Below are 451,853 nucleotides of genomic sequence, written 5' to 3' on the forward strand. Positions count from 1 at the left end.
GCCGCCTCGATCAGGTCGGGCAGTGTCACATTGCCGAAATGCGGTGGGTCCTCGTCGAATACGACCGCCGCCGCCTCTCGCGCCTCGTGGTAGCGGCACTGGCCCAGGCGCAGCACGACCAGCGCGGTCCGCGCGAGCTGCACCTGCAAGCCACCCGGGCGTTCGGCCTCTGGTCCGGCTTGAATCGCCACCGCGGCCAGGGTGCGTTCCTCGTCGCCGCGCCAGCCGTGCAGCAGGGCATCGCTGCTCTCGGCATATCGCAGATCAGCGCCGATGGCCGCGGCCACATCCTTGAATTCGGCGAAGTGAGCCGCGGCGGCGGTGAAGCGGCCGCAGAGCAGTTCGTGGGTGGCGGCCCCGTGCGTCGCCGCTTGCAGCATGCGCAAGGCGCCCCGCTGACGGGCCGTCGCGCCGTAGCGTCGCGAACACACACCCAATGCCTCGATATCCCAGAGTTCGATGGCGAGCAGGACGCCGAGCAGGAACCAGCGGGCGGCATCGCCGTTCTCGGCGCGCTCGGCCAACATGGCCGCCAATCCGCGCCGCATTCGGGGAACCGCCGAAACATAGTCGCGCCCAACCAGTTCCGCGTGGGCATCGAGCAGTAGGTCGGCCAGTGGTGGCTCGCCCGGGACCGTCGGCGCGTCCAACGCGGCCTTCGCGATGTACAGCGCGCTCGTCTCCGCGCCGATGCGCGCCACCACGATCACCGCGTCGAAGGCTTCCAGCAGGGTGTCGCGTGCCGTGCGCGCATCCACTTCGCGGAAGATGCGCGCTGCCTCGAACAGCAGCGGCACCGCGCCCTCGCGGCCGAGCATGACATTGAGGAAGCCGCGCAGACGCATGGCGTAGGCGTCGAGTACCGCGATGCCGAGATCCGCGGTGAGCTGATCCAGCAGGCGCTCGGCCAGCCGAGGCGCACCCGCGGTGAGCGCGGCTCCCGTCGCGGCCAGCAGCCGCCCATTGCGTTGCGCGCCTTGGGGTGTGATCTCGGCGGCGCGCTGCAGAAAGGCGGCCTGGGACAGGTAGCCGCCGCGTTCCCCGGCGCGGGTGGCGGCGGCCTCCAACTCGGCCGCGACCCGCTCGTCGGGTCCCGCGATGGACGCCGCTCGATGCCACGCGCGCCGATCGGTGTCGCGGGTCGGATCGGCGGCGTCGGCGAGCGCGGCGTGCACCTGTCGCCGTCGCGGCATCGGCGCGCCGCCGTAGACGGCGGAGCGAATCAGCGGATGGCGGAAGCGCAGAGTGGAACTTATTGTGGGAGAGAGCAGTTCGGCGCGATGCGCCTGTTCGAGCGCGGCATCGAAGGCGGTCGTGGTCATGGTGGCGAAGGCCCGCCGGACGGAACCCGGATCATGTCCGCCGTCGGCCGCCATGAGCAACAACAGATCCTGGGTCGCGTCGTCGAGGCCGCGCATCTGACGCAGAAAGCGCGCCTCCAGCTTGCGGTCCAGCGGCAGCGGCTCGCCGTCCCAGGATTCGGCCGAGTTGCCCTCGTCCAGGCCGCGGGCCAATTCCAGTATGGCCAAAGGGTTTCCATCCGCCTCGTCGAGCAGCCTGGTCGCGATCACCCGGTCCACCTCGACGGAGACCGAGGCCGCCAGCAGGGTGGCGGCGGCCGGACCGGGGAGCCCGGTGAGCCGCACCTCCGGCATACCCGCCAGGTCGTCCTCGGCGTCGCCGTCGCGCAGGCCGAACAGCAACACGATCGCGTCGGCGTGCACCCGGCGCGCGACGAATGCCAAGACCCGCAACGACTCTCGGTCCAGCCACTGGGCGTCGTCGCACACCGCGAGCAGGGGATGGTCGGCCGCGGCGTCGGCGAGCAGGGTGAGGGCGGCCAGGCCCACCAGGAACCGATCCGGGGGCGTATCGGCGGCCAGCATGCCGAAGGCAGTCTCCAGCGCGTCGCGCTGTGGGCGGGGCAGGCGGCCACGCTCACCCAGCAGCGGCAGCAACAACCGGTGCAGGCCCGCGAATCCCATCTCCTGTTCGGCCTCGACCCCGGCCACGCGCATGACCTGGGCGGCGGACGCGGCCGCGATGGTGTGTTCGAGCAGCGCGGTCTTGCCGATCCCGGCCGGGCCCCTGATGATCCGCACCGCACTGAGCCCGGCCTCGGCATTGCGCACCAGGGCTTCCAGCTCAGCCGACTCGGACTCCCGGCCATGAAGTGACATGACAACAAAACTACTGGGCGACCCCTGATTTCCGCTCACGACTATGGGCTTTCAAGGATTCGACGCGCGGCCGCGACGGGCATCGTCGGTGCTGTCGGCATTCCATCCACGCAGGAGCACGAGAGTGAGCAAACCCGTACTCGAACCGGCGGCCCAAGATTTCGTCGAGGCCACCGCCAATCCGCCCTATCTGTACGACCTCGGTCCGGTCGAGGGCCGCAAGACCGTCGACGAGGTGCAGTCACCCGAGATCGAGGTGCCCGGCACCGAGCGTGTGGTGGTCGCCGAACCGGATCTGACCATCTTCCGTCCGACCGGGGTACCCGGACCGCTGCCGGTGGTGCTCTACATCCACGGCGCGGGCTGGGTTTTCGGCAACGATCACACCCACGGTCGGCTCGCCCGCGAACTGGCCGTCGGGGCAGGCGCGGCCGTGGTGTTCGTCAACTACAGCCTCTCGCCCGAGGCGCGGTATCCGGTGGCGCTCGAGCAGGCGTTCGCGGCGCTCGAGTGGATCGCGGCGCACGGTGGCGAGCGTGGGCTCGATCCCGCCCGCATCGCCGTGGCCGGAGATTCGGTCGGCGGGAATATGAGTGCCGCACTCACGCTGCTGGTGAAGCAGCGCGGGGGACCGGCGCTGGCGGGACAGGTGCTGTTCTACCCGGTGACCGACGCGTCCTTCGACACCGCCTCGTACCGGCAATTCGCCACCGGGTACTTCCTGCGCCGCGATGCCATGCGGTGGTTCTGGGACCAGTACATCGCCGATCCCGCTCAGCGCTTCGAGATCACCGCCTCGCCGCTGCGGGCCAGCGGTGAGCAGTTGGCGGGGCTGCCGCCCGCGCTGGTGATCACCGCGGAGGCCGATGTGCTGCGCGATGAGGGCGAGGCCTACGCCGACAAACTGCGCGCGGCGGGCGTGCCGGTGACGGCGGTCCGCTACGGGGGGATCATCCACGATTTCGTCATGCTCAACGCTCTGCGCGGTACCCATGCCGCCGGGGCCGCCATCGATCAGGCCACCGCCTTCCTGCGCGTGGCACTCACCGCGAAGGAGTCGGAAAATGTTCACTGACCACGATATTCAGCAGATCGAACGGGCCGAGGCGTCCGGGCTCACGCCCGTGGTGTTCGTGCACGGACTGTGGCTGCTGCCCTCCAGTTGGAATCGGTGGGCGGAGGTCTTCGCCGCGGCCGGGTACTCGCCGGTGCTGCCCGGATGGCCCGATGACCCGGAGACGGTCACCGCGGCCAACGAACATCCGGAAGTGCTGGCGGACAAGACCGTTGGCCTCGTCGCCGACCACTTCGCCGCGCTCATCGGCGAATTGAGCCGCAAGCCGGTGGTGGTCGGTCACTCCTTCGGCGGGCTGCTGGCGCAGATCCTCGCCGGACGCGGATTGTCGGCGGCGACGGTCGCCATCGACCCCGCGCCGTTCAAAGGTGTGCTGCCGCTGCCGATCTCCTCGCTGCGCGCGGCCGCGCCGGTCTTGACCAATCCCGCCAATTGGCATCGGGCGGTGCCGCTCACCTTCGAGCAGTTCCGGTTCTCGTTCGCCAACGCCGTGGACGAGGTGGAGGCCAAGCAGCTCTACGAGACCTTCGCGGTGCCCGCGCCGGGTGCGCCGCTGTTCCAGGCGGCGGCGGCCAATCTGAATCCCTGGAGCGAGACGAAGGTGGACAGCACTGCGGCACATCGTGGTCCGCTGCTCATCGTGTCCGGGGAGAAGGACAATACGGTGCCCTGGGCGATCGCCAACGCGTCCTACAAGAAGCAGGCGCGCAACGAGCACGCGGTGACCGAGATCGTGGAGATCCCGGGGCGCGGCCATTCGCTCACCATCGACTCGGGGTGGCGCGAAGTATGTGATACCGCACTGGCTTTCGTTCAGCGCTTCGCCTGACGAGGCTCTTCACGGCCCTCGAAACGTCCTGCGGTAGGCCGACGGGGTCGTTCCGAGGGCGCGGGAGAACTGCTCGCGCATGGTGACCGCGCTGCCGAAACCGCATTGGGCGGCAATGCGTTCGACGGTGTGGTCACCGGTTTCGAGCAGGCGCTGCGCCATGGCGATGCGCTGGGTGGCGATCCAGGCGCTCACACTGGTTCCGGCGGTCTTGCGGAAGTGGCGGGTGAAGGTGCGGCGGCTCATGGCGGCGTGTGCGGCGAGGGTGTCGACGGTGAGGTCGTCGCCGAGATGTTCGATGGCCCAGCGCAGGGTGGCGGCGAGGGGATGCTGCGAACCCGTTGCGGGCAAGGGGTGTTCGATGAACTGCGCTTGGCCGCCCTCGCGGTGCGGGGGAGTGACCAGGCGGCGGGCGACGCGGTTGGCGAGCTCGGCGCCGTGCTGGCGGCGCAGCAGGTGCAGGCAGGTGTCGATGGCGGCGGTGGTGCCCGCCGAGGTGACGATATCGCCGTCGTCGACATAGAGGGATTCGCGGTCGAGGGCGACCTTCGGGAAGCGGCGCGCGAACTCGTCGGCCCATTTCCAGTGGGTGGCCGCCGGGCGACCATCCAGCAGACCGGTATCGGCGACCACGAACGCGCCCAGGCAGAGGCCGACCACGCGCGCACCGGCCGCGTGCGCGGCGCGGACCGCCTCGACGATATCGGGCGGGGCCGGTAGTTCCGGATCGGGCCAGCTCGGCACGATCACCATGGCGGCGTCGGCGACTTCGTCCAGGCCGTAGCCGGTGGAGACGGTGAATCCGGCGGTCGTGATGATGGGGGCGGCGCCCGGTGTGCAGACCCGGATCTCGCACGGCGGCAACTCCGCGGAGGGCTGTTCCTCGCCGAACACCAGGCACGGCACCGACAGGTGGAACGGGTGGATTCGGTCGAAGGCCACGACCGCGATCACATCCATGGCTATCCTCCCGCGACTGTTGGCCCAATTCCGTCGATTGTAGGCGCATGAGCCACTGTCCGTTCCGGCGCATGGGCGCGATCGTGGACGTCGTGCACCGCATGACTCGAACCATCCTCACCGCCCTCGCCGTGGCGGCCTCGGTGGCGGCGTGCCAGAGCGCCCCCGCCTCGCCGAACACCTCTTCGCCGAACGATCCGACAGGAGTTTCCGAAATGACCACTGCGTCACAGACTTTGCGCACCGTGAGCGGCCTGGACAACACCCCCGCCCGCCTGGCCGACGCCACCTTGATCATGATCGACTTCCAGAACACCTACCGCACCAGCGTCATGGCGCTGCCCGACGCGGAGGCGACCCTGGCCGCCGGAGCCCGCCTGCTGGAGGCCGCCCGCGCGCTGGGCCGCCCGATCGTCCACATCGTCAATGACGGCGGTCCGGGCAGCCCCTACGACATTCGGGCCGATATCGGCGCGATCAGCGATGCGGTGGCCCCGCGCCCGGGGGAGCCGGTCGTGGTGAAGAAGGTGCCGAACGGCTTCCACGAGACCGATCTCGAGAAGACCCTCCGTGACCTCGGTGCGGGTCCCGACCTCGTCCTCGCCGGGTTCATGACCCACATGTGCGTCCAATACACCGCCGAGGGCGCTTTCTACCGGGGTTACCGCCCCACCATCGTCGCCGAGGCCACCGCCACCCGCCCCCTTCCAGGGGTAACCGGCACGGTCACCGCCGACGCCCTGCAGACCGCCGCCCTCACCGGGATCGGCGATCTGTTCGGCGTGGTCGTACCCACGGTGGACGATCTGCGGTAGCTCGAAACGGTTCTCGCCCACTCCGTTCGGGTGGGCCGCCGCTAGCTTCGCTTCAGGAAGAAGGCTCGGATGTCCTCGGCGAGCAGGTCGGGGACCTCCATCGCGGCGAAGTGGCCGCCTCGGTCGAATTCCGACCAGTGCTCGATGGTGTAGAGGCGCTCGGCGAGCGGGCGCACCGACTGTGTGATGTCGTGTGCGAAGACCGCTACGCCGGGCGGGACCCGGCACGGTGCGCTGCCGCGCGCGGTCTCGCGGGTCAGGCGGGCGGAGGAGGCGGCGGTGGCGGTCAGCCAGTAGAGCGAGATATCGGTGAGCATTCGGTCGTCGCTGACCGGGGTGCGCGGGTCGGTCCACTGGGCGAAGCGTTCGGCGATCCAGGCGAGTTGGCCGACCGGGGAATCGGTCAGGGCGTAGCCGATGGTTTGTGGCGTGAGAGCCTGAAGCGCTTGGTAGGGAGGACGATTCGCCATCAGCTGCCGCACCTTGTCGAGGCGGGCTTCATCGGATTCGGAGACTACGACCTCCGGGTCCGGCCGCGTCGGCAGGTAGTTGACGTGCACTCCGACAACGTGTTCGGGCGCGATCGCGCCGAGCGCCGTCGAGATGCCCGAGCCGAAGTCGCCGCCCTGCGCGCCGTAGCGCTCGTACCCGAGACGGCGCATCAACTCGGCCCACGCCCGCGCCACCCGGTTGACGTCCCAGCCGCGTTCGTGGGTCGGCCCGGAGAACCCGAAACCCGGGATGGAGGGGATGACGAGGTGGAAATCGCGTGCGAGCGGCTCGATCACCTCGAGGAACTCGAGGAACGATCCCGGCCAGCCGTGGGTGAGCACCAGCGCGAGCGCATCCGTTTTCGCCGACCGCACGTGCACGAAATGAATGCTCTGCCCGTCGATTTCGGTGATGAAATGCGGCAGCTCATTGAGCCGAGCCTCGTGCTCGCGCCAGTCGTATCCGGTGCGCCAGTACTCGGCCAGCGCCCGCAGCCGTGCCAGCGGGAACCCGTAATCGGTTCCAGCATCGGCGATCTCATTGGGCCAACGAGTGCGGGCAAGCCGGTCGTTCAGATCGTCGAGGTCGGCTTGGGGGATGTCGATGCGGAATGGCTCGATCATGGTCTCTGCTCCTCGGTGGATGACTGCTACACCCCTTTCGACACAGGAAATCCGCCCCTGTGACTCACCCGGAAAGTGTTCTGCGTCACAGTTGTTCCGGGTTTGTTGGTTGCACGACCGGCCCCCTTTGGGAATACTTGTGCCGCAATCGATCTGGTGATCGGTTGAATCACGCTCTCTGGAGGGGGAACCTTGAAGTCCATATCCCGCACGGCTGCCGCCTGTTCCGCGGTCGCCGCCGCCACCATCGGCCTCGTCGTCAGCGCGGGCCCCGCCCACGCCCAACAGCCCAACACCTGCATCTCCGTCGACAACCGAATGGGCTTCGACGTCACAGTCGAATTCGACCACCCCCCGATCGCCCCCATGATCGCCGGAACAGTCGAACCCGTCACCCCCACCGACGGCCCCGGCGGCGCCCCCTATATCTCCCCCGACGGCTCCTGGACCATAGTCGCCCCCGGCCAAAAGGATTGGTCCTTCGATCCCCACTGGCGCGCCATGCCCGGCTGCAACGGCCTCTGGACCGTCCGCATCCGCCCGTGACGCACCCCGTCGTCGCACCCTGAACGCGCCGACCTCGACACGGAACCGCCTCCGACCGAAGCCAAGGTCGGAGGCGGTTTTCTCGTTTCTGCCGTCAGCCCCAGACTCCCGGGGCGCGTGCGGGAACGGTGAGTTCGGCGAGTACGCCGTAGTGGTCGCTGGCCTGAACCCCGTCCCGGGGGTCGACACAGATTCGGTCGACGGACCGCACCTCGAGGGTCGGTCCGAAACTTGTTCCCCTGACCTTTACGTAGTCGATGCGTCGACCGGCGGTGGAGAACATGTCGCCGTGGGCGACCAAGGGGTTGTCCGGGGTGAAGGTGTGACCGGATTCGTTGGGGCGCAGTAGTTCCCAGGTGTCGTGGTAGCTGACGCTGAGGCCTGACAGCGACTGTTTGCCGGTCCAGAATCGGATGCTGGCCGAGTGCGGGGCGGCGTCGAAGTCGCCGAGCAGGACAACGTGGTCGTCGCGGCCGTCGAGTACTTCTTCGATGAATCGGGCCGCCGCGACCGCCTGTAGCTCGCGTTCGTATTCGTAGTCGAGCTGGAAGACCGGCTTGTGGTGGGCGATCCGCAGCGTTCCGAATGGTTGTGGAGCCCGCACTTCGGCGACGACCACGGCTGACCAGGGGGAGGCTGCCGCGCGATCGGTGACGTCGAGCCGATGCTCGTGGATCTGACCGAACGGCCAGCGGCTGGCCAGCGCCAACCCGATCCCGCCCGGGGCGGCCTGGGAGTGCCACGCGACGTGCCAGTCCGGGCCGAGTAGCTCCGCCATGACCTGTTCGCGGTTCTCGCCAGCGTCGACCTCCTGCAAGGCGATGATGTCGGGACTGCTCTCGCGCAAGAGCTCTGAGATGACCTTCTTGCGGCGATGCCAGTCGGCGAGGAGTGGCGAGAGAATGTTGAAGGTCGCCACGCGCATGGAAGAAATCTCAGCGTCCTCGACGCGCTTCGGAACAAACATGACGAAGATACTCGCAGCCGCTTACCCGCGCGTTGACGGGTGGCAACCGAATTGCGCTGTGCGAACTGGACACTCAGTGTGATGGCGGCAATGATCTAGCGGTTGATGCCGTCACACTCGAGGGTCGAGTTCATGTCATTGTTTGGAAAGTTCGCGCTGGCCATGGTGGTTCCGGCCGCGGGTGCGCTGATCGTCGCGGGCGGCGGGACGGCGCATGCGGTCGGCGACCTGTACGGCGCGATCGCCGTCTACCAGCAGAACACCCCCGGCACGCCGTGGGATCATCACACCGGTGTTGCTGTGGCGGTGGATTATCCGTCGCAGGCCGCCGCGGACGAAGCCGCGCTCGCGGGGTGCTCCGTCGAGCGCTGCACCGTGTTCGCCCGAGTCCACAACGAATGCGGCTCGGTGGTGGAGTACGACACCTGGACCGCATGGTCGAACGCCGTGGAGCCGGTCTACTTCACGGGTCGCGGCCCCACCGCCGCCGCGGCGGAAAAGGCGGCGCTGGACCTGGGAAACCAGGGACTGTCCTTCCCCACCAGCCTCTTCTTCGACCTCGGCCTCGCCCGAGTCGTCAAACCACTGACCGTCCTGGACACCATCTGCACCTCGAACGCCGGGTAACGTCGCAGCCGGTAGGCGATATCGCCTACCGCGAAAACGAAAACCGCCCCCGACCTTTCCAGGTCGGGGGCGGTTTCTATTCACCCACAGATGTGGAGCTAAGGGGAATCGAACCCCTGACCTCTTCGATGCGAACGAAGCGCGCTACCAACTGCGCTATAGCCCCGTGCGGTCCGTTTCCGGTCTGCGCTGAAGAACTTTAGCAGGTGGGTTTGGGGGAGGACGAATCGGCTGGTCAGGGTGGGTGGGATGGGGAAAATCGGTGGCGGGGGTTCGTAGGATTTGGGGGTGGATATGAGTGCGAGTGTCGAGTTGGCGGGGGACTGGGAAGAGCGGGTTCGGGGGGCGCTGGCGCGGGCCGGGGGAGTGGGGGAGGAATTGGGGCGGGGGCGGGTTGCGGTGTTGGGGGCTGGGTTGGACAGTGTGGCGTTGGTGGCCGAGGGGGTGAGTGGGCGGTTCGTGTTGCGGCTGCCGAAGGGGGAGGACGGGGCGGAGGGGATCGCTCGGGAGGGGCGGTTGCTGCCGGAGTTGGGGGAGCGGGTGGGGTTGCCTATTCCTCGGTTCGTGTTGATGGCGCGGAATCCGTTGGGGCCGGGGGAGTTCTGTGTGTATCCGATGGTGCCGGGGGAGGTCGTGTCGGCGCGGGAGTGGCATCGGCGGGGGCTGGTGGGGGCGGGGACGGCTCGGCAGGTGGCGGGGTTTCTCGACGAGGTGCACGGGTTTTCGGTGGAGCGGGCCGTGGAGTTGGGGGTGGAGGTGGCGGATTATCGGGAGGAGTTCGAGGAGACGCTCGAATTGCTTGGGGCGCACGTCGTTCCGATGTTGGAGCATGCGGAGGCGCGAGTGTTGGTCGAGGCGTTCGAGGGATACCTGGGGGATGCCGAGAACTTCGCGTACGAGCCGACGTTGATCCACGGGGACGTGAGTTTGGACCATCTGCTCATCACCGGGGACCGGATCAGCGGGGTGATCGACTTCGGGGATACGCAGATCGGGGATCCGGATTACGACCTGTGCTACCTGTGGACGGAGGCGGGGCCGGAGTTCGTGCGGCAGGTGCGGGAGTACCGCGGACTGCCGTTCGACGAGCGGCTCACCGGGAAGCTGAACTTCTGGGCGATCGCCGATCCGACCGACGACGTGCTGCACGGGATCGAGAACGATATGCCGGAATTCCGGGACTCGAGCCGGAATCGACTGGTGCGGGCGCTCGAGCGGTACGCGGCTCAGACGGGCACGCTGTAGGCCCGAACCACTTGGAGGAACAGGTCGACGCGGTGCGCCGAGACCTCGGGGTTATCGGGTTCCAGCAGGCATTGGGCGAGCGTGCCGTCGTGAACGGCTACCAGGGCGCGGCCGAGGGTGCGCGGGTCGGGAACTGACCGGCCCGTCCGCTCCAGCAGCGCGACGACCACCGGCGTGAGCGCGGCGGCGATCGCGTCCTCACGCGCCACCATGGCCTGCCGCAGCGTGGGAGTGCGCAGCGCGTGCGCGGTGAATTCGGAGGTGATGCGAAACCACTTGTCGTCCAGCGGCACAGCGTCCAGGACGTGTTTCACGGCCTCGCGTTGATCGGTGATCGCCGTCGCGGCGGGCGCGTCCAGGATGGCGCGGACCTCGCTGAGCATGCGCGCGGAGCGCTGTTCCCACATGGCCAGGAACAGTTCTTCCAGCGATGTGAAGTTGGAGTAGAACGCCCCGCGCGTGAAACCCGCGCGCTCACAGACCTGTTCGACCGAGCAGCGTCCGAACCCTTCCTCGGCGAACGCCTCGAAGGCCGCGTCCAGCAGCCGCTGCCGCGTCTCGGCGCGCCGTCGGCCCGTTCGTGGCACCTCGACCGGTGGCACGATCCCGTCCCCCGCCACCATCTCATCACCCCTGCTCACGCCCGTATCGTAGCGCTCACCGGCACCCGGGCAGCCCCGCCGCCCGCGCCGCGGCCCCGAGTACGGCCTCCAGCATCACCGGCGTCAACCGTCCGGTGAAGGTGTTCTGCTGGCTGGGGTGATAGCTCCCGAACAGATGCAGCGGTGCGCGATCGGCCGCCGCGGGAGCCAACTCGTACTCCACGCCGTGCCCGAATTTCGGCCTGGGTTTCGGTACCTCCCAACCGGATTCGGCCAATACGGGCAACAGGGCCTGCCAACCGAAACCGCCGAGCACCACGATGGACCTGACGGTCGCTTTCAACAGCTCCAGCTCGGTCACCAACCAGTGACGGCACCGATCGCGCTCCTCGGGCAGCGGCTTGTTGTCCGGCGGCGCGCAGTGCACCGGCGCGGTGACCCGAGCATCGATCAGCTCGAACCCGTCACCGATATGCGTGGCGGTCGGCTGATTGGCGAGCCCGACCCGGTACATGGCCGCGTACAGAAAATCCCCGCTGCGGTCCCCGGTGAACATCCGCCCGGTGCGATTACCGCCGTGCGCGGCCGGAGCCAACCCCACCACCAGCAGCCTCGCGTCGGGCGGCCCGTACCCGGGCACCGGCCGCCCCCAATACGTCTCGTCCCGAAACGCCGCCCGCTTCTCCCGAGCGGCCTGCTCGCGCCAGGCCACCAACCGCGGGCAGGCCCGGCATTCGGACACCAGGGCGTCCAGCTCGGAGATCGTGCGGCATACGGAATCCACCCGACCATGGTGCCCGAACCGTCGAGTCCCGACCGGTCGGGCACCCATCGGCCCGGGCATACTTAGCGCGGATTGCCGGGGGTTTGCGATATGGACAAGGAGTAGAGCATGGCCGCTCTCGCCGAACTCGGTAGCGCGGCGAGCGTCGCTCACCATGTCGGAGATCTCGTGGGAGTCTTCGCATTTGCCGTCTCGGGTGCACTGCTGGCCGTCCGCAAGCGCTACGACCTGGTCGGAATAGCCGTACTGGCCGTGAGCACCGCGCTCGGCGGCGGCATCATGCGCGATCTGATCATCGGCGAGACCCCGCCGGTGGCCTTCGTGCACCTGCGCTACCCCGCCACGGCCCTGCTCGCCGCCATTGTCATCTTCTTCTGGCATCCGCCCCGGCGGCTCATTCGCGGACCCCTCGATCTGGCCGATGCCGTCGGACTCGGCATCTTCTGCGTGGTCGGCACCGTCAGCGCCTATCAGCACGGCCTGTCGCCGTTCTCGTCCGCGACGCTCGGCGTGGTCACCGCGGTGGGCGGCGGCATCGTCCGCGATGTGCTGGCCGGGCGCACCCCCAGCCTGCTGCGCCCCGACGAGGAGCTCTACGCGATTCCGGCGCTGGTCGGCTCCGCCGTCACCGCGACGCTGCTGCACCTCGACCTCTATACCTACTGGACGGGCGCTTTGGCGGGAGCGGGCGCGTTCGGCGTTCGCGTCCTCGCGCTGCGCCTGCACTGGCGCGCCCCCATCGCCCGCCCCCATCGCCGCCGCGGCGACAGTCCGCCCGAAACATCCGGGCCGCTCGGCGTGTCCTGAGCTGGGCCGCCCGGTCGTGTCGCCGAGGCTGGGCAAACCCGGTTGATAGCATGTCGATGCTGGCCGACGCGGGCGATACGGATTGCGTAGGAGCCCATGCGATCACACCTCGAGAGAGTTCCTTCCATGCAGTTTGAGATCGTCGAGCGGGACGAGACGTGGGTTGCCGGTCTGCCCGTGCGCAGTCCGAAACGCGCGCTCGGTGAACTGCGCGACCATGATCTGGAGGTCGCCTGGGCGGCCGTCCTGCACCAGGAACTCGGCGGCCCGCTGGCCGCGGCCTATACCGATTACGCCGCCGAACTCGGCACCTACAACACCCAGATCGTCGGCTACCAGTGCCAGTCCTTCGACGACGTCACCCGCGGCCACATCGTGGCCCGCCTGCCGCGCGGCACCTACGCCCGCTTCTCGTCGGTCGGAAACTTCCCGCAGGTCATGACCGACCTGTGGACCCAGATCGCCTTCGCCGAGGAGCACAAGCACATCAAGCGCACCTACACCGGCGATTTCGAGTGCTACCCGCACGCCTACAAGATCGACCTGTACCTGGCGGTCGAGCCCTCATGACCTATTCGATCGTGGTGCGCCCCGGCGCGATCTACGGCGGCCTGGTGGTGCCGCGCGTGCGCCCCAGCTTCAAGGTCTCCAACAGCGAGCTGATCGAATTCCTCCGCGACCGCCTGCGCGAACGCGACGGCGTCGACAAGCCCCTGGCCACGGTCTTCGTCCCCGACCCCGCGGGCAACTACAACGTGCTCGTCTCCTACGAGTACGCCTACGTCGACGAGGTCCCCACCGGTGACGTTCTGATCAAGGTCCCCAAGGCCATCTACGCCCGCTTCCAGCCCAACGGCGACTACCACGATCCGGTCGAGGACGTCTGGGCACAGGTCGACGACGCGACCGCATCCGCCGAGATCACCCGGGCCTACCGTGAGGAAATCGAGATCTGGCGAGGGACCTCCGAGGTCGAACTCTTCATCTCGATCCTGATCTGATTGCTGATTGTTAACTAGATCGGAACCAACCAGTCTTGTGGTTGTGTTTCGTGACTGATAGTAATGGTCTGACCGGGACAAGTTTCCGCATCTCCATTAGGGTTTCGGGAGATTTGCCAGACACCTGGACAATTCTTTCCCCGTGGCGGATACTCCCCTAGGTGCCCATGCCAGGCACGGTCGATGCACGACCGTATCGGGCGGGAGCGAGATAGTCGCGCAGTTACGGAGTGGGAACTTTCATGGCAGTCGAACCGATCGCGCTCGCCGCGGCAGAAGGCCCTGGTGACGGCATGCTCCAATTTCGGGACGAGCAGTCCGGATGCACCTTCCTCGCGGGGTCGCCGCGTCTGCACCCCCGACTCTGGCGGCAGTGCATGGATGGCGCGCTGCGGATTTACCGTCATTACGGATCCGAGGAAGCTCTCGAATACGACAAGGTGATCGACGGTCGCTCCACCACATTGTTCTTTGTGGCGCTCGATTCGGATGGAAATGCCGTGGCGGGAGTCCGTGCGGAGGGGCCGCACAAGCACGTGGACACCGTGCACGCACTCGCTGATTGGGCAGGAAAGCCTGGTGAGGCCGCATTTCGGAGAATGGTCGCAGATCAGATCCCCGAGGGCGTGATCGAGACGAAGGCAGGCTGGGCGGCACGTGAATCTCCGCACCGTTCGGCGCTGGCGGCGGGAGTCGCACGGGCCATCGTTCACTCGATGACCTTGCTTGGTGTTCGGTACGGGGTGGGTGTTTCGCCCGAACACGCTCTCGGTCGATACAGATCGAGTGGCGCGAAGGTGCCGTGGTGGATTCCGGCTACCTCCTATCCCGATGATCGCTACCGAACCGTGCCGGTCTGGTGGGATTTGAGGACCTATCGATCTGTAGCCAGCGACTCGCAGCTCCGAAGGATCGATTCCGAGCTGGCCGAGCTCACCGTGAACGGAAGCCTGCCGCCGGGAGCATGGCTCCGCGGTGATGGACTGGCCGAGGCATGACGGACCAACCACTTGCGGCCAGAGAGTATCGGCCGCTGGTTTTGAATGAATTCGAACCCGAGGACGCTGCCCGAATTGCGGCATTGCGAGCACAGGGTGGAATCGAATTCACCGATATGCGCGATTCGTTGCGCCGCGAATTCGCGGGCCTGGTCGCATCGCCGGAATTGCCCGAAGGTCGCGAAGCCGATCGTTGGGTCTATTTTCCGTGGAAACGTGCTGTGCTGGGACTTCCTGGGCCGAAGTTGCTGCGCGCCGTACGGCTTGACCGAAATCGCAACAATCTCACCCGCGAGGAGCAGGAAATCCTCGGGCGTCAGACGATCGGTGTGGTCGGACAGAGCGTCGGCCATTCCGTCGCGCACACATTGGCGTTGGAAGGCATTGTCGGCCGACTGCGGTTGGCAGACTTCGACACCATCGAACTGACCAACCTGAACCGTGTGCCGGGCACACTGTTCGATGTTGGTGTCAACAAAGCCGTGGTCACTGCCAGACGAATAGCCGAGCTGGATCCGTACCTGCCCGTCGAGGTCTTCGGCGACGGGATCACCGACGACAACCTCGATGACTTCCTGCGCGGGCTGTCGATCGTCGTCGAGGAGTGTGACTCGCTCGATGTCAAGATGGCGGTGCGCGAAGGCGCTCGCCGACACCGGCTTCCACTGCTCATGCAATCCAACGACCGCGGGCTGCTGGATGTGGAGCGTTTCGATCTGGAGCCCGAGCGCCGACCGTTCCACGGACTGCTGGGCGATACTCGAGCCACGGATCTGCGGGGTCTGTCCACCCGAGACAAGGCTCCGTATGTCATACGAATCCTGGATGGGCACAACCTGTCCGAGAAGTTGGCCGCCAGCATGGTGGAGATCGGTGAAACCCTCAATAGCTGGCCACAATTCGGCGGTGAGGTGCAGCTGGGCGGGGCCACCGTCGCGGCTGCGGTGCGTCGCATCGGATTGGGGCAGAAGCTGCCTTCCGGGCGTACTCGTGTCGATATCGACGCAGCCCTGAACGAGCTCGCCGAACCCGGCCCGTCCAGTGAACTGGTGTGGCCCGAAGACCCGCCTGAAGACCCCGCCCCGGAATCGGGCATCGCCGCGGTCCTCGACTGCGCTCGCCGTGCGCCCTCGGGCGGCAATGCTCAGCCGTGGGTATTTGGGATCGGCAGTGGCGCGATCACCATAGCGCTCGCGCCCGAGCGCACATCGGCCATGGATATCGGTTACCGCGGCAGCGCTCTGGCTGTTGGTGCGGCACTGTACAACGCGCGGGCCGCTGCCGCCGCGCACGGAATGCTCGGCGGCAGCGAGGTCCGCGCCAGCGCCACAGAACTGCTGACCGCGACAGTCCACCTGGGGACAGGTTCCGACCCGGAGTTGGCGCGCGACTACCCGGCCCTGCTGCGGCGGCACACCAATCGGCGGCACGGTACCGGCGCGCCTATCGATGCCGCGGTCCTCGACGCACTGCGCGCGGCGGCTGACGTCGCCGGTGCGGATCTGCGCTGGGTGACGGCCGCGGCCGACATCGCGAGCGCCGCACAGCTGTTGGCGGATACCGATCGTGCCCGCTACTTGACCCCCCGGCTGCATCAAGAGATGTTCGCCGAACTGCGTTGGCCCGGCGAGGACTTGCGTAGCGGACTCGACCTGCGCACGGTCGAGTTGGCTGCCGACGAACTGGCGGTCCTGGAGATCATCCGACGCGGCGATGTGATGGACCACCTGCGCTCGTGGTCGGGCGGTGCGACACTGGGTAACAGCACCCGCGATCAGGTGCGCTCCAGTTCGGCCGTCGCGGTGGTGACCTTCAAGGCCCCACCTCCTGGTCATCCGGCCGAATTGGCCGCCTACGCACAGGCGGGCGAAGCGGTACAGCGCGTATGGGTCGAAGCCGAGCGTCAGGGATTGGCGGTGCAACCGGTGTCACCAATATTTCTGTTCGCCCGACGCCCCGAGGACTTGTATGCGGTTTCCCCGGAGTTCGCCGATACACTGACGTCACTTCAGGATCGCTTCCTGGACCTGTTGGGAGTACCTGAGCACGACACGGTGGCATTGGTGCTGCGCCTCAGCTATGCGGCGAGCGTCACGGTGCGCAGCAGGCGACTTCCCATCCCGGGGGCGGACGCCCGCGGTTAGTGCGATCGGAGATAAGGTGCCCCGGCGAACGCTCGACTCACTGGTGACCCAGGTCGCCTCCGAGTTGATGGCGGTCGACGCCACGAACATGGCGGCGGCGAGTGAGCGGGTGCTGTCATGGTTGGTCGAGCATTTCGATGTCGATTTCAGCTTTCTGCGGTACACCGACCAGGAGCGCGGTGCCTCGATTCTCATAGCGGAATGGCCGCGCCGCCCCGAATCGGACGGGGATGATCCACTGCGCATCGCCTATTACGACGAGAGCCCCTCGCTGTTTGTCAAGCTCGAGCACGTCACCGAGCCGATGATCATTCGGCCGACCCCTGAATTCGACGACTATCAAAGCCTCATTCAGCGGTCTACCGGAATCGATGCCGTTTCGGCTGCCGCAGTACCGCTGGTCTCTCGCGATGAGGCGACCGGTGTCCTCGGCTTCATCAAAGAGGGCGACCGGGAATGGAGTAACCGGGAGATCAACGTGCTGAAGGCGATTGCCGCGCTCTTCGCGCAATTGCAGGCCCGCGTGGCCGCCGAGGAGCGCTTGCGCTATATCGCCATGCACGACGATCTCACCGGTCTGGCCAACAGACGGGCGTTGCTCGAACATATGGAGGACCGGCTACGGCCCGGGAACCTGGGCCCCGTCGCCGCCTTCTTCCTCGACCTCGATCGCCTCAAGGCGCTCAACGACTTTCTCGGTCACACCGCCGGGGACAATTTCATTCGCACGCTCTCGACGCGACTACGTGACAATCTCGATCCCGGGGATATGATCGCGCGCCTGGGTGGGGACGAGTTCGTCATCGTGCCAGCGAAGCCGATGGACGCGGTGGCCGCGGAGGGGGAGGCGGCGCGGATCAGGCATTTGATCGGGCAGCGGGTCACCGTGGGTGGGGAATCGGTGAGTCGGGGGGCGAGTGTGGGTGTGGCCGTGGGGATTCCGGGGGAGACCACGGTGGCCGACGTGCTGCGGCGGGCCGATCACGCGCTGCTGTCGGCCAAGTCGAGTGGGGGCAACGGGGTGGCGGTGTTCACCGACACCATGCGGGCGCAGTTCGAGTTGCAGGACGATGTGGAGCTGAATCTGCGTGGGGCGGTGGCGGATGGGTCGCTGCTGCTGCACTTCCAGCCGGAGGTGGACCTGCGCACGGGGCGGGTCGTCGCGCTGGAAGCCCTTGTGCGCTGGCAGCATCCGACGCGCGGGCTGTTGCCGCCGGGGGCGTTCGTGGGGGTCGCGGAGGCCACCAATCTCGCGGGTGAGTTGGGGCGCTGGGTGATTCGCTCCGCGTGTGAGCAGTTCGCCAAGTGGCGGCGGCGCGGATTGGCGTCGAATGTGGTCATTCGCATCAATGTGTCGCCGGTGCAGTTGGTGAGCCTCGATTTCGTGGAGACCATGGAAGATATCCTGCGCCGCTTCGGAATCGACGGATCGTCGGTGTGCCTGGAGATCACCGAACACGTGGTGGTGCAGGATCTGGCGCGCACCCAGGTGACGCTGCGCGGACTCAAGCGCATGGGCGTGCAGATCGCCATCGACGATTTCGGCACCGGCTACAGTTCGCTCTCGCATCTGAAGGCGCTGCCGGTGGACGCGGTGAAGATCGACCGCGGCTTCGTGCAGCGGCTCGGGGCCAGCGCCGACGACCTCGCCATTGTGAAATCCATTGTGGGACTTGCGGGTTCGTTCGGCCTCGGGGTGGTCGGCGAGGGTGTGGAGACCACCGTCGCCGCGCGCACGCTGGTGGCGCTGGGCTGTTATCGCGCGCAGGGCTTCCTGATCGCCCGCCCCATGCCCGCCGACGAGGTGGAGGCGCATCTGGCGGCGGGGCGGATCGCGCTCGACCTGGACCTACCGGGTTCGGGTCGCCCGGTCGGCCCCTGAGGGGCGAACGCGCCGAAACGGGGGTGCGCCCCTGAAAGTGGGGGCCGCGTTCCCCGCCCTCCGCATTGGAGAACAAATGTGTTCGCGGGTAGCGTGCGGTCGGACAAGGCCGTCGATTTCGAGGGATGGATCATCGTGGGTGGTCAAAGCCTGAATGGCAAGAAGACGTTGATTACCGGTGCGGCGAGCGGCATCGGGCGGGCGACGGCCCTCGCGGCGGCGCGCAAGGGCGCGCGGCTGGTCCTCACCGATGTGAACGGCCCCGGGCTCGAGGAGACCATCGAGCTGGTGCGCGCCGAGGGCGGGGTGGTCGAGAATTCGCGGACCCTCGACATCAGCGACTACGAGGCGGTCACCGCCTGGGCCAAGGACGTGCACGACCAGCTCGGCTCGCTCGATGTGGTGATGAATATCGCGGGCGTATCCACCTGGGGCACTGTGGAAAACCTCGAGCACCGGCATTGGAAGCTCATGGTGGACGTGAACCTCATGGGTCCCATTCACGTGATCGAGAACTTCGTGCCGCCCATGGTCGAGGCCAAACGCGGTGGCGCGCTGGTGAATGTCTCCTCGGCGGCCGGACTGCTGGCCTTCCCGTGGCACGCGGCCTACAGCGCCAGCAAGTTCGGCCTGCGCGGCGTATCCGAGGTGCTGCGCTTCGACCTGGCGCGCCACGGCATCTCGGTGCATCTGGTGGTGCCGGGCGCGGTGGACACGCCGCTGGTGCAGAGCGTGAGCATTGTCGGCGCGGACCGCGACGACCCGCGAATCCAGGTCTGGATCAAGCGTTTCCGGCGGCACGCCAAGAAGCCCGAGCAGGTGGCGGACTCCATTCTGAAGGGTGTCGAGAAGGGCACCTACCTCGTCCACACCCAGTTCGACATCCGCTTCGGGTACTGGTGGGCGCGGAAGTTCGCCTGGCCCTACGAATTCGTCATGCGCCGCGCCAACGACCTGTTCACGACGTTTCTTCGGAGGCAATGACGCAGCTCTGATCGGACTTCACGCAAGTGTCCGCGGCGTGGATGTCCAGCACCCGCGCACCCGGCCCCTCGTCGCCGAGATGGTCGTAGGCATTGACGAGTTTGCAGGTGCCCAGTGACAGGCATCCGCAGCCGATGCAGCCGGTGAGATTGTCGCGCAGGCGAATCAGCTGTTCGATGCGGTCGTCGAGGTCGGCGCGCCAGGTGGTGGAGACGGTCTCCCAGTCGCGGCGGGTGGGCGTGCGGCCCTCGGGCAGATTGTCGAGGGCCTTGCGGATCTCGGCCAGCGGAATCCCGACCTGCTGCGAAATCCGGATGAAGGCCACCCGGCGCAGCGTCTCGCGGGTGTAGCGGCGCTGATTGCCGCTGGTCCGCCGACTGCTGATGAGGCCCTCGCGCTCGTAGAAGTGCAGTGCCGACACCGCGACCCCGCTGCGCTCGGACAACTGTCCGGGTGTCAGTTCCTTCGCTTTCCACAACGCCTCTTGCATACCTCAACACTAGTCGAGGTTTGACGCGAGCCGCCGCGCATGGCCGCAATTGCCTGCCTTTGCGGCAAATGGGAACTACCGTCGTGTCATGGGAACTGAGGCTGCGCCCTCGGCGCGACCGTTTTCCGTGACCTCCGAGGTCGGTGCGCTGCGCACGGTGCTGCTGCACCGGCCGGGTGACGAGCTGCGACGGCTCACGCCGCGCAACAACGACCAACTGCTCTTCGACGCCATCCCCTGGGTGGAGCGGGCGCAGCAGGAGCACGACATCTTCGCCGAGGTGCTGCGCGGACGCGGGGTGGAGGTGCTGCTGCTGGCGGATCTGCTCACCGAGACGCTCCAGGTGAGCGGGGCCGCCCGCATCCAGGGCATCTCGGGCGCGGTGGACGCGCGGCGGCTCGGGCATGTGCTGGCCGATGAGCTGGCCGCCTACCTGCGCACCGTTCCGGCCGCCGACCTGGCCCAGATCCTCATGGCCGGAATGACTTTCGACGAACTGCCGTTCGGGCCGGATGCCACCTCGCTGGTGCGGCGCATGCACCACGGGCACGATTTCGTCATCGATCCGCTGCCGAATCTGCTGTTCACCCGCGATTCCTCGTTCTGGGTGGGTCGGCGCTTCGCCATCACCTCCCTCGCCATGCCCGCGCGGGTGCGCGAGACCTCGCTGACCGATCTCATCTACGCCTTCCATCCGCGTTTCCTGGGCGTGCGGCGCGCCTACGAATCGCACACCGCCCCCATCGAGGGCGGCGATGTGCTGCTGTTGGCCGCGGGCGTGGTGGCGGTCGGGGTGGGTGAGCGCACCTCCCCGGCGGGCGCGGAAGCCTTGGCGCGCAGTCTGTTCGAGGACGACCTCGCCCATACCGTGCTCGTCGTGCCGATCGCCCAGACCCGTGCGACCATGCATTTGGACACGGTGTGCACCATGGTCGACGTCGATGCGGTGGTCATGTATCCAGCGGTTCAGGATTCGATGTGCGCCTTCGCCATTCGCAAGAAGGACGGCGGCGGCGTGAGTATCGGCGGCCCGGACCCGTTTCTGCGTGTGGCGGCCGACGCGATGGGTATCGGCAAATTACGGGTGGTCGACACCGGATTGGACGGCGTCGCCGCCGAACGCGAGCAGTGGGACGACGGCAACAACACCCTGGCGCTCGCGCCCGGCGTGGTCGTCGCCTACGAACGCAATGGCATGACCAATGCGCGGCTCGCCGACGCGGGTATCGAGGTGCTGCCGATTCCGGGCTCCGAACTGGGTTCGGGGCGTGGTGGCCCGCGCTGCCTGTCCTGCCCGCTATCGCGTGAGGAGGTGTGAAAGACCATGTTGGACATCCCGGTCGACCACCACTCGACGGTGCCGCCCTACGAACAGCTCCGGCAGGGTGTCCTGACCCGGGTGCGATCCGGGGAGCTGGCCGCCGGGACCAAGATCCCGACCGTGCGCGCGCTGGCGGCGCAATTGAAGCTCGCCCCGAATACCGTGGCGCGCGCCTATCGGGAGCTGGAACAGGACGGCGTGCTCGAAACCCGCGGCAGGCTGGGCTCTTTCATCGCCTCCTCCGGCGACCCCACCAGTGACACCGCGGGCCGGGCGGCCACCGAGTACGTGGCGGTCATCCGGCGACTGGGCCTCGACGACGAAGCCGCCCTGCGGTATCTGCGGGCAGCGTTGGGCGAGAGCGCCGCCGACTCCTGAGATCTCCAGCGCACCCGCGCCGCGACTTTCACCGAGGCGGCCGGTGGGGTTTCAGGGGCGAAGCCCCTGAGAGTCCCGAGAGTTGGCTAACGCCAGCTGGGCAGCCAGAGCCGGTCGTGCCAGTCACCCGGGGTGATGGGGTAGGCCGTCAGAATCGGCCACAGCCAAATGAAATTGGCGATCACCACCGCCAGGTACAGGCACACGATGAGCAGTCCGAGCCCTTGCCGTTCGCTCGTCGGCGTGAAGCGCTGCCAGGCCGCCGCCCCCGATAGTCGCCGCCCGCTCGGCACCGCGTGCCCGAGGATGTCGCCGAGCACCAGCGCCACCCCCATGGCCAGGAACGGGGCCAGCGGCACCGCGTAGAAGAAGTACATCTGCCGGTCCAGCGACAGGAACCACGGCAGCAGGCCCGCGCCGTACCCGACCAGCACCGTCGCGTACCGCCAGTCGCGCCGCACCGCGGTCCGCCACAGCGCCCACGCCAGCACCGGCAGCGCCACCCACCAGATGGCGGGCGTGCCGATGAGCATGATGGCCTTCACACACTGCGACTGTCCGCAGCCGGTGACATTGGTGTCGGCGTAGTAGTAGAGCATCGGCCGCAACCCCATCGGCCAGGTCCACGGCTTGGATTCCCACGGATGGTGATTGCCCGCCGAATTGGTGAGCCCCTCGTGGAAGGTCAGCACCTCGCTGCCGTAGTACCAGAGCGAGCGCAGCGCGTCGGGCACCCAGGAGAACATTCCGTCGCGCCCGAGCTTGGAGCCGCCGACCACCCAGCGGTCGTAGCTGGTCTCATTGGCGAACCAGGCCCAGAAGGTGGCCAGATACACCAGCACCGGCACCACCGCGAGGGCGTAGACGGTGGGTCCGAGATCGCGCACCGCGGTGCCCTGCCAGGGCAGCCGCACCCGGTATCCGCGCCGCGCGGCCACATCGAAGGCGAGGCTCAGCGCGGTGAACGCGACAACGAAATACAGTCCGGACCACTTGGTTCCGCACGCCAGGCCGAGCAGTACGCCAGCCCCGAATCGCCACCAGCGCACCCCGAGTCGCGGTCCGTACGGACTGTCGCCCATCCGCCCCTCGGCGTCGACCTTCGCCATGCGGGCCCGAATATCGTCGCGATCCACGATGAGGCAGCCGAAAGCCGCTACGACGAACAGGGTTTGGAAGATGTCCAGCATGCCGATGCGCGAGGACACGAAGGTGACCCCGTCGGCGATCAACAGGATTCCGGCGAACGCGCCGACGAGGGTGGACCGCGTCATGCGCCGCACGATGCGAATCACCAAGAGCACCACAATGGTTCCGCAGAGCGCGGCGGTGAACCGCCACCCCCACCCGTTGTAGCCGAAGATCGCCTCGCCGAACGCGATCATCTGCTTGCCGACCGGCGGATGCACCACCAGCCCGTACCCGGGGTTGTCCTCCACCCCGCCGCCGGTGAGTATCTGCCAACCCTGCGGCGCGTAGTGCTTCTCGTCGAAGACCGGCGTCTTGCCGTCGGTCGGATAGCCCAGCATGAGGAATCGGGTGAAGGCGGCGATGGCGGTGAGCACCAGGGTGACCACCCACCCCCGCATGCGATCGGTCGGGCCGAGGTCGAGCGAGGGTTTCAACGGTGCCGGACTGGACAGCGCCGCCCCATTGTTCTGGGCGGTCGGTCGCGTTTCGGTCACCTGTGTCACGGACCCGATGTTAGGCGGTGGGGGTGGGGTGGGTGTGTCGTGGTGAAAGTGGGGGCGTGGCGGGGTTGGCCTGAGCGGTCAGAAATCGCTGGGAGGTGAGGGAAATCGGGTTGTGGGGGCGAATTGTGACCGGTCAGGCCAACCCAGAGCGACCCCCACCTCCTCCGTATGCTTGTGACCCCGCACGCCCAACACCTGAGGAGCCCCATGCCCGAGGAGTCCGGTCGCCTGGTCCTGGCCGCCACGCCGATGGGCGATATCGGCGACGCCTCCCAGCGCCTCCGCGACGCCCTCGCCTCCGCCGAGATCGTCGCCGCCGAGGACACTCGCCGCACCCGCTCCCTGGCCAAGGCCCTCGGCATCGAGATCACCGGCCGCGTGGTGAGCTTCTACGACCACGTCGAGACCGCCCGCATCCCCATGCTGCTCGACGAGATCGCGTCCGGCCGCACGGTCTTGCTGGTCACCGATGCCGGAATGCCCTCGGTCAGCGATCCGGGCTATCGCATGGTCGCCGCCTGCGTGGAGCGCGGGCTGCCCATCACGTGCCTGCCCGGACCGTCGGCGGTGACCACGGCCCTGGCTCTGTCCGGTCTTCCGGTCGAGCGCTTCTGCTTCGACGGTTTCCCGCCGCGCAAATCCGGCCAGCGCAAGGAGTGGCTGCGCACTCTCGCGGGTGAACCGCGCGCCTGCGTCTTCTTCGAGGCCCCGCATCGCCTCGCCGACTGTCTCGCCGATGCCGTCGAGGTGCTCGGCTCCGAGCGTCGGGCGGCCGTGTGCCGGGAGCTGACCAAGACCTACGAGGAGGTGGTGCGCGGCACCCTCGCCGAGTTGGCGGCGTGGGCGGTCGAGGGTGCTCGCGGTGAGATCACCGTGGTTCTCGAAGGCGCGCAACCGGTTTCGGCCGACCCGAACGATCTGGTCGAACGCGTGGAGGAACTCGCCTCGAAGGGTCTGCGGCTCAAGGACGCCTGCGCCGAGGTGGCGGCCAGCACGGGCGCCTCGCGCAAGGAGTTGTACGACGCCGTCCTCGCGTCGCGGTCCGCCGAATGATCCCGCGCTGATTCAGAGCTTCTCCGCCTGCGGCGCTGAGTGGTTCACGGTCCGCCGCGCGCGGAGGGTGTTCGCGATCGCGAGCAGAATGCCCAGTCCGACCAGGACGAGCCCGCGCGCCCACACCGCCGCGTCGATTCGGGTGAACAGGAACAGGCAGGAGATGATCCCCAGCCAAGGTACGACGGTCGGTATCCGGAAATGGTCGGGCTCGCCCGGATCCCGGCGCAGGATGAGGACCGAGCAGTTCACCGCCGTGAACACCACCAGGAGCAGGAGCACCAGGGTTTCGGCCAGGGCCGCCACCTCGCCGGTCAGGGCCAGGACCAGGGAGATCGACGAGGTCACGAGCACCGCCACCCAGGGTGTGCGGCGGCCGGGGAGGATGCGGGTCAGCGCCGCGGGCAGCAGACCGTCGCGGGCCATGCCGTAGGCCAGCCGTGAGGCCATGATGCCGGTCAGTAGCGCGCCATTGGCTACGGCCACCAGGGCGATCACACTGAACAGCCGGTCCGGCACGCCACCCGCGAGCCGGACCACCTCGAGCAGTGGACCGCTGGAGCGGGAGAGTTCGTCGGTGGGTACCGTCGCGCTGGCGACCACGCCGATTGCGACGTACACGAACCCGGCCGTGAGTAGCGCGCCGAAAAGCGCTGTGGGATAGGAGCGTCGGGGGTCGCGGACCTCCTCCGCGAGATTCACCGAGGTTTCGAATCCGACGAAGGAGTAGAACGCCAGCACCGTGCCCGCCAGGACCGCCGGTACGACGCCCCGCTCGGGGGTGCCCACCTGGGTGAGTCGGGTCAGGTCGCCATCGCCGCGCAGCATGATCCAGGCACCCAGGCCGATGACCAGGAGCAATCCGCCGAGCTCGATCGCGGTGGCCGCCACATTCGCGCGCAACGACTCCTTGATTCCTCGAATATTGAGCGCCGCCAGCGCCGTCAGGAAGACGACGACGACCAAGGCCGTCGGCCAGGAGACCAGTGCGCGCAGATAATCTCCGGCGAACGCTCGGGCCAGTGCTCCCACCGAGACCAAGCCACCGGCGAGCATGCAGAATCCGACCAGCGAACCGGCCGCGGGGCCGAGGGCCTTGGTGGCGTAGTGCGCCGAACCGCCCGCGCGGGGGTATTTCGTCGCCAACTCGGCATAGGAACCCGCCGTCAACGTGGCCAACCCCAGTGCGATGGCCAGCGGCAACCACACCGCCCCACCCGATTCCTGTGCTACCGAGCCCACCAGCACATAGACCCCGGCACCGAGCACATCGCCGAGGATGAAGAAGTACAGCAGCGGTGTACTGACGGCTCGCTTCAGGGAATTGGGCATACCGACCAGATACCCGCGCGTCGCACTCCGAAGCGGTTTCCCGAGCAATCGAGAGGCAACACATAGCGGTCGGGCGTTGTGATACGTGCATACCATTTCCGTGGTATGTTCGTATCATCAAGATCGCAAAGGGGAGATCATGGCGAGAATCGGGCGGTTCACCAGCGACGAGGCGAGGGACAACTTCTTTCGCCGCTACGACGACGCGGCCGCGACATGGCCGGTGCCTTCGACCGACATCGATGTCGAAACCTCGTTCGGGACAACGCGAGTGCGCAAATCTGGGAGTGGGGAGGGCGCGCCGGTCGTGCTCTTGCCGGGGATCGGTGGCAATGGACTGGTGTGGAAGCGGTTCATCGAGGAGTTCTCGCGCGACCGGGTCGTTTACACGCCGGATGTCATGGGCTGGGCGGGCCGCTGTGTGCAAACCGCGCCGTTGCGCGATGCGGAGGATGTCGCGATGTGGATGGGAGAGGTGCTCGACGGCTTGGGTGAGCAGCGCGTCCACCTGGCCGGAAATTCGTTGGGCGCGTGGCTGTCCGGGGCCATCGCGGTGTATCGCTCGCAGCGGTTGGCGAGTCTGACCATGTTCGAGCCGAGTGCCGCGATCTTCGCCAAACCGCGGCTGAGCCTGTTGTTCAAATTCGTGGTGGCGGGGATGCGGCCGACTCCGGAGCGGATGCGCAAGTTCAACAAATGGCTGATGCCCGGCTTCGAGCTCAGCGACGAGGAGTTCGCGGTGGCCATGGCGACCATGAAGTTTCGGATCGCGACGCCGTGGGATCGGCCGTTCACCGATGATCAGTTGGCCGCCATCACCGCGCCGACGCTCATTCTCTACGGTGCCGAAACGGTCGTCAGCGACCCGGAAGTCGGGTCTGCCCGCGCCCGCAAGCACATTCCGTCGGCCGAGGTCGAGATCTACCCCGGGGTCGGCCACGATCTACTGTGGGCGAACCCGGGCCAGATCATCCCGCGTTTCCTGGATTTCGTCGCCAGTCACGATCAGGTGCGCGCCTGAACCGAACCTCGGGCGCTGAGGGCGCGGATCGGGGCGATCAGCCACCGGTAGACCGGCCGGACCAGTCGGCCGGAGAGGTACCGGTGGCGTTCCTCCTCCCAGACTCGTGCTCGTGGATGGCCTGAGATGGGGGAGTACCTGTCGGGAACCGGGGGCTCCGTGGTGTGAAGTTCGATGCGGCACAGGTGTTTCGTGTTCATGAACCCGTACTGCCTCGGACTCACCAGCCGCAGCGGAGCGCCGTGGTCGCCATTGAGCGGCTGCCCGTCGAGGCGGTCGGCGATGAGCACATCGTCGGCCAGGGCGTCCTCGAGCACCGCGACCGCTCGAAACCCGTCGAGCCCCTCGAAAACGATATGCGTGATCGTCGCCCCCGGCTCGATCAGCGGCGCGATCCGCTCCCGATAGAACGGCGCGAACGAAACCCCTTCCCACCGCAGCCCGGTCGCCGACCACCCTGCGACGCAATGGAAGTCGGCCGCCACCTCTCGCCTCGGCATCTTCGCCAGATCATCCGCCGATACCGTCGCGGTCTCCACCACCGCCCCACCGATCTCGATCACCGGCTCGGCGGGCACCGGTGGCGGCGGATGATGCAAATGCGTCCCGAACCGCGGAAACCCCTCGACAGCGCGTTGCCCCGGTGGAAGTGCCATGTCGATCCTCCTGTTATACGGTGCCGTATAACAGGGACAATACTCCCGATCAGGCCGCCTGCCTTGAACAGATCGGCAACGTCACATTGATGAGCGGCTCAGCGTTTACGCGCCCGCGCGGAGCGCATGAGAGCGGTGATTCGCTCCGGCCGGTGTGCTCCATTGAGTTCGGCGATCAGCTCATCGGGGCAGAGTTCGTAGAGGTCTCCCCACCAGCGGCGAACCTTGTTGTCCCACACGCGGTATCCGCCGGGGACACCGTGTGCGACGTAGCGTCTGCGGCTGATGGGAGACTTCCTCGTGGCTCGGGATCAGGGTGCGGCGGGAACATTCTCGTCCGGACGTGCGGTGGGGGCCAATGGTTTTGGTGGGGTGGGGCGGCCGGGCATCCACCAGTTGGCTTCGCCCATGAGTTTGACCAGGGCTGGGACCAGGAGCATGCGGACGAGGGTGGCGTCTATGAGGAGGGCTGTGACCATGCCCAGGCCGAGGAAGCGCATGGGGGTCAAGGGGGAAAGGGTGAAGGCTCCGGTGATGAGGATGAGGAGGGTGGCGGCGGCGGTGATGGTGCGGGCGGTTTGGATGGTGCCGGTGCGGACGGCGGTTTCGGTGTCGGCTCCGGCGTCGTGGGCCTCCTTCATGCGGGAGAGGAGGAAGACCTCGTAGTCGGTGGAGAGGCCGAAGACGACGGCGATGATGAGGACCATCATTCCGGCGGAGAGCGGGCCGGGGGTGATGTGCAGGAATCCGGCCAGGTGGCCCTGGTCGAAGATCCAGGTGAGCACGCCGAAGGTGGCGGCGAGGCTCAGGAAGGCCATGAGCACCGCCTTGAGGGGCAGGACGATCGAGCGGAAGGCCAGCAGCAGGACGAGCAGGGTGGCGGCCACCATGACCAGCAGCATCCACGGCATGGCGGCGAGGACGGCGGTGACACTGTCGGCGGTGGCAGCGCTCTCGCCGCCCACGGTGAGCACAAGGCCGTCCAGGTCCAGGGCGCGGATGTGCTCGACGGTCTCCTGCGCGTCGGGGGAGCGGTCGGGAGCGCGCAACGCCGTATGGATGATGGCGGCATCGTCGCGGGTGCCGACGTGCACGGCCTGGCGCACACCGGGAACCGCGCCGAGCTCGCGCAGCGCCTTGGAGATGGCGGCGGGAGCCGGTGTGGCACCGTCGGTTTGGCGCAGCAGCACCGTCGCGCCACTGTTGGCGGCGGGGAACTCGGCACTCAATTCCTCGATGGCGGCGCGTCTTTCATTGCCCGCGGGCAGGGCGGTGTGGTCCACATCGCCGAGCCGGACACCGGTCAGCGGTGCGGCGAGCACCAGCAGCAGCGCGCCCACGGCAATGGCGACCGTGCCGGGCCGCCGCATGACCGCGGTGACGACGCGACCCCAGAACCGTTGTGCGCGTTCCTCGGCGCGTTCGTAGGCGTCCGCACGCCAACTCCAGGTGCGAATGCGCGGACCCAACAGCATGAGGGCGGCGGGCAGGGCCGAGACCGACAGCAGCGCGGCCAGCGCCGCGGCGGCGATCGCACCGAAGCCCAAGGACCGCAACACCGCCTGCGGGAACACGAACGTACCCGCGAAGGCGCACATGAGCAGCAATGCCGAGAACGTGACCGTCCTGCCCGCGGTGAGCAGCGCGCGGGTGACGGCCTCGTCGACCGAGCGCCCCTGCCCCAGCTCCTCCCGGAACCGCCCGACCACGAAAAGCCCGTAGTCGATGGCCAATCCGAGCCCGAGCAGCGACACCACATTCATGGCGAACACACTCACCTCGGTGAAGTGCGCGATGATCCCGACCGCGCCGAGCGCGCCGACCACCGCCAGCGTGCCGACGGCCACCGGCAGCAGCGCCGCCATGATCCCGCCGAACACCAGCACCAGCACGATCGCGGTCAGCGGAATCGAAATCGCCTCCGCCACCACGAGGTCGCGCCGTGACTGATTGCTGATCTCATCCGCGAGAGCGCTGTACCCCGTCAGCCGGGTGTCGATCCCCGCCACCTCCAGGGACGCAGCGATCTCGGGGTATACGGCGATCCGCCGATTGTCGTCCCCGGCCGCGAACACCACCGCCAACGCCTGCCGCCCGTCGGCCGAGCGCAGATACTGCTGTCCCGCACTATTCCAATAGGTTTCGACCGGACGGTCCAGCAGGGCCGGATCTATCCGCCCCACCGCCTCCTGAATCCTCGGCCCGATATCGGCCAGCGTCTGCCCCTCGGGCGCGGTGTAGATCGCGATGATGTCCGGATTCTGCGGCCCCAGAGCATCTTTCACCCACCGATCCACCGCCGTGGACTCACTGCCAGGATCCTGGAATCCGGCCGCGCTCACCTTCGAGGCGAGCCCGGTCGCGAACAGCCCGCACACCAGCGCGAACAGCACGGCTGCCGCCAGCACCACTCGCGGGCGGGCGACCACCACCCGCGCCCACGCGTTCACGACGCCGCCGAATCCGACTGTGCGAATTCGGTTTCCAGGGTGTGTGCGATGCGATCCAGCAGCGCCTCGAGCCGATCCGGTATCCCGCGCCCACTGCGCGCCGACACCGTGAGCTCGGTCCGCCCACCGCATTCGGTCAGCCCGAACAGCAGCGGCATGGCCACGCTGTGCTGCGGCAGAATCTTCACCGAGGTCGGCGCGAAGCCCGGCACCGCGAGTTCGTCGAGGTCGTAGCGGCCCATATGCGAGACCGTGGCCGAGGCGAGGTTGTACCCGAACCGCGAACCCGCGAAATTCAGCGTTCGCAGCAGCGAACGGCCCACGGCGAACGGCAGTTTCGTCAGCCCGCTGTTGTCCATCTGGTTGAGTTCGCGCTTCTCCCGCAACCCCGTGCGCTTCAATTCGTTGAGCTGCTTGGCATCCACGCCCGGCCGCACATCCAGGAACAGCGGCAGCGCCAGATTGGCGGTGGACCGCAGCGCCGGATCGTGGCGGCGCAGATCCACCGGAATCATGATGCGCGACTTGGGTCCACCCTCCTCGACCAGAATCGAGGCGACCCGCATGAGCGCACCCGGCCCGGCGGCGTGAATGGTGCGGGTGCGCAACAGATGCCGGTGCTCCCCGGGATCCTGCCGCCCCTTGCCGACCGCGGAGCGGAAGGTCGGACTCATGAGCGTCGGGCGACCGGGCGCACCGACCTTCTGCACCAGTTCGTAGTCGGCGACCGGATCGGCCGCGCCCTCCGGCTCCTGTCCGCGCAGCACCCGCAGCACGTCGAGCGCGAACATCACCATGCCCATGCCGTCCATGACGCCGTGGAAGACCCGGAACACGATGGTGGTGGTCTCACCGGTGAGCAGCAGCAGTTCGACGGTGGACTCCGGCGTCGGCCCGATCGGGCTGGTGAGCACCGGATCCGCTTCCAGCTCAGGGTATTGCAGCGAGTGCTGAACGACCCGCACCGCCGGAGCGACCCCGCTGTCCACCCACCACTTGCCGTCGCGCACCAGTCGCGCACCGGGATTCGCCGCGGCCGCCACGGAGACCGCGCGCCGCAGCTCCTCGGGGTCGATCGCCCCCGTGCCCTCCACCGCCAACTGCATGAGGAACGGCGGAGCCAGATCCCGCATGGGGAAGTAGAGGAATTCGGTGGGGGAGATGGGTCGACGGAAGGTGTCGTTGCTCATAGCTCGCCTCTGCTGCGCGGTCACCGACGAGACGGTCACCGAATGTTCTTGGTCAATTCCTCGACGCCGCCCTGGGTTTCGAGCCAGGCCAGGAGTTCGTGCAGTCCGGTCGCGCGATCCACCACCGGCACGTAGCCGAAATCGCGGGCGGCGGCCGAGGTGTCGTAGGTGGCCGTGCGGGTCATCAACGCCACCACGTAGCGCGACAACGGCGGCGACCAGCGGGTGGCCACAGCCGGTATGCGCCAGATGGTTTCGATCACCGACACCACGGCGTTCAGCACCCGCTGATTCGGCTGACGCGTGGGCTTGGCATATCCGAGCTGCCCGGCGACCTCACCGAGGAAGCCCCACACATCGGTGCGCTCCGCGTCGGCCACGAAGTACGCCTTGCCGCCGACCTTGTCGGAGGAGGCGGCCTTGACCGCGGCGTCCACGATATTGTCGACATGGCACAGCGAGGCGTACACCTGCTTGCCGTACGACAGATCCGGCAGCGAACCGTCCGCGGCCTTGCCGAGCAGCCGCACGATCGGCCCGCTGCGGTCACCCGCGCCCCAGATGGCGCGCGGGCGCAGCGCACAGGTGGTGAAGCCCTCCGAATTCGCCGACAGCACAGCGCGTTCCGCGGCCGCCTTGGTCTCGGAGTAGAGGTTCAGGTACCGGCTCGGATACGGCAGCGACTCGTCGACATTCACCTGATCGCCGCCATCGCGATCCATGAGCGCGCTGGGGCTGGAGATGAAGACGAATCGCGAGGCCCCGTTGCGCCGAGCGGCAGCCAGCAAATGGGTTGTGGCATTGACGTTCTCGGCCCAGAACTGTTCCCGGGTGCCACGCTCGTCCACCCGGGCGGCACTGTGGAACACCACATCCACGCCCTCGGTGGCCTTGTCCAGCGAGCCCGCGTCGGTGAGGTCGCCGGTGATCACCTCGACCCGATCGAGCACCCCCTCGAGATCACCGAGATTGCTGGTGGGCCGCGCCAGAATCGCCACGTCGTAGACGCCATCGGCGACCAGCCGACGCACGATCGCTCCACCCAGGAACCCGGACGCACCCGTCACGAGCGCTTTCATGCCGCCTCCTGCGTCTTCCACCAGGTGAGTCCGAAGATCTGGGTCAGCACGGCCGTCTCCACCGGGGACTTCCCACTGCCCTCGGCCGCGCGCAGGGCGGCCGGAATCTGGGCCGCGTGCACGACCACGCTCAGGAACACATCGATCCACCAGACCGCCCGCAGCAGCCTGTTGGCGGGGGCACGACCGGTCAGGGCGGCGAACAACCCCGCCGCGACGTACAGCCAGCCCAGTACCGGAATCGCCCGCAGCGCCAGCACTTTCATCGCTTCTCCGTCCCTAGTTGCCGCTCGGCCCACTCCGCCAACTGCTCCCGACCGATCTTGGCATTGTGCCGAATATCCACCGGGAACTTCGGATGGAACAGGAATCGCGAAACCTTGGCGGTGACCTCGAATTCGGCCGCCCGCTGCCGCAACGCCACCGAGATCGCGTCGACATTCGCGCCCTGGTCCGCCTCCACGCACAGCACCGGCTGCTGATTGCCGCGCGGACCGACGCCGACCAGCGCGGTACGAGCCACGCCCGGCACGATATTGAAAACCTGCTCCACCTGCACGCTGAACATGGGCCCGTCGGCGGTGTGCACGCGCTGACTCTTGCGGCCGCAGAACCAGATTCTCCCCTCGGCATCGATCCAGGCCAGATCGCCGGTGCGATGCCAGATCACCTCGCCGTCGGCGATCTTGCCCGCGACATTGGCCTCGCGCGGCCAGTAGTACCGGGTGCTCACATTCGGCCCGGACACCACCAGCTCGCCGATTCCATTGGTGGAGTACAACTCCGAGGCCAGCTCCTCGGCCTGCGCCCACGTCGGAATCGGGTCGTCGGTAATGGCCACCACCCGGGCGCGCACGCCCTCGCTCGGCCGACCGATACAGGTACCTTCCCCGCGCTGGGCCCGCTCCACCAATCCGCTGAACAGCTCCCGCGATTCGATGGTCGACATGGGCAGCGCCTCGGTGGACCCGTATCCGGCGTGAATCTCGGCGTCCGGCTCCAACACCTCGCGCAATCCGGCGATACACCAGTTCGGCACCGGTGCGCCACCGGAGTAGATGCTGTGCAGCGTAGGCACTTTCGCGCCGGTCGTCTCCAGATGCCGTAGCAGCGGAATCAAGACGGCGGGCGAGGCGAACATGGTCTTCACGCCGAACCGGTTGACGGCATCCACCACATGCGCCGGATCGGTGGATCCGACCCGGCTCGGAATCAGCGGCGGCAGTACGCATCGCGAGCCGAGCAGCATATCGAGAATGCCGACCAGCGGCAGCGTGATGAGCGAGGTGTCCGGCGGCACATGGCCGCGCGCGGCATCCACCTGCGACACCATGGCGGAGAGGTTCCCGTGCGTCATCTCCACGGCCTTGGCCGGACCGGTGCTGCCGGTGGTGTAGGCGATGAGCAGCAGCTCGTCATCCGGTGCGGGTTCGCGCGCGGGCAGCTTCCCGGAGGGCGTCCTACCCCAGCTGGCCAGCGTGGGTCCTCCCCAGAACCAACGCTTGCCGACGGTCACGGTCACCCGCACACCGCGGAAGTAGCGCCGGAACAGCACCCGCGCGGCATGGGCGGGCGGAATTCCGATGAACGCCTCGGCGTCGGCGGCCCGCAGACAGCGCAGCATTTTGCGCAGCCCCATACCCGGGTCGATGGCCACCGGCACCGCGCCGATCTTCAACAGCCCCAACATGATCGCGTAGAGCTCCGGGCTGGGCAGTACCAGCACGATGGTGCGGGTGCCCCGCCCGACACCGGCGGCGGAGAGCCGCTCGGCAATGGCGTCGGACCAGGCATCCAGCCCGCGGTAGCTCAACGTCCGGTAGTCGGGCAGCCCGGCCGCGGTCTTGCCGTCCGGGTAGATCACCGCCTCCCGGTCCGGCTGGTCGGCCACGACCGCCCGAAAGCGGTCGATGGCCTTCCAATACGTTCCTGCGGTCACGCGGAAGCTCCGACGAGGGCGGGCAACCGGTACAGCACCGCCGCGGCCGACGGACCGGCACCGGCGGCGACGAACAGCACCTGGGTGAATCCGCGCAGCGAATCATCCTGTGCCGCAGCGTCATAGGCCAGCGACAGGGCGGCGGTGTGCGGATCACCTTGGGACAGATCGGGGGTGCGCACCTCGGCGATCCCCAGCTCGGCCGCCAGCCGGGCCGGGAACTCCGGGCTCGGCGTCGAAGCGATCAATACCGTTGTGGCGGCATCGAATGCGACGGCCTCGTCGAGCGCCGCCCGCGCCGCCCGCCCGGCGACCTCGAGCAGCCGGTCCTCGGCATCGGCCTCGCGGTGCACGGTCATGAGCCCGCGGCCCGCGGTGCCCATGGTGGCCACATCGACATACGACTCGACGGCGGGCGTACCCGCACCCTGCACGGTGTGCACCCGGCCGAAGCCCTCCGGCTCGCCGGTCGACTCCAGCAGCAGCGCGGCACCCGAAGTGGCATAGGGGAATTCGTCGTCGGCGGCGCCGCGCGTCAGCGACGGGTGGGTGTCACCCGAGACCAGCAGCACATGGTCGGCGCTGCCGGTAGCCAGCACCGACTGGGCCACCTGCACGCCATTGAGCACGCCGACCGCGCCGTTCATGAGGTCGAAGGAGAACGAGCGCGGATCGTCCTTGGTGTAGTCCAATCCGATTCCGGCGGCCTTCTGGATCAGCGCCGACACGGCCGGTTCCACGGTGTTGGAATCGCGGAAGATGCCCGTATTGATCAGCACGCCAACCTGTTCGGGTCGCACGCCCGCCCGCTCCATGGCCTGCTTCGCGGCGCGGGCGCTGTGCTCCACGACGCTGAAGGTATCGGAGGTATCCCGGCTGGTTCCGGTGGATTTGATGCGCACGCCCATGTCAGACCTTCAGAGACGAAATCGTGGTGGACAGGAATCCGGCGACCACACCGGAGGCGGCCGGGACCATGAGGATCTTGGATCCGGCCGGAATCGCTTGCTGGCTGAGATGGTCGTGCAACACGATGAAATGCGAAGTGCTGGAGGTGTTTCCGTACTTCTGGATGACGTTCAGATCCGGCGGCATCGGGCTGCCGAATTCCCGCTCGGCAATGGCGTTCATGAACGGAATCGCGCCCGCGCCGAACTGGTGGTGGATCATGTAGTCGAAGCCCTCGGCGGCGAAATTGTTGCCCTGCTTCTCCAGGTAGTTGCCTTGGGTGTCGGTCCACAGCAGGAAGCGCGACTCGTTGTGCATCTTCCGGTTGTCGGTGTAGAGCGCCACACCCTGGGACTTGTCGCTCGGCATGCCCAGGCACAGGTGCGAGAACTCCGAGGCGGTGGTCAGCTCGATGTAGTGGATCTTGTCGTTGTCGTCCACCGCTTCGTCGAGCACGACGGCCGCGCCGGAATCACCGACGGTGAGGGACGCGAATTGCGGATCGTATTTCTCGGAAATCTCCTCGACGGCGGTTTCCGCAATAGGTGTGATGGCCTCGCCACTGACGACGATTCCACGCCGAACCACGCCCGAACGAATCATTCGATCGAGAATGTAGGTACCGGTCAGCATTCCCGCGCACGCATTCGACAGATCGAATGTGATCACATCGTCGCGAGCCCCGATAGCGCGGCCGATAGCGCCCGCGAACGACGGCTCCATATACATCTTGGTGCCATCCTTGGACCGCGTGATCGAGGTGGAGATGATCACGTCCAGATCCGATGCACCATACTGTGACCTGGAAAGACAGTCCTGCACGGCATTCATTGCCAGGACGAAGGAATCCTCGACGTTATCGGGCTCGGTGGAACGGAACCGCCGCTCCTTTACGCCCGTGATTTTTTCGAGATCGAAGCCCGGTGTCCCTTTCAATTGGGAGATCAGTTCTTCGGTGGTGACGCGTTTCGACGGTAGGTACGCGCCGATCGCCTCGAATCGAGAATGCGACACGGAAACTCCTCGGAAGTAGGGGAGCAATTCATTCGATAGCGGGGATGCATTGAGGCTACCCGACGGTAACTAGCGTCGCGACCGCTCGGAGGGCCGCCGACTGTCTGGGACATGTCGATCCATCGAGTTTTGTATTACTGTCGGTTGCAGATAGACGAACCACCCCGGCAACCGGTCGATTCGCGCGAACGAGCTGCGGATTGTGTGAAAACTCTGAGAGTTCGGCCAACGCGCGGTTACTCGTCGCGGATGGGGTAGATGTCCGGTCTCGATTATCGGACTGATGGTTTCGCTGTGAGAGACTTCACCGCGCTGACCTCTATAACGGCACGGTGGCCACAACTGGTCCGTACCAGTCTCGAGGCGGCGGGCAAACTGTCTGGGCGACAGTGGTTTTCGCTGTACAGCTGGCGGTGGTTTTTGGGTGCCAGCACGATTACCGTGTGGGAATGCGAATTCGGGCAGTGCTGACCGGCGGTATCGCCGCCATCCAACTGGGCGTTCTCACAGTCGCCGGAACCGGAACCGCGGCGGCCGATACCGCGCCCCTCGGCTGCGGGCAGTGGAGCAAATCGATCGTGGCCTCCGGATTCGGCGCGCTGGAGAATCTGGCCTTCGACGGGCGCGGCGGCCTGCTGCTCTCGGAGAGTTCGCTGACCGGCTCGGGCGGCGGGCTCCAGCGCCTCGCCGCCGACGGCACCCGCACCCTGACCGCCAGCGTCGAATCTCCCGGCGGCATAGTCGTTTCCGGCGACACCGCCTACGTGAACTCCGGCAATGCGATGCGCAGCGGGCTCGCCGACACCCCGGACGGCTCCATTCTCGCGGTGGACCTCGACACCGGTGCGGTCACCACCGCCGCCTCGGGACTGCGCATGCCGAACGGCCTCGCGCAACTGCCCGACGGCGGCTTCGTCGTCAGCCGTGACCTCGGCTCGGCCACCACCCTCACCCGGGTCGCCCCGGACGGCGGCACCAGCACCCTCGCACCCGGACTGAACTCCACCAATGGGCTCGCCTATGACCCGGCGCGTCGAAAGCTCTACGTATCAACCACTTTCGAGGCGACCACCACGATCGCGGTGATCGATGTGGACAACCTGGACGCCGCGCCCCGGCGGATCACCGTGCCCGGCCTCGGCCCACTCAACTCCGCCGACGACCTCACCGTGGGGCCGGACGGCGCGGTGTACGTGGCGCTCAACGTCGCCGGGCAGATCGTCCGCGTCGATCCAGACAACTCCCGCACGTGCGTTGTCGCCGAAGGGCTTCCGTTCATCACCTCGGTGCGATTCGGCTCCGGACCGGGTTGGGATTCCCGCGCGCTCTACGCCACCAGCTTCCTCGGCACCGTCACCAGGGTGACGCCCTGACGAACGGACGGTGCCGCCGCGGCTGAGGCCGCGACGGCACCGTCGATCGAGAGAGAAACGCGCTTACGCCTTGGGCTCCACGTACTTCGGGAACACCACCTGCGGCTCCGGCAGCGCGGTGCCCGGCTCCAGCGGCGTGGCGATATCGGCGAAGGTGCGCCCGGTCTGGCCCAGCAGGTCGAGGATCTTGTCCGCCGAACCCGGAATCACCGGCTGCACCAGAATCGACACGATCCGCACGACCTCCATGGTCACGTAGAGGATGGTGCCCTCGCGGGCGACATCCTCGGGCGTGCCCGACTTGGCCAGCGTCCACGGGGCCTGCGCGGAGAAGTAGCGGTTGGTCTCACCGAGGGTGAGCCACAGCTGCTCCAGCGCGAGATGGATCTGCTGCTGGTCGTATTCGGCGCGCACCTTGTCGAGCAGGCCGCCCGCCCGCTCCAGCAGCGCCTTGTCCTCGGCGGTGAACTCGCCGGGAGTCGGTGTGACGCCGCCGAAGTCACGCGCCACCATCTTCAGGCAGCGCTGCGCCAGATTGCCGTACTCGTTGGCGAGATCGGAGTTGATGCGGCCGACGATACCCTCGTGGCTGTAGGAGCCGTCCTGCCCGTAGGAGATCTCGCGCAGCAGGAAGAACCGCACCGCGTCCAGGCCGTAGGTGTCGACCAGCTCGGTCGGGTCGACCACATTGCCGACCGACTTCGACATCTTCTCGCCCTTGTTGTACAGGAACCCGTGCACGAAAACGCGTTTCGGCAACTCGATGCCCGCCGACATCAGGAAGGCGGGCCAGTACACGGTGTGGAAGCGCGTGATGTCCTTGCCGATGATGTGCAGATCGGCGGGCCAGAACTTCTGGAAGGCCGCCGAATCGGTATTCGGGAAGCCCGCGCCGGTGAGGTAGTTGGTGAGCGCGTCCACCCACACGTACATGACGTGTGCCGGATCGCCCGGCACCGGCACACCCCAGTCGAAGGTGGTGCGGGAGATGGACAGATCCTTCAGCCCGGCCTTCACATACGAGACGATCTCGTTGCGCCGGGTCGCGGGCGCGATGAATTCCGGCGTGGACTCGTAGAGTTCGAGCAGCTTGTCCTGGTACTTGGAGAGCCGGAAGAAGTAGTTCGACTCCTCGGTCCACTCCACCGGGGTCTTGGTGTCGGTGGAGACGCGGGTGCCGTCGTCGAGGACGGTGGTCTCCTCCTCGGTGTAGAAGGCCTCGTCGCGCACCGAGTACCAGCCCGCGTAGGTGTCGAGGTAGATATCGCCATTGGCGGCCATGCGCTCCCAGATGGCGATGGACGCGGCGTGGTGATCCTCGTCGGTGGTGCGGATGAACCGGTCGAAGGAGATGTCGAGGGCCTTGTCCATGCGCTCGAACACGTCCGAATTGCGGGCGGCGTAGTCCTGCTCCGGAACCCCGGCGGCCTTCGCGGCCTGCTGCACCTTCTGGCCGTGCTCGTCGGTGCCGGTCATGAAGAACACGTCGAATCCGTCGAGCCGCTTGAAGCGGGCCAGGGCATCGGTCGAGATGTACTCGTAGGCGTGTCCGATGTGCGGTGCGCCGTTCGGGTACGCGATGGCCGTGGTGACATAGAAGGCGGGGCGGTCGGATGCGCTCATGGTGTGTCTACTCTAATCGGCGTGCCCTCAGTCGCTCGCCTCAATATCCCTGTAAGCGGTGGTGTCGATGAGTAAGACGCGTCCCGCGCCCGAACCGCCGGAACCGTTGCGCCCGCTGGTGGACGCGCACACCCATCTCGACGCCTGCGGTGCGGCCGACGCGGAATCGGTTGCCGCCATTGTCGATCGGGCCGAGGCCGTCGGCGTCGGACAGGTGGTCACGGTGGCCGACGACCTGGCGGCCGCGCGATTCGCGGTGCAGGCGGCGAATTGGGATCGGCGGGTCTTCGCGGCCGTCGCGCTGCATCCGACGCGCGCCAACGCCCTCGACGACGCGGCCAAGGCCGAACTGGAGAAGTTGGCCGCGGACCCGCGCGTGGTGGCGGTGGGGGAGACCGGGCTCGACTACTACTGGCCCGGCAAACTCGACGGCTGCGCCGAGATCGAGGAGCAGGTCGAGGGTTTCCGCTGGCACATCGACCTCGCCAAGCGCCTCGACAAGCCGCTCATGATTCACAACCGCGAGGCCGACCACGATTTGCTGGCCGTCCTGCTGGACGAGGGCGCGCCCGAGACGGTGATCTTCCACTGCTTCTCCTCCGATGCCAATATGGCCATCGCCTGCGTGGAAGAGGGTTACATCCTGAGTTTCTCCGGAACCGTGAGTTTCAAGAATGCTCATGAATTGCGGGAGGCGGCCAAGCTCGTTCCGGACGAGCAGATTCTGGTCGAGACCGATGCGCCGTTCCTGACGCCGCATCCGTTCCGCGGAGCGCCGAACGAGCCGTACTGCCTGCCGTATACCGTGCGGGCGCTGGCGGAGGTGCGCGACCAGGATCCGCTGAAGCTGGCCAAGATCACCACCGCGAACGCGCGGCGGATCTACGGGATCTGAGCCCGGCGAATCCGGCAATTGCCCCGCATTGATTCTGCGGGAATTGGTGAAGTCCTCGCTTTCTCGCGGGCGCGTTCCGGGCGTGCGGAAGGCGAGGGCTTTCCCGGGAAGACCCGAAGGGTTCCCACAAAGTCGTCCCCAACTCGCGGTATGTGTCGCGTCTCACTATGATGAGCGCGATCGTGATCAACCTGCGCGTTGATATCGGTTCGTTATTGTGAAACGCCCCGGTACGCGCGTTATGGTTGTCAGCTCTCAATACTCTCGTTATCGTACTGTGACCATGCCGGGATTTCCGATGAACGCTCTGACGAAGATCAACTCGTCGCGCTCGCCGTTGCTGTACGGCGCTATCGCGGCGATGCTCGTCACGCTCGTTGTGGGTGCGGGCCTGGCCATCCTCAACCACAAGACGGTGACCGTCGTGGTGGACGGCCAGAAGCAGATCACCAGCACCATGTACCTCGATGTGCGCGGCGCTCTCAAGGCGGCCGGATACGCCATCGGCGACAAGGACGATGTCAGCCCGTCGGCCGGTGCGTCGGTCTCCGACGGCGACACCATCACGCTCAACCGCGCCCGCGAGATCTCGCTCATCGTCGACGGTCAACCGCAGCGCGTGTGGACCACCGCGCTCACCGTCGCCGAGGCGCTCACCAAACTGAGCCTGCCCACCGATGTGTTCACCTCCCCGGCCCGGCCCACGCCGCTGCCCCTCGAAGGCGGGCAACTGCTCGTCACCAGCCCGCGCACCCTCGAGCTCTCCGACAACGGCGGCGCGCCCTCGCTGGTGCGCCTGGCCGCGCCGACCGTGGGTGAATTGCTGAAGGTGCAGGGTCGTCCGCTGGCCAACCAGGACATCGTGGAACCGGCGGCCGACACTCCGCTCACCGACGGCATGAAGGTCGTGGTCACCCGGCGCGTGGTCGAGAACCGCACGGAGCGCGTGCCGTTGGATCCGCCGGAGAACATCATCGAGGACGTCGAGCTCAATATGAGCCGCACCATCGTCGAGAATCCGGGCGTCGCCGGTGTGCACGACGCGACCTTCGCCGTCACCATCGTGAACGGCAAGGAGGCGGGTCGCGAGCTGATCAACTCGAATGTCATCGTCCCGGCGCAGCCGAAGACCATCCGCAAGGGCGCGAAGCCGGGCACCGAGGTGCCGCCGGTGCGCGACGGCGCGACCTGGGATGCGTTGGCCAAGTGCGAATCCGGCGGCAACTGGGCCATCAATACCGGCAACGGTTACTACGGCGGCATCCAGTTCGACGAGAGCACCTGGGCGCGCCAGGGCGGGCTGCGCTACGCGCCCCGCGCCGACCTCGCCACCCGGGAAGAGCAGATCGCCATCGCCGAGGTGACGCGGCAGCGGCAGGGCTGGGGCGCCTGGCCTTCCTGCACCAGCCGAATGGGCTTGAGCTGATTCGACTCTCGGCCGGTGCGGGAGCCGGACGCTACATGAGCGCGCCGCCGTCGACGCGCAGTTCGGTGCCGGTCATATAGCGGCCGTCGTCGGAGGCGACCATGGCCACCACGCCCGCGATGTCCTCCGGCTTGCCGAACGCGCCGCCCTCGAGCCAGCCGGGCAGGCGGGCCATGAGGCTCCAGTCCGCGTCGGCGGGCAGTTCGAAGCCGGAGGTGATGCCGGTGAGAATCGCGCCGGGCACGATATTCACCGCGCGCAGACCCTGTTTGGAGTATTCGAGGGCGAGCGAGTGGGTGAGCGCGTTGACTCCCGCCTTGGACGCGGCGTACGCGCCCACATAGGGCGCCGCGCCGAAAGCGCTTGTGCTGGAGAAGTTCACGATCACGCCGTGCTGGGATTCCAGCAGCTGCGGCAGCGCCGCCTGGATCATGAGGAAGGTGCCGGTGAGATTGACGCCGATCACCTGATTCCAGGTCTCCAAGGACATCTCGTGCAGGTGTCCGGCGCGCATGATGCCCGCGGCGTTCACGAGTACATCGAGGCCGCCGAGGAATTCGACGGCCTGTGCCACGGCGGCGCGGGTCGAATCCTGGTCCGCCACATTCACTTCCACGGTGCGCAGGCGCTCGCGCTGGTCGGCGGGCGCGGCGTCGAGGGTGGAGGTGAGCCCGGCGGTATTGATATCGGCGGCGACCAGGGTCGCGCCTTCGGCGAGTAGTCGCAGGGCGATGCCCTGTCCGATACCGGAGCCCGCTCCGGTGACGAGTACGCGACGGCCGTCGTATCTGCGGTTCATCGCCCGAAATTAGAACAAGTTGCAGTGAGGGTCAACGGTCGGTCGGGTGGTCGGCGCGGGCAAATTGCCAGAGAACCCTCATGTTGGACAAACGTTCAGCTGTATATGCTCTGCCGGTCACAAGATCGTTCTATGGGTCGGGCCCGATGGAGGATTGATGCGAGTGTTCGGTGGATCGACGCGTGCCCTGGCCGCGGCCACGATGACGGTGGGCGCGCTGCTGTTGGCTCCCGTGGGACCGGCGCAGGCCACGACCGAAGGCACTCCGATCACCGTCTCCGCCCAGCCCGAGGGGTGGCGCGGGGTCAGCAAGGGCTACTCGATCGACTACTGGACTACTCGCTCCAACGGAGAACCGGTCCAGGCCAGTGGCGCGCTCATCGTTCCCGACGGGCCCGCGCCCGCGGGCGGGTGGCCGATCATGGCCTACGACCACGGCACCTCCGGGCTCGGCCCCGGGTGCGGCGGGCAAAGCGCCGCAAGCCGATTCAGCCGTCCCAAGGAGGACGCCATCCTCCGGTACTTCGTGGACAAGGGCTTCGCGGTCGTCGCGCCCGACTATCTGGGGCTCGGCGCGTTCGACACCGGGCCGCATCCGTATCTGGAGACGCGGTCGGAGGCGACGGCCACCATCGACCTGGTGAAGGCGGCTCGGGCCGCGCGCTCCGACCTGTCGCGGTCGTGGGCGGTCACCGGATTCTCGCAAGGTGGGCATGCCGCGCTCGGCACCGCGAATCTCCAGTCCGCGCTGGTCCCGGAGCTCGATTTCCGCGGCACGATCGCCGTGGACCCCGCCTCCGATGTCGAGAAGTTCGTGCCGCTGGCCGGGCCGTACGTGCCCGAGATTCCGGGTGAGAACGGCAATGCCATCGACGGATTCGTCGTCAGCATGCTGGTCGGTCTCCGCGCCACCCATCCGGAACTCGATCTCGACAGCTATCTGACGCCGCTCGGCCGCCAGATCTTCGACGAGGCCGGTGCCGAATGCTTCGACGGCATCATCCGAGCCGTCGACGGCGCCTCCGTCGGCGACCTGCTCGCCCGCCCCCTGGGCGACGACCGCTTCCGCGCCGCCGTCGCCGAGTACATGACCGTCCCCACCACCGGCTACGACGCCCCGATCCTCCTGCTGCTCAACGCCACCGACATGGTGGTGCCCTCCCCACTGCACGCCGCACTGGCGGCACAGTTCGCGGCCAATGGCGTGAACTTCTCGACGGTGGTCGGCACCGGCGGCCACACCGAACTCAACCCCCAGATGTGGGCGGCCATGGACGCCTTCACGGCCCGCGTGCTGTCCACCCCGACGCTGCCCTGAATCGCCGCTCCTGACCTGCCGCGTCCCCGAATCCAGCCGTGATTTCGACTGGCGCGCAGTGCCTTCCGAGGCACCATCGCCCGCGCCCGGCGGCGAGTCCTGGGTGACGACGGGGTGGCGGCTCGGTCGAAATTCGTGACGTGGCTGACGACCCGAGGCGGTCGCGCACGGATTGCCCGCGCCTGGTTGGTACGTTTGGCGGCGTGTCCGAGTCCGATGTCGCCCGTGGTCGAGCCGCTCTTCTAGGTCCCGCCGAGGTGCGGGAGCTGGCCGAACGGCTCGGGGTGCGACCGACGAAGCAGCTCGGTCAGAACTTCGTGCACGATGCCAACACCATGCGGCGGATCGTCACCACCGCCGGGGTGGGTCGCGACGATGTGGTGCTCGAGGTCGGCCCGGGGCTCGGCTCGTTGACCCTGGCGCTGCTGGATGTGGTCGATCGGGTGATCGCGGTGGAGATCGACCCGGTGCTGGCCCGCGCCCTGCCGGATACCGTCGCCGCCCGCGCGCCCGAGTTGAAGGACCGCCTCACGGTCGTCCCCGCCGACGCCATGAAGGTCACCGCCGCCGACCTCCCGGCCGCCCCCACGGCCCTGGTCGCGAACCTCCCGTACAACGTGGCCGTCCCCGTCCTGCTCACGTTGATGGCCGAATTCCCCAGCATCCGAACCGCTTTGGTCATGGTCCAGCTGGAGGTGGCCGACCGCCTCGCCGCCGAACCCGGCAGCCGCGTCTACGGCGTCCCCAGCGTCAAAGCGGGCTTCTTCGGCCCCGTCCGCCGCTCCGGCACCGTAGGCCGCCAAATCTTCTGGCCCGTCCCCCAAGTCGAATCCGGCCTCGTCCGCATAGACCGCTTCACCGAATCCCCCTGGCCCCAGGACCCCGCCTTCCGCCAACGCGTCTACGCCGTAGTAGACGCCGCCTTCGCCCAACGCCGCAAAACCCTCCGCGCCGCCCTGGCAGGCTGGGCAGGTTCCCCCGCCGAAGCCGAAAAGCGCCTGCTAGCAGCGGGAATCGCCCCCACCGCCCGAGGCGAGACCTTGGATACCGCCGCCTTCGTTCGCCTGGCCGAGCAGGGCTGACCGAAACGAAACGGGCCGCCCGATCCTGTCGAGGATCGAACGGCCCACCGCTGAAACCTCAGACCGTGACGCTCAACCCGGCGACGATCGCCGACGCGGCCGCACCATCGCGGTCGGTGCGGACGGTGACCGTGAGTTGGACGAGGTACTGGTCGTCGGCCGTGTCGACGACTATGTAGCGGTTGTACGCCCACAGGGTCAGCGGGGTGACGACATAGGTGCCGGTGACGGCGGAGGACGGGAAGCCGTCGAAATCGCCCGTGTGAGTGTCGATTTCGTTCCACTCCGGGAGGCGGCGGGCGTCGGTGAAACCGCAGGCGAGCAGGGTGGCGGGGTCCACCGGCTGGGAGAAGCGGGCGATCATGAGGACGGCGTTGTCGGCCCAGCCGTCCTCGGGAGCGGTCGCCCAGACGCCGGAGGTTCCGGGGAAGGAGGCGGCGTCCAACTGCTGCCAGCCGTCCGGAATCGGGAACGACACCTTCGGGGCTCCGGGCGTCTCGGGGTCGACCGGAGCGACCTGGATACCGGTGGCGGTCAGGTATTCGACAATGCTGAGCAGCTCATCGGGGCCGGTAGGAGTAGTCACGCAGGCGAGTCTGCCATGTGGAACATGAACGCCCCGCCCGGCCACCCGCGCGGGCCGGGATCACCCTCGCCGCGGTCGCCGACGGCCCGGGCCTGCCGGGCGCTCACGATGGATCGACCGGTCCCTGGGCATTTCAGCAGAGCCGGTCGCGATCCATGTCGCGGTGGATCGACCGGGCTCTAGGGCATCTCGGTGGTACCGGTCGGGACCGACGTCGCGGTGGATCGACCGGGCACTAGGGCATCTCACCGGAATCGGTCGGGACCGATGTCGCGATGGTGAGCCCCGCCGTGATGAGCGCGGTCTCGCTGCCCTCTTCGCCCGCGCGGGCCGTGACGGTCAGCTGGACGAGGTACTGGTCACCGCCTGCACCCACCACCACATAGCGGTTGTCGGCCCAGAGGGTGAGCGTCTCCACGGTGTAGTAGCCCGTAATGGTGGCGGACGGAAACCCTTGGTAGTCACCGGTATCGGTGCTCACCTCCCGCCACTGCGGCATCCGCCGAGAATCGACGAACGCCGACCGCAACAGCCCGGCGGCATCCACGGGCGCGGAGAGCCGCCCCACCAACAGCACGGCATTGTCGGCCCACCCCAAACTCTCCTCCGGCGGCAGCGCCCAGACACCGTAGGCCCCGGGAAAGACCCCCCGGTCGACCTCCCGCCAACCGTTCGGCACCGGAATCGAAACTCGCGGAGCCCCAACGGAATCGGGGTGCACCGGAATGACGGCGGTCCCGGCCGCCGCCAAGTTCTCGGCCAGACTGGGCAACGAAGCGGACGGTGTCGTCACGAAGCCTTCTCCTCGGCGGTGAACCAGATCGGAGCATCGGGGCGTGCGAGCAGGTGTCGCTGCTCGGGATGATCCTTCAGGAACCGCATGATCGCGAGCAGCCTGTGCGGATCGCAGTCGAGCAGATAGGCCGGTAGAGCCACCTTCTCGGGCGTGTCCCAGTCTCGGCGCTGCACGGGGGTTCGGGGACTCAGCAGTCGCACGTCGATCAACGACAGCTCGATCGTCGCCCCGGAGCCGCTTTGGCGGTGTACGCCTTGCTCGATCGAATCCACTTCATCCCATTCGATGAACTGTTCTCGTAGGCGTCGCAGTACCGGGTAGACCATCATTCGACGGATTCCGGCGGGGTACAGCTCCAACGAAGTTCGCATTCGAGCAATGAATACGAGAATCAGAGCCCCTGCCAGGATCAGCCCCACGATCAATACGAATGTCGCTCCACCGGAGCTGGTCTTCGACAAGGGGAGTAGCCCTCCTGCATCGCCAAGCTTCCACCCCACCCAGGCCGCGATCGCATATGCCGCGCCGCCCGCCAGCACGAGAACGATCGGCAGCATTATGTCTCGGGCACCGATGGAGATACCCGACCCGTGTGTCGCATCGAGGTGGTGCCGAATCCGCGCGGAATGCTTGCGGCCCCATGGATTCGGCGGACAGATCATCAGCAGGAGTCCGAGGCTGCCAACGATGACACCGCACGCACCGACCACCACGACCGGGCTCTTGCCGATGCCGTCGGAGATGAGGATCGCAACCCACATGCCTGGGATCGCGATGAACACGGCCACCAGTCCCGCGAAGGACAACTTGCTGCCGACCGACGGCTTCGCGTCTGCCACGCGCGCGAATTCGATTGTGGGAAAGGGTGATTTCGAGCCCATAGGATTCGTCAGTCCCATAGCCGTTGAATGCCTTTCGAAGTGAAGTGTGAGAACACGGCACCGACGCCAGCACCCACCACGAATCCGACAGCCGTACCGGCGCCTGGGAAGACCGACCCGATAGCGGCTCCCGCGTACGCCCCGGACAACGCTCCTGCGGCCATACCGACGCCAGTGCCGACACTCTCGCTGACGATGGCTTCGGACCGGCTCATCCCGCCATCGATGTCATCGGCGATAGCCGGGACGGTACCGATCGCGTTTCCGATGATTCCCATGCGGCTGAGGCCACTGGTTATTTTGACCGGGCCGATTCGACTGGTGTTATGGGTGCGCTCGCCCCAGTTCTGAACCCACTTCAGGACCCCGTCGTTGCCCGCGCGAGCCGCACCGTCGAGCTTGTCCCTGGTGACGTCGGTCATCGAGCCGATAATCACGTTGGCGGTTGTCGTGGGAATATCCGGTGCCCAGAAGGATGCGGGTGAGGTCGCGATGGCGTCCGCGACCGCGTTCGGGTCCTGCGCCTTGATCTTCTGGATTTCGGTGGTGGTTGTGGCGAGGACCGCGGCCGGGGCCATGCGCTGCACCTCGCCGACCGCGTCGGCGATCTGCTGTCCCCACTTCGCGTCGGCGGCGAGCAGGGTCGTCAGCAGTCCGGAGAGGCGCTCGAGTTCGAGTCCGGCTTCGGAGTCCCAATCCTCGACGCCGGTCACGGTCCAATCGTCGGAGATGGCGACCGGAGGCACGACGTAGGTGCGCAGGATCGTCTTGATCTCCGCGAGGGGATGTTCCATTTCGCTGAACGCGCCCTTGGTCGCGGTGCCGAGATCGTCGTAGGCGGTCACGATGGCGCGCATTTGGGTGCGTTCGTTCTCGGCCTTGGTCTCGGCCGCAGTCGCGGCCGCACCTTTCCAGTCCAGGCCGTCGTGAATCGCGGTGTACAGGGTGTCCGACGCCTTCAGAATCGCGTCGGCGATTTTGGTGGCGGCATCGCCGACGGTCGCGAGGCCGTCGACGTTCCAGCTCAGAACCTCGCTCGGGGTCGGCATCGGCTATTTCCCGGCGTGCGGATCGCCGGAGTTGAGGTTCGCGACGGCGGCGATGCGGTTGGCCGCGTCCACGTCGGTGCCGTGGTACTGGTTGGCGCTCAGCGCCAAGAGGGCCGAGAAGTGATTGAACCGCGCCTTCAACACGTCCTTGGCGGTGCGGCTGGCCGCGTCCGCCGTACCGAGCGCCGCGCCGACCGCGGAGCCGGGCAATGCCTTGGCGACCGGCTCGGCGCCCAGGCGCGGGGCATCGTCGATCTCCTTGGGGAGCAGTGCGAGCGCGCCTGCCGCCAAGCGCAGACCGTCGGGATTCACTTCGAAAGACACGGGTCCCCCTGGCCGGTGGTGCGATGTTGGGGAGGTATGCGAAACGGGTCGGGCGGTAGTCGCCGACCAGGCGACGGTACCGACCGACCCGTTGTGTAGCAAATTCTCCGTTACTGGAAGCGGCGCAGTCGCAGGCTGTTGCTCACCACGAAGACGCTGGACAGGGCCATGGCGGCTCCGGCGAGCATGGGGTTCAGCAGGCCCGCTGCCGCCAGGGGGATGGCGGCGACGTTGTAGCCGAAGGCCCAGAAGAGATTGCCTTTGATGGTGCGCAGGGTGGCTCGGGAGAGGCGGATGGCTGCCGCCACTGTCCGGAGATCGCCGCGGACCAGGGTGATGTCACTGGCTTCGATGGCCACATCGGTGCCGGTGCCCATGGCGAGGCCGAGGTCGGCTTGGGCGAGCGCGGCGGCGTCGTTGACGCCGTCGCCGACCATCGCCACGACCTTGCCCTGATCCTGGAGCTTGCGGACCACATCGAGCTTGTCGCTCGGCATGACCTCGGCGATCACCTCGTCGATACCGACCTTGTCCGCGACGGTGCGGGCGGCGGCGGCATTGTCGCCGGTCAGCAGGACGGGGGTGAGGCCGAGCGCCTTCAGGTCAGAAATCGCTTCAGCGCTGGTCGATTTGATCGCGTCGGCGATGACCAGGACACCGCGGGCGGTGCCGTCCCAGGCCACCACGACGGCGGTGTGTCCGGCCCGCTCGGCCTGAGACTTGGCCGCTGCCAGGGGTTCCGGCAGCGCGACCGACCAGTCGTCGAGCAGTTCGGTGCGTCCGATGATCACCGCGCGCTCGCCGACCAGACCCTGAACACCCTTGCCGCCGTGCGACACGAACTGCTCCACGGGCTCCAGTGCGGTCCCCTTGGCCCCGTCCACCACGGCCTTGGCGACCGGATGCTCGGAGCCGTGCTCGACCGCCGCCGCCACCGCGAGCAGCTCGTCGGAGTCCACGCCCTCGGCCGGAACCACTTCCGCCAGAGTCATTTTCCCGGTGGTCACGGTGCCGGTCTTGTCCAGCACGACGGTGTCGATGCGCCGGGTCGACTCCAGCACCTGCGGACCCTTGATCAGAATGCCCAGCTGCGCACCGCGCCCCGTACCGACCAGCAGTGCGGTCGGCGTGGCCAGACCCAGCGCGCACGGGCAGGCGATGATGAGCACCGCCACCGCCGCGCCGAACGCGGTCGCCACGGCCGCCCCGGTGCCGAGCCAGAAGCCCAGTGCCGCAACGGAGATGGCGATGACGATCGGGACGAAGACACCGGAGACCCGATCGGCCAGCCGCTGCACCTGCGCCTTGCCGTTCTGCGCGTCCTCCACCAGCCGCGCCATCTGCGCCAGCTGGGTGTCCGCGCCGATGCGGGTGGCGCGCACGGTCAGCATGCCGCCCGCGTTCACGGTCGCGCCGACCACCTCGTCGCCGGGACCGACCTCGACGGGCACCGACTCACCGGTCAGCATGCTCATATCGAGGGCCGAATTGCCCTTCACCACAACGCCATCGGTGGCGATCTTCTCGCCGGGCCGAACCAGGAACTCCTCGCCGACCCGCAGATCGCCGACGGGAATCCGGGTTTCGACGCCGCCGCGCAGCACCGACACATCCTTGGCGCCCATTTCCAGCAGCGCCCGCAGCGCGGACCCGGCCTTCTCCTTGGACCTGGTCTCGAAGTACCGGCCCGCCAGAATGGCCACGATCAGCACCGCGGCCACCTCGAAGTACAGCGCCGAGGTCGAATCACCGCGCGAAATAGCAAGGGTGAACGGGTGTTTCATCCCGGGTGTCCCGGCATCGCCGAAGAACAGCGCGTACACCGACCACCCGAAGGCGGCGAAGGTGCCCAGCGAGATGAGGGTGTCCATGGTGGCCGTGCCGTGCTTGGCATTGGTCCAGGCGGCCCGGTGGAACCGCGCGCCGCCCCACACCACGATGGGCGCGGCCAGCGTCAGCGACAGCCACTGCCAATTGCGGAACTGTAGGGCCGGGATCATGGCCATGGCGACGATCGGCACGGCCAGCGCCAGGCTCACCAGCAGCCGATGCCGCAGCTCGGCGGTGGCGCTCGGCGTCGAATCGCCCTCGGGCGCTTCGGTTTCCACCGGCTCCACCGTGTGCACGGCGGCGGTGTACCCGGCCTCGGTGACCTGTTCGATCAGATCGGAGGCGCTCAGCGACTCCGGGAAGCTGACCTTGGCCTTTTCGGTGGCGTAGTTCACCGAGGCGGTGACGCCGTCTATCTTGTTGAGCCGCTTCTCGATTCGAGAGGCGCAGGACGCGCAGGTCATGCCACCGATCTCGAGTTCGACGGACCGCTCAGGGGCGGGTGCGCTCATCAGTGACCTCCTCCGTGTGTCCCGTGCCCGCCCGGCGAGGCCGAGGTGGGGGCGGTTGCGGCAATGGTGAATTCGGCGGTGTGCACCGCGTTGTTGTGTGAGAAATCCAGGTAGAGACGGTATTCGCCGCCGCTGGGAGCCTCCGCGTGGAAGGCCACGGCGGGTCCGGCGGGCGTCTTGCCCACCTCACCCTGCGGGTGGACGTGCAGGTAGGCCAGGTCGCTGGCCCGCAGCGCCACCAGATGCCCGTAGGCCCCCAGATACGGCTGCAAGTCGGTGACCGGCTTCCCGTCACGGGTGATGTCGAACGTCAATTCGCTTCCGGCGGTGGACAGATCACCGGCGAGGGTGACCTTGTAACCATCCACCTCGGCGGTCCGCGACGGCGGCGGCAGCGGCCGGTCCACCGCATTGCCCGCGACGTCGAAGGTCCGGCTCAGCGTCAGCCCGCCCGGCCCGCCGGTGGGCGTGAAATCGGTGAACACCCGGTAGGTGCCCGGCTCGTTCCATTTCCAATCGATGGACCAGGTGCCGTCCGCGCCCAGCACCGGATGTACGTGCCGGAACTGGCTGGTATCGGTGCGGGCGACGATCAGGTGTAGGTCTTTTTCGTGCTCTTTGTCGTAGGCGGTGACGGTGCCGTTCGGCCCGGTGATCCGAAAACTCAGTGCGCCGGGCTGATTCGCGGCGGTCGGCGCGCTGATCTCACTCAGGGTGTAGCCGGATTCCGTGTCGAGCAATCCCAGCGCGTCGGTCTGACTGGTGTCGGGCCCGGGGGCCGGGCTCGGATCGCCCACGAGGGCTCCGATTCCGAGCGCGGCCCCGAACAGCACGACCAGTCCACCGCCGAACGCGGCGAACTTGAGTCGATCGTTCATCTCAGCTCGCCACCTGGTAACCCGCTTCGTCGACGGCGGCCACGACGGCGGAGTCCGCGATCGGGGCGGCCGACTCGACCTTCACCAGTCCGCTGGCGAGATCGACATCGACACTGGTGACACCGTCGATCTTGCCGATCTCCTTCTGGACCGACCCGACGCAGTGGCCGCAGGTCATTCCGGTGACGGTGTAAGTGCTGGTGGCCATGTCGGTCTCCTTCGTTCGCGGTACATCATACGGTGTGGGGGTATCCCCGACACCGATGAACATACCCCCCACGGGTACCCGGCGCAAGTGCGCGCCCGAAGGAAATCCGGCGGTCTGTCAGGCGGTGACCTCCTCGGGCCAGGCGCTGATGGCGAGCTCGGCGGCTTTTCCCAGTTCAGCGGCGCTCGCGCCATCACGCGCACCCTGTGACATGCCTTGCAGTACGGCCGCGGTGTAGCGCGCCAACCCCGCGGCATCGGTCTCGGCGGGCAGGATTCCGGCCTCGATATCGCGGCGAATCCACTCCTGGAGAATGCCGACATTGTTGTTGCGCAGCTGCCGCAGCATGTCCGCGACCTCGGTATTGGTGGTGTTCACGCCCGCGCTGATGACCATGCACCCCGGCGGCTGACCTTCCTTGGTGTATTCGACCGCCGCCAGCCGCAGCAGTCGTTCGGCCGCGGCCCGAGCCGTCGCCGCTTCGCCGAAAACCCGCGCCATGAACCCGCCGTAGCGCGTGCCGAAGCACTGGACGGCCTCGGTGAACAAGCTCTGTTTGTCGCCGAAGGCCGCGTACAGACTCGGTGCGCCGATGCCCAGCTCCTCGGTGAGGTCGCGGGTGGAGGTGGCCTCGTATCCCTTGCGCCAGAACAGCCGAATCGCCTTGTCCAGCGCGGCATCTCGATCGAAGGAGCGGGGGCGTCCCCGCGACGGTGCGGCCATGGAAAACATTCTATAGCGTTCGCTAGTTAATGTGCTACGGTGCTTCTGTAGCAATCGCTAGAGAAAGAGATCGACATGGGCAACCTGACGGGCAAGACGGCACTGGTGACCGGCGGCAGCCGCGGTATCGGACGCGCCATCGCGGAACGGCTCGGGCGCGATGGCGCACGGGTCGGCGTGCACTACAACGGCAATGCCGACGCCGCGAAGGAGACCGTCGCCGCCATCGAAGCCGCGGGCGGCTCGGCCTTCGCGATCCAAACCACGCTGGGTGTGCCCGGCGATGCGCAGGCGCTGTGGGAGGCGTTCGACGCACAGGCCGACGGGCTCGACATCCTGGTGAACAATGCCGGAATCGACGGCATCCGCGAACCCATCGGGGGTACCGACGAGGAGTCCTTCGACCGTGTTGTCGCGGTCAATGCCAAGGCCCCGTTCTTCATCACCCGCCTCGGTCTGGAGCGGCTGCGCGACGGCGGTCGCATCGTCAATATCTCCACCGGGCTCACGCACGGCTTCCGCATGCCGGAACTCATCGCCTACACCATGACCAAGGCCGCCATCGACTCCTTCACCTCGGTTCTCGCCAAAGAAGTTGGCGCACGCGGGATTACGGTGAACGCCGTCGCGCCCGGCATTGTCGATACCGATATGAACGCCGCCTGGCTGCGCAATGACGAGACACAGGCGCATGTCTCGACCCTGTCGCCGCTGGGTCGCGTCGGGCAGCCGGGCGATATCGCCGATGTGGTGGGCTTCCTGGCCTCGGCGGATTCGCGCTGGGTCACCGGACAGTGGATCGACGCCACCGGCGGCGCGCTGCTCTAGCGCACCGGCGCCGGGCGGGCCGACATGGTCGTGGCGCGGTGCGTGCGCGCATTAGGCTTAGCGCGTGCTCTCAGTTGTGCCCAGTCCCGTGGTCGTCCGCGCCCCGTCGAAGGTGAATCTGCACCTCGGGGTGGGCGATCTGCGCGATGACGGGTACCACGACCTCACCACCGTCTTCCAAGCACTCTCGCTCAGCGACGATGTGAAGATCGCGCCGTCCGGTTCGCTGTCGGTGAAGGTGACCGGCGAGGGCGCGGCCGAAGTGCCCACCGACCGCACCAATCTGGTGTGGCAGGCGGCCGTGCGGCTGGCCCATCTGGACGGTCGTGCGCCGCTGGTGGATATCTCCATCGCCAAGGGCATTCCGGTGGCGGGCGGTATGGCGGGCGGCAGCGCCGACTGCGCCGCCGCCCTCATCGGGCTCAACGACCTGTGGGAGCTGGGCCTCGGTCGCGAGGAGCTGCTCGAGATCGGGGCCGAACTCGGCAGCGATGTGCCCTTCGCCCTGCACGGCGGCACGGCGCTGGGGCGCGGGCGCGGGGAGAAACTGCTGCCGGTATTGTCCCGCAACAGCTTTCACTGGGTGCTCGCACTCGCCAAGGGCGGCCTGTCCACCCCGGCGGTCTTCCGCGAACTCGACCGCCTGCGCGAGGTCGGCGATCCGCCGCGCCTCGACAGCCCGGAGGCCCTGCTGCAAGCCCTCGCCTCGGGCGACCCGCGCCAGCTCGCACCGCTGCTCGGCAACGACCTCCAGGCGGCCGCGCTCTCACTGAAACCCGAACTGCGGCGGACACTGCGCGCGGGCGTCTCGGCCGGAGCCCTCGCCGGAATCGTCTCCGGATCGGGCCCCACCTGCGCCTTCCTCTGCGAGAACGAGGACTCCGCCATCGCGGTGGCCGCCGAACTCTCGGGTGCCGGGGTGTGCCGCAGCGTGCGCACCGCCAGCGGCCCGGTGCCCGGTGCCCGGGTCATCGGCGACGCGCCCGCGCGCGGCTGAGCGAAGATCGAGCGGCTCGGAATCGGAGTGCGCCTGCTCGGTAGGCTGGCTCACGGCAATGCGGCATGCGCCGTCGGCACGACCCAGAAGGACAAATGGCGAATCTGATCAACCTCGAATCGGTCAACAAGAGCTTCGGCATCAAGCCCCTGCTCGATGACGTCTCCCTCGGTGTCCACGACGGCGAGCGGATCGGGGTTGTGGGCCTCAACGGCGGCGGCAAGACCACGCTGCTCGAGGTGTTGACCGGACTCGAGGAGCCCGACAGCGGGCGGGTCAGCCGCATGAACCACCTGCGCATGGCCGTGGTCACCCAGCGTGGCGTGCTGCCCGAGGGCTCCACTGTCGGAGATGTGGTGCTGGCTGGGCTCGCCGAGGACCAGATGGATTGGGCATCGCACAGCGATTCGATGGGGGGTGGTGGTCGGGCGACGGGAGGGCCCGACGGTGTCGCCGAGCACGAATGGGCCGCCAATCCCCGCATCCGCTCCGTGGTCGAGGGCATCGGCATCGCCGATCTCGGCATGGACGCCCAGGTCACCAACCTCTCCGGTGGTGAGCGTCGCCGCGTCGCCCTCGCCGCCGCCCTGGTCCGCGATCTCGACCTGCTCGTGCTCGACGAGCCCACCAACCACCTCGACGTCGAGGGCGTGCAGTGGCTGGCCGAACATCTCCTCTCGCGGCGCAGCGCGCTCGTGGTCGTGACCCACGATCGCTGGTTCCTCGACACCGTCGCCACCCGCACCTGGGAAGTGGTGGGCGGCAAGGTCGAAACCTACGAGGGCGGCTACAACGACTGGATCTTCGCCCGCGCCGAACGGGCCCGCCAGGCCGATGCCACCGAGGCACGGCGGCAGAACCTGGCCCGCAAGGAACTGGCCTGGCTGCGGCGCGGCCCGCAGGCGCGCACCTCCAAGCCGCGCTACCGCGTGGAGGCCGCCGAGGCGCTCATCGCCAATGTGCCGCCGCCGCGCGACACCGTCGAACTGGCCTCCTTCGCCCGCAAACGCCTGGGCCGCGTGGTGATCGAACTCGAGGACACCACCCTCGCCACCCCGGACGGCCGGGAACTGGTGCACGATCTGACCTGGCGGCTCGCGCCGGGCGAACGGGTCGGCCTGGTCGGCGTGAACGGATCCGGCAAGACCACGCTGTTGCGCGCACTCGCCGGTGACGCGCCGTTGAAGACCGGTAAGCGTATTCAGGGCCAGACCGTCCGAATCGGTTGGCTGCGCCAGGAACTCGACGATCTGCCGCTGGATATGCGTGCCCTGGAAGCGGTTCAGGATGTCGCCATGCGAACCATGCTCGGCGACAAGGAGATCAGCGCCAGTCAGCTCGCGGAGCGCCTCGGCTTCACCCCCGCCAAACAGCGCACCCGGGTGGGCGACCTGTCCGGCGGTGAGCGCCGCCGCCTGCAGCTCACCCGCATTCTCATGAGCGAACCCAATGTCCTGCTCCTCGACGAGCCCACCAACGACCTGGATATCGACACCCTCCAGCAGTTGGAGGACCTCCTGGACGGTTGGGCGGGCACCCTGGTGGTCATCTCGCACGACCGCTACCTCATCGAGCGCATCTGCGACTCCACCTGGGCCCTGTTCGGCGACGGCAAACTCACCAACCTGCCCGGCGGTATCGAGGAGTACCTCAAGCGCCGCGCCGCCCTCATGGGCGGCAAACCCGGCACCACCCCCAAAGCCCCCGCCAAATCCGCCGCCCCCGCGAATACCGCCGCCCCCGCGACGGATTCGGCCGCCTACCGCGCCGCCCGCAAGGAACTCGCCAAGCTGGAGCGCACCGTCGAAAAGCTCGCCGAACGCGAAGCGAAACTCCACACCGCCCTCGCCGAAGCCGCCACCGACCCCGACAAACTCATCACCCTCGGCACCGAACTCAAACAGGTCCAAGCCGAAAAGGAATCCGCCGAGGAACGCTGGCTGGAACTCGCCGACAACGCCTGACATCCACGAGGGGGAACTGGTGGCGGCGAATCGCGAGAGCCTCCCGCCACCAGTTCCCCCTCGTGGTGCTAGAGCGCTTGGTCGAGGGTGGGGATGGGGAGGCAGGTGCGGACGAAGCCGCCGCCGAAGCTGGTGAGCTCGATGCTGCGGTACAGGACCTTGGTGGTGAAACCGGCGCGCTTCAAGAGCTTTCGGACCTCGGGGAGGGTTTCGATGAGCTGGTAGCGGTTCGGGTTGCCGAGGGGTTCGCGGCCGAAGTCGAGCAGGCCGAGGCGGCGCAGGTTGGTCAGGTATTCGTCGATGCGGTTGGGGTAGCGCAGGCCCGCGTCGTCGCCGACCAGGTTGAAGCGGCCGCCGCGGCCGTTGGCGGTGCGGCCGGTGCGCACGTCGACGAGCGGTTGCGGCCCATCGAGATACAGGAACCGCACGATGCGCGCCTCGTCGGGGGCGAGCTGATCGAGGATGCGGGAGTAGGCCGGATGGCTCTCGTCGGCGCTGTGCAGATCGGCGGACTGGCGCAGCAGTTCCGCACCGCGCGCCCGCAATTCGGTCAAGGGGGAGGATTCGGGAGCTGCCTCGCCCTCGGCGGCGGGACGCACGCCGAGCGCCCGCAGCATCGAATCACGCACCTGCGCACCGGCTTCGGTGAGGATCTCGCGCGGCGGCTGCCCGGCCATACTGCCGCGCACCACCGTTCCGGTCACCCCGAGCGCGGTGCCCACACCCCACGCCGTGGCCTCGGACAGCGCCGACCACGCCACCCGCGCCACACCGGTCGCGGTGCGTACGGTTCCGGCCGAGGGCTGCTGCGGCACCGCCGGTAGCGCGCTCGCGCGCAGCACGAGTTCGGTCGAATGCTCGACGGAATCGTCGGGGTCCGAATCGGATTCGGTCACATCCATGTGGTCGCTACTCCTGTTCCGAAGACCAGGATGTGAGCGTAGCCCGCGAACAGCCCCAGCACACCGCCATGAAGAAACAAGAGCCATTCATCTTGTTTGATGGCCGTACGCAGCATGTCCACGAACTCCGGCGGACTCAGCGCCGACATTTGTTTGGCGATGAAGTCCGAGACCTGTTTGCCCTGGCGGACATTGAACTCCGGATCGGCGAAGGCGATGGGCGCGATGCGCGCCGCCTCGGCGGTCAGCGTCGACTGCAACGTGTCGTACTCGCGTCCGCCGAGCATGAACTTCACCGCGCCCTTGGCCGGGCCGAGCGCGCGGTCGGCGGCCGGGCGCAGGGTGTCCTCCAGCATCTGCACGGTGCGATCCGAGCGCGGCCCGTTCAGCAGTTCGTCGCCGATATTGGCGACGGTCATGATCTCCCGCGATACCAGCTCCGCATAACCCTCGGTGATCTCGGGCTGGCGCTTGATGAGCAGACCCTGCCGCCACGGGCACCACCACTTCGGATACGCGGGCGCGAAGATCAGGTTGATACCCACCCAGTTCACCACCCAGCCGATGATGATGCCGCCGATGGGCAGCACCACCAGCGTCGACCACCCGGTCAGATGCAGCACCGCGACCAGCAGCAGACCCATGGGCGCGCCGAAGTAGAAGCCGAAATTCTGCATGAAGCGCAGTTCTTTCGCACCCAGCACCTGGAACACGCTGTTGAGCAAATGCGGGCGCGCCTGGAAGTAGCGGATGACCATCTGCTTGACGTCGAGCAGTTGATCGATGTTGTTGCCGAGTTCATCGGTGAGTTCCCGCAGAATTTCGGGTAACTGCTGTCGAACGCGTTCGTGGATCAACTCCCGAACCTGCGTCGGCAGGTTGTACCAGAGCTGCGGATGTTCCCGCTTCAAGATCTCTTCAACGATGTCGCGAATCTGGACTTCAGCTATTTCGGTCAGATGTTCAGCGAGCTTGTCGGGTTCGAGTTCCCGATAGAAATCCGAGACGCTGCCGAGTTTGGCCAAGCCCTTGTCCACGGCGATGGAGGCCATCTTGTCCGCCCGCGACGGAACGATCCCCTGCCAGCCCATCCGCCCGTCGTACTGCAGTAGCGGCAACACCTGAATCCGCTTGGGCAAGTACGGAAACAACGTCGCCAGACCCGGCATCCGAAAGCCGTGAAAGGAGATCGGCTTGAACAGCATCAGCACACCGGTCCAGTTGGTGATGTAGCCGATGACCCCCGTGAACAATGGAATCGTTATGAGTTCCAGCAGAATGGTCGGGTGGATTCCGAAAACACTCTCTAGCACGACACCCTCCTGCCGACCCCTACCGGTACCAGCCGCTGTACCGGCACGCTCAAGTTAGCACCCCGTCGGCAGTCGGACCTTACTGTGAATTCAGTTGGGCGGTCCAGTTGCGCATTGTCGGCGTCGAGATCTCGGTCACACTGCCCGGTCCCGATGTTCCGATGTGCCGACCCGCCCGTCAGAATGACGGGGACCACAGCCATATCGCATCGCTCGGCGGGTGTCGGGGGTCATGTTGAGCGGGTGTCGCCGGATGCGAACGGGGTAGCCTTCGCATGGCAGCCGGGTTCAGCGTGCCTGGGGGACTGTCGGCGGCAATAATCTGTGGACGGTTACGTTCACCTGGCGAACTTCGGAGTAGACGTGGCAGACGACAGGACCGGGCGAGAGGTGGTCCGTCCGGGTTCCCGTGCCGTGGAACGCAGCTCGGATGTGGAGCAGCGGCAGATCAGCAATGAGGCGCGGCTGCTGCGCGGGGCTTTTCGCGCGGCCGGACTCGCGGTCGGCACCGCGGTGCGCAGCGGGGAGTGGGCCGTCGGCACCACGTTCGAGGTCGCCAAGCAGCTCACCCAGGCGGCAATGGACGGCGAATCGTCGGCCGATATCGCCGATCGCACGGGTGCGGCGCTGCGGTCCATCGCGCGCAGCGCACTCGGTGTCACCGAGGGGTCGGTGCGCGAGATCGTCAGCTATGTTCCGACGCCCATGAACCAGGGCCAGCAGCCGATTCCGGTGAACGGCAGCCTGATTCGCTCCGCCACCTCCGCCGATCTGCGCCGCCGCGGCGATGCGCTGCTGGCCCGCTCGGCCGATGTCTACTTCACCGAGGATGTGCACCCGGCCTACGACCGCATCCTCGATCAGCTCGCACCCGACGAGGCGCGCATTCTGCGCTTCATGGCCTTGAACGGACCGCAGCCGCTGGTGGATGTGCGCACCAACCGGCCGCTGGGTATCGGCTCGGAGTTGGTGTCGGGGGATCTGACCTCGGTGCCGGAGCAGGCGGGCGTGCGCTATCCGGACCGGTCGCGGCACTATCTGATCAATCTGAGTCGGTTGGGGCTGACGTTCACTTCCGAGGATCCGGTGGTCTTGAGTCGCTATATGGTGCTCGAGGTGCAGCCGGTGGTGGAGGCGGCGCTCAAGAAGGCGGGCCGCGCGCCCAAGATCGTGCGAAAGAGCTTGCGGCTGACCGAATTCGGCGAGGACTTCTGCCAGACCTGCTTCAGTATCAACTCCTGAACTCCCGGCGGTACCCGTACCGCCGGACGCCCGGGCGATAGCGAATCGGTACAGATCTGCGCCAATATACGAAGAATCCCGCACGGCTGATGGGATTGTGGAGGGTATGGACTCCGATGCCGTCGCCGCGATCAGTCGGCTGAAGTTCCGCTACCTGCGCGCCCTGGACACCAAGGCGTGGGACGAGTTCGCCGACACCATGATTCCCGAGGCGACCGCGACGTACAGCGAATACCTGCAATTCGAGTCCCGCGACGCCTTCCTGGCCTTCATGCGCAACACGCTCGGCCCGCACGTCATCACCGAACACCGCTGCGACCACCCGGAGATCGATGTCGACGGCGACAGCGCCACCGGCACCTGGTACCTCGCCGACACCGTGCTCATTCCGGGCCACAATATGCTGCTGCGCGGCGCGGCCTTCTACTCCGACCGGTACGTGCGCTGCGAGGACGGGCACTGGCGCATCGCGCACACCGGGTACGAGCGCACTTACGAAGTGGTGCTGTCGCTTTCGGATCTACCCAGCCTGCGATTGACCTCCAGCCGGTGGGGGCTGATCGCCCGGGAACCCGCGGACAACACCCGCACCGAACCCTCGCCGCCGGAAGCGACCATGGGCTAGTCGTCCGCGCCCGCGACCAGTGGTTCGAGGGTGAGCTTGGGCAGTTCCTTCTGGATGTAGGCGAGCTTCCACTTGTCGCCGAACAGCGCGAGCAGCACGCCGTCGCTGCGGGTGAAGACCTCCACGCCGCGCTGGCGGGCGAGCTCCGCGGCGGAGGCGGCGTCGGTGCGCCGGGCCAGCGAGTAGGGCAGCCGGTCCAGGTGGGTCTTGACGTTGAATTCCGAGAGCATGCGCGCCGTCACGACCTCGAACTGCATGGGGCCGACGGCGGCCAGCACCGGGGAGGCGTCGCCGCGAATGTCGTTGCGCAGCACCTGCACCACGCCCTCGGAATCGAGCTGGTCGATGGCCTTGCGGAACTGCTTGTACTTGTCGGCGGTGTGGGCGCGCAGGGTGGCGAAGTGCTCGGGCGCGAAGGACGGGATGGGCGGGAACTCGACCTTCTTGTCCGCGAACAGGGTGTGGCCGGGGGCCAGGGCATTGGCGTTGACCAGGCCGACCACATCGCCCGGGTAGGCGGTGTCGACGGTGGTGCGTTCGCGGCCGAAGACGGTGAGCGCGTATTTGGTGGCGAAGGGGCGTCCAGTCTGGGCGTGCGTGACGACCATGCCGCGCTCGAATTCACCGGAGACCACGCGCATGAAGGCGAGGCGGTCGCGGTGGGCGGTGTCCATACCCGCCTGCACCTTGAACACGACGGCGCTGAACGGGTCGGTGGTGTTGCGCAGCGTGCCGTTCACGTCCTTGCGCGGGGCGGGCGGCGGGGCGAGCTCGACCAGGGTCTCGAGGATCTGGCGGACGCCGAAGTTCAGCATGGCCGAGGCGTAGATGACCGGGGAGGTGTGGCCCGCGAGGAAGAGTTCCTGATCGTGGTCCTGGCCCGCGGCGGAGAGCAGTTCGCTCTCCTCGGCGGCGGTGACCCAGGCCTCGCCCTCGCGTTCGAGGGCCTGTTCCGGGGTGTAGTGCTCCTCGGGGGCGATGGTCGCGCCGCCCGCGGTGCGGGTGAAGTGGATGTACTCGGTCGCCGCGCCCTCGTCGCCGCGGCGCAGCAGGCCGTGGAAATCGCCCGCGATACCGACCGGCAGGAACAGGGGAGTCGGGGTGAGGCCGATGCGGTCGACGATCTCGTCGAGCAGTTCGAGCGGGGCCTGGCCCGGGCGGTCCCACTTGTTGATGACGGTGACGACCGGGATGCCGCGGTCGCGCGCCACCTGGAAGAGCTTGAGCGTCTGTGGTTCCAGGCCCTTGGCGGCGTCGATGAGCATGACCGCGGCGTCCACCGCGGTGAGGACGCGGTAGGTGTCCTCGGAGAAGTCGGAGTGGCCGGGGGTGTCGACCAGGTTGATCACGCAGTCGCCGTACTCGAACTGGAGCGCCGTGGAGCTGACGGAGATACCGCGCGCCTTCTCCATCTCCATCCAGTCGGAGACGGTCGACTTACGACCCGACTTGCCGTGGATGGCACCCGCCTCCGAGATCACCTTCGCGTGCAGCGCGAGGGCCTCGGTGAGGGTGGATTTACCGGCGTCGGGGTGCGAGATCACCGCGAAGGTACGCCGCCTCGCCACCTCGTCGGCCAACCGCCGGGGGACGGTGTCGGTCGGGGTAGTCGGGGAAGTCACGGGAGCTCCTTCGGGGCATCGGCAACCGCTCCAGGGTACCGGGGGAGCCGGAACCGGGCGGAATCGGGCCGAATGCCCGGATGAGCGGAGAGGTACGGGTCACCCTCCGTGCGTGGCCGTCGGTTCACGCCGCGCACCGGCATCCGGCGCGGAACCATCGCACGTCGGGACGGTGCGGCGTCGGTCAACGTCCCGCCGCGATCGACGGCCACCCCCCACTGTGTCCGACAGTTCGGCTCGACGAGATCCGCTCACTGTCGGCCGCGCCTACGAAGAGAAGGCGCACCGGGTTGGCCGGGTCACCTCGCATCCAGCGGTCGGCGGCGTCGAGCTGCCGCTCTCCCGGATCTCGGTCGAGCGACTACGCGGTCGACGCGTTGCCCGGGAGGTGCCCAAGTGTCGCCAATTCCGTCCCGGCGCAACGAGTTCGAGGCTGCGGTTGGCTACGAGGACGGCGATGCCGTGGAGGTTGGACCACAGGGCGAGGGCGCGGTCCTCGGGACGGTCTACCGCGCGCGCGGCGACCAATGCTGCCCACCGGCGATCGATCAGTCTGCTGTCGGGGAGGTGCCCAAGTGTTGGTCGACGGCCTCGGTGACCAGGTGTCGCCAATTCCGGCCTGGTGCAACGAGTTCGAGGCTGCGGTTGGCTACGAGGACGGCTATGCCGTGGAGGTTGGTCCAGAGGGCTAGGGCTCGGTCTTCGGGGTGGTCCACCGCGCAGGCGGTGACGAAGGTTGCCCACTGGTGGTAGAGGGGGAGGGTGCGTTGGCGGAGGTTTTCGCCGGAGCCTTCGAGGAGGTCGTGGCGGAACATGAGGGTGAACATTTCGCGGCGCTCGGCCGCGAAGCCCACGTAGTCCAGGGCTATGCCCGCTACTCGGGCTCGGGGCTCGGCGTTCTGGTGGGTGGCGAATGTGCTTCCCAGGTCAACGAATCCGCGTGCCGCGATGGCCGCGAGCAGGGCGGTGTGCGTGGGGAAATAGCGCCGCGGCGCGCCGTGGGACACCCCGGCCTCACGCGCGATCGCCCGCAGCCCGAGCTCACTCGCCCCGGTCTCCTCGAGCAACTCCACCCCCGCGCTCACCAGGCGGTCCCGCAGCGGCTCCACAGTCATACCGCCCATTCTCGCGGCCCGTCCCCCCGCGCCGGGCACCGCACCGGCGGCGCGAGGGGGAACTGGTGGCGGCGGCTACTCGCACGATGCCGCCACCAGTTCCCCCTCGTGAGGTCGTTCGCCATGTGCCCTCCTGGGATTGGTGTCGTGTTGAGGGTAGACACTGTCTACGCCGGTGCGGTAGACAGTGTCTACGCGACCTATTCGGGAGGACATCATGTGGTACTGGTTGCTGAAGCACGTTCTGGTGGGGCCGCTGCTGCGGATATTGGGGCGGCCGAGAGTTGAAGGGCTCCAGCATGTTCCGGAGACGGGGCCGGTGATCCTCGCGGCGAATCATTTGGCCGCCATCGATTCGCTGTATCTGTCGCTGGTCATGCCGCGGCGGGTGAAGTTCCTCGCCAAGCAGGAGTACTTCGTGGGAACGGGCTTGCGCGGGTGGTTCATTCGCCAGGTCATGGCGGTGACGGGGCAGGTCGCGGTGGATCGCACCGGCGGGTCGGCGGCGGCGGACTCGCTCGCGGCGGCCAAGGGCATCCTCGCCGCGGGTGATGTCTGGGCGATCTACCCGGAGGGCACCCGCTCCCCGGACGGTCGCGTCTACCGTGGCCGCACCGGAGTCATTCGAGTCGCCATGGAGACCGGCGCACCGGTCATCCCGGTCGTGCTCTCCGGTACCGACCGCGTCCAACGCCGAGGCCGCCGCTGCTGGCGCTTCGGCAAGGTGACCGTCTCTTTCGGTCGCCCCCGTACCTTCGCCCCCGCCGACCGCACCGGCGTCCGCGCCGCGACCGACGCACTCATGAACGACCTCGTCACCCGCTCCGGCCGCCGCTACGTCAATTGCTACGCAGCTACTTTCAAGCCCAGCCACGAACTCCCCGAAGACCAGGAGCGCCTGGCCTCATAGCCACCTTCGGCCCGGAGGCAGCGTCGGCTGTTTCGAATTGCCTTGGCGCACCGAGGAACCGGCATCGCCCGATCGCTGGTGGGTCAGCGGCGCAGGCCGATGCGGTCCAGATTCGCTGGGAGGGTGAGGCAGAAGGGGTGGCCCGCCGGGTCGAAGAGAACCCGGAACTTCTCTGGGGCCGCCTGGTTCGGGGCCACGGTCGCGCCCAGCAGGACGGCTTCGGCCTCGGCGGCCTCGAGATCGGCCGCCTCCAGATCCAGGTGGATCTGCTTGGGAGTCTTGTCCTCGGGCCAGGTCGGCGGCCGATAGTCCTCGACCCGCATGGCCGATATCAGCAGGTTGCCGACCTGAACCACCGCCACATTCGCGGTGGAGTAGGTGATCTCCCCGCCGAGCAGCCGCGACCAGAAAGTCACCAGAGCCGCCGGGTCATCGCAGTCGAGCGTTACCGATCCCAATCGCGCAAGAGCCACCCCGTCGATGGTAGTTGAGTACAAGGTTGACGCCCGATCGCCAACGGGAGCTCCTCCGGGTACGCCCACAATCGTCGGTGCTGCGGGCACGCCTGACGGAGGCGGCGGCCCTCGGTTGCCGCTGTGAATTCCCAAAGGCCGCGAAATGTCACAGGGAAACGGGCATTTTGGAGGTGGCGGCGGGGCGTCGCCAGATGAGGCGTCCCGGAGCGGCGGTGGGATGTCGTGCGAGGTGGCGACTCGGCGCGCCGCCGGTTGTTGTGGGAGGCGGGGTGTCCTGGTGTGGCGGCTGTTGTCGCGGAAGCGGGCGTCCTGGCGCGCCGCCCGTTGTCGTGGGAGGTGGGGCGTCACCGAGGGCCGACTGGTGTTGTGGCGGTGTCCCGGTCGGTGGGATGGCGGCGAAGGTTGGGGCGTCACCGAGGTCGTCGGGGGTAGTGAAGGCGGAGCGTCGGTGGGTGACGCGGGCCGGGGGCATCACCGAGAGTTGGCTGGCGCATTTCGGGTGGCGTCGGGCGGGCGTGGGTCGTAGTCTCTGAATCGAGCCCTAGAACCGGTGATTTCGCCCGGTGCCGAGCGCCTTTGGTGGTTTCGGGGGGTGCTTTTTCTGGTGGGTTCGCGCCGTGTTAAGGTCTTCGGGTTGTCTCGGCGAGGGTTGGCCCTGTGCCCACCGTGATCGACGCGGCTCGGCAAGCTTGCCGTCTGTGTTCGTTCCTTCTTGCCCGACGAGCAGACCAACAAGCCGGGGATGGGTCCCCTGGCCAGCAGCTGACAGAGTCCGAGCCGTAGGAGTAGACCACTCATGTCCGACGCCAACCTTCTCGAAGCCGCCGTACGCACCGAGTTCGGTAAGGGCGCCGCCCGCCGTACCCGCCGCGACGGCAATGTCCCCGCCGTGCTGTACGGCCACAACGAGGAGCCGCAGCACCTGGCCGTGAACGCCCAGGCGTTCGCCGCCATCCTGCGCGAGCACGGCACCAACGCCATTCTGAACCTGGACATCGCGGGCAAGAAGCAGCTGGCGATGACCAAGTCCGTGGTCGTGCACCCGATCCGTCGCTACATCGAGCACGCCGACCTGCTGATCATCCGTCGCGGCGAGCGCGTCACCGCCGATGTGACCGTCACCGTGGTCGGCGACGCCGCCCCCGGCACGCTGGTCACCCAGGAGGCCACCGTGCTCTCCATCGAGGCCGAGGCCATGAAGCTGCCGGAGTCCATCGAGATCTCCGTCGAGGGCGTCGAGGCGGGCACCCAGTTCACCGCCGGTGGCATCGACCTGCCCAAGGGCGTCACCCTGGCCGGTGACCCGGAGGCGCTGGTCGTCAACGTCATCACCGCCCCGGCCGCCGAGCCCACCGCCGCCGAGGCCGCCGAAGCCGCCGAGGCCGCCGAGAGCGAAGCCGCCGCCGAGGCCGCCGAATAATTCAGCGCCGCAACGGTTTCAGATGACCGAGGCGCATGCCGGGCCCGCGCTCGTGGTCGGTCTGGGTAACCCCGGATCCGAATACGAGCGCACCCGGCACAACGTCGGTTTCATGGTCGCCGATGTGCTCGCGGAGCGCATCGGCGGCCGTTTCACCGTGCACAAGAAATCCGGCGCGGATCTGCTCGAAGCGCGCCTGGACGGCCGCAAGGTCCTGATCGCCAAACCGCGCAGCTTCATGAACCTCTCCGGCCGACCGGTCGCGGCGCTGGCGCGGTTCTTCTCCGTGCCGCCCACCGAGGTCATCGCCGTGCACGACGAACTCGATCTGCCCTTCGGCACCGTGCGTTTGAAGCGCGGCGGCGGCGAGGGCGGCCACAATGGCCTGCGCTCCATGTCGCAGTCGCTCACCACCAAGGACTATCTGCGGGTGCGCTTCGGTATCGGGCGTCCGCCCGGCCGCCAGGACCCCGCCGATTTCGTCCTGAAGCCCTTCTCCGCGGCGGAACGCAAAGAGCTGCCGGTCATCGTCGAGCAGGCCGCCGACGCGGTGGAGCTGCTGCTGCGCGTCGGCCTCGAGCCCGCGCAGAACCAACTGCACTGAGCCGCCAACCGCACTGAGCCGCCAACCGCGCTGAGCCGCCGACCACACTGGGCCGCCAATCGCGCTGAGCCGGAACGGTTCTCAGGACAGATCGGCCGTGGCCGAGCGCCGCAGCTTCCCGGACGAAGTCTTCGGCAGCGCGCCCGGCCCCAAGACCGTGACACTGCGCGGCCGCACCCCCACCTCCGAGAACACGGCGTGCACCACCTCGTGCTCGATGCGCCGCACCTCCTCGGCGTTCTGGTGCTCGTTGCTCTCCACCACCACCGCGAAGCTCTCCCGCTTCTGCCCCGCGTCGAGCCGCACCGCCACCGCATTGCCGGGCCGAACTCCCTTGACCCGCAAGGCCGCTCGCTCGATATCGGTGGGGAAGATATTGCGCCCGCCCATGATGATGACGTCCTTGATGCGCCCGCACACCACCACCAGGTTCTCCTCGGTGAAGTACCCGATGTCGCCGGTGTCGAGCCAGCCCTCGTCGTCCTGCGCGGAGCGGAACCCGTCCACCGTGACATAGCCGGAAGTCACTGCCGGACCGCGCAATTCGATCACGCCCACCGACCGCACCGGCAACGGCTGCCGGTCGGCGTCCACCACCCGCCCCTCCAGATTGTCGACCAGATACCCGAGGGTGGGCAGTCGCCGCACATTGCCGTAATGGTGTTCGGGATGCCGCACCGGCACCGCCTTGCCCAACGCCTCGAGCAGGTCGGCGTCGACGATATCGAGAATCTGCCCGTGCCCCGGATCGGGCAGTGAGACGGCGAGGGTGGTTTCGGCCATGCCGTACACCGGCGTCAAGGCCATGGGGTTGAGCCCGAACCGTTTTCCGGCCTCGGCCAGCGCGTCCATGGTGTCGGCGTCGACGGGCTCCGCGCCGTTCCACATGTACCGCACACTGCTGAGATCGACCGCCCCGTCATCGGCATTGCGCAGTTTGCGCGCCAGCAGCGAATACGCGAAATTCGGTGCGGCGGTGACGGTTCCCCGATACTTGGAGATGAGTTCGGCCCACAGTATGGGTCGGCGCAGGAAGTCCATCGGCGTCACGCACACCACTTCCGCACCGAATTGCATGGGCACGCTGAGGAATCCGACCATGCCCATGTCGTGGAAGAGTGGCAGCCAGCTGACCATGACATCGCTGTCGAGCTGGAATTTCACCCGATCGAACATGGCGTAGGCGTTCACGAAGAAATTGCCGTGCGTGATCTGTACCGCCTTGGGCGATCCCGTCGACCCGGATGTCAACTGCAACAGGGCGATATCGGATTCGTCGGTATCCAGCGGAGCCGTGTCCTCGCCGCCGCGCAGATCGTCCATGAGCACCACGGCGATGCCGCGCTCCTCCAACAGCGGCGCGGCGATCTCGAACGGCGCGCCCAGCACCACCGCCCGCGCCCGAATCATGGTCAGCACCGTTTCGGTATCGCGCGCCCACACCTGCAGATCCGTGCGCGGCGTCGGCTGGTGCAGCATGGTGATGGAGGCCCCGCGCATCCAAATCCCTTGGCACGCGGGCGCGATATCCACCGGCATACCCGCCAGCACGCCTACCGCGTCACCACGCCCGATTCCGGCCGCGGCCAATCCGCCCGCCATACGGCGCGCGACGGTATGGATCTCACCCCACGTCTGCCGCAGCGGCGCATCCGGCTCCCCGGTCACCAACCCACGGTCGGATGTCTGGGCCGTCTGATACATCTCTTCGGTAAATCGGCTCACCTGCAACTCCCTCAGACCTGTACCCACGGTCGGGACTCTCTAACTATCCCGCCGACAGACCGCCCTGTTAACCACTTTGGACGCATCCGGGTGGACTACGACCGTGGATGGGGAGCGGGTTCAGACGGTGAGCGCGCCCACCGCACCGACGAATCGATCCAGGTCCTCGAAGCTCACGAAGCTGTGCGGCGAGGCGCGCACCACCGAATCCAGTTCGCGCGCGGACATATCCAGCAAGGTCGAGCCGCGATGGCTGACGGTCACGGTGATCTGCTCGCCCGCCAACCGGTCGCGCACCGCCACCGGTTCGAGCCCGTCCACGGTGAACGAGACGATTCCGGCGTGCTGGGTACCGAGGTCGCGCACGGTGACACCGCCGATCTCGGCGAGGGTCTTGCGCAGGTACTCGGCGCGTTCGGCAATGGCCTCGTAGACCTGGGTGGGCCCGAGATCGAGCAGGTAGTGCACGGCCGCGCCGAGGCCGAGGCGGGCGGCGACATCGCACTCCCAGAACTCGAAACGCTCCGCGCCGGGAGCCAGGGTGTAATCCTCGGGACCGGTCCATTGGGCGCTGTGCAGATCGAGGCGCTCGGGCTCCATGGTCGCGGCCAGTTCGGGCCGCACGTAGAGGAAACCGGTGCCGCGCGGACCGCGCAGCCATTTGCGCCCGGTCGCCGAGAGCGCGTCCACGTCGAGCTCGGCGACGTCGAGCGGCAGCTGCCCCGCGGACTGGCAGGCGTCGAGCAGCACCAGCGCGCCCACGCGATGCGCGATGCGGGTGGCCTCGGTGACCGGGTTCACCAGGCCGCCATTGGTCGGAACATGTACCAGCGAGACGAGTTTGACGCGCTCGTCGAGCATGGCCGCCAGGGCGTCGAGATCGAGCTGCCCGCTGCTGTCGCTGGGAATGGCCTCCACGGTCGCCCCGGTGCGGCGGGCGCGCTGCAGCGCGGCAATGGCATTGCTGGCGTAATCGGCCCCCGATACGAGAATGCGGTCACCCGGACCCAGCGGCACCGAGTAGAAGAAATCGGTCCACGCCCGGCTGGCGCTGTCGCTCAGGGCGATGGCACCGGCATCGGCATTGATCAGTGCGCCGATGGCCGTCTTCACCGCGCGCAGGTCGTCGAGACGCTCGTTCGCGGCGCGATAGCCCCCGATCTCCGCTTCCCTGCGCAGGTGGGCGACAGCGGTGTCGACGACGACGCGGGGCGGTAGCGAGGATCCTGCGCTGTCGAGAAACACCAGGTCCTCGCAACCGGGAGTATCCGCGCGCAGCTGGGCGATATTCAGCATGGCATCGACCATACCGACGGATATGTTCCCCTTTTCGTCACTTTTCGTGTCAGGGGGCATGGCTACCCTGGTTTGGTCGGCGTGCGACGCCCCGACTCGAGAGCGGAGGTTGGCATGGCTGTGACGGCATCTCGTACGGAGCCGCCCGGCGCGGTCGGACTCGAGGCAGCCACCGCGGGTTCGCGGACGGACCAGGCCCCGGAGGCCGGGTTCACCTCGCGGGCCGCCGCCGAGGCGTATATCGGCGGTGTCTGCTTCAAGCTGGGCCCACCGACGCTCATCGGTGCCGAACTGGAGTGGCTCACCGCGCGCGGTGAGTGTTCGACATCGAGATCGCGTCCCGATCCGACCGTGCTCGCGGACGCGCTGGGACCCTATGCGCCACAGTCCATTTCCCCTGATTCCCCGGCCATCTGCCTGCCCGGGGGCAGCCGGGTCACGATAGAGCCCGGCGGCCAGATCGAACTATCCAGCGCCCCCTACGGTTCCGCGAGCGAACTCTGCGACCGACTGCGCTACGACGCCTCCCTCCTGCGGGAGCTGCTCGAATTCCGGGGTATTCGAACCTATTCCGTCGCCGCCGACGCGGACCGCGAGGCCCGGCGGGTGCTGCGGCTGCCGCGCTATCGCGCCATGGAACGCTCCTTCACCGGTATCGGCCCCTTCGGCGTGCTCATGATGTGCAATACCGCCGCGACGCAGGTCAGCGTGGATGCCGGGGCCGATGTGGCCGAGGTGAAGGCGCGCTGGACCGCCCTGTACGCCATCGGCCCGGCACTGCTGGCCGCGTTCGCCTGCTCGCCGACGCTGCGCGGTGCGCCGCCGGGGGAGTGGGCCTCGCAGCGTATGCGGACCTGGCTGCGGCTCGACCATCCGCGCACCCGCCCGCCCGTGCACGAATGGGCGGATCCGATCTCCGGCTACGCCCGCTGGGCCCTGGATGTGCCGCTGCTGTGTGTGCGCTCCGAGGGTGGTGACTGGGCCGCGCCGCCGGAGGCGACCTTCGGGGACTGGCTGTGCGGGGCGCTCGACGAGGAGATCGGCCGCCGCCCCGGTATCGCGGATCTCGACTACCACTTGACCACCATGTTTCCGCCGGTGCGCGCCTCCGGGCACCTGGAGGTCCGCTATCTGGACACCCAGCCGGGGGATGGGTGGACGGTGCCGATCCACGCGGTGGACGCGCTGCTGTCCGCGCCGGAGGTGGTGGCCGAGGCGACCGCCCTGGCGGCGGCGACCGCCGGGCGCTGGTCGGAGGCCGCGCGCCGGGGGCTCACCGACCCCGAATTGCGGTCCGCCGCGGTCGATCTGCTCACCCTCGCCGCCGACCGCGCCGCCACCCCGGATGCCGCGCGCGAACTCGATACCGCGGCCCGCCGATGTCGCCGCGGCCGCACACCCCTGGACGTTGTCGAATCAGGAGTTCTCCCATGACCATTCACCTGTCGGGTACCGATCGCGCCGAGACCGAGCGGCTGCGGGAGCGGATCGCCGAGGTGCTGGCACGGGCCCGCACCCGCACCATCGGGCTCACCGACTGCCTCGACGAGGCCGAACTGGTGGCGCAGCACTCGCGCATCATGAGTCCGCTGGTCTGGGATCTCGCGCATATCGGCAATCAGGAAGAGCTGTGGCTGGTGCGCGATGTGGGCGGGCGCGAACCGGTGCGCGCCGATATCGACGAGCTGTACGACGCCTTCAAGCACGCGCGCGCGAATCGGCCCGCGCTGCCGCTGCTCTCGCCGGTGGAGGCGCGGTCGTATGTGGGCACCGTGCGCGACAAGGTGTGGGATGTGTTGGAGCGCAGCCCTTTGCACGGCGGTGATCTGGTGGCGGAGGGGTTCGCCTTCGGCATGATCGCCCAGCACGAGCAGCAGCACGACGAGACCATGTTGGCCACGCATCAGCTGCGGACGGGGGAGGCGGTGCTCTCGGCTCCGCCCACCCCGGCCTCGCGGGTGGCGGTGCGCGGGGAAATCGTCATTCCCGCAGGCGAATTCACCATGGGCACCGATACCGATCCGTGGGCGCTCGACAACGAACGCCCGGCGCATCAGGTGTACGTGCCCGGTTTCGCCATCGACGCCGCGCCGGTCACCAACGAGCGCTATCTCGAGTTCATGGCCGATGGCGGCTACGAGCGACCCGAGCTGTGGTCCGAGCGCGGCTGGGCGCATCGTGTCGAGGCGGGGTTGATCGCGCCGCAGTTCTGGGAGCAAGACGGTGGCGGGCGTTGGTGGCGTAGGAGTTTCGGCACCATGGCACCGGTGCGGCCGCACCAGCCGGTGGTGCACGTGTGCTGGTTCGAGGCCGAGGCGTTCGCCACCTGGGCGGGCAAACGCCTGCCGACCGAGCGGGAATGGGAGAAGGCGGCGCGGTTCGACCCGAATACCGGTGTGTCGCACCGATACCCGTGGGGCGATGACGAACCGTCCGAGCGCACGGCCAATCTCGGCCAGCGGCATCTGGAACCGGCGGATGTCGGGGCCTATCCCGAGGGAGCCTCGCCGAGCGGTGTGCATCAACTCATCGGGGACGTCTGGGAGTGGACCGCATCGGGTTTCGAGCCCTACCCCGGCTTCCGCGCCTTCCCCTACCGCGAATACTCGGAAGTGTTCTTCGGCGGTGACTACAAGGTGCTGCGCGGCGGCTCCTTCGGCGCGGACGCGGTGGCCTCGCGGGGCACCTTCCGCAATTGGGACCACCCCATTCGCCGCCAGATCTTCTCCGGCTTCCGACTGGCCCGGGACCTGCGACCGGAGGAACGCTGATGTGCCGCCACCTGGGCTACGTCGGCCCGCCCCTCGCGGTCGGCGAAATCCTCACGCGCGGCCCGCATTCCCTGCGCACCCAGTCCTGGGCCCCGCGTGACATGCGCGGTGGCGGCACCATCAACGCCGACGGCTTCGGCGTGGCCTGGTGGGTCCCCGCCCCGACCGCCCCCGAGGACCACGGCGCGGGCGTCATCTGGCACGGCGGCCACACCCCGGACGTGATCGACGCGGCCCGCGAAGACCGCCCGCGCCCGAATGCGCCCGGCCCCGGCCCCATTGATCCGGGCGAGCTGAACGCGAACGATCCCGCCCCACCGACAGCCGGTTCGGGACGGCAGGACGTGGGTGAGCCCGCCTCGCCCGCGGTCGGTCTGGGTGGGCACAAGGTGGGTGAGCCTGCCTCGGCCACAGTCGGTCTGGGTAGGCAGAAGCCGGGTGAGCCCGCCTCGCCCGCGGTCGGTCTGGGTGGGCAGAAGGCGGGTGGGGCTGCCTCGCCCGCAGTCGGCTCGGGTGGGCGGGAGGTGGATGAATCCGCTTCCGCCGCAGTCGGTCCGGGTGTGTCAGGTGGGCCCGAACCCGCGCACACGGCATCGGTGACCAGCCGTTATCGCAATGCCGCGCCCATCTGGACCGATCCGGCGGTGGACGAGGTGTTGCCGCAGATTCGGTCTCGGGCGGTGGTGGCGGCCTTGCGGTCGGCGACCGTCGGGTTGCCGTTGGAGCGGGCGGCCTGTGCGCCGTTCACGCACGGCCGCTGGGCTTTCAGTCACAACGGGGCCATCCCGGGCTGGCGCGATACCTTCACCACCTTGGCGGCCAAGTTCGAGTCACCCTCGCTCCTCGAGGCGGAGTCGCTGACCGACTCCGCGATGCTCTGGGTGATTCTGCGGGGGCTGCTCGAGGAGAAGTCGGTCGCGGCCGATGCGGCGCTGCGGCAGGTGGTCGCGGGCGTCCTCGAACACTCACCGACCGCGCGGCTGAATCTGCTGCTCGGCGATGGCGAAACCCTGTGGGCCACAACCTGGCACCACTCCCTGTCGGTGCTGGTCACCGACGAGTTCGCGGTGGTCGCCTCGGAACCCTATGACGACGACGAGCGGTGGCGGCCCATAGCGGACCGCCAGCTGGTGGTCGCGGGTCCGGGACGGGTCACCGTCGAACCTTTGGATATCGACACTGGAAGGGCGACTTCATGACTTCGGCAACGCTGGAGATCCACCTACACGACGAAGACCTGACCGCGGCCCTGCGCGAGGATGCCCGCCGGGGACTGACCGCGACGCCGAAATCGCTGCCGCCCAAGTGGTTCTACGACGCCCGGGGCAGCGAACTGTTCGAGCGCATCACCCAACTACCCGAGTACTACCCGACCCGAACCGAACGGGCACTGCTGGAACGCGTGGTGGGGGAGATCGCGCGAACCGCCCAGGCCGAGGTGCTGGTGGAGCTGGGCGCCGGATCGGCGGCCAAGACGCGACTGCTGCTGACCGCCCTGAGCACCGAGGGCCCGTTGAAAACCTACGTGCCCCAAGATGTCTCGGCCGATGCCCTGCGCGCGGCGGCCGATGAGATCGCCGCCGAGTTCCCGGACCTGGCCGTACACGGCGTGGTCAGCGACTTCACCGACACCCTGGACAACCTGCCGCGCGGCGGCCGCCGCATGATCGCCTTCCTCGGCGGCACCATCGGCAATCTGGTCCCGGCCGAGCGCGCCGAATTCCTGGCCGGAATCCACGCCGTTCTGGAGCCGGGGGAGCAGCTGCTGCTCGGCGCGGGCCTGGTGATCGACCCGACGATCCTGGTGCCCGCCTACGACGACGCCGCCGGGGTGACCGCCGAATTCAACCGCAATGTGCTGCGGGTCTTGAACAATCGCCTCGACGCCGATTTCGATCCGGAGAAGTTCACCCATATCGCGCTGTGGGACGCCGAGAACGAATGGATCGAAATGCGCCTGGCCGCCACCGAGGCCATGACGGTCACCGTCCGCGACCTCGACCTCACCGTCGACTTCGCCGCGGGGGAACAGATGCGCACCGAGATCTCGGCGAAATTCCGCCCCGAAGGCTTCGAAAAGGAACTGGCCACAGCCGGTTTCGCGACCGAACAGGTGTGGACGGACCCGGACCGGCGCTTCGCTCTCTTCCTCGCGGAACGCCGGTAACCCGATCGAGCGGGCTCGCGGCCTACTTCTGCGCGGTCACCGCCGCGAGCCACTCGATGAGGGGACGCATCTCCTCCCACGCCGCCCGCACGTGTTTGGCGGCCTTGGGCGTGGTGAGCCAGTCCGGCGCGCCGAATTCGCGTCCCGCCGTGAGGGATTGGTGGCGAAGTAGGTCGATGCGCGGATGGTCGAGCGAATAACCCTTCGGCTTGGTCTTGAGCTTGTCGCCGCCGATCGTGTAGCCGGACGAACTCAGCTGTCCGAGAATGCGTTCCAGCTCGGCCCCGCGCACCTCGTCGTCGATGGCGGTGCGCAGCGCCGCCTTCTGCGCGGGCGAGGCCGTGTACAGCCCGGCCGCCACGAACAGCCCGCCCGCGCCGATCTGCACGTACCACCCGCACGACTCGGAGGTGTGCACCACCGCGCCCTGATGGTTCTTGTAGGGCGTCTTGTCCTTGGAGAACCGCACGTCCCGATACGGCCGGAAGATCTTGGCCGCGCCGAAATCCGCCTCCAATTCGGCGACAAGCGCTTTCATGGGATCGCGCACCGACTCCTCCCAGACCTTCTTGTGCGCGGTCCAGAAGGTCTTGGAGTTGTCGGCCTCGAGATCCTCGTAGAAATCCAGCCCCGCGAGGGGGAACCCGGTGAAATCAGCCATGCTCAATAGTCGTACGTGCCGCTGTTCCAGAGCGCCACCGCGATGATGAGACCGATCACCATGCAGACACCGGCGGCAATGGCGGCCCACTGGCCCAGCGGCTCACCCTTGCTCCGGCCGACCAGTCCGAGAACGATGCCCGCGATACCGAACACCGGCGGACAGAACAGCAAGGCGATTGCGGCACAGACGAATCCGATAATGGAGTACACCTGCGCGCCACGCTGCTGCGGAGCGCCGTAACCCTGCGGATAGGGCTGATACTGCTGGCCATAGGGCTGCTGGCCGTACGGCTGTTGCCCGTAGGGCTGCTGACCATAAGGCTGCTGCCCCGACTGCCCGTAAGGCTGTTGGCCATAAGCCTGCGGTTGCCCGTACGGCTGCTGCCCATAGGACTGCTCGCCACTCTGCGGATACGCCGGATACCCACCCTGCTGCTGCCCGCCCGAGGGGTACTCCGGCGGCGGCGGATACTGCCCTGGCGGTGGCGGCGCGTTCCACCCCGCATCCGGCGGCGGCGCTCCCTGTTCGGGCTGGGCTCCCTGCTCGGATTTCGGCTCGTTCCCGCCGGACGGCCCGCCGTGTTCGGCGTCGGCGCTGCCCTCCCGCTTCTGGAACATCCCGCCGGACTGCGACTTCGACTCCGGCTCGGAGCCGGGGCGTGCTTCGTTCGGATCGTTGGGCGTGGTCATGGCCGCCCTCCTCCCTGGCGATGTGAACGCCGTACTGGGGTATCACACAGTGTCCCGGCCCTCGCGCGATATCGCCACGTCCCGTGGACCGATACCGCCCGCGGAATCAGTCGCCGGGTTCGTCGACGATCTCCAGCGCCGCGACCTCGGCCGGGCGATCGTCCTCGGCGCGATGCTCCGCGCGTCGACGGCGGCGGGTCCACTCCTGATCGAGTTCGCTCTCGATGCCGAGCCGACCGGTGTCGTCGTTCTCGCGATTGGTGATGACGAGGTCGTCCGGCGGATCGGCGATATAGCGCTCGTACTCGCGCACTTCGTCGGCTTGGTCGTCGTCACCCATGTCGTAGTCGAGGTCGACGTCATCCTCGTCGTCCATATCCAGGACCTGGTCCATCAGCTGGTCGTCATCATCGGTCCCGGCCATGGGGCACCACCTCTCCGTGCTACAGCACACCAGTAGCAAACCGTGGATCCACCTGCTTCGATGGCAACGCTACCGGAAACAGGCCCCGAAAACGGCAAACCCCCGGCACTCGAATCGAATGCCGGGGGTTCGCTGAAAAACGTCAGGCGTTGCCGTTGAAAAGCCCGGTGACGGAACCGTTCTCGAAGACCTCGCGAATGGTCTGCGCCAGCAGCGGCGCGATGGAGAGCACGGTCAGCTGCGGGAACTTCTTGTCCTCGCTGATCGGCAGCGTATTGGTGACCACGACCTCCTTGGCCCCACAGCTGGCGAGCCGCTCGGCGGCCGGATGCGAGAGCACGCCGTGGGTGGCGGCGATGACCACATCGGTCGCGCCCGCCTCCTTGAGCACCTTCACCGCACCGGCGATGGTGCCGCCGGTGTCGATCATGTCGTCGATCAGAATGCAGGTGCGGCCCTCGACCTCACCGACCACGCGATTGGCCACGACCTGGTTGGGCACCAGCGGGTCACGGGTCTTGTGGATGAACGCCATGGGCGCGTCCGCGAGATTGTTGGCCCATTTCTCGGCGACCTTCACACGGCCCGCGTCGGGGGAGACCACGGTGACATTGCCCAGCGGGTAGTTGTTGCGAATGTGCTCCACCAGCTGCACCTGCGCGTGCATGTGATCGACCGGGCCGTCGAAGAAGCCCTGGATCTGATCGGTGTGCAGGTCGACGGTGATGATGCGATCCGCGCCCGCGGTCTTGAGCAGATCGGCGACCAGGCGAGCGGAGATGGGCTCGCGGCCGCGGTGCTTCTTGTCCTGGCGGGCGTAGGGGTAGAAGGGCAGCACCGAGGTGATGCGCTTGGCCGAACCGCGCTTGAGCGCGTCGATCATGATGAGGTGCTCCATGACCCACTGGTTCAGCGGGGCCGGGAAGCTCTGCAGCACGAAGGCGTCGGAGCCGCGCACCGACTCCTCGAACCGGACGAAGGTCTCGCCGTTGGCGAAGTCCCGGGCGGTCTGCGGCGTGACGTGAACATTGAGTTCCTTGGCCACTTCCTCCGCCAGCTCAGGATGAGCGCGTCCCGAGAACAGCATCAGGTTCTTCTGGTTGTCGGTAGAGAACGCGGTCACTGACGTTCGCCATCCTTTTGCTCGAGGGTCTGACTGGAAATCTCATCGGCCGCGAGGGCTGCTTCGGCCGCGCGGGCCGCATCGGTGCCGGGCCGCTTGCGCTGCACCCAGGATTCGATATTGCGCTGCGCTCCGCCCGACACCGCGAGGGCGCCGGGGGGAACGTTTCTACGCAGCACAGTACCCGCCGCCGTATACGCGCCGTCACCCACCGTCACCGGTGCGACGAACATATTGTCGCTCCCGGTGCGGACGTGCGAGCCGACCACGGTGTGGTGTTTCTTGACGCCGTCGTAGTTCACGAAAACGCTCGACGCGCCGATGTTGCTGTACTCGCCGATGGTGGCGTCGCCGACATAGGTCAGATGCGGGACCTTGGAGTACGCGCCGATATCGGCGTTCTTGGTCTCCACGAAGGTGCCGATCTTGCCCGAGACCCCGAGGACGGTGCCCGGCCGCAGATAGGCGAACGGCCCGACGTTCGCGCCCGCGCCGATGGTCGCGCCGTCGCCGTGAGTGCGCACCACGCGCGCCCCGTCGCCGACCATCACATCGGTGAGCGTGCAGTCGGGTCCGATCTCGGCGTCCTCGCCGATCACGGTGTCGCCCAACAGCTGTACGCCCGGGCGGATGAGGGCGTCGCGGCCGATCGAGACATTCGCGTCGATCCAGGTGCTGCCCGGATCCACGATGGTGACCCCGGCCCGCATATGCCGTTCCAGGATGTAGCGGTTGAGGGTGCGTCCGGCATCGGCCAGCTGCACCCGGTCGTTGACGCCGGTGACCTTGGCGGCGTCCACGAGTCGTGCGCCGTGCACCGGATGCCCGGCCTCGCGCGCCAGTTTCAGCACATCGGTGAGGTACAGCTCGTGCTGGGCGTTGGCGGTGGTGAGCCGGGAGATCATGGCGCGCAGCACGGTGGCGTCGAAGACGTAGACGCCGGAGTTCACCTCGGTGATGGCGGCCTGCGCCGGAGTGGCGTCGGCGTGCTCGACGATCTCGAGCACCTGGCCCTCGGCGTCGCGCACGATGCGGCCGTAGCCATTGGCGTCCTCGGGCACGAAGGTGAGCACCGTGACCGCGGAGCGCTCGTTGTAGCTGCGGTGTTCGTCGAGCAGCGCGGAGACCGTATGTCCGTCCAGCAGAGGCACATCCGCCGAAGTCACCAGCAGATCTCCGGTGAAGTCGTCGGGCACCGCGGTGAGCGCGCACTGCACGGCGTGCCCGGTGCCGAGCTGCTCCTCCTGCACCGCCAGGGTGATCTCGCGGCCGAGCTCGGCGGCCACCCGGCCCACCGCCGCCCCCACCTGTTGCCTGTCGTGCCCCACCACCGTGATGAGGTACGCCGGGTCGATCTCGTTCGCCGCATGCAGCGCGTGCGCCAACATGCTTCGGCCAGCCAGCGGGTGCAATACCTTGGGGGTCTTGGACCGCATTCGGGTTCCGGCTCCGGCGGCGAGAACGACGACGGCGGTCTGCTGTGGCATGGATCTCCCTCGGCTGCCTGTCATCATTGCTGGGGCTGTCGTAGGTGCTTGATGCTTGCTCCGCCGCCAGGACTCGAACCTGAACTAACTGAACCAAAATCAGTGGTGCTGCCATTACACTACGGCGGATCGACACACCGGCGAACCGTACGGTACGCCGCTGCGCCACGGCATGCGCGACTGATCCTCGCACGAGACCGCGCCCGCCCGCCACTTGCTCCCCACCGTCAGACCGCTTTCGCGGGGATTGCGCCGGTCGTGGCGCATGACGTGGCCGAGTTCCGGGCGTTCCCGACGAGTTACCCCGAACCGTGCTAGATCAGTTGTTGCGTTTGCGAATACTACAGAGTCGGCGCGCGAGTTGGCGCAGGCTTCGTCGGAGCGGTTTCCGACGGCGGTGGGCCGGGTCGTTGCGCGCCGCGGCGGGTAGGTCTGGAACAGTTGTGGGACAGTCGGTTGGGAAGCGCAGGGAGGCGAAGCGGTGACTTCGGGAGAGCCGGGTCGGGTGTCGCGCCCTCGCATGACCGGAACGCAACGGCGGCAGCAGCTCATCGAGATCGGGCGCGCCCTCTTCGCCGAACGCGGGTACGACGCCACCTCGATAGAGGAGATCGCGCAGCGGGCGCAGGTCTCCAAACCCGTGGTGTACGAACACTTCGGCGGTAAGGAAGGGCTCTACGCGGTCGTCGTCGACCGCGAGATGTCCACGCTGCTCGACATGATTCGGACCTCGCTGATCGAGAACCGCTCGCGGGTCCGGCTCGAGCAGGTGGCACTCGCTCTCCTTACCTATATGGAGGAGCGCACCGACGGATTCCGGATTCTCATGCGCGATCAGCCCGTCTCCGCCGCCGAGGGCACCTACTCTTCACTGCTGAACGAAGCGGTGAATCAGGTGGCGCACATACTCGCTGGCGATTTCGAGCGGCGCGGCTTCGATACGAGCCTCGCCACGCTCTACGCGCAGGCCCTCGTCGGCATGGTCGCGACCGCCGCCACATGGTGGCTGGACGAGCGGCAGCCCTCCAAGGAAGTGGTAGCTGCGCACCTGGTGAATCTGTGTTGGAACGGTCTCACGCACCTGGAGGCCGACCCCGAGCTGGCGTCGGAATGGCCAGCGCGCAAAGGGGTATGAACACCATCACGCGAAATGTCGGGTATGCACGGGCGGAACTGGACAGTTAACCAGCGAATTGCGAAGGAGGACGGGTCGAATGCTCGAATCGGCTGGCAGCGCGCAGTCGGGTGGTACGGTTCACCCATCCTTCGAGTGCTGTTCGAGCTGTGTTGTCGGTCTACTTCGGGATGTCGGTCTACTTCAGGATGGCTGGTTTGATGACAGGCGGATCTGATGGCTAGGCAAGCGCGTGCGGAGATCACTCGCGATTCCGTGCTCGCGGGCGCTGCCGATGTCTTTCTGCGGCTGGGCTACGCGAACGCGAGCCTGTCCGAGATCATCGCACAATCGAATGTCACCAAGGGCGCGTTGTACTTTCACTTCGGCTCCAAGGAGGAGCTCGCCCGCGCCGTGGTCGACCAGGGCAACGAGCGACTCGTCAGCGCCTGCCAGGGTTTCTTCGATCCGCGCGTGCCCGCCCTCGAGGCGTGTATCGGAATCACCTACGTGGTCGCGGATCTGACCATGAACGATCCGATGGTCGGGGCCATGCTCAAGCTGACCCACCAGATCGGTGACTACCGTGGCGCCGCGGGCGACAATATCGCCAAGACGTGGGGCGAGACGCACCGTTTGCTCGCCGAACGCGCTATCGCCCAAGGGGATCTGAAGCCCGACCTCGATCCCGAGACCATCGGCCTGCTGCTCCAGGAGATGACCACCGGCGTCCACATCGTCGCCGTCAGCACCGACTCCATCGACCAGATGGCCACCCGTATGGAACGCGCCTGGTTCTTCCTGCTGCCCTCCATCGTCCCCGACGAGAAGGTCGCCTACTTCCGCGAGTTCGCCGCCCGTCGCCTCCGGCGGTACGTGCAGTAATTTCGGCCTCCGCTTCGCTCCGGCGTGGTTCGCGGCGCTGGAGGTTCGTCGCACCCTCCGGTCGGTCCAGAACCGAGACGCGCCGCGAACCCAGGGGCCGTGCTGGCGGCGGGGGTTGGCCATGGCGGGAGGGGAGCGGGGTCGGGCCGATCGGACGCCTTGTCGCCGGGAACTACTAGACTCGGTTCGCCGTCCGAATCGCTGATCCGCGTCCAGGAGTCTGCCATGCCCTCGAACCGTCCACCTTTGGCTGGACTGGCCGCGGCTGCCGCGTCCGATACCGCGATGCAGCAGGTCAAGGGACTGATCGGGCGCGAATCGGCGATGCTGATCGCACCCTCGGCGGTGCGGCCGTTCGTGGCGGCGACCATCGCTCAGCAGCGGCCCGTGGTGGTGGTGACCGCCGCCGGGCGCGAGGCCGACGACCTCACCGTGGAGCTGGCGGAGATCTTCGGCGACGCCGTCGCGCAGTTCCCGTCCTGGGAGACGCTGCCGCACGAGCGGCTCTCGCCCAGCGCCGACACCGTCGGCCGCCGTCTGCAGGTGCTGCGGCGGCTTGCGCATCCGGACGAGGCCGTCTACGGCGAACCGCTGCGCGTGGTGGTCACCACCGTGCGCTCGCTCATGCAGCCCATGGCGCGCGGGCTCGAGGATATCGAGCCGATCGTGCTGCGCATCGGAGGTCAGCACGACTTCGACGAATTGCTCACGCGCCTGGTGGAATTCGCCTACGAACGCGTCGACATGGTCGGCAAGCGCGGTGAGTTCGCGGTGCGCGGCGGCATTCTCGACCTCTTCCCGCCCACCGCCGATCACCCTGTGCGCGTGGAGTTCTGGGGCGACGAGATCACCGAGCTACGCCCCTTCTCGGTCGCCGACCAGCGCTCGCTGACCGAGGTCACCGTCGAGACGGTGGTCGCCCAGCCGTGCCGGGAACTGTTGCTCACCACCGAACTTCGCGAACGCGCCGCCCAGGTGGCCGCCGAGAATCCGGCCGACGCCGCCCTGGTGGAGATGCTCGAGAAGCTGGCCCAGGGTATTCCCGTCGAGGGAATGGAAGCGCTGCTGCCGGTGCTGCAACCCGGCGAACTGCGCCTGCTCACCGAAGCGCTGCCCGAGGGCACCCATGTGCTGCTCTGCGATCCGGAGAAGGTCCGCACCCGCGCCGCCGACCTGGTGCGCACCGGTCAGGAATTCCTGGAAGCCTCCTGGACCGCCGCCTCCTTCGGCGGCGCCGCACCCCTCGGCGCGCACGGCCTGGACCTGGCCGCCTCGGCCTACCGGGGCCTGGACGTGGTGCACGCCGACGCCGAACAGCGCGGCCTGCCGTGGTGGACGCTGAGCCCCCTGGCCGCCGACGATCCGAACGAGATCGCGCTGCCGGTGCTGGCCGCCCCCACCGCCCGTGGCTCCGAGGAACTGGTCGCCACCATCTTCGCGTCGCTGCGCGCCCATGTGACCACCGGCGGCCGCGCCGTCATCGTGGTCGCGGGACACGGTACGGCCCAACGCATTCTGGAGCGCCTGCGCGACGCCGAGGTACCCGCCACCGCGCTGGAGCCGGGCGCGGCGCCGCCCGAGGGCCTGGTCGGCGTGCTCTGTGGTTCGCTGCACGACGGCATCGTGTTCGACTCGTCCAAGCTCGTCGTCGTCGCCGAATCCGACCTCACCGGCAATCGCGTCACCGCCCCGCAGGAGGGCAAGAAGCTCGCGGCGCGGCGGCGCAACCAGGTCGATCCGCTGGCCTTGAAGGCCGGGGACATGGTCGTGCACGACCAGCACGGCATCGGCCGCTTCGTGGAGATGATCGAGCGCACCGTCGGCGGCGCCCGGCGCGAATACCTCGTCATCGAATACGCGCCCAGCAAGCGCGGCCAGCCCGGCGACCGGCTGTTCGTGCCGATGGACTCCCTCGACCAGCTCTCCCGCTACGTCGGCGGCGAGATGCCCTCGCTGTCCAAGCTCGGCGGCTCCGACTGGCAGAACACGAAACGCAAGGCGCGCAAGGCCGTTCGCGAGATCGCCACCGAACTGGTGCAGCTCTACGCCGCCCGCCAGGCCGCCCCCGGCCACGCCTTCGGCCCCGACACGCCGTGGCAGCAGGAGATGGAGGACGCCTTCGCGTTCACCGAGACCGCCGACCAGCTCACCGCCATCGCCGAGGTGAAGGCGGATATGGAGAAGCCGGTGCCGATGGACCGCGTGGTCTGCGGCGATGTCGGCTACGGCAAGACCGAGATCGCGGTGCGCGCGGCCTTCAAGGCGGTCCAGGACGGCAAGCAGGTGGCGGTGCTGGTGCCCACCACGCTGCTGGCGCAACAGCATCTACAGACCTTCCTCGAACGCACCTCCGGCTTCCCGGTCACGGTGAAGGGGCTGTCGCGCTTCACCGACGCGGCCGAATCGCGCGAGATTCTCGAGGGCATGGCCGCCGGTGAGGTCGATATCGTCGTCGGCACCCACCGCCTGCTCCAGACCGGGGTCCGCTGGAAGGATCTGGGCCTGGTCATCGTCGACGAGGAACAGCGCTTCGGCGTCGAGCACAAGGAGCACATCAAGGCGCTGCGCACGCACGTGGACGTACTCACCATGTCCGCCACGCCGATCCCGCGCACCCTGGAGATGTCGCTGGCCGGTATCCGCGAGATGTCGACCATCCTCACCCCGCCCGAGGAGCGCCACCCCATCCTCACCTACGTCGGCGCGTACAACGACAAGCAGGTGGCCGCCGCCATTCGCCGCGAACTGCTGCGCGACGGCCAGGTGTTCTACGTGCACAACCGGGTGTCGTCGATCGACAAGGCGGCCAAGCGGATTCGCGATCTGGTGCCGGAGGCGCGCGTGGTGGTCGCGCACGGCCAGATGAACGAGGACGTACTCGAGAAGACGGTGCAGGGCTTCTGGGAGCGCGAATACGACGTGCTCGTCTCCACCACCATCATCGAGACCGGACTCGACATCTCCAACGCCAACACCCTCATCGTGGAACGCGCCGACGCCCTGGGCCTGTCGCAGCTGCACCAGCTGCGCGGCCGCGTCGGCCGGTCCCGCGAACGCGGCTACGCCTACTTCCTCTACCCGCCGGAGAAGCCGCTCACCGAAACCGCCTACGACCGCCTGGCCACCATTTCGCAGAACTCCGACCTCGGCGCCGGTATGGCCGTCGCCATGAAGGACCTCGAAATCCGCGGCGCGGGCAATGTGCTCGGCGCGGAACAGTCCGGCCATGTCGCGGGCGTCGGCTTCGATCTCTACGTGCGCCTGGTGGGCGAGGCGGTGGAGGCCTATCGCGCCGCCGCCGACGGCCGCCCCATCACCGTGGACGAGGAGGTCAAGGAGGTGCGCATCGACCTGCCCGTCGACGCGCACATCCCGCCCGACTACATCGGCTCGGACCGGCTGCGCCTCGAGGCGTACCGCAAACTGGCCACCGCCCAGGACGATTCGGCCATCGCGGGCGTGGTCGAGGAGCTCGTCGACCGCTACGGACCGCTGCCGGTGGAGGTCGGGCGCCTGGTCTCGGTCGCCAAGCTGAAACTCCTTGCCCGCGAGTACGGTCTCGCGGAGATCGGCGTCACCGGCACCACCCTCAAACTCGCGCCGCTGCATCTGCCGGACTCGAAACAGCTGCGGCTCAAGCGCATCTACCCCAATGCCACCTACCGCGCCGCCACCGGCATCGTCCAACTGCCGCTGCCCCGGGTCGAGGACAGCGTCGGAGCGGCGCGCGTGCGCGATGTGCAGCTGCTCCAGTTCGTCGCGGATCTGCTGCTGGCCCTGGACGGAAAGGCCCAGGGCGCGGTCGATCTCAGGGTGGAGACCGAAATGGGCGCGCCGCGGTGAGCACACCGACCGACCGCATGTCCGAGGCGCTGGCCGAGGCCGTGGACGTCATGGACCGGCTCTGGAATTTCGGTGGCTGGGAGGTAACCCAGACCCACGATTCGCTGCGCCCCTACCTGCTGGAGGAGACCTACGAACTCCTCGACGCCATTCAGCACGAGGACGCCGCGACCATTCGGGAGGAGTTGGGCGATCTGCTGCTGCAGGTGCTGTTCCACTCCCGAATAGCCGAAGCCGCAGGCGAATTCACCGTCGCCGACGTGGCCGCCACCCTGGTGCGCAAGCTCACCCACCGCAGCCCGCACCTGCTCGACGACTCCATCGGACCCGATGCCACCCCCGAGGAGAAGATCGCCGCGCAGGAGGCCGCCTGGGAGGAGCGCAAGACCGCCGAGAAGTCCCGCCGCTCCTGCCTCGACGGCATCGCCATGGCGCAACCGGCGCTGGCGCTGGCGGAAAAGGTGTTGTCGCGCAGTCGAAAAGCGGGGCTGCCCGACTATCTGGTCCCCGACGCCCTGCGCGTGGTGCACCTTGAGCTCGGTGACAGCGCCGAGGAGCGGCTGCGCAAGGCCACCCTCGCCTTCGCCGCCGATATCCGCACGGCCGAGGACACCGCCGAAGAGACCCGCGGCGCGCGCGAGCCCCTCACGGCGGAGGACTGGGTGCGGTTCTGGCCGCGCGGCTGACCGCTCACCCCTCGGACAGGTACCGCTCCACGGACTCGACCTTGGCGGTCATGGCCCCCGTAACCCCCGGCCGCAGATCGGCTTTCAACACCAGACTGCATCGCGGCGAGGCCGCGAGCACGGCATCGGTGGCCTGTTTGACCACGGCCATCACCTCGTCCCACTCACCCTCGAGGGTGGTGAACATGGCATTGGTCTCATTGGGCAGCCCGCTGGCGCGCACCACCCGAACCGCCTCGGCGACGGCGCGGCCCACGTCCGCGCCGACACCGAGGGGCGTCACCGAGAAGGCGACGATCATACGTTCACGCCGTAATCGCGGGCGATACCCGCGAGGCCGGAGGCGTAGCCCTGGCCGATGGCGCGGAACTTCCACTCCGGACCGTGCCGGTACAGCTCGCCGAAGACCATGGCGGTCTCGGTGGAGGCGTCCTCGGTGAGGTCGAAGCGGGCGAGTTCGTTGTGCGTGGCCGCGTCCACCACGCGGATGTAGGCGTTGCGGATCTGGCCGAACGACTGCCGACGGTTCTCGGCGTCGTGGATGGAGACCGGGAAGAAGATATTGGTGATCGTCGGCGGCATACCGGCCAGATCGACATTGATCACCTCGTCGTCACCCTCGCCCTCACCGGTGAGGTTGTCACCCGTGTGCTCGATGGTGCCCTCCGGTGAGCGCAGGTTGTTGTAGAAGATGAAGTGCGCGTCCGAGAGGACCCGCTGATTCGATCCACACGCCAACGCGCTCGCATCCAGGTCGTAGTCCGCACCGGTGGTGGTACGCACGTCCCAACCGAGTCCGACCTGAACCTTGGTCAGATTGGGGGCCTGCTTGGACAGTGAAACATTTCCGCCCTTGGCCAGGGTGACGCTCATGATCTCCTTCCCCGCGGTCCCTTCGAACCGCATCCCTCCACGATTATGGTCGATATGCGGACCTGTTGTGGGCGTTCATTTCTCAAATGGCGCTTCGGACCGGATCCACTGCGCAGATCCGATCAGTTGCGTTCGGTCACCAGGCTGCGCAGCGTCGCCACCCGCTCCTCCAGGTAACGCAGCTCAGACGGGTCGAGCACGGTGCGCTGAATACCCGTCGCGACCGCGAAGGCCGACTGCCGGTGATCGTCGATGGCCGCCACCTCGATGGCGACCGCCACATAATCCGGTGCGCCGGGCAGCGGGTCGGCAACCACCTCGGCGGTGCCGCGGGCGCACAGCGCCACATCGCCGCCGCCCAGGATCAGCAGCGCCACCCCGGGCCGCTCGCGCAGCCGGGCCAGCGATCCGCGATCGTGTTTGAGGCTCAGCAGAATTCGTCTGTCACCCGCGCGGACCGGCCAGGAGACCGGAATGGCATGCGGCGCGGGATCGGTCGTCACGAGTACCGCGATGGTATCGAGCGGCCACTCCGGAAGCGCGTCCAGTTCGGGATGGTCTGTCGAGGGCTCATGACGTTCTTGGGCTCGCGTAACCATCATCGTCACCTCACGATCGAGTAAGCGCAGCGGGCTGGACTGCGCTGATTGCAGTGTAAGCCGTTGTCGCGCCGCTCCGCTGGGGACGCGGATTCCCGCACCCCCTCCCGCCGCTCCGGTAACAGATGGGAAAACACCGTCCGAGCTGGGCCCATTTTGTTTGACTAATGGTGACCATAGGTTGCATCATTCGTTGCAGTTCCTCGTCCAGACGAGGTCGCGCGAGTAACCGGTCGATGACCGCCCGGTGAAGATCGTCCGCCATGTCGTCGGCACATCCGACGGGCGTCGACGAACGCAGCAACTGTCCAGCAGACGCGCACCAGGTGCGGTGCGCTCCCAGGGGATTTCGCGATCCCGACTACGGCGCGGGGAACTCGGTCCGACGGCGGTGCCGTCGGTGTACTCGGCATGAGGTGATAGGTGCGACAGAGCGGAGAACGGTGATGGTGGATATGGGCGTGGGGCAGCCGGACGCGGTGGAGATGGTGGCGCGGTCGACGGTCGCGAATCTCACCGTGTCGACGGCGGTGGTGGAGGATCTGCGGTACCTGCGGGCGGAGCTGATCGCCGCCGAGCTGCCGTTCCTGTTGGTGCGTGACGCGGATCATCGGTTGGTGCTGGCGGTGGACGCCAAGCACCGGGCGGCGCTGCGGCGGGTGCTGGGAGCCGCGATGGTGGCGGGCTTCACCTGCAACGAGAAGAAACACAATGTGTTTCGGCTCGGCCGCGACCTGGATCCGGCGCATCATGTCGAGCTCGAGCTGTGGGAGTACCACGGCGACACCGTGGAGTGCCCGCGCCCGAATGCCTTGACCCGCCCCGTGTTCGACCTCGCCGATGTGGAGCACACCACGGTGCTGCTCTACGACGCCAACTGGCCGACGCTGGCGGGCATGTTCAGCCCGCACCACACCGATGTCGGCTTCGATATCGATATCGTCTTCTCCTGGGTGGACGGCTCCGATCCCGAATTCCGTGCTCGCCGTGCGGGAATGCTGGCACAGGTGGTGGTCGGCGAGGGTGACGACGCCGATGCCCGCATCCGCCAGATCGACGAATTGCGCTACGCGCTGCGATCGGTGCACAAGAACGCCCCGTGGATTCGACGCATCTTCATTGCCACCGATTCTCCGGTGCCGGACTGGTTGGCCGACGATCCGCAGGTGACGATTGTCCGTGCGCTGGACCACTTTCCGGATATCAGCGGGCTGCCGGTCTTCAATTCCCATGCGGTGGAATGCCAATTGCAGCACATCGAGGGATTGAGCGAGCACTTCCTCTACTCCAACGACGATATGTTCTTCGCCCGCCCGGTGCGGCCCTCCATGTTCTTCACCCCAGCCGGAATCAGCCGCTTCATCGAGGCCGATACGCGTATCGGCCCGGGGTCGAACAATGAGCGCCGCAGCGGATTCGAGAATGCCGCGCGCGTGAATCGCGCTCTGCTGCAACAGCGTTTCGGGCATGTCATCACCCGGCACCTGGAGCACACGCCGGTGCCGCTGCGCCGCAGTGTGCTGCACGAGATGGAGCGCGAATTCGCCGCGGATTTCGCGCGCACCCGCACCAGCCGCTTCCGCGCCGCCACCGATATCTCGGTCACCAATTCGCTGTACCACTACTACGCGCTGCTCACCGGGCGCGCGGTACCGCAGGAGGCGGCCAAGGTCCGCTATGTCGACACCACGCTCTACACCGGCCTGGCGCTGCTGAGCGGGCTCGAACGCCGCCGCAACGTGGATTTCTTCTGCCTCAACGACGGCAGTTTCCCGGAGGTCCCCGAGACCGAGCGGGTGCGGGCGGTCTCGGAATTCCTCGACGCCTACTACCCCGAACCCGCGCCGTGGGAGAAGCCGGATGTCATCGCCGGATCGATGAGCGCCTTCGAATCCGGCGCGGCCTGAATCGAATTCAGCTCACCGTCTTGCCGTCGGCCTCCGGGGTCGCGGCCCGGCGCTGGACCACGTGCGGGATACCGGCCGCGGGCGGAATCACGATTCCGGCGTCGGCCAGTTTCTTCGCCGCCTGCTCCGGCGTGGCGGGCTGGCCCACGGTGGGGCCGACCCCGAGCGGCACCACCGAGTGCACCACCGTGTCCGGGTAGATGTGCACGTAGTTGAAGGCCTGCGCGGCGTCACGGCCGCGCAGGCCGCCCTGGGCCACCGACAGGTCCTGGCTGTAGCAGGTCGCCGAGGCCACCGACACCGGAATCCCGGCGAAGGTGGCATTGGTGGAGAAGTGCAGGTGCCCGGCCAGAATGGCGCGCACATCGGTGCCGTCCAGCACGTCGGCCAGGCGGCGCTGATCGCGCAGCTCCACGGTGACGGCCAGATCCAGCACGCACGGCACCGGCGGGTGGTGCATGGCCAGAATGGTGCCGAAGGGCGCGGGCTCGGCGAGCACGTCGCGCAGCCAGTTCAGCTGGGCGTGGCTGATCTCGCCGTAGTGGTGGCCGGGCACGGTGGTGTCGAGCACCACGATGCGCAGACCGTCGAACATGTGCACCCGGTCGTACGGTGCGGCCGAACCGGTTTCGTCGAGCAGGCCCTCGCGCATGGCGGCCCGGTCGTCGTGATTGCCCGCCACCCACACCAGCGGCGCGCCGATGCGCTCGGCCCACGGCTGCACCAGCTTGCGCAGTTTGGCGTAGGCGAGCGGTTCGCCGTGGTCGGCCAGATCGCCGGTGAACACGATGGCGGTCGGGGTGATCCGGCTGGCCTCGGCCTGCTCGAGTAGCTCGGCCAGGCGCTGTTCGGCGTCGACGTCGCCGTACAGCTCGGCGTCGGCGGCGATCAGATGGGTGTCGCTGAAATGGAACAGCACATGATCGGGTCGTGGGTACTCGGCGACTCTCGAGATGTACACGGACATCCTCCCCGGCGGTTTCGTATTCGCCCTTGGCTTGCCGATTCCGTCGGCCAGAATAGCGAAGCCGTTTCTTTCAGCGTGCCCGTGCCCAGTGACGACATGCTTGCGAGAAGGTGAGATTTGCGTGTCGGCTCAGCGACCGAGGCTACCCGCCAGCACCCGGGGATGTTCCTGCTCACGCGCATCGAGCAGGGCGAAGTATCGGCGCAGCATCAGCACAGCGGTGACGGCGAGTCCGGCGGTCAGACCCCACCAGACACCCGCCGCCCCGAGATGCAAGGGGTAGGCGAGCAGTAGCGCCGTGGGCAATCCCACAGCCCAGTAGCCGATCAGGGACAGCCGGAAACCGGCCTTGGTGTCCTTGAGGCCGCGCAGCAGACCCACACCGATGTTTTGGGCCGCGTCGAAGAATTGCAGCACGATGGCGATGATCAGCAGGGTGTGCGCCAGCGCCACGGTATCGCCGTTGGCGTCCTCCAGGAACGGCTTCAACACCCAGTCCGGCACCAGCACGTAGGCCGCGCCGGTCACCGCCACCACGATGGCCGCGTAGCGCAGCGCCAGCCACGCCACCGACCGCGCGTGTCGGTACTCGTCGCGCGCCACGGCCGTGCTCACCAGGATGGAGGAGCCGTGCGAGAGCCCGATCGCCACCTGGAACACGATGTAGACGATCTGGTAGACGACATTGTGCGCCGCCAGCGCCGCGGCGCTGATACTGCCCATGACCAGCGCCAGCACCGAGAACATGCCCGCCTCGGAGCCGTAGGTGAGCGCGATGGGCGTGCCCAGCCGCAATTCCTCACGCACCGTGGCCATATGCGCGGGCCACATCCGGATCGGCAGTGTCGCACCGAGTTTCGGATCGCGGCGCACCATGGCCCAGAAGACGCCGAAGGTGATCAGGAAGACCAGCGAGGTGGCCACGCCGATACCGGTCAGGCCGAGGGCGGGCAGGCCCAGCCAGCCGTGCATGAAACCCAGTGCCAGAACGACATTCAGCACCACCGAACCCAGCGTCACCAGCAGCAGCGCCTGCGGTCGCTGCATACCCACCGTGTACTGGCGCAGCACCTGGAACCACAGACACGGCAGCAGGCCGGGGGCCAATGCCACCATCATGGGTCGAGCCGCCTCCAGCACCGAGGCGTCCTGGCCCAGCCACTGCAACGACCAGCCCAGGCCGACGAGCAGTATCGCGCCGAGGATTCCGGCCAGCGTCGCGATCAGGAAACTCGACCGCACCACATCGCGCACCTCGTGATCGGCTGGCGCGCCGCGCTTCTCGGCCCGGCTCACCACCGTGGCGACCTGATTGCCGGTGCCCGTGATCAATCCGACGCACATGGTGCGAATCTGGTTGAACAGCACCAGCGCCAGGCCACCGGCGGCGACCTGACGTACGCCGAGGGTGCCCATGAGCGCGATATTGGTGGTGGACACGGCGACCTGCGCCAGCTGGGTCAGCGCGATCGGCGTCGCCAGTGCGGTGAGTCGTCTGCCATCGGACTGCCGGGCGGCGGAGTTCATTTGGCCGCGGCCCCGTCCAACTCTTCGGCCAGCTCCGCAGCGGGGTCCGACTGCTCGGTGGGCAGCACGATGGTGTGCGTCGCGACGGCCGAGCGGGCCGCCAGCACGGCGCGCACCGGTTCGGCCGGGCGGCGACGGGCTTCGGGGGTGTAGCGGTCGAGCATTGCCGCGACATTACGTTCGGTCTCGACGTCGAGCAGATCCCGGTCGCTCATCCAGGTGTCGTCGAAGACGGTGTCGAGGTATTTCTCGCCGCCGTCGCAGACGATGGTGACCACCGTCGAACCCGCCGGGAAGTCCTCGAGCCGGTCCAGCGCCGCGTGGACCGAGCCGCCCGCGGAGCCGCCGATCATGAGCCCGAGTTTGGCGGCCAGCACCCGGGCGGTGGCGAAGGCCGCCACATCGGAGACGGTCACGCCTTCTTTGAGCAGCCCGAGGTCCTCGGCCACGATCTTGCCCGGGTCCGCGCCCTCGGGGGTGCCGGTGCCCGACTGCCAGTAGGGTCCGGCCGGGCCGCCGAAGGCGATCGAGCCGACCGGCTCCACGCCGTAGAGCAGCGGCTCGTGGCCGCGCTCGCGCAGCCGCCGGGCGGTGCCGAACATGGAGCCGCCGGTGCCGACCGCGGAGATGAGCACATCCACCGTGCCCAGCGCGTCGAGCAGTTCGTCGGCGAGCGCGTAGTAGCCCAGCGCGTTGGCGTCATTGTTGTGCTGTTCGGTGAAGAACGTATTCGGCCGCAGCCCAGCGCTTTTCGCCGCCGCGCATTCCTCGTTCGCCATTTTCTCGGCGAGTTCCTCACGCGCCGAGGTGGACAGGCTGTCGTCGCCCTCCTCGGCGACGAACACCAGTTCGGCACCCATGGCTTTCATCGCTCGCAATTTGTCCCGGCAGGCGTGGTTGTCGACCACCGCGGTAAAGCGATACCCGCGTTCGGCCGCCACTACCGCCAAACCCAGTCCGGTATTTCCGGATGTCGATTCGATGATATGCCCGCCGGTTGCCAGCACCCCGCGCTGTTCGGCGTCGTCCACCATCGCGCGGGCCATGCGGATTTTCGCGGCGCCCGTCGGATTGGTGTTCTCGAGCTTCAGGAACAGCCGGGTGCCGTTGGCGGTGGCGGCCAGTTCGAACAGCGGTGTCTGACCGATCAGGTCTGTCACGCGGGTCGTGACAACCGGCATGAACGTATCTCCTCGCGATAGGGGATGGAAACGGCTGTTCGGCCCGGTTCGGGCACAGCCTGGCAACGCCTCGGAAGAAACTGAGGGCAACCTTAGTGGAAAGGGTTCGGGGGTTCTTGTCTATGGCCGAATTTCGCGTTCGGTGTCACCGTTCATCGGCGGCGATATGCCTGATTCGTGACGTTACTGGCGAGTTCGACGAATCGAGGGTCCATTCGAATCCCGCACCGTCCTCGGCATCGCGCAGCACCACCTTCGGCGGAATGGGCAACTGGTGGAATGCCGACTCATTGCTGTCCATCTGATAACCCGCCGTATTGGGGTAGACCAGGAAATCCCCGGTCACGGCCGCCCGGGGCAGCGGAATCCGGCGTCGACTCAGCATGTCGTCCTCGAGGCAGGACGCGCCGCCGACGCAGGTGGGCGTGACCGTGCCCGGCCGCTGCGGCCACAACGCCGGATCGGGCAGATACTCGCTGTCGAACCACTGCTCGGACAGGCTCAGGCTGGTGCCGTTCGCGGTGAGGAGCAGATACTTCTGGCCGTGCGCGCTCAGCTCTTTCACGCCCTGCACGCGAAAGACGCTGCTACCGGCCCGATCCAGCAGGGCGCGGCCGGGCTCGACGGCCAGCCGAATGCCCTCGCGGCGCAGCCGCCGGGCCAGGCCATTGTGCGCGAGCACCCGCGCCAGCATCTCCGGTCCCGGATTCGGGAAGTGGTACGGGTAATACGAATTGGCGGTGGGGGCCTTCTCGTCGTGGAACCACAGCGGATTCACGCCGTCGACGAAGGTGCGCCACGCCTGGGCGGGCACATAGTCGACGCCGAAACCGCCGCCGATGGAGAGCGTGGTGACCGGATGGCCGAAGCCGCGCGCCTCCAAACAGCGCTCGATCAGCGTCAGCGCCAATTCGGCCCGTGGCGCGTAGTCGTAGCCGGTGAGATGAAAACTGAAGCCCTCCAACCGAACCGACTCCGGGTCGATGCGGGTGATGGCCAGATCCAATTGGTCCTCGGTCAGCCCGAAGCGGCTGCGCGAACCGGGCGGCAGCATCCGCAGCACCACCCGCGCCCGATCGGGCAGCGCGGCCAGCCGATCGAGTTCCTCCAGTGAATCGATGGCGATGATCGCCCGATGGCGGACCGACAGGCACAGCAGCTCATCGCTTTTCGCCGGACCGGTGACCATGAGATCGCCGCCGTCGATACCGCCGCGCAGCGCCGCCACCAACTCCTCGGAGCTGGAAACGTCCACGCCCGCACCGGCGTTCGCGCATTCGGCCACGACGCAGTCGGCCTTGTTGGCCTTCTTGCCGTAGTAGATCGCGCCCACCACACCGGCCTCGGCGAACACCGCGCGGAAGGCGTGGATATTGCGGCCCACCCGGGCCGGGTACATGACGTGGAAGGGACCGCCGGTCGCCAGCGCCATATCGCGCAGCAGGCGCGGATCGGCCAGTAGGGCGCGCTCCCAGGGGTCCCGGTGCGCGGGCATGGGCGCGGCGGTGATGTCGGCACGAGCGCGAACCCGGAACGCGGGATCGTCGGGATCGGCCACCACGGTGAGTTTTTTCGCGAGGTTCGTCAGCGCTCGCTCCTTTCGCCGTCGAGTCGGAAGCTGTTCAGTCCCATAGCGGCACCTGCGTTCCCCGCCCCTCGGCAATGGCCCGGACGGCCAGCGCGTGCGCCACTGCGATATCGGTGAGCACCAAGCCGCTGTTGTAGACGAAGATCTTCTCGTCCTCCGCGATCCGGCCGACCGCGCGGCGGCTCAGGATCTGCGGTAGCTCGGCGTCCACCCGACGTAGTCGACCATCGGGTCCCGCCATATCGGTGCCGGTCAGCGCCATCTGCTCGGCGCTGGTGGCGATGACGCGGTCGGCGTCGCCCAGGGTGGAGGGGGCCAAGCCGTAACCCACCAGCACGGCCACCGCGCCGGGGGCCATATCGCTGGATTCCAGCGCCACCTTGGTGCCCGGTCCGGCGGTCGCCAGAATGACGTCGGCGGAGCGGGCGGCGGCGTAGGGGTCGTCGACGATCTCCAGCTCGGCCTCTGGATGATGGTGCAGTAGTTCGGCTTTCACCGCCGCCAAGCCCTCCGCGTGGGTGCCGTACAGCATGAGTCGGTCGAGCTGCGGATTGGCCGCCAGCAGTTGCGGCAGCGCGTTGCGGCCCTGGGTGCCGGTGCCGATCAGCAGCACGCTGCGCGCCCCCGGCCGCACCGTCTCGCGCACCAGCAGCGCCGAGACCGCGGGCGTGCGCAGCGCGCCGACGCGGGCGCAGTCCATCATGGCGATGGGCAGGCCGGTGGCGTCGTCGTAGAGCGTGATGGTGGTGTAGTAGCGCTTGGTGCTGCGATCGTGGTGCGGATCGAATTTGTACGAGGTCTTCATGGCGACCACCCGGCGGCGGCCGTCGCGGCCCAACATGGCGTAGGCCACCGACCAGCCGTCGGGGTGGGCCACGCTGAGCTTGCGCGGATTATCCGAATCCCCGCCCGCGAAGGCGAGATACGCGTCCTCGACGGCGCGCACCACCTCCGCCGGGCCGATCGGAACGTCCGCGAGATCGCTGCGACTGAGCACTCGCAGCGGGGTGGGTCGGGTATTCACCTGCGATGTCCTAGCTGTGTTCGAAACGGCGCGACGATGCGCTGGCCGTATCCGTCCTCGGCGGCTTCGGCCTCGGCCCGTCGGCGTTGCGGCAGTCGGATGTTCACCCGCTTGAGCCAGCGGTCGGTGCCGTCGTATCGGGGCGTGAAAGGCACCCGTCCGTGCACCACAACGTCATTGTCCACCAGCAGCAGTTCCCCCGGGGTCAAAGCGGCTGTTGTGCAGACCCTTTCGAGTTCGTCCGCCAAATGCTGGTAGGCGGCTCGGAATTCGTCGTCGGCATCCTCGAGTGGGGTGTAGGCCGGATCGAAGCGCAGGGTGAGCCCGTCGACGTCGCCGCCGAGGGTGGGGATGGCGGGGGAGGGCGAGGCGGGGAAATCGGTGCCGTAGGACAGGTCCGGCAGAATCGGCAATCGCGCTTCCCGCAACAGTTCTCGCTGCCGCGCGGCCAACTCGACCCGGCGCACCGACGATACCGTGGTGCCCACGCCATCGGGATTGCGCAGACAGCCCAGCATGAGCAGATTGGCGCGGTCGGGGTGGAAGGCGTCCTCGGTGTGCGGGGCCAGCAGCGCGGTGCTGCTCGCGCCGGTCTGCTCCTGTTCGTGGCCCGGGCTCGGAACGATATTGTTCACCAGCCGCCCGGCCTGTTGGCCCTGCCAGCCGAACGGTTCCCCGGCGCAGCGCGCCAGCAGCAGCATGGCGATATCGAGTTCGAACGAGGACGCGCAGCGGCGCGCGTCACCGCCCCAGGCGGCGGCCTGTTGCCAATCCCGCGGTGTGGGACCGAGTTCGGCGTCGGTGAGCGGCACCGTGCCGATAATGCTGACGCCCGCCGAGGTGGCGGGCGCGCACATGGCTTCGTGGACCGCGTCGGGCAACTCGCGATAGCGGGTTTCTATGTGCCGCAGCAGCACCGGATATGCCAGCGTGTGCGAGATCGCCGGATCGGGGCCGAGTGTGACGGCGATCTCATGGGCGAGGGTGCGGATCGAGCGCGCTGCCGCTTCGGGCAGTTCGCGACGTTCGATAGGTGCGGGGTGAAGCGATTTACGTTCGAAGAGAACGCTTTTCACCGGGGGAGGTCCCTTCTTCGCATCGATGGTGCGCCGACGTTCGATGGTGAAAAGTACACGGCCTGATGAGGTTAGGCTAGCCTCTGTTGGGCAACCGGCGTGTCGCAGATAAATAGCGGGTCCGCATGACAGGGTAGTGCTGAAGAGTAACTGTAGGCTCGAGATCGGGCGATTCCGCGTTCCCGCGACGGCGAATCCTGGCCCGCCGCCGGATTCATCTGGATGATTGATGGAGTGCGTTTCATGAAGGCCGGTGCCGGTGCCACTGTCTCACGCGCCGGGCTACTCGGCGCGGCGTGTTCGTTGTTGCTGCTAACAGGTTGCGGGACAACCGATCTCACCCCGATTCCGGAGGGCTTCCCGCCCGGTATCGGTGCGCCGCTGCCGCTGGTCGACATCGACGCGCCGGGCCGCAGCGCACTGCAGCTGCGCGCCTGGGCCGAAGAGCACGCCGACGGTCTCGGCATCCCGGTGGTGGCCATGGAGTCCTACGGCTACGCCGCCGCCGTCATGGCGCGGGCCAAGCCCGAGTGCGGCATCGGCTGGACCACCGTGGCCGGAATCGCCAGCGTGGAGAGCAAGCACGGCACCCATCGCGGGGCCGATGTCGGCGACGACGGCAAGGTCTCGCCGCCGATTCGCGGTATCGCGCTGGACGGCTCGCCGGGCGTGGCGCTGATCAAGGACAGCGATGGCGGCAAATTCGACGGCGACGCGGTCTACGACCGCGCCATGGGTCCGCTGCAATTCATTCCGGAGACCTGGCAGCGCTGGGGCGTGGACGCCAATGGCGACGGCGTGGTGGATCCGGACAGCATCGACGACGCCGCCCTCACCGCCGCACGCTATCTCTGCGCGAGCGGGGGCGACCTCACCGGACCGGACGGCTGGCAGCGAGCTCTGCTCACCTACAACCAGTCCAACGCCTATATGAACAAGGTCCGCGACCGCGCGGCGGCCTACAGCGTCGGTAGACGCGCCTGACCGATGCGTTAGGCTCGGCACCGCACGGGAATGCCGTGCGACCTGCCGAGCAAGCAGCCGAAGGAGTGTCGTTTCGTGGCCATCATCGAACAGGTCGGAGCTCGCGAGATCCTGGATTCTCGTGGTAACCCCACCGTCGAGGTCGAGATCGCTCTCGACGACGGCACCCTCACCCGCGCGGCCGTGCCCTCCGGCGCGTCCACCGGTGAGCACGAGGCCGTGGAGCTCCGTGACGGTGGCGACCGCTACCAGGGCAAGGGCGTGCAGAAGGCCGTCGAGGGCGTGCTGGACGAGATCGCCCCGGCCGTGATCGGGCTCGACGCCGTCGAGCAGCGCACCGTCGACCAGACCCTGTTGGATCTGGACGGCACCCCCGACAAGTCCCGTCTGGGAGCCAATGCGCTGCTGGGTGTTTCGCTGGCCGTGGCCCGCGCCGCCGCCGAATCCTCGGGCCTGGAGCTGTTCCGCTACATCGGCGGACCGAACGCCCACGTGCTGCCCGTGCCCATGATGAACATCCTCAACGGTGGCGCGCACGCCGACACCGGCGTGGACGTCCAGGAATTCATGATCGCCCCGATCGGCGCGCCGACCTTCAAGGAGTCGCTGCGCTGGGGTGCGGAGATCTACCACTCGCTCAAGTCGGTGCTGAAGTCCCAAGGACTGTCCACCGGTCTGGGTGACGAGGGCGGTTTCGCGCCCGACGTCGCGGGCACCCGCGCCGCGCTGGACCTCATCGCCGTCGCCATCGACAAGGCGGGCTACAAGCTCGGCTCCGATGTGGCGCTGGCCCTCGATGTGGCCGCCACCGAGTTCTACACCGCCGGTTCGGGTTACAAGTTCGAGGGCTCCGTGCGCTCGGCCGAGGAGATGAACCAGTTCTACAGCGAGCTGCTGTCGGCCTACCCGATCGTCTCCATCGAGGATCCGCTCTCCGAGGACGACTGGGACGGCTGGGTCGCGCTCACCGATGTGGTCGGCGACAAGGTGCAGCTCGTCGGCGACGACCTGTTCGTCACCAACCCGGAGCGTCTGGAAGAGGGCATCGCCAAGGGCGCGGCCAACGCGCTGCTGGTGAAGGTCAACCAGATCGGCACCCTGACCGAGACCCTGGACGCCGTGGACCTGGCCCACCGCAACGGCTACAAGACGATGATGAGCCACCGGTCCGGCGAGACCGAGGACACCACCATCGCCGATCTGGCCGTCGCCGTCGGCTCCGGTCAGATCAAGACCGGCGCCCCGGCGCGCTCGGAGCGCGTGGCCAAGTACAACCAGCTGCTGCGCATCGAGGACGCCCTCGGTGACTCGGCGCGCTACGCCGGTGATGTGGCGTTCCCGCGCTTCGCGTTCGAAGGCTGAATAATAAGGCCCCGTACAACTCCCGAGAGTTGGGGAACATCCGCTGAGTTTCGAGGTGTGAGATGACGGAGCGACGGGCGCGCGGTACCAGTCCGGCCGGACGCGGTGCCCGCCGCCCGTCGCGCTCCGCCACATCGCGACCGGCGGCCGCCGGGAAGCGCGCCGACGGCGCGCGGACCGGAGCCGGTGCGCGCGCGGCCGCGCGGCGCGCCTCGAAATCGACGAAAACCGCACGGCCCGAACGCAAGATCCTCGGCCTGTCCACCGGCCGGGCGGTCTTGCTGGCCGCGGTGCTGTGCGCGCTGGCCCTGACGCTGGCCGTGCCGCTGCGCACGTATTTCAGTCAGCGGGCCGAGGCCCAGCAGCTGGCCGCCGAACGGGTCCGGCTGGAGGCGGAGGTGGCGCAGCTGCGCGATCGCCGTGCCCAGCAAGAGGATCCGGCCTACATCAAGGCCGAGGCGCGCGACCGGCTGCGCCTGGTGATGCCGGGCGAGACGCCCTACATCGTGCAGGTGCCGGGCATCGAACAGCCCGCCGTACCCGCGCAGACCGCGAAACCGCGGGAACCCGACCCCTGGTACACGGAGGTGTGGCGCAGTATTTCCGAACCGCCGCCCGCACCCGCCGAACCACCGTCGACACCCGCGCCACTACCCACCCAGGAAGGAGCACCCAGGTGAGCGAAACCGAGAATCGGCCTAGCGACCGGGATCTCGAGATCGTCGCCGAGCAGTTGGGGCGCGAGCCCCGCGGGGTGCTCGCCATCGCCTACCGCACGCCGGACGGGCTGCCCGCCGTGGTCAAGACCGCGCCCAAACTGCCCGACGGCACGCCGTTTCCGACGCTGTACTACCTGACCGACCCGCGGCTCACCGCCGAGGCGAGCCGGTTGGAGACCACCGGTCTCATGCGCGATATGACCGAGCGGCTGGGGCGCGACGCCGAGTTGGCGGCGGGCTACCGGGCCGCGTACGAGAGCTATCTGGCCGAGCGCGATGCCATCGAATCGTTGGGCACCGATTTCGCGGGCGGCGGTATGCCGGATCGGGTGAAGTGTCTGCACGTGTTGATCGCGCACTCGCTGGCGAAGGGGCCGGGGGTGAATCCGCTCGGTGACGAGGCGGTCGCGCTGGCCGCCGACCACGGCCTGCGCGGTACCGCGATTCCCGCTGATTGGCCCAAATCCGAGGAGTACCGGACCGATTCGGTCCCGGAGGAGTAACTCATGACCGACCGGATCGCCGCAGTCGACTGTGGCACCAACTCCATCCGACTACTGATCGCCGATGTCGCCCCCGCCGGGGCGGGGTCGGCGTTGCCGCATCTGACCGACGTGCACCGCGAGATGCGCATCGTGCGGCTCGGCCAAGGCGTCGACGCGACCGGATCGCTGGTCCCCGAGGCCATCGAGCGCACCCGCGCCGCGCTGCACGACTACGTCGATCTCATGCTCGAGACCGGGGTGACTCGGGTGCGCATGGTCGCCACCTCCGCCACCCGTGACGCCGACAATCGCGAGGACTTCTTCGCCATGACCCGCGAGGAGCTGGGCCGCGTGGTGGCGGGCGCGCAGGCCGAGGTGATCACCGGCGACGAGGAGGCGCGACTGTCCTTCGCCGGGGCGGTCGGCGAATTGTCCAGTGCCGAAGGGCCTTTCGTGGTGGTGGACCTCGGTGGCGGGTCCACCGAGGTGGTGCTCGGCGACGGGGACGGGGTGCGGTCGGCGTACTCGGCCGATATCGGCTGCGTGCGCATCACCGAGCGTTGCCTGCACGGGAATCCGCCGACGCGCGAAGAGGTGGCCTCGGCGCGGTTCTTCGCCTCGGAGCGGCTCGCGCAGGCATTCGGGGTGGTGCCGGTGGAGCGGGCGCGGACCTGGGTCGGCGTGGCGGGAACCATGACCACCATCGCCGCGGTGGCGCTGGATCTGCCCGAATACGATTCGGAGAAGGTGCATCTCACGCGGCTGTCGCTGCCCGAGGTGCGGGCGGTCTGCGATCGACTGATCGGGATGGACCACGACGAGCGCGCCGCGCTCGGGCCGATGCACCCCGGTCGGGTGGATGTGATCGGCGGCGGCGCGGTGATCACCGAGGTGTTGGCGGACGAGTTGGCGCGCCGGGCCGGGATCAGCGAGCTGATCGTCAGCGAACACGACATCCTCGACGGGATCGCGCTGTCCATCGCCACACCGCTATAGCGCGAACACATTGTGCGAGTGGCCTGAATTACCCTGTAATTTTCGGGAATTCGACAGGTTGAACATTCGGTGACGCCAGTGCATCACTGAGGTTGCTGTTGGATTGCCCGATATGGGAAGGTGACGCACATGACAGCAACACCTCTCGCGCAGGAGGGTTCCGAGCGCACCCTGTTCGGCCACCCGATCGGCCTCGCGAATCTGTTCGGCGTCGAGCTGTGGGAACGGTTCTCGTTCTACGGCATGCTCACGATCCTCGGGTACTACCTGTACTACTCGACCACCGAGGGTGGCCTCGACATGCCGAAGGCGACCGCCACCGGCATCGTCGGCGCGTACGGCGGTCTGGTCTATCTCTCCACCGTGCTCGGCGGCTGGCTCGCCGACCGCGTACTCGGTATGGAGCGCACCGTCTTCTACGGCGGCGTGGTCGTCATGGCGGGCCATATCGCGCTGGCGGTCATTCCGGATCTGGCGGGTGTCGCGGTCGGTCTGGTGCTGGTGGCGCTGGGTTCCGGTGCGCTCAAGGCGAATGCCTCCTCGCTGCTGGGCACCCTGTACTCCAAGGGCGACGCCCGCGCGGACGGCGGTTTCACGCTCTTCTACCTCGGCATCAACCTCGGCGCGTTCGCCGGTCCGCTGATCACCGGTCTGTTGCAGTCGCACGTCGGCTTCCACTACGGCTTCGGCGCCGCCGCCATCGGTATGGCGCTCGGCCTGGCGCAGTATGTGATCTTCCGCCGCAATCTCGGCACGCATGGCCGTGAGGTACCGAACCCGTTGCCGCGCACCGCGATCGCGCGCACGCTGGCCGCGGTCGCCGCCTTCGTCGCGGTGGTCGTGATCGCGTGGGCGACCGGACTGCTGACGCTGGACAACCTGCCCGATGTCACCACCGGCGCCATCGCGGTGGCCTCCATCGCGTACTTCGTCATCATGCTCACCAGCGCCAAGGTGGAGGGCATCGAGAAGGTGCGGGTGCGCGCCTACATTCCGCTGTTCGTCGCCAACGCCGTCTTCTGGTCGCTGTTCCAGCAGATCTTCACCGTGCTGGCCGTCTACTCCGACGAGCGCATCAACTGGGACGTCTTCGGCTGGACCGCGCCCTCCAACTGGATCGGCTCCATGGAACCGGTCTGGATCATCGCGCTGTCCCCGCTGTTCGCCATCATGTGGACCCGCCTGGGCAACCGCGCCCCCAGCACCCCGCGCAAATTCGCCCTCGGCGTCATCGGCATGGGCGCGGCCTTCATGCTCTTCGCCCTCTTCTCCGGCACCGAAGGCAAGAACGTCCCCATCCTGTTCGTCTTCGTCGTCCTCGGCGCGTTCGCCGTCTCCGAACTGATGCTGTCGCCCATCGGCCTCTCGGTCACAACCAAGCTGGCCCCCAACGCCTTCCGAGCCCAGATGATGGCCCTCTACTTCTTCTCGGTAGGCATCGGCACCTCCATGTCCGGCGTCCTCTCCAAGTACTACGACCCCTCCCACGAACTCGCCTACTTCGGCCTCACCGGCCTGATCGCCATAGCCGTAGGCATCCTCGTCTGGTTCATCTCCCCCCGAATCAGCCGCCTCATGGAAGGCGTCCACTGACCCCTGATCATTTCCCGCCACATCCCTGTGATCCCGCCCGGTTGATTCCGGCACAACCGTACGGCTCGGTAGGCTGACCGACGCGCCCCCGTAGCCCAATTGGCAGAGGCAGCGGACTTAAAATCCGCACAGTGTCGGTTCGAGCCCGACCGGGGGCACAAACTGACACCAAGGTTTGCACAGCTCACAGGCTTGCCGCCACGTCAACTCCATCGGGACTCAGGATGAACCCCAGGTCGGATGGTGCCGGTTCGAACCCCTCGGGGCAAGGTGGTTCGAACCCGCAACCTTCAGTCGAGTGTGGAGATTGGTGCGGCGGTTCGACCGTCATTCGGCTGTGCACTCGTGATCAGGAGGGCGGCTTGCTTGCAAGCTGGCCCATTCCAGCAGGTCACCGATAACCGCAGCGAGTTCTCTGCGAAAACGTTCGCCTTGCTCCCCCTCGACATAGTTCACTTGATAGGCAAATGCCCACTGCCGACGGCGCCTATCAAACTGGGATCGCTCTTGAGGTTCCATGACTCTCGATCGTCCAGTGATCGCGAGCTGGGTCAATGCCGTCAGTGGCGCACCCGCCGATGTCAGCGTGGACTTGGCTTCCAAGAGGAAGCACGCGGGTTCGTGGTTCACCATGAGTCGCGGTGGGACAGTTCCATGCCGTCGGATACCCATGCGTAGGCGGCGATCTTCCACTCGTCTGGTGAGTTGCAGATGCCCCCGACCGCCTCGGCCGGGAGTGGGTATTCGGGTGTCTCCTCACCGTGCGGTCCGGCGCACCAGAGTGATGCGAACGTGTCCGCTTCTCCCAGGCATTTACTCAGGATGGTTGCGACGTCGTCGGCGGCGTGGGACACCATTTGCCGCAGCATCATCGAGACCTCGGTATCGAGTTCGTCGTCCGTCGGCGGCGCACCGTACTCCTCGATGTGATCGGAGAAGTCGAACTCGGCGAGGACCCGATCGACGATCCAGGCACGCGAAAGCAGCGGTGGTGTCCCTATCGATTCACCAACCTCGTAGTCCCAGTCGGTGACGTAGCCTTCGTCGAAGGCGTGCACGAAGAAGGATTTCGTGATGGCCCACAGCGCGATTGCGCGCAGTTTCACTTCGTTGCGGTCGTCCTCGGAGTCAGCCTGGGTTTCGCCGGTTTCCTCCAGGACGTCCCAGGCGTAGCGGTACCAGTTGGTTTCGGAATTCCCGGTCCAGGTCCGTGGGAGCCGATCGAGGATCGGCTCGACTTCGCTGAATGAGACATTGGTGGCGGTCATGTGTATCCGTCCGATTGAGGTGTGCGGCTTGTGATTTGAACTGACAGGAACGAGGGCGGGAGCTACGGACTCTCACGAAACCGTATGTGGTCTAACCGGGATGCTCCACCGGGACCGGAGAATCGGTACGGTGATAGTTTGGGCTAGCTATCCCGAACTGTGGTGAGGAACCTGCTGGGCTGTCCGTGCCAGGTGAGCAGGAGTTGTTCACGGGCGCGGGTGCAGGCGACGAACAGCAAGCAGCGCTCGCGCTGGAGGTCGCCGTCGTGTGCGTGGGTGTCGTCTGCGGCAGGCGTGACGGCGGCGGCCAGCGGAATGTGGTTGTCGTCGACCCCGGCAACGACCATGCATCGGAACTCGAGGCCCTTCATTCGATGCATTGTGCCGACCGAGATCTCACCGTTAGGGCGGTTTGTCCGGGTGAGGAGGCACGCTGAAAGGCCAGCGGCGCTGAGCTGGCGGGCCAGTTTCCCGGCTATCTGGTTGGTACGGGCCGCGATACCGATCTCTTCAGGCACCACACCGTTCGCGAGCCATCGGCGGACGGTTTCGATAATGTGCTGAGTTTCAGCCTCTTTGGTGGTGAAACCGGCGAGTTCTGGTGGCTGCCCATGAATGTCGGATCGGCATCCGGCGATGGAGTCCAGTCCACCGTTCATGTCGTCGATGGCCTGGCCTCTCAGTAGCCCTAGGCTCCAGGCGAGGATTTCGGCCGTGGTTCGGTAGTTGATCGACAGTCGCCGGGATCGGCCGCTGATGTCGATTCCAGTGTCGCGCAGGCTGACCCGATTGGCGTAGACGCGCTGATGGGTATCTCCGGCGATGAAGATGTCGTCGGGTCCAGGGGCGACGGCGGCGCGCAGTAGCCGCCACTGATCGGGGCTGAGATCTTGGGCTTCGTCGACGACGACGTGCCGGAAGGGCTTGTCGTCGGTGGTGTCCAGGATGCGGGTGGCTTCGCGGCGCAAGGTCTCCCACGTCCAGACGTTTCCGTCGACGAGCAGCTTCTCGAACGCCATGATCGCCTCCCAGATTCGCGACTTCTGAAGTCGGCCCAGCCGTCGGCCACGGCCATCGCGGTTGGCGGTGCGATACTCGTCGACCGTTGTAAGTCGCTGCGCGAGAATGACATGCCGCCACTCTTCGGCGAGGAATGTTTCGGTGAATTCGGTGGGATGCATCGAGTGCGCGCGCTGCCACAGCTTGTCCTCGGCTCGGGCATCGAGCACTCGTGGTTGTCCGTGCTTCTCTCGGAATACAGTGTGCGCGAAGCGATCCACGTGTCGGACCACGATCGATTCGGCCAGTTCTGGGTCCTCGACCAGGGACGTGACACCGTCCTGCAGCGAATCGGCGAGTGTCGAGGTGAAGGTGGTGAGTAGTACCCGCCCGGCTCCTCGCGCGGCGAGCCGTCGCGTTCGGTGCAACGCCACCACCGTCTTGCCAGTACCGGGTCCGCCCGTGACGCGTGCGGGACCGCGATAGTTGGCATCGACGATTTCGTTCTGGGTTGGGTGAAGATAGATGCGCCACAACGCGAATGGGTTTGCGAACACCTTCATCAAATCGTCAGGTCCGTCGACCAGCAGCACGCGTCCGGGGCTGCGGCGCAGCGCGGCGTCCAGATCGGTGACATCGACAGGTTCGGTGACCAGGTCGGCACCGATTTCCGACCACACTTGTTCCGGCGTGAGCCCGGCGGCCAGCCCCAGCAGGACGTCCCACTGAGTGCTGGGCAGATGGGCTCGGGCCGCGTCCAGCTGTTGCTGACTGGTCATGGTGCGCGCGGCCGTCAGGGTCGTGTCGTCGATACCGAGTCGCCGCAGGTCATTGTCGTTTACGTGGGCGAAGAGTCGGGCCGGAGTGCGCTCGGCTGCGGCGGTGAGTTCAGGGAGGGACTCGGCAAGAGTCACGTCGTCGCGGATCTCGAGGCCCCCATTGACCCCGTTCACGGTGATGTCACGTCGAGCGGCCCACTCGTACGCTTCGTCATGCGGCAGCACCTTCAGCAGAAGGTACGTGTCGCCCTTGTCCGGGGCCAAGACGATGCCGCGCCAGAAGGCATCGATCCGGATGGACCGCAGCTGCTTGTTTCGAGCCTGCGCGAGTTTTTCGAGGTGGAGGCCGGCGAAGGTCGCGTTGCTGAACTTCGTGAACACCGCCTCTACTCGGTCCTGCACGCAGCCTTCGAGTTTGCCGAAATCGCGCAGGAAGTCGCGATGGATAGCGAGAGTAGACATGAGGTCTCCTGGGTGCGCGTGCCGGAGACCAGCGCCCCCGGGTCCGCAGAGTATCCTGAATGATCTTGTAGTGGAACGGTTTTCGTGCGCGATCCAGTGATCAGCCGTCCAGCGTGTCGGTGTGCGGAGCTCCCGCGACGCGCCCCAGGACGGCGTCCGGCTCGTTGGCTTCCAAAATGAATGCAGGGCCACTGAAGATCCGGTGCGTCAAGATCTCATTCGCGAGTTCGGTGCCGTCTGCGAACATCTCCTCGGTCCAGTCCGGCATGTCACCGCATGCCCGCAGATCGGTGAGCAGGTCGGCGCGGGTGCGGACGCAAATGCTGGTGATGCTGCCAGAGATGGCTGCGCTGTGTAGCGCGTCGTGCATCAACCGCTTAGCGCGTTCGACCGCGTCTGCCATCGAAATGGCGTGCACCGGGGTGGAAGCCGTGGTCCGGCCGGTGTCGTCGTCGTGACTGATGCATACCCACTGCCCGAAGCTGTCGATCAGATCGTCTACCTGGTCGTAGGTGATCGGGCCGGTGTGGGCAGTGGTTTCGGTCGCCCAGTACTGCATGGCGGAGTCCTCCGTTGGTCTTCGAGTGTGGCCTAACGGCCGAATGTCATCGAGCCTGACAGGGACTCCCGGTTATGAAAAGAGCGTTTTCTGATAACCGGGGTTATCAGCAGAATTGCTTCGAACTCGGATCTATCGCGTCTATCTTCATGGAAGCCGCTGTCTCCGCGGAGCCACTGGCCACTCGGCGGCTCTGTATCCCGAATCAATTAGTCTCACAGGAGGTTTCATCATGACTGGCACCATGCTGACTGTCATCGTGCTTGTGGCGGCGGTCTGTGCTGCTGCTAGCTACCTGTACGCGAAAGCGCGCATTCACACCCGCCTCTCGGAGGGTGACAGCGCCCGCCGGGTTGCCGAAGAACAGAGCCGTGAGGCTCGCCGACAGGTCGACGAGCTGCGCACCGACCGGGACCACAGTCGGGATCGTGCGGATCGCTTGGAGGTTATCAACAGCGAATTCGCAACAGAGCGCCGCGAACTCGGCGAGCAGATCGGCAAGATCACCGAAGCGCTGGACGCGACGCGAGTGAATCTGCAGGCTCGGGAAGTGGAGGTCGAACGCCTTCGCGCCGATGTGGCATCAGGTCAGGCGCAGAATGCGGACCTGCTCCGCCAGTTGCGTGCAGCCGAGCAGAACGTCGCCGAATTACGTGGGCGCGAGGAGCAGTTACGCGAGCAGTTGCACGAGGTGGAGACCGCCTACGCTGCGCTCGAAGCCGAGAATGTAGAGCTGCGGGAGCAGGCGCTTGCGATGGAGGTGTTGCGCAAGCAGATGGACGATGCCAATGCCGAGAATATGCGCCTGCAGAGGGAAGCGATCGAGGCGATCGGGGCGAAGCTGTTGGCGCGGTCGGAAGAAACGCTCGTGTCGGCGGCGGAGGCGAAGCTGACCGAAATCAGCAAGCCGGTTCAGGAGGGTCTGGCTCAGATCGACAAGCAGCTCAGGGATTTCGAGACCAGCCGCACCAAGAGCGAGGCGGGGCTGCAGCAGGAGATCAAGGGGTTGTCGGAGGAAAGCCTGCGGCATCGCGAGCAGACTCGTGGTCTGGTTCAGGCATTGAAGCGCCCGGAGATCCGCGGCTCATGGGGTGAGATGCATCTGCGTCGTGCCGTGGAGTTGGCCGGCATGCAGGAGCGGTGCGACTTCGACTTGCAGGTGCACATCCCCGGCGAGGACGACCGCGTGCAGCGGCCGGACATGGTGGTGCATCTGCCGGGCGGCAAGCATGTGATCGTGGATTCGAAGGTGCCGATGGACGCGTTTGTCGCGGCCACGGAAACCGACGACCAGGCCCACGTCGCCAAGTTGTGGGTGAGGCACGTCAAGCAGGTGCGGCAGCACATCGACGGCCTGGCGAGCAAGGAGTACTTCCGCAAGATCGATCCCACGCCGGAATTCGTGCTCATGTTCGTGCCCAGTGAGTCGTTCTTGCAGCCCGCGCTGGAGAAGGACCCGGAGCTGCTCGAATATGCCGCCGCCAAACAGGTGCTGATCGTGACGCCGGTGACGCTGATCGCGGGGTTGCGGGCCATCGCCTTCGGCTGGAAACAGGAGGCGCTGCGCGAAAACCTTCGTCAGGTCCTCGAACTCGGCACCGAGATCTACGAGCGGTTGTCGACGATGGGGAAGAACGTCGAGAAGCTGGGCACCGCGATCGACCGCTCGGTCAAGGCGTACAACGAGACCGTGGGATCGCTGGAGGGGCGGGTCATGGTGACCGCGCGCCGGTTCCGGGACATGAAAGTCGTGGAGGCGGAGCTGCCGAACCCGCAGCCGAAGAACAACACCACGCGCCCGCTGACCAGCCCGGAATTGATCGCCTCGGCGATGGCGCAGCTGCCGTCGGCCGAGTCCGTTGACGCCGACTCTGGTGCTCACCTTTCGCCTGAATCGGCGGAACCTAAGTCTGCATGATAACGGGGGATATCAGGCATAAGTAGCAAGCGGGAACCCCGCTGCGGATAGCCTATGAGCACAGCGTACGGAATGGAAAGGAGGTGTCGACGATGCGAAACACGCAAAGACAGAAGCTGCTGATATCGAGGCAGGAAATGGCCGATCTTGCTCGGGTGAAGCGCCCGGTGATCAGCACGTGGGCTCGCCGACACCTCGACTTTCCAGAGCCTGTGGCCGGCGACCATCGTCACCCGTTGTTCGATGCTCGCGAGTTCGGCGACTGGCTCGTGGCCACAGGACGAGCCAGCCGCAAGGATATCGACGGGGACCTGCAGTCCTACACGCTCACCCGGCTCACTACCGAGTTCTCGCCACGGACCCTGGTCTCTCATCTGACGTCCCTTATCTGCTTGCGGCATCTCAATGACGACGAGCCACTCCATGGCGACACTGATCCGCTGCCTGGTCTCGTCCGACTTGCCGCGGATCTGGATCCCGATAACGCCATGCTGGAGGAGGAAATCGAGGCGCTCCACGCGGAGTGGTTACCAGCGCAGGTAGACGAACTGGTCGAAGCTGCTTGGGGAACCGTCAACGCGTTCGAACGAGTGATGGACCTGCGCGAACGCCTCGGTGCGACAGACCTTGCCGCGGTCCGCCTCGCCCCCGAACTCGTCCGGCTGATCGCTCTGCTGACGGATGCAGCTACAGTCGCAGACCTTGATCCCAGGGCTGCGCGCATCTACGACCCGCACGCGGGTGCGGGAGACCTCCTCGTCGCTGTGGCCGCCACGCTGCGCGACGACCAGCCTGTGCATCTCGCGGCTCGCTGTGGTGACCTCTACTTGGCGCGACTGCTCCGCCGCCGCCTGGCAGTGCGAAACCTGCACGACGGTGAATTCGCTGTCTACGGCGACGAATCCGATCACGACGGTGCGAACATCATCGTCACTCAGTTGCCGTTCCGGCCAACGGAGGAACGTTCCACTGTCGGGTCGCTGAAGCTCATCGACGACATCGCGGTGCAGCTGTGTCCTGGCGCGACGGCCGTTGTCATTGCTCCCTCCGATACGACGGGCGCGCTCAACCCGCACAGCGAAGCCGCATCGCTTCGAGCTGAACTCATAGCCGGCACGGTGAAGGCGGTCATTCGTCTACCTGGCGGATTGGTCCCGTACCGTCCTGGCTACGAGACGTCGGTGTGGGTCCTCGGCACCGACCACCAATCGCGACGTGGCGAGATACTTCTAGCCGATGTCTCTGATCGACCCCTGACGAACGTTGTGGTCGATGCCCTGGTCACAGACATCCTCGCGTGGCGTCACCCCGAATACGACCCGCGCGCCCATGCACATATCCACGCGATCCGGACACCGGTGAAGGCCATCGTCAACGATGCGCGTGCACTGACGCCCCGGCACCTGCTCACCGAACTCGAATTCAGCCATGACGTGCCAGAACGCGTCGCCCGCGCTCTGGATCTGGAACGGATCCTGGATGAGGCCCGGCCCGGGCATCGACTGCCCAGCCACGTTGAACTCGATCCCTCGCCCTCACCGCCTCCCACCAAGACCATCCATGAGCTCACCCGCGGCGGCCAGCAGCGCACCAATCTGTTGTCCCTGAAGAAGGGCACCAGGATTTGCGCCGAACACGTTCGCCCTAGGAAACACATGCACTCAGCAAGTAGCGCCGCCGTGATCGGAGCACCGGAACTGGCAGGACGGTGTGCGCCTGGGGATCGCCGTATCGACCGCCTCGACCTGGCCAGCCACTATCCTTCCGCGCAACTGAGCCGCCCTGGCGATGTCGTCATCACGACGGTGCCCGAACCAGCCGTGCTAATTGACCACCAGGGTTATGCAGTGATCCAGTACCCCGCTCGTGTCCTGCGCATCACCGAGGTCGGCGCCAAGCAGTTCACGCCCCGGGTTCTCGCTGCCCTACTGACACAAGCTCCCCGAATCCGCGGCGCAATCCGCGCCGTCGAAAGGATCGAAGAGATCCGGCTACCGATTCTCCAGGAAGAGTCCATGGAGCGGCTCGACAATCTCCTGGCCGAACTCGATGACCGACGTCAAGCAATACGCCACGAAAAAGCGGCCCTCGACGAGCTGCATCGCCTGGCTACCCGAGGGCTCACCGACGGGACGCTGACTTTGACCGCAAACACCATCCACTGAACTGAGGAGCACGATGCCACCCCGGAAGACGAAGAACGGCAACGGGCAGTCCGAGCTGCCCGGAATGCCGACCATGGACAACCTCAAGGACATCCTGTGGAAGTCCGCCGACAAACTGCGCGGCTCCATGGACGCCGCCCAGTACAAGGACTTCGTCCTCGGCCTGGTGTTCCTCAAGTACGTCTCCGACTCATACACCGAGCGCCGCAACGCAATCCGTCAGGAGTTGATCGCCGACGAGATTCCCGAGACCCGCCACGCCGACTTCCTCGACGACCCCGACGAATACACGCGCGAAGGGATCTTCTGGGTCCCCGAGGGCGCACGGTGGGACGACCTCGCCGAAGGCGCGAAGGCCGGTTCGGTCGGCGAACTCATCGACGACGCGATGGACGCCATCATGAAGTCCAATCCCGCCCTCACCGGCGTTCTGCCCAAGATCTTCAACCGCGACAACGTCGACCAGCGTCGGCTTCGAGAACTCGTCGACCTCATCAACGACGCTCGCTTCACTGGTCACAATGGCAAGACCGCCCGCGATGTCCTTGGTGAGGTCTACGAGTATTTCCTGGAGAAGTTCGCCCGCGCCGAAGGAAAACGCGGCGGCGAGTTCTACACTCCCGCAAGCGTTGTCAAAGTCCTCGTCGAAATTCTTGAGCCGTACAAGGGGCGCGTCTACGACCCGTGCTGCGGCTCCGGAGGCATGTTCGTCCAAGCCGAAAAATTCGTGCTGTCGCACCGTGGTCGCCGTGACGACATCGCCGTTTACGGCCAAGAGGCCAACGAGCGCACTTGGCGACTCGCCAAAATGAACACCGCCATCCATGGCATCTCAGCCGATCTGTCCACCCGATGGGCCGACACGTTCTACGAGGACAAGCATCCCGATCTCAAGGCCGACTACGTCCTGGCCAACCCTCCGTTCAACATGTCGGACTGGTACCGCCGAACCGACGACCCCCGCTGGCGCTTCGGCACCCCGCCTGCTGGCAATGCCAACTTTGCGTGGATCCAGCACATCATCTCCAAGCTCGGCGTACGCGGTACCGCTGGTGTAGTTCTTGCGAATGGCTCGATGTCTTCGAAGCAGTCGGGTGAGGGTGAAATTCGAACCGCTCTGATCGACGCGGATCTCGTAGCCTGTATGGTCGCCCTCCCGCCGCAGCTATTCCGGACTACGCAGATCCCTGCGTGTCTGTGGTTCTTCGCGAAGGACAAGACCAGCAAGGGTGGTCATACCGACCGTCAAGGGCAGGTGTTATTCATCGACGGCCGGGCATTGGGCACTATGGTGGACCGTACTGAGCGCGTTCTTACCGACGATGATATCGCTAGGATCGCCAATACATACCACGCTTGGCGTGGAACTAAGAGCGCCCGCGAAGCCGGACTGACATACGATGACGAGCGCGGGTTCTGTTACTCGGCTTCGCGTGAGGAACTGAAGCAGCATGACGAAATCCTCACCCCTGGGCGCTATGTAGGTGCTGCTGAAATAGACAATGAGGATGACGAACCTGTTACCGAAAAAATAAAACGACTTACCGGAGAGCTCTATTCATGCTTCGAAGAGTCGACACGGTTGGAGAACCTTGTCCGCAAACAGATGGAGCGACTCGATGTTTGATTGGACGACTATCAAGCTCGGAGATGTGATTTCCATCAAGCATGGATTTGCATTCAAAGGCGAGTATTTTTCGGATACAGGCCCCGGGCCGATTTTGGTCACTCCTGGAAACTTTGCCATTGGAGGAGGGTTCAAAGAAGGTAGGGTCAAATACTACCACGGACCTGCTATCGCGGGTTATGACCTTTCCCCGGGGGACCTCATAGTCACCATGACAGACTTGAGCAAGGGCGGAGACACGTTGGGATATCCGGCGATTATTCCCAGCGGCCCGCAGTATCTCCACAATCAACGCATCGGGCTTGTTCAAATCCATCAGGATTCGGTCATCGACAAGAGATTTCTGAGCTATGCGTTGCGGACAGCGGCATACCGAGCGCACGTTCTCGGTTCAGCAACTGGAAGTACGGTTCGGCATACAAGTCCCTCTCGTATCGAAGCATATTCTCTCAAGGTTCCGCAGCTTGTAGAACAGGTGGCAATCGGAAGCATCCTAGGTTCGCTTGACGATAAGATTGCCATCAATGAAACTATCGCCGCAAAGGCACACCTGATTGCAGAGCTCACGTTCCGGTTGCGTACTAAGTCCGCAAACTTGACTCCTATGTCCTCTGTGCTTACGCCGGTGCTGGGCGCGACGCCCAGTAGGAAGATTAGTGATTACTGGGGTGGTGGGATTCCGTGGGCATCGGCCAGGGATGTAGCTACGTGCACACACGGAACGGTGCTCGAAACTGCAGAACAGATCTCCGACCGGGCGGCGTTGGAAACAAAGGCTAAGCCTGTTCCTCCGGGTGCCGTAATTCTCACAGCACGTGGCACGCTAGGTGCCGTTGCCAGGGTCATTCGCCCCACGTCGTTCAATCAGTCTTGCTTCGCGTTCATCCCCGACAATATTCCAGAGTCGGTGCTGTATTTCATGGTTCGCGCCGCCGCTGCTCAAATGGCATCTCTTGCTCAGGGCACCGTCTTTTCAACAATAAACATGAGTACGTTCAACCATATCGGTGTGCCGGTTTTGAGTGAATACGAACTGCAGGAACTTGAGAGTTCGATATCGCCACTTCTTGATACCGTGCAGTGTCGGCTTGAAGAGAACTTGGCAGTCAGAGCGTTGCGTGATGCGCTACTTCCTAAGTTAATTAGTGGGAAGATCCGAGTTCGTGACGCGGAGAAAATCGTAGAGGAAGTAGTATGAGTAAATATGATGAGGTCAGCCTTGAGTACGACGTGCTCGAAATCCTTGGCGAGTTGTCCTGGGAGCATTTGGAGGGGAAGCGGATTGCGAAGGGTTCCGGTGAGCGAGAGTCGTGGGAGGAACTGATCGTCCCGTCTCGGCTGTCGAAGGCGATCAAGCAAATCAATCCCAATTTGCCAGATTCATCGGTCCAAGAGGTAGTCGATCTGGTCCTTTCGCCGGAATCTGCGAGTTTGGAAACTGAGAACGCACGTATCCACGGCTACCTCACCGATGGTATCCGAATTAGCTATGTAGACGACTATGGTGCGGAACAGAACCCGACGGTGCGACTAATCGACGCCGTTGATCCGTATCGCAACGAGTTTCTTGCGGTGAATCAGGTAGCGGTCCGCGATGGTGACGAGAAATGCCGTTTCGATCTGGTTCTTTACGTCAACGGTCTGCCGCTGGCGTATATCGAGCTGAAGAAGATGGGAGATCCGTATGCGACGGTAGAGACCGGACATGGCCAGCTTATGCGGTACAAGCGGCAGGTGTGGAAGGCATTCCGCTGCAACGCTATTTGTCTGGCGTCTGACGGGGTGCTGGCGCGCTACGGGACGGCGTTCACACCCTACAACCATTTCGCGCCGTGGAACGTCGACGACGCTGGAAAACCAGTCCGTCAGCCCGCTCCTACGTGGGATCAGGCGGAGTTGAGTCTTGCGTTGTACGGGTTGTTTGAGCCACGCCGGTTTATAGATCTGCTGAGCGGCTATGTCGCGTTCTCTCAGGACGACAAGGGTCGGCAGAAGCGGATTGCCAAGCCGCATCAGTATTTCGCGGTGTCGAAGGCGGTCGAGAAGACCATCGAGGCAGTGCGAAGCAACGGCAAGGCCGGCGTCGTGTGGCATACGCAGGGGTCGGGCAAGTCGATGGAGATGGAGCTGTACGCCAATCAGGTGCTCAGACATCCGGCGCTCGGAAACCCGACAATCGTCGTCATCACCGACCGCACCGACCTCGATGATCAGCTCTTCGACGGGTTCAATGCCAGCGAGCTGTTGCCGGAGAAACCGAAGCAGGTCACCAGCCGCGACGAGTTGCGCACCGGTCTAACCAACCGAAGAACCGGCGGCATCTACTTCACGACGTTGCAGAAGTTCAGTCGCACCAAGCAGGAGAAAGACGCCGGGCGCCAGCATCCGTTGCTGTCGGACCGTCGCAATGTGATCGTCATCGTCGACGAGGCTCACCGCAGCCACTACGACGACCTCGATGGATACGCCCGCCACCTTCGCGACGCGCTGCCGTACGCCACGATGATCGCATTCACAGGGACGCCGATCTCGAAGGCCGAGCGTGACACCACGGCAGTGTTCGGTGACTACATCGACATCTACGACCTGACGCGGGCAGTGCGAGACGGTGCAACTGTGCCGGTCTTTTACGAAAGTCGGCTCATCCCGGTAAGTCTCCCCTCCGACGTCGATGCGGAAGAGCTCGACGAGGCGGCCGACAAGGCGACCGAAGGGCTCGACGACGCCGAGCGGGCAAGGATGGAGCAGGCCGTAACCGCCCTCAACGCGGTCTACGGTGCACCCGGCCGACTCGATAAGCTCGCCGTCGACATCGTGGCGCACTGGGAGACCCGGTCTGAGGCGATGAAGGAATTCATCGGGGCATCGGGCAAGGGAATGATCGTGTGCAGCACCCGTGACATCTGCGCCGATCTTTACGAGCGAATCGTCGCGCTACGCCCTGACTGGCATGGGGAAGGACCGACCGAAGGAAAGATCAAGGTCGTCTACAGCACATCCGCCGAGGACAAGACGAAGAAGGAACACCTGCTGAAGCATCGGCTGCGTCCGTCCGAGCACAAGGCGGTGCAGCGCAGGATGAAGGACGCCGACGACGATCTTGAGCTGATCATCGTCAAGGACATGCTGCTGACCGGCTTCGACGCACCACCGCTGCACACCCTTTACCTCGACAGGACGATGCGTGGTGCGCAGCTCATGCAGACCCTGGCCCGGGTCAACCGCACCTACAAGAACAAGCAGGACGGGTTGATGGTCGGGTATGCACCCCTCCATGACAATCTGCTCGAGGCTCTCGCGGAATACACCGACGAGGACCAGCACGAAAAGCCGATGGGCCGTGACACCGACATCGCACTCGCTGCGGTCCGTGACACTATCGATGTGCTGTCCCAGTTGTTGTCCGGGTACCCGTGGCGGGACCAGCTCTCCGTCGGTGGACCGACTGCATATCGCGATGCCGTGTGGGGAGCGGCAAACTACCTTCGCGATCCGCAGCATCCAGACAACCAGGTGGATGACCCCGACAAGCCCACGCTCAAAGAACGGTTTTCACGGGAAGCGTCACGACTATCGAGGTTCTACGCCCTCTGCCGCACCAGCGGCGACTTGAACGGGCAGCGCGACGACATTGGGTTCTTCCATGAAGTGCGCGTGTGCATGGCGAAGTTCGATGCTGCAGAGCGTCAGTCCGAAGGTAGGCCGATCCCCGCTGACGTGGAGCTGATGCTGAAGCACATCACAGCGGGAGCGATCGAAGCAGGTGAGGTTACCGACCTGTTCTCCGCCGCGGGTCTGGAGCGGCCGAATCTGGCCAACCTCGACGAGTCCTACGTCAAGCATCTGCAGGCCGCACGCAATCCCGCGCTGGCGATCGAGGCGCTGCGACGGCTCGTGCAGCAGGAGATGCGCAAGGTCACCAAACACAATGTCGTGCGTCAGAAGAACTTCTCCGACCGGCTGATCGATCTGATGCGCAAGTACACCAGCCAGAACATCACTGCCGCGGAGGTCATCGCCAAGCTGATCGAGATGGCCCAGGAGATCTCGGCCGACGCCGACCGCGGCAAGCGGTTCGACCCTCCGCTGGACGATGCTCAGCTGGCTTTCTACGACGCCGTCGCGGCGAAGGGTACCGTCGCCGCATTGATGGGCCACGGAGACGCCAGCGAGGGCGAGAAGAAGCTCGCCGCTATCGCTCGCGATCTGGTGCGCACCGTTCGCAATAATCTCTCACCGGACTGGATCGCTCGTGACGACGTACAGGCGAAGCTGCGCTCGATCATCAAGCGGCTTCTGGCGAAGCATGGTTATCCCCCCGAGGAGGAGCGCGACGCAATCGAGAAGGTAATCCAGCAGCTGGATACGTTTGCGGATGAGTGGGCTCCGGGGGCGGAGTGAGTCGCTGACTTGAGTCCGGATTGCAGGTAGACAGCACCTGCGGCAATCGACCCCAGCGACGCGCATTTTGGTGGGGCAGCGCGGCGGCCTGGCGTGCGACTCTGCTCATCGGCTACACTTGCAGCAATCGACCCCCTCCCAAGCCTCTCTATGATGCTCAAATGGGAGGGGCCTCTTTCTTTCCGGGGGGGTCTGTGAAGCCGAGCCTGTCCGTGGAGGAGCAGATTGAACTCCTCATGCGACGTGGTCTCGTCGTCGAGGACGAGTCGGCATGTTCTGTATTCCTCACCGCGAACAACTACTACAGGTTCTCCGGGTACGCGCGGTACTTCCAGCAGGCTCCGCATCTGGGCGACGATGACTTCCACCCAGGCACGAGGTTTCATGAGATCCGGGCGATCTACGAAGCCGACGAAGCGCTGCGGACCATGCTCGCGGCGCCGCTCGCCTGTGTCGAGCTGTTGCTACGGACCCATACGGCACGTGTGATCGCGAATGTGCATGGCCAATGCGGGCGATACCTTGAGGAAGACTTCTACACCGATGTCGGCCAGGGCGAACGAACTGTTGAGTCATGCTTGCGCGACATCGAGCGGAGCAAGGAGCGCCACATCCTGCGTTTCAAGACCACGGACACGGGAGCACCAGACTTCAGCGAACTGCCCGTTTGGTCGGCCGTCGAGGCATGGTCGTTCGGCACACTGTCGAAGTGCATCGAGCGCGGGGCGCTGGGTACGTTGGCCGACGCCGTCGCGACCAGTCTCGGAGTAGCCAAGGGCGGTTTTGCCTACCGGGTGAGGGCGCTGGTCTACCTCCGTAACCGCTGCGCGCATCACAGCCGGCTGTGGCACCACTCGGTCATCGACGCTGGACCCACACCGAACAATGTGCGCGTCAAGGCCAAGAAGCAGGCCGGACAGTTCGAGCCACGCTCGGTGCTGGACGTTGTCGCGTCGCTCGACGACGTGCTGGTCCGGAGCGGGACTGCTAATCCGGTCCTGCCAGTGCTCATTCAGCAGCATCGTCGTGACTCCCAATTTTGGCAGGGGCTCGCCCGTCCGCAGAACCCACGCGACCATAAGTCCTGACCCATGACATGTCTCGCAGGAATGACATCGTGGCTCTCAACCTGTGGCATTACGGGCATGACGCCTACTAGCACGGTAGTCCTCCATGATCTTGTTGGCGCAGTCCGCGTGGATCGGTCCCCGGCATCTACGGAGTTGAGGGGGCACCGCCCGCGAAACGGCCCCGCACGACGATCAGACGGTGACGGCGCTGCCGTCACGTGCACCCGGGGCTGACGATTCTGGCATGTCAGCGTTGGGCCGTGCGGACAGCGGGCTGTCGCTCCCTAATTGCCTGATCGGCGCTGGATACGCCGAGCTATCTTGGTGTCGGCGGAAATCTGCAGTTCACCGCGCACTCGGTTTGTTGTAGATGCTGTACGTGCCCGACCGGGGGCACGTTCAGCGTCTACAACAGCCGCGCCCGGTCGATGACCGGGCGCGGCTGTTGTCGTGGTGACCGTGTACCGGTGGCCTGAGTTTCGCTCGACCTCTTTCGGGTGCGACCATAACTCGAAAGAGCAGCCCGCTCGGCGCTTCGCCGCATCCGTTCTCGGAGGTGCTGATGTCGACACGAAATGGCCTGTTGTTCATTGTCCTGCTCGGTTTGTGGATAGCGGTGACCGGCACTCCCGCCGACGCGGACGCGCACCGCGGGCCGGTGCTTCTCATTCATGGCTGGCAGGGATCGACCGCCCAGTTCTCGGATATGCGGGCTGTATTGGAGCAGGCGGGGTTTCCCGTGTATGTGGTGGAGTTGCCCGGTGATGAGAACATCGCCAATGTGCGCGCCATCGGGGAGGTGGTCGATCGGGCGCGAGGTGAGCACGGCGGGGGCAAGGTGGATCTGGTCGGTCACAGCATGGGGGGATTGTCGGCTCGGTATTACCTGAAGTACGCGGGTGGGACCGAGACGACACGGACCTACATCTCGATGGGTAGTTCACAGCGTGGCTACGCACCGGCCTGTCTGCTACCGCCTGCGGCGGGTGGGCAGATGTGCCCACTGAACGACTTCATTGTCCGGCTCAATAGCGGCGATCCCACTCCGCCGCCTGTGACCTACACATTTCTCAACAGCACGCTCGACGCCACGCGCGGTGACATTGTGGGCGGAAAATGGTGCAGGGCAGAGATTCCCGATGTGAAGCACGCCGACGAACCTTCGCATCCGCGGTTCATCGCCGCTGTCCGTAAAGCTCTCGAGGGGCAGTGTCCGGCCTGACAGTATTTCCACACGAAATCGGGAACCAGCGCGATCACGACGGTCCAGGACACGCGTAGACCTGCTGTGCGGCGGGTGAGCTCGGTTCGGTGGTTCTACTTGTGGTCGATGCGTGCGAGGGGGTCGGCGGTTTCGGCGAGGTCTGCCTGGAGCTTTTCCCATGCGGTCGTGTCGATTTCGAGGGCGCTGCGCAGGTAAGCCCAGGCGGCTTCGCGGATCAGAGCTACGCGGTCGGGGTTCTCGTCCGTGGTGTCCGCGGCGTTGTAAGCGTGGATGCCGCCGAGCATGTGTTCGCCGCCGAAGGCGGTGAGCAGGGTTCGAGCGCCGGGGCTGTGGGTGTAGACGTCGGTGAACCAGTCGGGGCCGCGGGTCGAGAGGGGGGATTGGTCGTGGTCGCCCGCGACGACGAGGGTTGGTGTGGACAAGTTGCTGAAGTCCGGGTTCATGAAGGAGAAGTTCGCGACGGCGAACGGTGACAGGTGGTCTCCGCCCAGGCCGGTAGTCGCAAGCAGCACACCGGCTTTCACGCGGGAGTCGGTCAGGTCGGGGCCGGGCCGCCCGTCCGCGTCGAGGGCGCGAGCGCCGAGCAGCATGCCGACGGTCTGACCGCCCCAGGAGTGACCCGCGACGGCGATGCGGTCGCGGTCGACGCGGTCACCGAGTCCCGGTATGGCGGCGACGATGTGGTCGAGGCCGTCGAGGACTCGCACGACGTCGGCGACGCGGATGCGCCAGATATCCGGGTACCGCGGATCGGTGGCGGGGACGGCGAGGGTGCGCGAATCCAGGAATGTGGGTTGCAGGACGACGAATCCATGGGCGGCCCAGTGATCTACGAGTGGGTCGTAGGAGGACATGGACTTGCCGAAGCCATGCGCGAGGACGACGACCGGCAGGTCGGAGCCGGAGACGGGGGCGGATACGCGGACCTGTAGATCGACGCCGCGCTCGGGCGCGGACAGGATGACGGGCTTGACGCTGATGATCGCGGTGGGCTGGACAGACATGCGGAATTTCCCTTCGAGGGCGATAGACTCTCCAATCGGAGCGCTGTTCCGAATATACGGAGCACTGTTCCGCTTGACAAGCGCAGGCGAAGGAAAGGAGTGCCGCGTGAGCGAACCGTCGCCCACCCCGGCCAAGCGCGCGGATGCCCGGCGCAATGAGAAAGCCCTGCTCGACGCGGCGGCCTCGGTCTTCGTCACCGAGGGTGTGGACGCGCCGGTGCGCCGCATCGCTGCCGCGGCCGGAGTCGGCATGGGCACGATCTACCGGCACTTCCCCACGCGCGCCGACCTCGTCGCGGCCGTCTACCGCCATCAGGTCGACGCCTGCGCCGAGGCCGGACCCGCCCTGCTCGCGACATCACCCTCACCCTTCGCCGCACTGCGCCGCTGGGTGGACCTGTTCGTGGACTTCCTGACGACGAAACACGGCCTCGCCGCCGCGATGCGCACCGACCCCGACGGCATCACCGCCCTGCACGCCCTGTTCCTCGACCGCCTCGTCCCCGTCTGCGACAACCTCCTCACCGCGTCCCGCACCGCGGGCGAGGTAACCACCGATTTCACCGCCTACCAACTGATGCGCGCCATCGGCGACATCTGCGCAGGCGCCGAAACCCCAGACCCGAACTACAACGCCCGCCTCACCATTCGACTACTGCTCGACGGCTGCCACGACCAGCGACGCGGTGAAACCCGCACCGCCGCAGAGGAAGTCACGAGCGTCGAATCGAGTAGCGAGTAGCTTGTCGTACCGTTGCGGCAGTATCTTCCCCGCGCCCACGATGTCACCTTGACGGGCGCGGGGAAGAAGGGCGGGAACATGACATTCCATCGATTCACCAGGTACGCACCCGGCGCGGCTCTCGCCGGAGCGATCCAGTTGGCCCTCCTCGCGGGGCCCGCCGTCGTCACCGGGCACGCTGCTGTCGATCCGTTGACCACCTGGTGCGAGCTGTATCTGGGGCAGAGCAAGGGCGAGGTGATGGCGGCGATGGGCGATCCCGGTGGCCACCAGGCGGATTCCCTCATCGTAACGGTGCAGTGGATGCACGAGGGAGCGACGACTGCCGAGTGGAATCCGCCCGGGGCGATTTTGTTCGCGGCGTTCGACAAGGACGAGGCGACAATCAAGTTGCTGGCGTACGACGCGGCGTCCGGAGTCGAGGGTTCGGTGCGGCCAACGGGTTTGGCCTGCGATCCCTGGCGCGCCTCCTGACCGACTCGTTCCTGTCTCGGAGGTGGTCGAAGCGCGATGCTTCGACGTCTCCGGCGGCGAGGCCCGGGCCGAAATCCGTTCGTGGGACCGCGAACACCGAATTTATCGGGTACGTCTCAGCCCCGAGTCGGTGATGCGCTGACTTGGGATCGGCGGCAGCGAGGGGTTCGGCCGGTGGGGTGGTAAGGGTTGCGGGCGTGGGGGTTGCGGGGGTCGGGGGAGCGGGGGACTGCCGGGGTGGCGGGCATGGCGGGACCCATGATGGTGTCCCACCAGGGTTGCAGGGGGCTGGGGTCGGGCCAGTAGACGTAGGGGTCGGTGTCGGGGTCAACGTGTTCGGCAGTGGTTGTTGTCATGCGCTTCGGGGTCCGGGTTGTGCGGGGGTTGGCGGGGGAGGTTCGGGTGGGCCCGCAAGCACGGGACGCTGAACGGGCCCACCCGTGGATGGAAGATATTGCGAATGGTGTTGTGCGGTAACGCATGTGGCTTTCGACAGGCATCACCTCGCTTTCGCGTGAACTTCGGGAGGGTCAGGCGTTGATGTCCGGGAGCGACGCCGGGCGGGCGGGGGTGCCGAAGACCTGCTGTGTCAGGCGATCCAGGTCGCGGAAGGGATCGGTACGCATCAGCATGGTCACTACCTCCAGCTCAGTTCATTCACGATCGAACTAGGCTCAGATAATCTATGTCACCTGACAGAGATATTTTTAGCACTCTGGATGGGCGAGTGCAAGGGTTATGGGTCGGTTCGAGGCGACTCGAGGAGTTCGGCGAGCAGGGCGGTGTCGCGCAGGTAGCGCTCGTACGGGAAGTCGGCTTCGCGTAGGGCGGTGCGTAGTTCGTCGTAGAGGGGTTTGCCCGCGGCGTGGAAGGCGTTGCGGCCCGCTTCGGTGGTGCTGACGAGGCGGCGGCGGCCGTGGGCGGGGTCGGGGTCGACCTGGACGAATCCGGCTGCTTCGAGGGGGCGCAGGGCCCGGCTGATGGCGGGGTCGGAGACCGAGAGTGCTTGTGCCAGTTGATGTTGGGTGACCGGCTGGATGTCTTCCAGGGTGCCCAGCAGTCGCATCTGGCTGTAGCTCAACCCGCCGGAGTCGTCGGCCCGACGCCGCGTCGCTTCGCCGAGTAGGTACACCACGCGATGGAGCAAGTCTGCGAGTCCGTCGTCCACGGGTCGAGGATATCCGAGTCTTACCTGGTTAAGATGCGACGGCGGCTGGTTCGGCGGGGTTCAGTCGTTGTGCGCGGCCGGCGAGAACGATCATGACCGCGGGAAAGAGCAAGTCGCACACCAGGACTCCGCCGGTATTGCCGGGCGCGTGGTCACCGTGCGCGAACCACTGGTAGACGTGGCCGATCAGCGCGCCCCACAGGAACATTCCGGCTCCGAGTCCGATGGTGATGCGTTCGCGAGCGGTCGCGGCGGCGGCGCGAAAGCCCATCACGGCGAGTCCGAGGTTGGCGCAAGCGATTTCGAATTGGAACTGCGACGGGGTGAATCCGATCGCGGTGGCCATCGTGTCGGGCGCCGCCAGGAACATGACCGTCATCCACAGGCTGCCGCAGCCGAGCGCGGCCACCGCCCACCACCGCTGCCAGGTTTCCAGTGCGGCCTGTCGGGAGGGGCTGTGTCGAGTCCGGAGCAGTGCCCCGACGACGGCGATGAGCGGCCAGATCAGCGGGAAAGTGGTCTGGGCGAGGTATGAGGTCGTGTCCATCACCCAAGTCTTGCATAGTTAATATTAACCATGCAAGATTCATTCGGCCTCGCCGCCGGAGAGGAAGGTCACCACCGCGACGGTTGCCGGGCCGCGCCGGGATTTGCCATGGTGGAGGCCGGTCCCTCGATGGGATCCCGGACGAGGGAGCCGTACCCGGCGTGCGACAAGACGGCCCTGGGAGGCTCGTCATGTCGTGGTTGATTCTGGTGCTGTCAGGCGTTTTCGAGGCCGTGTGGGCCACTGCCCTCGGTAAGTCGGAGGGGTTCAGTCGGCCCTTGCCGACCGGTGTCTTCGCGGTGGCGTTGATCATCAGCATGGTGGGCCTTGCTGTCGCCATGCGCGGCTTGCCGGTGGGCACCGCCTATGCGGTCTGGGTGGGTATCGGCGCGGTGCTGACCATCTCGTTCGCCATGGCGACCGGGTCGGAGCCGGTGTCGGCCATCAAGATCGCATTGCTGCTCGGCATCGTGGGCTGCGTGGTCGGCCTCAAGGTTTTGCACTAGACGACGGCTCCTGGCTCTCGTCGCGGTGCAGCAGACGCGCCAGGAACGGGAAGATCAGGACGGTGGTCGCACCGGCGGCGACGAGGGTCGAGGCGAGGTCCTCGGTCAGGAGTCCGCTGCTGGTGGCGACCTGGGTCACGGCGACGATGATCGGGAGGCCGGTGGCGGCGTAGAGGGCCAGTTCCGTGCGCTCGCGGGTGGAGGTCAGGTTCGCGCCGTGCGGAATGTAGCGCTCGCTCAACCACACCGGCAGCCCGCGGGCCAGGGCGATGAACGCGACGAACAGCACCCACAGCAGCGGTTCGGAGGCGACCGCGCCGATATCGATGCCCATGCCGGAGACCACGAAGAAGATCGGGATGAGCATGCCGAAACCGATTGCCTCCAAGGAGGATTCGACGGCGGGATGCCCGGCGGCCATGAGCCTGCGCAGAATCAGACCGGCCGCGAACGCGCCGAGCACCACATCGAGGTCGAATTCGTCGGCGACCATCATGAGCAGCAGAAGCAGCAGCAGGACGCCTCGTACCGGCAGCTGATCCGCGCCGCCGTTGGTCTTGTCGAGCAGGCGTCCGAACGCCGGTAACCGGTCCAACATGCGTTGCGGCACCAGCCCGATCAGCCCCGCCGCCACCGCGAACAACACCAGCACGAGCACCGAAGCCCCCACGTTGCGGCTGGTGAGCAATACCGACATGGCCACCACCGGCCCGAGCTCACCCACCGCCCCGTGCGCGAGAACCGCTCGCCCCAAAGGCTTGTCGAGCAGCCCGTCCTGTTTCACGATCGGCAGCAGGGTGCCCAGCGCGGTCGAGGTCATCGCGATGGCCACCGCGATGCGCGCCGCGAAATCGGTATCCGAGGCCGCCAGCGAAACCAGCCCGAAGGCGAACACCAATCCGGCCAGCCAGGTCAGCCACGCGGTCCGCCCCGACCGACCGCCCAGCAACCGCGGATCCAGTTCGTAACCCGCCAACAGGAACAGCATCCCGAGCCCCAACTCGCTGAGCAGCTCGACGCCGCCCTCGGTCCCCGCCCACCCGAGCGCGTTCGGCCCGAGCGCCACACCGAAGAGCAGCAACAGCACCACGCCGGGGACCGCGCCACGCACCAACCGGGAAATGACGGGTGCCAGCACCGCGGCCCCGGCAATCCAGCACAGCGACACGATCGCCGACGATTCCGTCGACGGCAACGCCTCAGCAAGCAGTATCACTCGGTCATCGTGGCACGAGAGCGGCGAGCGCGGTTGGATGCCGGACGGGCCTACGCGCGGGATTCAGTCGACGGCGATCTCCAAGCCGACCAGTTCGTAGGACGAGATTTCCGGGCGGTCGCGGACGGTGGGGGATTTGGTCATGCGCAGGCCGGGGAGGGCGAAGAGGGTGGTGAGGAAGACGTCGGTTTCCTGGATGGCTATGGCGGCGCCGGGGCAGCGGTGTTGGCCGTCGCCGAAGGAGAGGGCGTAGTCGGCTACGCCGTCGGCTACCGGGCGGGCGGGGCAGAGGGTGTCGGGGTTGTCGCCTACGGCGGCGGGGTCGCGGTTGGCGGCGGCGAGGCGGACATCGACCTTGGCTCCGGACGGGATGGTCACGGGGCCGTCGGGGGCGGTGAGGGTCACCTCGGCGGTGGTGTAGCGGTAGAGGTCGGAGACCACGGGGTCCAGGCGCAGGATCTCGTGCAGGATGGCGTATCTGGCCTGCTCGTCACCGGTGCGGTAGGCCGTGCGCAATTCGTCGTCGGTGAACAGGTGCCAGGCGGCCATGGTGATGAACTCGCGCGTGGTGATCATTCCGGCGGCGGCGAAGGTGACGCATTCGCCCAGAATGTCGGCGGGCGTGCAGCCGTCGTCGAGCAGGTGGGAGATCAGGTCGTCGCGGCGGCGTTGGCGGCGCGCGCGCACCGACGGCCAGACATTGGCCAGGAAGAACGAGGACATGGTGAGCAGGATCTGGAACATGCGATAGATCGCCTGCGGACTGTCCCAGCCTTGTGCCGCGGTATGTTTCGCGAAGAAGCGGTCCAGGCGACGAGCCATGCGGGCACGGTCGCCGTCCAGGCCGATCACCTCGGCGGCCACCACCACCGAGAGCAGGAACGACATCTCCGACAGATCCGCCCGCCCGGAGGCGCGCAGTCGATCGCACTGTTCCTCGGCGGCGCGGCGCATGAGTTCGCGGTATTTCGCGTCGACGCGGCGCGGCGTGAAGAAGCGGGCCGTCTGCCTGCGGTGTTCGCGATGCTCGGGACCGTCGCGGTAGATCACCGGCCGCCTGATGTGGACGGGCATATTGTCCATGTACTCGACCTCGAACCCGCCTTGCCGAGTATCGGTGTGGCGCAAGAACTCTCGTGCACCCGCGTAGTCCTGGATGGTCCACACGCCCTCCGGCCCCCGATGGACCGGACATCCCGGCGCCACGGGTTCGCGACCGGCATGGGGTTTCGCCGTGACATGCGGCTGCGCCGTCATGTGGTGCTCCTCGTAGCTCGAGATGAGGGTCTGACGGTGCTTTAGTGTAATGCTCTTTGTATCAAGTGGCGCTGTGCGCGTTCTCATACCGGCGCACCTGCGTCAGCGGAATGTCAGAGCGGCGTCAGGGCGGTGTCAGCGCGCCCGCCGACAGTGATCGTGTGAACAGCACAGCGATTGCCACCCCCGGACTGCGGACCGTCTTCGAGGGCGCGACGGTCTTCGACGGTATCGACCCGATGCGCTTGCTGCGCGGCGATCACGTTCTCGCACAGCTGATTCGCTTCGCCCTGGTGGGCGGCGCCAGCAATATCGCGTACGTGCTGCTGTTCATGGCCCTGCACGCGACGGGCCCGCTGGTCGCCAATATCGCCGGGTCGCTCGTCAGCACCATGATCGCCAACGAACTGCACCGGCAGCTCACCTTCCGCGCGGCCGGACGGGTCGGCTGGTTCACCGCGCAGTGGGAGGGCGGCGGCCTGGCGCTGATCGGCCTGGCGATCAGTACGGCGGCCCTGGCCGGGCTCGAATTCTGGGCGCCCGGCCTCGGCGGCAGCGCACAGGCGGGAGCGGTGCTCCTCGTCATGGCGGCGGTCGGCGGTCTGCGGTTCCTGGCGCTGCGCGGGTTCGTCTTCTGAGCGGACGCGTCGCGCGGCGCTCAGTGCTCGTGGTCGTCGTCGCCGTGCGGATGGCCGTGGGCGAGTTCGTCGTCGGTGGCATCGCGCACATCGACGATCTTGACGGCGAAGTGCAGGCGCTGACCGGCCAGCGGATGGTTCCCGTCGATGGTCACCTCGTCACCGTCGACATCGACCACGGTGATGATCTGGGTTTCGCCGTCGGGCGCCTCGGCCTGGAACTCCATCCCGGGCTCGATCTCGTCGACCCCCTCGAACATGCCGCGGTCCACCACGCTGATCAGTTCGGCCAGGCGTTCGCCGTAACCGTCCTCCGGCTCGAGCACGACCCGCACCTCGTCGCCGGTGGACTTGCCCTCCAGCGCCTTTTCCAGGCCGGGGACGATATTGTCCGCGCCGTGCAGGTAGACCAGCGGCGCGTCGCCGACGGAGCTGTCGAGCACCTCGTCGGCGTCGTCGGTCAAGGTGTAGTCGATGGAGACGACCTTGTCGGAGACGATCTGCATGGCTCGAAGCCCTTTCGTCGAGGAATTGCGGACGAGCCAATGTAACCGATCGCCGGTAGCGGGCCGCCGAGCAACATACGGTACAGCACGACTACGGCCGCCGAGATAACTACGGCCTCCCAAATTGCTTGTGGCGCAGCGCGATACCCGCGATCGGCCTGCTCTTTCCGGTCTCAGATCGGCGCGGTCGGCCACCACTGCTCGTAGAGTTCCGGGCCGGTCGACATGCCGTAGGCCTGGAGTTCGCAGAAGTTTCGGTTCGGGGTATCGAAGCGGATTTCCAGTTTGCCCACCTGGGAGCGGTACTGGTCGGGGTCGGTGCGCGACAGCGCGGTGCCTGAACCCGAGGCGCGGGTCCAGGTGACGGCCGACTCGTCGGTGATCGGCGGGTTCGGGGTGCGGTCGGTGCGGCATTTCACCAGCAGCCACCAGAGGGTGTCGTTGTCGCCGGTGCAGACCACCGCGGGCTGTCGCGGATCGTCGACGGTGTCGCAGGTCAGTCCGAGGTAGCCGGGAGTCGACGGTGCGGCGGGCAACAGCTCGGGGAAGGCTTCGGCAATGAAAGCCGCTCGGCCCCAAGGTGATACGGGCACCGCATCGGTGGACGTGGCGACGGCGGAGTCCGCTGTGGCGGTCGGGCCGGTATCGGTGAGAGCGACGGCGGCCACGGTCGCCGCCACCGTCGCCGCGGCGGCGCACGCCACGGCGGCTCGCCGAATTCCCCGCGTACGCCGAAAACTCCTGCCGCCCAGGGTTGCTCGTGCCGCCTCGGCCAACTCCCCGCAGCTGTCGTAGCGCTGCGCCGGATCCTTGGCCAGGGCTCGCGCGATCACCGCGTCCAGCGCGACCGGCAAGGCGGGCACGACGCGGCTCGGACGCGGCGGCGCTGCGCTGACCTGCGCGTGCAGCATCGCGGCCTGCGTATCGCGCGGGTACGGCACCTGCCCGGTGAGCAGGTGGTACAGGGTCGCGCCGAGACCGTAGACGTCGGCGCGATGGTCCAGCGGGCCGTCGAGGAACTGTTCGGGCGCGGCGTAAGCCAGTGTGGCCGAGGTGGTTCCGGTCGGGGCGGCCGCGCCGGTCTCCTCGGCGAGGCCGAAATCGGTGACCAGCACCCGCTCGCCGTCGCGGCTGATCAGAATGTTGGCGGGCTTCACATCACGGTGCAGCAGACCGGCGGCATGGGCGGCATCGAGTCCGCGCGCCGCCTGCGCCGTGATGGCGATGGCCCGTTCCGCGGGCAGCGCCGCGGTGCGAAGCAACTCGGCGCAGTTGTGTCCGTCGACGAATTGCATGGCGATCCACAGCGTTTCACCGTCCTCGCCGCTGTCGTGGATGGCGACCACATTGGGGTGGTCGAGCCGCGAGGCCAGTTCGGCTTCGCGGCGGAACCGCTCCCGGAACCGAGGTTCGGCACCGCGTGCGCCCGCGATCACCTTCAGGGCGTCGTGGCGGGGCAGACGCGGGTGTCGGGCCAGGTAGACCGCGCCCATACCGCCGATCCCGAGCTGCCGCTCGATGCGATATCCGGCGATCACGCTGCCGGAGGCCAGTTCTCGCACGGCCACTACCGGCTGTTCGCGAGGAGGGCGTACTGGGCGGCGGCCCGGCGTCGCACGAAGGTCTCGCCCGGACCGATCACCGTCGCCAGATAGCCGCCGTCGAGCAGATAGCAGCGGTTGTAGGGATCGGTGCCGTGGAATTCGATGCGATAGCACAACGTATCCGGCACACCGGCTGGACCGGCGATGATCGTGCGATCGCCGCCGCCGGAGTCGGAGACCGACCGCACCACGCCGTCGAAGTACCGGCGCGCGCTGCTCGCGTCGCGGAAGCGGTAGAGGCTCTCCAGGCCGTTCACCGCCAGCCGCTCGATCCCGAGTTCACCGGCTGTGCCGGTATCGGTCTGCTCGATGCGCGTCTCGTGGTCCACGCCGCCCGGTCCCAGCACCACCCCGCCGTTCATGCGCAATCCGATGGCCACCGTCACCTCGCGAAAGTAGTTCTCGCGGCGGGTGAGTGAGGGATAGATCCACTGCCCCGGCCGCATGGGCACCATGCGGCGCAGCATCGCGTCCGGATCGAGGGGCAGATCGTCGAGCTGGTCCGCGGGGGTGGGCGCGAAGGTGTCCAGCCTCGGCAGCTGAGCGTCGAGCGTGACGGCCGCCACCGCCGCCAGCGCGGTTCGGTCGGCCTCGGGCAGTCGGATGTACAGCACGACGAGGAACGATCCGTGCGCGACGTACACGCCGACGGTGGGCACCCCGGGCAGCCAATGACCGTGTGCCCCATCGTGTCCGGGGACGGCGACGGCCACGTTGCCCGACGCGGCGGCAAAGTCCGCCGCGCCGATCTCCCGCGCGGCACTGTCCGCCGCGTGCGCGTCGGGGAAGCTGATCACCGTCACGCGGGTGAGCGTGGACCGACTGGCCAAGGTGGTCCGCTCGCCGTCGTGGTCGCTGGCGGTCATCGAATAGCCCGCCACCATCCCGTATTCGGTGAGAATCGGGCGCGCGACGTCTGCCAGTACGCCGACCGAAGCCAATGGCGTGGGGATCAGCGCCGTCACCGAATTGACCAGGGTGGCATCGAGATCGATCGGGTGAATCACGGCCTCGGCCAGCCGCGCGGATTCCAGAATGTGGCCGTAGGACCGCGTGCCCTGCGCCGGTACCGGCAGCGGTGACGTATTCCATTCCCCGACATCGAGACCGCCGAGATCAGCGCTCGTCGGCCGCGGCGTTCCCGGGACGGTACCGGCGCACCCGCTGAGCAGACCGGCGACCAGAAGTACCGGCAGCCAACGCGTTACACGATCACAGTGGCGCATCCACCCACCACTTCTCGTACAGGTCCTGCCCGATGACCTCGTTGTATCCGAAGGAGTAGAGGTAGCAGAAGTTCCGGTCCGGGCTGTCGAAGGTGATCATCATGCCGTACACGTAGCCCTGCGCGGTCTCCCCGTCACCCCACATCGCGGTCCCGCTCTCACCGCCCTTGGTCCAACGCTGTTCACCGCGTTTGGCACCGAAGACGAAGGGCGGCTGCGGCCGTGGGGTGCGCTGTGTCGTACAGGTGATGGCCACCATCTCGAGGGGATCGCCGTCACCGTCGCAGCGGACGGTGGCCAGCTCGCCCGGCTGGCGGTTGAGCGGGACGCTGGTGGTCGCGTCCTTGGAATCGGTTGCCCGGCACAGCATTCCCTTGTAGCCCAGGGCCATCGGGAACGACGGCAGCAGATTCGGGAATTGCGCGACGACGAAGCCGTACACGCCCCACGGATCGGACCCGCCCGTGTCCACGGAGGTCGGTGCCGTACCGGTCGGCGCACCCGCCGTGGTCGGACCCGCCGACGGGCGCACCAGCAGGCCCAGCGTCACCGCGAGCGCCACGACCACCGCGAGTGCGGCGCCACCCAACAGGATTCGCCGACGACGCCGCGAATTCGGCAGTGCCCGTTCCGATTCCCCGCGCAGGGCGGCGCGCGCCGCGTCGGCCAGCGCCGCGCAGTTCGGGTACCGATCGCGCGGGTCCTTGGCCATGGCCCGTGCGATCACCGCGTCGAACCCTTGAGGGAGTTCGGGTTTCGCCTCGTTCGGGCGCGGCGGCGGCTCCAGCAGATGTGCCTGCATCATGGTGATCGGATTGTCGTGCGGGAAGGGCACCGACCCGGTCAGCAGGTGATACAGGGTGGCGCCGAGCGCGTACACATCGGCGCGGTGGTCGATGCGCACGGCCTCCAACTGCTCCGGGGCCGCGTAGGCCAGCGTCGCCAGCACCATGCCCTCCACCGTGAGCGCCGTGTGCTGCTCCAGCGCCCGCGCGATACCGAAATCGGTGACCAGCACCCGATCCGGCGCTCCGTCCTCGGCGGAGACCAGAATGTTCGCGGGCTTCACATCGCGGTGCAGCAGCCCGGCCGCGTGCGCGGCATCCAATCCCGCGGCCGCCTCGCCGACAATGTGCACGGCGCGTTCGACGGTCAGCCCGCGCCGCAGCGCCCCCGCGGCGTCACTACCCGGCACGAACTGCATGGCGATCCACAGCCGCTCATCGCTCACCCCGCGGTCGAGCACCGCGACCACATTCGGATGTTGCAGCCGCGCAGCCAATTCCGCCTCGCGCAGAAACCGCGCCCGGCTCTCCTCGTCACCCTCGCCGGTCAGTATCTTCAGGGCCACCGGCCGAGCCAGCCTGGGATGGTGGGCGAGATACACCGCCCCCATGCCACCGGCCCCGAGCTGCCGCACGATCCGGTACCCGGCGAACTCCTCACCCGGCAGCAGCACCGCGACCAGCATCCTTCACACCCACGCGGCACGCACACCGGAGCGCCATGCTCTCCCCGCCCCACTCGATCCAGCACGCGTTTCGCCCTCGTGCGCGACGCGATCGGAAGACTAACACGCGCCATGCCGGGCCTCTGTGATCTTCGGCCACAGGCGAATTCGGACCGCCCCGAGGTGTCCGGCCGCGGTGACAGCGCCGAGTCAGCGACCGTTGTCCACCATGATCGGGGCGTGATCGCGCAGCGCCTCGGCCGCCGCCGACAGATAGGTGTCCGTCCGCCACACCACACTCAGCACGCGCTCGCAGCCCGGATCCGTCACGCGGAGCCAGGCCACCGGTGTTCGGTGTGCCGCGTGCCGCGATCCGTTCGGAACGAGGCCGATGCCGAGCCCGGCGGCGATCAGGTCGCCGGTCGCGCCCGGCTCATCGCCCTCGCACGAAATCCGTGGCCGCAGACCGGCTTCGGCGAAGAGACGGTCGAGCAGCGTCCGGGGCCAGTACCCCGGGCGGCAGGTCACGAACTGTTCGTCGGCCAACTCGGCGATCCGGACGTGATCGCGCGCCGCGAGCGGGTGGGACAGCGGAACCGCCAACAGCACCTCCTCGCGCCACAGTTCGACCGAGGCCAAGGCCGGGCCGTGCAGCGGCTGCGAGGCGAAGCAGAGGTCGACTTCGCGATCGGCGAGCTGGTGCAGCATGGTGTCGGCATTCGACTGGAACAGCCGCACATCGACACCCGGATGCCGCGCGCGGAACCGAGCGAGCAAATCGGTGATGGTCAGCAAGGTTTCGGCGGCGACCGTCACCCGCCCGTGGTCGAGTCCGGCGGCGTCGGTGAGCTCACGGCGCGCGTCGTCGAGCTCGGCCAGGGCTCGATCGACCCGACGCAGGAACATCGCACCGAAGGCGTTGAGCCGCACCTGACGTCCCAGCCGATCGAAGAGCGCGACGCCGAGCTCCTTCTCCAAGCGCGCGATGGTCCGACTCACCGACGGTTGCGCCACCAGCAATTCCTCGGCCGCCTGACTGATGTGCTCGCGCCGGGCGACCGCCTGGAAATAGCGCAGCTGCAACAGATCCACGCGCGGTTCCTCTCGACCCTGCTGATGCCTTGTGGCACATGAGTTCATGACGCGATTGGTCTTGGCGGACATGAGTCGCCCCAGCCTAGCGTTCGCATCATGAACTCCACCGATCCCATCGTCATTGTCGGCGCGGGCCTGGCGGGCGCCACCGCCGCGCGGACCCTGCGCGCCGAGGGCTACGCGGGCCCGCTCCTGCTCCTCGGCGACGAGCCCGCCCAGCCCTATTGGCGGCCACCGCTGTCCAAGGGCCTCATGGCCGGGCACGCCGAACCCGAACACATCGCGGTCGCACCACCGTCGAGCTGGGCCGACAGCGATATCGACCTGCGCACCGGAATCACGGTGCGGGAACTGGATCCCGCCGCGCGCACGCTGACCCTGGACGAAGGCTCGCGGGTGCGCTACGACCAACTGCTGCTGGCCACGGGCGGCCGGGCCCGACGACTGGCCGGGCTGGAGGGCGCGCGCACCCTGCGCACGCTGCCGGAGGCCCTCGCCCTGCGCGCGGAGCTGGCCGCGAAACCGGCCCTACTGGTGATCGGGGCGGGGCTCATCGGGCTGGAGATGGCCGCGACGGCCCGCTCGCTCGGCTGTGAGGTGATCGTCGTGGAGGCCGCCGGAGTGCCTTTGGGCCGGGTGGCCCCGCCGTGGCTCGGCGGCCACTTCGCCGCCCTGCACCGCCGCAATGGCGTGCACCTCGAACTCGGTGTCCAGTTGACCGGGCTCGTCGAGACCGCGAACGGTGTCGTGGCGACGGCCGCCGACGGCCGCACCTGGTCGGCGGATATCGCGGTGGCCGCGCTCGGCATGGTCCCCGAGACCGGTCTCGCCGAACGCGCCGGACTGATCGTCGATCGCGGCATCGTCGTCGACACGCACTGCCGCACCACCGCCCCGGGCGTCTTCGCGGCCGGTGATGTCACCAGCCAGCTCCATCCGCTCTCCGGGGGCCGGTACCGCATCGAGCACTATGCCAATGCCATGGAGCAGGCGGTGGCGGCGGCGCGAAACATGCTCGGCCACAACACTTCCTATGCGCCCGTGCCGTCGGCGGCCTCCGAGCAGTACGGCACCCGTCTGGAACTCTGCGGCTGGCCCGAGGCCGCTGATATCTACGGTGACCGGGGTTGGTCGGTGCGCGGCGAACCGGAGTCCCTGGACTTCTCCGCGCTGTTCTGGAAGGACGACCGCCTGGTGGCGGCGGCCTGCGTCGGCCGCGGCGCGGAATTCGAACAGCTGCACCGCATCATCCGCGACCACCCCTACACCGATGTCGACCGCCTCACCGATCCCGACGTCGATCTGGCCAGCATTGTCGCCTAGTCGGTGGCGCCGTTCTCCGCGTATTCCTTGATGCGGCGCAGGGTTTCCTGCATGCCCTTGCGGTTGGTCTTGCCGCGCGCCCAGCCCGCCAGGAGCCAGTACACCCGCAGCGGAAGGGAATTGGCGAGTTGGAACGACTCGGTGACGTCGGTGCCGTCGGCGGTCGGGACGAGTTCGTAGCGCCAGGTGTTGATCGGGGTGTTGCCCGGGCCGACGACGGTGAAGGCGAATTCGCGGCCCGGTTCGCAGGCGATGATGCGGCAGACGGTGGCGTACTTCAGGCCCCAGCCGTTGCGGTTGACGTGGCCGCGGAAGCGGACGCCCACGGCGGGGGCGGTCGCGCCGTCGAGCCACTCCGCCCCGAAGGTTTCGGGGCTGAAGCGGCCGACATTGGTGACGTCGCTGATCAGGTCCCAGATCTGCTCGGGGGAGGCGGCCATGTGGACGGTGACTGAATCTCGCACGGGGCGAGCCTAACTCGATGGGTCGACCCAGCGCTGCATACGGCCGTGGTTCGGCGCTGGCTCCCCGCGTCGGGGCGGGGGCGGGCCGCCGGTCTCCTCCACGTAGATCCGCAGGCCCTCACCGATCTTCCCGGCGGCGTGCTCCAACTGCTCGGGGGTCAGGTATTTGCCGAAGGCCGCCGCGTCGAGGAGCTGTCTGCGCACTTGGTCGAGGTTCATGCGCGCCCATTCGAGGCGAGTCAGTTCCGGCATAGCCGGGGAGATTACCTCGAGTCGAACAAACTTTCGATAGTAGTCGGAGGGTCCGACAGGTTTCGGCGGTCGCGTTTCGCTCGGGTCGGAATACGACAAAGCCCGAATCACGCGGTGTCCCCACGTGATTCGGGCTCTGATCGATCGGTCAGTCCTTGACCAGCTCCGGCGTACGCGCCTCCGGCTCCACCGCCGCGTGCTCGGGGGAGTCCGCGCGGTTGGGCAGCAGGATCGCCATGACGATGACGACCAGCGACAGCACCGCCGAGACGCCGAAGGCCAGGCGCATACCGTCCAGATGCGCGGTCACCGCGTCGGTGCCGCTCTCCACCAGCGAGGTGCTGCGCGCCGACATGACGGTCACCACCAGCGCGGTGCCGAAGGCCGCGGCGACCTGCTGCAGCGTGCCCAGCATGGAGCTGCCGTGCGAGTACAGATGCGGCGGCAGCGCGCCCAGACCCAGGGTGAACACCGGGGTGAAGGCCGCGGCCAGCGAGATCATCAGCAGGATGTGCAGGCCGAGCAGCTGCCAGTACGGCATGGACATGGAGATCTGGGTGAACCCGGCCAGGGCGAGCGAGACGCCGACCGAGCCCGGAATCACCAGCACCCGGCCGCCGAAGCGGTCGAACAGCTTGCCGATGGTGGGGCCGAGCAGACCCATGGCCAGACCGCCGGGCATGACCAGCAGACCGGTCTGCAGCGGGCTCAGACCGCGCAGGTTCTGCAGGTACAGCGGCAGCAGGATCATCGAGCCGAGCATGGCCAGGAAGGCCACCGACATCAGGATCAGCGCCTTGGTGTAGGTCGCCGACAGCAGCGTGCGCATATCCAGCAGCGGCGAACCGGTGCGCTGCAGCCGCAGCTGACGGAGAACGAAGATGGCGATGAGCGCGACACCGGCGGCGACGATCAGCGCGGGGGTGGTGACATTGTCGGGCTCGAACTTGCTGAGCCCGTACACCAGGCTGCCGAAGCCGAGCGCCGCGAAGCCCACGCTGGAGACGTCGATCGCACCGGCCTGCGGTTCACCGATATTGTCCAGATGGCGTAGGCCGAACCAGGTGACCGCACCCGCGATGGGCAGCACCAGGACGAAAAGCCAACGCCAGGAACCGACCTGGAGCACCAGACCCGAGATGACCGGACCCATGGCCGGTGCCACCGAGATGGCGAGGGTGACATTGCCCATCACCCGGCCGCGATCGTGCTCGGGCACCACGGTCATGAGCGTGGTCATCAGCAGCGGCATCATGACCGCCGTGCCGCCCGCCTGGATGATGCGGCCGAGCAGCAGCACCGCGAACGACGGCGCGATGGCCGACAGCGCGGTGCCCGCGAGGAAGACCCCCATGGCGATGGCGTAGGCCCGGCGGGTGGTGACCCGCTGCAGGAACCAGCCGGTGGTCGGAATGATGGCGGCCATCGTGAGCATGAACGCGGTGGACACCCACTGTGCCGCCCGTTCGGTGACGTCGAGACTGGTCATCAGATTCGGTATCGCGTTGATCATGATGGTCTCGTTGAGAATCACCACGAAGGTCGCGAGAACCAGCAGCCTGATGACTGTCGGCGTCCGTCCCCCGGTCACGGGGGCGGAGTGGTCGGCGGGCATCGGAAACCTCCGGGGGCGTTTCTGGAGTGCGGGACGATATAGGTGGCCCGATGGCGAGTGCGGGTCGCGGCGCCACAAAAGATCAGACGGGAACGGTCGGCACAACTCATCGGTCGAGCGTGAGTATTCCTGTGGGGTACGACACGAATCACTCGATTTTCCGCGCCCCGCACCGCGAGGTAGTAGGGCGATCGAGGGCTCACCAGCACTTCTGGTCCCGCTCACCGGTCCGAGGGTGAGGCTGATCACGTCGAGCCCGGTACACGCCCGCGAATCGGCACTAGGGTGTGAAGGCATGCCGCGTCTGTTCGCTCGCCTGCTGCTCGCCCTGCTGGTCCTCGCCGGTGGCACCGCGGTGCTCTCGCCCGCGGCCTCCGCCGTCCCCGCCGTGACCATCGACGACGCCACCTCGGCGAAGATCGACGAGTTGCTGGCGGCGCGCAAGAGCGGTGCGAGCAAGGGCGAACTCGTCGAAGCGCTCTCGGCCCGCTTCCTCGGCACCCCCTACGGCGCGAACATGCTCGTCGGCTCGGCGACCCAACCCGAACAGCTGGTCGTCGACTTCCGCGCCGTCGACTGCTTCACCTATCTCGACTACGTGGACGCTTTGAGCCGCTCCGGCACCCGCGAGGAGTTCCTCGCCACTCTGATCGACACCCGCTACGCCGGAGCCCAGGTCGACTTCGCGCACCGCAAGCACTTCTTCACCGATTGGGCGCACACCCCGCGCATCGCGGCCGCCGACATCACCGCCACGCTGACCCCGAACGCGGTGACCGTGGCCAAGGCGCTCAACGCGAAAGCCGATGGCGGCCTGTACCTTCCGGGCATCCCGGTGGTGAATCGGGACATCACCTACATTCCCAGCGATGCCGTCGACGCCGGTGTCATCGGTCAGCTCCGCACCGGCGACTACATCGGGGCCTACGCCGACACGCCCGGGCTGGATGTCACTCATGTCGGAATCTTCGTGCAGACACCGAACGGCCCGGTCTTCCGCAATGCCTCGTCGCTGGCGGCAAACAACAAGGTCGTGGACGAATCCTTCGCCGATTACGTGCGCTCGACCCCCGGCATCGTGGTCTTGCGCGCGTCCTGACGGGCTGGGTCATACTTCGCGGTTTGGGTCGGTTGGCTCACACAATGCGCACTTTCGCGGTGATCCATGGCATGGTTAGCGGGTGAGATCAGGCTTATCGCAGTGATTCGCTTGGCTCATCTACAGAAAAGAAGTAAGTACGCAATGGCTCAAGGCAGTGTGAAGTGGTTCAACAGCGAGAAGGGCTTCGGCTTCATCGCACAAGACGGTGGCGGCCCTGACGTCTTCGTTCATTACTCCGCCGTGTCCGGCTCGGGATTCAAGTCCCTTGAAGAAGGACAGCGCGTGGAGTTCGAGGTCGGCCAGGGACAGAAGGGGCCGCAGGCCCAGGACGTCCGCGCGATCTGATCGTCGCAACTGAGAGCCCCGCACCCATTGGGTGCGGGGCTTTCGCGTGTGATCAGGCGGTGCGCGCCGCCGCGACGGTGGCGGCCACCGCCTCGTCCAGCGGCGTGGGGGCGACGCCGAAGGTCTGCTCGAAGGCCGAGGAGTCGACCACGAAGGGCCGGTCGAACTGATAGCGGGTCTCGCGCAGTTCGCGAATCAGCGGCGACACCAGTCCGAGCGCGTAGAAGATCGGGCCCGGAATACTGCTCAGGCGCGGCGCGGGGGCACCGGCCTGCGCGCAGATGCGCTCGGCCAGCGCGCGGGCGGACAGCGGCGCGACGGTCGGGGTGTTCCAGGCTTTGCCCCACGCGCGTTCGTCGGTGGCGGCGACGGCCATGGCCGCGGCCACGTCGGGCAGGTAGGTCCACGAGTGCGGCTGATCCGGATCACCGACGTAGGTGGTCTTCTTCCCGGCCAGCAGCGACGGCACGAATCGGGTGCCGACGGGTGTCTGATCGCTCGCGCCGGGCCCGAAGTAGTCGGCGCTGCGCACCTCGGTCACCCGGGCGCGACCCGCCTGGTGCGCGGCCAGCGCATCCTGCCACATGCGAATGCGGACCTGTCCCTTGGTGCCGGTCGCCGTGAGCGGCAGGTCCTCGGTCATGGGTCCGTTGACAGCGCCGTAGCCGTAGAGGTTGCCCGCCGTGACGAGCACGGCGCCGGTGGCCTCGGCCGCCGAGAGCAGCGCGGCCGCCAAGGGTGGCCAATCCTGTGGCCAGCGGGTATAGGCCGGGCCCGCGCAATTGTGCAGGGCGTCGGCACCTTTGACGATCTGGCTCAGCCGCTCGCCGTCGGTGAGATCGGCCGATACCCGTTCGGCCTCGGCCGGTCCGGAGCCCGACCGGGTGACGACCACCACCTCGTGGCCCTGCGCGAGCAGCTGCCGCGCGAGATGGGCGCCGACCTGACCGGCACCGGCGATGACATGCTTTCCCATGTGGTTCACTCTCGTCCAGTTCCCCCGGGATGAGCATGTGCCCCCGTCGGGGTTGCGTCAAGTGCGCTGGACCGTTTCCGACGGCTCGAAAACAAAAGGTGGACAAGAACTCCCACGACAGCGGTCATGGTCACGCCGCTACCGAGCAGCAGCCGCAGATCCGCCGGGAAGCTCTGGTAGAGCGAGGGGGTGAGGATGGGCAGCAGACCCGCGGTGAAGGCGGCCGCGGCGGTGACGAGCGCGCGGTCGGCGGCGAGGTCCACGCGCTCGAACATGCCGATCCCCGCGGCGATGATCATGGCGAAGGCGAGGGCGGCGGTACCGCCGACCACCGGTCCGGGTAGCGAGTTCACCAGGCGGCCGATGGGTGCGAAAAACGCTGCGACAGAGAGCAATACGCCGGTCAGCGCGGTGACGTAGCGGCTGCGGATATCGGTCAGGCGAATGAGGCCGATATTCTCGCCGCTGGTGAGCATGGTCGGGCCGCCCAGTGCGCCGGAGAGCAGCGAGGTCACCGCGTCGCCGCGAATGGTGCGGCCGACGGTCGCCGCGGTGTCGATCGGCTTGTCCACCACTTTCGCGTTCAGCACCGTCTGCCCGGCGGCCTCGGCCATCGACCCGATACTGAAGACGAACAGCGGAATCGCCGCCAGCACATCGAGTTTCGAGGTGCCGAACGGAAAGAGGTCGGGCACCTGCGCCAGCCCGGTTCCGGGCTGTAGCTGGAATAGCCCGAGGGCCGCGGCGACGGCGGTGCCGATCGCCATACCGAACAGCACCGAGAGCCGCCGCCACCCCGTGGGCAGGAACCGGTGGGCCGCCACGGTGGCGAGCACCGTGACACCGGCGAGTGCCACCGCCGTGATCGACGGTGTGGAACCGGTTGGGGCAATGAGGCTTCCGGCGACCTTGACCAGGTTGATGCCGATGACCACGACCATGGTGGCCAGCACCACCGCGGGCAGCCGGGTCACCAGCCGACGGGCGAAGGGCACCAGGGCGATACCGGCCAGCGCGGTCAGGATGACCGCACCGCTGGCGGTGGCCGGATCGGACTCCTGGGCGATCTGGATGAACAGCACCACCGCCGCGCCGCCGGGCAGCATGACGAACGGCAGCCCCGCGCCGAGCCCGAATCGCCCGCCGGACTGCAGGATGGTGCCGATACCGCTGACCAGCAGGGTGGCGCTGAGCAGGGCGCGCGCGGTGCCCTCGTCCAGGCGCAGGCTGTGGCTGATCAGCAGCACCGAGGTGATGGGCATGGCGATCATGACCACCAGGTGTTGCAGCGCGGCGGTGACAGCGCGACCGGGCGGCGGTATCTCGTCCACCGGATGCGCTGTGCCGGTGCCGTTTTCGGTAGCCATCAGGCTTCTAGCCACGGGATATCGCGGTACCGGTAGGCCCGGAAGATCGCATTGGAGATGCCCGGAAAGACCTGTGCGGTACCGGGATCCGGGTACTCGGTGAAGGACGGCACCACGTACTCCCAGACGATCCGCCGTTGCGGGGTCACCTCGAAGATGCGCCCGAAGGCGGCCTCGGTGATGAGCGTATTGCCATTGGGCAGCCGCTGCGCCCCGCCCATGAAGGGCGTGAAGAACGCCTCGCGCGGGGAATCCTGATAGCTCCAGCCGATTTCCCCGGTGGCCGTGTCGATTTCGACGACGCGGCTGTAGGTCACCGATTCGCCGGTGCGGAAGGTGCCGTTGTCGAAGACCAGGATCTTGCCGTCATCGAGCGCCGTGGCGTGATGCTGCTGCGCCACCACCGTGCGATCGCTGATGATCCGCGCGGCCCCGGTGCGCCGGTCGATGGCGATCACCGCGGACACGCTGCGCAGACTCGCCACCACGGTGTGCTCGTCGAGCGGATACACGCTGTTGATGAGCGGCCAGTGTTCGCGCCAATAGTGCGGCTGCAGAACGAAATCCGCCGGATCGAGGTGTTCGAACGCCTTCCACTCCCACAGCGGCGTACCGTCGGCGGCCACCTCGCGAATGACATCGGCCCAGACCACACCGTCGGCCTCGGTCCCGGGAACGCCGCCGTGGATGCGGTCGGCGGCCGCGCCCGTCAGTGGCTCCACCGCCGTGTAGAGAATGCGACCGTCGTCGTAGTGGTGCGCGTCGTGGTGCTGATAGTCGTCACGGAATTCATGGAGCAGCGCACCGTTCGGGTCGTACTTGCCCATGGACCCGCCGCTGTACTTGCGCCACATGGCGAACAGCGGCGCGATCGCCAGGGTCGCGCCGTTGTAGGCGAGGGTGCCGTCGGGCAGCAGTCGCGCATGTCGTCCCGGGCGGTACGGCAGCGTCCACCGGTGTGCGAGTTCGCCTTTCAGATCCACCAGGTCGACCACGCCGCGTCCGGCCAGCGGCGCGTAGAGCGTGTAGCCCGGCGAGGCGAACTCGGGATCGATTCCGATCAGCCCGGTGCCGCGTCGTTTCAGTGTGTTCTGTTCCACCGCATCCTCCTGAATATTCAGCCACACTGAATATTCAGTAAGCTAGGGGCGGGCGAAACCGTTCGAATCACCGTGACGTAAACGCTGTGTCTCGAGGCCACGGCATCGACAATGGGGCGAAACGACGAAGGGCCGGGTGTGCGCGACGAGGTGACCGAACAACCACGGTGGCAGCGCCTGGGCGATGTGGTGCACGGCCGCAGGCGCGCCGCGGGCCTGACCCTCGCCCAGCTCGCCGAGCAAGCGCAGCTGTCCCAATCCTTCCTGAGCCAATTGGAGAACGGCCGCACCAACGCGAGTCTGCGCTCGCTGCAACGGATCTCCGACGCCTTGGGCGCGACGGCCACCGAACTGCTCGCGGCGGCCGACACCGCCACCGCCTCGGTGGTCGTGCGCGCCACCGACGACTCCCGGCTGGAACAGGCCGAGGCCCACGACGGCTCCGTCCGCGCTCTCGTCCACGGCGCGCGCGATCTGCGCGCCCTCGAATTCACCGGCGGCACCACCCGCGGCGATCGCGAGTTCACCCACGACAACGACGAGTTGATCTACGTGGTCACCGGCGCGGTCACCGTCGCCACCCCGGCGAGCGAGACCACCCTCGCCACCGGCGACACCTACTACTGCGTGGCGGGCACGCGCCACCGCTGGTGGGCGCATACCGACGACACCGTCACCCTCGTGCTCGCCGTCGCCGACGGCCTGGCGGTTCGGCGCGCCCCCAAAGCCCGCTGATCGCCGCCGACCTGGCACTTCACCCGAAACGGGCGATGTCCGGGGTGGACGCGGTCGAAAGACTGGCAGCCATGGCAGCTTCCCCCCAGGAGGAGTCCGCAGCGACGACGATCGCGGAATCCGCCGATCACACGCGCTCGACCGCCTCGGAAATGTGGGGCAAGTTCCGTGCACTGGGCGGACCCGGGCACATTCTGGACGGGGCCGCACCGGCCATCGGCTTTCTGATCGGCTACGCCACCGTCAATGCCAAGATCGGCGTGCTCATCGCCCTCGGCGTCGCCGGGCTGATCGCCGTCGTCCGACTGCTGCGGGGTGATTCGGTCCGGGTCGTCTCGATCTCGCTGGCCGTGGTCGTGGTGTTCTCGCTGTTCGTGGGTATCACCGGGGAGGGTCGCGGGTTCTACCTGCCCGACCTGGTGATCTGCGCGATCGGTACGGCGGCCTTCGGCCTCACGCTGGTGACCGGGCGTCCGCTCAGCCATTGGGTCTGTACCCGGATCGGGCTCGAACCCGCCGACGCCGCCGATCCGGCCGCGCGGCTGCGGCTGCACCGCAAGGTCACCCTGGCGTGGTTCGCCTTCTGGGCGTTGCACCTGGTGATCATGGTGCCGCTGTACCTGGCGGACAAGGTCGTGGTCCTGGGCACCGTCGCCCTTGTGCTCGGCAAACCCGCGCTGGTGGTCATGCTGGCCGGAACCTGGCTGTGGGTGCGCCGCAGCCTGCACACATCGACAGAGGAGTGAGGATGAGCGCAGCGACCGATCCGAGCAGTTTCATCATCGAACAGCAGCAGCGGATCGCGGCGGAGTTGCCCTTCGGCGACACCACCGATCAGGCCGATGCCGACCGTGGGTTCATCGCCGCGCTCGAACCGGGAGTGGTCGAGGACTCCGACGGAAATGTGTTGTGGGACAGCGACTCCTACGAATTCTTGAAGGGCACCTGCCCGGCCACCGTGAATCCGAGCCTGTGGCGGCAGTCCGGCCTGGTCGCCCGCCAGGGCCTCTACGAGGTGATCGAGGGCATCTACCAGATTCGCGGTCTGGACCTGTCGAATATGACCCTCATCGAGGGCGATACCGGCGTGATCGTCATCGATCCGCTCATCTCCTCCGAAACCGCCGCGGCCGGACTGGCGCTGTACCGCGCGCATCGCGGCGACAAGCCGGTGACCGGACTCATCTACACCCATTCGCACGTGGACCATTTCGGCGGTGCGCGGGGTGTGGCCGATGTCGCGGACGCCGAGGCGGGGCGGCTTCCGGTGGTCGCCCCGGCGGGCTTCCTCGAACACGCGGTGGCCGAGAACGTCTACGCCGGAACGGCTATGGCGCGCCGCTCGACCTACATGTACGGCGCGGTGCTGCCGCGCGGACCCCAAGGTCAGGTGGGAGCCGGTCTGGGACAGACGACTTCGGTCGGCACGGTCACGCTCATCGCCCCGACACACGACATCACCCACACCGGGCAGGAGATGACGATCGACGGCGTGCGCATCGTCTTCCAGATCACCCCGGGCACCGAAGCGCCCGCCGAGATGAACTTCTACTTCCCGGATTTCCGCGCCCTCTGCATGGCGGAGAACGCCACGCACACCCTGCACAATCTGCTCACCCTGCGCGGCGCGCTGGTGCGCGACCCGCACGTGTGGTCGCAGTACCTCACCGAGGCGATCAACCTCTACGCCCGCGACAGCGATGTCGTCTTCGCCTCGCACCACTGGCCCACCTGGGATACCGAGCGGCTGGTGGAATACCTGTCGCTGCAACGGGATCTGTACGCCTACCTCAACGATCAGACGCTGCGCAAGCTCAACCAGGGCTGGGTGGGCTCGGAGATCGCCGAGGACTTCCAGCTGCCGCCCGCCGTCGACAACTCCTGGCACGCGCGGGGCTACTACGGTTCGGTCAGCCACAATGTGAAGGCCATCTACCAGCGCTACATGGGCTGGTTCGACGGCAATCCGGCGCACCTGTGGGAGCATCCGCCGGTCGAATCCGCCAAGCGCCATGTGGAATTCATGGGCGGCGCGGACGAGGTGCTGAAGAAGGCGCGGGTGGCCTACGACAACGGCGACTACCGCTGGGTGGCGCAGGTGGTGAACTACGTGATCTTCGCCGACCCGAGCAACGAGGCGGCGAAAACCTTGCAGGCCAGCACGTTCGAACAGCTCGGCTACGGCGCGGAGACCGGGCCCTGGCGCAATTTCTACCTCATGGGCGCCTACGAGCTGCGCAATGGCAATGTCGGCACACCCACCAAGACGTCGTCGCCCACCATGCTGGCGGAGTTGACCGTGGAACAGGTCTTCGACGCCCTCTCGCTGCGCCTCGACGGACCCAAGGCCTGGCACGAAAAGGCCATCAGCGACTGGGTTTTCACCGACGAGAACCGCACCCACCGACTCGAACTGCGCAATGGCGTCCTGCTGCACTACGACCGGCCCGAGGGCGCCTCGCTGCCCGCGGCCGACGTCACCTTCACGCTCACCCGGGCCACCCTCATCGGGGTGCTGCTGGCCGGTCAGGATATCGGCGCGGCGCTGGAGTCCGGGGCGATCACGGTGGACGGGGACGCGCAGAGCTTCGTGAAGCTCGCGGGCCTGTTCGATGAACCCGACCCGAACTTCGCCATCGTCACGCCCTGAACGAGACCCCCACGGCTCCCGGACTTCTCAGTCCGGGAGCCGCCGCATCTCCAGCAGGGTGAGCCCGAGATCGTCGATGCGGGCCAGGATTGCGCGCATGGCGGTGCTGTCGGTCACCGGACCGAACAGGCTGGTGGTCAGGGCCTGGTGCCGCCCCGCGGACAGCTCCGGAAACGCGGCGAGAGCACGGTCGGACAGTTCACCGTCGAGGATGAACTCGTAGCGACTCGGACTGGAAACGATCACCTGCCGAACCCCTTCCGAAGACGGACGGTCGGCGGACCGAGTGGTCCACCGAGCTTCAGCATGCGCGCCGCGCGGTGGGGCTCGCCTCATCCGTGGCGGGTGAATCCGCGCGGAACACCGTGGCCGACGGGGTCAGAGCAGGCCGTGACGACGCGCCTGCTCCAGCGCCGCCATCCGGGAATTGGTGTCCAGCTTGGTGTAGATGCCGCGCAGGTGGGTCTTCACGGTATTGACGGAGACACCCAGGTCGTCGGCGATCTGCTGGGCGGTGCGGCCGGAGGGCAATTGCTTGAGCACCGTCAGTTCCGTCTCGGTGAGCGCGGGCGCGGCCGTCGTGCGTCGTGCGGCCGGATGGTGGCGCACTCGGTCGGCGAAGCCATTGTGGTGCGCGAACCGGCCCGCGTAGTTGTCCAGCAGATCCAGGGCGTCGGGGACATCGAGGAAGGGCCGCACCAGATGGTCGGGGGCGGCCACCCGCAGCGCGTTGTCCACCGACTCGTAGGCCTTGAGCGAATTGCCCAGGGCGGCATGGGCTTGCGCGTGCAACAGGCAGATGGTGGTGACCGCCACCGGATAGGTGTCGATCTCGGTCAGCGGGTCCAGCAGGGCGCGCACCGAGCGCGGTTTGTGCGCGGCCGCCGCCAGTGCCGCCTGGCACAGCAGCACCGACGGATCGTCGCCCAGCACCTTGTGCGCGTGCTCGACCAGCTGCTCGGTGGGGCGGGGGTCCGGGATGCGCAGTAGCGCCCACACCACCGGGGCCAGCAGGCCGCGGCTGAGCACGGGATCGGAGCGCTCCAGGAGCACGGACATGCTGTGGCGCAACGACTGCGCGGCCGCGTGCCGGTTGTCGGCATCGTCGAAGGCGATCAGCAGCGCCACCACGTGCGAGTGTCCGCCGGGCGCGAGTTCACCGGAGCGGATGCGCTCGACGAGATCGTCGGCGAAGTGCCGCCGGGCCGGTTCGTCGCCCTGGAGATAGGCGGCCAGTCCGGTCATGGCGACGACCTGCGCCAGGTCGGGGGTATCGGCGAGGCCGTAGTCGTTGGCGATATCCAGTGCGCGCGTGGCTCTTTCCCGCATGGAGGCGACACCGCCCTCCGCGCCCGCGGCCACCGCGAGCCGGATCATGGAGCGCACCGCCAGCCGCGAGTGCCGGGTGTGCGCGGCCAGGGCCAGACCCCGCCGCAGGTGCCGCTCACCACCCGCGATATCGCCGCGCACCACCATGAGCAGCGACAGCTGGACCGCCGCGTAGCAGTCGATATCCGGATTGCCGGTCACCGCCAGGGTTTCCGACGTGGCGATCGCGCCGACCGGCAGACCGCTGGCCAATGCCGCGTCCACCGACACCGCCGCCGAGAGCACCTGCAACCAGACCCTCGGCACGAACGAATCCGCCTCGGTGATATCCCCGGGCAGCAGCTCCAGATAGGTGGTGGCGGCCGAAAGGTCGTCGCGCACCAGGGCGTCCACGATGCGCAGCAGCCGGACATAGGCGTCGGAGGCCAGGTCCGGTAGCGCCCGATCGAGCGCGCCGAACAGCTGACCGCCGCCGCCGTCGAGTATCAGCCCGAGCGCCTGCTCCCGCAGAAAAGCGCTGAGCTGCAAGCGATCCGACAGCTCCAGCAGATGCGGCAGCGCCTTGCCCGAGCGACCGTGCGCGACGTACCACTGTGCGGTGCGCAGGTGCAGGTCGGCCATGGTGTCGCCGCCGAGGCCGCGCGCCTCGGCCCGTAGATACGCCCGCAGCATGGGGTGGTAGCGGAACCACAGCTCCTCACCGTCGGATTCGTGGGCCACCGGGAAATTGATGCGCTCCAGCTCACCGAGGGCATCGCGGGCGCTGCGCCCGGTCAGCTGATCGGCGAGATCCTCGGTGAAGGAGTCGGGAATCGCTGTGCGGGCGAGGAATTCGCGGGTCTGCGGATCCAGGGCGGTCATGAGTTCGCCGACCAGGAAATCGGAGACCGCGCGCACCGGCCGCCCGAGCACCGCCAGCCCGGCCGCGCGGTCACGCTGCGCCGCGAGGTAGATGGCGGCGATGCGCACCAGCGCCGCCCAGCCGTGCGTCAGCCGCAGCACGGTCTCGACCTCGCCGTTGTCGAGTAGGCAGTCGTGCTGGGCGCACAGGTCGCGCACCTGCTCCGCGCTGAGCGCCAACTCGTGCTGGCTCACCCGTTGCAGACGGCCCGAGAGGTCCAGCCCGTGCCAGCGCAGCGGCGGTTCGAAACGGCCGGAGACCACCACGGTCATGGTGCTGGGCAGGTCGTTGAGCAGCTGTTCCAGCCCGGCCAGCGCGAGGGGATCGGTGACGAGATGGGCATCGTCGACTATCAGCACGGTCGGTTCGACGGGTAGCTCCGCCGGATCGAGCAGACCGTTGACCGGATGTCCGGAGCCGACGGGTGCGAGCCCGAAGGCGGTCCGCAGCGCGGCGCGCAGATCCTCGGCCCGAGCCGTCGTCTCGGCCAGGGTGAGCCAGCAGACGCGGGTGGCGGGTCGGGTGTCGGCCAGATGTTCGGCCCATTCCGACAGCGCGACGGTCTTACCGCTTCCGGCCGGTGCGCAAATCAGCAGCACCCGACCGTCGAGGGAGTTGGCCACCGCATCGAAGCGCAGTCGCAGCTCCGGCCGCACCACCGTGGGGAATGCCAGCTCGGGGGCACCGAGCCGCATCGACGTATGGCCATTCGGAACCGGCTGGAAGTCTGGCCCCGGCGGGGTGTGCACTGCGCCTCCTCGACTCGGAACGATCCGTCGTCCCGTTGCTCGATAAGGGCAACTTACTAGCTATCCATACCCGGATGTTCGGACGCCACGGTACGAATTGTCGGTTCGCTCAGTCGACCCGCAGCGTGTCGCCAGCCACCGTCACCGTGCGGATGGTCAACCCCGTTCTGGCCGGTCCGTCCTGGACGGAGCCGTCGGCGACGCGGAAGGTGCTGCCGTGGCAGGGGCACCGGATCAGGCCGTCGCGGACCTCGTTGACGGTGCAGCGCTGATGTGGGCAGACGGCCGAAAAGGCGTGGTACTCACCCGGATTGGGTTGGGTGACCACCGTCGTGCGGTCGCGTAGGACGGTGCCGCCGCCCACCGGGATGTCGGCGGTGGGGACGGTGAAGGATTCGCTGTCGGTGGCGCGGCCGGTGGTGCAGCCCGTGGCGGCCACGGCGGTTCCGGCGAGGGCGAGCGCGCATCCGCCCGCGAGGACCGTGCGCCGGGTCGGCGTCGGGAGATCGTGGTCGGTCATGGGCGACTCCTCACGCGGTGACCAGTAGCCCGGTCAGATACATGACGACGATTCCGGCGATGACGCCGGTGACGGCGGTGGCGTCGGCCCGGTCGTGACCCTCGGCCCGCAGGGCGGGGATGATCTGCACGATGACCTGGGCGATCGCACCCACGCCCACGCCCAGCAGCAGCGCGGCCAACTCCGCATTGTTGACCGACGCGCCCAGCACCGCGCCGATGATGGCGGGCACCCCGGCGAGCGCGCCCAGCGCGAGCAGCGTGAGCAGCCGGACGCGTTCGCGCACCAGCGGGGCCACGATGGCCACGCCCTCGGTGGTGTTGTGAATGGCGAAGCCCAGCACGAGGAAGGCCCCGAGCGCCAATTCGCCTATGGCATAGGCGGATCCGATGGCCAAGCCCTCACCGAGATTGTGCAGCCCGATACCCGCGGCGATCATGGTCGCGAGCCGCAGCCCGGAGGCGCCCTGTTCGGCCGCGCGGGTGCGGCGGGTGCGCAGCCAGCGGTCGACGGCCGTCAGGGTCAGGAACGCCAGCGCCGCGCCGAGCACCACCAGTTCGGCCCCGCCGAACGCGCCACCGGATTCGCGGCCCAGTTCGAGACCCTCGGTGGTGCCGTCGACCACGAGGAAGACGAGCAGGCCGACCGTCACGGCGAGCAGCAGTCGCAGGACGCCGCCGCCCGCGCGGCGGGCCAAGGGCAGCACCAGCATGCCCAGCAGAACCGGGATCACACCCACGTAGACCCCGAGCAGCACCATCAGCCCGAAGAACGAGCCTTCGGGTTTCGGCGTCTGCACGGCCGCCGCGATCTCGTGCTCGATGACCAGCCCCGTCGAGGTGAGCATGGAGACCAGATACGGCTGGCCCTCGCGCCACGGGTAGTTCAATTCCAGTGTGGCCGAACTCATTCGGCCGATCTGCTCCTCGCCGCCGCTGAGGTCGACGAAGGCGTCGTTGACGAAGACCTGCGCCACCGTCACCGGATCCGGTCCGGTATTGCGCACGGTGATGCTGATGGTGTCGGGCGTGAGGACCGTGCGCTCCACGGCCAACTCCTCCACCGGCGGCCCGAGCCGCTCCGGCAGCGCGCGCCCGCCCAGCAGCCCGAGCCCCGCCAGCACCGCGCCGATGAGCAGCACCAGCCCGGCCCAGCCGAGCCAGGTGGGGATCCGGTATCGCGGTGCGGCGGTGGGCGATTCGGTACTCATTCGGTCACCTCGAAGAACCCCATCCAGCCCAGGTCCGCGAATTCGGTCTTGTGGGCGTGGAACATGAATTTGCCGGTATGCGGGAACCGCATCTCGCAGATGCCGCGCTGACCCTGCGCCTGCACCACCGTGTCGGTGAATTCCGTTGGCGTGAGCCGGGTTCCGGTGGGGAAGTACTCGAAGAAGTTGCCGTGCACGTGGAAACTGTTGATCGGGTCGTACTCCAGCACGTTCACCAGGTAGATCCGCACCAGCTCACCGCGTTTCACCCGCACCGGCTCGTGCATGTAGTGGAACGGAATCCCATTGACCGCGTAGAGCTGATTGCCCTCGCCGTCGAAGGTGGTGTTGAAACCGTGCATCACCATGACCATCTCGTCCGCGGCCGGACGCGGCTGCGGCGGATCCACGATGAAGGTGCCGTACATGCCGCGCGCGATGTGCTCGGCCAGCGGGCTCACATGGCAGTGGTAGAGGTGCAGACCGAAAGGCGTGGCATCGAATTCGTAGGTGAACGACTCACCGGGCTGGATCACGCCCCGACCGACGCCGGGCACCCCGTCCATCTCCGCCGGGTGAATCCCGTGGAAGTGCATGGTGTGCGGATGGTCCGAGCCATTGGTGAAGGTCACCTTCAGCTGATCGCCCTCGGTGCAGCGCAGCGTCGGCCCCGGAATCCGGGAATCGAAGGTCCAGGCCGGAAAGGTCACGCCCGGCGCGACCTCCACATCCTCGTCGCTGCTGTAGATATGCCACTCCCGCAGCGTCCGCCCGTCGGGTAGCCGCGAGACGGTGCCGTAGTCGAAGTCCCGCAGGATCTCGGTGGGGTTGAAGCCATTGGCCTCGTGGTCCACCGTCGCGCCGAGGCGGAAGGTCGGCCCGTCGATACCGCCGCCACCGTGCCCGGTATGCCCGCCGCCGTGGCCCGGGGCCTGCCGTGCCGCCGCCTCGGCCTCGAAGACCTTCGCACCCCCGAGCAGTACTCCGGCCGATCCGGCTACCGCACCCCCGACCAGGAACCCCCGCCGTGACGACTGCTTCATTCACCCACTCCGAACTATCCCGCTGAGGTACAAAGTTTGGCAGACCTGAACCTCAGATTCAATGAGCCGAAGTAATGATCTAGGCGACCCGACAAGCAGGTCGTTCACCCCGTCTCCGAGCGGCCGGGAAAGTACAGTGACGAACGACAATCACGCTGGCCGGTCATGAGGAGTTCGGCGATGGCCGAGGTGCGGGCACAGGTGGGGGTACTGGGTCCGGTCCAGCTCACGATCGACGGGGTGGCGCAGCAGCTGGGCGGACCCAAGCAGCGCGCGGTGCTCGCCTACCTGGCCATCAACGCCAATCGGCCGGTCTCGGTGGAGGCGCTGGCGCAGGCGGTCTGGGAGGATCTGCCGCCGCCGGATGTGCGCGTGAGCCTGCACGCCATCGTCTCCAATCTCCGAAAACCCCTGCGGGACGCGGGAATCGACGCCCGGGAGACGCTCTCGCACATGGGCACCGGTTACCGCCTGGTCATCGCCGAGGGCGGCAGCGATGTTCAACGCTTCCGCGATCGCCGGGAAGCCGGGCTGCGGGCCCTGGCCGCCGGGCGCTTTCCGGCGGCGGGCGAGGCATTGTCGGACGCGCTCGCCCAATGGCGCGGCCCGGTCCTGGCCGACCTGCGCGGACTGGGGTTCGCCGACGCCTACGCCACCGCTCTCGACGACGAGCGCCTCGGCGTGATCGAGGCCCGCGCCGAAGCCGATATCGCCCAGGGTCGCACCGATGCCGTGGTCTCGGAGCTGGCCCTGCTGGTGCGTGAGCATCCGCTGCGGGAATCACTGTGGGAGCACCTGATCACCGCGCTCTACATGGCGGGGCGGCAGTCCGATGCCCTCGAGGCGGCGCGACGGCTGCGCGCCACCCTCGCCGACGAACTCGGCATCGACCCGGGGCCGCGCATCCGCGAATTGGAGGCGCGCATCCTGCGGCAGGAGCCGCTGTCGGTGCGTGCGGTCGCGGCGGCCTCGGCCACCCGCGCGACCACCATCATCGACCGCAGCTGGCACGAACCCGATGCGATACTGCGCGATCGGGCCGGGCACGTGTACCCGATCTCGGGGCCGGTGACCCGCATCGGACGCTTGTCGGACAACGACATCGCGCTCTCCGACGGCCGCGTCAGCCGCCACCACGCTCTCGTCGTGGACAACGGATTGGCTTGGGTGCTCAAGGATTTGATGTCCTCCAACGGGGTGTACGTGGACGGGGTGCGGGTGGTGGACAGTGTGGTGCTGCACGACGGCGCGCTGCTGCGGATCGGCGATGTGGAGCTGACGTTCGTGCTGGTCCGCGCGGACCGCGCCTGAGCGGTCCGGCGCGACTGCGTACGCTGCGGTCCATGGCAAAGGGAGACAGCACCGGCCGCGACTGGTTGTCCGAACAGCGCGCCGACCTGGCCGCCGAACGCATTCTGGACGCCGCCGCCCAACTCTTCGCCCAGCACGGCCCGACCGGGGTGGGGATGGCCGAGATCGCCAAGGCGGCGGGCTGTTCCCGGGCCACGCTCTACCGCTACTTCGAGAATCGGCACGCGGTGCGGGTGGCCTTCGTGCACCGCGAAACCCGCCGCCTCGCCGCCCGGGTGGGGGAGCGGGTCGCGGGTATCGCCGATCCAGCCGAACTCGTGGTGACCGCCATGCTGGCCGCGCTGCGCGAAGTCCGGGCCGACCCCATGCTGATGGCCTGGTTCGGACCCGGCGAATCCGGTCCGGCCGGGCGCATCAGCCAGGATTCGGAGGTCATCGAATCGATTGCCGGGGGACTGTTCGCCCCCGCCGTCCCCGATCTGGCCGAGCGAAGTCGCCTGGCGCGCTGGCTGACTCGCGTTATCGTGTCGTTCCTGGCCGCGCCCGGCCGCGACGAGGACGACGAGCGCGCCATGCTCGAGGAGTTCGTCGCACCGGTCGTCACCCGCGCCTTCGCCTGAACCGGTGGGTTAAGGTCTGCGCTTGTGTCCGCTCCGCGATCGCTAGCCGAAGTCCGTATCCGTATCGACGCGCTCGACGGTGAGCTGATTCGGCTGCTGGCCGAGCGGCAGGGACTGGTGCGCACGGCGGCGACATTCAAGAAGGACGAGCAGGCGGTGCGCGCACCCGATCGCGTCGAGCGGGTCGTCGCACTGGCGCGCGAGCGCGCCGCGGCCGCCGGGCTGGCCCCCGAGGTGGCGGATGCGGTGTGGCGGGCCATGATCGGCGCGTTCATCGAACTCGAACTCACCGAACACGCGGAGTTCACGCACGGCTGAAACCGCTACTGCCCGGAGCGATAGTCGGTGCGCGGCGCGCGCAGCACCGATCCGAGCGCGGTGGCCAGATCGTCCACGGCCTCGCGGGCCGGTTTCATGGGCATGGCGTGGAAGACGTGCCACAGCCCTCGGTACTCCCGATGACGCAGCGGCGCACCGAGTTTCGCGGCGTGGTCGGCGAAGCGGCGGGCATCCCCGGACAGGATGTCGTCGGTCGCCGAATGCATCACCACGGGTGGTAGCCCGGTGATATCGCGGTAGATCGGGGACAGTTCGCGACGGCGGTCCTCGGGCACATGCGGCAGGTACGCGTCCATGAACTGCCGCATGAGCTCAGCGGTGAGCAGTGGTTCACGGCGGGCGTCGCAGTGGAAGGCCGAGGACGCGGCCGAGAGATCCAGCACCGGGCAGATCATGCCGAGCACCGCCGGGAACGGCAGTCGGTCGTCACGCAGGCGCAGCGCGAGATCCACCGCGAGCGTGCCCCCGGCCGAATCACCCACCACCGCAATGCGATCGGGCCGCACGCCGCGCTCCACCAGCGCCAGGTAGGCGGCCACGGTGTCCTCGATGGCGGCCGGATGCGGATGCTCCGGCGCCAGCCGGTAGTCCAGCGCGTACACCGTGGTGTTCAGTGCCGCCGCCAGTGCGCCGGTGAGTGGACGCACCATGCGCGGGGCGCCGATCACGAAACCGCTGCCGTGCAGATACAGCACCGCGGTCTCGTCCGGCGAATCCGCCGAGGTGAGGATTTCGGCTGGGACGCCGCCCAATTCGCCGGTGGTCACCGATACGTTCCGAGGCGCGCGGGCGGACCGGGTGCTGGCCCGCGCCCGCGCCCGCACGCGCGGCCAATCGGGTGCGGGGCCGAACCACCACGCCGCCATGACTCGGGAACCGAAGCGCAACAAGGGAATCAGCACGGCGACCTCACTTCCGGCCAGCGACCCGGTGCGCCGGTGCCGACGGCGACACCGTGTAATCGGCCGGATCCGGTTCTCGCCGTATCAGTTTCTCGTAGGCCCCGGGGGTCCACGGCCACAATTCCGGAATTCCGTCCTTGCCCAGATACCAGCTCTGACAACCGGTGGCCCACACGGTGCTCGGAGCCGCGGCGCGCATGCGGGCGTTGTAGCGGGCCGTCGCCGCGGCGGTCGGTGCCACCGTGGTGAATTCCCCTGCCCGCCACCGTCGCAGCCAGCCCACGATGCGCGCGGACTGCGCCTCGGCCACCGCCGTCAGCGGATGGTTCGCGACAGGGCTGTGCGGGCCGACCAGCATGAACAGATTGGGGAAGTCCGGCATCATCACGCCCTCGAAGGCGCGCGGGCCCTCCGCCCAGGCCTGATCCAGGGTGCGCCCGTCTGCGCCCGTGATCGCCATGGGCCGCATGAACGCGTGCGCGTCGAATCCCGTTGCCAGGACGAGAACGTCGAGATCGTGCCGTCGTCCGTCGGCGGTGACCACCCCGTGTGCGTCCACCCGGTCGATTCCGCTGGTCACCAGCTCCACGTCGGGTCGCTGGATCGCCTTGTAGAAGCGGTCCGAGACCACCAGCCGCTTGCACATGGCCTGATAGTCGGGCGTCAGTTGGCGTCGCAGTTCGGGGTCGCGCACCGAGCCCAGATTGCGCGCCACCACCCATTGGATGAATCTGCGCGTCAACCCCGGGTGCACCAGCCCGCGCGAGAACAGCGCGAAGGCGGCGCGATTGCAGGCATAGGCGGCCCGGCCCAAGGTGGGCAGCCGCCGGTACACCGTCTTCGCCACTCGCGTGTACTCCCGGTTCACGGTCGGCAGGATCCACTGCGCGGTCCGTTGGAACAGCACCACTTTCGGCACCTGTCCAGCCAGCGCGCTCACCAATTGCGTTCCCGTGGAACCGGTGCCGATCACGCCGACGCGTTTGCCGGTGAGCTCGACCGCGTGATCCCAGCGCGCCGAATGCATGACAGGCCCGGTGAACTCGGCCAGTCCGGGAATCGTCGGCACGCGCGGATGGTGCAGGAAACCCGTTGCGCAGAGCAGGAAGTCGAAGCGCTCGACGTCGCCGGTGGAGGTGGTCACCCGCCAGTCCTCGCCGGAGAACTCCGCGCCCACCACTTCGATGCCGAAGCGGGTGTGCCGGTCCAGTCCGCGCTCGCGCGCCACCCGGCACAGGTACTCCTTGATCTCCGGCCCCGTCGAATACAGCCGCGACCACTCGGGATTCATGGCGAAGCTGAACTGGTAGTAGCGCGAGGGCACATCGCACACCAGCCCGGGATAGCTGTTCTCGCGCCAGGTGCCGCCGAAATCGGAGCCCTTCTCGAAGATCGTGAATTCGCCGAATCCGGCCCGCTGTAGCGCGGCGGCCGCGGCTATTCCGGAGATGCCCGCGCCGACAATGCCGATTCGGGGCTGGCGTTGTCGTGCAATGGCCCTTGCCACAACGGTTTTCGGCACGATGGCGCTCCTCGCTGGACATAGAGTCATTCGCTGGACGCAGTGTATAGCGAGTGTTACGGTGTGCGCCAGATCACGATGCGAACTTCGAAGGAATCGTCATGCGAGCTCTCCAGTGGACCGGCCCCGAGACCGTGGAGGTCCGCGACATCCCCGTACCGGAGATCGGCCCCGGCGATCTGTTGTTGCGCGTCGGCGCGGCGGGGGTCTGCCACTCCGACCTCACCCTGGTGAACTTCCCGGTGCGCCTGCGCGAGGATCCGCTCACCCTCGGCCACGAGGTGGCGGGCACCATCGAGGCCCTCGGCGCGGATGTCATCGGGCGCGAGGTCGGCGAACGCGGGGTGGTGTACCTGTTCTGGACCTGCGGGGTGTGCCGAGAGTGCGTGAGCGGCAACGAGAATGTGTGCATCGCCGCCGGGCGCACCGCCATGCCGCCCACGCCCGGGCTCACCATCGAAGGCGGTATGGCGGAATACGTTCGGATACCGGCGACCTCGTTCGTGCCCATCGGCGATCTGGACTTCCTGCAGGCCGCGCCGGTCGCCGACGCGGCCCTCACCGCGTACCACGCCATCCGGGGCGCGAAGGAGCAATTGCGGCCCGGCGGAACGGCTGTCGCCATCGGTATCGGCGGGTTGGGTCATGTGGCGTTGCAGATTCTGCACGCCATCAGCGGCGTACGGGTGATCGCCGTCGACGTGGCCCAAGAGAAGCTGGACCTCGCGGCCGACTGCGGCGCGGATGTCGGCATTCTGTCCGAAGACAATGCCGCCCAACAGATTCTGGATCTCACCGGCGGACGTGGCGCGGACGCGGTCTTCGACTTCGTGGGCGTCGACGCCACCGCGAAACTCGCCGTCGAGACCGTCGCGCCCAATGGCGCGTATCGCATGGTCGGCATCGGCGGCGGCGCACCGGAGATCACCGCCGCACCGGCGGGCGGCCCCGGCTGGCCCTGGGGCGCGTCGGTGCGCAAGTCCCTGGGCGGTACCCGTCGCGATCTCTACGACTGCGTCGCCCTCTCGCAAGCGGGCAAGCTGCACATGGAGGTCGAGCGCTTCGACCTCGGCGACGGCCCGGAAGCTTTGCAGCGGTTGGACAACGGCAAGATCCGCGGCCGCGCGGTCCTGGTGCCCTGAGCCGCCCACCGCCGGGGCATCGGCGTCACAGTCGGTCGATGCGCTGCGCCAACCAGTGGCGAGTATCCGAATCGCGCGCCGCCGCCAGGACTTTCGCCCGCGCGGCCGGGGACAGGTCGGCCAACAGCCGCCCGACCCGCCCGCGCGTGGACCAGTCGACGAGATAGCGCAGCGCACCGGCCGCGGCGCGCGCATCGGCCGTCTCGACCGCGCGGGCGAAATCGAGCCGATGCTCCAGATCGAGGAGCAGGCGCGGAATGTCCTCGTGCAGCGGATGTCCCGTCTCTTTCCCGGTGCCGGAGGCATACCAGGTCAATAGCCGGGTAAGTCGTTCGAGTGCGTCCGGATATGCCATGGCCAGTCGCGCCCGCGCGGCCTCGATCTGTGCCGCGCGCAATTCGTATCCGCTCGCCGAGGTGCCCAGGAACAGCTCGGTGTATTCCGCCAGCGGCGGCGGCATATCGGCCACCCAGCGCCGCGCGGCCCGGTCCGCGTCGAGACGGCGGCGCTCCGACGCCCGGAATTCGCGCAGCGGTTCGACCACCCCGCGCACCGCCAGCCACTCCAGCGAGCGCACCCCGTCCGCCAGGACCGCATCGACGTGCCAGCCGTTCCAGCGCAGCGAAATCCCGTGGTGCAGGGTGACCGTCGTGAGCGGCGCATCGCTGATATCGAAGAAGTCCAGGGCCACATCACCCAGGCACCGACAGATGTAGCCCGGAATGTCGGCTATGCGCAGTGCCTCGCGCAAGGCGCTCACCGCGACCGGATCACGCTCGTCCAAGAGGATTTCGGTATCGCCGCGCATCCGCCGCGCGCGTACCCGTCGGGCACCCGCGAGTAGTCGATCCAAGGCATCGATATCCGACATGGCGGCTCTGCCTCCCCGAACGGCGTGCCTCGCTGCGCACTGCCTACCTGCTCTGCTCGCCTCACCATAATCGTCACGACCGGTCTCGGCGCGCGGTCCGTGCGCCATAAACCCGGTAATGGTGTCCCATTGATTGCTGGCAGTGGTACGTACCAGTGGTGATACGGTTCCGTGTGACGCCGACAACTCTTGTCTCGCCCCGAGACCAGAACCAGCGATCGGGGCATGACCGGCTGTTGTGCTCTCCGGCCGCGGTGGAGGCGAACGACACAGGCGCGGGACGACTACCCGTCCCGCGCCGAACTGCATAGTTGCCGAGAAGCCAGACATAGGAGACACCATGGCGATATCGGGCCCTGAACGGAATGCGACCGGGCCGGTGCCGGGTCGCAGTAGTGGCCTGTTCCGCACCAAATCGGTCGAACAATCCATCCGTGACACCGATGAACCCGATGCCAAACTCCGCAAAGACCTGACGGCCGTCGACCTGGCCATCTTCGGTGTCGCCGTGGTGGTCGGCGCCGGTATCTTCACCCTCACCGCGCGCACCGCGGGCAACCTCGCCGGACCCTCGGTCTCGCTGGCCTTCGTACTCGCCGCCATCGCCTGTGGCCTGGCCGCGCTCTGCTACGCCGAGTTCGCCTCCACCGTGCCGGTCGCGGGCAGCGCGTACACCTTCTCCTATGCCACCTTCGGCGAACTCGTCGCCTGGATCATCGGCTGGGACCTCATCCTCGAATTCGCCCTCGCCGCGGCCGTGGTCGCCAAGGGCTGGTCGCAGTACCTGGGCGTGGTTCTCGGTGGGCACCAGCCCATCTGGCACTTCGGCTCGGTCAGCTTCGACTGGGGCGCGGTACTGCTCATCGCGGTGCTCGGCCTGCTGCTGGCGCGCGGCACCAAGCTCTCCTCGCGGGTCTCGGCCGTGGCGGTCGCCATCAAGCTGGCCATCATCGCGCTGGTGATCGTGGTGGGCGCGATGTACTTCGACAAGGACAACCTGAAGCCCTACATCCCGGAGTCCAAGCCGGGTGAGAGCGGCGGCGACGGCCTGCACCAGTCGCTGTTCTCCTTCGTCACCGGCGGCGGGCACAGCACCTTCGGCTGGTACGGCCTGCTGGCCGCGGCCTCCATCGTGTTCTTCGCCTTCATCGGCTTCGACGTGGTGGCCACCGCCGCCGAGGAGACCAAGAACCCGCAGCGCAATGTGCCGCGCGGCATTCTGGGCTCGCTGCTCATCGTCACCGTGCTCTACGTGGCGGTCTCGCTGGTGCTGACCGGCATGGTGCCCTACACCGAACTCGAGGGCGACAGCACGCTCGCCACCGCGTTCGCGGCACACGGCATCACCTGGGCCAAGAACCTCATCTCCATCGGCGCGCTGGCGGGTCTGACCACCGTCGTCATGGTCATGTACCTGGGCCAGACCCGGGTGCTGTTCGCCATGTCGCGCGACGGGCTCATGCCGCGCAAGCTGGCCCACACCGGACCCAACGGCACCCCGGTGCGGCTGACCGTCATCGTCGGCGTCGTGGTCGCGCTGCTGGCCGCTTTCGTGGAGTTCGGCACGCTCGAGGAAATGGTCAATATCGGCACGCTCTTCGCCTTCGTGCTGGTGTCGGTGGGCGTGATCGTGCTGCGCCGCACCCGCCCCGACCTGCCGCGCGGCTTCAAGGTGCCGCTGGTGCCGCTGCTGCCGATCCTGTCGGTGCTGGCGTGCGGCTGGCTGATGTTCAACCTCTCGGTCGAGACCTGGCTGCGCTTCATCGTTTGGATGGCGATCGGCTTCGTGCTGTACTTCGCCTACGGCCGCCGCCACTCGCTGCTGGGGCAGAGGGCGGGCGATACCGGCAAGTAGCTAACTTTCGGTTCCAGCTCCGAGGTCACGGTGGTGGTGTGTCGTCATGACACCACCACCGTGTGTGATGTTCAATTGCTCTGATATTCGAGATAAGCGTCACATGCCACACCAGCATCACCTCAGCATCCGAGAGGAACCGATTGTGAGCATGCTCCTCGCCGCCGCGCACGACACGTATACGACGGTCGTCGCGCAGATCGGCAACCCGACGCCCGAAACGCCGCCGGTTGCCGACAAACTCATGAAATTGGTCCGCTACTTCAACTGGTTCGTGCTGCTGTCGGGCGTCACCGCCATCACCTATGGCGGTGGCCGATTCGCCTGGGAGAAGTGGAGCGGTGGCGGGCTCGATTCGCCGAAGATGGTGGCCGGAGCCATGATCGGCGGCGCGACCGCCACCAGCGCGGGCACCATCATGAACTCGGTCATCGGCTGATCGGAGCCGGTGAATGGCGGGTGGGTCGATATATCGACCCACCCGCTTCGCGTTCCCGACGGGTCAGAGCTGCGCGAGCATGGTGCGCATCTGATCGATCTCGGTCTGCTGCGCGGTCACGATGGCCTGCGCCAGCGCCTTCGCCTCCGGGTTGACGCCCTCGGCCAGCTCGGTGTTGGCCATGCCGATGGCCCCCTGATGATGCTCGATCATCATGTCCAGCCACTTCTTGTCGAAGGCCGGGCCGCTGGCCAGCTCCAGCGCGGTCATCTGCTCCGGCGACATCATGCCCGGCATACTGCCGTGGCCGCCGTGCCCGCCCTCGCCCGGCGCGGGTTCGCCGAAGCTCACCAGCAGCGTGCTGATCTGCCGCATCTCCGGGGCCTGGGCGTTCTCCACGCTCTTGGCGAGCGCGATGAGCTGCTGATTCTGCGAGCGCGTGGGCACCAGCTTCGCCATCTCCACGGCCTGCGCGTGATGCGGGTACATCATTTCGAGGAAGGTCACGTCGGCCTTGTTGAAATCGGTGCGGGTGGCGGCCGAGGCGCTGGTGGTGGTGCTGTGGTGGGTCGTTTCCGGCGTGGAGCCGGAGTCGTCGCCGCACCCGGCGGCGATCAGGGCGAGGGCCGAGATGCCGGTGACGGCGGCGAGCTTGACGCGATGTGATCCGAACATGGTTGTACTCCTTGGTGATTGCGCGTGAATGCTGATGAGGGCAGGTGAAATCCCGCTGCCGCGTGGGTGATACGCGACGGCGCGAGGCCCATCAGATTCGGAGAATCGCCAAGTCGGCCAGGGTGGGGACCGTCCACGGAGGTGGACGGGCGCGGCGGATGCGCCGCCACGGTAGTCGCACCGGCAGGTCGTAGCGGCGGGTGACGCCGACCCAGTAGAGAACCGCCAGCGCCAGTGCCAGTCCGAGGACGGTCAGCACGAAGACGCAGCCGTGCACGCCGCCCGAGGTGTCGCAGCCGCCATCGGGGCAGCCGGAATTCTGGGTGAGTTGGCCGTCGCCGCTCTGCGCGGCCAGTAGGGCGGGTTCGGGAGGATTCGCGGCCGGGAGTGCATGGTCGTGCTCCGCGCCGGGTGCCCCATGACCCCGCGCCTCCGGTGCGCCGGTGGACAGGTGCGCCACCGCGCCGGAAATCACGGGGACCACTGCGTCGGAAAGTGCGGGGACCACCGCGTTGGAAAGCGTAGGGGCCACCGCGTCGGAAAGCGCGGGGGCAATCGCGTCGGGGGATTCGTGGGACACCGCGCCGTGCGTCTCGACGCTCGCAGCCCCGTGTGCGCCGTGGCCGACGGCGAACACCGCCGAATGCATGATCACGATCCCGGCGAGCAGGATGAACAGCGCCAGCGCCCGGGGAAACCCGGTCACGCGTAATGCCTGCTGCTCACCCATATGGCCAGTCTAGCGACGCCGATCCGTCTGGCATGGATACCCCCGACTGGTATCTCGGGCGGGGTCGCGGCCGGAACGCGCGGGTTCCGCCGACTCGGGTTCGGCCGTCCCAGCCGGTAGCGTGGCGCGCGTGTCACAGCGCGAACTGGTAATTCTCGGGACCGCGAGTCAGGTGCCGACCAAGCAGCGCAACCACAATGGCTACCTGCTGCGGTGGGATGGGGAGGGGTTGCTGTTCGATCCGGGGGAGGGGACGCAGCGGCAGATGATCTACTCCGGGGTTTCGGCCACCGACATCACCCGCATCGGCATCACCCATTTCCACGGCGACCACAGTCTCGGACTGGCCGGGGTGGTGCAGCGCATCAGCCTCGACCGGGTTCCGCACGCGGTGGACATCTACTATCCGGCCTCGGGTGAGCAGTACTTCCAGCGCCTGTGCAACTCCACCGCCTACCGCCACGCCGCCGAACTGCGGCCGCGCCCCATTCGCGCGAATGGCGAAATCCCCGCTCCCGACGCCACTTTCACCCTGCGTGCGGCCCATCTCTCGCATCCGGTCGATGCCTACGGGTACCGGCTCGACGAACCGGACGGCCGCCGCATAGTCCCCGAGCGGCTGCGCGCCCTCGGCCTCGCCGGTCCCGTGGTGGGGGAGTTGCAGCGCACCGGCAGTGTCGAATTCGACGGCCGCACCGTCACTCTGCACGAGGTGAGCGAACCTCGGCGCGGCCAGAGCTTCGCCTTCATCATGGACACCCGGCTCTGCGACGGGGTCTACGACCTCGCCGAGGGCGTGGACATGCTGGTCATCGAGGCCACCTTCACCGACGCCGACGCCCTGCTCGCCGAGGAGTACGGCCACCTCACCGCCGGTCAGGCCGGAAAGGTCGCCGCCTCCGCCGGAGTCCGCACCCTGGTGCTCACCCACTTCTCCCAGCGCTACCGCACCCTCGACGACCACCTCGACCAGGCCCGAGCCCACTTCGACGGCGATATCGTCGTAGCCGAGGACCTCGCCCGCATACCGATGCCGCCCCGCCGCTGATTCCGGCGCGTAAACCGCCGCGAACCCGCCCGGAGCGCAGCGGAGGGCAATTGGATACAGCAAGATGGATCGCATGGGCGCACACGACGAGTTGATCGAACTGGCGGACCGTTATTGGGACAGCCTGCTGGAGTCCGCACCCAGCGAGGCAACCCTGTTGGGCGACAGGCGATTCGACGATCGCATCGAGGATCTGTCGGTGGCGGCGGAGGAACGGCTGCTGCGCACCTGGGAGGGTTTGCTGCGGGAGACCGAGGCGCTCGACACCGCGCGGCTCGACGACTCCGACCGAATCACCCACAGTCTGCTGCGCACCGAGTTGACCGGGGCGGTGGAGCATCTGCGGTGGCGGCCCGCCGAGATGGCCTCCGACCAGATGAACGGCGTGCACGCGCAGCTGCTCACCATGGCTCCGCAGATCAATGCCCCGGAGCCGGAGAACGCCGAACGCCTGGTGCGGCGCTACCGGCAGTTCGGCGCGCTGCTGGCGCAGGCGACGCAGCGCTTCCGCGACGGCCTGGCCGCCGGGCGCACCCCCGCGCGCATCGCCATCGAACGCTCGCTCAATCAGCTCGACGGCTATCTCGCCTCCGATCTCGCCGAGGACCCGTTCGTCACCTTCCCCGGTCCGTCCGACTGGGCGGGCGAAAAGGCTTGGCGCGCAGAGCTCGCCGACGTCGCCCGCGAGGTCATCCGCCCCGCCTTCGCCGCCTATCGCGAGGCGTTGGCCACCGACCTGCTGCCCGCCGCGCGCTCCGACGAGCGGCCCGGCCTGTGCTGGCTCGGCGACGACGGCGCGGATATCTACCGCCGCCTGCTGCGCCTGCACACCACCCTGCCCGATCTCGGCGCGGACGAGATCCACCAGCTCGGCCTGACCGAATTGGACCGGCTGCGAACGGAATACGCCGAAGTCGGCGCGCGCCTGTTCGACACCGCCGACCTCGGCGAGATCTTCACCCGCCTGCGCCGCGACCCCGAGCTGCGCTACGACAACGGCGACGAGATCATGGCCGATGCCCGCCGCTGCCTGGCCGATGCCACCGCGATCATGGGCGACTGGTTCGGCCGTCTGCCCAAGCAGTCCTGCGATATCCTGCCGGTCCCGGATTTCCTGGCCGCCGACGCGCCCGCCGCCTACTACTTCCCGCCCGCCGCCGACGGCTCCCGCAAGGGCGCGTACTTCGTCAACCAGCACGACGCCAAGGGCCGCAACCGCTACGAGACCGCCTCGGTGGCCTTCCACGAGGCGATTCCCGGCCATCATCTCCAGCTCACCATCGCCAACGAGCTCGACCACCTGCCGCGCTTCCAGCGCCAGTCCTTCGCCAATACCGCCTTCGTGGAGGGCTGGGCGCTCTACACCGAACGGCTCGCCGACGAAATGGGCTTGTACGCCGACGATCTCGGCCGCATCGGCATGCTCGCGGGTGACTCGTGGCGCTCCTGCCGCCTGGTGGTGGACACCGGCCTGCACGCCAAGGGGTGGACCCGGCAGCAGGCCATCGACTTCATGGTCGCCAATGCCCCGGTCGGGCTCGAGGAGATTCGGATCGAGGTGGACCGCTACATCGCCATGCCCGGGCAGGCCGTCGCCTACAAGGTGGGTCAGCTGGAGATCCAGCGCCAGCGTGCCCAGGCCGAGCAGCGCCTCGGATCGGCCTTCGATATCAAGGCTTTCCACGATGTGGCGCTCGGCTCCGGCTCGGTGAGTCTGCCGGTACTGCGGGAGTTGGTCGCCGCGCTCTGAACCGTCGGGACAGTCGAATCCGTCACGATCCGACGGAACAGGAATAGCGGCCGCACCGTGGTGTTCGACTCAGTTGATGAGTCGAGCTAACGAAAGAGGGTGCTGATGACGGCCACCGAGGTTCGCACCGGCGTCGGATTCCGATCCGAGCGCGGACCGCTGCTCATCTCCCTCATGATGGCGACCGGGCTGGTGGCGTTGGACTCCACCATCATCGCCACCGCGGTGCTCACCATCACCGATCAGCTCGGCGGGTTCGCGCAGTTCCCGTGGCTGTTCTCCATCTACCTGCTGGCGCAGGCGGTGACCGTGCCGATCTACGGCAAGCTCGCCGATATGCTCGGCCGCAAACCGGTCATGCTGTTCGGCATCGCGATCTTCGCACTGGGCTCGCTGCTGTGCGGTCTGGCCACCAGCATGCTGGCGCTCATCGTGTTTCGCGCGGTGCAGGGTATCGGCGCGGGCGCGGTGGCTCCGATGTCCATGACCATCGCCGGGGATGTCTACACCGTCGCCGAACGGGCCAAGGTGCAGGGCTATCTGGCCAGCGTATGGGCGGTGTCGTCGGTGCTCGGCCCGTTGTTGGGCGGCGTCTTCGCGGAGTACGTCAGTTGGCGGTGGATCTTCCTGGTGAACCTGCCGCTCGCGGCGCTGGCCGCGTGGATGCTGGTGCGGCACTTCACCGAAAGCACGCCTCGGCAGTCGCACCGCATCGACTATCTGGGCGCTGGACTGCTGGCGGTCGGCGCCGGTGGGCTCATGCTCGCACTGCTCGAGGGTGGGCACGCGTGGGCGTGGGGTTCGCCGACCAGTCTGGCGCTCTTCGGCGGTGGTGCGCTGGCGCTGATCGCCTTCGGCCTGGTCGAGCGCCGTGCCGCCAATCCGATTCTGCCGCTGTGGATCTTCCGTCGCCGCGTGGTGCTGGCCAGCAGCATGGTCTCGTTGCTCGTCGGCGCGGTGCTGCTCGGATTGACCTCGTACGTCCCGACCTTCGCCCAAGGCGTGCTGGGGGCCGGGGCGCTCGTCGCGGGACTCACCGTCGGCGCGCTCACCATGGGGTGGCCGTTGGCGGCCTCGCAGGCGGGAAAGGTGTACCTGCGCATAGGTTTCCGTCGTACCGCGCTCATCGGCAGCACATTGGGCTCGCTCGGCGCGGCGACACTGCTGCTGGTCGACGCCGATTCCGCGCTGTTGCGGCTGGCGGTCGGCTGTTTCATCGTCGGCACCGGTATGGGCCTGGTCGCCACCCCGACCCTGATCGCCGCGCAGACCTCGGCCGACTGGTCCGAACGCGGCGTGGTGACCTCCACCAATATGTTCGCGCGCTCGATCGGCAGTGCCGTCGGTGTCGCGGTTTTCGGTGCCTTGGTGAATGCCCGTGTGGGCGGCGCGGACCACCCCGCGCCCGAGGTGCTCGCCCCCGCCATCCATGTGGTGTTCCTCGCGGTGACGGCCATGGCGATCGTCATGGTCGCGGCCTCGGCCATGATGCCGCGCCGCTGACCGGCGCGCTGCGCCCGGTTGTGCGAAGGGTCAGCAACCGGGCACTGCGCGAACGGTTTTCAGGCGCGCGCCACGGTTTGCACTGTCATAGAACGCAGTAATGCGAACTGGGCACTCGTATAACACAATGAACCAGCCGAATGGGACAGCGCGGCAATGATCTAGCACACTGTAGGTGTGGTTGAGGTCGAGGATGTCTTGAGCCGGTTGCGGCGCTACCCCGATGTGGAGGCGGTGAACCTCTACGCGGTGGACGCCGCCGATCGGCTGTTGCTCGATGTGGCCGCCGATTCCCTTGCCGCGGTAGGCGATGCCCCCGGGCGGGTCGCCGTCATCGACGACGGCTACGGCGCGCTCACACTCGGGGCCATCGCCGCGCACGGACTGCGCGGGGTGCGGGTGCACCAGGATCTGCTCACCGGCGAGCAGGCCCTGGCCAACAATGCCCGCCTGGTCGGGCTGACCGACCGCTACACCGTGCACGACCTCGGACCGGAACTGCTCGCCGACGTGCGGGTGGTGCTCTTGCGCCTGCCGCGCGCGCTCTCCGGGCTCGCCGAGATCGCCGATGCCATCGCGCGCTACGCCGATCCGGAGGTCGAGGTCTACGCGGGCGGGCGCGACAAGTACCTGACACCCGCCATGAACGACGTGCTGGCCGAATCCTTCGGCACGGTGCGCGCCAGCCGAGGGCGGCAGAAATCCAGAACCCTGCTCGCCACCGAGCCCAAAGCCGTTGGCGACCCGCCCTTCCCGGTGCGCAATCGCATCGACGAACTCGATCTCGAGGTGGTCGCGCACGGCGCCGCCTTCTCCGGACCCCGGCTCGATATCGGCACCCGATACCTGTTGGAGTTCCTCAAGCGCATGAAGCCCGACGCCCGCGAGGCCGTCGACCTCGGTTGTGGCACCGGCATTCTCGCGGTGTCGCTGGCCAAAGCCCGTCCGGGACTGCGGGTCACGGCCACCGATCAGTCCGCGGCCGCCGTCGCCTCCACCCGGGCCACCGCCGCGGCCAACGGGGTCGGCGACCGGGTGACGGTGCTGCGCGACGACGCCATGTCCAATGTGCCCGACAACAGCGCGGATCTGGTGCTGTGCAATCCGCCCTTCCATGTCGGCGCGGCGGTGCACACGGGGTCGGCCATCAAGATGTTCCAGCAGACCGGGCGGGTGCTGCGGCCCGGCGGGGAGCTGTGGACCGTCTACAACTCCCATCTCAACTACCGAGGGGTCATGGCGAGCATGGTGGGCAAGACCGAGGTGATCGGGCGCAATCGGAAGTTCACCGTCACGCGGTCGGTGCGGGGGCTGCACGACAGCGCCGAGTGAGCGAGGGGGCAGCCAGTAATTCGACCGGTCGGTCCGGCGAGCAGAATGGCGCTATGGCCCGAATCGATCTTCGAATTTTCACCGAACCGCAGCAGGGCGCGAGCTACGAGACCCTCCTCGCCGTGGCCAAGGCCACCGAGGACCTGGGGTACGACGCCTTCTTCCGATCCGACCACTATCTGAAGATGGGCGACGCCGACGGGCTGCCCGGCCCCACCGACGCCTGGACCACCCTGGCCGGGCTCGCGCGCGAGACCAAGCGCATTCGCCTCGGCACGCTCATGACCTCGGCCACCTTCCGCTACCCCGGCGTACTCGCCATCCAGGTGGCGCAGGTGGACGCCATGTCCGGCGGCCGCGTCGAATTCGGTTTCGGCGCGGGCTGGTTCGAGGCCGAACACACCGCCTACGGCATTCCCTTCCCGGACGAGAAGTTCGCGCGCTTCGAGGAGCAGCTGGCCATCCTCACCGGCCTGTGGGAGACCCCGGTGGGGGAGGTCTTCAACTTCGTGGGCAAGCACTACAGCCTCACCGACTGCCCCGCGCTGCCCAAGCCCGCGCAGTCCAAGATCCCGGTGATCATCGGTGGCCAGGGCGCCAAGCGCACGCCGCGGCTGACCGCGCGGTACGCCGACGAATTCAATATGCCGTTCTCGTCGATGGAGGACAGCGCCGCGCAATTCGAGCGGGTGCGCGCCGCCGTCACGGCCGCCGGGCGGGATCCGAACGAGCTGGTCTACTCCAATGCCCTCATCGCCTGCGTCGGGCGTGACGACGCCGAGGTGGCGCGCCGCGCCGGGGCGATCGGGCGGGAGGTCGAGGAGCTGAAGGCCAACGGTCTGGCGGGCAGTCCGGCCGAGGTGGTCGACAAACTCGGCCGCTACGCCGAAACCGCTGGCACCAGCCGGGTCTACCTACAGATACTGGACCTGGACGACCTCGATCATCTGGCCCTCATCGCCGATCAGGTGATGAGCCAGCTGGGATAGTCGGAGCGCACCGCGAGGGCTGGCGATCGAGCAGCCACGCGGTAAAGTCCGATTTGTCCGATACGCGGTGGGTGTCGGGAACTGACAGCCACCGTGACACGTTGGAGACTTCAGACGTGGCCACGAACGCCGTGAGCCTCGACTCCAGAAAGGGACGCGCTGTGCGCACCACTAGCAATCCGGTCTTCAAAAACCTTGCGCCGCAACAGCAGCAGGGTGGCGGCTACGCCGGTTTTGGTTCGGCCGCCGCTGGAGCCGGTCAGTTCACACAACAGCAGCAGCCTTACGGCTACGGCCAGCAGCCCCCGCCGGGCTACCCGCCCTACGGCTACCAGCAGATGCCGGTGCCGACCACGCGGCCCATGACCATCGACGATGTGGTGACCAAGACCGGCATCACGCTCGGCGTGGTCACCCTGGGCGCGATCCTGTCCTACGGCCTCACCTCGTTCAACCACAATCTGGCGCTGCCGTTCGTCCTGGTGGGCGGATTGGTCGGCTTCGTGCTGGTGCTGGTGGCGAGCTTCGGCCGCAAGCAGGACAACCCGGCCATCGTGCTCAGCTACGCGGGCTTCGAGGGTCTGTTCCTGGGTGCGCTGTCCTACATGTTCACCGGCGTGGAGTTCGGCGGCGTCGGCGGCGCGGGCCTGATCGCACAGGCGGTACTGGGCACCTTCGGCGTGTTCTTCGGCATGTTGGTGGTCTACAAGACCGGCGCGATCCGCGTGACGCCGCGCTTCACCCGCATGATCGTGGGCGCGATGATCGGCATCCTGGTGCTGGCGCTGGGCAATATGATCGCCATGTTCTTCACCCCCGACGGCTTCGGCCTGCGCTCGGGCGGCACCCTGTCGATCATCTTCTCGCTGGTGGTCATCGCCATCGCGGCGTTCAGCTTCCTGCTCGACTTCGACGCCGCCGACCAGCTCATCCGCGCCAACGCTCCCGCGAAGGCCGCCTGGGGCGTCGCCCTCGGCCTGACCGTGACGCTGGTCTGGCTCTACATCGAGATCCTGCGACTGCTGTCGTACTTCCAGAACGACTAGGCCCAACTCTCAGGAACTCTCAGGGGCTTCGCCCCCGAACCCCCAAAAGCGTGGGGCCGCCTGTGGTCTGTAAATGGGGGTCTGGGGGCGATAGCCCCCAGGTGCTTCGCTGGTAAAGCAGCGGCCCGCCCGACCGTTAGGTCGGGCGGGCCGCTTACTTGCTACGGGCGACTCAGCTGAGGCGCTCGATGATCATCGCCATGCCCTGGCCGCCGCCGACGCACATGGTCTCCATGCCGAACTGCTTGTCCTGGGTCTGGAGGTTGTTGATCAGCGTCGCGGTGATGCGGGCGCCGGTCATACCGAACGGGTGGCCCAGGGCGATCGCGCCGCCGGAGATGTTGAGCTTGTCCTCGTCCATCTTCAGCTCGCGCGCCGAACCCAGCACCTGCACGGCGAAGGCCTCGTTGATCTCGTAGAGGTCGAGATCGTCGATGGTCATGCCCGCGGTCTTCAGCGTCTTGCGCACCGCCTCGATCGGGCCGAGGCCCATGATCTCGGGCGAGAGACCGGAGACGCCGGTGGCCACGATGCGGGCCAGCGGGGTCAGGCCGAGCTCACGCGCCTTGGTGTCGCTCATGACGACCAGCGCGGCGGCGCCGTCGTTGAGCGGACAGGCATTACCGGCGGTAATGGTGCCGTCGGGACGGAAGACCGGCTTCAGCTGCGAGATCTTCTCGTACGTGGTGCCCGCGCGCGGGCCGTCGTCGGTAGTGACGACGGTGCCGTCCGGCAGGGTCACCGGGCTGATCTCCCGCTCGAAGAAGCCGGACTTGATGGCCTCCTCGGCGCGGTTCTGCGAGCGCACGCCCCAGCGGTCCTGGTCCTCGCGAGAGATGCCGGTGTACTGCGCGACGTTCTCCGCGGTCTGGCCCATGGCGATGTAGACGTCCGGCAGGATGTCGTTCTCGCGCGGATCGGTCCAGGTGTCCGCGCCGCCCTCGGCGCGCTTGGCGGTGCGGGCCTCGGCCTCGGCGAACAGCGGGTTGTGGGTGTCCGGCCAGCCGTCGGCGGTGCCCTTCGGGAAGCGCGACACGGTCTCCACACCGGCGGAGATGAACACATCACCCTCACCGGCCTTGATGGCGTGGAAGGCCATCCGGGTGGTCTGCAGCGAGGAGGAGCAGTAGCGGTTGAGCGTGACGCCGGGCAGGTAGTCGTAGCCCAGCTGCACCGCGACCGAGCGGGCCATGTTGAACCCGCCCTCACCCGCGGGCTGACCGCAGCCGAGGATGAGATCGTCGATATCGGTGGGCGCGAGGGCGGGCACCTTGTCCAGGGCCGCACGCACCATCTGGGCGGTGAGGTCGTCGGGACGCATGCTCACCAACGAACCCTTACCTGCGCGGCCGATCGGCGAACGGGCATACGAAACGATGACGGCCTCTGCCATGAGGACTCCTTACTCGCAGGGGGTGATCCGCTTCGAATCTACGACGGCGCTGTGAGGGGGGAAACATCCGGTATGCCGGTATCCCATTCAGTGAAGGGTGGGATTGCTCACTGATCGGTGGGTTCGGCGGCCGGTTCCGGCGTCGCGGGGCCTTGACCGGGCGCCGCGGGCGGCCCGTCCGGCACGGTGAAACTGGCCCGCTGCGGCAGGTTCGGCATATCCGTGTAGATGGTGACGTCGATGCGTCCCGGTCCGGTGTCCTGGAACAACGCGTACTGCAGGCTGCCGTAGATGCCCGCCACCACGGTCACCCGATATTCGCCCGCCGCACCGGTGTTCGTATTCCGCCACGCCACCGTGGTGACGGTCTCGCACAGCGGCGCGAATGCGTAAGGCCCCGGCCCGATTCCGCCGATGGGCAACGCCTGCACATTGAAGATCGCCCGCCCCGGATATTCGGGCGCGGTCTCGGCCCAGCTGCGAATCGACCCACCGCAGTACCCATTGCGCATCAGGCTCGGCACCTGCGGGAATTCGGTGGTGGCGGCGGAGACGGGCGCGGCCGCGGCGAGCACTGCGGCGGCGGCGAAAACGGTGAACAAGGCTGCGGTACGTACGCTCGTCGGCGACCTCATGCCCCGAGGGTAGTGCCGCGTCGAGCCCACACGCCCGATGTGCGCGCAGGCCGCCATCTCCTTTCTGCAACGATGGGGGGTATGCGCATCGCTAACCATGTCGTCGATCTGATCGGAAACACCCCGCTGGTTCGGCTGAACTCCGTGGTGGGTCCGAACTCGGGGCTGGTGGCCGCGAAGGTCGAATACCTCAATCCCGGTGGCAGTTCCAAGGACCGCATCGCCGTCAAGATGATCGACGCCGCTGAAGAGGCCGGACTGCTGAAGCCCGGCGGCACGATCGTCGAGCCGACCTCCGGCAATACCGGCGTGGGTCTGGCGCTGGTCGCGCAGCAGCGCGGCTACAAGTGCGTCTTCGTCTGCCCGGACAAGGTGAGCGAGGACAAGCGGAATGTGCTGCGCGCCTACGGCGCCGAGGTGGTGGTCTGCCCGACCGCCGTCGCGCCGGAGGATCCGGCCAGCTACTACAACGTCTCCGACCGCCTGGTCCGGGAGATCCCGGGCGCGTGGAAGCCGGATCAGTACTCCAATCCGGGTGGCCCGGAATCGCATTACGAGACCACCGGCCCGGAGATCTGGCGCGATACCGAGGGCAAGGTCACCCATTTCGTGGCGGGCGTCGGCACCGGCGGCACCATCACCGGAACCGGTCGGTACCTCAAGGAGGTCTCCGGCGGCAAGGTGAAGATCATCGGCGCGGATCCGGAGGGTTCGGTCTACTCCGGCGGCACCGGCCGCCCGTACCTGGTCGAGGGCGTCGGCGAGGACTTCTGGCCCAGCGCCTACGACCCGGCCATCCCGGACGAGATCATCGCCGTCTCCGATGCCGACTCCTTCGAGATGACCCGCCGCCTGGCCCGCGAAGAGGGCCTGCTGGTCGGCGGCTCCTGCGGTATGGCCGCCGTGGCCGCGCTCAAGGTCGCCGAGCGCGATCCCGACGCGGTGGTCGTCGTGCTGCTCCCCGACGGTGGCCGCGGCTACCTGTCCAAGATCTTCAACGACCAGTGGATGAGCTCCTACGGCTTCCTGCGCTCGCGCCTGGACGGCTCCACCGCCGCCGAGCCGCTCGTCGGCGATGTGCTGCGCGGCAAGTCCGGTGAGCTGCCCGATCTGGTGCACACCCACCCGCAGGAGACCCTGCGCGATGCCATCGAGATCCTGCGCGAGTACGGCGTCTCGCAGATGCCCGTCGTCGGCGCGGAACCGCCGGTCATGGCGGGCGAGGTCGCGGGCAGCGTCACCGAGCGCGACCTGCTCTCCGCGGTCTTCGAGGGCCGCGCGCACCTCACCGATTCGGTGAAACAGCATATGAGCCCGGCCTTCCCGCTCATCGGCTCCGGCGAACCGGTCTCCTCGGCCACCAAGGCATTGGAGAGCACCGACGCCCTGATGGTCGTCGAGGACGGTAAGCCGGTCGGCGTCATCACCCGCCACGACCTGCTCGGCTTCCTCAGCGCGGGTGCGCTCGGCCACTGAGCCGACCCGTCGAATCGCTCTGACGCCGCGCCCCCTTCGGTGGCGCGGCGTCGTCGCGAGGCGGCCGTCACTTTCCTGTCACGGTTGGGACACCGCGGCCGAGGTGCGTCGGGAATCACCCCGGCGCGTCACGCGCGATAACTGCGGTGTTACTGAGCGTTCATACTCGGCGAGAACGATCAGCTGGCATGAACCGGTGGCAGGTGGTCTCGTGGGTGGCGCTGCTGATGGCGGTGCTCGGTGTCGCGGAGTGCTTGGAGCGCACGCGATTTCCCGCGCCACAGATGATCCTGGCCATCGCGGTGGGCGCGGGGCTGGCGCTGGCGGGTCGGCTGCCCGCGCCGCTGCCGCGTGAGGTGTCGCTCGGCGTCCAGGCCATGCTCGGTGTGCTCATGGGTAGCTACCTCGAGGTGTCGCTGCTGTCCTCGATCGGCTGGCAACTGCTGCCGGTCCTGGCGGTGACGGTCGCGACGGTGCTCGTGAGCATCGGTATCGCCATGGTGTTCGCGCGCGTCGCCAAGGTGGAGTTGCCGACCGCGACACTCGGACTGCTGGCGGGCGGGTCGGCGGCCGTGGTGGCGGTGGCCGACGACCTCGACGCCGATCCACGCCGGGTGGCGTTCATGCAGTACCTGCGGGTGGCCATGGTGGCGCTGACCGCTCCGGCGCTCGCGGTACTGCTCGACGACGGCGACCGAACCGATTACGGCACAGCCACTTTGGGCGGCGCGGTCACCAATCCCGATCTGCCGCACTGGATGATCGTCGGCCGGGGCGATCAGGTCGCCGGACTGTCCATCGCCATCGTGCTGTGCCTGCTCGGTATGCGCGCGGGCCGCTGGCTGCGCCTGCCGAGTCCGGCGCTCATCGGCCCCATGGTGCTCACCGCCCTGCTCACCGCGTTCGGTGTGAGCCACGGATACGCCCCGACCAACCTGTTCAAGGAATTGCTGTTCGTCCTCATCGGTTTCGAGGTCGGCACCCGCTTCACCCGGGCGGTGGTGGTGGAGATGGCCCGCATGATTCCGGGCATGACCGCCGCCATCGTCGCGCTGTCCGCGGTGGTCGCCGCCCTGGCCTGCGGCCTCGCCTATCTGGTCGACCTGGAACTGTCCGACCTCTACCTCGCCACCACGCCCGGCGGTATCAATGCCGTCCTCGCCACCGCCGAGGGCATGGACGCCAATATGCCGCTCATCACCAGCGTGCAGAGTGCACGGCTGCTGCTCATGGTGCTGCTGCTCCCGCTGATCATGCGCGCCATCCGCCCGATCCGCGGCGCGGCCCGACCCGAGCCGGTACCCGTGGCGGTCGGCTGAGCCGAACGTCAGGGCCGCGGCGGTTCGACGCCCGCGAGTTCGCAGAGGGTCTCGACGAAGGCGCGCACCCGCCCGGTGTAGCCGTCGCAGCGCCAGATGAGGCCGTACTCGATGGGTTCGGCATCGCGGAACGGCACGAAGGCGATGCCGGGGCGGGAGTGATACCGCGCGGCGCGCAGGGAGGCCGGTGTGGCCCCGCGCCCCTTGGCGACGAGCGAGAGCACCTCCTGCCAGTACACGACGGAGTCGCCGTGGGTGATGGGCCGTCCGCCGGGGGTCCGGGTGGGGAAGATGTGGTGCATCCAGTACCCCGGGATATCGCCCGCCACGATCACCATGGGCAGCGTGGACTGATCCTCCACCGACAGCGAATCCCGTGCCGCCAGAGGGTGTTTCGCGGGGACGATGAGGGCGCGGGGCTCGGTGAACAGGGCCGGACCGGCCACCAGGTCCGGCTCGTCGACCGGGAACTCGGTCACCTGGAGGTCGAGCACCCCCGCGCGCAGCGGACCGTGCGGATCGCGGATCTGCACCTCCTGCGCGCGCACCGCGCAGTCGGGATAGCGGCTCTCGAACTTGTCGGCCGCCTCCAGCACCAGATCGTGCACCCACTGCGAGGAGAATCCGACCCGCAAGGTCCCGGTGACGCCCTTGCCGACCGCGACGGCGCGCGACACGGCCTCCCGCATGGCCTGGTACGCGGGCGCGAGATCGTCCCGCAGCTGCCGACCGGTGGGGGTGAGGCTCACCCGGCGGCTGGTGCGCTCGAACAGCGGCACCCCGATGCGGCGCTCCAATTTCTTGATGGTCTGGCTGACTCGTCCCTGCGCCAGCCCGAGCCGTTCCGCGGTGCGCCGGAAATGCAACTCCTCCGCCAGCGTCAGGAAGGTTTCGATCTCGTGGCGCTCCATACAGTTCCCTCATCGGTGAATCTCGCGCACCGATCGTAGAGAAGGTCGGCATTGTTCGGCGCGGCCGCGCTGCCGACACTCGAGGCGTGCCTATCGAGAACACCCTCTTCGACTACAGCCCGATCACCGAACGACCGGCCTTCACCTGGCCCGAGAACAAGAAGGTCGCCTTCTACGTCGGGCTCAATATCGAACACTTCCGCATCGACCGCCCGTCGACCAGTATCTGGCCCGGCACCATCGACCTGGTGCCCGACGCACTCAACTACGGTTGGCGCGACTACGGCCCGCGCGTCGGCGTGTGGCGCATCATCGAGAGCCTGGACCGGCACGGCATTCGCGCCAGCGCCCTGCTGAATTCCGATGTGGTGGAACACAATCCGCAGATCGTCAAGGCGGGGTTGGAGCGCGATTGGGCCTGGCTCGCGCACGGTAAGACCAACTCCGAGATCACCGCGGGCATGACCGTCGAGGAGGAGCGCGAGTACCTCACCGCCATCGTCGACACCATCGCCGCGGCGACCGGGCGGCGCCCGCGCGGGTGGATGGGCCCCGGCCTGACCGAAACCTTCGACACCCCACGGCTTTTCGCCGATCTGGGTGGTGAGTATGTGCTCGACTGGACCAATGACGATCAGCCCTACGCGCTGAATGTGCCTGGGCTGCTGTCGGTTCCGTACACCGTGGAGCTCAACGATCTCGGCATCTTCGCCAAGGGCACCCCCGGCCCGGAATTCGTGCGGATCATCAAGGACCAGTACGAGCAGTTGCTCGCCGATGCCCAGGACGGCAGCAGCCGCGTCATGGCCATCGCCCTGCACCCGTTCGTCACCGGCCAGGCCTTCCGCGCGAAGTACCTCGACCAGGCTCTCGAGTTCCTCGCGGCCCAGCCCGATATCTGGCTCACCACCAGCGACGAGATCGCGGACCGTTACCGGACGGTGCGCTGACTTCGGCGGAGTCGATCGACAACGGGGCCGTGCGGCCCTAGAGGCATCAGGCCGTGTTCCACGAGGGACACGGCCTTCTCCGTGCGAACGGGCCGTTACCAGGCCGATACAGCGGCGCTTTCGGGGGCCGCCATCGTGATGTGAAGCGGCTCTAACCGTTAGATAAATGAGCGCGACACGCCGAGAAACGGGCTATTCGGGCCATTGACCAGTGCGATGCGATAACTTTCTAAGTGAGCTGCATCACTTTCAGTTTGGAACAGAATGACCAGGTCAGGGCTGGAATTCGAGCAGGTGAGCGAGAATTGCAAGAGTGTGGTTCACCTGTTGTTCAACTGTGGTTCAGGCAGTGTTCAAGTAACGCAATCAGGCTGTGACCTTGTCAGAAACAGACCGCAAGTCTGATTGGCGCGAGGAGTTGTCAACGCATATGCGGAACATCAACATGACGCCGGTGCCGGGAGGCACCACGGCCGCCACGTACTGAGTACGTCCTCGCGCGCTGCTAAGGATGTGAATCCTCTTCGCCCGTAACGGGTTCGACAGCAGCTCCCGCACAAAACCGATAGCGCGTCAGCGAGCGCCACCCGGCGTTCGCAGCCCCTTCGCGCTGTCTCCAGGCCCAGCGACGGCCGAGACCGAATAGGAATCCAACTTCGCCATGCCCAACAGAACCCTGAGCAATCTGCGCTGCCCTCATAAACGTAGCAAGGTGGTCGCCGCCACCCGTACCGCCGGAGCCGCCGTGCTCGCGGTCGGCGTCTTCGGCGCCATCGCCACCGCCGGTGGCAATGCCACCCCCGGCGAGGTCCAGAAGGTCTCCCTGGCCGAGACCCTCGCCGATACCGCGGCTCCCGCCGCACCGGCCGCTCCCGCCGTCGAGCAGCTCGCCGCTCCGGCCCCCGCGCCGATGCCCGCCCCCGAACTTCCGGCCCCGGCTCCCGAGCCCGCGCCCGCTCCCGCCCCGGTGTACGAGAACAACCTCGACGGTTGGATCCGCCAGGCGCTGGACATCATGCACGCCCACGGCATTCCGGGCAGCTACGACGGCATCATGCGCAATATCCTGCGCGAGTCGAGCGGCAACCCGCAGGCCATCAACCTGTACGACTCCAACGCGGCCATGGGCATCCCGTCCAAGGGCCTGCTCCAGGTGATCGATCCGACCTTCGCGGCCTACCACGTGCCGGGTACGCCGTTCGACGTCTGGGATCCGGTCGCCAATATCGTCGCCGCCTGCAACTACGCCGCGGCCCGGTACGGCTCGATGGACAACGTCAACAGCGCGTACTGATTCGAGCGCTGGGTCTCGCGCTGGTCCGAACACCCGAATTGGCAAGTTTCCGCAACTTTTGCGCAAACGGCCGGTTCGGGTGTTCGCGCGAGGGTATAACCGCCCATGGAGCTAAGTTCTGGCACCCGGCTGGAACAGATAGCGAAGGGACGGGGTTTCATGCACACCTCCATTTTGGCTATCGATATCCAGAAAGGGCTTTCGGACGCCTGGAGTTCGGTAGCCACTTTCGTACCCAAGCTCATCGGTTTTCTGGTCGTGCTCGTCGTCGGCTGGATCGTCGCCAAGCTCGTCGCCAAATTGGTGACGGGCATTCTGCATCGAATCGGTTTCGACCGGCTCGTGGAGCGCGGCGGCATCAAGTCCATGCTGGCCAACAGCAGCTATGACGCCACCCAGATTCTGGCCAAACTGGCCTACTACGCCATCCTGCTGATCACGCTGCAGCTCGGCTTCGGCGTCTTCGGCCCGAATCCGGTCAGCGATATGCTCAACGGCATCGTGGCGTGGCTGCCGAGGGCCTTCGTGGCCATCGTCATCGTCTGCATCGCGGGCGCGATCGCCACGGCGGTCAAGGATATGGTCGCGAATATGCTCAGCGGCCTGGAGTACGGTCGCATGCTCGGCCGCGTGGCCGCCGTCTTCATCTGGGGTATCGGCATCATCGCCGCGCTCAACCAGATCGGCGTGGGCACCTCGGTCACCATGCCCATTCTCATCACCGTGCTCGCCACCATCGGCGGTGTGCTGGTCATCGGCTTCGGCGGTGGCCTGGTCCGTCCCATGCAGGACCGCTGGGACCGCTGGCTCAACACCATCGAGAGCGAGATGCCCGAACTCAAGGGTCACGCGCAGGCGTACCAGCGCGGCCGCGAGGATGCCGCCCGGCAGCGCGAGGCCACCCGTCAGGGGGCCATGGCCGGATCCAACAACCCGCCCGGAAAGTGGGCCGACCAGCCCGTATCCGCCGGGTCCCCGTCCGGCTACGGTTCACAACCGGGATATGGTGGCGCACAACAGGGTTCGCGCTCCGAGGGCTTCGGCGGCGCACAGCGTGGCGGCGGGCAGTACGGCCACCCGCAGGAGCCCGGCCACCCGGGTGCACCGGGCCAGTCCGGCTCGGGCGGGTCGATGGGCCCCGGTGGTTCGCGGGGGCAAGGTGAACCCGGCCGCGGCATGGGGCCGGGCTGGGACCCGGACCACCGCTGAGAGGTTTCGACTGAACGCGAAAGCGGGCGCACACCCTCGGGTGTGCGCCCGCTTTCGCGCCCGTACTGCCGGGCGACCGTTCAAGCCATCTTCGCCAGCTGGCACACCGCCGCCAAGCGCAGGTGCAGCCAGTCCGCTCCACGCCAATCGAGCGGCGTGGCAGGTGCGAGGCCATCGCCCAGGAGCCCGCGGGCATATCCCGCCAGCAGCACCGTGGGGGCCACCGCCCGCGAATTCTCCACGCCCATTTCGAGAATGTCCCGAACGGCGGCGGCATGCTGGTCCACCAGGGCCGACAGGGCGGGGAATTCCGAGGCGGCCGCTCGGGCCGGAACTCCGTGTGTGCCGTGCAGGCGTTTCAGAGTCTTGCGCGCCGACACCTCGAGCAACGCGGAGCTGAGCAAAAACACCCGCTCATGCTAGCAATTGCCGGGCATTCGAAAGTGTGAGTTTCCGCGCACCCTCGGCGCGTCGAATGCCGGTGTCGGCGCAAACCGGTGAATCTGTGGTATTCGCCGGGATTCTCAGCGGAAGGCCTTGGCTCCGGTGAGCGCTTCGCCGAGGACCAGTTGATGCACCTCCGCGGTGCCCTCGTAGGTGAGCACGGACTCCAGGTTGTTGGCGTGCCGCAGCACCGGGTACTCGAGCGTTATGCCGTTGGCGCCCAGGATGGTCCGGCATTCGCGGGCGATGGCGAGGGCGACGCGGGTGCTGTTGAGCTTGCCCGCGCTGATCTGCTCCGCGCGGATCTCGTGGCGGTCCTTGAGACGGCCGAGGTGCAGCGCGAGCAGCTGTCCGGTGCCCAGCTGCACCGCCATATCCGCCAGTTTGGCCTGGGTGAGCTGGTACGCGGCGAGGGGTTTGTCGAACACCTCTCGCGTGCGCGCGTAATCGATTGCGGCGGTGAGGCAATCGCGGCCCGCGCCGAGTGCGCCGAAGATGATCCCGAATCGCGCCTCGCTCAGGCAGCCCAGCGGTCCGGCCAGTCCGCGCGCTTGCGGCAGCATGGCGTCGGCGGGCAGTCGCACCCCGTCGAGTGACAGCTCCGCGGTGATGGAGGCCCGCAGCGACAGTTTGCGGTGCATTTCCCGGGCGCTGAAACCCGGTGTGTCCGTGGGCACTACGAAGCCGCGCACCACGGTGCGCTCACCCTCGGCGGTCTGCGCCCAGACGATCGCGACATCGGCGACGGACCCGTTGGTGATCCACATCTTGGATCCGTCGAGAATCCAGTCGTCGCCGTCGCGGCGCGCCCGCGTGCGCATCCCGCCGGGATTGGAGCCGAAGTCCGGTTCGGTCAGGCCGAAGCATCCGATGAGCTGTCCGGCCGCCATACCCGGCAGCCACCGCTGCTTCTGCTCCTCCGACCCGTACTTGTGAATGGCGGTCATGGCCAGCGAGCCCTGCACCGAAACCATGCTCCGCACACCGGAATCCACGGCCTCGAGCTCCATGCAGGCGAGCCCGTAGGCGGTGCCCGAGGTCCCCGCGCAGCCGTATCCCTCCAGGTGCATGCCCAACAGTCCGAGCTTGCCGAGCTCCGGCGCGATCTCTCGGGCGGGGAAGGTCCCCTCCTCGAACCAGTCCGCCACGTGCGGCCGCAACCGCTCCGCCGCGAAGGCGCGCACGGTACTGCGAATCTCCTTCTCCTCCTCGGAGAGCAGCGATTCGATGGCGAAGAGCTCGTCTACGGTGACCATGCGCCCACCCTACGACGCGGGGTCGCCGGTTCGGGAGCGGTCGGTCAGCGGGCGTCGAAGAGCTTCAGCATGCCCGTCTGGCCGAACATCTCCGCCGCCTCGCGCGCCGAGGGGCTGCCGCCGTCGGGGTCCGCGCCCGCGGCCAGGAGGTCGCGCACGATATCGGGTTCGGCCTTGAAGACCGCGCCCGCGAGCGGGGTCTGCCCGTCGTCGTTGGCCTTGTTGGGGTCCGCGCCGCGGTCGAGCAGGACCTTGGTGGCGTCGCGGTGGCCGTGGTAGGCCGCGAGCATGAGCAGGCCGTCGCCACGCGCGTTGGTGAGGTCGATGGGGACGCCCGCGTCGAGGTAGGCGGCCAGCGAGGCGGCATCGCCCTTGCGGGCCATATCGAAGATCCGGGTGGCCAGCTCGATGACGTCGTCGTCGGGCTTGTCGGCGTTCTCAGCGCTCATTTTCCCAGTACTACCACGCCGCATCGGGCCGGGCGGCGGATCGACCGCGCCGTCGGGTAACCGTTGCGCGGCAACGGCTGTCGTATTCCCGCCGACGGTGGGATTTCGCCCATCGGTGAGATGGCCCACCGCGAATTCATGGCGACCCGCGCCGCCCCATAGACTCGGCCCCATGAGCGATCAGCTGGGTTTCTCCACACGGGCCGTGCACGCCGGGTTCGATCCCGACCCCCAGACCGGTGCGGTGAACGTGCCCATCTACGCGAGTTCGACCTTCGCCCAGGACGGTGTGGGCGGTATGCGCGGCGGCTACGAGTACGCGCGCACCGGCAACCCGACCCGCACGGCGCTCGAGGCCAATCTCGCCGCGCTGGAGTCGGGCAGCTACGGCCGGGCCTTCGCCTCGGGTATGGCCGCCACCGACTGCGCGCTGCGCGCCATCCTGCGCCCCGGCGATCACCTGGTGATCCCGAACGACGCCTACGGCGGCACCTTCCGGCTGATCGACAAGGTCTTCACGCAGTGGGGTATCGAGTACTCGGTGGCCGCGGTGACCGACGCCGACGAGGTGGCCGCGGCCATGCGCCCGAACACCAAGCTGGTCTGGATCGAGACCCCCACCAACCCGCTGCTCAATATCGGCGATATCGCCGCCATCGCCGATGTCGCGCATCGCGGCGGCGCGAAGCTGGTGGTGGACAACACCTTCGCCTCGCCGTACCTGCAGCAGCCGCTGCTGCTCGGCGCGGATATCGTCATCCACTCGACCACCAAGTACATCGGCGGTCATTCGGACGTGGTCGGCGGTGCGCTCATCACCGACGACCAGGAACTCGACGCCAAGTTCGCCTTCCTGCAGAACGGCGCGGGCGCGGTCCCCGGCCCCACCGACGCCTTCCTCACCCTGCGCGGCATCAAGACCCTGGCCCTGCGCATGGACCGGCACTGCGACAATGCCGAGACCCTGGCCGAATTCCTCGGCAATCACCCGAAGATCGCCCAGGTCATCTACCCGGGCCTGCCCGAACACCCGGGCCACACCACCGCCCAGAAGCAGATGCGCCGCTTCGGCGGCATGATCTCGGTCCGCCTGCACGGCGGCAAGGAGGCGGCCCTCGACTTCTGCGCCCGCACCAAGATCTTCACCCTCGCCGAATCCCTCGGCGGCGTGGAATCGCTCATCGAGCACCCGGGCGCGATGACCCACGCCTCCACCGCGGGCTCCGCCCTCGAGGTCCCCGCCGACCTCGTCCGCCTCTCGGTGGGCATCGAAGACGTCAGCGACCTCCTGGCCGACATCGAACAGGCCCTGGCATAACCTGCCAATAAAAGCGAACGGCCGCATCGGACAAATCCGATGCGGCCGTTCGCTTTTCAACCCGCCGACAAACGAAGCCACCCGCGCCCGCGACAACGACCCGACCCGCACCTCCTACGGATCAGCCCATCCCGCGCCCGCGACGTGACGACATCCCATCCGGCTGGGGGCGGCGTTCCTACCCACTCAGCACCGCGGCCCCCGGTCCGGTAGGACCGGGGGCCGCGAAGCCCGAAGTGTTCGGACTAGCTGTGGTAGGGCTCGGCGCTGACCAGGGTGACCTTCATGGTCTTGCCGTTGGGCAGCGTGTACTCGCGGGTGTCGCCGACCTTCGCGTCGATGAGCGCGCCGCCGAGCGGGGAGGCGGGGGAGTAGGTCTCCAGGTCGGCGCGACCCAGGCCCTCCTCGCGGGTGGCGATCAGGAACGTTTCGGTGTCGTTCTCGTCACCGTCGTAGTAGACCTTGACGACCGAACCGGGAAGCGCGACGCCGGACTTGGTCGGCGCGATGCCGACCTTGGCGTTGTTGAGCAGCTCCTGCAGCTGGCGAATGCGCGCTTCCTGCTGACCCTGCTCTTCACGCGCGGCGTGGTAGCCGCCGTTCTCCTTGAGATCGCCTTCTTCGCGACGCTCGTTGATTTCGGCCGCGATGACCGGACGGTTGGCGATGAGCGCGTCGAGTTCGCCCTTGAGCCTCTCGTGCGACTCCGGGGTCAGCCAGGTCACGTTCGTCTCAGTCATCTCGATCACTCCCTAGTAGTTGTTCCCGGCATGCCGGGATTCCCTGATACCCGTCGCGGCAACCGCCTTGCTGCGGGCACAGCGACAGTGGACGGCTGGAGCGATCCTGGGGGAGGTACCCGATACCGCTGGCCGCCAATGCAGCAAACACGGCTCCGAGGTCCGGAACCGTGTGTCGAACCATTTTAGCACGATTCACAAATACGCAGGTAGAAGCGTCAAAGCGGGTCGAGTATCGGACTTTTCAGCCAGCTCGCAGGTATGCGGGCACGTTCTCGCTACAGCCGTAGATATTGGCCGCGCCCGCGCGGCCGCTGGTGCGGATGACGGTATTCACGCGCACGGTCTCTTCGTCCGATCCGGGAATCAGGATCTCGCGGCGGCCCACTTCGTGATTGTCGGGATCCAGAGCCCGGACGTAGCAAACGACCGGCTGCTCGGGATCCTTCCGGGTGAGTTTGAAATCCACGGTGACCTCGGAATCGCTCACCACGTTGTAGCCGATGCGCTCCGGCTCGATGTCCTTCGGGCCGTATTGGCGATACCCCAGGTAGGCGACGACCAAACCGGCAATCACGACAATCGCCCCCACCAGGTAGAGCAGCGGACGGCGGCTGGCGCGCGGAGCGGTTCCGTACCGGTCGGCCGGTCTCTGGGTCACCACTGCGCGCTCCCGGGGGGTAGGTCGGAACAAATAACAATCGGATGGAACTATAGGGAATGAAGATCTGACACCCCCTGCCTGGACTGCCCGGCGGAGAGCATTGAGGTGAAGACTGTGATCGGTGAGGTGAACGAGAAGTGAGTGGACTTCGCCTCATGGCGGTGCACGCCCATCCCGACGACGAGTCCAGCAAGGGCGCGGCGACCACCGCGCGCTACGCCGCCGAGGGCAACGACGTCCTCGTCGTCACGCTGACCGGCGGCGAACGCGGCGACATTCTCAATCCCGCCATGAACATCCCCGGCATTCTCGACCGCATCACGGATGTGCGCCGCGAGGAGATGGCCGAGGCCGCCAAGGCGCTCGGGGTCGAGCAGACCTGGCTCGGCTTCACCGATTCCGGTCTGCCGGAGGGCGATCCGCTGCCGCCGCTGCCCGAGGGCTGCTTCGCGCTGGTGCCCCTGGAGGAGGCCACCGAGGCGCTGGTGCGGGTGGTGCGCGAGTTCAAGCCGCATGTCATCACCACCTACGACGAAATGGGCGGCTACCCGCACCCGGATCACATCATGTGCCACAAGGTCTCCGTCGCGGCCTTCGAGGCGGCGGGCGACCCGGAGCGTTTCCCGAATGCCGGAGCGCCGTGGACCCCACTCAAGCTCTACTACAACCACGGCTTCAGCCTGGCCCGGCTCGAGATCTTCGCCGAGGAGTACGAGCGTCTCGGCGAGCCGTTCCCCATGCAGGAGTGGATGGACCGCATGCGCGGTTACGCGGCCGAGCGCGGCGACGTCATGTCCCGGGTGACCACCCAAGTGGAGTGCGCCAAGTACTTCCCGCAGCGTGACGACGCCCTGCGCGCGCACGCCACCCAGATCGACCCCAATGGCGCGTTCTTCGCCATTCCCACCGAGATGCAGCAGCGGCTGTGGCCGACCGAGGAATTCGAGTTGGCGCAGACCCGGGTCCGCACCGCCATTCCGGAGACCGACCTGTTCGCGGGCATTCAGGAAGCCGACGAGGAAACCATCCGATGATCATCACCCTGCTCGCCCAGCCCACCGGAACCCCCACGGGTCCCGAGTTCGGCAAGGCGTCCCCGCTGGGCCTGATCATCGTGCTGCTGCTGTTGGTGGGCACGGTGCTGCTCATCTGGAATATGAACAAGCACATCAAGAAGCTGCCCGCCACCTTCTCCCCGGAGCATCCGGAACCGGATCAGGCCGCGGACGAGGGCACCGATCCCGGTGTGGTCGAGCCGGAGCCGCTGGAGCGGGAATCCGAGCAGCCCAAGAACGGAACTTCCTCGGGCACTTAGCGCTTCGAGACCTATCGAGCCCGTTCCGAACTGTTCGGAACGGGCTCGATACGTGAATGGCGTTGTCAGAACGGCCAATCCGCGCGCGTGCCCGCCTCGATGAGCGGAATCATCGTGAAGGCCGCGTCGGTCAGTCCGCCGAAGGCGTGCCGGTAAGGTCCGCCGCTGGGCGCGTGGCCGTGGCGGTAACCCGCCAGATTCCACGTGTACAGCGGCGTCGACTTCGGCAGCGCCGCACCGACATCCCCGCCGGTGGCCTGCTCATCGGTGATGATGACCACGCGGTCGTGCCGGGCGAAATGCCGTCGCACCGCGCCCGCGGTATCGGTGCCCGCGCCGATGAAGTAGTCCTCGGACTTCCAGCGGTCCAGTGCGCGCAGCACGGGTTCGTGCGCGCGCAGCGGAAAGACCAGGCTGGCCGGGTAGGTCCGACCCATCCACCGGGTGGCCTCCGAGAACGAGACGATATCGGCCCGCTCGCACCGGCCCGCCAGGGCGATACCGAAGATCGCGGCGGCATCCCAGCGCCGCAGCGTGCCGTCGCCGGAGAACCCCGAATCCATGGACCCGGAGGTGTCGACCAGCACCAACGTGCGCCCCGGCAGGGCGGGAACATTCGCCAGCGAATGCTCGAGAGCCTGCTCCAGGGCATGGCCCCAGCGCAGCGAGGGCGCGGCGCGATACGCCGACAGGAACCGCATGGGCAGCTGCCGCGAACGGGCCACCTGCTCCGGATCCGCCAGGCGCGCGGCCACGGTCGCGGCGACCTGATCGCACACACCGGCCTTGTCCCAATTCCGCAGGTTACGAAGGCTTGTCATGTAACCCATGGAGGGAATGAGGGCCTCCCAGACGGCGGCGTCCATCGGCTTCTGGAGCCAACCGGCCACCGACTCCCAGGTCATTCCGGCCGCGCGCAGGGTGTCCCGCGCCCGCTCGGCATCGTCGAAGAGGGCGCGGCGCTGCGTGACCGGGGTGGCCAACAGCCGCTCCCGGGCGCGCAGCGTTCGCAGCGCCTCCGGGATCGCCTTCTCACGATGGTGCCGCCGGTCGATGGCGTGCTCGAAAAGCGCACCCTGCCAAGGCTTCTCGGCCATGGGGGTGGGGTGTACCAGTTCGATCACGTCACCGAAGCGGAAGTCGCGGCCCGCGCCGTCCCACTTGGCCAGCGCCCGCTCGTCGTAGAGGCGGCGCACCGCGTCGGCGACACCGCGCTTGACCGGCTTGGGCAGGGCGCGACCGTAGGCGGCGTACCAGTAGGCGAGGAACTCGCCGGGCTCGTCGGCGCGCTGGAGCACGGAATCGATGACCTGGCGCGACATTCCGGGAAGCGCGGCGTCCAGCCGGGCCTTGGCGAATTCCGCGGCGCCGACGAGTGCGGCCGACCGCATATTCGCCTCGGTGCGCAGCCAGCGCAGGAAACGCGCGGTCCACTCGGGCTCGGCGGCGGTGGTTTCGCGGATCAGCGCCGCGTAGCGGGCGTCGCGGGTCTCGCCGGATTCGTAGAAAGTGTTCTCGCCCACCATATTCGCGACGGCCAGCAGGAAAAGTTCGCTCTGTGCCGGGCGCGCGTATCCGGGGGCACCCTCGTGGGTGCGGCCGGACGGCAGCTGCTCGGAACGGATGGGCGAGGTCGCGGCCATGCCGCGCGCACGCGCGCTGTTGAACTTGGACATGAAACTTCCCCACTGTATGAGCGTCCGAGATCGAAGTCGGCGACGGTACAAGCTGCTCTACCGCTGAGCTACCGGGCCCATGAGTTGGACCCGGGCGGGAATCGAACCCGCGACCTGCCGATTAGGAGTCGAAGTAACCGCTGCCTGCGCACCGGACGCGAGACAAACCCTAGCTTCTCGAATCTCTTTGGCGCATCTTATTTTTCGCGACGCTTCCGAGAAGGGGGTGAAATTTGGACGCCCGAAGTGCCTGGTACCGGCGCACCCGGGGCGCGGGGTGAGACAGTACCGAGGCGATCGGGTCGGCGCATCCGAATTATCGAGCGGCTACAGGCTCGCGAAGAAGGCGCGAATGTCGTCGATCAGCAGTTCGGGCACCTCGAGGGCTGGAAAGTGGCCGCCTCGGTAGAACTCCGACCAGTGCGTGATGGTGTGCGCCTTCTCGGCGAAGCGGCGAATGGCGTAGTCGCCGTCCTTGAACACCGCCACGCCGGTGGGGACGGTGCCGCGCGGCTTGGGGGCGAAGGACGCCGCGTCGTGGAAGCGTTCGTAGTAGCAGTTGGCCACGCTGCGGGCGGTGTCGGTGAGCCAGTAGATGCTCACGATGGTGAGCAGGCGGTCGCGGTCCACCGCCTGATCCGGCAGCTCGTGCGACTGGTCGGTCCACTCCTTGAACTTCTCGACGATCCAGCCGAGCTGCCCGACGGGTGAATCGGCCAGCAGCTGCGCGATGGTGTTGGGCCGCGAGCCGTTGAGGTTCATGTACGCCGAACCGTCGTCCTGGAACTTCTTCATGGCGGCCAGGCGCTGCCGCTCGGCCTCGGTCAGCGCGGCCATATCGGCCGGATCGCCGGTCGGAAACGTGACCAGGGCATTGGCGTGCACGCCGAGCACACGGTCCGGGAAGTCGCGGCCGATGCGCGGACCGATGAACGCGCCGTGGTCGCCGCCCTGTACGCCGAACCGCTCGTAGCCGAGGCGGGCCATGAGCTCGGCCAACGCCGCCGCCATCCGGCCGTCGTTCCAACCGGTCTCGGTGAGCGGACCGGAGAACCCGTGGCCCGGCAGCGACGGAATGACCAGATGGAAGGCCGGGGCCTGCGCGTCGGGAGCGGTGAGCGGGCCGATGAGGTCGAGGAAGTCCACGACCGAGCTGGGCCAGCCGTGAATGAGCAGCAGCGGGATGGCGTCGGCGCGGTCGGAGCGCACGTGCAGGAAGTGGATGTGCTGGCCGTCGATGACGGTGGTGAACTGCGGGTGGGCGTTGAGTTCGGATTCGGCCGCGCGCCAATCGAACTTGTCGGCCCAGTACGCGGCGAGCTCCTTCAGGTAGGAGGTGGGCGCGCCCCGCTCCCAGCCGACACCGGGTACCTCGTCGATCCAGCGGGTGCGGATCAGGCGCTCACGCAGATCGTCGAGGTCGGCCTGCGGGATGTCGATGCGGAAGGGGCGGATCTCGGTGTTCGTCATGACATTCATGGTTCGGGTAACGAGGGGGTCGGCGAATCACGAATATTCGTTATTTCGGCGGCTCGCGCTCGTTACGGCATGATCGGGTGCGTGGTGAATCTTCCGGTCAGCAGCGCTTTCGTGGGGCGTGGCGCGGAGCTGTCCGGACTGCTGGACGCGCAGCGGGACGCGGTGGTGCACACGGTGCTGGTGTCGGGGGAGGCCGGGATCGGGAAGTCCCGGCTGCTCGCCGAGTTCACCGGTCGGCTGCCCGCGACGACGGTGGTGCTGCTCGGCCGGTGCCCGGAATTCGGGAACGACGGGGTGCCGTTCGCGCCGTTCATCGCGATCATGCGCGGTCTCCTGCGGCGACTGGGAGCGCGGCGGCTGGCGGAGCTGCTTCCGGCGCGTCCCGTGCTGGCGCGGTGGCTGCCGGAGCTGGCCGACGGGAGTGATTCGGAGACAGGAGAATTCGACCGCCTCCGATTGTTCGGCGAGATCCTCACCCTGCTGGAGAGTTCGACGGCCGCCCAGCCGGTGGTGCTGATCCTCGAGGATCTGCACTGGGCCGATGATTCCAGCCGGGAGCTGCTGGCCTTCCTGGCCGCGAATCTGGTCGCGCACGAGGTGCTGCTGGTCGCCACCTATCGCCCGGGTGCGCCCGCCCTGCGGCGGCTGCTCGCCGAGGTGGCGCGCAACCCCGGGGTGCGGACATTGACGCCCGGCCCGCTGAGCCAACACGAAGTGGGGCGACAGCTCGCGGCGCTGCTCGGGCGTGAACCCGAAAGAGCGCTGGTGGCACGGGTTTTCGCACGCAGCGCGGGCAACCCGCTGTTCGTCGCGGCGCTGTGTTCGTCGCCGGAAGACACTCCCGCACAGGTGAGCGAATTGCTGCTGGCCTTCCGGTCGGGGTTGAGCGAGAGTGCCCTGACCGCGTTGCGGATCGCCGCTGTCGCCGGGTCGCCCGTCGGTCATGAGCTCTTGGAGGCCGCGACGGAACTGCCGGAGCGCGAACTGAATTCGGCGCTGCGCGAGCTGATCGACCAGCGCCTGTTGGTCGCGGCGGATACCGGCTACGACTTCCACCACGTGCTGTTGAAGCAAGCGCTCTACGCGGATCTGCTGCCCGTCGAACAGCGCCGCCTGCACGCCCGGCTCGCGACATTGCTGCGAGCGACGCCGAATCTCCTTGCGGCGGAACGCTACAGCGCCGAGCTCGCCGAACACGCCCGAGCCGGAGGCGAACTCGGTCTCGCCGTGGCGGCCTCCTGGGACGCGGCCACCAGCGCGGAACGGGCCGGGGCGCAGTCGGAGCGGCTGCGGCATCTGAAGCGGGTGCTCGACCTGTGGGACAAGGTGCCGGAAGCCGCCGAAGCGCTGGCGGTCGAACGCCTGGATGTGCTCGAGGCGGTGGTGGACAGCTGTATTCGCGGAGCCGCCGGGGACGGCGGTGTCGCGGCGGCGGAGGAGGCCATCGCGGCGGTGGACGCCTCGGCCGACCCGCGATGGGCCGCCCGATTGCATTGTCACCGTGCGACACTGCGCAATCGCGACGGCCAGGGCGGTCGCGACGATCTGGTGCGGGCGCTGGAGTTGCTGCCCGCCGAGCCGCCCACCCCATTGCGGGCGGAGGCGCAGGTGGAGCTGGCCGGAACCTTGTTGTTCGCCGGACAGCCGGAGGATTCCGCACGCTACGCGGAATCGGCGCTGGCGGTCGGCGAAGCGCTCGCGGTGCCCTCGCTCGTGGCACGGGCGCATGCCTATCTGGGACTCGCTGCCACCGATCCCGCCGCGGCCGTAAGGCATTTCGCATCCGCGCACGCGGCGGCAGATGATCCGCGCACACTTCTGGACGTGGTGGCGTGGGAGTCCGCCCTCCTGGTGTCGACCGGTGCCTACCCCGAGGCGATCGGCGCCATTCAGCAGGGACTTCGGGCCGCTCACGAGACATTCCGATTCGCCGAGCACGGTCCGGTGCTGACGGTGAAATGGGTACAGGCCCTGAACGCGTTGGGCCGCTGGGACGAGGCCCTCGATCTGGTCGAGGAAACACTGGCCGAACCGCTCGCACCGCTCAGCGCCGCCGTCCTGCGGCTGAACCGCGCCGAAATCGCCATGGCGCGTGGCCATCTGGATGCGGCGCGCGCGGATGTGGACGCGGCCGGTGAACTACTGCGCGACAGCCCGTGGGCCGGGCAATACCACCTCGAATTGGGCGGTGCGCGTGGCCGCCTCGCCCTCGCGGCGGATGCGGTGGACGACGCGGCCGCCATCCTGGCCGAGACCGTGGCCGCCGAGAGCATCGCTCGGCATCCGCGCGAAGCCTGGGCGCTGCTCGCGCTCGGCGTGCGAATCCCCGGCCTGTCAACGCTTCTCGCCGATATCGCCACGCGGCTGCCCTGTCCGACGCCCGTCGCCGCCGCGTATCGATCGTCGTATACCGCTGGACTGACCGACAATTCGTCCGACTGGGCCGACGCCGTCCAGCGGTGGAGCGCCCTGCGCCAGCCCTATCAGGAGGCGGAGAGTCTGCTCGGTGCGGCGGAAGCCGAACTCGCGCAGGGCGACCGCGATGCGGGCCGGTCCGCGCTGCGGCAGGCCGCCGCCGTCGCCGCGACGCTCGGCGCGACCACCCTGGTAGAGTCGGCGCGCCGCCTCGCCGCCCGCGCCCGCCTCACCCTCGACACCGCACCGAGCGCGCCACCGCCGCCCTCGTTCGGTCTCACTCCGCGCGAACTCGACGTATTGCGGCTCGTCGCAGCGGGTTCGACCAATCGCCGCATTGCCGAGCGACTGTTCATCAGCGCCAACACCGCCGGTGTGCACGTATCGCGCATTCTCACCAAACTCGGGGTCGCCTCGCGTACCGAGGCCGCCGCGGCGGCACACCGGCACGGGTTGCTGTCCGACTGACCCGCTCAGGCGCGCGGCGCGGACGTCACCGAGGAGGCGGCGCGGTGCCAGGCGGCCGTGCGCAGTAGGCGTAGGCCATTGAGCCCCACGATGATGGTCGAGCCCTCGTGGCCAGCCACACCGAGCGGTAAGGGCAAGGTGCCCACCAGATCCCAGACGACCAGGACGCCGATGAAGGTGGCGGCAATGGCGAGATTGGCCATGACCACGCGCCGGGCCCGGCGCGAGAGCGCGATGACGGTCGGGATGGTGGTCAGGTCGTCGCGCACCACCACCGCGTCGGCGGTGTGCAGCGTGAGGTCGGATCCGGCACCGCCCATGGCGATGCCCACCTGGGCGACGGCGAGAGCGGGTGCGTCGTTGATGCCGTCGCCCACCATGGCGACCCCGCCGTCGGACTGGAGCGCGCGCACGGTGTCGGCCTTGGCGTCGGGGAGCAGACCGGCGCGGATATCGGTGATATCGACCTGTGCGGCAAGGCGTTCGGCGGTGGCGCGGTTGTCGCCGGTCAACAGCACGGGGCCGTGACCGGTCACGTGCCGTGCCGCGGCGACCGCGTCGGCGGCCTCCGCGCGGATCTGATCGCTGAGGGCCAAGACGCCGATGGGCTGGTCGTCGCGGGTCACGACCACCGCCGTATAGCCCGCCTCCGGTATCCGGGCCACCGTGCGCGCCACCTCCGATTCGGTGCCCGCGAGCAGTGCGGCCGGGGATCCGACGCCGACGCGGCTGCCGTCGACGAGCGCGGCGACGCCGTGGCCGGGGCGTGCGGTGAACTCCTCGGCCGAGGGCAGGGCGAGATCGCGTGCGCGTGCGGCTTTCACGATGGCGGTGGCGAGGGGATGCTCGCTGGGAAGTTCGGCGGCGGCGGCCAACCGGAGCACCGCGTCGGCGTCGAAACGCGGGTCGAGAGCGCGGATATCGGCGACCTCGGGAGTGCCGCGGGTGAGGGTGCCGGTCTTGTCGAACGCGATTCGCGTGACCGTGCCCAACTGCTCCATGACGACCGCGGATTTGACGAGGACGCCGTGGCGACCGGCCGTGGCGATGGCGGCCAGCAGCGGGGGCATGGTTGCCAGCACCACCGCGCACGGGGAGGCCACGATCATGAAGGTCATCGCCCGCAACAGGGCTCGCCGGAGCGTGTCACCGGCCAGCAGCGGAATGACGAAGACCGCGAGGGTGACCGCCACCATTCCGAGCGAATAGCGCTGTTCGATCTTCTCGATGAACAGCTGGGTGCGGGCCTTGGTCTGGCTGGCCTGCTCGACCAGCGCGGCGATGCGGGCGACCACCGAGTCGGCGGCGCGGCGGTCCACCCGCAGCCGCAGCGCCCCGGTGCCGTTGAGGGTTCCGGCGAACACCTCGTCGCCGATGTTCTTGTCGACCGGCAACTGCTCCCCGGTGATGGTGGCCTGGTCGACCTCGCTGCCGCCGCCGATCACCGTGGCATCGGCGGGAATTCGCTCGCCGGGCCGCACCGCCAGCACATCGCCGACCTCCAGTTCGGCCGCCGGAACGACCCGCTCGGCACCGTCGGCGGTGACGCGGGTGGCGGTCTCGGGTGCCAGGTCCAGCAGTCCGCGCACCGAATCCTCGGTGCGCGCGGTCGCCCACGCTTCCAACGCTCCCGAGGTCGCGAAGATGACGATCAGCAGCGCGCCATCGGTGATCTGCCCGATCGCCGCCGCGCCGAGCGCCGCGACGACCATGAGCAGATCCACATCGAGTGTCTTGTCCCGCAACGCCTGTAGTCCGGCCAGGCCGGGTTCCCACCCGCCCGCCGCGTAACAGGCCAGGTACAGCGCCCACCAACTCCACTCCGGCGCACCGGCCAGCTGTGTGATCAGCCCGAGCGCGAACAACGCGAGAGCTACTGCGGCCCACCGTATCTCGGGTAGATCGAACGGTCTGGTGCGCCGCACCGCCGGACCGGGCGGTGTCGTGCGAATCGTGTTGCGGGTCGATACGACCACGGTCACCTCCGGAGGACTGCCTGCGAACCCGGGCAACGATAACAGAAAATATGAAGACGTCTTCATGTATCCTCGGCGGAGTAGGCTCCGGGGGTATGGGACATGGAGTCGAGGGCCGCGACCGCCCCGTCGCGCGCCTGGACCCCGACGCCGCCGCTCACGTCGCCAACACCCTCCAGGCCCTGGCCACCCCCAGCAGGCTGCTCATCCTCACCGAGCTGCGCCAAGGCCCCCTACCGGTCACCGAACTCGCCGAAGCCGTCGGCATGGAGCAGTCGGCCGTCTCCCACCAACTCCGCCTACTGCGCAACCTCGGCCTGGTAACCGGCACCCGCTCCGGCCGCAGCATCATCTACAGCCTCTACGACACCCACGTCGCCCAACTCCTCGACGAGGCCATCTACCACAGCGAACACCTCCGCCTCGGCCTCGCCGACCGCCCGGAATCGGCGGTCTGAGCGCTAACCCTCGCCCGCCTCGGGGATCGCCAGGCCGGAGATCAGCTGTTCGATGACCGAGCGCAGCGCCGCGGTATCGGCCGCCACATTGTCGGAGTGGGCGAGATACTGCGCGGCCTCGTCCAGTGCGCCGACAATGACCAACGCCAGCGGGCGGACCGGTTGGGGGCGAATGCGTTTCGCCGCGATGGCGCCGGTCAGGGCGTTCTCCACCAGGCCGATGGTGTGCCGCAACTCGATCTCGCGCCACAGTTTCCAGCCGAGGACGGCGGGGGCGTCGAGGAGGGCGATGCGCTGAACCTCCGGGGCGGTGGAGGCCTGTAGCCAGGCGAGGCAGCCCACGATCAGGTTGGTGATCGGGTCGGCGGAGCGGGAATTGGCGACGGCCGTGCCTATTACCTGGACCAGGCTGCGTTCGAGGTCCTCGAAGACCGCTTCGAAGAGGTCGCGCTTCTCGCTGAACTGGTGGTAGAGGGCGCCGCGGCTGACACCGGCCGCCTCGGCGACCGCCACCGTGCTCACCGCGCCGTATCCGTACTGGCCGAACAGTTCTCGCGCGGCCCGGATCACCGCGGCGCGGGTGGTGGCCGAGCGTTCGGCTTGGGTGCGGCGGTCAGCGTTCATGGCGTCGTCGCAGTGTAGGGCAGCACCGAATTCGGCCGCGACGCAAGGCCCTTCGACTCTTGACCGGCGAGGGTGGGGAGGCGGAACATACAGTCATCCTGTTTGTATTTTAGAAGGACGGCGATATGTCCGATTCCACCAGAGAACTCTTCGAGCGCTACCACGCCTGCTGGGCCGATCACGACCCCGACCGCATTGTCGAATTGCACACCCCCGACTCGATATTCCACCTGCACTCCGGCAGTGAGCCCGCGCGCGGGCGCGACGAGATTCGCGCCTCCGCCGCCCAAACCTTCGCCTTGGTCCCGGATTTGACCTTCCACATGGTCAATCTTCGGGTCGGCGAGGACTTCTGGGTGGTGCAGTGGCGGCTGTCGGGCACCTCGGCCACCGGCGGCAAGGTCGATGTGGACCTCGCCGATGTGGTCTTCGTCGAGAACGGCGCGGTGCGCGAAAAGCATTCCTACGTAGACGGAGTGGCCATGCAGGCCGCGCTCGCCGCGCCTGCCGAGATGGCCTGAGCCCCTGAGCGACTGAATCCGACCGATCGTTCTCGATACGGGCGGTTCAGTCCAGGATCGAGGCCGCCACCCGTCCCGCGTCCCGCAGGCGGGTGGCGGCGTTCGGGGTGCGTTCGAGCACCCAGACCCCCTGGAAGAAGACCAGGAGGAAGCGGGCGAGGGCGCGCGGGTCGGCGTCGGGGCGGAGTTCGCCCTGGGCGTGCGCGCGGGTGAGGGTCGAGGTCAGGGCGGTTTCGGTGCGCGCCCAACTGGATTCGACCAGGCGAGCTACATCGGGATCGTGGGCGGCCAGTTCGACGGCGGCATTGGTGACCAGGCAGCCCAAAAGCCTGCCCTCGGTGCAGGATTCGTTCACGAACTGGTCGATCAAACCGCGCACCGCGGGCAGCGCCGGGCCCGGTCGTGCCAGGGCCGCCATGATCCGCGCGTCGACGAGTTCCAGGTGGCGTTGCAGCGCCTTCATGAACAGTTCGTGCTTGCAGCCGAAGGTCGAGTAGATGCAGGCCCGGGCAATGCCGAGGTGCTCGGTCAGATCCGCGATGGAGGTCGCCTCGTAGCCGCGCCGCCAGAACAGCTCCAGTGCGCGGCCCAACACCTCGTCGGGGTCGAATTCCTTGGTGCGCGCCATATTTCGCGATCGTAGGGCTATTGCGACCGATCGGTCAAATATGCGACTATGGGCCGCCGCTCACTATGCGGGGCAGGTGATGAATGTGCTTGTCGCAGTGGCGAAAAGGCCCGACAGTAAGGAAATCCGAGATGACCAGCAGGGTGATCGAGCGCTGTCTCGTGGCCGTGGCGGGGGCGGCGATGCTGCTCACCGGCTGTGCCGCCAACTCCGGGGACACCTCGCCGACGCCGAGTGCGGCCACCTCGGTGCCGGGCACCGAGGTGGCGACCACCACGGCCCGCGGTGACGGCGGCTCGGCCACAACGGAACCCACGCGGGCCGAGTCCGCGACCACCGCGCCCGGCACCCCCGCGAGCCCGGTCGCCACGACCTCGGCGTCGGCGGGCGCCTTCTGGGACCCCTGCACGCTCCCCGATTCCGACCTCTCCGCCGCGGGTTTGAACACCGCCACCGAAACGCGTCTGACCGACGCCGCGTTTCCCACCTGGCAGATGTGCAAGTGGCAATCCACCGATGCCACCTTCGAACTCGTGATCGCGTCGTCGGACCGCACCATCGACGACCTGCTCGCCCCCGGGACGTACTACGACCTGCGCAGGACCGAGTTCTACGGCCGCCAGCTGGTGCAGTTCCGCAACGTCGCCGACACTCACAAGCTGTCCTGCGATATCGGCACCCCCGCCGACTTCGGCAGCATCGTCTTCGCGGTCCGCAATATCCGCGTCCAGACCGACGTGGGCAACCCCTGCCAGGACGCCAACCGGGTCGGTGCCCGACTGTTCAACTCACTGCCCTGAATCGGGCGCAACAGCCTCCGGGACAACGGATTCCGGATGAACAATGGAGGAAAATCGATGCCCGCACTGCGCGCAGTCTTCATCGGCGGCCTGGTCGCCGCCGCCACTCTGGTCGGCGGCGGAGCCGCCGTGGCCGAACCGCTTCCGCTGGAAGCGGCCACCCCGGTGACGACCGAGCAGGTCGCCGGTGGCTGGTGCGACCTGAACCCCGTCATCGGGCTGTGGTGCCTGGTCAGCCAGTCCGCGTAGCCGCGTCGCGCAGCCGCGCGAGCACGGCGACATCCTCGCGGTGGGTCGGCGTCTCCACCAGCAGCGGTACGCCGCGCAGTTGGGGTATCGAGAACAGCTTGGAGAGGCCGACCTCCCCGATCGTCCCCTTGCCGAGGGATTCGTGCCGGTCCCGTCGGGAACCGGCCGGATCGCGGCTGTCGTTCACATGAATCAGGCCGAGTCGCTCGGTGCCAATCGAATCGGTCAGCGCGGCAATCGATTTCGGGAGGCGATCGGGATCGCTGAGATCCTCGCCCGCGGCGTGCAGATGGCAGGTGTCCAGACAGACCCCGACGCGCGCGTCGTCGAGCGCGTCGAGGTATTCGAGGGTGCTGTCGATGGTCGAGGCCAGTGCCGCACCCCCGCCCGCGGTCGGCTCGACCAGCACCCTGACCGTGGCTGGCGCGGCATCGACGAGCGGGGCGATCGTATCGTGCAGTCCGGCGAGCGCGCTGGCGCGCAGGTCCGCGCGGACCGACGAGCCGGTGTGCACGACAACCGCTGTGGCTCCGAGGGATTCGGCGCGACGCAGAATGCCGCCGAGCGCCTCCGCCGACCGTCGCACCGTCTCCGGATCGGGTGAGCCGAAATTGAGCAGATGCGGCGCGTGCACGACGACATCGATATCCAGTTCGCCGCAGGCCTCGCGAAAGGCCATGTCTTCCCGGGCATTTCCACTCGACTGCGCCCAGCCGCGCGGATTGCCCGCGAACAGTTGCACTATCTCGGCGCCCACCTCCCTCGCCTCGCGCAGCCCCACCTTGACCAGACCGCCCGACACCGCCACATGCGAGCCGATTCGGGACCGCTCAGCCACGATCGAGTAATTCGTGCCGGGTCAGCCACCCGGCGAGGGATTCGGCGATCGCCTCGGGCTGGTCCTCCGGAGTCTGATGGCCCGCCAGCCCGAGCTTGTCGACCTCCAAGGCGGCAATGGTGTCCACGCACCATTGGATGAGCTCCGGCCCCATGGTGGTGCCGGGCCCGGGCTCGAAGGTGAGCAGCAGTTTGGGCAGCTCGTGGCTGGCGGCCAGCCAGGCGTCGAGCCCGGCGATCCGCTCGGCCACGTCGGCGGGTTCGCCGCCGAGCGGATTGGCCCGCGCCCACTGGAGGATCGGCACCCGGCTGGCCGGGGTCGGGTACGGCGCGAGGTAGGTGGCCATATCCTCCGCGCTCAGGCCGCCGACCACCGTCGCGGGCACGCCGGGGTCGAGGAAGGCGTTCTGGTCGAGGACCATCTCCTCGCCGACGCCCGGGGTCTTGATGGCGTGGAACAGCTCGCGCGCGGGCGGCGGCAGTTCCTCCCACTCGAGCGGCTTCACGATCGCCTCGGTGAACGCGATCCCACGCACCCGCTCCGGATGGCGCGACGCCCAGTCGAAGGCCAGCGTCCCGCCCCAGTCGTGGCCCACCAGCACCGCGTCCTCCACGCCGAGCGCGTCGAACCAGGCATCGAGGTAGCGGATCTGATCGGCATAGGTGTAGTCGATATCGGGCTTGCCCGACTCACCCATCCCAATGAGATCGGGCGCCAACAGCCTCCCCGGCAGTCGCCCGAACCCCATCACCTTGCGCCAGATATACGAGGAGGTCGGATTCCCGTGCAGGAAGACGATCGGCGCCCCTTCGCCCTGTTCGCGGTAGTTCATGGTCGAGTCGAGCGTGTCGACGATCGGCATGGCACACCTTTCGAAGCATCGAGGTGGCGATCAATTGCATGACCTGTCAACCAAAAGGCTTCGGGATTACTTCCCAGCCCGAGTGAACAGGTGTTTTCCATTACACGCCGCACTCCCGAGGGCGAATCACCCGGCGTCGGGAACCGACCGCACGCCGACCGTGCGTATCGGTCAGAGCTGGTGGAGATGTGCGCGAAGAGCGGGCACGACCACGTTCCACGTCGGGGGCGGTGGGATCTCGTGGCCCATGCCCGTGAGGTGGATGAGGGTGGACCCCTTGATCATTCGGGCGAGTGCTTCGCCGTGGGGGAGGGGGAACATGGGGTCGTCGGCGCTGTGGAGGACGAGGGTGGGGGCGTGGATGTCGGAGGGGTCCACCGAGCTCTCGGAGTCGGTGAGGAAGTGGTTGGTCAGCGAGGACGCCATATTGTGGGTGCGGCGTACTTCCAGGGTCGCCAGCGCGCGTACGCGTGGCTCGTCGAGGCCGAGTGGGCCGACGAAGGGGCGTTCGACGTCGACGCGGTAGTCGATGACCGCGGACTCGTCGGACCAGTCGATGGTCGGTGCGGGCTCGGTCCAGGTCGCGGCTACGGCGGGAGTTGGTGGGGGCAGTTCGCCGGGGTCGCCGCCCACCGGGCTGCACTCGATGAGGGTCAGCGTCAGCACCCGCTCGGGGGCGAGTGCCGCGATGTGCTGGGCGATGCCACCGCCCATCGACATGCCCACCAGATGTGCCCGCTCGATTCCGAGGGCGTCGAGAATGCGCAGCGGATCGGTGGCGAGATCCTCACCGGTATAGCCCGGTTGCCCCGCCGGAGAGGAACTCGACTGCCCGGTATCGCGATGGTCGTACCGGATCACCTGGAACTCGCCGCCACCCACCAGCTCACAGAATTCCGGCGTCCACCAGTCCATCGACTGGCCCCCACCCGCGATGAGCAGCACCGCGGGTGCGTCTCGGGGGCCGGTGCGTTCAATCGCCAACTCGACGCCGTCGAATGGGAGGATCTCGGTGTCTCGTGGCGCGCCTGTCATGCCACTGACTCTAAATGCGTTGGCGCACCACGAGACCCGTTCGCTGAATCAATTCGTGCTGGTGATATCCGGGGCGATGGCCGCGAGGCGGGTTTGGGTGGCCGAAACGACGCCCTGCCGGTTCTTGTGCGCCTCCTCGTAGGCAAGGATCGCGCGGAGGTCGGCGGGGGAGGTCAACTCCTTGATCGCCGCGACCGTTTGGGAGACGTTCAGGTCGTTGTAGTCCTTGATGGGCAGCTCGCTGGGCTCGAGGACGCCGGTGGCGGTGCGCAGGGAACGCAGCGCATCGGCGGTGCCTTCGGCTCCCTCGCGGCGGGTGACCTGTTCGGCCGTCTGCATGGCGGCGTCGCGGGAGGCGCTGAGCGTCTTGGCCGCGATCTCCGCGGCGTGCGCGCCTCGGGCCAGCAGGTCCTCGAGCGCGGGCGGTGCCGAGCGGAAAGTGTCCAGGGCGCGGTCGATTCCGCGCATGGACAGGTTCGCCGGAATATTGGCCGCCTTCACCGCGGTGCCGGTGGCGATCTGGAAGGGGGTGCGGCGCAGCGCGGCCGGGCCGCCCAGCGCGTCCTCGGTCAGGACGGTGGTCAGCCACTCCACGGTCGCCGAATGCGCCGTGATGAGCTGCTCCGCCAGCCGCACCACCTCGGATTCCTGTGCGGCGGTGGCGAGGGCCTTGATATAGCGGGACCGGTCGAGCAACTGGTGTTCGAGGGCCAGGTCGCCGAGCAGGGCCTCCTCGAAGGGGCGGCCCTGTTCGCCGAGGGCCTTGAACGCGGCCAGGATTCGGCCGACGAACGGACCGACCACCGCCGGTACGCCCCCCAGCTTGCGGATAGCGGATTCGATGGCCTCGGCCCGGGCGCGCGCATTGTCGGCGTTCTCGGACAATTCGCGCCGCACGGCCTCCGTCCGCGCCTGCGCGATGCGGGTCTCGGCGATCTGAATCTCGCTATTGGTCAGATCGCGGACCGCGCGCAGTTGCGTCAGCAGGGATGTGGTGTCGCGTGTGCTCATGGTTATCTCGTCCTTGTTCAGGTTGCGATGACGGGCGCAACGGTGCACCACCGCTCGAATACCCGACACAGCCACTTGAAACCGTGTGCCGCAACCGAATTCGCGTGCGATCAACCACGTCGCGCGGCCCGCGCGTTCCGAATCGCCTCCTTGTCGGCGTCATCGAGCTTGCGGGTGTCGCGCGGTTCGGCGAAGGGCTCCACATGTTCGGGCAGCCCCTCGGCGATGGCCTTGCCGTGGTCGAGTTCGGCATTGATCTCGGCCCCCAGCAGCAGCGCGATATTGGTCAGCCACAACCACACCAGGAAGATCACCACGCCAGCCAGCGACCCGTAGGTCTTGTCATAGGACGAGAAGTTGGCGACGTAGAGGGCGAACAGCGCCGAGATGATCAACCAAATGACCACCGCGATGACGCCGCCGGGGCTGATCCATTTCACGCCACCCTGTTTCGCGTTCGGGCTGGCCCAGAACAGGATCGCGAGCAGCACCGACACGAGAACGAACAGCACCGGCCACTTGCCGATATTCCATACCATCAGCGTGGCTTCCCCGACGCCGAGGAAGTCGCCGATCTGTTGCGCCACAGGCCCGCTCGCCACCACGATGACCGCGCTGATCACCAGCAGGACCACCGCGAGGATGGTGACGCCGAGCCGGATCGGCGTGGTCTTCCAGATCGGGCGGCCCTCCTCGATGCCGTAGATGACATTCGATGCGCGCATGAACCCCGCCACGTAGCTCGAGGCCGACCACAGCGCGATGGCCAGACCCAGTATCGCGCCGAGCCCGGCGCTGCTCTTGTTGGACTGCGCCTGGTCGAGCAGCGTGCGCACGAAATCGGCGCTGGAGCCCGGCGCGATCTGCTGCGCTTGATTCATCAGCTCGTCGGCACTGTCCTGCCCCAACAGGCCCAGCAGCGAGACCAGCACGATCATGCCGGGAACGATCGACAGCACCCCGTAATAGGTCAGCGCGGCGGCCAGATCGGTCAGATTGTCGCGCTGGAACTGTTTCGCCGCGCGTTTGGCCACCGCGAACAATGACGGCTTCGACAATTCGGCCGGGCTGCTCGGCCGATCGGGGTCCAGATCGGGCCGGGCGCCGGTGGCGGCGCGGTCGGTGTCCATATCGGTTCGCCTCGCTCGGGTGCGGTTCTCGGTGCGTGCGGTGGTACTCGGGTCCGCGTTAATCCCGTTGTGCCCGTAGCCCCGACGCGTAAACGCCGCGCGTACCCGCTCCGACGGCCGCCGCGCCGCGACCCCGCGCGGCGGCGATCGCGATCGTGCGGCCGATGTTTCGCCAGCGACGGGCGGGTATTCCGGGAACAACAGCGGGTCCGAACGCGCCCCCGCGCCTCGACGGAGGAGGGAGAAGTCAGCCCATGGCCGAACACCAAGCGCCACCGGAGCGATCGCGCAGTGTCGCCGAACTGATCACCGAAACCACGGAGCAGACTCGACGGCTGGTCCGCGACGAGATTCGCCTCGCCGCACTCGAAATGCAAAGCAAGAGGAAACGTTTCACCGTCGGCGCGGGTCTGGCCGGAGCCGGTTCGCTGCTGGCGTTCTACGGCGGCGCGATCCTGGCCGCCACGCTCGTGATCGCGCTGGCGCTCACCCTGTGGTGGTGGGTATCCGGATTGATCGTCGGCCTGGCCCTGGTCGCCATCGGCGGCATCCTCACGCTGGCGGGGAAGAAGAACGTCGAGAAGGCCATTCCGCCGCTGCCACAGGAGGCCGCCAGCGGCGTCCAGCACGATATCGCGGCCATCAAGGACGGGAGCACCCGGTGAACGAGGAACGACACTCCATCGATCCGGCCGACGCGATCCGCGCCGATCGCGACGAGGCCCGCCAGCAACTCGCCGAAACGGCGGCCGAACTCGCCGCCAAACTCGACGTGCAGGCCCGCGCCAAGGACCGGGTGCGGGCCGCCGAGCACACCGCGCGGACCAAGGTCGACCAGGCCAAGCACAAGGCCGAAGACACTGCCGCGCAGGTGAAGTCGCAGGCGCAGAGCCTGGCCGAACAGGCCCGACAGGCCGCGCCCGAACCCGTGGTGCACGGCGGGCAGCGCGCGGTGGACATCGCCCGCAACCAGCCGATCCCCGTCGCCGCGGCAGCCGCGCTCCTCGCCCTGCTGCTGTGGCTGATCCTGCGGCAGCGCTCATGAAGACGCTCTACAAGCCCCTGGGACTACTGGTCAGCGTGCTCGGCGGCCTCCTGGCCAACTGGGCGTTCACCCGCCTGTGGGGCCTGCTGACCGGCGAAGGCGAGGCCCCCTCCGCCACCGCCCGCGACCACGCCTGGCAGGAGGTACTCGCCGCCGCGGCCCTGCAGGGCGCGGTCTTCGGCGCGGTCAAAGCGGCCATCGACCGCGCCGGTGCCACCGGATTCGAAAAAGCCACCGGCGCTTGGCCCGGCGACTGAAGTGGTCAGGACGTTGTCGTGGACCGGTCATCGGCGGCGTGAGCCGCCCATGCGGCGAGCCAGCCGATCTCCATGGCGGCATCGAGCAGATAGGTCTTGGGAATAGTCCCGTCGGGCACGTAGCGCAGATCGATGCCGAGTAGCGCCAAGGCGGTCGCGACGCCGAGTCGGCGCGCGTTCCGCACTCCCCCGGCGGTCGGCTCGGAAAGCAGCTGGACGACCCCGTTGCCGACCAGGAGGGACGCGACGGTGAATTGCAGCCAGTGATCGCGTTTGGGGCCGAACACCGCTTCGAAGCTACGGCGGCTGACCAGCGGCCACAGGCCACCGATCACATTGAAGCCGCCATGCGCGCGTGCGAGCGAAACGCCGGAAACAGCCATATCGACTCCTGGTGTCGGGGGCCACTCCTTGGCCCCTCCGCATCGTTCGAATACCACGCAACCGCTCGGCAAACCTCTGGTTCCTGAGCGAGATGCGCTGTCCGTCGTCATCTTTGCGTCAGTTCTGTGATGCGTCGGCGCATGAGGCGTCGTTCCGGTTCGACGATGAGGAGTTCCAAGGCTCGCCGGTACGCCGCGACCGCCACCTCGACGCGGTCGAGCCGACGCAGCAGTTCGGCGCCTGTCGAATGCAGGTAGGCCGGAGGGCACACAGCCGGGGACACGAGCAAATTTTCTCGCCGAGGCCCCACCCCGGGCAATCCTCACGTCGTGAGCGACTGTCGGTGGCACTCGTCCGGCCGATTCGCGCCGAGGCGGGTTTCGGGGTGCGGCGCTGTGGAAAGCTGGGAGCGTGAACCTCCTGAAGGACGCCACCTCCCCGTACCTGCGCCAACATGCCGACAACCCGGTCCACTGGCGGGAATGGAGTGCCGACGCGCTGGCCGAGGCGCGGGAGCGCGATGTGCCGATCCTGCTGTCGGTGGGGTACGCGTCGTGCCACTGGTGTCATGTCATGGCGCACGAGTCGTTCGAGGACGGGGCCACCGCGGCGCTCATGAACGCGAACTTCGTGTGCGTGAAGGTGGATCGGGAGGAGCGGCCGGATCTGGATTCGGTGTACATGGCGGCGACCGTCGCCATGACCGGGCAGGGCGGCTGGCCGATGACGTGCTTCCTGACGCCGGAGGGGGAGCCGTTCTATTGCGGCACCTACTACCCGAAGACGCCTCGGCACGGGGTGCCGTCGTTCGCGCAGGTGCTCACGGCGGTGGGGGAGACGTGGCGCAACCGGCGGCCGGAGGTGGACCAGGCGGCCGGGCAGGTCGCCGACGCGTTGCGGCAGCAGGCTTCGGGGCTGCCCGACAGCGATATCGCGGTGAGCGCGGAGCTGCTCGAGCACGCCGTGGCGACGGTGCTGCGGGATCTGGATACCGAGCGGGGCGGGTTCGGGGGTGCGCCGAAGTTTCCGCCGTCGGCGCTGCTCGAGGGACTGCTGCGGGAGTACGAGCGCAGCGGGGACGGGCAAGCGCTGCAAGCGGTCTGGTTCACGGCGGAGGCCATGGCTCGAGGCGGGATCTACGATCAGCTGCGGGGCGGGTTCTCGCGGTATTCGGTGGACGCCAACTGGCTGATACCGCATTTCGAGAAGATGCTCTACGACAATGCGCTGCTGCTGCGCGTGTACGGCCATCTGGCACAGCGACTTCCGGAGGAATCGCCCACCGGCATCTCGCCGCGACCGGTCGCCGCCGAATCGCTGCCCTTGCGAATCGCCAGGGAGACAGCGCAATTCATTATCGACGACCTCGGCACCGACGCGGGCGGCTTCGCCTCGGCGCTCGATGCCGACACCCAGGTGGAGGAGGGTAAGCCCGGCGTCGAGGGCGCGACCTACGTGTGGACCCCCGCCGAACTGAACGGTGCGCTCGGCGCTCTCGACGGCGCGTGGGCCGCGGAGCTGTTCGGCGTCACCACCGCGGGCACCTTCGAACACGGCACCTCGGTGCTCACCCGCTACCGCGACCCGCGCCCGCAGCAGGGCGAATACGAACGCTACGAACACATTCGGGCCCGGCTGCGCGAGGTCCGGGCCACCCGCCCGCAGCCCGCGCGCGACGACAAGGTGGTGACGGCCTGGAACGGTATGGCCATCACCGCGCTCGCCGAAGCGGGCGGACGGCACGGGCGCGCCGACTGGATCACCGCCGCCGTACGCTGCGCCAATTTCCTGCTCGACACCCATGTCGTCGACGACCGGGTGCTGCGCGCCTCGCTCGGCGGCGTGGCCGGAACCTCGGCGGGCGTGCTCGAGGATTACGCCTGGCTCACCACGGGTCTGCTCGCGCTGCACCAGGCCACGGGCGGAATCGAATGGCTCGATCACGCCCACCGCGTGCTCGACGCGGCCATCGCCCACTTCGCCGATCCGCAGGCCCCCGGCAGCTGGTACGACACCGCCGACGATGCCGAAACCCTGGTGGCGCGCCCACGCGACCCGCTCGACGGCGCCACCCCCAGCGGCTCGTCGGCCATGGCCGAGGCCCTGCTCACCGCCGCCGCCCTCAGCGATCCCGAGCGCGCCTCGCGCTACCGCGACCTCGCCGACCGCACCCTCGACCGCGGCGCGGTGGCGCTGGCCCGCGCACCCCGCTCGGCGGGCCACTGGCTCACCGTCGCCGAGGCGGCCGTTCAGGGTCCGATCCAGGTGGCGGTGGTCGCCGCCGACGCCGACCTGGAGGGTCTGGCCCCCGGATTGGTCAGCACCGCAAGGGAATTCGCCCCCGGCGGCGCGGTCGTCCTGGCGGGCGACCCCGACACCGCCCCCCTGCTCGCCGACCGCCACCCCGTGGAGGGCCGCTCCGCCGCCTACGTCTGCCGAGGCTCCGTCTGCGACCTCCCCGTCACCACCCCCGCCGCCCTCCGCGACTCCCTCACCCCCAAGCGCTGATTCGCGAGGGGGAAACCATGGCGGCGACGGCCGAGAGCCCGCCGCCACCAGTTCCCCCTCACGGTCGGACGGTCCGGGGGCTGGCGCGGACCAGGGCGGGGAGGGCGACGAGGACGGCGGCCAGGTGGACTGCCCGAAGGGTGCCCAGCACAAGGGATTCCGTGGTGAGGTCCACGAACAGTTGGCTGAGGTGGGGTGTGGTGAGGACGGCTCGCAGCGGTTCGACCACCAGGGAGGCGAGGCCGACGGTGCCCAATCCGGCGATGAGGGTCCAGCGCGCCCACTGGGCTCCGGCGGCCATGCGGAATGCCAAGGCGATCACCGTCAGGTAGATGGCGGCCCGTACCGCGAGGGCGGGCAGGAGGTCGCCGATATCGGCGTGGGGACGGTCGAGCAGGACGGCGGCGCGCAGCACCGTCTCGCCGATCCCGCAGTACACCGCGATGAGGATGGCTTGGAGCGCGATCGCGACCGGACGCGGGCGAACCGGCGTCGGCGTCGTCACGAGGCGGGGGAGCGACCGTTCGATCATGCCCTCGACTCTGCGACGGCAGGGCCGGTGCGCGGATCAACCCCCGGTATCGAGTTCCCTCACCCGAGGGTATGAGGCGCGCCACTCGCGGCCGGTCAAATTCCATTGCCCGCGATGGTCCGTGGTCCTAGTGTCCGGATCATGTCGACGCTCATCTTGTCCCCGCGCTACACCGACGATTCCCGCATCATGCGGTCGGCGGCCGTGCGGGCCGGGTGGAATGTGCACCGGCTGGGCGGTTGGCGCGCACCCGAACAGCTGGTCGGCGCGGAGGCCGCCGTCTACGGTGAGCCGCTGTTCGCGGAGGTGGTCTCCGCGCAGGTCGGATTGGCGCTCATGGACCCACCCGCGAGCTGGTTACCCGGACTGCCGCGACACCATCTCCATCGCGAGGTGCGCACGGCCACGTTGGGTGCGGCAAGAGACTGCGCCACACCGGTTTTCGTCAAACCGGCGGACGGTCGCAAAGGATTCGAAGGAGCCGTCTACGACCGCGGCGCGGGACTGCCGCCCGCCGAGACCTGTCCCGACGACACCGCGGTCCTGATCGCCGAGCCGGTGCGCTGGGATGTCGAATTCCGTTGCTTCGTCCGCGAGGGCGAGGTCCTGACCATGTCGCCCTATTGGCGCGCGGGCGAATTGGCCATGGCCGAGGACGGAAGTTGGCCCGCCAGCGAGACCGAGCTCGCCGCCGCCCACGCCTATGCGAAGACGGTCGTGGCGGAGGTGCCGCTACCGCCCGCCGTCGTCCTCGATATCGGGGTGATCGAGGAACGCGGCTGGGCGGTGGTCGAAGCCAACAGTGCCTGGGGCGCGGGGGTTTACGGCTGCGACCCGGATCGCGTCCTGGAAGTCCTGGCCCGCGCCTGCGTACCCCGTTCCCGGCTCACCGCCGAGGACGAGCAGTGGGCGCTGGAAGCGATGGCGGTGGATGAATAACGGGCGGCGGGCGGGGATCTTCGCCCCGCCCAATCGGGCAGGCTCGTTCCGCGCCGTGAACGGCCACTACCTACCGCGCCGCCGACGACCCGAAGCCGCTCGGCCGCAACCGAATCGACCCGGCGCACGGTATCGCTGAGCGGTACGCGTGGCACGCATTATTGGGCCACTTGCGATTTCGGATCGAGTCGCGTGGGCTCGCGGACCGCGTCGGTCGGCGCGAGATCGGTCCAGCAGTCCGTGGGCTGTTTGCGCCCGCGCAGCAGAATGGATTCGTGCAGCCGCCAGTGCGCGCGCTCATCGGCCGCGGCCGCGTCGATCACGGCCTGGCTGGCCAGGATTCGACGCGGCACCGCCTTGGCCTCGGTGGTGAGCCGGGCGGCCTCGTTGACGGCGTCGCCGATGACGGTGAACTCCAGACGGGTGTCCGCGCCGATATCGCCCGCGAAGACCAAACCCCGCGCCAGCCCGATACCGACATCGAGTTCACCGCCCGCGGCCACCGCGTCGCGAATCCGGCGGGCGGCACGCAGCGCGGGAGTGGCGTTGTCGGACAGCGCGATCGGCGCGCCGAAGATGCACAGCGCCGCATCACCCTCGAACTTGTTGACCAGCCCGTGATTGTCCTCGGTCGCGGCCACCACGGTGGAGAGCAGCCGGTTGAGCTTGGCCACGAAATCATTGGGGGCCAACTCCGTGGAGAGCGCCACCGATCCGGTCACATCCACGAACAGCGCGGTCACCACCCGCATATCGCCGGTCAGATCCGCGCCCCCGGCCAACGCGCGCTCGGCCACCTCCGCGCCCACGTGACGGCCGAAGACCTTCTGAATACGGTCGCGCTCACGCAGATTCGAGGCCAGCTCGTTCACCGAATGCTCCAGCCGCCCCAACTCGCTCGCGCTGCCGATGGGCACCCGCACCTCCAGATCGCCGTGTGCGATCCGATCGAGCGCCTCGCGCAGGGTGTGCATGGGCGTGGCCACCGCGCGGGCCAGCGCGGCCGTCGCCACCGCGCCCGCCGACAGCCCGACTATGGCGAGATAGATGCCCGTGCGAATCCGGTTGTGCGGGTCCGAGACCGGATCGGCGAGCACCGTGATGAGCATGAACAGCGGAACCGCCCCGGTGACCGCGAAGGTCACCAGCACCCGCACCAGTACGGTCGAACTCCAATGCGTGGTGCCGCCGCCGAGCACCTCCGACACCATGGGAATGGTCGGGCGAATGAGGCGGTCCACGATCAGGTAGGTGAGCGCCGCCGACTCCAGGCCGCCGAAGACGAACATGGCCAGCACCACCGCGAGATCCCGCTGCGGGGTGGCGTGCGCGAACAGCGCCGCGGCGATGATCACGCCCGGAATCCAAATGGCCAGGGCCCGTGCGGTGATCGCGATGGGCAGGGTGAGCAGCCGCCGCGCCTCGGCCTCGGTCGGCGTGCGGCGCTTGTCCAGCCAACCGAAGTAGTGGGTGCGATCGCGAATGGCGAGCGCGATGCCGACCAGTGCGCCGATGGTCGGATAGACCGCCACCGGAGCCATCTGGACCAACCAGTCGGAGCCGAGCCGCCCCAGGAATCCGGCCAGCCACAGCTCGGTGAGGATCACGCCGAGCCCGCTGAGATTGGCCGCCATCACGACGGCGGCCAGTCCCCACCCCGCCCGCAGTGCCCAGAGGATCAGTCGGCTGATCACGTCGCGGCTGCGGCTGTCGGTGGAGTCATCGCGGTAGGGCCTCTAGTCGGTACGGCTGGTACCAGCCGACTTTAGAGATCTTTCGCCCCCCTGTGCACGTTTGTGAAATTTCCCGTACGTCAGTGCAGAAGGACCAGCCACACCGCGATGTAGTGGAACAACGCCGCGACGACGGTGGCCGCGTGGAAGAACTCGTGGTGGCCGAAGACCTCCGGCCAGGGGTCGGGCCAGCGGGTGGCGTAGAGGATCGCGCCGACGCTGTAGGCGATGCCTCCGACGAGCAGCAGGAGCATGGGCGCCAAGCCGACATTGTGGGTGAGGGTGCCCGCGACGGGGACGATGGCCCAGCCCAGCAGCAGATACAGCGGGACGCCGACCCAGCGGGGAGCGGTGGGCCACAGCAGTTTCAGTGCCACCCCGGCGAACGCGCCGATCCAGACCACGGTCAGCAGAATCGTGCCCGCGCGCCCGCCCACACCCAGCAGGGCGAAGGGGGTGTAGCTGCCCGCGATGAACAGGAAGATCATCGAATGGTCCGCGCGCTTCATATGGATTCGCGCGCTGTCGGTGGCCCAGTTCACCCGGTGGTAGGTCGCGCTCACCCCGAACACCCCGCACACGGTGAGCCCGTAGACCAGCGTCGACCAGGCGGCGGTCGCCGACACCGTAGTCGCGGTCGCGACGAGCGCGATCACCGCGACGGCGGCGATCCCCACGGCCCAGGTGTGAATCAACCCGCGCATACGCGGTTTGACCAACGCTTCGACAGCCGCCCCGACCGAGCTGGCGGGCAACGCGGTTTCCGACATCAGTTACCTCCTGAGTAACCTACGGTACCGTAGGTTAGCGTCGACCGACCCGGGTCGTGGCCGAAGCAACAGTGTGCCCGCTGCCGTCCCTGTGACCCCGCGCCTGCGGCGCGGGGCGTACTGTTTAGCGCCGTGAAGCTTGCGAGTCAGGTGCGTGGTCTTCCGTATCGCATCTACGAGGCCCGGCTGTCGAAGCAGCTGGCTGGCAAACAACATCCGCGACACATTGCGGTGATGTGCGACGGCAATCGGCGCTGGGCGCGGGAGAACGGCTTCTCCGACATCAGTCACGGCCACCGGGTCGGTGCGCTGAAGATCGCCGAACTGGTCAGCTGGTGCGGCGAGGTCGGTGTCGAGATGGTCACCGTCTATCTGCTCTCCACCGAGAATCTGCGCCGCGATCCCGAGGAGTTGGAGACGCTGTTCGAGGTGATCGCCGATGTGGTCGAGGAACTCTCCGCGCCGGAACAGGATTGCACCGTGCGCATCGTGGGCGCGCTGGACCAGCTGCCCGAGGATATGGCGCGGCGGCTGCGCGAGGCCGCCAAGCGCACCGATGGGCGCACCGGAGTCCACGTGAACGTGGCCATCGGCTACGGCGGCCGCCAGGAGATCACCGATGCGGTGCGCTCGCTCATCCGCCAGGAGATGGCCGCGGGCGAGACCGGTGAGGACCTGGTGCAGTCGATCACCGTCGACGCCATCGGCCAGCACCTCTACACCTCCGGCCAGCCCGATCCGGACCTGGTCATTCGCACCTCCGGCGAGCAGCGCCTCTCGGGATTCCTGTTGTGGCAGAGCGCCTATTCGGAGATCTGGTTCACCGAGGCGTACTGGCCGGAGTTCCGGCGCACCGACTTCCTGCGCGCACTGCGCGACTACGCCGCCCGGCATCGCCGTTTCGGGGTCTGAGCCGTTCGGGTCCGAGCCGTTTCGGGGCCTGAGCGCTAAACCAACTCTTCGATCTCGGATCGCTACGCGCAGTCAACGGTTGTGTTGCAGTGCAATGGCTTTCCCGTTCGCGGGGCTGTCGCTGCCGTACCGTCGGATCGCATGAGCGAGGTGCGCGAAGGGCAGCCGGACCCCGCGGGCGCGGTGGTCCAGGTCGAATCCGGTCCCTATATCTCCTACGAGGAGTTCGGCCGCAGGTTCCTGGAATACGCCGCCTCCGAACAACGGATCGCGGGGGCGTTCGGGCAATTGGCGGGGGAGGCCTTCGATTTCGGCCCGATAGGCGTGGGCCCGGGCCGCATCGCGAAGCTGTCGGCCACCATCCAGCTGGGCAAGCCGAAGCTGGATCGCGAAGTGCTGGACAATATTTCGTTCGAACTCATGATTCCACTGGAAGTGGATCTGCTCATCGATCTGGCGGTGGACCGCTATCCATTCCACGTGAACGGCAAGATTCACCTGCACCTCACGGTGCGCACCGCCGAACCGCTGCGGGTGGTCATCGATATCGCCGAACCGAAACCCAGCGATGTGCGCGTCAATGTCGCGAGTGCGTCACGCCGCGGTGAGCTGCTGCGCATATTGGCCAGCGTGGACCAGGAGATCCGTCGTTTCGTGGCCCGCTACCTGGCCGAGGAGATCCGCAAACCGCAGATCCGCGCCGCCATCGATATCGATGTGGCGCAGCGCCTCGACGCCGCGTGGAAACTCTGAGACCTCAGAGTTTGCGCAGGCGCAGCCGATTGATGCTGTGGTCGGAATCCTTGCGCAGCACCAGGGTCGCGCGCGGGCGGGTGGGCAGAATGTTCTCCACCAGATTGGGCCGGTTGGTGTTGTTCCAGATCTCCCGGGCCGCGCCGATGGCCTCCTGATCGTTGAATTTGGCGTAGTGGTGGAACGCCGAATTCGGATCGGAGAACGAGGTCTTGCGCAGGGCGAGAAAGCGTTCGATATACCACTTCTCGATATCCTCGATCCGCGCGTCGACGTAGATCGAGAAGTCGAACAGGTCCGACACCATGAGCCGCGGACCGGTCTGCAGCACGTTCAAACCCTCGACGATCAGGATGTCGGGTTGGCGCACACAGTGTTTCTGGTCCGGCACGATGTCGTAGGCGATATGCGAATACACCGGGGCGCATACTTCCGGCGCCCCGGATTTCACCTCGGTGACGAAGCGCAGCAGTTTGCGGCGGTCGTAGCTCTCCGGGAAGCCCTTGCGGTGCATGATGCCGCGGCGGGTGAGTTCCGCTGTGGGGTAGAGGAATCCGTCGGTGGTGAGCAGGTCCACCCGCGGGTGGTGGTCCCAGCGCGCCAGGAGCGCCTGGAGTACGCGCGCCGTGGTGGATTTGCCCACGGCCACACTGCCCGCGACGCCGATGACATAGGGCACCTGGCGGTCGGGATGGGTTTCGCCGAGGAAGGTGGCGGTGGCGGCGAAGAGGCGCTGTTTGGCGGCCACCTGGAGGTGGATGAGCCGGGCGAGGGGGAGATAGACCTCGGCCACCTCTTCGAGGTCGATCTGTTCACCGAGACCGCGCAGACCGATCAGTTCTTCCTCGGTGAGCACCAGGGGAGTCGATTTGCGCAGCGTGCGCCACTGCTTCCGGTCGAATTCCACATAGGGACTCGGTTCGCTCATCCGCGCCACTTATCCACGACCTTTTGTCGGCCGACAACGGCTCTCGGACGAAGCCTCACCGTGACGATGTCCGGTCCGGTGAGATCCGGTCCACACTCCACGCATAGACGAATTCTGCTCGGACCCAACGGACAGCGGAAAACCGGGGCTAGTTACTCGCCAGTAGCGGCAGTGACATATCCAACACCCGGACGGTGTTTGTCCGTGCGGGCGCGGGGGCACGACCCGGCGGTCGATTTCGGTGGCCGATAAGGTCGGGAGCTATGGCAGCGCATCCGCTCGTGACCGATTATCTGCGTCTCGGATTGGCCTTCGACCGGCTGGAAGAGGGTTTCGTCGACGCGTACACCGGCGATCCCGCCCTGCGGCACGAGATCGACAACGCGCCCCCGCCCGCCCCGCGCGATCTCGCGCACCGCGCCGCGAGTCTGCGCGCGGAACTGCCCTCGGCGGGGCTGTCGGACGAGCGCACCGAATTCCTGGACGCGCATCTGCGGGCGATGGAGTGCTCGGCGCGCAAGTTCGCCGGGGACGACATCGCCTTCGTCGAGGAGGTGCGCGCGTATTTCGATGTGGATATCGCGCCGGGGGATGTGGCCGAGTATCAGGACGCGCACCGGCAGATGGACGAGGTGCTCGCGGGCGAGGGCTCGCTCTTCGATCGCGTGACCGCGCACCGGCGCGCCGACGAGATTCCGCCGGAACGTTTGCGGGTCTGCGTGGAGGCGTTCTCCAGCGCACTGCGGGAGTTGGTGCGCGAGCGCTATCCGCTGCCCGATCACGAATTCGTGGAATACGAAGTGGTGGGCGACAAGCCGTGGTCGGGGTTCAACTACTACCTCGGCAATTACAAGTCGCGGGTCGCCATCAACTCCGATCTCAAACAGCATATGGCGCATCTGCCGCATCTCATCGCGCACGAGTCCTACCCCGGCCATCACACCGAGCACTGCCGCAAGGAGGCCGGACTGGTCGCGGCCGGGCAGGCGGAGCAGACGCTGTTCCTGGTCAACACCCCGCAGTGCCTGATGGCGGAGGGTCTCGCCGATCTCGCGCTGAAATCCATCGTGGGGCCGGGCTGGGGCAAGTGGGCGCAGGAGATCTACGCCGATCTGGGCCTGCGTTTCGATGGTGAACGTGCGGAACGGCTTTCGAACGCCTCGGCCAAACTGCTGAATGTGCGCCAGGACGCCGCGCTGCTGCTGCACGATCGCCGCAAGGACGCCGACGAGGTGGCGGGCTTCCTCGAACGCTGGAGTCTGGTGACCCCCGAGCGCGCCCGCCAATCCCTGCGCTTCCTCTCCTCACCGCTGTGGCGCGCCTACATCAGCACCTACGTCGAGGGTTACCGCCTGCTCGGCGGCTGGCTGGATCGGGCCGCCGACGCCGCCGACCGCTCGGAGCGCTTCCGCCGCCTGCTCGACGAACCGCTGACCCCGGGGGCGGTCCGCCGCATGGCTTGACGGACCCTCGGACGCGTCGATGGACAGCGCCGATAGACTCGGGTGAAACCGCGACTGGCGCATTCGAGGTGGAACTGACCACCGGGAAGCACATGAGCCCCGCACCGCGCGCCTGGGTGTCGGGCGGCCCGGGATTCCGGGCACCCCGAGCATGGAGGTCGCGATGAACACACAGAACCCTCTGACCGATGGCGCGGTGACGGCCAATAAACTCGGCGGCGTGACCCAGACGACCGCCTCCGTCAACACCCAATCCCTCGCCGAACTCGATCCCGAGCTCGCCGCCGCGATGGGCCAGGAACTGGCCCGGGAGCGCGACACCCTCGAGATGATCGCCTCGGAGAACTTCGTGCCGCGCGCCGTGCTCCAGGCCCAGGGCAGCGTGCTCACCAACAAGTACGCCGAGGGCTACCCGGGCCGCCGGTACTACGGCGGCTGCGAGGCGGTGGATATCGTCGAGGATCTCGCGCGCGACCGCGTGAAGGAGCTCTTCGGCGCCGAATTCGCCAATGTGCAGCCGCATTCGGGTGCGCAGGCCAATGCGGCGGTGCTCATGGCGCTGATGAACCCGGGCGACAAGATGCTCGGCCTGGACCTCGCGCACGGCGGTCACCTCACCCACGGCATGCGCCTGAACTTCTCGGGCAAGCTCTACGAGGTGCACGCCTACGGCGTCTCGAAGGAAGACCACCGCGTCGATATGGACGAGGTGCGCAAGATCGCCCGCGACACCCGCCCCAAGGTGATCGTGGCCGGATGGTCGGCGTACCCGCGCCACCTCGACTTCGCCGCCTTCCGGGAGATCGCCGACGAGGTGGGCGCGTATCTCTGGGTCGATATGGCGCACTTCGCCGGTCTGGTCGCCGCCGATCTGCATCCCTCCCCGGTGCCGCACGCCCACGTGGTGTCCTCCACCGTGCACAAGACGCTCGGCGGTCCGCGCTCCGGTCTGATCCTGGCCAAGCAGGAGTTCGCCAAGAAGCTGAACTCCGCGGTCTTCCCGGGTCAGCAGGGCGGTCCGCTCATGCACGCCATCGCCGCCAAGGCCGTGGCCTTCAAGATCGCTGGCACCGCGGAGTTCAAGGAGCGCCAGGAGCGCACCCTCTCCGGCGCGAAGATCTTGGCCGAGCGCCTCACCGCTTCCGATGTGAAGGACAAGGGCATCACCGTCCTCACCGGCGGCACCGATGTGCACCTGGTCCTGGTCGACCTGCGCAACTCCCAGCTCGACGGCCAGCAGGGCGAGGACCTCCTGCACGAGGTCGGAATCACCGTGAACCGCAATGCCGTTCCGTTCGACCCGCGCCCGCCGATGGTCACCTCCGGCCTGCGCATCGGCACCGCCGCCCTGGCCACCCGAGGCTTCGGCGATGCCGAGTTCACCGAGGTCGCCGATATCATCGCGGCCGCCCTCACCGGCGGCGACGTGGACGCCCTGCGCGCCCGAGTCGCCAAGCTGGCCAAGGACTTCCCCCTCTACGAGGGCCTGGAGGACTGGCGTCTGCTCGGCTAGACCACAGCCGTTCGAGACCACGAGCCCGCCGCGACCGTATGGTCCCGGCGGGCTCGACTCATCTTGGGAGCCAGGGCCTTTCGGCTCGTGGAGGCATCGATGTCGGCTCAGGGCCGCGACATCACGGTCGTGTGCCTACCAACTCCAGAACCTGCGCTGGCCTCCGGTAAGCCCGGGCGCTTCCGCCTCCACAGTCGCGATCAACTTCCTCGGCGCCGGATTAACCCACTCCTGCTGCCCCGCACCGGTTCTCAACACCACGGTCGGCACAGTCTCATTCCCCTCGGCCACCGATCGAACGAACGCCGCAGCCTCCGGATCTTCCCAAATATCGATCTCCCGATGCACGATCCCGTGCCGATTGAGCACCCGCCGCATCCGAGAGCAGTACGGGCAACCCGGGCGTCGATAGACGAGCAGCTCGGAGGTGGGATCCGCGGTCATGTATCCAGGCTAGGCTCACCGTCTCGCGCCGCGCATCCGAGTGCGTGGGGAACGGCCGGAATCCGTCCTCGAATCGGCCTGTGCCGCAACTAGGAGTGCTTGGCGAGGTAGTCGATGTACATGGGGCGCAGGACTTCCGCGATATCGCCCTCGCCCGCGTGGACGTAGTCGTCGAGCATGGGGAGTACGTAGCGGATGTCGGTTTCGCTCTCGCCGAGGTTTCCGGCGGCGGCCTCGGCGGCGGGGATCGACTTCAGCAGATCCCACAGGAATTTCACGTCGCCGTGGCGGACGGCCAGCTTCACGGCGCGGTCGTGTAGCTCCTTGGCGGACAGCTTCTCGAGATCCTGGTCATCGGCCATGGTCCGACTGTATCGGCTCGGGAATCCGAACCGGCGGCGTGGTGCGTCGCGTCGCCCGGCTCGGCGTGCTGGCATGTGAGTCATGGCACAGCAGCCCCGATTCCAGGTCAAGCGTGTGTACGACACGCCCGAGGTCGGTGACGGCCGCCGCGTGTTGGTGGATCGGCTGTGGCCGCGCGGGGTCAGCAAACAGGAAGCGGAGATCGACGAGTGGGCCAAGGAGGTGACGCCCTCGACCGAGCTGCGGAAGTGGTATCACGCCGATCCGGAGCATCGGCGCGCGGAGTTCGAGCGCCGGTACCGCGCCGAGCTCGCCGACGATGCCGCGCGCGAGGGCCTGGCGCGTCTGCGCCAAGACGCCGCGAATCAAACATTAACGCTGGTCACAGCTGTGAAAGATCCTGATCACAGCCACATTCCAATCCTCCTCGCCGAATTGGGCGAAACGCCCGAACAGGGCGGTCCTTAACGGGATGTTCACCAACACGCCTGTAAGTCGGTGGGCCGGAAGGCCGAATCGGCTGTAGCGTCGGGGGTGCGGGCCGCGTAGAGGTAGCCCGTACGGGAGGTCCTGATCGTGACTGAGCAACTCAGTGCGAGGGGGCCGGTACCCGGCCCCAGGGTCGTATAGACCCACAGGGCGGACCGGCCCAGCGAGAACGCCCGCGCGGTGCCGCGTGGGTGACAAAGGAGCCCACCGTGACTGATGCACGCTCCGTCAACGCTCCCATCGGGGATGCCCGCAACGCGCGCACCGGAAAGGGAGTTCGCGCCTCGCAGTCCGATTCAGGACGCAAAACCTTTGTCGTGGATACCTCGGTCCTGCTGTCGGACCCTTGGGCCGTCACGCGATTCGGCGAGCACCACGTGGTGCTTCCCATCGTGGTGATCAGCGAGCTCGAGGCCAAGCGGCACCACCACGAACTCGGCTGGTTCGCCCGCGAGGCCCTGCGCATGCTGGATGATCTCCGACTCCAGTACGGACGACTCGACGAGGAGATTCCGGTCGGCGGCGACGGTGGGACATTGCAGGTCGAGCTGAACCACACCGATCCGGAGGTGTTGCCGGTCGGGTTCCGCACCGATTCCAACGACTCCCGCATCCTGGCCTGCGCGCTGAACTTCGCGGCCGAGGGGCATCGGGTGGTGTTGGTGTCCAAGGACATTCCGCTGCGGGTCAAGGCCAGCGCGGTCGGTCTACAGGCCGACGAGTACCACGCCCAGGACGTGGTCACCTCGGGCTGGACGGGCATGGTGGAGCTCGATGTCAGCGCCGCCGCGGTGGACAAGCTCTACGCCGAGAGCGTCATCGATCTCGACGAGGCGCGGGATCTGCCCTGCCACACCGGAATTCGGCTGCTCGGCACCAATGGCAGCGCGTTGGCCCGGGTCACGCCGGACAAGCGGGTGCAGTTGGTGCGCGGTGACCGGGAGGCCTTCGGGCTGCACGGGCGCTCCGCGGAACAGCGCATCGCCCTCGATCTGCTGCTCGACGAGAGCATCGGGATCGTGTCCATGGGCGGGCGCGCCGGTACCGGCAAGTCGGCGCTGGCGTTGATGGCGGGTCTGGAGGCCGTGCTGGAGCGGCGCTCGCATCGCAAGGTGGTGGTGTTCCGTCCGCTGTACGCGGTCGGCGGCCAGGATCTGGGCTATCTGCCCGGGTCGGAGGCCGAGAAGATGGGGCCGTGGGCGCAGGCGGTGTTCGACACGCTCGAGGGGTTGGCCAGCCCGGAGGTGATGGAGGAGGTGCAGGCGCGCGGCATGCTGGAAGTGCTGCCGCTCACCCACATTCGCGGTCGGTCGCTGCACGACTCCTTCGTGATCGTGGACGAGGCGCAGTCGCTGGAGCGCAATGTGCTGCTCACCGTGCTGAGCCGGTTGGGCACGGGTTCGCGGGTGGTGCTCACCCACGATGTGGCGCAGCGCGACAACCTACGGGTCGGTCGGCACGACGGCGTGGCCGCGGTGATCGAGAAGTTGAAGGGGCATCCGCTGTTCGCGCACATCACGCTCACGCGCAGTGAGCGGTCGCCGATCGCCGCCCTGGTCACCGAGATGCTGGAGGAGTACGGACCCAACGCCTGACCCAGCTACGGCCAGGCGTGTGGTTTGTCTCACACTCCGCAGGGTATTCTCTCGCGAAATACCTGCTCGACGCTGATTTCGGCTATTGACAAGGTATTTGCCGAACAGCTGCCGAGTGTCGGCCCGAGCTGCCGGGGACGTCGCCATCGCGCGGCGTCCCCGGACAGTTCACCCGCGAGAGGATGGATATGAACCACTTCGCTCGACGCACGGCTGGCATCATCGCGGCGCTCGCTCTGGTGAGCGTGATCGCCGCGGGCTGCTCCGACGACGACAAGGACGCCAAACCGTCCGACACCACCACGGCGATGGCGACGGCCACCGAGCATCAGGGTGACCACACCACCACCGCCGCCCCCGATACCGATACCGACACCCCCGACAACGACCCCCGGGAGACCCGAATCCCCACGGCCAATGGGGATATCGAGGTCGAAGGGGCGATCCTGGAGAAGTACAACGCCTTCGGCGGCGTGAACGGCGCCCTCGGCGAGCCCACCGGCGACGACGCCGACGCCCCCGACGGCGGCAAGGTCCAGGAATTCAAGGGCGGCGCGATCTACAGCAGCCCCACCGCCGGAACCCACGTCGTCTGGGGCGACATCCGCGAGGCCTACCTCGCCAACGGCGGCCCCGGCGGCAAACTCGGCTACCCCACCACCGACGAAACCGACATCCCCGGCGGCAAACAGAGCGACTTCACCGGCGGCACCATCACCTGGATCAACAACCAGACCACGGTCACGGAGAAGTAGGGGTACTCAACTCTCGAACCTCTCAGGGGCTCCGCCCCTGAAACCCCAAAGGCCAGAACGCCGAGGGCCCCGCGCCCTCGGCGTTCGGTTGTCTGGACTCGGGACCGTGGTTGGTCGCCATGCCGCTACCGGCCCGGCGAGGCCGGGGCGTCGGCGCATCACGCTGCCCGCCGATTCGGGCGGTGGCTGTCGGCCTCGGTGGCGTTGCGGCTTCGGGGTTGTGGTGGCGTGCTGGGTCTTCGCGCGGGTGGGATTCGGGTGGGGTTGGGGGTGGGGCGCGACACGCGTTGTTGTGGGGCGACACGCGTTGCGAGGCTGGGTTTTGTGAGAGCTGAGGGAAATACGGGGGGAAGGTCCCCATGTTTGCCGCTCAGCCGCTAGGTTGTGCTGGTGCAGAACGTTTTGGCCGACCGCGACCTGTTGGAACGCCTCGCCGACGAGGTGGAAGCCAACCTGACCCGCCATATCGACGCCGCCGCGATATGGATGCCGCACGACTATGTGCCGTGGGACGACGGGCGCAATTTCGGGTTCCTCGGCGGGATCGATTGGGATCCCGAGCAATCCGAGCTCGGTGAGGACGCCAAGCTGGCGCTCACCGTGAGCGTATTGGTCGCCGACAACCTGCCCTCCTACCACCGCGAGCTCGGCAAGTACCTGCGCCGCGGCCCGTGGTGGCGCTGGGTCGGTCGCTGGACCGCCGAGGAGAACCGCCACGAGATCCTGATTCGCAACTTCCTCATGGTCACCCGCGCGGTGGATCCGGTGGAGCTGGAGCGCATGCGCATGGCGCATATGACCCGCGGCTTCCGTCGCCCGCCCATGCATCTGCTGGATGTGCTGGCCGCCAGCGCTTTCGAGGAACTCGCCGCCGCCGTGCGCCACCGCAATACCGAGGCGCTCGGCGAGAACCCCATGGTCACCGAGATCGCCCGCCGCATCGCCGTCGACGACGAACTCCAGGCCATCTTCTTCGCCAACCTCGTCGAGGCCGCCCTCGACCTGGTCCCCGACCAGACCATGCGCGCCATCGCCGACCGCGTCGCCGACTTCCGCGTGCCGGAGGTCGAGCTCGCCGACGGCCGCAGCAGCGACGACGTTCTCGCCGCCGCCGGAATCTACGATCGCGCCAAGGAGCCGGAGCTGGTCTTCGCGCCCCTGCTCGAGCAGTGGAAGGTGTTCTCCCGCACCGATCTCGGCGAAGAGGGCGAGAAGGCCCGCGCCGAGCTGGAGAAGCTCACCCTCAGCACCACCCGCTGAGCACCGCGACGTTCGCACCACTCGCCCCGTCCTCCGGCACCTACGCCGGATGGCGGGGCGGAGGTCGTTGTGGTCGACACTCGGCGCGGCCACCCGGCGGAAGTGAGCGAATCCTCTTGCCTGCCCGAGGCTTCGGCGTACGGTCGAAAGATGTCCGATCTTCCTGAATTGCAGCAGGACGCCATCACCACGGTCCGGGAATTCTTCGCCGCGCTGGAGATGAACCTGGTCGAGGAGGCCCTCGAACTCGTCGATCCCGGCCTGGTGTGGAAGAACACCTCACTGCCGGATGTGCGCGGCGTCGACCGGGTGCGCTGGCTGCTGAGCAAATTCGACGGCGACCGGTACGGCTTCCGCGTGGATATGCACCACATCGCCGCCGACGGCGCGAATGTGGTGCTCACCGAGCGCACCGACTACCTACGCATGGGCCGCGTCGAAATCGCGTTCTGGGTGTGCGGCACCTTCGAACTCGTGAACGGCCGAATCGCCGTGTGGCACGACCACTTCAGCTGGGAGAACTTCCTGCGCGGCGCGGTGAAGGGCCTGGTGCGCGCGGCACTGTCGCGCTGAGTCCCGGCGCAGGGCCCGAGTCCGACGGACGGCGCTGAGCCCCGGCGCAGGGCCCGAGCCCCACGGTCGGCGCTGAGTCCCGGCACAGGGCCCCGAGTCCCACGGTCGACGCTGAGCCGGAGCACTCGGTCCGGAGCCTGACCGTGCGCGCCGAGCCTGACCGTGCGCGCCGCGCCTGACTTCTCACGCCGAACCCGGTCACTCCCGCTGGTTGATGAGCGTGCCGAGCCCGTCCAGAATCCGGTCGATGCCGAAGTGCAGGGCATTGTCGCGCCCGCCCGCGCCCGCCGGTGCGCCCGCAGCCTCGGTCAGCGCCGCCGCCACCTGTGGGTACCGCTCGCCGTGCGCGGTGAGAATCGCGGACATCTCCCGCTGCAACCGGGCTTCGGCATCCCCGCCGTCCGACCCCGCCTGCTGAATCAGACTGCGCACGTGGCCGATCAACAACACCACGGTGTCGAAACGTTCGGACGCGTTCAGCCCGGTATCGGCGAGCGTGGCGAGCGCGCTCTCCAACCACTCCATCTCGTGCGGACCCATGACGTGCACGCCGACGGCGAGTTCGTTGACCCACGGATGCGCCAGAATCCGGTCGAACAGCGTCTCGGCCCACAGCCGTAGATATCCGCGCCACGTCTCCGGCGCGTCCGCGTCGTGCGCGGCCGTGGGAGGCATGCCCATGGCGGCGTCGAGCATGAGCGCCGTGAGCTCGGCCTTGCCCGGAACGTACCGGTACAGCGCCATTTTGGCGCACCCCAACCGCTCGGCCAGCCGCGCCATGGACAGATTCGCCAAGCCCTCGGCATCGGCCAGCGCGATCGCCTCGCCCACGATCCGCTCCAGGCTGAGGGTCGGTTTCGGCCCGCGCTTGGGTCGCTGCGCGGTGCCCCAGAGCAGTTCGGTCGTGGTCGGTGCGGCCATGCTCGTCATCCTTCCGGAATATTCGCTTGACGTCTAACTGTGTCCACCGTACGCTAAATGGCGTCCATAGGACACAATAACTCTGAAACGGAGCGCGATATGCCCACGACCAGCGTCCTCATCTCCGGCGCGAGCATTGCCGGACCCGCCCTCGCCTACTGGCTGAACCGCTACGGCTACCAGGTCACCGTGGTCGAGAAGTCGCCCGCGCCGCGCCCGGGCGGCCAGGCCGTGGACTTCAAGGGCGCGACCCACCTCGCCGTCCTCGACCGCATGGGCATTCTCGACGACCTCCGCAAGCGCGAGACCGGCACCGCGGATATGGCCTTCGTGAATACCGCAGGCCGTGAATTGGCGCGCATGTCAGGCGATTTCACCGGCGGTGATCTGGAAATCCTGCGCGGCGACCTTTCCGAGGTCCTCTACGACCACACCGCCGCGGGCTGCGAATACATTTTCGGCGACTACATCACCGCGCTCACCGAGACCGCCGAGGGCATGTACGTGGAATTCGCCCATGCGCCCGCGCGCACCGTCGATCTGGTGGTCGGCGCGGATGGCATTCACTCCGGGGTCCGGCGGCTGGCCTTCGGCCCCGAAAAGGATTTCGTGAAATACAAGGGCTGGTACTACTGCATCGCGGGCGACAATCGCGTCGATCCCGAGGAGATCGGCAAGCGCGGCCTGGCCTTCGCCTACAACGCACCCGGGCGACTGGCCGTCGAGAGCGGTCCGAAATCGCCGCAGATGTACATGTTCGCGTCGAAGGAACTCGACTATCCGCGCGAGGACATCGCCGAACAGAAGCGCATTGTCATCGAGAAGTTCACCGGCCTGGGGTGGCGAGTCCCCGAGATGCTGGCCGAATTGCGCACCCTCGACACCTTCTACCTCGACTCCATCAGCCAGGTGAAGATGGACACCTTCGTCAAGGGGCGCGTGGCGCTGCTCGGTGACGCGGCCTACGGCAATACCCTTGCCGGGTTCGGCACCGGATTGGCCGTGGTCGGAGCCTATGTGCTCGCCGGTGAGCTGGCCACGGCCGCGGGCGACCACGCCGGGGCCTTCGCCCGCTACCAGGAGATCATGAAGCGCTACGGACGCATGATCGACGGTTCGAATCCGGGTCCGTTCCTGGCTCCCAAGACCGCTCTCGGAATCCGTGCCCGCAATTGGTTCCTGGGCTCGTGGGCCTTCGATCTCATGCTGAAGTACAGCGACAAGGCCGCGAACGACATCGACCTGAAGAACTATCCGGAAATCGTGAGCGCGATGTGAGCTATTGTCCCGCAATGCAAATGGCACATGGGTATGGCGGCATGCGCCGCCATACCCATCGACCCGATATTCAAATGATGATGCCGAGTGTAGCCAGGGCGGCCACGAGTCCAGCTGCGCCGAGGGTTACGAAGAATGCGGCGAGTCCAGTCAACATGGTTCTTTTCCTTTCGTGGAACATCCGCGATATGCGGACACTCAGCTAATCGAGGGCAACGCGTGATGCGTTTCACAAATCAGCACGAAATCGGAAAATAGGTTGTTGACCGGGCGGCACCGTCAGCTGTCGCCGTTCACTTTCGCCATCGACAGCACATCGAGGCGGCGATCGAGCTCCTCGAGGGTGAGTTGGTCGTCGATGAGACCGCGATCGACGACCGTCTGGCGAATGGTTTTGCGTTCTTTCAGGGCCTGCTTGGCGACCGCCGCCGCCTCCTCGTAGCCGATCGCGGAATTGAGCGGCGTGACAATCGAGGGGGAGGATTCGGCCAGGGTGCGCAGGTGCTCCACATTGGCGGTGAGGCCGCTGACGCAGCGGTCGGCGAACAGGCGGGAGACATTGGCCAGCAGACGGATCGACTCCAGCACATTGCGGGCCATGACCGGAATGTAGACATTCAGTTCGAAGTGGCCGTTGCCGCCACCCCACGCCACCGCCGCGTCATTGCCGATGACCTGCGCGGCCACCTGCGTAACCGCTTCGGGCAGAACGGGATTGACCTTGCCGGGCATGATGGACGAACCCGGCTGAAGATCGGGCAGCTGAAGTTCGCCGAGGCCGGTGAGCGGACCCGAACCCATCCAGCGAATGTCGTTGGCGATCTTGGTGAGGCTGATGGCCACGGTGCGCAGCGCACCGGAGACCTCGACCAAGCCGTCGCGTGCGGCCTGCGCCTCGAAGTGATCGCGCGCCTCGGACAGCGCATCGAGCCCGGTCGACTTCTTCAGCTCCACAACGACTTTCGAGCCGAAACCGGCGGGCGCATTGAGGCCGGTGCCGACGGCGGTGCCGCCGATGGGCAGCTCGCCCAGGCGCGGCAGGGTGGTGAGCAGCCGTTCGATACCGGCGCTCACCTGGCGGGTGTAGCCGCCGAACTCCTGGCCGAGGGTCACCGGCACGGCGTCCATGAGGTGGGTGCGGCCCGACTTCACGACCTCGCGCCACTCGGTGGACTTGTCCAACAGCGCCAGCCGCAGATGCTCCAGGGCCGGAACGAGATCCTTCACCACGGCCTCGGTGGCGGCCAGATGAGTGGCGGTCGGGAAGGTGTCATTGGACGACTGCGACATGTTCACGTCGTCGTTGGGGTGCACCGTGACGCCGCTCCGGGCGGCGATGGTCGCGATCACCTCGTTGGCGTTCATATTCGAACTGGTGCCGGAGCCGGTCTGGAAGACGTCGATGGGGAACTGGTCGTCGTGCGCGCCGTCGGCGATCTCGGTGGCGGCGGCGATGATCGCGTCGGCCTTGGCGGCGTCCAGCAGTCCCAGATCGCGGTTCACCACCGCGCAGGCCGCCTTCAGCAGGCCCAGCGCGCGAATCTGGGCGCGCTCCAAACCGCGGCCGCTGATCGGGAAGTTCTCCACGGCCCGCTGAGTCTGGGCCCGCCACAACGCTGCGGCGGGTACGCGGACCTCGCCCATGGTGTCGTGTTCGATGCGGTACTCGGTCTCCTCGCTCATGGCACCGACCCTATGCCCGCGAAGGGGCTCGTGGGGTTGCCACGCCTGAGGGGATCAGCACACCGGAGGGCGCGGCGAAGCGGGAATAAGCGCGTCGCTACGCCTCATCCGGTGTGGGCGTCGCTCTCAGGACGAGAACAGCATCTTGCCGAAGCTCTTGTGCTTGTGATGGCCGTAGCCGCGATGCGGTGCGCCCCAGGCGGGCGCGCCGTGCATGGGCGGGGTGCCGTACTGCGCGGGCGGCGGGGGAGCGGAGTAGCCCGACTCCAAGCGCGACAGGGCCTCGAGCTCACCGTAATCCAGGAAGATTCCCCGGCACCCGCTGCACTGCTCGATATGCACCCCCGCCCGGTTGTACGTATGCATCATCGAATGACATTTCGGACACTGCATCCGGTTCATCTCCCCAGAACAATCCAACAAACGTATGCGTCATTCACCATACGGCAGCGGGCATTCGGCGGCAGGCGTCAATCAAGGCCACCTCGAGTTCATCCAGCTCCCGCCCCTCTTCGCCGGACTTCGCCACGGCGATGGCGGCGGACTGGACGACCAGCGCTCGGGCCGGAATATCAAGTGCCGCCCAGACATCCGTGTGCGGCGCGATAGCCGGGCCACCTGCCGCGATATACGCACCCAGGAACCGTTCCCAAGCGGCGGGGTCGAGAATCCCAGCCGCGAAGAACCCTGCGGGCCGCGCCAGATCCCACACCGGATCGCCGATGCCCATATCGTCGACATCCACCAGCCGCCAGCGGGATTCATGATCATCGAGCGGCGTCGCCCCGGTAGGGAGTGGAGGTGGGGCAGCGCTCGCCGGATGTGTGGCATCGGCTCGTGGCGGGAGGGTGTCACCCCGTAGCCGGACCAGTTGTCCGAGATGAAAGTCGCCGTGTATCAAGGTTTGTCGCCTCACTGGCGCAGCGCTTTCCCCCGCGTCGGCGTCGGATACAAGGTGCCGCGACGCCGCCGCAGAGGCAGGAGTAGAGGCAGGAGTGTCGCCGTGATCCAACGCTGGCAATCCGCCGAAGGCGCGCCACACCACCTCGGCCGCAGCGGGATTCGCTACACCACCGGCCGCGCGGAGGCGGCGCAAAGCGCGTCGTATTCGGTCCACGGCACCGGACGCGGGTACCCCGCCATGGACAGCTGGAACAGTCGCGTATCCGGCAGCCTTGTCGACCACCTGCGCGCTCGCCCCGGATCCACTCGCGCTGGGTCGAGACTCGTTCGCGCAGGCCGTGGACTCACCGGCGCTGGGCCTGAGGTCGCTCGCGCTGGCTGCGGACTCGCTGGCCCTGAAATCACTGCCGCTGCTTTCGGATCCGCTCGGCCTGGCCGTGGGAGGGCTGGCGCTGGGCCCGGGTTCGCCGGTGACTCCGCGGTCGCTGGCGCTGACCACGGATTCGTTCGCGCTGACGAGTGGTTGCCACGGGCAATTGTGCAGCCGTGCAAGCAATGTCGCGGCCGCTGCCCAGGGGGCGGCGTCCGGATCGTCTGGGTCGACCGGTTCGCCGTACGGCCACGCGGTGTAGACGCGGGCGGCTCGGATGGTCAGGAGGTCGCCGTCGACTGGGGTGGGCGGCAGCAGGATTCGGTGTAGGAGGGGGTTGGCCGCGAGATGGAGGCGGGTGCGTAGGGCCGCGGTGTCGGTGTCGACGGGGTGGGCCTTCAGCACCAGGTCGCCGATGCGCCCCACAACGGCGTCGGCGCGGTCGGACAGCAGGTGGGGCTGTCCGACCGCGCCGAGGCGGTGCGCGATGTCGGCCAGGGTGGTCAGCGCCTCGGAGGGGCTGGGGGGCAACGACATTCGCGGATCATATGCCGAGGATCAGGGCATGGGCGGGGCGGCGTCGTCGTCACCGACGAAATCGACCGAGGCGTACTCGCGCAGCTTCGACAGGCGGTGGTAGGCGTCGATCATGCGCACGGTGCCGGACTTGGCGCGCATGACGATGGACTGGGTGGACGCGCCGCCGCCGTAGTAGCGCACGCCGCGCAGCAGATCGCCGTCGGTGACGCCGGTGGCGCAGAAGAAGACGTCCTGGCCGGAGACCAGGTCCTCGGTGCCGAGAATGCGGTCCAGGTCGTGTCCGGCGGCGAGGGCCTTCTCGCGCTCGGCATCGTCCTTCGGAGCCAGCTTGGCCTGCAGCGCGCCGCCCATACAGCGCATGGCGGCCGCGGCGATGATGCCCTCGGGGGTGCCACCGATGCCGATCAGCATGTCGACGCCGGAGTCGGGGCGGGCGGTGGCGATGGCACCGGCCACGTCACCGTCGGAGATGAGGCGGATGCGCGCGCCCGCGTCGCGGACCTCCTGCATGTGCTGGGCGTGGCGCGGGCGGTCCAGAATGCAGACGGTCAGGTCGGAGACCGAGGAGCCCTTGGCCTTGGCGACGCGGCGTAGGTTCTCCGCGATCGGGGCGGCCAGGTCGATCACGTCGGCGGCGTCCGGGCCGACGGCGATCTTCTCCATGTAGAACACGGCGGAGGGGTCGAACATGGCCCCGCGCTCGGCAACCGCCAGCACGGAGATCGCGCCCGCCGAACCCTTGGACATGAGCGTGGTGCCGTCGATCGGGTCGACCGCGAAATCCAGCTCGGCGCCGGTGCCGTCGCCGACCAGCTCACCGTTGTAGAGCATGGGCGCTTCGTCCTTCTCGCCCTCGCCGATCACGACGATGCCGCGCATCGAGACGGTCGCCACCAGCTGGCGCATCGCGTCCACGGCCGCACCGTCGCCGCCCTCTTTGTCGCCGCGGCCCACCCAGCGCCCGGCTGCCATGGCACCGGCCTCGGTGACCCGGACCAACTCCAGGGCAAGGTTGCGGTCCGGAGCCTCGCGGCGGCTGGATGCGGTCATGACAGGTGCCTCCTTGGTTGTCTACTGCTGCGTGAATTGTCGCATTGAGGCCAGGCCCGACCTTCAGGCACTGGCGTTCCAATTCCGTAAGGTGAGCAATCCAACTCTCGGAACTCTCAGGGGCTGACGCCCCCGGACCCCCGAATGGAGGGGTCGGCCTCGGGGGTGGGGCGGAGTTCTGCGCTGGGTCGGTCGATCGCTGAGCTGCCCTGTGTGCCGGGTCGCAGGGGGTGGGCGTGGATACTGGGGGCGTGTCGTACCAAAAGCCGCGGATCATGAACGACTACAAGGATCTGTTCTGGTCCTTGCTCCCGTTGGTGCTGATCTGTTTGGTCATCGCCGGTATCGCCAGTCAGTGCTCGTTCTCCGCGAAGGGGCCGACGCCTGGGCAGATTCCGAACTTCGATGTGAAGGCCGCGTTGGCCGATGACGCGCGGACGCTGCCGTTCCCGATTCGCAGGCCCGCGCTGCCGGAGGGATGGACGCCCAATTCCGGCAATCACGACACGATTGTCGGCGCCGGGGGCGGTCCGGTGAGCACCGTCGGGTACATCACGCCGCAGGGTACGTACATGCAGCTCACTCAGTCCAACGCGGCCGAGGACGCGCTCGCCAAGAACGTGGTCGGCACCCGCTACGCCACCGGCACCGAACAGGTCGGCGACCGCAAATGGGTCGTCTACTCCGAACCCGGCACCGAAACCGCCTGGATCACCGACTTCGGCGACGTCCGCGTCCTCATCAAAGGCGCAGGCACCCCCGCCGCCTACAACACCCTCGCCTCCGCCATAGGCCAAGCCCAACCCCTCCCGCGCACCTGACCGACCAGGTACTGGTGGCGGGGGCTTCTCGCACGATGCCGCCATGAGTACCTGGTGATCTTGGTGCCCTTCCGCGCCCCGGAGACTGGGGGCGTGTTTCGAGGGAGGTTGTCGGGGAGACTCGCCGGATGAGGAAAGTCATTGCCGCACTTGCCGTTACCGCCGCGTTGGCTGCCCCGGCGGGGATCGCCGCAGCGGAACCGGTCGCTCTCGAACCCGCGCCGGTCGCTTCGCCTTCGACCGGGTCGGCTGTCGATGCCGGGTCGGCCAATGGGCTGTTGAATGCGTTCTGCGCGGTGATTCACATGTTGAAGATCGGCTCCGTGGACAGCTCCGGGGGTCCGAAGTGCGGTGGGCTGTCCTGAGCGTTCCTCAGCGGTGGCTGACGACGTTGACGATCTTGCCGTTCGGGTCGCGGACGAAGAAGCGGCGCACACCCCAGGGTTCGTCGCGCAGCGCGTAGACGATCTCGGCTCCGGCCGCGACCATGGCGGCGTGCGCGGCGTCGACATCGTCGACCTCGACGCTCATATCCGGATGCGGCTCCTCGTCGTTCGGCGCGAACAGCAGCACCTGCGCCGTCGGGTTCGAGGGGCTGGCCAGCGTCACCACCCAGCCGAGGTCCATCACCTCCTCGAACCCGAGTTCGCGGTAGAACGCCCGGCTGCGGGCCATATCGTCGGTGCGCAGATCGGGGACGACGCGGCGGATCGTCATGCTCACTCCTCGTCGCGCTTGGCCAGCGCGTCCTCGACCCGCTGGCGCGCACCGGCGAGATGCTCCTCGCAGCGGGTCGCCAGCGCCTCGCCGCGCTCCCAGAGCGCCAGCGACTCGTCCAGGTCCATTCCGCCCTGTTCGAGCATTTTCACGACATTCACCAATTCGTCGCGGGCGCGTTCATAGCCGAATCCGGCGATTTCGGTGATTTCAGCCTCGGTCATCGGTGTCCTTTCGAGTACGGGGGCCGAGGGGCTGGGCGCCCAGGGCGGCGGCGGAGATCGCGCCGTCGGCCACGCGGATACGCAGCTGACTTCCGGCGGGGGAATCGTCGATGGAGCGAATGACGTGTCGTTCGTTGCCCGAAACCCGTTGCACCACAGCGTAACCGCGCGCCAAGGTGGCGGCGGGGCCGACGGCGGTGAGCTTTTCGCGCAGATGCCGGGTGGTGGTGGATTCGCCGTGCAGCACATGCTCGACGGCACGGCGGGCGGCGGTGCGCAGCCGCTCCACCTCGTCGTGCTTCTGGTCGAGCATGCGCAACGGCTCGGCCAGTACGGGGCGGGAGCGGAGCTGTTCCAGGGCACGGGATTCGCGATTCACCCATCCGCGCAACGCCGCCGCGGCCCGCTCGCGCTGTTCGCGCAGCAGCGCCATTTCCGCCGCGGCGTCGGGGACCATGCGTTTGGCGGCGTCGGTCGGGGTCGCCGCGCGCAGATCCGCCACGTAGTCGCTGATCGGATTGTCCGGCTCGTGCCCGATGGCGCTGACGATCGGCGTCTTGGCGGAAACGATTGCCCGGCACAGGGTCTCATCGGAGAACGGCAGCAGATCCTCGACACTGCCGCCGCCGCGCGCCAGCACGATCACATCCACTTCGGGATGCGCGTCCAGCGTGGCGATGGCCTCGAGGATTTGCGGTACGGCGGTCGGCCCCTGTACGGCGGTATTGCGAATCTCGAACCGCACCGCGGGCCAGCGCTGCGTCGCCACCGTCACCACATCGTGCTCGGCCGCCGACGCGCGGCCGGTGATGAGCCCGATCCGCCTGGGCAGAAACGGAATAGGCCGCTTGAGCCGATCGTCGAACAGTCCCTCCGCCGCCAGCAGCGCCTTCAACCGCTCGATGCGCGCCAGCAGTTCGCCGATGCCCACGGGCCGAATCTCGGTGACCCGCAACGAGATGGTCCCGCGCCCGGTGAAGAAGGAGAGCTTGCCGTAGACGATCACCCGACTGCCCTCTTGCAGCGGCACCGGCGAATTCCGCAGCAGCGCCGGATCGCACGTCACCGACAGCGACATATCCGCGGCCGGATCGCGCAACACCAGAAACGCCGTCCGGGTGCCCGGGCGCAGATTGATCTGCGTGATCTGCCCCTCCACCCACACCGCGCCCAACCGGTCGATCCACTGCGCGACCTTGACCGCGATGGTGCGCACCGGCATCGGGTTCTCCGGAGAACTCGCGGCTCGCTCTGACTTCGCGGCATTCACCGCACCAGTGTCGGTCACCGCCCCATTGTCGTGGTCGCTACCGACACACTCGGCACCACCCGCCGAAACACCACGATCACCCAGGTCGTCCGCGTGGCATGGGTGCGGCCCCTCATCGTGATGGGGGTTCGGGGGCGAAGCCCCTGAGAGTTCCGAGAGTTGGATTCCCCGAAACGGCGCAGCGCCGGTCGCCGGATCGAATCCGGGCGACCGGCGCTGCGCGGGGTCTTACTTGGCCTGCACGGTCGCGATGCGGTTCGTCAGCATGGTGACGAAGGGGGCACGCGCCTGCGTCTGCTGCTCGTAGTCCAGCAGCTGGGCCAGTTCGTCGACGCTGAGCATGCGTAGCCGGGCGCGCAGCTGGGCCAGGGTCATGTTCAGGTAGTCGTAGCGCGAGGCGACCTCCGGCTCCACGACCGCGGCGGCACTGCCGTTGTGGCCATTGGTGGACGCCACGGAAGCGGTTGCGGGGGCTGCGGATTCGGCGACGGGCTGCGGGTCGGCGGCCGGGGCCTCCTGCTCCTCGGCCACCGCCTGCTCCGGCTGCTCGATCGCTTCCGGCTCCCCGGCCGCGTCGGAAATCACATCGGCTTCCGGTGCGGGAACCGCGATCGGCTCCGGCTCCGGCGCGACGGAATCCTCGGGGCTATACAGGTCGAAACGGCTCTTTCGTACCGATTCCGACGCGCTGCCGAAGATTTGCTCGTCGCTCACGTCTTCATCGAAGGTGGCCCACTCCGGCTGCTCTTCTGGGCGGTTGGTCAAACGGTCGAAAACCTCGTCGCCCTTGAGAGCGAGGCTGGTCACGAACTGCTGCAGGTGCATGAAGTTCTGCAGCATCTGGCTGACGGCCGTAATCGGGAGGTTCACCGCGGTCGTCGGTAGCCGACGGGTTTCCTCGAGGGCGTAAACGGCGGCCCCGGCGGCTACCCGGGCCAGGAAGGGTGGTCGAAACATGGTCCTAGCCTGCCCGAAACGCCGTGTGATGCAAAGGCTGGAATTCGCCGAAAGTGATTCTCGGCTCCGGCTCCGACCCCATGCCATTCATCGCGCACACGTATTCTGTGGGGCATGTCCTCGGCTATCCCCTTGAACGTCGGAATCACCCGGTCGGCCGTATCGGGTGATGCCGATTCGCCGAAGCGCGTTCTGCTCGCCGAACCCCGTGGCTATTGCGCCGGTGTGGACCGCGCGGTGGAGACGGTGGAGAAGGCCCTCGAGAAGCACGGCGCGCCTCTCTACGTCCGCAAGGAAATCGTGCACAACCGGCACGTGGTGGAGACGCTACGGGAGCGCGGGGTGATCTTCGTGGACGAGACCGACGAGGTGCCGCCCGGCTCGGTCGTGGTCTTCTCCGCGCACGGCGTCTCGCCGATGGTGCACGAGTCGGCCGCCGCGCGCAGCCTGCACACCATCGACGCCACCTGCCCGCTGGTGACCAAGGTGCACCAGGAGGCCAAGCGCTTCGCCCGCGACGATTTCGACATACTGCTTATCGGCCACGAGGGCCACGAGGAGGTCGAGGGCACCGCCGGTGAGGCCCCCGACCACGTGCAGCTCGTGGACGGCCCGGACTCCGTCGACAACGTGACCGTGCGCGACGAGAACAAGGTCATCTGGCTGTCGCAGACCACGCTGAGCGTGGACGAGACCATGGAGACGGTGCAGCGGCTGCGCGAGCGCTTCCCGAATCTGCAGGATCCGCCCAGCGACGACATCTGCTACGCCACCTCGAACCGCCAGACCGCGGTCAAGGCCATGGCCCCCGAATGCGATCTGGTGATCGTGGTCGGCTCGCGCAACTCCTCCAACTCGGTGCGCCTGGTCGAGGTGGCCCTGAGCGCGGGCGCGCGCGCCGCGTACCTGGTCGACTACGCCCGCGAACTGGATCTGGCCTGGCTGGAGGGCGTGCGCACGATCGGCGTCACCTCGGGTGCGTCGGTGCCGGAGATTCTGGTGGAGGGCGTGCTGGAGCTGCTGGCTGAGCACGGCTTCGGCGATGTGCAGCCGGTGACCACGGCCAATGAGACGCTGGTGTTCGCGCTGCCGCGTGAGCTGCGCACCGCCCGCGCCTGAGATTCCTGACCACACGCCAGCGCCCCCATGCGAAACAGCATGGGGGCGCTGGTGTTCGTGCGGTTGTTCCGGCGGGCGGCTCAGCGCTCGATGCGGCCCGAATCGCGGTCGCGGTAGCGGACATTCGGGCGGGGATGCGGCGGGAGGTCGCCGCTGCCGCCGCGGCGACGGGGCTGGGGTTGGTCGGACGGGAGTTTGCGGTCCGGGCGCGGCTTGCGGGCGTTGGGCGGCGGCGGGGTGCGATCGGCCGGAGGCGTCTTGCGTTCCGCGGCGGGGGCTTTGGCGGAGGACTTGCGGTCCGCGGCCGACTTGCGTTCGCCCATGGGAGGTTTGCGGTCCGACGGCGGACGCTTGCGGTCGCCGGGACCGCCGACGCGGGGCGGGCGCTCGGCGACCCGGCCGCTGGGGCGACGCCCGCGCGGGGCGGCCTCGGCGGCGCTGTCGTCGAATTCGGCGCTGTCGTCGGGCGCGGCGCGGAAGCGTTTTCTGGCCGGTTCCGTCGAGTCGGCGGAACGGGTCCGGCGGCTACGGGCGGCATTGGCGGGGCGGGTGCGGGCGCGCGGGGTGCGGGGACGATCACCGCCCGCGGCGGCCTCCTGGCGGTGCAGGTAGATGCGGACCGCGCCGATGGCCAGGACCAGGACGGTGGCGAGCGCCATGGTGGGGAACCGATTGACCAGTGGAATGGCCAAATTCAGCAGGATGTCCTTCAGCTTCAGGCTGCCCGAGCTGCCCAGAAACTGCTGATACGCCAGCGGCACGGAGAAGAACAGCAGCAGCGGCGGCAGCACCATGACGCTGAACAGCCCCCGGTAGCGCACCACCAGCACCGCGATCACACAGCCCAGCACATACAGCGTCGAGAAGGTGCGGGTCAGCTCCGACCCACCACGAGCATCGATGAAGAACCCGAGAAAGGTGCACGTGACCGCGATCAATACCGCCGCACCGGCGGGGACGCCCGGCACCGTCGGCAGAATCGAACGGTGCGACGCAGGCACCTCGGGTCGCTCGCTTGGGGTAACTGCCACGTCAAGCACACTAAGGCATGTCGCTATTCCGCGAGGGAGGCGACATCAAGCGGCTTGCCGAGCAGCCCTTACCCGCGCTGGTCGATACTGTCGGCATAACCGTCCGCGGCCTCGCTGAAACCGACCGCGCGCGGCCAACTGTCCACCCGCCCGATCTCCGGGACGGGCGCGTCGGCGATATCGAGTTCGTGGAGTTTGCGGGCGGTCACCATGACTCGTGATTCCACCGAGGCGACGGCCTTGTTGAACGCCATCACCGTTTTTCCCAGTTGCGCGCCGAGATCGTCCATATGACGGCCCGCGACACTCAGCCGCGAATACAGCTCCCGGCCCAGCTGGTGCACCTGCGCCATATCGCGGGTGAGCGCCTCCTGCCGCCAGCCCAGCGCCACCGTGCGTAGCAGTGCGACCAGGGTGGTCGGGGTCGCGAGGATCACATTCCGTCCGAAGGCGTACTCGAGCAATCCGGAATCGGTGGTGAGGGCCGCGTCGAGGAAGGGGTCGCCGGGCACGAAGAGCACCACGAATTCCGGGGACGGTTCGAAGGCCGCCCAGTACTCCTTGTCGGCCAGCTGATCGACGTGGGCGCGCAGGTGTTTGGCGTGCAGGGCGAGGTGGCGCTTCTGCTCGCGCGGATCCTCCGTCGCGGCGGCGTCCAGATAGGCGGTGCACGGCACCTTGGCGTCCACCACGATCTGGCGGCCGCCCGCGAGGCGCACCACCATATCGGGGCGGATGACGGTATCGCCGCGGCGCGTCACCTGCGTGTCGAAATCGCAGTGCCGGGTCATACCCGCCAATTCCACGACGCGTTCGAGTTGAATCTCGCCCCAGCGCCCGCGCACTTGGGGCGCGCGTAGCGCGGCCACCAATTGACCCGTCTGGGTGGACAGCTGATGCGACATGCGCTGCATTCCCGCAACCTGTTCGCGCAGACCCGAATACGCGTTGATACGGCTGTGCTCGACCTCTTGGATGTGGCGGTTCAAGGTGCCGACGGCCTCGCGCAGCGGTTCCACCAGATTGCCGATGGCATAGGACTGCCGCCGCGCCGCATCCTCGCTGGCCGCGCCGAGGGACTGCCGTAGCAACCGCTCGTTGTCGTTCATCGCGGCGAGCCGCGCCTCGGCGACGGCGGCGCGTTGCCCGGCCCGCGCGGAGTGCGCGAGCCACCCCACGGCCAGCCCGGCGAGGAACACCAACAGCAGCGCAAACAGCATCGGTGCGGTCATGACGCAGATAGTGCACTACGTCACCGACAGAATCGCGGAATCGGGCAATTCGCAGCGAGTTTCCAGCAACTGGTCGGCATGTTCTCGTCGGCTGCGGGATTCGGGCGCGCGCGGATTCGGACCGCCGCTGGCTACTTGTCGGCCGCATCGCCTACCGTTTTGCGTCATGCGAATCCTGCACACCTCCGACTGGCATATCGGCCGTACCTTTCACGGTGTCGATCTGCTGGCCGACCAGGCGTGTTCGCTCGCCGCCATCGCGGCTCTGGTGGATTCGGAGGGGGTGGATGTGGTGGTGGTACCCGGTGACGTGTACGACCGGTCCATTCCCAGCGCCGACGCTATCGCGGTGTGCAACCGGGGATTCGAGGCGATTCGGGCGGCGGGGGCAACCATCGTGGCCACGTCGGGCAATCACGATTCGCCGACGCGATTGGGGGCGCTGGGGAGTTTCGCGGCGGCCGGGGGATTGCATTTGCGCACCACCATCGCGGAGGTGAATCGGCCCGTGGTGGTGGCGGACGCGCACGGGGAGGTGGCCTTCTACGGGATTCCCTACTTGGAGCCGGATATCACGCGCGTCGAATTGGGTGTGCCGCAAGCGCGTTCGCATGCCGAGATTCTGGACGCGGCCATGGGGTTGATTCGCGCCGATCTGGCGCAGCGGCAGCGCGCGGTTCCGGCGGGTGGCACGGCGCGGTCGGTGGTGTTGGCGCATGCCTTCGTGGTCGGCGGTGAGGCCACCGGCTCGGAGCGCTCCATTTCCGTGGGCGGTGTGGAGACGGTGCCGCTGCGGGCCTTCGACGGCATCGACTATGTGGCGCTGGGGCATTTGCATTCACCGCAGACGCTGTCGGAATCGGTGCGGTATTCCGGTTCGCCGCTGCCGTATTCGTTCGGCGAGCGGTCGCATCGCAAGGCGGTGTGGCTGGTGGAATTGGACGGCTCCGGGCTTCGCGAGGTACGACGCGTCGACCTGCCGGTGGTGCGCGGTTTGAGCCAGATCAGCGGGAATCTCGAGGAACTGCTCACCGAACCGGAATTCGCTGCCGCCGAAAACGACTATGTGGCCGCCACTCTCACCGACCACGCCCGCCCCGTGGACGCACTGCGCAAACTGCGAACCCGTTTCTCGCACGCCGTGCACGTGGAATGGGTTCGGCCCGAAGGGAACCCGGAATTGCGCTACCGTGAGCGCGTGCACGGCCGCCGGGACACCGAAATAGCGCACACCTTCCTCACCGATGTGCGCGGAACCCCCAGCGCGAGCGAAATGCACTGGGTGGAAAAAGCATTGGCCGCCGCCGTCCGCGAACCCGAACGCGAATCGAGCGCCGCGGAAGGGCTGTTCGCGAACCCGGACACCACGGAACTCACCGCATGACCGCCGCTCACGCCAGCGAATCGCGTCGCCCGGCGACCGGCGGGTACATCGGAGCAGTCCATTGTCGAAGGGGCGTCGCCGAATGAGGCTGCACCGGTTGGAGTTGACCGCGTTCGGGCCGTTCGCCGCGACCACGGTGGTCGACTTCGACGAGTTGGGGGCGGATGGGCTGTTTCTGCTGCACGGGCAGACCGGGGCGGGGAAGACCACCGTGCTCGATGCCATCGCGTTCGCGCTGTACGGGCGGGTGCCGGGGGCGCGGGGGGAGAGCAAGCGGCTGCACTCCGATCACGCGGACGAGCAGACGCCGCCGCAGGTGATGTTGGAGGCGACGCTGGGTGGGCGGCGGGTGCGGCTTTGTCGCACACCGGAATTCCAGCGGCCCAAGAAGCGTGGCACCGGGTGGATCACCGAGCAGGCCAGCGCCACCTTGGAGTGGCTGGACGGGCGCGGGCTGAATCTGTCGCGCATTCCGGATATCGGCGAGGAGATCGTCCGGCTGCTGGGTATGAGCGCCGACCAGTTCTTCCAGGTCGTCCTGCTGCCGCAGGGCGATTTCGCGCGCTTCCTGCGCGCCGACAACGAGGATCGCGAGAAACTCCTCGAAAAGCTCTTCGACACCGAACGTTTCGGTACGGCGGAGCAGTGGCTCATCGACAAGCGCCGGGCCAGCGCCGCCGACCTCGACACTCGCCGCCAAGCCATCGACCGATTGGTCGCGCGCATCGGCGGAGCCGCTGGACTCAATGCCACCGAAACCGTCGGTCCCCTGGAGGCGGTCGAATGGTCCCAGGATCTCCTCACCACCGCCCGCGCGACCCTGACCACCACCGCCGCGGAACGCGAAGCCCGCGAAGCGGATTCGACGCGCGCCAGGACTGCCGCGGAGGATCAGCGCCGCCTGCACGACCTGCACCGTCGCCACACCGCCGCCCGCGCCCAGCTGGACGCCTACACCGCCGCGGCTCCCCGCCGTGCCGAGGTACAGGCCGAACTCGAGCGCGCCCGCCGCGCCGAACCCGTGGCCACCGCCCTCGCCGAGGCCCGTAGCGCCGCCGTCGCCCTACGCCGCCGCGACGAGTCCACCCACCGCGCCGCCGAGGAACTCGCCGCCCGCCTGATCGAGCCCGCCAGCGCCGAGCTGCCCGGAACCTACTGGGCAGCAGCCGATCTGGCCGCCGCCGAACTGGCGGGCACGGAACTGGCCGACGACCTGGCCGGGATTACGCCCCTCCAGGACGAGCTGGAGGAGCCGCCGCACCGAACGAGCGCGACCGATGGGGCGTCGGCCGCAGGGGCGGCTTCTGGACCGGTCACGGGCGGTGCGGCCACCCATGGTTACGGGGATGCCACGCGCACGAGTGGGCTGGACCATGCGATCCAGCGTTGGACCACCCATATCGGCGCGCTCGACGAGGTGCGGGCCGATGCGGAGTCGGCGACGAAGCTGGCGGGGGAGATGACTCGGCTGCGGCGGGAGCAGGCCGAATTGGCTGGGCGCGCGGAGAAGTTGGCGCGGTTGCGGGAAGAACTGCCGGAGTCGATCGCGCGGGTGGAGTTGCGGTTGCGTGAGGCTGGGGACGCGGCGGCCGGGCTGCCCGTCCTCGAGGCCGAGTGTGATCGGTTGCGGGCCGCCGCGTCGGCCGCCCTCGAATTGGCCACTCGCCGGGCCGAACTCGCCACGGCGCACGCGGCGTTCGAGTCGGCGCGCAAGAACCATCTGGACGCGCGCGAACACACTCTGGCGCTGCGAGAGCGGCGCTTGGCGGGTATGGCCGCCGAATTGGCGGCCGCCCTCGAGGACGGTCGGCCCTGCACCGTGTGCGGTTCCGTGGAGCATCCCGATCCCGCGCGCACCTCCGAGGCCACGGTGTCGAAGGATGCCGAGGACAAAGCGCTACAGGCCGAGCGCATCGCCGAATCGGCCCGCGAGCGCGCCCAGCAGCAGGTCGCCGACCTCGAACGCGCCGTCGAGGTGCTGGTCGAGCGCGGCGGTGACGCCGACAAGGCGGAACTCGCCGCCGCGCTGAACGCCGCCACCGAACGCTTCGAGACCGCGCGCACCCTCGCCGCGCGCGTCGAGCCGCTCACCGCCGATCTGGCGCGCCTGCGCGCCGACGAGACCCGTCTCCAGGACGACCTGCGCGACTGCGAGAACCGAGGCAGCGCGAATACCGAGCGCATTGTCGCCACCGACCGCCGCCTCGCCGAACTCACCGAACGCCTGCGCGCGGCCGCCGGAGCCGACGGCACGGTGGAGCGACGCCGCGCCCGCCTGCGCACCCTGGTGGACGAGGCCACCGCGCTGCGCTCCGCCCGCGCCGATGTCGCGACCGCCCGTGACCAGGTCGCCGCCGCGGCCCTGCGCGTCGAAAACCTCTCCCGCGAAGCGGGTTTGACCGACACCGCGCAGCCGCCCGTCATGGCCATCGACGGCACCGGCCCCGACTACGCCGTGCTCGCCGACTACGCCCGCATAGTCGATGCCGCATCCCGCACCGCGGCGCAGCAGGCCGATCTCGAGGACGAACTCGTCACCGCCGACCGCGCCCGCGCCGCCGCCGCGGCAGTCCTCGCCGAACCCGAGGTCCAGGCCGCCGCCACCGCCGAACCGGGCGACCTCACGGAGCTGGAAGCAGCTGTGGCACAAGCCCAATCGCGACTCAACGAGGCGGTGGCCGCGCACTCCGGCGCGCTGCGGCGCGTCGAGCAGCTGGAGGGGCTGTGCGGCCAGCTCTGGGCCGCCGTCGACCGCATCGCACCCATGCAGAAGGCCCATGAGGAACTGTCCGCACTCGCCGACGTGGTGGCCGGACGCGGTGCGAACAACCGCAAGATGTCGCTGCGCTCCTACGTGCTCGCGGCGCGCCTCGAGGAGGTCGCGCTCGCGGGTTCGGTCCGACTGCGCCGAATGTCGGGCGGCCGTTACGAATTCGTCCACTCCGACGCCGCCGGACCGCGTGGCCGCCGCGGTGGCCTCGGCCTCGACATCCGCGACGACTACACCGGCGCCATCCGCCCCGCCAAAACCCTCTCCGGCGGCGAAACCTTCATGGCCTCACTGTCCTTGGCGCTCGGCCTGGCCGATGTCGTCGCCGCCGAATCCGGCGGGCTGGTGCTGGACACGCTCTTCATCGACGAGGGCTTCGGCAGCCTCGACGCCGACACCCTCGACGCCGTCATGGGCGTGCTCGACGAACTCCGCTCCGGCGGCCGCGTGGTGGGGGTGGTCAGCCACGTCGACGAAATGCGCCAACGCATTCCGAGCCGACTGCACGTCGTGCGCGGCCGCTCGGGTTCCTATCTGGAGGCCACTGTCGCCTGAGTCGCCTGTCGGTCCGAACGCGATGCGATACGGGCTAAGCCTCCGAGCGGCTCTCATGATCCAGCAGCCAGCGCTTCACGCCCAGGCCCCAACGGAATCCGCCCAGCGTGCCATCGGTGCGAATGATGCGGTGGCAGGGGACGAACAGGGCCGCGGCGTTACGGGCGCAGGCGTTGGCGGCTGCGCGTGTGGCGGCTGGGCGGCCCGCGACGGTGGCGTACTCGGTGTAGGTGACCGGATTTCCGGCAGGGATCTTGCGCAGAATCTCCCAGGCGTGCACCAGGAACGGCCCGGAGACTTGGCGGACCGGGACCGGATCGATGGCCGTCAGGTCACCGGAATGGTATGCCGCAACGGCTTTCGTGACCACGCCCAGCGAATCCCGTTGGCGCAGTTCGGTGGGCCGCAGGGTCGGGTGTACGAGCTGGCGGAGGTTCTCGGCGTCGCTGGTCCAGCCCGAGGCCAGGACCGCACCGTCAGCGTCCACCAGAGTGGTGAACGGCCCGGCGGCGGTATCGATGGTCGCGAAGTCGGCGGTGCGGACAGCCGTGTCACCGGCGGCGAACTCGGCGGTGCGGACAGCCGTGTCACCGGTGGTGAAATCTGTGGTGCCGACAGCCTCCCCCGTAGCGAAATCGGCGGTGCGGGCGGTGGTTTCGATGCTCACAGGGCTGTTCTCGCTTTCCGGGCGCGGACCGCGCCGTCGGGGGCGGGTGCGGGATTGGAGAGGGCGTGCTTCCACAGGTGCATGGACAGATACGAGCGCCACGGCGTGAACCGGGCGGTATCGGTGAGATCCAACCCGAGCAGGTTCCCGCCGCGCCGCACCACCAGATCGGTGTGCAACAGGATATCGGGGTCGGCGAGCAGCCGCATGGTGACGTAGTCGGCCGTCCACGGGCCGACGCCGTCGAGGGCGAGCAGGTCGCGGCGCACGTCGGCGGCGGTGCGACCGGCATGCAGCACCAGGTCGCCGGAGGCCAGCGCGCGGGCCGCGCCCACGATCGCGGCGGTCCGGCGCACCGGACCGGTCAGCACCTCGGTGCCCCGTTCGGCGATGGCGGCGGGGGTGGGGAACAGGTATGTGCCCGAACCCGGCACCGGCTCGCCCAGGGCGGCGACCAGCCGGGCGGTGTGGGTATTGGCGGCGGCCACCGAGATCTGCTGCCCGATCATGGTGCGCAGCAACAGTTCCGGGCCGTCCAGGCAGCCGGGTACGCGAATCCCGGGGCTCGGCAGCGGTCCCCGCAGCCCGGCGGCGAGCGCCTCGTCGATACCGATCGGATCGGCGTCGAGGTCGAGCAGGTGCCGCAGCCGCGACACGGTCGGCGCGAGATCGCGCATATCGTGCAGCGACAGCGTGGCGCGCACATGCCCGGGCTGCACGCTCATGCGCACCGTGGCGTGGCCGTGCGGGGTGCGCACGCTACGGGTGTAGGACCCGTCCTCCCACAGCTCCAGCCCCGGCGCGGCGTGCGCGGACATGAACCACTCCAGCCACGGCTTGTCGAGGGGTTCGCGGTAGGGCAGGCGCAGCGTCAGCGTCCCATTGGTGGCGGGCACGGCATCGCCGTTGCGCCGCACCTCTTCTCGCAATCGCGTGGGGCTGACGGCGAAGACTTCCCGCACCGTGTCGTTGAATTGGCGGATGCTGGCGAAACCGGCGGCGAACGCGATATCCGACATCGACAGCTGCGTGGTCTGAATCAGCAGCCGCGCGGTGTGCGCGCGATGCGCGCGCGCCAAAGCCAGTGGGCCAGCGCCGAGTTCGGAGGTCAGCACGCGGGTCAGCTGCCGTTGCGAGTAGCCGAGCGAATCCGCCAGCGCCGGAACCCCGCCGCGCTCCACCACCCCGTCGGCGATCAGCCGCATGGCCCGAGCCGCCAAGTCCGCCCGCGTATTCCACAGCGGCGAGCCCGGGGCGGCATCGGGCAGGCAGCGGCGGCAGGCTCGGAATCCACATTGCTGCGCTGCTGCTGCGGTCGGCAGGAACATGACATTCGTGCGCTTCGGCGTGATGGCCGGACACGAAGGGCGGCAATAGATTCCGGTGGTCCGCACGGCCGTGAAGAACTGCCCGTCGAAGCGGGCGTCCCGTGTGGCGACGGCGCGGTAGCACCGTTCGAAATCCAGTCCGGTTGCACTCACGCGAACCACACTTCCAGGCGTGGCCGATCTCCGCTAGCGGAAATCAGACAGGGTTAGCAGCAGCGGGTGCCGGGATTGCGGTCGGCCGCGTCGTGCCGCTGTCGCCAGTACTCTGCCTCGCTGGGAATCTCCTGGTCGGGATGGTGCAGTCGCAGATGCTGCACATATCGCCGGTAGTCGTTGCCGCCCAGAATCGAATTGAACCACCACAGGAATCCACGTACGGCGCGCGACAAGGCGCGAACCGCCGACCGCAGGCGCGAGCCCGCGGTCGGCGGCACGGTGGAAGCACTCATCGAAGTCCGTTGTACTCCGCTAGCCGTGCACGGTCGACTTCGCGCCGGGCGCGCGGACCTGTCCGGAGGCGATGAGCTCGTCCCATTCCTTCTGCACTTCCTTCTCCGCCTTGGTGGCGAGGAAGCTGCTCGGGCCGAAGATCTTCGACGGCTCCTCCGGCGATTCGGTGGTCTCGCTGCCGCCCCGGCGGATGGCGCGCACGCACACCACCACGCCGACCACGGCCACGATCAGCACCAGCAGTGCGAAGACGATCGACAGCGTGCCCTGGATGAAGGTATTGCGGACGATCTTGTCCAGATCGGCGATCTGCTTGTCCAACGCCGCCGCGTTCGCCACGCCGGATGGCAGCTGTCCGCTGTCGCGGGCGGTCTCGAAGGCGTCGAGCTTGATCTTCGCGTTGTTGTGCGAGGTCCAGTACCCGATCTTGGGGTCCGCGGAGAAGATCTTCTGCCAGGACGCGGTCATGGTGACGATCAGATCCCACGCCAGCGGCAGTGCGGGAATCCAGGCCCACTTCAACAGGCCCTTCTTCACCACGATCACCGTCACCACGGTCAGCGCGATGGCCGCCAGCAGCTGGTTGGCGATGCCGAACAGCGGGAAGAGGGTATAGATGCCGCCCAGCGGATCGGTGACACCCATGAGCAGCACCGAACCCCACGCCGCGACCACGATGGCCGAGCACAGCCACGCGCCGGGCCGCCACGAGGCGTCCTTGAACCGGGAGAACGGTCCACCCAGATTGCCGAGCGAATCCGAGACCATGAAGCGCGCCACTCGGGTACCGGCGTCGATGGTGGTGAGGATGAACAGCGCCTCGAACATGATGGCGAAGTGGTACCAGAACGCCTTCCAGCTCGCGCCGCCCAGGAACTGGTGCAGCACCTCCGACATGCCGACGGCCAGCGTCGGCGCGCCGCCGGTGAGCGACACGATCTTCTTCTCGCCGATATCCTCGGCGGCCTGGGTCAGCTGTGCCGCGGTGATCGGATCACCGTGCAGCCCTAGGCCGTTCACATAGTTGGCCGCCGTCTCCGGGGTATTGCCGGTCAGTGCGCCGCTGGCATTCATGGCGAAGTACAGGTGTTGGTCGATGATGCTCGCGGTGACGATCGCCATGATCGCGACGAATGACTCCATGAGCATGCCGCCGTAGCCGATCATGCGCGCCTGCGACTGCTTCTCCAGCAGTTTCGGGGTGGTTCCGGAGGACACCAGCGCGTGGAAGCCGGAGAGCGCGCCACACGCGATGGTGATGAACAGGAACGGGAACAGGCTGCCCGCGAAGGCCGGACCATTGCTGCTGGAGGCGAACTGCGACACGGCCGGAGCCTGCAGCACCGGCATGGTGATCAGAATGCCTGCGGCCAGCAGGAAGATGGTGCCGATCTTCATGAAGGTGGACAGGTAGTCGCGCGGTGCGAGCAGCAGCCACACCGGCAGTACCGAGGCGAAGAAGCCGTAGAGGATCAGCAGCCACGCGATGGTGGCGGCGGAGAGGGTGAACCAGTCACGGCCCCAACCGGATTCGGCTACCCAGTTGCCGGAGACGATGGCCAGCATCAGCAGCGTGAAGCCGATCACCGACACCTCGCCGACCTTGCCCGGCCGCACGAACCGCAGATAGATGCCCATGAACAGCGCGATCGGAATGGTCATGGCGATGGAGAACACGCCCCACGGGCTGCCGCCCTCGAGGACGCCCGTGGTCGGGTTCTTGGTGGCGGCCAGCGCGTTGACGACGACGATGCCGAGCACGGCCAGCAGGATCATCATGATCACCAGCACGCCCACGATGGCGGCCACGCCGCCGATCGGCCCCAGCTCGTCGCGCGCCATCTGGCCCAGCGACCGGCCGCGCCGCTTGGACGACGCCCACAGCACCAGGTAGTCCTGCACCGCGCCCGCGAGCACCACGCCCACGATGATCCAGATGGTGCCCGGCAGATATCCCATCTGCGCGGCGAGCACCGGGCCGACCAGCGGTCCCGCGCCCGCGATGGCGGCGAAGTGGTGCCCGAACAGCACCCGCCGGTCCATCGGCATGAAGTCCTTGCCGTTCTCCATGGCCTCGGCCGGAGTGGCGACATCATCGCGCGGTTTGGTGATCTTCCATTGGATCAGCCGGGCGTAGAACTGATACGCGAGAATGTAGGTGGAGACCGCGGCGACCACGATCCACACCGCATTGACACTCTCGCCGCGCGCGAACGCGACAATTGCCCAGGCGACCGCGCCGAGGACGGCGATGGCGAGGAAGATGCCCTTCTTGGCGGGCGTCAGGGGCGAACGGTCGACGATGCCTACCGGAGGTAGGGCAGGGTCCGTCCGGAGGTATTCGATGGTCGCCATGCGACAACTCTCCCGTGCGGTACAGCGGTGTCTACGGAAAACAGGAACAACGTAGCGAATCCGGCACGGCGGTGACCCCGACTTGGCCAAGTCGTTCACCGTCATGTCGTTCCAGGTAAGGGTGGCCCGGAGGACGCTGTGCCCCCGGACCGGAGTTGCGCGGCGGGGGCGTGGCATGCCGCGAGTCCGCGTGTGAGGCTCGCATGCGTTGATAGCCGACCGTATGCTGCCATGCCGAGTGGGACCTGCGTCACTCGGTCCGACGAACGGTCTGAAATCTGCGACCAACGGTAGGAGTGAGGCTGAGCAGGGAGGTCCGGGGGGCGGATTCCGGTGCGGTGGTGTCTCGGCGCGCCGTACTGCGGTCCGCGCTGGGGCTGCCGCTGCTCGCGGGCTGCGGCGGCGGCGCGGACGACGCGGTCACCTTCTTCTTTCAGGCGCGGCCCGAGGAGGCGCGCACCCGGCTGCTCATCATCGACGAATTCCGCAGGCGGCGACCCGATATCGAGATCCGCACCATCATGTCCGGCCCGGATCCGCTCCAGCAGATGCTCACCTACTGCGCGGGTGGGAAGTGCCCGGATGTGCTGATGGCGTGGGAGCTGCTCTACGCCGGGCTGGCCGAGCGGGGGGTGCTGGCGGATCTGCGGGAGTTCCTGGATCGCGATCCCGGCTACGCGGAGGCCCTCGCGGCGGACGGGTATGCGCCGCTGCGGGATACGTTCCGGTGGCGGGGCGGGCAGTTCGCGCTGCCGGAGCAGTGGTCGGGGGTGTTCCTCTACTACAACCGGAAGCTGTTCGCGCAGGCCGGGGTTCATGCGCCCACTCGGTGGGCGCAGGCGTGGAGTTTCGCCGAATTCCTGCACGCCGCCAGGGCTTTGACGCGGGCCGACGGTGACGGGCGGGTGCGGCAGTGGGGGTTCGTGGACGCCTGGGTGCCGTATTACTCGGCGGCGTGCTTCGGGATGAACAATGGGGCGGAGTGGTTCAGCCCGCCCGTCGCGCCTACCCGTACCAATATCGGGGACCCTCGTTTCGCGGAGGGCCTGCAGTTCTATGCCGATCTGGCGGTGCGCCATCGGGTGGCACCGCGCGCGGCCGATCAGCAATCCGTCTCGGCCCCCGATCTTTTCGCGCGGGGACGGGCGGCCATGCTTCTGGGCGGGCACTGGCTGTACTCGGAATTCGCGGGCCGCGAGGACCTGGACTTCGATGTCACGGTACTGCCGGTGGGGCCGCACGGTGGGCCAGCTGCGATCACCGATGTGGGTACCACCGGATTGGCCATCGCCGCGGCCAGTCCGCGCCGTGAACAAGCCTGGGAATTCGTGAAATTCGCGACCGGGCCCGAGGGGCAGGAGATCATCGCGCGGTCAGGGCTGTTCGTGCCGGTGCTGAAGTCCGCCATGCACTCCGAGGGATTCGCGGCCGCGCATCCCGGCATTCGGAATCTGGCGGTGTTCACCGAGGGTCCGGCGCATTCGCGCCATCTCGCCGTGACACCGGTGTGGGGCAAGGTCGAATCGCTGTTGGAGCGTGGCTGCAACCGGGTGTTGCGCGGTGGGGCACGGGCCGATTCGCTCGGTGGGCGAACCGCCGACGATATCGACGAATTGCTCAGGGCCAGTACGTGACCGGCGTGCTGGAGCGGGTGGACGCGCCTCGGGCGGGGGAGCGGCGGCCGTCGACGTCGGCGCTGGCTCGGCGGCGGGCGCGGGCCGGAGCGCTGTTCGTCGCGCCGAATGTGGTTGCGGTGGCGGTATTCCTGCTGTTCCCGCTGGGCTACTCGCTGTATCTGAGCTTCCACTCGTGGGATCTGTTCTCGCCGCCGCGGTTCATCGGGCTCGACAACTATCGGCGGCTGTTCGGCGACGATCCGTTGTTCTATATAGCACTGCGCAATACGGCCGTGTTCACGGTGCTCACCCTGGTCCCGACGGTGGTGATCAGTCTGGTGGTCGCCGCCCTGCTCAATCGAAAGCTGGCCGGTATCGGCGTTTTTCGCACCATCGCGTTTCTGCCGCTGGTCGCTTCGACGGTGGCCATGGCCGTGGTTTTCCGGTTCATCTTCGCCACCGAGGACGGGCTCGCCAACCTCGTGCTCGGCCGGGTGGGGATCTCGGCGGTGCCGTGGCTCACCGATCCGGACTGGGCGCTGGTCTCGCTGAGCGTGGTGAGCGTATGGAAGAGCGTGCCCTTCGCCACCGTCATTCTGTTGGCGGCCATGCAGGGTGTGCCCGAGAACCTCTACGAGGCAGCGCGTATCGATGGGGCGGGGCCGGTGCGCCGGTTCTGCTCGATCACCCTGCCGCTGATTCGGGGGGCGTTGTCGTTCGTCTTCGTCATCACCATTATCAATACGGTCCAGGCCTTCGATCAGGCCTATGCGCTCACCGGCGGTAACGGCGGGCCCGAGACCGGCACCTACGTGCTGGGAATCATGCTGTTCCAGAACGCCTTCCGGTTCTACGAGATCGGTTACGCCGCAGCGCTGGCCTGGATCATCTTCGCGATTCTTTTGCTGCTCACGCTGATACAGCTGCGGCTGGCCGGTCGCTCGGAGGTCGAGCTGTGACATCGCGGCGGGTGTACGGCAATATTCGTCGGCGTGTTGCCGGTGGGCTTCTCATCTATCTGGCGCTCATCGGAGTCGCCTGGTGCGCGCTCACGCCGATTCTCTGGGCGCTCTCTGCCTCCCTGAAGTCCGAGGGCGAGGTCACCGATCCGAATCCCTTTCCCGGTCAGCCCGAATGGTCCAACTACACAGAGGTTTTCGCGCTCATACCGCTGGGCCGCATGCTCCTGAACACCGTCGTGTACGCCGCATGTGTGACCGCGGGTCAGGTCTTCTTCTGCTCTTTGGCGGGATACGCCTTCGCGCGCTTGCGTTTTCCGGGCCGCGAGGCGCTGTTCCTCTGCTATCTGACCACCCTCATGGTGCCGCTGACCGTCACGGTCATTCCGCAATTCGTCCTCATGCGCGCCCTGGGCTGGGTGGACACTCCCTGGTCCATGATCATCCCCGGTCTCTTCGGCAGCGCTTTCGGCACCTACCTCATGCGCCAGTTCTTCGCCACGCTCCCCGCCGAGTTGGAGGAGGCCGCCATCCTCGACGGCTGCACGCCGTGGCAGATCTATTGGCGGGTGCTGCTTCCGCACACCCGTCCCGCGCTCATGGTCTTGGCCGTCCTCACCTGGATCACGGTCTGGAACGATTTCCTCTGGCCGCTCATCATGATTCAGCGCAACGACTACGCCACCGCCACCCTCGGCCTGGTCCGGCTACAAGGCCAGTACCACACCAACTGGCCCATCCTCATGGCCGCGGCGGTCCTCATCCTGCTGCCTCTCGTGGCGGTCTACGCCGTCGCGCAGCGGGCCTTCGTACGCGGTATCGCGATGTCCGGCATGGCAGGTCGTTGAAAGCGATACCGTGGTGCTCGGAGGTGACCAATGGAAGCATCGGGTGAGGCGACGGAAATCGATGAGACAGACCGCGCCACGAGGCTGCGGGCACTCGTCCGGCTCGGCGAGATGGCCGACCAAGGTGACTTCGACGAGTTTCTCGGCCACACGGCGGCATATCGCCGATAAGTTCTGAGGAATCTGGGATGGTCGAGACGGTGCGGCCCGCGATCCTGCTGGATGTGGATGGGCCGCTCAACCCATTCCGGCAGGGGGAGAAGCCGCGCGCTCCCGAGTACACGATGCATCTGCTGCGGCCCAAGGTCTTTCCAGGGATCGCGGCCAAAACGCTGCGGGTGTGGCTCAACCCCGAGCACGGAGAGTGGTTGCGGGAGTTGGCGGAGGCGACGGGGGCCGAGTTGGTGTGGGCCACCACCTGGGAGGGCGAGGCGAATCGGCTGATCGGCCCGGTGCTGGGGTTGCCGTCGCTGCGATCGGTGTCCTTCGGAGGCATGCGGATTCGGCACAGCGGTGGACGGCACGGAAAGTTGGCGGGGGTTGTCGCGTGGGCGGGTCGGCGGCCGCTGTGCTGGTTCGATGACGATTTCCAGGTGGGGGACGAGGATTGGGCTGTCGAACGGGCGGCGGAAGGGGCTCCCACGCGGCTGATTCCGGTCGATCCGACCGTCGGGTTGACGCGCGAGCACATCGAGATTGCTCGAGACTTTCTCGACGGGCTGCGCGAACCCGGGAATTAGTTGCGCATGCATGAAGTTGGTTGGGCTCGGGTGGTGCCGCAGCGGGCCGCCCACCGATCGATGAGGAGACAGTTCATGCGTGTGGTGACCGCGATCGCGGCGATACTGGCCGCGCTACTGGGCTTTACCGGGGCGGCCACCGCCGCGCCGAATACCGGCCCCGGCTGGCAGGCGGTCTGGGCGACGGCCGTGCACAAGCCGAATATCAGCTTCGCGCCCAACTGGTCCCAGGAGGGATTCACGAATCAGACGGTGCGGCAGGTGATTCGGGTCAGTTCTGGCGGATCGGTGTTGCGGGTGCGGTTGTCCAATGCCTATGGTTCGCAGCCTTTGGATGTGACGGGTGCGACCATCGCGCGGTCCTCCGGCGGGGCGGGGGTGCGACCGGAGTCGGTGCAGCACTTGAGCCTTGGGTTGAACCGTTCCTTCCGTATCGCGCCCGGGGCCGAGGTCGCCACCGATCCGGTGCCGCTGGCTGTCGCACCGCTCGAGGAGCTGACCGTCACCCTGTACTTCGCGCAGCCCACCGGTCCGGCCAGCTATCACGCGCAGGCGCTCGGTAACAGCTACCGGGCGGAGGGTGACCACCGCGCCGATGCCACCGCCGACGCTTTTACCGAGACCACCACCTCCTGGTACTACCTCTCCGCCGTCGAGACCGGGGATCTGCTGCCGCGGCGCTCCGGCGTGGTGCTGTTCGGCGACTCCATTACCGACGGCTTCGGCGCGACCAATGACGGCCGCAACACCTACCCTGACGAGGTCGCCGAACGTCTTGCCGCACAAGGGCAGTCGCGCGCGGTGCTCAATCTCGGCATCGGGGGCAATCGGGTGACCGTCGATTCGGAGTGGATGGGTGACAGTGCGCTGTCGCGCTTCCATCGCGATGTCATCGCCCAGCCCGGTGTCGGCACCGTGGTGATTCTCGAAGGCACCAATGACATCGGCCTCAGCGGTGGCGGCTTCGATCTCGGTGTGCCCTTTACGGTGGTCTCGGCCGAGGATCTGATCGCCGGACACCGTCAACTCATCGCCCAGGCGCGCGCCGCCGGACTGCGCGTCGTCGGCGCGACCCTGCTGCCCTTCGGCGGGTCGGACTACTACACCGCCGAGCGCGAGGCCGTTCGCGACACCGTGAACGCGTGGATTCGCACCTCCGGTGAATTCGACGCCGTCGTCGACCTGGAGGCGGCCCTCGCCGACCCGGCCGACGCCGATCGCCTCGCCGCCGCCTACGACGTCGGCGACCACCTGCACCCGAACGACGCGGGCTACGCGCTCATGGCCGCGACGGTGGAGCCGACCCTGGCGGGATAGCTGTCCGGACAGCCGGTCGTCGGCCCCCGCCCGTCCAGGTCGGGGGCCGATGCCGTTCGGTGGGGGAGCAGGGGCCGATGCTGCCTGGCTGGGTGCGGGGCCGTCGCCCGCCCGCGACCCTGCCGCACCCCGCCGGTAGACTTTTCCACTCGTGAGTCTCACCCTCGGAATCGTCGGCCTGCCCAACGTCGGAAAGTCGACGCTGTTCAATGCGCTGACCCGCAATGACGTGCTCGCGGCGAACTACCCCTTCGCCACCATCGAGCCGAATGTCGGCGTGGTGCCGCTGCCCGATCCGAGGCTCGACAAGCTCGCCGAGATCTTCGGCTCCGAGCGCATCGTGCCCGCCGTGGTGTCCTTCGTCGATATCGCGGGCATCGTCAAGGGCGCGTCCGAGGGCGCGGGCCTGGGCAACAAGTTCCTCGCCAATATCCGCGAAGCCGATGCCATCTGCCAGGTGGTGCGCGTCTTCGCCGACGACGATGTTATCCACGTCGACGGCAAGGTCGATCCGCTCAGCGATATCGAGGTCATCGAGACCGAGCTCATCCTCGCCGACCTGCAGACCTTGGAGAAGGCGGTGGTCCGCCTCGACAAGGAAGCCAAGGTCAAGAAGGACCGCAAGCCGGTGGCCGACGCCGCCAAACAGGCTCAGGAATTCCTCAACGAGGGCAAAACCCTGTTCTCGGTGCGCGACAAGGTCGACTCGGACCTGCTGCGCGAGCTCTCCCTGCTCACCATCAAGCCCTTCCTCTACGTCTTCAACGCCGACGAGTCGGTACTCACCGACGAGGCCAAGAAGACCGAGCTGAAAGCCGCCGTGGCCCCCGCCGACGCCGTCTTCCTCGACGCCAAGGTCGAAGCCGAACTCCTCGAACTCGACCCCGAATCGGCCCTCGAACTCCTCGAGTCCATCGGCCAGACCGAACCCGGCCTGCACGCCCTCGCCCGAGCCGGTTTCCACACCCTAGGCCTCCAGACCTACCTCACCGCGGGCCCCAAAGAAGCCCGAGCCTGGACCATCCACCAGGGCGACACGGCCCCCAAAGCCGCAGGCGTCATCCACACCGACTTCGAACGCGGCTTCATCAAAGCCGAAATCGTCGCCTTCGACGACCTCATCGAAGCGGGCTCCATGGCCGCCGCCAAATCCGCGGGCAAGGTCCGCATGGAAGGCAAGGACTACATCATGCACGACGGCGACGTCGTCGAATTCAGGTTCAACGTCTAGCTTTTCGCGGACATGACCTCGAGCCCCATCCGGATCCGGATGGGGCTCGGTCGTTTTGGAGGCTGTTCACGGTGTGGCTATTCCGATCAGCCCGCTGTGCGGCAGAAGCGGATGGTTTTCCCTCTCCGCGTGACCGCGATTTCTAGAGTTCGATGACGACCTTGCCCTTCACGCGTCGACTGGCCTGGAGTTCGACCGCGGCGCGGATCTGTTCGATCGGGAAGCTCGCGGCTATGGGGATCCGGAGGCGGCCGGTCGCCACCAGGTCGGCGAGTGCTTCCAGCGTGCCGGGGGCGGCGTTGGCGCCGTTGGCCGATGTGATTCCGTCGATCTGGGCGGCGATGGTGGTGATACGGCTGTCGGGGACCCCGAGTGTCCTTGCGGCGTGGACCGTTTCGGTGCCGAAGAGATCGATCGCGGCGGTGATACCGCTGGGAGCGATGGCGCGGACCCGGTCTTCCAGGCCGTCGCCGTAGGTGACCGGCTCGGCCCCGAGCTCGCGCAGGTAGTCGGCGGACGCCGGTGATCCGGTTCCGATCACCCGCGCCCCGGCGATCCGGGCGAGTTGCACGGCGAACACCCCGACCCCGCCGCCCGCGCCGCCGATCAACACGGTGTCCTCCGGCCCGACTTCGACCACGGCTACAGCGGCCGAGGCCGTACGCCCGGCGATGGTGAGGGTGGCGGCGGTACGGTCGTCGACGCCATCGGGAGTGTGATGGGCTTCGTTCGCCGCAATGCCCGCGCCCGGATCGATCACCACGAAATCGGCGACCGCGCGCGAGAGGGCGCCGCCGAACACTCGATCGCCGGGCGCGAAGCCGGTCACCCCCGCACCGATCTGGTCGACCACTCCGGCATAGTCGGTCCCGAATCCGACCGGCAGGGTGAGTCCGAACCGGCGGGCGGTGTCCGCGTCAGAGGTCATGTACCAGTCCATCGGATTCAGCCCGGCCGCGGTGACCCGCACACGCAGCTGTCCCGGCCCGACCTCCGGAACGGGAACCTCACGAACTTCCAGTACCTCCGGTCCGCCGAACGAATCGAGCCGGACCGCCCTGCTCACAGTGTCATCGCGCGTCTGCATGCTCGCCTGCCTCCCGATTTCTGTCTGATGGAATTGCCGGAGAGTGCCGTGATCAGGCTGCCCGCGTGCGTGCGCGGCGACGGGAACGACCAGCCCCACCGCCGCAATCGCGACGAGCGCTACGAATCCAAGCGCTCAGCGGCCGAACGGGGACTTCCGCAATCGACGCATCGGTCATGCTCAGGAATTTACGAGAACAACCCCGTTCTACCAGGTCAACGCTCCCGGACCGTCACGCCTGGCCCAGAACCGCAGCGCCCAGACACCCCTGAATTCGGCATGAACGTGCACTCGAGTTCGCTGTAGTCAGCCGCACGAAGCGGTAGAGGGAGGCGGGGCAGACTGCGGTTGGAACAGCGGATCCTGTGCAGAGGTTATTCGGTTCCAGAACGCGAGTCGAGGCGTGAACAGGGCGTATGACGTGCAGATACTAGACGCTGATGTGGTCGAATTCAGGTTCAACGTCTAGCTTTTCGCGGACATGACCTCGAGCCCCATCCGGATCCGGATGGGGCTCGGTCGTTTTGGAGGCTGGTCGCCGCGGTGTGGCCGTTCCGCTCAGCCCGGTATGCGGCAGAACAGCGCGTTCGGAGCGTGGTCGTGGCGAGCCCTATCCACGTTCGATCAGCTCGGTGAGTGGCATGGTCTCAGCGAATCCGGTCCACTGGGAAGCCGCCGTGAGTGGAACTTGATAGAGGTGACGGTGGTCCCGAGCGGCCTTGTGCTTCTTCCAGGCGGCTGCGCGGATCTTCGCGAAATCCCAGTAGAGATTGCCCCAGTAGTCGAGATGGTCGGGACCCTCGATATGGCTGGGATCATGCTGTACCGACCACCACTGTGTTCCACCGAACCACTGAACGGCGCTGCTCTGACCTGTGTCCGCCGAGTGGTAGCAGGCCACGGTGTAGGTTCCTGGTTCCGACAGTCGTTGCAGGAGCTCCGTTTTGCCGACATAGCCGGATCGGTCGGCGTGGTGATCGACAATGACTAGCCACTTCGGAAGGACCGCGCCTCCCAACGCGGACCTACCTGGCGTGTAAGCAGTCCCCGTGTCGACAAGACCCAGTTCGTCGAGGATCGTCTCTGCACTGGACTCGAGTAAGTAGACCGCCATCCAGGAGGTCCCGGACCTCAGTTGGCCTCCGAGGTCGGGTGCAGTGTGCGAGGAACTGTGGTCCGCGCCCTGCTGGGCTTCGGTGCTGGGCAACCCGGGATCTACATGCTGACGCGGAATCGTGCCGATGTGCCCCGGCGCGACGGCGGCGAGTTCGTGACTACGCCGCGCTGAGACGAAAGCCAGTGCGTAAGAATCGGTTTGCGTATCGATCTCGACCAACGCGGTTCCGACCGCCAGGCTTCGTGCACCGATGTATTCCAGGAGTTTCTCGACGTCCGTCCCTGGCCCGTAGGCTTCGAACTTGGCGCGAAGGGTCTTCGTCCAGCGCAGGTTCATCTCGGTCGGGTACATGAACAACGATCGGAGCCGGGCAATGACCTGGTCGAGAGGCTCTTTGCTGTCCAGTCGGACGATCTTGCGGTTGGCTTCGAGCCGGATCAACAATTCTTGGAGTGCGTCGTCGTGGTCTCGCCGTTGAATCGCCCGAACGTGATCGTCGCGGCCCGGTGCCAAGAATCGGACGATCTCTACAAAAGCATTGCGGTCGTACTGTTTTCCCACAGGTCCCTCTTCGATCTCGGCTGGTGCATCGACACCGTAAGGCAGGAAACCGACATCCGCCGCGGCGCACAGCATTGGGACAGTCCATGCCCTGCATTCGGCATGAGCGTGCACTCGAGGGCGAGGGTGAAGTTGCGGCCGCCCATCCGAATTCGGATGGGGCTCGGTTCCGGCCAGTGCCGTCAGCTCGATCTCATAGAGTCGCGGCCGTGGGACGATTCGTGAGCGTGTATGTGGTGGACCTCGATGAGGTGCACGAGGCCATCGGCGGAGACCGGGATGACATCCGGATGGCAGTGGAGGACTACGAGTGCGCTGACAAGTACGCGGCAGATGTCGCCTACTTCGCCGATCACCCAGCGGGCGAACGTACTCCGAGCATGCCGGAGGCATTGCGCGCGGTGATCGCAGGCGGGCCCTACCGGGCAGGTTTCGATTACCGGTACAACAAGGCCTACCGCGACATCTGTCAAACCTGCTCAGAGGGGAGTGCCTCGCATGGCCCCTATCGCGGCGACTGGTTGAGTGAAGTGGACCGAGGATTTCGGTCGGTAGGTATCGACGCCATCTCGTTCGCAGCTTTCGAGGGAGACGCTCCCAAAGGACTGCCGCCGATCGAGGACGGCGGATACGGCGAGTGGACGCATGCACAATGCGTGCGTGCGGTGGCTGAGTGGGAGGCAGCGAGCCCCCAGAGGATTGCCGCGCTGGATCGGCTTGTCCGCGAATGGGTTGGTGTAGGTGTGGATTTCGCCGCCATGGCAGCAGCGAAGCCTGGGTTCGGCATCGCCGGATTCTTCACGATCTGACCTGTTCCAGCTGGGACGAACGATCAGTCTCTGCCAGACAGGCTAGTCGTCGCTCCGGTCGTGTTGTGGGGCGGATCGGTCAGAGATTGCGAAGAAAAGGCTGAAATCGTATCGAAAGGTTGAGTGGCCTGGATGGCGGGTTTGCGGTGGAGCGAGGTCGAGAACTTTTTCGATCCCGATCTGATGGGCACGCTGCCGGACGTGTTCGTGCCGGGCACGTCGGTTGAGGATTGGCAGGCGGTGTTCGATCTGATTCGCTCGAAGGGGTGGGCATGGGAGTACTTCGAGGGTTCCGACAAGCGGCAGTTGCCTTGTGCCGCAGAGGTTTTGTCGCACCCTGATGATGCGGAGACCATGACGCTGCGTGTCTGGCCTGTCCCGGACGTGGAGGTGACCTTCCGTCCCTGGACTGCCGACGAGATCGACTTCTATGTCGACCTTCGCGAGTTGCGGGGCCAGGCCGGGGTGGACACTCTGTGCGATTTCCTGTGCACGATCGGCCGACGGCTGGGCAAGCCCGTGTCTATGTGCTCAGAGTCCAACATCGGTTCCACCCGTTTCCCGGTACTCGGTTTCGACCCCGCCGCGGACCGCGTGGTGCTGCTGGCAAATCCAAAGCTCGACTGACGTCTTCCGCGCTCTAATCGCGCTCGACCCCATGAATCCGCGCACTGTAAGTGGAGAGGATCGGACGATGGCGACAACGAATGATGTTGGGACGGAACAGGATCGCGGGACCGCCGGTGTGGGTGCCGCGCACCCGCCGAAGTGGAAGTTCTGGCTGCTGACGCTGCTCGGTCTCTATCCGATGCTGACCGTTCTGATCACCGTCACCGGCCCGCTGTTGGAGGATCTCCCCACACCGCTCCGGCTGGCCGTCATCCTGCCGATCGCGGTGGCGGCCATGGTGTGGGGCATCATGCCGTTCCTGACCAATCGTTTCGCTGGATGGCTGGCCCGCTGAGACCGCCCGAACCGAAACCTCTCGCGTCGAGCTGGGGCGTGCGAAATGCGTTGGGCCGCGAGAAATTCGGGTGCGGCGCCGTTTTCGGCGCGCCATGATGGCGCTGCGGCATCCGCGATTCCGGATGATCAAGTGACGGTGCGCGAACAGGCCGTTCGGCGGCCAGATACGCGACGACTAGCGAGGCGAATTCAGGTTCAACGTCCAGCCGCTAGTCGATCGGTAGTTCGAGCCATTGGCCGTCGGCCATAACGGTGCGTCCGGGGAACTCGTGGAATCCGTTCCACACTTGGATGCGTTGTGGGGCGAGTTGGATATAGACGAAACCCGGCATGGTGCGCGGGTCGTGGGATACCCGGGCGTATCCGTCGGCGGCGGTGGGGTCGATCTCGTCGACGGGGATGAGGGAGGCGGTGGCGTCGATCATGATCACGTCGGCGGTGTCTCCGATGGCGACCCTGGCTCGTTGGGTGGCGCGGAGGTTCGCGACGGTTCGGCTGTGCTCGAAGGTGGCCGTGGTGAGGGTGGTCGTGTTCCAGGTGTAGGACACGGGGATGAGGTGGGGGCCGAGCCCATCTCCTGCGGTGGCGAGCCACATTTGGTGGTTGGACTCGAGTCGCTTCAGTGCGTCCGCGCGTCGTTGGGCGAGGGTGCGCGGGGTGGGCGGCTGCATGGATTCGGCTGTCATTGCTTGCCTTCGTCGAGTTGTCGGAGCAGATTCGGCTCCGGTTGGTTCGCTGCGATCCAGCGACCGGTCGCCGGGAGAGCGCACAGGATGAGAATCAGCAGGCTCGCGATGACCGCGACGAACATGACGGTGAAGCCTCTGTTGAAAAGCTGTGCGGCGCTTGCGATCAACGCGATGCCTGACGCGAGGATCAATAGGAGGCGGCCTGCGTTCATGTAGGCCAGTAGGAGAGATCCGCCGATCGACCAGGCCAACCCGATAACCACGGCGACGATCCCCATGGTGATCAGGTCTGCGTATCCACCGTTCTCCGGATACTCCTGGACATGGTCTTCGATCGCGACGATTGTGTAAAGAACCCACAGGGCTCCGGCGATTCCGGTGATCGGTCCGAGGATCAGTGCGGTGATCGCCGCGGTGGCGGCGGTGGCGCCTCGTGGAGTCGGCAATTCAGTTGGATCGCGCGGATCTCTCACACCTGGTTCCCCTCGTTTGGACTTACGAGGAGAACAACGAGACGAAAAGCAGACCCGTTCCAACCGACAGGACCGTAGCCGCGACCGCAATGGCCCGCCCGCGAATGCGCGGCGGCACGGCGAACGCAATACAGAACCCGGTCGTAACCGCCGAGGGCACCGACAGCATGGTGCTGAAGATGAGTGCGTAGCCGTGTGGGTCGCTGGCCGGGTCGTCGGACAGCCGCGACCTGAGTGCGAGATACAGACACTCCAGCCAGAACGCACCGGCAAGCAGGCCCAGCACGCCCGCGACCACTCCCAGCAAGGGACTCCAATACTCGACCGGCTTCGACATGATGCCCTCCCTCCCACGAGTACAGCACACCGGTCTCCCGTGCCGCAGGCGAAGCGAACCCGTTGCCGCAGTACGCAATTGCCCACAACGCCACTTCGCGGCATACCCGTGGTTGGTCTGCGGGGTGGCAGTCTCGATGTGGGTTCCCGGCCTCAGCTCGCCGCCGCGAGCACCCGCCACTTCTTCCTCGGCCGCTGGCGGGCTTGCGGCGCGGAGCATTCGATCCGTCGCCGCGCCTCGGGGGCGCTGATCCGCAGTAGGTCGGTCAATAGGTCCACGGTGTCGCGGTAGCCGGTGTCGGCGGCGAGGCCGCGGCGCTCGGCTTCGGCGACGGCCGCGCGCATGGCGGCGTCCAGTCGCCTGCGGCGACGTTCGGTTTCGACGAGGGTGCGCAGCAAATCGACATCGGCGAGTTCCCGCCATCGCGGGGCTGGAGCATTGGGTGCCAGCGCGGTCGAATGTATGGTCACGCGGAGCAGTCTACGACACTTCCGAACATATGTTCGATGAACAGAGGTCGGAGTTGTATTCGCGCACCCTCTGTCGACGGATACCGTGTGGTCGTGGGGAAGATTCGGTCGATTCTGGCCATCGCATCGCTTGTACTGTTCGTGTCGGCCTGTGGACGGGCCGACACCCGAGATGTGCCGACAACGGGCGCGACCGGTCCAACAGGGACGAGTGCGGTGCCAGCCACACCGGCGGCCCTACCACTCTGCTCCGACGTGCAGGGGTCCAGATCCGGCCAGCGCGCGGACTGCACACTGATCTCGCGTGACCGGGCCGGGCTGTCCTTCATCGTGCGGCACAGCTCCAACCCGCAACCGACGGTCACCGTCGACGTGGTCGGGGCCGACGGCGGAATCCGTCAGACCCTGGTGGAGCAGGTCGACACCTCCGCCGGGAAGCCGACACTGCTCGAACTGTCCGACGACGGACGCGATCAGCTGATCGTCCCCCTCCGCACCGGCACGGCCAACACCACCTACGCGGTCTATCGCGCAACCGATTCCGCACCCGACTTCGTCCGCGCCGGGGAGATCATCGGCGTCGGCGTCGACCGCACAGCGAGCGGCTACGTCGTCGGCAACCTCCGTGGCAGTCCCGCCGGTAGAAACTCGTACACCAGCTTCTGGCGCTTCCTGGGCTCCCAACTCCACCTCGTAGCAGCAACCAAAACTACGGTGAATCCCGCCGGTCCGAACACCTGCACGATCGACGACGCGGATGAAGGTGGACACGGCAAGGCCCCCAAGGTCACCGAACCTGCACTGGCGCAACGCTTCTGCGCGGAGGAGATCCTCCGCGCCGCACCTGTTCAATGAAACGCCACCCGGGCAAGGGTTTTCAGCGAAAGCCGATCTCGGCGAAGGTGCACCCGCCGCGTTCCGCGTGCGAAAGCACCTGTCGAGAAGCGAGTCTCGGGACCTGCCGGAAGTACTGGCGGTATCCGGTCGCCCGGAACTTCAGGTCGAACGCATGCCCTTCGATGTGCCAGAGCGGAAGGTCCTCGCGGCCATCGTCGGGTACCAGTCGGTGCAGGCCGTCGACCTCCAGCGTAGGAGTCGTGCCCTTGAAGTCGAGGTCACCCTCGAGATCCCACACGTTGTCGAAGACGAGCGTCGCCGGGGCCACCCAGAAGGAGAAATACGTCGCCGGTGGGACCGGATGCACCCACCGAACGATGTAGTCGAGGTCGAGGATTAGCCGAGGCAGCACGTCTTCCGTGGGCTGTACGCACAGACCGTGGATGGTGGCGTCGTGCCAACCCATCTCCGAGAAGTCGTCGTCGGTCCAGACGCTCTTGGAAAGACCCGACTCGGGGTGCCCGCCATCCACTCTTGTATCCAAGCAGGCCGATTACTTCGCCCCAACCATGGACCACCCTGATCAAGACCGCCGACCAGCGCAGTGCAGACGCTATTTCGGTGGTTGGAAACCGCCGAGCTTCTGTTCGAGTAGTTCAGCGAGGCGTAAGGGAGTGCGGTCTTCGAACATCGGGCCGAGGAGTTGGACTCCGACCGGCAGGCCTTCGGGGGAAGGACCGGTGGGGATGGCGGTGGCGGGGAGGCCGGGCATGGTTGCTGTTCCGGCCCAGACGAGTTGGTCGAAGTAGTGGTGGGGGGTGCCGTCGATGGTGAGGTGGCGGGTTTCCAGGGTTCCGGTGTGGTCGTGCGGGAAGGCGGGGGTGGGGGTGATGGGGCAGACCACGGCGTCGAAATCGGTGAAGAGGTGTCGCCAAGCCTCGCGGTGGAGTTCGCGGCGGCTGTTGGCGTGCACCCAGTCGCGGTGGGTGAGGACCATGCCGCGTAGGCGGGCGGCGTCGAGACTTCCGTCGTCGGGGTGAAGAGATGTGGCCTGGATTCGCAGTTGTTCGTAGACCTCGAGGGGGAGACTCGCGGCGGCGTTGGACAGCATCAGTTGCATGTAGAGCGTCGCGGCTTCGGTTTGGTCGGGCAGTAGAGGGCTGTGTCGTTCGACGCGGGCACCCGCGTCGGCCAGCGCGTCGGCGACGCGGTTGACGCCCGCTCGGACCGCCGACCCGGTGGGGATGAGCGGGTGATCCTCGATGATCAGGACGCGGAAGTCGCAGAGCCGTTCGTGGCGCGGGGGTGGGAGGGCGAGTGTGTAGGCGACACCGTGGGTCAGTGGGTCCGGTCCGGCCATGACGTCGAGCAGCAGGGTGAGGTCGCGGGCGGTGCGCGCCATGGGGCCGACGACGGCCAGGTCCAGATCGATCGGTAGCGCGGGGTTGGGTGGTGCGACCATGCCGCGAGTCGGTGCCAGACCAAGGGTCGGTTTGTGGGCGTAGACACCGCAGAAGTGGGCGGGGGTGCGCAGGGAACCGGCGAGGTCGGAGCCGATGGAGAGCGCGCCGAACCCTGCCGCCAGAGCCGCCGCCGACCCGCCGGACGAGCCGCCCGACGTGCGGCTGTGATCCCACGGATTGTTGGTGGTGCCGTAGATGTCGTTGAAGCTCTGGATATCTCGCAGCGTCATCGGCACATTGGTTTTGCCGAGCACCACCGCGCCAGCGGCCTTCAGGCGCGACACCTGCACCGCGTCCTCGGTCGGCACATAGCCCGCGTGCTGCGGCAGGCCCCACGTCGTGGGTAGCCCGGCCATGTCGTAGGACTCCTTGACCGTCACCGGAATACCGAGCAGCGGCCGATCCTCACCGCGGGCACGCGCCTGGTCGGCGCGCCGGGCAGCGGCCCGCGCACGGTCGAAATCCGGTACGCAGATCGCGTTGATCGCCGTATCGTCGCGCTCGATGCGGGCGATCGCCTCGTCGGTGAGCTCCACCGAGGTCACCGCACCGGCACGTAGGGCAGCGGAAAGCTCTTCGGCCGATCGAAAACTCCATTCCATGAATTCGACGTTATCGGCAACCCGAAAAAGCCATAAAATTCCTTTTCGCGCAACGGCACGACAGAACCAGCGCCCCAGAATTAGGGGGCAGCCGAAATCCACTGCGCGACTATACGATTCCGCCATGATCTCTTCGACTCGGACACTGCGTGTCGGTATCGCCGCTCTCGCCGTCACCACCGGACTCGTCATCGCCGCGGGCCCGGCCGCCGCCGACACCACCGGCACCGGCAGCAGCTCGATCGGCACCGGCTCCGCCGAGCTGGCGCAGGACCTCATCCAGCAGTTCGCGTGTGCCGTGGGGGCCATGTCCTGCCCCATCATCATCAAGCCCTGACCACGAGCGGACCAGCGGAAAGGCCGAGCCGAATTCCGCTTGGACGTCGAACATCTCGCACAAGCCCCACCGAGTCCCATCCGGAATCCGGATGGGACTCGGTCGTTTTCACGCCCTTTGTCCGCGCCGTGTTGCGCCCCGAGCCCGCACCGCGATTTGTTCAGCGGAGGGCAGTGCCCTGGCGGGGGAAAGGGATTGTGCATGAGCGTTCGAATCGTCGAGCCGGGCTCCGATGTCGAGGAACCGGAGCTACCGGACCGGGAATCCTGGCGGCCGATATCCCGGATTCTGTTCCGGTTCGGGCTGGTGTATTTCGGCCTGTTCGCCCTGCTGACCCAGGTCATTCTGGAATTTCCGGGAGTGGCGACTTGGTGGGGTCCGATCGCGGTGCGAGGGCCGCGCCCGGTCGTCGAATGGGTGGGGCGCACGGTTTTCGACGCCGAGGTCGTGTACCGGGAATCGGGTAGCGGCGACACCGCCTACGACTGGGTGCTGCTGTTCTGCGTTCTCGTCACGGCGATCACCGTGACGGCGGTGTGGAGCATCCTCGATCGCGCCCACACCGAATACCGCACGGCGGCAGGCTGGTTGCTGGTATTCCTGCGGGTGTGCCTCGCGGGCACGATGCTGAGTTACGGCTTCGTCAAAGCGTTTCCGGTTCAAATGCCGCCGCCGTCGCTGACCCGGTTGCTGGAGCCGTTCGGCGATCTCACGCCCATGGCCGTGTTGTGGAGCCAGGTCGGGGTGTCGCCGATGTACGAGAGGCTGCTCGGTATTGCCGAAATATCGTGCGGCGTACTACTTCTGGTGCCGCGCACGACGGTGGCGGGGGCGGTGTCGAGCGTGATCGGCGCGGCGCAGGTGTGGATTCTGAATCTGACCTACGACGTGCCGGTGAAGATCCTGTCGTTCCATGTCCTGCTCATGGCGCTGGTACTGGCGGCTCCCGAGGCGCGCCGGATCACGGCGGTGCTGGCGGGTAAGGCCGTCGGACCGTCGACCGTGCCGCAGCCGTTCCGGAACTCCGCGCAACGTCGGGTTGTCGCGGGTATTCAGGTGGGACTGCTGCTGTGGCTGGTGGTCTCGGGCACGGTCAACGGTCTGGTGGCGTGGCAGCAGCGGGAGTCCCGATCGGAGTTCTACGGGATCTGGGAGGTCGATGCGTTCACCCGGGACGGACAGCCGGTGCCAGCCCTGCTCGGCGATGGGACACGGTGGCGTCGACTGGTATTCGATCAGCGCGGCACCGCCGACATCCAGACGATGGATGACCGATTCCGGCCGGTGCGAGCCGAAATCAGCGCACGGCGCCTCACCTTGCGCTGGTGGGACGCCTCCGACTCCGCCGCACCCTGGGCGATCTTCACCGTCGAACATCCCGCCCCGGATCGGTTGCGGCTCAATGGCGAAGCGGACGGACAACCGGTCACGATGGAACTGAGCCGATTCGACGCGGACCGTTTCACGCTGCGGCGGAGCGGATTTCATTGGATCAACGAATTCCCCAACAACCGGTGCTCATCGGGCCGACCGGCCTGCCCGACACCGACGGTCTCCTCGGCGAGGTGAGGACTCCCATGACGAAGCGGGCGTTCAGCTGTACCCGGATGTCAGGATGTGATCTCGACCAGCTGCTTGCCGAGGTTGCGACCCTCGAAGACGGCACGCAGCGCGCTGGGCGCGGATTCCAAGCCGCTGCTGACGGTCTCGGCGATGGTGATCGCTCCTCGAGCCTGCCAGTCGCGCAATGCCTGGAAGGCTTCGGGAAAGCGGTCGAGGTAGTCGAGAAAGATGAACCCTTCCATCCGTGCCCGATTCATCGCCAGGCTCATGTAGTTGCGCGGTCCACAGTCTGGATCGGTGCCCTGATATCCGGAGGAGATGGCCCCGGCCAGCACGACGCGCGCACGAGGGGCCAAGTGCGCCAAACCGTGCTCGAGGATGCGGCCGCCGACACCGTCGAAGAAGACGTCGACACCGTTGGGGGCGAGCCGGGTCAGACAGGCGCCGATATCGTCGTTTTTGTAGTCGACAGCGGCATCCAGGCCCGCCCGCTCCGTGAGCCAAGAGCACTTGTCCGGGCCGCCCGCGATACCGATGACCTTGCAGCCCAATGCTTTTGCGATTTGACCCGCGATCGACCCCGTGACGCCCGCCGCCGCCGAAACCAGCACCGTCTGGCCAGCCTCGGGACGGCCGACATCCGTCATGCCGAAGTACGCCGTCAACCCCGGAGCTCCGAACAGACTCAACATCGACGTGGGCGCAACGCCGTCCGGCACCACGTTCAATCCGAGCAGTCCGCCCGCCGACCGGACGACATAGTCCTGCCACCCCACCATTCCCGCGACCCAACTGCCCACCGGGCAATCCGGATCGTTCGACCGCACCACCTGCCCGACACCGCTGCCGCGCATCACCGCGCCGAGCGGCACAGGGTCCATATAGTTGTCGCCTTCGTTGAGCCAGCCTCGCTGCGTGGGGTCGATGCCCAACCAATGAACCCGAACCAGGGCCTCTCCCGGCCCCGGGGTCGGCACCGGCACGCTCCGTAGTTCGAAATCGTCGTCCCGCAGCGCTCCCACCGGCCGCCGACGCAACACCCACTGCCTGTTCAGTCCATCCACCACGACGATGCTAGATCGCCCAATCATGCCGCTCGATCCATTAATCCCACGACCTTCTGTCCTGGCGGCTCCCGGTGGATGTCGGCGGTGCGGGTGAGTATGTCGGCTCGTCGCGCGCGCGTCCTCGCAACGGCCTCGAATCCCGCGACTGGCGAGCTATCTCATCGAATGATCTCGGCGCGCACCCGCTCGTTCGGGGTCGCGATATCCCAGAACCGCACGGTGCCGCGCGCCGCGCGGTAATCGCCCGTACCGCCGGTGATGGCCATATCGAGTGGACTCGCGCCACGCGCCCACAGCGATTGCATTGTCACGGAGCCGTTTTCGAGCTCCATCGTGATCGTGCACTGCATCGTGACCTTGTCGCCCTCGACATACAGGACCTGACACGACCCGCCGCCCTGCCCGACCCTGCGCCCATCCTGGATCGCGTTCCCGGAGTAGACGTCCATATCGCCCAGACTCGGCCCCGGCTGGCCGAGGTCGAGCGCCTGGTACTGAGTGTTCTCCACCGCGAGCTCCAGAATGTCGACCTCGTCGCTCACGTCTCCCTCGGCTGCGGCGCAACCACCGAGCGCGACGGTGACGAGCACCCCGGCGGCGAGCCTCGAAAACCGTGTCTCGGTGAGGATTTGGTGGACTCTGTGCGATGCGTTGTATCCGGGCATGCCTCTCCAGACACCGGCGAGCATCGAAATGTGACACCGCGCGAAATATCGGTCATGTCTGCATGGCGGCTGTCAGTGCCGCTCGGGCGGTGGTCAAGGACGGCCCGTACCAGGTGAGGGCGCGGCCTTCGACCAGAATGCAGGGGATGTTCGGAAAGGCTTCGGGCCCGTCGGTTTCGGAGAAGGGGTAGGGCTCGTCGGGCAGGATCGCCAGATCCACTTCCTCGGTCAATTCGACGGCGGCGAGCGTGGGGTAGCGGTCGGGGCGGTCGGCGTGCACGAGGCGCAGCCCCAGGCGGCGGGCCAGGTCGGCGGTGAAGGTGTCGCGGCCGACGACCATCCATGGATCGCGCCAGATGGGGATGACCGTATTGCGGAAGGGGTCGGCGGGCGGAGCGGACCACTCGGTTACCGCTCGGGCCAGCCAGGTGGGCGAATCGACGGCCAAGGCCTCGGTGAACAGGCGGCGCAGGGATGCGAACGCCTCGTCGAGAGTGTGGATCCTGGTCACCCAGACCGGGATTCCCGCCGCACGCAACCGGTCGACATCGATCCGGCGATTCTCCTCCTGATTGCAGACGACCAGATCGGGTGCGAGCTCGACGATGCGCCGGACATGCGGATTCTTCGTCCCCCGCACCCGCTCGACCCGCAGGTCGGGTGGGTGCGAGCACCACTCGGTCGCCCCGACCAAGAGGTCGGGGCAGCTGGTCGCGATGGCCTCGGTCAGCGACGGCACCAGGGACACGACGCGACGGACGGGGCGGCGCACCCGCAGCGGGATGCCGAGATCATCCACCGGATCGGTCATACGCTCACCGTAGGTAGGGGGAGACCGCGCTGTAGATGCCGTACAGGGTGTCCACGACCAATCCGACGGCCAAGCCGGTATAGACGGACAACAGGTTGGGGCCCATGTTTTTCGAGGGTAGCCGGGCCCGCGGCGACCGTCGGGCGGCGGGTGTCGGGGGCGGGCGAATCGCCGGTGCGACGCGCCGATCGGCGGGGCAAAATTCGTGTGCGGCCTGCGGTGTTGTGCGGCCCTGTTCCGTTATCGTTCATCTCACTTGTTCAAGCTGCTACTGGCGCGCCAGGGCTGGTTCGTCTCATCCGGAGCGGGTGGCCGGTGCGGCATCTGCCCGACGCGACCCCCGACCGCTTCGAGAGATCGAGGGAACCGTGCCTGTACCTGTGACGCTTGTCGGTCGCTTCGTGCGGCTGGAACCCCTTGCGCCGCACCACGCTCCGGGTCTGGCGGAGGCGGCGCAGGGCAATCGCGACGACTACGCGTTCACCCCCGTCCCACACGGGGTGGACGAGGCCATCGACTACATCGCCGCGGCGGTGGCCGGGCACGCGGCGGGCACCTCGCTGGCCTACGCCGTGGTGGCCGCCGCCAACGACCGCGTGCTGGGCTCGACCCGGTTCAGCCGATTCGACTACTGGCAGGGGCCCGTGGTGTGGCCGCTGGTGCACGGGCTGCCGCCGGGCGACCCCCTGCTGGCCACCCCGGACGCGGCGGAGATCGGCAACACCTGGCTCTCCCCACACGCGCGCGGATCCGGAGTCAATCTGGAATCCAAACTGCTCCTGCTCGCCCACGCCTTCGAGGTGTGGCGGGTGCGGCGCATAGCCATGCGCGCCGATGTGCGAAATATGCGCTCCCGCATGGCCATCGAGCGGCTCGGCGCGACCAGCGACGGGGTGCGCCGGGCGCATTCGCGCGGGTTGGACGGCGCAGTGCGCAGCACCGCCTTCTACTCCATCCTGGACGAGGAATGGCCGCTGGTGCGCGCCACCATCGAGAGCCAGATGAGCCGCCGCCGCGCCGCCACCAGGCGTCTCATCGACGCCTGAGGAACACGACGAAACGGGCGATACCGCTCGACTATAATTCGCTGGTGTAGTTCGGTCGTCCGGTCGAGTCGACGACTCGACCGGACGGCGACCATTCGCCAGCCGATATCCGGGATCGTTCTCGAAGGAGAAGCGCATGCCCGATCCCACCCTCACCAAGGTATGCCTGGCCGACAGCCGTTCCGGCACACCCATTCTCAGCCTATTTCTGGTCCCCGAACCCCGGGTCCCCGGCGCCAGCATGCTGCACCTGCTGGAACAGGACCCCCTGCACGGCCGCGCCGTCGACCGCCCCACCTCGACGCTGGTCGACTGGTTGGAGACCGAAGCACCCGGCGGCCGCGCGGTGCGGACCCGCTTCCTGTCCTTCACCTCGGGTTTTCCCGACCCCGCCCGGGTGCACGCCATCCTCCGCGACCACTTCATCGCCGACCCGCCCACGGGCCTGGACACGGCCGATCCGGATGAGCTGACCCGACTGGAACTGCTGCCCGAACACCGCCTCGGCCCCCGCCGCATCGACGACTTCCACGATCACGCCGTGCGCCGGGCCATGCTCGCGGTCTACCGGCACTTCGAGATCGACCGTCGCATACCGCTCGTCTACCACGGCTACGCCGATCCGGTGGACGGCTGGTTCGAAAGCCCCGCCGCCCAGGCCTGAACTCAGCCCGCGGGTACCAGGGTGTCGAGCCGCCACGTCCGGTGCGGCGCCTCGAAGGTGAAAGTCTGTGCGTGCATGGCCGTTTCGCGCCCCGAATCGGGTTCGAGCACCAGCACGATCCGTTCGTCCGACGCCGCCTCGGGCACCGCGCCGTGCCACAGTCGCTCCCAATCCGTGGCGCGACGACACAGCCGCAGCACCTCCTCCACCCGCCGCGACTGCGCCGCCCCGATCATCTCCCGGAAGCGCCCCACCAGCAGCCGCGCCTCGGTCTCCCAGTCCGCCAGCACACAGCGGGCCATCGGGTCCAACAGCATCCAGGTGAGCAGATTCGCACCTGCCTCCAAGCCGGGGAACAATCGGGTGAAGGCGGGGTTGGCGGCGACGATATCGCAGGTCACGGCGGTGCGCAGGGCCGAGGGATGGGAAAAGCCGTGCACCAGCGCGAGTTCGGCTGGGCGCGGTTGCTCGACGGCCGACAGTATCGACGAGGAGAAGGGCAACCCGGGCTCTGACACCCTGGCAGTGTGCGGCATCACTCTTCGTACTCACTTCGCGTTCGGTTAAGCCGGATCACACCGAAGAGACGTGCCGCAGAATTTCTGCCATATTGATCGTTCAAGCAATTCTGTTTGCACGGAATCGGAAGTGGGTTCGGGGGTCGCTGGTCAGGTGGCGGTCACAGGTGTCGGGGTGCTGGGCCCACTGCACATCAGCATCGACGGACAACGAGTGCCTCCGGGTGCGCCCATGCAGTGCGCGGTACTGGGCCGACTGGTCGCGGCCGGTGGTCGAGTCGTGCCCACCGACCGGCTCATCGACGATCTGTGGAACGGTGACCCGCCCGCCAAAGCCACCGCGGCCCTGCAGGTCTACATCCACAATCTGCGCCGCGTCTTCGAACCGGATCGCCCGCGCCGCGCGCCCGCCCGCGTCATCGTCTCCGAATCCCACGGCTACGCCCTGAATCTCGAACCCGCCCAGGTGGATTCGTGGCAGTTCGAACAGCTGCTACGCGGCCACGAAGCCGCCATGCGCGATCCCGCCCTGCGCCCCGATCCGCTCGCCCAGTGCGAGGTGCTCGACGCCGCGCTGGCCTGCTGGCACGGCGCCGCCTTCGAATCCTTCCCCGGAATGCCCTGGGCGGCACAGGAAGCCGCGCGCCTGACCGCCCTGCGCCTGACCGCCGTCGAACTGCGGGGTCGCGCCGCCCTGGAGATGAACCGACCCGCCGAGGTGGTCCTCGGCCTGCGGCCCGTATTCGAGGAGAATCCGGGCCGCGAGGAGTGCGCGCGGCTGCTGGCGCTCGCGCAGTACCGGCTCGGACAATCCCTGGACGCGCTCACCACGGTGCGCCGCTGCCGAGAATTCCTGAACGGCGAATTCGGCGTGGACCCGGGACCCGCACTGCGGGAACTGGAGACGAGCATTCTCACCCATTCGGTGCGGGCGGACAGCCACCTGGTCCGACCCGACGACGGGACTTCGGGTTCCCATCGCCTGTCCGGGCGCGACGACGGTTCGGCGGCCCCGGCATCCGAGTCTCCGACCGTCCCCTTCCCGGTCGTGGCGCCGGATACTTTGGGCGACACCGGATATCCCGTCCAGCGCGCCGCCCTGCTGGTCGCCGCGGAGACCGCCGCCATCGGACAGGTCCGCCTGGTCTGGCTCTCCGGCGAGGCCGGGGCGGGCAAGACCACCCTCGCCACCGCCGTGGCCGCCCACCTCGCCCAGCGCTCCTGGACCACCGTCTTCGGCCGCTGCCCGGAGGTGGCCGACGCGCCCCCGGCCTGGGCCTGGGCCGAGGTGCTCACCGAACTCAATGCCGCGGACCCGGAAACCTCCACCGCCGCAGACGCTTTCACGCTCGCGCGGCGGGTGGTCCGACACTGTCGCACCGCCGCCGGGCCGGTCGCCATCGTGCTCGAGGATATGCACGGCGCCGACACCGCCACCCTCCAGGTGCTGCGGCAGGTGGTGAACTGGCTGCGCGACCGGCCCGTCCTCATCGTGGCCACGCTGCGCGGTTACGAGGCCGGGCCGGGTGTGCGCGATACCGCCGCCGCGCTGGCGCTGTTCACCGCCGACCGCATCGAACTCGACGGACTCGACCTCACCGGCACCCGCCGGGCCGCCGCCGCGGCCGGACTCCTCGACGCCGACGATCACACCGTCGCCCTGCTGCGGCGGCGCACCGGCGGCAATCCGCTGTTCGTGCGCGAACTGGCGAAACTCGTTGCCAGCCAAGGCACCACCGACGCGCTGCCCGACAGCGTGCGGGCCCTGCTCAGCCATCGCATCGCGCAATTGCCGCGCCCGGTGGTCGATATGCTCGAACACCTGTCGGTGTGGGGCGAGGACTGCGATGTGCACACCCTCACGGCCGCTACGGAACTCGCGCCCGACACCGTCATCGACCTGGTGGCCATCGCCGAACAGGCGCGCCTGCTGCGCACCGAACGCAGTGGACGCATCACCTTCGACCACGCCTTGGTGCGAGAGACCGTGTATTACGGCATTCCGGTCCTGCGCCGAGCCCGCATGCATTGGGCCGCTTTCGAATTGATGTGCGGTGTGAAATGCCTACCGGACTGCGCCGCGCCCCGAGGCCGCGACGCCGACACCCTGGCCCATCACGCCGCCCTCGGCGCGACCGCCGAAACCGCCGGGCGCGCCCTGGAATTCGTGCGCGCCGCCGCCCGCCGTTGCGACGAACGCCGGATGCGCGCCGACGCGGTACGCCGCTGGCGCTCGGTGCTCGCCCTGCACGAGCTGTCCGGGCACGACCGCCCGGAGGCCGCCCGCGCCGATCGCACGGCCGTCCTGGAGGCGCGCTGCGCCCTGGTCACCGCGCTCGCCTACGACGGGCAGCACCCGGCCGCGCGCGAGGTGCGCGAAACCGCCGTCGATCTCGCCGAGGAGCTCGGTGACACCGGGCTGCTCGCCCGCGCCGTCACCTGTTGGCCCACCCCGCTCATCTGGTCGGTGCGCGACTGGCACACCCCCGACCCGCGCATTCGCCAACCGCTGCGCGCCGCTCGCGCCGAGCGCGAACTGCCGGTGCGCACCCGAATCCTGGTGCTGGTCAGCACCGTGTTCGATATCGCGCTGGAGGATCCGGTCGCCGCCCGCGCCGCCGCCGACGAGGCGACCGCGCTCGCCGAACCCCTGGGCGATCCGGATCTGTGGTGCACCGCCGTCAACGCGCGGATCTTCGTGATCTTCGCCCGCGACGGATTCCTGCGCGCCGACGAGCTGAAAAAGCTCACCGCCCAACTGCTTCGGGCGGCCGCGGCGGCCGACCTCACCGAATTCCAGGCCCTGGCCCACTATCTGCTGTTCCGCGCCGCCCTGGCCGACGCCGATCTCGTCGAGGCCGCCGAACATGCCCGGCGCGCGGGCGAATACGCCACCGACGGGCAGCTGCGCCACCTGCTCGACGCGCTGGCCCCGTTCGAGTTCCTGCTCGAATTGCTCTGCGGCGATGTCGATTCCGCCGAACGCCTGCTGGAGACCTGGCATCGCGACGGCGTGCTGGGCGCCGCGCCGCTGGCCGTCGGCAATGTGGTCCGCGACGCTCAGGCCCTGCACATCGGCATGGTGCTGGCGCTGGCCTGGGCGCGCGGCGGCGACTTCTCCGGCCTCACCGCCGCCCTCGGGGAACGCGCGGCCATCGCCCCCGAGCTGTTCGCCTACGGCTACGCGCTCGCGCTGCTGCAATCGGGACAGTTCGAGCAGGCCCGCCGGGTGCTGGCCAGCGCGCCGCCCGTGGGCCCGCCCTTCCAGGCGACCTTCCTGGTGATCCGGGCGCGCATCGCGCTGTTCCTCGGCGACACCGCGACCACCCGGGAGCTCTACGCCCAGCTGCTGCCGTTGGCGGGCATTGTCGTCGGACTGGAATCCGGCGCGTCCTACCTGGGCGTCATGGACACCATTCTGGGTGAGCTCGCCGCCGCCCTCGGCGATCTCGAACGCGCCGCCGTGCACCGCGCCGCCGCCGAACGACTGACCCGGCGACTGCGCGAGGACGCCGAGCGGCTGCGCGCCGACCGTTCCCGCCCTACGTCCCCGCGATAGCTCCGAGACCGCCCGTCGTTAACCCCGGCGGCGTCGCGAGGGATAAGGGAACCGGAGACGGGTGCCGCTCGTCCAATAGTGGTGAAGGCCGACGGACGGCCGGGGAGGGGTACGGATGAGCACTCGGGAGTTGACGCCGCGCCGCGGCGGCGCGGTCGCCCGCTCGCTCGCGGCGGTCGCGGTGGTGACCGCCCTGGCGATCCTCGGAGCGGTCGGGGTGCTGTGGTGGCAGCGCGACGACGCGCCCGCACTCGCGGGGGAGCGGCTCACGAGTTTTCCGGCGGTCGACCGAAACGGTCTCGACGACACCCAGATTCGCATTCTGGATGTGCTGCGCCAGGAATTCGCGGACCCGGGCGAAGGCCCGAAGTACGCCGAGGGCGTCGACGAAGCCTGGTGCGCCGATTTCGTCAGCTGGGTGATGCGCGAGGCCGGGCGGCCCCTGGCCAATCCCAACTCCGGCTCGTGGCGGATTCCCGGCGTCTACACGCTCACCGACTACTACCGGGCCGAGGGGCGCTTCGAGGCGCCCGGCTATCGGGCCAAGACCGGCGATGTGGTGCTCTACGCCGACAGTAGTCCGTTCAACCAGCACACCAATATCGTGATCGCCGCCGAGGCCGACACCATCACCACCGTGGGCGGTAATGAATTCGGCGGCATCACCATCCATCGCTACGTACCCGCGGATGTCAATGGCCTGGTGGGGTATGGACGGCTGTGAAAAATGCCATTCCAAATGGTGGAAATCATGCGTGTGTGCCCTAGGTAACGGGCGAATTACGTCCTAACATGGAGCCCGGCGGTGCCCGGCAGCATCGCCGATCGATCCCTGTCCTGCTGCCCCCTCATCGGCAGGACAGGGGTCCCCGCCCGACGAAAGCAGCTGGATGCCCTTATCCGACCAACCGACTTGGATCGATTACGCCGAATTCGGCGAACGTTTCGTCGAGGCGGCGGTCACGGAATCCCGGATCGAGGCTGCGGTCTCCGGGATGGCCGGTCGGGGCATGACCATCGGACCGTTCTCGGTCGGCCCCGCGGGGCTCGCGCGTTTCGTCGCCAAAGGCAGTGTCGGCAAACCCCGTATCGTCCGCCACGGACCGCATGTGCACTTCGAAGTCATGGTGCCGGTGAAATTGCGGGTGGACATCACCCTGGGCGGACAGCGACTGCGTTTGGAAGCGGTCGTGGAAATCGATCTGGACCTGCACGCCCGTACCGCCGCGCCGCTGCTCATCGTCATCGACATTCCACCGGTCACCGGCCGTGATGTCAGCTTCGTCATGCGCGCCCAGGCCATCGGCACCGCCTTCGAACTGCTGTTGGACCCGATCGCCCGGATGGTGCAGCGCGAGGTCGCGAATCGGCTCAATGCCATACTCGCCGATCCGGATTCGCGGCGCGGGCGGGTGTTCGATGTGGAGGCCATCATCGACGGCGCGGAATCGACGCACCGAGATCGGGAGCAATTCGACTGGATCGGCTACGACGAATTCGGCCGACAGTTCTTTCAGCGCATAGTGACCGCCGAGCGGGTGCGCGAAGTCGTGGAATCCATGGCGGGCAAACCCATCGAGGTGGGCCCGATGCGCACCGGGCCGCGCAATGCCGCCGAGGTATCGGTGCAGGGCAGCGTGCGGGTGCCGCGACTGGCCGAACGCGAGATCTCCGTCGAGAGCGCGCCCGAGAGCGCCGGATTGGTGGCCTTCGACCTGACCATTCCGGTGAGCCTCGATATCACCGTCGAGGTCGTCCAGGCCAACAAATACCGGGCCGAGGTGGAGGTGCCGCTCGAATTGGTTGCGCGCGCCGCCGATCCACTGCTCATCGTCATCGATACCGAGCCGCCCCGCGCCCGCGATATCGACCTGGAGGTGACGGCGCAGGGCTGGCGCGCCCGCACCCTGGGCAGGCTGGCCAAGATCGACGCGCAGGTGGCGGCTCAGGTCGCCGCCGTCGTTCGCGACGAGGTGGCCGATATGTCGCGGCGCACCATCGATGTCGCCGCCCGCCTCAACAGCATTGGCGTATGAGTCTCGTACGGTAGGTCCTGCCCGTCCCATCGGTCCGCTGCGCCCATCCTGGGGCTCGTGATGCACATGAGCCCCGTGAGCCTGGCGATTCCAATGTGAATGTGGTGAAATGAGTTCACGTTCGGGGCCCCCGGCGCACTGATGGCGCATGTTGCCATCGGGGAAGGTGCGCCGGGTCTGCCGCAGGTTGTCCACCGCGTTGCCGCTCCACAGTTCTCAGCTCGTGCTTCACCCCGCGTTACCGCCGGTCGCCATTGCGCCGGACTGTTCCGATCGATGTGTGTGCGAAGGAGTTCTGCGATGCGTCTTCCTGTCACCCGCCGCGACTTCCTCGCCCGTGCGGCCGCGTTGGCCGGTGGTACGGCGGCACTCGGGATGGTCGGGGCGACCCTGGCCCCCACCGCCTCCGCGCGCACCCCGCTCGGCACCCTGCTCGACTACGCGGGCGGTGTCCCCGACGCCCAGGCCATCGCCGATGCCGGGCATATCGGCGTCATCCGCTACGTCTCCGACCGGCGGCCCGGCGCGGAGTGGATGGCCGGAAAACCCTTGCTGGCGAACGAGGTCGACGCGCTGTCGGCGCTCGGGCTCACCATCGTGTCCTGCTACCAGTTCGGCAAGGGGCCGACCGCCGACTGGCGCGGGGGACTGGAGGCCGGGAAGCAGCACGCGCAGCGCGGTCTCGAACTGCACAATGCGGCGGGCGGGCCGGATACCGCGCCCATCTACGCCTCCATCGACGACAACCCCAGCGAGGCGGAGTTCAGCGAACTCATCGCCCCCTACCTGGAGGGCTGGGAATCGGTGCTGGGCCGTGAGCGCACCGGCGTGTACGCGAATTCCCCGACCATCGACTGGACCCTCGGCGCGGGACTGGGTTCCTGGTTCTGGCAACACAATTGGGGCACGCCGTCGGGCTACGTGCATCCCGAGGCGCACCTGCACCAGTTCGAGATCGACAAGCGCAGCGTCGGCGGCGTCGGGGTGGACGTGAACTCCGCGCTCGCCCCGGACTACGGACAGTGGTAGCCGAAAGCCTTGTCGCGCGGTTGGTTTCGAGCCCGACTCCGGTCTAGGTCTGGCAGTGCGAGGTCGGATCCTGGCGCAGCCCCGGCTCGTCGGGCACCACCCGCAGCGCGGGACGGCCCTCCGCGTCCACCGATTCGCCTCTGCCGGTGGACTTCTCGCCGCTGGCCACCTTGGCGCGGTCGCCCTGCCAGGAGAACAGCGACCAGCGTGACATGCCCGAGAACGCCGAGCCCAGGCTGGCGAACGAGGCGAAGGAGATGATCGATCCGAACGATCCCACCGAACCGATGGACAGCATCGACCCGGTGCTGCCGATGGACAGGATCGAATAGGTGGAGCCGATCGACAGAATCGATCCCTCCGAGCCGATCGACAGAATCGACCGCCGCGAATGCAGCCCCCGCACAGTCTCTTTCACAGCTGCCATACAGCCGGTCTACCACAGTGGGCTGCCGAATCGAACCCTTTGGCGGGCATTGCCCCACCTCGGACATCGCACCGGTGGACGGCACAAAGGGGCCGGGACGACTGGTGTCGTCCCGGCCTCTTCGGCAGCCGATGACCGTCAGACGGTGAAGAACCCGATGGTCGGCAGGAAAGAGCAGGTGATGGGCGCGGCCGAGGGGTCGGCCTGGGTGGTCAGCGAGCCGGAGACCACGGCGACCACGCGACCGGAACCGGTGTCGGCGATGGCCGAGAGGGTGGCCGGGCCGTCCGGGTTGATCTTGGCCTCATCGGTCAGCGCCAGCGTGCCGGACTGCCGGGTGTCGAGGTTGATCCACTGCACGGTCATCGGCGGGTTCTGCGTCTCGGTGGGCCGCTTGGTGCCCAGCGCGGTGAAGACGAAACCGGCCTGACCGGCCGCCGGACCGGGCGGGGGCAGCTGCGCGGGACCGGCGACGGCCAGCGCGGTGCCGACCGAGTCGGCGGTCGCGGAGATGCAGCCCTTGCCGATGGTGGGCCACAGGAACTGGGAGATGACCGGACCCTCCTGCGGGATGTCCGGGCCACCGCCGCCGCTGCCGTCGAGGAAGGTGATGATCCGCTCCAGGGTCGCCTTCACCTGCGGCGGCAGGTTCAGCGTGGAGAGAATCTGACGAGCCTGCTCGAGGATCGCCGTCTGCGGTCCGGCCGCGATGTCGGCGGGGCCCGCGGCCGCTCCGACAATGGCGGGGACCAGCGAGGCGAGCGCCTCGACGGGCACGCCCTCGGGAATCACGGGCACCCCGGAGGTGCTCTGCGGGGCCGGATTCGGCTTGGCGGTCGCTGTCGTCGGCACGGCAATGGTGGCGCAGGCCGTAAGGGCCAACGCGGACATTGCGAACCGCGATCCTCGGGTGCGAAGCACTGGTGTAGCCGTCCTTAACCTCGGGTACATCTGCGGCGATGGGGACCATCGCTGCGCGTCACTCTAAAGATTCGGCTGCCCTGTTGTACAGCCAAGGTGTGATCTTGCTGTCCTCGATCCGAAAACGCTATCGGACAGTTGATCATTTTTGTGTGACTGATGTGATCAGTGATGCAAATGTTACACCCGGACCTGGGATTTCCGTGGGATTCCGGTACGCCGCGACGAGGGAGAGAAAATGGCCCGGACGGGCACGGCTAGTCTGACTCGAGGCCTGAAACCCCGCTCACCGGCCGGGAGCCAGCGCCGGTGAACCCCGCCACCGACCGGAAAGTCCGCGCTGTGCATCGACACCTCCGACTCGCCGTGGCCGCGCTGACCGTCTCGGTGCTGGCGCGGCTGCTGTGGGTGCTGCTGTCGCCGAACGGGATGAACTTCGTCGATCTGCACGTGTACGTGGACGGTTCGGCGGACCTGCTCACCGATCACCTCTACGACTTCACCTACTCGAAGGTGACGCCGGACTTCCCGCTGCCGTTCACCTATCCGCCCTTCGCCGCGGTGGTGTTCTTCCCCCTGCACTTCCTGCCGTTCCCGGTGGTGGCCATCGGCTGGCTACTGCTCACCGTGGCCGCGCTGTACTGGGTGGTGCGCATCGCGTTCGAGCTCATTCTCGGCGCCGAGGTCGCGCGCGAATCCCGCTGGCGCACAGCGGCGGTCGCGTGGACCGCGGTCGGGGTGTGGATGGAGCCGGTGCGCACGACGCTGGACTACGGCCAGGTCAACGTGTTCCTGGTGCTCGGGGCCATGCTCGCGGTGCGCAGTTCCCGGTGGTGGATATCGGGCACCCTGGTCGGCGCGATCGCGGGCATCAAACTCACCCCGGCCATTACGGGGCTGTACTTCGTGGCGCGGCGGCGCTGGGCGACGGCGGTGTGGTCGGCGGTGGTGTTCGGCGGCACCGTCGGGCTCAGCTATCTGATCAACGGGGCCGAGACCAATCGCTACTTCGGCTCGCTGCTGGGCGACGCCGAGCGCATCGGGCCGGTGGGCTCGGTGTGGAATCAGTCACTGCGCGGAGCCCTGAGTCGGATCCTCGGCTACGACGTGCAGTCCGGCCCGTGGTGGATCGCGGCGCTGCTGGTGACGCTGATCCTGGCCGTCTTCGCCTGGCGCGCACTGGATTCCGACGATCGCATGGGCACCCTCGTCATCGTGCAGTTCATCGGGCTGATGATGTCGCCCATCTCCTGGTCGCATCACTTCGTCTGGCTCATCCCGACCGTGCTGTGGCTGCTCTACGGTCCGCTGCGTGCGGTCGCGGGCGCGCGGATCATCGCCGGGTACTGGCTGGTGACGGCGCTCGTCGGGGTGCCGTGGGTGCTGTCGTTCGCGCAGCCCGATATCTGGACCATCTCGCGGCCGGGCATTCTCGCCTGGCTCGGCGCGGTGGATGTGATCGGCGTGCTGGCGCTGCTCGCGTGGACGGCCTGGGCCGGGCGCGTCAGCTCTGCTGGGTCAGTCGATCGATCTCGTGAGCCAGCGTCACATCCAGCTGGGTGATACCGCCCGCCGAATGCGTGGAGACGGTGAAAGTGACTCGCCGCCAGCGGATATCGATATCCGGATGGTGATTGGCGGCCTCGGCCGCGAGCGCCACCCGGCGCACCAGTTCGATTCCGGCCAGGAAGGACGGGGCCTCGACGGTGCGGGCGATACTCGAGCCCGTGTGAATCCAGTCGGGCAGGTCCGTGAGGGCCTTGGCGATATCGTCTTGCGAGAGCAGCTCGGTACTCATGGTCCCGGTCTACGCCTTCTGTCGAGGGGATGGGCGGACTTACCGGAAATGATGCCGACTCGACGGGTGGAAATCAGGCCGCGCGAGCGTGTTTCAGCGCCTTCTTCAGGTCTTTGCCGCAGATGCCCGCGGCTTCGCACTTCTTCATGCGCATGATCACCACGGGGCACTTCAGGCAGCGCGTCTTCTTGCGACAGCACTTGTTCTTGGGCTTGAGGCCCGAGACGTGCTTGGCTTTCACCTTCTTCCCCATATTGGTTAGCTTAACCTAAGTCGTACTCCTGAAACCTGTGACTTACGACTGCCGGTACGCTGTTATACGGCCGTAGCCCCGCCAGAGGCATTCGAGTCGTCGACACGGCCGCTCTACCCACTTTGCACCAGGAGGATCAACCGTGTCGTCTGTCGAGTTCCGCAACGTCGCCATCGTGGCGCACGTCGACCACGGCAAGACCACACTTGTCGATGCCATGCTGCGCCAGTCCGGCGTTTTCGGCGAGCGCGCCGAGGTCGTCGACCGCGTCATGGACTCCGGTGACCTGGAGCGCGAGAAGGGCATCACCATTCTCGCCAAGAACACCGCCGTGCACCGGCACAACCCCGACGGCACCGTCACCGTCATCAATGTCATCGACACCCCCGGCCACGCCGACTTCGGCGGTGAGGTCGAGCGCGGCCTGTCCATGGTCGACGGTGTCGTGCTGCTGGTCGACGCCTCCGAGGGTCCGCTGCCGCAGACCCGCTTCGTGCTGCGCAAGGCCCTGGCCGCGTCGCTGCCGGTGATCCTGGTGGTCAACAAGACCGACCGTCCCGACGCCCGCATCGAGGAGGTCGTCGAGGAGTCGCACGACCTGCTGCTCGATCTCGCCTCCGATCTGGACGACGAAGCCTCCGAGGCCGCCGAGCTGGCCCTGGACCTGCCGGTGCTCTACGCCTCCGGCCGTGAGGGCAAGGCCTCCACCACCCGCCCCGAGAACGGCAGCGCGCCCGCCGCGGAGAACCTCGACGAGCTGTTCGAGGTGCTGCTGAAGTACGTGCCCGCGCCCAAGGGCGATGCCACCAAGCCGCTGCAGGCGCACGTCACCAACCTCGACGCCTCGCCGTTCCTCGGCCGTATCGGCCTGGTGCGCATTCACAACGGCACCCTGCGCAAGGGCCAGAACGTCGCGTGGATGACCCCCGAGGGCACCAAGACCGTCAAGATCACCGAGCTGCTGCAGACCATCGGCGTCGAGCGCAAGCCCGGTGAGGAGGCCATCGCCGGTGACATCGTCGCCGTCGCGGGCATTCCGGAGATCATGATCGGCGACACCCTCGCCGATATCGAGAACCCGGTCGCGCTGCCGCGCATCACCGTCGACGAGCCCGCAATCTCGGTGACCATCGGCACCAACACCTCGCCGCTGGTCGGTCGGGTGCAGGGCCACAAGCTCACCGCCCGCATGGTGAAGTCGCGCCTGGACCAGGAGCTCGTCGGCAATGTGTCGCTGCGCGTGCTGGACATCGGCCGCCCGGACGCCTGGGAGGTGCAGGGCCGCGGTGAGCTGGCGCTGGCCATTCTGGTCGAGCAGATGCGCCGCGAGGGCTTCGAGCTGACCGTCGGCAAGCCGCAGGTGGTCACCAAGACGGTCGACGGCAAGGTGCACGAGCCCTTCGAGGAGCTGACCGTCGACTGCCCCGAGGAGTACCTGGGCGCGGTCACCCAGCTGCTGGCCGCCCGCAAGGGCAAGATGGTGCAGATGAGCAACCACTCGGCCGGGTGGGTGCGCATGGAGTTCATCGTCCCGTCGCGCGGTCTGATCGGCTTCCGCACCGACTTCCTGACCGAGACCCGCGGCACCGGTATCGCCAATGCCGTCTTCGACGGGTACGCGCCGTGGGCCGGTGAGATCCGCGCCCGCCACACCGGTTCGCTGGTCTCCGACCGCGCGGGCACCGTGACCCCGTTCGCCATGATCCAGCTCGCCGACCGCGGCCAGTTCTTCGTGGAGCCGGGCGCGGACACCTACGAGGGCCACGTCGTCGGCATCAACCCCCGCGCCGAGGACCTCGACATCAACGTCACCCGCGAGAAGAAGCTGACCAATATGCGGTCGGCCACCGGCGACGTCCTCGAGACCCTGGCCAAGCCGCTGCAGCTGGATCTCGAAGGCGCCATGGAGTTCTGCGCCGCCGACGAATGCGTCGAGGTCACCCCCGAGGTCGTGCGCGTGCGCAAGGTCATCCTCGGCGCGACCGAGCGCGGCCGCGAGGCCTCGCGTCGAAAGGCACGCGACCGCGCCGCGCAGTAAGATTCCGCACTGATCGAGTCCACAAGCTAGGTGGGTCCGCATTGGGTGAATCACTGCCGCGAGAACTCGAAACGCGACAGCTGATTTCGTGAGGATCGGGGTAACTCATCGGGTACGTCCAGAACTGTGTACGGCACACGACCGCAACACGCCGACGTGATCGGGTGGGCTCTCAGTCTGGCCTGAATACGCGGAGAGGCGGACAGCGCGTCTCGTGGCGCGCGGTAATGGTGACGGTGGCGACCTGTTTGGCGGTCGCCACCGGCTGCACCGCGAATCCGCCACCGCCCATCGAGAGCACCGACAGTCCCAAGACGACGCCGGTGAAGCCGGGCAAGACCTCGGTGGTGGTCGCCATCGACGACATCGGGATCGGATTCAATCCGCATCTGCGGGCGCATCAGTCGCCCGCCACCTCGGCGGTGGCCGCCATGGTGCTGCCCAGTCCGTTCCGGACGGTGCCGTCCGCGGCCACGCCGGGGGCTTCGGACTGGGTGCTGGACAACTCGCTCATGGTGTCGGCGGATGTCTCCGAACAGGAGCCGTTCACCATCACCTATCAGATCCGCAACGAGGCGTCCTGGTCCGACGGTGCGCCCATCGCGGCCGAGGACTTCCGGTACCTGTGGCAGCAGATGATCACCCAGCCCGGGGCGGTCGATCCGGCCGGATACCGGTTGATCTCCGATATCAGCTCCTCGGCGGGCGGCAAGACGGTCACGGTCACCATGAAGGAGCCGTATCCCGCCTGGCGGCAGCTGTTCTCGGATCTGGTGCCCTCGCATCTGATCAAGGATTCCGGCTTCGAGACCGGGCTCAGCGACACCATTCGCATCTCCGGCGGGTACTTCCGCATCAAACAGGCCGACCGCGGGCGCGAGGAGATTCTGCTCGAACGCAATGACCGGTACTGGGGTACGCCCGCGGTGCCGGACCAGATTCTGTTGCGGCGCGGGGGAACTCCGGCGCAGGTGGCGGAGTCGCTGCGGACGGCCGACGCCCAGATGGCCCTGGTGCACGGCGGTGTGGCGTTGCAGGCGCAGCTGGCGGCCATCCCGTCGGTGCGCACCACCATGAACTTGCAGTCGCGCGAAATGGAATTGGTGCTCAACGGCCGCAATCCGGATCTCGCCGATGTGCGGGTGCGCAAGGCCGTGATCGGGCTGCTGGATCCGGTACTGCTGGCCACCGTCGGCGCGCAGACCGGCAGCTGGGTGGAACCCGTTCGGGCACAGGTACTTTCGCCCTCGGATCCGGGCTATGCCCCGACCGCGCCGCCGCGGCCCAGCTTGGAGGAGGCCTTCGCGCTGCTGGCCGAGGCGGGGTACGGACGCGCTCCGGAACCGCCGCCGAGCTCGTCGCCGACCTCGCCCGCGCCGCAACCGCGTCCGGTCGCCAAAAACGGTAAGACGCTGAGCATTCGGATCGGGGCGGTGGACGGCGACGACTCCACCCTCGCGGTCGCGAATACGGCGGCCGACCAATTGCGCAGCGCCGGAATCGATGCCACCGTCACCAACGTCTCCGCCGAACAGCTCTACGGCACCGATCTGGTCGACAACGGGATCGACGCCATTGTCGGCTGGGAGCGCACCGGCGACGACCCGGCCACGGTGCTGGCCTCGCGCTACGGCTGCCCACCCCCGGAAACCCCTGGGGCGGACGGGGAGAACACCGTCGCCGAAGGGGCGAAGAAGGCCCCGGCGAACCTCTCCGGCATCTGCGATCCGACGCTTCAGCCCGCCATCGACGCGGCACTGCGCGGTATCGACGTGCCGACCGTGATCGCCGACGCCGAACCCAAGCTCTGGGAGCTGTCCACGGTGCTGCCCATCGTGCAGGACACCCAGGTGGCCGCCGCCGGTCCGCGGGTGGACGGCGTCTCGCTCAGCGGGGCCATCCAGCGGGGAATCTTCGGTGACGCGGCCAATTGGCGGCGGCTGCCGTGAGCGAGAACCCCACGGGCGGACTGCTTCTCGTGCACGCCCACCCCGACGACGAATCCATCACCACCGGCGGCACCATCGCGCACTACCGGCGGCTGGGCATCCCGGTGACCGTGGTGACCTGCACGCTCGGCGAAGAGGGCGAGGTCATCGGGGATCGGTGGGCGCGCCTGGTGGCCGATCAGGCCGATCAGCTCGGCGGCTACCGCATCTCCGAATTGTCCAGGGCCCTGGCCGAATTGGATGCCGGGCCGCCTCGCTTCCTGGGCGGTGCGGGGCGCTGGCGCGACTCCGGCATGGCGGGTACGCCCGCCGCGCGGCATCCCCGGGCGTTCGTGCGCTCCGGTGACGAGGCGGTGCAGGCCCTCGTGCAGGTGATCCTGGAACTGCGCCCGCGCGTCGTGGTCGGGTACGACCCGCGCGGCGGCTACGGCCACCCGGATCACATTCGCGCCCACGAGGTCACCATGGCGGCGGTGGACGCGGCCGCCACGTGGGGCTGGGACGTGCCCAAGACCTACTGGACCGTCACCGACGCCTCGGTGCTGCACTTGTACACCGAGGCCCTCAAACGCCGCACCGTGGACCAGCTCCCGGGTGCGCTGCCCAGCGGCTGGCGGCTGCCGCACGACGACGAATTGGCCTGCGTCCCCAGCGAATCGGTCACCACGACGGTCGATGTCGCCGATGTACTGGCCGCCAAGCGCGCGGCCCTGCGCGCGCACGCCACCCAGGTGACAGTGGCCCCCTCGGGCCGAGAGTTCGCGCTCTCCAACAACATCGCCCAACCGGTGCTGCCGGAGGAGCATTTCGTCCTGGTGCGCGGTGCGCGCGGCGAGGTAGGCCCGGACGGTCGCGAACACGATCTGTTCGCGGGATTGTCCGACATGATCGAACCGCGCCCGCGCGGAGTGGGAGACTAGCCGACATGTACAACTGGAGCATCCAGGACATGATCGCGGCCTTCGTGGAGAGCCAGAAGCCCCATTTCGAGGCGCAACACGAACTGTATCTGCATGGCCTGTACACGTTCATCGACCTGCAGAGCCACCTGCTGACCCTCCTCGGCTTCCCGCCGGTGCCGTGACCGCGGCCCTCGGAACGCCCGCCCGCGCCACCGCGCCCGCGACCCGGTCGTGGCTGACCATCGCCCTCGGCGTGGTCCTGGTGGTGGACGGCATCGTCACCCTCCTGCTCGAGGTGCTGTACCTGCCCCTCTACCTCGGCCACGCCACCGTGCCCGAGGCGCAGCCGATCATGGCGGCGGCGCAGCCGCTCGCGGCCACCCTCACCACGGGGGCGATCCCATTCCCCATCACGGCGTTGATCGCGGCGGTGCTGAATGTCCTTCTGGTCAAAGGCATGTCGACGGTCACCGACCGGATCGGCATCATGGCCCTGCCGCTCACGGCGTGGGTCGTCACCTACATGCTGTGCATGCTCGGCGGACCCGGCGGCGATGTCTGGTTCATGAACGACTGGCCCACCCTCGCGCTGCTGGTCGGCGGCCTGCTGCCCGCCGGGCTCTACCTGTACTACCGTGCCAACCTGCGTGTGGTGGCGGCGCGACCGGTCGCGTAGCCGTCAGCGGCTGCCGAGTTGGCCCGGCGTCACGGCCTCGATGAGCGGCCACGCCTGGTCGAGGGGTATGTCGATGAGGTGGTAGCGCTTCTTGCCCGCGGCGGTGGCGGCGGTGAGGGTGGCGACGCCGACGCGGCGCTGGAACCAGGTCTGGCTGACGGTCCAGCCGATGATGCCGGGCGCTTCCAGGCAGTCGCGGTCGCGGTCGAGAGAGCCGCTGCGGGTGATGAGCCAGGTGGGGTTGCCGTCGGCCGCTGGAATGACGGTGTGGCCGAGGCCCCGGTAGCGGTCCCAGGCCAGCGCCGCGGCGATCACGTAGGCCAGGGCCAGCAGGATCCAGGACCAGCGTGGGAGCGGTTGCGCCACAAGGGAGAACACCAGCATGGCGGCCGCGGCCGTGTGGACCGGGCCAAAGGCGCGGGTGTAGCGGCGGTTGCGGGCGGCGGTGCCGTGCGGGGTGAGGGTGACCGTGCTGGGGGCGGATTCGCCGAGCAGATGGGTCAGGGTGCGGTCCACGGCGGCGCGCGGGGCCTGCGGCAGGATCTTCTGCCGGGGATCGGTGCCGGTCATGATGGCTTCGAGTTCGGCGCCGCCCGCCAGGCGCAGCAGCAGTGGCTCGTTGACGGTCGCGCCGCGCAGGCGGGCCAGGTCGAGGGTGATCTGGCGGGTGGTGAACAGGCCGTGGCGCAGGTGCAGGGTTTTGCCGTTGTCCAGCACGCGCAGGCCGAAATACGTTGCCAGATAGCGGGCGCAGGCCGCCAGGCTGACCACCACGACCAGGGTGAGCAGCAGGCCGAGCACGACGCTGGTCACGAACCACATGCCGCGGTCACCGAGTTCGTGCACCGCGCTGGAATCGAAAACCACCTGCCCGAAACCGTATTGGAAGGCGAGGCCGACAATCGGCGCGATGAGCGCGAAGCCGGTGAGCGACAGCGGGGCGTAGCGCACCCACACCGGTCGCCAGTGCGCTATCTCGACGCTCTCGCGCTTCTCCTCGACCTGCTCGGGGCCGGTCTGGTCGAAGGTGAAAGCGCTTGCGTCGCTGGGTATTTCCTGACTCTTCGGATCCACGGCCCGGGCTCCGGCGGTATGCGCGAGCAGCTCCGCGCGCAACCCGGGCACCAGTCTCGCGTCCAGTGAGTCGAGTTTGAATTCGTCGCCGCGACCGGCCTGCTGCCCGGTCCCGATCTCGAGCACCGCCAACCCCAGCACCCGATGCAGCACATCGGCCTGGATATCCACGGATCTGATGCGCGAGCGCGGCACAGCCAGCTTCTTGCGCTGGATCAGCCCGGTGCGCAGCTCCACATTGTCGGGGCCGATGCGGTAGGTGGTGGTGAACCAGCGCGTGACGGCGATGCCGACGATGACCGCCAGCGCGAGCATCGCCCACAGCGGATTCTCGCTCTGCGCACTGCCGATCACCGAAGCGATCAGCACCGGAATGTATTTCACGGTCTCGGTGATCGGATGCACCAGCAGCATGCGCTGATCCAGGCGCTGCCAAGGGGTTTCGTTCACGTGGCGTCCCCGCGATGGCGCGCCGCGATCTCGGTCAGCCTCCCGACCGTCTCCTCGGCGACCGCCAGATCCAGTGCGTCGATGGTGACCGCGCCCGCCGACGAGGCCGTGGTGACGGTAACCGTCGCCAGGCCGAGCATGCGCTCGAAGGGGCCGCGCTGGGTGTCGACGGTCTGAATGCGGGTGATCGGCGCGACCCGGCTCTCCTGTGTCAACCACCCCGTGCGGGTGTAAACGGCCTCATCGGTGATCTCCCACCGGTGTACGGCATAGCGCCAGAACGGCACCACCCCGACGCTGATGGCGACGCCGAGCACGACGAGCGCGAGCGCCGCGCCCTGCCAGCCGCGGCGATCCTCGTCCAAGAACATCCACACCAGCACCGCGACCAGGGGTATCGACCAGCTCACGGCACCGGCGACCGCCCACAGCAGTTTCGCGCGCGGACTGGGCCGCCACGCCGGGGCCGCCATGATTCCGCCGGAGGGTACGGGCTGGGACATGTCAGACATGCTGTCATGGATCGCCGCACGGGGGTGGACATAAAAGCGCTGTCGCGGAATAGTGCGCCCTGGCACCCGGTTGTCCCCCCGCAGAGACCCGAGTCGGACCAGTCGGACGGATGGCGCATGATCGAGGACGTGACGGATCTACCGAACCCGAAGCTCCCCCCGGCACCGAGTGGCCCCGCGGCCGTGTCCAGTGCGGTGGTACCGAGCGCGTCGGCCATGCGCCGGGCGCTGCGGCGCGCGCGGGACGGTGCGACGCTCAATCTGGACGAGGCGGTGGTGCTGCTGCACGCCCGCGACGCCGACCTCGAGGATCTGTGCGCCTCGGCGTCGCGCGTGCGCGACGCCGGACTGCGGTCCTCGGGGTACGCGGGTGATGTCCTGCCGATCACCTACTCCCGCAAGGTGTTCATCCCGCTGACCCGGCTGTGTCGAGACAAGTGTCACTACTGCACCTTCGTCACCGTGCCGGGCAAGCTGCGCAAGGAGCCCGGCAGCACCCACGGCATGTACCTGGAGCCCGACGAGGTCCTCGACATCGCCCGCAAGGGCGCCGAATTGGGTTGCAAGGAAGCGCTGTTCACCCTCGGCGATCGTCCCGAGGACCGCTGGCCCGAGGCGCGGCAGTGGCTCGACGAGCGCGGCTACGACTCCACCCTGGACTACGTGCGCGCCATGTCCATTCGCGTGCTGGAGGAGACCGGACTGCTGCCGCACCTGAATCCGGGTGTGATGAGCTGGGCGGAGCTGTCGCGGCTCAAGCCGGTCGCGCCGTCCATGGGCATGATGCTGGAGACCACCTCCACCCGCCTGTTCACCGAGAAGGGCGAGGCGCACTACGGCAGCCCGGACAAGGATCCGGCGGTCCGGCTGCGCGCGCTCACCGACGCGGGACGGCTCTCGGTGCCCTTCACCACCGGCATTCTGGTCGGCATCGGCGAGACCCTCACCGAGCGCGCCGAATCGATCATGGCTATTCGCAAGGCGCACAAGGCCTTCGGACATGTGCAGGAAGTGATCATCCAGAACTTCCTGGCCAAATCCGATACCGCCATGCGCGATACCCCGGATGCCGATCTCCAGGAATTCCGGGCCGCCATCGCGGTGGCGCGCATGCTGCTCGGACCCAAGATGCGCATCCAGGCCCCGCCGAACCTGGTCTCGCTGGACGAGTGCAAGGCGCTGCTCGCGGCCGGTGTGGACGATTGGGGCGGCGTCTCGCCGCTCACCCCCGACCATGTGAATCCCGAGCGCCCCTGGCCGAATCTGGAAGTGCTGGCCCAGGTTACGGCCGAGGCCGGATACCAGCTCACCGAGCGGCTCACCGCCCATCCCAAATACGTGCTCGCGGGCCATCCGTGGATCGACCCGCGCGTGTCGAATCATGTCGCGGCGCTGGCCGATCCGAAGACCGGCCTGGCCCGTGACACGAAGCCGACCGGGCTGGCCTGGCAGGAGCCCGACCACGACTGGGAATCCGTCGGCCGCATCGACCTCAATACCGCCATCGACATCGACGGCCGAAATACCGAGTCGCGCAGCGATTCCGGGCTCGGTGACGACGGGCTGGGCGCGTTCGGCGACTGGGAGACCATTCGCGAACAGGTGCACGAGTTGGCCGCCGCCGCGCCGGAGCGCTTCGACGCCGATGTGATGGCCGCCCTGCGCGCCGCCGAACGCGATCCGGCAGCGCTCACCGACGACCAGTACCTGGCCCTGGCCACCGCCGACGGCGCGGCCCTCGAGGCCGTCACCGCCTTCGCCGATCAGCTGCGCCGCGAGGCCGTCGGCGACGATGTCACCTACATCGTCAACCGCAATATCAACTTCACCAATATCTGCTACACCGGCTGCCGGTTCTGCGCCTTCGCCCAGCGCAAGGGCGACGCCGACGCCTTCACCCTGAGCGCCGACGAGGTCGGCGACCGCGCCTGGGAGGCATGGGTGGAGGGGGCCACCGAGATCTGCATGCAGGGCGGTATCGACCCCGAACTGCCGGTCACCGGCTACGCCGATCTGGTGCGCGCCATCAAGAAGCGGGTGCCGGAGATGCACGTGCACGCCTTCAGCCCGATGGAGGTGGTGAACGGTGCGTCCCGCGGCGGGCAGTCCATTCACGATTGGCTCGCGGCGCTGAAAGAGGCCGGGCTCGACACCATTCCGGGCACCGCCGCCGAGATCCTGGACGACGAGGTGCGGTGGATTCTCACCAAGGGCAAACTGCCCACCTCGGCCTGGATCGAGGTCGTCACCACCGCGCACAGACTGGGTATCCGCTCCAGCTCCACCATGATGTACGGGCACGTGGACAATCCCAAGCACTGGGTCGGGCATCTGCGCGTGCTGCGCGGAATCCAGGACGAGACAGGCGGTTTCACCGAATTCGTGCTGCTGCCGTTCGTGCACCAGAGCGCCCCGCTGTACCTGGCGGGCGCGTCGCGTCCCGGTCCGACCATTCGCGACAATCGCGCGGCGCACGCCCTGGCGCGCATCATGCTGCACGGCCGGATCTCGAATATCCAGACCAGCTGGGTGAAATTGGGTATCACGGGTACCCAGCTGATGCTCAACGGCGGGGCGAACGATCTGGGCGGCACGCTGATGGAGGAAACCATCTCGCGGATGGCCGGTTCCGAGCACGGATCGGCGAAAACGGTGGCGGAACTGACCGAGATCGCCACCGGTATCGGCCGTCCGGTACGGCAGCGCACCACCACCTATGGCGCGCCACCACATCGTTCGCCGGTATCGCTGCCGGTGGGATAGCATTCGCCATCCGAGTTAGGGCAGGCTGGCCAGTAGTAATGTGGGGCCGTCGGGATACTGTTTCGCGGGCGGAGTATCCCCGCATGTGAGGACAGACTAGGAGAGCGGCAGTGCCGTACATCATCGCTGAACCGTGCGTTGACGTGAAGGACAAGGCATGCATCGAGGAATGCCCCGTGGACTGCATCTACGAGGGTGGCCGCATGCTGTACATCCAGCCGGACGAGTGCGTGGACTGTGGTGCATGTGAGCCGGTATGCCCGGTGGAGGCGATCTTCTACGAAGACGACACCCCGGACCAGTGGAGCGGTTACGTCAACGCCAATGTCGAGTTCTTCGACGACCTCGGTTCGCCCGGTGGCGCGACCAAGGTCGGCAAGGTCGACTACGACCCGCCGTTCATCGCCGCGCTACCGCCCATGGCCAGCGAGTAGGTAACTACGTTGACCGCGCGTGGCCGGGTCAGCTCGTTGCTGCCCGATTTCCCCTGGGACACCATCTCTTCCGCCAAGGCTCGGGCCGCCGAGCATCCCGGCGGCATCGTCGATCTGTCGGTGGGCACACCCGTCGACCCGGTGGATCCGCTGATCCGCACGGCGCTGTCGGCGGTGGCGGAGGTACCCGGTTACCCGACCACGCACGGCACACCCGAACTGCGCGAGGCGGCCGTCGAGGCGCTGAAGCGGCGGTTCGGCATCACCGGCATCAGCGCCGCCGCGGTGCTGCCGGTGATCGGCACCAAGGAGCTGATCGCCGGGCTGCCGAGGCTGCTCGGGCTGGGATCGCAAGACCTGGTGGTGATTCCGGAGGTCGCCTACCCGACCTACGAGGTGGGCGCGCTGCTCGCGGGCACGCGAATCCTGCGCGCGGACGGGCTGACTCGACTCGGCCCGGAGTTCCCGGCGCTCATCTACGTGAACTCGCCGTCGAATCCCACCGGCAAGGTGCTCGGCGTCGACCATCTGCGCAAGGTCGTGGCCTTCGCCCGCGAGCGCGGCGCGATCGTGGCCTCGGACGAGTGCTATCTGGGTCTGGCCTGGGAGGGTCGCGCCGTCTCCATCCTCGATCCCGAGGTGTGCGACGGCGACCACACCGGACTGCTGGCCATCCACTCGCTGTCCAAGACCTCCAATCTCGCCAGCTACCGCGCCGGTTTCGTCACCGGTGATCCGGCGCTGGTGGCGGAGCTGCTGGAGGTGCGCAAGCACTCCGGCATGATGCTGCCGTTCCCCATCCAGTCGGCCATGACGGCGGCGCTGGGCGACGACTCGCACGAGGCCAAACAGCGCGAGCGCTACCGGGTGCGCCGCGAGGTGTTGCGAAAGGCGTTGGAGGAGGCCGGTTTCCGCATCGACCACTCCGAGGCCGGGCTGTACCTGTGGTCGACCCGCGGCGAGCCGTGCCGGGTCACCCTGGACTGGCTGGCCGAGCGCGGCATTCTGGCGGCGCCGGGTGAGTTCTACGGGCCGCAGGGCGCGGAGCATGTGCGGATCGCGCTCACGGCCAGCGATGAGCGCATAGCCGCCGCGGCGGCCCGCTTGGTCGCCTGACCAGCGGATTTCTCCCGGCCAGTGGGCGCGTGATACCGTTCTGCACGCAGTCGGCCCAGGTCGGCTGCGGTTGAGGCCCTGTGGCGCAGTTGGTTAGCGCGCCGCCCTGTCACGGCGGAGGTCGCGGGTTCGAGTCCCGTCAGGGTCGCATTGGTTCGGTTTACGCCTCGATCGGGGCGTGCACGAAATGCAGTAGGGGGAAAGGGCGGCCGTCCGAATCGGTTTCGGAGCGGCCGGTCTTCACGAAGCCCAGTCGCTCGTAGAAGCCCACCGCTTGCGGATTCTGTTCGTTCACATCCACCGTCAAGGTCGGGTAGCGGCGCAGGGCCGCGCGCACCAGCGCCGCGCCGACGCCTCGGCCGCGATACGGGTCGGCCACGAAGAGCATCTCCAACTTGCCCGCCGACAGGCCCGAGAATCCGGCGACGCGGCCCTCCAGCTCCGCGACCGTCAACTCCACCATCGGGAAAAATTCCGGTGCGAGGCGGCGTTCGATGGCATCTATATCGGCGCTGGTCAAGAAATCGTGGGTTGCTTCCACCGCACTGCGCCAGACGGCTACCAGGCTCGGGAACTCCGCCGCGTCGGCGCACGGCCGTAAAACGATCGGTGGATGATCACTCACGACTCGTGATGCTAGTGCCCACGGCGGGTCGACGGTTCGCGTTAGCCTGGGATATGGACGCTGTCACGGTTGTCCCACACCCCGGCAATGAACCGGTGCACACCTACGCACCGGGCAGCCGCGAGCGTGAACTGCTGAATGCTCGACTCTCCGAAATCTCCGCCGCGTCGGTGGATGTCCCGCTGGTGATCGGCGGCAAACACCAACCCGGTACCGGAGAGCGGCTCGAGATCGTCATGCCGCACCGGCATCAGCATGTTCTTGGGACCTATACGCAAACCACCCACGACGAAGCACGAGCCGCCATCGAGGCCGCGCAAGCCGCCGCACCCGACTGGCGCGCACTACCTTTCGAGGAACGCGCGGCGGTGCTGCTGCGCGCCGCCGACCTGCTGGCCGGACCCTGGCGCGAGACCATCGCCGCCGCCACCATGCTCGGACAGTCGAAGACCGCACAGCAGGCCGAGATCGACGCGCCCTGCGAACTGGTCGACTTCTGGCGGTTCAATGTGGCGTTCGCGCGCGGCATTCTCGAACAGCAGCCGAATTCCTCGGCGGGAGTGTGGAATCGAATGGACTACCGGCCCCTGGAGGGGTTCGTGTACGCCATCACGCCCTTCAATTTCAGCGCCATCGCCGGGAACCTGCCCACCGCGCCCGCGCTCATGGGCAATACCGTGGTGTGGAAGCCCTCGCCCACGCAGACGCTCGCCGCGTACTACACCATGAAACTGCTGGAGGCGGCCGGTCTGCCCCCGGGCGTCATCAATATGGTGACCGGCGACGGCGTACGGCTGTCGGAGGTGGCCCTCGCCGATCCCCGGCTGGCCGGTATCCACTTCACCGGGTCGACGCGCACCTTCCAGTACCTCTGGGGTGAGGTGGGCGCGAATATCGGCCGCTACCACGGTTATCCGCGTCTGGTGGGGGAGACCGGCGGCAAGGACTTCATCGTCGCCCACCCCTCGGCCGATCCGGATGCCCTGCGTACCGCGCTGATTCGCGGAGCCTACGAATACCAGGGGCAGAAGTGCTCGGCCGCCTCCCGGGCCTACATCGCCAAATCGGTGTGGCGGACCATGGGCGACGAGTTCCTCACCCAGGTGCGGGAACTCACCTACGGCGATGTCGCCGATCTGTCGAATTTCGGTGGGGCGGTGATCGATCGGCGGGCCTACGACAAGAATGTCGCCGCCATCGAACGGGCCCGCGGCAAGGGGCTCACTATCCCGGCCGGTGGCACCTACGACGACAGTGAGGGCTACTTCGTCCGGCCGACCGTCCTGCTCACCGACGATCCGACCGACGAATCCTTCTCCACCGAGTACTTCGGGCCCATCCTGTCGGTGTACGTCTACGACGACGGAAACCCGGACGCCTATACCGATGTGCTCGCCGAGGTGGACTCCTCGGCTCCCTACGCGCTCACCGGCGCGGTCTTCGCCACCGACCGCCAGGCCGTCGAACAGGCTTCGGCCGCACTGCGATTCGCCGCGGGCAACTTCTATGTCAACGACAAGCCCACCGGCGCGGTGGTGGGACAGCAGCCCTTCGGCGGTGCGCGGGCCTCCGGCACCGACGACAAGGCCGGGTCCTATCTCAACCTGTTGCGCTGGGTGGCGCCGCGCACGCTGAAGGAAACCTTCGTGCCGCCAACGGATTACCGCTACCCGCACATGGAGGCGTGATGAATCCCCTGAGGCCGGTGATACTCGCGGCGGCCGGATCGCCGCGCATGAAGAAGGCCGTCACCAAGATTCCGGTGACCGCCGGGGTGGTGCGGCGGTTCGTGGCGGGGGAGACCCGCGCGGAGCTGACGCCGGTGGTGCGGGAGCTGCTGGGCAGCGGGCGCATGGTGAGCGTGGACTTCCTCGGTGAATACACCACCGAGCGGGCCATGGCGGATGCGGCCGTCGCCGAGTACGTCTCGCTCATCGACGACCTCGCGGCGCTCGCCGACCAGGAGAGTGCCGTTCCGCGCGTGGAGGTTTCGGTGAAGCTCTCCGCGCTCGGACAGTCGCTCGGACAGGACGGTCCGTCCATCGCCGCGGAGAACCTGCACAAGCTCTGCGCCAAGGCCGTCGAATCGCGGGTGTGGGTCACCGTCGACGCCGAGGACCACACCACCACCGAGGAGACCATGGAGCAGGTCCGTCAGCTGCGGACCGAATTCCCTTGGCTGGCAGTGGCGGTGCAGACCTATCTGCGGGCCACCTCGGGGCGGCTGCGGGAGCTCGCGGAGCAGGGTGCGCGAATCCGGTTGTGCAAGGGCGCGTATCAGGAGCCGGAGACGGTCGCCTTCCAGAAGCGGGCCGAGGTGGACGCCTCGTACCTGGAGTGCCTGAATGTGCTCATGGGCGGCAAGGGCTATCCGATGGTGGCCACCCACGATCCGGCCATGATCGAGGCCGCACTCACCGAGGCGGTCGAGAACGGCCGGGGGCCAGGGGATTTCGAGTTCCAGATGCTGTACGGAATTCGCGATGCCGAACAGCGCCGCCTCGTGGAGGCCGGACATTCCATGCGGGTGTACGTGCCCTATGGCGGCCAGTGGTACGGCTACCTCATGCGGCGGCTGGCCGAACGGCCCGCCAATCTCGGGTTCTTCCTCCGAGCCTTGGCGGACCGTTCCTGAATCAGAAGTTCCCTGATCAGACCAGCGGTCGGCCCAGCCGACGGCGCAGCCGCATATCGGCGAGATAGAAATTGAACGGGAACAGGCGGATCACCACCGGCATCCGGGTCCAGACGGCCGAGATGGTGCGCAGGACCAGACCGAAGACGCGCTCGTCGCGGGCGGTCCAGGTCATGTGCATTTCGTCGCGCAGATGCTGCGGCAGCAGCGCGGTCACGACGAACCGGTGGAACCGCCCGAAGACGAACTGCACCGGACGCGGCAGCATCTTCAGATCGGTGAGGTCGTTGAAGTACTGCCGGGTCCGCTCGTCGATGCTCTTGGTGGCGAGATTGCGCTCCCAGTACTCGTAGAACTCGTCACGGGTGGCGGGCCACATCTCCGGGCGCATCTGCAAGGTGGTGCCCAGGCGCGCGCCGTACTGGTAGAAGTCCTCGGCGAGTGCGGGATCCATGGGGCCGCGCATGCGGATGTAGAGATCGTCCACGCCCCAGTACAGGCAGGCCGCCACCCAGAGCTGGAGGTTCGGGTCGAAGGCGTTGTACTTCACCGGGCTGTCCGGCTTGGTGCGGATGGTGCGATGCGAGCGGTTCACGGCCTCCCGGTAGGACCTGCGGTCCTCCTCGTCGCCGAGCCAAGCGACGGCCAGATAGGTGAGGGTGGTGCGCAGCCGCTTGATCGGGTGCACGGTGACCGCGCCGCTGGTCACATCGCTCTCCATGACGCCGTAGGCGACCGGCTTGAGCGAGAGCTGCATGATCACGTTCGCCGCGCCGCCGAGGAATGCGGCAATGCCGTCCAAGTGCTCGCGGACATCGTTGGGCGTCAGGGGTTTACCGCTGCCGACCGGTTGGTACTCAAACTTGCGCAGGGGGGCGGTCATCGTTGACACGGCTCCTCGTCGTCGCTCCACGTGGGGTGGAGAGTATGAGAATAATCTCCTCGCACCTTCTCACTCGAGAGCCGTGCTGTCAATGTGCGATGATTTGTGTGTCATCGTATCGCCGTGTCGAGAGGGGACCGGGGCCATGGCCAAGCTGGCCAAACTGTTGCCGCTGGTACGCGGCTCGGGACCGGAGGACCGCAATCAGTCCAAGGTGCTCGACGCCGCGCTGATGGCCTTCCTCGATTTCGGGATCAAGCGCACCAGCATGGTGGAGGTGGCGCGGCGCGGCGGGCTCTCGCTGGCCACGCTGTACCGGCGCTTCGCCGGGAAGAACGATCTCATCGCGGCCGTCGGCCTGCGGCAGGCCCGGCAGTTCATCGAACAGGTGGACGCGGCCGTGCAGCGCGAGGTGGACGGCGATGCCAGCGCCGAGGAGCAGATCGTCGCGCTCTTCGTGGCCTTCATCGACGGGCTGCGCGGTAACCAGCTGCTGGAGCGCCTGCTCAAGACCGAACCCGAGATCGTGCTGCCCTACCTCACCGTGCAGGGCGCGCCGGTCATCGAACTGGGGCGCGACTACCTGGCGGAGTTCATCACCCGATTGCAGTCGGAAGGCAAACTGCCGCAATACGATCCGCTGCCGCTGGCCGAGATGATCGCGCGCACGGCGCTGTCGCTGGCGCTCACCCCGCAGACCGTGATTCCGCTCGACGATCCGGAGGGTTTGCGCCGGTTCGCCCGGGAACATGTGCTCCCGGGGTTCCGGATCGTCTGAGCCACTGAGGGTTTCGGCTCAGACCAGGCGCATGCCCAGTCGCCGCCGCAGGCGCATATCCATCAGATAGGCGTTGAGCGGGAAGGTGCGTACCGGCGTCGGCAGGTGGCTCTCCGCCGCGCCGAGGGTGCGCAGCAGCTGGTCCAGCAGGCGGTCCTGGCGCGGGGTCCAGGTCATGCCCATCTCGTCCCGAAGATGTTGCGGCAGTAGGCCGGTGACGAAGAAGCGGTGCACGCCGCCGAAGGCCAGCTGGAACGGGCGCGGCAGCATCTTCAGGTCGATCAGATCCTCGAAGTACGCCTTGACCGTCGGGTCGATGGAGGTGCGCGCGAGGTTCTCGGTCCAGTAGCGGTCGAACGCCTCGCGGGTCGGCGGCCACTGGTCGCGGCGCATCTGGAGGGTGGTGCCCAGTCGGGCGCTGTACTGGTAGAAGGCGTCCGCCACCGCCTCGTCCATTGGGCCGTGCATGCGCTCGTAGAGATCCTTCGCGCCCCAGTACAGGCAGGCCGCGACCCACAGTTGCAGGCGCGAGTCGAAGGCGTTGTACTTCACCGGGCTGTTCGGGCCGGACCGGACCTGGCGGTGTGAGGTGTCCACGGCGGCGCGGTAGGCCGCGCGCTCCTCCTCGCTGCCGAGCATGGCCACCGAGAGGTAGGTGACGGTGGTGCGCAGCCGCTTGATCGGGTGCCGGAACACCTGGCCGCTCTCGACCGGGCTCTCGACGACGCCATGGCCGACGGCCGGATTGGCGAGCTGCATGATGACATTGGCCGCGCCGCCGAGCAGGCCGGTGGCTCCATCGATGTACTGGCGGATATCGAGGGGCGGGAGGTCGTGGTCGGTGGGCGCGGTGCGCAGTGGACTGGTCATCGTTGACCCCATCCTGGATGAGAAGGTTGTACATAAACACTCTTACCCATTCAGCGTTGTGTCAACCGTCACAGCCGAATCGCAATCTCCGAATCCGGCGCAGTACGGTGGGCGGCGTGTCGAATGCGTCGCCCTTGCTGCTGAGCTCGCTGAATCCGGCCGCCGTGGCCGCCGGGGCCGATATACCGGATGCCGTCACCATCGACGGGGTGACGCTCTCGCGCAGTGACCTGCTGGGCGCGGCCACCTCGGTCGCCGAGCGGGTGGCGCGGGCGCAGCGGGTGGCCGTGCTGGCCGAACCGACGGTCACCACGGTGCTGGCGGTGGTGGGGTGTCTCATCGCGGGCGTGACCGTGGTGCCGGTGCCGCCGGACGCGGGCAGTACCGAATTGGCGCACATACTCGACGATTCCGGGGCGCAGGCGTGGTTGGGCAAGGCTCCGGAGGGGACATCGCTGCCGGTGGTGCCGGTGCGGACGCATGCGCGGTCCTGGCACACCTATGGCGAACCTCAGCCCGGGGCAACGGCTTTCATTCTGTACACTTCGGGGACCACCGGTGCGCCCAAGGGCGTGATGCTCAGTCGCCGGGCCATCGCGGCGGGGCTGGACGCGCTGGCGCGGGCGTGGGGGTGGACGTCGAGAGATGTGCTGGTGCACGGGCTTCCGCTGTTCCACGTGCACGGACTGATTCTCGGGCTGCTCGGGCCACTGCGGGTGGGGAGTCCGCTCATCCACACCGGCAAGCCGACGCCTCGGGCCTACGCCCAGGCCAAGGGCACCATGTATTTCGGGGTGCCCACCGTGTGGTCGCGGGTGGTCGAAGAACCGGACGCCGCAAAGGAATTGGCGTCGGCGCGGGTGCTGATCTCGGGTAGCGCGCCGCTGCCGGTGCCGGTGTTCGAGCGGCTGCGCGAGCTCACCGGGCAGGCTCCCCTCGAGCGGTACGGGATGAGCGAAACCATGATCACCCTCTCGACCCGGCCGGATGGGGAGCGTCGCCCGGGATGGGTCGGGCTGCCGGTGGCGGGGGTGGAGACGCGGTTGCGGGACGAGAACGGCGATCCGGTGCCGCACGATGGGGAAAGCGTTGGCGCGCTCCAGGTTCGGGGGCCCATGCTGTTCGACGGGTACTGGAACAAGCCCGAGGTGACGGCGGAGAACTTCACCTCGGACGGTTGGTTCCAGACCGGGGATGTGGCGGTCATCGACGCCGAGGGCTTCCATCGGATCGTCGGTCGGGAATCGGTGGACCTCATCAAATCCGGTGGCTACCGCATCGGGGCGGGGGAGATCGAGACCTCGCTGCTCGGGCATCCGGCGGTGGCCGAGACCGCCGTGGTGGGCGTGCCCGACGATGATCTGGGCCAGCGCATCGTCGCCTTCGTGGTGCTGCGCGACGGGGCCGAGGGCATCGAGCAGGCGCTCATCGACCATGTGGCGGGGGAACTTTCGGTGCACAAACGCCCGCGCGAGATTCGCGTGGTGGACTCGCTGCCGCGCAATGCCATGGGCAAGGTGCAGAAGAAGCTGCTCGGCTGAATCGGGTGCGCCGTTGACCTCGAGTGTGCTCGAGGTTCTACCCTCGCGGGCATGACCGCAACGTTGACGCCCGCGCAGATCGCCTACCTCCGCAGCCAAACCTTGGGCCGTCTCGCCACCATTCGGCCCGACGGGACCCCGCAGAACAATCCGGTGGGCTTCCGGGTCGACGAGGGGCTCGGCGTCATCGATATCGGCGGGTACACCATGGGGGCGACGCAGAAGTTCCGCAATCTCGCCGAATGCGACAAGGTCGCCTTCGTGGTCGACGACATCGTCTCCACCGACCCGTGGGAAGTCCGCTGCCTCGAAATCCGCGGCACGGCGGTCGCGTTGCGTGACGTTGAACCTTATGGGCCGGGTTTGTCCCGGGAGATCATTCGGGTTACGCCGGAGAGGGTTATCGCGTTGGGGGTTGGGTGAGATTTGGCCTGAGCGGTCGAACAACGATCCGCAATGGCGGATATCGCCGTCTCACAGCGATTTTCGACCGCTCAGGCCAACCCCCTAATCGTTGGCGTGCAGCGCCGCGTTCAACTCGATCCCAGTCCCCTTGTGCGGCACAACTTCGACCGCACCCGACACCGAATTGCGGCGGAACAGCAGGTTGGACTTGCCGGTGAGCTCGGCGGCCTTGACGACCGCGCCGTCGGGCAGGGTCACCTTGGTGCCCGCGGTGACATACAGCCCCGCCTCCACCACGCAGTCGTCGCCGAGCGAAATGCCCAGGCCCGCATTGGCTCCCAGCAGGCAGCGCTCACCGATGGAGATGACATGCTTGCCGCCGCCGGACAGCGTGCCCATGATGGACGCGCCGCCACCGATATCGGAGCCGTCGCCCACCAGCACACCGCCGGAGATACGCCCCTCGACCATGGACGCGCCCAGGGTTCCGGCATTGAAGTTCACGAAGCCCTCGTGCATGACCGTGGTCCCCGACGCCAGGTGCGCGCCCAGCCGCACCCGGTCGGCATCGGCGATCCGCACGCCGGAGGGCACCACGTAGTCGACCATGCGCGGGAACTTGTCCACGCCGTACACGGTGACGGGTCCCCGCGACCGCAGGTTCAACCGCACCAGCTCGAACTCCTCCAGCGAGCACGGGCCGTAGTTGGTCCACGCCACGTTCGCGAGATGCCCGAAGATGCCATCCAGGCTCAGTCCATGCGGCCGAACCAGCCGATGCGACAGCAAATGCAGCCGCAGGTAGGTGTCATGCGTATCGACCGGCGGGGCCGCGAGATCCGCGATCGTGGTCCGTACCACGACCACCTCCACCCGCCGCTCCTTGTCCGCCCCGACCGCATGCGAGAACTTGGCGTACTCGATATCCGAGGAATCCACCCGCACGGTCCCGGCCTCGCCGTATTCCCCCAGTTCCGGGTACGGATACCAGGTGTCCAGCACCGTCCCGTTCTCGGTGATGGTGGCCAGGCCGACTGCGGATGCTCCCTGAGTACTCACGTCATAGAAGATTACCGGCAGCCAGCCGAGCACCCGGGCGGGCTCCCCGCCCCGATGTGAGGAGTCGCACTCCGCGAACGTCTGATTTGTTGCGAATGTGACGATTTGTGCCGCCGCAGGACTCCTGCCAGGAGCGCGGCCGCGACCTCACTTAGGGTGGATGGTGTGACCCTCGATCTGCGCGCCGACCCGATCGCACTCACCGCCGCTCTGGTGGATATCCCCAGCGTGTCCCAGGATGAGGCGGTTATCGCCGATACCGTTGCTCGGGCGTTGCGGGAGCAGACCGAGGGGTTCGAGATTCTGCGGCACGGGAACACCGTGTTGGCGCGGACCAATCGTGGGTTGCCGACCCGGGTGATTCTCGCCGGGCACCTCGATACCGTGCCGATTGCCGACAATGTGCCGGGGCGGTTCGTGGAGGGGGAGAACGGGGAGCGGCTGCTGTACGGCTGCGGCAGTGTGGATATGAAGAGCGGGGACGCGGTGTTCCTGCATCTGGCGGCCACCGTCGCCGAGCCCGTGCACGACCTGACGATCATCATGTACGACTGCGAGGAGATCGCCGCCGAGTTCAACGGACTTGGTCGGATCGAGCGTGAACTGCCGGAATGGCTCGAGGGTGATCTCGCCATTCTCGGCGAGCCGTCCGGCGGCTGGATCGAGGCGGGCTGTCAGGGGACGCTGCGTGCGCGGCTCACCACCTCCGGGACCCGTGCGCACACCGCGCGAGCTTGGCTGGGCGACAATGCCATTCACCGGCTCGCGCCGATTCTGGAGCGGCTCGCCGCCTACCAGCCGCGGCAGGTCGAGATCGACGGCTGCGTGTATCGCGAAGGGCTGTCGGCGGTTCGGGTGTCCGGCGGCGTGGCGGGCAATGTGGTGCCCGATGTGGCCGAGGTGGACGTGAACTTCCGCTTCGCTCCCGACCGCACCCTCGACCAGGCCACCGACCATGTGCGCGAGGTCTTTTCGGGCCTCGACCTCGAGTTCCGGCGCACCGACGGCGCACCCGGCGCGCTGCCCGGCCTCGCCAGCCCTGCCGCCAAGGAGCTCATGGAGATCGTGCACGCGCACGGCAGCGGCGGCGTCCGCGCCAAATACGGCTGGACCGACGTCTCCCGCTTCGCCGCCCGCGGCATCCCCGCCGTCAACTTCGGCCCGGGCGACCCCAACCTCGCCCACAAACGCGACGAACACCTCCCCGTCGCCCAAATCACCCAGGTGACCTCCATGCTCCGCAGCTACCTCACCGGCGACGGGCGCTGACACGCCGACAGGTCGGCCCCTCCTAGTACGGTTGGCTGCATGTCTGCTGACGCCGAATATGGTGCCCGCTCGCCCAAGACTCCGCGCTTCCGCGGGCCGATAATGCTGCGCCGTGATCGCAAAGAGGGGATCGGGACCACCGACGAGCATTTGCTGGATGAGAGCGGCTCGGCCGATTGGGTGCACACCGACCCGTGGCGGGTGCTGCGCATCCAGGCCGAATTCGTCGAGGGGTTCGGCACTTTGGCGGAGGTGCCGCGCGCGGTGGCCGTCTTCGGGTCGGCGCGGACCGCCCCGGACAATCCGGAGTACCAGGCGGGGCAGGCGATCGGCGCGGCGCTGGCCAAGGCGGGGTTCGCGGTGATCACCGGCGGCGGGCCGGGCGCCATGGAGGCCGCCAACCGGGGCGCGTCCGAGGCGGGCGGGTACTCCATCGGTCTGGGCATCGAGCTGCCCTTCGAACAGCACCTCAACGAATGGGTCGATCTGGGCATCAATTTCCGGTACTTCTTCGTCCGCAAGACCATGTTCGTGAAGTACTCGCAGGCCTTCGTCTGCCTGCCCGGCGGTTTCGGCACCCTGGACGAACTGTTCGAGGCCCTCACCCTGGTGCAGACCCGCAAGATCACCCGCTTCCCGATCATCCTGTTCGGCACCCGCTACTGGTCCGGACTCATGGACTGGCTGCGCGATTCGCTGCTCGGCACCGCCAAGATCTCGCCCGGCGACCTGGGGCTGCTGCACGTCACCGACAGCGTCGAGGATGTGGTGAACATCGTGGTGCAGGCCGATGCCGCCCGCGCCGAGATGGAGGCGGCGGGCGTGGAGGAGAAGTGGTGAGCGACAACGGTTTCGCGGTATGCGTGTACTGCTCGGCCAGTACCGCCGACGCCGGGGCGCTGGCGCTGGCCGCCGCGGTCGGCACCGAAATCGGCCGTCGCGGTTGGGGTTTGGTCTCCGGCGGCGGCAATGTCTCCATGATGGGCGCGGTGGCGCACGCGGCGCGGGCGGCGGGCGCGCACACCATCGGCGTGATCCCGAAGCACCTGGTGCACAAGGAAGTCGCCGACGTGGACTCCGACGAGTTGATCGTCACCGACACCATGCGCGAGCGCAAACAGATCATGGAGGACCGCGCCGACGCCTTCCTGACCCTGCCCGGCGGCATCGGCACCCTCGAGGAGTTCTTCGAGACCTGGACGGGCGGCTTCCTCGGCCAGCACGAGAAGCCGGTGGTGGTGCTGGATCTCGACGACCACTATCGCGGCCTGTTCGAGTGGATCGACGAGCTGTACGGCCGCGGCTTCGTCACCGACTACTCGCTGAGCCGCATCACCGTGACCAAGGATTTCGCCGAGGCGTTCGCGGCACTGCGTCCCGAACTCTGAGTCCTGCTCCCGTTTCCGAGCCGATCGGGCACGAACCGTGCCCGATTTCTCGGTTTCGCTCGACAACCCCAGATCGATCCGAGAAGGTGGATCACGTGACGACCGAAGCGCGTTCGACGGTTAGCCTGCTCGATCTGGCCCGTGCCCTGCCCGGTATGGCGCTACAGGCACCGCAGATGGCGCGAAACGCACTGGGCCTGCTCGTGAAATCCGGTGACAAGGCCTCGATCGGATTGTTCTTCCAGCGCGGCGCGCGCAAACACCCCGACCGCGTCTTCCTGAAATTCGAAGGGCGCGCCTACACCTGGGCGCAGGCCAATGCCGAGGTGAACCGGTACGCCCACACCCTGGCCGCGCGCGGGGTCCGGCGCGGCGATGTGGTCGGCGTGCTCATGACCAACCGCCCCGAGACGCTGTTCACCGCCCTGGCCACCGTGAAACTGGGCGCGACCGTCGGACTGCTCAACCACAATCAGCGAGATACCGTGCTGGAGCACAGCTTCGGGCTGCTGAACAGCGTGCTGGACGTGATCGGCGAGGAGTGCCGCGAAGCCTACGACACGCTCTCCGAACCGCGCCCGCACACGCTGTGGTCGGCGGATCTGGTGGCGGAGGCGAACTCCGCCGAGGCCTCGAATCCGGCTGTCACCGAGGAGATCACGGCCCGCGAACGCGCCTTCCTCATCTTCACCTCGGGCACCACCGGCCTGCCCAAGGCCAGTGTGATGACCCACCTGCGCTGGACCAAGAGCATGGCGGGCCTGGGCGGCCTGGGCGTGCGCCTGCGCGGCGACGACACCATGTACTGCTGTCTGCCGCTCTACCACAACAACGCGATCACGGTGGCGCTGTCGTCGGTGGTTGCCTCCGGTGCGAGTCTCGCACTGGGACGGCACTTCTCGGCCTCGCGCTTCTGGGACGAGGCCATCGCGTCGGAGGCCACCGCCTTCATCTACATCGGCGAGCTGTGCCGGTATCTGCTCAATCAGCCGCACAAGCGCACCGATCGCGCGCACAAGGTGTCGATCGCGGTGGGCAACGGCCTGCGCCCCGAACTCTGGGACGAGTTCCGGGATCGCTTCGGTATCAAGCGGATCGTGGAGTTCTACGGCGCGAGCGAGGGCAATGTCGCCTTCATCAATGCATTCGGCGTCGACCGCACCGCCGGATTCACCCCGCTGCCCTTCGCCATCGTGGAGTACGACGACGCCACCGGCGAGGCGCTGCGCGGCCCGGATGGGCGGCTGCGCAAGGTGAAATCCGGTGGCGTCGGTCTGCTGCTCGCCAAGGTCACCGACCGGTCGCCCTTCGACGGCTACACCGACAAGTCCGCCACCGAATCCAAACTCCTCCGCGACGCCTTCACCGACGGCGATTGCTGGTTCGACACCGGCGACCTCGTCCGCGACCAGGGCTACTGGCATATCGCCTTCGTCGACCGCCTCGGCGACACCTTCCGCTGGAAGGGCGAGAACGTCGCCACCACCCAGGTGGAAGGGGCCTTCGACGGCCTCGACGCCATCACCCAGGCGGTCGTCTACGGCGTGGACATCCCGGGTGCCGACGGTAAAGCGGGTATGGCCGCGATCACCCTCGAACCCGACGCGAAATTCGACGGCCAACAGCTCGCCGCCCACCTCTTCGACCGCCTCCCCGGCTACGCCGTCCCCCTGTTCATTCGCGTGGTCCCGGAGCTGGAACAGACCTCCACCTTCAAGAGCCGCAAGGTGGAGCTACGCAAACAGGGCTACGAACCGGACGACAAGAGCGAGCTGTACGTGCTGGCCGGACGCGGCGACGGCTACATCCCCGCCTATGAGGATTACGTCGCCGACGTGGCCGCTGGCCGCGCGCCGCGGGGCTGAGGGCCGCCCACATATCAGGTCGGCTGCCCAGCAGGCCCGCCACAGCGCTAGGTACAGTCGAAGTCATGTGTGCGCCGTTGCCGACATTGTGCGGGAAGCCGGTGGCGACGGATCGGGCGCTGGTCATGGCGATCGTGAACCGGACGCCGGACAGCTTCTACGACAAGGGCGCGAACTTCACCGACACCGCCGCCATGGCGGCGGTCGCCACGGCCGTGCGCGAGGGGGCCGATCTCGTCGATATCGGCGGGGTGAAGGCCGGGCCGGGCGTCGAGGTGGACGCCGCCGAGGAGGCGCGGCGGGTGGTGCCGTTCGTGGCGGCCATTCGGGAGCGGTATCCGGAGTTGTTGATCAGTGTGGATACCTGGCGCGCGGGGGTGGCGCGGGCGGCGGTGGCCGAGGGCGCGGATCTGATCAACGACACCTGGGCGGGCGCGGACCCGGATCTGGTGGGTGTGGCGGCCGAATTGGGTGTCGGGATCGTGTGCAGCCACACCGGCGGGGCGGTCCCGCGAACCCGTCCGCACCGGGTGCGCTACGACGATGTGGTGGCCGAGGTCACCGAGACCGTGGTGCGCGCGGCCGAGGCGGCCGCCGCGGCGGGGGTGGCAAAAGATTCGATTCTCATCGATCCCACGCATGATTTCGGCAAGAACACCTACCACGGGCTGGAATTGTTGCGGGCGATAGACGTTCTCGTAAAAAGCGGGTGGCCGGTCTTGATGGCGCTCAGCAATAAGGATTTCATCGGAGAGACTCTTGGTGTCGGCTTGTCCGAGCGATTGGAGGGCACATTGGCAGCAACCGCTTGGTCCGCCGCCGCGGGTGCCCGTGTCTTCCGTGTGCACGAGGTCGGTGCGACCCGACGCGTCGTCGACATGATCGCCGCCATCCAGGGTCTCCGCCCGCCCGCCCGCACCCTGCGAGGTCTCGTATGACGGACTGGGAATTCACCAATTCGTTCGATCGTCCCGACTGGACGGTCCAACAACTGATTGCCGCCAAGAAGGACCGCACCGTCTCCGTGGTCCTGCCCGCGCTCAACGAACAGGCCACCGTCGCCGACGTGGTCGCCAGTATCAGACCCTTGCTCGGCACCCTGGTGGACGAGCTGGTGGTGCTGGACTCCGGCTCCACCGACGCCACCGTCGAGCGCGCCCGCGCCGCCGGTGCCACCGTCTACACCCGCGAACAGGCCGTTCCCGAGCTCGAACCGGTACCGGGGAAGGGCGAGGTGCTGTGGCGCTCGCTCGCGGTCACCAGCGGCGACCTCATCGCCTTCGTGGACTCCGACCTCATCGACCCGGACCCGATGTTCGTGCCGAAACTGCTCGGACCACTGCTCACCGTGGACGGCATGCGCCTGGTGAAGGCGTTCTACCGCCGCCCGCTGCGCCACGACAACGGCATCGACGAACACGGCGGCGGCCGTGTCACCGAACTGGTGGCCCGCCCGCTGCTGGCGGCGCTGCGTCCGGAACTGTCGAAGGTGTTGCAGCCCTTGGGCGGCGAGTACGCGGGTACGCGGGAGCTGCTCACCTCGGTGCCGTTCGCCCCGGGCTACGGCGTCGAGATCGGGCTGCTGCTCGATACTTTCGACCGCTACGGCATCGATGCCATCGGGCAGGTGAATCTCGGGGTGCGCACGCACCGCAACCGCCCGCTCTCGGATCTGGGCATCATGAGCCGACAGATTCTGGGAACGGTGTTGGGGCGCAGCGGAATTCTGGATTCGGGGGCGGGGCTGACCCAATTCCCGCTCATCGGAGGCGAATTCACGGCCCTGACGACGGAGGTGTCGCTGGCGGACCGGCCGCCCATGCAGGAGCTGCGGCCAGCCTGGGCCGCGGCCTGAGGGCCCGCACCTAGCGGTCGTGCCGGTAGATCGGCGTGAGCAGATCGGCTTCGATGGGTTCGCCCGTGGAGCGGTCGTAGCGCACGCCGACCACCGCCGAGAACGGATGCGTGGCCGCGCGCTCGTGCAGGGTGGCCAGGCGCGTGGCGAGCAGTCGGATGGCTCCCAGCGAGGCCGGTGGGTGCAGCCCGTCGATCACCAGCACGTGTCCACGTGCGTCCGGTCTGGGAAGCCTTGCCAGATAAGCGATGTCGTAGGGCTCGGTGCCGCCCGGCCGGTACACCCGCCGCGCGGCCCGGTCCTCGATACCGCGGCGCACCCGACCCGCCCGCGCCACCGTGCGGCGCAGGCGCGGATCGGCCGCCACGAGATAGCGCAGGCTGGGGGAGAGCTCCGGACCGCCCAGCACGATGAGGCCCTCGCGGTCCAGATCCAAGGGCCGCCCGGGTAGGAAGCGCTCGACGGTCGCGGTGAAGCCCAATTCCCGCAACAGTTCCAGCAGCCGGTGCGGCGCGGCCGGATCCGGCGCGCCGACCAGGGCGATGGAGCGGGTGGTACTTCGCACATCCGGGGTGAGAATCGTCAGCGGCCCGTGTCCGAAGAACAGTCCTTCGGGCACCGGCCCCTGGGTGCTCACCTGATGGATGCGCGCGCGGGAAAGTCCCGCCGCCGCACCGATTCTGGCGAATGTCCAGCCCTCCGCGTGGAGTTCGCGGATGACGGCACGGCGAATTCGGGTGAGTTCGTTGATGGTCTGCTGGGCGGCCGCCACACCCTCGGTGGCCGCCTTGAGGCGTTCGACCTTGTCCTCGATCGCGAACACCCGTGCCACCTCATCGGCCGACATGTCCGAAGTCTAGATACCTGAACAGCTCTGGGTGTCTAGACCGATTGACGTTGGCCGAAACTAAGTAGCGTCGGGATCCACCGGCGGACGCTCGTTGCGCTCCAGCGGTTTCGGCGGTTCCGGCATGGAATACGCGGTATTGGCGCTGGTAGGCGAGCTGACAGGTTTGTCGAATTTACCGGTGAGCAGCGAATCGTCGCCGTCGAGAAGGTGTTTCGTCACCATTGCCCGCGGATTCATACCGCGCAGTTCGTTCAACTGTTCCAAGGGCTTGCGCAGTTCGTCGAACTCCGGACCCAATTCCTGCTTCAGCTGGCTGGTGGCGCCGGTCGCGTAATCGCGCACCTGGCGCAGCGCCTGACCGGTCCACCGAATGGCGCCGGGCAGCCGCTCGGGGCCGAGGATGACGAGTGCCGCGACGAGCAGGATCATCATCTCGCCCCAGCCGATATTGCTGAACACGGATCCAATCTACCGGTCCGCGCTGTTCGTGGCCCGGTGTGGGGCTCGCGAAATACCCCACACCGGCATCCGCTCGGTTAATCCGATTCCAGGGTGACCGGCACGTCCACCTCGCGGCCGTCCCGAATCAACCGCACATTCACGGTCTGGCCGATCTGGTGGGACTGCACCGCGACCGTAAGCTCCTCCGGGCCCGTGACCTCGCGATCGCCGACCTTCACGATCACATCGCCCTCGACGATGCCCGCCTTGGCGGCCGGGCTGCCCTCCTGCACATCGGCCACCGCCGCACCGCTCATCACGTCATTGGCGACGATTTTGGTCTTGGCGCTCACACCCAGCCTCGGGTGATGCACCTGGCCGTCGCGAATCAGACCCTGCGAAATGCGTTTGACCTGATCCACCGGAATGGCGAAGCCCAGACCCACCGAACCGCCGCTCTCGGATTTGATGGCGGTATTGATTCCCACCAGGCGGCCCTGCATATCCACCAGCGCGCCACCGGAATTGCCGTGGTTGATGGCCGCGTCGGTCTGTACGGCATCGAGGGTGGCATTGGTATCGGTGCCCTCGCCGCCGACCTTCACGGGGCGATTCAGGGCCGAGACAATGCCGGAGGTGACCGTCTTCTCCAACCCGAGCGGCGAACCGATGGCCAGCACATCGTCGCCGACCTTCACATTCTTGGATTCACCCAGATTGATGACCGACAGATTCTTCACGTCGACCTTGAGCACGGCCAGATCCGATTTCACGTCCCGGCCGACAATCTGCGCCGGAACGCGGGTGTTGTCGGAGAACACCACCTGCAAATTGGCTTTGCCGCTCTTGTCGGTGGCGGCCATGGAGATGACGTGGTTGTTGGTGACGACATAGCCCGCGCCGTCGATCACCACGCCCGAACCCGTGGAGCCGTTGTCGCCCACCCAGGCCCGCACCGTGACGATGGCGGGCATGACGGCATCGACCACCTTGCCGATCTGGCCGGTCGCCATCTCGCCGCCGTCATCGGTCTGCAAGGCCACCTTGCGCGAGGTCAGCGTTGAGGCCGACTCTCCCGCGAACAGCCCGACCACACCGCCGAGCAGCCCGGCCACCAGGCCGACGACCACGGCCACCCCGGCCAGCGTCGCCAACGCCTTGGGCGCTACCTTGCCGCCGAAGAGCACCTCGCGCGCGCTCAACTGCTCACCCGGCGCGAGGGCCGGGGACGGCGGCACCGCGAGCGCGGGGGAGCCCAGCCGGGCGGCCGTCTCGGGATCGCGCCACGGATCGGCGGGCGGGGCGGGCGCGGGCTTGTCGGTCACCGCGTCGGGATCGCGCTGCAGAATCTCGGTGGAACCGGCGGGACGGCCGAACGCCTCGGCCAGCACCGAATCCGGCGGCCGATTCTGGACCTCGGGCTCACCCGGGCGCGCACTCGACGAACCGTTGGGACGCGGACCGAAGGATCCGGCCTGCCCGCTCGGGCGGCGGAAGGCGCGCGCGGTGTGCTTGTCGACATGCGGGCGATAGACCGGCCGCGGCCCCAGTGTCGGTGCGTCCGACGGCCTCAGGTTCCCCCTGTTGGCCGCCGAATCGGAAGTCTGTGCGTGCTCGTCCCCGGGACCCGAAGTCGCCCCGGTGTTCTTCGATTCGGAGGTCACGCGATGAACTCTACTTGCGCCACCAAGCCGTCCACCTTCTGCTGTCCAACGAATCTTGGCGTACCCCGAAGGAACTCGCGTTCGGCGACAGCATTCCGCGCTCGGCGGGCGGGGTGCGCGGGGGCTTGGTGTGTTCCGCGCCGGGCAGTTCGGAAATCGGAATTCGGCTCAGCGAATCGTGCAGTCGCAGCGGCGCGGTGATATGGCTGGACTGGCGCAGCGCGATTCGCGCCTGCTGCTGGGCATCCACCTCGGCCGCGCATTCGGCGCAGACGGAAAGATGATGGGCGGCCCGCAGATACGCGTTCATCCGCAGCTCCCCGTCCACATAGGCGGCAATGGCCTCCGTGGCCAGATGCTCGGTGGGGGCGAATCGGGGCGGACGCGATCTGTCCTCGCCACTCATATCGGTGCACACCCTTCCGGACGACCTCGGCTGCGTCGGTGCTGTGAGCGGGCCGCCGCCGACAAATTACGGTACGGCCCGTTTGTTTACCCGACCTTCGCGGCGTCGAAACGCCGCTGTGCTCCATTATGCTCGAGGTACTCGCGCAGTGCCTGGCGTCCACGGTGAATGCGGCTGCGCACGGTGCCCAGTTTCACGCCGAGCGTCGCACCGATCTCCTCGTACGACAGGCCCTCGATATCGCACAGCACGACGGCGGCGCGGAATTCCGGGGCCAGGGCGTCGAGCGCCGATTGCAGGTCGGGATCGAGATTGGCGTCGTGGTAGACCTGCTCGGGACCCGGGCCTTCCGAGGGCACCCGGTCGTAGTCCTCGGGCAGCGCCTCCATGCGGATGCGGTTGCGGCGACGGACCATATCGAGGAACAGGTTGGTGGTGATGCGGTGCAGCCAGCCTTCGAAGGTCCCCGGCTGATAGTTCGACAGCGAGCGGAATACGCGGATGAAGGTCTCTTGGGTGAGGTCCTCGGCGTCCTGCGGATCACCGGTCAGGCGATAGGCGAGACGGTAGACGCGGTCGGCGTGTTCGCGCACCAATTCGTCCCAGGACGGGAGTTTGGCGCGGTCACCGGTGGCGTCGAAGGCCGCGGTCCCGGTCAGGTTGTCCGGATGGGCCGCGTCGATGTCGCCGTCCAGCGTGGTGTCGCTGTGCAGCGGCAGGATCTGCTCGGGCAGAGTGTTGGCGTGTTCACGCGCCGCGTCGACCATGTGGATGGGGTTACCTCCTACTCGGGACCGTGAACGTCGGTGCCGGATACAACCGATCGGTTGGGTCGAGTTGTTCCCGAACCCGGGTTGTTCCCGACTCCGAGCCCGCGGTCGCTGGCCTGGCGTCGCTGCTTACTCTCGCTGGTCCCGATGTGGGAGCCGTATGCGCAGGCTGAGGGACACCTGAGAAAATTCGCCACACCGGTCGGCCACCGGCACGCGATAGGGCCTTCGCGCCATTAGCCTCATAGCCGTGAGCCAGACTCCCGCGGCATCGAACCTGCAGCGCAACCTCGCGTATGTGGAGGAATCCGTGGCCGAGGACGAGATTCTCGTCGCGGCCCGGGAACGTTCCGTCGAATTGGGCGCATCCCCGGTGCCGCCCTCGGTCGGGGCACTCCTGAGCATGTACGCCCAGTTGCTCTCGGCCAAGGCCGTCGTCGAGGTCGGGACGGGGGCGGGTATCAGCGGGCTGTGGCTGCTGGACGGGATGCACAAGGACGGCACCCTCACCACCATCGACTCCGAACCCGAACACCAGCGCGCGGCCCGCGAGGCCTTCCGCGCCGCCGAGATCGCCCCCGCGCGAACCCGTTTGATCAACGGCCGCGCCCTCGACGTGCTCCCGCGCCTCGCCGACGGAGCCTACGACCTGGTCTTCATCGACGCCGCGCCCCTGGAACACCCGCAATACGTGGCCCAAGGCGTGCGCCTGCTGCGCGAGGGAGGCGCGATCCTCCTCCACAACGCCCTCCTCGGCGGCCGCGTCCCCGACCCCGCCCAACGCGACCCCGCCACCCAAGCCGTCCGCGCCGCCACCCGCGCCATCGCCGAGGACCCCCAGCTGACCAGCGTCCTCATCCCGGTAGGCGACGGCCTGCTCTGCGCCTCCAGGGGCTGAGCCGAAAACCGCTGAGTCACCGATAATTCGGGCCTCGGCGGGAAGCCGCCGTGCTGTGCGGCGGCCCTGCGGCTGGCCGAAGGTCCGTCCTCTCGCGTCGCCGCGATGACGGCCCTGCCGTGCGCGGGGTGCCGTGGCTGGCCGAAGGTTCGTACTCTCGCGTCGCCGCGATGACGGCCCTGCCGTGCGCGGGGTGCCGTGGCTGGCGGGAAGCCTTGGCCCTCTAGTACCGCCGTAGCTCTGTGCGTCGAGCCTCTCTCCAATTCTCTTGGGGTTTCAGGGGCGTAGCCCCTGAGAGTCTCCGAGAGTTGGTTCATCTCGCCCCTCACGGGTATTGCGAAGCGGAATGCCGAGCAAACGAAGAGGTGCTGAATATGGCTATTCCCGACCGCATCGTGAGCGGAGTGTTCGAGGCCGCGGCACGGGCGCGGCGCGACCGCGTGTTCCATCCGGCCGGGGTGCCGCTGACGGGTGCGCTGCACGCCGTCGACGGCGGTTACAAGCAGCTGTTGGGGAGTACGGATCGCCCTGTGCTGGCACGGATTTCGAAGGGGATCGGCACCCCGCTCGGCCTGCCCGATGTGCTGGGACTGGCGGTGCGGGTGCTGGATCGGCACGAGAAGCCGTGGGATCTGGTGCTGGCCACCACGGGCACCGGTAGTTGGAGCCGTTTCGTGATCCAGCCGGTGCAAGGCTGGTCGCAGGCCCGCTACGGCAGCCTCATGGCCTATCGGTTCGACGGCGGACCGGCCGAGTGGATTTTCGCCGAACCCGATGCGGGGCAACCGGATTCGCCATCGCTGGCGGGGTTGTCCGCCTACGCCAAGACCCATCGCCTGGGCTTCACGCTGAAGGCGTCCACCCGCGGCGGCCCCATGCGCACCCTGGCCGAGATCACCATCGCCGAACCCGAGATCGGTGAGCAGGCCGCGCCGGGATTCTTCGACCCGGTGCGCAATCACCCGCCGGAGGTGGAGTTGCTGCCACGCGTCGTCGCGACGGTGCGCGAATGGGCCTACACCGGCAGCCGTCGTGGTCGGGGTGAGAACGATGCGGTGGCCGAGGCGGGGATAGCGGGCTTCCAGGGCATGCCCGACCATCCGTGACCGAACACGCGGGGGCTCTTGCGGCGCGTTGAACGAGTGTTTAGTATATTGAACATGTGTTTAAGCGATCAGCCGTATCGGAAGGATCCGCCGCGGATCTGAGTACTCGCGCCCGCATCCGGGACGCCGCCATCGCCGTCTTCGGCGAGCAGGGTTTCGGTGTCGGTGTGCGCGCCATCGCGCAGGCCGCCGGGGTCTCACCCGGCCTCGTGAACCATCACTTCGGGTCCAAGGACGGACTGCGCGAGGCGTGCGACGACCACGTCCGCGAGTTGGTGCGCGCCGCCAAGATGGAGTCGATGCAGCGGCCCTCCTCGGCCACGCTGCTGCAACAGCTGGCCGAGATCGAGGAGTTCGCTCCCGCGATGGCCTACCTCATGCGCAGCATGCAGGCGGGCGGACCGCTCATGGTGAGCTTCTTCGAGCACATGGTCGAGGACATCGAACAGTACCTGGCCACCGGTATCGCCTCCGGAGCCATCCGTCCCCCAAGGGATCTGAAGGCCACGGCCCGGTGTCTGGCCTACAACCACGGCGGCGGCATGATGCTGTTCCTCCAGCACTACGAGGCGGCGCATCCCGGGCCGGTGGATTTCCGAAAAGCCTTGCGCGAGTACTCCGACCAGATGCTGCTGCCGATGGTCGAGGTCTACACCCATGGCCTGCTGGCCAATTCGATGGTCTACGACACGGTGCTCGCGCAGCGGCAGAGCGCCGAACAACCCCCAAACACCTGATCACCCTCAGCCTCGATTCCTGCTTCCGGCAAGGAGATTCGATGAATGCCCAGAACGATCCCGCCATCTCGGTGCGGGACCTGCACAAACACTTCGGCCGCACGCACGCCCTCGACGGCCTCGACCTGGAGGTCGCGCGGGGCGAGGTGCACGGTTTCCTCGGCCCCAACGGCGCGGGCAAGTCCACCACCATCCGCATTCTGCTCGGCATCCTGTCGCGCACCTCCGGGGACGCGCGCGTCTTCGGCCGTGACCCGTGGACCGACGCCGTGGCGCTGCACCACGACATCGCCTATGTCCCAGGCGATGTCACGCTGTGGCCGTCGCTGTCGGGCGGTGAGACCATCGATCTGCTCGGCCGCATGCGCGGCGGTATCGACCCCGACCGACGCGCCGAGCTCATCGACCGCTTCGAACTCGACACCAAGAAGAAGGCGCGCACCTACTCCAAGGGCAATCGGCAGAAAGTCGCACTGGTGTCGGCGTTTTCGTCGAATGCCACGCTGCTCATGCTGGACGAGCCGACCTCCGGGCTGGACCCGCTCATGGAGCAGGTGTTCAACGAATGCGTGGCCGAGGCGGCACAGCGCGGGTGCACCGTCCTGCTGTCCAGCCACATCCTCTCCGAGGTCGAGAAGCTGTGCGAACGGGTGACCATCATTCGCGCGGGACGGACCGTGGAGTCGGGCACGCTGCAGCAGCTGCGGCACCTCAGCCGCACCTCCATCACCGCCGAATTGACCGGTGACCCAGGCGATCTCGGTCGAATCCCGGGCGTGGCCGATATCCAGTTCGAGGACCACACGCTGCACTGCCAGGTCGAGGCCGAACATCTCGGCGAACTCATTCGGGTGCTCGGCGACACCGGGGTGCGCAGCCTGGTGAGCCAGCCGCCCACCCTCGAGGAACTGTTCCTGCGCCACTACTCGCTCAATGGCGACGACGCGTCCGCGCCGTCGGACGGCGCGCCCCGGACCGCGGAGAAGGTGTCATGACCACCGCCGTCATGCCGCGCCATCGCGCGGCCGAAACATCGTTCAACACAGCCGATTTCACCGGAACCGGCAAACTGCTGCGGCTGTATCTGCGGCGCGACCGCATTGTGCTGCCGCTGTGGGTGCTGCTGCTGTCGGCGCCGATCGGGCCGACCTATATCGACAGTATTTCCAGCGTGTACCCCGACGAGGCCGCGCGCGCCGGATTCGTCCAGTCCATTCTCGCCAGTCCCGCCCAGCTCGCCATGTACGGCCCGGTCTACGGCACCAGCCTGGGCGCGGCGGGAATCTGGAAGGCGGGCATGTTCTACACGCTCATCGCCATCGCCACCATTCTCACCGTCATTCGGCACACGCGCGCCGAAGAGGAAACGGGCCGTGGGGAATTGGTGGCCGCCACCCAGGTGGGGCGGTTCGCCGGGCTGACGGCGGCGTGGATCATCGGCGTGGGCGGCGCGGTCGCCACCGGACTGCTCGCCACCCTGAGCCTGTTCAGTACCGAGGTGCCGAAATCCGGGGCGCTGGCCTTCGGGTTGGCGCTGGCGGGATCGGGTGCGGTGTTCGCCACGGTGGCGGCGGTCGCGGCGCAGGTGTCGCCGAGTGCGCGCACCGCGCGCGGTGTCGCCTTCGCGGTGCTGGCCACCACCTACACGCTGCGCGCCGTCGGTGACGCGCGCGCGGGTGACGGGCCCACCAACGTGCTCACTTGGCTTTCGCCGCAAGGCTGGTCATTGCAGGTGCGGCCGTTCGCGGGCGATCACTTCGCGGTTCTGCTGCTGCATCTGGCCGCTGTCGTCGTGCTGACGGTGCTGGCCTACACCCTGCTGGCCCATCGCGATCTGGGCGCGGGCCTGGTGGCCGAGCGGCCCGGCGCGGCCGCCGCCGGTCCCGCACTGTCCGGTCCGTTCGGGCTGGCGTGGCGCTTGCAGCGCGGCTCGCTGGTGGCCTGGACGGTCGGATTGGGCTTGTACGGACTGGTTTTCGGCAGCGTCATCCACGGCATCGGCGACGAACTCGGCAACAGCGAGACCATCCGCGAACTCATCACCCGCATGGGTGGCTCCGAGTCGCTGGAGAATTCGATGATCACCTACGGATTCACCATGCTCGCCGTGGCCGCCACCGCGTACGGCATCTCGGCGGCGCTGCGGCTGCATCAGGAGGAGTCCACCCAGCACGCCGAATCGGTGCTCACCGTCGCGGTATCCCGAACCCGTTGGGCGGCATCGCATCTGGCGTTCGCGCTACTCGGTCCGGCGGTGGCGTTGGCGGTGGCCGGAACCGTCGGCGGCTTCGTGTACGGCCGGGCGGCCGGGGATATCGGCGGCAAGATCGGCGATGTGCTGAGCGCGGCCCTGGTGCACCTGCCCGCCATCTGGTTCTTCGTCGGCGTGGTGGTGCTGCTCTTCGGACTCGCGCCGCGCTGGGCACCGATCGCCTGGGGCGTGTTCGTCGCCGCAGTCGCGGTCTTCCTGCTCGGCTCGATTTCCGGAGCGCCGCAATGGTTCCGCGATCTCGACCCCTTCGAACACGCGCCCAAACTCCCCGGCGCGGAGTTCACCCCCACCCCCTTGATCATCCTCACCCTCCTCGCGGCGCTCTCGATCACCGTGGGCCTCATCGCCTTCCGCCGCCGCGACCTGCGCTGAGCCAACAACGCAAACGGTATGTTTCACCGAATGGCGTCGGAACCCTGGTTCCGACGCCATTTCGGTGGTACAGCCATAGAGAGAGGAACCGAGGCATGAGGAGGTGGGGCAATGTATGCCGAAGGTCTGATCCTCGGTGCGCATCTGCCATCCGGCTGGCTGTGGCCCGCACTGATAATTTTCGGCTCCATCATTTTCGTCGGAATGGTGGTCCTACTCCTGGTAGCCGGTGCGCGCTTCGACGACCCCCAGGGCGTCATCACCCCCACACCCCCACCAGGCTCCTGCGCCCCCTTCTGCACCGAACAGGTCTACGCCCCCGCCCAGCAGTGGTGAGCTACAGGCTGTTCGCCAGCAGGGCGTATTGGGCTGTGGCCATGCGGTGGGCGTCGGATTCGGTGCCGGTGTTGACTATGGCTACGTAGCGTTTGTAGGGGATGTAGCAGCGGTATTGGTCGGTGCCTCGGGTGCGGTGGACGCATTTGACGTCGGGGATGGTGTCGGGGGGTGGGCCGTTGGCGTAGGCGTCGCCGAGGCTGGTTATGAGGCCGTCTATGAGGGTTTTGCTGGCTTCGGGGTCTCGGGTGCGCATGACGTTGACGTCTTCGGCCACGGCTACGGCGTCGGTGCCTGTTTCGGTGACGACCTTCTGTCTGGCTGTTTGGTCGAGGGCGTTGTGGATGAGGATGGTGGGGCCGTAGACGGCGAATTCGTGGGGGTCGATCTGTTGGGCGTCGCGGTCTTCGACCAAGGCGCGGGCGAGGATGTTGTCCGGATCGAGGCGCAGCTGTTCGAACTCGTCTGTCGGAGTGGGCTGGAAGGCGTCGATGAGGGGTACTTGCGCGTCGAGGGTGCGTTTCGCCCAGGAGAGCAGTTGGTCGGAGCCGCCGCTCGGTAGGCGAATGAACAAGTGCAGTACGAACTCTCGGCGGGCCATCACCACGCCGACGGTGGAGACGCCGGGACGCCAGTGCGCGAAGGCGTCGGGGTATTCGGGCAGGGTGAGTTTGCGGTTCACCGTCAGGGCGACGTTGAAATCCGCGTCCTCCATCTCCCGGGCCGCCAGTTTGGCGGTATCCGCGGAGGGGAAGCGCAGCAGGCGGATATTCACCGTGGTCGTGCTCTCGTCCGGCCGGGTCTGGCCGGGCGGATCGGGTTTGTCCGCACCGCTGGCGGCGTAGGCGACCAGGAACTCGCGGTTGTCCAGGATCGTGCGTACGGACGAGGACAGTCCGCCCACCTCGATGAGATCCTTGGCCGTGGTGAACACTTCGCCTTGGCGACCGACATTGAGCTTCGAATCGATGCGCACCGTCGGCACCACGGCCTCGGCCATGCGCTGGCCCTCGAGTATCGCGCCGTAGCCTCTCGCGCTCTGGTCGTAGCTGTGCCGATTCACCGGATACGAACCGGAATCGAGTGTGCGGACATCGATTTCACCCGGCAGCGCGGTGCCGGGGGTACCGCAACCGGTCGACAGGGCCGCGGCAGCGAGGCATATCGCGGCGAGAAGTACCGTCCCCCAGGGTTTTCGGCTCATGGCGTTCCTCCCGAATCGATTGTCCGACCCGGGCGAAGCGCCTGTCCACGTTTTCGGGATCTCGCCGAATTCGCCAGTGCTCTCAGAGACTGTTCGCGAGCAGCGCGTACTGCGCGGTGGCCTTCCGCTTGGCATCGGATTCGGAACTGCCCAGCACCAGGGCCACATAGCGCTTGTAGACCACGTAGCAGCGGTTCGGGAAGTCCGCGCCGCCAGGGCGTTTGAGCTGGGCGCACGTGGTGTCGGGCAGCTTGTCCGGGGCCGAACCGCGCTCCCACCGTTCGCCGAGGGTGTCGATCAGGCCCTCGACGAGCTTGTTCCCGGCGGCGGAATCACGCACGCGGAAAACGAAATTGGTGTCCGCCTTGCTCATGGCGTCGAGTCCGGTCTCGTCCACCAGCCGCTGCCGCTCGTTCTGATCGGCGGCCGCCATGACCAGCGGAGTCCGGCCGTACACCGCGAACTTGTCCTGATCGGGCTGCTGATCGTCACGATCGGGCACCAGGGTGCGCGCCAGCATGCGACCCGGATCCACCGGCAGTTCATCGATCTTGTCGGCCGGGGTGGGCTGGAAGGCGTCCACCACCGGCACCTCGGCGTCGAGGGCCTTCTTCACCCACGACACCAGGTCCTTCTCGTCGGCCTTGGGTCGGGAGGCGAAGACCGAGATGACGAATTCCCCACGCGGCATGGACATTCCGATATTCGGCACGCCGGGCCGCCAGTGCGCGTAGGCATCCGGGTAATCGGTGATGGTCAGCTTGCGGTTCTGATCCAAGGCCACGTTGAAATCCGCGTCCTCGAGTTCGCGGGCGGCCAATTTGGCGGCATCGGCGGAGGGGAAGCGCAGCAGCCGGATGGTGACCGCGGTGCTGTTCGGGTCCGTGGTGTCGCCCTTGTCCGGCAGATCCGAGCCACTGGCGGCATAGCCGACGATGAAGCCGCGATTCTCCAGGACGGGGCGCGAGGAGGCCGAGAGATGGCTGACACTCACCACCTGCTGCGCGTCCTCGAGCACGATGCCGCCGCGCCCGATCAACAGCGAGGAATCCACCTTGTTCGACGGCACCACCGCATCGGCCATGCGGAAACCCTCCACCAACGGGCCATCGCTCTCGGCGCGCTGGTCGTAGGTGTAGCGGTCGACCGGATACGAGCCGGAATCCAGGGTGCGGACATCCATCTCGCCCGGTGTCGCGGTCCCGCTCACCCCGCATCCGGCCAGTAGCGCGCTCACGGTCAGACAGGCGGCGGCGGTGATCACGCGTGTGGCGCGTCCCATGGTGCTCCCTCCCGCGCCGCGCTCCGGCGCTCGCTAGAGATTCTCGGTCTCCGCGCGGGCGAGTGTCCACACATCGCCGAATGTCCTTACACCCACACGCCTTTGCCGACGGTCACCACACCGCCATTGCTCACGGCGAACCGGTCGCGATCGCGGTCCAGATCCACCCCGATGATCTCGCCCTCGGTGACCATGACGTTCTTGTCCAGAATGGCATGACGTACCACCGCGCCGCGGCCGATGCGCACACCCGGCATGAGCACACTGCCCTCCACCGTCGCGCCGTCCTCCACGAACACATTCGAGAACAACACCGAATTGCGCACCGTGGCCGCCGACAGAATGCTCCCGGAGCCGACGATCGACTCCTGCGCCAGCCCGCCGCGCCCGAACTTCGCCGGGGGCAGATTCTCCGCAGCGCCGCGAATCGGCCAGTGCTTGTTGTACAGATCGAAGACCGGATCCACCGACACCAGATCCATGTGCGCGTCGTAGAAGGCGTCGATGGTGCCGACATCGCGCCAATAGCCGCGGCTGCGGTCGGTCGCGCCCGGCACCTCGTTGCGGGCGAAGTCGTAGACGGCGGCCTCGCCCGCGCTCACCAGGCGGGGAATGATGTCACCGCCCATATCGTGATCGGAATCGGTGGAATCGGCATCGGCGCGAATGGCATCCACCAGCACCTTGGTGGTGAACACGTAATTGCCCATCGAGGCGAAGGTGGCGTTCGGATCGTCGGGCGTGCCGGGCGGATGCACCGGCTTCTCCAGAAACTGGGTGATGCGGCCGGATTCGTTGGAATCGATACAGCCGAACGCGCTGGCGGTGCTGCGCGGCACCCGAATACCCGCGACCGTCACGCCCGCACCGGATTCGATGTGCCGCGACACCATCTGCTCGGGGTCCATGCGGTACACGTGGTCCGCGCCGAAGACCACGATGTACTCCGGATCCTCGTCGTAGATGAGGTTCAGCGACTGCATGATGGCGTCGGCGCTGCCGGTGTACCAGCGCGGGCCCAGCCGCTGCTGCGCGGGCACGGGGGTGATGTACTCGCCGCCGAAACCCGACAGCCGCCAGGTCTGCGAGATGTGGCGGTCCAGCGAATGCGACTTGTACTGGGTGAGGACACAGATCTTCAGATAGCCCGCGTTCACGAGGTTCGACAGCACGAAATCGATGAGCCGGTACGCGCCGCCGAACGGCACGGCGGGCTTGGCCCGGTCCTTGGTGAGCGGGAAGAGTCGCTTGCCCTCGCCACCGGCGAGCACGATCCCGAGTACGTGCGGCTGGCTCCTCACAATGCCCAACCTACCGGGTGTCTGTTATCAGACCGGTCACGGTTGGTCAGGGTCGGGGTGAACGTTTAGGTTGGAGCGGTGGATTACGGCGCGGAGGGTGGGCGCGAACTACGCGTGGCCATGATGACCCGCGAGTACCCGCCGGAGGTGTACGGCGGGGCGGGCGTGCATGTCACGCAGCTGGTGCCGCGACTGCGGGGGCTGTGCGAGGTGACCGTGCACTGCATGGGCGTGCCGCGCACCGACGCCGTGGTGCATCAACCCGATCCCATGCTCTACGCGGCCAATTCGGCCGTGCAGATGATGTCGGCGCAGCTGCGCATGGCCGATGCGGCGGACGGGGCCGACGTGGTGCACTCGCACACCTGGTACACGGGGTTGGCCGGGCACCTCGCCGCCGAGCTGTACGGGATTCCGCATGTGCTGACCGCGCATTCGCTGGAGCCGCGGCGGCCGTGGAAGGCCGAGCAGTTGGGCGGGGGATACCGGCTCTCGTCGTGGTCGGAGCGCAATGCCATGGCCTATGCCGATGCCGTGATCGCGGTGAGCGCGGGCATGCGGGCCGATGTGCTGGACGCGTATCCGGAACTGGATCCGGAGCGAGTGCATGTGGTGCACAACGGGATCGACGCCCAGGTGTGGCATCCGGGCGGGCCGCGTGACGGGGTGCGCGACGTGCTGGGCGAACTCGGGGTGAGCCGGGAGCGGCCCATCGTGGCCTTCGTCGGGCGGATCACGCAGCAGAAGGGTGTGGCGCATCTGCTGGCCGCGGCCCGCGATCTGGACCCCGCGATTCAGCTGGTGCTGTGCGCCGGGGCCGCCGACACGCCGCGATTGGAGGCCGAGGTCGCCGCGGCGGTCTCCGAGCTGAGCCGCTCGCGCGGGGGCGTGTTCTGGGTGCGGGAAATGCTGCCCACCGAGATGGTGCGCCAGATTCTGGCCGCGGCAACGGTTTTCGTGTGCCCGTCGGTGTACGAACCACTGGGCATCGTGAATCTGGAGGCCATGGCCTGCGGGACCGCCGTGGTGGCGTCGGATGTGGGCGGGATTCCGGAGGTCGTCGCCGAGGGGGTGACCGGGCGGCTGGTGCACTACGACGCCGCCGACACCGTCGCCTACGAACGGTCGCTGGCCGCGGCGATCGATGCCGTGGCGGGCGATCCGGAGACCGCCGCGGCCATGGGCGGCGCCGGAAGGGCGCGCGCCATAGCCGAATTCGACTGGAATCAGATCGCCGCGCGCACGGTGCGCATCTACGACCAGGTCCGCAAGAGCTAGCTCAGGCCCGGCGCAACGCGAAGATGCGCAGTTCGCGGTCGGTGCGGTCCTTGTAGGCGGTGTAGGCCTGCGTGGTCTCCTCGAAGCGCGCGAAGATATCGGCCTGGCGCGCCGGATCCTCGACGCGAGTGGCGGTCACCGGAATGCGCTGTCCGGCAATGGTCACCGTGCCCGTCGGATCGGCGAGCAGATTGCCGGTCCACGCCGGATGCTTGGCCTGGCCGAAATTGCTTCCGATGACGTAGAGCTCGTCGCCGCCGTGCACGTACAGCAGCGGCGTGGTGCGTGGCTGGCCCGACTTGCGGCCGGTGGTGGTCAACAGGATCACCGGTGCGCCGATCGGACCCAGCACCGTGTACTTGCCCGCCGTGCGCTCCAGGACGCGCCGATCCAGGGGAGTCAGCTTGCGAATCGCCCACGACCCCACCTTGGTCGCCGCGAAAGAACTGGCCGCCTGTCGGAAGAGTCCGGTCTGCGGACCCCACCGTCGATCCGGGAACTGAGCGCTCATAGCGGGCAACGCTACCGATACGCGCGCGGCGTCCGCACATCGAGCGGGGCTCAGTCGCCGTAGTGGAAGAAGGTCCAATCGTCGATACCCGGGCCGACCCAGAAGCAGGGACTGGTTCGGTGTGCCCAGTGCCAGGCCCGCCCGATCTCGCAGCTCTCCCTGGTGGCCGTCCCGTGGGTATGTGTCTGACCGCCGGAATGGTCGCCGTGTGCCGCCGCGGTACCGGTGCCCGCCAGCATCCCTCCGCTCGCGATCGCTCCAGCGGCGGCAAGGGTCAGCAGTGCGCGGGCGGGTCTGTTGTTCATGACGCTCCTGAATTCGTGCGGACCGTGGCCGCATGCGTTCCGGCCAGGCATGTCACGAGCATGGCACCGCGAAATCGAAAAACACTGGGACGATTCTGGAATCGCGCTTCAGGCGCGGGGCCGGTACACCGTGACGCTGACCGAGGCCGTCACCGCCACGGGCTCCGGCAGTGCGGCGATTCTTTCGGCGCGATCGGCGGTGGCATGGAATGCCGACGGGCCCATGCCCGCCACATTCGCGATATCGGCACGGGTCAGCGACATCGGGTATTCGACGCGCGCGCGTTCGAGCAATTCGAAACGCTCGCCGAGAGATTCGGCCAGGCGGTTGTCCTTGGCGGCATCGACACGCACCATGTCGAGCGGCTCGATGAGTTCGCCGAGATGGCGTGGTGTGGGCGTGGCGATGATGAACCGGCCACCGGGAGCCAGGACCCGCGCCACCTCATCGGCATTGCGCGGTGCGAAGACCGAGAGCACCGCGCTCAGCACACCGTCCCGCACCGGCAGTCCGTGCCAGGCGTCGGCGAGGACGGCGGCGGCGCGCGGATGCGCCCGCGCGCTGCGGCGAGCCGCCGGTTTCGACACGTCGAGCGCGATGCCCCGGGCGGTCGGCGTGGCGTCGAGTGCGGCGGCGAGGTAGTAACCGGTGCCAGCGCCGATCTCGAGAATGGCGGGCGCGCCTTCGGAGCGGTGATCGCGGTCCGGTGCCACCGCGTGCGCGGCAGCCAACAAGGTCGCCGTCAGGCGCGTCGCCGAGGCCGACAACACCGCCGAGCCGGGGTGGGTCAGTGCGGAATCGGCAGGCCGCGAACCCGCTCGCGGCGCGCCGGAAGGTCCGGCCGCCGCCGCGCTGGAGTCGTCCGCATGCTCGGGACGCTCGGCGGTGCTGTCGGCTGAGTCGCCGGAACGCTCGCTGCGCGCGGCCGCACGTTCGGCAGGCTCGGCGGTGCTGGCGGCCAGGCGTTCGGAAGCCTTGCCGGTTTCACCGCGCGTATGTGTAGGGATCGCCGCGGCGGTAGCGCGGGCGAGGGCTGCGGCGATCGGGGCGAAGTGGCCCGACTGTTGGAAGGCCGCGCGGGCGTCGAGCATGGCCGGGGTGTCGCCGGTCATTTTGGTCGAGGCTCCGGTGAGGAGGCTGACGTAGCCCTGTTTGGCGAGGTCGAAGCTGTGGCCTCGGGGGCAGCGCAGGGTGCGGTCCCGGCCGGTGAGGTCCTGGCCGCATTCTGGGCAGGCGAGTAGGTCGGCGCACCCGAAGAGACGCTCGGCCGGGCCCGGAACGGGCACGGCCGAGGGCGGGTCGCCGAACGAATCGGCTGTGGTGCCGGTGCGCCGAGCCACCGGTTCGGAACGGCTCACCGGCAGGTCAGGCTGCTAGCTGGTGACACTCTTGAGTTCGTCACCCAGCGCCGCGGCTTCCTCCGGCGTGAGCTCGACGACCAGACGCCCGCCACCCTCGAGTGGAACCCGCATGACGATTCCACGCCCTTCCTTGGTTGCCTCGAGGGGACCGTCCCCGGTGCGGGGCTTCATGGCCGCCATCCTCTGCTCCCTCCAGATCTGCGCGGTCTGCTGCGCACTTTCATGGAACTCCAGTTGTCACCAACTGGCAGCCCGCGCGTATGTGGCGGGCCGCACCGCTCCCATTCTTCCCTATCGCGGATCGGGGCGGGTACCTGAGTTCCAAAAACCGACCGCCGCGCCGTGCCCGGGTGCTATGGCCGCACCCAGCAATCGGCCACGTGATCGTCCACCATGCCGGTCGCCTGCATGAGCGCATAGGCCGTTGTCGGACCTACGAACTTGAACCCGCGACGCTTCAGTTCTTTTGCGAGAGCAGTGGATTCGGGTGTGACAGCGGGCACATCGGCGAGCGTCGCGGGCCTCGGGCGCGCCGCCGGAGCGAAGGACCAGAGCAGCTCGTCCAACCCGATATCGAGATCGCGAGCAACCTTCGCATTGGTGATGCAAGCCTCGATTTTCGCCCGATTGCGAACTATGTCGGGATCATTCAGGAGTCGTGCGACATCGGCCTCCCCGAATTCCGCCACCCGCGCGATGACGAACCCGTCGAATGCCGACCGGAACGCCGGACGCTTGCGCAAAATCGTGATCCACGACAGCCCCGACTGAAATGCCTCGAGACACATTCGCTCGAACATGGCGTCATCCCCGTGCAGCGGCCGCCCCCATTCCTCATCGTGATAATTCCGATAAAGCTCCGACCCGGTCGACCACCCACACCGAACCCGCCCGTCACCGGGCAATTCCACCTTGCTCACCGCTCACCCTTCGACCCCGGAGTGGAGACATCGGGCACCACGGGTGCGGGAGCCGAGCCATCACCGGAATCGGGAGCGCCCGCCTTGCCGGGAATCACCGCGGAATCGCTCGGGATCTGCGGGCCCTGGCCCGCACCTGGCGCGGCGGAGGCCTGCGCGCTGGGTGCCGACGCGGGCGACGTCGATCCGGTAACCGACGCGGTAGGGCCCGTAGCCGGTGGAACAGCGGACGCCGGAGTCTGGACTGCCGGGGTTGGCGTGGCCGCGTTCGCGCCACCGGTGGGCCCGGTCGTGTCGGACGTGGGTTCGGGCGAGACCTTAGAGGTGGGCGTGCTCGACGGGTTCTGGTCGGCGGTCGACGCGGGGGTGTGCTTCGTGAGCCATTCGGGTAGTGCGGCCTGGCCGCTGGGGTGGTCCTTCGGCGTGTCGGGCTGGGGTGTGGGCCAGCCATCGGGGGTGGCGGGCGGGTATGGCTGGGCCAAGTTGCTGAGTGGGGAAGCGGGCGGCGTGGATTGGCCGTTCGCCGTCGAGTGGGCCGCGCCTGCCGTGGATGCCGTCACCGCTGCCGCAGTGTGAGTTGCGGAGGGTTGGGTGGTGGGCGCTGCTGTGGGGTGCGGCGCAGTGGCTTGGCCGGTGGTCGCGGTGGCGGGGCGCGCCGCAGTGGGGTGGCTGGGCGTCGCGTGGGGTGCTGCTGCGGGGTAGTGGCTGAAGGGAGTGGGGACGTACGGCGCGGTGTACGGGGCGTGGTGGTCGGTGTGGCCGCTGGTGCCGGAGGTGTAGTCGCCGTGGGGAGTGGGGGCGGGGTGGGGGAGGGTGCCGTCGCCTGTGCTGGCGAGGGCGACGTGGGCCTGGTTCAGCTGCCATTCGAGTTCGTCGATGCGGGCGGCGAGGCGGGTGAGGGCCCAGTCGACTTCGCCCGCCTTGTAGCCGCGCAGCACCTGCTGGAAGCGCAGTGCCCGCACATCCCCGCCGCCGATGTTCTCGACCGGCAGCACGGTGGCGGTGGTCCCCTCGGGTAGCGGACCCAGCTCCTCGGCCCGGCCGAACACCGCGCTGGCGACCAGAAACAGCAGCGCGGCCACGAGACCGACGATCAGCACGTAGAGCAGCAGCGTGAGCATGAGTTCGAGCTTAGGTGCCCCGACGACACCCGGCCGCCCGCACCCCCAGCGGAATTCGGCCGTCGAATTCGATTGCGGCAGCACGACTCGCGCCCCACCACCGCCGGACGCGGCCCCGCGCCCGGGTGCGTTGGGCGCGGGGCCGCAGTGGCTGTCGGGTACACGCTCCGACAGCATCCACGGTATACCGAAAGCATTTGTTTGGATACCCGAACTTACCTCGTGTCGCGGACAGAGTTGGTTCCGCCGCGGAATCGGCTCGGCCCACCAGAATGCGACCTGGCGCGACGCCCAACTCGGTCTTCGCTCGCGCGGACGACGCACGGCTCACCTCGAACAGCTCGCGCCCGTTGCGAATGCAACGGGCGCGAGGGGTTTTGGGGTCGGCTGGTGCCTACAGGTGTCGCGTCGTGTCGATGTTCAGTGACATGCCCGCCAGGCCGCGGCGGCGGACGGCGAGCTTTTCGGCGATCTCGAGCATGGCCTTGCCGGAGGCGCTGTTCGGGTCGCGCAGGACGATGGGGGTGCCTTCGTCGCCCGCTTCGCGGAGGGCCTGTTCGATCGGGATCTGGCCCAGGAGGGGGACATTCGCGCCGATGGCGCGGGTCAGGTTCTCGGCGACGGTTTGGCCGCCGCCGGAGCCGTAGAGGTCCATGCGGGTGCCGTCGGGCAGATCCAGCCAGGACATGTTCTCGATGACACCGGCGATGCGCTGGCGGGTCTGCAGGGCGATGGAGCCCGCGCGCTCGGCCACCTCGGCGGCCGCGAGCTGGGGGGTGGTCACCACGAGGATCTCGGCATTGGGGATGAGCTGGGCCAGAGAGATCGCCACGTCGCCGGTGCCGGGCGGCAGGTCGAGCAGCAGCACGTCCAGGTCGCCCCAGAACACGTCGGCGAGGAACTGCTGCAGCGCCCGGTGCAGCATCGGCCCGCGCCACACCACGGGCGTATTGCCCTGGGTGAACATGGAGATCGAGATGACCTTCACATCGTGTGCGATGGGCGGCATGATCATGCGCTCCACCTGGGTGGGCCGCTGATCGGTGCCCAGCATGCGCGGTACGGAGTGGCCGTAGATATCGGCGTCGAGCACACCCACCGAGAGTCCGCGCGCGGCCATGGCGGCCGCGAGATTCACGGTGACGCTGGACTTTCCGACACCGCCCTTACCGGAGGCGACCGCGTACACGCGCGTCAGCGATCCGGGCTGCGCGAACGGGATCACCGGCTCGGCCGCGTCGCCGCGCAGCTTCTTGCGCAGTTCGGTGCGCTGCTCGTCGTTCATGACGTCGAGCCCGACGGTGATCGCGCCGACATTCGGCACATCCGCCACGGCCTTGGTGACCCGCTCCTGCAGCGTGGTCTTGAGCGGGCAGGCCGCCGTCGTCAGGTAGATCTCCACGTGGACACCGCTGTCGGCGTCGATACTGACGCTCTTCACCATGCCCAGTTCGGTGATCGGTTTCCGGATCTCCGGGTCGTCCACCTTCGCGAGCGCGCCCCGCACATCCGATTCCGTTACCACTGGCATGGTGCCAAGTCTAGGAGTACCTAGATGCGCGGCAATTGGGCGGGCTGCGGTGCGACGCCGTTGCGGTAGGCGACCTCCCAGGCCATGACGTTCGCGACGTAGGCCATGGAGTTGTTGTAGCGCAGGATGGCGCGGGTCTCCTGGGCCGGATCGCGCATGTCGAGTCCGCCGGAGCACAGGTACTTGCCCGCGGTGAGCGCCGCGTCGAAGAGGTTCTGTGGATCGGCGATGCCGTCGCCATTGCCGTCGGCCGCGAATTTGTGCCACGTCTCGGGCAGGAACTGCATGGGGCCGATGGCCCGGTCGTAGCCGGTCAGCCCGTCCAGTTCGCCGCCGTCGGAATCGTGAATCACGTTGTTGCCGTAGAGGCTTCCGTCGAGCACCGGCCCGTAGACCGGGCTGAGCGGATTGCCTCCGTCATCGGCCTTGCCGCCGAACGCGTGCGTCGATTCCACCCGGCCGATGCCCGCGAGCATGGACCACGGCATTCCGCAGACCGGATTCTCCGCTGCCAGAATGCGTTCCGCGTTCCGGTAGGCGGCCTCGGCGATACCCGGCATACCCAGCGGCCCGGCCGGTGCGGCGGCGGGCACCCGGCCGTCGGGCAGCGCGACCGTCTTCACCACGGGCGGTGGTGGCGGCGCGGCCTGTTTGGCCTCTCGCATCAGTTCCGGGGCGGCGACCGGCGCGGCGGCCGCCTCCGGTCTGGGTAGGTTCTCTTCGGCGGATTCCGGCGAAAGCCGTTGCTGCACAGAGGCTGTCAGCTTGTCGGCGAGGCTGCCGTCGGAGGCTCCGGTAACGGTGGCGAGTCCCGCGGGAACGAGACCGGTAAGAGCGATTACAGACTGCCGACGCACATTGACGGCCGACGGCTTACGGTGACGTCCCACGGTGTGGTGGCCCTCCATTGCTGTCCGGGGTGGGTGCAACGGAGACGACGTTACCGCATTCGAGACCTGTTCGTTACTCCTTCGTGATCCTTTTTTCGGTTTCCCGTCAGGGCGCCGGGGCAGGCGCGGGCGCGGGCAGCGGAATCGTGATGCCGAACGGCAGCGTGATGGCCGGTGCCGGAGGAGTTTCCGGGGCCGCCTCGGGCGCGGGCTGCGCCTGCTCGGCCGGGGCCGGTTCCGGATTCTGGGTCTGCGCCGGAGCCTGGTTCTGCGGGTTCGGGGCCTGCTGCGGCGCGGGCTGCTGCTGTTGTGCCGCATCGGGATTGGCGCAGTTGACGGTCTGCTCGACCGGCCTGCCGTCGGGCCCGAACTGCTGGTTCGTCTGCTCCGGTTTGGCCTGTTCCTCCGGTTTGCCCGCATTCGGCACCGCGGCCTCGGCCTCGCCCGGCTTGGGCATCGGAGCCGGAACCGCCGCCTGCTCACAGGGATTCACCGGCGGCGGCGCGGGGCAGAAGATGCCGCACGGAATCGGCGGCAGACCCGGAATGGTGATCATCACCTGGGTCTGCGTCTGCGGCGTCTGCGGCGCGACCGTGGTGGTGGGCGGCTGCTCGGCGGTGGTGGTGTTGGGAATCGTGTTGTTGGCCAACGTCATATCCGGCACGGTGGCCGTCGGCAGCGAGCCCGGCGGAATGAGGTCCGGCGAGAGTGTCACCTGGGTCGGCGCGCCGCCGGTCTTGTAGGCGTGCGACCAACTGAGCACATCGGCCGCGTAGGACATGGAGTTGTTGTAGCGCAGCACCGCGCGTAGCTGCTGCTGCTGATCGCGCATGTCCAAACCGCCGGAGCACAGGTACTTTCCGGCCGCCAGCGCGGCGTCGAAGACATTGTGCGGATCGGAGACGCCGTCGCCATTGCCGTCGGAGGCGTAGAGCGACCAGGTGCCCGGCAGGAACTGCATGGGGCCCAGGGCGCGCACGGCGGTGCCGTCGGCGGCCTTGATGATCTCGTTGCCGGGCAGCGTGCCGTCCAGCGCCGGACCGTAGATCGGCGAGATGGTGGTGCCCGCGGCATCGGTGCGGCCGCTGCTGGCGTGCAGCGATTCGATGCGTCCGATACCCGCCAGCAGGTTCCACGGCAGCCCGCAGCCCGGCATGGAGGATTCCAGCGCCAGTTCGGCGTTGCGGTAGGCGGCCAGGACGATCTCGGGAATGCCGAGGACGCCGGTGCCGCCCGGTAGGGCGATGTCCTGCAGCGGCACGGTGCCGCTGAACATGCCGTCGGCGGGCGGACTCATGGCGCGCAGTTTGCGCGGCGCGTCCGGCGCGGCGGGTACCAGGCCGACGAGGTTCTCGGCGGCGGGCTCGGCGGGATCGGCCACCGCGGCGCTGTCCACCGATTTGGCCGCCAACAGGGCGTCGGGGGCCGCCTGGGGGGCGGTGGTGCGGGCGGTGGTGTTGGTGGCCGACCCGGCGGTCACCAAACTCGCCAAGATCAGCGCCGACGCGGTTACCGGAGCGGCTATACGTTTCTGCACCACACAAATCCCCTCAACAGTCGTAGAGCAACCGGTCCCTGCCGTGACACCACTCTCAGTGGAAGGTGTCTGAGTCGGTTACTCGGAACAACGTGATCCAGGTTACCCATCCGTAAGCTTGTTGTGTACAACTTGTGCCGTCATTCGCCATCTTTTTGCGACGAAACCGCGACCTCGGACCTCTTTCTCTCGGTAACCTTCTTCTTTTTGCGCTCGCCGGGACGGTCGGTTTTGTCCGTTCCATCTGCGGTTTCGTCGGTGAGTCGCAGTAGCGCGTCCTTCACATCCTCGAGTTCGCGGCGCAGATAGTCGCGTGTCACGACCTCGCCGACGGCCAGGCGCAGCGCGGCGAGTTCGCGCGCCAGGAACTCGGTGTCGGCTTTGGTCTGGGCGGCACGGCGACGGTCCTCGTCGAGCGCCACCCGGTCGCGATTGTCCTGACGGTTCTGCGCCAGCAGGATGAGCGGCGCGGCATAGGCGGCCTGGGTGGAGAAGGCCAGGTTGAGCAGGATGAACGGGTAGGGATCCCAGCGCAGGCTCACCGCGAAGACATTGAGCAGGATCCAGACCACCACGATGATGGTCTGAATCGCGAGATACCTTCCGGTGCCGAGGAATCGGGCCACCCGCTCGCTCGACCGCGCCATGGCCTCGGCGTCCCAGTCGAAGCGGAACCTGGACTCCGACGGGGTCTCCAGACGGCCGCGCGTACTGTGTTCGGTCATACTTTTCCTCCCGGAAGCTGGTGCGCGGCAACAACTCCGGTCGCCTCAGCCACCTCGTGGTCATCCTGTTCGCGCCAGTCCTCCGGCAGCAGGTGGTCGAGCACGTCGTCCACCGAGACCGCCCCCAACAGATGGTTCTCCGCGTCCACCACCGCGCCGCACACCAGGTTGTAGGTGGCGAAATAGCGGGTCACCGCGGTGAGCGAGGCATCCGGGAGCAGCGGGGCCAGATCGGTGTCCACAATGCCGCCCACCAGGTGTGCCGGAGGTTCGCGCAGCAATTGCTGAATGTGTACGCAGCCGAGGTACCGGCCGGTCGGGGTGGCGGTCGGCGGGCGCACCACGAAGACCATGGAGGCCAGCGCCGGGGTGAGATCGGGATTGCGCACCCGCGCCAACGCCTCGGCGATGGTGGTGGAGGCGGTGAGCACGACCGGCGAGGGCGTCATGAGACCACCGGCGGTGTAGGGGGCGTGCTCGAGCAGGCGGCGCACCGGTTCGGATTCCTCCGGATCCATCAGCGCCAGCAGCGATTCCGCCTCACCCTCGGGTAGCTCGCCGAGCAGGTCGGCGGCGTCGTCGGGGTCCATGGCCTCGAGCAGGTCGGCCGCGCGTTCGGTGCCCAGCTGTTCGAGCAGATCCACCTGATCGCTCTCCGGCAGCTCCTGCACCACATCGGCGAGGCGCTCGTCGTCGAGGGCGCGCACCACCTCGATGCGCCGCTTCCCGGGTAGCTCGCGCAGCAGATGCGCGACATCCGCCGCGCGCATGCCCTCGAATTGCTCGAGCAGCTGGGTGACGTCCTGGCCGGGCAGATTGAGTTCCGTCTGAGTCAAACCGCGCACATGGGTCCAGGAGACCACGTGCACGGCCCCGCGCCGCCGGAAGGCCGAGCCGAGGCGGCGGCGTTCGCGCACCGCCACCCGGGAGACCAGCCAATCGCGGGTGCGCGTCTGCTCCAGCCCGAGATCGGTGACCACCACGTCGACCTCGCGCAGTTCGGGCAGTTCCGGATCGTCCACGCGCACCGTCGAATCGATGATCTGCGCGATGGCCAGCATTTCGCGCGGGCGCTGTTCGAATCGGCGCACGCTGATGGTGCCGGTATTGAGTGTCACCGCACCCGGTTCGATCGAGGTCACGCGCAGCATGGGGACGAAAATCCGCCTGCGCGTGGGTAGTTCGACGAGCAGGCCCAGCACGCGCGGCTGCTGACGGTCGTAGCGGACGGAGATCACCAAGTCGCGGACGCGGCCGATAGACTCCCCGTCCGGTCCCAAAACCACCAGGCCCGCCAGCCGGGCGGCGAAGACTTTCATCGCTGCCATACCTGCCAGGCTAGAGGGTCCGACCGCCCGATTTGTCGCGCCACAGCGCGGGACGTGAGGAGTTGTAGATGACGTCACGCCGTTCGGTGCTCGCCGTTCCCGGCAGTAACCAGCGCATGATCGAGAAGGCCAAGGGGCTCGCCGCCGACGCGGTGTTCCTCGATCTGGAGGACGCGGTGGCGCCGGTCGCCAAGGCCGAGGCGCGCGCGAATATCGTCGCCGCGCTCAAATCCGGCGGCTGGGGGAATCAGCTGCGCGTGGTGCGGGTCAACGACTGGACCACCGAGTGGACCTACGCCGATGTCATCGCCGTGGTGGACGGCGCGGGCGATCAACTCGACGCCATTCTGCTGCCGAAGGTCACCGACGCCGGACAGGTGCGCGCGCTCGACCTGCTGCTGACCCAGCTGGAGAAGAGCAACGGCATCGAGCCCGGCCGCATCGGCATCGAACCGCAGATCGAGAACGCCCTGGGACTGCGCAATATCGACGAGATCGCCACGGCCAGCCCGCGCGTGCGGACGCTGGTCTTCGGTCCGGCGGACTTCATGGCCAGTATCAATATGCGCACCCTCGTGGTGGGCGAGCAGCCCGAGGGCTACGAGCCCGGCGACGCCTACCACCACATCTATATGACGATCCTGTTGACGGCCCGCGCCCACGGGCTGCAGGCGATCGACGGCCCCTACCTGGCGGTGCGCGATATCGAGGGCTTCCGCCGCAATGCCGCCCGCACCGCCGCGCTCGGCTTCGACGGCAAATGGGTACTGCATCCCGACCAGATCGCCGCGGCCAACGAGATCTTCAGCCCGCGCCAGGCCGACTACGACAAGGCCGAGGAGATTCTCGACGCCTACGCCTTCCATACCTCCGTCGACGGCGGGGCGCGGGGCGCGGTGATGTTGGGTGACGAGATGATCGATGAGGCCAGCGCGAAAATGGCGCAGGTCATCGCTGATAAAGGACGGGCGGCCGGAATGAGCAGAACCACGCGTTTCACACCCCCGTCCGACGCACAGAAATAGCATGATAGGGCTATGACCAATCCCATGGGGACACCGAACAACCGCGCTCGGCCGGGCCTGCCGACCCCGCCGTCGGGCTGGCCGGTCGGGTCGTACCCCACCTACGCCGAGGCGCAGAAGGCCGTCGACTATCTGGCGGACAATTCGTTTCCGGTCGAGAACGTGACCATCGTCGGCGTCGATCTCATGCAGGTCGAACGCGTGCTGTACCGCCTGACCTGGGGCAAGGTCATCGGCGGCGGCATGGTGTCGGGCGCTTGGCTCGGTCTGTTCATCGGTCTGCTGCTGAGCCTGTTCACCACCGGCGGCAGTGTGCTCGGCCCGCTGGTGGTCGGCCTGGTCGGCGGCGTGATCTTCGGACTCATCTCCGCCGTCATTCCCTATGCCGCCACCCGCGGACAGCGCGACTTCGCCTCCACCATGCAACTGGTGGCCGGACGCTACGACGTGCTGTGCGAGCCCAAGGCCGCCGAGCAGGCGCGCGACATGCTGGCGAGACTGGCGATCTAGCGAATGGATGTGCTGGACGAGGTCCGGGCCGGGGTGCTCGGACATTTCGGTGTGGACTCCGCCGATTCGGCGTCGGTGACCTTCCTGGGTCTGGAGCCGATTCAGATCCTGCGGATCCCCGCGGGCGATGTGGTGCACTACGTGACGCTGGGCGGCGCGCGCCATCCCATGACCGATCCCACCTCGGCGCTGGCCGATCCGGTGCGCGGGCCGCGCGCCGAGCTGGCGCTCACCCTGCTCGACAGTGTGGGCGCGGCATCGGGGCTGGTCCGCACCCTCGGGGTGCTGGTGGCGACGCCCGCCGTGGAAGGCATTGTGCTGCAAGCGGATGCGCTGCTGGATCTGGGAGAACCGTTGTGGCAGAACGCCCCGTTCACGGCCGTGCTGCTCGGCGACAGCGATATCCCGGAGGTGAAGCTGCCCGAACCCGCTGAGCCCGTACGCTTTCTGACGGTCACGCCGTTGACCGCTACGGAAGCCGCGTGGGTGCGCATCCGCGGCGCGGCCGCACTGCGCGACGCCTGGACCGAGGCGGGCATCGACGTGCGCGATCCGTACCGGGGCGCGGCTCAGCTATAGCCACTTGTTGCGGCGCAGTGCCATGAAGATCAGGCCGCAGATGCTCAGGATGAGCAGCCACACCATCGGGTAGCCGATCTTCCAGCGCAGTTCCGGCATGTAGTCGAAGTTCATGCCGTAGATGCCCGCGATCATGGTCGGCACGGCGGCCATGGCGGCGTAGGCGGAGATCTTGCGCATATCGGTGTTCTGCTGGACGCTCACCTTCGCCAGCGCGGCATTGATCAACGCGCTGAGCTGCTCGTTGAAGTCGGTGATGCGTTCGGCGACGGCGGTGTGGTGGTCGGTGACGTCGCGCATGTAGCGGCGCAGCTCCTTGGGCACCGGCAGCGCGGTGTCGTGGGTGAGCAGCTGCAGCGGCAGCGCCAGCGGGTTCACCGCCCGGCGCAGCTCCACGACTTCGCGTTTGAGCTGGTAGATGGGTTCGACAGTGAGCTTGTTGCCCGGCGTGAACACCGCCTCCTCCATGGCGTCCACATCGTCCTCCACGCGCTGGGACACATCCACGTAGACGTCGACCACCCGGTCGGCCACGGCGTGCAGCACGGTGGCGGGGCCGAGGCGCAGATGCTCCGGCTCGGCCTCGAGGTCACGGCGCACCCCGCTCAGCGCGGTGTGGTCGCCGTGGCGCACCGTGATGACGAAATCGTTGCCGAGGAACACCATGATCTCGCCGGTGCCGACAATCTCACTGACACTGTCCAATTCGTGCTCGTGGTACTCCACCGTGCGCAGCACGACGAACAGCATGTCGTCGTAGCGCTCCAGTTTCGGCCGCTGATGCGCGTGTACGGCATCCTCCACGGCGAGTTCGTGCAGGCCGAAAGTCGCTGCCACATCCTTCATCTGGGTGGCATCGGGCTCGTACAGGCCGATCCAGACGAAACCGGTGCCGCGCTCGCGCACCTCGGCGAGGGCCTGCTCGTGGGTGAAGCGCCCCGGCAGCCGCTGCCCCTCGACGTACACGCCGCAGTCGACCACGGCGCGGGCGGTCGGAACCGGGACGACGGGTCGCTCACCACCGGGGCTGCGCCGGGGGCCGCGGAAGGACGGGAGCGGGGGTATGGAAGGCACGAGCCCGATGGTATCGGTGGCCGGTCCCGGCGTCCGGGCAGCGCAGCGCGACCCGGGCGCGAGCAAGATCGATTGGGGCGCGGGCAAGATAGACCCTGTGCGCATCGATCTTCACACCCACTCCAATGCCTCCGACGGCACAGACACCCCGGCCGAGCTGGTCCGCAATGCCGCCGCGGCCGGGCTGGACGTGGTGGCGCTGACCGATCACGACACCACCTCCGGATGGGCGGAGGCGGTCGACGCGCTGCCGCCCGGATTGACCCTGGTGCGCGGTATGGAGATGTCGTGTGTCGGCATGGGGGAGGACGGGTATCCGGTGCCGGTGCATCTGCTGGCGTATCTGTTCGACCCGTCCGACGAGTCGTTCGCGCAGGAGCGGGAGCGGCTGCGCGCCGAACGCGTGGTGCGGTTGCGCAGTATGGCCGAGCAGATGGCGGCCGACGGGCTGCCCGTCGACCCGGACGCCCTGATGGCCTCGGTGGGCCCGTCGGCCGGGCGACCGCATCTGGCGCGGGCGCTGGTGGCGGCCGGGGTGGTGCCGTCGGTGGACGCCGCCTTCCAGGATCTGCTCGCGCCGCACGGCCGGTACTACGTGGAGAAGGCCGATACGCCGCTACGGCGCGCGGTCGAGATGGTCGCGGCCGCCGGGGGAGTGAGCGTGGTGGCGCATGCGCGCGCCCGCAAGCGCGGACGGCTCTTGGCGCTCAGCGATATTCGCGAACTCGCGGCGATCGGATTGGGCGGATTGGAGATCGACCATCCCGACCACAGCGACGCCGACCGCGCGATCCTGCGCGATCTGGCCGGGGAGCTGGGCCTGTTGACCACCGGCTCCTCGGACTATCACGGCAGCAACAAGACCATCCGGATCGGTGAATTCACCACCGACCCGGCGCAATTCGAGGAATTGGCGGGTAAGGCGACGGGTGTGCCGGTGGTATCGGCATGAAGATGGGATTCGTATGAGGTGGCTGCGGGGGTTGAGTGGCATTGTCGCTGGTGCGACGGCCGTGCTGGCGGCGGTGGTGTTGGGGGCCGCGGTGATCGGTGTGCGGAAGGGGTTTCCGGGGCCGGGGTTCGCGGTGGTGGCGTGGCATGTGACGGCGGCGGTGGTGGTGGTCGCCGCGCAGGTCTACGCCGATCGGCGGCGGACCGCGTGGGTGGATTGCGGTGTGGCGGTAGCGGTTTTCGCGGTGACGGCCACGCTGCTGTGGACGCAGTGGTGGGATTGACGGCGTTCGGCGCGAAAAGCCCGGGCCGTCAGTCGTTTTCGTTGTAGCGGCGCAGATACCGCGCGAACTGCTCGACATCGTCGTCGTCCCAGTCCGCGAAGCGCGCGGCGAAGGCGTCGCGGCGGCGCTGTTCGGTTTCGCGCACCACCCGCCGCCCGGCGGGGGTGGCGTACAGGATGTGGTTGCGCCGATTGCTCGGATCCACTTCGCGCCGTAGGTAATCCAGCTTCTCCAGAGCGCTGACCTGCCTGCTGACGGTGGATTTGTCCAGGGTGAAGTGTTGGGCGAGGTCGTGGGCCAGGCAGCCGTCGCGTTCGATCACCAGATCCAGAATGCTGAAGGCCACCAGGGACAGGTCGGGGTGCAGTTCGGCCGCTTTGCCGCGGGCGCGGCGGGCGAAGGCGGTGAGCTCGCGCTGAATCGTCTGTTCGGCGGCGCTGCGGCTGGGGAATGCGGGCTCCCGGGTCATGGTTGTATGATACAACAATCATAGTTGTATTTACCAACCATTGGAGTCGAAGGATGGTCCCCCAACAGCTGCGGCACATCGCCGGTCACCTGCTCACGCCGCTACTCATGTGTCTCGGCATGGGCCTGGCCTATCTGGGCGCGTTCCACCAGCCCGAGCCCCATCACCTGCAGGTCGCCATTGTCGGCGACACCCCGCAGGTGAAGGTGCTCGCGGAGACCCTGAAGGACGCTGGGGGCAATGCCCTCGAGGTGGTGACCCTGTCCAGTCGTGATCAAGCCGTCGACGAGCTGCGCGACCGGGAGCTGTCCGGGGCGTACGTGCCCGACGCGCCGCATCCGGAACTGCTCGTGGCCAAGGCTGGCTCCGACACCACCGCCATGGCCGTGCAGGCGGTCTTCGGTCAGGTGGCGGCGCAACAGGGCGCGCCGCTGACCGTGACCGACGTGGCCGTGCCCGCCTCGGGCGATCCGACCGCGCAGGGGCTGTTCTTCCTGCTCGTCGCGCTGAGTATCGGCTCGTACACCAGCGTCGCGGTGATCGGCGCCGCGGGCGCGGGGCTGCCCATGTGGATGCGCGCGGTGATCGGGCTGGTCATGTCGCTGGCGGTGAGTGTCATCGGAATCGTGTTGGCGGGGCCGGTCTTCCACATCGTGGAGCACGATTACGCGGCCGTGTGGGGGATGGGTTGGCTGTACTCGGCGGGCATCGTGGCCGTGGGCGTCGGGCTGCACACGTTCCTGAAGCGGTGGACCACCCTCGCGCTCATGGTGCTGTTCGTCATGCTCAACTTCACGACCGCGGGCGGGGTCTACGGGCCCGAGTTGCAGAACGGGTTCTTCGGGTCGCTGCACGCGTTCTGGAACGGCGCGGGGTTCGTGGAGGGGGCGCGTGGGCTGCTGTACTTCGACAATGCGGGACTGGGTGGTCGGTTGCTGAGTCTGGTGCTGTGGTTGGCCGCGGGAGTGCTGCTGGTCGTCGTGGCGGCGCGCTACGAGCGGGGGTGGCAAGCGGGTGCCGCCGCGGAGTCGTCGGATTCGGGCACCGATTCCGCTAATGCCGAGCCGACCGAATCGCGGCATGGTCGTCCTATTTCCGATGCGGAGATCGAAGAGGAAATCGAGGAAGCGGTAGGCGTCTGAGCCTATTGCGCGAGAATTCGATAACAACTGCGTCTCGGTGAGGAAATTGAAACACGCATAACGGTTGCGGGCCGTTGAACTGTGGTCGAACATCTGTCGATATGACCGAATTCGAGGCCGATGTTCTCGTGCTGGGCGCAGGCCCGGCCGGGGCATGGGCCGCCCTCGCGGCGGCGGCCTCCGGCGCTCGGGTTCTGGTCGTCGACAAAGCCCGCTGCGGCGCGAGCGGACCGACCGCCCGCGGCACCGTCTCCCTGTGGAATCTGCCGCCGGGCGCGGCGCGAGACGAGGCGGTGCGGCAGGGGTTCGCGCGCGGCGGCGGGCTCGGCGACCCGGAGTGGATGTATCGGGTGCTTGACGAAACGCATCGGCGCGTCGCGCAGTGGGGGTGCGGGACGCACGGTGGCCCGCCGGGTCGGATAGTGCTCGAGGGCGCGAAGTACCTCGGCCAGTTGCGCCGCCGCATGGTGACCACGGGGGTGCGGATTCTGGATTACCATCCCGCGCTGCAACTGCTCACCGATCGGGACGGGGTCGTATCGGGGGCGGCGGGGATCGCGCTTCGGCAGGAGGGGAGTGGCTGGACCGCCACGGCCGCCGCGGTCGTGGTGGCCACCGGTGGGTGTGCGTTCCTCTCGGGTAGTGCGGGTACCGATGTGAACACCGGTGACGGGCTGCTCATGGCCGCCGAAGCGGGGGCGGAGCTATCGGGAATGGAGTTCTCCAACGCGTATGCCCTTGCGCCCGTGGGCAATTCGGCAGCGGAGGTGGTGCCGGACTTCGCGCCCGAAATGCTGGGGAACTTCGTGGGCCGCTCCGACGAATCGCGACCGATACCGGGCGGCAACGGATTCGGCTCGCCAGCCGAGGCTTTCGCCGCCATTGCCGACGGTCGCCGCGTCTACGCCAGTGGTGCCGAATTGCCAGAGCTGTTGCGCGAGAGGCTGATGCGCGTCGGCGGCGTGGACAAATCCGGGCGGGTGCAGCTGCGGGCGGTGCTGGAGGGCACCGTGCGCGGTACCGGCGGTCTGCGGCTGGCCGGGGCCGATTGCGCCACCAGCCTGCCCGGACTCTACGGCGCGGGGGACGTGACCACGCGCGAGCCCATCACCGGTGCGGTCAGTGGATCCGGCGGTCAGAACGGGGCCTGGGCCATCTCCTCGGGCGTGTGGGCCGGTGCCGCGGCGGCCGAATTCGCTTCCACTCGACCGAGAATCGGCAAGGTGCGCCCAGTGCCCGGCGCGGGCCTCGGCCATCGGGCGCGCATCGATCCGCGCGCGGTCATCGGCCTGGTCCAAGAGCACACGCTCCCGCTGCGCCGCTCGTATTGGCGCAGCGATGGCAGCCTGTGCGACAGCATCGGGGAACTGGACGGCATGTGGCCGGGCGCGCAATTCGACCTCGGCGGCGTCGGCCCCGACCGCCTGGTCGCCCGCCAAGCGGCTGCCCTCCTCGCGGTGGCGCGCTGGACCAAATACAGCGCCCTGGCCCGCACCGAATCCCGTGGCATGCACCTCCGCACCGACCACCCTGGCCGCGGCCGAGACTGGCGCGTCCGTCTGACCTCCGGCGGCCTCGACTCCGTCTGGGTCCGCCCCGACCGCCCCACCCCGCCCCGCCGGACTCCCGAAACCCGCCGCCCCGCCGTCCTCCCCGTCATCACACCCGACAACACCACCTCGATCCGCCCCGACCACGTTGCCCACGTGCGGTCCGAAAACGCCTCCCCCCGCGTGTCATTGGGGGAACGGCCCAGCGTGCGGCCGCCCAACGTGCCTCGAGCGCCGGTGGCGGAGACAGCGGCCGCGCGAGTGCCGGACGCAACCCGCGTGCCGCTGGCGGCTTCCGCTCGCGTGCGGCCCGGGGATGCCGATCGTGAGCCCGCGAGACAATCCGCTCCGGCGACGTCCGGCAGAGATGCCCTCGAGCGCGGCGATGGCGCTGTCACAGCGTCAGACGATGCCGCGCTCGCGCGAGCCGCGGACGATCCGCACCCGGAGTCCGGCGGTGTCGAAATCGGGCGGGTGGCGCAACGCTCGCATGCGGAGCCCGGGGACGCCGCGCTGGCGTGAGCCGGGCGTGTCGGTGGGGCAATCTCACCGAGTCGCGTTGGGTGATTTGTGATGCCTCACCGGATTGCGATTCGGACCGGCGAGTTTCCCCTTACCCACGGTTAATTCGGGTCGACTACCCTTCGACAATGGTGAGAGAGCGCGACGGGCCGAGGGGTCGATTTGGCAGGTCGTCGCGATGACTGGCAAGATGTGACGATCCCTGTCCGGTGCCACCCCACCGGCCCGGGAGTTCGGTGATCACGATCACCCCGGCACCTCGCCCGGACACACCCGTCCGGTTTTCTCGCTCGACGATCTGTGCAGCGACACGCCCTCGCCAAACTGTCGAACCTTGCCTTTGTCACGTGTAACGGTGAAAGTGGCTCAGTGCGATTCGACGGTGTGGTCAGCGCACCTCAGAGCATCCGAAAACCCTTAATACCTATTACCGAACGGTAACCGTCAAACGGTTGAGTCCGCACCGAGCAGGAGTGAAATCGTGTCACCCGTGACTGAAGCAGTGAACGCCACCGCGACCCCCAATGCCGGAAATCTGGCCGACATCACCACGGAAGAAATTTTCGCGGGTCACCTCGGTGGCAAACTCTCGGTCGAACTCACCGCTCCGCTGGAGACCCAGCGTGATCTGTCCATTGCCTACACCCCGGGCGTCGCCCAGGTGTGCCGCGGCATTCACAAGGACGAGTCGCTCGCCAAGACCTACACCTGGGCCGAGCGCCTGGTCGTGGTGGTCTCCGACGGCACCGCCGTGCTGGGCCTGGGCGATATCGGCCCGCGCGCCTCGCTGCCGGTGATGGAGGGCAAGGCGGCCCTGTTCAAGAAGTTCGCCGGGCTGGACTCGATTCCGATCGTGCTCGACACCAAGGATGTCGACGAGATCGTGGAGACGCTGATCCGCCTGCGCCCGAGCTTCGGCGCGGTGAACCTGGAGGACATCTCCGCCCCGCGCTGCTTCGAGATCGAGAAGCGCGTCATCGAGGCGCTCGACTGCCCGGTCATGCACGACGATCAGCACGGCACCGCCATCGTGGTGCTGGCCGCGCTCAAGGGCGCCGCCGCGGTGCAGGGCCGGGACATGTCCGGTCTGAAGGTCGTGGTCTCGGGCGCCGGTGCCGCCGGTGTGGCGTGCACCAATATCCTGCTGGCCGCGGGTGTTCCGGACATCATCGTGCTCGACTCCAAGGGCATCGTGAGCAAGGATCGCGCCGACCTCAACGATGTGAAGGCGGAACTGGCCTCGCGCACCAACCCGCGCGGCATCACCGGCGGCCCCGCCGAGGCGCTGGCGGGCGCGGATGTGTTCCTGGGTCTGTCGGCGGGCACCGTCGCCGAGGAGCTCATCGCCTCCATGGCCCCGGAGTCCATCGTCTTCGCCATGTCCAACCCGGATCCGGAGATCCACCCCGAGGTCGCGGCCAAGTACGCCGCCATCGTCGCCACCGGGCGCAGCGACTTCCCGAATCAGATCAACAACGTGCTCGCCTTCCCCGGCGTGTTCAAGGGCGCTCTGGATGTCGGCGCGCGCCGCATCACCGAGGGCATGAAGGTCGCCGCGGCGGATGCCATCTTCAATGTCGTCGCCGGGGAACTCAGCGCTGACAAGATCATCCCCAGCCCGCTGGACCCCCGGGTCGCCCCGGCGGTGGCCGAGGCCGTGGGTGCGGCCGCTCGCGCCGAGGGCGTGGCGTAACACCTACATAAGGTTTGGCCCAGGGCCTGCTCCCAGTAGGGGGCAGGCCCTGCGTCGTCTCGGGCCGACCTTCAGTGCGGCACCGCCACCGACGTGACGAAATGCGCGAGCTGCTCATCGCTCACCCCGCGCGCGAGATCGGATTCGCAGATCATCCCGACCAGCCGCTTGTTCTTCATGTCGATGACCGGCAGGCGCTTGATCTGCGCCTGCTCCATCATGTCGAGGACCTCGCTGACATCGGTGTCGGCCGAGACCCAGCGCGGCGTGCCCATGGCGAGGTCGCCCGCGCGGACGCGGCTGGGGTCGTGGCCCTCGGCAATGCAGCGGACCACGATGTCGCGGTCGGTGAGCATGCCGATCAGCCGTTCCTCGGTATTGCAGATGGGCAGGGCTCCGACGTCCATATTGCGCATCATCTGCGCCGCGCGGTCGAGCGTCTCGTCGGCCGGAATACAGGTGGCGTCCCGGTGCATGATGTCGCGTGCCTTCATGGCCTTCACAGCAGTCCTCCTGGGAGTGGGTGAGTGGTCCGGCACTAACTTCGGGCCGGATCCATCGTGACCCACCTCACAGGAGCTGGTCAATGGTTCTGTTTGCGCAGCAGTTGCCCGCGTAGGCCATCGGGGCCCGGAATCGAGGCCCTGACCGCGAGGGCGAGCAATCCGTCCAAGGCCAGGGCCAGCGCGGCGACCAGGATCGCGCCGACCAGTACCCGGTCGTACTTGTACAGGCCGATGCCGTCGAAGATGTAGCGGCCGAGCCCGCCCAGGTTGACGTAGGCGGCGATGGTGGCGGTGGCGACCACCTGGAGGGTTGCCGCTCGTAAACCGGTCAGCACGATGGGCAGGGCATTGGGGAGTTCGACGCGCAGCAGCACCTGGGGTTCGGTCATGCCCATGGCGCGCGAGGCGTCGACCACAGTGTCGTCCACATTGGCGACACCGGCGTACGCGCCCGCCAGCAGCGGCGGTATGCCGACGGTGATCAGCGCCAGCAGGGGCGGGATGAGGCCGAGGCCGAGGCCCAGCACCAGGAAGGTGAGCAGGCCGAGGGTGGGTAGGGCGCGCATGGCATTGGCGAAGCCGACGATGAGCGCCGAACCGCGACGGGTGTGGCCGATGACCAGGCCGATGGGGACGGCGACGAGGGCCGAGAGCGCCACGGCCAGCACGCTGTAGAAGAGGTGTTCGCCGAGGCGGGCGGCGATCCCGGTCTCGCCCGACCAGTTGGCGGCGGTGGTGAGGTAATCCCACGCCTGGCTGAAAAGGTTCATGCCGCACCGCCTTTCGCCGGATCGATGGCAGTGCGCAATTGCTGGCGCAGACCGGGGCGCTTATCGGTGCGCAGCCACGGCGTCGCCAGTCGGCCGAGGACGAACAGCAGCCGGTCGACGACCAGGGCCAGCACCAGCACCACGATGATCCCGGCGACGATCTCGTCCGGATAGTCGCGCTGATAGCCCTGGGTGAAGAGTTTGCCGAGTCCGCCGACGCCGATGAGCGCGCCCACGGTCACCATCGAGATATTGGTGACCGCCACCACGCGCAGATTGGCGACGAAAACCGGTAGGGCCAGCGGGAATTCGACCGCCAGGGTGCGGCGCAGCCGACCGAAGCCGATGGCGTCGGAGGCATCGAGCACCTCGGCGGGCACCGAATCCAGGGCCGTGGGCACCGCGACGATGAGCAGGGCCACCGAGTAGATGGTGAGCGCGATGATCACATTGAGCGGGTCGATGGTCGAAATGCCCAGCAGCGGCGGCAGAATCACGAACAGCGCCAGCGACGGGATGGTGTAGGCGATTCCGGCGGCGGTGACGGTGATACGGCGCAGCCAGGTGATCCGGTGCGCCACGGCTCCCGCCGGAATCGCGATCACCAACCCGAGCAGCAGTGGCACCAGGGCCAGTACGAGGTGGGTGCGCGCGAATCCGGCGATCTCGCCGAAATTGTCGATCAGGTACGTCATCGGGAGACACTCCGGGCCAGGGGATGTCGCGGCGGGGCCGTCCTCACCGCGCATCCTCGTCGAGCGCGGGCTCCTGGTCGAAGTAGTGCCGATTGCGGTCGGAGTCCTCACCCGCCCGTTGGCGGGCCAGCTGTTCGAGCACGTCACCCGCGACGACGCCGCCGCGCACCGCCCCCGAATCATCCACGGCCACACCGATTCCGGATGGCGAGGAGACGGCGGCATCGAGTGCCAGGCGCAGGTCGCCGTGCGCGGGAAACAGCGACCCGCCCGCGGACATGCTGTCGTACAGCGACTTTCCCGCGCGATGGCCCTCCACGCCGGTGACATCGATCCAGCCCATCGGCTTGCGGTGTTCGTCCACCACGAGCACCCAGTCGCCGAGCAGCAGTCGCAGACCGTCGATCTCGTCCACGGTCGCGGTTCTGATCTCCGTCAGCGGCACCTGCTCGGCGCTGCGGAACGACAGCGCGCGGTACCCGCGATCGCGTCCCACGAACTCCGCCACGAAATCGTTGGCGGGCTGTGCGAGAACGCGATCCGGCTTGTCGTACTGCTGGAGAACGCCGCCCGGCCCGAAGACCGCGATCCGTTCGCCGAGGGTGACCGCCTCGTCGATATCGTGGGTGACGAAGACGATCGTCTTGCGCAATTCCGCTTGCAGCCGCAGCATTTCGGCCTGCAATTCGGCGCGCACCACCGGATCCACGGCGCTGAACGGCTCGTCCATGAGCAGAATGGGCGGGTCGGCGGCCAGGGCGCGCGCCACGCCGACGCGCTGTTGTTGGCCGCCGGAGAGCTGCGCCGGATAGCGGTGCGCCAGACCGCGATCCAGGCCGACGCGGTCGAGCACCTCCAGCGCGGCCTGGCGGGCGGCCTTGCGCCGCATACCGCGCAGCACCGGCACGGTCGTCACATTGTCGAGGACGGTGCGGTGCGGCAGCAGGCCCGCGCTCTGGATGACGTAGCCGATACCGAGCCGCAGTCGGACCGGGTCGGTCCCCGAAATATCCTGTCCGGCAACGGTGATCGTCCCCGACGAGGGGGTGATCATGCGGTTGATCATGCGCATCGAGGTGGTCTTGCCGCAGCCGGACGGGCCGACGAAGACGGTGAAGGAACCGGATTCGATGCGCAGGTCCAGATCGTGGACGGCGGTGGTGCCGTCCGGATACGTCTTGGTGACCCCGCGGAACTCGATATCGGACACGCCGTCCCTCCTATGCGATCGGCTTGTCGAGCCCCTGCGCGGCCACCCACGCCTTGGCCGCGGTCGCCGGTTCGGTCTTGGCCGCGCCCGACACCGCGGTATTGAGCGAAATCAATTCGGCGGTGGTGATTTTCGCGGACACGGCATTGAGCACGTTCAGCAGTTTGTCGCTCTTCTTCGCGGTGTTGAACAGCGGCACCACGTTCTGGGCGGCGAAATTGTTCTTGGGATCCTCCAGCACCACCAGGTTGTTCTCGGCGATGGCCTGCGAGGTGGTGAAGATATCGGCGGCGGTCACCTGACCCTCGACGAGGGCGCGCACGGTGGCCGGGCCGCCGCCGTCGGCGATCGGCACGAAATTGCCGGAGGAGATGTCGAGGTTGTAGTTCTTCTTCAGGCCGGGCAGCCCGCCCGGGCGCTCCTGGAACTCGGCGGGCGCGGCGAATTTCACGTCGGCCGAGTGCGGGGCAAGATCGGCGATGGTCTTCAGATTCCAGCGGTCGGCGGTGGCGCGGGTGACCACGACGGCGTCGGAATCCTCACCGGGAGCCGGGGTTCCGATACCCAGCTGATCGCCGAGCGCCGCGGTCAGCGCCTTGTCCACATCCGGGGCGGCGGTGGCCGTGGCGTTCTTGTCCAGGTATTGCAGCAGATTGCCGGTGTAGTCGGGAATCAGGCTGATCGAGCAGTCGCGCAGGGCGGGCACATAGCTCTCCCGGCTGCCGATGTTCAGCTTGGTGTCGACGGTGAAACCATTGGCGCGCAAGGCTTCCGCGTAGATATTGGCGACGGTCTCCGACTCCGGGAAGTTGGCCGAGCCGACGGTGATCTTGTTGGTGTCGGTATCGCAGCTGCCGCCGGTGGCGAGTGGATCGGAATCGCCGCAGGCGGTGAGCGCCATGGCGGCCGCCAGCGCGACGGCGGCGGCGAGTACGCGAGCGACGGTGACAGCGGGGCGCGGCCCGCGATGGCCACGCATGGTGATCGGGGATTTCACTACAGTCCTTCCGACATCCCGGGCGGATCGAGAGCGGGCTCCGGATGGGAGGGCCGGACCGCCATGGGTGTCCATATTGCCTGGCTCGCCGTCGCACCGCTGCGTTCCGCCGGGCGTTTCCTCGATTCGCGCGCGGTCGCGCCCGCCCGTCCGCGTGCCGCTGTCCATCGCTCGGCGGGCGGCCAGGCAGACTGTTGCGCATGTGCGGCGCAACGGATCGCGGGGGAGCAGTGGATCGCTCGGGACACGGATCGGGATCGTTCGATCGGCGGGTCGGCCGCCTTTTCCAGCGGTGGGCGGCTCCCGTTGTGGTGATGGCCTTGGCCGCGGTCACCGCCTCCTGCGCCGACGACCGCGAAGCCGCCGCCATCGTGGTGGGTGCGGGCACCTCCGACCAGGCGCGGATGGTCGCGGAGATCTACGCGGGCGCGCTCGCCCGGGCCGGGGCGAAGACCGAGGTCCGGGACAACTTGGGTGGACGCGCGGACTACCTGGCCGATCTCGACGCCGCCACCATCACGCTGACCAGCGACGACACCGGCGATCTGTTGCGCACGCTCAACAGCGCCGCCGATGCCGCCAAGCCCGACCAGGTCCTCCCGGCGCTCTACGGCGCGCTGCCGGAGGGGCTGATCGTCTCCGACCCCGCCGACGGCACCGATCTGCGCCCGACCGTCGTCACCACCCGGGCAGCCCAACTTCCGACCTCGCTCGACGACCTCGCCCCGCGCTGCGCGGAGCTGACGGTCGGCGTCAACACCGGTCCGTCGACCGACCCGCTGCGCCCCGCCCTGAACCTCCGGCTCGATATCGTTGACCCCCTGCACAACACCTACGGCTGCACCTTCACCCGCATCACCGAGTACGCCAGTGACAGCGAGGTCCAAGAAGCCTTGCAGACCAACCTGATTCAAGCCGGGGTTCTGTCGATGCCGCCCTCCTTCCTGAAGGGTGGCAGCGCCGACGTCATGTCCGAGATCGGCGATCCCGCCTACGCGTTCCGGGCGCAACAGGTGATTCCACTCATCCGCAAGGGTGCGCTCGACAACGACCAGGTGCGCAAGCTCAACTACGTCGCGGGCGAGCTCACGACGGCCGACCTCGCCGATATGGTGCGCCAGGTTCGGGACAATCGGGGGTCGGCGAAGGATTTGGCGCGCACCTGGTTGGACGCGCACTCGTTGTGAACCTTGGCCTGCGCGGACATTATTCGCACCCAGAGGTCGAATTACGCCGTCCAGGGCAGGATTTCGACCGCTCAGGCCAATTCGGGCCGTAACGCGGCAGCCAGAATCGGATTGAGCGCCAGCGCGGGCAGCGAGTCCACCAACATATCCACCAACTCCTCCCGAGGAATGGGCTCCTCCCGCAGCCACGTCAGCGTCGTCTCCTCCACGAAGGCGATCCACCCCCGCACCGCCAGCCGCAGCCGGGGCCGATCCGGGTCCTCCATCGGAACGGGCGCTTCGCCGAGGATTCGATCCACCAGCGCGTGCCGGGTCTGGGTGACGAGGGTGACCAGTTCGGGGCTGGCGCTCGCCGGACCGCGCAGCAGCGCCAGATACGACGTGCGGTTCTCGCTGACGTAGTCGATGTAGCGGGTCACCGCGTCGCGCAGCATGTCGTAGAGGGGCAGGGACTTGTCCGGCGCGGTGCGGGCCAGCAGTTCGGCATTGGCGTGCCGCACGATCGCCAGGTGGAAGTCCTGTTTGGACGGGAAGTAGTGGAACAGCAGACCTCGGGAGATGCCTGCTTGGGCGGCGATCTCCCCGATCGAGATATCCTCCAGCGCGCGCTCGCGCAGCATCTGGGCACCGAGTGTGATCAGCTGCTCGCGGCGTTGCTCGGGGCTCAGGCGCACACGCTTGGATTCGGTCTTGTCCCGGCTGCGTTCCTTGCTCACCGAATCGATACTACTGAACGTGAGTCAATACTGTTGACTCGCGCTCAATAAGCCCTTACGCTCGCTTACATGAGTCGCAAGGTTACAGACAAAGCTGTCGGCAACCGGCCTGCCCGGCACTCCCGCATCGTCATCGTGGGCAGCGGGTTCTCCGGCCTGGGTATGGCGATCCGCTTGAGCCAGCAGGGCCAGAACGATTACCTGGTGCTGGAGCGCGGACACGATGTCGGCGGCACCTGGCGCGACAACACCTACCCCGGCGCGGCCTGCGATGTGCCCTCGCAGCTGTACTCGTACTCCTTCGCGCTCAATCCCGAGTGGTCGCGCTCGTTCTCCAAGCAGCCGGAGATCCAGCGCTACATCCAGGGCGTCGCCGACAAGTACGGCGTGCGCGACAAGCACATCTTCGGCTGTGAGATGACCGGCGCGCAGTGGAACGCCGCGACCGCGCGCTGGGATATCCAGACCAGCCAGGGCGCGTTCACCGCCGATATCCTCATCTCCGCCGTCGGCGCGCTCTGCGAGCCGAACCTGCCGGATATCAAGGGCATCAACGAATTCCAGGGCGAGATCTTCCACTCCGCGCGCTGGAACCACGACGCCGACCTGACCGGCAAGCGCGTCGCCGTCATCGGCACCGGCGCCTCCGCGATTCAGATCGTGCCGAATATCGCCAAGCAGGTCGCGCACCTGGACGTGTACCAGCGCACCGCGCCGTGGCTGCTGCCGCGCATGGACCGCCCCTACCTCGCACCGGAAAAGCTGGCCTTCAAATACCTTCCGGGCGTGCAGGCGCTCTCCCGCGCCGCCATCTACGCCGCGCGCGAGACCCAGGTCGTCGGCCTGGCGAAATTCCCGCCCGCCATGAAGGCACTCGAGGCCATCGCCCGCGCCAAGCTCATGGTCGAGGTGCGCGATCCGGAGCTGCGCAAGAAGGTCACCCCGAACTTCCGCATCGGCTGCAAGCGCATGCTGATCTCCAACGACTACTACCCGGCGCTGTCGCGCGACAATGTCGACGTGGTGACCGACGGCATCAAGGAGGTCCGCGCGGGCTCCATCGTCACCAAGGACGGTGTCGAGCGCGAGGTCGACGCGATCGTGGTGGCCACCGGCTTCCACGTCACCGACTCGCCGGTCTTCGAGACCATCGCCGGACGCGACGGCCGCACGCTCGCAGAGGTTTTCGAGGTCTCCGGCCAACAGGGCTACAAGGGCTCGGCGATCCACAACTACCCGAACATGTTCTTCCTGCTCGGCCCGAACGTCGGCCTGGGCCACACCTCGATGGTGTACATGATCGAATCGCAGATCAACTACATCGCCGACGCCGTGGCCACCATCGACGAGCAGGGGCTGCGCACCGTCGAGGTGCGCAAGGACGTGCAGGACGAATTCAACGCCGAACTGCAGAAGAAGCTGGTCGGCTCGGTGTGGAGCACCGGCGGCTGCGCCAGCTGGTATCTCGACAAGCACGGCAACAACACCACCTTGTGGCCGGATTTCACCTTCCGCTTCCGTAGTCTGCTCGAGAAATTCGATGTAGCGGCCTACGACACCACCGCCGACGCGGTGGCCAAGGCTTCCTGATCCACCGACACCCGAAAAGAGTGACCGTGAGCAACGACGCTTACTTCAAGGACAAGGTCTGCGTGATCACCGGAGCCGGTTCCGGCATCGGTCGCGCCCTGGCGGAGGCCCTGGCCCGCCGCGGCGCGAAACTCGCGCTCTCCGATATCGATACCGAGGGCCTCGCCGAAACCGTGCGCCGCTGCGAGAAGTTCGGCGTGCAGATCAAGTCCGACCGCCTCAATGTGGCCGAGCGCGAGGCCGTGCTGCTGTACGCGGATGCGGTCAAGGCGCACTTCGGCAAGGTCAACCAGGTCTACAACAATGCCGGTATCGCCCACCACGGCGATGTGATCGCGACTCAGTTCAAGGACATCGAGCGCATCATGGACGTCGACTTCTGGGGAGTCGTCAACGGCACCAAGGCCTTCCTGCCGATGCTCATCGAATCCGGCTCCGGCCACGTGGTGAACATCTCCAGCCTCTTCGGCCTCATCGCGGTGCCCGGCCAAAGCGCTTACAACGCCGCGAAATTCGCGGTGCGCGGCTTCACCGAGGCGCTGCGCCAGGAAATGCTCATGAGCGGTGATCCGGTCAAGGTGACCTGCGTGCACCCCGGCGGCATCAAGACCGCGGTGGCCCGCAATGCCACCGTCGTCGAGGGGCTGGACCAGAAGAACCTGGCGGCGATGTTCGACAGCAAACTCGCCATGCACACCCCCGAAATGGCCGCCGAGACTATCCTCCACGGTGTCAGCCGAGGCCACGGCCGGGTGCTGATCGGTTGGGAGGCAAAGGTTCTCGATCTGTTCGTCCGTAGCACCGCCTCGTACTACCAGCGCATCTCCGCGGTGGTACAGAAGCGCTTCATGCCCTGAGGTTGACTGTTGTCCGAGATCTCGTTGCCGTTGCCGGTCGCTCGCGCGCTGCTCGGCCCCATGTTCGCCGTCATGTTCAATGCTCGGCTGCCCTTCACCGTGCAGCGCAGGCTGATGGATCTCGGCGCCGCCGGGCAGCTGCTGCCGCGCGGCACCCGGGTGGAGCGCCTGAACCTCGGTGACCGCCCCGCCGAAAGGATCACGGCCGGACCGGTTTCCGACGCCATCACGGTGCTGTACCTGCACGGCGGCGGTTACACGGTCGGCTCGCCGACCACGCATCGCGCGCTGGCGGCGGTGCTGGCCCGCGAGATCGGCTGCCGGGTGCACGTGCCGGATTACCGGCTGGCGCCGGAACATCCGTTCCCGGCGGCGCTCGACGACGCCGAGGCCGCGTTCCTGGATCTGGTCGCCACCGGGTATCGCCCGGATCGCATCGCGGTGGCGGGTGATTCGGCGGGCGGCGGCCTCTCGCTGGCGCTGGCGCTGCGGCTGCGTGACAACCACGGCTACACCCCGGCCGCGCTCGGCCTCATCGCGCCGTGGACCGATCCCAACGAGATTCCGGAGCGCTCCCGCGATCTGGTGATCAACAAGCCGTGGTCGCGGGCCTGCGCCGCCGCCTATCTCGGGGACGGCGATTCGCTCGATCCCGGCTACGCGCCGCTGCTCGGCGAACTGCACGGGCTCCCGCCCACCTATGTGCAGGCCGACGTCGACGAACTGCTCCACGAGCAGTGCCTGCGACTGATGGCGAAACTCCAGGCCGCCGGTGTCACCGCGGAGTTCACCGAGACCCGCGGCCTCTGGCATGTGGCCCAGGCTCAGGCGACCCTGGTAGAACCCGCCGCCAAGGTCACCCGGGAGCTCGGCGAGTTCCTGCGCCAGGCCCTGCGACCTGCCCAAACGCGGTCCATAGGATAGGGTCCGACGGTTTCCGACATCCCCCGGCTGACCGGCTGGAACGACAATCTTCCGGTCCGTCGGGGCGTTACGCCTGAGCGTGGCGTAAATTACCCACGAGTAAACCCACTGTGGAAGGGCAGCGATGCGAGAGTTCGAAGTCCCGGCTACCTACACCATTCCGGAAAACGCCAATATGTCCGACGGCGCGTTCCGGCATGCGGAGAAGACCCCGAACCTGGTGGTCTTCAATACCCCGGATGGCAAGGGCGGCTGGAACGACGTCACGGCGGCCGAATTCGCCAAGACCGTGACCGATGTGGCGAAGGGACTGGTCGCCTCCGGCGTCGAACTCGGTGACCGCGTCGCCATCATGGCCTCCACCCAGTACGAGTGGGTCGTCCTGGACTTCGCCATCTGGGCCGCCGGTGGCTGCACGGTCGCCATCTTCGACAGCTCCGCCGCCGAGCAGTGCCGCTGGATCCTCTCCGATTCCGCCACCAAGCTCGTCGTGGTCGAGAACGACAAGCACCGCGCCACCATCGCCGAGATCGAAGGCGGGCTGGGCGATCTGAAGGAGGTGCTGCAGCTCGACAAGGGCGCGGTCGCCGAACTCGTCGCGCGCGGCAAGGATGTGGACGAGAGCGTCGTGCACGAGCGCCGCGCCCAGGTGAAGGCCGCCTCCCCGGCCACCCTCATCTACACCTCCGGCACCACCGGCCGCCCCAAGGGCGTCATGCTCTCGCATGCCAACCTCTACGCCGAATCGGCCGCCGACCGCTCCTCCATGAGCGAGTTCCTGCAGCCGGGCCGCAAGTCGCTGCTGTTCCTGCCGCTGGCGCACGTCTTCGCCCGCGCCGTGGCCCTGGCGGCCTTCGACGCCGGTGTCACCGTCGCGCACACCGCCGACTGGACCACGCTGGTCGAGCAGTTCGGCAAGTACAAGCCGGACTTCATCCTCTCGGTGCCGCGTGTCTTCGAGAAGGTGTTCAACGGCGCGAAGCAGAAGGCGCACGACGGCGGTAAGGGCAAGATCTTCGACGCCGCCGCCGAGGTGGCCGTGCAGTACTCCGAGGCGCAGCAGAACGGCGGCGCGGGCTTCGTGCTGAAGCTCAAGCACACCGTTTTCGACAAGCTGGTCTACGGCAAGCTGCGCGAGGCCATGGGCGGGCGCTGCCAGTCCGCCGTCTCCGGTGGCGGCCCGCTGGGCGCACGCCTCGGACACTTCTTCCGCGGCGCGGGCGTCACCATCTACGAGGGCTACGGTCTGACCGAGTCCACCGCCGCCGTCAGCGTGAACACCCCGCAGCACATCAAGGTCGGCTCGGTCGGCCGCCCGCTGCCCGGCCACGGCGCCAAGGTCGCCGAGGACGGCGAGCTGCTCATCAAGGGCCCGGTCGTCTTCGCGGGCTACTGGAACAATCCGGAGGCCACCGCCGACGCGTTCGCCGACGGCTGGTTCAAGACCGGTGACCTGGGCGCCATCGACGAGCAGGGCTTCATCTCCATCACCGGCCGCAAGAAGGAAATCATCGTCACGGCGGGCGGCAAGAACGTCTCCCCGGCCATGCTCGAGGATTCCCTGCGCCAGCACCCGCTGATCAGCCAGGTCATGGTGGTCGGCGACGGACAGCCGTTCGTCGGCGCGCTGGTCACCCTCGATCAGGAGGCGCTGCCGGGCTGGAAGGAACGCAATGGCATCGCGGCCGATACGCCCATGGAGCAGCTGATCGAGAACGCGACCCTGGTCGCCGATATCGATGCCGCCGTGGCCGCCACCAACAAGCTGGTGTCGCATGCCGAGGCCATCAAGAAGATTCGCATCCTGCCGGTCGACTGGACCCAGGAGGGCGGCGAGCTCACCCCGAAGATGTCGCTCAAGCGCAATGTGGTGATGAAGCAGTACGCCAGCGACGTGGACGCCATCTACAGCTGACGGTCTCGACCGCACACGGCCCGCCTTTCCCCTGGGATAGGCGGGCCGTTCGTGTTCGCGGCGTAGCGTTCTCGGCACCGAAACCCGAAGGAGGCACACCGTGAATCTCAATCCGTATCTGTTGTTCAACGGCAAAGCCGAAGAGGCGTTCACCTTCTACCAGAGCGTGTTCGGCGGCGATCTGACACTCATCCGCTTCGGCGAGATGGGTGGCGGAGCCGATATGCCCGAGCAATCCAAGAACCTCATCGCGCACGCCGCCCTCCCGCTGCGTGGCACCGCCCATCTGCTGATGGCCTCCGACTGTCCGCCGGGCGAGACGGTCGATACCGCCAAACCGCCCTACGCGGTCTCCGTCGACCTCGACACCAGGGAGGAGGCCGAACGCGTCTTCACCGCCCTGTCGGCGGACGGCACCGTCACCATGCCGCTCGGCAAGACCGAGTGGGCCGAGGTGTTCGGCATGGTCACCGACAAGTTCGCGGTGCCGTGGATGGTGGGCCTCGCCGAGGTCGGCTAGGCCCGAACGGGTGCACCGTGACACCGTCGCGGTGTCACGGTGCTCGGTCAGCGCAGGAATTCGGCCAGGGCCGGAATGGTTTCCGTCGGGCAGTCCTCGTGCACGGTGTGCCCGCATCCGGGCAGGACGGTGGCGGTGGCGTTCGGCAGGCGCGCGGCCAGTCGATCGGCCTGGCTGGCGGGCAGCCAGGCATCCGCGCCGCCCCACAGCACGAGGGTCGGCGCGTTCACGCGGTCGAGTCCGGCGTCGGTGAGGCGGTAGTCCAGATTCCGCCACAAGGCGAGGAAGCCGTCGCGGTTGCCCGGGCGGGAGAAGGCCGCGTAGCCCTCGTCGATCATCTCGTCGGTGACGAGTTCCCGGTGCTGGAAGGTGCCGCGGATGCTCTCGGCGAAGAAGTTCCGATCGGTCAGCTCGGTGGCCAGCTCACCTGCCAGCGGTGTCGTGAAAAGCGGTGTGACGGGGGCCTTTTCGGCATCCAGCCCCGGCGAGTCCAGTAGCGCGAGACGGGTGACCCGGTCCGGATACCGCTGGGCGAAGTGCAGGCTCCACGCGCCGCCCCACGAGTGGCCGACCAGCGCCGTCCGGTCGAGGCCCACCGCGTCGAGGAAGACGGCGAGGGCATCGGCCATGGCGGGCAGGTCGTAGGCGAAGTCGCCGCGCCGCAGCTCGGTGTAGCCCTGACTGGGCAGGTCGACCGCGTACACCGTGTGCTCGCGGGCCAGTTCGGGGATGACGTCGCGCCAGCTGTAGCCCCACATGGCGCCGCCCGCGATCAGCACCACGGGTGAGCCCGCGCCGGTGACCGTGTAGTGGAATCGCGCGAGATCGGTGTCGGCGTAACGGGATTCGATACGGGACAGGTACTGCGAGGTGTGGTCGAACCGCGGTGGTTCCCAGGCATGGGCCGGGATCGCGCAGGCGATGAGGGTCGTCAGTGTCGCGGCGACGGCGATGGTCAGCCGTCGCGCCCAGATTCCGCGGTGCATGGTGAACTCCGTTCCCGAATGGTCTTCGGCCCTTGGACGAGCCGATGCCGCGGAACGTGACGAGCGGTGAGCTGATTCACAGCGCCTGCCGGTCGAGGAAATCGGCGATGAGTGGGGCGATGTCGCGCAAGTGCGTCTCCAGCGCGAAGTGGCCGGTGTCGAAGAGATGCAGTTCGGCCTGGGGCAGGTCGGCCAGGTAGGCGTGTGCGCCGGGGGCGGGGAAGAAGGGGTCGTTCGCGCCCCAGACGATGAGGGTCGGGGGAGTGTACTTCCGCAGCCAGGCCTGCCATTCGGGGTAGCGGGCGACATTGGAGTGGTAGTCGAAGGCGAGGGCCACCTGGGCTTCCTTGCGGCCGGGCAGGTCCAGGTAGTGCTGATCCAGGGTCCAGCTCTCGGGGGCGATCACGGTGGGGTCGGCGACGCCGTGCTCGTACTGGCCGCGGGTGCCCTCCAGGGTGAGCAGTCCGCGCACGGTGTCCTCGGCGCCGTCGTGATCGGGGCGCAGGGCGATGAAATCGCGTGCGCCGTCGGACAATCCGGCCTCGTAGGCATTGCCGTTCTGGACGATCAGGCCGGTGACCCATTCGGGGTGGCGGGTGGCGAGGCGGAAGCCGACCGGTGCGCCGAAGTCGAAGACGTACATGGCGAAGTTGGTCAGGCCGAGTCGTTGGACGAAGCCCTCGGTGATATCGGCCAAGCGGTCGAAGCTGTACTCGAAATCGGCTGGGGCGACGGTATTTCCGAAGCCGGGGTAGTCGGGGGCGATGAGGCGGTAGCGGTCGCCGAGGAGGTCGAGCAGGCGGCGGAACTGGTGCGAGGCGGAGGGAAAGCCGTGCAGCAGCAACAGCACCGGAGCGTCGGCGCGGGTGGGGACGGACTCGCGGTAGAACACCTCGACGCCGTCGACATCGATGCGGCGGTGCTGGATCAGGGGCAGGTCGATCATGGCTTCACATGCTTTCTCGCGGTGATGTTGCATTAGTTCTAGCCGTCGCGGTTCTAATGTGTCAAGTCGGTGAGTTACCATTAGTTCGTGAGCGATGCGGAGCCGCTGGTCGGCGAACCCCTGGCCCTGGACCTGGTCAATACCCGGCCGATCGACGCCGATCTGCTGGAGACCCCGGAGCAGCTGGCACAGTGGCTGCGCCTCGAGGCCGACCGGCTGCCCGAACCGCCGCCCGCCCATCCGGCCCGCGCCGATCTCGCGGCGGTGCGCGAGGTGCGCGAGCACCTGGCCGCCGTCCTCGACGCCCTGCTGCACGACCGCCAGCCCCCGGCCTCGGCCCTGCGCGGATTGAACGCGGCGCAGTCGGCGGCCCCCGCGATTCGCCAATTGCGCTGGCACGAGGGAACTTTGACCGCCACCCAGCACCGCGCCGGAGCATCGGGCGTGCGTCTGGCGGCCACCCTCGCCGAGGCCGCCGTGGAACTGCTCGCCGATCCCGCCATCGCCCGCCTCAAACGCTGTGCCGCCCACGACTGCGTCATGCTCTTCCTCCCCGCCCACCCGCGCCGCCAGTGGTGCTCCCCGGACCGCTGCGGCAATCGCGCCCGCGTCGCCCGCTACTACCAGCGCCACAAGGGCACGGACTGAGGTGCTCGTTCACCGGGACCGAGGGTGCACCGCCACCCCGTCCGCCTGATACCACGGGTCCGGACCGGCACCGCCGCCGGAGACCAAGGGCAGGAAGGACATCCCCCGGCCATGACATTCACACGTATCGCCGCCGTCGCCACGGCGGTGGTGGGCCTCGCCGCCCCCGCCGTACTCGGCGCGGAAACCCCACGCGCCCAGGCGAAACCGGAGGGGCTCACCATCCGGCACCTGGACACTCGGCTGCTGTCCGACGATCTGGAGTTCGGCGGACAGCGGGTGGGCGGGCTCTCGGGCATCGACTACACCCAGGGCGGCACATCGTTCCTGGCCATCAGCGACAACCGCGGTGAATCCGGCCCGGTGCGGGCGTACACGCTGAACCTGCCCATCGGCGCGGACGGAAAACTCGGTGAGCCCGAATTCGACAGGCTCATAACACTTTTGGATGCCAACGGCGCTCCTTACGCACCGCGTTCGGTCGATCCCGAATCGGTGCGCTGGACCCCGAACCACCAAGGGTTCCTCTACACCAGCGAAGGCGAGGCGAAGGCCGGGCGGGCCGGATTCATTCGTGAGGCCACGCTGGACGGCGCTTACGTCCGCGACCTGCCGGTGCCCGACGCGTTCACGCCGCGGCTGGAGGGCGGCCAGCTGGTCTCCGGCATTCGCGACAACCTCGGTTTCGAGGCCATGGATCTGGCGCGTGGCGCGTCGACCGTGGTGGCGGTCAGCGAGAATGCCCTGGTGCAGGACGGTCCGGCGGCGTCACCGGAGGCCGAGAGCCCGTCGCGACTGGTGCAGCTGCACCACGCCACCGGCGCGGTGGTCGGCGAATACGTGTACCCGGTGGACAAGGTGGAGCCCGGTGGTCTGCCGGTGGCGACCGGTATCGCCGAAATCCTCGCCGTCGACCCCGGCCGCTATCTCACCCTCGAACGCAGTATGGTCCCCGGTACCGGATTCACCGCCCGCATCTACGAAACCTCCACCGACGGAGCGGATCCCATTTCCGGCGCCGTCTCCGCCGCGACCAAGCCGATGTCCAAGCGGCTGCTGTTCGACTTCCGCGCCAACGGCATCGATCCGCAGTGCGTGGAGGGTATGACCTGGGGTCCGAAGCTGTCCGGCGGCGCGCGATCGCTGGTTCTGGTGTCGGACAACAACTTCGGCCAAGCCGGGCGGACAGCGTTCCACCTGCTCTCCGTGGATTGAGCTGCAGATGATCGACTCCACCCCTAGACTGCCGTAATGCGTTCAGGGGGTAAGGGGTTGGAGAACCGCCAGCTGTCGGCGCGGGTACTCACACCGCGTCGGCTCGCGCTCTTGATGAGCGCCGCGCCGCCGCTGCTGTTCCTCGGGGTACACGTGTACCCCTTCGCCGACGACTGGACCTCGGTGCGGGTTCGGCTGCGGGTGCGGCGGTGGAATGCCAATCACCATGGGGCCGCGCCCGGCTGGTCGCTCTACGCGATGACCGACCCGTTCTTCGGGATGATGGCCTACGGCCAGCTCGGCGCGGACTACCGCGTGTGGACCAGCAGCGCGGAGATCGAGTTCATCGCGGCCGGGCGCGGCACCGTGTACTCGACCATGACGATGCCCAGGGCGGTGGTCGACGAGATTCGGGAACGCACCGCCGACGGCGCCAAATCGATCACCGAGCACGTGGCCGACATCGTCGACGGCGACGGCACGCTCGTGGCCCGCGCCACGCAGCGGCTCTACGTGCGGCGGGCGCGGGCGAACGCCGCCCCGGCCTGACGTCACCGTAATGTCACGACTTGCGCGGGTACACCGGCTGAACTGCGCACTAGGGTCGATACCGTGGCCGACAAAGGACTGCGGGTAGCGAGCGGAATCGCCGCCGCCGGGGTGACCCTCGGCGTCGCCGAGATCCTCGCGGCCTGGATCGGCGCGCAGAGCGCACCCCTGCAAGCGGTCGGCGCGGCGGTGGTGGACCACACCCCGGACGGGTTGCGGGAGTGGGTGATCGACACCTTCGGCACCAACGACAAACTGCTGCTGTACATCCTCATGGGAGCGGTCGCGGTCCTGGTGGCGGGGCTCGCGGGACTGATCGAGCGAGTACAGCGGCCCGCCGGGTCGATTCTGCTCGGGGTGTTCGGCCTGTTGGCGACCGTCGCGGCACTGGGTCGGCCGGGTGCCGCGTGGACCTGGGCCTTGCCCGCGGCGATCGGCGCGAGCACCGGAATCATGGTGCTGCGCAACCTCACCCGGCGAATCGATGAGCTGCCGACCGAGCCGAAAGCCGCGGACGGCACGCACCCTGAACAGAACGTCCAGGACAGCGGGCTCGCTGAGCCGAAGGTCGGGGGCGGTCCCGAGGTCGCGGACGTCCACCTCGAGCGTCGAAAGGTGGTGCGCGGTATCGCGACCGCCGGTGCTGTCGCCATTGGCGCGGGGCTGGTCGGTCGCTGGCTGGGGCAGCGGGCGCGGGACGTGTCGGGGGAGCGCGCCGAGATCCAGCTCCCGCCGCCGAGCGGACCGGTGACTCCACTGGAGCCGGGCGTGGATCTCCCAGTGCCGGGCCTGAGCTCGTACGTCACCTCCAACGCCGACTTCTACCGCATCGACACCGCCCTGGTGCTCCCGCAGGTCAGCAAGGAGGAGTGGTCACTGCGCATCCACGGCATGGTGGACCGAGAAATCCGGCTGACCTACGCGGATCTGGCCGCGCGCCCCGCCATCGAACGCCTGATCACTCTGGCCTGCGTCTCCAACCCCATCGGCGGTGACCTCATCGGCAATGCCCGCTGGCTCGGCTACCGTCTCGACGAACTGCTCGCCGAGGCCGGACCGCACCCCGACGCCGATATGGTGCTGTCGCACAGCAAGGACGGCTGGACCGCGGGCAGCCCGCTGTCGGTGCTCGCCGACGGCCGCGACGCCATGCTCGCGGTCGGGATGAACGGCGAACCACTGCCCGTCGCGCACGGCTATCCGGCCCGCCTCGTAGTGCCCGGCCTCTACGGCTACGTATCCGCCACCAAATGGGTCACCGAACTCGAGGTCACGAGATTCGATCGCGCCCAGGCCTATTGGACCAAACGCGGCTGGTCGGCACAGGGCCCGATCAAGACCGGCACCCGCATCGACACCCCGCGTCGGACCCGCCTCGACGCCGGTCGCATCGCCATCGCGGGCGTGGCCTGGGCCCAGCACCGCGGCATCCGCGGCGTCGAGGTGCGCATCGACAACGGCGAATGGCAGCCCGCGCGACTGGCCGCCGAACCCACCGTGGATGCCTGGCGGCAATGGGTTTTCGAGTGGGACGCCACGCCCGGCGCACACACCATCACCGCCCGCGCCACCGACGGCACCGGCGAAACCCAGACCGCCGAACGCCGGGATGTGGTGCCCGACGGGGCGACCGGATATCCATCGATCTCGGTCCGCGTCGGATGATCCTTTGAGATCCGGACATACGGCACGCCGTACCGAACTACCGGTTCTTCCGGGCCACTTCGCGCCTAGTATCTGATCCGGCCGTCGACGCCCACCCAAGGAGCGCGTATGACCGGAGTACTCGAATGGGCGCGGGCGGAGAACCTGCAGCCCGAACCGATCACCCTCGATGTGTGGAAGCAGTTGCCGCGCGAGTTCCGCAGACTCGTCGAGGTGGTGAACGGCGATGCGGTGCGCGCGGACAATCCCACCTGCACGCATCGCAATGCCGCGCGCCGCCTGTCGTCGATGTTGGAGACGGCGGCCGAGAAACATATGAACCGCTACAACGACGGCTGGCTGTTCGTGGCCACGGATCTCGATGTGCTGCTGTGGGATCGGCCGCGCGTCACGCTGCGCCGCCCCGATGTGACGGTGTTCTGCGGGGAGCCCAACGACTACGGCCCCATGCCCGCATCCCGCGTGAAGATCGTGGTGGAGGTGGTGTCCCCGGCGTCGGAGCGCGTCGACACCGCCGACAAGACCGCCGAATACGCGCTCGCGGGCATCCCCTGGTACTGGCTGGTGCGCATGGACGGGGAACGGGTGGCGTCCATCGATATTCACGTTCTGGTGCTGCGCCAGTATCGGCTGCACAAGCGGCTCAAGGCCGATATCGAATCGACGTTGGTGGAGATGCCGTTCGAGATTCGCATCGACTGGCACCGGCTCACCGGACTGCTGCTGTGACGCGGCCCTGAAAACGCCCGCCCGGGAACGATTCCCGGGCGGGCGTCGGCACGCTCAGCCAGCGATATCCGCCTTGGCGCGTTCGGGTTTCGCCGCATCCGCCGCGGGCCGCCCGACGAACAGCGCCGAGGCCACCACGCCGATCAGCAGAATCGCCCCGGGCAGGTACATGGACTGGCTCAGGGCCGTACTCAACTTGTCCATGACCTGTGCCTTCACCTCCGGCGGGATATCGCCCATGCCCGCGCCGCCCTCGCCGATCGGTCCGGTGGTCGGCAGATGCTGCGCCGCGATCCGCGAGGAGAGCAGGGCGGCGACGGCCGCCGAACCCAGCACCGAACCGACCTGTCGGGTGGTGTTGTAGATACCCGCACCCGCACCGGCCTGCTGCACCGGCAGATTGTGCGTCGCGGTGGTGGCCAGCGGAGCCCAGATGCAGGCATTGGCGATACCGGCGATACCGCCGATCACCAGGAACAGCGGAATCGACGCATCCGGCGTCATCAGGGCGGCGAAGGCGAAGATGGTGCCCGCGAACACCGCGAAACCGATGGTCGGCAGCATGCGCGGCGGCAGCTTGTCGGAGAGCTTGCCGATCACCGGCGCGAAGACGCCGGTCAGAATCGCCATGGGAGCCAAGACGAGTGCCGACCGCGTCGGCGACATCTCCCGCACCTGCTGCAAATAGAAGTAGAACGGAACGAAATTCGCGGTGATGGCCGCGCCCATGGCCGCGATACCCAGATTCGAGAGCGCGAAATTGCGATCCTTGAACAGGCTCAACGGCACCAGCGGCTCACCGGTGTTGCGCGCCTGGTTCACCACGAACAGGCCGAGCACGATCAGGCCCACCGCGATCATGCCCCAGATCAGGCCGTCCCAGTCGCGGGTATTGCCCTCCTGGATACCGAAGACCACCAGGAACATGCCGGTCGCACTCAGCACCACGCCCACGAAATCGAATTTGTGCTCGTGGGTCTCCAGCGACGGCACCAGCCAGACCGCCAGCGCGAATGCCACGATGCCGACCGGCACATTGATGTAGAAGATCCACTCCCAGCCGTGCGTATCGATGAGGAAACCGCCCAGAATGGGGCCGACCAGTGTGGCCAGACCGGCCACGCCACCCCATAGGCCCATGGCCGCGCCGCGCTTGTCCGGCGGGAAGGTGCGGGTGATGACCGCCATGGTCTGCGGGGTCATGAGCGCCGCGCCGAGACCCTGCACGGCGCGCGCCGCGATGAGCATCTCGATGCTGGTGGACATGGCGCACCACAGCGACGACAGCGTGAAGACGGCCAGGCCCAACAGGTAGATGTTCTTGGGGCCGAAGCGATCTCCGAGGCGGCCGGTCACCAGCAGCGGTACCGCGTAGGCCAGCAGGTAGGCGCTGGTCACCCAGATGACCTTGTTGATATCGGCGTGTAGGTCGGTCATGATCGCCGGATTGGCCACCGCGACGATGGTCATATCCAGCAGGATCATGAAGAACCCGACGACCAGCGCGTAGAGCGCCAGCCACGGATTGCGTTGAGTGGGCATGTCATTCCTTGTCTGGGGAGTGGGTGCGGTGCGGCCGGGCCTCAGCGGTGAGGCGGGGCGGCACCGCCTTTGCGCACTGCGGCGAAGACGTCCTCGGTGACGGCGGCGGCCCAGTCGTGGCCGGGTCGGTCGTCCGGGCAGGGCAGGCGGTCGCCGGTCTCGGGATCGAACTCCTCCCACGGCAATTCGCCGCTCTCCAATTCCTCGACGAAGCCGCGCAGCCAGGTGACCTCGGCATCGCGTTGGGTGTGGATGTAGTCCAGGACCATCCAGTAGCGACGCGGCACACCCTTGTGCCGCGTCCACGCGCGCAGGGCATCGAGTTCGGCGATATCCAGATCGAGCGCGGTTATGCGCTGGCGCAGTGCGTCGATCACCTGCTGGCGGGGGAGATTGTGGGATTCGGACAGGGCGACCGGGAAGATCGGGTACTCGCGCTCGGGCTGGACCAGGATGCTGGCGACCCGGGCGCGCAGGGCGGCGCGGCCACTGTCGGCTATGCGGTAGCTGGTGCGCTCCGGGCGGTTTCCGGCGCGGCCGGTGCCCTCGGCGTGCACCAGTTCCTGCTCGGCCAGCCGGTCGACGGTGTGGTACAGCGAGCCCGGACGAATCTTGATCAGGTAGTCCTCGCGCCGCAGGGTGAGCAGTTGGTACATCTCGTACGGGTGCATGGGCCGCTCCTCGAGTAGAGCCAGCACCGCGATTGCCATCGGCGTCAGTGCCGTGCTCGTGCCCTTCTTCGTGACCACGTCTTGCTACCCCAGATCTTCCGCACCAAATATTCCACGTGGAATATACGATGCGGAAGTGGGGAGCGACAAGGTGGGGTGACTCAGGTCTCCGGATCGGCCGCGCGGCGGTACCGCTGGCTCAGGGTGCGCAACGCGTCGGCCAACTCCGGGGAATCGACCACCTCGAAATCGGCGTCGAGCATGCCCAGATACAGAGCGAGCTGGAAGGGATGGTCCGAACCGGGTTCGAACGCGCACCGGTTCTCGCCGAGCGGCTCGACCTCCACCGGAATCGGAATGCGTTCTCGCACATGGCTTGCCGGAGCGTGCACGATGACGCGGGCGGTGAATTTCCAGGTGGCCTCGCCGACGCCGCGCTCCACCCGGGCGCTGATCTCGTGGTCCGGCGGCAGTGGGCGCGGGGTGAAACGTGGGCCGGTCGGCGTTCGCGGGGTGATGCGGTCGACGCGGAAGGTGCGCCAGTCGGCGCGGTCGGTGTCCCAGGCCAGCAGATACCAGCGCTGACGGTGGTTGACCAGGCGGTAGGGCTCCACCTCGCGCCGGGTCTCGGAGCCGGAGTGCGAGCGGTAGTCCAGGCGCAGTCGTTCGTGGTCGCGGCAGGCGGCGGCGAGCAGCGTGAGCGTCTCCGGGTCCACGCGGGCCTCGCGCGACGGGACGGGCAGCGTGTGGGATCCGAAGGCGCTCACCCGATGTCGCAATCGCGCGGGCAGAATGCGCTGCACCTTGGTGAGCGCGCGCAGCGAGGTCTCCTCGATACCCGCGAGGGAACCCGCCGCGGCCGTGCGCAATCCGATGGCCACCGCGACCGCCTCGTCGTCGTCGAGCAGCAGCGGCGGGAGGGCGCCGTCGTCGCCGAGTCGGTAGCCGCCGGAGACGCCGGGGCGGGCGTCGACCGGGTAGCCCAGGGCGCGCAGGCGCTCGATGTCGTTGCGGATGGTGCGGGTGGTGACGTGCAGGCGGTCGGCCAGTTCGGCGCTGGTCCAATCGCGTCTGGCCTGGAACAGGGAGAGCAGGCGCAGCAGTCGCGCCGAGGTTTCCAACATTCTTCGATCAGACCTCCGATTGCGGAACGCAGCTTTCCGCGATTGTTCCTATCGTTTCATTGCGAGCACAAGAGGTCAGTGGTGCGATAGCAGCGAATGGAAGGAAATACCCTCATGCACAACGACATCCGTCCCTTCACCCTCGATATCCCGCAGATCGAGATCGACTACCTGCACGATCGGCTGGCCCGGGCACGGTGGGCCGCCGAGGTGCCCGGCACCGGCTGGGAGCGCGGGGTCCCGCTCGACCATCTGCGCGAACTCGCCCACTACTGGCGCACCGGATACGACTGGCGCGCCTACGAATCCACGCTCAATGCCTTCGGCCAGTACGTCACCGATATCGACGGCCAGCGCATCCACTTCCTGCACGTGCGCTCCGACCACCCCGATGCCAAGCCGCTGCTGATCACCCACGGCTTCCCGAGTTCGGTCGCCGAATTCCTGCACCTCATCGAACCGCTGGTGAATCCCGCCGAAGGGCAGGCCTTCCACGTGGTGGCCCCGTCGCTGCCCGGCTACACCCTCTCCACCCCGCTCAGCGACACCGGATGGGCGATGGCCCGCACCGCCCGCGCCTGGGTCGAACTCATGAGCCGCCTCGGCTACCAGCGCTACGCGGTCCACGGCGGCGACGTCGGCGCGGGCATTTCCGGTTTGGTCGCGAGCCTGGACGGCGATCACGTCATCGGCGTCCACGTGGTCACCGACCCCCTGACCGCCGCCAACACCGCCACCTTCCTCCCCGGCATGGCCGACCGCCTGAACCCCGACGACCCGATCGACAAACTCATCCTCACCCGCATGGAGACCTTCCAGCGCGACGGCTCCGGCTACCTCGCCATCCAGAACACCCGCCCCCAGACCATCGGCTACGGCCTCGTGGATTCCCCACTGCTGCAACTGGCCTGGATCGCGGAGAAGGTCAAGGAGTGGACCGACCTCCCCGTGGACCGCGACCAATTGCTCACCACCGCCAGCCTCTACTGGTTCACCGGCTCCGGCTCCACCGCCGCCCACACCCTCTACGACCAGGCCCACTCCTCCGACTGGGGCGCACCCCCCACCGTGCCTCAAGGCTTCGCGGTCTTCGGCGCGGACGAAACCGTCCGCCGAGTAGTCCCCGCCCCCGCCAACGCCCACTGGACCGAATTCCCCCGCGGCCTGCACTTCCCAGCCATGGAAGCCCCCGCCGAACTCGCGGGCGACCTCCGAAAGTTCTTCGGCCCCTTGACCTGAACCGCCCCGGCGGCCCACAGCGTGAAGCTGGGGCCGCTTCTCACGACGGTTCGATTCGCAGTTGGCTCAGCTCGGGAACCGCACGGTGCAGCGTGAGAAAATCGGTATCGTTGTGCACCACCGTCGCCCCGTGACGCAGCGCGGTCGCGGCGATCTGGATATCGGTGGTCTGCGCGCCGCGCCCCGCACCGATCGCCCACAATGCGGTCCGGATTCGGGTCACCTCGTTCTCGACCTCGTCATCTATGGGGAGCCAACGGAATACCGATCCGTAGAGCTCGGTCAGGAATTCCAGGCCGCGCTTGTCTCGTGCGCTGAACCGGGCTTCATCCATGGTGACCATCGAGGCGCACAGCACGCCGATCACCGCGAGTTCGTCGACCTTGTGCCGGACTTCCCGCCGCGTCCAATAGTGCGACATGACCGACTGGTCGAGCAGGTAGTGGGGGCGGTCGCTGGCGAGCGTCACCGCTCGGTTGCCGCGTCCGATTCGGCGAGCTCCGTCTCGGATAGGAAGGGATTGTGGTCCATGCGCTTCAGGCGTGTCAGCGCCTCGCGCTGGCGATAGCCTTGGACCAGCTCGGTCATGGCCAGATTGATGACAGCCTTCTTGGTCGTGAGGCCGGTGAGGCGCATCGCCTCGGCCAGGACCTCGTCGGGAATCTCGACGGTCGTAGCCATCTGCCCCTCCATATTATGGATATCAGATATTCATAATACGTGCGATTCGCACTATCGCCGCTCAGAGGTGGCGGAGGTAGCGGTCGGGGGCGTCGAGGAAGGTGCGCCAGTTACGGACCATGTCGAGGTCTTGCCAGGGGCGGGGTTCGATGCCGGTGTCGGTCAGTTCGAGGATGTCGGCGTTGGGGCAGGCGGCCAGGAGGGGGGAGTGGGTGGCCATGATGACCTGGGAGCCTTCGGCCGCGAGGTCTACGAGGACGCCCAGGAGGGCCAGGCAGGATTGGAAAGACAGGGCCGCTTCGGGTTCGTCGAGGATCCAGAGGCCTTGGCCCACAGGGCGTTCGGCAATGTAGTGCAGGAACGACTGGCCGTGGGAGAGGGCGGTCCAGCGTTGGTCGGTGTCGCGGACGCGCATATCGTCGGCCATCTCGAACAGGTTGACCATCGATTCGGCACGCAGGAAGCCGCCGTTGGTGGGTCTGGGATAGGCGCCGTCGCAACGGATATGGGTGCCGAGGTCGCTGTCGCCGGAGGTGCCGCCGGGCGACCACAGGTGGTCCGCGCCGCGCATGCCCGCCTGCCAGCTGTCGGCGATCGCCTCGACCAGGGTGGATTTGCCGACGCCGTTCTCGCCGACGAGAACCGTCACCGGCCATTCGAACGACAGTCCGCGCGAACAGAATTCGGCGATCGCGGGGACCTCCAGATACCACGACGCCGGATCGAATCGCTCGGTGGGAGCGAATTCGACCCGGCGCAGTAGTAGGGGCTTCACACTAGGCGGTCGGTGCGAAGGCCTCGTCGATGATCTCCTGCTGCTCCACCGCGTGCACCTTCGACGAACCCGAGGACGGGGCCGACATGGCGCGGCGCGAGATGCGGCGCAGCTTGCCGAAGCGGGCCGGGAGGATCTCCGGGAGGTTCAGGCCGAAGAACGGCCACGCGCCCTGGTTGGCGGGCTCCTCCTGGACCCAGACGAGATCGGTGGCGTCGGCGTAGCCCTCCAGCGCCTCGTTCAGGCGGAACTTCGGAATCGGGTACAGCTGCTCGACGCGCACGATGGCGACGTCGTCGCGGTTGTTCTTGTTCTTCTGCGCGACCAGCTCGTAGTAGAGCTTGCCGGAGGTCAGCAGCACGCGCTTGACCTTCGACCGGTCACCGTCGCCGCTCTCGTAGGTGGGCTCCTCGAGCACGGTGCGGAACTTGTTGTCGGTGAAGTCCTCGATATCGGAGACCACGGCCTTGTTGCGCAGCATGGACTTCGGCGTGAAGACCACCAGCGGGCGGCGGATGCCGTCCAGGGCGTGGCGGCGCAGCAGGTGGAAGTAGTTCGACGGCGTCGACGGCACGGCCACCGTCATCGAACCCTCGGCGCACAGCTGCAGGAACCGCTCGATACGGCCCGAGGTGTGGTCGGGACCCTGACCCTCGTGACCGTGCGGCAGCAGCAGCACGACCTCGGAGAGCTGACCCCACTTGGCCTCACCGGAGGAGATGAACTCGTCGATGATGGTCTGCGCGCCGTTGACGAAGTCACCGAACTGCGCCTCCCACAGCACCAGCGCTTCCGGATTGCCCAGCGAGTAGCCGTATTCGAAACCGACGGCGGCGTACTCGGAGAGCGCGGAGTCGTGCACCGCGAACCAACCGGCCTTCTCGGAGCCGATATTGTGCAGCGGCGTGTACTCGCTGCCGTTCTTGCGGTCGATGATCACCGAGTGCCGCTGGGTGAAGGTGCCGCGCCGCGAGTCCTGACCGGTCAGGCGCACCGCGTGCCCCTGGTCGATCAGCGTGCCGAAGGCCAGCAGCTCGGCGAACGCCCAGTCCACCTTGCCCTCGTAGGCCATCTCCTTGCGGCGGTCCAGCACCGGCTTGACGCGCGGATGCACACTGAAGCCCTCGGGCACGTTCACGAACGCGTCGCCGATGCGCTGCAGCACCGACTTGTCCACGGCCGTCACCAGATTCGCGGGCAGCTGCTGCTCGTCCTCGACCGATTCCGACGGCTCGGGCCGGTACTTCTCCAGCTCGCGCACCTCGTTGAAGACCCGCTCCAGCTGACCCTGGTAGTCGCGCAGCGCGTCTTCGGCTTCCTTCAGCGAGATATCGCCACGACCGATCAGGCTCTCGGTGTAGATCTTGCGCACCGAGCGCTTGGTGTCGATGACGTCGTACATGTACGGCTGGGTCATCGACGGGTCGTCGCCCTCGTTGTGGCCGCGGCGGCGGTAGCAGATGAGGTCGATGACCACATCCTTGTTGAACCGCTGGCGGTAGTCGACGGCCAGCTTGGCCACCCACACACAGGCTTCCGGATCGTCACCGTTCACGTGGAACACCGGCGCGCCGATGAACTTGGCGATATCGGTGGAGTATTCGGTGGAGCGCGAGTACTCCGGCGCGGTGGTGAAGCCGATCTGGTTGTTCACCACGATGTGCACGGTGCCGCCGGTGCGGTAGCCGCGCAGACCCGACAGGTTCAGCGTCTCGGCGACGACACCCTGACCGGCGAAGGCCGCGTCACCGTGCAGCATGAGCGGCACGACGGAGAAGTTGCGGTCCTCTTCACCCTTGTTGGTGAGGTCTTCCTTGGTGAGCAGATCCTGCTTGGCGCGGACCAGGCCCTCCAGGACGGGATCGACGGCTTCCAGGTGCGAGGGGTTGGCGGTCAGCGACACCGTGATGTCGTTGTCGCCGAACATCTGGATGTAGGTGCCCTGCGCGCCCAGGTGGTACTTCACGTCACCGGAGCCGTGCGTGGCCGCCGGGTTCATATTGCCCTCGAACTCGGTGAAGATCTTCGAGTAGGGCTTGCCGACGATATTGGCGAGCACGTTCAGGCGACCGCGGTGCGGCATACCGATGACGACCTCGTCGAGGGCGTGCTCGGCGCACTGGTCGATGACGGAGTCCATCATCGGGATGACCGACTCGGCGCCCTCGAGCGAGAAGCGCTTCTGACCAACGTATTTGGTCTGTAGGAAGGTCTCGAACGCCTCGGCCGCGTTCAACCGCGACAGGATGTACTTCTGCTCGGCGACGGTCGGCTTCTCGTGCTTCTGCTCGACCCGCTCCTGAATCCACTGCAGCTGCTCGGGATCGAGGATGTGGGTGTACTCCACGCCGACGTGGCGGCAGTAGGCGTCGCGCAGGATGGAGAGCACATCGCGCAGCTTCATGCGCTCCTGGCCGTGGAAGCCCGCGACATTGAATTCGCGGTCCAGGTCCCACAGCGTGAGGCCGTGCTGGGTGACATCCAGGTCCGGATGCGAGCGGAACTTGTCCTTCACCAGTCGCAGCGGGTCGGTGTCGGCCATCAGGTGACCGCGGTTGCGGTAGGCGGAGATCATCTCCTGCACGCGGGTCGACTTGTCGATACCGCGTTCCTTGATGTCCTTGCGCCAGCGCACCGGCTCGTAGGGGACACCCATGCCGTGGAAGATCTCGTCGTAGAGCTCGTCGGAGATCAGCAGGTTGTGGATGGTGCGCAGGAAGTCACCGGACTCCGCGCCCTGGATGATGCGGTGGTCGTAGGTGGAGGTCAGCGTCATGAGCTTGCCGATGCCGATCTCCGCGAGCTGAGCGTCGCTCATGCCCTGGAACTCGGCCGGGTACTCCATGGCGCCCGCGCCGATGATCGCGCCCTGGCCGGGCATCAGCCGCGGCACCGAGTGGTTGGTGCCGATGGTGCCCGGATTGGTCAGCGAGATGGTGACGCCGGAGAAGTCCTCGATACCGAGCTTGCCGTCGCGGGCGCGGCGAACGATGTCCTCGTAGGCGTTGTGGAACTGCGCGAAGGTCATGTTCTCGCAGTTCTTGATGGCCGCCACGACCAGCGAACGGCTGCCGTCCTTGCCGGGCAGGTCGATGGCCAGACCCAGGTTGGTGTGCGCCGGGGTGACCGCGTTGGGCTTTCCGTCGATCTCGGCGTAGTGCCGGTTCATGTTCGGGAAGGCCTTGACCGCCTGCACGATGGCGTAGCCGAGCAGGTGGGTGAAGGAGATCTTGCCGCCGCGCGTGCGGGCGAGGTGATTGTTGATGACCAGACGGTTGTCGATCATCAGCTTCGCCGGGATGGCGCGCACGGAGGTGGCGGTGGGGATGGTCAGCGACGCCGACATGTTCTTCACCACGGCCGCCGCGGGCCCGCGTAGGACCTTGGTCTCATCGCTCGCGTCGACCTTCGGTCCGCCCGCGGTGGGGGCGGCGTTGGAGGCCGGGGCCGGAGTGGTCTGCGGCGCGCGCACCTGAGCCGGGGCCGGGGCCGGAGCGGGTGTCGGCGCGGGCTTCGCGGCGGGAGCGGGAGTCGGCTTGGCGGGGGCCGGAGCGGCAGCGGCGGGAGCCGGGGCCGGGGCGGCGGCCTGGCTGTTGGATTGGCTGTTGTCGCCGGTCTTCTCCGGCGTGTAGTCGGCGAGGAACTCGTGCCAGCTCTCATCGACCGACGACGGGTCCTGTTTGTACTTCTGGTACATCTCGTCGACAAGCCACTGGTTCTGTCCGAACTGGTCTGTTGAGCTGCTCACAGCAGGTGTTCGCCTCATTTCGTTCTTCGCGCTGCGACGTTTGTGACGTGCCCGGCACGGGTAATCGGCTCGATGCGCGCCGATGCGCCCCCTCTGAGGATATGCCCACCCCTGTTCGCCCGTGGGCGTGGACTACCACCGAGTGGACACATCCCCTGATGACGACTCGTCCTCTGTCGACAATATTCCTTCCTCCGCGCTCGCCGCAGCCCACAGTCGGGCATACGTTCCGGCGGCCTCGAGGAGTTCGTGATGTGAGCCGATTTCGGTGATGCGGCCGTGCTCCACGACGGCGATTCGATCGGCCTGCGCGGCCGTCGCCAGCCGGTGCGCGACGATGATCGCGGTCCGGCCGCGGGTCACGGATCTGCTCGCTACCAGGACGGATGCCTCGGCCGCCGGATCGAGTACGGCGGTGGCCTCGTCGAGCAGCAGCAGGTCGGGGTGCACCAGTTCCGCGCGGGCCAGGGCGATGAGCTGGCGCTGCCCGGCCGACAGGCCGCGACCGCGTTCGCCGACGGGCTGCTCGAACCCGCGCGGCAGTGCGGTGATGGTGTCGAGCGCGCCCACTTCAGCAGCGGCGTTTTCGATCTGTGAGGCCGTGGCGAAAGGTTTGCCAAATGAGATGTTGCTGGCAACGTCGCCGGAGAAGAGGTGAGCTTCCTGCGGGACCACGCCCAGCCGGGCGCGGTAGTCGGTGAGCTTGTAGTCGCGAATGTCGATGCCGTCGACGTAGATGCCGCCGGTGCCCTCGGCCGTGCGCGGCATGTCGTAGAGGCGGGCGAGCAATTTCACAATCGTCGACTTTCCCGCGCCGGTCGCGCCGACCAGCGCCAGACTGCCGCCCGCCGGGATCCGCAGCGTGACGCCGTCGAGCGCGGGGGTGGGCGCGCCCGCGTACCGGAAGCGCACATTGTCGAAGACGACCTCGCCGCGCAGACCGTCCTCGATGGCGACCGCGTCGGCCGGATCGGGGGCGATGGAGGATTCGGTGCGCAGCAGTTCGCCGATGCGCCGCAATCCGACCCGGGCCTGCTGATAGCCGTCGAAGAGCTGGGAGAGCTGATGGATCGGCCCGAACAGCAGCCCGAGGTAGAGCACGAAGGCGACGAGGGTGCCCGCCGTGGTGGCGCCCCGCGCCACCTGCCACGCGCCCGCGAACACCACGGCCGCCAGCGCGAGATCCGCCCACGCGCCGACGAAGGAGAAGAACACCGCGATGGCGCGCTGCGCCCGCATGCGGCTCACCCGGTAGTTGTCGGAGTATTCGGCGAACCGGCGGGCAGCCTTCGGCTCGTGTCGGTAGGCCTGCACCACGCGCAGCCCGGACACGTTCTCCTGGAAGTCGGCGTTCACGGTGGCGGCGTGTTCGCGCGCCGCGGTGTAGGCCGCGCTGGAGGTGCGCCGGAAAGCCCAGGTGGCCAAGGCCAGTGGCGGAATGGCGGCGAACACCACGAGCGCCAGCTGCACGTCGATGACCAGCAGCGCCACCGCGATGCCCGCCACGGTGAGCAGGCTGACCAGCACCGTCGGCACGCCCGTCTGCAGGAAGGTGGAGAGCGCGTCGATATCGGTGGTCATGCGGGTCATGATCCGACCGGACAGTTCCCGCTCGTAGTAGTCCAATCCGAGCCGCTGGAGATGCGCGTAACTGCGCACCCGCAACCCGTAGAGCACGCGCTCCCCGGCCCGGGACCCCAGCAGCAGCGCGGCCGCCGCGACCACCCATCCGATCACGACGAGCCCCGAACCGACCGCCGCGGACCACACCAGTGCGCCCGAGTCGCGCGCGCTCACCCCGGAGTCGATGGCATAGCGCACGATCGACGGGAAACCCACGCCGACAACGGCTTCCACGGCCAGCAGCACCATGGTGGCCACCACCAGCCACCGCACCGGACGCAGCGCGCGCAGCAGCCGGAATCCCGGATCGGGCTCGCGCAGGCCCTGGTCGTCGAGCCCCGGCGATTCGGACGCCTCGGGCAGCCGCGCGAGCGCGCGCCGAACCTCCGGCGGGGTATCGGGATCGATATCCGCCGCGGCGTCGCGCGCTGCCGTGCCCGTCTTCGACCCTGGCTCCTGGCGAGAGTCCGTCGAGGGGGGTATCCAGGCGGTATGGCCCGATTCGCCCGAGGTGAGCACCCCAAGCGCACCCCGTTCTACGGGGTGCTCATGCTCATTGTCGTCATGCTCGCCGGATTGTGGGTCCGCGACTGGCCGATCGTCTGGCTGCGCGTGCTCGGCTTCGTCGCGCTGTTCGCCATGGCTCTCGTCGGCTTCGTCATGACCTTCCGCGACTACTCCTGAACCGGGCAGGCGGATCACCCGATCGGCGCGGGCCAGGGTCGATTCCCGGTGCGCCAGAATCACAGTCGTGCGTCCCCCGTTGGGCAGCGCGTCGAAGATGGCGGCCTCGGTGAGCGCGTCGACCGCCGAGGTGGCATCGTCGAGGATGAGGATGCGCGGGTCGGCGAGCAGGGCGCGGGCCAGGGCGATGCGCTGGCGTTGACCGCCGGAGAGGGTGAGTCCGCGTTCGCCGACCACGGTGTCGTAGCCCGCGGGCAGCGCCTCGATGAATTCGTCGGCGGCGGCGAGCTTGGCGGCGGCGCGCAACTCGGTCTCGGTGGCATCGGGGCGGCCCAGCGCGATATTGGCGGCGATGGTGTCGGAGAACAGGAAGGGTTCGTCGAAGACCACGCCGATGGCCGAGCGCAGGTCGGCGGCGCGCACTTCGCCGATATCGGCCTGGGAGCTCTTGCCGCGCAGGATGATTCGTCCCGCATCCGGATCGTAGAAGCGGGGCAGCAGCAGTGAGAGGGTGGATTTGCCGGAACCGGCGGGCCCGATGATCGCCACCGTCTCACCCGGTGCCACCGTGAGGTCGAAGTCGCGCAGAATCGGCCGATCCGGATCGAAGCCGAAGGTCAGTGCGGAGATCTCGATGCCCAGCGGCCCCTCGGGTAGCGCCACCGGATGCTCGGGATCGGTGCGGTGTGGCGCGCTGTCGATCACCTGGTGCACGCGTTCGGCGGCGGCGCGGGTCAGCTGCGCCATCACCAGCACCATGGAGACGGTGCGCGCGGCGGCGGTCATGGTCGCCACATAGGCGGTGAAGGCCAGGAAGGTGCCGATGCCGATGGTGCCGTGCAGGGCGAGGAGTCCGCCGATGGCGATGACCGCCACCAGTCCGGCCTGCGGGATGGCCGAGAGCGTGGGCGCGAAGCGCATATCGAGTTTCGCCGCCCGCATCCGCTCGGCGAACAGCCGCCGCCCGCGCCCCTCGAGCACCTCGACCATGCGCGCTTCCTGTCCGAACCCCTTCACCACGCGCACCCCGGTGACGGTCTCCTCGACGTGCTGCGCCAGATCCGCCGCGCGCTGCTGCGCCGACCAGGTCGCCGCGTAGAGCCGCGGTCGAATCCGGTACACCACGACGGCGATGGCGGGCACCACCAGCAGCGCGGCCACCGCCAGCGGCGGCGACAGCCAGATCATGACGGCCGCCGCCAGCACGAATTGCAGCGCCGCCATACTCGACCACGGCACCATGGCGAGCAGTCCCTGCACCAGTTGCAGATCGGTGATGGACCGCGACACCACCTGCCCCGTGCGCAACTCGTCCTGCCCGCGCCCGTCCAGCCGTTGTAGCGACGCCAACAGATCCAGCCGCAATTCGTGCTGCACATCCAGAGCCAACTGCCCCGCCAGCAATCGGCGGGTGAACGTCGCGAGGAACCGTCCCACGGCCAGCGCCGCCATGAGCGCCGCCATCACGCCGATGATCCCGGTATCCCCGGCGGTGGCCCCGTCCAGGGCCCGCTTGGCCAGCAGCGGCCCGGTCACCTCGACCACGGCCCCGGCGATCAAGGCCGCGACGATCCCGGCCAGCAGCCAGGGATGCTCCCGGCATCGCCCCCACAGTCGCCGCACCCACCCGGGCTCGGTCGCACCCGCCCGGCAGGTCATCGGCTCACCAGTCTCGATCGCGCTCATCCATATCGACGGTAATGACCACCACCGACGGCTTTTTGTTCCCGCACCCTTTTCGTGGGTCGGCCGTGCAGTACCGCAGGGGTAGACGGGCTAGCTCCGCGGCGGGATGTGCGGTGGCACACCGCGGTTCGATGATCACCCCATGTTCGCAACTCGAATCGCGCTCGCGGCCGTGGTCGCGGTGGCCGGTATGGCTGGCTTCGGCAGTGCCGCCGCCGCGCCGGGAACGGCCCTGGACTGGCGGCCCTGTGCCGAGAACCCGGTCTACGAGTGCGCGACCCTGGAGGTGCCCATCGACTGGGCCGATCCGAGCGGCGACACCCTCGGGGTGGCGCTGATTCGCGATCGGGCCGAGGACCCCTCGGCGCGGGTGGGCACCCTGGTCTCGCTGCCCGGCGGCCCCGGCACCTCCGGTGTGGACCAGATCCTGAACGGCACCGGCCTCTCCGAGGAATTGCGCTCCCGCTTCGATATCGTCAGCCTCGACCCGCGCGGGGTGAAGCGCAGCCATCCGGTGCGCTGCGATGCCGGACTGTTCGAGGGAATGTTCGAGGGTCGGCCGAACCTGGACCCGGACCACGGCGGTCGCCTCGACGAAGTGCACTCCTACGCAAGGGAACTCGCGGACAGCTGCCGCGCCCACACCGGCCCTCTCATCGACCACGTGGACGCGATCAGCGTCGCCCGTGATGTCGAGGCGCTGCGCCTGGCTCTCGGCGAGAGCCGGATAACCCTGTACAGCCGCTCCTACGGCACCATGCCCGCGCAGGCCTACGCCGAACTCTTCCCGAGGAATCTGCGGGCCTCGCTGCTGGACAGCGTCGACGACCACAGCCTGGAGGGCGCCGAGTTCCTGGCCACCGAGGCGCGCGCCGGACAGGACAACTTCACCGAGTTCGCCTCCTGGTGCGCCGCGACGCCGGAGTGCGCGCTGTACGGCACCGACGTGCACCGGACCTATCGCGAGCTGTTCGCCGCCGCGCAGCGCGGGGAGCTCGCCAACCCGAACTTCCCCGACCGCCGACTGACTCCGCTGGCCCTGAGTACCCAAGTGACGCAACGCTTCACCGGCCCGGACTGGCCGACCTTGGCGCTGGAGATGCGTACCTTGGCCGAGCGGGGACCCGCCATCCCGCAGCCGCCGACGCGGCCGGTCGCGACCGGAAAACCCGCTCCCGCGGCTCAACTCATCTTCTGCTCGGACTGGCGCTTCGACATCGCGAATCAGGCCGTCTGGCAACAGCTCTGGCGCGAGCAGCGAAGCGGCGCACCCACCCTCGGCGTGCACTTCGCCTGGGGCGCGGCGAGTATCTGCTCCGGCTGGCCGACGCCTCCTGCGAATCCGCCGCATCGCCCTCGCATCGCCGACGGCCCTGCGCTGCTCGTCATGAACTCCCGCCACGATCCGTCCACCCCGCACGAATGGGCGGCCCACGTCGCCGCGCTGACACCCCGCACCACCCTGCTCACCTACGACGGCTGGGGCCATATCGCCTACGGCCGCACCGCGTGCACCCGGGACGCCGCCGACCGCTACCTCGTCGACCTGCGGCTGCCGACGGTGGCCAGCTGCCCCGCGGCCTGATGACGGCGGTGTTCGGGACGCCCGCTTGTCTCGGGCCCGCGCGCGTGATCGGCTGGAGGTCGCCCGACCACCGTCGAAAGGGAGGCCGCATGCCGATCCAGCGTCTCAACCACGCCGTCCTGTTCGTCTCCGATCCGGAGCGCTCGGCCGCGTTCTACGGCGAGGTGCTCGGCTTCCGGCGGATCGGCGGCTTCCCGGGCGGCGTGTTCCTGCAAGCCGAGGGCTCGGCCAACGACCACGACCTCGGGCTGTTCCAGTCGCCCGAGGCGGACACGCCGCACCGCACCGGGCGGATCGGGCTGTACCACTTGGCGTGGGAGGTCGACACCCTGCGCGAATTGCGTCGCATCGAGGACGCGCTGCGTGCGGCCGGTGCCCTGCGCGGCGCGTCGAACCACGCCTCCACCAAAGCGCTCTACGCCGCCGATCCGGACGGTATCGAATTCGAGGTGTGCTGGCTGGTGCCGGACGCCGCCGTGGAGCGCGAGCTGCGCGAGATGACCGCACCCACCCGGCCATTGGACCTGGCCGCCGAGATCGCCGTCTACGGTGCGGACACACCGGGCGGCCCGCGCACCGATCACTCGGTGTGGCAGCGGCTTTCGGGGCAGGAGTAGGCGGTCAGAGGTCGCGCTCGCGCAGATACCACCATGCCGCCGCGACCAGTCCGGCGGTCCACAGCAGCAACACCACGATGGCGGCCGGGGTGGGCGGAACGAAGTCTGTATCGGCGAACGAGCCGACGGTGGCGGTGCCGATGGTGGCCGAGGTGGGCAGGATGGCGGCGATACCGGCAACGCCCGCGGCGCGCGCGGTCACCCATACCAGCGGCTCCAGCACCGACCAGCCGACCAGCACCGCTACGGCCTGCGCCGGTGCGCGCAGCAGGAATCCCAGCGCCGTGCCGATGATCGACCAGCACACCGCGGCCAGCAGCACCCCGCCGAGCAGCGCGTAGAACGACCCCTGGATCTCGATTCGCCCGCGCCCGAACAGTAGGAAGGCCCCGAGCCCGAGCAGCTCCACACCGAGGACGGTCAGCAGCGAGAAGGCCGCCGTCACAGCGATTTTCGACCCCAGCAGCACATTCCGGTCGGGCGTGAACAGCGCGCTCACCGCGATACCGCGGTACCGGTACTCCGACCCCGCGCCCACCGCGCCGAACACCCCGCTCGCCACGATGGCCACCACCAAGGTCAGCACCGCCGCCGCCAAAGCCCCTCCGGCGGAGACGAATTCACTGTCGTCCTGACCGCCGACCACCGCCGTCACGGTAACGGCCGCCACCGTGAAGGCCAGCGCCCCGGCCACCACCAGCACCGTCGCACCCACCCGGTTCATTCGCAGGGAGAGCACCTTGCGAATCTCGGAGCTCCCGGCCTGGACGACGGCGGGCGGCATGGTGCGAATCATGAACTACCTCCGATGCGCACCCCGAACTGCGGGGCGAAAGCGGTGAACGACAAGGCGATAGCGGGCTCGGCCGAGCGGCGGTGACGCGGGGTGTGCGTCACCGCGGCATCCCGTAGGCGGCCGGTGCGGCGTAGTGACTCGCGGGGGTGTGCGCGACCGGCGTCGTATGCCCCCGGGTCAGGGTGGCGAGCACCTGATCCGGATGGACGTGTTCGGCGCTGATCTCGGTGAGCTGTACCCGCGCTGCCGCGGCCGCCGCCTCGAGTTGCGCCAGCGTCGCCTCCGCCACCGCCAGGCGTCCGTCGGGGCGCATGACCGCATCGGTGAAGCCTTGGGCCGCAAGCGTCGTCGCCAACGCGATCTGGCTGGAGGACTTCACCAGCAGCCGGTCCGGGTGGCTGCGGCGCAGCCGCGACGGGCTGCCCTGATACACCACCGCGCCGCGATCGAGGACGATGAGCTCGTCCGCGACCGGCAGCGCCGCGCTGAGTGTGCGCGAGGTCAGCACCGCGGTGCCGCCGCGCTGCGCGTGCGAGCGCAGATAATCGTTGAGCCAAGCGGTTTCGGCCGCGTCCAGTCCGAGTGCCGGATCGTCGAGCACCAGCAGCGGCGGATCGCCGAGCAGGGCGACGGCCAGGGCCAGCCGGGATTGCATCCCGGGGGAGAGCGTCGCGATCTTCTGCCCCGCCACCGCGTCCAACCGGGTCAGCGTCAGCAGGTCGTCGGCGCGTGCGTTGGAAACGCCCGCGGCAGCGGCGAATACGCGCAGCTGGTCGCGGGCCGTGCGCGCCGGATGCAGTCCGCGCGGGGTGAGGATCGCGCCGATCGCCTGATGACCGGCCCGCACCCCCGAGCCCGGACCGCCGACGTTGACCGTCCCGGACGTCGGCGTGAGCTGCCCCAGCAGCATGCGCACGATCGTGGTCTTCCCCGCGCCGGGCGGCCCGACGAGGACCGCGACCTTCCCGGCGGGCACCACGAAACTCACGTCCCGCACGGCGGTTTCGGCCTCGAAGGTCCGGGTCAGTCCGGTGACGGCGAAGGCGAGCGGCCGATTCCGGCTCATCGCGGCTGCTTGTCGGTGGCGTCGAGGGCGGGCAGCGGGTCGGCGTCGATGACCAGCGGCCGCGGCCAATCCTTGGGCGCGGGCCCGAAGGCCTGCCGCGAATTGTCGATCAGCCGGTGTCCGAGGGCCCGGTTGCCGAATCCGCCGATGGCCGCGCCGATTCCGGCGGGCAGCACCTTGCCCAGCATGAGCGCGCTGCGCTTGGTGATGAACTGCACCAGGAAGCGCTTGAGCAGCGAATCGTTCATGGACCTGATGCCGGGGATCTTGTCGGTGAGCAGCGTGCCCCAGTTCTTGGCGGAGTGACCGACGCTCTTCTGCACGATCTCCATACCGCTCTCGCCGAGCACCACCGCCAGCACCAGCGCGCGGCGGCGTTCCTTGTCCTCGGGCGCGACGCCGTGCACGGCCGCCACCGCGAGGGTGAACACCGCGGAGGCCTCCAGGAAGAACGCGGTCTCGGCGCTCATGGCCGCCACCGAGGCGACGGTTCCGACGCCCGGTACCGCGGCGGTCGCGCCGACGGCGGTCCCGCTGCCGGTGACCGTGTTCAGATACAGCTTCTCCAGCCTGGTCACGATCTGCGCCGGAGTCTCGTCCGGGTGAGATTTGCGCAGCCGGGCCACGTACTTCGCGACGGCTGGCGCTTGCAGCTGTGATCCGTTGTCGAGCAGCGACACGACCGTCTTTTCCAGTCCGCCCTTGAACATCGACAACACCCCTCTCCTCCGGTCCGCTGACCTGAACTCTATGGCACGACGACAACGATCCGCGATGCGTGGCGGTTCCTGTCGACACTCCCGTAACTACCCGGATCGGCCTACCGTGAACGTGTGACCGGTGTGTCGGAAGGCGCGCGAGGTTTGCCGGATCAGCGCCTGCGCCCGTATGTCCTCGAGTACGAGGGCTATCTGCTGCGCGGTTTCGAGCCGGGGACGCACGTGGGTATGCCGTCGACGGTGCTGACGGTGATCGTCACCATCGACGAGCCCATGGAGGTGCCGGTCGCGCCGCATCCCGAGCAGGCGGCGAGCAGCTGGGCCAGTATGGCCAGCGGGCTGACCGTGCGACCGACGGTCATCGCCCATCGGGGCTACCAGCACGGGGTGCAACTGTCCTTGACGCCCCAGGGTGCGCGGGCGTTGCTCGGCGTGCCGACCGCCGCGATCGGTGCGTGGATGGTCGAACTGGACGAACTGCTCGGTGACCGCGCGGCCGAACTGCGCGAGCGGGTGACGGCGGCTCCGACCTGGCCGCACCGGTTCGCCGTCTTCGACGAGATCCTGCTGCGCCGCCTGACGCCGGTGCGCTGGGATCCCGAGATCGACCGCGCCTGGCAGCTGCTCGCCGGGGCCGACCCGAGCGTCCGGGTATCCGCTGTCGCCGATGAGATCGGTTGGAGCCGAAGGCATCTCGTCAACCGCTTCACCGCCGAATTCGGCATCACGCCCAAGGACGCGACGCGGCTGGCGCGCTTCGAGCGCTCGCATCGGCTGCTGCGTCGCGCGGATCTGCCGAGCCTGGCCGAGGTGGCCGCCCAGGTCGGCTACTACGACCAGGCGCATATGGCGCGCGAATGGCGGGAGCTGGCCGGAATGCCGCCGTCGGTGTGGCGCGAACGCGAGGTGTTCCCATTCGTACAAGACCAACTACTGCTCGGCGCGGGAAGGTCGGAGCATGACTGAATCAACCGGGCACACAGCGACGGCCATCTGGCCGACCATGACCTACAGCGACGCACCCGCCGCCATCGCCTTCCTGGAGAAGGCCTTCGGATTCGAGACCCGCGCCTGCTACACCAACGGCGACGTGGTGGAACACGCCGAACTCGTGCTGCCGGGCGTCGGCGGCATCATGTGCGGCTCCAAACGCGAGGGCTCGGTGTTGGAATCGCTGCCGCCCGGGGTGGCGTCGGTGTACATCGCCGTCGACGATCCGGACGCGCTCTACGCCCGGGCGCGGGCGGCCGGGGCCACCATCACCCGGGAGCTGCGCGACGAGGACGGGTACGAATCGCGCGGCTTCGTCTGCCGCGATCCGGAGGGCGTGTTCTGGAGCTTCGGCACCTACCGGGGCGCTCCGGCGGCCTAGGGCGCGTGCGCCGCGGGTACCCGTTCGGCCTCGACCGGCGGTGGTGGTGGGGTGCCGTCACCGAACGGCCTGCCGCCCAAGGCTTCTCGCCCGTGCGGGGTGAGCCAGTCGGACAGGTCCGGGCCCTTGGGGACGATCTTCGTCGGATTGATGTCGGTGTGCACGATGTAGTAGTGCTGCTTGATCTGCGTGAAGTCGGTGGTGTCGCCGAAGCCCGGGGTCTGGAACAGATCGCGCGCGTAGGCCCACAGCACCGGCATCTCGCTCAACTTCTCGCGATTGCACTTGAAGTGCCCGTGATACACCGGATCGAACCGGGCCAGCGTGGTGAACAGCCGCACATCGGCCTCGGTGATGGTGTCGCCCACCAGGTATCGCTGCGTGCGCAGCCGCTCGCTCAGCCAGTCCAGCGCGGTGAACAGCCGGTCGTAGGCGGCCTCGTAGGCATCCTGTGACCCGGCGAAGCCGCAGCGGTAGACGCCATTGTTGACCTCGGTGTAGACGCGCTTGTTCACCGTGTCGATCTCGGCGCGCAGATCCTCCGGGTAGAGCTCGGGCGCGCCGTCGCGGTGGTACTCGGTCCACTCGGTGGAGAAGTCCAGGGTGATCTGCGCGTAGTCGTTGGTGACGACCTGGCCGGTTCGCTCGTCGACGATCGCGGGCACGGTGATTCCGCGCGGATAGTCGGGATAGCGCTTGAAATACGCGTCGGCCAGGAAATGAATACCCAGCACCGGGTCCACCCCGCCGGGATCGAGATCGAAGGTCCAACTGCGCTTGTCGTGGGTGGGCCCGCACAACCCCAGCGACAGCACCGACTCCAGCCCGAGCAGCCGCCGCACGATGAGCGTGCGGTTGGCCCACGGACACGCCCGCGCGGCGACGAGGCGATACCGGCCGGGCTCCACCGGATACCCGTCCCGCCCGTCGGCGGTGATCCGGTCGGTGATGTAGTTCGTATCCCGCTTGAACTCGCCGGGTTCCACGTAGCTGCCGCTTTCCGAAGCCGAGGTGGTCACCCGGCCAGTCTTGCAGAAGGCCCGGCGACAGACGAGGGTTCGAGTGCGGGCGCGCGCAGCCAGTCTGTTGTCCCGACCGCGTACCGCCTAGATTCGGCTCATGACCGACACCAAGCCGACCCGTCTGGAACGCATCACCACCGAGGGTGGCGCGCAGGCGGCGATCATCACCATCGCGCATCCGCCGCTCAACCTCTTCGACCAGGCGCTGCTGGAATCCCTGGCCGACAATCTGGCCGAGTTGTCCGCCGACCCGCCGCGCGCCCTGCTGCTGCGCGCCGAGGGCAAGCTGGTGTCGGGCGGTGTCGACGTCCACGTGTTCGACGGGCTCACCCCGGAACAGGGCGCACAGCTGTGGAAGGACCTGTTCGCGCGCATCATCCACCCCCTCGAGGCCCTGCCCTGCCCGGTCGTCTTCGCCGCGCACGCCCTCTGCCTGACCGCCGCCTTCGAGGTCGCACTGGCCTGCGACATCATTCTCGCCGCGCCCAAGGCCAAATTCGGCCTGGTCGAGACCGTCGTCGGCCTCACCCCGTCCATGGGCGGCCCGCAGCGCCTCGCCGAGCGCGCCGGGTCCGGCCGCGCCCGCGAATTCGTCATGACCGCCGACCTCTACGACGCCGCCACCATGGCCGACTGGGGTGTGGTGAACGCCGTCCACGACGATGTCGACACCGCGGCCCGCGCCCTGCTGTCCCGCCTCGCCGACGGCCCCACCAAGGCGCACGCCGCCACCAAGCAGATCATCGGCGCATGGCGCTCCGGCGGTGTGGCGCACGCGGATTCGGTCACCCCGGAGGTCTCCGGCGTCCTGTTCGACACCTCGGATCTGAAGGGTGCGGTCCGCAGCTTCCTCGAGGTCGGCCCAGGTAAGGCCACCTACACCGGCGAATAACGGCCATTACCCGTCTGTGACAGCTGAAATACGTTTGCCGACAATCCGCCCGGGAATGTGATGTGCATCATATAGTCACTGATGCCTGACGGCTCGAGGCACTCGGAGGACGGATGTCGCAGTTATTGGTCGAATACCCCCAGGTGTGTGCGGAACCGCGAAATGCCTGGAGCGACAACCCTCTTGCGCGTGGCGCCGACGGCGTGCTGCGGTACGGCAATCTGACTCCGGCGCTCACCGAGCTGCTGGACATCCAGGTGCACACCTTCGCGGCGCGGGAGGCGGTGGTCGAGATCGGCGGCCCCCGCCTCACCTACCGTGAGCTCTGGTACTCGGCCTCCCGGATCGCGGGCGGGCTCCAGGAGCACGGCATCGGCTACGGCGACCGGGTGGCGGTGCGCATGCCCGTCGGGGCGCGCTGGGTGCAGGCGTTCCTGGGCGCGCTGCTCTCGGGCGCGGTGCCGGTGCTGGTGCACGACGGGTTGCCGGACGCGGTGGCGGAGCGCGTGATTCGCGACAGCTGCGCGGACTACGTGCTCGACGGCGGCGGCAGCGCGGCCGGGTATCGCGACGCGCTGCCCGACGGCGCGGCCTTCATCGACGACGGGGCCTCGCTGGGTGAGCTGGCGCTGCTCTGCTACACCAGCCCGGGGCTGGAGCTGTGTCCCAAGGGCGTGGAGCTGACCAACGAGAATCTGCTCTCCGCCGTCCGCTCGGTGGTCGGCGCGCTCGATCTGCCCACCGATGGCCTGCGCAATCTGGTGCTGCTGCCGCTCTCGCACGCCAGCGGCTGCGTGGACCAACTGCTGCCCACCTTCGCGGTCGGCGGCACCGTGGTGCTCACCCCCGACCCGGCGGCGGTCGCGGAAACCCTTGTGGCCGAACGCATCGACATGGTCTCGGCCACCCCCCGCATCTTCGACGGCCTGCTCCCCGAACTGGCGGGCCTGCGACTCGACCGCGTCCGCCAGGTCTGTAGCGCCGGGCACCGTGCCGAACTCGCCGCCACCGATCCGGCCACCTCCGACGCCGTGGCCACGACGCTGCGCGAGATCTTCCCCGAGGCCCGGCAGTGGTCGGTCTGGGGCGCGACCGAGACCAGCGGCATCGGCCTCGCCCGCGAGGACGCCGCCACCCGCGACATTCTCGGATTCGCCTTCGGCGGAACGGAATTGGCCCTGTGGGGCCCCGAAGCCGAAACCGGCCACGGCGAACTCCTCTGCCGCGGCCCCCACATCGCCCCCCGCTACTGGAACGACCCGCAAACCACCGAATCCCGCTTCACCGGCACCTGGTTCCACACCGGCAACCAGGTCAGCATCGACCCCGACGGCCTGGTCCGCCGCGCCACCCCCGACTGACCACCCCGAAAATCCCTTGCCGCAACCGCCCCACACACGGGAAGATCACTTGGAACGACAACCCCCACAAGGGTTTTCGCCCGTGATGTAATCGGCAGCAGCGGAGATTTTGGTTCTCTGGGTCCAGGTTCGAATCCTGGCGGGCGAGCTCACTCCAGCATGCGTGCCCGCAGGGCGTCGCGGCGCTGCGGGGTGATTCCGATCTCGGCGAGGTAGCCCTCGACGCTGCCGTACATGTCGAGCATGGAGGCGGTGCCGGACTCCAGGTACTCCGCGCGCACGCCCAGCAGGTCCTCGGAGAGTTCCTCGTCCCCGCCCTCGGCGATGAGCGCGCGCAGGGCCGGGACGGCGTCGTTGCTCAGCAGGTAGTCGGCGTAGACGTCGTCCTCGGTGACGTCCACCGCGCGCAGCAGGGTCGCCACCGCCCAGCCGGTGCGGTCCTTGCCCGCCGCGCAGTGCACCAGGGCCGCGCCGTCGAGGATCGAGTCGGCCAGGGCGGCGATGGCGGAGTGGGCCTCCGGCAGGGCGGGGAACTGGCGGTAGACCTCGAGCATGTGCGCGGCGGCGGTGGTATGGCGGCGGGCCTCGTGCGGCGGGGCCTCGCCCATGCGCGGATCGAAGGGCGTGACATTCAGCCGCACGCCCTCGGGCAGCGAGTCGTGGCCGATGTAGTCGATCTCGGCGAGTCCGCGCAGATCGTGCACATCGGTGACGCCGAGTTCGAGCAGCATGGCATGGCCCTGCGCGTCGAGTCGGCTGAGCTGGGCCGACCGCATGAGCACGCCGTCGCGCACCTTCGAGCCACCGGCGGTGCGCGCACCGCCGACATCGCGGAAGTTGAAGGTACCGGGGATCAGGAACTGGTCCGAGCGCGCTGAGGTCACCGAATCAGGCTATAGCGGCGGGTTCTGGTGTGGATGGCGACGGTCGAACCGGGGGTGAATTCGAGCAACGATCAGGAGCCTTTACGCTTGTACCTGTGTCATCTGGCACAGTGTCTTTCCATTTCAGGAATCACATCCGTAAAGTACCGATCGGTCGTCAAACTCGGGGGATTACCAGCTCGTCGGTCGAATTTCGAACATCTTCGTTCGATCGCGGACCAGTTCCGATTAGGTAACAAAACAGTCTTCAGGTACGAAAACGGCTATCAAAGCTGGTCGAGCACCCAGAAAACCCTCTACCATCAATACCTGTTGAGCGGGTGCACCAGATTGGTGCAAGAGGGGGATCAGTGCCGATCTACAACCCGCTGAGCGAGCCGCGCAGTACTGAGGTGCGCGAGTTCTTTCGCCTAGGGAGTCGTTCTTGAGCACCAGTGGAGAAACAATTCATGTCGGGGTCCGCCCCGTCATGACCGAGTCGATCGAGAAGGCCGCCGCATCGCTCGACTTCTCCGGAACCCGTGCGCTGCGCATCCTGCTGCACGCGGGAGTGAGCGCCCTGTGGCCGGTTATCAAGGCCACGCCGGACAAGCAGATCACCGCCTACGAATCCACGCTCGCCGTGCTGCGGCGACGCTGGGAGAACCAGGCCGCCTGCACCCCGGACCCGGTCGCGTCGGCCATGTTCCGGCAGTTGGACAGCGATGTGATGTCGTTCCTGGACCTGTGCGCCGAGCGTTCCGGCACCGAATGGCTGGAGCCGACCAACGCCATCGCCGCCTACCTGGTCGCCGTCATGCAGGGCATGGTCCTGCGCTGGCTGGCCGACTGTGACGACGAGACCGCCCTGGTCGTCCTCGACGATCTGGTCTCGAGCATTTCCACCAAGGCCGTCGACCGCGCCTGACCGCCCACCCATCCGGTAGCGGGGATTTCGCGGGCCGGAATGCTGGACGCATGACCAGTTTCGTGGTTGAGTTGACGGTGTGACCGATCCGTCGCCGATCAGCGGGCTGCACGCGGCCACCGCCGATCTGGACCCGCCGCTGGCAGCCGTCGACCTGGGCGCGCTGCGCGCCAATGCCGCCGATCTGGTGCGGCGCGCGCGTGGGGTGCCGATTCGGGTGGCGAGCAAATCCGTACGCTGCCGGGCCGTGCTCGAAGAGGTGCTCGGCAAGGAGCTCACCGCCTCCGGCGGCTTCGCCGGAATCATGGGGTACTCCCTCGCCGAGGCCATCTGGCTGGTGCGCGAGGGTGCGCGCGACATCCTGCTCGGCTATCCGACCGCCGACCGGCACGCGCTGGCCGAACTGGCCGCCGACCCCACGCTGCGGGAGTCGATCACGCTCATGATCGACGATGTCGATCAGCTCGATCTGATTCGCGCCGCCGTCGGCAGCGATCATGTGCATCCGCGCGTCTGTATCGATGTCGATGCCTCGCTGCGGATCGGCCCGCTGCACCTGGGCGTGCGCCGCTCCCCGATACGCATGCCGGAGCAGGCCGCCGCCCTGGCCACCGAGGCCGTGCGTCGCGGCTTCGACGTGGTCGGCGTCATGACCTACGAAGCCCAGATCGCCGGGCTGCCCGATACCAATCCCGCTGTGCGCCTGGTGAAGAAGGCCAGTGCCGCCGAGATCGCCAAGCGCCGCCGCGCGGTGCTCGACGCGGTGCGCTCCGCGATCGGCGAATTGGAGATCGTGAACAGCGGCGGCACCGGCTCCATCGAGGTGAGCATCAGCGATCCCGATGTCACCGAGGTGACCGCCGGGTCCGGGCTCTACCTGCCCACGCTCTTCGACGGCTACCGCAATCTGGCTCCGCGGCCGTCGATGTACTTCGCGCTGCCGGTGCTGCGCCGCCCCGCCGACGGTATCGCCACCGCGTTCTCCGGCGGGTACATCGCCTCCGGCCCGGCCGGTGCGGCGCGCGTCCCGAAACCGGTGTGGCCCTTGGGTTTGAAGCTCATCGGCACCGAGGGCGCGGGTGAGGTCCAGACGCCGCTGACGGGTGCGAAGGATCTGCGCATCGGCGATCGGGTGTGGTTCCGGCACGCCAAGGCGGGCGAGCTGTGCGAACGCTTCACCGAAATTCACCTGGTGGAGAACGAGACTCGCACCACGGTGCCCACCTATCGCGGCGAAGGCAAGTGCTTCGGCTGACGGCCGGGTTACACGCGGTCCAGCTGTAGGAAGGCGGCGAGGTCCGCCAATTCCGCTGTGCCCGTGGGCAAGTACTCGGTGAGCAAGGGCGAGCGGATGATCATGGCCGACCACATGGCGCGGGATATGGCGCTGGTCAGCCAATGGCGCGAGACGAGGGGCGCGACGCCGTGCGGCGCGTCCTTGGGGGCCGAGGTGGTCATGGAGACCAGCACCACGGCGGCCTCGCGGCCCTGGAAATGGTCGGGGGTGCCGACCAGGACGTCTTCGATTCGCGCGCGGGACAACAGGGTTCGGATCCGCGCGACCTGCGCGTGGTAGGGCGCGACCACCAGGATGTCGTGCGGGTGCAGGCGGCGGGTGACCGCGCCGGTGTGCCAGGGCAGGCCGAGCAGTGTGCGCACCTGGCGCACGACCTCCCGGGCCTCCTCGGCGGATTCGGTGGCATTGTTGTGGTGTTCCACCGTGATGGTGCGAACGCCCGGCGGCACGCCGTCGAGTTCCCTTGCCAGGGTGACGGTTTCATTGGAGCGCAACCGATTGTCGTAGCGCAGGCGCGACACCGGGCCGCACATGCGCGGATGCATGCGCCAGGTGCGGTCCAGGAAGTAGCCGTAGTCGGCGGGCAGGGTGCGGTGCGGGCCGACCAGCCAGCCGAGAGCCGCCTCGCCCACCGGTGCCGGATGCGCGCCGTGCCCGGTGGCGGGCGCGGGATCGCCTACCAGCAACAGGTTTCGGGCGCTGACGGTCACCGCGACGGTGTCGGCGAGCGGGAAGCGTCCGGCGTCGGCGACGACCAGCAGGTCGAGGCTCTCGCGGGGAATCCGTTGGGGATCGACGAAATCGTCGGGCAGCCCGCCCACGACACAGCCGTTCACCGCGTTGTCGAGGAAGCGCTCGTAGCGGTCGGCGTCGATGCCGAGCCATTCCGGTGCGACGGTCTGGGCCTCCGACTTGGCCACCAGTTCCGGCAGCACCCCGACGCGCACCACGGCGTCGAGTAGATGCTCCACCGCCTTGTGCGAGCGCGCCACCACGCCGACGCGCCACTTGTACCGCGTCACAAGGCGTTCCACCACGCGGGCGGCGGTATCGGTCTTGCCGGTGCCGGGCGGGCCCTGGATGGCGATATAGGAGTCGTCGAGGTCCAGGACCGCGGCGGTGACGGCGGCGGCATGGTCGCCGAACACCTCCGGCAGCACCTGTCCGGTCGCGAGCCGGGGCGGGCGGCGGCACAGCAGGTCGAAGGTGGCGGTGCGCGGCACCTCCGGCAGCGTTACCAGCAGGTCGTGCGCCACCTCCTCGATGGCGTCCTCGAGCCAGTCCTGGCGGCTGGGCGGGAACGGGGCGATGGCCGAGGGCAGTTCGTCGTAGGGGTCGCAGCCCTCCGGCAGGAACTCCACCACGCGCACCACATCGTCGAAATTGGTGTCCAGCGCGCAGCCGAGGACGGTCGCCCGGGCGAGGGCGCGGCGGCCCGGCATGGCGGGCAGATCCCGGGCCGGACGGTCGTAGAGGGTGACCACGGGTGTGCCCGGCGGGGGTGCGTTGCCGGTGCCGAGTCTGCCGGTGAGGGTGAGGTAGCGGCGCATCGGGCGCTGAATCGTGGTGTGCCAGTCGGTGTCCACGGTGCCCCAGTCGGCGATGAGCACGCCGGGGGTGTCGGCCCATTCCTCGACGGGGAGGTCGAGGCGGTCGGCGTGCGCCCAGCGTAGGGGCTGGCGTTCGCGGCGGTGGTAGCCGAGGGCGGCGGCGGTCATGGCGGCGGCGAGGCGGGCTTCGTCGCGCTGGCGCGGGCTGGTGTAGAGCTCCTGGCCGTCCTCGGAACGCGGTGTGGCGCCGGTGGTCTCGGCGTTCGCGAATTCTCGCAGCGCGGCCTCGATGGCGGCGGGCGGCGGCTCGGCGACGCTCGGATCGGGGCGTCCCAGTGGGCGGATGTCGTGGGCCTCGGCCAGTTCGAGCAGCCAGTCGCGCAGGCGCGCCACGGCTACCCAGTCACCGACGAATTCCCTGAGGGCATTGTCGATTTCGGGTTCGTCGTCGGGGGAATCCGGTGTCGCGGCGGTGGCGGAGCCGGTCTCGGTGAGCGCGGTCGAATCCGAAGCCTCGCTCGGATGCGCCGGTGTCTCGGCCGCCAGGTCCAGTTTCGCCAGTGCGGCCGCGTGCAATTCGGCGAGGGCGGCGGGATCCAGGTCCGCCAGGGCGGCCATGCGGTTGTCGTCGTCTTCGGTTCGGACGGCGTGGTCGAGGACGGCCACCGCCGTGCCGCCGTGGCTCGGCAGGGGAGTGGGGCGGTGGTCCGGTGCCGGGCGGTCGAGGGGAGTGGACTCGTCCTCGTCGGCGGGCCAGGCGTCGTCGAACTCGTTGGGCCCGAACTGGTTCGGGGGCAGGTGGGGCAGGGCGTAGGAGCGTTCGCCGACCAGCAGCGCCGCGCGCACGATCGGGTAGAGGTCGACCAGTAGCGGCAGTAGGGCGGCGACTATGTCCTCGCCGTCGGGGTGTGGTTCGGCCAGATCGGTGAGCAGCGCGCGCAATCCGCCCCGGTAGTGGTGAATACGCAGGCCCGGATGGTTCCACTGCCATTCGGCGAGGAAGTCGAGCAGGGCGATGGCCTGATCGTCCACCGAAACCTGTTGTGCGGCAGGAGATTCACCGCGTTGGCGATCCGCCGCGTCGCGAATCATGAAGCCGCGGAAGATATTCTCCGGCTCACCGGAACCGATGGTCACCAGCAGATCGGGGGAGGGTTGGCCGCCCGGCGTGGTGACCGACACGAACAGATCGCCCGGCGTCGGCGCGGGCAAGCCGCTGAGCGCCGCGGCATCGAACACGGTGTAGATGGGGTGACCCGTATGTTCCCGATGCAGCTGCAATTCGGCCTGGCGGCGCAGCGCCGTGAAAGTGGGTGCGGGCACCCCGCTGACCGTCACGTCGGCGGCCGCGAGCCGATCCACGGTGGTGATCCCGGCATCCCGCAGCTGTGCCCGCACCGCCGGGCGCATTCCGGCGACCAACAACAGATCCCGCCGCGACTCCAGTTCCGCGGTGCACGCCGCGCACTGGCCGCACGCGAGAAACCGCCGGTCTCCCCACTGCACCGGCAGCAGCTCGTTGAGCTTCGCCTCCAGGATCATCTCCAGCCGCTCCCGGCGCGCCCGGTAGACGATGGCGATATCGGCCAGCGGCTGGTCGACGGTTCCGCCCTCCACCCACAGCCGACCATGCGGTGCGGCCCGAAAACCGTTCCGCCCCAGCACATCCGCGAATGCCGCCTGCTCCAACAGCGCGGTGATGCGCCCCCGCCGACCAGCGAGCCCGGCAGTCAGATAGTCGTGCGTCTCCGGGGCCCCGTCTCGCAGCAGGAAATCGCAGGACACCGCGAACGCGCCATCGAACAACACCGGCCCGGCAATGGCCTCGGCCCCGCCCCGCAACGCCGCCACCGTCTGCTCGTGCGCCACCGCCAACGCCGCGACGATCTCCTCCGGATCGGAAAGAGCGGCGGCAGTGGCGAATTCGGCCGCACCAGCCTCTCGTGTCAGATCGCTGTCTCGCGCCGGATCGGTGGCGCGCACCCCGCCGCCTCGGGCCCCACTGGCGTCTGGTGTCGAGCGGCTGTCGCGCGCTGGACCGCCTTCCCGCATCACGTCGTCGTCCCGCATCCCGGCGCTTGGGGCTCTACTGGGCTCGGGTGTGGAGCGGCTGTCGCGCGCCGGATCGCCGTCCCGCATCGGGTCGGCGACTGTCGTCGAGACGCTCTGCCTCGCCGCGCTGCCATCGCGACGCTGAGTGGGATCGTCGGACGGGGCCGCGCCGGAGTGCGGTGCCGGATCTCCAGGCGTGTGCCCTGCGGGATCGGAATGTCGAGTGGCGCTGGGGTGTTGTGGCGGAGCTGGTTCCGGCTGTGCGGGGTCCGTGGGAGTCGCGTGGGGGAGGCGGATGCGGACCACGGTGTCGCCGTGGCGGTCGCGTAGGTCGGCGAGGCGGTGTTCGCGGGCGTCGTCCGCCGGGCGCGGCAGAACGCCGGGCGACTGGTAGGCCACCGGGGCTACCAGGCCCAGTCCGGCATCGAGCGCGCGCAGCAGCGCGAACTCACAGCGCGCCGCTTCCACCAGATCACCGGTGCTGCACACGACGCGATCACCGAACAGAATCAATCGCGGCCCTCCTGTGTCTTGCTCGCCGACACCCGCACCCGGTCCACACGCCGTCGTGCCGAGTCGCGCAACAGCGTAGTGAGTGGGAGCGGCGTGGTGTGTTGCCAGGTGGGGCCGGGGCCCGCCGCCCGCCGCGCCCACTGCGCCGCATGTCACCGGCGGTGTGTGGGCGTCGTTGCGGGACAACACGACTCGTCGGCCCGCCGCGCCCGCCCGGCCGCGTTCCCCGCCGCCGGGCCGATCAAACCGCACCACCCATTCCGGCGTGTCGCACCGCGTGCCGACCGTCCGAGCCCCGCCGCGGCGGTTTGCGACAATCACCGAATGCCCTACTTCGATGGCCCTCGCGGACGCCTGCACTACCGCCGCCGACCCATCGACCACGCCACCGCGACCCTCGCCCTCCTCCCCGGAACAGGCCAGCACAGCGGTCATTACCACCGCTTCGCCCGCACCCTGGCCGAGTCCGGAATCGAACTGTGGACCCTGGACACCTCCGGCCACGGCCTCAGCGAAGGCGACCCGAACCGCCCCGGCACCCTGCCCCAACTGGCCGCCGACGCTCACGCCTTCCTCGCCGAAATCCGGACAAATACCCCGAAACCCCTGTTCCTCATGGGACATTCGCTCGGCGCGGCCACCGCCTTGGCCACGCTGGCCGCACCCGAACCGGCCATAGCGGGCCTGGTGCTGTGCGGTACCCCGAAGGCGGTCTTCGACGGCGAACCGCCCAAATCCGCTCGCGGAGAAGACGACGCGCCCGCCAGGTCGCGCGGAGTAGGCGCTCCGGCGCATGTAGCCCCACCGTCCGCGCGCCCCGACGATGCCGCGGCGGATCACCATTCCACCTACGCGAGGCACGATGCCGCGGCGGATCACCGTGCCGCCCACGCGAGGCGCGAACCCACAGCCAGCCAAACCCCCCGCGGGCCCGCCGCGATCGAGCTCCCGGACGGTCTTCCCGTCTTGGTGGTCCACGGCGTCGACGACCGCCGCGCCCCGATCGACCACGTGCGCCAATGGTCAACTCGCGCCCCCGTCGATCTCCGCGAGTACGCCGACGCGGGCCACGACCTTCTGCACGAGCCGATCCACTCCCGCGTCACCGCCGACATCTCCGACTGGATCGCCGCGGTTGGCCACGGCTGACGTCGCCCGGCGGAAGCTCGACCATTCACCCCCGCAGCCATTTACGGTGTAAGACGTGCCACTGTACGAATTCGAAGGTAAGCGCCCCAGGGTGGATCCGACCGCGTTCATCGCGCCCACGGCCACACTCATCGGTGATGTCCGCGTCGAGGCGGGAGCGTCTGTTTGGTACGGCGCGGTGCTGCGCGGGGACTGCGGCCCGATCATCGTCCGCGAGCGGGCCAATGTGCAGGACAACTCGGTGGTGCACGGCCCGCCGGAGGTGACGGTGGAGATCGGCCCCGGCGCGACCATCGCGCACAGCGTGGTGTTCCACGGCGCGAGCGTCGGCGCGGAATCCATTGTGGGCAACGGCACCACGGTGCTCGATATGGCCACCATCGGCGCGGGTTCCATGATCGCCGCGCACTCGCTGGTCGCACCCGGTACCGAGATTCCCGACGGTGTGCTCGCCGCGGGTGCCCCCGCGCAGGTGAAGCGGCCCATCGCGGGCACCTCCGCCGAGGGCTGGGTGAAACTCAACCCGGTCTACTACGCCGAACTCGCCCAACGCCATCGCAAAGGCATCAGCGAGATCACCGATCAGACCTGACCGCCGTCGCCCGACGCCTCGCGCAGCAGCCCCAGCACTTCCGCATCGGTGAGCTGGTGGAAATCCTCGTACGCCCCACCCACACCGCCGAGAAATCGCGGCACCAGCGGACACACCGTCTCGTCCGCCAGGGCCTGAATGCGGTGCAGCGCTTCGGAAGACGAGACCGGAATCGCCACCACCACCCGTCGCGGCTCGTGTATGCGCGCGATCTGGCACCCGACCGCGACGGTCGCCCCCGTGGCCATACCGTCGTCGACGATCACCACCGTGCGCCCCTTCATCGGAACCGGCGGGGCCGCATCGCGCAGCAGCTGACGGCGGCGTTCGAGTTCGGCCCGTTCGAGATTCTCGATATCGGCGATCTGCGCCTCGGTGACACCGGTGTGCCGCACCACATCGTCATTGAGCACCCGGACCCCGTCCTCGCCGATGGCACCCATGGCGAGCTCCGGCTGCCACGGCACGCCCAGCTTGCGCACCAGCAGCACATCGAGGTCCCCGCCGATCTCCGCGCGCACCGCCACGGCCACCGGGACCCCGCCCCGGGGCAGTCCCAGGACCAGCGGATCCGCCGCGCGCAGGTGTCGAAGCGATCCACCCAGCGCGCGACCGGCGGCGACTCGATCCGGATAGATCATCGCGGTCCAGTCTAGGCCCGCACCCGAAACCGCAGGTCGTTTCGCTGCCGGTGGTTACGCCGGGCGAATCTCGTACCGGCGCAGCGACAGGCTGGGGTTCGCGGCGCGCACCTGCGCGACATGGTCGAGATCGATCCGGGCGGTGGCGATACCCGCGTGCTCACCGAGTTCGGCGACCACCGAGCCATTGGGATCCACGATCATCGACGACCCCGCCCCCTTGGGCGCGGCCTGATCTGCGGCGGCCACGTACATGGTGTTCTCGATGGCCCGCGCCCGCAGCAGCGTCGTCCACTGGTCGACCTTGCCGGGCCCCGGAATCCACTGCGCGGGCAGCAGCAACACCTGCGCCCCGGCGGCGGCGATCAGCCGACAGCCCTCGGGAAAGCGCAGGTCGAAGCAGATCTGCATCCCGAAGGTGACCCCGTCGACGGTGAAGATCGGCGGGTTCTCGAGCGGCCCGGGCAGCACCACCTCCGACTCCCGGAACCCGAACGCGTCGTAGAGGTGCGCCTTGCGGTACACGGCCGCGAACTCCGCCTCTGGCGAGGCGGCCACCAGGGTGTTGTAGATCCGGTCCGCGGGCAGCTCGCCCCCGGGAGCCTCCGCCACGCCCGCCACCAGATACACCCCGAATTCGGCTGCGATACCACGCAATCCGCTCACGAACGGCCCGGTCAGCGGCTCCGCCACCGCCACCACCCGCTCATCGAGCCGGGTCACCGCGTACATGGAGTACTCGGGCGCGACCACCACCCGCGCCCCGAGTTCACTGGCGGCGCGCACCTCCTCGCGCAGCGCCGCGAGATTGGCCTCGACATCGGTGCCGGGACCGAATTGGATCACCGCGATATCCACCGCGGGCGCGGCCGAGGGGGCTTCGGCCGCGTGCACGGCGGCCGCCGGTTCGTGGGCAATGGCGCTCATGCTCCCAGAACTACCCGATTCCGGCCCGGGAGCGATACCGGTCACGTAATTTCGCACCGGCGGGCTGGTGCGCGCGGGTGTCTCGCCCAGCCCGGTGACGGCGGTATCGGGCGTGTCGATCGGCCCGCCCACCCGGGTGGGAGCGCTGTTCGCGGCGGTGCCGAGATCGGGTGCGGGGACAGCGGATTCGGACACGGTGGCCGAGGCCATGGGCGGGTTGTCCGGTTGCATAGGTCTCACCGTATTGGCCCGATGGTCGGGGTGACCACCATAGAGCAGTAAAGTAATGGCTAATGAGCACCTCACCGGCCGACAGCGTTTCGATCGACGACGAGAGGGACGCAACCGGCCCGTCCTTCGCTGATCTGGGCATCGATGACCGCATTCTGCGGGCCATCGCCGATGTCGGCTATGAATCTCCGTCGCCGATTCAGGCCGCGACGATTCCGCCGCTTCTGGACGGCGCGGATGTGGTGGGGCTCGCGCAGACGGGTACCGGCAAGACCGCCGCCTTCGCCATTCCGGTCCTCATGGGCCTGCAAGTCTCGGGCAAATCGCCGCGCGCGCTGGTGCTGGCTCCCACCCGTGAGCTGGCCATCCAGGTCGCCGAGGCCTTCGAGCGCTACTCGACGCACATGCCCGAGCTGCACGTGCTGCCCATCTACGGCGGCCAGAACTACGCGGTGCAGCTCTCGGGTCTGCGGCGCGGCGCGCAGGTCGTGGTCGGCACGCCGGGCCGAGTCATCGACCATCTCGAGCGCGGCACCCTCGACCTGACCCAGCTGCAGTACCTGGTCCTCGACGAGGCCGACGAGATGCTGAAGATGGGTTTCCAGGACGATGTGGAACGCATCCTGCGCGACACCCCGGCGGAGAAGCAGGTGGCGCTGTTCTCGGCGACCATGCCGACCGCCATTCGCAAGATCTCCAAGCAGTACCTGAAGGATCCGGTCGAGATCACGGTCAAGACCAAGACCTCGACCAACACCAATATCTCCCAGCGCTATGTGCAGGTCTCCTACCAGCGCAAGCTGGACGCGCTGACCCGCATCCTCGAGGTCGAGACCTTCGAGGCCATGATCATCTTCGTGCGCACCAAGCAGGCCACCGAAGAGCTGGCCGAAAAGCTGCGCGCCCGGGGCTACTCCGCCGCCGCCATCAATGGCGACATCGTGCAGGCCCAGCGTGAGCGCACCATCGGACAGCTGAAGTCGGGCGCGCTCGACATTCTGGTCGCCACCGATGTCGCCGCCCGCGGCCTCGACGTGGAGCGCATCTCGCATGTCGTGAACTACGACATCCCGCACGACACCGAGTCCTACGTGCACCGCATCGGCCGCACCGGCCGCGCGGGCCGCAGCGGCGAGGCGCTGCTGTTCGTGGCCCCGCGCGAGCGTCGCCTGCTCGACGCCATCGAGCGTGCCACCCGCCAGCCGCTCACCGAGATGCAGCTGCCCAGCGTCGACGACGTGAACGCCCAGCGTGTCGCCAAATTCGGCGACACCATCACCGAGAATCTGGCCTCGGACAATCTGGCGCTGTTCCGCAAGCTCATCGAGGACTACGAGCGCGAGCACAACATCCCGCTGGTGGATATCGCCGCCGCGCTGGCCATCGGCTCCTACGACGGCGACAACTTCTTCATGGAGCCGGATCCGGAACCGGTGAAACGGGAACCGCGCGAACGCGGTTCGCGCACCTTCGAGGGCGACCGGCCGCGCCGCGAGGGCCCGTCGAAGCACCGCCAGACCGGTGCCGACATGGCCACCTACCGCATCGCGGTCGGCAAGCGCCACAAGGTCGCCCCCGGCGCCATCGTCGGCGCCATCGCCAACGAGGGCGGCCTGCGCCGCAGCGATTTCGGCCATATCAGCATTCGTCCCGACCACAGCCTGGTGGAGCTGCCCGCCGACCTGTCCTCGGAGACTCTGGACGCGCTGCGCCGCACCCGCATCAGCGGCCAGCTCATCCAGCTCCAGCTGGACTCCGGCCCGCCCGGACAGCGCTCGTTCGCCCGCGCCCCGCACCGCCGCGACACCCGCGACGGCAAGCCGCGCTACGAACGCCGCAAACCCCGCGCCTGACGAACGAAGCCGCCCCGCTCCTCACCCGAGAAGCGGGGCGGCTCCGCATATCCCCTCTGGACATGCGATCACCAGGTCATGGTGGCGGCAACGTGCGAGAGCCCGCCGCCATCAGTACCTGGTCGATCAGTTGGCGGCCGGTGGGGCGCCGGAGCCCGAGTCGGCGGGAGCCGCTGGGGCGGGGGTGTTTTCGGGGGCGGGGGCTTCGGTGGGCGGCGGCGGGGGGAGGTCCGGGACGTTGAAGAGGCCGACGGTCGGGGTGACCAGGCAGCGCGCGCCGGGGTAGTCGATGGTGCCCCAGAGCGAGGCGATCACATTGCCCGGGCCGCTGTCGACGGTCTTGGACAGGCTCGCGATGCCGTACTCGGTGAGGTCGTCGAGCATGTTGATGCCGCTGCGGCCATTGTTCACATTCAGCCAGACCACGGTCAGCCCGGAGGCCAGCGGCATGCCGGAATGCGCTGTGACAGCTTGGAATCGGAGCGTTCCGGGGATGGCACCGAGGCTGCCCGGCGTGCCGCCCGCCACGGCGGAGGCGGCGGTCAGGGTCAGCGGGATGTCGTGCCCGCAGCCGAGGGTGGGGGCCTGGTAGGCGAACGGCGCGAAGGCCACATTGCCGAGTTTCGCGGCGGTGACGAGCTGCGCTGTCTTGACGGTGGAGGCCACCGCGGCCTTGGCGTCGGCATCGTCCCCGGCGGCCGCGGTGAGCTGCTCGATACCGAGTTCGACGGGCGTCTTCGGCGCGGGCTCGGGCTCGGCGTGGGCGAGTGTGGTCGTGCCGAGCATCGCGGTGGCCGCGATGGCGGCCGCGGACGCGGCGCGGCGGAAGGTCCTGCCGTTCACTGGGTGCTGCTCCTCGGTCGATACCGGGGCGCGCGCCCGCCTGCTGGCATCGCGTTCCGGCGGTGCGCGGGCGGGGTGCGCCGATCCTTCCGCAAACTACCAGCCCGTTGTCGGGCGCGTGAGACGAGCCGCCCCGTCGGTGTGACCCACGTGGCAGGTGCTCCTGTTACCCAATGGTAGGTTTGAGACACCCAACAAGTCGTGTCTTTTACCGGGGGCGCTCCGGAAGGCACGCGAGACAACGGCGAACGCCTGGGAGATGCGATGAAGCTTGCCCTCTCACCCGATGAGGTGAAATTCCGGGACGAACTGCGCGAGTTCTACCGGACCAAGATTCCCGCGGAGATCCGCGACCGTGTGAAGTACGGCCGCGAGCTATCCCGCGAGGACATCGTCACCACGCACCGAATCCTCAACGAGCACGGCTACGCGGTGCCCAAGTGGCCGGTGCAGTGGGGTGGCCGGGACTGGTCGCCCATGCAGCTGCACATCTGGGAAGACGAGATGCAGCTGGCCTCGGTCCCCGAGCCGCTCACCTTCAACGCCCAGATGATCGGCCCGGTCATCGCCCAGTTCGGTTCCGAGGAGCTCAAGCAGCGCTTCCTCCCGCCGACCGCGAATCTCGACATCTGGTGGTGCCAGGGCTTCTCCGAGCCCGACGCCGGATCGGACCTGGCCTCGCTGCGCACCACCGCGGTGCGCGACGGCGACGACTACATCGTTAATGGCCAGAAGATCTGGACCACCCTCGCCCAGCACGCCGACTGGATCTTCTGCCTGGTGCGCACCGACCCGAATGCCAAGAAGCAGGCGGGTATCTCGATGCTGCTCTTCGATGTGAACTCCCCGGGCGTGACCATTCGCCCGATCAAGCTCATCGACGGTCACCACGAGGTCAACGAGGTCTTCTTCGAGAACGTCCGGGTGCCCGCCGATCAGCTGGTCGGCGAGGAGAACATGGGCTGGACCTACGCCAAGTTCCTGCTCGGCAACGAGCGCACCGGCATCACCGGCGTCGGCCGCACCAAGGTCAAGCTCGGCCTGGCCAAAGAGTATGCGGCACAGACCAAGTCGGGCAACGGCACGCTGCTGGACGATCCGATCTTCGCCGCCCGCGTGGCCGAGCTGGAGAACGAACTGCTGGCCCTGGAGCTGACCCTCATGCGAGTGGTTTCCAAACCCCTGGACGGCAAGCCGAATCCGGCCTCCTCGGTGCTCAAGCTGCGCGGTACCGAACTGCAGCAGGCCGCCACCGAACTGCTCATGGATATCGCCGGACCCGACGCGCTGCCGGTGCACGCCGCCGACATCGCCTCCCCGGAGTGGGCGCAGATCACCGGCCCCACCTACCTCAACTACCGCAAGACCAGCATCTACGGAGGGTCGAACGAGGTGCAGCGCACCATCATCGCCTCCACCATCCTCGGATTGTGAGCCGCCGCCATGGATTTCGAACTCACCGATGAACAGCTCATGCTTCGCGATACGGTCCGCGACCTGTTGGCGCGCACCTACGACGCGGAGACCCGGGTGAAGATCACCGACACCGATCTCGGCTGGAGCCGCGAGATCTGGCGCCAGCTCGCCGAATTGGGTGTGCTGGGCCTGGCCTTCAGCGAGGAGGACGGCGGCGTCGGCGCGGGCCCCATCGAGACCATGGTGGTGCTCGAGGAGATCGGCCGCCGCCTGGCCCCCGAACCGCTGCTCGACGCGGTGCTGCTGCCCGGTGCGCTGGTCGCCCGAGTGGGTACCGCCGAACAGCGCCAGGCGGTGCTGCCGGACGTGGTGGGCGGCGAGAAGCTGCTGGCCTTCGCCCACGAAGAGCCCGGAACCCGGTGGCCCGCCACCGAACTCGCCACCACCGCGACCGCGCAGGGCGACGCGTACGTGCTGACCGGGGTCAAGAACCCTGTCCCGCACGGTGATTGCGCCGACCAGCTGGTGGTCAGCGCGGCGCTGCCCGAGGGCGGCGTCGGCCTGTTCCTGGTCGCCGCCGACGCCGCGACCCGCAAGCCGTTCCGCACCTTCGACGGCCGCCGCGGCGCGCAGATCGAATTCGACGCCACCCCCGCCGAACTGCTCGGCACCGGCGGCGACGCCCGGGCGGCGATCGACGAGGCGCTGGTGCACGCCCAGGCCGCGCTGTGCGCCGAATCGCTGGGCGCGATGGAGGAGTCGCTGCGGCTCACCACCGAGTACCTGAAGACGCGCAAGCAGTTCGGCGTCACGCTGTCGAAGTTCCAGACGCTGTCGCAGCGGGCGGCGAACATGTACGTCTCCCTGGAACTGGCGCGCAGCATGAGCTACTACGCCAGCGCGGCCCTGGCCGACGGCACGGTCGATCCGGTGATCGCCTCGCGCACCCGGCTCCAGGTCGGCCGCGGCGCACGGCACATCGGTCAGGAGGCCGTGCAGATGCACGGCGGTATCGGCATCACCACCGAATACCCGGTGAGCCATTACGTGGCACGCCTCACCGCCATCGGCCGCACGCTCGGCGGGGAGCTGGAGCATCTGCGAACCCTCACCGACCGCGTCGCGGAGTACGACCTGGTCGAGATCTGACCCCGGTCCGCCACAACGCACCGCGCCCGTTCCGCATCGGAACGGGCGCGGTTTTTTTTTTCGGGCCGGTGCGGCTTACTCGCCGGAGTCGTCCTCGGGCTCGACCGTCGGACGCTCGGTGGTGGGCTCCGGCGTCTCGATCGTGGTGGTGGGCCGCTCGGTGGTCGTGGTCGGGCGCGGGCGAGTGGTCCGGGTCGGCCGCGGCGTGGTGGGGCGGGTGGTCCGCGTGGTGGATTCGGGCTCGTCGGTGGGTGGTTCGTCGCCTTCGGTGGCGCTCGGTGTCGTATAGGTGCGGCGGGGCGGTTGGTCGGAGGCCACGCGCCAGGTGGGGGAGGGCGGGATCACGACGACCGGGGTGGTGGTGCCGCTGCGGTCGGCGCTCGAATACGTCGGCGCGGCTTGCAGATCGGCGTTCAGCGGCGGTGGCGGCACGTAGGTGTCCTCGCCGCCGATACCGCAGGAACCGATGAGGACGAGGCCGAGCGAGACCGCTCCGGCGGCGGCGACCGCGCCGAGCATGGGCGTGGGCAGCCGCCGATCGCGGAGGTCGTCGCGTGCGTCCGCGCGACTGTTGCTGCCGTCCATCGGTGAGCTCTCCTCATTCGTCTCGAGTGGGGTCACCATAACGGTTGCCGCCGTGCGGGGCCAGGCGGGCGGTCGGTTCGAATTACGCCTCGCGCAGGGCTTTCCGACATCACGAGCGAATCTCAAACAGTAATGATTCACATATCGAATTGGTCAACAGCGCGTGTTGCGCAACCGTGTCGGGTGGACTTTTCGTTGCTGACCCGTAATGTGTGATCGAAGTTACATGTGAGACGCCTGAAATTAGCTGAGTGACGCGCGCGAAGATTGCGCGGATCCGAGGGGCGTCATCTAGGAGTGGATGATGGGAGCTTACTCGACATCCCCGCTTCGCACGGTCGAGCAGCCCGCGGATGCCGCGGCACCGCGACCGCGACGGGTGAGCGAGACTCTGGCCCGGGCGACCGCCTGGTTGATCTTCCTCGGCGGCCTCGTCGGCGCTGGACTGGGAATCGCCGGACTACATGTCGAAATCGCGGTCGCCGGACTGATTCTGGCCTGCACCGCGGGCCTGGTGCTGCTGAAGCTACGGGCCGACGCCCTCGCCGGTCGCTGAGCCGACCTCGGGACCGCTCGCGGTCGTGCTGGGGCCGCTCAGCCCGGTGAGGGCCAGACAGGCGGCGCTCAGGACGGCGATCGCGAACGTGCGAATCTTCGGCTTGGACATACTCTCTCCGCTTCATCGAGCCGTCGGCGCGGTCAGCACCGACCTGAAAGAGCTATCACGCGGCGAGCGGTCGGCGAATGCCCGGAATTACCAGGGCACGAGTTCTCCGGGCAGCGGGAAACTATTCGGTGACAACCCATTCGAAGGCTTTCGCCGTGGATCGCGCGCCCTCCGCCGCGCGGGAGCGATTGGGTTCACCGAGTTCGATCAGCAAACTTTCGGACATCTTGACCAAGTCCGCCAGAACCGTTGGCGTGAACCATTCGGGGCGCGTCGCGAACAGCAGATCCTCGCTGGAGGTATTGCCGCTCGCGCCGGGGGCGAACGGGCAGCCGCCGAGCCCACCCAGTGAGCCGTCCACGACATCCGCACCGGCGGCAATGGCGGCAAGGGAATTCGCCACGCCCATACCCCAGGTGTCATGGCCGTGGAAGACGATGCGGCGCTTCGGGGTTCGCGTGCGTACCGATTCGACAAGGGCCGCAACTTGATTCGGGTACGCCTGGCCGAGGGTGTCGGCGAGCACTATGTCGTCCGCACCGTCGGTGCGCGGATCGGTGGCGATCTCCAGTACCCGGGCGGGATCCACCGGGCCGTCGAACGGGCAGGTGAAAGCCGTTGCCAGACAGAGTTGCACGCGGCCGCCCACCGCGCGGGTCAGGCGCACGGCCTCCGGCATGGCGGCCACGCTGTCCTCGGTGGTGCGGCCGATATTGGCCTTGTTGTGGGCATCGGAGACCGAGAAGCAGTACTGGAAATTGCGGACCCCGACCGCGGCGGCCTTCTCGATATGGCGCGGCGTGGCCACCCACAGCCAGCACCGCCGCAACTCCTCCGGCGTCAGCGCGGCGACCAGCTCCAAGCTGTTGGCCATGGGCGGCACCAGATCCGGCCGGGCCATGGAACCGATCTCGAGTTCGGGGACGCCCGCGGCCAGCAGCCGTCGGACGATCTCGACCTTGCGGTCGGTGGGCAGCACCTTGCCGGTGAGCTGAAGTCCGTCCCGCAGGGTGACGTCGCGCAGGATGGCCATCACCGCACCTCCAAGGCGTCGATCTCGGCCTCCGACATACCGAGCAGACCGGACAGCACCTCGCGGGTGTGTTCGCCCAGATCCGGTCCGACATTGCGGATCGGCAGCGATGCGCCGCCGATGACCGGGACGATGCCGGTGAAGCCCACCTGCTTGGGTTCGGGCTCGCCCACATCCACGGGGAAGGACTGAATCATATTGCGCGCCTTCAGTTGTTCGTCGGTGACGAGGTCGGCGGCGGTGTAGATGGGGCCGCACGGAATGGCGGCCTCCTCGAGGATCTTCAACGCCTCGTCGCGGGTGCGCAGCCGGGTCCATTCGGCGATGGCGGCATCGAGGCGTTCGCGATTGCGCCAGCGCCCGGCATTGTCCTGGAGTTCCGGATCGGCGGCCAGATCGGGGCGGTCGATGACCCGCATGTAGCGCTGGAAAATGGCATCGCCATTGCCGCCGATGATGATGCTGGTGCCATCGCCGCACGGGTAGGCATTACTGGGCGCGATGCCCTCCATGCGCCCGCCGACGCGTTCGCGCTTGATGCCGTAGGCCAGGTAATCGGGCACCAGCGATTCCATGACCGAGAGAATCGACTCGTTCAGCGCGACGTCGATAATGCGCTGCTCCAGGGGAATTCGCTCGACGCGTTCGCGCTGGAACAGGGCCATGACCGTGCCGAAGGCGGCATAGATTCCCGCGATGGAATCGCCGATGGAGACCCCGACGCGCACCGGCGGGCGGTCGGGATCGCCGACCAGTTCCCGCAGCCCGCCGACCGCCTCGGCGACCGCGGCGAATCCGGGGCGCTGTGCGAGAGGGCCGGTCTGTCCGTAGGCGGAGATGCGGGTGATGACGAGATTCGGATTGGCCGCCGACAGCACCTCCGGGCCCAGCCCCCACTTCTCCAACATGCCGGGCCGGAAGTTCTCCAGCAGCACATCGCACTTCGCGATGAGATCGAGGACGACGCGCTTGCCCTCCTCGGTCCGCAGATCCAGCGTGATGGACTTCTTGTTCCGGTTCACGGTGCGGTACAGCATGGAGGTGTCGCCGCCGTACAACCGCCAATTGCGCAGTTCGTCACCGGTTTTCGGCCGCTCCACCTTGATCACCTCGGCCCCGAAGTCGCCGAGTATGCGCCCGGCCGTCGGCGCTGCCACATAATTGCCCAACTCCAGAACCCGCACGCCGTCGAGCGGCCGAATCTCCATGGGAACACGATAGGGCCCCGGGCGATCGGGGTCAGGCGGTCAGGTGCCTGACAATGCGCTGGAGCTGTTCGGTGTAGAGCTGCTGGAACTCCGGTGAATCCGGGCTGAGGCCGGTGACCCGGCGGACGACCTGGGGGAGGACGGTCGGGACCATGGCCGCGCCCATGACGGCCAGGAGGAACGCGCCCGCATCGAGATCGGCGGGCAGCTGTCCCTCGTCCTGGCGGCGGCGCAGGTCCGCGAGGTCCTCGCGGTCGTACTCGGCGGGTGGCGCTCCGGCCGATTCGGCCAACCCCTCCCAGGCGAGCAGGCGACTCATGCGGCGGTCCTCGAAGACCGAGCGCAGGTAGGCGGCGACCAATTCGTCCAGGGACAGATCCGGGAAGGCGAAGCCCGCCTCCTGCTGGAGCCACTGCTCTTGCAGGGCGCGGTACAGGCCGTCCTTGCCGCCGAAATAGTAGGTGATGAGCTGCTTGTTCACCCCCGCCCGATCGGCGATCTCCTGGACGCGAGCGCCCGCGAAACCCTTGTCCGCGAAGACCTCCAGCGCGGCGGCCAGCAGTCGGCGGCGGGTGCGCTCCGCATCGCGCTGCCGTTCCTCGGCCGTCGGCCTGCGCCGCGCGCCGCCCTTGTTCGTCTGTTCGCTCATCGGCCGTAACTGTACTGTCGGTTGACACTATCATCCAAATGGATGACTATTTGAGGCATGTCTCCACGAACCTCCGTCGCCATTGCCGGAGCCGGGCTCGGCGGACTGTGCCTGGCACAGTCGCTGCTGCGCGCCGGATTCGACGTCCACGTCTACGAACGCGACGAATCGGCCCATATTCGCCGCCAGGGCTACCGGATCACCACCGATGAACACGGCATCGACGCGCTGCGGCGCAGTCTGCCGCCGCATCTGTTCGAGTTGTACCTGGCCACCGCGAGCGATCCCAGCGGGGCGGGCTACTTCCGGTTTCTCGACGTCCGCATGCGGTCGGTCTTCACACTCACCTTCGAGGGCGCACCCGGGACGGACCTGCGCACGCCGCGCCAGGCCGACAGGCAGACGCTGCGGGCGCTGCTGCTCTCCGGCCTCGGCGAGCGGGTGCACTTCGGGAAGGCCGCCGAGCGCGTGGACGTCAATGCGGACGGCGCGACGCTGTATTTCACGGACGGGACGGCCGCGACCGCCGACCTGGTGGTGGGGGCGGACGGTGCGAATTCGCCACTGCGTCAGCAACTGCTGCCCGAATGCACACCGACGGCGGCGGGTCTGACCGCGATCTACGGTCGCTCCCGGCTGATACAGGACGGCCGCTCACTGGTGCCCGAAGCGCTGGCGAACAGCGGCGTGCTCTCGATGGGCGCACCCGGCTCATCGTTCTTCTTCACGACCATGAAGTTTCCGGAGCCACCGCGACAGGCGTTCGCGCGCCTGGCTCCGGATCGCGAGGCTCCGGTCGACGACGATTACGTCATGTGGGCAATCAACCTGCCCACCAACGACTTTCCCGCCGACCGCCGACTCGACAGCACGGAACTCCACGACTTGGCCAGGCGCGCGGCCCGCGAATTCCACCCCGTACTACGGCAATTGGTCGACCGCGCCGATATCGACCACACCCTTGCCGTGCCGATGCGCGCCTCCGTGCGACCGCGACGCTGGGCGGCCACACGCGCCACCCTCCTGGGTGACGCCGTACATCTCATGCCGCCGTTCAACGCGCACGGCGGCAATACGGCGCTGCGCGATGCCGCCCTGCTCGGGGAGAAACTGCGGACCGCGGCGGAGCTGGGTGAACCGATCGACAACGCCGTCGCCGCATATCAAGAGGAGATGCTCGACTACGCGTTCAAGGAGGTCGAGGACGCCCTGAAGATGATGTCGCGGGCCACCACCCGCAACCCGATCGTGCGCTGGGGGATGCTGCACGCCGCCCCGTGGGTCAATACGCTGCGGGGTAAGTCGCCGAGGCTGGAGACCGTGTAGCCGCGACGGGACCGGACAGGGCCGAGCCGGGCGCGGTGGCGGCACGCCCGGCTCGGGGATCAGGCGGCGCGCTGGGCGACCTCTTCGACAATCGAGTAGTGCTCGGCATTGCCGCTGATAATGGTGCTGGACTGACCGTCGACGCCGACCGGGATATCACCGGCGAGGGTGATGCGGGTGAGCCGCCGCGGCTGGCCGTCGTAGTCGTCGATGGCGTAGTGCTGGGTGGCGCGGTTGTCCCAGATAGCGACATCGCCGAGCTGCCAGTTCCAGCGAATGGTGTTCTCCAGCTTGGTGACCCGGTATTGCAGCAGCTGGAACAGGGTCTGCGATTCGGCGGCGGTGAGACCGACGAAGTTCTTCACGAAATGGCCGAGCAGCAGGGCGCGTTCGCCGGTCACGGGGTGCACACGCACGACCGGGTGCTCGGTCTCGTAGTAGGTGGATTCGAATTCTTCGCGGTAGGCGCGGCCCTGCTCGTTCGGGGCGTGGGTGTCGGTGCGGTCCGCGGCGTAGTCGTAGGTGTTGGTGTGCCGGGCGCGCAGATTCTCCACCAGCACCTTCAGCGGCGCGGGCAGCGATTCGTAGGCGGCCACGGTGGAGGCCCAGGTGGTGGAGCCGCCGTAGGTGGGCAAGTGGACCGCGCGCAGGATGGAGGCCTTCGGGATGCGGTCCACGAAGGTGACATCGGTGTGCCAGCTGTTGGCGCGGCCGTACTCCGAATCGATGGGCAGCGATTTCACGCCCTTGGACGTGACGGTCGGATGCGGGGTGGTGGGCGCGCCGAGCAGCTCCGCGAACTCGTACTGGCCGTCCTCGGTCAGGTGATCCTGCCCGCGGAAGAAGATGACCTTGTGCTCGTGCAGGGCGTTCTGAATGAGCGCGACGGTGTCGGCGTCCAGCTCACCGCCCAATCGGACACCGTCCACCCGCGCGCCGATCCGGCTGCCGAGTTTGACGACGGTGGCGGTCTCCGTGGCGTAATCGACGGACATGCGGTGCCTTTCGCTCGAACTGTGAGGTGCTTCGAGCACACCACCGCCGCCGCCCACCGAACAGATTTACGGTCAGCCGGATCGAAAGCCGCCAGCCCTCAGCCCACTTGTTCGCGCAGGAACGCCAAATCGTCGGCCACCCCATCGCCCGGGGTCTCCAACACGATCGGGGCGTCCACGGCCTTGCACACCTCCACCAGCAACTGCGGGTCGATGGTGCCGTCGGCCAGGTTCGCGTGCCGGTCCGCGCCGGAGTCGAAGGCGTCGCGCGAGGAGTTCAGGTGGACCAGGTCGATACGGCCGGTAATGGCCTTGATCCGGTCCACGATGCCGAGCAGCTCCTCGCCGCCCGCCCAGGCGTGACAGGTGTCCAGGCAGAACCCCGCGCCGAAATCGCCGACGGCCTCCCACAGCCGCCCGATATCGTCGAAATACCGTGCCATGGCGTGATTTCCGCCCGCGGTGTTCTCGATGAGGATGGGCACGTCGAAGCCGCCCTTGTCCTCTTGGCGCTGGAACAGCTTGCGCCAGTTGCTGATTCCCTCGGTCATTTCCGCATCCGAGCGCACGTGCCCGCCGTGCACCACCAGCCCGAACGCGCCGAGTTCGGCCGCCGCCTTGGCCTGCAACGCCACCGCGTTGCGCGAGGGCATGCGTAGCCGATTGTTCAGGCTGGCCACATTGATCTGGTAGGAGGAGTGCACCACCACGTCGATGGGGCTGGCCTTGATCTGCTCGGTCAGCGGGTGCGGTTTCGGCTTCTCCCAGCTCTGCGGGTCGACCACGAACATCTGAATGACGTCGGCCCCGAGCTTCTCGCCCCAGCCGATCGGATCGCTGTCCATCCGCACATGTGCTCCTAGACGCATGAGGCACAGCGTATCGACAGCCACCGACACGTGTTCACAAGCAATCCATAACTGTTGCGTAAGCGGGCCGACGGAAGATACATCCCTAGACCTTCGAATACCTGGGCAAGCCGAATCGGATACAGTTTCGGTGATTTCTGGATCGGCCCAGGCACGATCATGCCGATCGTTCGCGGTACGTCGCGTAGTGGTGGGTCCCGGTGTGCGACGTGGGAAGTGGGAGCTAGTCATGCTGTCCAACGGTGACGTTTTCGCCGGGTATGTCATCGAACGCCAGCTGGGCCGCGGGGGCATGGGCTCGGTGTATCTGGCCAAACATCCACGCCTGCCCAGAATGACGGCGCTCAAGCTGTTGAACCGGGAAATGGTGTTCGACAAGGAGATTCGCGCCCGCTTCGAACGCGAGGCCGACTTGGTCGCCCAGCTCGACCACCCCAATATCGTCACCGTCTACGACCGCGGGCTCGAAGACGGCCAGATGTGGATCTCCATGCAGTACATCGACGGTGTGGACGCCGCCAGCGTCGACGCCGCGACCTTGCCGCCCGAGCGCGCGGTGCAGATCATCGCCGAGACCGGCGACGCCCTGGACTACGCGCACCGCAACGAGGTGCTGCACCGCGATGTGAAACCGGCGAACATCCTGCTCGGCCGCGCCACCGGCGGCAAGGGCGAGCGGGTCTACCTCACCGACTTCGGCATCGCCCGGCTGCGCGACGACAGCGGCCACCTCACCCAGACCGGAACCTTCACCGCGACCCTGGCCTACGCCTCGCCGGAACAACTGACCGGTTCCGCCCTGGACGGCCGCTCCGACCAGTACTCCCTGGCCTGCACCCTGTTCTGGCTGCTCACCGGCACCGGCCCGTTCGCCGCCACCAATCCGGCCGCCGTCATCCAGGGCCACCTGCAGAATCCGCCGCCGCCGCTGAGCAGCGCCCGCCCCGGACTGCCGCCCGCCCTGGACATGGTGCTGGCCAAGGCCATGGCCAAGCGTCCCGAGGACCGCTTCGACACCTGCGCCGATTTCGCCGCCGCCGCGCGCCGCGCCCTGACCTCGCCCAGCGCACCCGGCATCCCGCTGGTGAATCCGCACACCGCGCCGCCCACCCAGCTCAATCAGCGGCCGCAGACCGCGACGGGCGCGCCCATGCCGTATCCGACCAACACCGCCTCGCGCACCCTCACCCCGCCGCCCCAGCCCATTCCGGGCTACACGCAGCAGCGCCAGACGAACCAGTACACGGCCCCCGGCCCGACCTACACGCAGCCGGGAACCAATCAGTACACCCAGGCCGGGACGAACCAGTACACCCAGCAGAACTTCAGCGGCCAGCCCTTCAGCGGCCATACGACGGGTCCGCACGGCGCGCGCCCGCCGGGGCAGCAGGGCAAGTCCAACACCGGCCTGATCATCGGGGCCGTGGTGGGCGTGGTGCTGCTGCTCATCGTCGCCGTGGTGGTGATCGTCGCGATGAGCGACAGCGGCACCACCCAGGGCGGCGGCACGACCACCACCACGACCACCACCGTCGCCGACAAGCCGGTCGACGCCGCCGCGCTCAGCACGGAATTCCCGAATATGGTGCCCGCCAGCAGTTCCGGGGATGTGGGTTACAACGGGGCCAGCTGCTATCTGGCCGATCCGGCCAGCCCGCCCGACAAGACCGACGGCGAACCCGATTTCCGCAGCTGGGCGGTGCAGTGGCGCTGCTTCGGCGGCGGCGACAACAACGACCCGTTCTACCGCCTCTACGCCTACTCCTCGGCGGCCGAGGTGCAGCAGGTCGTGAACGGCCTCAATGCCGAGAAGCAGACCTCCGACACCAATGGCGGCAAGACCTACACCAACTACCAGTTCAGCGATGGCGACCGCCCGCGCATGGTCACCGTCTTCACCGGTGACGACAACCGCACGCAGTACCTCATGTACACCGACGGCATCGTCGGCACGCTCGACGAGATCCTGCGCTGGTGGCGGTCGGCCCCGCTGACCTGAGCACTGGGACCCGGGGATGACGCGGCGCGCCGCCGCGTCATCCCTGTGGGATTTCTGAGGGGTGGGGGTTCCGGGTGATCCCCGATGGCGTCCGGTCACGAACCTAGACACACTGGACACCATGACTTCAGACACCTCGGCCTCCGTCGCCCTCGGCAAGCAGGCTCCCGCCCCGGCCGCCGCCCGCGCGACCGACCTGGTGAAGATTTACGGTTCGGGCGATACGCAGGTCAAGGCCCTGGACGGGGTGTCGGCCGAGTTCGCCAAGGGGGAGTTCACGGCGATCATGGGTCCTTCGGGATCCGGCAAGTCCACACTCATGCACTGCCTGGCGGGTCTCGATTCCGCGACCTCGGGCACCGTCCGGATCGGCGACACCGACCTGACCCGGCTGTCCGACAAGCAGATGACGCAACTGCGGCGCGACCGTATCGGTTTCGTCTTCCAGGCGTTCAATCTGGTGCCGACGCTGACGGCCCTGGAGAACATCACGCTGCCGCTCGATATCGCGGGGCGCAAGGCCGACGAGGAGTGGCTGGCGACGGTGATCAAGCGCCTCGGCCTCGCCGACCGCCTCACCCACCGGCCCTCGGAGCTCTCCGGCGGCCAGCAGCAGCGCGTGGCGTGTGCCCGCGCGCTGGCGGGCAAGCCCGACATCATCTTCGGCGACGAGCCCACGGGCAATCTGGATTCACACTCCTCCGGTGAGGTGCTGGCGATTCTGCGCGCCGCGGTGGACGAGTTCGACCAGACGGTCGTGATCGTCACCCACGATCCGCGCACCGCCTCCTACGCCGATCGCGTGGTATTCCTCGCCGACGGCCATATCGTCGACGAATTGCGCGCTCCCACGGCGGATTCCGTGCTCGACAAGATCAAGTCGCTGGAGACGCTCTGATGTCCGGAAGTCCGATGCGCAAGGTCGCCTTGCGCAATCTCGCCGCGCACAAGGTGCGCCTGCTGCTCACCGTGCTGTCGGTGGTGCTCGGCACCGCGTTCATCGCGGGCTCGTTCGTGTTCACCGATACCCTGCAGCGCACCTTCGACGGCATCTTCGCCAATCAGGCCCGCGGCGTGGACGTGCGGGTGGGCACCGAGAACCGGCAGTCGCTGGGTGTGCCGAACACCGTGGTCGACCAGCTCGCCGGTATGGCGGGCGTGCGCACCGTCGCGCCGAGCGTGAACGGTTCGGTGGTGCTGCTGCAGGACGGGCACGCCGTGCAGACCGGGGGCGCGCCCAGTATCGGGCAGTCGTATCTGCCGCCGGAGAAGGCTGTCGCCGAACCCGATGTGTTCGTGGCGGGTACGCCGCCCACCAAGTCGGGTGAGATCGCGCTCAATGTGAGCGGCGCGGACAAGGCCGGGCTGAAGGTCGGTGATAAGACACAGGTGCTGATCCCGTCCAAGGGCAAAGTCGACGTAACCCTCTCGGGCATCTACGAATTCGCCAGCGGCGCGGGCTCCACCGGCGGCCTCATCGGGGTGCTGTTCGACGACACCCAGGCACGGCAGCTGTTCACCGACGGCAAGCACGTCGCCTATGCCGATATCGCCGCGCAGCCGGGCGTCGAGGTCGATCAGCTGCGCGACGAGATCGCCAAGGCGCTACCCGGCTACAAGGTGCAGAACGGCGACCAGGTACGCGAGGAGATGAAGCAGGAGCTCGGCGACGCGCTCAAGTTCATCAACTACTTCCTGCTCGCCTTCGGCGCCATCGCGCTCATTGTCGGCACCTTCATCATCTACAACACCTTCTCCATGCTGGTGGCCCAGCGGCTTCGGGAGCTGGCGCTGCTGCGCGCGGTCGGCGCGAGCAGCGGGCAGGTGGGCCGGTCGGTGGTGGGCGAGGCGCTCATTGTCGGATTGGTCGGCAGCGCACTGGGTCTCGCGGCCGGTATCGGCCTGGCGTTCGGTCTGGCGCAGCTGCTCAACGCCTTCGACCTGGGCCTGCCCACCGGCTCCATGGCGGTGCTGCCGCGCACCATCGTGGTCGGCATGATCGTGGGCGTGGTGGTGACGGTGGTCAGCGCCTACGCGCCCGCGCGCCGCGCCGCCAAGGTGCCGCCGGTCGAGGCCATGCGCGAGGAGTTCGCCTCGGCGGGAGAATCCTTGCGGCTGCGCACCATTGCCGGTGCGCTGCTCGCGGTGGTGGGTGTGGCGCTGGTGGTGCTGGGTGCCCAGGGCACCGGCGGCAATGCCGCGGCCACGGTGGGAATCGGCGCTCTCGCACTTATTTTCGCGGTACTGCTCGCCTCCCCGGCGCTGTCGCGACCGGTGCTCTCCGGGCTCGGTGTGCTGGCTCGGCCGTTCGGCCCGGTCGGACGGATGGCGCGCAACAACGCGATTCGCAATCCGCGCCGAACCGCGGCCACCGCCTTCGCGCTCACCCTCGGACTCATGCTGGTCTCGGCCATCGGCATGCTCGGGGCCTCGGCCAAGGCCAGTATCGGCGATCTGGTGGACAAGGGGGTGCGGGCCGACTACATGCTGGCGGGCCCCACCAACAGCTTCATCGGCGTACCGCTGGACGCGGCTCCGGCCGTGAAACAGGTGCCGGGCGTGCAGGATGTGGTGTCCATGCACCTCATGGGCGTGAAGGTCGGCAACGACCAGGTGGCGGGTACCGTGCCCGACGGGCCGTGGGAGAAGATGCTCAGCTACGAGCTGCGCGAGGGCACCGCCACCCTCGGCGACAACGACATCCTGGCCTCCGAAACCACTGCGGCCGAATACGGTTGGCACGTCGGCCAGCAGGTCGAGCTGACCAGTCTGGACAAGTTGCAGAAGTACCCCGTCACCGTGACCGGGATCTACAAGGACACCCAGCTGCTGGGTCCGCTGGTGACCTCGGTGTCGCTGTACGACCGCGTCATGCCGGTGAACTTCCGCAACGACTTCCTGGTCATGATCACCGCGCAGCCGGGGACCGACTTGGCAGCGATGCGCACGAACCTCGAGAAGGCCGTGGAGCCGTTCGTCATCGTGCAGGTGCAGGATCGCGAGGATTTCAAGGGCGCGCAGGGCCAGCAGATCAACACCATGCTGGCGATCCTGTACGGGCTGTTGGCGCTGGCGGTGGTGATCGCCATCCTCGGCATCGTGAACACCCTGGCGCTGTCGGTGGTGGAGCGGCGACGCGAGATCGGCATGCTGCGCGCGGTCGGTATGCAGCGACCGCAGGTGCGGCGCAGCATCTACCTGGAATCCATGCTGATCGCCATATTCGGCGCGGTGGTCGGCGTGCTGCTCGGGCTCGGCCTCGGCGTCGGATTCCTGCGCACCCTGCAGGATCTGGGACTCGAGCAGATCGCGGTGCCGTGGGGGCAGATCCTGCTCATGCTGGTCGCCTCCGGTGTGGTCGGCGTACTGGCGGCGCTGTGGCCCGCGGTGCGGGCGGCCCGGACGCCGCCGTTGGCGGCCATCGCCGATCTGTAATCGGTAGCGGCCCTGGACGAAACGTCGCCCCTCGCGTGAATTCGCGAGGGGCGACGGTCGTTTGGGCCGTATTGGATCAGAGGGCCGTGCCGGATCAGAGGGCGGCGACGATGACGACGACCGCGATGACCGCCACGATGGACACCGCGATGATCGCGAGAATGATCCACATGGTCGAGCTGGAGCTCGAACCGCTTTGCGGCGGATGGTATGTCGGTGACTGGTAGGGCTGCGGGTAGCTGGGCTGGGCGGGCGCGTGTGGGTGCGAGAGCTGCCCCGAAGGCTGGTTCACGTGGCCCGACGGCTGGCTGAACTGCGCCGGAGTGCTCACATGCGGTGACGAGGACTGCCCCGACGGCTGGCTGAACTGCGCCGGAGTGCTCACATGCGGTGACGAGGACTGCCCCGGCGGCTGGCTGAACTGCGCCGCGCGCGGGTTCCCCGGCCCGGGCTGGCTCAGCGGCTGCGGCTGGTTCGGGTGCGAGGCTTGCGGATTCGCGGGACCCGGCTGATTCGGGTGTGACGCCTGAGGATTCACCGGCTGGTTCGGCAGCGGGCGGGGCGCGGACGGGCCGTGCGAGGGCTGCCCCACGATCGGCTGCGGCCGGGCCGGGGTCGGCGGACGCGGCGGCACCACCGGCTGCGGCGGCGCGGTGCGGGAGATGGTGAAGGCGCGCTCGGCGGCCGCGGCGAATTCGACGCAGGAGCGGTAGCGATCCTGCGGGCGCTTGGCCAGTGCCCGCGCCAGCACGCCGTCGACGGCGCGCGGCAGATCGCCGCGCAGCGTGCTGGGCATGCGCGGGCGGTCCTGTAGGTGTCCGCGAATCACCGCCGCCGGGCTGGTGCCCTCGAACGGCACACTGCCGGTGAGCAATTGGAACAGCGTGCAGGCCAGGGAGTACTGGTCGGAGCGGCCGTCCAGGGTCGCGCCGGTGAGCTGTTCGGGGGAGGCGTAGGCCAGGGTGGCGGTGACGGTGCCGGTCTGGGTGAGGTGGCCGGTGTCGTCGCGCAGCCGGGCGATGCCGAAATCGGTGAGGTACACCCGTTCTCCGCCCGCACCCGCGCGACCCGAGCGGGCGAGCAGGATATTGGCGGGCTTCACATCGCGGTGCAGCACGCCGATGCCGTGCGCGTAGTCCAGGGCCTTGGCGGTTTCGGTGATGACCTGCACCGCCCGCAGCGGCGGCAACCTGCCAGGATCGAGTTCCGCGGCGTTCACGCCGTCGATGTACTGCATGGAGATCCACAGCTGATCGCCCACCGCGCCCCGGTCGTACACCGTCACGATATTCGGGTGGTCGAGCTGGGAGACCAGGTCCGCTTCGCGAATGAACCGGGCCCGAATCTCGTCGTCGGTGAACATCTCCTGATTCAGCAATTTCAGCGCGGTCCGGCGCGGCAGGCGGGGATGTTTGGCCAGGTACACCGACCCCATACCACCGCGGCCCAGCTCGCGCTCGACGACGTAACCGGCGAATTCCTCACCAGAGTTCAGCAAACCGAGAGCCCCCGTTTCCACGAGTCGAATCGCCTGGCAGCCTAGCAGCGTTTACCCCTCCAGAATCCGCCTCCGCGTCCAATAGTGGGTCTGACCTGGTATTTTCACCACTCCGGACCGGACGCCGGACCGAACGGCGGCGGTAGCCGTCAGGCTCTGCCCGCGTTCGCGTTCGCCCACTTCCCGATGTCGCCGCGGTCCAGGGCGACGGCTAGCAGCTCCGGGAAGCGGTCCGGGGTGCAGGCGAAGGCGGGCACGCCGAGGGCGGCCAGGGCGGCGGCGTTCTCGTGGTCGTAGGAGGGCGCGCCGTCGTCGGAGAGGGCGAGCAGCACCACCACCTGTACGCCCGATTCGGTCATGGCGCGGATGCGGCGCAGCATCTCGGCGCGGACGCCGCCCTCGTACAGATCGGAGATGAGGACGAACAGCGAATCGGTGGGGCGGGTGATGAGCGACTGCGAGTAGGCGATGGCGCGATTGATATCGGTGCCGCCGCCGAGCTGCGTGCCGAACAGCACCTCCACCGGATCGGCGAGCTTGTCGGTGAGATCCACGACGGCCGTGTCGAAGACGACCAGCGAGGTCCGCAACGACCGCATGGACGCCAGCACCGCGCCGAAGACCGAGGCGTACACCACGCTCGACGCCATCGAGCCGGACTGGTCGATGGCCAGCACCACATCGCGTTTCACCGCTTGGGCCTTGCGGCCGTAGCCGACCAGCCGCTCCGGCACCACCGTCCGGTACTCGGGCAGATAGTGGGCGAGATTGCGGCGAATGGTGCGGTCCCAGTCGATATCTCGCAGCTTCGGCCGCGATACCCGCGCCGCGCGGTTGAGCGCGCCACCGACTGCCGCGATCGTCTGTGCCGCAATGCGTTTCTCGACTTCGCGCACCACCTTCTCCACCACGGTGCGCGCGGTGGCCTTGGTGGTCTCGGGCATCACCTTGTTGAGGCTGAGCAGCGTGCCGACCAAGTGCACATCGGGTTCCACCGCCTCGAGCAGTTCCGGTTCGAGCAGCAGTTCGGTGAGATTCAACCGCTGCACCGCATCCCGCTGCATGACCTCCACCACCGTGGACGGGAAGTACGAGCGGATATCGCCCAGCCAGCGCGCCACATTCGGGGCCGAACCGCCCAATCCCGCGCCGCGCCGCCCACTCTGCCCGCCCTGCCCGTCGGAGTCGTAGAGCGCCGACAGTGCCCGGTCCATGGCGGTGTCCTCGGCCGAACCGAGCCCGCCGAGACCGTCCTCGGCCGGTGTGCCCAGCACCAATCGCCAACGGCGCGACTGGGTTTCGTCGATCTCGGTCACAGTCCTACCCCCAGGATCTCGGCGGCCGCCCGCAGTGCGAGCGTGCCGCGTTCGGTGTCGTACGCGGTCGCCGAGCTGATCCCCGCCCGCGGCGCGCCATGGCGGACCGCGTGGCCGATGGATTGGCGCACACCGGTGTCGAAATCGCCGAAGGTGCGGCGCAGCAGCGGGAGGACGGCGACGAAATCGGCTTCCTCCAGGCCACACAGCCAGGAGTCGATGAGCCCCAACAGGTTTCGGTCGTGCACCAGCAGCAGCCCACGCCCGCCGAGGAACCCGTCGATCCACGCGGCCTTGTCGGCGGCGGTGCGCCCCACCGACAGCGCGGCGGATAGTCGGCGGGCCGACTCCTCGGCGTCGATGATCTCCGCATCGCACAGCAGCCGCACCGCGCGGCCCACCAGCCCGCCGTGGATATCGTCGCGGTCGGCCAGCGCGCGCAGCGTGGTGAGCCAGGATTCGGTGGCCCAGGCGTCGTTTCGGGCCGACAGCGCCAGGTGCACGGTGTCGAGGTGGGTGCGCAGTTCGGCGGCGGCGTCGGTGTCCAGGCCGGTGACCGCGCCGGGCAGTCCGGCGCACACCCGCACCAGCAGCCCGTCGGTGACCCGGGTCAGCGCCGCCGTATCGGTGCCGCGCACATCGCCGTAGCGCAGGGTGCGCAACAGTTCGGGCAGCGCCGCCAGCAGATGGGTGACGTCGTGGTCCAGGGCCGCTACGGTTTCCAGCCGCAGGATGAGCCCGTCGATGGCGTCGCGCAGATCCGCCAGCAGAGCCGAGTCGAGGGCGGCGGCCACCGCTTGCACGCTGGCATCGGGTCGCGCGGCCCGGTCCAGGATCTTCGCCTCGGCGGCGGTGCGCAGGGTGGTGCCCCAGCGCGAGGCTTCGACGATCGCGACGGCCAGTTCGGGCTGCCACTGCAAGGTCCAGGTCTCGCGGAAGGTGCCGGTGCTGCGGGTCTCGCTGGCGGTGCGCCGCCCCCAGTCGATGCCCAGCAGCGACAACCGGTGCAGCAGACGGGATTTGGCCATATCGCGCTCGGTGCGCAGATCCAGGTCGAGGGTGCGTTGCAGTGCCTCGAGCTTCAAACGCAGCGTTCTGACCTGCGCGCGCAGATCGGCTTCCAGCGGCACCGTCGGTGTGCCGTCCGGTACCGAACCCAGCGCCTCGCCGATCACCAGTTCCCTGGTCACCAGATCCAGCATGGTCTCGTCGCCGTCGCACAGCACCGAACGTGTCGCCTCGGTGACCTCGGAGAGCCCGGCCAGCGGCCGTCCGCGCAGCGTGGCGAGGGTGTCGGCGAGTCGGACCGCTTCGATGATGTGCGCACTCGACACCGGCAGATCGTGCGCCCGCAGCGTGGCCGCCACCCGGGTCAGCCACCGCACGATCGGCTGATCGGTTTCGGTGAACAGGTGCTGGTACCAGCCCGGCGAGGTGATTCCGGCGCCGTAGCCGGAGCCGCTCGCCAGGCGCGAATGCGTCCACGGTACCCAGGTGAGCGTGGTCTTGGCCTTCGGCAGGCCCTTGAGCAGGCGGGCGTCGGCGACGGCCGGGCCGAGTGTGCCGCCGAGGGCGGGCGCGTGCCACGCACCGCACACCACCGCGAGCCGTCGCGCACCGTCCTTCAAGGCTTTTCGCATCACCTGCCGCATGTACGCCTCGCGGCGCAGGGTGTGATCGTCGATGGTGAGGTCAGCCGATTCGCGCAACGCCGTCATGGCTTCGAGGACCGCGTCGAAGATATCGGCGTCGGCGCTGGATTCGACAATGGCGTCCCACCAGCGTTCGGCATCGTCGTAGCCACCGGCCTCGGCGAGCAGCGCCAGCGGATCGGTGCGGTCGCCCGGCTCCTCCTCGATGGCGAGCGCGACCGCCGCCGGGAGATCGCAGAAGCCCACGCGCACCGCGTGTTTGGCGGCATAGCGCAGCGCCTGCCACTCCGGCGAGAATCCGGCGTACGGCCAGAAGGCGGCCTTGGACGGCTGCTCCGGCTGATAGGCGAGCAGCGCCACCGGCGGCTCCATATCGTCCGCCGCGACATAGCCGGTCAGCGGATCGGCGTCGGCGGGGCCCTCGATGAGGATCGCGTCCGGCGTGAACCGCTCCAGCGCCAGCTTCAGTGAGCGGGCCGAGCCCGGCCCGTGGTGGCGGATTCCGAAGACCCGGACCTGCGGCTCAGGGCTCATCCGTTCACCTCGCGGCAGGCCCGGTAGAAGTCGGACCACTCGGCGCGTTGGCGCACAACGGCTTCCAGGTATTCGGTCCACACCACCGCGTCGGCGACCGGATCCTTGACGATCGCGCCGAGCACCGCGCCCGCGATATCCCCGGCCCGCAGCACGCCGTCGCCGAAGTGCGCGGCCAAGGCCAGGCCATTGGTGATGACCGAGATGGCCTCGGCGGTGGAGAGCGTGCCCGAGGGCGACTTGAGTTTGGTGCGGCCGTCCACCGTCATCCCGGAGCGCAGTTCGCGGAAGACCCGCACCACGCGGCGAATCTCCTCGGCCGCGGCCGGAACGGCGGGCAATTCCAGTGCCGCGCCGAGCTGTTCGACCCGACGGGTGACTATCGCGACCTCCTCGTCCTCACCGGCGGGCAGCGGCAGCACCACGGTATTGAAGCGTCGCCGCAGCGCCGAGGAGAGTTCGTTGACGCCGCGATCGCGGTCGTTGGCGGTGGCGATCACATTGAAGCCCTTGGCGGCCTGCACCTCGAGACCGAGCTCCGGCACCGGCAGCGTCTTCTCCGAGAGCACGGTGATGAGCGCGTCCTGCACATCGGAGGGAATGCGGGTGAGCTCCTCGAGTCGCGCGATGGATCCGGCGCGCATGGCGGTCATGATCGGCGAAGGCACCAGCGCGGCCTCGCTCGGACCCTCCGCCAGCAGTCGGGCGTAGTTCCAGCCGTAGCGGATGGCCTCCTCGGCGGTGCCGGAGGTGCCCTGCACCAGCAGGGTGGACGCACCGGAGATGGCGGCCGAGAGATGTTCCGACACCCAGGTTTTGGCGGTGCCGGGCACGCCGATGAGCAGCAGTGCGCGATCGGTGGCGAGGGTGGCGACGGCCACCTCCATGAGGCGGCGCGGGCCGACGTACTTGGGCGAGATGACCGTGCCGTCGGACAGCGTGCCACCGAGCAGGTAGGTCACCACCGCCCACGGCGAGAGCCGCCACGACGGCGGGCGCGGGCGGTCGTCGGCGGCGGCGAGCGCGGCCAATTCGTCGGCGAAGGCCTGTTCGGCGTGCGGGCGCAGCAGCGCGTCCCGTTCCTGGGCAATGGTCACGTCAACTCCTCGAGCATCGTCTTGCGTTCCATGAGGTCTCCGGCGAGCTGGTCGAAGGCCTGCTCCCAGTACGGATCTCCGCAGCCGCGGGCCGCGGCGGCGACGTCGGCGAGCGTCGTCACCGGAAAGTGGGTGGCGGCGGCCCGGAACAGGGTCCGGTAGGAGCCCGGCACCAGACTGGGCGCACCCGGCCGCGCCGCGCTGAGCCGGGCGCGCTCCATGAGCAGCCGCAATACATGATCCGCCACCCGCGACGGCCATGGATGCGGTACCGCGCGCAACAGCGATTCGATTTCGGCCAGCCAACTGCTGTCCAGTCGGCGCAGGTGGCGCACCTGATCGTCGAGCGATTGCAGGGCGAACAGGTCGCGCAGCTTCTCGCCGTCCGGATCGCCGGAGCCGGGGGATCCGGTGATCACCGTGAACAGCGCCCGCGCCCACGCCGAATTACGTTGCGCGAGTGCGGCATCGGACCATCCGGCGAGCATCGGCCCGCGCAGGCTCTCGGCCATGGGGACGCGCACGGCCTCCTCCGGCGCACCGAGAATGCCCTCCCAGTGGCTCAGCGGTGTCGCGGCCACCACGCGGTGCAGCCATTCGGCGGCCAGATCCGGTGAGCCATCGGCGCGATAGGCGGTGAAGGGGAAGGAATCTCCGACACCGTCGCGGCGGGCGGCGTCGTCGAGCACGCCGGGGCCGGTGGTGGTCAGCAGCGGTTGGGACAGTCGCTCGCCGAAGCTCACCCAGGCGGCCGCGCGGTCGGCCATGCGGTGCGCGAAGGCCGAATCCGGCAGGCAGGCCAGCAGATCGGCGGCCTTTCGGCGCACATCCGCGCGCCGGTCGTCGAGCGCGGATTCGAGCAGGGGTTCATCGGCGGCGGACAGCCCGTCGGCGAGCACCGCCAGCAACTCCACCTTGCCCGGCCCGGACTCCTTGGCCCACGAGCCGGTCAGCGCCTCGCGTGCCGCGGCCGGATCGGTGTGCCGCAGCCGCGCCAGCCAGGCCCGCCGCTCCGGGGCGCGCCCGTGCGACCACACCGCGTCGTCGTCCACCGCGGCCCGCACCAGACTTCGCCATCCCGGGTGTTGCGCCGCCAGCCAGCGTCCCCGGCTGCCCGCCAGCCGTAGCAGCTGTTCGCGATAGGCCGCAACGGATTTGGCGCGCTCCAGCAATCGGCTGCACAGGGCGTCGGGCGCGCGGTAGTCGTGCGGCTCGGCCATGGCGAACCACTCCTCCAGGAAGGAGGAGGTATCGGTGAGCAGTGTGCCGAGGCGGGCCGCGGCGGCGGGCGGGAGCAGCGGCCGAGGGTCGTCCGCCGCCGGTTCCACCCGTTCCGCCGAGACGGGCAGGACGCCGCCGCGCGCGAAACAGTCGTGCAGCGCCACGGTTTCGAGCAGGGCCGTAGCGGCATCACCGGTGAGCTTCGCGGCCCGTTCGGCGACCGGCGCGGGCAAGGCGGCCGTATCGCCGCTACGCCGCGCGGTGCCGACCAGGGCGGTGGAGACGAGTTCCTCTGTGGTGGAGCCGGTTTCGGCAGTCCCGCCCACGATCAGGGCCGCGCTCACCGATCCGGCCGCCCCCGGAATCCCATCCGCCGCAACGGCATCGACCACCGCGCCCGCACTGAACACCGAGATCGGAATCAACCCATCGACAGTCCACTCGCCGATCACCGTAATCGGATGGCCGCCCGAGATCCCGAGCATTCGCCATGGTTCCCCGTCCTCCACGCTGACAGGCAGGGCATCCCCGGCGGTTTCGACCACCCGCCAACCACTGTCGCCCCGCACCGGCACCACCTCGGTCAGCAGCACCGGCCACGAACGCAGGAAGGGATCGGCCCCGATGGCCTGAGCATGCTCCCGCAAAGCATTGGCGATGGTGCCCGTCGCATCCGCAGTGCCCTTCGCGGAGCCGGTGACAGCAGTACCACCCGACCCAGTCACGAGAGATGTGGTCGTGTCGTCGGGGGCTCGGGACCCATCCGGCTCGGCGGGGTGCGGCGCGGTCCCGCCACTGACTGGCGAGTCATCCGGAGCGGGAGGCTCGTTCGGTTCGGGTGGGCGAGGCACCGAGCCGCCTTCGTGGAGGCCGGAGGCACGGTCCGTCACAGTGACGGTTTCGGATGATCTTGTGGCAGCGGCGTTTTCGCGAACCGGGATGGTGGTGAACGGTTCGGGGGCGTCGTATCGCTCCCCCCAGACGGCTCGGAGCGGGGCGGCGGCCGGGTAGTAGTGCAGCTCCGCGTCGACTTGGAAGCCGGGGGCCGGGGTGTCCTGCGGGAAGCTCGGGCTGCCGTAATGGTGATCGAGCAGCAGCGCCCAGCGTCCCGTCGCACGGCCGCGCAGCCACACTCGCCGCGTGTAGAGGCCGTCGTCGACGCCGGTGCGCGCGGCCAACACCATCCAGTGGTCACGCACGGCGGGTTCGGCGCGCACCGCGTCGGCGGTCGTGGGATAACCGATATGGGTGCGGATGCTCGACCGCAGGGCCGGGGCGATCTCGTCGAGCCGCTGATGGGCGGTGACGAGCAGGTGCAGACGGCCGTATTCACGCAGCAGGCGGTGTGGCCAATCGGCGCGGGCCGCCGTGCGGGGGAGCTGTCGCAGCGCGAGTGCCACACCCGGTGCCTGGGCATCGACCATGCGCGCGGCCACCGATTCGAAGGCGGTGTGCGAGCGGTCCGCCGAGGCGAGGCCGGTGCGAATCTGGTCGGCCAGCCACATATCGAGGTCGGCCAGTCCGGCGGTGACGCGGGCGTGGCGCTGGTCGGCCGTGGCCGGATTGCCGGTGCGCGGTGACTTCGCTTCGGGCGCAGCCTGTTTCGCGGCCCGCGCCGCCCGGCCCGCCAGCCACTCGGCCGCGAAGTCGGCCGGTGCGTCGGTCTCGGGTGCGCCACCCTCCGCCCAGGTGAGCAGCAGCCCGAGCGCATGCTTGCACGGGAATTTCCGACTAGGGCAGCTGCACTTGTACGCGGGCCCGGACAGGTCGATGACGGTCTGGTACGGGCGGCTCCCGCTGCCCGCGCACAATCCCCACAGCGCGTTGTCGAACTGACCGGTCTCACTCCATTTGCCGCGCAGCTTGCGGGCGGCGGTCAAGGAGGCGGCGTCCGGGGCGAGTGCGGCGACCTGTTCGGTGCTCCAGCGAGTACTCATCGTTCCCCCTTCCTGTTCACCGATTTCTATCGCAGGGGACCGACAAGTGGGGGGCTGGTGGGGAAGGGGGTTGGGGAAGTGGGGGTTTGGTTAGGCCTGCGCCTCAGCCTTCGAGAGCACCACAGCCGCCCCACCCATCACCACCGCCGCCACCACCACGAACACCGTCCCGACCGCCCCGGTCCGCAGATGTTCCCCCAGCACAGCCATCCCCAGTACCGCCGCCGCCAACGGTTCCGCCACCGTCACCGCGGGCAGCGATGCGGCGAGCGGTCCGACCTGATAGGCGCGTTGTTGCAGGTACAGGCCGAGGATCCCGGCGGCCGCCAGGGCGTAGAGATGCCAGTTGGACACCACCGGACCAAGGCCATGTGCGAACAGGTCGGCGACATGCGCGGTCAACGCGGCCGCTATGCCGAAGAGCGCGCCGCCCGCGGTGCCGAGTAACAGTGCCCGCAGTGCGGGGGATTCCACGGTGCAAGCTGCCCCGATGCAGAACGCCACCACCAGCAGTAGCACCCCGAGCGGCACCAGCCACTCCCGCAGCGGCGCGTCCGACGTGCCCTCCGTCGGGTCGCCGACCACCAGGAAGAAGGCGAGTGCCAGGGCGAGAACCACTGCGACAGACCAGGTTCGGGCACTGATTCGACGGTGGCCGAAGTACGCCGACAGGGGTAGGGCGAAGATCAGCATGCTCACCAGAATCGGCTGCACCACGAGCACCGAACCGAGGGAGAGCGCCGCCACCTGGAACGCGAAACCGCCAGCGTCCCCGATGATTCCGGCCCACCAACGTGGCTTGCGAACCAGAGTGCGCAGCAGGGCCTCGCCCTCGCCCACCTCGGACGCGGCCCGCTGCTGCGCGACCGCCGAGACGGCGAACAGCAGCGCGGCGACGAAGGCGCAGGCCACGGCGGCCACGGGGAGTTCGGGCATCCGTCCAGTCTGCCGCGCGTGTACCGAATTGCCGGGATTTCACTGGACGCGAATGTGAAATACCCGCTGGCAATGTGAAAAGGCTTGTGAAAAACCCTGATTCGGCAAATCGTCGGCCATGCCGGAGTTACCTTTGAGCGTGAGTGCTGGGTATTTGCCACCGCTCGTGTTCGCTGTCGAAGCCCTGATCTCCCTGATCGAAGGAGCTGGACATGCAAGTGCTCGAGATCTTGAGTCTCGGATCGTCCATAGCCTCGTCGGGACTATCGCTCCTCAGCGACATCCTGACCCTGTTCACGCTCTTCCTGTAGCCGCGCGCCGCCCCTCGCGGTCCGCGATAGGGTGCGCTCATGCCCCGCGTCGCGATCGAGTACTGCACCCAATGCCGCTGGCTGCTGCGCGCCGGATGGATGGCCCAGGAATTGCTCTCCACTTTCGCCACCGACCTCTCCGAGGTCGCCCTCGTTCCCGGCGAAGGCGGCGTCTTCCGCATTATCGTCGACGGCGAGCAGATCTGGGAACGCAAGGCCGACGGCGGCTTTCCCGATATCGCCGTCCTCAAGCAACGCGTCCGCGACCGTGTGGCCCCCGACAAATCACTGGGCCACTCCGACAAGCGCGAGGACTGACAGCGCGGCCTCAGCCGCAGCAGCCCCCACCGCAACAACCCCCGCCCGAGGCTGCGGGCGGTGCCACCGGCGCACCCGAACCCCCACGGCTGACCGTCCCGAATGTCGTCAACAGCTTCACCGTGTCCTCATGCCCCTGCGGGCAGGTCGCGGGCGCGGACGCCTCGGCCATCGGACGACTCAGTTCGAAGGTGTCGCCACACCCCCGGCAGCGATACGCATAACTCGGCACGTGCCCAGGGTAGACGACCGAGCGCAGGTCACCAGCCGATCGCGCTGCGCTCGACGGCCGTGGCTGGCCTCCGCGCTACTGCGTGAAGTGTCGCCATTGCACTCGAACCTGACTACAGCGAATCCTTCCGTGGCCTTGAACCCCCAGGCGACGTCGCCGAGGAGGATCAGTCCACCGCCGTCGCTACGCCTGGTACCCGCCGCCACCCGGCCAGGCTCCGGTCTCCTCGAACCGGCTCAGCGCCCTGCCGACCACGATCACCGTCAGTTGGTTGTTCGGGCCGCTCACCACTCTGTCGCCCGAATCGGTCTTGTTGATCACCACTTCTTGGTCCATGTGGTGCGGACTTCCGAAGCGGTAGGTCACCGTGGTCGCGGTCTCGTTCACCTTCTGATATCTGAGATCGATCGCCATCGTGCTCGGCTCACCTTTCCTGGCTTTCGCCCGCTCGCGGCGGGCATGGGGGTCGACTGGCCGGACACGGTGGTCGTAGGTGTTCGGCGGCAGCCAGTACCCTCGATATTTACGGAGTACGAGGAGGTGCGGCGTGAGCACGGTGGAATCCTTCGACGCCTCGGGCGTGGACGCCCCCGACACCGGACCGGAGGTCGTGACAGCCTACGGGCGGGTGCGCGGTCGCCGGGAAGGCTCGGTACACGTCTGGCGCAGCGTGCCCTACGCGGCGGCTCCCGCCGGTCCGAATCGCTTCCGGCCGCCCACGCCGCCGCAACCCTGGGAGGGCGTGCGCGACTGCGTGGAATTCGGGGAGATCGCGCCGCAGACCCTCGGCGTCATGGTGCCGGTGGACTCCACGCTGCGCATGGGCGAGGACTGTCTCTGGGCGAACGTGTGGGCTCCCGCCCAGCCCAGTGACGAACCGCGCCCGGTCATGGTGTGGATCCACGGCGGCGCGTACTGCCTGGGGACCGCCGCCCAGGTCATCTACGACGGGCGGCGGCTGGTCGAAGCGGGCGACGTCATCCTGGTGACGGTCAACTACCGCATCGGCGTATTCGGCTTCCTCGACCTCTCCTCGCTCGGACCGGATTTCACGCCCAATACCGGCCTGCACGACCAGATCGCCGCCCTGGAGTGGGTGCGCGACAATATCGCGGCCTTCGGGGGCGATCCGGGCAATGTCACGCTCTTCGGCGAATCCTCCGGCGCGGGCTGTGTCACCGCGCTCATGACCTCACCCCGCGCCGCCGGGCTCTTCCACCGCGCCATCGCCCAATCACCGCCCGCGACAACCGTTTTCGGACAGGAGCGGGCGGCGGAAGTGGCACGCCGCTACCTCGAGCTGCTCGAACTGCCCCGGGAGCGGGCCACCGAACTCCTCGATATGCCGCTCGACCGCATTCTCGCCGCCGCCGGAACACTGCTCGACGAGGTGCCGACCAAGGAACCCGGCCGCCTCGCCGCCGCCCCCGTGGTCGACGGCGACCTGCTGCCCAGCTATCCGACCGAGCGCTTCCAACACGGCCGCTCGCACCGGGTGCCGCTCATCATCGGCACCAACAAGGACGAGGCGTCGCTGTTCCGCCTGTTCCGTTCACCGATCATGCCGGTCACCCCGGACGCGGTGAACGCCATGCTGCGCAATGTGGCCGATCAGCACCCCGGCCTCTCGGCGGCGCGCGTCGCCGAAATCGCCTCGGCCTACCCGGATCTCACCAGAATCCGCGGCGCGCTGGCCATGTCCACCGACGCCGCCTTCCGCATGCCCGCGCACTGGGTGGCCGACGCGCACTCCCGACACTCGCCCACCTGGATGTACCGCTTCGACTACGCCACACCGATGCTGCGCGCCGCACGCGTCGGGGCCGGACATGCCACCGAATTACCGTACGTCTTCGGCAATTTCGGCACCTTCAACCGCGACCCGTCGTTCTGGCTGGGCGGACGCAAAGTGGCCGAACAGGTTTCGGGCCGCATGATGCGCCGCTGGCTGGCCTTCGCGAAACACGCTGTGCCAGCGGCCATCGACGGCTCCAAACACTGGCCGCCGTATCACGAGAACACCCGCACCACCCTGGTCATCGACAGCAACGACCGGGTGGTCGACGATCCCGACCGGGACCGAAACGCGGTGTGGGGCACCGAAGCCGTGGGCTTCTACTGACGCAGCCGTGGGCTTCTACTGACCGACCGTCGCGTGTGCCCGCGGCCCCAGCAGCACCGGCATATGCGAATACCCGTGCAGCGTGAACAGCGGCCGCCGCTGCGGCGTCCCCGACAACCGCAGGTCCGGGAATCGCTCGAACAGTGCCCGCAGCGCGTAGGACGCCTCCATCCGCGCCAGGCTCGCCCCCAGACAGATGTGAATGCCGCTGGAGAAGGTCAAGTGGTCCTTGGCATTCGCGCGCGTGGCATCGAAGGTGTTCGGATCCTCGAAGACCTTGGGATCGCGATTGGCCCCCGCCAGCGACAGCACCACGGTGGCCCCCTGTCGGAACCGAATACCGTCGAGCTCGATATCGCACAGCGCCTGCCGCGCGGTGTTCTGCACGGGCGGATCGAAGCGCAGCACCTCCTCCACCGCCAGCGGCCACCCGTCGGGTTCGGCGCGCAGCCGCGCCAACTGCTCCGGCCGCGCCAGCAACTGCACCACCGCATTGCCGATGAGATTGACCGTGGTCTCGAACCCCGCGCCCATGAGCAGCGTCGCGGTCGCCTTCAATTCGCGTTCGTCGAGATTCCCGGCGGTGACCAGGCTGCTGAGAATGTCCTCGCCGGGCGACACCCGCAGGCGGGCGATATGGCCGTCGAGATAGCGGTCCATCTCCTCGATGGATTTCGCGGCGACCCGCCAATCCCGCCAGGACAGCCCGAGATCCAGCATCGGGCTCACCCGGTCGCCCCACTCCAGGAACTCCGCGCGCGATTCGTCCGGGAAGCCGAGCATCTCCGAGATGATGGCGATGGGCACCTGCGAGGCGAAGTCGGCGATCAGATCGGCCGACCCGTTCGCGGGCAGCGCGTCGAGCAGCTCCTCGGTCACCGACTCCACCCGATCGCGCAGGCGGCCGACCGCGCGGGGCGTGAACGCCGCCGAGACCGATTTGCGGATTCTGGTGTGGTCGGGCGGGTCGATGGTCAGCATGGACGGCGGCTCGACCGGATTCGCCAGCAGCGGGGCCTTGCGGACAATGCGCTGAATCCGTTCGGGGGTATTCGCGTTGTCGAGGATGAACACCCCGAAACGGCTGTCGCGCAGGATATTCCGAGTCAACTCGTAATCGGTGGTGATCGACGCGACGGGCGTGCGCGCCAGCCGACCCCGCGCGCGCAATTCCTCGATGAACGGGTAGGGGTCATGACGCGCCGCGGCCGTGCCGAACAGCTTCCCGAACGGATCGCCGCGCCAGGCTTGGTAGCGCATGAGGAACCGTGGCGCACCCTGTTCCACCATCCATCGAACCCAGTACCGAGGCTTCATTGCCGCTGACTCCCGTCGTCGTCGGATGAATCCACCGTACGGAAATCGGCTGGCGCGGGGAACGTTCCATGGCGGGAAATCCCTCTCCTACCACGGTAGGAGAGCGCGGCTCAGGCGTTGCGCTGAATGGTGACCCGCTCGGTCGTCACCCGCCGCCGCTGCGCCTCGGCCTCCGGATGCGCCACCTGCACCAGCGACGCCCCGACCGCCAGCACCGCCACGAAACCGTCGATCAATTCGGTCGGCGTCTCCCACGGCGTGCTCGACAGCACCCGGTCCTCGGCCGTGAAGCCCTGTCGCGCTGCGGATTTGCGCGCCTCGGCCAGGACGGCGCTCACCGTCATACCGTCCAGGGCCGCACCGACCCCGCCGGGCCGGAACTGATCGCCGTGCACCCGCACCGAGGTGGCGTAGTCGGTGACGCCCACCGGAAGGTCCTTGACCGGCATACCCATCGGGTCCAGCGACAGCGCCGCCACCTCCGCGATGCCGTCGGCCTCGTCGAGGCGCTCGGCGGTCACCAGGGCCAGTTCGGCATCGGGATCGGCGCGCAGCACCACCTCCACGCCCGCCCACCAACAGCCCAGCAGCACCGCCGCGGTCTGCCAGTGCGCCGGGAGCAGCACCGCCACCCGAGCGCCGGGGGTGAGGCCGAATTCGTCGCGAATCATATTGGCGGTCTTGGCCGCCCAATTGGCGAGGGTGAGCGCGGAGAGTTCGATGCGCGCCCCGGTGGCGTCGTCGTAATAGGTGACGCGCGGACCCGCGGGATCGCGCCCGAGAATGGGGTCGAGCACAGCCTCGGTGAGAGTCTCGGTCAATTCACGCATTTCGGTCCGTTCTGCCCGGCGTCGATCGGTGGGGCGGGCGGCACCGGTGTGGCGCTGGTCGACGTCTCGCTGAAGTCGAGGGTGGTGCCCGCCGAAGAACCCGGACCAGAGTAGTCACTCGCCAATACGACGCGCACCGAACCCGGCGGTAGCCCCGCCTCGGTCAGCACCGGCACCCCGCCGAGCGCCTCGGCGACCGCGCGGGCCTTGGCGTCGGTGGCGCTGGCGGCCAGCACCCGCGTGCTCTGCACCGGGCCTCCGATCCAGTTGTCCACGGTGCCGGTGTGGAAACCCTTGGCGGCCAGGGCCTGCGCCACCTGCCCGGCCAAGCCGCCCACCGAGCTGGCGTTGTACACATCGGCGGTGACGGTGGCGGGATCGACGCCGTCGTCCTTCTTTTCGCCGCCGTCGTCCTGCCCGACCAATCCGGCGACATACTTCTTGACGGCATCGGGATCGACCCGCACCACCGATTCGCCGTCGCTGGTCGTGCCATTGAGGTCCTGCACCGGAATGGTCTCGAACTTCACCTGGCCACCGGAGAGGTCCTGGAGCTGCTGCATGAAATCGAGGACATTCCAGCCGTCGTCGATCACCACCGTGCGGCCCACGGCATCGCTGAGCTGTTGTAGTCGACCCGGATTGGTCAGCGTCTTGGCGCTGAGTATCTGATGCACCAGCTGCGCCATGTACACCTGCTGGCGCACGATCCGATCCAGGTCGCCCCGGGGTAGCTCATGGCGCTGGCGCACGAACGACAGCGCTTGCGCGCCGTCGAGGCGCTGCTCCCCGGCCGGGAAGTCCGCACCCGAGAGCGGTTCGTACACGGCATTGTTCAGGCACACCTCGACACCGCCGACGGCATCGGTGAGCAGCACGAAGCCGAGCAGGCCGACCTCCGCGTAATGGTCGACGGTGATGCCGGTGAGGTTGGCGACCGATTTGATCAGCGCCTGCCGCCCCGTCTCGGTGGACTTGCGGTCGGCGGTCTCGGCGTCGACGCCCTTGTCGAGCAGCTTCTGCTGTTCGGTGAACTTGGTGACGCCGTAGGCGGAGTTGATCTTGCCCTTGCCCTGGCCCGGAATATCCACATAGGAGTCGCGCGGCAGCGAGATGGCCGTGGCCGAGCGCCCGTCGTTGGGCACCCGAATCAAGACGATGGTGTCGGTGTTGAGGCCCTCCTCGTCACCGGCGTGCAGCGTGGCCCGCTCGGCATCGGTGAGCGGATTGCCGTGCGCGTCGGTGCGGCTGTCGATGCCGACCATGAGAATGTCGACCGCGCCGTCGCGGCCACCGCCCAGCCCGAGATTGCCGATGCGGTCGATACTCGACACCAGGGCGTCGACCTGATGCCAGCCCAGACCGGTCACCACCAGGACCGCGGCCGCGGCGGCGACCGCCAGTGCGCGCAGCGGCCCGAACCGGCTCCGCGGCGCCGATCCGGCCGGACGTCGCGACGGTAGCGGCGTCGATACCCTCGTGCTCTCCGGCAAACCCTCGCATCCTTTCCCTGACCGGCCGTGGGCCGACCACCCGTGTGCTCCCGGGACGATGTCCGTGGAATATCCCCCTGGAGGCAGGCTAGACGCGTGTTCGCGCCGGATGGTGGAGCCGCCGCCGCGTGAGTTTCGCGCCGCGGCTCGGCCTTGTGCGGCGGCTATGACGGGCGCGCCGGGTGGCCCGCGCTATCAGCCCAGGTCGCACCGGCACCCGAGCGCGCGGTCACGGCATGCCACACTGGCCACCGTGACTTCCCCCTCCGTGACAGCTGTCACCGGGCGGCTCGTCGTGACCGGAGCGCGGGGGCAGCTGGGCCGCGCGCTGCTCGACCGCGCGCCCGACGCTCGCGGCTACGGCCACGCCGACCTGGACATCACGCGGCTCGACGCGGTGCGCGCGGTCCTGAAACCCGGTGACGTAGTGATCAATTGCGCCGCCTACACCGCGGTGGACCAGGCGCAGACCGAGACCGAGGCCGCCTTCGCGGTGAATGCCACGGGTCCCGAGGTGCTCGCGCGGGCCTGCGCCGAGATCGGGGCGCGGCTGATTCAGGTGTCGACCGACTATGTGTTCCCGGGCACGGGTTCGCGGCCGTACGAGACCGACGACCCGACCGGTCCGCGCTCGGTCTACGGCGAATCCAAACTGCGCGGTGAGCGCGCGGTCGCGGAGTTCTTGCCGGACGCCGGGCAGATCGTGCGCACCGCGTGGGTATACACCGGGGACAGTGGGGATTTCGTCGCCACCATGCGCCGTCTGGAGCGCGAGCGCGAGACCCTCGACGTGGTCGACGACCAGATCGGTTCGCCCACCTACGCACCCGATCTCGCGGCCGCGCTGCTGGAACTCGCCGACCGCCCCGACGCGCCGCGAATCCTGCACGCCACCAATGCCGGACAGGCCAGTTGGTTCGAACTTGCCCGCGCCGTCTTCGCCGGAATCGGCGCGGATCCCGAGCGGGTACGGCCCTGCGCCACTTCGGCTTTCCCGAGACCCGCTCCGCGCCCGGCATATTCGGTGCTGTCCGGTACGTCCTGGACGAGTGCGGGGCTGTCACCACTGCGTCCTTGGCGAGATGCGCTGAACGACGCGCTCCGCCGTATCTCCGACTAGGCTGAGCGTCCGTGAGCCCCTCGGATTCAGTTGGACGGCCGACACTGGCCGTCGTCACGGTCACCTACTCGCCCGGTGCGCACCTCGAGCACTTCATCAGCACTCTCGCCACCGCCACCAGCGAGAAGCCCCAGGTCATCCTGGCCGACAACGGATCGAACGACGGCGTGCCGGAAATGGTCGCCGAAGCCAACGAGCACGTCCGGCTGCTACGCACCGGCGGCAATATCGGCTACGGCGGGGCCATCAACCGGGCCGTGGCGGAGATCGACCCGGAGATCGAATTCATCGTCATCTCCAATCCGGATATCCGCTGGGGCACCGATTCCATCGATGAACTCCTCGCCGCCGCGCGCCGCTGGCCGCGCGCCGGAGCTCTCGGCCCGATGGTGCTCGAGCCGGACGGCAGCCGCTACCCCTCCGCCCGCCGCGTGCCCGGCCTGGCCGACGGCGCGGGCCACGCCATCCTCGGCACCATCTGGCCCTCCAACCCTTGGACCCTGCGCTACCGGCAGGACAACGAAGAGGTCTCCGAGCGCACCGTCGGCTGGCTGTCGGGCTCCTGCCTGCTGGTGCGCCGCGCGGCCTTCGACGCCATCGACGGCTTCGACTCCCGGTACTTCATGTACATGGAGGATGTCGACTTCGGCGACCGCATGGGCAAGGCGGGCTGGCACAATGTATTCGTGCCATCGGCCGAGGTGACGCACGCCAAGGGCCATGCCGCCGGGAAGCATCCGGAGGCCATGCTGCCCGCCCACCACGCCAGCGCCTATCGCTTCCAGGCGGACCGGCATCCGCACTGGTGGCAGGCTCCGCTGCGGGTGGCGCTCAAGGCCGGACTTGCGATCCGGTGCAGGCTTGCGGTTCGATCCGCACTGCGCGAACGCGACCGCGCCGCCGGTACGAACTGACCCACGCGTCGGGCACAATGACCCAGCCGTGCAAATCGGGCACGGCTGGGTGCGGCGTGTGCCGGGACCCGGCGGATTGACGACCTACACAGGGGAGAAGATGGCGAACGGAACGGATGCGGTGATCCTGGTCGGAGGCCAGGGGACGCGACTGCGTCCGCTGACCCTCTCGGCCCCCAAGCCGATGCTGCCCACGGCCGGTCTGCCGTTCCTTCAGCATCTGCTGGCGCGTATCGCCGACGCCGGTATCGACCACGTGGTCCTCGGCACCTCCTACAAGGCCGAGGTCTTCGAGGAGCATTTCGGCGACGGCTCCGAGCTGGGCATCGAGATCGAATACGTCACCGAGACCGAGCCCTTGGGCACCGGCGGCGGTATCCGCAATGTGCTGCCGAAGCTGCGCGCCGACACCGTCATGGTCTTCAACGGCGATGTGCTCGGCGGCACCGACCTCGGCGCGGTGCTCGAGACCCACCACTCGTCGAACGCCGATGTCACCCTGCACCTGGTCCGGGTCAGCGATCCGCGCGCCTTCGGCTGTGTCCCCACCGACGAGAGCGGCCGGGTCACCGCGTTCCTGGAGAAGACCCAGGACCCGCCGACCGATCAGATCAACGCGGGCTGCTACGTCTTCCGCCGCGAATACATCGAGAAGATTCCCGCGGGCCGCCCGGTCTCGGTCGAGCGCGAGGTCTTCCCCTCCCTGCTCGCCGAGGGCGCGCACATCCAGGGCCACGTGGATATGGCCTACTGGCGCGATATGGGCACCCCGGAGGACTTCGTCCGCGGTTCGGCCGACCTCGTACGCGGTATCGCACCCTCCCCGGCCCTGCCCGGCCAGCGTGGCGAATCCCTCGTCCACCCCGGCGCGGGCGTCGCCCCCGGCGCACTGCTCATCGGCGGCACGGTCGTCGGACGCGGAGCCGAGGTCGGCGCGGGCGCACGCCTGGACGGCGCGGTGCTCTTCGACGGTGCCTGCGTGGAAGCCGGTGCGACAGTGGAACGTTCGATCATCGGCTTCGGCGCCCGCATCGGCCCCCGCGCCCTGGTCCGCGACGCCGTCATCGGCGACGGCGCGAACGTCGGCGCGCGCTGCGAACTACTACGCGGCGCCCGCGTCTGGCCCGGCGTCGACATCCCCGACGGCGGCATCCGCTTCTCCACCGACGTCTAGCCTCGACGGGCTCCCGGCGGCGGGGTTCGACATCCTGATCGCCCGATCGCGCGAGGCAACGACAAGTTGTTGGGCGATAGCTTGTCTAGCGGTGCTAGGGTTTGCTTGTGAGCGCCATACAGACACGTAAGGAACGCGAGCGCGCCGAGCGGCATCAGCGGATCATCGACACCGCGCGGGATCTGGCCGAAGCCCAGGGGTGGGAAGCGGTGACGGTGCGCAAGCTGGCCGACAGCATCGAGTACAGCCAGCCGGTGCTCTACAGCCACTTCGCCGGTAAGGACGCGATCGTCGCGGCCGTGGCCGAGCAGGGGTTCGCCGATATGGGCGCGGAGTTTCGCCGCCTGCGCACGGCCGCGCCCGATGCGGTGGCCGCGCTCACCGCCGTCGCCCAGGGGTATCTCGAGTTCGCCCGGGCCCATCCCGCGCTCTACGACGCCATGTTCGTCATGAAGGTGGATCTGCATTTCGGCCCCGACGCGGTGGAGACGCTGCGCTCCGCCTTCGGTGAACTGGTGGCGGTCTTCGCGCCGTACGCCGGGGCCAGCGATCCCGAGGCCTTCACCGAGGTGGCGTGGAGTGCGCTGCACGGTCTCGCGACCCTGGATCGAGGCGGCCGACTGCGGCCGGACTTTCGCGATCAGCGGCTCGAGATTCTGGTGCGGCAGTGGACCGGCGGGCAGTCCTGAGCGCTGACCGGGTATAGCGCGCGCCCGCGTCGTTGCCTCGGTCACGGCTGCCGCCGCCCCGCCGCCCCCGCCCGCACCGGCCTACAGTGGGTGTCATGGCTGACGCGGTGGTGATCGGATCGGGTCCGAACGGGCTTGCGGCGGCCGTGATTCTGGCCCGCGCCGGACTCCAGGTGGAGGTGTACGAGGCCGAGGACATGCTCGGGGGTGGTTGTCGCACAGCCGAACTCACGCTGCCGGGCTTCCACCACGATGTGTGCGCGGGCGCGCACCCCATGGCGGTGGCGTCACCGTTCTTCCGCGCCTTCGACCTCGCCGCGCACGGCGTGGAAATGCTTGCGCCGCAGGTGTCCTACGCCCATCCGCTGGACGGGGGAGTGGCCGGGCTCGCGTGGCGTGAACTCGACCGCACCGTGGACGGGCTCGGTCGCGACGGCAAGAGTTGGCAGCGGCTGTTCGGACCGCTGGTGCGGCGCTGGGAGGGCCTGGTCGAGCTGGCCATGGCGGACCTGCGGCACCTGCCTATCGACCCGGGCGGCCTGCTGGACGGCGGCATCGAACTGCGCTTCGCCCGCCGCCTGCTGGAGCAGTCGACGCCCTTGTGGAACTTGCGTTTTCGCGAAGACATCGCGCCCGCGTTGCTCTCCGGCGTGGCCTCGCACGCCATCCTGCCGCCGCGCAGCTTCGCCGGTGCCGGAGTCGCCATGCTGCTCGGCACGCTCGCGCACGTGCGCGGCTGGCCGGTACCGCGCGGTGGCTCGCAGGCCATCGTGAACGCCCTCGCCGACGACCTGAAAAACCATGGCGGACGGGTCATTACCGGCCACCGCGTCGACTCCATCGACGAATTCGACCATGTGCGAGCGGTTCTGGTGGATCTGGCCCCGGCGGAGTTCCAGCGCATCGCCGAGAACCGGCTGCCCGGGGGCTACAACGGCGCACTGCACCGCTTCCGCTACGGCAGCGCCGCCTGCAAGGTCGACTTCGCGCTCTCCGGGCCGGTGCCGTGGCAGGCGCTCGGCTGTGAGCGCGCCGGAACCCTGCACCTGGTGGGCACCCGCGCCGAGGCCATGGCGGCGGAAAAGGCGGTGGCCCAAGGCCGTCACGCCGAACGGCCCTATGTGCTGGCCATCCAGCCGGGCGTGGTGGACGACACCCGCGCACCCGCGGGCCAGCACACCTTCTACACCTACGCGCACGTCCCCAACGGCTCCACGGCGGATATCAGTGAGGCCGTCATCGCGCAGGTGGAGCGCTTCGCCCCCGGCTTCCGCGAACTCATCCTCGCCAAACATGTGCGCACGGCCGCCACCATGCCCGCCCACAATCCGAACTACATCGGCGGCGATATCTCCTCGGGCGCGATGACCCTGCGCCAGACCGTCTTTCGCCCCACCGCCCGCTGGAATCCGTACAAGACCCCGCTGCCGGGCGTGTACTTCTGTTCCGCGGCGACCCCGCCCGGCCCGGGCGTCCACGGAATGAACGGACTGCACGCCGCCCGACACGCCCTGCGCCGCTGCTTCGGGGTCCGCACCGATCCGCTGGAGCTGCTGCGCTCCTGATTCAGACCCGCTGCTCGCGGTACAGATCGGGCTCGATGTAGATATCGCGCGCGGCGGGCACCGCCGCACGCACCCGCGCCTCAGCGTCGTCGATGGCTGCGGCCACCTCGGCGATATCCAGACCGGGCACGATCGCGACCTTGGTCGCCACCAACAGCTCATCGGGCGACAGGTACTGCGTCTTCAGGTAGATCACCCGGTCGATTCGCGTTCCGTCGACCAGGTTCTCGCGAATGCGCCGATCCTCGTCCGGCGTCGCGCCCTCACCGATGAGCAGACTCTTCATCTCCACGATCAGCACCACCGCGATGAACAGCAGCAGGAAGCCGATGGCCAGGGTGCCGATACCGTCCCAGCGCGCGCTGCCGGTGACCATGGTCAGACCGACGCCGAGGAAGGCGAAGAACAGGCCGATCAGCGCCCCGCTGTCCTCCAACAGCACAACGGGCAGTTCGGGATTGCGCGTGGTGCGGATGAACCGCCACCAACTCGTGCGGCCCTTCAACAGCGCCGAGGCCTTGCGCGCGGTGGCGAGGCTGTAGGACTCCAGTATCATGGCCACCACCAGAATGACGATGGCGACGATCGGATCGGTCAACTCCTCCGGATGCCGAATCTTGTGGATGCCCTCGTCGATCGCGTAGAGCGCGCCCACCAGGAAGATCACCAGCGCCACGATGAACGAGTAGAAGTAGCGGTTGCGCCCGTATCCGAAGGGGTGCAGCGCATCCGGCTCCTGCTCGGCGCGCCGCCGCCCGACCAGCAGCAGCCCCTGATTGGCGGTGTCGGCCAGCGAGTGCACGGCCTCGGCCAGCATGGAGGCCGACCCGGTGAGGATCGCGCCGATGAATTTCGCGAGGGTGATCCCGGCATCCGCCGTGAACGCCGCCAGGATCGCCTTCTTGCTGTCGCCGGAGGACATGAAGACCTACGCTACGGCGTCCGCACCGGGCTCTTCGTGACCACACGCCGGGCGTGGTCACCACCACACGCCCGGCGTCGGACGGCTACGCGCCGGGCGCGGCGGCCGGGGTGCTGAACAGGTCCGGCTCCAGGTACATGACCTTGGCGATCGGCACCTGCGCCCGCACTCGGTCCTCCGCCTCGTTGATCGCGGCGGCGACCTCGGCGATCTCGAGCCCCGGCACGATGGAGATCTTGGCGGCCACCAGCAGTTCGTCCGGGCCCAGGTACTGGGTGCGCAGGTGGATGACGCGGTCGATGCGGGTGTTGTCCACCAGCGCCTCGCGAATCAGCGCGTCGTCCGCCGCGGTCGCGCCCTCGCCGATGAGCAGGCTCTGCATCTCGACGATGAGAACGACCGCGATGATGCCGAGCAGGATGCCGATGCACAGGGTGCCCACGCCGTCCCACACCGGATCGCCGGTGATCATGGCCAGGCTGATCGCGGTGAAGGCCAGAATCAGACCGATGAGCGCGCCCGCGTCCTCGAGCAGCACCACCGGCAGCTCCGGGTGGCGGGAGTTGCGAATGAACCGCCACCAGCTGGCATCGCCCTTGAGCGGACGCGACTCCTTGATGGCGGTGATGAAGCTGAAGGTCTCCAGGCCGATCGCCAAGCCCAGAATGACGATCGCGACGATCGGACTGGTCAGCTCCTCGGGATGTTGGATCTTGTGTACACCCTCGTAGAGCGCGTACAGCGAGCCGAGCGCGAAGATGACCAGCGCGACCACGAAGGAGTAGAAGTAGCGGTTGCGGCCGTAGCCGAACTGGTGCAGGTCGTCGGCCTGCTGCTCGGCCTTGCGCTGACCGAACAGCAGTAGGCCCTGATTGCAGGTGTCGGCCACCGAGTGCACCGCCTCGGCCAACATCGACGCCGATCCGGTGATGGCCGCACCCACGAACTTCGCCGTCGCGATGCCGCCATTGGCGAACATCGCCGCCAAGATTGCCTTCTTACCGCCACCCGCAGACACTGTTCGTCCCTTCCCGAAGCATGTCCGATTTTCCGTGAAAATCGCCGGGGGTCAGCGTACCGGTCTTTCAGCCCTCGCCCACCGCGGCGCAGAACAGTTGACCCGGACCGTCCACCGACTGGGCCCGAATCGCGCCGTCGGAGGCCGAGATCCAGGCCGCGTGACCGCACGGCACATCCAGGACCGACCCGCCCTGGAACAGCCGCAGCGAGCCGAGGGTGCACAGCACGATCTCCGGGCCGGAGCGCGGCAGCTCCACCGGTTCGGCCCCGGCCTCGAGTTCGATGCGGCGCAGCGTGAACTCCGGCGCCGGTGCGCGATACCGGAATACGCCGGGACCCTCGGTCTCCGGTTCGATGATCGGCAGTTCGAGGGGTTCGAAATCCAACACCCGCAACAGTTCCGGCACATCGACGTGTTTGGGCGTGAGCCCGCCGCGCAGCACATTGTCGGAGTTGGCCATGATCTCGATGCCGACGCCGCGCAGGTAGGCGTGCAGATTCCCGGCCGCCAGGAACAGGCCCTCACCGGGCTCCAGGGTGATGCGGTTGAGCAGCAGCGCCGCCAGCATTCCGGCATCGCCCGGATACGCCTCGGCCAGCTCCAGGGCGGTACGCACCTCGGCGGTGAATTCCTTACGCGCGCCGTTGTTCTGGGAGCCATCGCCCGCGGCGTCCTTGTCGGAGAGGTAGCGCACGCAGCCGTCGAGCACCTTGGGCAGGAGTTTGGCCAGCGCGTTCTGCGGCAGCGCGATCCAGGTGGTGAACAGGGTGCGCAGCCCGGCCGAATCCGGTTGCGCGGCAAGCAGCTCCGCGTACGGGTCGAGTTCGGGGACGCCGAGCGCGCGCAGCAGCGTCACGGTGCGGCGCGGATCGCGGAAGCCCGCCAGCGCCTCGAAACGGTCCAGGGCGACAACGAGTTCGGGCTTGTGGTTCTCGTCGCGGTAGTTGCGCATGGGCGAATCGATGGCCACGCCCGCGTGGTTCTCGCGCGCGAAACCCGCCCGGGCCTGCTCGATACTCGGGTGAGCTTGCAGGGACAGCGGCTCCTCGGCAGCCAGGATCTTCAACAGGAACGGCAGCTTCCCGTCGAATTCCCGCGCGACCGCGCCCAATTCGCGCTGCGGGTCGGCGGCGAGCACATCCAACAGGGATTTGTCGCTGCCGTCGATGAGGATCCGGGCCGGATCGGCGGGATGCGCCCCGAACCAGAGTTCGGCCTCCGGATGCGGAGTAGGAACCGGTCGTCCGCACAGCTGAGCGAGCGCGGTGCGCGAACCCCAAGCGTAGGAACGCAGCGCACCAACGAGTTCGTGCACTAGTAGTGTCCCCCGTCGTAGTGTCCCGGCGTCGTTGCCGGGCGGGAACCGAGTAGTCGCAGGTAGGCCGCCGCCATCTCCAGCCGAAGCGCCAGCACCGCAAGCTGTTCCAGCTCGCCGCCGCGCGCGGATTCGCCGGGGGCCGGGGTCGCGGCCGTGCCCATGACCTCCACGTCCACATTCACCAGATCGGCGTCCACCAGACCCGCACCGGCTCCGAAGACCGCGAGCCGTCGGCGCGCCGCCACCTGATCGGCGTCGGCGGTGACTACGAAGACCCGCACCTTGTCCACCGGCGCGGGGCCGTCGAGCTGCTCGTCGTGGAAGAGCGGGTCGTAATCGGGGGCGTCCACTCCGGCGGCATCCACCATGACCGCGTGCGCGGCAACGGTTTCGGCGAGATCGCCCGAGGCCACGATCTGTCCGGCGGTGGCCAGCAGCACCTCGGCGGCGTGCTCGGCCAGTTCGGTCGCGGCGGGGGAGTCACCGGCGATCACGATGCGCCGCTCCCGCATTCGAGTGGCGAGCGCCTTGGCGGGATTGTGGAACGCCTCGTTCTGCGGGCCGTCGCGCATGGCCTCGGCATCCAGCAGATCGGCCAGCGCGTCGAGATCGGGCACCAGCGGGCCGATGCGCGTGGGGTCCAGCGTCGTCAGCACCGCCACACCCACAGCCAGGTAGCGCAGCAGTCGATTGTGGTCGAGCACGGGCAGTCTGGGCGGCAGTACGGTGGCGCGCCCGGCGGCGACGGCCCGTAGCGGACCCTCGTCGGGTGCGGCGATCACCACCTCCGCGCCGCGGCGCAGCGCACGGTCCACGGCCTCGGCCAACCGGGGGTCCCCGGCATCGTCCCCGGCCACCAGCACCACGTCGAGCGGGCCCACCCAGGGCGGGATCGACGTCGCGGGCACGACGGGCAGATTGGCTCGGTCGCCCAGCGCGGCGATCAGGATTCCGGCGGCGCGGGCCGCGCGGCCCGGACCGGAGACCATGACCAGACTGCGCGGGCGCAGATCGGCGAGTCGACGCAACGCGTCCTCACCGACGGCCGCCGCGGTGGCGCGTACCTGCGCCCCCGCCGACGCGGCGGAACGCAACGAACCACCGATGTCGGCCGCCTCCAGCGAGGCGACGTCATCGAGATCGAGAACCGGTGTCCCAGCGATCATCGGGCGTTGCCACCTCCCCTCATCGGGTCACCAGCGGGCGAATCCACGCTCTGTGATTCCACTATTCCAGTCAGCCGCGGACGATGCTCAGAATCTCGGTTACGAGTGCGTCTACTTCCTCCTGCGATCGGGCCTCGACGTTGAGGCGAAGCAGCGGTTCGGTATTGGAAGCACGCAGGTTGAACCACGCGCCCTCGGGCAGCTGGACGGTCACGCCGTCGAGCCGGTCGACCGATTTGGCGCGGCCGCTGAACGCCTCGAGCACCGCCGTGGTGCGCCCCTGCGCGTCGTCGACCGTCGAATTGATCTCGCCGGAGGACGCGTAGGTGGCGTAGGCGGAGGCGAGTTCGGACATGGGGCGGTCCTTCTCGCCGAGTGCGGCCAGCACGTGCAGGGCGGCGAGCATGCCCGAATCGGCACCCCAGAAATCGCGGAAGTAGTAGTGCGCGGAGTGCTCGCCGCCGAAGATCGCTCCGGTCGAGGCCATCTGCTGCTTGATGAAGGAGTGGCCGACGCGGGTGCGCACGGGGGTGCCGCCGAGCTCGTTCACCAACTCCGGCACGGCCTTGGAGGTGATGAGGTTGTGGATGATGGTCGCGCCCGGCTCCTTGGCCAGCTCGCGCTCGGCGACCAGCGCGGTGACGGCGGAGGGGGAGACCGGATCGCCCTTCTCGTCCACCACGAAGCAGCGGTCGGCGTCGCCGTCGAAGGCCAGGCCGATATCGGCGCCGGTCTCGCGGACGTAGGCCTGCAGGTCCACCAGATTCTTCGGATCCAGGGGATTGGCTTCGTGATTGGGGAAGGTGCCGTCGAGTTCGAAGTACAGCGGGTCGATGGTGAACTGCGGCAGCGTGCCCAGGACGGCCGGGACAGTGAAGCCGCCCATGCCGTTGCCCGCGTCCACCGCGATGCGCAGCGGGCGCGAGGCGCTCAGGTCGACCAGTTCGTGCAGATAGGTCGCGTAGTCGCTGAGCAGATCGGCCTCGTCGGCCGTGCCGCGTTCGCCGTCGTGGGCCGGGACGCCGGTGATGAGCTCCTCGGTGATGGTGGCCAGGCCGGTGTCCTGGCCGACCGGCAGCGCCTTGGCGCGGCACAGTTTGATGCCGTTGTACTTGGCCGGATTGTGCGAGGCGGTGAACATCGCGCCGGGGCAGTCGAGGCGGCCGGAGGCGAAGTACAGCTCGTCGGTGGAGGCGAGGCCGATATGGGTGACGTCGAGGCCCTGGTCCTGGACGCCGTCGGCGAACGCGGCGGCCAGCTCCGGGGAGGAATCGCGCATATCGTGGCCGATCACCACGCGGCGCGCGCCTTCGTCTCGCATCAGCCGCGCGAACGAAGCCCCCACATCCTTCACGAAGGTCGCGTCGATCTGTTCGCCAACCACACCACGAACGTCATACGCCTTGACAACTGCATGAACGGAATCGGCAGACCGTGCGACTGTCATGAGGAACACCCTAGTAGTTGCACCCCCCGCTGTTTCCACGACCTCACCCTCGGGGGTGGGTGGGCGCGACGGTCGAATTCGCGGGCGTCGGCGCGGCGGGAGCGCTTGTCGCGCTTCAGGAAGGCGGGTCGGGGAGCACGCGCAGGTGGCCGCGGCGGCCGGTGCGGCCCGTGCGGGTGGGGCGCTGCGGGGGCGCGTAGTCGGTGTAGCCGCGCTGCTCGGGTTCGGGGGTGCGGCGGCGCAGCCCGGCCTCGCGCACGGCCTCGGCCAGAGCGGTCAGATCGTCGTCGTCCGGGGTGCTGGAGGAGAACCCGCCCTCGTGGCGGACCATCTCCCAGCCCTTGGGCGCGGTAATCCGGGAAGCGTGCGTTTCACACAGGTCCCAGGAGTGGGGCTCGGCCACCGTGGCGAGTGGCCCGACCACGGCCGTCGATTCCGAGTAGACGTAGGTCAGCGTCGCAACGGCCGGGTTCTTGCAGCCTGGACGGCAGCAACGACGCATGGGAATCACGCCAAGCAGGGTAACCCCCCTCACCCCTCCGCGGGGACAGACACGCTCAATGTCATGCGACACACCCTGGTCGCCAAGGCCATTCGAGCTGTGTTCGATTGCCCTCCGCTTCGCTCCGGGCGGATTCGCGGCGCAGGAGGTCTCGGGGCATCGGCCGGAGCGCGGCGGAGGCAGTCCAACCCAGTAGATTCTTGGTATGACCCGTTCACGTAGAAGGCGGCCGCCCACGGCGCGGTCGGTGATCCGCCGCGGGCGGGGTGTGCGCGGGCCGATGTTGCCGCCGACCGTTCCGGCTTGGCGCACTCGCGGCCAGCAGTTCGACCGACTCGTCCTCGAGGCCTTCGCCCCCCTCGACGGCCGCTGGCACGACCGCCTCACCAAACTCGATATCGCGGTCGACGACGTCCCCAAAATCCGCCCCCTGCACCCGGATTCGGTCACCTGGCCCGACGAGGTGGTCGCCGACGGCCCCGTCCCCCTCTCCCGCCTCATCCCCGCCGGAGTGGACCGCCATGGCGTAGCCACCCGAGCCCGAGTGGTGCTGTTCCGCAAACCCCTCGAACTCCGCGCCAGCGACCCCGACGACCTGGTAGACCTCCTCCGCGAAGTCCTCGTCCAACAAATAGCCACCTACCTCGGCGTAGACCCGGACATCATCGACCCGGCCCCGGAGTAGGGGCCTGAACTCTTCGCTCTCGTGCCTCGCTGCCCGCGGCAGCGAGGCACAGGTGTGAATGGGGAAGGTGAGTCGTCGCGCTGCTGCTCGGGTGGTACAGCGCGACTCTCAGCCGGATTATCGGCGGCGAGTGTGCCTGTCCCTCGAGCGATCTCGTCGATATTGGGGACGGCGGGGTCGAAAGGCGTTCTCGCCTTGGGGATCTACTCGCCGCCCGGTGAGCAGTGAGCGGGAGGTGGGCTGGCGCAACGGTATCCGTTGCGCAGCTCGATCGAGATCGTTGCGCGCGTTAGATGATTCCGCGCTTGAGGCGGCGGCGTTCGCGTTCGGAGAGGCCGCCCCAGATGCCGAAGCGCTCGTCGTGGGCGAGGGCGTATTCGAGGCATTCGTCGCGGACCTCGCAGCCCATGCAGATGCGCTTGGCCTCGCGGGTGGAGCCGCCCTTCTCGGGGAAGAACGCCTCGGGGTCGGTTTGGGCGCACAGGGCCCGCTCCTGCCACTGTTCGGCGTCCATCTCCGTGCCCGATCGCGCGACCGCGTCGAACATGTCGTCCATTCCGGTGACGATCAGGCTGAGCCGTGGCGGTTCCGGTTGGAACTGCGCACGGGCCCACTGTCCCCCGTGCCGTGTCGTCATCGATTCACCCCCCTCGTTCCCGATTCGGTTGTCGGCGCAGAAGTCTGGTGCTGCGCCTGCTGTGGAATCGGTTTGCGATACACCGCCCGGAATGCCCGACGGGGCCAGCTCATCGGCCATCGCTCCGCCTCCTCACTGTGTGTTAGCGCAGAATGATTAATCCGTCGACAGCCGTTCCCACCGACGGCCCAACACCGCGACGTTGTCCCGCGGACATCCCCGAGCTAGCGTCATCCCGATTCGAACATCCATTCGAAAAGCCGTCCGCGCCTTGCACTCTCGCGCGAACCCGAAATGACATGCCTGTGATTAGACACGCCGGGCGTGGCGGTGGTCAAGCCGCCGAAGCTATTCCGTTACCATCCGCGACCCCCTTACCCGAACGCCCGCCGGTCAAACCAGCAAATGACCGGCAAATATGGCGGAGGGCAACTTCTCGCGACGACCGCATAGGCTGTGCGGATGTGACTGGAGAACAAGCGGACACCGCGCCCGGCGCTGGCCTGCGGATCGCGGTACTGGTCGGTGGAGTAGGTGGCGCGAGGTTCCTGCAGGGCGTGCGCGAACTGCTGCCCGGCGCGGATGTGACGGCCATTGTGAACGTCGGCGACGACGTCTGGATGCACGGCCTGCGCATCTGCCCTGACCTGGACACCTGCATGTACACGCTGGGTGGCGGCATCGATACCGAACGCGGCTGGGGCCATGCGAACGAGTCCTGGAACGCCAAGGAGGAACTCGCGGCCTACAAGGCTCAACCCGATTGGTTCGGATTGGGCGATCGCGATATCGCCACCCATCTCATTCGCAGTGAAATGCTGCGTCAGGGCTATCCGCTCTCCGCGGTCACCGAGGCGCTGTGCAACCGGTGGCAGCCCGGCGTGAAACTGCTCCCGGCAACCGACGACAGGTGTGAAACACACGTTGTAATTGGCGACCCGGAGAATGCTGGCGAACGTCGCGCGATCCATTTCCAGGAGTGGTGGGTGCGCTACCGAGCCAACGTCGAGACCCATGGATTCGTGACCATTGGGGCAGATGTGGCAAAACCAGGTCCAGGTGTGACGGAAATCATAGAATCCGCCGACGCTGTTCTCCTGGCCCCCTCCAACCCCGTGGTGAGCATCGGAGCCATCCTCGCGGTCCCCGGTCTGCGCGGCGCGTTGCGCACCACTTCCGCCAAGGTAGTCGGAATCTCGCCCGTGATCGGTGGAAAACCGTTGCGCGGCATGGCCGATGCCTGTCTCTCGGTGATCGGCGTGGCATCCGACGCGGAATCGGTGGGCAACTACTACGGCGCGCGCTCGGCCACCGGCATCTTGGACGGTTGGCTTGTGCACGAGACCGACACCGCCGACGTCCCGGGCGTCGAGGTGCGCAGCGTCCCGCTGCTCATGACCGATCCCACCGCCACCGCCGAGATGGTCCGCCAGGCCCTGGATATCGCAGGAGTGAAGCCATGACCGCGAACCCCGTGGTGGACCACGCCGTCGGCGGCGAACTGCGCATTCTGCCGATCCACGGCCTCCCGGAATTCCGGCCGGGCGACGATGTGGCCGAAGCCATTGCGGCGCAAGCGCCTTGGCTCCAGGACGGCGACATCCTCGTGGTCACCAGCAAGATCGTGGCCAAGGCCGAGGGCCGCATCGTCGAGGCCCCCGCCGATCCGGAGGCCCGCGACGCCGCCCGCCGCGAACTGGTGGCGCGCGAAGCCGTCCGGGTACTCGCCCGCAAGGGCCGCACCCTGATCACCGAGAACAAGCTCGGCATCGTGCAGGCCGCCTCCGGCGTGGACGGCTCCAATGTGGAACAGGGCGAACTGGTCCTACTGCCGGAGAATCCCGACGCCAGCGCCAAGGCCCTGCGCACCGCGCTCGCCGAGCGGCTCGGCGTGCGGGTGGCCGTGGTCATCACCGACACCATGGGCCGCGCCTGGCGCAACGGCCAGACCGATACCGCCATCGGCTCGGCGGGCCTGCGCGTCCTGCACGACTACGACGGCGCGGTCGACGGGCAGGGCAACGAACTCCATGTCACCCAGGTCGCCGTCGCCGACGAACTCGCGGCCGCGGCCGACCTGGTGAAGGGCAAGCTCGGCGGCGTCCCCGTCGCCGTGGTGCGCGGCCTGGACTACACCGACGACGGCTCCACCGCCGCCGATCTGCTGCGCGGCGGCGAGGAGGACCTGTTCTGGCTGGGCACCGCCGAGGCCATCGAGCAGGGCCGCTCGGAGGCCGTACTGCTGCGCCGCTCCATCCGCCAGTTCGCCGATACCCCGGTGGAACCCGCGATCATTCGCGCCGCGGTCTCGGTGGCGCTCACCGCCCCCGCCCCGCACCACACCCGCCCGGTGCGCTTCGTCTGGGTGCGCAAGCGCGGGCTGCGCGCGCAGCTGCTCGAGGCCATGGCGGAGAAGTGGCGCGCCGACCTCACCGCCGACGGCAAGGATCCAGCCCAGGTGGAGCGTCGTGTCGCCCGGGGCCGCATCCTCTTCGACGCCCCCGAGGTGATCATTCCCTTCTGTGTGCCCGACGGCGCGCACGACTATCCCGACGCCACCCGCCGCCAGGCCGAATCCACCATGTTCACCGTGGCGGTCGGCGCGGCGGTGCAGGGCCTGCTGGTCGCCCTGGCCACCAAGGGCGTCGGCAGCTGCTGGATCGGGTCCACCATCTTCGCGCCGGAGATCACCCGCGATGTGCTCAACCTGGATGTCGACTGGAATCCCTTGGGAGCCATCGCCATCGGCTATCCACTGGAGGAGCTGACCCCGCGCGAGGTCCGCGACTCCGGCTTCGGTCTGGTGGAGCTGTGAGCCGCGGAGCTGTGAGCCGCGCCCGAGGTGCCGCGACACCGGGAGCCGCCCGGTGACCGCGGCATCGCTGCACAAATCGGCCACCGAACTGCTCGAAACCTGGCGTCCCGCAACGGGTCCGGAGCAGTCGCTGCGCGAGGCCATGCTCGCCTTCCTCGGCTCGGCCCCGCGCGGCTGCCTGCGCGAGCACGCACCTGGGCACATCACCGCCTCGGCGGTGGTGTTCTCGCACGACGAGCGCGAGGTGCTGCTGACCCTGCACCCGCGCGTCGGCCGCTGGATCCAGTTGGGCGGCCACTGCGAGGAGTCCGACGACACCGTCGCGGCCGCCGCGCTGCGCGAGGCCACCGAGGAGTCGGGCATCGCGGATCTGGTGCTCGAACCCGGCCTCTACGGCGCGCAGGCCCACCCCATCACCTGCTCGCTCGGCGTGCCCACCCGCCACCTGGATCTGCTCTTCCGTATTCGCGCCCCGAAAGGCGCTGTGCCCGTGCGCAGTTCGGAATCCACCGATCTGCGTTTCTGGCCCGTGAATGCGCTGCCCGCCGACGCCGACGTCCTGCTGCGCTGACCCCGCGCTGGTCGGACAAGGTTTTCCCGCTGGCTGATCACGACGATTTTCGCCCCGCCGGGATCGTGTTACCGTCGATTCCGTACACGTTCTCAGGGCGGGGTGGAATTCCCCACCGGCGGTAATGGCGTCCGGACCGATTCCGGCGCACGAGCCCGCGAGCGCCGCGGTATCCACCGATACGGCGGGTCGAGCAGATTCCGGTGTGATCCCGGAGCCGACGGTCACAGTCCGGATGAAAGAGAACGCGACGGTGCGGTGTGCGCTGCCAGCGCTCCCTGCTCGCGTCGCCTGCCCTGGGTGACAGCGAACAGGAGGAAACTCATGTCACCCACTTCCCGTCGGATCGCTCTGGTCGCCGCCCGCTGGCACGCGGAGATCGTCGACAATGCCGTCCAGGCCGCCCGAATCGCCCTCGCCGACCACGGTTACCCCGAGGTCGATGTGATCGAGGTGCCCGGAGCCTTCGAAATCCCCTTGCAGGCACAGCGTTTGGCGACCAGCGGTGAGTACGCCGCCGTCGCGGGCGTGGCGCTGGTCGTGGACGGCGGCATCTACCGCCACGATTTCGTCGCCGCCACCGTCGTGGACGCCCTCATGCGTGTCCAACTCGACACCGGCGTCCCGGTCTTCTCGGCGGTGCTCACCCCGCACCACTTCCACGAGCACGCCGAGCATCTGGAGTACTTCTCCCGCCACTTCACCGTCAAGGGAACGGAATTGGCCAATGCCATCGCGGCCACGCTGAAGCTGCCCGCGGTGAGTCTGTCGGTCTGACGGCTCCCCCCGAACGTGCGGCGTCCCCGCACCGCCGCCGCGCCCGCTGTGGGGTTGCGGGGGCAGGGGTGCGGGGACGCTCCCGCCGAAGTGCCAGGGCCGCACTCCGGCGGATACTGGTTCCGCCCGGGGTAGGGGTCAGGCCGGAACCAGGTCCTTCTTCTCGAGTTCGACCGGATGGTCGTCGACCATGGTCGCCTCGTCGAAGGGCAGTTTCTTGTCGAGGACCTCACGCACCCGGGCGGCGTCGATGGTCTTGGTCCAGGTGCCGATGAGCACGGTGGCGACCGCGTTGCCGGAGAAGTTGGTGACCGCGCGGGCCTCGGACATGAACCGGTCGATGCCCACGATCACGCCGACGCCGTCCAGCAGCTCCGGTCGATGGCTCTGCAGTCCGCCCGCGAGCGTGGCCAATCCGGCTCCCGTGACACCGGCCGCGCCCTTGGACGCCACGATCATGAACAGCAGCAGGCCGAGCTGTTCGGTCCAGTTCAGCGGCTTGCCCATGGCATCGGCGATGAACAGCGTGGCCATGGTCAGATAGATGGCGGTGCCGTCGAGATTGAACGAATATCCGGTCGGCACAACGACACCCACGGTGGTGCGCTCCACGCCGAGGTGCTCCATCTTGGCGATCAGCCGCGGCAGCGCCGACTCCGAGGAGGAGGTCGCCACGATCAGCAGGTACTCGCGGGCCAGGTACCGCACCAGTTTGAAGATCGACACCCCCGCCGCCGCGCGCAGCAGTACGCCGAGCACACCGAAGACGAACACCGCGCAGGTGAGGTAGAACGCGATCATCAGCACGGCCAACTGCTTCACCGCGTCGAGACCGGTGCGCGCCACCACATTCGCGATCGCGCCGAACGCGCCGATCGGGGCCAGCCACAGGATCATGGTGAGAATCCGGAACACCAGCTTCTGCATGGAGGCCACGCCGCGCAGCAGCGGTTCACCCGCCGAGCCCATGGCCTGGATGCCGAAGCCGACCAGCAGCGCCACGAACAGCGCCTGCAACACCTTGCCGGAGGTCAGCGACGACACCAGCGTGGTCGGCACGATGTCCTTGATGAAATCCCAAGTGCCACCGGCATTGTGGGCGTCCTTGACGTACTTGGCGGCATCCTTGGCGTGCGCGGCCAGATCCAGGCCGCTGCCCGGATGCAGCACATTGCCCACCACCAGGCCGATGGCCAGCGCCGCCGTGGACATGATCAGGAAGTAGGCGATGGCCATACCGCCGACCCGGCCCACCTTCGCCGCCGCCCGCACCGAGCCGATGCCGAGCACGATGGTGCAGAAGATGACCGGCGCGATCATCATCTTGATCAGATTCACGAACAGGGTGCCCAGCTCACCCACGGATTTGCCGAAGCCCGGCGCGAGCCAGCCGACCACGATGCCCGCCAGCACCGCGACGATGACCGCCGAATACAGCCAATGGGTGCGGTCCCGGCGGCGCGGCGGCCGCGCCGTCTCGCTCGGTACTGTTGTCTCGCTCATGGTGGATGCCCTTCGCTACCTGCTGCGTGAGCGCGCTCACACACGCCTTCCGCCAAAATGATGGTCGCGGCAGTGACGCCGGTCACTGTTTCGTACATTTCGTTCACGGAGGTCTGCTTGAAACGTCGTGGAGAGCGCCGACGCCGGACCCTCGCCGGACAGGTGTTCGCGGTGCAGTTGGTGGTGCTGGCCCTGGTGATCGGCGCGGGTACGGCGCTGGTGGTGGTGCAGACGCGCCGCGAACGCGATGACGCCACCCGCACCCAGGTGATCGATGTGGCGGTGACGCTGGCGCGGGCCCCGTCCACCCTCGCGGCGGTGCGCGGGCCCGATCCGTCGGCGGCGCTGCAACCGGTGACCGAGACCATCCGCAAGGCCACGGGCATGGATTTCATCGTCGTCATGGCCCCGGATCGCACCCGCTTCACGCACACCGATCCGACGCGGATCGGAAAGCCGTTCAGCGGCAATATCGATCGGGCGTTGGCGGGGGAGACGTTCATCGAGACCTTCACCGGGAGTCTCGGCTCGTCCATTCGCGCGGTGACGCCGGTGCGCGATGACGGCGGCGAGATCGTGGCGCTGGTGTCGGCGGGGGTGACGCGGGCGCGGATCGGCGATCAGGTCGAGGCGCAGCTGCCCGCCATCCTGGGTATCGCGGCCGGTGGTCTCTTGGTGGCCATCGTGAGCTCACTGCTGTTGCGGCGCAGGCTGTTACGGCAGACGCACGGGCTCGCCCCCGCCGAACTGCGGGCGCTGTACGAGCATCACGAAGCCGTCCTGCACTCGGTGCACGAGGGCCTGTTGGTCTTCGACGCCGACGGTGAGCGCGTGCAGGTCGTGAACGACGAGGCGCGGCGGCTGCTGCGCCTGCCGGAGGGAGAAGTGGTGCGGACCGATCTGCCGGAGTCGTTGCAGGAGTTGGGTTTCGGGGCGGTGCGCGACGAGATGCATGTGACCACCGATCATGTGCTGGTGGTGAATCAGGATGTGGTCGAGCGCGACGGCCGCCGCATCGGCACCGTCGTCACGCTGCGCGATCACACCGAATTGCGCGATGTCATGGGCGAACTCGATTCGGTGCGCGGATTCGCCGACGCGCTGCGCGCCCAGGCGCACGAGGCCGCCAATCGGCTGCACACCGTCATCACCATGGTGGAGCTCGGCCACACCCGCCAGGCCGTCGACTTCGCCACGGCCGAACTGGAATTGACGCAATCGCTCATCGACCGGATGACCGGGGCGGTGGCCGAACCCGCCGTGATCGCGCTGCTGTTGGGCAAGGTGGAGCAGGCCGCCGAACTGGGGGTGGAGTTGACCGTGAGCGGTGATACCGCGCTCGACTCCACCGATCCGCTCACCCCGAACGAAATGGTCACGCTGCTGGGCAATCTCATCGACAATGCCCTCGACGCGGTCGGGCGCGACGACGACGCCTGGGTGGAGGTCACCGTGCGCAACGACCCGGAGGGACTGTTCGTGCGGGTGGCCGACAGCGGGCGGGGGATGTCGGAGGAGGTGTTCACGCGGGCGACCGAGCGCGGCTACTCCACCAAGACCGATCACCACGGGCTGGGGTTGGCGCTGGTGCGGCGGCTGGTGACGCGGCACAGCGGGGAACTGCGGGCCGTGCGGACACCGGAATCCGCTGTGGTCGTGAGGTTTCGGCGATGATCAAGGTGTTGATCGTCGAGGACGAGCGGGCCATCGCGCGGGCGCATCGGTCGTATGTGGAGCGTATCGAGGGACTGCTGCCGGTGGCGGTGGCGCATACCGGGCGCGCGGCGCTGGAGGCGGTGGGCAAGGCCGCGCGGGCGGGGGAGCCCATCGACCTGGTGCTCATGGATATCGGGCTGCCGGATATGAGCGGATTGGAGGTGGCCGCGGCACTGGGGCGTATCACGCCGCGGCCGGATGTCGTCGCCATCACCTCGGCGCGGGATCTGGAGGTGGTGCGGGCGGCGGTGGCGCACGGGGTGGTGCTGTATCTGCTGAAGCCGTTCACCTTCGCGGCATTTCGCGAGAAGTTGGAGCGCTATCTGGAATTTCGCTCCGCGCTTCCGGCCGATGCGGACGCGGTGTCGCAGCAGGACATCGACCGGGCCTTCGGGGCGCTGCGCACACCCGATACCCGGGTGGGGACGCCGAAAGGTATTGCGCCACAGACGTTGGAGGAGATCACGCGAGTGCTGCGCGCCGCACCCGAGGGTGTCACGGCGGGGGACGCGGGGCGAAATATCGGAGTGTCACGTGTCACCGCGTGGCGTTATCTCGAGCGTCTCGCCGATGACGGCGTGGTGCGGCGGCAAACCGACTATGGTCGCACGGGGCGTCCGCGCGTGCGCTATGTGTGGGGGCGCTGAGCGTGCTCGGTGAGAGCTGTTGAGCGCCTTCGCAGCTACGCTGCGTGCGCTCGCGTCCATAGAAATTTCATTGGGAGGGCCGTACGGTTTGCTGACGTCGGGGTGATTACCGCAGCGCGGCTGCGAGTTCGCTCAGGGGGGTTGCGCTGGTAGTCGCGTTCACCTCGGGTTTGCCTGTTATGTGCGGTGATAGACATCACAGGGGTGGGTCCCATACCGCGAACTATCAGGCGTGTAACTGTTGCCACCTTTGCTCGGCAACGCGCGACGTAACGGCGGTAGAGTCTGTACATATCTACCTGCGAAGTTCAAGAGGTATCTAATTAGCGGGGCAAACGTGCAAATGGTCGGCAAACGTTCGGGTTCGCCGGATCCCAAACGTCATCTGTGGGTGTTGGGGCTCATTGCCCCCGCGTCCGCGTTGCTGCCCTCGCAGCTGGTGCTGCGAACCGGCGCCGAGGTGTTCTGGTGGATCGGCCCGATCATCGTGCTGATCGTTATTCCGGTGCTGGACTGGGTCATTGGGGAGGATGGCACCAACCCGCGCGACGAGGACTACGAACTGCTCTCCAACGACCGGTACTACCGGTGGTGCACCTACCTGTTCCTGCCCATCCAGTTCATCGGACTGGTGATCGCCTGCTACATGTGGGCGGGCAGCGAGTTGACCGTCGCGGACAAGCTCGGGTTGGCGGCGACGCTGGGGTTCGTCAGCGGGATCGGCATCAACGCCGCGCACGAACTCGGGCACCGGGTGGAGCATCTGGAGCGCTGGCTGTCGAAGATCGCGCTGGCGCAATCGGGTTACGGGCATTTCTTCGTGGAGCACAATCGCGGGCACCACGCTCGGGTGGCGACGCCCGAGGATCCGGCCAGTGCGCGCATGGGCGAATCGCTGTGGGAGTTCCTGCCGCGCAGCGTGGTCGGCGGTTTCCGCTCCGCCATCACCCTGGAACGCGACCGTCTGCGTCGCAAGGGCAACCGCTGGTGGAGCATCCACAACCACATCCTGCAGGCGTGGGCGATGTCGCTGGTCCTGTTCGGGGTGCTGCTCGCCGTCTTCGGCTGGGCCGTGCTCCCGTACCTGCTGCTGCAGGCCGCGATCGGCGCGGCCCTGCTCGAAACCGTCAACTACGTCGAGCATTACGGCCTGTTGCGCCGCCGCCGCGCCAACGGCAACTGGGCCCGCTGCTCCCCCCGCGACAGCTGGAACAGCGACCGCCTGGTCACCAACATCTTCCTGTTCCACCTCCAGCGCCACAGCGACCACCACGCCAACCCCGGCCGCCGCTACCAAACCCTCCGCAGCTCCGAAGAGGCCCCCCAACTCCCCGCGGGCTACGCCACCATGATCGTCCTGGCCCTCCTCCCACCCCTATGGCGCTGGGTCATGGACCCCCGCCTCCTCGCCCACTACGGCGGCGACATCAGCCAAGCCAACCTCCACCCCCGCAAACGCGACCGCATCCTGGCCCGCTACGGCCTCGCGGCCGCGGCATAACCAACTCTCGGAAACTCTCAGGGGCGTTGCCCCTGAAACCCCAAGAGCGGCAGAGACCCGCGCTGCGGCACCACACCGGGGTGCGGGCGGCCCCCTCCCGTCACAGCGGCTCCTGAGACGGCAGCCGCCCCGACCGCAGCCGCGAAGCTGCCAGTCCCGCATATGGGGTTCGAGGTCGAGGCCACCGAAGCTGCCCAACGCTGAGAGACCGCTGGGGCGCGGCCGCTGAGGCTCCATCCTCGCCCGCTACGGCCTGACCAACTCTCGGAAACTCTCAGGTGCGTTGCCCCCTGAAACCCCAAGAGCGGCAAGTGCCCGCGCCCGCTCGGACGGGTTCCCCCCGGGTCGAAGCTCGGCGACGTAGACGAAAGCCACCCCCATCAACTCCAGCCACAGTTGGCCACCCCCGGTTGCGCGTGTGGGTTCGAGGTTGTGGCCACTGAAGCCGCCCAGTCCACGCTGGAAGGCCGCTAGGGCGCGGCCGCTGAGGCTCCCCGTCTCCCCCCGCCTGTGGGGTTCAGGGGCGTGCCCGCTGCGGGTCCCCGTCTCCCACCCGGGGGGTCAGGGGCGTGGCCGCTGAGGTTCCTCATCCGCGCCGGTGGGGTTTCAGGGGCGCAGCCCCTGAGGTTCCCCATCCCCGCCCGGGGGGTTTCAGGGGCGCAGCCCCTGAGAGTTGCGAGAGTTGCATTAGCCTTGCTGAGGAAGCAGCCGACCAGGAGAGGCAGATGACGACCGCAGTGTCCAGCATGATGACGCCCGATGTCCGCAACGGGATCGATTACAAGGTGGCGGACTTGTCACTGGCCGAGTTCGGCCGCAAGGAGATCCGGCTCGCCGAGCATGAGATGCCCGGTTTGATGGCGCTGCGCCGCGAGTACGCGGAGGTGCAGCCGCTGAAGGGGGCTCGTATCTCCGGGTCGCTGCATATGACCGTGCAGACCGCGGTGCTGATCGAGACCCTCGTCTCGCTCGGCGCGCAGGTGCGGTGGGCCTCCTGCAATATCTTCTCGACCCAGGACCATGCCGCCGCGGCCGTCGTCGTCGGCCCGCACGGCACCGTCGACGAGCCCAAGGGCATCCCGGTCTTCGCCTGGAAGGGCGAGACCCTGGAGGAGTACTGGTGGGCCGCCGAGCAGATGCTCACCTGGCCGAGCGAGCCCGCGAACATGATCCTGGACGACGGCGGCGACGCCACCATGCTGGTGCTGCGCGGCGCGCAGTTCGAGAAGGCGGGCGTGGTGCCGCCCGAGGACGAGACCCACTCCGCCGAGTACACCGTCTTCCTGAACCTGTTGCGCGCCAGCCTCGAAGCCGACAAGGGCAAGTGGGGCAAGATCGCCGACAGCGTCAAGGGCGTTACCGAGGAGACCACCACCGGCGTGCTGCGGCTCTACCAGTTCGCCGCCGCGGGTGAGCTCACCTTCCCGGCCATCAATGTCAACGACTCGGTCACCAAGTCCAAGTTCGACAACAAGTACGGCACCCGCCACTCGCTCATCGACGGCATCAACCGCGGCACCGATGTGCTCATCGGCGGCAAGAAGGTGCTCATCTGCGGCTACGGCGATGTCGGCAAGGGCTGCGCCGAGTCCATGAAGGGCCAGGGCGCGCGCGTCCAGGTCACCGAGATCGACCCCATCAACGCGTTGCAGGCGCTCATGGACGGCTTCGACGTGGTCACCGTCGAGCAGGCCATCGGCGACGCCGATATCGTCATCACCTCGACGGGCAACAAGGACATCATCCTGCTCGACCACATGAAGGCGATGAAGGACCAGGCCATCCTGGGCAATATCGGCCACTTCGACAACGAGATCGACATGGCCGCCCTGGAGCGCTCCGGCGCGGAGCGGCTGAACATCAAGCCGCAGGTCGACCTGTGGACGTTCAAGGAGTCCGGCAAGTCCATCATCGTGCTCTCCGAGGGCCGCCTGCTGAACCTGGGCAATGCCACCGGCCACCCCTCGTTCGTCATGTCGAACAGCTTCTCCAACCAGGTCATCGCGCAGATCGAGCTGTGGACCAAGCCGGACGAGTACGACAACGAGGTCTACCGCCTCCCCAAGCACCTCGACGAGAAGGTCGCCAAGATCCACGTCGAGGCCCTGGGCGGCACGCTGACCAAGCTCACCAAGGATCAGGCCGAGTACATCGGCGTGGACGTGGAGGGCCCGTTCAAGCCGGAGCACTACCGCTACTGAGCGAGAACGCCCGCTGGACACAGGAATTCGGCCGGTCACCCAGGTGACCGGCCGAATTCTCTTCTCGCGCTACCGCACGCCGTCTCCGCAGCAGACCGCGTGCGGCAGGTCCGAAACCTCGCGGACTACCTGCGGTAGCCCTTGGGCAACGGCATGCCCTTGTCCCGCATCACTTCTCGCGCCCGATTCGGGTAGTCGGTGATGATGCCGTCCACGCCCTGGTCGATGACCAGCGCGATGGTCTCCTTGTCGTTCACCGTCCACGGCACGACCTTCAGACCCATGCCATGCGCCTTGGCCACGTACTCGGTGGTGGTGGTGAGCGTGAACCCCGGATCGCTGGCCTTGGCCTCGCTGTCCCACGGATTCACATAGCTCGGCGAGGCGATATTCGCCCCGAGCGCCTTGATCGCGCCCAGCGGATCGTCGGCGTGGTCCTCGTAGCGAATCGGACCCAGCCACGGGCTGCCGGGCTTGAAGGTGGTGTCGTCGTAGAGCGCCACCGTCGGGATATCCGGATTCTCGGCCTTCACCAAAGGCAGGCTGCGCCAGTCGAAACTCTGGATCTCGACCTTGTCGGTGGCACCGGCGTCGGCGACCGCGCCGAGGATGACATCGACGAATTCGGCTGGGGCGGCGGACTGTTCGGGCTTCTCCGCCTCGATCTTGGTCTCGATGTTGTAGCGCAGCCCCTCGAACGCGCCCGGATAGGACTTCACCAGATCGAACAGCTCGGGCAGCCGCGCGATCTTGTTACCCGGAAGTTCCTGCGCCTCGGGGAATCCCGTGAGCTTCTTGCCGCAGTCCAGGGTGTGCACCTGATCGAAGGAGAGGTCGTGAACGAGCTTGCCGACGTAGGGGTACATCGGATCGTCGGGCACGACCGGCGCGGTGTCGACGCACTTCTCGGCCTGGATGACCGGGTCGTGCCAGATGAGCGGCACCTTGTCCTTGGTCAGCACGATATCGAGTTCCAGTGTGCTGACGCCCAATTCGATGGCTTTGGCGAATCCGGGCAGCGACTCCTCGATGGTCATGCCCCGCCCGCCGCGATGCGCCTGGAGGTCGAATTCACCCAGGGCGGCGACCGGTGTGGAGGTGGCGCTCGAGCCGCTGTCGTCGGAGTTGCTGTCACACGCGGTGAGACCGAGGGCGGCGACCGCGACGCCCGCTACGGCGCACGCCCGCCGCGTCATCGACGATGTGGCGCGGATGAAAGTCATGGCGGAAGCCTAGCAATCTTCTGGCAACATTCGGACATCTTGTCGGTGAGCTGCACCGCGGCACGCGAATGTCGGAGCCACCCGGTACTCTCGCGGCCATGGGTGCGTTGGTTGCGGTGGAGGGGCTCGACGGTGCGGGCAAGCGTACGCTCACCGATGCCCTGCTCGCCGACCTGCACGCGCGCGGCCTGCGCGTGGGCACCCTCGCCTTCCCGCGCTACGGCCGTTCCATCCACGCCGATCTCGCCGCCGAGGCGCTGCGCGGCGGGCACGGCGATGTGGCGGCGTCGGTGAATGCCATGGCGCTGCTGTTCGCCCTCGACCGGGCCGACGCGCGCGACGAATTGTCGAAACTGTTGATCGACAACGACATCGTGCTACTCGACCGCTACGTCGCCTCCAACGTGGCCTATTCGGCGGCCCGACTGGAACAGTCCGCCGACGGCGAAATCGCCCGCTGGATCGAGGAATTGGAGTTCGGACGTTTCGAACTGCCGACACCGGATCTCCAGGTCCTGCTGCGGGTTCCGACCGAAATCGCGGAGGAGCGAGCGCGCAAACGTGGCGAAGCGGACACGGCGCGTGCCCTGGACGCCTACGAAAAAGACGGCGGACTGCAGCGGCGCACCGCTAATGTCTACAACGAACTCGCCGAAACCCACTGGCGCGGACCGTGGTGGGTGCATCGGAGCGGTGACGATCCGGCAACACTTGCCGCGCGTCTCGCGGAAATTATTGCTGGATAGGGTTGGATGTGCGCCGGAGTAATCACGACTGTCGGCGAGGCGACCCGAACAGAGCCGGAAGGGTGACAACATAGTACTTATGAAGCCGAAGATTCTGGTCGTCGACGACGATATGGCGCTCGCGGAGATGCTCACGATCGTCTTGCGCGGCGAGGGATTCGATCCCCATGTGGTCGGAGACGGCACGCAGGCGCTCACCGCTGTCCGGGAGCTGCGCCCGGACCTGGTGTTGCTGGATCTGATGCTGCCCGGCATGAACGGCATCGACGTATGCCGGGTGCTGCGGGCGGATTCGGGAGTGCCGATCGTGATGCTGACGGCGAAGACCGATACGGTCGACGTCGTCCTGGGCTTGGAGTCGGGGGCTGACGACTACATCGTCAAGCCGTTCAAGCCCAAGGAATTGGTCGCTCGGGTGCGGGCTCGCCTGCGCCGCACCGAGGAGGAGCCGCAGGAACTACTCTCCATCGCGGATATCGTCATCG

The 451,853-nt window shown here is 67.9% G+C and carries 422 protein-coding genes, 6 tRNA genes, 2 pseudogenes and 2 riboswitches (2 of these 432 running past the window's edge); of the genes and pseudogenes, 211 read left to right on the forward strand and 219 right to left on the reverse strand.

The window, feature by feature from the left end; translation table 11 throughout:
• A protein-coding gene (locus ACIBH2_RS15640) for a LuxR C-terminal-related transcriptional regulator (protein WP_397117857.1) crosses the window boundary here: on the reverse strand, nucleotides 1-2,180 show its 5' portion. It extends 556 nt beyond the left edge of the window; the window shows 2,180 of its 2,736 coding nt (coding positions 1-2,180); its start codon is at nucleotides 2,178-2,180; its stop codon lies beyond the left edge, outside the window.
• 124 nt (nucleotides 2,181-2,304) lie between these two features.
• On the opposite strand from ACIBH2_RS15640, the gene ACIBH2_RS15645 reads away from it, so the two are divergent.
• Nucleotides 2,305-3,255, forward strand: coding sequence for an alpha/beta hydrolase (locus ACIBH2_RS15645; protein ID WP_397117859.1), 951 nt, complete (start codon nucleotides 2,305-2,307; stop codon nucleotides 3,253-3,255).
• Nucleotides 3,245-4,084, forward strand: coding sequence for an alpha/beta hydrolase (locus tag ACIBH2_RS15650; RefSeq protein WP_397117861.1), 840 nt, complete (start codon nucleotides 3,245-3,247; stop codon nucleotides 4,082-4,084). The genes ACIBH2_RS15645 and ACIBH2_RS15650 overlap by 11 nt, the downstream gene beginning before the upstream one ends.
• Before the next feature lie 9 nt (nucleotides 4,085-4,093).
• Here ACIBH2_RS15650 and ACIBH2_RS15655 read toward each other — a convergent pair whose 3' ends face one another.
• Nucleotides 4,094-5,044, reverse strand: coding sequence for a GlxA family transcriptional regulator (locus tag ACIBH2_RS15655; RefSeq protein WP_397117863.1), 951 nt, complete (start codon nucleotides 5,042-5,044; stop codon nucleotides 4,094-4,096).
• A 47-nt stretch (nucleotides 5,045-5,091) separates the two neighbouring features.
• Here ACIBH2_RS15655 and ACIBH2_RS15660 point away from each other — a divergent pair, with 47 nt between their 5' ends.
• The gene (locus tag ACIBH2_RS15660; protein ID WP_397117865.1) at nucleotides 5,092-5,859 is read left to right on the forward strand and encodes a cysteine hydrolase family protein; all 768 of its coding nucleotides are present in this window, start codon (nucleotides 5,092-5,094) and stop codon (nucleotides 5,857-5,859) included.
• 41 nt (nucleotides 5,860-5,900) lie between these two features.
• Here the strand turns inward: ACIBH2_RS15660 and ACIBH2_RS15665 are convergent, their stop codons facing one another.
• Nucleotides 5,901-6,974, reverse strand: coding sequence for an epoxide hydrolase family protein (locus tag ACIBH2_RS15665; protein ID WP_397117867.1), 1,074 nt, complete (start codon nucleotides 6,972-6,974; stop codon nucleotides 5,901-5,903).
• A 192-nt stretch (nucleotides 6,975-7,166) separates the two neighbouring features.
• On the opposite strand from ACIBH2_RS15665, the gene ACIBH2_RS15670 reads away from it, so the two are divergent.
• Nucleotides 7,167-7,520: a hypothetical protein gene (locus ACIBH2_RS15670; protein WP_397117869.1), complete on the forward strand. Its 354-nt coding sequence runs from the start codon at nucleotides 7,167-7,169 to the stop codon at nucleotides 7,518-7,520.
• A 94-nt stretch (nucleotides 7,521-7,614) separates the two neighbouring features.
• Here the strand turns inward: ACIBH2_RS15670 and ACIBH2_RS15675 are convergent, their stop codons facing one another.
• The gene (locus ACIBH2_RS15675) at nucleotides 7,615-8,445 is read right to left on the reverse strand and encodes an endonuclease/exonuclease/phosphatase family protein (RefSeq protein ID WP_397117871.1); all 831 of its coding nucleotides are present in this window, start codon (nucleotides 8,443-8,445) and stop codon (nucleotides 7,615-7,617) included.
• Nucleotides 8,446-8,619: 174 nt separating this feature from the next.
• On the opposite strand from ACIBH2_RS15675, the gene ACIBH2_RS15680 reads away from it, so the two are divergent.
• Nucleotides 8,620-9,114, forward strand: a complete 495-nt coding sequence (locus ACIBH2_RS15680; protein ID WP_397117873.1) for a DUF4189 domain-containing protein — start codon at nucleotides 8,620-8,622, stop codon at nucleotides 9,112-9,114.
• Nucleotides 9,115-9,207: 93 nt separating this feature from the next.
• On the opposite strand, the gene ACIBH2_RS15685 is transcribed toward ACIBH2_RS15680, so the two are convergent.
• Nucleotides 9,208-9,280, reverse strand: a tRNA-Ala gene (locus ACIBH2_RS15685).
• A gap of 128 nt (nucleotides 9,281-9,408) precedes the next feature.
• Between ACIBH2_RS15685 and ACIBH2_RS15690 the strand changes: the two genes are divergently transcribed.
• On the forward strand, nucleotides 9,409-10,359 hold the full coding sequence (locus ACIBH2_RS15690) for a phosphotransferase family protein (RefSeq protein ID WP_397117875.1): 951 nt from the start codon (nucleotides 9,409-9,411) through the stop codon (nucleotides 10,357-10,359).
• Here ACIBH2_RS15690 and ACIBH2_RS15695 read toward each other — a convergent pair.
• A complete protein-coding gene (locus tag ACIBH2_RS15695) occupies nucleotides 10,341-10,982 on the reverse strand; it encodes a TetR/AcrR family transcriptional regulator (RefSeq protein ID WP_397120773.1) in 642 nt (213 codons plus the stop codon). The two genes, ACIBH2_RS15690 and ACIBH2_RS15695, sit on opposite strands and share 19 nt — an antisense overlap.
• 34 nt (nucleotides 10,983-11,016) lie before the next feature.
• Complete coding sequence (locus tag ACIBH2_RS15700) at nucleotides 11,017-11,745, reverse strand: uracil-DNA glycosylase (RefSeq protein ID WP_397117877.1); 729 nt, start codon at nucleotides 11,743-11,745, stop codon at nucleotides 11,017-11,019.
• A 108-nt stretch (nucleotides 11,746-11,853) separates the two neighbouring features.
• Here ACIBH2_RS15700 and ACIBH2_RS15705 point away from each other — a divergent pair, with 108 nt between their 5' ends.
• From ACIBH2_RS15705 to ACIBH2_RS15735, 7 genes are all read left to right on the forward strand, one after another.
• Nucleotides 11,854-12,552, forward strand: coding sequence for a trimeric intracellular cation channel family protein (locus tag ACIBH2_RS15705; protein WP_397117879.1), 699 nt, complete (start codon nucleotides 11,854-11,856; stop codon nucleotides 12,550-12,552).
• Between the two features lie 126 nt (nucleotides 12,553-12,678).
• Complete coding sequence (locus ACIBH2_RS15710) at nucleotides 12,679-13,122, forward strand: GyrI-like domain-containing protein (protein WP_397117881.1); 444 nt, start codon at nucleotides 12,679-12,681, stop codon at nucleotides 13,120-13,122.
• Nucleotides 13,119-13,553, forward strand: coding sequence for an effector binding domain-containing protein (locus ACIBH2_RS15715; protein WP_397117883.1), 435 nt, complete (start codon nucleotides 13,119-13,121; stop codon nucleotides 13,551-13,553). The genes ACIBH2_RS15710 and ACIBH2_RS15715 overlap by 4 nt, the downstream gene beginning before the upstream one ends.
• A 242-nt stretch (nucleotides 13,554-13,795) precedes the next feature.
• The gene (locus ACIBH2_RS15720) at nucleotides 13,796-14,551 is read left to right on the forward strand and encodes a hypothetical protein (protein ID WP_397117885.1); all 756 of its coding nucleotides are present in this window, start codon (nucleotides 13,796-13,798) and stop codon (nucleotides 14,549-14,551) included.
• On the forward strand, nucleotides 14,548-16,695 hold the full coding sequence (locus ACIBH2_RS15725; RefSeq protein ID WP_397117887.1) for an Rv1355c family protein: 2,148 nt from the start codon (nucleotides 14,548-14,550) through the stop codon (nucleotides 16,693-16,695). The genes ACIBH2_RS15720 and ACIBH2_RS15725 overlap by 4 nt, the downstream gene beginning before the upstream one ends.
• 67 nt (nucleotides 16,696-16,762) lie before the next feature.
• Nucleotides 16,763-18,577, forward strand: a complete 1,815-nt coding sequence (locus ACIBH2_RS15730; protein ID WP_397120775.1) for a putative bifunctional diguanylate cyclase/phosphodiesterase — start codon at nucleotides 16,763-16,765, stop codon at nucleotides 18,575-18,577.
• Between the two features lie 135 nt (nucleotides 18,578-18,712).
• The gene (locus ACIBH2_RS15735) at nucleotides 18,713-19,561 is read left to right on the forward strand and encodes an SDR family oxidoreductase (RefSeq protein ID WP_397120777.1); all 849 of its coding nucleotides are present in this window, start codon (nucleotides 18,713-18,715) and stop codon (nucleotides 19,559-19,561) included.
• On the opposite strand, the gene soxR is transcribed toward ACIBH2_RS15735, so the two are convergent.
• Complete coding sequence (gene soxR, locus ACIBH2_RS15740) at nucleotides 19,536-20,051, reverse strand: redox-sensitive transcriptional activator SoxR (protein WP_397117889.1); 516 nt, start codon at nucleotides 20,049-20,051, stop codon at nucleotides 19,536-19,538. The genes ACIBH2_RS15735 and soxR overlap by 26 nt on opposite strands.
• Before the next feature lie 88 nt (nucleotides 20,052-20,139).
• Between soxR and arcA the strand changes: the two genes are divergently transcribed.
• Together arcA and ACIBH2_RS15750 are read left to right on the forward strand one after the other, a co-directional pair.
• Nucleotides 20,140-21,369 (forward strand): arginine deiminase, encoded by a 1,230-nt coding sequence (gene arcA, locus ACIBH2_RS15745; RefSeq protein ID WP_397117891.1) that lies wholly within the window; start codon nucleotides 20,140-20,142, stop codon nucleotides 21,367-21,369.
• Nucleotides 21,370-21,375: 6 nt separating this feature from the next.
• A complete protein-coding gene (locus ACIBH2_RS15750; RefSeq protein ID WP_397117893.1) occupies nucleotides 21,376-21,750 on the forward strand; it encodes a GntR family transcriptional regulator in 375 nt (124 codons plus the stop codon).
• 86 nt (nucleotides 21,751-21,836) lie between these two features.
• Here ACIBH2_RS15750 and ACIBH2_RS15755 read toward each other — a convergent pair whose 3' ends face one another.
• Nucleotides 21,837-23,444 (reverse strand): dolichyl-phosphate-mannose--protein mannosyltransferase, encoded by a 1,608-nt coding sequence (locus tag ACIBH2_RS15755; RefSeq protein WP_397117895.1) that lies wholly within the window; start codon nucleotides 23,442-23,444, stop codon nucleotides 21,837-21,839.
• A gap of 207 nt (nucleotides 23,445-23,651) precedes the next feature.
• On the opposite strand from ACIBH2_RS15755, the gene rsmI reads away from it, so the two are divergent.
• A complete protein-coding gene (gene rsmI / locus ACIBH2_RS15760; protein WP_397117897.1) occupies nucleotides 23,652-24,497 on the forward strand; it encodes a 16S rRNA (cytidine(1402)-2'-O)-methyltransferase in 846 nt (281 codons plus the stop codon).
• A gap of 12 nt (nucleotides 24,498-24,509) precedes the next feature.
• Here the strand turns inward: rsmI and ACIBH2_RS15765 are convergent, their stop codons facing one another.
• On the reverse strand, nucleotides 24,510-25,829 hold the full coding sequence (locus tag ACIBH2_RS15765; protein ID WP_397117899.1) for an APC family permease: 1,320 nt from the start codon (nucleotides 25,827-25,829) through the stop codon (nucleotides 24,510-24,512).
• Nucleotides 25,830-25,968: 139 nt separating this feature from the next.
• Here ACIBH2_RS15765 and ACIBH2_RS15770 point away from each other — a divergent pair, with 139 nt between their 5' ends.
• Nucleotides 25,969-26,850, forward strand: coding sequence for an alpha/beta fold hydrolase (locus tag ACIBH2_RS15770; protein ID WP_397117901.1), 882 nt, complete (start codon nucleotides 25,969-25,971; stop codon nucleotides 26,848-26,850).
• On the opposite strand, the gene ACIBH2_RS15775 is transcribed toward ACIBH2_RS15770, so the two are convergent.
• From ACIBH2_RS15775 to ACIBH2_RS15815, 9 genes are all read right to left on the reverse strand, one after another.
• On the reverse strand, nucleotides 26,835-27,506 hold the full coding sequence (locus tag ACIBH2_RS15775; RefSeq protein ID WP_397117903.1) for a molybdopterin-dependent oxidoreductase: 672 nt from the start codon (nucleotides 27,504-27,506) through the stop codon (nucleotides 26,835-26,837). The genes ACIBH2_RS15770 and ACIBH2_RS15775 overlap by 16 nt on opposite strands.
• 98 nt (nucleotides 27,507-27,604) lie before the next feature.
• Nucleotides 27,605-27,745, reverse strand: coding sequence for a hypothetical protein (locus ACIBH2_RS15780; RefSeq protein ID WP_397117905.1), 141 nt, complete (start codon nucleotides 27,743-27,745; stop codon nucleotides 27,605-27,607).
• Nucleotides 27,746-27,817: 72 nt separating this feature from the next.
• Complete coding sequence (locus tag ACIBH2_RS15785; protein ID WP_397117907.1) at nucleotides 27,818-29,956, reverse strand: MMPL family transporter; 2,139 nt, start codon at nucleotides 29,954-29,956, stop codon at nucleotides 27,818-27,820.
• On the reverse strand, nucleotides 29,953-31,146 hold the full coding sequence (locus ACIBH2_RS15790; protein WP_397117909.1) for a peptide synthetase: 1,194 nt from the start codon (nucleotides 31,144-31,146) through the stop codon (nucleotides 29,953-29,955). The genes ACIBH2_RS15785 and ACIBH2_RS15790 overlap by 4 nt, the downstream gene beginning before the upstream one ends.
• A 35-nt stretch (nucleotides 31,147-31,181) precedes the next feature.
• Nucleotides 31,182-32,225: an NAD-dependent epimerase/dehydratase family protein gene (locus ACIBH2_RS15795; protein ID WP_397117911.1), complete on the reverse strand. Its 1,044-nt coding sequence runs from the start codon at nucleotides 32,223-32,225 to the stop codon at nucleotides 31,182-31,184.
• Nucleotides 32,222-32,491: a hypothetical protein gene (locus tag ACIBH2_RS15800; protein ID WP_397117913.1), complete on the reverse strand. Its 270-nt coding sequence runs from the start codon at nucleotides 32,489-32,491 to the stop codon at nucleotides 32,222-32,224. Before ACIBH2_RS15800 ends, ACIBH2_RS15795 begins: the two co-directional genes overlap by 4 nt.
• On the reverse strand, nucleotides 32,488-34,164 hold the full coding sequence (locus tag ACIBH2_RS15805) for a fatty acid CoA ligase family protein (protein ID WP_397117915.1): 1,677 nt from the start codon (nucleotides 34,162-34,164) through the stop codon (nucleotides 32,488-32,490). The genes ACIBH2_RS15800 and ACIBH2_RS15805 overlap by 4 nt, the downstream gene beginning before the upstream one ends.
• Nucleotides 34,161-35,072, reverse strand: coding sequence for a hypothetical protein (locus ACIBH2_RS15810; RefSeq protein WP_397117917.1), 912 nt, complete (start codon nucleotides 35,070-35,072; stop codon nucleotides 34,161-34,163). The genes ACIBH2_RS15805 and ACIBH2_RS15810 overlap by 4 nt, the downstream gene beginning before the upstream one ends.
• A gap of 1 nt (nucleotide 35,073) precedes the next feature.
• Nucleotides 35,074-35,886 carry a 3-oxoacyl-ACP synthase III family protein gene (locus tag ACIBH2_RS15815; RefSeq protein ID WP_397117919.1) on the reverse strand — a complete coding sequence of 271 codons (813 nt, stop codon included), beginning with the start codon at nucleotides 35,884-35,886 and terminating at the stop codon, nucleotides 35,074-35,076.
• Between the two features lie 689 nt (nucleotides 35,887-36,575).
• Between ACIBH2_RS15815 and ACIBH2_RS15820 the strand changes: the two genes are divergently transcribed.
• Nucleotides 36,576-37,499: an SMP-30/gluconolactonase/LRE family protein gene (locus ACIBH2_RS15820; protein WP_397117921.1), complete on the forward strand. Its 924-nt coding sequence runs from the start codon at nucleotides 36,576-36,578 to the stop codon at nucleotides 37,497-37,499.
• Between the two features lie 63 nt (nucleotides 37,500-37,562).
• Here ACIBH2_RS15820 and metG read toward each other — a convergent pair whose 3' ends face one another.
• Nucleotides 37,563-39,122 (reverse strand): methionine--tRNA ligase, encoded by a 1,560-nt coding sequence (gene metG, locus ACIBH2_RS15825; protein ID WP_397117923.1) that lies wholly within the window; start codon nucleotides 39,120-39,122, stop codon nucleotides 37,563-37,565.
• A 67-nt stretch (nucleotides 39,123-39,189) separates the two neighbouring features.
• Here metG and ACIBH2_RS15830 point away from each other — a divergent pair, with 67 nt between their 5' ends.
• Both ACIBH2_RS15830 and ACIBH2_RS15835 read left to right on the forward strand, forming a co-directional pair.
• Nucleotides 39,190-40,017, forward strand: a complete 828-nt coding sequence (locus tag ACIBH2_RS15830) for a TatD family hydrolase (RefSeq protein WP_397117925.1) — start codon at nucleotides 39,190-39,192, stop codon at nucleotides 40,015-40,017.
• A 298-nt stretch (nucleotides 40,018-40,315) separates the two neighbouring features.
• On the forward strand, nucleotides 40,316-41,443 hold the full coding sequence (locus tag ACIBH2_RS15835) for a transglycosylase family protein (protein WP_397117927.1): 1,128 nt from the start codon (nucleotides 40,316-40,318) through the stop codon (nucleotides 41,441-41,443).
• A 31-nt stretch (nucleotides 41,444-41,474) separates the two neighbouring features.
• Here the strand turns inward: ACIBH2_RS15835 and ACIBH2_RS15840 are convergent, their stop codons facing one another.
• On the reverse strand, nucleotides 41,475-42,242 hold the full coding sequence (locus tag ACIBH2_RS15840) for an SDR family NAD(P)-dependent oxidoreductase (protein ID WP_397117929.1): 768 nt from the start codon (nucleotides 42,240-42,242) through the stop codon (nucleotides 41,475-41,477).
• A gap of 157 nt (nucleotides 42,243-42,399) precedes the next feature.
• Between ACIBH2_RS15840 and ACIBH2_RS15845 the strand changes: the two genes are divergently transcribed.
• Together ACIBH2_RS15845 and rsmA are read left to right on the forward strand one after the other, a co-directional pair.
• Nucleotides 42,400-43,560, forward strand: coding sequence for a lipase family protein (locus tag ACIBH2_RS15845; protein ID WP_397117931.1), 1,161 nt, complete (start codon nucleotides 42,400-42,402; stop codon nucleotides 43,558-43,560).
• Nucleotides 43,561-43,763: 203 nt separating this feature from the next.
• The gene (gene rsmA / locus ACIBH2_RS15850; RefSeq protein ID WP_397117933.1) at nucleotides 43,764-44,642 is read left to right on the forward strand and encodes a 16S rRNA (adenine(1518)-N(6)/adenine(1519)-N(6))-dimethyltransferase RsmA; all 879 of its coding nucleotides are present in this window, start codon (nucleotides 43,764-43,766) and stop codon (nucleotides 44,640-44,642) included.
• Nucleotides 44,643-44,700: 58 nt separating this feature from the next.
• On the opposite strand, the gene ACIBH2_RS15855 is transcribed toward rsmA, so the two are convergent.
• The 9 genes from ACIBH2_RS15855 to ACIBH2_RS15895 all read right to left on the reverse strand — a co-directional run bounded on the left by ACIBH2_RS15855 (nucleotide 44,701) and on the right by ACIBH2_RS15895 (nucleotide 52,429).
• Nucleotides 44,701-45,228: an LpqN/LpqT family lipoprotein gene (locus ACIBH2_RS15855; RefSeq protein WP_397117934.1), complete on the reverse strand. Its 528-nt coding sequence runs from the start codon at nucleotides 45,226-45,228 to the stop codon at nucleotides 44,701-44,703.
• Between the two features lie 235 nt (nucleotides 45,229-45,463).
• A complete protein-coding gene (locus ACIBH2_RS15860; protein WP_397117935.1) occupies nucleotides 45,464-46,021 on the reverse strand; it encodes an LpqN/LpqT family lipoprotein in 558 nt (185 codons plus the stop codon).
• Complete coding sequence (locus ACIBH2_RS15865) at nucleotides 46,018-46,923, reverse strand: hypothetical protein (RefSeq protein WP_397117937.1); 906 nt, start codon at nucleotides 46,921-46,923, stop codon at nucleotides 46,018-46,020. Before ACIBH2_RS15865 ends, ACIBH2_RS15860 begins: the two co-directional genes overlap by 4 nt.
• Nucleotides 46,914-47,954, reverse strand: a complete 1,041-nt coding sequence (locus tag ACIBH2_RS15870; protein WP_397117939.1) for a hypothetical protein — start codon at nucleotides 47,952-47,954, stop codon at nucleotides 46,914-46,916. Before ACIBH2_RS15870 ends, ACIBH2_RS15865 begins: the two co-directional genes overlap by 10 nt.
• Nucleotides 47,955-47,957: 3 nt before the next feature.
• Nucleotides 47,958-48,278 (reverse strand): hypothetical protein, encoded by a 321-nt coding sequence (locus ACIBH2_RS15875; protein ID WP_397117941.1) that lies wholly within the window; start codon nucleotides 48,276-48,278, stop codon nucleotides 47,958-47,960.
• A gap of 110 nt (nucleotides 48,279-48,388) precedes the next feature.
• Complete coding sequence (locus tag ACIBH2_RS15880; protein WP_397117943.1) at nucleotides 48,389-50,620, reverse strand: heavy metal translocating P-type ATPase; 2,232 nt, start codon at nucleotides 50,618-50,620, stop codon at nucleotides 48,389-48,391.
• On the reverse strand, nucleotides 50,620-51,498 hold the full coding sequence (locus ACIBH2_RS15885) for a hypothetical protein (protein WP_397117945.1): 879 nt from the start codon (nucleotides 51,496-51,498) through the stop codon (nucleotides 50,620-50,622). Before ACIBH2_RS15885 ends, ACIBH2_RS15880 begins: the two co-directional genes overlap by 1 nt.
• A 1-nt stretch (nucleotide 51,499) precedes the next feature.
• Nucleotides 51,500-51,706, reverse strand: coding sequence for a heavy-metal-associated domain-containing protein (locus ACIBH2_RS15890; protein ID WP_397117947.1), 207 nt, complete (start codon nucleotides 51,704-51,706; stop codon nucleotides 51,500-51,502).
• Between the two features lie 117 nt (nucleotides 51,707-51,823).
• On the reverse strand, nucleotides 51,824-52,429 hold the full coding sequence (locus ACIBH2_RS15895; protein ID WP_397117949.1) for a TetR/AcrR family transcriptional regulator: 606 nt from the start codon (nucleotides 52,427-52,429) through the stop codon (nucleotides 51,824-51,826).
• 75 nt (nucleotides 52,430-52,504) lie between these two features.
• Here ACIBH2_RS15895 and ACIBH2_RS15900 point away from each other — a divergent pair, with 75 nt between their 5' ends.
• From ACIBH2_RS15900 to ACIBH2_RS15910, 3 genes are all read left to right on the forward strand, one after another.
• Complete coding sequence (locus ACIBH2_RS15900) at nucleotides 52,505-53,257, forward strand: SDR family oxidoreductase (RefSeq protein WP_397117951.1); 753 nt, start codon at nucleotides 52,505-52,507, stop codon at nucleotides 53,255-53,257.
• Between the two features lie 64 nt (nucleotides 53,258-53,321).
• Nucleotides 53,322-54,254, forward strand: a complete 933-nt coding sequence (locus ACIBH2_RS15905) for a 4-(cytidine 5'-diphospho)-2-C-methyl-D-erythritol kinase (protein WP_397117953.1) — start codon at nucleotides 53,322-53,324, stop codon at nucleotides 54,252-54,254.
• A 95-nt stretch (nucleotides 54,255-54,349) separates the two neighbouring features.
• Nucleotides 54,350-56,218 (forward strand): ABC-F family ATP-binding cassette domain-containing protein, encoded by a 1,869-nt coding sequence (locus ACIBH2_RS15910; protein ID WP_397117955.1) that lies wholly within the window; start codon nucleotides 54,350-54,352, stop codon nucleotides 56,216-56,218.
• A gap of 68 nt (nucleotides 56,219-56,286) precedes the next feature.
• On the opposite strand, the gene ACIBH2_RS15915 is transcribed toward ACIBH2_RS15910, so the two are convergent.
• Both ACIBH2_RS15915 and ACIBH2_RS15920 read right to left on the reverse strand, forming a co-directional pair.
• Nucleotides 56,287-57,120 carry an Abi-alpha family protein gene (locus ACIBH2_RS15915; protein WP_397117957.1) on the reverse strand — a complete coding sequence of 278 codons (834 nt, stop codon included), beginning with the start codon at nucleotides 57,118-57,120 and terminating at the stop codon, nucleotides 56,287-56,289.
• Entirely contained in the window at nucleotides 57,111-58,433 is a 1,323-nt protein-coding gene (locus ACIBH2_RS15920; protein ID WP_397117959.1) for a hypothetical protein, read from the reverse strand. The genes ACIBH2_RS15915 and ACIBH2_RS15920 overlap by 10 nt, the downstream gene beginning before the upstream one ends.
• Nucleotides 58,434-58,796: 363 nt before the next feature.
• On the opposite strand from ACIBH2_RS15920, the gene ACIBH2_RS15925 reads away from it, so the two are divergent.
• Nucleotides 58,797-59,675, forward strand: a complete 879-nt coding sequence (locus tag ACIBH2_RS15925; RefSeq protein WP_397117961.1) for an Abi-alpha family protein — start codon at nucleotides 58,797-58,799, stop codon at nucleotides 59,673-59,675.
• 106 nt (nucleotides 59,676-59,781) lie between these two features.
• On the forward strand, nucleotides 59,782-60,300 hold the full coding sequence (locus ACIBH2_RS15930; protein ID WP_397117963.1) for a nuclear transport factor 2 family protein: 519 nt from the start codon (nucleotides 59,782-59,784) through the stop codon (nucleotides 60,298-60,300).
• Here the strand turns inward: ACIBH2_RS15930 and ACIBH2_RS15935 are convergent.
• Complete coding sequence (locus tag ACIBH2_RS15935) at nucleotides 60,297-61,922, reverse strand: peptide chain release factor 3 (protein WP_397117965.1); 1,626 nt, start codon at nucleotides 61,920-61,922, stop codon at nucleotides 60,297-60,299. The two genes, ACIBH2_RS15930 and ACIBH2_RS15935, sit on opposite strands and share 4 nt — an antisense overlap.
• 548 nt (nucleotides 61,923-62,470) lie before the next feature.
• Nucleotides 62,471-63,037: a TetR/AcrR family transcriptional regulator gene (locus ACIBH2_RS15940; RefSeq protein WP_397117967.1), complete on the reverse strand. Its 567-nt coding sequence runs from the start codon at nucleotides 63,035-63,037 to the stop codon at nucleotides 62,471-62,473.
• Between the two features lie 217 nt (nucleotides 63,038-63,254).
• Here ACIBH2_RS15940 and ACIBH2_RS15945 point away from each other — a divergent pair, with 217 nt between their 5' ends.
• Nucleotides 63,255-63,947, forward strand: a complete 693-nt coding sequence (locus ACIBH2_RS15945) for a lysophospholipid acyltransferase family protein (protein WP_397117969.1) — start codon at nucleotides 63,255-63,257, stop codon at nucleotides 63,945-63,947.
• A gap of 83 nt (nucleotides 63,948-64,030) precedes the next feature.
• Here ACIBH2_RS15945 and ACIBH2_RS15950 read toward each other — a convergent pair whose 3' ends face one another.
• On the reverse strand, nucleotides 64,031-64,420 hold the full coding sequence (locus tag ACIBH2_RS15950) for a VOC family protein (protein WP_397117971.1): 390 nt from the start codon (nucleotides 64,418-64,420) through the stop codon (nucleotides 64,031-64,033).
• Nucleotides 64,421-65,219: 799 nt separating this feature from the next.
• Here ACIBH2_RS15950 and ACIBH2_RS15955 point away from each other — a divergent pair.
• Together ACIBH2_RS15955 and pth are read left to right on the forward strand one after the other, a co-directional pair.
• The gene (locus ACIBH2_RS15955) at nucleotides 65,220-65,843 is read left to right on the forward strand and encodes a 50S ribosomal protein L25/general stress protein Ctc (protein WP_397117973.1); all 624 of its coding nucleotides are present in this window, start codon (nucleotides 65,220-65,222) and stop codon (nucleotides 65,841-65,843) included.
• A gap of 22 nt (nucleotides 65,844-65,865) precedes the next feature.
• A complete protein-coding gene (gene pth, locus ACIBH2_RS15960) occupies nucleotides 65,866-66,447 on the forward strand; it encodes an aminoacyl-tRNA hydrolase (protein WP_397117975.1) in 582 nt (193 codons plus the stop codon).
• 81 nt (nucleotides 66,448-66,528) lie between these two features.
• Here pth and ACIBH2_RS15965 read toward each other — a convergent pair whose 3' ends face one another.
• Both ACIBH2_RS15965 and ACIBH2_RS15970 read right to left on the reverse strand, forming a co-directional pair.
• Nucleotides 66,529-68,172, reverse strand: a complete 1,644-nt coding sequence (locus tag ACIBH2_RS15965; protein WP_397117977.1) for a fatty acyl-AMP ligase — start codon at nucleotides 68,170-68,172, stop codon at nucleotides 66,529-66,531.
• Nucleotides 68,173-68,292: 120 nt separating this feature from the next.
• Complete coding sequence (locus tag ACIBH2_RS15970) at nucleotides 68,293-69,468, reverse strand: aminotransferase class V-fold PLP-dependent enzyme (protein ID WP_397117979.1); 1,176 nt, start codon at nucleotides 69,466-69,468, stop codon at nucleotides 68,293-68,295.
• A 114-nt stretch (nucleotides 69,469-69,582) separates the two neighbouring features.
• On the opposite strand from ACIBH2_RS15970, the gene egtA reads away from it, so the two are divergent.
• From egtA to egtD, 4 genes are read left to right on the forward strand one after another with little or no spacing between them, the layout of a single operon-like run.
• Entirely contained in the window at nucleotides 69,583-70,902 is a 1,320-nt protein-coding gene (gene egtA / locus ACIBH2_RS15975; RefSeq protein WP_397117981.1) for an ergothioneine biosynthesis glutamate--cysteine ligase EgtA, read from the forward strand.
• Complete coding sequence (gene egtB / locus ACIBH2_RS15980; protein WP_397117983.1) at nucleotides 70,899-72,239, forward strand: ergothioneine biosynthesis protein EgtB; 1,341 nt, start codon at nucleotides 70,899-70,901, stop codon at nucleotides 72,237-72,239. Before egtA ends, egtB begins: the two co-directional genes overlap by 4 nt.
• On the forward strand, nucleotides 72,239-73,438 hold the full coding sequence (locus ACIBH2_RS15985; RefSeq protein ID WP_397117985.1) for a class II glutamine amidotransferase: 1,200 nt from the start codon (nucleotides 72,239-72,241) through the stop codon (nucleotides 73,436-73,438). Before egtB ends, ACIBH2_RS15985 begins: the two co-directional genes overlap by 1 nt.
• A complete protein-coding gene (gene egtD, locus ACIBH2_RS15990) occupies nucleotides 73,435-74,406 on the forward strand; it encodes an L-histidine N(alpha)-methyltransferase (protein WP_397117987.1) in 972 nt (323 codons plus the stop codon). The genes ACIBH2_RS15985 and egtD overlap by 4 nt, the downstream gene beginning before the upstream one ends.
• Before the next feature lie 22 nt (nucleotides 74,407-74,428).
• Here the strand turns inward: egtD and ACIBH2_RS15995 are convergent, their stop codons facing one another.
• From ACIBH2_RS15995 to ACIBH2_RS16020, 6 genes are all read right to left on the reverse strand, one after another.
• Complete coding sequence (locus tag ACIBH2_RS15995; RefSeq protein WP_397117989.1) at nucleotides 74,429-75,067, reverse strand: DUF2461 domain-containing protein; 639 nt, start codon at nucleotides 75,065-75,067, stop codon at nucleotides 74,429-74,431.
• 2 nt (nucleotides 75,068-75,069) lie between these two features.
• The gene (locus tag ACIBH2_RS16000; protein WP_397117991.1) at nucleotides 75,070-75,759 is read right to left on the reverse strand and encodes a hypothetical protein; all 690 of its coding nucleotides are present in this window, start codon (nucleotides 75,757-75,759) and stop codon (nucleotides 75,070-75,072) included.
• 106 nt (nucleotides 75,760-75,865) lie between these two features.
• Nucleotides 75,866-76,183: a hypothetical protein gene (locus tag ACIBH2_RS16005; protein WP_397117993.1), complete on the reverse strand. Its 318-nt coding sequence runs from the start codon at nucleotides 76,181-76,183 to the stop codon at nucleotides 75,866-75,868.
• Nucleotides 76,184-76,325: 142 nt separating this feature from the next.
• On the reverse strand, nucleotides 76,326-77,306 hold the full coding sequence (locus ACIBH2_RS16010) for a ribose-phosphate diphosphokinase (RefSeq protein ID WP_397117995.1): 981 nt from the start codon (nucleotides 77,304-77,306) through the stop codon (nucleotides 76,326-76,328).
• Nucleotides 77,303-78,793 carry a bifunctional UDP-N-acetylglucosamine diphosphorylase/glucosamine-1-phosphate N-acetyltransferase GlmU gene (gene glmU / locus ACIBH2_RS16015; protein WP_397117997.1) on the reverse strand — a complete coding sequence of 497 codons (1,491 nt, stop codon included), beginning with the start codon at nucleotides 78,791-78,793 and terminating at the stop codon, nucleotides 77,303-77,305. The genes ACIBH2_RS16010 and glmU overlap by 4 nt, the downstream gene beginning before the upstream one ends.
• 58 nt (nucleotides 78,794-78,851) lie before the next feature.
• A tRNA-Gln gene (locus ACIBH2_RS16020) sits at nucleotides 78,852-78,922 on the reverse strand.
• A gap of 391 nt (nucleotides 78,923-79,313) precedes the next feature.
• Here ACIBH2_RS16020 and ACIBH2_RS16025 point away from each other — a divergent pair.
• The 4 genes from ACIBH2_RS16025 (at nucleotide 79,314) to ACIBH2_RS16040 (ending at nucleotide 85,321) form a co-directional block, all read left to right on the forward strand.
• Entirely contained in the window at nucleotides 79,314-79,928 is a 615-nt protein-coding gene (locus ACIBH2_RS16025; protein WP_397117999.1) for a TetR/AcrR family transcriptional regulator, read from the forward strand.
• 216 nt (nucleotides 79,929-80,144) lie between these two features.
• Nucleotides 80,145-80,792, forward strand: a complete 648-nt coding sequence (locus ACIBH2_RS16030; protein ID WP_397118001.1) for a TetR family transcriptional regulator — start codon at nucleotides 80,145-80,147, stop codon at nucleotides 80,790-80,792.
• Nucleotides 80,793-81,077: 285 nt separating this feature from the next.
• Nucleotides 81,078-84,635 (forward strand): transcription-repair coupling factor, encoded by a 3,558-nt coding sequence (gene mfd / locus ACIBH2_RS16035; RefSeq protein ID WP_397120779.1) that lies wholly within the window; start codon nucleotides 81,078-81,080, stop codon nucleotides 84,633-84,635.
• Between the two features lie 17 nt (nucleotides 84,636-84,652).
• On the forward strand, nucleotides 84,653-85,321 hold the full coding sequence (locus ACIBH2_RS16040) for a MazG family protein (RefSeq protein ID WP_397120781.1): 669 nt from the start codon (nucleotides 84,653-84,655) through the stop codon (nucleotides 85,319-85,321).
• A gap of 4 nt (nucleotides 85,322-85,325) precedes the next feature.
• Here the strand turns inward: ACIBH2_RS16040 and ACIBH2_RS16045 are convergent, their stop codons facing one another.
• The 3 genes from ACIBH2_RS16045 to ACIBH2_RS16055 form a co-directional block, all read right to left on the reverse strand.
• Nucleotides 85,326-85,622 carry an MTH1187 family thiamine-binding protein gene (locus ACIBH2_RS16045; RefSeq protein WP_397118003.1) on the reverse strand — a complete coding sequence of 99 codons (297 nt, stop codon included), beginning with the start codon at nucleotides 85,620-85,622 and terminating at the stop codon, nucleotides 85,326-85,328.
• Entirely contained in the window at nucleotides 85,619-86,194 is a 576-nt protein-coding gene (locus ACIBH2_RS16050; RefSeq protein ID WP_397118005.1) for a TerD family protein, read from the reverse strand. The genes ACIBH2_RS16045 and ACIBH2_RS16050 overlap by 4 nt, the downstream gene beginning before the upstream one ends.
• A 122-nt stretch (nucleotides 86,195-86,316) precedes the next feature.
• Entirely contained in the window at nucleotides 86,317-86,697 is a 381-nt protein-coding gene (locus tag ACIBH2_RS16055) for a hypothetical protein (protein ID WP_397118007.1), read from the reverse strand.
• 542 nt (nucleotides 86,698-87,239) lie between these two features.
• Between ACIBH2_RS16055 and ACIBH2_RS16060 the strand changes: the two genes are divergently transcribed.
• Nucleotides 87,240-88,700 carry a stealth family protein gene (locus ACIBH2_RS16060; protein ID WP_397118009.1) on the forward strand — a complete coding sequence of 487 codons (1,461 nt, stop codon included), beginning with the start codon at nucleotides 87,240-87,242 and terminating at the stop codon, nucleotides 88,698-88,700.
• Nucleotides 88,701-88,707: 7 nt separating this feature from the next.
• Here ACIBH2_RS16060 and ACIBH2_RS16065 read toward each other — a convergent pair whose 3' ends face one another.
• The 6 genes from ACIBH2_RS16065 to ACIBH2_RS16090 form a co-directional block, all read right to left on the reverse strand.
• The gene (locus ACIBH2_RS16065; protein ID WP_397118010.1) at nucleotides 88,708-89,661 is read right to left on the reverse strand and encodes a phosphodiesterase; all 954 of its coding nucleotides are present in this window, start codon (nucleotides 89,659-89,661) and stop codon (nucleotides 88,708-88,710) included.
• A gap of 135 nt (nucleotides 89,662-89,796) precedes the next feature.
• Nucleotides 89,797-91,194 carry an MATE family efflux transporter gene (locus ACIBH2_RS16070; protein WP_397118012.1) on the reverse strand — a complete coding sequence of 466 codons (1,398 nt, stop codon included), beginning with the start codon at nucleotides 91,192-91,194 and terminating at the stop codon, nucleotides 89,797-89,799.
• Complete coding sequence (locus ACIBH2_RS16075; protein ID WP_397118014.1) at nucleotides 91,191-92,375, reverse strand: PLP-dependent cysteine synthase family protein; 1,185 nt, start codon at nucleotides 92,373-92,375, stop codon at nucleotides 91,191-91,193. Before ACIBH2_RS16075 ends, ACIBH2_RS16070 begins: the two co-directional genes overlap by 4 nt.
• 145 nt (nucleotides 92,376-92,520) lie before the next feature.
• On the reverse strand, nucleotides 92,521-93,933 hold the full coding sequence (locus tag ACIBH2_RS16080; RefSeq protein WP_397118016.1) for an alanine racemase: 1,413 nt from the start codon (nucleotides 93,931-93,933) through the stop codon (nucleotides 92,521-92,523).
• A 64-nt stretch (nucleotides 93,934-93,997) separates the two neighbouring features.
• The gene (locus ACIBH2_RS16085) at nucleotides 93,998-94,960 is read right to left on the reverse strand and encodes an ornithine cyclodeaminase family protein (RefSeq protein ID WP_397120783.1); all 963 of its coding nucleotides are present in this window, start codon (nucleotides 94,958-94,960) and stop codon (nucleotides 93,998-94,000) included.
• A 23-nt stretch (nucleotides 94,961-94,983) separates the two neighbouring features.
• On the reverse strand, nucleotides 94,984-96,063 hold the full coding sequence (locus tag ACIBH2_RS16090) for a TauD/TfdA family dioxygenase (protein ID WP_397118018.1): 1,080 nt from the start codon (nucleotides 96,061-96,063) through the stop codon (nucleotides 94,984-94,986).
• 243 nt (nucleotides 96,064-96,306) lie between these two features.
• Here ACIBH2_RS16090 and ACIBH2_RS16095 point away from each other — a divergent pair, with 243 nt between their 5' ends.
• From ACIBH2_RS16095 to ACIBH2_RS16125, 7 genes are all read left to right on the forward strand, one after another.
• Nucleotides 96,307-97,047, forward strand: a complete 741-nt coding sequence (locus tag ACIBH2_RS16095; protein WP_397118020.1) for a lytic transglycosylase domain-containing protein — start codon at nucleotides 96,307-96,309, stop codon at nucleotides 97,045-97,047.
• Between the two features lie 75 nt (nucleotides 97,048-97,122).
• Nucleotides 97,123-98,409 carry a phosphopyruvate hydratase gene (gene eno / locus ACIBH2_RS16100; protein WP_397118022.1) on the forward strand — a complete coding sequence of 429 codons (1,287 nt, stop codon included), beginning with the start codon at nucleotides 97,123-97,125 and terminating at the stop codon, nucleotides 98,407-98,409.
• Between the two features lie 62 nt (nucleotides 98,410-98,471).
• The gene (locus ACIBH2_RS16105; RefSeq protein ID WP_397118024.1) at nucleotides 98,472-99,089 is read left to right on the forward strand and encodes a septum formation initiator family protein; all 618 of its coding nucleotides are present in this window, start codon (nucleotides 98,472-98,474) and stop codon (nucleotides 99,087-99,089) included.
• Nucleotides 99,086-99,631 carry a DUF501 domain-containing protein gene (locus tag ACIBH2_RS16110; protein WP_397118026.1) on the forward strand — a complete coding sequence of 182 codons (546 nt, stop codon included), beginning with the start codon at nucleotides 99,086-99,088 and terminating at the stop codon, nucleotides 99,629-99,631. Before ACIBH2_RS16105 ends, ACIBH2_RS16110 begins: the two co-directional genes overlap by 4 nt.
• Before the next feature lie 3 nt (nucleotides 99,632-99,634).
• Nucleotides 99,635-100,609, forward strand: coding sequence for an exopolyphosphatase (locus ACIBH2_RS16115; protein WP_397118028.1), 975 nt, complete (start codon nucleotides 99,635-99,637; stop codon nucleotides 100,607-100,609).
• Nucleotides 100,610-100,738: 129 nt separating this feature from the next.
• Nucleotides 100,739-102,202: a peptide MFS transporter gene (locus tag ACIBH2_RS16120; RefSeq protein ID WP_397118030.1), complete on the forward strand. Its 1,464-nt coding sequence runs from the start codon at nucleotides 100,739-100,741 to the stop codon at nucleotides 102,200-102,202.
• 84 nt (nucleotides 102,203-102,286) lie between these two features.
• Nucleotides 102,287-102,360: transfer RNA gene (locus ACIBH2_RS16125), tRNA-Leu, on the forward strand.
• Nucleotides 102,361-102,828: 468 nt separating this feature from the next.
• On the opposite strand, the gene ACIBH2_RS16130 is transcribed toward ACIBH2_RS16125, so the two are convergent.
• The 3 genes from ACIBH2_RS16130 to ACIBH2_RS16140 all read right to left on the reverse strand — a co-directional run bounded on the left by ACIBH2_RS16130 (nucleotide 102,829) and on the right by ACIBH2_RS16140 (nucleotide 106,269).
• Nucleotides 102,829-103,470, reverse strand: a complete 642-nt coding sequence (locus tag ACIBH2_RS16130) for a hypothetical protein (protein WP_397118032.1) — start codon at nucleotides 103,468-103,470, stop codon at nucleotides 102,829-102,831.
• Between the two features lie 143 nt (nucleotides 103,471-103,613).
• Nucleotides 103,614-105,710 carry a UvrD-helicase domain-containing protein gene (locus ACIBH2_RS16135; protein ID WP_397118034.1) on the reverse strand — a complete coding sequence of 699 codons (2,097 nt, stop codon included), beginning with the start codon at nucleotides 105,708-105,710 and terminating at the stop codon, nucleotides 103,614-103,616.
• Between the two features lie 100 nt (nucleotides 105,711-105,810).
• A complete protein-coding gene (locus ACIBH2_RS16140; protein WP_397118036.1) occupies nucleotides 105,811-106,269 on the reverse strand; it encodes a hypothetical protein in 459 nt (152 codons plus the stop codon).
• Between the two features lie 232 nt (nucleotides 106,270-106,501).
• Between ACIBH2_RS16140 and rmuC the strand changes: the two genes are divergently transcribed.
• From rmuC to ACIBH2_RS16175, 7 genes are all read left to right on the forward strand, one after another.
• The gene (rmuC, locus tag ACIBH2_RS16145) at nucleotides 106,502-108,187 is read left to right on the forward strand and encodes a DNA recombination protein RmuC (RefSeq protein ID WP_397118038.1); all 1,686 of its coding nucleotides are present in this window, start codon (nucleotides 106,502-106,504) and stop codon (nucleotides 108,185-108,187) included.
• Between the two features lie 92 nt (nucleotides 108,188-108,279).
• Complete coding sequence (locus ACIBH2_RS16150; RefSeq protein WP_397118040.1) at nucleotides 108,280-110,352, forward strand: hypothetical protein; 2,073 nt, start codon at nucleotides 108,280-108,282, stop codon at nucleotides 110,350-110,352.
• A 13-nt stretch (nucleotides 110,353-110,365) separates the two neighbouring features.
• Nucleotides 110,366-111,979 (forward strand): N-6 DNA methylase, encoded by a 1,614-nt coding sequence (locus ACIBH2_RS16155; RefSeq protein ID WP_397118042.1) that lies wholly within the window; start codon nucleotides 110,366-110,368, stop codon nucleotides 111,977-111,979.
• Nucleotides 111,972-113,177, forward strand: coding sequence for a restriction endonuclease subunit S (locus ACIBH2_RS16160; protein ID WP_397118044.1), 1,206 nt, complete (start codon nucleotides 111,972-111,974; stop codon nucleotides 113,175-113,177). Before ACIBH2_RS16155 ends, ACIBH2_RS16160 begins: the two co-directional genes overlap by 8 nt.
• Nucleotides 113,174-116,380 carry a type I restriction endonuclease subunit R gene (locus ACIBH2_RS16165; protein ID WP_397118046.1) on the forward strand — a complete coding sequence of 1,069 codons (3,207 nt, stop codon included), beginning with the start codon at nucleotides 113,174-113,176 and terminating at the stop codon, nucleotides 116,378-116,380. Before ACIBH2_RS16160 ends, ACIBH2_RS16165 begins: the two co-directional genes overlap by 4 nt.
• 212 nt (nucleotides 116,381-116,592) lie before the next feature.
• Entirely contained in the window at nucleotides 116,593-117,468 is an 876-nt protein-coding gene (locus ACIBH2_RS16170; protein ID WP_397118048.1) for an Abi family protein, read from the forward strand.
• Nucleotides 117,469-118,012: 544 nt separating this feature from the next.
• A complete protein-coding gene (locus ACIBH2_RS16175) occupies nucleotides 118,013-118,672 on the forward strand; it encodes an esterase/lipase family protein (RefSeq protein WP_397120785.1) in 660 nt (219 codons plus the stop codon).
• Between the two features lie 95 nt (nucleotides 118,673-118,767).
• Here ACIBH2_RS16175 and ACIBH2_RS16180 read toward each other — a convergent pair whose 3' ends face one another.
• On the reverse strand, nucleotides 118,768-119,679 hold the full coding sequence (locus tag ACIBH2_RS16180; RefSeq protein ID WP_397118050.1) for an alpha/beta hydrolase family protein: 912 nt from the start codon (nucleotides 119,677-119,679) through the stop codon (nucleotides 118,768-118,770).
• 106 nt (nucleotides 119,680-119,785) lie between these two features.
• Between ACIBH2_RS16180 and ACIBH2_RS16185 the strand changes: the two genes are divergently transcribed.
• On the forward strand, nucleotides 119,786-120,421 hold the full coding sequence (locus ACIBH2_RS16185; RefSeq protein ID WP_397118052.1) for a TetR/AcrR family transcriptional regulator: 636 nt from the start codon (nucleotides 119,786-119,788) through the stop codon (nucleotides 120,419-120,421).
• A gap of 78 nt (nucleotides 120,422-120,499) precedes the next feature.
• On the forward strand, nucleotides 120,500-120,895 hold the full coding sequence (locus ACIBH2_RS16190) for a hypothetical protein (RefSeq protein ID WP_397118054.1): 396 nt from the start codon (nucleotides 120,500-120,502) through the stop codon (nucleotides 120,893-120,895).
• Nucleotides 120,896-121,631: 736 nt separating this feature from the next.
• Here ACIBH2_RS16190 and ACIBH2_RS16195 read toward each other — a convergent pair.
• Together ACIBH2_RS16195 and ACIBH2_RS16200 are read right to left on the reverse strand one after the other, a co-directional pair.
• Complete coding sequence (locus ACIBH2_RS16195; RefSeq protein ID WP_397118056.1) at nucleotides 121,632-122,063, reverse strand: MarR family winged helix-turn-helix transcriptional regulator; 432 nt, start codon at nucleotides 122,061-122,063, stop codon at nucleotides 121,632-121,634.
• 28 nt (nucleotides 122,064-122,091) lie between these two features.
• Nucleotides 122,092-122,610 carry a DUF6790 family protein gene (locus ACIBH2_RS16200; protein WP_397118058.1) on the reverse strand — a complete coding sequence of 173 codons (519 nt, stop codon included), beginning with the start codon at nucleotides 122,608-122,610 and terminating at the stop codon, nucleotides 122,092-122,094.
• Nucleotides 122,611-122,727: 117 nt separating this feature from the next.
• Nucleotides 122,728-122,791: riboswitch (guanidine-III (ykkC-III) riboswitch) on the forward strand.
• Nucleotides 122,792-122,801: 10 nt separating this feature from the next.
• On the opposite strand from ACIBH2_RS16200, the gene ACIBH2_RS16205 reads away from it, so the two are divergent.
• Entirely contained in the window at nucleotides 122,802-123,116 is a 315-nt protein-coding gene (locus tag ACIBH2_RS16205) for a DMT family transporter (protein WP_397118062.1), read from the forward strand.
• Here the strand turns inward: ACIBH2_RS16205 and ACIBH2_RS16210 are convergent.
• Both ACIBH2_RS16210 and ACIBH2_RS16215 read right to left on the reverse strand, forming a co-directional pair.
• Nucleotides 123,100-124,332, reverse strand: coding sequence for a cation:proton antiporter (locus ACIBH2_RS16210; protein WP_397118064.1), 1,233 nt, complete (start codon nucleotides 124,330-124,332; stop codon nucleotides 123,100-123,102). The genes ACIBH2_RS16205 and ACIBH2_RS16210 overlap by 17 nt on opposite strands.
• A gap of 63 nt (nucleotides 124,333-124,395) precedes the next feature.
• Complete coding sequence (locus ACIBH2_RS16215) at nucleotides 124,396-125,589, reverse strand: cytochrome P450 (RefSeq protein ID WP_397118066.1); 1,194 nt, start codon at nucleotides 125,587-125,589, stop codon at nucleotides 124,396-124,398.
• Nucleotides 125,590-125,828: 239 nt separating this feature from the next.
• On the opposite strand from ACIBH2_RS16215, the gene ACIBH2_RS16220 reads away from it, so the two are divergent.
• Nucleotides 125,829-126,227 carry a GtrA family protein gene (locus tag ACIBH2_RS16220; RefSeq protein WP_397120787.1) on the forward strand — a complete coding sequence of 133 codons (399 nt, stop codon included), beginning with the start codon at nucleotides 125,829-125,831 and terminating at the stop codon, nucleotides 126,225-126,227.
• Nucleotides 126,228-126,247: 20 nt separating this feature from the next.
• Here ACIBH2_RS16220 and ACIBH2_RS16225 read toward each other — a convergent pair whose 3' ends face one another.
• From ACIBH2_RS16225 to ACIBH2_RS16245, 5 genes are all read right to left on the reverse strand, one after another.
• Nucleotides 126,248-126,733: a peptidylprolyl isomerase gene (locus ACIBH2_RS16225; RefSeq protein ID WP_397118068.1), complete on the reverse strand. Its 486-nt coding sequence runs from the start codon at nucleotides 126,731-126,733 to the stop codon at nucleotides 126,248-126,250.
• 173 nt (nucleotides 126,734-126,906) lie between these two features.
• Nucleotides 126,907-128,301, reverse strand: a complete 1,395-nt coding sequence (locus tag ACIBH2_RS16230; protein ID WP_397118070.1) for a serine/threonine-protein kinase — start codon at nucleotides 128,299-128,301, stop codon at nucleotides 126,907-126,909.
• On the reverse strand, nucleotides 128,301-129,563 hold the full coding sequence (locus ACIBH2_RS16235; RefSeq protein ID WP_397118072.1) for a hypothetical protein: 1,263 nt from the start codon (nucleotides 129,561-129,563) through the stop codon (nucleotides 128,301-128,303). The genes ACIBH2_RS16230 and ACIBH2_RS16235 overlap by 1 nt, the downstream gene beginning before the upstream one ends.
• Nucleotides 129,550-131,034, reverse strand: a complete 1,485-nt coding sequence (locus ACIBH2_RS16240; protein ID WP_397118074.1) for a serine/threonine-protein kinase — start codon at nucleotides 131,032-131,034, stop codon at nucleotides 129,550-129,552. The genes ACIBH2_RS16235 and ACIBH2_RS16240 overlap by 14 nt, the downstream gene beginning before the upstream one ends.
• A gap of 189 nt (nucleotides 131,035-131,223) precedes the next feature.
• Nucleotides 131,224-132,105, reverse strand: a complete 882-nt coding sequence (locus tag ACIBH2_RS16245) for a LysR substrate-binding domain-containing protein (protein ID WP_397118076.1) — start codon at nucleotides 132,103-132,105, stop codon at nucleotides 131,224-131,226.
• Between the two features lie 99 nt (nucleotides 132,106-132,204).
• On the opposite strand from ACIBH2_RS16245, the gene ACIBH2_RS16250 reads away from it, so the two are divergent.
• Nucleotides 132,205-133,431 (forward strand): NAD(P)/FAD-dependent oxidoreductase, encoded by a 1,227-nt coding sequence (locus tag ACIBH2_RS16250; RefSeq protein WP_397118078.1) that lies wholly within the window; start codon nucleotides 132,205-132,207, stop codon nucleotides 133,429-133,431.
• Here the strand turns inward: ACIBH2_RS16250 and ACIBH2_RS16255 are convergent.
• The 3 genes from ACIBH2_RS16255 to ACIBH2_RS16265 form a co-directional block, all read right to left on the reverse strand.
• Complete coding sequence (locus tag ACIBH2_RS16255) at nucleotides 133,428-133,895, reverse strand: SRPBCC family protein (protein WP_397118080.1); 468 nt, start codon at nucleotides 133,893-133,895, stop codon at nucleotides 133,428-133,430. The genes ACIBH2_RS16250 and ACIBH2_RS16255 overlap by 4 nt on opposite strands.
• A gap of 9 nt (nucleotides 133,896-133,904) precedes the next feature.
• Complete coding sequence (locus ACIBH2_RS16260; protein WP_397118082.1) at nucleotides 133,905-134,147, reverse strand: DUF6374 family protein; 243 nt, start codon at nucleotides 134,145-134,147, stop codon at nucleotides 133,905-133,907.
• A 148-nt stretch (nucleotides 134,148-134,295) separates the two neighbouring features.
• Nucleotides 134,296-135,762, reverse strand: coding sequence for an MDR family MFS transporter (locus ACIBH2_RS16265; RefSeq protein ID WP_397118084.1), 1,467 nt, complete (start codon nucleotides 135,760-135,762; stop codon nucleotides 134,296-134,298).
• Nucleotides 135,763-136,057: 295 nt separating this feature from the next.
• Between ACIBH2_RS16265 and ACIBH2_RS16270 the strand changes: the two genes are divergently transcribed.
• Both ACIBH2_RS16270 and ACIBH2_RS16275 read left to right on the forward strand, forming a co-directional pair.
• Nucleotides 136,058-136,861: a DUF1460 domain-containing protein gene (locus tag ACIBH2_RS16270; RefSeq protein WP_397118086.1), complete on the forward strand. Its 804-nt coding sequence runs from the start codon at nucleotides 136,058-136,060 to the stop codon at nucleotides 136,859-136,861.
• Between the two features lie 144 nt (nucleotides 136,862-137,005).
• Nucleotides 137,006-137,209 carry a cold-shock protein gene (locus ACIBH2_RS16275; RefSeq protein ID WP_067523410.1) on the forward strand — a complete coding sequence of 68 codons (204 nt, stop codon included), beginning with the start codon at nucleotides 137,006-137,008 and terminating at the stop codon, nucleotides 137,207-137,209.
• 52 nt (nucleotides 137,210-137,261) lie between these two features.
• Here ACIBH2_RS16275 and ACIBH2_RS16280 read toward each other — a convergent pair whose 3' ends face one another.
• From ACIBH2_RS16280 to ACIBH2_RS16290, 3 genes are read right to left on the reverse strand one after another with little or no spacing between them, the layout of a single operon-like run.
• Entirely contained in the window at nucleotides 137,262-138,185 is a 924-nt protein-coding gene (locus ACIBH2_RS16280; RefSeq protein WP_397118089.1) for an NAD-dependent epimerase/dehydratase family protein, read from the reverse strand.
• A gap of 5 nt (nucleotides 138,186-138,190) precedes the next feature.
• The gene (locus tag ACIBH2_RS16285) at nucleotides 138,191-139,552 is read right to left on the reverse strand and encodes a uracil-xanthine permease family protein (RefSeq protein WP_397118091.1); all 1,362 of its coding nucleotides are present in this window, start codon (nucleotides 139,550-139,552) and stop codon (nucleotides 138,191-138,193) included.
• Nucleotides 139,552-140,652 (reverse strand): aryl-sulfate sulfotransferase, encoded by a 1,101-nt coding sequence (locus ACIBH2_RS16290; protein WP_397118093.1) that lies wholly within the window; start codon nucleotides 140,650-140,652, stop codon nucleotides 139,552-139,554. Before ACIBH2_RS16290 ends, ACIBH2_RS16285 begins: the two co-directional genes overlap by 1 nt.
• A gap of 111 nt (nucleotides 140,653-140,763) precedes the next feature.
• Between ACIBH2_RS16290 and ACIBH2_RS16295 the strand changes: the two genes are divergently transcribed.
• From ACIBH2_RS16295 to ACIBH2_RS16305, 3 genes are all read left to right on the forward strand, one after another.
• Nucleotides 140,764-141,387 carry a helix-turn-helix domain-containing protein gene (locus tag ACIBH2_RS16295; protein WP_397118095.1) on the forward strand — a complete coding sequence of 208 codons (624 nt, stop codon included), beginning with the start codon at nucleotides 140,764-140,766 and terminating at the stop codon, nucleotides 141,385-141,387.
• A gap of 71 nt (nucleotides 141,388-141,458) precedes the next feature.
• Nucleotides 141,459-142,133: a DUF3159 domain-containing protein gene (locus tag ACIBH2_RS16300; RefSeq protein WP_397118097.1), complete on the forward strand. Its 675-nt coding sequence runs from the start codon at nucleotides 141,459-141,461 to the stop codon at nucleotides 142,131-142,133.
• A 2-nt stretch (nucleotides 142,134-142,135) separates the two neighbouring features.
• On the forward strand, nucleotides 142,136-144,037 hold the full coding sequence (locus tag ACIBH2_RS16305) for an alkyl/aryl-sulfatase (RefSeq protein ID WP_397118099.1): 1,902 nt from the start codon (nucleotides 142,136-142,138) through the stop codon (nucleotides 144,035-144,037).
• A 27-nt stretch (nucleotides 144,038-144,064) separates the two neighbouring features.
• Here the strand turns inward: ACIBH2_RS16305 and ACIBH2_RS16310 are convergent, their stop codons facing one another.
• The 5 genes from ACIBH2_RS16310 to ACIBH2_RS16330 form a co-directional block, all read right to left on the reverse strand.
• The gene (locus ACIBH2_RS16310; protein WP_397118101.1) at nucleotides 144,065-144,283 is read right to left on the reverse strand and encodes a hypothetical protein; all 219 of its coding nucleotides are present in this window, start codon (nucleotides 144,281-144,283) and stop codon (nucleotides 144,065-144,067) included.
• A gap of 132 nt (nucleotides 144,284-144,415) precedes the next feature.
• Complete coding sequence (locus ACIBH2_RS16315; RefSeq protein ID WP_397118103.1) at nucleotides 144,416-146,962, reverse strand: LuxR C-terminal-related transcriptional regulator; 2,547 nt, start codon at nucleotides 146,960-146,962, stop codon at nucleotides 144,416-144,418.
• Between the two features lie 163 nt (nucleotides 146,963-147,125).
• Complete coding sequence (locus ACIBH2_RS16320; RefSeq protein WP_397118105.1) at nucleotides 147,126-147,536, reverse strand: Rieske (2Fe-2S) protein; 411 nt, start codon at nucleotides 147,534-147,536, stop codon at nucleotides 147,126-147,128.
• A 10-nt stretch (nucleotides 147,537-147,546) separates the two neighbouring features.
• The gene (locus tag ACIBH2_RS16325) at nucleotides 147,547-148,746 is read right to left on the reverse strand and encodes a ZIP family metal transporter (protein ID WP_397118107.1); all 1,200 of its coding nucleotides are present in this window, start codon (nucleotides 148,744-148,746) and stop codon (nucleotides 147,547-147,549) included.
• Nucleotides 148,743-149,789, reverse strand: coding sequence for a multicopper oxidase domain-containing protein (locus ACIBH2_RS16330; RefSeq protein WP_397118109.1), 1,047 nt, complete (start codon nucleotides 149,787-149,789; stop codon nucleotides 148,743-148,745). The genes ACIBH2_RS16325 and ACIBH2_RS16330 overlap by 4 nt, the downstream gene beginning before the upstream one ends.
• 165 nt (nucleotides 149,790-149,954) lie before the next feature.
• Here ACIBH2_RS16330 and ACIBH2_RS16335 point away from each other — a divergent pair, with 165 nt between their 5' ends.
• Genes ACIBH2_RS16335 through ACIBH2_RS16345 form a run of 3 tightly spaced genes read left to right on the forward strand, consistent with a single transcriptional unit; the run spans nucleotide 149,955 to nucleotide 152,038 of the window.
• Entirely contained in the window at nucleotides 149,955-151,100 is a 1,146-nt protein-coding gene (locus tag ACIBH2_RS16335; RefSeq protein ID WP_397118111.1) for a BTAD domain-containing putative transcriptional regulator, read from the forward strand.
• Between the two features lie 32 nt (nucleotides 151,101-151,132).
• Nucleotides 151,133-151,720 (forward strand): TetR/AcrR family transcriptional regulator, encoded by a 588-nt coding sequence (locus ACIBH2_RS16340; protein WP_397118113.1) that lies wholly within the window; start codon nucleotides 151,133-151,135, stop codon nucleotides 151,718-151,720.
• A gap of 24 nt (nucleotides 151,721-151,744) precedes the next feature.
• Complete coding sequence (locus ACIBH2_RS16345) at nucleotides 151,745-152,038, forward strand: chorismate mutase (protein WP_397118115.1); 294 nt, start codon at nucleotides 151,745-151,747, stop codon at nucleotides 152,036-152,038.
• A 5-nt stretch (nucleotides 152,039-152,043) separates the two neighbouring features.
• Here the strand turns inward: ACIBH2_RS16345 and ACIBH2_RS16350 are convergent, their stop codons facing one another.
• Both ACIBH2_RS16350 and ACIBH2_RS16355 read right to left on the reverse strand, forming a co-directional pair.
• Nucleotides 152,044-152,961 carry an alpha/beta hydrolase gene (locus ACIBH2_RS16350; RefSeq protein ID WP_397118117.1) on the reverse strand — a complete coding sequence of 306 codons (918 nt, stop codon included), beginning with the start codon at nucleotides 152,959-152,961 and terminating at the stop codon, nucleotides 152,044-152,046.
• A 7-nt stretch (nucleotides 152,962-152,968) separates the two neighbouring features.
• On the reverse strand, nucleotides 152,969-154,483 hold the full coding sequence (locus ACIBH2_RS16355) for a flavin-containing monooxygenase (RefSeq protein WP_397118119.1): 1,515 nt from the start codon (nucleotides 154,481-154,483) through the stop codon (nucleotides 152,969-152,971).
• 101 nt (nucleotides 154,484-154,584) lie between these two features.
• Here ACIBH2_RS16355 and ACIBH2_RS16360 point away from each other — a divergent pair, with 101 nt between their 5' ends.
• Nucleotides 154,585-155,625: an NAD(P)-dependent alcohol dehydrogenase gene (locus ACIBH2_RS16360; RefSeq protein ID WP_397118121.1), complete on the forward strand. Its 1,041-nt coding sequence runs from the start codon at nucleotides 154,585-154,587 to the stop codon at nucleotides 155,623-155,625.
• A gap of 25 nt (nucleotides 155,626-155,650) precedes the next feature.
• On the opposite strand, the gene ACIBH2_RS16365 is transcribed toward ACIBH2_RS16360, so the two are convergent.
• On the reverse strand, nucleotides 155,651-156,496 hold the full coding sequence (locus ACIBH2_RS16365; protein ID WP_397118123.1) for a hypothetical protein: 846 nt from the start codon (nucleotides 156,494-156,496) through the stop codon (nucleotides 155,651-155,653).
• A gap of 340 nt (nucleotides 156,497-156,836) precedes the next feature.
• Here ACIBH2_RS16365 and ACIBH2_RS16370 point away from each other — a divergent pair, with 340 nt between their 5' ends.
• Entirely contained in the window at nucleotides 156,837-158,351 is a 1,515-nt protein-coding gene (locus ACIBH2_RS16370) for an APC family permease (protein ID WP_397118125.1), read from the forward strand.
• Between the two features lie 151 nt (nucleotides 158,352-158,502).
• Complete coding sequence (locus ACIBH2_RS16375; RefSeq protein WP_397120789.1) at nucleotides 158,503-158,790, forward strand: hypothetical protein; 288 nt, start codon at nucleotides 158,503-158,505, stop codon at nucleotides 158,788-158,790.
• 63 nt (nucleotides 158,791-158,853) lie between these two features.
• Here ACIBH2_RS16375 and ACIBH2_RS16380 read toward each other — a convergent pair whose 3' ends face one another.
• On the reverse strand, nucleotides 158,854-159,465 hold the full coding sequence (locus ACIBH2_RS16380; RefSeq protein WP_397118127.1) for a DUF305 domain-containing protein: 612 nt from the start codon (nucleotides 159,463-159,465) through the stop codon (nucleotides 158,854-158,856).
• A gap of 91 nt (nucleotides 159,466-159,556) precedes the next feature.
• Nucleotides 159,557-160,195, reverse strand: coding sequence for a hypothetical protein (locus tag ACIBH2_RS16385; protein WP_397118129.1), 639 nt, complete (start codon nucleotides 160,193-160,195; stop codon nucleotides 159,557-159,559).
• A 130-nt stretch (nucleotides 160,196-160,325) separates the two neighbouring features.
• On the opposite strand from ACIBH2_RS16385, the gene ACIBH2_RS16390 reads away from it, so the two are divergent.
• The 6 genes from ACIBH2_RS16390 to ACIBH2_RS16415 all read left to right on the forward strand — a co-directional run bounded on the left by ACIBH2_RS16390 (nucleotide 160,326) and on the right by ACIBH2_RS16415 (nucleotide 167,863).
• A complete protein-coding gene (locus tag ACIBH2_RS16390; RefSeq protein ID WP_397118131.1) occupies nucleotides 160,326-161,243 on the forward strand; it encodes a ribonuclease Z in 918 nt (305 codons plus the stop codon).
• A 73-nt stretch (nucleotides 161,244-161,316) separates the two neighbouring features.
• Complete coding sequence (locus ACIBH2_RS16395) at nucleotides 161,317-162,993, forward strand: DUF885 domain-containing protein (protein ID WP_397118133.1); 1,677 nt, start codon at nucleotides 161,317-161,319, stop codon at nucleotides 162,991-162,993.
• A gap of 105 nt (nucleotides 162,994-163,098) precedes the next feature.
• On the forward strand, nucleotides 163,099-164,496 hold the full coding sequence (locus ACIBH2_RS16400) for an MDR family MFS transporter (RefSeq protein ID WP_397118135.1): 1,398 nt from the start codon (nucleotides 163,099-163,101) through the stop codon (nucleotides 164,494-164,496).
• Between the two features lie 177 nt (nucleotides 164,497-164,673).
• Nucleotides 164,674-165,828, forward strand: coding sequence for a class I SAM-dependent methyltransferase (locus ACIBH2_RS16405; protein WP_397118137.1), 1,155 nt, complete (start codon nucleotides 164,674-164,676; stop codon nucleotides 165,826-165,828).
• 62 nt (nucleotides 165,829-165,890) lie between these two features.
• The gene (locus ACIBH2_RS16410; RefSeq protein WP_397120791.1) at nucleotides 165,891-166,817 is read left to right on the forward strand and encodes an LLM class F420-dependent oxidoreductase; all 927 of its coding nucleotides are present in this window, start codon (nucleotides 165,891-165,893) and stop codon (nucleotides 166,815-166,817) included.
• 161 nt (nucleotides 166,818-166,978) lie between these two features.
• Entirely contained in the window at nucleotides 166,979-167,863 is an 885-nt protein-coding gene (locus tag ACIBH2_RS16415; protein WP_397118139.1) for a Bax inhibitor-1/YccA family protein, read from the forward strand.
• Nucleotides 167,864-168,035: 172 nt separating this feature from the next.
• On the opposite strand, the gene ACIBH2_RS16420 is transcribed toward ACIBH2_RS16415, so the two are convergent.
• Nucleotides 168,036-169,256, reverse strand: a complete 1,221-nt coding sequence (locus ACIBH2_RS16420; protein ID WP_397118141.1) for an acetyl-CoA C-acetyltransferase — start codon at nucleotides 169,254-169,256, stop codon at nucleotides 168,036-168,038.
• 107 nt (nucleotides 169,257-169,363) lie between these two features.
• Nucleotides 169,364-169,891, reverse strand: a complete 528-nt coding sequence (locus ACIBH2_RS16425; protein ID WP_397118143.1) for a hypothetical protein — start codon at nucleotides 169,889-169,891, stop codon at nucleotides 169,364-169,366.
• Between the two features lie 81 nt (nucleotides 169,892-169,972).
• Here ACIBH2_RS16425 and ACIBH2_RS16430 point away from each other — a divergent pair, with 81 nt between their 5' ends.
• Both ACIBH2_RS16430 and ACIBH2_RS16435 read left to right on the forward strand, forming a co-directional pair.
• Nucleotides 169,973-171,367, forward strand: a complete 1,395-nt coding sequence (locus ACIBH2_RS16430) for a cystathionine beta-synthase (RefSeq protein ID WP_397118145.1) — start codon at nucleotides 169,973-169,975, stop codon at nucleotides 171,365-171,367.
• A gap of 188 nt (nucleotides 171,368-171,555) precedes the next feature.
• Complete coding sequence (locus ACIBH2_RS16435) at nucleotides 171,556-172,686, forward strand: AbrB family transcriptional regulator (RefSeq protein ID WP_397118147.1); 1,131 nt, start codon at nucleotides 171,556-171,558, stop codon at nucleotides 172,684-172,686.
• A gap of 8 nt (nucleotides 172,687-172,694) precedes the next feature.
• On the opposite strand, the gene ACIBH2_RS16440 is transcribed toward ACIBH2_RS16435, so the two are convergent.
• A complete protein-coding gene (locus tag ACIBH2_RS16440) occupies nucleotides 172,695-173,597 on the reverse strand; it encodes a LysR family transcriptional regulator (RefSeq protein ID WP_397118149.1) in 903 nt (300 codons plus the stop codon).
• An 86-nt stretch (nucleotides 173,598-173,683) separates the two neighbouring features.
• Here ACIBH2_RS16440 and ACIBH2_RS16445 point away from each other — a divergent pair, with 86 nt between their 5' ends.
• The 3 genes from ACIBH2_RS16445 to ACIBH2_RS16455 all read left to right on the forward strand — a co-directional run bounded on the left by ACIBH2_RS16445 (nucleotide 173,684) and on the right by ACIBH2_RS16455 (nucleotide 177,050).
• The gene (locus ACIBH2_RS16445; RefSeq protein ID WP_397118151.1) at nucleotides 173,684-174,547 is read left to right on the forward strand and encodes a polysaccharide deacetylase family protein; all 864 of its coding nucleotides are present in this window, start codon (nucleotides 173,684-173,686) and stop codon (nucleotides 174,545-174,547) included.
• Between the two features lie 661 nt (nucleotides 174,548-175,208).
• Nucleotides 175,209-175,841, forward strand: a complete 633-nt coding sequence (locus ACIBH2_RS16450; protein WP_397118154.1) for a transglycosylase SLT domain-containing protein — start codon at nucleotides 175,209-175,211, stop codon at nucleotides 175,839-175,841.
• A gap of 159 nt (nucleotides 175,842-176,000) precedes the next feature.
• Nucleotides 176,001-177,050 (forward strand): hypothetical protein, encoded by a 1,050-nt coding sequence (locus tag ACIBH2_RS16455; RefSeq protein ID WP_397118156.1) that lies wholly within the window; start codon nucleotides 176,001-176,003, stop codon nucleotides 177,048-177,050.
• An 80-nt stretch (nucleotides 177,051-177,130) separates the two neighbouring features.
• Here ACIBH2_RS16455 and ACIBH2_RS16460 read toward each other — a convergent pair whose 3' ends face one another.
• The 3 genes from ACIBH2_RS16460 to ACIBH2_RS16470 form a co-directional block, all read right to left on the reverse strand.
• Entirely contained in the window at nucleotides 177,131-177,460 is a 330-nt protein-coding gene (locus tag ACIBH2_RS16460) for a DUF6401 family natural product biosynthesis protein (RefSeq protein ID WP_397118158.1), read from the reverse strand.
• Between the two features lie 114 nt (nucleotides 177,461-177,574).
• A complete protein-coding gene (locus tag ACIBH2_RS16465; protein WP_397118161.1) occupies nucleotides 177,575-178,750 on the reverse strand; it encodes an acyl-CoA dehydrogenase family protein in 1,176 nt (391 codons plus the stop codon).
• 44 nt (nucleotides 178,751-178,794) lie between these two features.
• A complete protein-coding gene (locus ACIBH2_RS16470; protein WP_397118163.1) occupies nucleotides 178,795-179,199 on the reverse strand; it encodes an ankyrin repeat domain-containing protein in 405 nt (134 codons plus the stop codon).
• A gap of 172 nt (nucleotides 179,200-179,371) precedes the next feature.
• On the opposite strand from ACIBH2_RS16470, the gene ACIBH2_RS16475 reads away from it, so the two are divergent.
• A complete protein-coding gene (locus ACIBH2_RS16475; RefSeq protein ID WP_397118166.1) occupies nucleotides 179,372-180,517 on the forward strand; it encodes a cystathionine gamma-synthase in 1,146 nt (381 codons plus the stop codon).
• A 245-nt stretch (nucleotides 180,518-180,762) separates the two neighbouring features.
• Here ACIBH2_RS16475 and greA read toward each other — a convergent pair whose 3' ends face one another.
• Together greA and ACIBH2_RS16485 are read right to left on the reverse strand one after the other, a co-directional pair.
• Nucleotides 180,763-181,257 (reverse strand): transcription elongation factor GreA, encoded by a 495-nt coding sequence (gene greA / locus ACIBH2_RS16480; RefSeq protein ID WP_397118168.1) that lies wholly within the window; start codon nucleotides 181,255-181,257, stop codon nucleotides 180,763-180,765.
• 244 nt (nucleotides 181,258-181,501) lie between these two features.
• Entirely contained in the window at nucleotides 181,502-181,921 is a 420-nt protein-coding gene (locus ACIBH2_RS16485; RefSeq protein ID WP_397118170.1) for a DUF4307 domain-containing protein, read from the reverse strand.
• A 155-nt stretch (nucleotides 181,922-182,076) separates the two neighbouring features.
• Here ACIBH2_RS16485 and mca point away from each other — a divergent pair, with 155 nt between their 5' ends.
• Together mca and ACIBH2_RS16495 are read left to right on the forward strand one after the other, a co-directional pair.
• Nucleotides 182,077-182,955 (forward strand): mycothiol conjugate amidase Mca, encoded by an 879-nt coding sequence (gene mca / locus ACIBH2_RS16490; RefSeq protein ID WP_397120793.1) that lies wholly within the window; start codon nucleotides 182,077-182,079, stop codon nucleotides 182,953-182,955.
• Nucleotides 182,952-183,236, forward strand: coding sequence for a hypothetical protein (locus tag ACIBH2_RS16495; RefSeq protein WP_397118173.1), 285 nt, complete (start codon nucleotides 182,952-182,954; stop codon nucleotides 183,234-183,236). Before mca ends, ACIBH2_RS16495 begins: the two co-directional genes overlap by 4 nt.
• A 65-nt stretch (nucleotides 183,237-183,301) precedes the next feature.
• On the opposite strand, the gene ACIBH2_RS16500 is transcribed toward ACIBH2_RS16495, so the two are convergent.
• The 3 genes from ACIBH2_RS16500 to ACIBH2_RS16510 all read right to left on the reverse strand — a co-directional run bounded on the left by ACIBH2_RS16500 (nucleotide 183,302) and on the right by ACIBH2_RS16510 (nucleotide 186,382).
• A complete protein-coding gene (locus ACIBH2_RS16500; RefSeq protein ID WP_397118175.1) occupies nucleotides 183,302-184,912 on the reverse strand; it encodes a TROVE domain-containing protein in 1,611 nt (536 codons plus the stop codon).
• An 85-nt stretch (nucleotides 184,913-184,997) separates the two neighbouring features.
• Nucleotides 184,998-185,065 (reverse strand) — tRNA-OTHER (locus ACIBH2_RS16505).
• Between the two features lie 174 nt (nucleotides 185,066-185,239).
• Nucleotides 185,240-186,382, reverse strand: a complete 1,143-nt coding sequence (locus ACIBH2_RS16510; protein ID WP_397118177.1) for an epoxide hydrolase family protein — start codon at nucleotides 186,380-186,382, stop codon at nucleotides 185,240-185,242.
• 90 nt (nucleotides 186,383-186,472) lie between these two features.
• Here ACIBH2_RS16510 and ACIBH2_RS16515 point away from each other — a divergent pair, with 90 nt between their 5' ends.
• On the forward strand, nucleotides 186,473-189,274 hold the full coding sequence (locus ACIBH2_RS16515; RefSeq protein ID WP_397118179.1) for an ATP-binding protein: 2,802 nt from the start codon (nucleotides 186,473-186,475) through the stop codon (nucleotides 189,272-189,274).
• A gap of 5 nt (nucleotides 189,275-189,279) precedes the next feature.
• Here ACIBH2_RS16515 and ACIBH2_RS16520 read toward each other — a convergent pair whose 3' ends face one another.
• Nucleotides 189,280-191,250, reverse strand: coding sequence for a heavy metal translocating P-type ATPase (locus tag ACIBH2_RS16520; protein WP_397118181.1), 1,971 nt, complete (start codon nucleotides 191,248-191,250; stop codon nucleotides 189,280-189,282).
• 95 nt (nucleotides 191,251-191,345) lie between these two features.
• On the opposite strand from ACIBH2_RS16520, the gene ACIBH2_RS16525 reads away from it, so the two are divergent.
• Nucleotides 191,346-191,708 carry an ArsR/SmtB family transcription factor gene (locus ACIBH2_RS16525; protein ID WP_397118183.1) on the forward strand — a complete coding sequence of 121 codons (363 nt, stop codon included), beginning with the start codon at nucleotides 191,346-191,348 and terminating at the stop codon, nucleotides 191,706-191,708.
• Between the two features lie 3 nt (nucleotides 191,709-191,711).
• Here ACIBH2_RS16525 and ACIBH2_RS16530 read toward each other — a convergent pair whose 3' ends face one another.
• Nucleotides 191,712-192,332: a TetR/AcrR family transcriptional regulator gene (locus ACIBH2_RS16530; protein WP_397118185.1), complete on the reverse strand. Its 621-nt coding sequence runs from the start codon at nucleotides 192,330-192,332 to the stop codon at nucleotides 191,712-191,714.
• 125 nt (nucleotides 192,333-192,457) lie between these two features.
• On the opposite strand from ACIBH2_RS16530, the gene ACIBH2_RS16535 reads away from it, so the two are divergent.
• Entirely contained in the window at nucleotides 192,458-192,853 is a 396-nt protein-coding gene (locus ACIBH2_RS16535) for a nuclear transport factor 2 family protein (protein WP_397118187.1), read from the forward strand.
• A 46-nt stretch (nucleotides 192,854-192,899) separates the two neighbouring features.
• Here the strand turns inward: ACIBH2_RS16535 and ACIBH2_RS16540 are convergent, their stop codons facing one another.
• A complete protein-coding gene (locus ACIBH2_RS16540) occupies nucleotides 192,900-193,481 on the reverse strand; it encodes a TetR/AcrR family transcriptional regulator (RefSeq protein WP_397118189.1) in 582 nt (193 codons plus the stop codon).
• A 131-nt stretch (nucleotides 193,482-193,612) separates the two neighbouring features.
• Between ACIBH2_RS16540 and ACIBH2_RS16545 the strand changes: the two genes are divergently transcribed.
• Together ACIBH2_RS16545 and ACIBH2_RS16550 are read left to right on the forward strand one after the other, a co-directional pair.
• A complete protein-coding gene (locus ACIBH2_RS16545; RefSeq protein ID WP_397118191.1) occupies nucleotides 193,613-194,281 on the forward strand; it encodes a DUF3558 family protein in 669 nt (222 codons plus the stop codon).
• A 57-nt stretch (nucleotides 194,282-194,338) separates the two neighbouring features.
• Entirely contained in the window at nucleotides 194,339-194,530 is a 192-nt protein-coding gene (locus tag ACIBH2_RS16550) for a hypothetical protein (RefSeq protein WP_397118193.1), read from the forward strand.
• Here the strand turns inward: ACIBH2_RS16550 and ACIBH2_RS16555 are convergent.
• The 5 genes from ACIBH2_RS16555 to ACIBH2_RS16575 form a co-directional block, all read right to left on the reverse strand.
• Nucleotides 194,514-195,368 (reverse strand): deoxyribonuclease IV, encoded by an 855-nt coding sequence (locus ACIBH2_RS16555; protein WP_397118195.1) that lies wholly within the window; start codon nucleotides 195,366-195,368, stop codon nucleotides 194,514-194,516. The two genes, ACIBH2_RS16550 and ACIBH2_RS16555, sit on opposite strands and share 17 nt — an antisense overlap.
• On the reverse strand, nucleotides 195,361-196,230 hold the full coding sequence (locus tag ACIBH2_RS16560; RefSeq protein WP_397118197.1) for a haloalkane dehalogenase: 870 nt from the start codon (nucleotides 196,228-196,230) through the stop codon (nucleotides 195,361-195,363). The genes ACIBH2_RS16555 and ACIBH2_RS16560 overlap by 8 nt, the downstream gene beginning before the upstream one ends.
• Before the next feature lie 171 nt (nucleotides 196,231-196,401).
• Nucleotides 196,402-197,265, reverse strand: a complete 864-nt coding sequence (locus ACIBH2_RS16565; RefSeq protein WP_397118199.1) for an alpha/beta fold hydrolase — start codon at nucleotides 197,263-197,265, stop codon at nucleotides 196,402-196,404.
• Between the two features lie 48 nt (nucleotides 197,266-197,313).
• Nucleotides 197,314-198,276, reverse strand: a complete 963-nt coding sequence (locus tag ACIBH2_RS16570; protein ID WP_397118201.1) for a ferritin-like domain-containing protein — start codon at nucleotides 198,274-198,276, stop codon at nucleotides 197,314-197,316.
• 110 nt (nucleotides 198,277-198,386) lie between these two features.
• Nucleotides 198,387-199,406, reverse strand: coding sequence for a YihY/virulence factor BrkB family protein (locus tag ACIBH2_RS16575; protein ID WP_397118203.1), 1,020 nt, complete (start codon nucleotides 199,404-199,406; stop codon nucleotides 198,387-198,389).
• A 254-nt stretch (nucleotides 199,407-199,660) separates the two neighbouring features.
• Here ACIBH2_RS16575 and ACIBH2_RS16580 point away from each other — a divergent pair, with 254 nt between their 5' ends.
• Genes ACIBH2_RS16580 through ACIBH2_RS16590 form a run of 3 tightly spaced genes read left to right on the forward strand, consistent with a single transcriptional unit; the run spans nucleotide 199,661 to nucleotide 200,708 of the window.
• The gene (locus ACIBH2_RS16580; protein ID WP_397118205.1) at nucleotides 199,661-200,071 is read left to right on the forward strand and encodes a phage holin family protein; all 411 of its coding nucleotides are present in this window, start codon (nucleotides 199,661-199,663) and stop codon (nucleotides 200,069-200,071) included.
• The gene (locus ACIBH2_RS16585) at nucleotides 200,068-200,451 is read left to right on the forward strand and encodes a DUF3618 domain-containing protein (RefSeq protein ID WP_397118207.1); all 384 of its coding nucleotides are present in this window, start codon (nucleotides 200,068-200,070) and stop codon (nucleotides 200,449-200,451) included. The genes ACIBH2_RS16580 and ACIBH2_RS16585 overlap by 4 nt, the downstream gene beginning before the upstream one ends.
• Complete coding sequence (locus ACIBH2_RS16590; RefSeq protein WP_397118209.1) at nucleotides 200,424-200,708, forward strand: DUF4235 domain-containing protein; 285 nt, start codon at nucleotides 200,424-200,426, stop codon at nucleotides 200,706-200,708. Before ACIBH2_RS16585 ends, ACIBH2_RS16590 begins: the two co-directional genes overlap by 28 nt.
• A gap of 5 nt (nucleotides 200,709-200,713) precedes the next feature.
• On the opposite strand, the gene ACIBH2_RS16595 is transcribed toward ACIBH2_RS16590, so the two are convergent.
• Entirely contained in the window at nucleotides 200,714-201,091 is a 378-nt protein-coding gene (locus tag ACIBH2_RS16595) for a hypothetical protein (RefSeq protein ID WP_397118211.1), read from the reverse strand.
• 107 nt (nucleotides 201,092-201,198) lie between these two features.
• Complete coding sequence (locus tag ACIBH2_RS16600; protein WP_397118213.1) at nucleotides 201,199-201,375, reverse strand: hypothetical protein; 177 nt, start codon at nucleotides 201,373-201,375, stop codon at nucleotides 201,199-201,201.
• Between the two features lie 128 nt (nucleotides 201,376-201,503).
• Between ACIBH2_RS16600 and ACIBH2_RS16605 the strand changes: the two genes are divergently transcribed.
• Nucleotides 201,504-203,600: a thioredoxin domain-containing protein gene (locus ACIBH2_RS16605; RefSeq protein WP_397118215.1), complete on the forward strand. Its 2,097-nt coding sequence runs from the start codon at nucleotides 201,504-201,506 to the stop codon at nucleotides 203,598-203,600.
• A gap of 58 nt (nucleotides 203,601-203,658) precedes the next feature.
• Here the strand turns inward: ACIBH2_RS16605 and ACIBH2_RS16610 are convergent, their stop codons facing one another.
• A complete protein-coding gene (locus ACIBH2_RS16610) occupies nucleotides 203,659-204,132 on the reverse strand; it encodes a hypothetical protein (protein ID WP_397118217.1) in 474 nt (157 codons plus the stop codon).
• A 141-nt stretch (nucleotides 204,133-204,273) separates the two neighbouring features.
• Here ACIBH2_RS16610 and ACIBH2_RS16615 point away from each other — a divergent pair, with 141 nt between their 5' ends.
• Nucleotides 204,274-205,071 (forward strand): ATP-grasp domain-containing protein, encoded by a 798-nt coding sequence (locus ACIBH2_RS16615; RefSeq protein WP_397118219.1) that lies wholly within the window; start codon nucleotides 204,274-204,276, stop codon nucleotides 205,069-205,071.
• Nucleotides 205,072-205,229: 158 nt separating this feature from the next.
• Here ACIBH2_RS16615 and ACIBH2_RS16620 read toward each other — a convergent pair whose 3' ends face one another.
• Both ACIBH2_RS16620 and ACIBH2_RS16625 read right to left on the reverse strand, forming a co-directional pair.
• Nucleotides 205,230-206,765, reverse strand: coding sequence for an adenylate/guanylate cyclase domain-containing protein (locus ACIBH2_RS16620; protein ID WP_397118221.1), 1,536 nt, complete (start codon nucleotides 206,763-206,765; stop codon nucleotides 205,230-205,232).
• Nucleotides 206,766-206,884: 119 nt separating this feature from the next.
• On the reverse strand, nucleotides 206,885-207,574 hold the full coding sequence (locus tag ACIBH2_RS16625; RefSeq protein ID WP_397118223.1) for a hemolysin III family protein: 690 nt from the start codon (nucleotides 207,572-207,574) through the stop codon (nucleotides 206,885-206,887).
• 132 nt (nucleotides 207,575-207,706) lie between these two features.
• Here ACIBH2_RS16625 and ACIBH2_RS16630 point away from each other — a divergent pair, with 132 nt between their 5' ends.
• A complete protein-coding gene (locus ACIBH2_RS16630) occupies nucleotides 207,707-208,486 on the forward strand; it encodes an isoprenyl transferase (protein ID WP_397118225.1) in 780 nt (259 codons plus the stop codon).
• Between the two features lie 141 nt (nucleotides 208,487-208,627).
• Nucleotides 208,628-209,239 (forward strand): hypothetical protein, encoded by a 612-nt coding sequence (locus tag ACIBH2_RS16635; RefSeq protein ID WP_397118227.1) that lies wholly within the window; start codon nucleotides 208,628-208,630, stop codon nucleotides 209,237-209,239.
• Between the two features lie 4 nt (nucleotides 209,240-209,243).
• Here the strand turns inward: ACIBH2_RS16635 and coaA are convergent, their stop codons facing one another.
• Nucleotides 209,244-210,176: a type I pantothenate kinase gene (coaA, locus tag ACIBH2_RS16640; protein ID WP_397118229.1), complete on the reverse strand. Its 933-nt coding sequence runs from the start codon at nucleotides 210,174-210,176 to the stop codon at nucleotides 209,244-209,246.
• A gap of 254 nt (nucleotides 210,177-210,430) precedes the next feature.
• On the opposite strand from coaA, the gene ACIBH2_RS16645 reads away from it, so the two are divergent.
• Complete coding sequence (locus tag ACIBH2_RS16645) at nucleotides 210,431-211,630, forward strand: DUF885 domain-containing protein (RefSeq protein ID WP_397118231.1); 1,200 nt, start codon at nucleotides 210,431-210,433, stop codon at nucleotides 211,628-211,630.
• Nucleotides 211,631-211,850: 220 nt separating this feature from the next.
• The gene (glyA, locus tag ACIBH2_RS16650) at nucleotides 211,851-213,143 is read left to right on the forward strand and encodes a serine hydroxymethyltransferase (RefSeq protein ID WP_397120795.1); all 1,293 of its coding nucleotides are present in this window, start codon (nucleotides 211,851-211,853) and stop codon (nucleotides 213,141-213,143) included.
• Between the two features lie 135 nt (nucleotides 213,144-213,278).
• Here glyA and ACIBH2_RS16655 read toward each other — a convergent pair whose 3' ends face one another.
• Both ACIBH2_RS16655 and ACIBH2_RS16660 read right to left on the reverse strand, forming a co-directional pair.
• A complete protein-coding gene (locus ACIBH2_RS16655) occupies nucleotides 213,279-213,587 on the reverse strand; it encodes a glutaredoxin family protein (RefSeq protein WP_397118233.1) in 309 nt (102 codons plus the stop codon).
• A gap of 89 nt (nucleotides 213,588-213,676) precedes the next feature.
• Nucleotides 213,677-213,949, reverse strand: coding sequence for a hypothetical protein (locus tag ACIBH2_RS16660; protein WP_397118235.1), 273 nt, complete (start codon nucleotides 213,947-213,949; stop codon nucleotides 213,677-213,679).
• A gap of 82 nt (nucleotides 213,950-214,031) precedes the next feature.
• Between ACIBH2_RS16660 and ACIBH2_RS16665 the strand changes: the two genes are divergently transcribed.
• The 5 genes from ACIBH2_RS16665 (at nucleotide 214,032) to ACIBH2_RS16685 (ending at nucleotide 218,622) form a co-directional block, all read left to right on the forward strand.
• Nucleotides 214,032-214,418, forward strand: coding sequence for a DUF488 domain-containing protein (locus ACIBH2_RS16665; RefSeq protein WP_397118237.1), 387 nt, complete (start codon nucleotides 214,032-214,034; stop codon nucleotides 214,416-214,418).
• Nucleotides 214,419-214,648: 230 nt separating this feature from the next.
• A complete protein-coding gene (locus tag ACIBH2_RS16670) occupies nucleotides 214,649-216,034 on the forward strand; it encodes a PhoH family protein (RefSeq protein ID WP_397118239.1) in 1,386 nt (461 codons plus the stop codon).
• Between the two features lie 188 nt (nucleotides 216,035-216,222).
• Nucleotides 216,223-216,789, forward strand: coding sequence for an LGFP repeat-containing protein (locus ACIBH2_RS16675; RefSeq protein WP_397118241.1), 567 nt, complete (start codon nucleotides 216,223-216,225; stop codon nucleotides 216,787-216,789).
• Nucleotides 216,790-217,179: 390 nt separating this feature from the next.
• Nucleotides 217,180-218,049 (forward strand): acyl-ACP desaturase, encoded by an 870-nt coding sequence (locus ACIBH2_RS16680; protein ID WP_397118243.1) that lies wholly within the window; start codon nucleotides 217,180-217,182, stop codon nucleotides 218,047-218,049.
• A gap of 150 nt (nucleotides 218,050-218,199) precedes the next feature.
• Nucleotides 218,200-218,622, forward strand: coding sequence for a limonene-1,2-epoxide hydrolase family protein (locus ACIBH2_RS16685; protein WP_397118245.1), 423 nt, complete (start codon nucleotides 218,200-218,202; stop codon nucleotides 218,620-218,622).
• A gap of 198 nt (nucleotides 218,623-218,820) precedes the next feature.
• Here ACIBH2_RS16685 and ACIBH2_RS16690 read toward each other — a convergent pair whose 3' ends face one another.
• Nucleotides 218,821-219,543, reverse strand: coding sequence for a TetR/AcrR family transcriptional regulator (locus ACIBH2_RS16690; RefSeq protein ID WP_397118247.1), 723 nt, complete (start codon nucleotides 219,541-219,543; stop codon nucleotides 218,821-218,823).
• A 99-nt stretch (nucleotides 219,544-219,642) separates the two neighbouring features.
• Here ACIBH2_RS16690 and ACIBH2_RS16695 point away from each other — a divergent pair, with 99 nt between their 5' ends.
• Nucleotides 219,643-220,821: an FAD-dependent monooxygenase gene (locus ACIBH2_RS16695; RefSeq protein WP_397118249.1), complete on the forward strand. Its 1,179-nt coding sequence runs from the start codon at nucleotides 219,643-219,645 to the stop codon at nucleotides 220,819-220,821.
• 279 nt (nucleotides 220,822-221,100) lie between these two features.
• Here ACIBH2_RS16695 and ACIBH2_RS16700 read toward each other — a convergent pair whose 3' ends face one another.
• From ACIBH2_RS16700 to glpX, 4 genes are all read right to left on the reverse strand, one after another.
• Nucleotides 221,101-222,504: a class II fumarate hydratase gene (locus ACIBH2_RS16700; RefSeq protein ID WP_397118251.1), complete on the reverse strand. Its 1,404-nt coding sequence runs from the start codon at nucleotides 222,502-222,504 to the stop codon at nucleotides 221,101-221,103.
• 126 nt (nucleotides 222,505-222,630) lie between these two features.
• Nucleotides 222,631-222,906, reverse strand: coding sequence for a zf-TFIIB domain-containing protein (locus ACIBH2_RS16705; RefSeq protein ID WP_397118252.1), 276 nt, complete (start codon nucleotides 222,904-222,906; stop codon nucleotides 222,631-222,633).
• Nucleotides 222,907-222,940: 34 nt separating this feature from the next.
• Nucleotides 222,941-224,314 (reverse strand): phosphotransferase family protein, encoded by a 1,374-nt coding sequence (locus ACIBH2_RS16710; RefSeq protein ID WP_397118254.1) that lies wholly within the window; start codon nucleotides 224,312-224,314, stop codon nucleotides 222,941-222,943.
• A 21-nt stretch (nucleotides 224,315-224,335) separates the two neighbouring features.
• A complete protein-coding gene (glpX, locus tag ACIBH2_RS16715) occupies nucleotides 224,336-225,367 on the reverse strand; it encodes a class II fructose-bisphosphatase (protein ID WP_397118256.1) in 1,032 nt (343 codons plus the stop codon).
• A gap of 251 nt (nucleotides 225,368-225,618) precedes the next feature.
• Here glpX and ACIBH2_RS16720 point away from each other — a divergent pair, with 251 nt between their 5' ends.
• On the forward strand, nucleotides 225,619-226,188 hold the full coding sequence (locus ACIBH2_RS16720; protein ID WP_397118259.1) for a DUF4245 domain-containing protein: 570 nt from the start codon (nucleotides 225,619-225,621) through the stop codon (nucleotides 226,186-226,188).
• Nucleotides 226,189-226,316: 128 nt separating this feature from the next.
• Nucleotides 226,317-226,553, forward strand: a complete 237-nt coding sequence (locus ACIBH2_RS16725) for a hypothetical protein (protein ID WP_397118261.1) — start codon at nucleotides 226,317-226,319, stop codon at nucleotides 226,551-226,553.
• Between the two features lie 7 nt (nucleotides 226,554-226,560).
• Here ACIBH2_RS16725 and ACIBH2_RS16730 read toward each other — a convergent pair whose 3' ends face one another.
• The 4 genes from ACIBH2_RS16730 to ACIBH2_RS16745 all read right to left on the reverse strand — a co-directional run bounded on the left by ACIBH2_RS16730 (nucleotide 226,561) and on the right by ACIBH2_RS16745 (nucleotide 229,356).
• On the reverse strand, nucleotides 226,561-226,905 hold the full coding sequence (locus ACIBH2_RS16730; RefSeq protein ID WP_397118263.1) for a VOC family protein: 345 nt from the start codon (nucleotides 226,903-226,905) through the stop codon (nucleotides 226,561-226,563).
• A gap of 2 nt (nucleotides 226,906-226,907) precedes the next feature.
• Nucleotides 226,908-227,129, reverse strand: coding sequence for an exodeoxyribonuclease VII small subunit (locus tag ACIBH2_RS16735; protein ID WP_397118265.1), 222 nt, complete (start codon nucleotides 227,127-227,129; stop codon nucleotides 226,908-226,910).
• Entirely contained in the window at nucleotides 227,116-228,351 is a 1,236-nt protein-coding gene (gene xseA, locus ACIBH2_RS16740) for an exodeoxyribonuclease VII large subunit (protein WP_397120797.1), read from the reverse strand. Before xseA ends, ACIBH2_RS16735 begins: the two co-directional genes overlap by 14 nt.
• A 276-nt stretch (nucleotides 228,352-228,627) precedes the next feature.
• Nucleotides 228,628-229,356 carry a lipid droplet-associated protein gene (locus tag ACIBH2_RS16745; protein ID WP_397118267.1) on the reverse strand — a complete coding sequence of 243 codons (729 nt, stop codon included), beginning with the start codon at nucleotides 229,354-229,356 and terminating at the stop codon, nucleotides 228,628-228,630.
• 114 nt (nucleotides 229,357-229,470) lie between these two features.
• Here ACIBH2_RS16745 and ACIBH2_RS16750 point away from each other — a divergent pair, with 114 nt between their 5' ends.
• On the forward strand, nucleotides 229,471-230,475 hold the full coding sequence (locus ACIBH2_RS16750) for a 4-hydroxy-3-methylbut-2-enyl diphosphate reductase (protein WP_397118269.1): 1,005 nt from the start codon (nucleotides 229,471-229,473) through the stop codon (nucleotides 230,473-230,475).
• 80 nt (nucleotides 230,476-230,555) lie between these two features.
• Here the strand turns inward: ACIBH2_RS16750 and ACIBH2_RS16755 are convergent, their stop codons facing one another.
• Nucleotides 230,556-231,506, reverse strand: a complete 951-nt coding sequence (locus ACIBH2_RS16755; RefSeq protein ID WP_397118271.1) for a DUF6542 domain-containing protein — start codon at nucleotides 231,504-231,506, stop codon at nucleotides 230,556-230,558.
• Between the two features lie 68 nt (nucleotides 231,507-231,574).
• Nucleotides 231,575-232,738: a DNA recombination protein RmuC gene (locus tag ACIBH2_RS16760; protein ID WP_397118273.1), complete on the reverse strand. Its 1,164-nt coding sequence runs from the start codon at nucleotides 232,736-232,738 to the stop codon at nucleotides 231,575-231,577.
• A gap of 166 nt (nucleotides 232,739-232,904) precedes the next feature.
• Here ACIBH2_RS16760 and ACIBH2_RS16765 point away from each other — a divergent pair, with 166 nt between their 5' ends.
• Both ACIBH2_RS16765 and ACIBH2_RS16770 read left to right on the forward strand, forming a co-directional pair.
• A complete protein-coding gene (locus tag ACIBH2_RS16765) occupies nucleotides 232,905-234,122 on the forward strand; it encodes an exonuclease SbcCD subunit D (RefSeq protein ID WP_397118275.1) in 1,218 nt (405 codons plus the stop codon).
• Between the two features lie 82 nt (nucleotides 234,123-234,204).
• The gene (locus tag ACIBH2_RS16770; RefSeq protein ID WP_397118277.1) at nucleotides 234,205-237,447 is read left to right on the forward strand and encodes an AAA family ATPase; all 3,243 of its coding nucleotides are present in this window, start codon (nucleotides 234,205-234,207) and stop codon (nucleotides 237,445-237,447) included.
• Nucleotides 237,448-237,481: 34 nt separating this feature from the next.
• Here the strand turns inward: ACIBH2_RS16770 and ACIBH2_RS16775 are convergent, their stop codons facing one another.
• From ACIBH2_RS16775 to ACIBH2_RS16790, 4 genes are all read right to left on the reverse strand, one after another.
• Nucleotides 237,482-237,967, reverse strand: a complete 486-nt coding sequence (locus ACIBH2_RS16775; protein ID WP_397120799.1) for a methylated-DNA--[protein]-cysteine S-methyltransferase — start codon at nucleotides 237,965-237,967, stop codon at nucleotides 237,482-237,484.
• A gap of 143 nt (nucleotides 237,968-238,110) precedes the next feature.
• Nucleotides 238,111-239,595 (reverse strand): AlkA N-terminal domain-containing protein, encoded by a 1,485-nt coding sequence (locus tag ACIBH2_RS16780; RefSeq protein ID WP_397118279.1) that lies wholly within the window; start codon nucleotides 239,593-239,595, stop codon nucleotides 238,111-238,113.
• 53 nt (nucleotides 239,596-239,648) lie between these two features.
• Nucleotides 239,649-239,831 (reverse strand): YbdD/YjiX family protein, encoded by a 183-nt coding sequence (locus ACIBH2_RS16785; protein WP_397120801.1) that lies wholly within the window; start codon nucleotides 239,829-239,831, stop codon nucleotides 239,649-239,651.
• 79 nt (nucleotides 239,832-239,910) lie between these two features.
• Nucleotides 239,911-242,247 carry a carbon starvation CstA family protein gene (locus tag ACIBH2_RS16790; protein ID WP_397118281.1) on the reverse strand — a complete coding sequence of 779 codons (2,337 nt, stop codon included), beginning with the start codon at nucleotides 242,245-242,247 and terminating at the stop codon, nucleotides 239,911-239,913.
• A 341-nt stretch (nucleotides 242,248-242,588) separates the two neighbouring features.
• Between ACIBH2_RS16790 and ACIBH2_RS16795 the strand changes: the two genes are divergently transcribed.
• From ACIBH2_RS16795 to ychF, 6 genes are all read left to right on the forward strand, one after another.
• Entirely contained in the window at nucleotides 242,589-243,881 is a 1,293-nt protein-coding gene (locus ACIBH2_RS16795; protein ID WP_397120803.1) for an ABC transporter substrate-binding protein, read from the forward strand.
• A 17-nt stretch (nucleotides 243,882-243,898) separates the two neighbouring features.
• Entirely contained in the window at nucleotides 243,899-244,822 is a 924-nt protein-coding gene (locus ACIBH2_RS16800; protein WP_397120805.1) for a carbohydrate ABC transporter permease, read from the forward strand.
• A gap of 11 nt (nucleotides 244,823-244,833) precedes the next feature.
• Complete coding sequence (locus tag ACIBH2_RS16805; protein ID WP_397120807.1) at nucleotides 244,834-245,670, forward strand: carbohydrate ABC transporter permease; 837 nt, start codon at nucleotides 244,834-244,836, stop codon at nucleotides 245,668-245,670.
• Between the two features lie 188 nt (nucleotides 245,671-245,858).
• Nucleotides 245,859-246,410: an HAD domain-containing protein gene (locus tag ACIBH2_RS16810; protein WP_397118283.1), complete on the forward strand. Its 552-nt coding sequence runs from the start codon at nucleotides 245,859-245,861 to the stop codon at nucleotides 246,408-246,410.
• Between the two features lie 75 nt (nucleotides 246,411-246,485).
• Nucleotides 246,486-247,727, forward strand: coding sequence for an SGNH/GDSL hydrolase family protein (locus ACIBH2_RS16815; protein ID WP_397118285.1), 1,242 nt, complete (start codon nucleotides 246,486-246,488; stop codon nucleotides 247,725-247,727).
• Between the two features lie 151 nt (nucleotides 247,728-247,878).
• Nucleotides 247,879-248,958: a redox-regulated ATPase YchF gene (gene ychF, locus ACIBH2_RS16820; protein WP_397118287.1), complete on the forward strand. Its 1,080-nt coding sequence runs from the start codon at nucleotides 247,879-247,881 to the stop codon at nucleotides 248,956-248,958.
• 142 nt (nucleotides 248,959-249,100) lie between these two features.
• On the opposite strand, the gene ACIBH2_RS16825 is transcribed toward ychF, so the two are convergent.
• Together ACIBH2_RS16825 and ACIBH2_RS16830 are read right to left on the reverse strand one after the other, a co-directional pair.
• Nucleotides 249,101-250,024, reverse strand: coding sequence for an NADP-dependent oxidoreductase (locus ACIBH2_RS16825; protein ID WP_397118290.1), 924 nt, complete (start codon nucleotides 250,022-250,024; stop codon nucleotides 249,101-249,103).
• Between the two features lie 631 nt (nucleotides 250,025-250,655).
• Nucleotides 250,656-251,798 carry a hypothetical protein gene (locus ACIBH2_RS16830; protein WP_397118292.1) on the reverse strand — a complete coding sequence of 381 codons (1,143 nt, stop codon included), beginning with the start codon at nucleotides 251,796-251,798 and terminating at the stop codon, nucleotides 250,656-250,658.
• Between the two features lie 134 nt (nucleotides 251,799-251,932).
• Here ACIBH2_RS16830 and ACIBH2_RS16835 point away from each other — a divergent pair, with 134 nt between their 5' ends.
• The 3 genes from ACIBH2_RS16835 (at nucleotide 251,933) to ACIBH2_RS16845 (ending at nucleotide 253,496) form a co-directional block, all read left to right on the forward strand.
• Entirely contained in the window at nucleotides 251,933-252,532 is a 600-nt protein-coding gene (locus ACIBH2_RS16835) for a hypothetical protein (RefSeq protein WP_397118294.1), read from the forward strand.
• Nucleotides 252,533-252,664: 132 nt separating this feature from the next.
• Entirely contained in the window at nucleotides 252,665-253,159 is a 495-nt protein-coding gene (locus tag ACIBH2_RS16840; protein WP_397120809.1) for a hypothetical protein, read from the forward strand.
• A gap of 67 nt (nucleotides 253,160-253,226) precedes the next feature.
• Nucleotides 253,227-253,496 (forward strand): hypothetical protein, encoded by a 270-nt coding sequence (locus ACIBH2_RS16845; RefSeq protein ID WP_397118296.1) that lies wholly within the window; start codon nucleotides 253,227-253,229, stop codon nucleotides 253,494-253,496.
• A 211-nt stretch (nucleotides 253,497-253,707) separates the two neighbouring features.
• Here the strand turns inward: ACIBH2_RS16845 and ACIBH2_RS16850 are convergent, their stop codons facing one another.
• From ACIBH2_RS16850 to ACIBH2_RS16865, 4 genes are all read right to left on the reverse strand, one after another.
• Nucleotides 253,708-254,184 (reverse strand): pyridoxamine 5'-phosphate oxidase family protein, encoded by a 477-nt coding sequence (locus ACIBH2_RS16850; protein WP_397118298.1) that lies wholly within the window; start codon nucleotides 254,182-254,184, stop codon nucleotides 253,708-253,710.
• Nucleotides 254,181-254,660 (reverse strand): hypothetical protein, encoded by a 480-nt coding sequence (locus ACIBH2_RS16855; protein ID WP_397118300.1) that lies wholly within the window; start codon nucleotides 254,658-254,660, stop codon nucleotides 254,181-254,183. Before ACIBH2_RS16855 ends, ACIBH2_RS16850 begins: the two co-directional genes overlap by 4 nt.
• 22 nt (nucleotides 254,661-254,682) lie before the next feature.
• Nucleotides 254,683-254,997 (reverse strand): hypothetical protein, encoded by a 315-nt coding sequence (locus ACIBH2_RS16860; RefSeq protein ID WP_397118302.1) that lies wholly within the window; start codon nucleotides 254,995-254,997, stop codon nucleotides 254,683-254,685.
• A gap of 152 nt (nucleotides 254,998-255,149) precedes the next feature.
• On the reverse strand, nucleotides 255,150-255,467 hold the full coding sequence (locus ACIBH2_RS16865) for a DUF222 domain-containing protein (RefSeq protein WP_397118304.1): 318 nt from the start codon (nucleotides 255,465-255,467) through the stop codon (nucleotides 255,150-255,152).
• A gap of 255 nt (nucleotides 255,468-255,722) precedes the next feature.
• On the opposite strand from ACIBH2_RS16865, the gene ACIBH2_RS16870 reads away from it, so the two are divergent.
• Nucleotides 255,723-256,322 (forward strand): hypothetical protein, encoded by a 600-nt coding sequence (locus tag ACIBH2_RS16870; RefSeq protein ID WP_397118306.1) that lies wholly within the window; start codon nucleotides 255,723-255,725, stop codon nucleotides 256,320-256,322.
• Between the two features lie 22 nt (nucleotides 256,323-256,344).
• On the opposite strand, the gene ACIBH2_RS16875 is transcribed toward ACIBH2_RS16870, so the two are convergent.
• Nucleotides 256,345-256,836 carry a hypothetical protein gene (locus ACIBH2_RS16875; protein WP_397118308.1) on the reverse strand — a complete coding sequence of 164 codons (492 nt, stop codon included), beginning with the start codon at nucleotides 256,834-256,836 and terminating at the stop codon, nucleotides 256,345-256,347.
• Between the two features lie 81 nt (nucleotides 256,837-256,917).
• Complete coding sequence (locus tag ACIBH2_RS16880; RefSeq protein ID WP_397118310.1) at nucleotides 256,918-258,369, reverse strand: amidase; 1,452 nt, start codon at nucleotides 258,367-258,369, stop codon at nucleotides 256,918-256,920.
• Nucleotides 258,370-258,493: 124 nt separating this feature from the next.
• Between ACIBH2_RS16880 and ACIBH2_RS16885 the strand changes: the two genes are divergently transcribed.
• Together ACIBH2_RS16885 and ACIBH2_RS16890 are read left to right on the forward strand one after the other, a co-directional pair.
• Nucleotides 258,494-258,706 (forward strand): hypothetical protein, encoded by a 213-nt coding sequence (locus ACIBH2_RS16885; RefSeq protein ID WP_397118312.1) that lies wholly within the window; start codon nucleotides 258,494-258,496, stop codon nucleotides 258,704-258,706.
• A gap of 201 nt (nucleotides 258,707-258,907) precedes the next feature.
• Entirely contained in the window at nucleotides 258,908-260,275 is a 1,368-nt protein-coding gene (locus ACIBH2_RS16890; protein WP_397118314.1) for a DoxX family protein, read from the forward strand.
• Nucleotides 260,276-260,316: 41 nt separating this feature from the next.
• On the opposite strand, the gene ACIBH2_RS16895 is transcribed toward ACIBH2_RS16890, so the two are convergent.
• The 3 genes from ACIBH2_RS16895 to ACIBH2_RS16905 form a co-directional block, all read right to left on the reverse strand.
• Nucleotides 260,317-261,333 (reverse strand): NADP-dependent oxidoreductase, encoded by a 1,017-nt coding sequence (locus ACIBH2_RS16895; protein ID WP_397118316.1) that lies wholly within the window; start codon nucleotides 261,331-261,333, stop codon nucleotides 260,317-260,319.
• A gap of 161 nt (nucleotides 261,334-261,494) precedes the next feature.
• Nucleotides 261,495-261,878 carry a hypothetical protein gene (locus ACIBH2_RS16900; RefSeq protein ID WP_397118321.1) on the reverse strand — a complete coding sequence of 128 codons (384 nt, stop codon included), beginning with the start codon at nucleotides 261,876-261,878 and terminating at the stop codon, nucleotides 261,495-261,497.
• A 175-nt stretch (nucleotides 261,879-262,053) separates the two neighbouring features.
• Nucleotides 262,054-262,812, reverse strand: coding sequence for a helical backbone metal receptor (locus tag ACIBH2_RS16905; protein WP_397118323.1), 759 nt, complete (start codon nucleotides 262,810-262,812; stop codon nucleotides 262,054-262,056).
• A 380-nt stretch (nucleotides 262,813-263,192) separates the two neighbouring features.
• Between ACIBH2_RS16905 and ACIBH2_RS16910 the strand changes: the two genes are divergently transcribed.
• Entirely contained in the window at nucleotides 263,193-263,858 is a 666-nt protein-coding gene (locus ACIBH2_RS16910; protein ID WP_397118325.1) for a GNAT family N-acetyltransferase, read from the forward strand.
• 136 nt (nucleotides 263,859-263,994) lie between these two features.
• Nucleotides 263,995-264,522, forward strand: a complete 528-nt coding sequence (locus tag ACIBH2_RS16915; RefSeq protein WP_397118327.1) for a hypothetical protein — start codon at nucleotides 263,995-263,997, stop codon at nucleotides 264,520-264,522.
• Nucleotides 264,523-264,524: 2 nt separating this feature from the next.
• On the opposite strand, the gene ACIBH2_RS16920 is transcribed toward ACIBH2_RS16915, so the two are convergent.
• A complete protein-coding gene (locus ACIBH2_RS16920; protein ID WP_397118329.1) occupies nucleotides 264,525-265,040 on the reverse strand; it encodes a hypothetical protein in 516 nt (171 codons plus the stop codon).
• A 130-nt stretch (nucleotides 265,041-265,170) separates the two neighbouring features.
• Between ACIBH2_RS16920 and ACIBH2_RS16925 the strand changes: the two genes are divergently transcribed.
• The 4 genes from ACIBH2_RS16925 to ACIBH2_RS16940 all read left to right on the forward strand — a co-directional run bounded on the left by ACIBH2_RS16925 (nucleotide 265,171) and on the right by ACIBH2_RS16940 (nucleotide 271,664).
• Nucleotides 265,171-268,599 (forward strand): BTAD domain-containing putative transcriptional regulator, encoded by a 3,429-nt coding sequence (locus ACIBH2_RS16925; RefSeq protein ID WP_397118331.1) that lies wholly within the window; start codon nucleotides 265,171-265,173, stop codon nucleotides 268,597-268,599.
• Between the two features lie 115 nt (nucleotides 268,600-268,714).
• The gene (locus tag ACIBH2_RS16930) at nucleotides 268,715-269,323 is read left to right on the forward strand and encodes a CHAP domain-containing protein (protein WP_397118333.1); all 609 of its coding nucleotides are present in this window, start codon (nucleotides 268,715-268,717) and stop codon (nucleotides 269,321-269,323) included.
• A 166-nt stretch (nucleotides 269,324-269,489) separates the two neighbouring features.
• Entirely contained in the window at nucleotides 269,490-270,635 is a 1,146-nt protein-coding gene (locus ACIBH2_RS16935) for a hypothetical protein (protein ID WP_397118335.1), read from the forward strand.
• A 300-nt stretch (nucleotides 270,636-270,935) separates the two neighbouring features.
• On the forward strand, nucleotides 270,936-271,664 hold the full coding sequence (locus tag ACIBH2_RS16940) for a DUF1906 domain-containing protein (RefSeq protein ID WP_397118336.1): 729 nt from the start codon (nucleotides 270,936-270,938) through the stop codon (nucleotides 271,662-271,664).
• A gap of 43 nt (nucleotides 271,665-271,707) precedes the next feature.
• Here the strand turns inward: ACIBH2_RS16940 and ACIBH2_RS16945 are convergent, their stop codons facing one another.
• A complete protein-coding gene (locus ACIBH2_RS16945; RefSeq protein WP_397118338.1) occupies nucleotides 271,708-272,091 on the reverse strand; it encodes a hypothetical protein in 384 nt (127 codons plus the stop codon).
• A 138-nt stretch (nucleotides 272,092-272,229) separates the two neighbouring features.
• The gene (locus ACIBH2_RS16950; protein ID WP_397118340.1) at nucleotides 272,230-272,982 is read right to left on the reverse strand and encodes a hypothetical protein; all 753 of its coding nucleotides are present in this window, start codon (nucleotides 272,980-272,982) and stop codon (nucleotides 272,230-272,232) included.
• Nucleotides 272,983-273,354: 372 nt separating this feature from the next.
• Here ACIBH2_RS16950 and ACIBH2_RS16955 point away from each other — a divergent pair, with 372 nt between their 5' ends.
• Nucleotides 273,355-274,575 carry a mannosyltransferase gene (locus tag ACIBH2_RS16955; protein WP_397118342.1) on the forward strand — a complete coding sequence of 407 codons (1,221 nt, stop codon included), beginning with the start codon at nucleotides 273,355-273,357 and terminating at the stop codon, nucleotides 274,573-274,575.
• Here the strand turns inward: ACIBH2_RS16955 and ACIBH2_RS16960 are convergent.
• Together ACIBH2_RS16960 and ACIBH2_RS16965 are read right to left on the reverse strand one after the other, a co-directional pair.
• The gene (locus tag ACIBH2_RS16960; RefSeq protein WP_397118344.1) at nucleotides 274,517-274,810 is read right to left on the reverse strand and encodes a 4a-hydroxytetrahydrobiopterin dehydratase; all 294 of its coding nucleotides are present in this window, start codon (nucleotides 274,808-274,810) and stop codon (nucleotides 274,517-274,519) included. The two genes, ACIBH2_RS16955 and ACIBH2_RS16960, sit on opposite strands and share 59 nt — an antisense overlap.
• 73 nt (nucleotides 274,811-274,883) lie before the next feature.
• Nucleotides 274,884-275,063: a hypothetical protein gene (locus ACIBH2_RS16965; RefSeq protein WP_397118346.1), complete on the reverse strand. Its 180-nt coding sequence runs from the start codon at nucleotides 275,061-275,063 to the stop codon at nucleotides 274,884-274,886.
• 142 nt (nucleotides 275,064-275,205) lie between these two features.
• Between ACIBH2_RS16965 and typA the strand changes: the two genes are divergently transcribed.
• From typA to ACIBH2_RS16990, 5 genes are all read left to right on the forward strand, one after another.
• Nucleotides 275,206-277,101 carry a translational GTPase TypA gene (gene typA / locus ACIBH2_RS16970; RefSeq protein WP_397118348.1) on the forward strand — a complete coding sequence of 632 codons (1,896 nt, stop codon included), beginning with the start codon at nucleotides 275,206-275,208 and terminating at the stop codon, nucleotides 277,099-277,101.
• Nucleotides 277,102-277,328: 227 nt separating this feature from the next.
• The gene (locus tag ACIBH2_RS16975; RefSeq protein WP_397118350.1) at nucleotides 277,329-279,050 is read left to right on the forward strand and encodes an ABC transporter family substrate-binding protein; all 1,722 of its coding nucleotides are present in this window, start codon (nucleotides 277,329-277,331) and stop codon (nucleotides 279,048-279,050) included.
• Complete coding sequence (gene mshB / locus ACIBH2_RS16980) at nucleotides 279,047-279,970, forward strand: N-acetyl-1-D-myo-inositol-2-amino-2-deoxy-alpha-D-glucopyranoside deacetylase (protein WP_397118352.1); 924 nt, start codon at nucleotides 279,047-279,049, stop codon at nucleotides 279,968-279,970. The genes ACIBH2_RS16975 and mshB overlap by 4 nt, the downstream gene beginning before the upstream one ends.
• 5 nt (nucleotides 279,971-279,975) lie before the next feature.
• Nucleotides 279,976-280,134 carry a hypothetical protein gene (locus ACIBH2_RS16985; protein WP_397118354.1) on the forward strand — a complete coding sequence of 53 codons (159 nt, stop codon included), beginning with the start codon at nucleotides 279,976-279,978 and terminating at the stop codon, nucleotides 280,132-280,134.
• Nucleotides 280,131-280,628 (forward strand): hypothetical protein, encoded by a 498-nt coding sequence (locus ACIBH2_RS16990; RefSeq protein WP_397118356.1) that lies wholly within the window; start codon nucleotides 280,131-280,133, stop codon nucleotides 280,626-280,628. The genes ACIBH2_RS16985 and ACIBH2_RS16990 overlap by 4 nt, the downstream gene beginning before the upstream one ends.
• Before the next feature lie 3 nt (nucleotides 280,629-280,631).
• Here the strand turns inward: ACIBH2_RS16990 and ACIBH2_RS16995 are convergent, their stop codons facing one another.
• Nucleotides 280,632-282,152, reverse strand: a complete 1,521-nt coding sequence (locus ACIBH2_RS16995) for a PH domain-containing protein (protein WP_397118358.1) — start codon at nucleotides 282,150-282,152, stop codon at nucleotides 280,632-280,634.
• Nucleotides 282,149-282,655, reverse strand: coding sequence for a PH domain-containing protein (locus ACIBH2_RS17000; RefSeq protein WP_397118360.1), 507 nt, complete (start codon nucleotides 282,653-282,655; stop codon nucleotides 282,149-282,151). The genes ACIBH2_RS16995 and ACIBH2_RS17000 overlap by 4 nt, the downstream gene beginning before the upstream one ends.
• Nucleotides 282,656-282,781: 126 nt before the next feature.
• Between ACIBH2_RS17000 and ACIBH2_RS17005 the strand changes: the two genes are divergently transcribed.
• The 4 genes from ACIBH2_RS17005 (at nucleotide 282,782) to ACIBH2_RS17020 (ending at nucleotide 287,125) form a co-directional block, all read left to right on the forward strand.
• Nucleotides 282,782-285,427, forward strand: coding sequence for a bifunctional FO biosynthesis protein CofGH (locus ACIBH2_RS17005; protein WP_397118362.1), 2,646 nt, complete (start codon nucleotides 282,782-282,784; stop codon nucleotides 285,425-285,427).
• Between the two features lie 110 nt (nucleotides 285,428-285,537).
• Complete coding sequence (gene fdxA / locus ACIBH2_RS17010; protein WP_029931437.1) at nucleotides 285,538-285,861, forward strand: ferredoxin; 324 nt, start codon at nucleotides 285,538-285,540, stop codon at nucleotides 285,859-285,861.
• A gap of 9 nt (nucleotides 285,862-285,870) precedes the next feature.
• Nucleotides 285,871-286,977 (forward strand): succinyldiaminopimelate transaminase, encoded by a 1,107-nt coding sequence (dapC, locus tag ACIBH2_RS17015; RefSeq protein WP_397118365.1) that lies wholly within the window; start codon nucleotides 285,871-285,873, stop codon nucleotides 286,975-286,977.
• A 74-nt stretch (nucleotides 286,978-287,051) separates the two neighbouring features.
• Nucleotides 287,052-287,125 (forward strand) — tRNA-Asp (locus ACIBH2_RS17020).
• Nucleotides 287,126-287,137: 12 nt separating this feature from the next.
• Here ACIBH2_RS17020 and ACIBH2_RS17025 read toward each other — a convergent pair.
• A complete protein-coding gene (locus tag ACIBH2_RS17025) occupies nucleotides 287,138-287,602 on the reverse strand; it encodes an acetyltransferase (RefSeq protein WP_397118367.1) in 465 nt (154 codons plus the stop codon).
• Nucleotides 287,603-287,655: 53 nt separating this feature from the next.
• Here ACIBH2_RS17025 and pruA point away from each other — a divergent pair, with 53 nt between their 5' ends.
• Both pruA and ACIBH2_RS17035 read left to right on the forward strand, forming a co-directional pair.
• Nucleotides 287,656-289,290, forward strand: a complete 1,635-nt coding sequence (pruA, locus tag ACIBH2_RS17030; RefSeq protein WP_397118369.1) for an L-glutamate gamma-semialdehyde dehydrogenase — start codon at nucleotides 287,656-287,658, stop codon at nucleotides 289,288-289,290.
• Nucleotides 289,290-290,237, forward strand: coding sequence for a proline dehydrogenase family protein (locus ACIBH2_RS17035; RefSeq protein WP_397118371.1), 948 nt, complete (start codon nucleotides 289,290-289,292; stop codon nucleotides 290,235-290,237). The genes pruA and ACIBH2_RS17035 overlap by 1 nt, the downstream gene beginning before the upstream one ends.
• A gap of 16 nt (nucleotides 290,238-290,253) precedes the next feature.
• On the opposite strand, the gene ACIBH2_RS17040 is transcribed toward ACIBH2_RS17035, so the two are convergent.
• Nucleotides 290,254-291,120 (reverse strand): oxygenase MpaB family protein, encoded by an 867-nt coding sequence (locus ACIBH2_RS17040; protein WP_397118373.1) that lies wholly within the window; start codon nucleotides 291,118-291,120, stop codon nucleotides 290,254-290,256.
• A gap of 145 nt (nucleotides 291,121-291,265) precedes the next feature.
• Between ACIBH2_RS17040 and ACIBH2_RS17045 the strand changes: the two genes are divergently transcribed.
• Complete coding sequence (locus tag ACIBH2_RS17045) at nucleotides 291,266-291,898, forward strand: TetR/AcrR family transcriptional regulator (RefSeq protein WP_397118375.1); 633 nt, start codon at nucleotides 291,266-291,268, stop codon at nucleotides 291,896-291,898.
• Between the two features lie 18 nt (nucleotides 291,899-291,916).
• On the opposite strand, the gene ACIBH2_RS17050 is transcribed toward ACIBH2_RS17045, so the two are convergent.
• Nucleotides 291,917-292,768, reverse strand: coding sequence for an oxygenase MpaB family protein (locus ACIBH2_RS17050; protein WP_397118377.1), 852 nt, complete (start codon nucleotides 292,766-292,768; stop codon nucleotides 291,917-291,919).
• Nucleotides 292,769-292,884: 116 nt separating this feature from the next.
• Here ACIBH2_RS17050 and ACIBH2_RS17055 point away from each other — a divergent pair, with 116 nt between their 5' ends.
• Together ACIBH2_RS17055 and ACIBH2_RS17060 are read left to right on the forward strand one after the other, a co-directional pair.
• Complete coding sequence (locus tag ACIBH2_RS17055) at nucleotides 292,885-294,309, forward strand: acyl-CoA synthetase (protein ID WP_397118379.1); 1,425 nt, start codon at nucleotides 292,885-292,887, stop codon at nucleotides 294,307-294,309.
• Between the two features lie 51 nt (nucleotides 294,310-294,360).
• On the forward strand, nucleotides 294,361-294,732 hold the full coding sequence (locus ACIBH2_RS17060; protein WP_397118381.1) for a PPOX class F420-dependent oxidoreductase: 372 nt from the start codon (nucleotides 294,361-294,363) through the stop codon (nucleotides 294,730-294,732).
• 84 nt (nucleotides 294,733-294,816) lie between these two features.
• Here ACIBH2_RS17060 and dapD read toward each other — a convergent pair whose 3' ends face one another.
• Nucleotides 294,817-295,773, reverse strand: coding sequence for a 2,3,4,5-tetrahydropyridine-2,6-dicarboxylate N-succinyltransferase (dapD, locus tag ACIBH2_RS17065; RefSeq protein WP_397118383.1), 957 nt, complete (start codon nucleotides 295,771-295,773; stop codon nucleotides 294,817-294,819).
• 165 nt (nucleotides 295,774-295,938) lie between these two features.
• On the opposite strand from dapD, the gene dapE reads away from it, so the two are divergent.
• The 6 genes from dapE to ACIBH2_RS17095 all read left to right on the forward strand — a co-directional run bounded on the left by dapE (nucleotide 295,939) and on the right by ACIBH2_RS17095 (nucleotide 302,150).
• On the forward strand, nucleotides 295,939-297,042 hold the full coding sequence (gene dapE, locus ACIBH2_RS17070; protein ID WP_397118385.1) for a succinyl-diaminopimelate desuccinylase: 1,104 nt from the start codon (nucleotides 295,939-295,941) through the stop codon (nucleotides 297,040-297,042).
• Between the two features lie 39 nt (nucleotides 297,043-297,081).
• Nucleotides 297,082-297,882 carry a TIGR00730 family Rossman fold protein gene (locus tag ACIBH2_RS17075; RefSeq protein WP_397118387.1) on the forward strand — a complete coding sequence of 267 codons (801 nt, stop codon included), beginning with the start codon at nucleotides 297,082-297,084 and terminating at the stop codon, nucleotides 297,880-297,882.
• A complete protein-coding gene (locus ACIBH2_RS17080) occupies nucleotides 297,876-298,430 on the forward strand; it encodes a TIGR00730 family Rossman fold protein (protein ID WP_397118389.1) in 555 nt (184 codons plus the stop codon). Before ACIBH2_RS17075 ends, ACIBH2_RS17080 begins: the two co-directional genes overlap by 7 nt.
• A gap of 95 nt (nucleotides 298,431-298,525) precedes the next feature.
• Entirely contained in the window at nucleotides 298,526-300,295 is a 1,770-nt protein-coding gene (locus ACIBH2_RS17085) for a long-chain-acyl-CoA synthetase (RefSeq protein WP_397118391.1), read from the forward strand.
• Nucleotides 300,296-300,360: 65 nt separating this feature from the next.
• Nucleotides 300,361-301,233: a dihydropteroate synthase gene (gene folP / locus ACIBH2_RS17090; RefSeq protein WP_397118393.1), complete on the forward strand. Its 873-nt coding sequence runs from the start codon at nucleotides 300,361-300,363 to the stop codon at nucleotides 301,231-301,233.
• On the forward strand, nucleotides 301,230-302,150 hold the full coding sequence (locus ACIBH2_RS17095) for a glucosyl-3-phosphoglycerate synthase (RefSeq protein WP_397118395.1): 921 nt from the start codon (nucleotides 301,230-301,232) through the stop codon (nucleotides 302,148-302,150). The genes folP and ACIBH2_RS17095 overlap by 4 nt, the downstream gene beginning before the upstream one ends.
• 10 nt (nucleotides 302,151-302,160) lie before the next feature.
• Here ACIBH2_RS17095 and ACIBH2_RS17100 read toward each other — a convergent pair whose 3' ends face one another.
• The 5 genes from ACIBH2_RS17100 to sigE form a co-directional block, all read right to left on the reverse strand.
• On the reverse strand, nucleotides 302,161-302,997 hold the full coding sequence (locus tag ACIBH2_RS17100; protein ID WP_397118397.1) for a hypothetical protein: 837 nt from the start codon (nucleotides 302,995-302,997) through the stop codon (nucleotides 302,161-302,163).
• Between the two features lie 60 nt (nucleotides 302,998-303,057).
• Nucleotides 303,058-303,459, reverse strand: a complete 402-nt coding sequence (gene tatB, locus ACIBH2_RS17105; protein ID WP_397118399.1) for a Sec-independent protein translocase protein TatB — start codon at nucleotides 303,457-303,459, stop codon at nucleotides 303,058-303,060.
• A 77-nt stretch (nucleotides 303,460-303,536) separates the two neighbouring features.
• Entirely contained in the window at nucleotides 303,537-305,105 is a 1,569-nt protein-coding gene (locus ACIBH2_RS17110; protein ID WP_397118400.1) for a trypsin-like peptidase domain-containing protein, read from the reverse strand.
• 10 nt (nucleotides 305,106-305,115) lie between these two features.
• Nucleotides 305,116-305,511 (reverse strand): hypothetical protein, encoded by a 396-nt coding sequence (locus tag ACIBH2_RS17115; protein ID WP_397118401.1) that lies wholly within the window; start codon nucleotides 305,509-305,511, stop codon nucleotides 305,116-305,118.
• An 86-nt stretch (nucleotides 305,512-305,597) separates the two neighbouring features.
• Entirely contained in the window at nucleotides 305,598-306,278 is a 681-nt protein-coding gene (sigE, locus tag ACIBH2_RS17120) for an RNA polymerase sigma factor SigE (RefSeq protein WP_397118402.1), read from the reverse strand.
• Between the two features lie 253 nt (nucleotides 306,279-306,531).
• On the opposite strand from sigE, the gene ACIBH2_RS17125 reads away from it, so the two are divergent.
• From ACIBH2_RS17125 to ACIBH2_RS17150, 6 genes are all read left to right on the forward strand, one after another.
• Nucleotides 306,532-307,179, forward strand: coding sequence for an O-methyltransferase (locus ACIBH2_RS17125; protein WP_397118403.1), 648 nt, complete (start codon nucleotides 306,532-306,534; stop codon nucleotides 307,177-307,179).
• 374 nt (nucleotides 307,180-307,553) lie between these two features.
• Nucleotides 307,554-308,285 (forward strand): phosphodiesterase, encoded by a 732-nt coding sequence (locus tag ACIBH2_RS17130; protein ID WP_397118405.1) that lies wholly within the window; start codon nucleotides 307,554-307,556, stop codon nucleotides 308,283-308,285.
• 56 nt (nucleotides 308,286-308,341) lie between these two features.
• Nucleotides 308,342-309,022: a TetR family transcriptional regulator gene (locus ACIBH2_RS17135; protein WP_397118407.1), complete on the forward strand. Its 681-nt coding sequence runs from the start codon at nucleotides 308,342-308,344 to the stop codon at nucleotides 309,020-309,022.
• A gap of 41 nt (nucleotides 309,023-309,063) precedes the next feature.
• On the forward strand, nucleotides 309,064-310,017 hold the full coding sequence (locus tag ACIBH2_RS17140) for an ATP-binding cassette domain-containing protein (RefSeq protein ID WP_397118409.1): 954 nt from the start codon (nucleotides 309,064-309,066) through the stop codon (nucleotides 310,015-310,017).
• Nucleotides 310,014-311,666 (forward strand): ABC transporter permease, encoded by a 1,653-nt coding sequence (locus ACIBH2_RS17145; protein WP_397118411.1) that lies wholly within the window; start codon nucleotides 310,014-310,016, stop codon nucleotides 311,664-311,666. The genes ACIBH2_RS17140 and ACIBH2_RS17145 overlap by 4 nt, the downstream gene beginning before the upstream one ends.
• Nucleotides 311,667-311,777: 111 nt before the next feature.
• Complete coding sequence (locus tag ACIBH2_RS17150) at nucleotides 311,778-312,002, forward strand: hypothetical protein (RefSeq protein WP_397118413.1); 225 nt, start codon at nucleotides 311,778-311,780, stop codon at nucleotides 312,000-312,002.
• Between the two features lies 1 nt (nucleotide 312,003).
• Here the strand turns inward: ACIBH2_RS17150 and ACIBH2_RS17155 are convergent, their stop codons facing one another.
• From ACIBH2_RS17155 to glgC, 3 genes are all read right to left on the reverse strand, one after another.
• A complete protein-coding gene (locus tag ACIBH2_RS17155; RefSeq protein WP_397118415.1) occupies nucleotides 312,004-313,206 on the reverse strand; it encodes a hypothetical protein in 1,203 nt (400 codons plus the stop codon).
• Nucleotides 313,207-313,288: 82 nt separating this feature from the next.
• Nucleotides 313,289-314,488: a hypothetical protein gene (locus ACIBH2_RS17160; RefSeq protein WP_397118417.1), complete on the reverse strand. Its 1,200-nt coding sequence runs from the start codon at nucleotides 314,486-314,488 to the stop codon at nucleotides 313,289-313,291.
• An 86-nt stretch (nucleotides 314,489-314,574) separates the two neighbouring features.
• Nucleotides 314,575-315,789: a glucose-1-phosphate adenylyltransferase gene (gene glgC, locus ACIBH2_RS17165; RefSeq protein ID WP_397118419.1), complete on the reverse strand. Its 1,215-nt coding sequence runs from the start codon at nucleotides 315,787-315,789 to the stop codon at nucleotides 314,575-314,577.
• A 120-nt stretch (nucleotides 315,790-315,909) separates the two neighbouring features.
• On the opposite strand from glgC, the gene glgA reads away from it, so the two are divergent.
• The gene (gene glgA, locus ACIBH2_RS17170) at nucleotides 315,910-317,067 is read left to right on the forward strand and encodes a glycogen synthase (protein WP_397120811.1); all 1,158 of its coding nucleotides are present in this window, start codon (nucleotides 315,910-315,912) and stop codon (nucleotides 317,065-317,067) included.
• A gap of 1 nt (nucleotide 317,068) precedes the next feature.
• On the opposite strand, the gene ACIBH2_RS17175 is transcribed toward glgA, so the two are convergent.
• The 12 genes and pseudogenes from ACIBH2_RS17175 to ACIBH2_RS17230 all read right to left on the reverse strand — a co-directional run bounded on the left by ACIBH2_RS17175 (nucleotide 317,069) and on the right by ACIBH2_RS17230 (nucleotide 327,297).
• The gene (locus ACIBH2_RS17175; protein WP_397118421.1) at nucleotides 317,069-317,578 is read right to left on the reverse strand and encodes a nitroreductase family deazaflavin-dependent oxidoreductase; all 510 of its coding nucleotides are present in this window, start codon (nucleotides 317,576-317,578) and stop codon (nucleotides 317,069-317,071) included.
• 50 nt (nucleotides 317,579-317,628) lie between these two features.
• Nucleotides 317,629-317,883, reverse strand: coding sequence for a hypothetical protein (locus ACIBH2_RS17180; protein ID WP_397118423.1), 255 nt, complete (start codon nucleotides 317,881-317,883; stop codon nucleotides 317,629-317,631).
• 108 nt (nucleotides 317,884-317,991) lie between these two features.
• Nucleotides 317,992-318,555, reverse strand: a pseudogene (locus ACIBH2_RS17185) (methyltransferase domain-containing protein); the annotation flags it as partial.
• Between the two features lie 471 nt (nucleotides 318,556-319,026).
• Nucleotides 319,027-319,242: pseudogene (locus ACIBH2_RS17190) on the reverse strand (putative RNA methyltransferase); the annotation flags it as partial.
• 15 nt (nucleotides 319,243-319,257) lie between these two features.
• Nucleotides 319,258-319,425 (reverse strand): DUF3117 domain-containing protein, encoded by a 168-nt coding sequence (locus ACIBH2_RS17195; protein WP_006554284.1) that lies wholly within the window; start codon nucleotides 319,423-319,425, stop codon nucleotides 319,258-319,260.
• 173 nt (nucleotides 319,426-319,598) lie between these two features.
• A complete protein-coding gene (locus ACIBH2_RS17200; protein WP_397118426.1) occupies nucleotides 319,599-320,165 on the reverse strand; it encodes a DNA-3-methyladenine glycosylase I in 567 nt (188 codons plus the stop codon).
• Nucleotides 320,162-321,286: a DivIVA domain-containing protein gene (locus ACIBH2_RS17205; protein WP_397118428.1), complete on the reverse strand. Its 1,125-nt coding sequence runs from the start codon at nucleotides 321,284-321,286 to the stop codon at nucleotides 320,162-320,164. The genes ACIBH2_RS17200 and ACIBH2_RS17205 overlap by 4 nt, the downstream gene beginning before the upstream one ends.
• Nucleotides 321,287-321,680: 394 nt before the next feature.
• Nucleotides 321,681-322,817 carry an Mrp/NBP35 family ATP-binding protein gene (locus ACIBH2_RS17210; RefSeq protein WP_397118430.1) on the reverse strand — a complete coding sequence of 379 codons (1,137 nt, stop codon included), beginning with the start codon at nucleotides 322,815-322,817 and terminating at the stop codon, nucleotides 321,681-321,683.
• Between the two features lie 20 nt (nucleotides 322,818-322,837).
• Nucleotides 322,838-323,707 (reverse strand): lytic transglycosylase domain-containing protein, encoded by an 870-nt coding sequence (locus ACIBH2_RS17215; RefSeq protein WP_397118432.1) that lies wholly within the window; start codon nucleotides 323,705-323,707, stop codon nucleotides 322,838-322,840.
• Nucleotides 323,708-323,813: 106 nt separating this feature from the next.
• Nucleotides 323,814-325,247 carry a lytic murein transglycosylase gene (locus tag ACIBH2_RS17220; RefSeq protein ID WP_397118434.1) on the reverse strand — a complete coding sequence of 478 codons (1,434 nt, stop codon included), beginning with the start codon at nucleotides 325,245-325,247 and terminating at the stop codon, nucleotides 323,814-323,816.
• Between the two features lie 137 nt (nucleotides 325,248-325,384).
• Nucleotides 325,385-325,969, reverse strand: coding sequence for a DUF1003 domain-containing protein (locus ACIBH2_RS17225; protein WP_397118436.1), 585 nt, complete (start codon nucleotides 325,967-325,969; stop codon nucleotides 325,385-325,387).
• On the reverse strand, nucleotides 325,966-327,297 hold the full coding sequence (locus tag ACIBH2_RS17230; RefSeq protein WP_397118438.1) for a magnesium transporter MgtE N-terminal domain-containing protein: 1,332 nt from the start codon (nucleotides 327,295-327,297) through the stop codon (nucleotides 325,966-325,968). The genes ACIBH2_RS17225 and ACIBH2_RS17230 overlap by 4 nt, the downstream gene beginning before the upstream one ends.
• 68 nt (nucleotides 327,298-327,365) lie before the next feature.
• Here ACIBH2_RS17230 and ACIBH2_RS17235 point away from each other — a divergent pair, with 68 nt between their 5' ends.
• From ACIBH2_RS17235 to ACIBH2_RS17245, 3 genes are read left to right on the forward strand one after another with little or no spacing between them, the layout of a single operon-like run.
• A complete protein-coding gene (locus tag ACIBH2_RS17235; RefSeq protein WP_397118440.1) occupies nucleotides 327,366-328,322 on the forward strand; it encodes an HpcH/HpaI aldolase/citrate lyase family protein in 957 nt (318 codons plus the stop codon).
• Between the two features lie 12 nt (nucleotides 328,323-328,334).
• Nucleotides 328,335-328,832 carry a general stress protein gene (locus ACIBH2_RS17240; protein ID WP_397118442.1) on the forward strand — a complete coding sequence of 166 codons (498 nt, stop codon included), beginning with the start codon at nucleotides 328,335-328,337 and terminating at the stop codon, nucleotides 328,830-328,832.
• Between the two features lie 3 nt (nucleotides 328,833-328,835).
• Nucleotides 328,836-329,411 (forward strand): suppressor of fused domain protein, encoded by a 576-nt coding sequence (locus tag ACIBH2_RS17245; protein ID WP_397118444.1) that lies wholly within the window; start codon nucleotides 328,836-328,838, stop codon nucleotides 329,409-329,411.
• On the opposite strand, the gene ACIBH2_RS17250 is transcribed toward ACIBH2_RS17245, so the two are convergent.
• A complete protein-coding gene (locus ACIBH2_RS17250; protein ID WP_397118446.1) occupies nucleotides 329,406-330,485 on the reverse strand; it encodes a magnesium and cobalt transport protein CorA in 1,080 nt (359 codons plus the stop codon). The genes ACIBH2_RS17245 and ACIBH2_RS17250 overlap by 6 nt on opposite strands.
• A 97-nt stretch (nucleotides 330,486-330,582) precedes the next feature.
• Here ACIBH2_RS17250 and ACIBH2_RS17255 point away from each other — a divergent pair, with 97 nt between their 5' ends.
• Both ACIBH2_RS17255 and ACIBH2_RS17260 read left to right on the forward strand, forming a co-directional pair.
• Nucleotides 330,583-331,437 (forward strand): PHP domain-containing protein, encoded by an 855-nt coding sequence (locus ACIBH2_RS17255; RefSeq protein WP_397120813.1) that lies wholly within the window; start codon nucleotides 330,583-330,585, stop codon nucleotides 331,435-331,437.
• A gap of 13 nt (nucleotides 331,438-331,450) precedes the next feature.
• The gene (locus tag ACIBH2_RS17260; protein ID WP_397118448.1) at nucleotides 331,451-331,720 is read left to right on the forward strand and encodes a hypothetical protein; all 270 of its coding nucleotides are present in this window, start codon (nucleotides 331,451-331,453) and stop codon (nucleotides 331,718-331,720) included.
• A gap of 28 nt (nucleotides 331,721-331,748) precedes the next feature.
• On the opposite strand, the gene ACIBH2_RS17265 is transcribed toward ACIBH2_RS17260, so the two are convergent.
• Nucleotides 331,749-332,189: a MarR family winged helix-turn-helix transcriptional regulator gene (locus ACIBH2_RS17265; RefSeq protein WP_397118450.1), complete on the reverse strand. Its 441-nt coding sequence runs from the start codon at nucleotides 332,187-332,189 to the stop codon at nucleotides 331,749-331,751.
• A gap of 53 nt (nucleotides 332,190-332,242) precedes the next feature.
• On the opposite strand from ACIBH2_RS17265, the gene ACIBH2_RS17270 reads away from it, so the two are divergent.
• From ACIBH2_RS17270 to ACIBH2_RS17280, 3 genes are all read left to right on the forward strand, one after another.
• Nucleotides 332,243-333,331: a hypothetical protein gene (locus ACIBH2_RS17270; RefSeq protein WP_397118452.1), complete on the forward strand. Its 1,089-nt coding sequence runs from the start codon at nucleotides 332,243-332,245 to the stop codon at nucleotides 333,329-333,331.
• A 101-nt stretch (nucleotides 333,332-333,432) separates the two neighbouring features.
• The gene (locus tag ACIBH2_RS17275) at nucleotides 333,433-335,403 is read left to right on the forward strand and encodes an FAD-binding protein (protein WP_397118454.1); all 1,971 of its coding nucleotides are present in this window, start codon (nucleotides 333,433-333,435) and stop codon (nucleotides 335,401-335,403) included.
• A gap of 481 nt (nucleotides 335,404-335,884) precedes the next feature.
• A complete protein-coding gene (locus ACIBH2_RS17280) occupies nucleotides 335,885-337,096 on the forward strand; it encodes an NADP-dependent malic enzyme (RefSeq protein WP_397118456.1) in 1,212 nt (403 codons plus the stop codon).
• A 71-nt stretch (nucleotides 337,097-337,167) separates the two neighbouring features.
• On the opposite strand, the gene ACIBH2_RS17285 is transcribed toward ACIBH2_RS17280, so the two are convergent.
• The 5 genes from ACIBH2_RS17285 to ACIBH2_RS17305 all read right to left on the reverse strand — a co-directional run bounded on the left by ACIBH2_RS17285 (nucleotide 337,168) and on the right by ACIBH2_RS17305 (nucleotide 341,178).
• Nucleotides 337,168-337,590 (reverse strand): CBS domain-containing protein, encoded by a 423-nt coding sequence (locus tag ACIBH2_RS17285; RefSeq protein WP_397120815.1) that lies wholly within the window; start codon nucleotides 337,588-337,590, stop codon nucleotides 337,168-337,170.
• 89 nt (nucleotides 337,591-337,679) lie between these two features.
• Complete coding sequence (locus tag ACIBH2_RS17290; protein WP_397118459.1) at nucleotides 337,680-338,372, reverse strand: ABC transporter permease; 693 nt, start codon at nucleotides 338,370-338,372, stop codon at nucleotides 337,680-337,682.
• Nucleotides 338,369-339,067 carry an ABC transporter permease gene (locus tag ACIBH2_RS17295; RefSeq protein ID WP_397118461.1) on the reverse strand — a complete coding sequence of 233 codons (699 nt, stop codon included), beginning with the start codon at nucleotides 339,065-339,067 and terminating at the stop codon, nucleotides 338,369-338,371. The genes ACIBH2_RS17290 and ACIBH2_RS17295 overlap by 4 nt, the downstream gene beginning before the upstream one ends.
• A gap of 43 nt (nucleotides 339,068-339,110) precedes the next feature.
• Nucleotides 339,111-340,277, reverse strand: coding sequence for an ABC transporter ATP-binding protein (locus ACIBH2_RS17300; protein WP_397118464.1), 1,167 nt, complete (start codon nucleotides 340,275-340,277; stop codon nucleotides 339,111-339,113).
• A gap of 10 nt (nucleotides 340,278-340,287) precedes the next feature.
• Complete coding sequence (locus tag ACIBH2_RS17305; protein ID WP_397120817.1) at nucleotides 340,288-341,178, reverse strand: ABC transporter substrate-binding protein; 891 nt, start codon at nucleotides 341,176-341,178, stop codon at nucleotides 340,288-340,290.
• Nucleotides 341,179-341,588: 410 nt separating this feature from the next.
• Between ACIBH2_RS17305 and ACIBH2_RS17310 the strand changes: the two genes are divergently transcribed.
• Entirely contained in the window at nucleotides 341,589-342,461 is an 873-nt protein-coding gene (locus ACIBH2_RS17310; protein WP_397118466.1) for a glycine betaine ABC transporter substrate-binding protein, read from the forward strand.
• A 71-nt stretch (nucleotides 342,462-342,532) separates the two neighbouring features.
• On the opposite strand, the gene ACIBH2_RS17315 is transcribed toward ACIBH2_RS17310, so the two are convergent.
• Nucleotides 342,533-343,177, reverse strand: coding sequence for a TetR/AcrR family transcriptional regulator (locus tag ACIBH2_RS17315; protein WP_397118469.1), 645 nt, complete (start codon nucleotides 343,175-343,177; stop codon nucleotides 342,533-342,535).
• A 69-nt stretch (nucleotides 343,178-343,246) separates the two neighbouring features.
• Between ACIBH2_RS17315 and ACIBH2_RS17320 the strand changes: the two genes are divergently transcribed.
• The 5 genes from ACIBH2_RS17320 to ACIBH2_RS17340 all read left to right on the forward strand — a co-directional run bounded on the left by ACIBH2_RS17320 (nucleotide 343,247) and on the right by ACIBH2_RS17340 (nucleotide 348,983).
• Nucleotides 343,247-344,767, forward strand: coding sequence for a flavin-containing monooxygenase (locus ACIBH2_RS17320; RefSeq protein ID WP_397118471.1), 1,521 nt, complete (start codon nucleotides 343,247-343,249; stop codon nucleotides 344,765-344,767).
• 26 nt (nucleotides 344,768-344,793) lie between these two features.
• Complete coding sequence (locus ACIBH2_RS17325; RefSeq protein ID WP_397118473.1) at nucleotides 344,794-345,624, forward strand: SDR family NAD(P)-dependent oxidoreductase; 831 nt, start codon at nucleotides 344,794-344,796, stop codon at nucleotides 345,622-345,624.
• A gap of 9 nt (nucleotides 345,625-345,633) precedes the next feature.
• On the forward strand, nucleotides 345,634-346,548 hold the full coding sequence (locus tag ACIBH2_RS17330) for an alpha/beta hydrolase (RefSeq protein WP_397118476.1): 915 nt from the start codon (nucleotides 345,634-345,636) through the stop codon (nucleotides 346,546-346,548).
• Between the two features lie 124 nt (nucleotides 346,549-346,672).
• Complete coding sequence (locus ACIBH2_RS17335; protein WP_397118479.1) at nucleotides 346,673-348,463, forward strand: AMP-dependent synthetase/ligase; 1,791 nt, start codon at nucleotides 346,673-346,675, stop codon at nucleotides 348,461-348,463.
• A 100-nt stretch (nucleotides 348,464-348,563) separates the two neighbouring features.
• Nucleotides 348,564-348,983: a VOC family protein gene (locus tag ACIBH2_RS17340; protein ID WP_397118481.1), complete on the forward strand. Its 420-nt coding sequence runs from the start codon at nucleotides 348,564-348,566 to the stop codon at nucleotides 348,981-348,983.
• Between the two features lie 47 nt (nucleotides 348,984-349,030).
• Here ACIBH2_RS17340 and ACIBH2_RS17345 read toward each other — a convergent pair whose 3' ends face one another.
• Together ACIBH2_RS17345 and ACIBH2_RS17350 are read right to left on the reverse strand one after the other, a co-directional pair.
• Entirely contained in the window at nucleotides 349,031-349,969 is a 939-nt protein-coding gene (locus ACIBH2_RS17345) for an alpha/beta fold hydrolase (protein ID WP_397118484.1), read from the reverse strand.
• 76 nt (nucleotides 349,970-350,045) lie between these two features.
• The gene (locus ACIBH2_RS17350) at nucleotides 350,046-350,915 is read right to left on the reverse strand and encodes an alpha/beta fold hydrolase (RefSeq protein WP_397118486.1); all 870 of its coding nucleotides are present in this window, start codon (nucleotides 350,913-350,915) and stop codon (nucleotides 350,046-350,048) included.
• 87 nt (nucleotides 350,916-351,002) lie between these two features.
• Between ACIBH2_RS17350 and ACIBH2_RS17355 the strand changes: the two genes are divergently transcribed.
• The 5 genes from ACIBH2_RS17355 to ACIBH2_RS17375 all read left to right on the forward strand — a co-directional run bounded on the left by ACIBH2_RS17355 (nucleotide 351,003) and on the right by ACIBH2_RS17375 (nucleotide 355,721).
• A complete protein-coding gene (locus tag ACIBH2_RS17355) occupies nucleotides 351,003-351,563 on the forward strand; it encodes a CGNR zinc finger domain-containing protein (RefSeq protein ID WP_397118488.1) in 561 nt (186 codons plus the stop codon).
• 111 nt (nucleotides 351,564-351,674) lie between these two features.
• Entirely contained in the window at nucleotides 351,675-352,778 is a 1,104-nt protein-coding gene (locus ACIBH2_RS17360; protein ID WP_397118490.1) for an esterase-like activity of phytase family protein, read from the forward strand.
• A gap of 36 nt (nucleotides 352,779-352,814) precedes the next feature.
• Entirely contained in the window at nucleotides 352,815-353,327 is a 513-nt protein-coding gene (locus ACIBH2_RS17365) for a DUF4442 domain-containing protein (RefSeq protein WP_397118492.1), read from the forward strand.
• Nucleotides 353,328-353,390: 63 nt separating this feature from the next.
• Nucleotides 353,391-354,992 (forward strand): molybdopterin-dependent oxidoreductase, encoded by a 1,602-nt coding sequence (locus tag ACIBH2_RS17370; RefSeq protein ID WP_397118494.1) that lies wholly within the window; start codon nucleotides 353,391-353,393, stop codon nucleotides 354,990-354,992.
• A 108-nt stretch (nucleotides 354,993-355,100) separates the two neighbouring features.
• Nucleotides 355,101-355,721 carry a Uma2 family endonuclease gene (locus ACIBH2_RS17375; protein ID WP_397118497.1) on the forward strand — a complete coding sequence of 207 codons (621 nt, stop codon included), beginning with the start codon at nucleotides 355,101-355,103 and terminating at the stop codon, nucleotides 355,719-355,721.
• Between the two features lie 54 nt (nucleotides 355,722-355,775).
• Here ACIBH2_RS17375 and ACIBH2_RS17380 read toward each other — a convergent pair whose 3' ends face one another.
• The 3 genes from ACIBH2_RS17380 to ACIBH2_RS17390 form a co-directional block, all read right to left on the reverse strand.
• The gene (locus tag ACIBH2_RS17380; RefSeq protein ID WP_397118499.1) at nucleotides 355,776-357,263 is read right to left on the reverse strand and encodes a DHA2 family efflux MFS transporter permease subunit; all 1,488 of its coding nucleotides are present in this window, start codon (nucleotides 357,261-357,263) and stop codon (nucleotides 355,776-355,778) included.
• A 41-nt stretch (nucleotides 357,264-357,304) separates the two neighbouring features.
• On the reverse strand, nucleotides 357,305-358,012 hold the full coding sequence (locus ACIBH2_RS17385) for a PadR family transcriptional regulator (RefSeq protein WP_397118501.1): 708 nt from the start codon (nucleotides 358,010-358,012) through the stop codon (nucleotides 357,305-357,307).
• Nucleotides 358,013-358,095: 83 nt separating this feature from the next.
• Nucleotides 358,096-359,058 (reverse strand): helix-turn-helix transcriptional regulator, encoded by a 963-nt coding sequence (locus ACIBH2_RS17390; RefSeq protein WP_397118503.1) that lies wholly within the window; start codon nucleotides 359,056-359,058, stop codon nucleotides 358,096-358,098.
• Nucleotides 359,059-359,172: 114 nt separating this feature from the next.
• On the opposite strand from ACIBH2_RS17390, the gene ACIBH2_RS17395 reads away from it, so the two are divergent.
• Nucleotides 359,173-360,297: an epoxide hydrolase family protein gene (locus tag ACIBH2_RS17395; RefSeq protein ID WP_397118505.1), complete on the forward strand. Its 1,125-nt coding sequence runs from the start codon at nucleotides 359,173-359,175 to the stop codon at nucleotides 360,295-360,297.
• Between the two features lie 40 nt (nucleotides 360,298-360,337).
• Here the strand turns inward: ACIBH2_RS17395 and ACIBH2_RS17400 are convergent, their stop codons facing one another.
• The 5 genes from ACIBH2_RS17400 to ACIBH2_RS17420 form a co-directional block, all read right to left on the reverse strand.
• Nucleotides 360,338-360,766 (reverse strand): type II toxin-antitoxin system VapC family toxin, encoded by a 429-nt coding sequence (locus tag ACIBH2_RS17400; protein WP_397118507.1) that lies wholly within the window; start codon nucleotides 360,764-360,766, stop codon nucleotides 360,338-360,340.
• Nucleotides 360,763-360,978 carry a type II toxin-antitoxin system VapB family antitoxin gene (locus ACIBH2_RS17405; RefSeq protein ID WP_397118509.1) on the reverse strand — a complete coding sequence of 72 codons (216 nt, stop codon included), beginning with the start codon at nucleotides 360,976-360,978 and terminating at the stop codon, nucleotides 360,763-360,765. The genes ACIBH2_RS17400 and ACIBH2_RS17405 overlap by 4 nt, the downstream gene beginning before the upstream one ends.
• A gap of 61 nt (nucleotides 360,979-361,039) precedes the next feature.
• Entirely contained in the window at nucleotides 361,040-361,753 is a 714-nt protein-coding gene (locus tag ACIBH2_RS17410) for an AAA family ATPase (RefSeq protein WP_397118511.1), read from the reverse strand.
• Nucleotide 361,754: 1 nt separating this feature from the next.
• The gene (locus ACIBH2_RS17415; RefSeq protein WP_397118513.1) at nucleotides 361,755-365,519 is read right to left on the reverse strand and encodes a multifunctional oxoglutarate decarboxylase/oxoglutarate dehydrogenase thiamine pyrophosphate-binding subunit/dihydrolipoyllysine-residue succinyltransferase subunit; all 3,765 of its coding nucleotides are present in this window, start codon (nucleotides 365,517-365,519) and stop codon (nucleotides 361,755-361,757) included.
• 114 nt (nucleotides 365,520-365,633) lie between these two features.
• A complete protein-coding gene (locus tag ACIBH2_RS17420) occupies nucleotides 365,634-369,494 on the reverse strand; it encodes an ABC transporter ATP-binding protein (protein ID WP_397118515.1) in 3,861 nt (1,286 codons plus the stop codon).
• Nucleotides 369,495-369,636: 142 nt separating this feature from the next.
• Here ACIBH2_RS17420 and ACIBH2_RS17425 point away from each other — a divergent pair, with 142 nt between their 5' ends.
• Both ACIBH2_RS17425 and ACIBH2_RS17430 read left to right on the forward strand, forming a co-directional pair.
• On the forward strand, nucleotides 369,637-371,079 hold the full coding sequence (locus ACIBH2_RS17425; RefSeq protein ID WP_397118517.1) for an alpha/beta hydrolase: 1,443 nt from the start codon (nucleotides 369,637-369,639) through the stop codon (nucleotides 371,077-371,079).
• Between the two features lie 89 nt (nucleotides 371,080-371,168).
• Entirely contained in the window at nucleotides 371,169-371,696 is a 528-nt protein-coding gene (locus ACIBH2_RS17430; RefSeq protein WP_397118519.1) for a VOC family protein, read from the forward strand.
• A gap of 4 nt (nucleotides 371,697-371,700) precedes the next feature.
• Here ACIBH2_RS17430 and ACIBH2_RS17435 read toward each other — a convergent pair whose 3' ends face one another.
• From ACIBH2_RS17435 to ACIBH2_RS17445, 3 genes are all read right to left on the reverse strand, one after another.
• Nucleotides 371,701-372,492: an ABC transporter permease gene (locus tag ACIBH2_RS17435; protein ID WP_397118521.1), complete on the reverse strand. Its 792-nt coding sequence runs from the start codon at nucleotides 372,490-372,492 to the stop codon at nucleotides 371,701-371,703.
• 97 nt (nucleotides 372,493-372,589) lie between these two features.
• Entirely contained in the window at nucleotides 372,590-373,558 is a 969-nt protein-coding gene (locus tag ACIBH2_RS17440) for an ABC transporter ATP-binding protein (RefSeq protein WP_397118523.1), read from the reverse strand.
• A complete protein-coding gene (locus ACIBH2_RS17445; RefSeq protein WP_397120819.1) occupies nucleotides 373,555-374,268 on the reverse strand; it encodes a hypothetical protein in 714 nt (237 codons plus the stop codon). The genes ACIBH2_RS17440 and ACIBH2_RS17445 overlap by 4 nt, the downstream gene beginning before the upstream one ends.
• Before the next feature lie 123 nt (nucleotides 374,269-374,391).
• Here ACIBH2_RS17445 and ACIBH2_RS17450 point away from each other — a divergent pair, with 123 nt between their 5' ends.
• A complete protein-coding gene (locus ACIBH2_RS17450) occupies nucleotides 374,392-375,243 on the forward strand; it encodes a helix-turn-helix domain-containing protein (protein ID WP_397118525.1) in 852 nt (283 codons plus the stop codon).
• Entirely contained in the window at nucleotides 375,236-375,649 is a 414-nt protein-coding gene (locus ACIBH2_RS17455; protein WP_397118527.1) for a VOC family protein, read from the forward strand. The genes ACIBH2_RS17450 and ACIBH2_RS17455 overlap by 8 nt, the downstream gene beginning before the upstream one ends.
• Here ACIBH2_RS17455 and ACIBH2_RS17460 read toward each other — a convergent pair.
• Nucleotides 375,646-376,668 (reverse strand): glutathione S-transferase family protein, encoded by a 1,023-nt coding sequence (locus ACIBH2_RS17460; RefSeq protein ID WP_397118529.1) that lies wholly within the window; start codon nucleotides 376,666-376,668, stop codon nucleotides 375,646-375,648. The two genes, ACIBH2_RS17455 and ACIBH2_RS17460, sit on opposite strands and share 4 nt — an antisense overlap.
• Before the next feature lie 100 nt (nucleotides 376,669-376,768).
• Here ACIBH2_RS17460 and ACIBH2_RS17465 point away from each other — a divergent pair, with 100 nt between their 5' ends.
• The 3 genes from ACIBH2_RS17465 (at nucleotide 376,769) to ACIBH2_RS17475 (ending at nucleotide 379,072) form a co-directional block, all read left to right on the forward strand.
• Nucleotides 376,769-377,563, forward strand: coding sequence for an enoyl-CoA hydratase/isomerase family protein (locus ACIBH2_RS17465; protein WP_397118531.1), 795 nt, complete (start codon nucleotides 376,769-376,771; stop codon nucleotides 377,561-377,563).
• Nucleotides 377,564-377,676: 113 nt separating this feature from the next.
• On the forward strand, nucleotides 377,677-378,924 hold the full coding sequence (locus ACIBH2_RS17470; protein ID WP_397118533.1) for a class I adenylate-forming enzyme family protein: 1,248 nt from the start codon (nucleotides 377,677-377,679) through the stop codon (nucleotides 378,922-378,924).
• 76 nt (nucleotides 378,925-379,000) lie between these two features.
• Nucleotides 379,001-379,072, forward strand: a tRNA-Gln gene (locus ACIBH2_RS17475).
• 1 nt (nucleotide 379,073) lies between these two features.
• Here ACIBH2_RS17475 and ACIBH2_RS17480 read toward each other — a convergent pair.
• A complete protein-coding gene (locus ACIBH2_RS17480; protein ID WP_397118535.1) occupies nucleotides 379,074-379,808 on the reverse strand; it encodes a tyrosine-protein phosphatase in 735 nt (244 codons plus the stop codon).
• A gap of 469 nt (nucleotides 379,809-380,277) precedes the next feature.
• Between ACIBH2_RS17480 and ACIBH2_RS17485 the strand changes: the two genes are divergently transcribed.
• Together ACIBH2_RS17485 and ACIBH2_RS17490 are read left to right on the forward strand one after the other, a co-directional pair.
• Nucleotides 380,278-380,715, forward strand: a complete 438-nt coding sequence (locus ACIBH2_RS17485) for a TetR family transcriptional regulator (protein ID WP_397118537.1) — start codon at nucleotides 380,278-380,280, stop codon at nucleotides 380,713-380,715.
• Between the two features lie 79 nt (nucleotides 380,716-380,794).
• Complete coding sequence (locus ACIBH2_RS17490) at nucleotides 380,795-381,970, forward strand: amino acid deaminase/aldolase (RefSeq protein ID WP_397118539.1); 1,176 nt, start codon at nucleotides 380,795-380,797, stop codon at nucleotides 381,968-381,970.
• Between the two features lie 8 nt (nucleotides 381,971-381,978).
• Here ACIBH2_RS17490 and ACIBH2_RS17495 read toward each other — a convergent pair whose 3' ends face one another.
• A complete protein-coding gene (locus ACIBH2_RS17495; protein WP_397118541.1) occupies nucleotides 381,979-386,127 on the reverse strand; it encodes an AAA domain-containing protein in 4,149 nt (1,382 codons plus the stop codon).
• Between the two features lie 324 nt (nucleotides 386,128-386,451).
• On the opposite strand from ACIBH2_RS17495, the gene ACIBH2_RS17500 reads away from it, so the two are divergent.
• Both ACIBH2_RS17500 and ACIBH2_RS17505 read left to right on the forward strand, forming a co-directional pair.
• Nucleotides 386,452-387,276: an alpha/beta hydrolase gene (locus ACIBH2_RS17500; RefSeq protein ID WP_397118543.1), complete on the forward strand. Its 825-nt coding sequence runs from the start codon at nucleotides 386,452-386,454 to the stop codon at nucleotides 387,274-387,276.
• Nucleotides 387,277-387,331: 55 nt separating this feature from the next.
• Complete coding sequence (locus ACIBH2_RS17505; RefSeq protein WP_397118545.1) at nucleotides 387,332-387,868, forward strand: gamma carbonic anhydrase family protein; 537 nt, start codon at nucleotides 387,332-387,334, stop codon at nucleotides 387,866-387,868.
• Here the strand turns inward: ACIBH2_RS17505 and ACIBH2_RS17510 are convergent.
• Both ACIBH2_RS17510 and ACIBH2_RS17515 read right to left on the reverse strand, forming a co-directional pair.
• Nucleotides 387,859-388,509: a phosphoribosyltransferase gene (locus ACIBH2_RS17510; protein WP_397118547.1), complete on the reverse strand. Its 651-nt coding sequence runs from the start codon at nucleotides 388,507-388,509 to the stop codon at nucleotides 387,859-387,861. The two genes, ACIBH2_RS17505 and ACIBH2_RS17510, sit on opposite strands and share 10 nt — an antisense overlap.
• A gap of 54 nt (nucleotides 388,510-388,563) precedes the next feature.
• Entirely contained in the window at nucleotides 388,564-389,436 is an 873-nt protein-coding gene (locus tag ACIBH2_RS17515) for a carbon-nitrogen hydrolase family protein (RefSeq protein WP_397120821.1), read from the reverse strand.
• A gap of 293 nt (nucleotides 389,437-389,729) precedes the next feature.
• On the opposite strand from ACIBH2_RS17515, the gene ACIBH2_RS17520 reads away from it, so the two are divergent.
• Nucleotides 389,730-391,520: a DEAD/DEAH box helicase gene (locus tag ACIBH2_RS17520; RefSeq protein WP_397118549.1), complete on the forward strand. Its 1,791-nt coding sequence runs from the start codon at nucleotides 389,730-389,732 to the stop codon at nucleotides 391,518-391,520.
• Between the two features lie 126 nt (nucleotides 391,521-391,646).
• On the opposite strand, the gene ACIBH2_RS17525 is transcribed toward ACIBH2_RS17520, so the two are convergent.
• Entirely contained in the window at nucleotides 391,647-392,363 is a 717-nt protein-coding gene (locus ACIBH2_RS17525; RefSeq protein ID WP_397118551.1) for a hypothetical protein, read from the reverse strand.
• 264 nt (nucleotides 392,364-392,627) lie between these two features.
• On the opposite strand from ACIBH2_RS17525, the gene ACIBH2_RS17530 reads away from it, so the two are divergent.
• Both ACIBH2_RS17530 and ACIBH2_RS17535 read left to right on the forward strand, forming a co-directional pair.
• A complete protein-coding gene (locus tag ACIBH2_RS17530; RefSeq protein WP_397118553.1) occupies nucleotides 392,628-393,797 on the forward strand; it encodes an acyl-CoA dehydrogenase family protein in 1,170 nt (389 codons plus the stop codon).
• Nucleotides 393,798-393,806: 9 nt separating this feature from the next.
• A complete protein-coding gene (locus ACIBH2_RS17535; protein WP_397118555.1) occupies nucleotides 393,807-394,928 on the forward strand; it encodes an acyl-CoA dehydrogenase family protein in 1,122 nt (373 codons plus the stop codon).
• Between the two features lie 75 nt (nucleotides 394,929-395,003).
• On the opposite strand, the gene ACIBH2_RS17540 is transcribed toward ACIBH2_RS17535, so the two are convergent.
• Nucleotides 395,004-395,513 (reverse strand): hypothetical protein, encoded by a 510-nt coding sequence (locus ACIBH2_RS17540; RefSeq protein WP_397118557.1) that lies wholly within the window; start codon nucleotides 395,511-395,513, stop codon nucleotides 395,004-395,006.
• A 304-nt stretch (nucleotides 395,514-395,817) separates the two neighbouring features.
• Here ACIBH2_RS17540 and ACIBH2_RS17545 point away from each other — a divergent pair, with 304 nt between their 5' ends.
• Entirely contained in the window at nucleotides 395,818-396,069 is a 252-nt protein-coding gene (locus tag ACIBH2_RS17545) for a hypothetical protein (protein ID WP_397118559.1), read from the forward strand.
• On the opposite strand, the gene ACIBH2_RS17550 is transcribed toward ACIBH2_RS17545, so the two are convergent.
• The 4 genes from ACIBH2_RS17550 to ACIBH2_RS17565 form a co-directional block, all read right to left on the reverse strand.
• Complete coding sequence (locus ACIBH2_RS17550) at nucleotides 396,040-396,180, reverse strand: hypothetical protein (RefSeq protein WP_397118561.1); 141 nt, start codon at nucleotides 396,178-396,180, stop codon at nucleotides 396,040-396,042. The two genes, ACIBH2_RS17545 and ACIBH2_RS17550, sit on opposite strands and share 30 nt — an antisense overlap.
• 121 nt (nucleotides 396,181-396,301) lie before the next feature.
• Entirely contained in the window at nucleotides 396,302-397,213 is a 912-nt protein-coding gene (locus ACIBH2_RS17555) for a hydroxymethylglutaryl-CoA lyase (protein ID WP_397118563.1), read from the reverse strand.
• Nucleotides 397,213-398,421, reverse strand: a complete 1,209-nt coding sequence (locus ACIBH2_RS17560; RefSeq protein WP_397118565.1) for a CaiB/BaiF CoA transferase family protein — start codon at nucleotides 398,419-398,421, stop codon at nucleotides 397,213-397,215. Before ACIBH2_RS17560 ends, ACIBH2_RS17555 begins: the two co-directional genes overlap by 1 nt.
• A 31-nt stretch (nucleotides 398,422-398,452) precedes the next feature.
• Nucleotides 398,453-399,070 carry a TetR/AcrR family transcriptional regulator gene (locus ACIBH2_RS17565; RefSeq protein WP_397118567.1) on the reverse strand — a complete coding sequence of 206 codons (618 nt, stop codon included), beginning with the start codon at nucleotides 399,068-399,070 and terminating at the stop codon, nucleotides 398,453-398,455.
• Nucleotides 399,071-399,127: 57 nt separating this feature from the next.
• Between ACIBH2_RS17565 and ACIBH2_RS17570 the strand changes: the two genes are divergently transcribed.
• Nucleotides 399,128-400,396 carry an FAD-dependent oxidoreductase gene (locus ACIBH2_RS17570; protein WP_397118569.1) on the forward strand — a complete coding sequence of 423 codons (1,269 nt, stop codon included), beginning with the start codon at nucleotides 399,128-399,130 and terminating at the stop codon, nucleotides 400,394-400,396.
• Nucleotides 400,397-400,455: 59 nt separating this feature from the next.
• Here the strand turns inward: ACIBH2_RS17570 and ACIBH2_RS17575 are convergent, their stop codons facing one another.
• Nucleotides 400,456-401,391, reverse strand: coding sequence for a TauD/TfdA dioxygenase family protein (locus ACIBH2_RS17575; RefSeq protein WP_397118571.1), 936 nt, complete (start codon nucleotides 401,389-401,391; stop codon nucleotides 400,456-400,458).
• Nucleotides 401,392-401,489: 98 nt separating this feature from the next.
• Complete coding sequence (locus ACIBH2_RS17580; RefSeq protein ID WP_397118573.1) at nucleotides 401,490-402,260, reverse strand: deoxyribonuclease IV; 771 nt, start codon at nucleotides 402,258-402,260, stop codon at nucleotides 401,490-401,492.
• A 229-nt stretch (nucleotides 402,261-402,489) separates the two neighbouring features.
• Here ACIBH2_RS17580 and ACIBH2_RS17585 point away from each other — a divergent pair, with 229 nt between their 5' ends.
• From ACIBH2_RS17585 to ACIBH2_RS17595, 3 genes are all read left to right on the forward strand, one after another.
• Nucleotides 402,490-404,259, forward strand: a complete 1,770-nt coding sequence (locus ACIBH2_RS17585; protein ID WP_397118575.1) for a protein kinase — start codon at nucleotides 402,490-402,492, stop codon at nucleotides 404,257-404,259.
• A 121-nt stretch (nucleotides 404,260-404,380) separates the two neighbouring features.
• A complete protein-coding gene (locus ACIBH2_RS17590; RefSeq protein ID WP_397118577.1) occupies nucleotides 404,381-405,157 on the forward strand; it encodes an ABC transporter ATP-binding protein in 777 nt (258 codons plus the stop codon).
• Entirely contained in the window at nucleotides 405,157-407,694 is a 2,538-nt protein-coding gene (locus tag ACIBH2_RS17595; RefSeq protein WP_397118579.1) for an ABC transporter permease, read from the forward strand. The genes ACIBH2_RS17590 and ACIBH2_RS17595 overlap by 1 nt, the downstream gene beginning before the upstream one ends.
• A 94-nt stretch (nucleotides 407,695-407,788) precedes the next feature.
• Here ACIBH2_RS17595 and ACIBH2_RS17600 read toward each other — a convergent pair whose 3' ends face one another.
• From ACIBH2_RS17600 to ACIBH2_RS17625, 6 genes are all read right to left on the reverse strand, one after another.
• Entirely contained in the window at nucleotides 407,789-409,192 is a 1,404-nt protein-coding gene (locus ACIBH2_RS17600) for a protein kinase (protein WP_397118581.1), read from the reverse strand.
• 149 nt (nucleotides 409,193-409,341) lie between these two features.
• Nucleotides 409,342-410,508 (reverse strand): VWA domain-containing protein, encoded by a 1,167-nt coding sequence (locus ACIBH2_RS17605; protein WP_397118583.1) that lies wholly within the window; start codon nucleotides 410,506-410,508, stop codon nucleotides 409,342-409,344.
• Entirely contained in the window at nucleotides 410,505-412,694 is a 2,190-nt protein-coding gene (locus tag ACIBH2_RS17610; RefSeq protein ID WP_397118585.1) for a DUF5682 family protein, read from the reverse strand. Before ACIBH2_RS17610 ends, ACIBH2_RS17605 begins: the two co-directional genes overlap by 4 nt.
• Nucleotides 412,691-413,791, reverse strand: coding sequence for an AAA family ATPase (locus tag ACIBH2_RS17615; RefSeq protein WP_397118587.1), 1,101 nt, complete (start codon nucleotides 413,789-413,791; stop codon nucleotides 412,691-412,693). Before ACIBH2_RS17615 ends, ACIBH2_RS17610 begins: the two co-directional genes overlap by 4 nt.
• Nucleotides 413,788-416,949, reverse strand: coding sequence for a DUF5691 domain-containing protein (locus ACIBH2_RS17620; RefSeq protein ID WP_397118589.1), 3,162 nt, complete (start codon nucleotides 416,947-416,949; stop codon nucleotides 413,788-413,790). The genes ACIBH2_RS17615 and ACIBH2_RS17620 overlap by 4 nt, the downstream gene beginning before the upstream one ends.
• A 90-nt stretch (nucleotides 416,950-417,039) precedes the next feature.
• The gene (locus tag ACIBH2_RS17625; RefSeq protein ID WP_397118591.1) at nucleotides 417,040-417,885 is read right to left on the reverse strand and encodes a DMT family transporter; all 846 of its coding nucleotides are present in this window, start codon (nucleotides 417,883-417,885) and stop codon (nucleotides 417,040-417,042) included.
• Between the two features lie 350 nt (nucleotides 417,886-418,235).
• Between ACIBH2_RS17625 and ACIBH2_RS17630 the strand changes: the two genes are divergently transcribed.
• Nucleotides 418,236-418,514 carry a SelT/SelW/SelH family protein gene (locus ACIBH2_RS17630; RefSeq protein ID WP_397118593.1) on the forward strand — a complete coding sequence of 93 codons (279 nt, stop codon included), beginning with the start codon at nucleotides 418,236-418,238 and terminating at the stop codon, nucleotides 418,512-418,514.
• A gap of 10 nt (nucleotides 418,515-418,524) precedes the next feature.
• Here the strand turns inward: ACIBH2_RS17630 and ACIBH2_RS17635 are convergent, their stop codons facing one another.
• Complete coding sequence (locus ACIBH2_RS17635) at nucleotides 418,525-418,746, reverse strand: zinc ribbon domain-containing protein (protein ID WP_397118595.1); 222 nt, start codon at nucleotides 418,744-418,746, stop codon at nucleotides 418,525-418,527.
• A 183-nt stretch (nucleotides 418,747-418,929) separates the two neighbouring features.
• Nucleotides 418,930-419,160, reverse strand: a complete 231-nt coding sequence (locus ACIBH2_RS17640; RefSeq protein ID WP_397118597.1) for a hypothetical protein — start codon at nucleotides 419,158-419,160, stop codon at nucleotides 418,930-418,932.
• A gap of 166 nt (nucleotides 419,161-419,326) precedes the next feature.
• On the opposite strand from ACIBH2_RS17640, the gene ACIBH2_RS17645 reads away from it, so the two are divergent.
• Nucleotides 419,327-420,868, forward strand: coding sequence for a carboxylesterase/lipase family protein (locus ACIBH2_RS17645; RefSeq protein ID WP_397120823.1), 1,542 nt, complete (start codon nucleotides 419,327-419,329; stop codon nucleotides 420,866-420,868).
• 15 nt (nucleotides 420,869-420,883) lie between these two features.
• Here ACIBH2_RS17645 and ACIBH2_RS17650 read toward each other — a convergent pair whose 3' ends face one another.
• The 3 genes from ACIBH2_RS17650 to ACIBH2_RS17660 all read right to left on the reverse strand — a co-directional run bounded on the left by ACIBH2_RS17650 (nucleotide 420,884) and on the right by ACIBH2_RS17660 (nucleotide 424,508).
• Nucleotides 420,884-422,185: a cytochrome P450 gene (locus ACIBH2_RS17650; protein ID WP_397118599.1), complete on the reverse strand. Its 1,302-nt coding sequence runs from the start codon at nucleotides 422,183-422,185 to the stop codon at nucleotides 420,884-420,886.
• Nucleotides 422,186-422,295: 110 nt separating this feature from the next.
• Nucleotides 422,296-423,015 carry a TIGR03089 family protein gene (locus tag ACIBH2_RS17655; RefSeq protein WP_397118601.1) on the reverse strand — a complete coding sequence of 240 codons (720 nt, stop codon included), beginning with the start codon at nucleotides 423,013-423,015 and terminating at the stop codon, nucleotides 422,296-422,298.
• A complete protein-coding gene (locus tag ACIBH2_RS17660; RefSeq protein ID WP_397118603.1) occupies nucleotides 423,003-424,508 on the reverse strand; it encodes an LCP family protein in 1,506 nt (501 codons plus the stop codon). Before ACIBH2_RS17660 ends, ACIBH2_RS17655 begins: the two co-directional genes overlap by 13 nt.
• Before the next feature lie 253 nt (nucleotides 424,509-424,761).
• Between ACIBH2_RS17660 and rfbD the strand changes: the two genes are divergently transcribed.
• From rfbD to ACIBH2_RS17685, 5 genes are all read left to right on the forward strand, one after another.
• Nucleotides 424,762-425,628 (forward strand): dTDP-4-dehydrorhamnose reductase, encoded by an 867-nt coding sequence (gene rfbD, locus ACIBH2_RS17665; protein WP_397118605.1) that lies wholly within the window; start codon nucleotides 424,762-424,764, stop codon nucleotides 425,626-425,628.
• An 11-nt stretch (nucleotides 425,629-425,639) separates the two neighbouring features.
• Entirely contained in the window at nucleotides 425,640-426,542 is a 903-nt protein-coding gene (locus ACIBH2_RS17670; RefSeq protein WP_397118607.1) for a glycosyltransferase family 2 protein, read from the forward strand.
• A 100-nt stretch (nucleotides 426,543-426,642) separates the two neighbouring features.
• Nucleotides 426,643-427,716 (forward strand): sugar phosphate nucleotidyltransferase, encoded by a 1,074-nt coding sequence (locus tag ACIBH2_RS17675; RefSeq protein WP_397118609.1) that lies wholly within the window; start codon nucleotides 426,643-426,645, stop codon nucleotides 427,714-427,716.
• Nucleotides 427,717-427,823: 107 nt separating this feature from the next.
• Entirely contained in the window at nucleotides 427,824-428,405 is a 582-nt protein-coding gene (locus ACIBH2_RS17680) for a TetR/AcrR family transcriptional regulator (protein ID WP_397118611.1), read from the forward strand.
• Between the two features lie 95 nt (nucleotides 428,406-428,500).
• Entirely contained in the window at nucleotides 428,501-429,970 is a 1,470-nt protein-coding gene (locus ACIBH2_RS17685) for a phytoene desaturase family protein (RefSeq protein WP_397118613.1), read from the forward strand.
• A gap of 1 nt (nucleotide 429,971) precedes the next feature.
• On the opposite strand, the gene ACIBH2_RS17690 is transcribed toward ACIBH2_RS17685, so the two are convergent.
• The 6 genes from ACIBH2_RS17690 to ACIBH2_RS17715 form a co-directional block, all read right to left on the reverse strand.
• On the reverse strand, nucleotides 429,972-430,892 hold the full coding sequence (locus tag ACIBH2_RS17690; protein ID WP_397118615.1) for a cation diffusion facilitator family transporter: 921 nt from the start codon (nucleotides 430,890-430,892) through the stop codon (nucleotides 429,972-429,974).
• Between the two features lie 85 nt (nucleotides 430,893-430,977).
• Nucleotides 430,978-431,910 (reverse strand): cation diffusion facilitator family transporter, encoded by a 933-nt coding sequence (locus ACIBH2_RS17695; RefSeq protein WP_397118617.1) that lies wholly within the window; start codon nucleotides 431,908-431,910, stop codon nucleotides 430,978-430,980.
• Nucleotides 431,911-431,977: 67 nt separating this feature from the next.
• Nucleotides 431,978-433,228: a mannose-6-phosphate isomerase, class I gene (gene manA / locus ACIBH2_RS17700; protein ID WP_397118619.1), complete on the reverse strand. Its 1,251-nt coding sequence runs from the start codon at nucleotides 433,226-433,228 to the stop codon at nucleotides 431,978-431,980.
• Entirely contained in the window at nucleotides 433,228-434,397 is a 1,170-nt protein-coding gene (locus ACIBH2_RS17705) for a tobH protein (RefSeq protein ID WP_397118621.1), read from the reverse strand. Before ACIBH2_RS17705 ends, manA begins: the two co-directional genes overlap by 1 nt.
• Before the next feature lie 70 nt (nucleotides 434,398-434,467).
• Nucleotides 434,468-435,844, reverse strand: a complete 1,377-nt coding sequence (locus tag ACIBH2_RS17710; RefSeq protein WP_397118623.1) for a phosphomannomutase/phosphoglucomutase — start codon at nucleotides 435,842-435,844, stop codon at nucleotides 434,468-434,470.
• Nucleotides 435,845-435,959: 115 nt separating this feature from the next.
• Nucleotides 435,960-436,346, reverse strand: coding sequence for a DUF3499 domain-containing protein (locus tag ACIBH2_RS17715; protein WP_397120825.1), 387 nt, complete (start codon nucleotides 436,344-436,346; stop codon nucleotides 435,960-435,962).
• Nucleotides 436,347-436,551: 205 nt separating this feature from the next.
• On the opposite strand from ACIBH2_RS17715, the gene ACIBH2_RS17720 reads away from it, so the two are divergent.
• Nucleotides 436,552-437,031 (forward strand): metallopeptidase family protein, encoded by a 480-nt coding sequence (locus ACIBH2_RS17720; protein ID WP_397118625.1) that lies wholly within the window; start codon nucleotides 436,552-436,554, stop codon nucleotides 437,029-437,031.
• Nucleotides 437,032-437,320: 289 nt separating this feature from the next.
• Here ACIBH2_RS17720 and ACIBH2_RS17725 read toward each other — a convergent pair whose 3' ends face one another.
• Nucleotides 437,321-437,587, reverse strand: a complete 267-nt coding sequence (locus ACIBH2_RS17725; protein WP_397120826.1) for a WhiB family transcriptional regulator — start codon at nucleotides 437,585-437,587, stop codon at nucleotides 437,321-437,323.
• A 584-nt stretch (nucleotides 437,588-438,171) separates the two neighbouring features.
• On the opposite strand from ACIBH2_RS17725, the gene cofD reads away from it, so the two are divergent.
• The 4 genes from cofD to ACIBH2_RS17745 all read left to right on the forward strand — a co-directional run bounded on the left by cofD (nucleotide 438,172) and on the right by ACIBH2_RS17745 (nucleotide 441,831).
• Nucleotides 438,172-439,131, forward strand: a complete 960-nt coding sequence (gene cofD, locus ACIBH2_RS17730) for a 2-phospho-L-lactate transferase (RefSeq protein ID WP_397120828.1) — start codon at nucleotides 438,172-438,174, stop codon at nucleotides 439,129-439,131.
• The gene (locus tag ACIBH2_RS17735) at nucleotides 439,128-440,483 is read left to right on the forward strand and encodes a coenzyme F420-0:L-glutamate ligase (protein ID WP_397118627.1); all 1,356 of its coding nucleotides are present in this window, start codon (nucleotides 439,128-439,130) and stop codon (nucleotides 440,481-440,483) included. The genes cofD and ACIBH2_RS17735 overlap by 4 nt, the downstream gene beginning before the upstream one ends.
• A gap of 52 nt (nucleotides 440,484-440,535) precedes the next feature.
• On the forward strand, nucleotides 440,536-441,054 hold the full coding sequence (locus tag ACIBH2_RS17740) for an NUDIX hydrolase (protein WP_397118629.1): 519 nt from the start codon (nucleotides 440,536-440,538) through the stop codon (nucleotides 441,052-441,054).
• A gap of 84 nt (nucleotides 441,055-441,138) precedes the next feature.
• A riboswitch (FMN riboswitch) is annotated at nucleotides 441,139-441,305 on the forward strand.
• Nucleotides 441,306-441,378: 73 nt separating this feature from the next.
• Nucleotides 441,379-441,831 carry a 6,7-dimethyl-8-ribityllumazine synthase gene (locus ACIBH2_RS17745; protein WP_397118631.1) on the forward strand — a complete coding sequence of 151 codons (453 nt, stop codon included), beginning with the start codon at nucleotides 441,379-441,381 and terminating at the stop codon, nucleotides 441,829-441,831.
• 138 nt (nucleotides 441,832-441,969) lie between these two features.
• Here the strand turns inward: ACIBH2_RS17745 and ACIBH2_RS17750 are convergent, their stop codons facing one another.
• Nucleotides 441,970-443,334 (reverse strand): cation:dicarboxylate symporter family transporter, encoded by a 1,365-nt coding sequence (locus ACIBH2_RS17750; protein WP_397118633.1) that lies wholly within the window; start codon nucleotides 443,332-443,334, stop codon nucleotides 441,970-441,972.
• Nucleotides 443,335-443,451: 117 nt separating this feature from the next.
• Between ACIBH2_RS17750 and ACIBH2_RS17755 the strand changes: the two genes are divergently transcribed.
• The 4 genes from ACIBH2_RS17755 to ahcY all read left to right on the forward strand — a co-directional run bounded on the left by ACIBH2_RS17755 (nucleotide 443,452) and on the right by ahcY (nucleotide 449,399).
• Complete coding sequence (locus ACIBH2_RS17755) at nucleotides 443,452-445,008, forward strand: ATP-binding protein (RefSeq protein ID WP_397118635.1); 1,557 nt, start codon at nucleotides 443,452-443,454, stop codon at nucleotides 445,006-445,008.
• Nucleotides 445,005-445,697: a response regulator gene (locus ACIBH2_RS17760; protein ID WP_397118637.1), complete on the forward strand. Its 693-nt coding sequence runs from the start codon at nucleotides 445,005-445,007 to the stop codon at nucleotides 445,695-445,697. The genes ACIBH2_RS17755 and ACIBH2_RS17760 overlap by 4 nt, the downstream gene beginning before the upstream one ends.
• Before the next feature lie 343 nt (nucleotides 445,698-446,040).
• Entirely contained in the window at nucleotides 446,041-447,198 is a 1,158-nt protein-coding gene (locus tag ACIBH2_RS17765; protein WP_397118639.1) for an alkane 1-monooxygenase, read from the forward strand.
• Between the two features lie 725 nt (nucleotides 447,199-447,923).
• On the forward strand, nucleotides 447,924-449,399 hold the full coding sequence (gene ahcY, locus ACIBH2_RS17770; RefSeq protein ID WP_397118641.1) for an adenosylhomocysteinase: 1,476 nt from the start codon (nucleotides 447,924-447,926) through the stop codon (nucleotides 449,397-449,399).
• Between the two features lie 125 nt (nucleotides 449,400-449,524).
• Here ahcY and ACIBH2_RS17775 read toward each other — a convergent pair whose 3' ends face one another.
• Nucleotides 449,525-450,622 (reverse strand): glycerophosphodiester phosphodiesterase, encoded by a 1,098-nt coding sequence (locus tag ACIBH2_RS17775; RefSeq protein WP_397118643.1) that lies wholly within the window; start codon nucleotides 450,620-450,622, stop codon nucleotides 449,525-449,527.
• 98 nt (nucleotides 450,623-450,720) lie between these two features.
• Here ACIBH2_RS17775 and ACIBH2_RS17780 point away from each other — a divergent pair, with 98 nt between their 5' ends.
• Together ACIBH2_RS17780 and mtrA are read left to right on the forward strand one after the other, a co-directional pair.
• Nucleotides 450,721-451,368, forward strand: a complete 648-nt coding sequence (locus tag ACIBH2_RS17780; protein WP_397118645.1) for a dTMP kinase — start codon at nucleotides 450,721-450,723, stop codon at nucleotides 451,366-451,368.
• Nucleotides 451,369-451,447: 79 nt separating this feature from the next.
• Nucleotides 451,448-451,853: the 5' portion of an MtrAB system response regulator MtrA gene (mtrA, locus tag ACIBH2_RS17785; RefSeq protein ID WP_029931579.1), read on the forward strand. 272 nt of this gene lie beyond the right edge of the window; the window shows 406 of its 678 coding nt (coding positions 1-406); the start codon lies at nucleotides 451,448-451,450; its stop codon lies beyond the right edge, outside the window.

Origin of the sequence: Nocardia sp. NPDC050406, assembly GCF_044459025.1 — a bacterium.
In the GTDB taxonomy this organism is placed as follows: Bacteria; Actinomycetota; Actinomycetes; order Mycobacteriales; family Mycobacteriaceae; genus Nocardia.

Excerpts from the sequence above, each read along its gene's own strand:
- ACIBH2_RS15650 (WP_397117861.1), top strand. The coding sequence starts at position 3,245 with ATGTTCACTGACCACGATATTCAGCAGATCGAACGGGCCGAGGCGTCC.
- ACIBH2_RS15655 (WP_397117863.1), bottom strand. The coding sequence starts at position 5,044 with ATGGATGTGATCGCGGTCGTGGCCTTCGACCGAATCCACCCGTTCCAC.
- ACIBH2_RS15660 (WP_397117865.1), top strand. The coding sequence starts at position 5,092 with ATGAGCCACTGTCCGTTCCGGCGCATGGGCGCGATCGTGGACGTCGTG.
- ACIBH2_RS15665 (WP_397117867.1), bottom strand. The coding sequence starts at position 6,974 with ATGATCGAGCCATTCCGCATCGACATCCCCCAAGCCGACCTCGACGAT.
- ACIBH2_RS15675 (WP_397117871.1), bottom strand. The coding sequence starts at position 8,445 with ATGCGCGTGGCGACCTTCAACATTCTCTCGCCACTCCTCGCCGACTGG.
- ACIBH2_RS15680 (WP_397117873.1), top strand. The coding sequence starts at position 8,620 with ATGTCATTGTTTGGAAAGTTCGCGCTGGCCATGGTGGTTCCGGCCGCG.
- ACIBH2_RS15690 (WP_397117875.1), top strand. The coding sequence starts at position 9,409 with ATGAGTGCGAGTGTCGAGTTGGCGGGGGACTGGGAAGAGCGGGTTCGG.
- ACIBH2_RS15695 (WP_397120773.1), bottom strand. The coding sequence starts at position 10,982 with ATGGTGGCGGGGGACGGGATCGTGCCACCGGTCGAGGTGCCACGAACG.
- ACIBH2_RS15705 (WP_397117879.1), top strand. The coding sequence starts at position 11,854 with ATGGCCGCTCTCGCCGAACTCGGTAGCGCGGCGAGCGTCGCTCACCAT.
- ACIBH2_RS15710 (WP_397117881.1), top strand. The coding sequence starts at position 12,679 with ATGCAGTTTGAGATCGTCGAGCGGGACGAGACGTGGGTTGCCGGTCTG.
- ACIBH2_RS15715 (WP_397117883.1), top strand. The coding sequence starts at position 13,119 with ATGACCTATTCGATCGTGGTGCGCCCCGGCGCGATCTACGGCGGCCTG.
- ACIBH2_RS15720 (WP_397117885.1), top strand. The coding sequence starts at position 13,796 with ATGGCAGTCGAACCGATCGCGCTCGCCGCGGCAGAAGGCCCTGGTGAC.
- ACIBH2_RS15725 (WP_397117887.1), top strand. The coding sequence starts at position 14,548 with ATGACGGACCAACCACTTGCGGCCAGAGAGTATCGGCCGCTGGTTTTG.
- ACIBH2_RS15730 (WP_397120775.1), top strand. The coding sequence starts at position 16,763 with ATGGCGGTCGACGCCACGAACATGGCGGCGGCGAGTGAGCGGGTGCTG.
- soxR (WP_397117889.1), bottom strand. The coding sequence starts at position 20,051 with ATGCAAGAGGCGTTGTGGAAAGCGAAGGAACTGACACCCGGACAGTTG.
- arcA (WP_397117891.1), top strand. The coding sequence starts at position 20,140 with ATGGGAACTGAGGCTGCGCCCTCGGCGCGACCGTTTTCCGTGACCTCC.
- ACIBH2_RS15750 (WP_397117893.1), top strand. The coding sequence starts at position 21,376 with ATGTTGGACATCCCGGTCGACCACCACTCGACGGTGCCGCCCTACGAA.
- rsmI (WP_397117897.1), top strand. The coding sequence starts at position 23,652 with ATGCCCGAGGAGTCCGGTCGCCTGGTCCTGGCCGCCACGCCGATGGGC.
- ACIBH2_RS15765 (WP_397117899.1), bottom strand. The coding sequence starts at position 25,829 with ATGCCCAATTCCCTGAAGCGAGCCGTCAGTACACCGCTGCTGTACTTC.
- ACIBH2_RS15770 (WP_397117901.1), top strand. The coding sequence starts at position 25,969 with ATGGCGAGAATCGGGCGGTTCACCAGCGACGAGGCGAGGGACAACTTC.
- ACIBH2_RS15775 (WP_397117903.1), bottom strand. The coding sequence starts at position 27,506 with ATGGCACTTCCACCGGGGCAACGCGCTGTCGAGGGGTTTCCGCGGTTC.
- ACIBH2_RS15790 (WP_397117909.1), bottom strand. The coding sequence starts at position 31,146 with ATGAGCAACGACACCTTCCGTCGACCCATCTCCCCCACCGAATTCCTC.
- ACIBH2_RS15795 (WP_397117911.1), bottom strand. The coding sequence starts at position 32,225 with ATGAAAGCGCTCGTGACGGGTGCGTCCGGGTTCCTGGGTGGAGCGATC.
- ACIBH2_RS15800 (WP_397117913.1), bottom strand. The coding sequence starts at position 32,491 with ATGAAAGTGCTGGCGCTGCGGGCGATTCCGGTACTGGGCTGGCTGTAC.
- ACIBH2_RS15810 (WP_397117917.1), bottom strand. The coding sequence starts at position 35,072 with ATGGGCGTGCGCATCAAATCCACCGGAACCAGCCGGGATACCTCCGAT.
- ACIBH2_RS15820 (WP_397117921.1), top strand. The coding sequence starts at position 36,576 with ATGCGAATTCGGGCAGTGCTGACCGGCGGTATCGCCGCCATCCAACTG.
- metG (WP_397117923.1), bottom strand. The coding sequence starts at position 39,122 with ATGAGCGCATCCGACCGCCCCGCCTTCTATGTCACCACGGCCATCGCG.
- ACIBH2_RS15830 (WP_397117925.1), top strand. The coding sequence starts at position 39,190 with ATGAGTAAGACGCGTCCCGCGCCCGAACCGCCGGAACCGTTGCGCCCG.
- ACIBH2_RS15835 (WP_397117927.1), top strand. The coding sequence starts at position 40,316 with ATGAACGCTCTGACGAAGATCAACTCGTCGCGCTCGCCGTTGCTGTAC.
- ACIBH2_RS15840 (WP_397117929.1), bottom strand. The coding sequence starts at position 42,242 with ATGAACCGCAGATACGACGGCCGTCGCGTACTCGTCACCGGAGCGGGC.
- ACIBH2_RS15845 (WP_397117931.1), top strand. The coding sequence starts at position 42,400 with ATGCGAGTGTTCGGTGGATCGACGCGTGCCCTGGCCGCGGCCACGATG.
- ACIBH2_RS15865 (WP_397117937.1), bottom strand. The coding sequence starts at position 46,923 with ATGGGACTGACGAATCCTATGGGCTCGAAATCACCCTTTCCCACAATC.
- ACIBH2_RS15870 (WP_397117939.1), bottom strand. The coding sequence starts at position 47,954 with ATGCCGACCCCGAGCGAGGTTCTGAGCTGGAACGTCGACGGCCTCGCG.
- ACIBH2_RS15880 (WP_397117943.1), bottom strand. The coding sequence starts at position 50,620 with ATGAGCGCACCCGCCCCTGAGCGGTCCGTCGAACTCGAGATCGGTGGC.
- ACIBH2_RS15885 (WP_397117945.1), bottom strand. The coding sequence starts at position 51,498 with ATGAACGATCGACTCAAGTTCGCCGCGTTCGGCGGTGGACTGGTCGTG.
- ACIBH2_RS15890 (WP_397117947.1), bottom strand. The coding sequence starts at position 51,706 with ATGGCCACCAGCACTTACACCGTCACCGGAATGACCTGCGGCCACTGC.
- ACIBH2_RS15895 (WP_397117949.1), bottom strand. The coding sequence starts at position 52,429 with ATGGCCGCACCGTCGCGGGGACGCCCCCGCTCCTTCGATCGAGATGCC.
- ACIBH2_RS15900 (WP_397117951.1), top strand. The coding sequence starts at position 52,505 with ATGGGCAACCTGACGGGCAAGACGGCACTGGTGACCGGCGGCAGCCGC.
- ACIBH2_RS15910 (WP_397117955.1), top strand. The coding sequence starts at position 54,350 with ATGGCGAATCTGATCAACCTCGAATCGGTCAACAAGAGCTTCGGCATC.
- ACIBH2_RS15915 (WP_397117957.1), bottom strand. The coding sequence starts at position 57,120 with ATGGATGTGACCGAATCCGATTCGGACCCCGACGATTCCGTCGAGCAT.
- ACIBH2_RS15930 (WP_397117963.1), top strand. The coding sequence starts at position 59,782 with ATGGACTCCGATGCCGTCGCCGCGATCAGTCGGCTGAAGTTCCGCTAC.
- ACIBH2_RS15940 (WP_397117967.1), bottom strand. The coding sequence starts at position 63,037 with ATGACTGTGGAGCCGCTGCGGGACCGCCTGGTGAGCGCGGGGGTGGAG.
- ACIBH2_RS15945 (WP_397117969.1), top strand. The coding sequence starts at position 63,255 with ATGTGGTACTGGTTGCTGAAGCACGTTCTGGTGGGGCCGCTGCTGCGG.
- ACIBH2_RS15955 (WP_397117973.1), top strand. The coding sequence starts at position 65,220 with ATGTCCGACGCCAACCTTCTCGAAGCCGCCGTACGCACCGAGTTCGGT.
- pth (WP_397117975.1), top strand. The coding sequence starts at position 65,866 with ATGACCGAGGCGCATGCCGGGCCCGCGCTCGTGGTCGGTCTGGGTAAC.
- ACIBH2_RS15970 (WP_397117979.1), bottom strand. The coding sequence starts at position 69,468 with ATGCTGAATATCGCCCAGCTGCGCGCGGATACTCCCGGTTGCGAGGAC.
- egtA (WP_397117981.1), top strand. The coding sequence starts at position 69,583 with ATGGCTGTGACGGCATCTCGTACGGAGCCGCCCGGCGCGGTCGGACTC.
- egtB (WP_397117983.1), top strand. The coding sequence starts at position 70,899 with ATGACCATTCACCTGTCGGGTACCGATCGCGCCGAGACCGAGCGGCTG.
- ACIBH2_RS15985 (WP_397117985.1), top strand. The coding sequence starts at position 72,239 with ATGTGCCGCCACCTGGGCTACGTCGGCCCGCCCCTCGCGGTCGGCGAA.
- egtD (WP_397117987.1), top strand. The coding sequence starts at position 73,435 with ATGACTTCGGCAACGCTGGAGATCCACCTACACGACGAAGACCTGACC.
- ACIBH2_RS15995 (WP_397117989.1), bottom strand. The coding sequence starts at position 75,067 with ATGGCTGATTTCACCGGGTTCCCCCTCGCGGGGCTGGATTTCTACGAG.
- ACIBH2_RS16000 (WP_397117991.1), bottom strand. The coding sequence starts at position 75,759 with ATGACCACGCCCAACGATCCGAACGAAGCACGCCCCGGCTCCGAGCCG.
- ACIBH2_RS16005 (WP_397117993.1), bottom strand. The coding sequence starts at position 76,183 with ATGGCCGGGACCGATGATGACGACCAGCTGATGGACCAGGTCCTGGAT.
- glmU (WP_397117997.1), bottom strand. The coding sequence starts at position 78,793 with ATGCCACAGCAGACCGCCGTCGTCGTTCTCGCCGCCGGAGCCGGAACC.
- ACIBH2_RS16025 (WP_397117999.1), top strand. The coding sequence starts at position 79,314 with ATGACCGGAACGCAACGGCGGCAGCAGCTCATCGAGATCGGGCGCGCC.
- ACIBH2_RS16030 (WP_397118001.1), top strand. The coding sequence starts at position 80,145 with ATGGCTAGGCAAGCGCGTGCGGAGATCACTCGCGATTCCGTGCTCGCG.
- mfd (WP_397120779.1), top strand. The coding sequence starts at position 81,078 with ATGCAGCAGGTCAAGGGACTGATCGGGCGCGAATCGGCGATGCTGATC.
- ACIBH2_RS16040 (WP_397120781.1), top strand. The coding sequence starts at position 84,653 with ATGTCCGAGGCGCTGGCCGAGGCCGTGGACGTCATGGACCGGCTCTGG.
- ACIBH2_RS16045 (WP_397118003.1), bottom strand. The coding sequence starts at position 85,622 with ATGATCGTCGCCTTCTCGGTGACGCCCCTCGGTGTCGGCGCGGACGTG.
- ACIBH2_RS16050 (WP_397118005.1), bottom strand. The coding sequence starts at position 86,194 with ATGAGCGTCACCCTGGCCAAGGGCGGAAATGTTTCACTGTCCAAGCAG.
- ACIBH2_RS16060 (WP_397118009.1), top strand. The coding sequence starts at position 87,240 with ATGGTGGATATGGGCGTGGGGCAGCCGGACGCGGTGGAGATGGTGGCG.
- ACIBH2_RS16070 (WP_397118012.1), bottom strand. The coding sequence starts at position 91,194 with ATGAACTCCGCCGCCCGGCAGTCCGATGGCAGACGACTCACCGCACTG.
- ACIBH2_RS16075 (WP_397118014.1), bottom strand. The coding sequence starts at position 92,375 with ATGCCGGTTGTCACGACCCGCGTGACAGACCTGATCGGTCAGACACCG.
- ACIBH2_RS16095 (WP_397118020.1), top strand. The coding sequence starts at position 96,307 with ATGAAGGCCGGTGCCGGTGCCACTGTCTCACGCGCCGGGCTACTCGGC.
- ACIBH2_RS16105 (WP_397118024.1), top strand. The coding sequence starts at position 98,472 with ATGACGGAGCGACGGGCGCGCGGTACCAGTCCGGCCGGACGCGGTGCC.
- ACIBH2_RS16115 (WP_397118028.1), top strand. The coding sequence starts at position 99,635 with ATGACCGACCGGATCGCCGCAGTCGACTGTGGCACCAACTCCATCCGA.
- ACIBH2_RS16120 (WP_397118030.1), top strand. The coding sequence starts at position 100,739 with ATGACAGCAACACCTCTCGCGCAGGAGGGTTCCGAGCGCACCCTGTTC.
- ACIBH2_RS16130 (WP_397118032.1), bottom strand. The coding sequence starts at position 103,470 with ATGACCGCCACCAATGTCTCATTCAGCGAAGTCGAGCCGATCCTCGAT.
- ACIBH2_RS16135 (WP_397118034.1), bottom strand. The coding sequence starts at position 105,710 with ATGTCTACTCTCGCTATCCATCGCGACTTCCTGCGCGATTTCGGCAAA.
- ACIBH2_RS16140 (WP_397118036.1), bottom strand. The coding sequence starts at position 106,269 with ATGCAGTACTGGGCGACCGAAACCACTGCCCACACCGGCCCGATCACC.
- rmuC (WP_397118038.1), top strand. The coding sequence starts at position 106,502 with ATGACTGGCACCATGCTGACTGTCATCGTGCTTGTGGCGGCGGTCTGT.
- ACIBH2_RS16150 (WP_397118040.1), top strand. The coding sequence starts at position 108,280 with ATGCGAAACACGCAAAGACAGAAGCTGCTGATATCGAGGCAGGAAATG.
- ACIBH2_RS16155 (WP_397118042.1), top strand. The coding sequence starts at position 110,366 with ATGCCACCCCGGAAGACGAAGAACGGCAACGGGCAGTCCGAGCTGCCC.
- ACIBH2_RS16160 (WP_397118044.1), top strand. The coding sequence starts at position 111,972 with ATGTTTGATTGGACGACTATCAAGCTCGGAGATGTGATTTCCATCAAG.
- ACIBH2_RS16165 (WP_397118046.1), top strand. The coding sequence starts at position 113,174 with ATGAGTAAATATGATGAGGTCAGCCTTGAGTACGACGTGCTCGAAATC.
- ACIBH2_RS16175 (WP_397120785.1), top strand. The coding sequence starts at position 118,013 with ATGTCGACACGAAATGGCCTGTTGTTCATTGTCCTGCTCGGTTTGTGG.
- ACIBH2_RS16180 (WP_397118050.1), bottom strand. The coding sequence starts at position 119,679 with ATGTCTGTCCAGCCCACCGCGATCATCAGCGTCAAGCCCGTCATCCTG.
- ACIBH2_RS16190 (WP_397118054.1), top strand. The coding sequence starts at position 120,500 with ATGACATTCCATCGATTCACCAGGTACGCACCCGGCGCGGCTCTCGCC.
- ACIBH2_RS16200 (WP_397118058.1), bottom strand. The coding sequence starts at position 122,610 with ATGGACACGACCTCATACCTCGCCCAGACCACTTTCCCGCTGATCTGG.
- ACIBH2_RS16205 (WP_397118062.1), top strand. The coding sequence starts at position 122,802 with ATGTCGTGGTTGATTCTGGTGCTGTCAGGCGTTTTCGAGGCCGTGTGG.
- ACIBH2_RS16215 (WP_397118066.1), bottom strand. The coding sequence starts at position 125,589 with ATGACGGCGCAGCCGCATGTCACGGCGAAACCCCATGCCGGTCGCGAA.
- ACIBH2_RS16220 (WP_397120787.1), top strand. The coding sequence starts at position 125,829 with ATGCGCTTGCTGCGCGGCGATCACGTTCTCGCACAGCTGATTCGCTTC.
- ACIBH2_RS16225 (WP_397118068.1), bottom strand. The coding sequence starts at position 126,733 with ATGCAGATCGTCTCCGACAAGGTCGTCTCCATCGACTACACCTTGACC.
- ACIBH2_RS16235 (WP_397118072.1), bottom strand. The coding sequence starts at position 129,563 with ATGCGCCACTGTGATCGTGTAACGCGTTGGCTGCCGGTACTTCTGGTC.
- ACIBH2_RS16240 (WP_397118074.1), bottom strand. The coding sequence starts at position 131,034 with ATGCTGGTCGCGGTGCTGCTGCCGGGTGAGGAGTTCGCCGGGTACCGG.
- ACIBH2_RS16250 (WP_397118078.1), top strand. The coding sequence starts at position 132,205 with ATGAACTCCACCGATCCCATCGTCATTGTCGGCGCGGGCCTGGCGGGC.
- ACIBH2_RS16260 (WP_397118082.1), bottom strand. The coding sequence starts at position 134,147 with ATGCCGGAACTGACTCGCCTCGAATGGGCGCGCATGAACCTCGACCAA.
- ACIBH2_RS16265 (WP_397118084.1), bottom strand. The coding sequence starts at position 135,762 with ATGCCCGCCGACCACTCCGCCCCCGTGACCGGGGGACGGACGCCGACA.
- ACIBH2_RS16270 (WP_397118086.1), top strand. The coding sequence starts at position 136,058 with ATGCCGCGTCTGTTCGCTCGCCTGCTGCTCGCCCTGCTGGTCCTCGCC.
- ACIBH2_RS16275 (WP_067523410.1), top strand. The coding sequence starts at position 137,006 with ATGGCTCAAGGCAGTGTGAAGTGGTTCAACAGCGAGAAGGGCTTCGGC.
- ACIBH2_RS16280 (WP_397118089.1), bottom strand. The coding sequence starts at position 138,185 with ATGGGAAAGCATGTCATCGCCGGTGCCGGTCAGGTCGGCGCCCATCTC.
- ACIBH2_RS16285 (WP_397118091.1), bottom strand. The coding sequence starts at position 139,552 with ATGGCTACCGAAAACGGCACCGGCACAGCGCATCCGGTGGACGAGATA.
- ACIBH2_RS16295 (WP_397118095.1), top strand. The coding sequence starts at position 140,764 with ATGGGGCGAAACGACGAAGGGCCGGGTGTGCGCGACGAGGTGACCGAA.
- ACIBH2_RS16300 (WP_397118097.1), top strand. The coding sequence starts at position 141,459 with ATGGCAGCTTCCCCCCAGGAGGAGTCCGCAGCGACGACGATCGCGGAA.
- ACIBH2_RS16305 (WP_397118099.1), top strand. The coding sequence starts at position 142,136 with ATGAGCGCAGCGACCGATCCGAGCAGTTTCATCATCGAACAGCAGCAG.
- ACIBH2_RS16315 (WP_397118103.1), bottom strand. The coding sequence starts at position 146,962 with ATGCGGCTCGGTGCCCCCGAGCTGGCATTCCCCACGGTGGTGCGGCCG.
- ACIBH2_RS16320 (WP_397118105.1), bottom strand. The coding sequence starts at position 147,536 with ATGACCGACCACGATCTCCCGACGCCGACCCGGCGCACGGTCCTCGCG.
- ACIBH2_RS16325 (WP_397118107.1), bottom strand. The coding sequence starts at position 148,746 with ATGAGTACCGAATCGCCCACCGCCGCACCGCGATACCGGATCCCCACC.
- ACIBH2_RS16330 (WP_397118109.1), bottom strand. The coding sequence starts at position 149,789 with ATGAAGCAGTCGTCACGGCGGGGGTTCCTGGTCGGGGGTGCGGTAGCC.
- ACIBH2_RS16335 (WP_397118111.1), top strand. The coding sequence starts at position 149,955 with ATGAGGAGTTCGGCGATGGCCGAGGTGCGGGCACAGGTGGGGGTACTG.
- ACIBH2_RS16340 (WP_397118113.1), top strand. The coding sequence starts at position 151,133 with ATGGCAAAGGGAGACAGCACCGGCCGCGACTGGTTGTCCGAACAGCGC.
- ACIBH2_RS16360 (WP_397118121.1), top strand. The coding sequence starts at position 154,585 with ATGCGAGCTCTCCAGTGGACCGGCCCCGAGACCGTGGAGGTCCGCGAC.
- ACIBH2_RS16365 (WP_397118123.1), bottom strand. The coding sequence starts at position 156,496 with ATGTCGGATATCGATGCCTTGGATCGACTACTCGCGGGTGCCCGACGG.
- ACIBH2_RS16370 (WP_397118125.1), top strand. The coding sequence starts at position 156,837 with ATGGCGATATCGGGCCCTGAACGGAATGCGACCGGGCCGGTGCCGGGT.
- ACIBH2_RS16375 (WP_397120789.1), top strand. The coding sequence starts at position 158,503 with ATGCTCCTCGCCGCCGCGCACGACACGTATACGACGGTCGTCGCGCAG.
- ACIBH2_RS16380 (WP_397118127.1), bottom strand. The coding sequence starts at position 159,465 with ATGTTCGGATCACATCGCGTCAAGCTCGCCGCCGTCACCGGCATCTCG.
- ACIBH2_RS16385 (WP_397118129.1), bottom strand. The coding sequence starts at position 160,195 with ATGGGTGAGCAGCAGGCATTACGCGTGACCGGGTTTCCCCGGGCGCTG.
- ACIBH2_RS16395 (WP_397118133.1), top strand. The coding sequence starts at position 161,317 with ATGGGCGCACACGACGAGTTGATCGAACTGGCGGACCGTTATTGGGAC.
- ACIBH2_RS16400 (WP_397118135.1), top strand. The coding sequence starts at position 163,099 with ATGACGGCCACCGAGGTTCGCACCGGCGTCGGATTCCGATCCGAGCGC.
- ACIBH2_RS16420 (WP_397118141.1), bottom strand. The coding sequence starts at position 169,256 with ATGGCAGAGGCCGTCATCGTTTCGTATGCCCGTTCGCCGATCGGCCGC.
- ACIBH2_RS16425 (WP_397118143.1), bottom strand. The coding sequence starts at position 169,891 with ATGAGGTCGCCGACGAGCGTACGTACCGCAGCCTTGTTCACCGTTTTC.
- ACIBH2_RS16430 (WP_397118145.1), top strand. The coding sequence starts at position 169,973 with ATGCGCATCGCTAACCATGTCGTCGATCTGATCGGAAACACCCCGCTG.
- ACIBH2_RS16435 (WP_397118147.1), top strand. The coding sequence starts at position 171,556 with ATGAACCGGTGGCAGGTGGTCTCGTGGGTGGCGCTGCTGATGGCGGTG.
- ACIBH2_RS16440 (WP_397118149.1), bottom strand. The coding sequence starts at position 173,597 with ATGGAGCGCCACGAGATCGAAACCTTCCTGACGCTGGCGGAGGAGTTG.
- ACIBH2_RS16450 (WP_397118154.1), top strand. The coding sequence starts at position 175,209 with ATGCCCAACAGAACCCTGAGCAATCTGCGCTGCCCTCATAAACGTAGC.
- ACIBH2_RS16455 (WP_397118156.1), top strand. The coding sequence starts at position 176,001 with ATGCACACCTCCATTTTGGCTATCGATATCCAGAAAGGGCTTTCGGAC.
- ACIBH2_RS16465 (WP_397118161.1), bottom strand. The coding sequence starts at position 178,750 with ATGGTCACCGTAGACGAGCTCTTCGCCATCGAATCGCTGCTCTCCGAG.
- ACIBH2_RS16470 (WP_397118163.1), bottom strand. The coding sequence starts at position 179,199 with ATGAGCGCTGAGAACGCCGACAAGCCCGACGACGACGTCATCGAGCTG.
- ACIBH2_RS16475 (WP_397118166.1), top strand. The coding sequence starts at position 179,372 with ATGAGCGATCAGCTGGGTTTCTCCACACGGGCCGTGCACGCCGGGTTC.
- greA (WP_397118168.1), bottom strand. The coding sequence starts at position 181,257 with ATGACTGAGACGAACGTGACCTGGCTGACCCCGGAGTCGCACGAGAGG.
- mca (WP_397120793.1), top strand. The coding sequence starts at position 182,077 with ATGGCGGTGCACGCCCATCCCGACGACGAGTCCAGCAAGGGCGCGGCG.
- ACIBH2_RS16495 (WP_397118173.1), top strand. The coding sequence starts at position 182,952 with ATGATCATCACCCTGCTCGCCCAGCCCACCGGAACCCCCACGGGTCCC.
- ACIBH2_RS16500 (WP_397118175.1), bottom strand. The coding sequence starts at position 184,912 with ATGTCCAAGTTCAACAGCGCGCGTGCGCGCGGCATGGCCGCGACCTCG.
- ACIBH2_RS16510 (WP_397118177.1), bottom strand. The coding sequence starts at position 186,382 with ATGACGAACACCGAGATCCGCCCCTTCCGCATCGACATCCCGCAGGCC.
- ACIBH2_RS16525 (WP_397118183.1), top strand. The coding sequence starts at position 191,346 with ATGGGACATGGAGTCGAGGGCCGCGACCGCCCCGTCGCGCGCCTGGAC.
- ACIBH2_RS16530 (WP_397118185.1), bottom strand. The coding sequence starts at position 192,332 with ATGAACGCTGACCGCCGCACCCAAGCCGAACGCTCGGCCACCACCCGC.
- ACIBH2_RS16535 (WP_397118187.1), top strand. The coding sequence starts at position 192,458 with ATGTCCGATTCCACCAGAGAACTCTTCGAGCGCTACCACGCCTGCTGG.
- ACIBH2_RS16540 (WP_397118189.1), bottom strand. The coding sequence starts at position 193,481 with ATGGCGCGCACCAAGGAATTCGACCCCGACGAGGTGTTGGGCCGCGCA.
- ACIBH2_RS16545 (WP_397118191.1), top strand. The coding sequence starts at position 193,613 with ATGACCAGCAGGGTGATCGAGCGCTGTCTCGTGGCCGTGGCGGGGGCG.
- ACIBH2_RS16550 (WP_397118193.1), top strand. The coding sequence starts at position 194,339 with ATGCCCGCACTGCGCGCAGTCTTCATCGGCGGCCTGGTCGCCGCCGCC.
- ACIBH2_RS16560 (WP_397118197.1), bottom strand. The coding sequence starts at position 196,230 with ATGCCGATCGTCGACACGCTCGACTCGACCATGAACTACCGCGAACAG.
- ACIBH2_RS16565 (WP_397118199.1), bottom strand. The coding sequence starts at position 197,265 with ATGACAGGCGCGCCACGAGACACCGAGATCCTCCCATTCGACGGCGTC.
- ACIBH2_RS16570 (WP_397118201.1), bottom strand. The coding sequence starts at position 198,276 with ATGAGCACACGCGACACCACATCCCTGCTGACGCAACTGCGCGCGGTC.
- ACIBH2_RS16575 (WP_397118203.1), bottom strand. The coding sequence starts at position 199,406 with ATGGACACCGACCGCGCCGCCACCGGCGCCCGGCCCGATCTGGACCCC.
- ACIBH2_RS16580 (WP_397118205.1), top strand. The coding sequence starts at position 199,661 with ATGGCCGAACACCAAGCGCCACCGGAGCGATCGCGCAGTGTCGCCGAA.
- ACIBH2_RS16595 (WP_397118211.1), bottom strand. The coding sequence starts at position 201,091 with ATGGCTGTTTCCGGCGTTTCGCTCGCACGCGCGCATGGCGGCTTCAAT.
- ACIBH2_RS16610 (WP_397118217.1), bottom strand. The coding sequence starts at position 204,132 with ATGATCGAACGGTCGCTCCCCCGCCTCGTGACGACGCCGACGCCGGTT.
- ACIBH2_RS16615 (WP_397118219.1), top strand. The coding sequence starts at position 204,274 with ATGTCGACGCTCATCTTGTCCCCGCGCTACACCGACGATTCCCGCATC.
- ACIBH2_RS16625 (WP_397118223.1), bottom strand. The coding sequence starts at position 207,574 with ATGTCGGAAACCGCGTTGCCCGCCAGCTCGGTCGGGGCGGCTGTCGAA.
- ACIBH2_RS16635 (WP_397118227.1), top strand. The coding sequence starts at position 208,628 with ATGAGCGAGGTGCGCGAAGGGCAGCCGGACCCCGCGGGCGCGGTGGTC.
- ACIBH2_RS16645 (WP_397118231.1), top strand. The coding sequence starts at position 210,431 with ATGGCAGCGCATCCGCTCGTGACCGATTATCTGCGTCTCGGATTGGCC.
- ACIBH2_RS16655 (WP_397118233.1), bottom strand. The coding sequence starts at position 213,587 with ATGACCGCGGATCCCACCTCCGAGCTGCTCGTCTATCGACGCCCGGGT.
- ACIBH2_RS16660 (WP_397118235.1), bottom strand. The coding sequence starts at position 213,949 with ATGGCCGATGACCAGGATCTCGAGAAGCTGTCCGCCAAGGAGCTACAC.
- ACIBH2_RS16665 (WP_397118237.1), top strand. The coding sequence starts at position 214,032 with ATGGCACAGCAGCCCCGATTCCAGGTCAAGCGTGTGTACGACACGCCC.
- ACIBH2_RS16675 (WP_397118241.1), top strand. The coding sequence starts at position 216,223 with ATGAACCACTTCGCTCGACGCACGGCTGGCATCATCGCGGCGCTCGCT.
- ACIBH2_RS16685 (WP_397118245.1), top strand. The coding sequence starts at position 218,200 with ATGTCCGATCTTCCTGAATTGCAGCAGGACGCCATCACCACGGTCCGG.
- ACIBH2_RS16690 (WP_397118247.1), bottom strand. The coding sequence starts at position 219,543 with ATGGCCGCACCGACCACGACCGAACTGCTCTGGGGCACCGCGCAGCGA.
- ACIBH2_RS16695 (WP_397118249.1), top strand. The coding sequence starts at position 219,643 with ATGCCCACGACCAGCGTCCTCATCTCCGGCGCGAGCATTGCCGGACCC.
- ACIBH2_RS16700 (WP_397118251.1), bottom strand. The coding sequence starts at position 222,504 with ATGAGCGAGGAGACCGAGTACCGCATCGAACACGACACCATGGGCGAG.
- ACIBH2_RS16705 (WP_397118252.1), bottom strand. The coding sequence starts at position 222,906 with ATGAACCGGATGCAGTGTCCGAAATGTCATTCGATGATGCATACGTAC.
- ACIBH2_RS16710 (WP_397118254.1), bottom strand. The coding sequence starts at position 224,314 with ATGTCGTTGCCCCCCAGCCCCTCCGAGGCGCTGACCACCCTGGCCGAC.
- glpX (WP_397118256.1), bottom strand. The coding sequence starts at position 225,367 with ATGACCGCATCCAGCCGCCGCGAGGCTCCGGACCGCAACCTTGCCCTG.
- ACIBH2_RS16725 (WP_397118261.1), top strand. The coding sequence starts at position 226,317 with ATGAGGAAAGTCATTGCCGCACTTGCCGTTACCGCCGCGTTGGCTGCC.
- ACIBH2_RS16730 (WP_397118263.1), bottom strand. The coding sequence starts at position 226,905 with ATGACGATCCGCCGCGTCGTCCCCGATCTGCGCACCGACGATATGGCC.
- ACIBH2_RS16735 (WP_397118265.1), bottom strand. The coding sequence starts at position 227,129 with ATGACCGAGGCTGAAATCACCGAAATCGCCGGATTCGGCTATGAACGC.
- xseA (WP_397120797.1), bottom strand. The coding sequence starts at position 228,351 with ATGCCGGTGCGCACCATCGCGGTCAAGGTCGCGCAGTGGATCGACCGG.
- ACIBH2_RS16745 (WP_397118267.1), bottom strand. The coding sequence starts at position 229,356 with ATGTTTCGACCACCCTTCCTGGCCCGGGTAGCCGCCGGGGCCGCCGTT.
- ACIBH2_RS16750 (WP_397118269.1), top strand. The coding sequence starts at position 229,471 with ATGTCCTCGGCTATCCCCTTGAACGTCGGAATCACCCGGTCGGCCGTA.
- ACIBH2_RS16760 (WP_397118273.1), bottom strand. The coding sequence starts at position 232,738 with ATGACCGCACCGATGCTGTTTGCGCTGCTGTTGGTGTTCCTCGCCGGG.
- ACIBH2_RS16765 (WP_397118275.1), top strand. The coding sequence starts at position 232,905 with ATGCGAATCCTGCACACCTCCGACTGGCATATCGGCCGTACCTTTCAC.
- ACIBH2_RS16770 (WP_397118277.1), top strand. The coding sequence starts at position 234,205 with ATGAGGCTGCACCGGTTGGAGTTGACCGCGTTCGGGCCGTTCGCCGCG.
- ACIBH2_RS16790 (WP_397118281.1), bottom strand. The coding sequence starts at position 242,247 with ATGGCGACCATCGAATACCTCCGGACGGACCCTGCCCTACCTCCGGTA.
- ACIBH2_RS16810 (WP_397118283.1), top strand. The coding sequence starts at position 245,859 with ATGGTCGAGACGGTGCGGCCCGCGATCCTGCTGGATGTGGATGGGCCG.
- ACIBH2_RS16815 (WP_397118285.1), top strand. The coding sequence starts at position 246,486 with ATGCGTGTGGTGACCGCGATCGCGGCGATACTGGCCGCGCTACTGGGC.
- ACIBH2_RS16830 (WP_397118292.1), bottom strand. The coding sequence starts at position 251,798 with ATGCTGTGCGCCGCGGCGGATGTCGGTTTCCTGCCTTACGGTGTCGAT.
- ACIBH2_RS16840 (WP_397120809.1), top strand. The coding sequence starts at position 252,665 with ATGGCGGGTTTGCGGTGGAGCGAGGTCGAGAACTTTTTCGATCCCGAT.
- ACIBH2_RS16845 (WP_397118296.1), top strand. The coding sequence starts at position 253,227 with ATGGCGACAACGAATGATGTTGGGACGGAACAGGATCGCGGGACCGCC.
- ACIBH2_RS16850 (WP_397118298.1), bottom strand. The coding sequence starts at position 254,184 with ATGACAGCCGAATCCATGCAGCCGCCCACCCCGCGCACCCTCGCCCAA.
- ACIBH2_RS16860 (WP_397118302.1), bottom strand. The coding sequence starts at position 254,997 with ATGTCGAAGCCGGTCGAGTATTGGAGTCCCTTGCTGGGAGTGGTCGCG.
- ACIBH2_RS16880 (WP_397118310.1), bottom strand. The coding sequence starts at position 258,369 with ATGGAATGGAGTTTTCGATCGGCCGAAGAGCTTTCCGCTGCCCTACGT.
- ACIBH2_RS16885 (WP_397118312.1), top strand. The coding sequence starts at position 258,494 with ATGATCTCTTCGACTCGGACACTGCGTGTCGGTATCGCCGCTCTCGCC.
- ACIBH2_RS16890 (WP_397118314.1), top strand. The coding sequence starts at position 258,908 with ATGAGCGTTCGAATCGTCGAGCCGGGCTCCGATGTCGAGGAACCGGAG.
- ACIBH2_RS16905 (WP_397118323.1), bottom strand. The coding sequence starts at position 262,812 with ATGACCGATCCGGTGGATGATCTCGGCATCCCGCTGCGGGTGCGCCGC.
- ACIBH2_RS16915 (WP_397118327.1), top strand. The coding sequence starts at position 263,995 with ATGCCCGATCCCACCCTCACCAAGGTATGCCTGGCCGACAGCCGTTCC.
- ACIBH2_RS16930 (WP_397118333.1), top strand. The coding sequence starts at position 268,715 with ATGAGCACTCGGGAGTTGACGCCGCGCCGCGGCGGCGCGGTCGCCCGC.
- ACIBH2_RS16935 (WP_397118335.1), top strand. The coding sequence starts at position 269,490 with ATGCCCTTATCCGACCAACCGACTTGGATCGATTACGCCGAATTCGGC.
- ACIBH2_RS16940 (WP_397118336.1), top strand. The coding sequence starts at position 270,936 with ATGCGTCTTCCTGTCACCCGCCGCGACTTCCTCGCCCGTGCGGCCGCG.
- ACIBH2_RS16945 (WP_397118338.1), bottom strand. The coding sequence starts at position 272,091 with ATGGCAGCTGTGAAAGAGACTGTGCGGGGGCTGCATTCGCGGCGGTCG.
- ACIBH2_RS16950 (WP_397118340.1), bottom strand. The coding sequence starts at position 272,982 with ATGTCCGCGTTGGCCCTTACGGCCTGCGCCACCATTGCCGTGCCGACG.
- ACIBH2_RS16960 (WP_397118344.1), bottom strand. The coding sequence starts at position 274,810 with ATGAGTACCGAGCTGCTCTCGCAAGACGATATCGCCAAGGCCCTCACG.
- ACIBH2_RS16965 (WP_397118346.1), bottom strand. The coding sequence starts at position 275,063 with ATGGGGAAGAAGGTGAAAGCCAAGCACGTCTCGGGCCTCAAGCCCAAG.
- ACIBH2_RS16975 (WP_397118350.1), top strand. The coding sequence starts at position 277,329 with ATGGTGACGGTGGCGACCTGTTTGGCGGTCGCCACCGGCTGCACCGCG.
- ACIBH2_RS16985 (WP_397118354.1), top strand. The coding sequence starts at position 279,976 with ATGTACAACTGGAGCATCCAGGACATGATCGCGGCCTTCGTGGAGAGC.
- ACIBH2_RS17000 (WP_397118360.1), bottom strand. The coding sequence starts at position 282,655 with ATGTCCCAGCCCGTACCCTCCGGCGGAATCATGGCGGCCCCGGCGTGG.
- ACIBH2_RS17005 (WP_397118362.1), top strand. The coding sequence starts at position 282,782 with ATGATCGAGGACGTGACGGATCTACCGAACCCGAAGCTCCCCCCGGCA.
- pruA (WP_397118369.1), top strand. The coding sequence starts at position 287,656 with ATGGACGCTGTCACGGTTGTCCCACACCCCGGCAATGAACCGGTGCAC.
- ACIBH2_RS17035 (WP_397118371.1), top strand. The coding sequence starts at position 289,290 with ATGAATCCCCTGAGGCCGGTGATACTCGCGGCGGCCGGATCGCCGCGC.
- ACIBH2_RS17040 (WP_397118373.1), bottom strand. The coding sequence starts at position 291,120 with ATGACCGCCCCCCTGCGCAAGTTTGAGTACCAACCGGTCGGCAGCGGT.
- ACIBH2_RS17045 (WP_397118375.1), top strand. The coding sequence starts at position 291,266 with ATGGCCAAGCTGGCCAAACTGTTGCCGCTGGTACGCGGCTCGGGACCG.
- ACIBH2_RS17050 (WP_397118377.1), bottom strand. The coding sequence starts at position 292,768 with ATGACCAGTCCACTGCGCACCGCGCCCACCGACCACGACCTCCCGCCC.
- ACIBH2_RS17060 (WP_397118381.1), top strand. The coding sequence starts at position 294,361 with ATGACCGCAACGTTGACGCCCGCGCAGATCGCCTACCTCCGCAGCCAA.
- ACIBH2_RS17075 (WP_397118387.1), top strand. The coding sequence starts at position 297,082 with ATGTCTGCTGACGCCGAATATGGTGCCCGCTCGCCCAAGACTCCGCGC.
- folP (WP_397118393.1), top strand. The coding sequence starts at position 300,361 with ATGTGTGCGCCGTTGCCGACATTGTGCGGGAAGCCGGTGGCGACGGAT.
- ACIBH2_RS17095 (WP_397118395.1), top strand. The coding sequence starts at position 301,230 with ATGACGGACTGGGAATTCACCAATTCGTTCGATCGTCCCGACTGGACG.
- ACIBH2_RS17100 (WP_397118397.1), bottom strand. The coding sequence starts at position 302,997 with ATGTCGGCCGATGAGGTGGCACGGGTGTTCGCGATCGAGGACAAGGTC.
- ACIBH2_RS17115 (WP_397118401.1), bottom strand. The coding sequence starts at position 305,511 with ATGAGTGGCGAGGACAGATCGCGTCCGCCCCGATTCGCCCCCACCGAG.
- sigE (WP_397118402.1), bottom strand. The coding sequence starts at position 306,278 with ATGGTCGACGCGGCGCGTGAACACGCCAACACTCTGCCCGAGCAGATC.
- ACIBH2_RS17130 (WP_397118405.1), top strand. The coding sequence starts at position 307,554 with ATGGCTATTCCCGACCGCATCGTGAGCGGAGTGTTCGAGGCCGCGGCA.
- ACIBH2_RS17140 (WP_397118409.1), top strand. The coding sequence starts at position 309,064 with ATGAATGCCCAGAACGATCCCGCCATCTCGGTGCGGGACCTGCACAAA.
- ACIBH2_RS17145 (WP_397118411.1), top strand. The coding sequence starts at position 310,014 with ATGACCACCGCCGTCATGCCGCGCCATCGCGCGGCCGAAACATCGTTC.
- ACIBH2_RS17150 (WP_397118413.1), top strand. The coding sequence starts at position 311,778 with ATGTATGCCGAAGGTCTGATCCTCGGTGCGCATCTGCCATCCGGCTGG.
- ACIBH2_RS17155 (WP_397118415.1), bottom strand. The coding sequence starts at position 313,206 with ATGAGCCGAAAACCCTGGGGGACGGTACTTCTCGCCGCGATATGCCTC.
- ACIBH2_RS17160 (WP_397118417.1), bottom strand. The coding sequence starts at position 314,488 with ATGGGACGCGCCACACGCGTGATCACCGCCGCCGCCTGTCTGACCGTG.
- glgA (WP_397120811.1), top strand. The coding sequence starts at position 315,910 with ATGATGACCCGCGAGTACCCGCCGGAGGTGTACGGCGGGGCGGGCGTG.
- ACIBH2_RS17175 (WP_397118421.1), bottom strand. The coding sequence starts at position 317,578 with ATGAGCGCTCAGTTCCCGGATCGACGGTGGGGTCCGCAGACCGGACTC.
- ACIBH2_RS17180 (WP_397118423.1), bottom strand. The coding sequence starts at position 317,883 with ATGAACAACAGACCCGCCCGCGCACTGCTGACCCTTGCCGCCGCTGGA.
- ACIBH2_RS17195 (WP_006554284.1), bottom strand. The coding sequence starts at position 319,425 with ATGGCGGCCATGAAGCCCCGCACCGGGGACGGTCCCCTCGAGGCAACC.
- ACIBH2_RS17205 (WP_397118428.1), bottom strand. The coding sequence starts at position 321,286 with ATGCTCACGCTGCTGCTCTACGTGCTGATCGTCGGTCTCGTGGCCGCG.
- ACIBH2_RS17210 (WP_397118430.1), bottom strand. The coding sequence starts at position 322,817 with ATGCCAGTGGTAACGGAATCGGATGTGCGGGGCGCGCTCGCGAAGGTG.
- ACIBH2_RS17225 (WP_397118436.1), bottom strand. The coding sequence starts at position 325,969 with ATGACCGAACACAGTACGCGCGGCCGTCTGGAGACCCCGTCGGAGTCC.
- ACIBH2_RS17230 (WP_397118438.1), bottom strand. The coding sequence starts at position 327,297 with ATGGCAGCGATGAAAGTCTTCGCCGCCCGGCTGGCGGGCCTGGTGGTT.
- ACIBH2_RS17235 (WP_397118440.1), top strand. The coding sequence starts at position 327,366 with ATGACGTCACGCCGTTCGGTGCTCGCCGTTCCCGGCAGTAACCAGCGC.
- ACIBH2_RS17240 (WP_397118442.1), top strand. The coding sequence starts at position 328,335 with ATGACCAATCCCATGGGGACACCGAACAACCGCGCTCGGCCGGGCCTG.
- ACIBH2_RS17245 (WP_397118444.1), top strand. The coding sequence starts at position 328,836 with ATGGATGTGCTGGACGAGGTCCGGGCCGGGGTGCTCGGACATTTCGGT.
- ACIBH2_RS17260 (WP_397118448.1), top strand. The coding sequence starts at position 331,451 with ATGAGGTGGCTGCGGGGGTTGAGTGGCATTGTCGCTGGTGCGACGGCC.
- ACIBH2_RS17265 (WP_397118450.1), bottom strand. The coding sequence starts at position 332,189 with ATGACCCGGGAGCCCGCATTCCCCAGCCGCAGCGCCGCCGAACAGACG.
- ACIBH2_RS17270 (WP_397118452.1), top strand. The coding sequence starts at position 332,243 with ATGGTCCCCCAACAGCTGCGGCACATCGCCGGTCACCTGCTCACGCCG.
- ACIBH2_RS17275 (WP_397118454.1), top strand. The coding sequence starts at position 333,433 with ATGACCGAATTCGAGGCCGATGTTCTCGTGCTGGGCGCAGGCCCGGCC.
- ACIBH2_RS17285 (WP_397120815.1), bottom strand. The coding sequence starts at position 337,590 with ATGAAGGCACGCGACATCATGCACCGGGACGCCACCTGTATTCCGGCC.
- ACIBH2_RS17290 (WP_397118459.1), bottom strand. The coding sequence starts at position 338,372 with ATGAACCTTTTCAGCCAGGCGTGGGATTACCTCACCACCGCCGCCAAC.
- ACIBH2_RS17295 (WP_397118461.1), bottom strand. The coding sequence starts at position 339,067 with ATGACGTACCTGATCGACAATTTCGGCGAGATCGCCGGATTCGCGCGC.
- ACIBH2_RS17305 (WP_397120817.1), bottom strand. The coding sequence starts at position 341,178 with ATGGCGCTCACCGCCTGCGGCGATTCCGATCCACTCGCCACCGGCGGC.
- ACIBH2_RS17310 (WP_397118466.1), top strand. The coding sequence starts at position 341,589 with ATGGCCTTGGCCGCGGTCACCGCCTCCTGCGCCGACGACCGCGAAGCC.
- ACIBH2_RS17320 (WP_397118471.1), top strand. The coding sequence starts at position 343,247 with ATGAGTCGCAAGGTTACAGACAAAGCTGTCGGCAACCGGCCTGCCCGG.
- ACIBH2_RS17335 (WP_397118479.1), top strand. The coding sequence starts at position 346,673 with ATGCGAGAGTTCGAAGTCCCGGCTACCTACACCATTCCGGAAAACGCC.
- ACIBH2_RS17345 (WP_397118484.1), bottom strand. The coding sequence starts at position 349,969 with ATGCACCGCGGAATCTGGGCGCGACGGCTGACCATCGCCGTCGCCGCG.
- ACIBH2_RS17350 (WP_397118486.1), bottom strand. The coding sequence starts at position 350,915 with ATGATCGACCTGCCCCTGATCCAGCACCGCCGCATCGATGTCGACGGC.
- ACIBH2_RS17360 (WP_397118490.1), top strand. The coding sequence starts at position 351,675 with ATGACATTCACACGTATCGCCGCCGTCGCCACGGCGGTGGTGGGCCTC.
- ACIBH2_RS17365 (WP_397118492.1), top strand. The coding sequence starts at position 352,815 with ATGCGTTCAGGGGGTAAGGGGTTGGAGAACCGCCAGCTGTCGGCGCGG.
- ACIBH2_RS17375 (WP_397118497.1), top strand. The coding sequence starts at position 355,101 with ATGACCGGAGTACTCGAATGGGCGCGGGCGGAGAACCTGCAGCCCGAA.
- ACIBH2_RS17380 (WP_397118499.1), bottom strand. The coding sequence starts at position 357,263 with ATGCCCACTCAACGCAATCCGTGGCTGGCGCTCTACGCGCTGGTCGTC.
- ACIBH2_RS17390 (WP_397118503.1), bottom strand. The coding sequence starts at position 359,058 with ATGTTGGAAACCTCGGCGCGACTGCTGCGCCTGCTCTCCCTGTTCCAG.
- ACIBH2_RS17395 (WP_397118505.1), top strand. The coding sequence starts at position 359,173 with ATGCACAACGACATCCGTCCCTTCACCCTCGATATCCCGCAGATCGAG.
- ACIBH2_RS17405 (WP_397118509.1), bottom strand. The coding sequence starts at position 360,978 with ATGGCTACGACCGTCGAGATTCCCGACGAGGTCCTGGCCGAGGCGATG.
- ACIBH2_RS17415 (WP_397118513.1), bottom strand. The coding sequence starts at position 365,519 with ATGAGGCGAACACCTGCTGTGAGCAGCTCAACAGACCAGTTCGGACAG.
- ACIBH2_RS17420 (WP_397118515.1), bottom strand. The coding sequence starts at position 369,494 with ATGAGCGCGATCGAGACTGGTGAGCCGATGACCTGCCGGGCGGGTGCG.
- ACIBH2_RS17425 (WP_397118517.1), top strand. The coding sequence starts at position 369,637 with ATGTTCGCAACTCGAATCGCGCTCGCGGCCGTGGTCGCGGTGGCCGGT.
- ACIBH2_RS17430 (WP_397118519.1), top strand. The coding sequence starts at position 371,169 with ATGCCGATCCAGCGTCTCAACCACGCCGTCCTGTTCGTCTCCGATCCG.
- ACIBH2_RS17435 (WP_397118521.1), bottom strand. The coding sequence starts at position 372,492 with ATGATTCGCACCATGCCGCCCGCCGTCGTCCAGGCCGGGAGCTCCGAG.
- ACIBH2_RS17440 (WP_397118523.1), bottom strand. The coding sequence starts at position 373,558 with ATGAGCCGGAATCGGCCGCTCGCCTTCGCCGTCACCGGACTGACCCGG.
- ACIBH2_RS17445 (WP_397120819.1), bottom strand. The coding sequence starts at position 374,268 with ATGTTCAAGGGCGGACTGGAAAAGACGGTCGTGTCGCTGCTCGACAAC.
- ACIBH2_RS17455 (WP_397118527.1), top strand. The coding sequence starts at position 375,236 with ATGACTGAATCAACCGGGCACACAGCGACGGCCATCTGGCCGACCATG.
- ACIBH2_RS17465 (WP_397118531.1), top strand. The coding sequence starts at position 376,769 with ATGACCGACACCAAGCCGACCCGTCTGGAACGCATCACCACCGAGGGT.
- ACIBH2_RS17470 (WP_397118533.1), top strand. The coding sequence starts at position 377,677 with ATGTCGCAGTTATTGGTCGAATACCCCCAGGTGTGTGCGGAACCGCGA.
- ACIBH2_RS17485 (WP_397118537.1), top strand. The coding sequence starts at position 380,278 with ATGACCGAGTCGATCGAGAAGGCCGCCGCATCGCTCGACTTCTCCGGA.
- ACIBH2_RS17500 (WP_397118543.1), top strand. The coding sequence starts at position 386,452 with ATGCCCTACTTCGATGGCCCTCGCGGACGCCTGCACTACCGCCGCCGA.
- ACIBH2_RS17510 (WP_397118547.1), bottom strand. The coding sequence starts at position 388,509 with ATGATCTATCCGGATCGAGTCGCCGCCGGTCGCGCGCTGGGTGGATCG.
- ACIBH2_RS17515 (WP_397120821.1), bottom strand. The coding sequence starts at position 389,436 with ATGAGCGCCATTGCCCACGAACCGGCGGCCGCCGTGCACGCGGCCGAA.
- ACIBH2_RS17520 (WP_397118549.1), top strand. The coding sequence starts at position 389,730 with ATGAGCACCTCACCGGCCGACAGCGTTTCGATCGACGACGAGAGGGAC.
- ACIBH2_RS17530 (WP_397118553.1), top strand. The coding sequence starts at position 392,628 with ATGAAGCTTGCCCTCTCACCCGATGAGGTGAAATTCCGGGACGAACTG.
- ACIBH2_RS17535 (WP_397118555.1), top strand. The coding sequence starts at position 393,807 with ATGGATTTCGAACTCACCGATGAACAGCTCATGCTTCGCGATACGGTC.
- ACIBH2_RS17540 (WP_397118557.1), bottom strand. The coding sequence starts at position 395,513 with ATGGACGGCAGCAACAGTCGCGCGGACGCACGCGACGACCTCCGCGAT.
- ACIBH2_RS17545 (WP_397118559.1), top strand. The coding sequence starts at position 395,818 with ATGGGAGCTTACTCGACATCCCCGCTTCGCACGGTCGAGCAGCCCGCG.
- ACIBH2_RS17550 (WP_397118561.1), bottom strand. The coding sequence starts at position 396,180 with ATGTCCAAGCCGAAGATTCGCACGTTCGCGATCGCCGTCCTGAGCGCC.
- ACIBH2_RS17555 (WP_397118563.1), bottom strand. The coding sequence starts at position 397,213 with ATGGCCATCCTGCGCGACGTCACCCTGCGGGACGGACTTCAGCTCACC.
- ACIBH2_RS17560 (WP_397118565.1), bottom strand. The coding sequence starts at position 398,421 with ATGGAGATTCGGCCGCTCGACGGCGTGCGGGTTCTGGAGTTGGGCAAT.
- ACIBH2_RS17565 (WP_397118567.1), bottom strand. The coding sequence starts at position 399,070 with ATGAGCGAACAGACGAACAAGGGCGGCGCGCGGCGCAGGCCGACGGCC.
- ACIBH2_RS17570 (WP_397118569.1), top strand. The coding sequence starts at position 399,128 with ATGTCTCCACGAACCTCCGTCGCCATTGCCGGAGCCGGGCTCGGCGGA.
- ACIBH2_RS17575 (WP_397118571.1), bottom strand. The coding sequence starts at position 401,391 with ATGTCCGTCGATTACGCCACGGAGACCGCCACCGTCGTCAAACTCGGC.
- ACIBH2_RS17580 (WP_397118573.1), bottom strand. The coding sequence starts at position 402,260 with ATGCGTCTAGGAGCACATGTGCGGATGGACAGCGATCCGATCGGCTGG.
- ACIBH2_RS17585 (WP_397118575.1), top strand. The coding sequence starts at position 402,490 with ATGCTGTCCAACGGTGACGTTTTCGCCGGGTATGTCATCGAACGCCAG.
- ACIBH2_RS17590 (WP_397118577.1), top strand. The coding sequence starts at position 404,381 with ATGACTTCAGACACCTCGGCCTCCGTCGCCCTCGGCAAGCAGGCTCCC.
- ACIBH2_RS17595 (WP_397118579.1), top strand. The coding sequence starts at position 405,157 with ATGTCCGGAAGTCCGATGCGCAAGGTCGCCTTGCGCAATCTCGCCGCG.
- ACIBH2_RS17610 (WP_397118585.1), bottom strand. The coding sequence starts at position 412,694 with ATGAGCCCTGAGCCGCAGGTCCGGGTCTTCGGAATCCGCCACCACGGG.
- ACIBH2_RS17620 (WP_397118589.1), bottom strand. The coding sequence starts at position 416,949 with ATGAGTACTCGCTGGAGCACCGAACAGGTCGCCGCACTCGCCCCGGAC.
- ACIBH2_RS17625 (WP_397118591.1), bottom strand. The coding sequence starts at position 417,885 with ATGCCCGAACTCCCCGTGGCCGCCGTGGCCTGCGCCTTCGTCGCCGCG.
- ACIBH2_RS17630 (WP_397118593.1), top strand. The coding sequence starts at position 418,236 with ATGCCCCGCGTCGCGATCGAGTACTGCACCCAATGCCGCTGGCTGCTG.
- ACIBH2_RS17640 (WP_397118597.1), bottom strand. The coding sequence starts at position 419,160 with ATGGCGATCGATCTCAGATATCAGAAGGTGAACGAGACCGCGACCACG.
- ACIBH2_RS17650 (WP_397118599.1), bottom strand. The coding sequence starts at position 422,185 with ATGAAGCCTCGGTACTGGGTTCGATGGATGGTGGAACAGGGTGCGCCA.
- ACIBH2_RS17655 (WP_397118601.1), bottom strand. The coding sequence starts at position 423,015 with ATGCGTGAATTGACCGAGACTCTCACCGAGGCTGTGCTCGACCCCATT.
- ACIBH2_RS17675 (WP_397118609.1), top strand. The coding sequence starts at position 426,643 with ATGGCGAACGGAACGGATGCGGTGATCCTGGTCGGAGGCCAGGGGACG.
- ACIBH2_RS17685 (WP_397118613.1), top strand. The coding sequence starts at position 428,501 with ATGGCTGACGCGGTGGTGATCGGATCGGGTCCGAACGGGCTTGCGGCG.
- ACIBH2_RS17690 (WP_397118615.1), bottom strand. The coding sequence starts at position 430,892 with ATGTCCTCCGGCGACAGCAAGAAGGCGATCCTGGCGGCGTTCACGGCG.
- ACIBH2_RS17705 (WP_397118621.1), bottom strand. The coding sequence starts at position 434,397 with ATGATCGCTGGGACACCGGTTCTCGATCTCGATGACGTCGCCTCGCTG.
- ACIBH2_RS17710 (WP_397118623.1), bottom strand. The coding sequence starts at position 435,844 with ATGACAGTCGCACGGTCTGCCGATTCCGTTCATGCAGTTGTCAAGGCG.
- ACIBH2_RS17715 (WP_397120825.1), bottom strand. The coding sequence starts at position 436,346 with ATGCGTCGTTGCTGCCGTCCAGGCTGCAAGAACCCGGCCGTTGCGACG.
- ACIBH2_RS17720 (WP_397118625.1), top strand. The coding sequence starts at position 436,552 with ATGACCCGTTCACGTAGAAGGCGGCCGCCCACGGCGCGGTCGGTGATC.
- ACIBH2_RS17725 (WP_397120826.1), bottom strand. The coding sequence starts at position 437,587 with ATGGACGACATGTTCGACGCGGTCGCGCGATCGGGCACGGAGATGGAC.
- ACIBH2_RS17735 (WP_397118627.1), top strand. The coding sequence starts at position 439,128 with ATGACCGCGAACCCCGTGGTGGACCACGCCGTCGGCGGCGAACTGCGC.
- ACIBH2_RS17745 (WP_397118631.1), top strand. The coding sequence starts at position 441,379 with ATGTCACCCACTTCCCGTCGGATCGCTCTGGTCGCCGCCCGCTGGCAC.
- ACIBH2_RS17750 (WP_397118633.1), bottom strand. The coding sequence starts at position 443,334 with ATGAGCGAGACAACAGTACCGAGCGAGACGGCGCGGCCGCCGCGCCGC.
- ACIBH2_RS17760 (WP_397118637.1), top strand. The coding sequence starts at position 445,005 with ATGATCAAGGTGTTGATCGTCGAGGACGAGCGGGCCATCGCGCGGGCG.
- ACIBH2_RS17765 (WP_397118639.1), top strand. The coding sequence starts at position 446,041 with ATGGTCGGCAAACGTTCGGGTTCGCCGGATCCCAAACGTCATCTGTGG.
- ahcY (WP_397118641.1), top strand. The coding sequence starts at position 447,924 with ATGACGACCGCAGTGTCCAGCATGATGACGCCCGATGTCCGCAACGGG.
- ACIBH2_RS17775 (WP_397118643.1), bottom strand. The coding sequence starts at position 450,622 with ATGACTTTCATCCGCGCCACATCGTCGATGACGCGGCGGGCGTGCGCC.
- ACIBH2_RS17780 (WP_397118645.1), top strand. The coding sequence starts at position 450,721 with ATGGGTGCGTTGGTTGCGGTGGAGGGGCTCGACGGTGCGGGCAAGCGT.